Origin of the sequence: Erythrobacter sp. EC-HK427 (genome assembly GCF_902498745.1) — a bacterium.
Lineage (GTDB): Bacteria > Pseudomonadota > Alphaproteobacteria > Sphingomonadales > Sphingomonadaceae > Alteraurantiacibacter.
The window spans coordinates 681,453-1,133,825 of sequence record NZ_LR701479.1 but is presented as its reverse complement, the minus strand read 5'-3'; the positions used below and the strand labels follow the sequence as shown (position 1 = coordinate 1,133,825).

Below are 452,373 nucleotides of genomic sequence, written 5' to 3'. Positions count from 1 at the left end.
TTGATCGCGATGATCAGCGCGATGATCGGCACGGCATAGGGCGCAACCATGCCGATCCCGTCATCGCTGCGGCTCGCGCCGAATAGGAGGAAGGCGGCGGGGATGACCGCCTGGCCCAGCGTGCGAAACGCCTGCACCGCGACCGACAGGCCGCTGACGCGCCGCCATTCGTCAATTTCGATCGCCTCGCCCGCGTCGGCTATGTCTTCCACTTCGCCTGTCACATCGACTCCCGCTTGACGTGCTGGCGGATATCCTCGCGCATCGCGGTCGCATCGGCATGGGCAAGGCCGGGTAGCGTCACCGAGGCATTGTGCGTGCCTGCCGTGTGCAGGATCAGCCGGGCAATGCCGAACAGCCGTTCGAGCGGGCCTTGCTCGACATCGAGATGCTGCACCCGGCTGAACGGCACGACGGTATCCGAATGGAACATCACACCCTTGACCACCCGCAGTCGGTCTCCCGCCATATGATAGCCGCGCGTGCGGTAGCGTTTCAGCGGCATCACGCCGATCAGCAGGATGGCGAGAATAAGCACCGGCAGCGCGGGCACCCAAGGCGGCACCGCATCAGCTGAGACAAGCACCGCCGCGCCGACGACAAAGGGGATGGTGATGATCAGCCCCTCGATCCGCAAAACGGTGGTGTAGCTGGGATCAAGCGGGGTCAGCGGTTCGGCGTCGGGAAGCGTATCGTCCATGGGTGCGTTATAGGGGCAATACAGCGGGTTGGAAGTGGGGATTTTTTGTTTCATGAACCCGCATCCGCGGGTTCGTCCTCGCTAGACGCGCTCCGCTTCGCTACGCGCCCGCTGCGGGCGGGCAGTCGCCCTAGGTCGGCTGCTGGTCGCAGCCGATCATCGAGCTATTTCCCAGAGATCGCGAGTGAAACGAGCGACCGAGCGCAAGCGCGAAGCCCGCAGGTGCCGCGCAGCCGGAGCGTAGCCCCGGCGGAGCGAACAGCACCGAGGACGCATCGGCGGATGCCGATGCGCAAAACAGAAATCATTTTTCCTTCGGAAAAATGGTGCCACGAGAGAGGATTGAACTCTCGACCTCACCCTTACCAAGGGTGCGCTCTACCACTGAGCTACCGCGGCGCCGATCAAGACGCGCGCCTATCGTTGCGAAGGCGGCGATTGTCAAGCGATGCTTGAACCTTTCCTGCGATAGCGCCATTGCATTTCACATGAGTGAAGACACGCGCAAAAATCTATCGCGGGAAGAGCGGCTGGCGGCCAAACTGCGCGAAAACCTGCGGCGGCGCAAAGCGCAGGCGAAAGCCGTGGGCGCGGAATCGCCGCCAGAAACACCGCCTCAAACGCCTCTGGTCAAGCCTGATAGCGACCGCTAACCCGCTGCATAATTGGTTCAACCGCATTCACAACGGGGAAAGTCACACGTGCCCAAGCTGATTCTCGTCCGCCACGGCCAGTCCGAATGGAATCTCGCCAACCGCTTCACCGGCTGGTGGGATGTCGATGTCACCGAACAGGGCGTCTCGGAAGCGCGCGCTGCCGGTCGGCTGCTGAAGGAAAAAGGCGTGCTGCCAACGCTCGCTTTCACATCCGTGCAGAAGCGGGCGATCATGACGCTACATCTGGCGCTGGAAGAATGCGGGCGGCTGTGGATTCCCGAAACCAAGGACTGGCGGCTGAACGAGCGGCATTATGGCGGGCTGACCGGCCTCAACAAGGACGAGATGCGCGAACTGCATGGCGAGGAGCAGGTGCAGATCTGGCGCCGCAGCTTCGATGTGCCGCCGCCGCCGCTGGAAAAGGGCAGCACGTTCGATCTGTCGGATGATCCGCGCTATGCCGGTATCGACGTCCCGCAGACCGAGAGCCTGAAGCTCACCATCGAGCGTGTGCTGCCCTATTGGGAAAGCACCATCCTGCCCGAACTGGCGAAGGGCGAGACGGTGATTATCTCCGCCCACGGCAATTCCCTGCGCGCGCTGGTGAAGCACCTCTCGGGCATTTCGGATGACGCAATTACCGGCCTCGAAATCCCCACCGGCCAGCCGATTGTTTACGACTTCGATGCCAATATGGTGCCGGGTGAACGCTATTATCTGAAGGATTCCTGATGCCTAAAGATTCCGCAGCACCTGTTGCGATAGTAATGGGCAGCCAGTCCGACTGGCCGACCATGCAATGCGCCGCCAAGGTGCTCGATGATCTGGACGTGGCATACGAGGCGCGCATCGTCTCCGCCCACCGTACGCCCGACCGGCTGCACGCTTTCGGCAAGGGCGCGCATGCGGAAGGTTTCAAGGTCGTGATCGCGGGCGCGGGCGGCGCGGCGCATCTGCCCGGCATGATCGCCGCGCTCACCCATTTGCCGGTGCTGGGCGTGCCGGTGAAGTCCAAGGCGCTGAACGGGATGGATAGCCTGCTATCTATCGTGCAAATGCCCGCCGGTATTCCCACCGGAACGCTGGCGATTGGCGAGGCGGGCGCGACCAATGCCGGATTGCTGGCGGCGAGTATTCTGGCGTTGGGCGATGTGGAACTCTCCGGTCGCTTGCAGGCATGGCGGGCGGCGCAAACGGCCAAAGTGGCAGAACAGCCGACAGACTAATCATCACCCTCCGCATCCAATCCCCACCCCCGTTTGTCCTGAGCTTGTCGAAGGACTGCTTTTCTTTATAGCGCGGGTATCAAAGAAGAAGAGCAGGGCTTCGATCCCCGCTTTCGCGAGGACAGGCAAGCTCAGGGCGGACGGGTGTTGGGGTGTTAAAACCAGGCGCAACAATCGGCATTCTCGGGGGCGGCCAGCTGGGCCGGATGCTCGCCATGGCCGCCGCGCAGCTGGGCTATCGCTGCCATATCTTCGCGCCCGAGGCCGATAGCGTTGCTGCCGATGTCGCCGCGCAGTTCACCAACGCCGCGTGGCATGATCGCGATGCGCTCGCCACATTCGCGCAGAGCTGCGATGCGATCACCTATGAATTCGAGAATGTGCCGGTCGAACCGCTCGCCGCGCTGCCCGCAGGCTTGCTTGCGCCGGGCACCAACGCGCTCGAAGTGGCGCAGGATCGCATCCGCGAAAAGCGCTTTGTCGAACAATTGGGCGGCCGCCCCGCGCCGTTTGCGCAGGTCGATTATGATGCCGATCTGGCCGATGCAGTGGAGCAGGTCGGCACTCCCGGCATTCTAAAAACCCGGCGCGACGGCTATGACGGCAAGGGCCAGTGGCGCATCGACAGCGCGCATGATGCGCTGGGCATCCGCATCCCTGCCACGGGCTGCGTCTATGAAGGCCGCGTCGCGTTCGAATGCGAGTTCTCGGTGATCCTTGTGCGCAGGCGCGATGGCGCGGTGCGGTTCTGGGATTCGCCGCACAACACGCATGAGGGCGGGATTCTGGCGACGAGCACCCTCCCCGCCCCGCCGATTATCGGCGCACAGGTTGAGGCGGCGCGCAGCCTTGCCAGCCGCGTGGCGGAAAAGCTCGGCTATGTCGGCGTGCTGACCTGCGAGTTCTTTGCGACAAGCAACGGCCCCGTATTCAACGAAATGGCCCCGCGCGTGCACAATTCGGGCCATTGGACAATCGAGGGCGCGGTCACCAGCCAGTTTGAAAACCATATCCGCGCGGTCGCCGGTCTGCCGCTGGGGGATACGTCCAGCACGGCGGAGCGCGTGGTGATGGAAAACCTCATCGGCGCGCACGCGCTGCGGTTGGATCGCCACCTCGCCGATCCGCGCGCGCATCTGCATCTCTATGGCAAGGCCGAAGCGCGCGACGGGCGCAAGATGGGCCATATCACGCGGGTTGGGTGAGCAATGCGCGAAGTGCTCCTGATCGTCGCGCGGGCGGCCAATGGCGTGATCGGGCGCGACGGCACGCTGCCTTGGGCGATTTCCGAGGATTTGAAGCGCTTCAAGAAACTCACCATGGGCAAGCCGATGGTGATGGGCCGCAAGACATTCGAGAGCCTGCCCGGCCTGCTGCCCGGCCGCCGCCATATCGTGCTGACGCGCCAAGCGGATTGGCAGGCGGAAGGGGCGGAGCGGTCGCATACGGTGGAAGAGGCGCTGGCGCTGGCGGGCGACACGGATGTCGCAGTGATCGGCGGCGCGGAGGTGTTCGACCTGTTCTGGCAACACGGCACACATTTCGAGCTGACCGAAGTGCGCGCGGAAATAGAGGGCGACACTATCATGCGCTCCCCCGCCGATGATCCGGCGTGGGAAGAGGTGGCCCGCATCCCGCACGAAGCAGGCGACACGCATCCCGCCTTCCACTTTGTCAGCTACCGGAGGCGCGCGTGATCGGCAAAATCCTCAAATTCACCGCGATGTTCCTTGTCGTCGCGCTGGCGGCATTCTTCGCCTTTGGCCCCGGCATGGCCGAGCGCAGCATGAACGAAATCACCGACGCGCCGCTGCCCGAAATCTCCGAAGAGGCGCGCGCGCTCCACGCTACGCTCACCATTGTCGATCTGCATTCGGACACGCTGATGTGGAAGCGCGACCCGCTTGAACGCAGCGGGCGCGGGCATATGGATCTGCCGCGGCTGATTGACGGGAATGTGGCGCTGCAGGTTTTCTCCAGCGTCACCAAATCGCCCGCGGGACTGAATTTTGACCGCAATTCCGCCGATGCGCGCGACGATATCACGCTGCTCGCCATCGGCCAGTTGCAGCCTTACCGGACGTGGTTCTCACCCTTCCAGCGGTCGATGTATCACGCCGCACGGCTGGAGGATGCCGCCACCCGCGCGCCCGATGCGCTGCGCCTGATCCGCACGCCTGCGGATATTGACGCCATGCTGGCAGAGCGTGACGCGACCGGGCGGCCGATTGGCGGACTGTTCTCGGTCGAGGGGCTGCACAATCTCGAAGGCGATGGCGACAATCTCCAGCGCCTCTACGATGCCGGGCTACGCATGGCGGGGCTCACGCATTTCTTCGATAACGAGCTGGCCGGATCGATGCATGGCGAGGCCAAGGGCGGGCTGACCCCGTTCGGGCGCGAAATGGTGGGCGAGATGGAGCGGCTGGGCATCATCGTCGATATCGCCCATTGCAGCCACCAATGCGTCGCCGAAGTGCTGGCGATGGCGCGCCGCCCGGTCGTCTCCAGCCATGGCGGGGTGCAGGCGACCTGCGCAGTCAACCGCAACCTGTCTGACGACGAGATTCGCGGCGTCGCGGCGACCGGCGGAGTGATCGGCGTCGGCTATTTTGACGGAGCGGTGTGCGGCACGTCGCCCGCGCAGATTGTCGCGGCGATGCGGTATATCGCCGATCTGGTGGGGGTGGAGCACGTTGCGCTGGGCAGCGATTATGATGGCTCGGTCGAAGTCGGCTTCGATACCGCGCAACTGGTGCAGATTACGCAGGCGCTGCTCGATGACGGCTTCACCGAGGACGAGATTCGCGCGATCATGGGGCTGAACGCGCTGCGGGTGCTGCGGGCGGGGATCGCGCCGATGGAGCAGGGTGCATGAGACTCAGCCACCGCGATCCTGTGCCCGAGGCGCTGCGCGGCGCCATCGTTGCGCTCGGCAATTTCGACGGGTTCCATCGCGGGCACCAGCACGTTGTCGCCGAAGCGGTGGACTGGGCGCGCGCCGAGGGCCGCCCCGCCATCGTCGCCACCTTCGATCCGCATCCGGTGCGCCATTTCGCCCCGCGCGTTCCGCCCTTCCGCCTCACCAGCCTCGACCAGCGCGAGGAGCTGTTCGCCGCCGCAGGGGCCGACGCGATGCTCGTCTTCGACTTTGGCGACGAACTGGCGGCGATGACGGCGGAGAGCTTCGTGCGCGATTTGCTCGGCGGCCATATCGGCGCGGGTGGCGTGGTGACGGGGGAGGATTTCACTTTCGGCAAAGCGCGAGGCGGCAATGTCGGCGTGCTGCGCGAAGTGGGCGCGACCTGCGGCATCGGGGCGCGGGCGATCCGTCCGGTGGGCGAGGCGGGGCAAGCGATCTCGTCGAGCCGCATCCGCGATGCGCTCAAAGCGGGCGAGCCAGAGACTGCCGCCGCGCTGCTTTCCCGCCCCTTCACCGTGCGCGGCAGCGTGATCCACGGGGACAAGCGCGGGCGCGAGCTGGGCTATCCCACCGCCAATATCGACATGGGCACCTATCTGCGCCCGCGCTTCGGCATTTACGCGGTGACGGGGCGCGTGCTTTCGACCGGGCAAATGCTCAAAGGCGCGGCGAATCTCGGCATCCGCCCGCAATTCGATCCGCCCAAGGAGCTGCTGGAGCCGTTCTTCTTCGACTTTGCGGGCGATCTCTATGGCGAGGAGCTCGACGTGGCCTTCCACCACTTCCTGCGGCCCGAGGCTAAGTTTGACAGCCTCGACGCGCTGATGGCGCAGATGGAACGCGATTGCGACGCAGCGCGGGCGCTTCTAGCCCATATCTAGTCTGTGCCGCAGGCAAGTTTCACACAAAGACACAAAGAAGAAAGGAAGACACGAAGAGGAGCTTCGCGATTGTGCGCGAGCTCTTTGTGCCTTTGTGGCTCTTTGTGCCTTCGTGTGAACCTCTTAATTGCGCCTTCGGCGCGGATGTTAAGGTACGCAAAGCAAATTGCCACACGCGTCGCCCACCGCTAAGGCGCGCTTCCTATGAGCGAAAAGCGCGATTACCGAGACACCGTCTTCCTGCCGAAGACCGATTTCCCCATGAAAGCCGGGCTCCCGCAGAAGGAGCCGGGCATTCTGGCGCGGTGGGAAGCCGAGGACGTGTACGGCCAGCTGCGCGCCGCGCGCGAGGGCCGCGAGAAATTCGTGCTGCACGATGGCCCGCCCTACGCCAACGGCAATATCCATATCGGCCACGCGCTCAACAAAGTGCTGAAGGATGCGGTGGTGCGCACGCAAAGCCTGCTCAGCAAGGATGCGCCCTATGTGCCCGGCTGGGATTGCCACGGCCTGCCGATCGAATGGAAGGTGGAAGAAGCCTACCGCAAGAAGAAACAGAACAAGGACGAGGTTCCGCCGCGCGAATTCCGCGCCGAATGCCGCCAGTACGCCGCCGAATGGGTGGATGTGCAGCGAGAGCAGTTCAAACGGCTGGGCATCACCGGCGAATGGGATAAGCCGTACCTGACGATGGCCCCCGAGGCCGAGGCGGGCATTGTCGCCGAATTGCTGAAGTTTGCGACAAGCGGCCAGCTTTATCGTGGGGCGAAACCGGTGATGTGGTCGCCGGTCGAAAAGACCGCGCTGGCCGAGGCCGAGGTTGAATACGAGGACATCACCTCGACGCAGATCGACGTAGCGTTTGAGATTGTTTCGTCGGCCGATGAAGGTCTGGCTAGCTGGCTTGAAGTTGCGAAGTCAGAGGGTTCTGCAGCATTGGCAGTTATCTGGACTACGACTCCTTGGACGATCCCGGTCAATCAAGCTCTCGCTTACGGCCCAACCATTGACTACGTCCTTGTGCGAGCTGGAGGAGCGTTCTTGCTGATCGCGCAGGAATTGATGAACGAAACTCTTGGGCGGATCGGAAAATCAGCTTGGCTCGCTGACGGTGATGGTTGGTCAATCTGCTGGGTCGGCAAAGGCTCCGACCTCGCCGGAACGATGGTGCGTCACCCGATGGCAGGCCGCCTTTCTCCCCTCCCCAAGGGGGAGGGGCCGGGGGTGGGGGGTACGCCCTCAGTTGACGGGGTAAACCCATCCCCAACTCCTTCCCTTGAGGGAAGGGGCTTTTACGATACGCTCCGCCCCATGCTGCCCGGCGATTTCGTTACCACCGATAGCGGCACGGGCCTCGTCCATATGGCGCCCGACCATGGGGAGGACGATTTCGATCTGTGCAAGGCGCACGGCATCAATCCCAAATTCGTGGTCGAGGCGGATGGCCGCTATCGCGAGGACTGGGGCTGGCTCGGCGGGCAGGGTTCGGTCATCAACCCCAAATTCAACGCGCCGGACGGCCCGATCTGCGAAGACCTGCGAGCAGCAGGCGCGCTGCTGAGCGCTTCGGCGGATTACCAGCACTCCTATCCGCATAGCTGGCGGAGCAAGGCGAAGGTCATCTATCGCTGCACGCCGCAATGGTTTGTGCCGATGGACCTGAATCTCCCCTCCCGCTTGCGGGAGGGGCCGGGGGAGGGCCTGTCTGCAGACGACGATGCTGAAACAGGCCCTCCCCTAACCCCTCCCGCAAGCGGGAGGGGAACACTGCGCCAAACCGCCCTCACCGCCATCGAGGAGACCCGTTTCGTGCCCGAAAAGGGCCAGAACCGCATCCGTGCGATGGTCGACGGCCGCCCCGATTGGGTGCTTAGCCGCCAGCGAGCATGGGGCGTGCCGATCACGCTGTTTGTCGATCGCAAGAGCGGCGAATATCTGGTCGATGCAGAGGTCAACGCCCGCATCATCGCGGCGGTGAAGGCCGATGGTGTCGATGGCTGGGCGGAAGAGAATGCGGCGCATTTCCTCGGGGAAGGCCGCAATCCGGACGATTACGAGATGGTCACCGACATTCTCGATGTGTGGTTCGACAGCGGCTCCACCCACGCTTTCGTCCTCGAAAGCGGCGTTTGGCCGGACTTGCAGAGCCCCGCCGATCTCTATCTCGAAGGCTCTGACCAGCATCGCGGCTGGTTCCAGTCGAGCCTGCTCGAAAGCTGCGCCACAAGAGGCCGCGCGCCGTATAAGGCGGTGCTGACCCACGGCTTCACCATGGCCGCCGACGGGCGCAAAATGTCGAAGAGCCTCGGCAATACGGTCGATCCGCTCAAGGTGATGGAAGAATACGGCGCGGATATCATCCGCCTGTGGGCGCTGAGCGTCGATTACACCGAGGACCACCGGATCGGGCCGGAAATCCTCAAGGGTGTGGCTGACCAGTATCGCAAGCTCAGGAACACTTTCCGCTATATGCTGGGCGCGCTGGACGGCTTTGCCGAGGCGGAGCGGGTGGATGTGGCGGAGATGCCCGAGCTGGAGCGGTATATGCTCAGCATTCTCAGCGAGCTGGACGCCAAGCTGCGCGCCGCGGTCGATGCGTTCGATTTCAACGCCTACACCCGCGCGCTGACCGATTTCGCGAACGAAGACCTCTCGGCCTTCTTCTTCGATATCCGCAAAGACCGCCTCTATTGCGACGCGCCGGACGGCGTGGAGCGCCGCGCGTACCGCACCGTGCTCGAGACGCTGTTCCACGCCCTGATCCGCTACGCCGCGCCGGTGCTGGTGTTCACCAGCGAAGAGGTGTGGGGGACGCGCTATCCCGATGCAGGCAGCGTGCATTTGCTGGAGTGGCCGGAGGTGCCGCAGATCGATGAAATCGATAGCGATGTGGTCGAGCACTGGTCTACCCTTCGCCACTTCCGCAACGAGATTAACGAAGCCATCGAGCCTCTTCGTCAAGAGAAACTGATTAGGTCGTCACTAGAAGCTAAAGTCGACATCTTTAGGTCACCAATCGACCCTCAGTTGGCAAGCATTCTGACAGAAATATGCATTGTCTCGGAAATCAATTTCCATGAATCCTCTCCTCCCGAAGCAGCAAGCGAATTCTTCGGCCCGAGTGGCTTTTCGGTGGGCTGGTTAAGCGTCACCAAAACCACCCACCACAAATGCGGCCGCTGCTGGCGGCATTTGCCCGAAGTCACCGAGGACGGCGATCTGTGCGCCCGCTGCGAAACTGTCGTCGCTGAAATGGATGCCGCGCAATGACGCCTATCACCAAATTTCGCTCCATCGGCCTCGCGCTGGCTGCGCTGATCTTCGCCGCCGACCAGTGGATGAAGCATTTTGTGGTCAACACGCTGGGGCTCGACCAGATGGGCGAGAACTATCCGTTGCTGCCCTTTTTCGACTTCACCCGCACCAACAATTACGGCGTCTCGCTGGGAATGTTCGAAGCGACCAGCATGGAAATGCGCTGGATTCTCGTCGGCGTCACCGCGCTGATCGCTTGCGTGGTTGCGGTGTGGATGCTGCGCGAGAAACTGCTTGGCGATATCCTTGCCCTCGCCATGATTCTGGGCGGCGCGCTGGGCAATATCGTGGACCGCTACCGCTTCGGATACGTGGTCGACTATGCCGATTTCCATATCGGGGACTTCCGCCCCTTCCTTATTTTCAACGTCGCCGATGCTGCTATCACCATCGGCGTGGTGATTATCCTTGCCCGCGCGCTGTTCATCCGCGAGAAAGAGGATGACGGCCAAGAGGCCACACACGAGACACCGGATACGCGCCCTGTCACGCAGGACACAGAGAGTTAAGACCCATGGCCCAATTCACCCGCATCCTCTTCCTCGCCGCATCGGCCAGCGCGCTTGGGGCGTGCGGCGGTGTCGATATCGCCAGTCGCGAACGGCCCGACGAATTTGCCGTGCAGCGGCAGGCACCGCTGGTGGTGCCGCCCGATTTCCACCTCGTGCCCCCGCAGCCCGGCGCGCCGCGTCCGGTGGAAGGCACCGCGAGCGAGCAGGCGCTCGAAGCCCTGTTCGGCGGCCCGCAGCAGCGTTCGGCAGTCGAAACGCGCGCGCTGGAGCTGGCAGGCCTCGCCGATCCGGGCATCCGCTCGGCCATCGGCGACGAAGGCACCTTCACCGTGAACAAGGGCACCGAAGTCCGCACGATCCTCGCCGCCCCGCAGGGTGATGGGCAAGCGGCGCGGGTGGTGATACCCGGTTGATTTGTTGGCGAAGCCGCATCCGCGGCTTCGTCCTCGCTAGACGCGCTCCGCTACGCTGCGCGCCCGCTGCGGGCGGGCGGTCGCCCTATGTCGTGCGCTGGACGCGCCCGATACCAGCTCGATTTTTGTATGAGTACTCGACAATCGAACGCCTGCGTTCGACCGAGCGCACAGCGCGACCCGCAGGTGCCGCGCAGCGGGAACGAAGTCCCCGCGGAGCGAATAGCACCGAGGACGAGCCCGCGGATGCGGGCTCGCACATCAAAAAGGCCTACTGCCTAACCTCACTCACCAGCAGCTTATCGATCTTCCGCCCGTCCATATCGATCACTTCGAAGCGCCAGCCCTGTTCGGTGAAATGCTCGCCTTCGGTCGGCAGGTGTTTGAGCACGTAGAGCACGTATCCCGCGGCAGTCGCAAATTCGCGGCCTTCGGGGAATTCGAGGCCCAGCCGGTCGGCCAGATCGTCTGCCGCCAGCGCGCCGGAAACGAGCAGCGAGCCGTCCTCGCGCTCGGTGATCATCGGCGTGTCGCCTTCGTCCTGGTGGCTGGCGAAATTGCCCGCAATCGCGGCGAGGATATCGGCATTGGTGACGATGCCGTCCAAGTGTCCGTATTCGTCATGCACCATCGCCATGCCGGTGCCCGATTGTTGCAGCGCGCGCAGCGCGTCGAGCGCGTCGAGCCGGTCGGGTACGACTTCGCTTTTGCGCACCATGTCCGCCAGCACCACCGGCTCGCCCGCCAGCATCCGCGCCAGCACTTCGCGCACTTTGACCACGCCGATGGCCTTGTCGCCGCCTGCCTCGATCACCGGCATCAGAGAGTGCGGCGATTCGGCGATGGCCGCGCGGATCGCGGCCTCGTCGGCACCGGCATCGAGCCAGTCGATCTCGGTGCGCGGCGTCATCAGCTCGCGCACGGGGCGATCCTGCAACCGCATTATGCCCGACAGGATCGCGCGCTCCTGCTCCTCGATCACGCCGGTATGCGTTGCATCGGCAAAGATCATTTGCAGCTCTTCGGCGGTCATCTTGTGATCGCCCTTGTGGCGTATGCGCAGCAGCGCCAGCAGCAGGTTGGACGAGGTATCAAGCAGCCAGACAAAGGGCTTGGAAATCCGCGCGAGCCAGTCCATCGGCCGCGCCATGATGATCGCCACCGGCTCCGCCGCGCGCAGGGCCAGTTGCTTGGGCACCAGCTCGCCGATCACCAGGCTGAGATAGGTGGTGACGCCGATCACCACGACATAGCCGATATTGTCGGCAATATCCGCGTCCACGCCCAGCAGCGCGATCCGCTCGCCCACCGGCCCGCCCAAGGCCGCGCCCGATACCGCACCGTTGATAATGCCGATCAGCGTGATACCGATCTGTACGGTGGAGAGGAACTTGCCCGGGTCCGCCGCCAGCCGCATAGCGATGCGCGCGGCGCCGCTACCCTTGTCTGCTGCCATGCGCAGCCGCGCGGTGCGGGCCGAGACAATGGCCAGCTCCGACATGGCGAAAACGCCGTTGAGAACGATCAGGAGGACGAGCGCGGCAAGATAATGCCAGGGGAAAGGTTCCATCAGACCTGCGGCGCTAGCAGAAATCGGCGGCCAAGCGAAGGCCTCGCTTACGATGCGTCGGGGCGGGCGACATTCACGTCGGGATACAGAAAGTTACGGGAACGTCGGCTCCCGTTCATGCATTATTTGCCATGTTGGGAAAGCGGCGCAATCCTGTTAGGAAAAGCGTCCCCGAGGCGAGAGATGGAGGACTGGATATCATGACCAAGAAATTTCTGACGACGAGTGTGGCGGCGGTTGCGCTGATCGGCACGACCACCGCGTGCGTGACCGATCCGAACACCGGCAACCAGGTGATTTCGCGCGCGGCCATTGGCGGCGTTGGCGGGGCAGGCCTTGGCTATCTGCTCGGCGGCCTTATCGGCGGACGCACCGCGCGCATCGTTGGCGCAGGCATTGGCGCGGCGGCGGGCGGCTATGTCGGCTACCGCATGGACGAGCAGATCCGCGAAATCGAGGAAGTGACCGCCGGAACCGGCGTGGATGTGACCGAGACCCCGGGTGGTGACGGCATTCTGGTGACCTTCCCCGATGTGACCTTTGCGGTCAATTCGACCACGATCACCCCAGCCATGCGCGAAGTGCTCGACGGCGTGGCGCAGAGCATGATCGATTATCCGAACAGCCTGATCGACGTGATGGGCCACACCGATGCGACCGGCAGCGATAGCTACAATCTCGATCTGTCGCGCCGCCGTGCCGAATCGGTGTCCAACTATCTCGTCTCGCGCGGTGTTGCCCGCGCGCGGATCGAGTCGCTTGGCTATGGCGAGCAGTATCCGGTGGCCGACAACACCACCGAAGCGGGCCGCGCAGCCAATCGCCGCGTAGAAATCCGTATCACACCGGTAACGCAGGAAGATGTAGAAGCGGCCTACTAACAGCCTGTTAGAGCAAGAGAGAGAAAGGGGCGCCCGGCAAGGCGTCCCTTTTTTGCGCCCTCGTGCGGAGGTTAGTGGCGCGAAAGTTCCGCCGCGCGGTCTGCCAGCCGCTCCACCGCCGCGCCGTGGATGGCGGGCGCGCAAACCAGCAGCCCGAAAGCGCGCGGATCGCGCTTGTTGTAGACGAGGGGATGGCCGAAGGCATCGGTCACGCGCGCCCCCGCCTCGCGCGCGATGAGGGCCGCTGCGGCGATGTCCCATTCGTAGCCCCAGCGCAATGTCGCCACCAGATCGGCCTGGTCATTCGCCACCATCGCCACACGCAGCGCAATCGAATTGGGTTTGTCGACTATGGTCAGATCGCGGTCGGGCTTGGCCAGCGAATCGGCAGGAACACGCGCGCCGGGGAACCGGCTGCGGGTGCTCGCCGCCAACCGCTCGCCATTCAGCCAAGCGCCCTTGCCTGCGACAGCTGACCAGACTTCGCTGCGCGCGGGGGCTACCAGCGTCCCGATCAAGGGCCGCCCGCCGCTCACCAGCGCGACCGACACCGCCCAGCCGCTGCGCCCGCGAATGAAATCGCGCGTCCCGTCAATCGGATCGACCAGCCAGACGAGCCTGCCGTCGAGTCGCTCTGCCGAATCGGCGGTCTCCTCGGACAGCCAGCCTGCTGCGGGGAGCAGTGCGCCCAGCTCGCGCTTCAGGAAGGCATCGACTTCCAGATCAGCCTCGCACACCGGGCTGCCGGGCGATTTCTCCCAGCTTTTCAGCGCGTGCCCCGCCCCCGGCCACCGGCCCAGCGCCATATGGCCCGCTTCGCGGCAAATCTGTTCAAAGCGCATCGTGTCGATCATGTCTGCCTGCCAGATGATCGACGAATGTAGCGTTTGCAAGCGCGCGGCGATGATGCTTTAGCGCAGCGCAGCATTATCCATTTTCACGACGAAGGTTTTTCCATGAACATCCACGAATATCAGGCCAAGGAACTGCTCGCCAAATTCGGCATTGGCGTGCCCACCGGATACGCCGCGATGAGCGTGGAGGAGGCGGCCGAGGCCGCCGGAATGCTGCCCGGGCCGCTCTATGTGGTGAAGGCGCAGATCCATGCGGGCGGCCGCGGCAAGGGCAAGTTTGCCGAATTGCCCGCCGATGCCAAGGGCGGCGTACGCCTTGCCAAGAGCGTCGACGATGTGCGCAAGGATGCGACCGAAATGCTCGGCAACACGCTGGTGACGGTGCAGACGGGCGAAGCAGGCAAGCAGGTCAATCGCCTCTACGTCACCGATGGCGTCGATATCGCCAAGGAATTCTACCTCTCCATGGTAATCGACCGCGCAAGCAGCCGGATCGCCATGATCGTTTCCACCGAAGGCGGGATGGATATCGAGGAAGTCGCGCATTCGACGCCGGAGAAAATCACCACCATCACTATCGATCCGGCCACCCGCTTCATGCCGCATCACGGCCGCGCGGTGGCCAATGCGCTGAAGCTGGACGGCGCGCTCGCCAAGGCAGCAGCCAAGCTCGCCAGCCAGCTTTACACCGCGTTCACCGCGCTCGATTGCGATATGCTCGAAATCAATCCGCTGGTGGAAACCGCGGGCGGGGAGCTGCTGGTGCTCGACACCAAGATGAGCTTCGATTCGAACGCGCTCTATCGTCACCCCGATGTCGAAGCCATGCGCGACGAGACCGAGGAAGATGCGATGGAAGTCGAGGCGAGCAAGTATGATCTCGCCTACATCAAGCTCGATGGCGATATCGGCTGCATGGTCAATGGTGCGGGCCTCGCCATGGCGACGATGGACATCATCAAGCTCAATGGCTCCTTCCCCGCCAACTTCCTCGATGTGGGCGGCGGCGCGACGACCGAGAGGGTGACCGCGGCGTTCAAGATCATCCTCTCCGATCCGGCGGTGAAGGGCATTCTGGTCAACATTTTCGGCGGCATTATGCGTTGCGACACGATTGCCGAGGGCATTGTGATCGCCGCAAAGGAAGTTGAACTGGACGTGCCGCTGGTCGTCCGCCTCGAAGGCACCAATGTGCAGCAGGGCAAGGATATCCTCGCCAATTCCGGCCTGCCGATCATCCCGGCGGATGATCTGGGCGACGCCGCGAAGAAGATCGTCGCGCAGGTGAAGGAAGCGGCGTAGCATCAGGGCCAAGGAGGACCATGGCATGATCTACGTCATTCTATTGGTCATCGCTGCGCTCGCCATGGTGGTGATACAAAAGAGCTTCGCAAAAGCCGCTGCCTCTGACGATCTCTCCACCTTGTCCAAGGGCCAGTTAAAGCAAAACATCGCCTACGCGCGGATGGTCGCGAAGAACAATGGCGACGAGGCGAAGCGGGCCGAAGCGGCGCAGACCATTGAGCGGCTGCAGGCCGAGCTGGATCGGCGGGAAGCTGGCTAGCCCTCGTTTATATCGGCGAACCGTCGGGGGCGACCAACCCCGCACACACAAAGGGCCGCATTTCCAATTCGGAATTGCGGCCCTAGTGCTTTCAGGGCAAGGACGATGGCGCAGGCCAATGCTGCTTGACGTATACGTCAAGTCGTTTACATAAGCGGCATACCTTGGATGGCCGGAGAGGGCCGAATCGTGAAGAGGGCACAGCGATGAAAATTCTCGTCCCCGTCAAACGGGTGATTGATTACAATGTGAAGCCGCGCGTCAAAGCGGACGGCTCGGGCGTCGATCTCGCCAATGTCAAAATGAGCATGAACCCGTTCTGCGAAATCGCCGTGGAAGAGGCGATCCGGCTGAAGGAAGCGGGCAAGGCGGAAGAAATCATCGCGGTCAGCATCGGCCCGGCCAAAGCGCAGGAAACGCTGCGCACCGCGCTCGCCATGGGGGCAGACCGCGCGATTCTGGTGGAAACCGAGGATGCGGTGGAGCCGCTCGCGGTCGCCAAGATCCTCAAAGCCATCGCCGATGAAGAGCAGCCGGGTCTCGTGATGCTCGGCAAGCAGGCGATTGACGACGATTCGAACCAGACCGGCCAGATGCTCGCCGCGCTGATGGGGCGTCCGCAAGGCACCTTCGCCAGCGAAGTGGCGATTGAGGGCGATAGCGTCTCGGTCACCCGCGAAGTCGATGGCGGCCTGGAAACGGTGAAGCTCACCCTTCCCGCCATCGTCACCACCGATCTGCGCCTGAACGAGCCGCGCTATGCCAGCCTGCCCAACATCATGAAGGCGAAGAAGAAGGAACTCGCGGTCAAAACCCCCGCCGATTACGGCGTGGACACGACCCCGCGCATCACCACCACCCACGTGGCCGAACCGCCGGTGCGCAAGGCAGGCGAAATCGTCGCCGATGTGGACGCGCTGGTCGCCAAACTCAAAGCGCTCGGGGTGGCGTGAGACACATCCCTCGCGTGTCCTGAGCTTGTCGAAGGACTGTCCTTTCTTACGGACCGGGGTTTACAGATTGCAGTGCAGCCCTTCGACAGGCTCAGGGCGAACGGATTTTGAGGTAAGAATATAATGGCCAATCTTGTCCTTGCTGAAACCGCTGGCGATGCCATCGCTGATGCAACTCTTGCGACTGTCACCGCTGCTGCCCAGCTTGGCGGCGATGTTCACGTGCTGGTCGCCGGGTCTGCGGCCGCCGCCGATGCCGCCGCGAAAATTGCTGGCGTGTCGAAAGTCCTCCATGCAGGCGACGCCGCCTATGCCAACGGCCTGGCCGAGAATGTCGCGCCGCTGATCGCGGGGCTGATGGATGGCTATGACGCGGTGCTCGCACCCGCCACCACCACCGGCAAGAACGTGCTGCCGCGCGTCGCCGCGATGCTCGATGTGATGCAGCTGTCGGATATTATCGCGGTGGACGGCCCCAAGGCCTTCAAGCGCCCGATCTATGCCGGGAACGCCATTGCGACCGTCGAATCCTCCGATCCGAAACTGGTCATCACCGTGCGCACCACTGCATTCGAAAAGGCGGCTGCCGAAGGCGGCTCGGCCAGCGTCGATGCGGTTTCAGGCGCGGGCGATGCGGGGATTTCGCAGTTCGTGAAGCTGGACGCGGTGAAGAGCGACCGCCCCGAACTCACCAGCGCGGGGATCATCGTCTCGGGTGGCCGCGCGCTGAAGGACGGGCCGACGTTCGAGCAATATATCACGCCGCTGGCGGACAAGCTGGGCGCCGCCATCGGCGCCTCGCGCGCGGCAGTGGATGCGGGCTATGTGCCCAATGATTATCAGGTCGGCCAAACGGGCAAGATCGTCGCGCCGGAACTCTACGTCGCGGTCGGCATTTCGGGCGCGATCCAGCACCTGGCGGGCATGAAGGATTCCAAGGTGATCGTGGCGATCAACAAGGATCCCGATGCGCCAATCTTCCAGGTCGCGGATATCGGCCTTGTGGCGGATTTGTTCACCGCCGTGCCGGAGCTGACGAGTAAGCTCTGATTTATCAAAGACTATTGCCTCATGTGGCACGCCTGATAGGCTTGCTGCATGAGGCATTTTCTTTTGTGCGCGTCAGGCGCAGCACTCGCATTTGCTCCCCTCTCCGCATCCGCGCAGGAAAGCGTGGAGCAGCCTTTGTCTGCCGAAGCGCAGGCGGTGATCGACAGCGGCGGTGGCCTCAACCCGACACGCGAATGGCGCATCACTCCGCGCGAATCGGGCTGCACCGCCAGCCAGATTTTTGCCAGTGGTGAGCAGCGCGTTACCCTCGTAATGCGCCGGTTGCAGCCGTTTCAGGACGTCCAGTTCGCGGTGATCGGCTCCGCCTTCAGCCATGAAGATGCCATGGCGGCAGGCTTTGTTCCTGCGGGAACATTGCTGGACATTCCGCAGCGCAACCCGGCGAGCATCGGCGCGCGCGAAGGCTTCGCCTTTGCCCGGCAGCCCTTCCGCGAGGGGCCGGCGATGGCCGAAGTCGAATCGCATTGGGGCAGCCGTACCCGGCATTTTGTCGTGCAAGGCGAGGACAATGCCTCGCTCGTGCTCAACACCGGCCCGATCGGCGATGTGTTCGATCAATTCAACGACTGCACTTTGCAACAATTGCGGGAGTATGGCGTCGATTGGGCGGCGCGCGGCCGCTTCCAGCGGCACCCGAGCATCACCAATATCCGCGAAGTGACGCGCGATCTTGGCCGCCGCTTTGGCCGCGAGCGGGACAGCATTTTCGCGCGCGGCCCGGTGACTGTGCGGATGATCGTCGATGGCAACGGCAATGCGACCCGCTGCGATCTCGTCACGCAAATGGCGCGGCGCGATATTGAAGCGGTTACCTGCGACGTGCTGATGGAGGATGCCGAGTTTGAAGTTGCGCTGGATGCCGAGGGCAATCCGGTGACCGATTTCCTCGTGCAGCAAATTGTTTTCATCGCGGTTGTCCCGCCCAATGCGGACGGCAGTCTCTAAACAACCTCGATCGCACCATGAATCGCCAGCCCCACCAGTCCGCCCACCAGCGTTCCGTTGATGCGGATGAATTGCAGGTCGCGGCCTACGGCGCGTTCGATGCGCAGGGTGATGGTGCTCGCGTCCCAGCTTTTCACAGTGGTTGAGACGAGGCTGACGATCTGTTCGCCATAGCGGTTGACCACACCCACCAGCGTGCGGCGGGCGAAGCGGTTGATCTGCATTTGCAGGCGCGGATCGGTGCGCAGCGTCTGGCCGAGTTCGGCGAGGCTTTCGCCCATTTGTCCGCCCAGCGCCGAATCCGGATCGCGCAGCTTGGCGATCAGCGAATGGCGCAGCCGCTCCCACACGCCCATCCACCAGTCGGCCACCGCCGGATTGGCGAGCAGCTCGTTTTTCATCCGCTCCACCTTGGCGCGGGTTTCGGGGTCGTGCTGGAGGTCTTGCGCCAGCTTCGCCAGCCCCTCCTCCACCTTGCCGCGCACCGGATGCTCGGGATCGACGTGCATTTCGGCGAGCAGTTTGTACAGGCCATCGAGCACCGAATTGGCAAGCCGCCCGTCGAGCCCCGTCCAGCGGATCACGGCATTGGCGCGGCTTTGCACCACGTCGCGCACCATGTCCTCATTGTCCTCCAGCGTCACGCCCGCCCAGCGGATGAAGCTGTCGATCAGCGGGCGGTGCTTGTTGCCCGCTATCGCGCTTTCGAGCAGCCGCCCGAGCAGCGGGGAGACGTCCATTTTCTCCGCCTGCCGCGCCAGTCCCGCCTTCACCTGCAGGCCGAGCCGGTCAGGATCGAGCGTTTCGAGCAGTTCGACCAGCAACTGCCCCGCGCCTGCACGGATGCGGCCTTGCTCGCCTGCGCTGCGGCTGACGAGGAAATCGCCCGCCGCGCTCGCCACGTTCATGCTGCGCATCCGCCGCGCGACCACCACGGGGGTGAGGAAATTGGTGCGCAGGAAGGTCGCCATGGTGTCGGCGATGCGATCCTTGTTGGCCGGGATAATCGCGGTGTGCGGGATGGGAATGCCCATCGGGTGGCGGAACAGCGCCGTCACCGCGAACCAGTCCGCCAGCCCGCCTACCATCGCCGCCTCGGCAAAGGCGTTGACATAGCCCCAAGCGGGATGCGCGCCGAGCATCTGGTGCGAGCCGACAAACACCGCTGCCATCGCCACCAGCAGAAGCGTTGCGGTGATGCGCATCCGCCGCGCCTTGTCGGGCGGCAGAGGGGCGCCGCTGGCGAAGGTCAGTTTCGAACTATTCGGCAGGCTGCGGCTCCGCAGCTTTGTCGGCGGCATTGTCGCCCGGCTTATAGGTGAGGAACTTTTCGCGCAGCCACGGCCCGAGCTTTTTCTCCATCCCGTCTGCCAGGCTGAAACCGGCAGGCACAATCACCAGCGTCAGCACGGTGGAGAGGATCAGCCCGCCGATCACCGTGGTGCCCATCGGCGCGCGCCAGCCGCCATCGCCGCTCAGCGAAATGGCGGTGGGGATCATGCCAGCGGTCATGGCGACGGTGGTCATCACAATCGGCTGCGCGCGTTTGTGTCCCGCTTCCATGATGGCGGCGAATTTGTCCGCGCCGCGATCCATTTCCTCGATAGCGAAGTCGATCAGCAAGATCGAGTTCTTGGCGACAATGCCGAGCAGCAGCAGCATCCCGATAAACACCGGCATCGAAATGGGCAGCGGGGCGAAGTTGCCGCTGGAGAAGCCTTCGAGATAGCCCGCAATCACCAGCGCAACGAAGCCGCCAAGCGGGGCAAGCAGCAGCGAGCCCATGTTCACGAGCGGTGACACGATGCGGCGGTAGAGCAGCACCAGCACGCCGAAGACGAGGAACAGGCCGGTGATCAGCGCGGTCTGGAAATCGCGCGCCAGATCGGCCTGCCATTCATCCGCGCCCACCGGCATATTGGAAACGCCTGCTGGCAGGTTTTCCATGATCGGCAGCGCGTTGATCGCCAGCAGCACATCGCCGCGCGCAACATTGGGCGCGATGTCGAGGCCGACGAAGACACGGCGGCTCTGGTTGAACCGCTCGATCGAGGTTGGCCCCATGCCGAGCGAAATGTCCGCGACGCGGTTCAACGGCACCGAGCCGCCGCCCGAAGTGGGCACGGGCAGGTTCTGGATCGTCGCCAGATCGCGCCGCGCGGTTTCGGACAATCGCACGCGAATGGGGATCTGCCGGTCGGACAGCGAGAAACGCGCGGCGTTCTGGTCGATATCGCCGAGCGTCGCGATGCGGATCGCCTGGCTGAGCGCGGCGGTGGTGACGCCAAGGCTGGCGGCAAGATCCTCGCGCGGCTCGATAATCAATTCAGGGCGCTGCAAATCACGCTCGACCCGCGGCGCGACCGCACCTTCGACCGTTGCCATCTGTTCGACCAAAGTTGTGGCGGTGGCGTCGAGCAATTCGGGGTCGGAGCCCGACAGCATGATCGAAATCGCGCGGCCCGTGCCGCCGCCGCCGCCCTGGTTGTTCTGGAAATTGACCCGCGCATCGGGAATGTCCTGCAACAGCGGGGTCAGCTCGCGCTCGAACTGCATACTGGTGCGCGCGCGGTCTTCGCGCAGCACGAGGCTGATATTGCCCGATCCTTCGAAGGAAGTGCCCAGCGCAATCGCGACTTCCTGCTCTTCGCTGAGGCGCGCGGCGATGCGGTCGACCACTTCCTCGGTCTGTTCGAGCGTGGTGCCGGGCACCATATTGATGCTGACGCGGCTGAAATCGCTATCGGTATCGGGGAAGAACTGCACTGGCAGCTGCGCCGCGATTAGGATCGTTGCGCCAAAGGAGGCCACACCCAGCAGCATCATCCACACGCGGTGATCGAGGAAGCGGGCGGACACATAGCGCGCACGGCGCATCAGCGCGTTCTGCTCCGCTGCATCCTTGCCCCGCCCGAGCACTCCGCCAACGATCATCGTCACCAGAGCGCCGAGGCACCAGATCAGGAAGATGCCGAGGCCGATCAGCCACCATGGCGGCAATTCCTGCTCCGCCGGAGCCGCAGTCGCCGCCGCCGCAGCAGCCGCTTCTTCGGCCGGAGCGCCGAGCGCCATCAGTCCCATGATCGCCGCCACCGTCAGCGCGCCAATCAGGATGTTGAAAGGGACGAGCCACCAGCGCGTGCCCTGGAAACCCAGCCGCCGCCGCATTGCGCGGAACGCCTTGGTGTCGAGCGACCAGCGCAGCACGCGCATATAGCGGTCCATCATCGGGCCTTCGCCATGCGTCCCGTGCCCTTCGGCCTTGAGGAAATAGGCCGCTGCCATCGGGGTGATCAGGCGCGCGACCGCAAGGCTCATCAGCACCGCGACCACCACAGTCAGGCCGAAATTCTTGAAGAACTGGCCGGAAATGCCCGGCATCAAACCAACCGGCAGGAACACCGCGACGATGCAGAAGGTCGTCGCCACCACAGGCAGGCCGATTTCGTCCGCCGCATCGATACTCGCCTGATAGGCGGTTTTGCCCATGCGCATATGGCGCACGATATTCTCGATCTCGACAATCGCGTCATCCACCAGCACCCCCGCCACGAGGCCGAGCGCGAGCAGCGAGAGCGTGTTCAGCGAGAAACCGAGCCACGCTTCCATGAAATAGAAGGTCGGGATGGCGGATAGCGGGATCGCCAAAGCCGCGATCAGCGTCGCGCGCCAATCGCGCAGGAACAGGAACACCACGATCACCGCCAGCAGCGCGCCTTCCACCAGCAAGGCCATGCTGCTTTCATACTGGCCGCGCGTGTAATCGACTTCGGTGAAGAGGCGGGTAAACGTGATGCCGGGATTGGCCTCTTCCAGCCGCTGCAACACTTCGACCGCGTCATCATACACGCGCACATCGCTTTCACCGCGCGCGCGGGTGACGGAGAAGGTGACGACCTGCTGGCCGTTCACCTTGGCCACCGTGCGCACTTCGCCGAAGCTGTCCGAAACCGATGCGATATCAGCGAGCTTTACCGTCCGCCCGCCGCCCAGATTGAGCTGCATTTGCGAGAGTTCATACGCGGTCTCGGCATTGCCCAGCACGCGCACCGACTGGCGCGATCCGGCGATTTCCGCCTGCCCGCCCGCTGCGTTGAAATTGACCTGCCGCAGCGCGGTGTTGACCTGGCTGGCGGTGACGCCAAGCGACTGCATCCGCGCGGGATCGAGGATCACAAGGATTTCGCGGTCCACCCCGCCGCGCCGGCTGACTTCGGCAAGCCCGTCAACCGTGAGCAATTCCTTGGTCACCGTATCGTCGATGAACCAGCTCAGCTCCTCCAGCGTCATATCGTCAGCAGCCACGCCAAAGCTGACGATCGGCTGTGAGCTCGTTTGCTGTTTGAAGACGCGCGGTTCGAGAATTCCGTCGGGCAATTCGCCGCGGATATTGTCGATCTCGCTCTTCACCTCGTTCACCGCTTCGGCAATGTCGGTGCCGAGCGCGAATTCGATGCTGGTGAAGCTGTTGCCCTCGCTGGCGGAGGAATAGATATTCTCGATCCCGTCAAGCGTTTCGACCGCCGCCTCGACCCGCTGGGTGATTTGGTTCTCGACTTCGGACGGGGCCGCGCCGGGTTGGGAAATGCTGACCTGCACCACCGGGAATTCGATGTCCGGCGTGTCCTGCACGTCCATATCGTTGAACGCCAGCACGCCTGCAAACATCAGGCCGATGAAAGCGAGGATGGGGACGATCGGGTTGCGAATCGCCCAGGCGGAGGCTTGGCTGAAATCCATCGGGCCTACTCTTGCGCCGCACCTTCGCGCACGGGGCGCACACGGTCACCCGGGGCGAGGAAGCCGCCTGCGCGCAGCACGACGCGCTCGCTGCCGTCAATTCCGCCGGCAATCACAATGCCATCATCGCTGATCGCGCCCAGCTCCACATCGCGGCGTTCCACCGTGTCCTCGGCGTTGACGATATAGACATAGCTGCCTTCATCGTCCGACAGCACCGCGCTTTCGGGCAGGCGGGTGGCGACCGAGGTGCCGCTCGCCAGCGTGATACCGGCAAAACCGCCGGGGCGCAGCGCGCGGTCATACGGCAATGCGCAGCGCGCCGTGCCCTGCCGTGAGGTTTCGTCGATCACGGGCGAAATCTGCCAGATCTGGCAGGTGAATTGCTGATCGGTGCCCACCGGCGTCACTGTGCCGCTGATCCCGACGCCAAGCTGGCTCAACTCGTTCTCGCCGATCCGCGCGAGCAATTCCATCTCGCCGCCCTGCGCAATCGTGAACAGCGCGCCCGAGCCTGCGCCTACGGTCTGGCCGGGTTCGACCATGCGCTCAAGCACCAGCCCCGAGGTGGGCGCGACAATATTGAGCTGCGCATTGCGCGCGCGCCGTTCGCCCAATTGCGCGCGGGCGACATTCACGCGGGCCACAGCCGCATCGCGGGTGGCGGTGAGCCGGTCGATATCGGCCTGGCTGATAAAGCCGCGCTCCACCAATTGCAGCGCGCGGTCGAGATTGGCTTGCGCCAGATCGGCATCGGCCTGCGCCACATCGATTTGCGCCGAAAGTGCACCAAGCTGCTGGTTTTGCACCGAACGGTCGATCACCGCCAGCACCTGCCCGGCGCGCACCCAGTCTCCGGCATCGACGGTGACCTGCGTCACCCGTCCGCCTTCACCGACCACGCCGACAGGAATCGCGCGCCGCGCCGCCAGCGTGCCGGTTGCGTTAATCACGCCTTCCAATGTGCCCGAACCGGGCACGGCAACGGTAACGGCGGGCAGAGTGGCGGCATCTTCGGCGCTGGGCGTGAAGGGCGCTTCTTCCTCGCCGCCCGATAGCATGAAGGCGGCGATGATCGCGCCGATCACCAGCACGGCAATCGCGATCCACAGATTGCGGCGGCGCGCGGGTGCAGCTTCACCGGCGGCGGGAGTGCCGCCATGTCCGGCATTGGTCACCATTGAACCGGCTTCGTTGTCTGCAGCGACGCGTGTTTCGTAATTCATCGGCCCATTGCCCTGGTCTGGATGGCCGCGCTGCGGCCAGAGGTGCGTTAGGGCTTTAGCACAGCGAATGCATGGATGCGACTATATGCGCTTGCCCCGAGCCTGCCCTTTGGCGGGCTTGGCGGGCAGGCGCAATGCAAACCTCGCCGAGCGGGGCACTGCCATCGACAAAGCGCAAATGAAAAGGGCGGAGCGCCGCAGCACTCCGCCCTACGATTGTTCGCCTGATGCGGGCGATCAGCGAACCTTGCCGCGCTGCACAAGGTTGATGATGCCCAGCAGCACCACCGCGCCGATGGTTGCGGTGACCAGATACATGATCCAACCAGCATCGTCCGTCAGGAAACCGGTGTAGTTGCCGATGAAGCTGCCGATCAGGCCGCCAATCACACCGACCACAATGTTCAAAAGAATGCCCATCGAGGCATCGCGACCCATGACCTTGCTTGCCAGCCAACCGGCGATGCCGCCAAGGATAATTGTTGCAATCCAACCCATATTCTATCTCCTCTTTCGTTTCCCCCGAACCCACGGGACAAACCCCAAACGCAAAGGGGAGCCCCGATGTTCCGGGACTCCCCATGTGCGTTAGCAGATTTTACGAAAGAAAAATCAGTATTTGAGCTGGCGTTCGTAGAGATCGCGGTAATGCTGGATGCGGGTGACGCGCAGGCCCTGCATCCCCGAACGGTCGACCGCGCGCTGCCAACCGGCGAATTCTTCCAGCGTCAGACCATAGCGTTCGAGCACTTCGTCAATCGTCAGCAACCCGCCATTCACGGCCGCCACGACCTCGGCCTTGCGGCGCACCACCCAGCGTTTTGTGCTGGGCGCCGGCAGATCTGCCAGCGTCAACGGTTCGCCGAGCGGACCGATGACTTGTGCCGGACGGATTTTCTGGTTCTCGATCATGTGTTTCCTCGATTGGCCGGTTCGCCATTTTCGCTTTGCCGGCCAATAGTGGGGCAAGCCCCTTTGCCATTGGCTAAATCATCAGGGTTAACGCCGCCTTTGCCATTGGCTAGGGGCGGGTCGTCGAAGGCGAGTTCGTCGATCCGGTCGTGCCGGGCCGCCAGCCGCCGTGCCGAATCGGCATCGAAGCTGGCATCCTCGCACACTGCCGCATCGCTCCATTCGCTGCGCAAGTCGCGCGCTGCGGCCAACCGGGCCTTCAGCTCGTCCCAGTCGACCGGGCACAGCGAATCCTCCACGGCCTCGCCATGCTTCCAAACCCGCGCCTCGGGCGCAAAAGGCGGTTTTCCTTCGAACATGGCTGACGTCTTTAGGCAGCAAGCGTCAAGATCGGGTAAAATCGCGCTTAACCATCTGTTACAAATTCAACCGCGCCGCACGCGACCCTTCGGCGCTGCTATCGCGGGGGTTTTGCCGCAGTGCGCAAGCGTGTATGGGCGCGGCCATGCCTGCATTGCCTGCCACCACTTCTGCATCGCCAGACGCGGTTAACGCCGAAGCCCTGTTCGACCTGCCGCGCCCTGCGGCAGAGTGCCGGATTGTCGTCGCCATGTCGGGCGGAGTGGACAGTTCGGTGGTCGCCGCTTTGGCCGCGCAGACGGGCGCGGAAGTGATCGGCATTACGCTGCAGCTTTACGATTACGGCGCGGCGACGGGGCGCAAGGGGGCCTGCTGCGCGGGCGACGATATCCGTGACGCGCAAATGGTCGCCGACCGGCTGGGCATCGCGCATTATGTATTCGACCACGAATCGAGCTTCCGCGAGGAGGTCGTCGAGACTTTTGCCGACGAATATCTGGCGGGCCGCACGCCCATTCCCTGCATCCGGTGCAATATGGGGCCGAAATTCACCGATCTGCTGCGGATGGCAAAGGAACTGGGTGCCGATTGCCTCGCCACCGGTCATTATGTCCGGCGCGAACGCGGCGCGGCAGGCGTCGAATTGCACCGCGCGCATGATCCGGCGCGCGACCAGTCTTATTTCCTCTACGCCACCACCGAAGAGCAGCTCGAATACATTCGCTATCCGCTCGGCGGCCTGCCCAAGGCGCAGGTGCGCGATATCGCCGAGAGCTTCGGTCTGGTCGTGGCGAACAAGCCCGACAGTCAGGACATCTGCTTCGTGCCCGATGGCGATTATGCCAAAATCGTCACCAAGATCCGTCCCGAAGGCGGGCGGCCGGGCGATATCGTCCATGCCGCAACCGGTGCGGTGCTGGGGCAGCATCCGGGGATCATCCATTACACCGTCGGCCAGCGGCGCGGGCTGGAGATCGGCGGTCAGCCCGAACCGCTCTATGTGATCGCGCTCGATGCGGAGACGGCTGAGGTGCGCGTGGGGCCAAAGCAGATGCTGGCGGTCGGTTCGGCCACCATCGTGGAGACCAACCGCATCGGCCCGCTGCCCGATGCGCCGCTCACCGCCAAAGTGCGCTCGCTCGCCAAGCCGGTGCCGGTCACGCTCGACGGTCCGCTGGGGGATGGTGCGACTGTGACGCTGCACTTCGCCGCGCCCGAATATGGCGTCGCGCCGGGACAGGCAGCGGTGATCTATGCGGGCGACCGCGTGGTCGGCGGCGGCTGGATCGACGCGACGGCTACGGTAAGCACCTAGCCCTCCCAGCTTTCGAGCACGCAACCTGGGCCGTCCTGATAGGTTGCCGTTGTGCTGGCGAGGCCGGGGACGGTGGCGGTGACGCTTTGCTCGTCGGCATCCTCGCTCAGCCAGACCATGGCGAAGCCACCACCCAGATCCGCGTCGCAGGAGCCCAGTTCGCGTCCGGAGAGGAAGCGGCAGGAACAGGCAGTCTTCGCCGCGTAGCCTGTGCCCGCCACGCTCATCCCGCTGGCGAACGCGCCGAAGAAGAACCACAGCAGGCCGCCGGCAATGCCCGCCAGCGCCAACACACGGAAAGTGATGGTGCCCCAGCCCGCTTTTGCCCGTTTTGCAGTTGCCATTCGCTCGCCTCTATTGGAAAGAGCGCGCCACCGATGTCGCGCCGCCCCGCCCTTAGCCCCGCTTGTCTCCGCTCGCCAGTGGCCTTTGCCGCGCTGCTGGCGCTTGCCGCCTGTTCGCAAGATGGCCCGCCTCCGCCACCGCCTTTGTCAGACGCGGCGATGGAAGCGGTGGTGGTCGAGCCCGGGGTCTCGCGCGAGCAGCTGGCGCGCGCGGTGGATGAACTGTTCACCGCCGAAGGCATTGGCGAAACCCGCGCGGTCATCGTGATGCATCGCGGCGAGATTGTGGCGGAACGCTATGCCGAGGGTTTCGGGCCGGAAACGCCACAAATCGGCTGGTCGATGTCGAAAACGGTCACCGCGCTGGTGATCGGGATGATGGTGGCGGACGGGCGGCTTAGCCTCGATGCAGCGGCGCCGGTCGACACATGGCAGCGCAGCGGCGATCCGCGCGCCGAGATCACGCTGCGCCACCTCCTTCAAATGCGATCCGGCCTGCGCCACCGCGAGCGGCACGATCCGGCGTTCGAATCCTCCGAAGTGCGGATGATGTTCATGGAAGGGCGCGACGATATGTCGGCCTGGGCGGAAGCGCAGCCGCTCGAATACGATCCGGGCACGCATTTCCAGTATTCGACCGCGAGCAGCGTGATCCTGTCCGATATCGCCACCGATGTGCTTGCGCCCGATGGCGATGCGCGCGCGCGGCAGGCGATAATGGCGGAATTTCTCGACGCGCGGCTCGCCGTGCCGCTGGGGCTGGAATCCTTACGCGGCGAATATGACGCGGCGGGCACGCTGGTGGGCGGCAGCGCGATCTGGGCCACCCCGCGCGACTGGGCGCGGATCGGCGAATTCCTGCGCAATGGCGGCTCGGTCGCGGGCGCGCAGATCGTGCCGCGCGGATGGATCGACTTTATGCGCGCGGAGAACCCCGCCACGGGCGATTACGGCGCGCAGCTCTGGCTCAACCGCGATTCGGGCACCGAGCGCGTGGTACTGTTCCCCGATCAGGGGCCGGAAAGCGCCTTCGCGCTGGTCGGCCATTTGGGGCAATATGTCATCGTCTCGCCCGAACAGCGGCTCACCGTGGTGCGGCTGGGCGTGACCGAAGGCGAGCAGCGGCCCGCGCTGGTCGAGCAACTCGCCGACATTTTCCGGCTCTATCCCGGAACGTAGAAGCGCCCTTCGGCAACGGTCACGCACTGGCCGCTCAAGATGGCGCGCTCACCGGCGCGGGTGCAGCGCAAATGCCCGCCGCGCTCGCTCGCTTGGTAGGCCGTGAAGCTCTCCCGCCCTAGACGGTCGCACCAGAAAGGTGTGAGCGCCGCATGAGCGGCACCCGTCACGCTGTCCTCGGGCACCCCCCATGCGGGCACGAAGACCCGGCTGACAACATCGGTGGCGATGCCCGGTGCGGTGCAGATCGCCATCCGGTCGATAGCGCCCAAGGCTGCCATGTCCGGCGCGGCGGCCAGAACGGCAGCCTCGTCTTCGAGCAGGATGATCGCGGTCTCTTCGACCCCCTCGACAGTATCGAAGACTGTGCCTGTCACGCCGAGCGCCGCCAGCAAATCGGGCATCGCGCGTTCCTCGACTCGGCCTGCGGGAAGCGAAAGCGCGTATCCTGCCGCATCGCGCGCGACTTCGAGAATGCCTGCATTGCGGGTGCGGAATGTCACCTTCTCACTGCCATCGTGGGTCAGCACCGCATGGCCGCTCGCCAGAGTTGCATGGCCGCACATTTTCACCTCGCTGGTCGGCGTGAACCAGCGCAGTTCCCAATCGGCCGCGCCGCTGGTGTCCTTCAACAGGAAGGCGGTTTCGGCAAACAGGTTTTCCGCCGCGATGTCGCGCATCACCTCGTCGGCGGGCCACGCATCGAGGATCACCACCGCCGCCTGATTGCCGCCATAAAGGCGGTCGGCGAAGGCATCGATATGCCAATAGGGGACGGCGATTGCATTCATTGTCCGTTCTCCAGCTTTTTGAACTCGTCCGCCTCGACCAGGACATTGCCGGGCTCGTCCACATGGCCCTCCGGGTCGATATGGATGAGGATTTCGGTGTTGGGGAAGGCTGCGAGCAAGTCCGCCTCCACCCGCTCGATCACGTCATGCGCCTCGGCCACGGTCATGCTGGCTGGCAGATCGACATGGAACTGCGCGAAATCCTGCGTGCCGCTGGTGCGGGTGCGCAGATCGTGCATTTTGGCGAGCTCCGGATGCCGCGCGGCCCGCTCGACGAAAGCGCGACGTTGCTCTTCGGGCCATTCGCGGTCCATCAGGTGATTGATCGCCTCGCCCGACGCTTGCCACGCATTCCACAGCAGCCACGCCGCAATGCCGAGGCCGAACAGCGGATCGGCCTGGCTCCACCCGGCATATTGGTCGAGCACCAGCGCCGCGATCACCGCAAGATTGAGCAGCAGGTCGGACTGGTAATGCAATTGGTCGGTCGCAATCGCCACCGATCCCGTTCGCTTCACCACGTGCCGCTGCCACGCGACCAGCGCGAGGGTGGCGACAATCGCAACCAGCGAGACCCCGATCCCCGCCTCTGCCGCGCGGGTTTCCCCGCCCTCGACCAACCGCAATACCGCGCGGAAAGCGATGGCGCCCGCCGACAGCGTGATGAGGATGACCTGGAACAGGGCTGCGAGCGCCTCTGCCTTGCCGTGGCCGAAGCGGTGGTTGTCATCCGCCGGATGCGCCGCGACCCAGACGGCGAGCAGCGTCGCAATGCTCGCCACCAGATCAAGCGTCGTATCTGCCAGCGAGCCGAGCATCGCGGTCGAGCCGGTCTGCCACACCGCCCAGCCTTTGAGCACGCCAAGAAACAGCGCCAAGCTGATCGAGGCAAGCGCGGCACTGCGGGTGAGCGAGGCGCGGGTGTCGTTCATTCCACTCCCCCCGCTCGTCCTGAGCCTGTCGAAGGACGTTGGCACTCGCGTCCTTCGACAGGCTCAGGACGAGCGGCTGTTGTGAGTCCAATCATCACGGATACAGCAGCGTACTGGTCCAGCCATCCCCCGCATGGTCAGCGGAGCGCACGAACTGCCGCCGTTCGTGCAGGCGGTTGGGGCGGTCATGCCAGAACTCGATGGCGACGGGCTTCACGCGAAAGCCCGTCCAGTGCGGCGGGCGCGGGACTTGGCCCGCTGCCTCATATTGCGCCTTGATGGCTTCGACTCGCTCCAGATACGTCTCGCGGCTGTCCAGCGGGCGCGACTGGTCGCTTGCTACGCTGCCGACCTGGCTGACAAAGGGGCGCGAGTGGAAATAGGCATCGGCCTCTGCGCTGGTGACTTCTTCCAGCGGGCCTTCGATGCGGATCTGGCGGCGCAGGCTTTTCCAGTGGAATAGCAGCGCAGCTTGCATATTGGCGCGGATTTCCCCGCCCTTGCGGCTCTGCGCATTGGTGTAGAACACGAAACCGCGCGCATCATGGCCCTTCAGCAGCACCATCCGCGCCGAGGGAAGACCCGCGGGCGTAGCGGTCGCCAAACACATGGCGTTGGGATCGTTCGGCTCGCTCGCCTGCGCTTCGGCGAACCAGTCATCGAAGATGGCGAAGGGATCGGCGGTCGGGATAGTGTCTTCAGACATCGTTTTCTTTCAATGGCTTGGCCGGAACCTGTTACACCTGTTACAGGGTTCAGGAGAGAAAATCCCGTTGGTCTCAAATGAAGCCAATTCCGGACAAGGGCGAGCGGTCATGCGCGCAGCCCTAAACCTGTGGGGCAGCGTAGGAAAGCCGTCTCTTGCGCAAAACCCGCGCTTTACCTACCTAACACACCATGAGCGATCCCTACACCACTCTTGGCGTTGGCCGGCAGGCGAGCGAGGCGGAGATCAAGTCTGCCTACCGCACGTTGGCGAAAGAGCTGCATCCCGATCGCAACAAGGACAAGCCCGACGCGTCGGAGCGGTTTTCCAAAGTCACGCAGGCTTATGATCTGCTGTCGGATAAGGCCAAGCGCGCACAGTTTGATCGCGGCGAGATTGATGCGGACGGCAATCCGCGCTCGCCTTTCGGGGGCGGTTTTGGCGGATCGCGCCCCGGCGGCGGGTTCAATGGCGCGGGCGGGCGGCAATATTCCTCGTCCGACTTCCAAGGCTTTGGTACCGAGGACATGGATCTGGGCGATCTTTTCGAAGGGCTGTTCGGGCGTGGTGGCGGCGGTGCGCGCGCTGGCGGTGCGCAATTCCGCTCTCCTCCGCCGCCCCCGCCGCGCAAGGGCGCGGATATCCGCTACAAGCTGACCGTGCCGTTCGTGGATGCTGCTGCCCGCGCCAAGCAGCGTATTGCGCTGGCCGATGGCAAGACCATTGACCTTTCGCTGCCCGAGGGCGTCGAAGACGGCACGCAAATGCGGCTGAAGGGCAAGGGCCAGGCGGGCCCCGGCGGCACGGGCGACGGGATTGTGACGATTTCCGTCACGCCGCACGCGCATTTCTGGCGCGAGGGCGATGATGTCCGCCTCGATCTGCCGATTACCCTGAGCGAAGCGGTGCATGGCGCGAAGGTGAAAGTGCCCACGGTGGACGGCGCGGTGATGCTCACCATCGCGCCGGGTTCCAGCTCGGGCAAGGTGCTGCGGCTGAAGGGCAAGGGCTGGAGCAAGAAGGGCGGCGGGCGCGGTGACCAGCTCGTCACGCTCGAAATCCAGTTGCCGGAGGATGTGGCAGAGCTTGCCGCAAAGCTCGACGGCTGGAGCGACCCCGCCAATCCGCGCAGCGACATGGGCGGCTGATTGCCTGTTGGCCAATCGCGGCCCGCGCTGTTAGTCTCCCCCGCCAATGGCTCCGCACACTCCTTCGCCGCGCGATAGCGAAAGCGGGCAGCCGCTGCCCGATTACTCGCCCGAGGCCCGCGCGCGCGACGTCCACAAACCGGCTGAATTTGCCGATCTGCACACCCGCATCGGTCCCGGCACGCGCGCCTGGGTGGTGCTCAAGCGGGTGGTGGTGAGCACCTTCAACGATGGCACCATCCACGCCGGCAACCTTGCGTATATGTCAGTGCTGGCGATTTTCCCCTTCTTCATCACCGCGGCGGCGATTTTCAGCGTGGCGGGCGACTATGCCGACCGCGTGGCGACCATCGATGCGCTGCTCACCGCGATGCCGCCGGTGGTCGCGGACGTGATCGGCCCGGCGGCGCGCAGCGTGATCGATGCGCGCAGCGGCTGGCTCCTCTGGATCGGCGGCGCCATCGGTCTTTGGACGGTGGGGAGCCTGATCGAAACGATCCGCGACATTCTGCGCCGCGCCTATGGCACGCGGGCGACGCGGGCGTTCTGGCAATACCGGCTGGCCACCACCGCCATCATCATCGGCGCGGTGCTGTTGCTGATGACGTCGCTGATCGCGCAAGTGATGATCGGCACGGCGCAGGAAGTGATCGAGGCGGCGATGCCCCAATTCTATACCGTGGTGAACACGCTCGAATGGTCACGCATCATTCCGACGATTGTCCTTTATGGTTCGATCCTCTTGCTGTTCGTGGCGCTGACTCCGCCGAAATACCGCGGCAAGCGGTATCCCAAATGGCCCGGCGCGCTGCTGGTGACAGTATGGTGGTTTGCAGTGACAGTCGTCCTGCCGCCCTTGCTGCGCGGCCTGTTCACTTACGATCTGACCTACGGCCCGCTGGCCGGTTTCATGATCGCGCTTTTCTTTTTCTGGCTGGTAGGCTTAGGAGTTGTCGCCGGAGCGGAATTGAACGCCGCGCTGGCCGAAACGCCCGAGGAGGAACGCCGCCGACTCGGCGATCCGGGCCATCGGGCGCAGGCAGACAGGACGGAGGAAGTATCGCAATGACGGGTCTGATGGCAGGCAAAAAGGGCCTCATCATGGGGCTGGCGAATGACAAGTCGCTGGCCTGGGGCATTTCCAAAAAGCTGCACGAACATGGCGCGGAAATGGCGTTCTCCTATCAGGGCGAAGCCTTGAAAAAGCGCGTCGGCCCGCTGGCCGAGCAAGTGGGCAGCGATTTCCTGATCGAATGCGATGTCTCCGACATGGCAGCAATGGATGCGGCCTTTGCGGAGATCGAAAGCCGCTGGGGCAAGCTCGATTTCCTCGTCCACGCCATCGGCTTTTCGGACAAGAACGAGCTGCGCGGCAAATATGTCGATACCAGCCTCGACAATTTCCTGATGACGATGAACATTTCCGCCTACTCGCTGGTCGCCGCCGCCAAACGCGCCGCGCCGCTGATGAGTGATGGCGGCAGCATCGTGACGCTCACCTATTACGGCGCGGAAAAGGTCGTGCCGCATTACAATGTGATGGGCGTCGCCAAGGCGGCGCTGGAAACCAGCGTGCAATATCTCGCCAATGATCTGGGGCCGGACGGTATCCGCGTAAACGCGATCAGCGCGGGGCCGATCAAGACGCTGGCGGCGAGCGGGATTGGCGATTTCCGCTATATTCTGAAGTGGAACGAATTGAACGCGCCGCTGCGCCGCAATGTCACCATCGAAGATGTCGGCGGTGCGGGCCTGTATTTCTGCTCGGACCTCTCATCGGGCGTGACCGGCGAGACGCACCACGTCGATGCGGGCTATCATGTCGTCGGGATGAAACAGGAAGACGCGCCGGATATTGCTTTGAGCTGAGCCTGTGTTCGTGTAATGTTCTCCTCTTTTTCAAGAGAAGGCATGGGAATGGGGAAGATTACAGGCGGCTGCCGCTGCGGCGCGGTGCGATATGAAGCCGAGGGAACAGCAGCGCATCATGCGCTGTGCCACTGTCGCGATTGCCAGATGGCGAGCGGGGCACCGGTGCTCGCGTGGCTGGCGATGCCCGCCGAAGGGTTCAGCGTGACGCAGGGAGAGCCTGTCCGCTACACTGCCCCTTCGGGTTCGATGCGCGCGTTTTGCGGCACCTGCGGCACGCCGCTCTTTTTCGTGAACGAAGCTGTTTTGCCGGGGATCGTCGACATTCAGTCGGTCACTCTCGACGAGCCCGATGCCATTCCGCCGCAAGCGCAAATCCAGCTGGCGGAGCGGCGAAGCTACATGGCAGCCCTCGATACGCTACCAGGGTTTGACCGCTTTCCCGGAGAAGGCTGACGCCACCCCCGGAGGTGCGCGATCAATCGTCCCGCGTCGGCGGAACCGCGGGCGGTTCGGCCGGAATGCGGCTCGGATCGACCAGCACCGGCGGCGGGCCTTCTTCGTCGGGCAGCGTCTCGCCCTGCGCGGCGCGGCGGCGTTCGAACTCGGCGCGCTCCAGCTCCTCAACCCGGGCCTGTGTCAGCGCGGCATTGCCGTCGATCTCGGACAGGCGTTCGGCGCGCGCTTCGGCGACCAGTTGGCCCATGCGCACATCGCTGCCCTGCGCGCGTTCGGCATAGGCGGCCTCGATCATTTCGAGCGTGCAGCCATTGTCGCCGCCTAGCCCCGTGGGCGTGCAGCTGAGCGGGCCGAAGGCGCCCAAAACCTCAAGGCTTTCCGCGCGGTTCGTCCAGCTTTCATTGGCGGGCGAGTTCACATTGCGCAACCGCGGCGGGGTGCGATAGCGCTCGCTTTCAGCCAGCCGCGCGCAGACATTGATGGTGTTGTCATCGGACTGCGGACACGGGTCCTCGCCATAAATGATAAGCTGGTTGACCCTGTATTCGGGCGGCTGCGCGGGCCCTTGCGCAGGGCGGTCTTGCGCGGCAGCGGGCATCGCGGTGATCGCGACCAGTGCAGCGGCGGACAGGGTGAGCAAGCGACTCATCGAAAACCTCGGATCAGTGTTATGTCCGTCACCCATAGCAGAACCCAGCTTGAATGCGCCATGAAGCAGCGCGCGCAGGCTCAGACCTTCTGCGAGACCTTGATCGCCACTTTGCAGCCCAGCCGGATCGCGGCGTAGAGCAGCGGATAGGCGGGCGCTTTCTCCGCGCCATGCTCGAAGGCGGTATCGCGGTGCTCGCGCTCGTCCTCGCGGAAGCGGTGGATCATCGCGGCGAGTTCGGGATCATCGCCATCGGCTTCCAGCTCGGCGAGCTGGTCGGAATAATGCTTGTCGATCTCGGTCTCGACCGCTGCGGTGCAGGCCATCGCGGCTTCGGGGCCGATCAGCGCGGTGCCCGCGCCCAGCGCGTATCCGGCGAGGTTCCAGAACGGTTGCAGCGCGGTGGGCCGCACGCCGCGCTTCGCCATCAGCGCGTCGAACTCCTCGCGGTGGACGCGCTCCTGCTCTGCCATGGCGCGGATTTCCGCCGAATGCGGGCCGCGTTCGCCCATTACGGCGAGTTGCCCGGCATAAATGCGCGTCGCGCCAAACTCGCCCGCCTGATCGACGCGGATCATTTCCGAACGGTCTTTGGTGGCAGTCATGCGGTTCTCTCCTTCGCCAGCAGCAGCACCCATATGGCCATCGCGCTGCCGATAGAAAGAAGCGCATTCCACCCGGCGAGCGAAATACCGATGAAAGACCACGGTGCAACGTCGCAACGCACGACATCGAAGCTGAGTGGGTCGGACGCGCCCGTCGCGCAGCCGGTAATGCCCTGCCACCAGCCATATTCGACGCCGGCATGGAACCCGCCGATCAGGCCCGAGGTGAGAATTCCCCCCGCCGCCAGCGCGATCCACATCCGCCGGGGCGGCGCGAAGAGCGAGAGCAGCGCCAGTGCCAGCGCAGCGAAATGCGGGTAACGCTGCCACCAGCACATTTCGCACGGATAGAGGCCAAAGCCGTATTGCGAGAGATAGGCCCCGCCCAGCAGCAGCGCGGGCACGGCCAGCGCCAGCCGCTGGGCGATGCGGTCCGATGTAGGGAGAGGTTGGGTCATGAATCCCGCCTAGCGATTGCCAAGGATCGCCTCAATTCCGCGCTACCGAAACACCCGCCCGCCGCCGCAACGTGCGCACCGCGTAATCGAGCTGGAAATCCTCGATCCCCATTTCCTCCAGCTGCGCAGCGGTCAGCTGGAAGCGCGGATCGTCCAGCCGGTCGCGTTCGAGCGTATCGTCTTCCGCGCCGATCTCGTTGATCAGATGCCCGCGCAGATCGCTTTCGCGCAGCGCAAGGCGCTGGCGGCGTTCGGCATCGGGATCGGACAGCTGCGGCACGCGGATATCGGGCTCGATCCCGTTCTCCTGCACGCTGCGGCCCGAGGGCGTGTAGTACCGCGCCGTCGTCAGCTTCAGCGCCGAATCGCGGGTGAGCGGCAACAGCGTCTGCACGCTGCCCTTGCCGAAGCTGCGTTCGCCCATCACCAGCGCGCGGCGGTGATCCTGCAGCGCGCCCGCGACGATTTCGGAAGCCGAGGCCGAGCCTTCGTCGATCAGCACGATGATGGGAATGCCTTCCGCCACATCGCCGCGATAGACGCTTTCGGCATCGTAATAGAGCGAATCGCGCCGCGTGCGCCCGCGCTGCGAGACGATTTGGCCTGAATCGAGGAACAGATCGGACAGCGCCACCGCTTCATCGAGCGAGCCGCCCGGATTGCGCCGCAGATCGAGCACGATGCCCGCCAGCTCTCCGGTCGCCTCTTCCTGCAAGGCGCGCAGTCCGGCGAGCACGTCAGCGCCGACATCGGCGGAAAATTCATTGACCGAGATATGCGCGATATTGCCGTCGAGCAGTTCCCAGGTCACCGGCTCCAGCTCGATTACGCCGCGCGTTACGGTGACGTCGAAGGAATCCTCGCGCCCTGGGCGGAAAATCGTCAGTTCGACCGAGGAGCCTGCCGGGCCGCGCATTTGCGAGACCGCGTAATCGACATCCTGTCCGTAAATCAGCTCGCCATTGATATGGGTGATGTAATCGCCCGCAGCGAGGCCCGCCGTCTCGGCAGGGCTGCCACGGAAGGGCGAGATGATGCGCACCGCGCCGTCATCCATCTGGATCGAAATGCCCAGCCCCTGGTAATTGCCGTCAATCATGGTGGTGAGGCGTTCGAGCTGGGTGCCATCGAGATAGGCGCTGTGCGGATCGAGCGCGGCCAGCATCCCGTCAATCGCGCCGCGGATCAGGACTTCGTCCTCCACCGGCTCGACATAGCTGGTCTTGATCCGCTGGTAGGTGGCGAACAGCCGCTGGAATTCGGGCGATGCGCGCCCTTCCATTTGCGCGAGTGCGGAGGTGGTGGCGGGCACCAGCGCCACCGCGGTGCACAGCGCCGCAGCGCGGATGGCGGGAGCGAATTTGGTCGAGAGTCTGGTCTTCATATCATTCCTGCACGGGCACTGTCCCGAGCGGGGGTGTATCGCAGCTGCGGTCTGAACGCCAGATGAGGTTTTGGGCGGGGGTTTTGATGGGTAACGAGGCGCGTTCACGAGCAAAGCGAGTGACCGAGGCCAAGCGGCCGACCCGCAGGTGCCGCGCAGCCGGAACGAAGTTCTGGCGAAGCGAATAGCACCGAGGATGGCACGCGCGGATGCGCGGGCCGAACATAATTAGCGAGTATAAAGGAGCGGGTTCACCGGCTCGCCATCACGGCGCAGTTCGAGCGTGATCTGTGGGTTGCCCGGCCCGGCAATGCCCAGCGGCGCGCCGCCGACCAGTTCCTGCCCCGTGCGGACATCGAGCCGCGCGAGGCCGGTAATCAGGCTCGTCCAGCCGCCTTCGTGCTCGATAATCACGATCCGGCCAAAGCCGCGATAGGAACCGGCAAACCCTACCCGGCCTTCAGCGGGAGCGATCACTTGTGCCCCGGCGATGGGCGCCAGCGTCAAGCCCTGGCTCAGCCCGGCGCCCTGCGATGCGCCGAACCCGGCGACGGTGCGACCGGTGACGGGCAGAACATAGGGGCGCGGGGCGGAGCGGTCGGCAGTGGTTGCGGCGGCAGTCGGGGCGGCGGGCGCATTGCCGCTATTGCTGCCCGGGCGCAGTTCGGGGCCGGGCAAAGCGGCGAGCCGTTGGCGCAGCGTCGCCGCGCCTTCCAGCTCTTCCACCAGCCCGTCCAGATCGCGCGCCTGTTCGGCGAGCGCCAGCGCGCGTTCGGCCTCGCGGTCGGCGGCGGTTCCGGCCTCGCGCGCGGCGAGGCGGCGGGCGCTTTCGATATCGGCGAGTTCGACCTGGCGTTCCGCCAGCGCGCGCTCTTCGGCTTGCAAGGCTCCTGTGGTTTGCGCGGTTTCCTCACGCAAAGTCGCGGCGCGGGTGATCTGGCCGCGTAATCCTGCGGTATTTGCCTCCACCGCAGGGACGGCATTGTGCAAGATGGCGCGCAAATAGACGATGTCGCTGATTTCGCCCGGACGCAGCAGCGAGAGCGCGACCGGGCGGCGCGAGAATTGCTGGAGTGCAGCGGTGAGGCGGATCAGTGGTTGCTGCTCGCGGCCCAGCGTCTCGCGCAATTCACTGCGTTCCTCGTCGAGCAGCGCCATCCGGGCACGGGCGGCGGCGATGCCGGCTTCGGCCTGCTGGATGCGCGCGGCGAGCGCGGCGGACTGGCGCGCGGCGCGCTCCGCCTCGCTCTCGGCGGCATCGGCCTCGCGTTCGAGGCGGCGGCTGCGATCCTCGGCAGCGGCGCGTTCCTCCAAAGCCTCGGCGAGGGCTTGCCGCGCCTCACCATCGCTGGCGAACGGGCTGGCGCTCTGGCCGAGCGCGGCTCCGGCGAAAATGAGGGCCGAGCCTGCGAGAAGGATGGTGCGGTGCATCGCGCGTCACCCTGCCCGATGATAGGGGTGTCCGGCAAGGATGCTGGTGGCGCGGAACAATTGTTCGGCAAGCATCGCGCGGGCGAGCAGATGCGGCCAGGTGGCCTTGCCATAGCTCAGCAGCAGGTCGGCAGCGCTGCGGTCTTGCTCCGAATGCCCGTCCGCCGCGCCGATCAAAAAGCGGCATTCGCGAATGCCATCATCGCGCCAGCGTTCGAGAATACGGGCGAAGTCTTCAGAGCCGCAATTCTGACCCTTTTCGTCGAGCAGGACGAGTCTGGAGGGCGTTTGAGGTTCGGGGATTCGCCCGCCGGTTTCCGGCAGTTCGGTGAGTTTCACCGGCCATGCGATGCGCTTGACGTACCGCTCGACCAGCTCCTCTTCAGGCGAGCGGGCAATCTTTCCGCGAGCGATGATGTGGAGAAGGATGTGAGGTCTCCTATGAGATCGATCGTCGGCTAATCAATCACCGCGTTTTCGATGGGCGCGCGACAATTCTTACAGCCGCCCTGCACTGGGAAGGTGATGAAAATCGGGTCGAAGAACCGCCCTCCGCATTCGCCGCAATACACCGTTCGCCACGCAATCAACGCAAACAAAGGAATGAAAATTATCAGGAGAGCAGCCGCGGCAAACGCTAGAAGGAACAGCAGAAGTTCAGCATCGCCCCAAGGCGCTTTGCTGGGAAGGTAAATTGCCAAGAATGCGAACAAGGCTAGGGCCAGCCACCACGACCAGTTGGCCAGCCGGTATCTGGCTTTCGGGCTCAATCGGCTCTCCTACTCAACTTCTACCCATATGCCGCGTTTCGCCGTCTTCGCCGAAGCCCCACATCCGTTCAAGGTTGTAGAAGCCGCGCACTTCGGGGCGGAACAGGTGGACCACCACATCGCCGGCATCGATCAGCACCCAATCGGCGGCGGGCAAGCCTTCGACGCGGGGCATGGCCTTGCCGCTTTGCTTGATCTTTTCCGCCAGCTTCTGTGCCATGGCAGCGACTTGCCGCGTGCTCCGGCCCGAGGCGATCACCATGTGATCGGCAATCGAGCTTTTGCCCGCGAGCGGAATCGAGACGAGTTCCTGCGCCTGATCATCATCCAGCTGGGTGATCACGAGTTCGTGCAAGGAGCCGGGTTCGGTTTCCGGCAGTTCGGTGGAGAGGTTATCAGATATCGACATGATGGAAATGGACGCGGTGGCTTGGCCGTTCGGTTCTGCGCCGGAAAGCGCTGCGCTGTTGGCTTGTGTCATCGCTGCTGGTCATGCTCCTGAGAGTGGGAATGGAAGGCACATCCCGCAAGAGCATGGCCGAATCATTCAGCCTGCCCTGCGGACGTTTCGTGGATGAGGGAATGCGTTATGTCGTCCCGTGGCGGCGGGCCGGAATACCGGCTCGCCCAAAGCGGATCTGCACGGCGTATATCGGTGGCCGAGCGCGGATCAGGATCGAAACGCAGTTCTATCAGCGCCGGTGCGCTCCATTCGCGCCGGTTTCGCAAACCGGGTGCGGGCAACCGGAAACGCCGCAACCAGACCATCGCAGGACTTGCAAGGGCAGCAGCATCATACCCCGGGCGGGCGATAACGGCAATGGGCATTTCCCGCGCGATGCCGCGCCAGTTCTTCCAGCGGTGGAATTGCGCCAGATTGTCCGCCCCCATCAGCCAGACAAAGCGGCGTTTGGGATAGCGACGCTTGAGCGCCCGCAGCGTGTCCACCGTGTAGCGCGTGCCGAGCTTTTGCTCGATAGCGGTCACGCGGATCGGTGCATTGCGGCTGGCGCGCTGCGCTGATTTCACGCGGGCGGGCAGCGGCGCCATGCCCGCTTTGGGCTTGAGCGGATTGCCGGGAGAGACCAGCCACCATGCCTCGTCCAGCCCCAGCGCCTCGATAGCGAACAGCGTCACCCGCCGGTGGCCGCCATGCGCCGGATTGAAGCTGCCGCCGAGCAGGCCTGTGATTTTACCAGATCGGTTCAAGCGCGCGCCTGCCCTGAACCCAGAACCTGCCATTTATAGGTCGTTAGCCCCTCCAACGCGACCGGCCCGCGCGCGTGCAGGCGGCCCGTCGCAATGCCGATTTCCGCGCCGAGGCCGAACTCTCCGCCGTCGGCGAATTGGCTGGAGGCATTGTGCATCACAATCGCACTGTCGACTTCGGCGAGGAAGCGCGTCGCCGCAGCATCGTCATCGGTGACAATCGCATCGGTATGGCCCGAGGAATGCGCTGCGATATGCGCCAGCGCGGCGTCCATCCCGTCCACCACCGCGACCGAGAGGATCGCGTCAAGATATTCGGTGTCCCAATCATCCGCCCGGGCAGCGCCGATGCGCGGATCGAGCGCCTGCGCCCGTCCGTCGCCGCGCAGGGCGCAGCCTGCATCGAGCAGCGCAGCCACCACCGCGCCCGCGCCGGTAAACCCGGCATCGATCAGCAACGTCTCCATCGCTCCGCAAATCCCGGTGCGGCGCATCTTGGCATTGACGGCAATCGCCTGCGCCATCGCCGGATCGGCATGGGCGTGGATATAGGTGTGACAAATCCCGTCGAGATGGGCGAGCACGGGCACGCGGGCATCGGCCTGCACCCGCGCGACCAGCCCCTTGCCCCCGCGCGGCACGATCATGTCGATCAGCCCCGCCGCTTTGAGCATCGCGCCCACCGCCGCGCGGTCTTGCGTCGGCAGCAGCTGGATCGCGTCTTCAGGCAGTCCCGCGCTGGCAACACCGGCGGCAAAGGCGGCGTGCAGCGCGCGGTTCGAATGCACCGCCTCGCTCCCGCCGCGAAGCAGCGCCGCATTGCCCGAGCGCAGGCACAGCGCAGCGGCATCGGCGGTGACGTTCGGACGGCTCTCATAGATGATGCCGATCAGGCCAATAGGGATGCGGCGCCGCACCAGCGTCATCCCGGCAGGGGCCACCGACCGGGCGATTTCCTCGCCCACCGGATCGGGCAGGGAGGCGACGTTTTCGATCGCGGCGGCAATCGCTTCGAGCCGCGCGGGATCGAGTTTCAGCCGGTCGAGCATGGCACCCGACAGGCCGCCCGCTGTAGCTGCCGCAATGTCCTGTGCATTGGCATCGAGGATGCCCGCCTGCCGCGCCCGGATTTCGCCCGCTGCGGCGCGCAGGGCGGCGGCCTTTTCCGCATCGCTCGCACGCGCCAAATCGCGCTGCGCCGCGCGCCCGGCGGTGGCCATTTTCGTGACGAGGGCGGCGGGAGTGGTGGATTCGGAAGCGGGGAGGGTCTGTTGATCGGTCATAATCTCGGCTTGAAAATTCCTTCTTGTATGGGGGCGCTGCGGAGGCCCTTGTTAACGATCACATAGGGGAGCGAAAGGGCGAAGCGCTTGGGCGAATCGCTCCCGTAAATCCGCGATTGCGCGCGGGGTTCCGGGGAAAGTTTACGCAAATAAACGATTCACCGCACCCCTTGTTCGATTCGCCGGAGATTCCCCGCACGCGACTCGACCTCTCGTGTCGCATCCTTACAAGCCGCTCCCGGATCATAAACACCTGATGAACGGGGTCGCTTTGTCAAATTCTCACGCTGGCGGAAGATGGGAACGCCTGCGGAGCTGGTTTCCTGAGCGTGAATTTTTCATGCGCTCCGAAGGTCAGATCCGTTTCATCACAATCACTACGCGCACGCAGATGGTTGCTGCCGGACTGGCCGCGTTTGCCGTCATCGGCTGGACGACCTCGATGGGCGTCGCCGCCTTTGCCCAGTATCGCAACAGCAGCGAAATGGCTTCGCTGCTTGAACGCGAGGCGCACGTCGCTTCCTCGGAAGAGCGTTACAACGCCTATGCCGACGATCTGGAAGCGACCGTGCAGGATCTGGAAACGCGCCAGCGCCTGCTCGAAGAATTCGCCGAGATGCTGCCCGAAGATGTGACGGCGGAAGAGGGCGAGAGCACTGTCTCCAATTCCTCGGAGGAGAGCGAAGAGCTTATCAGCCTGATGCGCGAAGTGTTCCCGCAGGCCGAAGGGCTCGCGCGTATCGAAGCGCGGCAGCTTGCCTTTGTCGAGCGGCTGACCCGCTATGCCGACCGCCGCGCCGCGCGCGCCGAACAGGCGATGCGCCAGTTGGGGGTCAACCCGCAGGCGGTGATGGCGGCGAATGAAAGCGCGCTGGGTGGCCCGCTCGAATTGCTGGCCTCGGACGCTGATGGCTCGCTCGATCCGCGGTTCGAACGCCTCGGCCTCAGCCTGGCGCGAATGAGCGCGCTGGAGCGCGGGCTGGAGAGCATTCCGCAGGTCATGCCCGCCGATATCAATTCGATCAGCTCGGGCTTTGGCTATCGCCGCGATCCGTTCAATGGTGGCGCTGCGATGCACAGCGGCCTCGATTTCCGCGCGCCGCATGGTTCGCCGATCTTCTCCGCTGCTGCGGGCACGGTTGTCTTCGTCGGCTGGAAGTCGGGATACGGCAATACGGTAGAAATCGATCACGGCGCGGGCATGATTACGCGCTATGCGCATATGTCCGGCTTCAACACCCGCGTGGGTGCCGAAGTGCCCGCCGGTGCGCGGATCGGCGCCATCGGTAGCACCGGTCGCTCGACCGGCCCGCATTTGCATTTCGAAGTCCGTATCGATGGCCGCGCCGTCAATCCGCGCCCCTTCCTGGAGTCAGCGCCCGATGTTCTCGAAGAAGCCCGCGCCGAATTTGCCGCCAGCAACAGAGCGAGCCGCTAACATGCGCGGCGGTTCAGGGGGCAGCACTTTCTCGGTGATCGGGCCCGATGTCGTCATTCGCGGCAATATCGAAGCCACCGTTGATCTCCACGTCGATGGCACGGTCCATGGCGATATTTCCTGCGCTTCGCTGGTGCAGGGCGATGGCAGCACGATCGAGGGCGAAATCACCGCCGATTCGGCACGCCTTTCGGGCCGCGTCAAAGGCCGGATCGAAGCGAAAAATCTCGTAGTGATGAAGAGCGCGCGGATCGAAGGCGATGTGTCCTACGAAACGCTCACCATCGAACAGGGCGCGAATGTGGACGGGCGGTTTGCGCCGCTCGGTGCACGCACAGCAAACGCCAAAGCTGACGAAGTGCCGCTCGACCTGACAATGGCGAGCTGAGACAGATTTGCAGTTTTTGGAGAGGAAGGGGCGGCCCGCCGGGTCGCCCCTTTTCCTATGTGCGCCGCCTGACCAATTGATCAGAGCGCCGCGCGATCAGAGATCGTCGGGGCCGGGTTCGGGCGCGGGATTGGCTTCAGCCTCGCGCTTGGCGGCGAGCCATTGTTCGGCCTCGGCTTCCTGCGCGGCTTCGGAGGCGGCCTTGACCGCATCCGCCCGTTCCTTGCGCAACTCCTCGATCAGCTTCGCCTTGTCGTCGCGCGGATCGGCTGCAACCGGCGTTTCCTCGCCCTCGGCCTGCGGCTCTTCGCTCACGGCGACGCGCTTGGCGGCCTTGGCCACCGCGGCATCAAGCTCGCGCTGCGAACACAGGCCCAGCGTCACCGGATCCTTGGCCTGGATATTGGCGATGTTCCAGTGGCTGCGGTCGCGGATCGCGTTGATCGTGTTGCGCGTGGTGCCGATCAGGCGGCCGATCTGCGCGTCGGAAATTTCCGGGTGGTTGCGCAGCAGCCAGGCGATGCCGTCGGGCTTGTCCTGCCGCTTGGACACCGGCGTGTAGCGCGGGCCCTTGGTGCGGCTGACATCAACCGGCGCCTTCTGCATGACGAGCGCATAGGCCGGATCGGCCTGTCCACGCTCGATCTCGGCATGGGTCAGCTCGCCCGAATGCACCGGATCGCGCCCGGTATATTTGGAGCCCGCCAGATCATCGGCCATCGCCTGCACTTCGAGGATGTGCAGGCCGCAGAAATCGGCGATCTGGGTGAAGCTGAGCGCCGTGTTGTCGACCAGCCAGCTGGCGGTCGCATGGGGCATGAGGGGTCTGGGCTGATCCGCCACTTTTTCTCTCCGAAATAAAAGGGCCGCCCCTCACGGGACGGCCTTGCTTGGCAGCAGATGTAGTCGCTTTGCCGCCTTTGGGCAAGCATTAGCGAGGTCAGGCCGTCAGCGGAGCGGCAGCAGCTGCGCGTTCCTGCGGTGCCATCGGCTCCAGCCCGCGCCGGAACTGTTCGGCGCTGGCCTCCCAGCTATAGGCGCGCCCTGCCAGCAAGCACGCCTCGCGCGAGAAGGTGAGCGCGGTCGCAATCGCGTCTTCCAACTCCCCGGCCATCGCCCCGCTGCCTTCGCTCAGCACGTCAATCGGGCCGGGCACCGGATAAGCGGCCACCGGCGTGCCGCAGGCGAGCGCTTCGATCATCACCAGCCCGAAGGTGTCGGTTTTGCTCGGGAAGACGAACACATCGGCACCGGCATAGCAGGCCGCCAGCTCGTCACCGCTGCGTTTGCCGAGGAAGATCGCATCGGGATACTCGGCGCGCAGCTTGGCCAGCGCGGGGCCATCGCCCACCACGACTTTGGTGCCGGGATGGGTGTTGCCGAGAAACGCCTCGATATTCTTCTCCACCGCCACGCGCCCGACATAGAGCTGGATTGGGCGCGGCAAGCGCAGGAACAGGTCGGGCGGCGCGTGATCGGGGTGGAACAGCGCGGTATCGACGCCGCGGCTCCAATGGTGAAGCTGGGTCAGGCTCTGTTCGCGCAGTTCGGCGCGGATGGTACCGGTCGCCACCATGATCCGCTCTGCCGGGCGATGGAAGTGGCGGATGAAGGGCCAGAACAGGCTGGCAGGAAGCTTTGTCCGCCGCGCGAGATAGTCAGGAAACTGCGTGTGGTAGGCGGTGGTGAAAGGATGGCGGTTGCGCTGGCACCAGCGCCGCGCCGCCCAACCCAGCGGGCCTTCGGTCGAGATATGCACTGCATAGGGCCCAAACGCGCGCAGCCGTCGCCCGACCTGGGTCGAGCCTGCAAGCGCCAGCCGGATTTCCGGATAGGACGGCGCGGGGAAAGAGCGGAACAGGTCGGGCGCAATGACTTCGACGTCATGGCCTTGTGCCCGCAAAATCCCGATAACCGTGTCGAGCGTGCGCACCACCCCGTTCACTTGCGGGTGCCAGGCATCGGTGACGATGGCGATACGCATCAATCTGTCCTCAGGCGGCTTGCGGCACACCGGCGACGGCCTCTTCGGCCTGCTGGCGCGCTTCGCGCTTGGCTATTTCCTCCGGCCAGTGCAGGATTTCCATGCGGCCATCAGCGTGTTCGACCAGCGCGTTGCAGCCTTCCACCCAGTCGCCATCGTTCCAGTATTCGGTATCGCCGAACATCCGGTGCTCGGCGGTGTGGATATGGCCGCAGACCACGCCGTCGACCCCGCGCTTTGCCGCCGCTTCGGCAACGACTTCCTCGTATTTGCCGATAAATTCGACCGCGTTTTTGACCTTGTGCTTGGCCATTTTGCTCAGCGACCAATAGGGCAGATCGAAGGCCCGCCGCACCACATTCACATAGTGGTTGAGCTTCATGATGAAGTGGTAGGCGGCATCGCCGACAAAGGCGAGCCAGCGGTGCGACAGCATGACGGCATCGAACTCGTCCCCGTGCAGCACCATCAGCCTGCGCCCGTCAGCCGTCGTGTGGAAGGCCGCGCGCTGGATTTCGATCCCGCCGAAATGCATGCCCGAAAACTGGCGGAACATCTCGTCGTGATTGCCGGGAATATAGATGATCCGCGTGCCGCGCTTGGCGCGCTTCAGGATACGCCAGACGATGTCGTTATGTTCGGCAGGCCAATAGAGCTTTTTCTTCAGCCGCCAGCCATCGATGATGTCGCCGACCAGATACAGCGTTTCGCTATCGACGCTGTCGAGGAAATCGATCAGCAGCTTGGCGTTACAGCCCTTGGTGCCGAGATGGATATCGGAAATCCAGATTGTGCGATATTGCCGCCGTCCCTCGGGCGAACGCTCGGGAATAACCGGCGTATGCGCTTCGGCGCGCGCCAGTTTGACAATCACATCGTCGCTGTCGGAGTCCAAGGCTGCTCCGGCCTCGCTATCAAGATAGCTGTCGAACATCGGATATCCTTCCAGAAAGAAGCTTCTGGAGGCTCCGAATGCCACCGGTTTGTTACGCGCTAACCGCATTTTCGCGGCAGATCGGCGACATTGTGAAAGATTCGAGTCAGGTGGCGTAACGACCGAGTCGTTGCTCACCGGCTGTGATGATCAGAGGCTGGCGACTTCCAGCACGATCTTCCCGATATGCGCGCCCGCCTCCATCCGCGCGTGCGCGGCGGCGGCTTCGGCGAGCGGAAACACACGGTCCATCGCCGGGCGCAGTTCGCCGCTTTCGACCAGCGGCCAGACTTCGCGGAAAATCTCGTCGGCAATCATGCCTTTGACGACATCGGGCCGCGCACGCAGCGTGGAGCCGGTGATCGACTGGCGCTTCATCATCAGTTTGAGGAGATTGATGTCCGCTTTGGGGCCGCCCAGCGTTGCGATCACCACGATGCGGCCATCTTCGGCAAGGCAATCCAGATTGCGCTGCGTATAGTCGCCCGCAACCATGTCGAGCACCAAATCGCAGCCGCGCCCTTCGGTGATGTCGAGCACGCGGGCGGAAAAATCCTCGGCCTTGTAGTTGATCGCACGATCCGCGCCCAGCGCCCGCGCAGCGTCGCATTTCTCCTCCGACCCGCAGGTCACAATCACACGCATATCGAACAGCTTGGCGAGCTTGATCGCCATCGTGCCTATGCCCGATGTGCCGCCATGCACCAGCAGCGTCTCGCCATCGCGCGCAAAGCCGCGCTGGAACACATTGTGCCACACGGTGAACAGCGTTTCGGGCAGTGCTGCCGCTTCCGCCATGGGCAGGCCATCCGGCACCGGCAGGCAATGTTCGGGCCGCGCGAGGCAGTACTCGGCATAGCCGCCGCCGCTCACCAGCGCGCAGACCCGCTTGCCGAGCTCGCCGGGATCAACCCCTTCGCCGAGCGCAACAATTTCACCTGCTATCTCCAGCCCCGGCAGCGGCGAGGCGCCTGTGGGCGGCGGATACAGCCCGCGCCGTTGCAGGCAGTCGGGGCGGTTAACGCCCGCATGGCTCACCCGCACCAGCACTTCCCCTGGCGCAGGCTGCGGCACCGGCCATTCGGTCAGTGCCAGCACCTCCGGCCCGCCGGGCGCGGTGATCGCGATTGCCTGCATTGTGTCCGGAATGTCGCTTGCCATCACGATTCCTGCTGAAGCCCCTGTTCGCAGGCACACCTAGGCGGCTCCCCCATTGACAGCAAGCGCGGCAGCGCGGATTGTCCCGAACTATGGAAGCAGACGACCTTCCCCGGATGCGCAGCGATGCGGCGGCTCTACTCGGCAAGGAGCAGCTGGACAGCTATTCGCAGGACGAATTGCTGGCGCGGGTGCAAGTGCTCGAAGCCGAGATTGCCCGGGTCAAAGCGCATCACGCCAAGGCGGCAGACCACCGCAAGGCGGCCGAGGCACTGTTCGGCAAGCGGGGGAACGGCTGATGGGCCGCACTGGCCCTTTGCCCCCCTTAACATTCGCGCAGCTGCGCCCCACATCTTTTGCCAGTAGCGGCGTGTCTTCACCCACGCGCCCATTTTTGCCGCGCGTTAGTGGTTCGTTAACCATACTGCGCGCAGCCTTTTTCCCGGGCGCCGTCTTCGCCCGCACCCGCTAAGGACCGCCATGCCAAGTTTTGCGCAAAATCTCGAAAAGACCCTCCACAACGCGATCCAGCACGCGATCGACCGGGCGCATGAATATGCGACGCTCGAACATTTGCTGCTGGCGCTGGTGAGCGATAGCGATGCGGCCGAGGTGATGAATGCCTGCGGGGTCGATCTGGAAGAGCTGACCGGCGTGGTGCGGCAGTATCTCGATCAGGAATACCAGTCGCTGAAGACCGAGGAGGACGCCGATCCGCAGCCGACGGCGGGCTTCCAGCGGGTGATCCAGCGGGCGATCCTGCACGTGCAGTCTTCGGGCAAAGACACGGTGACGGGCGCGAATGTACTGGTGGCGCTGTTTTCGGAGCGCGATTCCTACGCGGTCTATTTCCTCCAGCAGCAGGATATGAGCCGGCTGGATGCGGTGAGCTTTATCAGTCACGGCATCGGCAAGGGTGGCAAGCAGATCGAAAGCCGCACGCCCGAAGGCGCGGAGGACGAGGCGCAGGCACCGGCGGACGAAAAGGGCGAGAAGAAGAAGGATTCGGCGCTCGACCAGTTCTGCGTCAATCTGAACCAGAAGGCGCTGGATGGCCGCATCGATCCGCTGATCGGTCGCGGGCCGGAAGTTGACCGCACGGTGCAAATCCTCTGCCGCCGTTCGAAGAACAACCCGCTCTATGTCGGCGATCCCGGCGTCGGGAAGACCGCGATTGCCGAAGGTCTGGCGCGCAAGATTGTCGAAGGCGATGTGCCCGAAGTGCTCGAACCCGCGGTCATCTACGCGCTCGACATGGGCGCGTTGCTTGCGGGCACGCGCTATCGCGGCGATTTCGAGGAGCGGCTGAAGCAGGTCGTCAACGAGCTGGAGAAGATGCCCGACGCGGTGCTGTTTATCGACGAGATCCACACGGTGATCGGCGCGGGCGCAACCAGCGGCGGGGCGATGGATGCCTCGAACCTTTTGAAGCCCGCGCTGTCGTCAGGCGCGATCCGCTGCATCGGTTCGACCACCTACAAGGAATTCCGCAACCACTTCGAAAAGGATCGCGCGCTGCTGCGCCGTTTCCAGAAGATCGATGTGAACGAGCCAACCATTGAAGATACGATCAAGATCCTCAAAGGCCTGCGTTCCGCCTTCGAAGAACACCACAAGGTCAAATACACGCCCGACGCCATCAAGACGGCAGTCGAGATGAGCGCGCGCTATATCAACGACCGCAAATTGCCCGACAAGGCCATCGATGTGATCGATGAAGTCGGCGCGATGCAGATGCTGGTGCCGCCCAGCCGCCGCCGCAAGACGATTACCGCCAAGGAAATCGAAAAGGTCGTGGCAACCATGGCGCGCATCCCCCCCAAATCGGTGAGCAAGGACGATAAGGCCGCGCTCTCGACGCTGGAAAAGGATCTGAAGCGGGTCGTCTTCGGGCAGGACGAGGCAATCGAACGCCTGTCGGTGGCGATGAAGCTGTCGCGCGCGGGCCTGCGCGATCCGGACAAGCCCATCGGCAGCTTCCTTTTCAGCGGCCCCACCGGCGTCGGCAAAACCGAAGTCGCACGCCAGCTCGCCAGCATTATGGGCATCGAGCTCAAGCGCTTCGATATGTCCGAATATATGGAACGCCACTCGGTCAGCCGCCTGATCGGCGCGCCTCCGGGCTATGTCGGCTACGATCAGGGCGGCCTGCTCACCGATGCCATCGACCAGCACCCGCATTGCGTGCTGTTGCTCGACGAAATCGAGAAAGCGCATCCCGATCTGTTCAATATCCTGCTGCAGGTGATGGATAACGGCAAACTGACCGATCACCACGGCAAGACGGTAGACTTCCGCAATGTCGTGCTGATTATGACGACCAATGCGGGCGCATCCGATGCCGCCAAGCAGGGCATCGGCTTTGGCGCGGGCCAGAAGACCGAGGCGAGCGAGGAAGCGGTGAAGAAGATGTTCACCCCCGAATTCCGCAACCGTCTCGATGCCATTGTGCCCTTCGCCTATCTCGCGCCCGACACGATCAGCCGGGTGGTGGACAAGTTCATCCTCCAGCTCGAATTGCAGCTGGCCGAGCAGAATGTGCATATCCAGTTCGATGGCGATGCGCGCGAATGGCTGGGCAAGCGCGGTTATGACAAGCTGATGGGCGCCCGCCCGATGGCGCGCCTGATCCAGGAAAAGGTCAAGCAGCCGCTGGCCGAGGAATTGCTGTTCGGCAAGCTGGCGAGCGGCGGCGAGGTTCATGTGAGCGTGAAGGACGAAAAGCTCGCTTTCGAGCTCACCCCCGCCGCGCCCAAGAGCAAGGCCAAGCCCAAGCGCAAGGCTTCTGCCAAGAAGGCCGCGCCGAAGGCTTCCGGTTCGCCCGCAGCAGGCGAGGATGACGGCACGGCGTCGGAAGGATAACCGGTCAGGCGTTTTCCATCTTGCGGCGGGCGTAGCACACGCTAGGCTCGCCGCATGACCAGCAAAGCCCTGATTCCACTTGCATCGGCCAGCGCGCTCGCGCTTGCCGCCATGCTTGCTCCCGCCACTGCCGCTGCGCAGGCCTTGAACGCCCGCACCGCGCAGACCGATCTGCCGCTCGAAGGTCCGCGCGCGTCGATGCAGATCGAGCACGTGACGCTTGCCATTTCGGTGTTCCCAGACCGGCGGGTAATCGCGGGGGAGGGCGAATATCGCATCGAAGTGTCGGACGCGCTGGAGCAGCTGCAATTCGATCTTGACCCGCGCTACACGGTCAGCCGCGTCACCGTGGGCGGAACAGCGCTTCCCGCTGGCTCCATCAGCAATCCCGACGGGCTGCTCACGCTGCAATTGCTGCGGCGCACCCGGGCGGGTGAGACGCTGGATGTCAGCATCGCCTATTCGGGATCGCCGCACGTCGCGCGCAACGCGCCGTGGGATGGCGGCATCGTGTGGTCGCAATCGGGCGGCCAGCCGTGGATCGCCACCGCGTTCCAAGGCGAAGGCTGTGATATGCTCTGGCCATGCATCGACAATTCGCTGCACCGGATGGACAGCATCGATACGCGTTTCACCGTGCCGACCGGCCTTACCGCCACCGGCAACGGGCGGCTGGTCGACACCACCGATAATGGCGATGGCACCACCACCTTCCACTGGACCGCGCGCGATCCGAGCAATTACGGCATCGTCCTGCAAATCGGCCCGTATGAGCTGACCGAGCAGCTGTATGAAAGCCGCTTCGGCAACACCATCCCGATCCAGTTCTGGCACTTGCCGCAAAGCAAGGGCGGCGCGCGGCAGCTGGTCACCGAAATGGCCGATTATCTCGATTTCTTCGAAAGCACGATCGGCCCCTATCCCTTCGCCGATGAAAAGGCGGGCGTGGTCGAAACGCCGCATCTGGGCATGGAGCACCAGACGATCAACGCCTATGGCAACCGCTTCCGGCCCGACCCGCTCGGCTATGACTGGCTGCTGGCGCACGAGTTCGCGCATGAATGGTTCGCCAACCAGCTGACCCATGCCAGCATCGATCATATGTGGCTGCATGAAGGCATCGGCACCTGGATGCAGCCGCTGTACCTCGGCTGGGCCAATGGCGAGATGTATTACCACGCCGATATGTGGAGCAAGCGGCAGGGTATCGCCAGCCGCGTGCCGCTGGTCTCGCTGGGCGAGACGCTGCCCGATTACAACGACACCGCGTCGGGCTGGGGCAGCGATATCTACAATAAGGGCGCGTGGGTGATGCACACTTTGCGCTATGTGGTGGGCGAGGACGAGCTGTTCCCTGCGCTAACCGAGCTGACCTACGGCACCGACAATCCGCAGCCGGGCAATTTCGACGTGATCAGCCGCACCACGGATGATTTCCGCGCCATTCTCGAGCGCCGCACCGGGCGCGAGCTCGACTGGTTCTTCGATGCCTATTTCTATCAGGGCCCGCTCCCGCGCCTGATCGAGGAACGCAGCGCGGATGCGATCACGTTGCGCTGGGAAACGCCGTCGCAAATGGCGTTTGAAATGCCGCTCGAAGTGATTGTCGATGGCGAAGCGCGCGTGGTTCCGATGACGGGCGGCGAAGGAAGCATCGCGCTCCCCACCCCGAACAGCATTGTGCAGATCGATCCGCGCAACCAGATCCTGATGTATAACGCCGCGATTGACGGGCGGGCGGGCTTCTAGGCGGCACCGGAACGGGCGCGGCGCTGGCGGGTTCATCCCCAATGGCCGCGCCCTTTTCCTGGATTACCCCGCATCCGCACGGCATTTATGTCGCGCCCGCCGATTGCTGGGTCGATCCCTCGCGCGCGGTGGAGCAGGCGCTCGTCACCCACGGCCACGCCGATCACGCGCGCGGCGGGCATAGCAAGACTATCGCCACTCCCGAAACGCTCGCGATTATGGCGCTGCGCTACAACACGCGCGAGGGCGCGCAGCCGGTGCAATATGGCGAGAGCGTCAAGCTGGGCGGCGGAGTGCAAGCGACTTACATTCCCGCCGGACACGTGCTGGGCAGCGCGCAGATACTTCTCGAATTTGCCGGGGAACGGGTGATTATCACCGGCGATTACAAGCGCCGCCCCGATCCGACCTGCCCCCCATTCGAGGTCACCCCCTGCGATATCCTCATCACCGAGGCGACCTTCGGCCTCCCGCTCTTCACCCATCCGCCGATTGCGGACGAAATGGCGAAGCTGCTGGATCGCTTGCGCGCCCATCCTGACCGGTGTGTGCTGGTGGGCGCCTATGCCTTGGGCAAGGCGCAGCGGGTGATCGCGGAATTGCGCGCGGCAGGCCATCACGATCCGATCTATCTTCACGGCGCGATGGAGAAGATGTGCCGCCTGTATCAGGAGTTCGGTGTCGATCTGGGCGAATTGCGGCTGGTGGCCGACCATACCAAGGAGGAAATGCGCGGCAGCATCGTGATCTGCCCGCCATCTGCCCTCAATGACCGCTGGAGCCGCCGCCTGCCCGATCCCATCACCGCCATGGCGAGCGGCTGGATGCGCGTGCGCCAGCGCGCCCGCCAGCGCAATGTCGAATTGCCGCTGGTGATTTCCGACCATGCCGACTGGGGCGAGCTGACCCGCACGATTCAGGAGGTCGACCCCTACGAAACCTGGATCACCCATGGCCGCGAGGAAGCGCTGCTGCGCTGGCACCAACTCCACCAACGCCGCGCCCGCGCGCTGGCACTGGTGGGGCGGGAGGACGAGGATGAGTGAAGTGCGCGGCCTTCCTCCCCTCCTCTTCAGAGGAGGGGCAGCGAGACTTGGTGAGCCCGGACATGGTCCGGGGGAGCCTAGTCGCAGCGGGGTGGTGCTTGTCTGGAGCGCGGCCTTGCGGTCGCCACCACCCCCAACCCCCTCCTCTGAAGAGGAGGGGGCTTAATCGTGCAAACCTTCGCCACCCTGCTCGACGCGCTCGTCTTTACGCGCTCCCGCAACGAGAAATTGCGGCTGATCGCGGACTATTTACGCACCACGCTCGATCCGGATCGCGGCTGGGCCTTGGGGGCGCTCACCGACGGGCTCGACTTCAAGGCGGTCAAAAGCTCCACCGTCCGCAATCTGATGCAGGAGCGCGTCGATCCGGTGCTGTGGCAGCTCAGCCGTGACTTTGTCGGCGATACGGCAGAGACCGCGAGCCTGCTTTGGCCCGAGCCATTGGGCGAAGTTGCGCCGCCGCCCTCGGTGGACGAAGCGGTTGCTTCGCTCACCGCCATGACCCGCGCCACTGCGCCCGTCGAATTGCCGCGCCTGCTCGACCGGCTCGACCCTTCGGGGCGCTATGCGCTCATCAAGCTGGCGACGGGCGGGATGCGGATTGGCATTTCCGCCCGCCTCGCCAAGACCGCCTTTGCGCAGGCCTTCGATGTGTCGGTCGATGCGGTGGAGGAATACTGGCACGCGCTCCAGCCGCCTTATGCCGAGCTGTTCGCCTGGGCGGCCGATGGGGCCGATCCGCCCGATACTGCCAACCGCCCGCTGTTCCGCCCCTTCATGCTCGCGCACCCGCTGGAGGACGCGCAACTGAACCTCACACACTATGCAGCGGAGTGGAAATGGGACGGGATTCGCGTGCAGCTTGTCCATGTTGCCAATGAGAGCGGCGGCGCAACGCGGCTCTATTCGCGCTCGGGCGACGATATCTCCGCGACTTTCCCCGAAATGGTGCAGGCGCTTGACCGGCCCGCCGTGCTCGACGGCGAATTGCTGGTGCGCGGCGATGCACAAGGCGGCGAAGAGGGCGGCGCGGCGAGCTTCAATGCCTTGCAGCAGCGGCTGGGGCGTAAGACCGTGAGCAAGCAGATGCTCGCGGCAAGCCCGGCCTTCGTGCGGCTGTATGATGTGCTCTCATGGGAAAACGCGGACCAACGCGGGGAAACATGGGAATCGCGGCGTAAGCTATTGGAAAGCCTTATGCCGCAGCTTCCCGCAAGCCATTTCGACCTTTCGCAACTGGTCGAAGCGCGCGATTTCGCCCATCTGGCAGAAATCCGCGAGGGCACCCGCGATGCGGCTATCGAAGGGCTGATGCTCAAGCGGCGCGATTCGCTCTACGTGCCGGGACGCAAGGCGGGGCTTTGGTACAAGTGGAAGCGCGATCCGCTGCTCGTCGATTGCGTGCTGATGTATGCGCAGCGCGGCAGCGGGAAGCGGTCGAGCTTCTATTCGGATTACACGTTCGGCTGCTGGGACGGCGATCCTGATACAGGTGCAGAGCTGCTGCCGGTGGGCAAGGCCTATTCGGGCTTCACCGATGCGGAATTGAAGCAACTCGACAGGCTGGTGCGCCAGACCACCCTCAACCGCTTCGGCCCGGTGCGCGAAGTCGAGCGCAGGCTGGTGTTCGAAGTGGCGTTCGACAGCGTCCACGTAAGCAAGCGGCACAAAAGCGGGCTGGCGATGCGCTTCCCCCGCATCCACCGCATCCGCTGGGACAAACCGGTGCACGAGGCGGACAGGATTGAGGCGCTGCGAAAGCTGGTGCGGGATTGAAATGCGCCGCCACGCGCGGCATTGATGTGGCCATGAAACATCTCGACACTCCGCGCCGCTGGCTCGCCATCGGGCTTGCCGGACTGGCGGGCTTTGTCGATGCGACGGGCTTTCTCGCCACCGGCGGCTATTTCGCGTCCTTCATGTCGGGCAACACCACGCGGCTGGGCGTTGATCTATCGGGCAATCCGGCCATGGCTATCTGGCCGGCGGCGATCATTGCGCTGTTCGTGATCGGCGTGGCGGCAGGCGCCATTGCCTCGGATCGGGGCGGCACGCGGCGCAAAAGCGCGGTTCTGGCCCTTGCGGTGGCGCTGCTGGTTATAGCCGCGCTTTTCGACGGCAATTGGCTGCCGGGGTTCCTCGCCGCTTCGGTGCTGGCGATGGGCGCGCTGAACAATGTGTTCCGCCGTGATGGCGAAGTGACCGTGGGGGTGACGTATATGACCGGCGCGCTGGTGCGGTTCGGGCAAGGGTTGGCGGCCTGGCTCACCGGCAAGCGGATGTCAGACCAGCTCACCGCCATCGGCCTCTGGTTCGGACTGGCTGCAGGCGCGGTGACAGGCGCGGTAGCGTTTTCGGTTGTGCGGGGCGTTACGCCTTGGCTGGCGGTGGGCTATGCGGTGCTGCTGCTGGCTGCCGCCTTCGTAATCGAGCGCCGCCTGCCTCAACCCGGCAGCTGAAACAGCTTTTCGCGCGAAGTTGCGCCGCGCAACAATTCGATACTCGTCGGCGCGATGGCCAGCGTCTTCGCCAGCAGCGCAATCACCGCCACATTGGCAGCCCCGTCCTGCGGTTTGGCGCGGACTTTGGCGAGCAGGCGGCCATCGGCGATTTGCAGCGTCTCGCTCCGCGCGCCCGGTGTGACCCTTACGGCGAGCCGCCCGCGTTCATCCGCCAATGCCCGCAGAGCTTCGGCGGGCAGGGTGTCAGCCTTCGGCTTGGCCACGGATTTCGGCCAGATGCCGCGCCGCCAGCTTGCAATAGCGTTCGGTCTGGAAACGGATCTTGGCGATTTGTGCTGCGTCCTGCGTCCGGTAATATTTCGCGGGGCGGCCGATCCAGATCTCGCCGGGGCCGATCTGCTTGCCGGGGCTGAGCAAGGCGCCTGCGCCCAGCATTCCGCCCTCGGCAATGCGCGCACCGTCCATCGCGACTGCACCCATGCCGACAAAAGCGCGGTCTGCCAGCTGGCAGCCATGGACGACTGCCATATGGCCGATCACGCAGTCCTCCCCCACAATGGTCGGCTCGCCATCGGTGTCGGGGCGCGGGCCTTCGACGTGGAAGACGCTGCCGTCCTGCACATTGCTGCGCGCGCCGACCGCGATGCGGTGGATATCTCCGCGCAGCACGCAATTGTACCACACGCTTGCTTCCGCCCCGATAGTGACGTCACCGATGATCCGCGCGCCGGGCGCGATGAAGGCGTTCTCGGCGATTTGCGGCACCTTGCCGTCAAACGCCATGATGGTTGCGCCGGGATAGCGCGCTTGCAGGGTGGCGATGTCGCTCACAGGAAATTCTCCCACGCGAGATAGGGCAGGATAGAGGCGTAATCGTCGGTCCATACCGGCCCTTCGGGCTCGGCGAGTTCGCGCCAGTCGCCCTCTGCCTCCAGCGAAGCGAGCCGGGCCGGATCGCGCGCCATGACGACCCAGTTGGAGGCGAACAGCTCGCGCTCGCGGTCCATTCCGTCGGCGAGCAGGCGCACGGTAAGCCTGCGGCTTTCCGCCAGCCGCGCGATCACCGGCTCCAACCGGATGTAATTGTTGGAGATATGCATCACCAGCAGCCCATCCTCGCTCATTGCGCGCAGATAGATATCGAGCGCCTCGGCCGTCAGCAGGTGAAGCGGGATCGCGTCCGAACTGAAGGCGTCAATCACCAGAATATCGAAGCGGTCTGCTTCCATCGCCTCGAGCTCAATCCGCGCATCGCCGATAATCGTCGGGCTGTCGGGCGCGCAGCGGGAAAGATAGGTGAACTGCCCGCGCTCCGAATAGGCAAGCACTTCGGGATCGATCTCGAAGAAGGTCCAATCCTGCTGCGGCTGTTTGTAGCAAGCGAGCGTCCCCACGCCCAACCCGACCACGCCGACCCGCGCTTCTGGCCCGAACATCGCATCGGCCTGCAACAAAGTGCGGCCTACACCCGATGTGCGCCCGTAATAGGCGGTTGGCTCGGTCGCTGCTTCCTCGCCCGCGCGCTGGACGCCGTGGATCGTCGTGCCGTGCATCAGCTTGCGGTCGCCATCCTCCTCGTCACGGAGCGAATAAATGCCGAAATAGCTGCGCTCACGCGCGCCTTCCATGCTGGTTTGCAGATTGGCGACTCCGCCCAGCGCCAGCAGCAGCGCCGCCGTGCCCGCGACAAACGACCAGCGCTTTGCGGCGAAGACCACCGACACCAGAAGAACGGCCAGCAAAGCCGCCCATTGCCCCGCAGTCAGCACGGCATCGGTCAAGGCCGACTGGTAAATCTGGAAGGCAAAATTGAACACCAGCAACACACCTCCACCCAGCACAATCAGCGCAAGGCGCGGATTGGCGAAGCGGCTGCCGATCCAGCGTTCCCACGGCCCCAAGGGCAGCAGCGCCGCCGCCGCCAGCACCAGCAGCGGATGCTCCCACGTCCAGTCGAACAGCACCGGCGCGATCAGCGCGGTGAAGACGCCGCCCAGCGCACCGCCAGCCGACATCACGAGGTAGAACCGCGTCAGTTCGCGGGCGGGCGGGCGATGCTCGTACAGCCGCGAATGCAGCGCGACAGCGGTGACGAACAGCAGCATGATGCTCGCCGCCGCCGCCAGCAGATTGGCGCGGCCGGCAGTGAACATGGCCACCGAACCGTCGACCAGCAGCACCACCGGCGCGATCAGCACGAAGAAGCCCGCAATATGGCGCTTCTCGGCAAAGGCGATGGAGAAGCTGAGGAGGTAAAGCCCGAGCGGGATCACCCACAGCAGCGGCATCGCCATGATATCGGTGGTAAGGAAGGTCGTGGTCGAAAGCATCAGGCCCGAGGGGACAGCGGACAGCGCGAGCCAGAGCAGCACGGTTTTCCAGCCGCTGCGTTCGCCAGTATCCTGAATGTCTTCCAGCGGTTCGGGAGTAGCCGTATCCTCGGCCCGGGCATCGCGCCGCGCCCACACGCTCGACACCACAAAGGCGATCAGCAGCGCATAGCCGATTGCCCAATACAGGCTCTGTTGCCCGATACTCAGCAGCGGCTCGGCCAGCAGCGGGTATGCGAGCAGCCCGGCAAAGCTGCCGAGATTGGATGCGGCATAGAGCGGATAGGGATTGCCCGCCGCCGGATGCGCGGCAAACCAGCGCTGGATCAGCGGCGCCTGCGCCGACACGGCGAAAAAGGCGGGGCCGACGGTCAGCAGGAACATATACGGCACCCACAGCGCTTCCCAGCCGGGCATGGGCGCAGTGATATCGGCGAGCGCCAGCGGCAGGGTCAGCCCGCCCAGCAGCAGCACGCCGATATGGATCATCCCTTGCGTTTTCAGCGGGAAGCGGCCGATCCAGTGGGCATAGGCATAACCGCCCAGCAGCAGCGCCTGATACACCAGCATCGCGCTGTTCCAGACATTGGGCGCGCCGCCCAGTCTGGGCAGCGCCATGCGCGCCACCATCGGCTGCACCAGGAACAGCAGGAAACTGCCCGCGAGAATGGTCAGCGTGAACAGCCAGCGCCGGGCGCCGGGCGCGGCAATGCTCATGGCTGGGCTGCGCTCCATTGCTCTGCCGTGATGGCGTAAACGATGGTTGGATTGAGCGCCGCATCATAGCGCACATCTTCGTAATCCAGCTCTGCGCGGCGTTGCATTCCAAGGCGCTCCATCAGGCCCCAGCTGGGGGCATTGCCGTCCACCGTCAGGGCGACAACCTGCTCTGCCCCGAAACGGGTGAAGGCAAGGTGAAGCGCCGCGCTGGCCGCTTCCTTGGCATAGCCGTAGCCCCAAGCATCCTCGCGAAAGCGCCAGCCCACTTCCATGCTGCCGGTGACCGTGCTGCCCGGCGCATCGGCGCGTTTGAGGCCGCACATCCCCAGCATCTCGCCTGCCAGATGGCCGCCATCATCGCGTCGCTCGACGACCCAGAAACAGAATTCGTTCGCGGCCCGGCACGTCTCCACCCGCGCGACTTGTTGGGCGAGCTTCTCCGCATCCATCACTCCGCCAAGCCAGCGCATGACGGGCGCAGTGTTGGTGATCCGGAATTGTTCGTCCCAATCTGCCTGGCCCTCGTCGCCCTCGCGCCAGTCGCGCAGCACCAGCCGCGCCGTTTCATGCCGGAATGCCGCCACTCCTCAGGCTCCCAGCAATCTCGCGGCGAGCGGCGCGTGATAGGTCAGCACGCCCGAGCACCCCGCGCGTTTGAAAGCGATCAGCTTTTCCATCAGCAGTGCCTCGCGGTCACCGATCCCTGCCGCTGCGCCTGCTTCGATCAGGGCATATTCTCCGCTTACTTGATAGGCGTAGACGGGCACTTCGAACCGCTGCTTCACCCGCCAAATGATATCGAGATAGGCGAGGCCAGGCTTCACCATCACGCTGTCCGCTCCCTCGGCAATGTCGAGCGCGACTTCGGCCAGCGCCTCGTCGCCATTGGCGGGATCCATCTGGTAGGTCTTCTTGTCGCCCTTCAGCAGTCCACCGCTGCCCACCGCATCGCGGAACGGGCCGTAAAAGGCAGAGGCATATTTGGCCGCATAGGCCATGATCTGCACATTATGGTGCCCGCCCATTTCCAACGCCATGCGGATGGCGTGGACGCGGCCGTCCATCATATCCGACGGAGCGATAATATCCGCGCCCGCCTCTGCCTGGTTCAGCGCCTGATCGACCAGCACGGCCACCGTATCATCGTTCACCACATAGCCCGCGCCGTTCACCAGCCCGTCTTGACCATGCGTGGTATAGGGATCGAGCGCCACATCGGTCAGCACACCGATATCCTCGCCGCAGGCGTCCTTCACCGCCTTGATCGCGCGACACATCAGATTGTCGGGATTGAGCGCCTCGCCCCCGTCATCGCTGCGCTTTGCCGCGGGCGTGTTGGGAAACAGCGCGATGCAGGGAATGCCCAGCGCCGCCGCCTCTTTCGCCCGCGCGGCAACGCCATCGACCGACCAGCGCGAGACGCCCGGCAGGCTGGCGACAGGGTCTTCCACGCCGGTGCCCTCGGTCACGAAAAGCGGCCAGATGAGGTCGCTTGGCGTCAGAATGGTCTCGCGCACCATGGCGCGGCTCCAGGCCTTGGCGCGGGTGCGGCGCAGGCGGGTGTTGGGGTAGCTTCGGTTCATGCGGGCGAGTCCTGCCGCAAAAGGCGTTTACGGGCAATGCGGGCGGCGAATTTTCGAACCGGTCAGTCGATGGAGCGGCGGTTTTCGATCCGGTCGATCTCGCGCTGCGGCGTCTCGCGCATGGCGGGATCGGGCGCCAGATTGGCCAGCGCCGCGCCGGGCTCGACCCGTTGCAGGCGGACCAGCCGCTCGCGGAAATTGGCCATTTCGGTGGCCGAGAGCATCGCCCTTGTGACGAATTGCACGCTCAGCGGGTCAATCGCCTGACCGCCGCGATACATTTCATAATGCAGGTGCGGGCCGGTGGAGAGGCCGGTCGAACCGACATAGCCGATCACCTGTCCGCGCGCGACGCTTTGCCCGTTGCTCACCGCAATCCGGCTCATATGCGCATAGCCTGTCGAAATCCCGCCCGCATGGCGCAAACGGACGAAATTGCCGTATCCGCCATTGCGTCCGGCAAAATTGACTGTGCCATCGGTCACCGCGTAAATCGGCGTGCCGTGTGCGGCGCGGAAATCGACACCCGAATGCATCCGGCGATAGCCGAGTATCGGGTGGCGGCGCATTCCGTAGCGCGAGGATATCGCTCCCGGCACCGGACGGATCAGCCCTTCGCGCATCGTGCCCTCGCCCGCTGCGTCATAGAACCGGCCTTCGCGGCCGAAGCGCATCAGCTGCAGGCGCGGGCGATCATTGCGGATGATCGCGGCATAGAGGAGATCGCCGACTTCGATTTCACCGGTGGCGGCGCGGCGGTAATCGATAATCATATCGAATTCGTCGGTCGCGCTGACATCGGCGTCCAGATTCAGCTCTTGCGAGATGGTACGCAGATATTCCTGCACCGCGCTGGGCGGCGCGCCGACGGCGCGGGCCGAGCGGTACAGGCTGCTGCCCACCGTGCCACGCACCCGCAGCGGTGTCGCATCGACCATGATCGGGCGCGGATCGAGCACGAGCTGGCCGTTGCGCCGCTCCACCACCAGTTGCAGATCGAAGCGCGCGCGGAACGACAGCGCATCGAGCGGGCGCGGCGCATCATTGCCGGTGCGGCGACCAAGCGTGATGTCAACCTGCGTGCCCGGATCGATTTCGCCAAGCGCCACCGCGCTGGAAATCATCCGTGCGACTTGCGCCGCCTCGGCCTCGCCCACGCCGGCGCGGCGGAGCATCCGGTCGAAACTGTCGCCCTGCGTCAGCGTTGCCACCAGATCGAGCCGCGGGCGTTCGGGCGCGCTGGCGAGTTCGGACACGGCAAAGGTCGCACCCATCCGCTTGCCGCTATCCGCGCCCAGCGCGAGCGGCATGATCATCTGGCTACGAAACTCGTCCCGCACCGCATCGTCGATTGGCATCGAAGGGGCGGCGGAAACGGGGGAAAAACCCGGCCATGCGGCAATCGCCACGGCGGACAGCACCACCACGCTTGCCGCACCGCGCAGCCAGCTTTTGGAGCCGATATTGCGCGAAAGATCGGGTGCCCAACTGGCCTTGGCGATGCCGGAAAAGAGCGGGCGCGAAAACAGGGTGGACGAACGGTTTATCCGGCGGCGGAAGCCGCTTTGCTGCGGAACGGAAAAGCCTGACGCACGCACGGGGCCAGCGGCCTGCTGGCTATCGTCCGCATCACCTTGCGGGGAATGTGCGTCTCCGGTGAACACTCACGTTCTCCAAACGGCCTTGCGCGCGCCATAGGCACGGGAAATTCGCGCGACCAGTGCGGCCCTCGTATTTGCGCGTATTCCTACGGGGATAAAGTGAATTTCACCCTAACGTCGATGAGCGGAGTCGCACGCGCGACCAAATGAGGGGCCTGCTTGCGCAGCGCCCGCGCAGTCGCCATGACGGAGGAACTGTGCCCCATCCTCCCTCCGCCAGCCCTTTGCGCGCCGTGCTCGGCCCGACCAATACCGGCAAGACGCATCTGGCGATCGAGCGGATGTGCGGCCATTCCTCGGGCGTGATCGGCTTCCCGCTGCGACTGCTGGCGCGCGAGGTCTATGACAAGGTCTGCCGGATCAAGGGCGAGGCGACTTGTGCGCTGATTACCGGCGAGGAGCGGATCGAGCCGCCACATGCGCGCTATTTCCTCTGCACCGCCGAAGCGATGCCCAGAAACGGAGGAGGCCAGGCCTTCGTCGCGCTGGACGAAGCGCAGCTAGGGGCAGACCGCGAGCGCGGGCATATTTTCACCGACCGCCTGCTTCACGCGCGCGGGCGGGAAGAGACGATGCTGCTCGGCTCGGCCACGCTCGAACCGATTGTCCGCGCGATGTTGCCGGGGGCGAGTATCGAACAGCGCCCGCGCTTCTCCACCCTGTCCCACGCCGGTGCCGCCAAGCTGTCACGCCTGCCGCCGCGCAGCGCGATTGTCGCCTTCTCGGTCGAGCAGGTGTACCAGGTCGCCGAATTACTGCGCCGGTTCCGCGGCGGGGCGGCGGTGGTGATGGGCGCATTGAGCCCGCAAACGCGCAACCGCCAGGTCGAGCTCTTCCAGTCGGGCGAGGTTGACTACATCGTTGCCACCGATGCCATCGGTATGGGGCTCAATCTCGATGTGCGCCACGTCGCCTTTGCCTCGCTGAGCAAGTTTGACGGAGTGCGCCAGCGGCGGCTGACGCCTGCCGAAATGGCGCAGATTGCGGGGAGAGCAGGGCGCCATCAGACCGATGGCAGTTTCGGCGTGCTCTCAGGGGGCGGCGGACGCGGTTCGGCACCGCTCGAATTCAGCGAAGAAGAAATCTACGCGATTGAGAACCACCGCTTCGCCCCGCTGACGCGGCTTTACTGGCGCAATCCCGAACCGCGTTTTGACAGTCTGGCGCGGTTGATCGACGATCTCGCGATGCGCCCCGAACGCGAGCAGCTGGCCGCCGCGCCCGAAGCGATTGATCTTGCGGTGCTCAAACGCCTCGCCGAGCAGCATGACGTCAGCGATAGCGTCACGACGCCGGCCTTGGTGCGCCGCTTCTGGGAAGCGTGCCAGCTCCCCGATTTCCGCCAGCTGGGGCCGGAGGCGCATTCGCGCTTCGTCGCCCGCCTTTGGGCCGATCTGCGCCACGGCCATATCGGCGCGGACTATGTCGCGGCGCGGGTGAGCGAACTCGGCAATACCAGCGGCGATATCGACACGCTGCAAGGCCGCCTCTCGGCGATCCGCAGCTGGGCCTATATCTGCCAGCGGCCCGATTGGGTGTTGGCACGCGACGAAATGGCTGCAAGAGCGCGCGCGGCGGAAGCGAAACTGTCGGATGCGCTGCACGGCAAGCTGACCGAACGTTTCGTCAATCGCCGAACCGCAGTATTGATGCGCGGTATGGGAAAGGATGCAGGACTGTTGCGGGTAAATCTCGAAGATGATGGCCGGGTGACGGTGGAAGGGCAAGCGATCGGCCATCTGGAAGGCTTCCGCTTCGTCGTCGATCCCGATGCCGGGCAGGAAGACCGCAAGCTGATGCTGGCGGCAGCGGAGAAGCACATGGCGGCGCTGCTGGCGCAAAAGGCCGAGCAATTGGTGACATCCGAACTTGGCGCGCTGGAGATTGCCGAAGGCGCGATCCGCCGCGATGGCCAGCCGGTCGCCATGCTGGAAAAGGGCAAGACCGCCGCATCACCGCGCATTGTGATGACGAAGGAACTGCGCCCGCTCGATCCCGTCAATGCGAAGCGCCTGGGCGAAGCCTTGCAAGTCTGGCTCGACGGGCAACTCGCCCCGCTCGCGCCGTTGAAGGCGCTGGAGGAAGGCGCGCAAGACCCAGATGCGGGCAGCGAAGTGCGCGCTTTGCTGCTGACGCTGATCGACCGCAACGGCACGGTGCGGCGCGAGGATGCAGGGCTGAAGCACGTCGCCAAGGAACAGCGGCCCCTGCTGCGCAAACTGGGTGTGGTGATCGGTTCGACCGATGTCTATCTGCCCGCGCTGCTCAAACCCGCCCCGCGCAAGCTGCTCAAAGCACTGGGCGCAGACCCGCGCGAGTTGCACGACAGCATGGCGCCGGTGATCGAAGGCGCGAAGCATTTGCCTGCAGGCTATCGCCGCGCGGGTAAGCAGGCGATCCGCATTGATATGGCGGAAAAACTGTTCCGCGCCGCGCATGAACAGCGCGCCAAGGCGGGCAAAGTTGCGGGCGGCAAGGGCTTTCCGGTCGATATCGCGCTCGCCACCAGCATGGGGCTTTCGCTCGAGAATTTCCGCAGTCTGATGAAGGATGCGGGCTTCCGTCAAGGGCAGGAGGTCACGCTTCCCGACGGCCAATACGGCCCTCCCCCGCCAGTTCCGTGGAGCTGGCGCCCGCCGCGCAAGGACACCGCGCCCGAGCGCCCGCATCGCGGCCCGCGCAAGACGGAGAAGACAGAGGCGAAGGGCAAATTTCCGCCCCAGGACAAGCGCGATGCGCGCGGCCCCCGCCCAGACCGGCGCGAGGCGCGTCCGCCCGCCAACCAGCCTGCGACCGGCAAGGCGCTGGCGGGGCTGGCCGATCTCTTCAAGAACTGAATGCGGCTCGATCTGCTGCTGTGCCGCCTGCGCTTTGCGAAAAGCCGCAGCGTCGCGCAAAGCTGGATCGGTGAAGGGCATATCCGCTGCAATGGCGAACGGGTGATAGCGGCATCACGCGCGGTTGGGGTTGGTGACGTGCTCACCCTGCCCCTCGGCCCGCATATCGCGGTGATCGCTATCGACAGCCTGCCCGAACGGCGCGGCCCGCCTGCCGAGGCGCGCAGCCACTACCGGCAATTGAATGGCGGCCAGCATACTGGCGCTTGACGCTTTGCGGGCAATCGCCATAGGGATTGGCCAAGCAAACGAAAGGGAATGCTGCTGCCATGACTTACGTCGTCACCGACGCCTGCATCAAATGCAAATATACCGACTGCGTCGAAGTGTGCCCGGTCGATTGTTTCTATGAAGGCGAGAATATGCTCGTCATCAACCCGTCCGAATGCATCGATTGCGGCGTGTGCGAGCCCGAATGTCCGGCCGAAGCGATCCTGCCCGATACCGAGGACGGCCTCGAAAAGTGGCTGGAGCTGAACACCAAGTTCTCCGCCGAATGGCCCAACATCACCGAAAAGAAAGAGCCGCCTGCCGACGCGGACGATTTCAAGGGCCAGGAAGGCAAGTTCGAGGAATTCTTCTCCGAAGCACCGGGTGAGGGCGACTAAGCTACCGCGCAAGTAAGCGCGCCGCAGCGGGCAAAAGGGTGGCGATTCACCACCCACTGGAAATTCTGTCGCGACTCTGTTATATAATGTGCAACTGGCGCAGGGTTTCGCGTGCCAGGCGGATTAGGAAGGCAGGTCCCCGCTACTTCTCGACAAAACGCATTGTGGCTGACCCGGTTCAGCGCATGAGAGCTTTTGTCGTTGAAACCATGCGGGTTTGCCAGTGAAAGGATTGCTTATGGCCGCTGATGCGACCGCTTTTGAAGTCGGCGATTATGTCGTTTATCCCAAGCACGGCGTGGGCCGCGTGATCGAGCTGCAGAACGAAGAAATCGCCGGAATGCAGCTGGAACTTTATGTCCTCCGTTTCGAAAAAGAGCGGATGACGCTCCGCGTTCCGACCAACAAGGTCGAAAGCATCGGGATGCGCAAGCTCTCCAGCGACAAGACGCTGAAGGAAGCGATGGAAACGCTGAAGGGCAAGCCCCGCGTCAAACGCACCATGTGGAGCCGCCGCGCGCAGGAATATGAAGCGAAAATCAATTCGGGCGAAATCGTACTGATTGCCGAAGTGACGCGCGACCTGTTCCGCCCTGAAGACCAGCCCGAGCAAAGCTATTCCGAACGGCAGATTTTCGAAGCGGCCTCCAGCCGGCTCGCCCGCGAACTGGCAGCCATGGAGAAGACCGACGAGCCGACCGCGCTCGCCAAGATCCTCGACGTGCTGAAAGAACACGCGCCGCAATATTACGAAAGTGCCGAAGAGGCCTGATCGTAACCACCACGCAACAAAGGGCCGTTCGCAGCGATGCGGGCGGCCCTTTTTGTTGCGTGGTGGTCGCAGGAGTTCGCATTCATTGTTTTGACACGCAGGCCGGTGCATAGAGCGGGCGACGAGATTTTTCGTCGGCCTGACAATTGAGGTCCGCCATGCGTGTATCCCGGATTGCTTTGCCGCTCATTTCCGCGCTTTCGCTGAGCGGCTGCGTAGCCAGCACGCTGGTGGACGTTGCCACCGCCCCGGTCCGCGCCGCAGGGCAGGTGGCGGATTGGGCCACCACCAGTCAGGACGAAATGGACCGCGAACGCGGCCGCGAAATCCGCCGCCGCGAAGAGCGATTGGGTGAGTTGCAGCGTGAGTATCAGGATGCGCAGGAGGACTGCCTTGACGGGAATGACCGGCGCTGCCGCGAAGCGGTTGAAATCCGCGCCGAGATGGACGCGCTGATCCCGACGATCCCGCTCGAACCCGCTCCCGAAGACGATTAGGCCGCAGCGCGCCGCAAACGGTCGTTGATGGCGCGGCCTTCTGCTGTGTCGGGAATGGGCGCTACCGCGATGCTCGTTTGAGCGGCAACTGCGGCTTCGTGCAGGCAGGTGTAGAGCCGCGCTGCCGCCTCCTTCAGCGAGCCGGTTTCGGACAAATTGCAATCGCCCGCCACCGCGCCGAAGCCGATCATGAATTCGTCGGGCTCCGCCTTAATCACATTCAGCCGCACGGGCTTTCCCGGCGCATAGTGGCTGGCGAGCTGACCGGGGGCCTCGATGCTCCCCGTTTTGGAGCCTGATGGCGGCGTGTTTGCCGGATCGAACAGCGCGACCGGCCCCGGACGCAGTTCCTCCAGCCGCCCGCCATCGCGCACCGCGACAATCGTCGATTCGACACCCGCGCTGCACGCGCCACCGTCGAGCACCAGATCGATCCGCCCATCGAGCGAGGCGAGCACATGGGCCGGTGTGGTCGGGCTAATAAAGCCGCTGAGATTGGCCGAAGGCGCCGCGAGCGGAAAATCGAGTTGGGCGAGCAGCGCGCGCATCACCGGATGGTCGGGCGCGCGCAGGGCGATGGTGGGCAATCCCGCGCTCACGGCGGGAGCCAGCGGAGCGTCCTCGCATCGCGGCAGAACCAGCGTGAGCGGGCCGGGCCAATGGCGCGCGGCCAAATCCTTTGCGACGTTCGAAAAATCCGCAAACCGCCGCGCTTGCTCCAGATCGCGCACATGGACGATCAGCGGGTTGAAGCTGGGCCGCCCTTTCGCCGCGTAAATCTTCGCCACCGCGTCCGCGCTGTCCGCCCGTGCTGCCAGGCCGTAGACTGTCTCGGTCGGCACGGCGACAAGCCCGCCATCGCGCAGGATCTGCGCGGCGCGGGCTATGCCCTCGGCATCGGCCAGAATGACGCGAGTCTTGTTGCTCATCGCTTGCGCCTATAGGGACAGAGGCGATGGAAGACCAAGCCCAACTGCTTTCCCGCATCGCTGGGGCGCTCGAACGTCTCGCGCCTGCGCGTCTGAAGGATGTCGGTTGGCAGAGCGCGCCCGCCTATGTCTGGGGGACCGGTGGCGTTCGCGCTGTCGCGGCCATCGAGGCGCCCGCGCTCGACCTGCTGCGGGGCATTGACGGGCAAAAGGCTGCGGTGACGGGCAATATCAACCGGCTCGCGGCAGGCCATGCAGCGCATGATATGCTGCTGTGGGGCGCGCGCGGCATGGGCAAATCGGCGCTGGTGCGCGCGGCCATCGCGCAGGCACAGACCGACGGCGGTGCCATCGCGCTGGTCCAAGTCGCCACCGATGCGCTCGGCACGCTCCCGCAGCTCTTCGCCGCGCTAGGCGCGGTGGAGCGCAATTTCTGCGTCTTTATCGATGATCTTGGCTTTGCCGTGGGCGATGATGCCAGCCCGCGCCACTTGCGCAGCTGGCTTGATGGCGGCGTGGAAGCGCGGCCTGCGAATGTGCGGCTTGCGGTCACCACGAACCGCCGCGCGATTGTTCCGCGCCATGCAGGCGAGCAGGACGATCCGGTCAATCCGCGCGATGCCGTGGACGATAGTCTGGCGCTGGCTGACCGTTTCGGGCTGTCGCTGGGCTTCCATAATGCGAGCCAGGACGAATATCTCGCCATCATCGAAGGCTACGCCGCGAGCTACTGCCTGTCCTATGACCCGCACGACGCGCTCGAATGGGCCAAGCGGCGCGGGGCGCGGTCAGGCCGGATCGCATGGCATTATGTAACCGAGCTCGCCGGTCAGGCGGGCAGGCAGCTGTAGCCGCCGGGCCCGTCCGGCCGCGTATCACATAATATCTTCGGGCCGCACCGCGCCTTCCTCGAAAGCTTCCTGCAAGCGGCGGCGCGGATCGCCTTCGAGCTGGCGGACCGGCGGCAGGCGCTCGCCACGATTCCGCTCGATCGCGGCGGCGGGCGCGGCATCGGGCGCGATCACGCGCCAGATAATGCCCGCGGTATCGTCGCTCACCAGCAGCGCGCCGGTGCGATCCCATTCGACCCAGGTCGGGCGACCATAGGTGTCGCCATCGCCGGTGAGGAAGCTTTCGAGCACGCGGATCGGCAGGCCGGTGGGGTTGCCGCGCTCGTCAAAGCGGACGAACACCACGTCATAGCCATCGGCAGGAGAGCGGTTCCACGAACCATGCCGCGCGATAAAGGCGCCCGGCCCGAAAGCCTCGCCCATGCGCGTGCCTTCCTCGGTAAACACCATGCCCAACGCCGCCGCGTGCGCGCCCAGCGCATAGACCGGTTTGCGGGTATATTCGGTGAGGAATTGCGGCATCGGCGCTTCCACCCGTTCGTCAAACACATCTTTGTAATACACCCACGGCCAGCCGTAATGGACGCCGATGGGGACATTGGTCATGTAATCGGGCACCAGATCGCTGCCGAGCATATCGCGCTCGTTCACCGTCGTCCAAAGCTCGCCCGACCACGGGCTGAATGCCATGCCGTTGGGATTGCGCAGGCCCTGACCCCACAGCCGCGCTTCGCCCGATTCGAGATCAAGCTGGTGGATCGCGGCGCGCATATCCTCGATCTCCATCCCGCCTTCGCCGATATTCGACGCCGAGCCGACCGCGACGTAGAGATAGCGGCCATCGGGCGAGAGAATGATATTGCGCATCCAGTGGTTGCCCGCGGCCGGCAGCGGGGTGAGCTGTTCGGGCTCTCCCGTCACCGCATTGCTGCCGAGCGTGTAATCGAACATCAGCACTTCGTCGTGATTGGCGATGTAGAGCTTGTCCTCGCCCCACGCGATGCCCGAGGGCGAATCGAGATCGTCCTCGCGGATGGTGATCTGCTCTTCGGCCACCCCGTCCTCGTTCGCATCGCGCAGCAGCACCAGCTGGTTCGCCGATTCCCCTCCCGCGCCCGCTTTGTCGAACAGCCAGCCGGCCACGAAGTCTTCCAGCCAACCGCCCGCCAGCTCGCGCTCGGGCGCTTTGGTCAGCGTCACCAGCACATCGCCATTGGGCAGGGTGTAAACCACGCGCGGATTATCGAGTCCTTCGGCAAAGCGGTTCACCGCCAGCCCTTCGCCCGCCGTGGGCGCTGTGCCTTCGGCCCAGCCGACCGGTTCGGCAATACCGATAGTGGGGAACAGCTGCGGATCGGGCTCGGCGAGCACCGGATCGGTGCCGCTCGTCTCGTCCAGCGTATATTCCGCCGTGTCGGGCCGGGTCAGCCACCAGATGGCAATGGCGGCCAGCACAAGCAGCACGGCGAGGGCGATGAGGATCTTCTTGAGGATGCGCATGGGCAGCAAGATAAGCGCCGCTTTCCCTTGCGGCAATCGTTTCAGCGCCTAGATGCGGAGCCATGTACGATTTTGCCCCCGCCGCTGGTGCGACCAAGCCGGAAATCTACGCTGCCCTGATCGAAGCCGCCGATGCGGTGACGCGGGGGGAAAGCGATGGCATCGCCAATATGGCCAATGTCGCCGCGTTGCTGGGCGAATTTCTTACCGACACCAATTGGGTAGGGTTTTACCGCATGGTGGATGGCGGGCTGGTGCTCGGCCCCTTTGTCGGGCGCCCTGCCTGTATCCGCATTCCCGTGGGCACCGGCGTGTGCGGGGCAGCGGCGCTTGGCGAATCGCAGCTGGTAGGAGACGTTCACGCCTTCCCCGGCCATATCGCCTGCGATGCGCGCAGCCGTTCAGAGCTGGTTGTGCCAGTCATCCGCGATGGCGCGGTGATTGCGGTGATCGATTGCGACAGCCCCAGCCTTGCGCGATTCGATACCGAGGATCAGGCGGGGCTCGAAGCGCTCGCAGCCCTCCTCGCGGACCGCATTTAGCTCTCTCTGGAGCCGGTTTCCGCAGCGATATTTGCCCCGTAACGGGACAGGCGCGGCCTACCCCTTGGTTTTCCGCGGCTTTCGTAGGTAAATATTGGGTTAACCGGGTAAACGGCCCGGAACCTGATGAGGGAAACACCTGCGATGCCTATCCGCCCCGCCCTTCTGCTTGCCGGCGCCGCCGCGCTGGCCGTGTCCGCTCCCGCACTGGCGCAGGATGACCGTTATGCGGGCGTCCATGCAGACCACCATGCCGACTCTGGCGAGCGTTATGACGGCCAGTATGATGGTTCCTGGGAAGGCGAATGGGATAGCGACAACACCTGGCACGGCGAATGGACGGGCACCTATACCGATGCCGAGGGATACACGGTGGACGCCAATTATCACGGCGTTTTTCACGGCGAACACCGCTTTGTGAGCGATGATGGCCATATGCTCTCGCATGACGGGCGCGGCTGGCACGAATCGCACGACGGAGGCCATCACGGCGATCACCATTCGGGCCAACAGGGGCCGCGCTTCGCCTATACCGAGGAAGAGCGCAACCAGTGGCTTTCCGACTGCCAGTTCCTGATGGCGGACGCGGGCGGATATGACGACGACGACGATGTGGACGAGGCTTTCCTGGGCGCGCTGATCGGCGCGGTCGGCGGCGGCATTCTGGGCAACCGCATTGCCGATGATGATCGCCTGCTCGGCACGGTAGTCGGCGCGGGACTGGGCGGACTAGCGGGTGCGGCCATCGGATCGATCCTCGATAGCGATGGTGATGGCGATTACAGCCGCAATGAAATCTATGCCGCACGCTATTGCGATGCCTATCTGCGTCGCCACGAGCTGGGCGGCGGCGAGTGGGCCTATGGCCAGCAGGTTATGCTGGTTCCCGTCTCGGGCCATCGCAACCGTCGCAGCGGATGCAACAGCTGCGGCACCACGACCACGGTGACCGAAGAAGAATGGGTCGAAGTGGAAGAACACGCCCACCGCCCGCGCCGCCGCGCACGCCATGTGACGCGCCGGGCAGAACCGGCACCGGCTCCGGTGCAGCGGGGCAAGCGCCTGCGCGCCGACTGATACGACCGAGAGCTCAGCCCACAACTGGGGGGAACTTGCGCCGCGCAACTTTTGTTGGGCGGCGCAATTCTCATGCGCGGATCAGATGCCGCCGCCGGTAAGCCTCTGACAAATCAGGTCTAACTGGTCGAGCGTGCGGAATTTCACTGTGACAGAACCCGATCGCGGATCCTCATCCGTGATGATCTTGACCGGCAGGCCGAGAAATTCCTCAAGATGGTTCTCAACCGCGGCGATATCCGCGTCCTGCGCTGGATCGCGCGACGGGCGGGCCTGCCGACGGGCGGGCGCCTCGCTGCCATTGCGGGCCTTGCGCGCGAGCTTCTCGACCTCGCGCACCGATAGCCCCTTGGCCACCGCTTCGGCGGCCAAAGCCTCGGCATTGTCGAGCCCGATCAGCGCGCGGCCATGGCCCATATCGAGCCGCCCTGCCTCCAAGTGATCGAGGACAGCAGCAGGCAAGGCCAAGAGGCGCTGGAGATTGGCGACATGGCTGCGCGATTTCTCCACCAGCGTGGCGATTTCGGCCTGCGTCATCCGCTCCAGCTCGGCGAGCCGCTGGTAAGCGCGCGCCTCCTCGATGGGATTGAGATCTTCGCGCTGGATATTCTCGATAAGCGCGAGCGCCATGACGTCACGCTCTTCCAGATCGCGAATAATCGCTGGAATTTCATGCAGTTGTGCCTTCTGCGAGGCACGCCAGCGGCGCTCGCCTGCCACCAGCTGATACTTGCCGTGCGGCAGCGGGCGCACGATCACCGGCTGGATGACTCCGCGGCTAGCAATCGATGCAGCGAGCTCGGCCAGCGCTTCCTCGTCAAAATAACGGCGCGGCTGATCGGGGTGCGGTTCGATATCGGCGATGGCGATCATCGCCAGCCCGTCCGCCACCGCAACAGTTCCGTCACCCGATAGTCTGCCCGAGGTTCCGGGGGATGCAACCAACGGCTCCTCGCGCCGGGCTTCGCCCAGGAGCGCGCCCAGCCCCTTGCCCAGCTTACGCTTGTTGACAGCGGGCTTGGCTGCGGCGGTGGTGGTGTCGTTCTCGCTCATGCTGCTACTTTCTGCTTCGGCAGGCGGCCGATCAGCTCTTTGGCCAAATCCATATACGCCTTGCTGCCCGTACAGGCATGATCGTAGACCAGCGCGGGCAAACCATGGCTCGGCGCTTCGGAGAGGCGCACATTGCGCGGGATCACCGCTTCGAACACCAGATTGCCGAGACATTCGCGGACATCATCCGCCACCTGGTCGGTCAGGCGGTTGCGCCGGTCGAACATAGTGAGGGCGATGCCGATAATGCCGAGATCGGGATTGAAGCGCTGCTGCACCTGCTCGACCGTCTGCAAGAGCTGGCTCAGCCCCTCCAGCGCGAAAAATTCGCATTGCAGCGGCACCAGCAGGGTATCCGCCGCGCACAGGGCATTGAGCGTCAGCAGACCGAGCGATGGCGGGCAGTCGATAAAGCACACATCGTGTGCCGTGTGGTTGGCAAAGGCGCGGCGCAACCGGTCGGTGCGCCCCTCGACGCTGACCAGCTCGATCTCCGCTCCGCTGAGGTCAACCGTCGCCGGAACCAGATCGAGTCCGGGAATATTGGTGCGCGTCACGCATTCGGCCAGCGGCACATCGTCCACCAGCAGATCATAGCTCGACATATCGCGCTGGCTGGCCCCCAGCCCCACACCGGTGGAGGCATTACCCTGCGGATCGAGATCGACCAACAGCGTACGCCACCCGCTCGCCGCCATAGCGGTTGCGATATTGATGGCGGACGTGGTTTTGCCCACTCCGCCCTTCTGGTTGGCAATGGCAATCACGATCATAGCTTCGCTGGCCTCCCCGATCCAATGAGGATTCCCGCTTCGGCATCGGTGGCCGACTGTTCCACGTGAAACATTGCGCGAATCGCTTTTGGCTGCTCCGCCAATTCTTGCGCGCCCGACCGCCCCTTCGGCAACAGCCATGTGGTGGACGGTGTGGAAAAGCGCGCGGATAAGCTGAGCAATTTGGTCAGCGGCGCAAAGGCGCGCGCGGTGATGACCGCCGTATCACGGCTCTCGACATTCTCCAGCCGGTCACCATGAACGGCGCAGCGCGAGAGGCCGAAAGCCTCCACCACGCGCTCCAGCCATTCGATCCGTTTGCGGCGCGATTCCACCAGCCCTATGCGCAGATCGGGTCGCGCAATGGCAAGCACCAGTCCCGGCATCCCCGCGCCCGATCCAAGATCGAGCCACGGCGATGCGCCCTCCGGAACATGATCGAGCAGCTGCAGACTGTCAGCAATATGCCGCTGCCACACCGCGTCAAGGCTGGTCGAGGATACGAGGTTCTGCTGCGCATTCTCCTCCGCCAGCATCCCGACAAAGCGTTCGAGCCGCGCCATCGCGTCAGCATCGCAGCGCGCCGCGCAGAAAGCCCGCGCCTGCTCCTCATTGGCAATCATGCGCTAAGGCTCACGCGGTCAAGCTGCTGCCGCCGTTTGGCGTGGACGAGCAGCGCTGCCAGCGCAGCGGGGGTAATCCCGCGCACCCGCCCCGCCGCCGCGAGGTTGGGTGGCTGCGCGGCAGAGAGCCGCTCGACCATCTCGTTCGACAGGCCGGGCACCTCGGCAAAGGGGAAGTCCGCGCCCAGCGACAACGCCTCGCTGCTGCGCAGATCGCGGAGTTCCGCTTCCTGCCGCGCGAGATAGGGCGCGTAAATGGCATCCTCGGCCAGTTCCGCAGCGAGCTCGCTTTCGGGATCACACCCTTCGGGCAGCCATGGCGTCAGTGCCGTCAGCGGCACCGCCGGAAAGGTCAGCCACTCACGCAAGGGCTTTCGCCCCGCATCGCGCTTCACCGCCAGCCCTGCCTCCACCAGTTCAACCGCGCTCGCCGCGCTATCGAGCGCAGTGTTCCACGTGGAACGTTGCGCCTCGCGCTGCTCATGCCAAGCAAGCCGTTCCCCTCCCACGCAGCCGAGTTCAATCGCCAGCGGGGTAAGGCGACTGCCCGCATTGTTCGCCCGCAGGCGCAGGCGATACTCGGCGCGCGCAGTGAGCATCCGGTAGGGCTCGCTCACACCGTGCAGCGTGAGGTCGTCGATCATCACCGCCATGTAAGAATTGGCCCGGTCAATCGCGGGCGGAGCCTTGCCGAGCACCGCACAAGCCGCGTTAATTCCTGCGATCAGGCCCTGCGCCGCCGCCTCTTCATATCCCGTCGTGCCGTTGATTTGCCCTGCGCAATAAAGCCCGGGCATCGCGCGCAATTGCAAATCGCTTCCCAGCGCGCGCGGGTCGATATGATCGTACTCCACGGCATACCCCGGCACTTCCATCACAACCTGCTCCAGCCCCTCCATCGCCCGCAGCATGGCGAGTTGCACATCGACCGGGAGCGAGGTGCTGATGCCGTTGGGGTAGACGAGATGCGTGTCGAGCCCCTCCGGCTCCAGAAACACCTGGTGCCCGTCGCGATCGGCAAAGCGGTGGATCTTATCTTCGATCGAGGGACAATAGCGCGGCCCGGCCGCACCGATTGCACCGGTGAACAGCGGCGATCGGTCAAGATTGGCGGCGATAATGTCATGCGCCTGCGCATTGGTGCGGGTGATCGCGCAGAACACCTGCGGGTTGACGCGGCGCGCAGTGAGCGGAGACATCGTCCAGTGCTCGCTATCCGAAGGCTGCTCCTCTAGCCGCGCCCAGTCGATGGTGCGCCCGTCGAGCCGTGGCGGCGTGCCCGTCTTGAGCCGCGCCATCGGCAGCTGCGCCCCGCGCAATTGCTGCGCCAGCTTCTGCGCCGAATTCTCCCCGATGCGCCCACCCTCGAACCGCTCCTCGCCGCGAAACAGCGTGCCGCCGAGGAAGGTGCCGGTGCACAGGATCACTTGGCCCGCGTGGAGCACATCGCCGCTGGCGAGCTCGACACCCAACACAATGTCACCCTGCATCGAAAGAGCCGCGACTTCGCCTTCGACGATAGTCAGATTGTCCTGCGCGCACAGCATCGCCTGCACACTGGCGCGAAAACGCTTGCGGTCGGCCTGGACACGCGGCCCCTGCACCGCGCTCCCCTTCGACCGGTTGAGCATCCGGTAATGGATCGCCCCCGCATCCGCCGCACGGCCGAGCAGCCCATCGAAAGCGTCAACCTCGCGTACCAGATGGCCTTTGCCCAGCCCGCCAATCGCCGGATTGCAGCTCATCGCCCCGAGCATCGTGGCGTCGAACGTCACCAAGGCCGTGCGCACACCCATGCGCGCCGCAGCTGCCGCAGCCTCACACCCGGCGTGCCCGCCGCCCACAACAATGACATCGAATGTCGCCATGCGGAGCCAGATACTGCCTGTTGGTCAGAGCGTCAAAGCATTGGCGATGGAGCGCGCGTTGGGCAAGGATGTTTCACGTGAAACAGGCTACTTCCCGATACAGAAACGACCAAACAGCGTGTCGAGAACATCCTCGGTCGAAGTGCGGCCGGTGAGGGCGTCGAAGGCGGTGCGGGTTAGGCGCAGGTGTTCGCCGACGAGCAGCGGGTCGGTCTGGTGGCCCAACCCTTCGATTGCGGCGAGTGCATTGGCGAGCAGCGCGCGTTGCCGTGCATTGAGTGCGGCCTGCCCCGGCTTGGGCATAGCGGTGCGGGCGTCCGCGATCAGAGCCTCGCGCAGTTCGGCTAGCCCCTCCCCCGTCACCGCCGAGACGCGGAAATCCGGTGCGCGCTTGGGCGGGTTGTCGTCCCGGTCACATTGCGCGGCGATCTCCCACGCGCCATGCGGCCCCTCGCCCTCCGCACCGAGCCAAAGCACGCGGTCCGCGCGCGCAATCTCTGCGCCTGCGCGCTGGATACCGATGGCCTCGATGGTGTCACTCGCAGCAGCCTCATCGCGCAAGCCCGCCATATCGACAAAAGTGAAGGGTATTCCGGCCAGCGCAACCGATTGCGTCAGCACATCGCGCGTCGTCCCGGCAATGTCCGCTGTAATGGCGGCCTCGCTTTCAGTCAGAGCGTTGAAAAGTGTTGATTTTCCGGCATTGGGCGGCCCGGCAAGGGCAACGCGGTAGCCTTCTTTGAGCACCTCAGCACGCGGTGCTTCGAGCACTGTTCCAAGCTCCCCGGCAAGCCGCCGAACCTCCTCAGCAAAGCTGTCTGACAGCCCGCCAACATCATCCTCATCGTCAAAGTCCAGCACTGCCTCGACTTGCGCCGACAAGCGCAAGAGCCGCTCCCGCCAATCCTCGATCTGGCGAGAGAAAGCGCCGGTGGCGAGCTGCACCGCGCTTTGCCGTTGCAATTCGGTTTCCGCTTCTAGCAGGTCGCCCAACCCTTCGGCCTCGGCCAGGTCGATCCGGCCATTGGCGAAAGCGCGGCGGGTAAATTCGCCCGCCTGCGCCGCGCGGCATCCGGGCACCCCACCGATAGCCCGCTCGACCGCCGCGACTACCGCCTTGCCGCCGTGGCAGTGGAACTCCGCCAAATCCTCGCCCGTCACCGAGCGCGGGCCGGGGAAGAACAGCACCAGGCCATCGTCCACCATCGCCCTGGAAGCATCGCGGAAGACCGCCCGCGTGGCGAGGCGAGCACGCGGCACGCGCCCCGCCAGCGCCTCCAGCACGGCCTGCACCTGCGGGCCGGTCACACGGATCACGCCAATTCCGGCAGGCGGTTTGCCGCTCGACAGAGCATAGATCGTGTCCATATATCAGTACGTTACTTGTCTTCGCCTCCGCCAGCCGAGCGATTGGCACCGCGCGCTGCGCCTTCCATAAAGCTCTGGAACATCTGCAACCCCATTTGCCCCATCGGCGCCAATTGCTTGGCATATTGCTCCAATTGCTCAGTGCTGGAGGCACCCTGCATCGCCTTGGTGATGCTTTCGATATAGATCGCATTGGCCTGCTCGACATCGGGCAGTCCCATGAATTGCCGTGCCTCTTCGGGCGTGCAATCGATCTCGATATGGACTTTCATTTCGCGGACACCTTTTCTGCCTTGCAGCGTAGGTTACAGGTGAAACACAGATTGTGCCAGCAGGAGGCTTTCATGGGCGAGACAGTGACGATTTCCACTCTGGACGGTGATGGCAGCTTTGCCGCCTATTGCGCGCGGCCCGCGCAGCCTGCGAAAGCGGCGATCATCGTCATTCAGGAGATTTTCGGTGTCAATGCGGGCATTCGCCGCAAATGCGACCGGCTGGCCGAAGACGGCTACCTCGCCATCGCGCCCGATCTGTTCTGGCGGCTGGAACCGGGCGTAGAGCTTGATCCCGATGTCGAGCCCGAATTCCAGCAAGCGCTGGGACTGATGGGCAAGTTCAACCAGGATGCAGGTGTCCGCGATCTCCAGGCGACGATCAACTTCGCCCGCGCCGAAGTGTCAGGGGGCAAGGTGGGCGCGGTCGGCTATTGCCTCGGCGGGCGGCTCGCCTTCATGACCGCGGCGCGCACCGATATCGATGCCAGCGTCTGCTATTACGGCGTCGGAATCGACGGTTTGCTGGGGGAGAAGCACGCCATCGCCCATCCGGTGATGCTGCACATCCCCACGGCTGACGGCTTTGTCGGGCCGGAAACCCAGCAGGCGATGCATGAGGGATTGGACGACCACCCGAAGGCGGTGCTGCACGATTACGACGGGCTCGACCACGGCTTCGCGACCGAGACCGGCAAACGGCGCAACGATGAAGCGGCGAACCTCGCTGATGCGCGCACTGCCGACTTCTTCGCGCGGAATCTCGGCTAAGAGCCCAACCTAAAGGCTAGTTGAGGGCGGCGAAATTCATCACCAGTTGGCGGATTTCGGGGGCAAGACCCTCGGGCAATTCGCCAGCCAGTCGCTCGCGCCGCTGCGCCACGTCCTCGACAAGGCGGATTTCCTGCATCGACCAATCGGGGCAGACCGTCGCATCAACGATGTTGTCCGCCAACATCACCATGCCGCTATGGCGGGGATCCTTGCCAAGCCGCTCCAGCAGCCATTGCAGATCAGCCTCGGCGCCTTCGAGCAATTGCATGAAATTGCGCCCGTTATAGAGCAGGAAACCGGTAATCCCGCGCTGCTCATTGTTGCTCCGGCACACATCGAGAATGGCCGCGACATCGTCGCCACCCAACCCCGGTGCACTGCTAATGTACAAAACCTGCCGCATACCCGCTGTGCACCCTGCCTTGCTTGCTCGATCCGCGCTTGATCCGGCCAATTTACTGCCGCTCTAACCCGCTGCAATCAAGCGATAATCACTCTGTCCAATCCGAACGCGTTCGCCGCTGCGTAGCGACCTTACTGGTTCATCGTCTCGAAGAAGTCTTCGTTGGTCTTTGAGTCCTTCATCTTGTCGAGCAGGAACTCCATCGCATCGACGGTGCCCATCTGCATCAGGATGCGGCGCAGGACATACATCTTGCTGAGCGTGGCCTGATCCACCAGCAGCTCTTCCTTGCGCGTGCCGGACTTGCCGACATCGAGTGCGGGGAAGATGCGCTTGTCCGAAACCTTGCGGTCGAGCACGATTTCGCTGTTGCCGGTGCCCTTGAACTCTTCGAAGATCACTTCGTCCATGCGGCTGCCGGTATCGATCAGCGCGGTGGCGATGATCGAGAGGCTGCCGCCCTCCTCGATATTGCGCGCGGCACCGAAGAAGCGCTTGGGACGTTGCAACGCGTTGGCATCCACACCGCCGGTCAGCACCTTGCCCGAGCTCGGCACAACGGTGTTGTAGGCGCGGCCCAAGCGGGTGATCGAATCGAGCAGGATCACGACGTCCTTCTTGTGCTCGACAAGCCGCTTCGCCTTTTCGATGACCATTTCGGCCACCTGCACGTGGCGGCTGGCAGGCTCGTCAAACGTCGAGCTGATGACCTCGCCCTTCACGCTGCGCTGCATATCGGTGACTTCCTCGGGGCGCTCGTCCACCAGCAGCACCAGCAGAAACACTTCGGGGTGATTGTCGGTGATCGCCTTGGCGATGTTCTGCAGCAGCACGGTTTTACCTGTGCGCGGCGGCGCGACGATCAGCGAACGCTGGCCCTTGCCCTGCGGACTGATGAGATCGATCACCCGCGCCGACTTGTCCTTGACGGTCGGGTCCTTGGTGTCGAGATGCAGCCGCTCGTCGGGGTACAGCGGGGTGAGATTGTCGAAATTGGTGCGATGGCGCACCGCATCGGGATCTTCGTAATTGACCTGGCGCAGGCTGGTCAGCGCGAAATAGCGTTCGCCATCCTTGGGCGCGCGGATTTCGCCTTCCACCGTGTCACCCGTGCGCAGACCCCATTTGCGCACCTGGTTCGGCGAGACGTAGATATCGTCCGGGCCGGCAAGGTAGTTCGCTTCGGGCGAGCGCAGGAAGCCGAAGCCGTCCTGCAACACTTCGATAGTGCCGATGCCGAGGATTTCCTCGCCGTCTTCCGCCACTTCCTTCAAAATGGCGAACATCAAATCCTGCCGGCGCATGGTGCTGGCGCCCTCGACGCCCAGTTCCTCGGCCATCGAGACGAGCAAGGCCGGCGTCCGCTGTTTCAGCTCTTTCAAATGCATGGTTCGTATATCCGTATACGTTGGGGAAGCCGGCGGGCCATAGGGGCTTGGAGAAAGCAGACCCGGCCGCCTTTGCGCAGCGACCTGTAATGCCGGAATAGGGTTTCAATATGCCACGGCGGTGGCGCGGTCAATTGGGGAATGGTGGCGCTGAAGCCAGCGCACGATCGATCCGCGGATCAGAACGGCTTGACCACCACCAGCACGACGATGAGCGCCAGCAGCACGCCCGGGATCTCGCCATACAGCCGCAATTGCTTCTCGCTCAGCGGGCGCTCACCGGTGAGCATCTTCTTGGCCTTGGCGACCATGAAGCCGTGGAAGCCGGTCAGCAGCAGAACGCACAGCAGCTTGGCGTGGAACCAGCCCTGCGTATGCGCGTCAATCGCGCTCATCAGCAGCAGGCCGAGCACCCAGACGACGATCAGGCTCGGCGTGAGGATGATCTTGCGCAATTTGCCCATCCGGTCGGCCCAGATCGCGGTTTCCGGCGCATCGGCACCGTAGGGGTGCAAATAGAGCATTTGCCGTGGCAGGATGAACAGCCCAGCCATCCAGAACACCATGAAAATGATGTGCCCGGCCTTCAGCCAGAAATAGGTGAGCGAGAGAAATTCCTGCATGACGGGGTGTGTAGAGATGCCTTGGCCTTGCGTCTATCCCCGCACCACTTTGAGCAGCTGATGGACGTGTTCCACTGGCGTTTCCTTGTCGATCCCGTGGCCGAGATTGAAAATGTGGGGGCGGTCGGCGAAGGCGTCAAGGATGCGCCGCGCTGCCGCATCAAGCGCGTCCCCGCCCGCCAGCAGCAGCATCGGATCGAGATTGCCCTGCACCGGCATTCCGGAAGGCAATTGCGAAGCGATCCAGACCGGATCGGTCGTCTCATCAATCCCGATGCCGTCGACTCCGGTCTCGCGGGCATAGGCTGGCAATTTCGCGCCAGCGCCCTTGGGGAAGCCGATCACCGGCACGCCGGGGCGCGCTTCGTGGATAGCAGCCGCAATCCGCGTGTTGGGTGCGATCACCCAGCGTTCGAACTGGTCGGGGCTTAACGATCCGGCCCAGCTATCGAACAATTGCACCGCTTCGGCGCCCGCATCGATCTGGCCGATCAGATATTCAAGGCTCGCCTCGGTAATCGCATCCACCAGCGACTGGAACGCCCCAGGATCGCGATAGGCGAGCGCACGGGCCATGCCGTGATCCTTCGAACCTTGCCCGGCGATCATGTAGGTCGCGATGGTCCATGGCGAGCCGATAAAGCCCAGCATCGTCACATCATCGGAAAGCTGCGCCTTGGTCAGCCGGACGGTTTCATAAACCGGTTCGAAATGGTGCCGCGCCGTCTCCAACGATTGCCATGCGCCATCCACGAGTTGCGGAGCCAGCCGCGGCCCTTCGCCTGCTTCGAACCACAGATCCTGCCCCATGGCGTGCGGCACGATCAGAATGTCGGAAAACAGGATCGCGCCATCAAAGCCGAAGCGGCGCAAGGGCTGCAAGGTAATCTCGGCCGCCGACTCGCTATCGTAAACCAGTTCGAGAAATCCGCCCTTCTCGGCCCGCAAGGCGCGATACTCTGCGAGATAGCGCCCGGCCTGCCGCATCAACCACACCGGACGCCTTTCGGTTCGGGTGCCGCGCAGGTTTTCGAGAAGAGGTCCAGCCATCGAGAATTACGTCCAATCCAATAAATAATTATATTTATATATAAATTTTGTTGTTTGTTGGCCCTGTGGATAGTGGGGATACCGGGCTGTGAGTCCCTTTGTCCCCACCGGGCAAGGTGTGTGTGCAGGCATCGACTCGTTGATTCCTGTCGTCAAGCAAAGGTTCTCCCCGATTCCCACAAGCGAGGGTAGAAATATTTGCATCGCGGTATTTCCCTGCGCACGAATCGGCTGGCAGCGGGGGTGAAATTCTGTCCCTCTCTTGTCCGCCATCCTCTCCCGTGGTTTATGCCGCTACATATCCACATGACCCGCCCATGACCCGATTGAACCTTCATCTCCTGTCCGATTCCACCGGTGAGACGCTGGAAATGATCGCCAAGGCTGCGCTGGCGCAGTTCGAGGATCAGGATGTCGTGCGGCATTTCTGGCCGATGGTGCGATCACGCCAGCATCTTGATCGCATTGTCGAAGAGTTCAAGGCCAAGCCGGGGCTTGTGCTCTACACGCTGGTGAACCCCGAAATCCGCGAACGGCTGGAAGAGCGGGCGCGCGCGCTTGGCCTCAAGCATGTCGATGCGCTGGAAGCGGTGACATTGGCGCTGGAGGAACGGCTGGGGCAGGAAGCCAAGGGCAAACCCGGCCGCCAGCATGCGATGGACGAGGCCTATTTCGCGCGCGTCGATGCGATCCAGTTCACCATCGCGCATGATGACGGGATCGGCTGGGAAAACTGGGAAGCGGCGGATATCGTGCTGGCGGGTGTCTCGCGCACGTCCAAAACCCCCACCAGCATTTATCTCGCCAATCGCGGTTTCAAGACGGCGAATATCCCGCTGGTTGTCGAGGCCCCTCCGCCCGATCTGCTGTTCCGCCTCAAAAAGCCGATGGTGGTCGGCCTCACTACCGCGCCCGACCGGCTGGTGCAAATCCGCCGCAACCGGCTCCTGTCGCTCAACGAAACGAAGGAAACCGATTATATCGATGGCGAGCGGGTGAAAAAGGAAGTCGCCTTCGCGCGCCGGATGTTCGCCGATAATGGCTGGCCGGTGATCGATGTCACCCGCCGCTCGATCGAGGAGACAGCGGCGGCGGTGATCCGCCTGTATCAGGAGCGCGAAGCCAAACCTGCCGCGCCCAAAGGTTTGCGATGATTGTTCTCGCTTCCAAATCCGCTTCGCGCCAGACGATGCTGCGCGATGCCGGAGTGCCCTTCGAAGCGCGCCCTGCCGATCTGGACGAGCGTGCGATCGAGTCCCGCATCGCAGGGGCTCCCGCCGCAGAGATCGCACTGGCGTTGGCAGAGGCCAAAGCTCTGGCGCTTGCCGCGCCCGGCATTCCGGTGCTGGGGAGCGATTCACTCGTGGTTGTCGATGGTCGCAGGTTCGACAAGCCGACCGACCGTGCCAATGCAGCAGCGCATCTGCGGTTTTTCTCCGGCAAGGTGATGGAGCTTCACGCGGCTGCGGCGCTGGCGGTTGATGGCGCGATTGCGTGGCGCGGCGGCTCGCTCGCCCGCCTGCACGTGCGGGAACTGTCGGAGGATTTCATCGCGCATTATCTCAACGCCGAATGGCCCGAAGTCGGCTATTGTGTGGGTGTCTTCCGCATCGAAGCGATGGGCGTCCAGCTGTTCGAACGGATCGAGGGCGATACATTCACCGTGCTAGGAATGCCGCTGATCCCGGTTCTGGGTGCCTTGCGCCAACTGGGTGTGCTGGACACATGAGCGCAGCCTTCACCCCCTCACCCGCAATGCCCTATGCCGAAGTGATCGGCGATCCGATTGCGCACTCGAAATCGCCCGCGATCCACAATCACTGGCTGGGGCAGCTGGGCCTCGACGCCACTTACCGCGCGCAGCACGTCACGCCCGATCAGCTAGGCGATTACCTTGCCACGCGCCGTCACGATCCCGACTGGCGGGGCTGCAATGTCACCATGCCGCACAAGCAGGCGATCATTCCGCTGCTCGATCGGATGGAAATCGGCGCGGAGCTGGTCGGCGCGGTCAACACAGTGACGCGGCGGCACAATGGCGCGCTGATCGGCTCGAACACCGATGTCGAAGGCTTTCTCGAACCGCTTGAGGCCGAACTGGGAGAGACGCATTACTTCCGTATGGCGCGCATAATCGGCACGGGCGGCGCGGCGCGGGCGATTATTGCGGGACTGGCAGATCGCGGCTTTACGCTGGTGGTCGCCGGGCGCGATACGGCCAAGGCGCAGGCGCTGCTCGATGCGATTGATCCCGATGGCGAGCACCATGTCGCGCCGCTCGAGCATTTCGCGCAGCCCACGGATTTTCCCTTCGACGACCGAGAGGGGTGCTGCGATCTGGTGGTCAATGCGAGCCCGCTGGGAATGCGCGGCCAACCGCCGCTCGCATTCGATCTCAGCCACGTGCCGCCGCGCAGCATCGTGTATGATATCGTCACCGATCCGCGCGAAACCCCGCTCTTGGCAGCAGCGCGCGAGCAGGGGTTCCGGACGATTGACGGGCTGGCGATGCTGATCGGGCAAGCGGCGACCGCGTTCGAGCGGTTCTTCGGCAAGGCTCCTCCAAGGAGCGACGGGGATGTGGCCCTGCGCGCCATCCTGACGTCATGACCGAGGCCGCGCACCCCTTCATTCTCGGCCTCACCGGCTCGATTGCGATGGGCAAAAGCACCGTCGCGGCGATGTTTGCCGAGGTCGGCGTGCCGCTTTTCGATGCCGATGCGCAGGTGCGCGCGATGCAAGGGCCGGGCGGCGCTTTGGTCGACGAAATCGAAGCGATGTTTCCTGGATCGACCGGGCCCGAAGGTGTCAATCGCGGCGTGCTTGGGGCCATCGTGTTCGGCGACCGCGACAAGCTCGCCCGGCTCGAAGCGCTGATTCACCCGGCGGTGGCCCGCCAGCGCGAAGCCTTCCTCCGCGCCCACGAAAGCGCGCCCTTCGTGCTGTTCGATATTCCGCTGTTGTTCGAAAAGACCGGCACACAGGGCATTGATGCGGTCATCGTCGTCTCCGCCCCTGCGAACGTGCAGCGCGCCCGTGCCCTGGCGCGCGAGGGGATGACGCCGGAAAAGCTCGCCGATATTCTCGCGCTGCAATTGCCCGATGCGGCGAAGCGCGCCCGCGCCGATTATGTCATAGATACTGGCGGCACTCTGGATAAAACGCGCCAGCAGGTCGAAACTCTGGTGGAGAAGCTCCGCGCCGACTTGAATGCGGCACGCTGATAGGCCGATAGGGTAGCTTATGCGTGAAATCATCTTCGACACCGAAACTACCGGCCTCGATCCCGCCACGGGCGACCGGATGGTGGAGATCGGCTGCATCGAAATGGTCAACCGCGTGCTGACGGGCGCGACTTTTCACGCCTATTTCAATCCCGAACGCGATATGCCGGTAGAGGCGGAGCGGGTGCACGGCCTCTCCGCGCAATTCCTCGCCGACAAGCCGCTGTTCCGCGACCGGGCGGAAGACTTGCTCGCCTTCCTCGGTGATGCCCCGCTGGTGGCGCATAATGCGCAGTTCGATTTCGGCTTTCTCAATGCCGAGCTCGATGCCTGCGGCTACTACAGAATCGGCGATGACCGCATGGTCGATACGCTCGCCATTGCCCGGCGGCGGCATCCCGGCGCGAAGCATTCGCTCGACGCCTTGTGTACCCGCTACGGTGTCGATCGCTCGCACCGCGTGCTGCACGGCGCGCTGCTCGACGCCGAATTGTTGGCGCAGGTCTATGTTGAGCTGACCGGCGGGCGGCAGATCGGCTTGCAGCTGGCGGTAGACAATACCGTGGAACAGCGCAGCGAAACCGCCGTCTTCATCCCCAAACTTGGCGAGTATCGCGCGCCGCGCCCCCACGCGCCCAGCGCGGAAGAGCTTGCGCGGCACCGCGCTTTTCTCGAAACTCTCCAAAGCCCGCTCTGGAACTCGTGAGTCGCACTCACCATGTCAGCGTGAGCACAACGATAACAAGAAGGAGAAGCCGCCCATGGATATTCGCGTGTCGGGACATCAGGTCGATACCGGAACCGCTTTGCAGGAACACGCCGCCGAACGGCTGACCAGCATTGTCGACAAGCACTTCAGTCGGGCGCTTTCATCTTCGGTGACTTTCGGCAAGGCTCCGGCGAGCGCCTTTGCCGCCGATATTGTCCTGCACGTCAATCATGGGCTGATCCTCAAGAGCCACGGCCAGGCGCAGGATGCGCATCTGGCGTTCGATCAGGCGGCGGAAAAAATCGAAAAGCAGCTGCGCCGCTACAAGCGCCGGTTGAAAGACCGGCACGAACAGGCGCAATATGCCGCGCGCGAGGAAGAGGCCGCCTATACGATCTTCGCTGCGGAAGAGTCCGATGTCGAAGAGCTCGAAGTGGCCGACGCGCCGCCGGTAATTGCGGAAACGCGGATCGACGTGCCCGAAGTCAGCGTTTCGGACGCGGTGATGCTGCTCGATCTGCGGCACACCAGTGCACTGTTCTTCAAAAATGCTGGAACCGGGCGGCATAATATGGTTTATCGCCGCGATGACGGATCGATCGGGTGGGTCGAACCGTCCTGACTGCGCCGCTCGCTGCCCGCTAACGGGCGCCGCGACCGGTTCCAAAAACCCTTGTTTTGGTGCGGTTCACACATCCTAAGGGATGTCGTGCGAGTGTGCGAAAACGTCCGAAGACACGAAGAATGACTGCTGAATATCTTCTCAAACCCGAATCGGTGGCCATCGTTGCCGCCGCGACGAAGGCGGAGATTCTGGCCGAACTGGCACAGGTCTTTGCCCGGGCGTGGGAGCTTGACGCAGAAACCGTGCAGGAAAAGCTGGAAGAGCGGGAAAAACTCGGCAGCACCGGCTTTGGCCGCGGCGTGGCCATTCCCCACGCCCGGATCGAGGGGATTTCGCGCCCGATCATCGCGCTGCTGAAGCCGCACAAACCGGTCGATTTCGGCGCGGCGGACGGGCTGCCGGTGGATCTTGTGATCGGGCTGCTGTCGCCGGAAAATTGCGGGGCCACGCATTTGCACGCGCTCGCAGCGATTTCGCGGCTGGTGCGTGACGAGCGGATCCACGATGCGCTGACCGAAATGTCCAATCCCGAAGCGATTTACGCCATGCTCTCCAATGCGACGGATCGTGACGCTGCCTGAGGCCGAGAGCGCGGCGGGTACGGGCGAAGCGGCGCATTTCCGGGCGCTGGAACAGCTTTACGCGGGTGCGCCGATCAACCGCCTGTTTGCATCCCGGCTCGATATTCTTGCGCCCGGCCATGCGCGGATCACTTTCGAGACAGGCGAGGAGTATTTCCACGCCGCTGGCGCAACGCACGGCACACTCTATTTCAAAATGCTCGACGATGCGGCCTTCTACGCCGCCAATTCGCTGGTATCCGACCGTTTCCTGCTCACCACTGGTTTCAACCTGCATTTCACCAAGCCGCTGCGTAAGGGGAAGGTGATCGCCGAGGGCCGCTGGGTCAGCGGCAAGCGCCGTGTTTTCGTGGCAGAGGCGCATTTGCAGGATGAAGAAGGCGAGGAGATCGGGCGCGGCACGGGCACTTTCATGCGCTCCCATATCGCGCTGTCCGGCCTTGCCGGATACCGCGTTCCGGAGTGAGCACCATGGATGACCGGCTCCCCGCCCAACTCGAAGTGCAGGGCCTGATCCGCGCTGTCCAGGCCGCAGGCGGCTTTGCCACCGTGCTCGCAAGAGGTGAAAAGCAGGCGGGCACCATAATGCTTATATGTTGCGAGAATGGAACAAAATTGCGCGCATATGAGCGGATGCCGCAATTGGACGGGTCCCGTCGATGGACCCTCTCCAAGACGCAAGACATTGAAAATCCATATGAATTTGCCCAATATTGCGCTCGCCGCAGTGCGCAGGACCCGGATCTGTGGCAGCTCGAACTGGACGTCGCAAATCCCGAACGTTTCATCGGGCTTTAACTCTTCGTTAGTTGACTGTGAAACCATCACGGCTATCTGCCGCGCAACTTTCCGACAGAAGCGTATGTTGTCTCGCTCCGCATTCCGGCGGTGCTTGACAGCGCGCAGACGGGGAGAATGCAGGCAAGTCCATTGGGGACGGATCGCGGGTAGACAGACGGCTCACAAACAGGCCGCGACCGCAGACTTGCCGGGCATCTCACCGCCGTGAGTTACGGGATCGATGACAATTGTTACCAAACGCGTCGGGGCGATTGCCCTGGCAACAACCCTGTTCGCCGGCAGCTTTGGCGCCGTGAGCAGTGGAGCTACAGCGCAGGACCGAGCGCTGGCCGCCGCCGAACAGCAGCAGGCCGAAACGGCATCCACCCGGATTCAAACCGCGCAAACCGAAGCCGATCCGGAGATTCGCTTTGTTCCGCGCGAAGTGGTGCAGGATATTCCGGATTCGCCGGAAACGCCCGCGGCTGAAGAAGCCACCTATAGCGCCGAAAGCCTGCGCCAGCTGGTTGCGCAGATCGACACCAGCGAAGACATGTCGCGCGAGATGATGTGCCTGGCCCAGGCAATCTATTTCGAATCGCGCGGCGAACCGCTCGAAGGCCAGCTCGCAGTGGCCCGTGTCATCATCAACCGGGCGGAAAGCAACCGCTTTCCCGATGATTATTGCGCAGTTGTCACCCAGCCTTCGCAATTCTCCTTCGTGCGCGGCGGCAGCATCCCTTCGCCCAACACCGGCTCCGCCGCGTGGACGCGCGCCAAGGCGATTGCCCGCATTGCGCATGGCGATTTGTGGGAAAGCCCGGTGGGCGACGCGCTGTATTTCCACGCGACCCATGTCCGCCCAAGCTGGGCCGGGCGGTTGTCGCGCCGCGCGCAGATCGACAATCACATTTTCTATCGCTGAGGGGTGGCCGGGCGAGCCTGCGGATGCGGGTTCGCCAACGGCCCCCTAGTCGCGCAGTTCCACCCACACCGGCGCGTGGTCGCTGGCCTTTTCGCGCGCCCGGTGGTCTTTGTCGACGCCTGCTGCCAGCAGCCGGTCCGCGCATTCGGGTGACAACAGCGCGTGATCGATGCGGAAGCCATGATCGCGCTGCCACGCGCCCGCCTGGTAATCCCAATACGTCCACACCCCACCGCGCGGATTGCGGGTGGCGAGCGCATCGGTCCAGCCATCGCCGAGGATGCGGAAATAGGCGTCGCGCGATGCAGGCTGCATCAGCGCGTCAGACGCCATCGCCTTGACCGACCAGACATCACGGTCATGCGGGATCACATTGAAATCGCCGACCACAACCGCTGGCTGCTCGCTGGCGAGGATGTCCTGCAACCGCGCGCGGAGTATCTCCATCCAGGCGAGTTTGTAGTCGAATTTCGGCCCCGGATGCGGATTGCCATTGGGCAGGTAGAGATTGACCACGCGCACGCCGTTCACATCGGCTTCGAGATAGCGCGCCTGCTCGCCTTCGCCGTCCTTCGGGCCATCAATGCCAAGCCCGCGCCGCATTTCCACCGGCTTTGCGCCGTCAACCAGAATGGCAACGCCGTTGAAGCTCTTCTGCCCGTGCCAGATCGCCTGATAGCCGAGTTCCTCGAACTCGCTCGTGGGAAAGCCGTCATCCTGCGTCTTGATCTCTTGCAGGCAAGCGACCGTGGGCCGCGTTTCGGCGAGCCATTCCTTAAGGCGCGGCAGGCGTGCCTTGATCCCGTTGATATTGAAGCTGGCGATTTTCATCGCCGAAGACTTTAGATGCCGAAGCTGGAACCGCAACCGCAACCTGCGGCGGCGTTGGGGTTTTCGACGCGGAACGCCGCGCCGCTGAGCGACTCGACGAAATCGACCACGCTGCCCGCCACCAGATCAAGGCTGACCGGATCGACCACCAGCTTCACCCCGGCGGTTTCGCTCACCATGTCGTCGCTTTCGGGCGCGCCCAGATCGAACTTGTACTGGAAGCCCGAGCAGCCGCCGCCTTCGACCGACAGCCGCAGCACAGCCGGCTTGCCCTGCTTTTCCGCGATTTTCGCAATCCGCGCAGCCGCAGATTCGCTGAGGGTCAGGGTGTTGTTCATTCCCATGATGTAGTGCGCACGTTGCCCGCGCTCAAGTCAGGCGGTGGTGATATATTCGCGCATCTGCTGCGCTTCGGCCTCGATCATATCCATCCGGTACTTCACCAGATCGCCAATCGAGACGAATCCCACCATCCCTCCGCCATGCATCACAGGGAGGTGACGGATTCGGCGGCGGGTCATCATCGATAAGGCGGTGAGGACATTCTCGCCGCGTTCGATGGTGATCGCGGGCGCGGTCATCACTTCGCCGACATTGCGGGTCAAAACCGCTGCCCCTTCTTTGGCGATGCAATAGAGCAGGTCGCGCTCGGAAAAGACGCCTGCCACCGCGTCCCCGTCCATCACCGGCAAGGCACCGATGCGCATTTCGGCAAGCAGGGCGGCGGCGTGTTGCACAGTATCGGTGGGCGAACAGGAGACGACCGCTTCATCGCGGCCCTCCATCATGCTGGCGATGGTCATACGGCAAACTCCCTTCGGGCGAAGAATGCCACGATTTGCCGAGTCTGTGCAAATCCCCACCCTTTTGTCCGGTTGCCAATCGTGGCCGCCGGGTTCATGGCCGCGCGCATGAACGGCAAGTCGCCCTTGGAAGACCCTGTCAACGCGGCCCATGCCTGGGCCCGCTATCGCTGGCTGATGCGGCTGATGTTGACCATCACCGTGGCGGTCGTGGCGATTGCCATGCTGGTGATTTACACGCAGGCGGACAATGTCTCGCCGCACTTCTTCATCGCGGTCGCGCTGGGGATCGGCGCGTCGATGCTGCTGATGAGCGCGCTGATGGGCTTGGTGTTTCTCTCCAACGGCACCGGGCACGATGCCTCGGTCGACAATTCGCTCGACAGCCTCGATCCGGCCAATCCTCCGCGCGACCGGCGCAGGCTCGGCTGGCGCGAAGAGGATTAGCGCTTAGGCGTTAGTCTTGCGGCGGCGCGATGCGGAAGTCTTCCACGGGCACGCCGCCGATCAGATGCTCCTGAATGATCCGCTCCAGCACTTCGGGCGTGCAGGAATGGTACCAGACCTTGTCGGGCCAGACGACCGCGATGGGGCCAGCAACACAGATTTGCAGGCAATCGGCCTTGGTGCGCTGGATGCCGCCTTTCCCGACCAGCCCGAGCTCTTTCAGCCGCGTTTTGAGATAGGCCCACGACAGCTCGCCCGTGCCGCGATCGCAGCAGCACTGCTTTTCCGACATGGCGCACAGGAAGATTTGCTGCCCGATAGCATCCCCGCCGATGCGGGCGAGCGCCTTTTCGGCCAGAACGGCTTTGTCGGTGTCCCCGGTCAGCGGATCAGCGCTTCTTGCCCGCGATCCGGGCAATCTCGGCCTTGACCATCCGCTCCACAATCGCGGGAAGATGCGTATCAAGCCATTGGGCCATCATCGGGCGGAGCATTTCGCGCACCATCCCTTCGAGCGAGGTTTCGCCCGACCGCACGATTTGCGGGCGCGCGGGCGGTTCGGACAGCATGGCCAGCGCGGCGAGCGATTTGCGCATCGCCTCGGCGGCCTCATCGGTCGTCAGCGGACCTTCGGAAGCGGTGTCGTCCTCGTCCTCCAGCGGCGATCCGGCTTCGGCGAGATCGAGCACATCCTCGGGTTCGGCGGCAGTGGCGGTGTCCAAGGGGATCGCGCTGGCGGAGCGCCGGGGCAAAAACTCGCCCAGATCGCGATCATCGCGTTCCATCACGCGCTTGATCGATTCGAGGATTTCCTCGACCGACGGTTCGCCTTGCTGCCGCATTCAATCCCCCGATGCTGTGGAGCGCGATATCTCCGCATCTTGCGCCGGAATGTCAACGGTGCGCGTGCTTTCGGGCTGAGGCGCCGGGTCGCGTTGCCAATCCCAGATGATGCCGTTCACCCGCTCGGCATTGTCGAGCGGATCGTACAGTACGCCCTCTTCCTCCAGCCCGAGATCGCGCGCTTCCGCGCGGCCCATCGCGGCAAGCAGAGTGAAACCCGCGACATAAGCGTTGCGGCGCGCGGTAACCAATTGCACCTGCGCCCGCAGCAATTCCTGCTGTGCGTCGAGAATATCGAGCACGGTGCGGTTGCCGACCGAGTTCTCCGCGCGCACGCCTTCGAGGCTCAGCTCGGCCGCATCAACCGCAATCTCGCTCGATTCGATGATTCGCAGCGATGCGCGCCAGCTGGAAAAGGCCGCGCGCACCTGCGCGATAACGCCGCGCTCGACGGCATAGACATTTTCCAGCGCGGCCTGCGCCTGCGCAGTGGCTTGCCGCTGCCGTGCCGCGACTTGGCCGCCCTGGAACAGCGGAATGCTGACCGAAACGCCTGCGGTCACATCGGTGCCGCTATTGCTGCCCGCGCCAAGCGTGCCGAGGAAATTGGTGTAATCGACCTGGCTGAACGCGCTTACACTGGGCAAGCGGCCCGAACCGGCCACTGCGATGTCAAAGCCAGACGCCTCTGCCCGCTCGCGCGCGGCGATCAGGTCGGGATTGTGTACCAGCGCGACATCCACCGCGTCATCGGCGCTTGCCGGGAGGCCGGGGAGCGGCGGAGGCGCCTGCAAATCAACCGGCGCGGCGCCGGTCAGGGCGATATAGTTCTCCCGCGCCTGGATCAGCCCCGCCTCTGCGGATTCGAGCGACCCTCTGGCAAGCGCGAGGCGGCTTTCGGACTGGGCGATATCGGTGCGGGTGAGATCGCCAATCTCGAACCGGTCACGGGTGGCTTCGAGATTGACTTCGAGCACCGCGACATTGTTCAGCGACAGATCGACCAGCGCCTCGTTCAGGATAACGTCCATATAGGCGGCAACCACCGCCGAGAAGATCGCGCTTTCGGTGCCGCGCAAATCGGCACGGCCTGCCTCGACACGGTTCTCCGCAGCAAGCACGCCGTTGCGCACCGCTCCGCCACTATAAATCGGCACCGAGGCGTTGAGATTGCCGTTGAAGATGCGTTCGGGCGAAACAATCGCGGGCGAGCTTTGCTGGATCAGCTCCGAATAGCGGCCCGAAATCCCGGCGGAGGGAAGCCCTTGGGCGCGCTGGATCGTCACCGTCTCGTCCGTCGCCCGCTGCTGCGCGCGCGCGGCGGCCAGCGTGGGATTGGTTTCATAGGCGCGCAGCAAAGCGTCTTTCAGAGTCTCGGGATCAACCGTACCCGTCAGCAGGCTTGCACTGGTGAGCAAGCCGAGAGCCTTGCGTCCTATTCCCATGATCAGAACGCCCAGCTTTTCGGCTTATCGAAGGCAGCGAGCTGCGGGATGCCGATATCGAAAACGGGCAGCAGAGCGATGCTGTCACCGCTCTTGCGGCCCACGGCGATGCGGGTGACACCGTTGGTGGCGACGCCCGTGACAATGCGCGCGCCATCGGCCAGACGCTTGGCGAGATTGGCGGGGATCTCCTCCACCGCACCATCGATCACCAGCAGATCCGCGCCCTTGCCCTTGGTGCCCTTGCCCGCCGCGTCCTCGGGAGAAAGCACGGTCAGCTCGGCCACCAGCGGCTTGAACAGCTCTGCCAAATAGCCCGACCCGGCATCGACGATAATCGCCTTCTCGTCACCACGCGGCGCGGCTTCTTCGAGCATTTTGCCCTGCACCAGCGGGGCGGGCAGCCAGTTTCCATCGTCCAGACGGATCGCCCGGTCGACATAGGCAAGGTTGCGCGATTTCGCCGGCACGAAGAGCTCGCGCGCGACCTCGCCCATGCGCTTCAGCACGAAAGGCGCATTCACGCCGCTGGTGCGCAGCTGGCTGTCGATCATCGCACGGCGGGCAGGATTGGGCGCAATGTTTGCGGCTTCGGCAGCGTCGAGCGGGTTGAGCGTGGTCACGTCTGCTATACTTTCGTCCAAATTCAAATCCGGCACGTCCTTAAGACTTGCATTGGCCTGCGCCAAGGCCTTTGACCGCAACAGGGCTGAATGCCTATGGGCCACTCGACCAAAGGGAGCGAGTCACCGATGAGCGACATGATTACCATCCGCGAAGCCGATCTGATTGAAACGGTCGCCGATGCGCTGCAATTTATCTCCTACTACCACCCGATGGATTACATCCAGGCGCTGGGGGAGGCGTATAAGGTGGAGCAAGGCCCGGCAGCCAAGGATGCGATTGCGCAAATTCTGACGAACAGCCGGATGTGCGCGGAAGGCCATCGCCCGATCTGTCAGGACACCGGCATCGTCAATGTGTTCATCAAATGGGGGCAGAATTGCCGGCTGGAATCGACCTCATGTTTGCAAGAGGTTGTCGATGAAGGGGTGCGCCGCGCGTATAACCACACCGAGAACAAGCTGCGCGCCAGCATTCTGGCCGATCCCGCCTTCACCCGCCGCAATACGCGCGACAACACGCCCTGTGTCCTTAGCGTGGAGATGGTGCCCGGCGATACGGTGAGCATCGATGTTGCCGCGAAGGGTGGCGGCAGCGAAAACAAGAGCAAGTTCAAGATGATGAACCCGTCGGACAATATCGTCGACTGGGTGATCGAACAGATCCCGTCCATGGGTGCGGGCTGGTGCCCGCCGGGGATGCTCGGCATCGGGATTGGCGGCACGGCGGAACACTGCATGAAGCTCGCCAAGCTATCGCTCATGGAGCCCATCGATATGGCGCAACTGAAAGCGCGTGGGGCGCAGAGCGATATCGAGCAGTTGCGCATCGACATTTTCGACGCGGTCAATGCGATGGGTGTCGGCGCGCAGGGGCTGGGCGGACTGTCGACTGTGCTTGATGTCAAAATCCTCGACTGGCCGTGTCACGCCGCAGGCAAGCCGGTGGCGATGATCCCCAATTGCGCCGCCACCCGCCACGCCCATGTGACGCTGGACGGCAGCGGCCCGGCCTATTTGCCGCAGCCCGATCTCGACAAATGGCCCGATGTGCATTGGGAGCCCGATGCGGAAGCAAAGCGCGTCGATCTCGACAATCTCACGCCGGAGGAAGTGGCCAGCTGGAAACATGGCGACCGGCTGCTGCTCAATGGCGGGATGCTGACCGGGCGCGATGCGGCGCATAAGCGGATCAAGGATATGCTCGATCGCGGCGAGGAACTGCCCGTCGAATTCAAAGGCCGCGCGATCTACTATGTCGGCCCGGTGGATCCGGTGATGGGCGAAGTCGTCGGCCCCGCCGGCCCGACCACGGCCACCCGCATGGACAAGTTCACCGAGATGATGCTCGATCTCGGCCTCCTCGCGATGATCGGCAAGGCCGAGCGCGGCGCGGATGCGGTGGACGTCATCAGCCGGTTCAAAGTCGCCTATCTGATGGCAACAGGCGGCGCGGCCTATCTGGTGGCGCGGGCGATCAAGGAAGCGAAGGTCGTCGCGTTCGAGGATCTGGGCATGGAAGCGATCTACGAATTTACCGTGAAAGATATGCCGGTAACGGTGGCGGTCGATAGCGCGGGCAACAATGTCCACACGCTCGCCCCGCTGCACTGGCGCGAGAAAATCCGCGAGGAAGGGCTGCTCAAGGCCTGATTCTGTCGCCCGCAAAGCACGATTGATCGACCAGCGTCGCACCCGTTTCGATGGAAACCGGTGTAGGTGGCTGGTGCAATTCGGGCCGGGCGGGCTAAACGGGCAGGATGGAAGAGACGAATTCCAACAGCAATTCGACCGGCGTGATCGCGCGCGTGCCGTTCAAGACGGTGCTGTTTTCGGTCGCAGGCCTGTGGCTCGCCTATTTCCTGCTGATGACCCTGCGGGCAGAATTGCTCGGCATGGATATCGCGCAGGACATGGTGCTGCCGCGCATGCTGACCTGTCTGGCAGGAATGCTCATCACGCTGGGCCTGTGGGTCTTCCTGCGAATCTTCGATGCGCGCCCGTTATGGGCCAAGATTGCCGCTGCGCTGGTGTTCGCGCTGCCCGCCGCATTCCTCAGTATGCAAGCGAACCGCGTGGTTTTTGCCGAGCTGCAATCGGAGCTGGACGAGCGCATATTGCAGGAATTCGTGCAGACCAGCGGTGTGCCGCAGGAAGAAGTCGACGACGAGCAGCTGGAGGGATTCTCGCAATTCCTCGCGCGCGGCAATGTGCAATACGCCATCGAAATCACCATGAGCCGCTATTTCATGATGCTCGCTTGGTGTGCGCTGTATCTGGCCCTGCTAACGGGCGAAAAGGCGCGCGCGGCGGAGCGGCGCGAACAGGAATTTCGCAACGCGGCCAAGGCAGCCGAACTGCGCAGCTTGCGTTATCAGGTGAACCCGCATTTCCTGTTTAACACGCTCAATTCACTCTCCGCGCTGGTGCTCACCAGCAGGACGCAGGCGGCTGAGAAAATGATCCAGATGCTGAGCACTTTCTATCGTCGCAGCTTGGCCGAGGATACGACGGCAGACGTGCCGCTGCGCGAGGAAGTGGCGCTGCAAAGGTTGTATCTCGAAATCGAGGCGGTACGCTTTCCGCTGCGTCTGGTGGCCGAGTATGATGTGCCTGCCGACCTCGAAAATGCGCTGATTCCCGGTATGATCCTGCAACCTTTGGTGGAGAATTCGGTGAAACACGCGGTCGCTCCGTCGAGCGGGCAAGTCACCATCCGGATTTCCGCGCGCGAGGAATACGGGCGGCTGGTGGTGAGCGTTTCGGACAATGGCAATTCGCGCCAGGTGCCCGATGATGTCCGCCCGGGCTTCGGCATTGGCCTCACCAATGTGCGCGAGCGGTTGCAGGCGCGGTTTGGCAATGAAGCGAGCATCGTGTCGGGCCATTCGGCGGAAGGATTCACCACGCATTTGCGCCTGCCTTTGCTGCGCATGGCAGAGGTGGTTGCGGCATGACACAGGCGAATACGGAAACCTTGCGCACGCTGATCGTGGATGACGAGCCGCTGGCCATCGAGCGGATGCAGGTGCTTTGCGCGGAAATCCCGCAGCTGACTGTCATCGGCACCGCGAGCGACGGGGAGGCCGCGCTGCGTCTCACTGAAAAGCTCGGCCCCGATCTGCTGCTGCTCGATATGACCATGCCGGGCATGGACGGGCTCGCCGTGGCGCGGGCCGCGCGCGAACAGTCACCCAAGCCCGCAGTCATCTTCGTCACCGCGCACGAGAACTTCGCGGTCGAAGCCTTCGATCTCGAAGCGATCGACTATGTGCTGAAACCCGTCGCCTCCGACCGGCTGGAGCGCGCGATCGAACGCGCGCTGGCCCGGCGCGGGGAGGCATCGGTCTCTGCCGCAACAGATGATCGCTGGTTGAACGAATTCTGGGTGCCGCACCGTTCGGAATTGCTGCGGATCGAAGCCGCCCAAGTGTTCCGCATCGATGCCGAGCGCGACTATGTCCGGCTCTATGTCGGGGACACCAGCTATCTGCTTTTGCAGACCATCGCCGGTCTTGAAGAAAAGCTCGATCCCGAACGCTTCATCCGCATCCACCGCTCTGCCATTCTGCGCCGCGATACCATTCGCGGGCTCAAGCATGAAGGGCTGGGCGTCTGGTGCGCGGAGCTGGACGATGGTGAGGCGCTGCGCATCGGCCGCACCTATTTGAAGCGCGTAAAGGCAATGGCGGGCCGCTGAGCCGCTTGACTGCTGGCATCCTGACCAAAAGAAAGGGCGCCTCCGGATGGAAGCGCCCTTTCAGGGGGGTCAGCCTGTTGGTTGGCCTAGCCGCCGTAATTCGTCCGCGTGACAATCGCGGCAAACCGCTCTTCGAAGCTGCGCCGCGCATCGGCGTAGCAGGCGCGGGCTTCGGCGCTGCGGATGCGGGAACCGACCTGATGCGCATCGTAAGCGCATACGCGCCGCGAGGCGATATCGATCCGGCGGTCCAGTTCTGCGAGCCCGGCTTCGCTGGCAAGGTTCAGGTCGGCATAGGCGACGCTGGCGCTGCGCTCCTGCCCCTCGGCAGCCATGGCCGGCGAGAGGGTGAGGGTGCTGGCGGCAAGCGCCACGGCAAATGCGGAAATACGGGTCTTCATCGGGGGGTTCCTCCTTGGGGTTGCTTGGTAAGCGCACCCCTCCCTGTCCCGGGGGAGGGTCGCACCGCAGCCGGTGGGACTGGAACGGCTGCGGTGCGATTACGGATGTAGGCCGCTCGCTGGCGATTCGCCTCCCAAGCTCGATTGGCGGGTGTCACATGTCGACGAGCGAGTCATACGCCCGACGAACGGCATAGCCCGCTCCACCAACCGCGCATTGCGTTGGCGGCTGCGCTTTGGCATTGCCTCTTGCATGGCCATTCTTGTCGCCTTCCTGCTCGGCATCGGAAATTTCGCGTGGCACCGCGCCGTGATCGAAAGCGGACACGCCATGGTTGCCGAAATGCCGCCTGCGCATTTGCGCATCATGCGCATGGGCACGCTGGCCTTCGAATTCACGCTGCTCTGCGCCGCCCTGTTCATGGCGTTTGCGGGCGCTGCCTATTGGGTCGGACTTTATGCCGCCTATTCGCTGATCAATGGCTCGGCAGCATGGCTGATCGTGACGCGGCGGGTGTGATGGCGGACGGCACACTGCTTTTCCACCTGTCGGATATCCATTTCGGCAATGAAGACCGCGCGGCGCTGGCTTGGGTCGAGCGCGAGATTGCCGCGCGCCAGCCCGATGCGATGATCATCACGGGTGACCTGACGATGCGCGCGCGCCGCCGTGAATTTGCCGCTGCGCAGGAGTGGATCGGGGGTTTGGACATTCCTGTGACGATCGAGCCGGGCAATCACGATATCCCGTCTTACATCCTGCCCGAGCGCTATCTCGCCCCGCTGGCGCGCTTCCGCACGTTCAAGGCCCAAGCGGAAGGCAGTGTGGAGATTCCCGGCCTCGCGCTGGTGCCGCTCAATTCGAATGTGGCCGCGCAGCCGCGCATGAACTGGTCGAAGGGCTGGGTCAGCGATGCAGAGCTTGCCGGGTGCCTTGCGCGGATTGACGCGCTGCCGGCTGGAACGCGCGCGCTCGTCTGCGTACATCATCCGCTGCGCGAGACGGGGACGCAAGGCACCGCGTTGACCCGCAACGGCGCAAAAGCACTCGCCGAACTGGCGCAGCGCGGGGTTCTGGGCGTGCTCTCGGGCCATGTGCATGATGCCTTCGACATTATGGAAGAGACGCCACACGGCCCCGTCCGCATGATCGGCGCAGGCACGCTATCACAACGGCTGCGCACAACCCCGCCCAGCTTTAACGAGCTGCACTGGGATGGCGAGACGCTGGCTGTGCGGGTGCGAAGCATGGGGGATAGCGTGGACGGAGCGGCACTGCGCGTCTGATGCTGATCGACCACCCCTCCGCCAACGTGTCCGAATTGCCGCATCCTCCATTCGGGCAAGAGGATCTGGCTTACCACGTTCTCGCCAACGGCGAGCTTGCGATACTCAGGACGGCGTCAGGGTTTCATCGCCGATTGGAGTCGTTCGAGCGCCTGCTGGCGAATCCGCGCGCAAAGAAGCGAAAGATTCCGCGCGTTGGCACGCTCTATCTCTCGACCTTCGATGGACACGCGGAAAGCGCACAATTGGAGCTGGCGGGTCTTGGATTTACATTCACTCCGCTGATTGACCGATTCGCCGATGGATCATGGCTTCTAGTTGACAGCAGGTGTTCGGACGACACGCAGAACGCTGTTCGCCTCGATAACCAAGGCAGTGTGACGGGGCGGTTCCATCTCGGCGACGGGATCGCGCATATGGCCTGCCATGGCCGTGGCGGGATCTATTGCGGATATTTTGACGAAGGCATCTATGGCGGCTGGCCGGATGCCAGTGGCCGCTGGCCGGTTGCATCGGGTGGGATCACACGCTTTGACGATCAGGGCCGCGATCTCTGGCGGTTTAACGATCACTGCCTTCCAGAGCAGGACATTTCTGATTGTTATGCCATGGGTTTGCAGGATGGGGCCTTGTGGGCCTGCTACTATACGAACTTTCCGATTGTGCGGATCGCTGACGAAACGGTGCGCCACTGGGACTCGCCGGTCAAAGGCGGCAGTGCGATTGCCGTTAGCGGGAACCGCGTTTTGCTGGCAGGCGGATATGGCGATGATGCAGACCGCATCGCGCTGCTGGAGCTACGCCATAAAGACGCTGTTGTGATCGGCACTGCGCTGATGTCCAGTAATGCGCGCTCGCATATTCAGGGCCGGGACGGCGTTCTGCACTTGGTGGATGGCAGGCGCTGGTGTCGCCTTGCCGTGAAGGACTGGTAGGCATGATGCAAAAGGGCGACCCCCTCGTGGGGAGCCGCCCTTCGCATTTTCCTCCGTCGAGGAAACTTGTGTGAGGCCGAAGCCTCGGAAGATTAACGCTTCGAGAACTGGAAGCTGCGGCGGGCCTTCGCCTTGCCGTACTTCTTGCGCTCCACCACGCGGCTGTCGCGGGTGAGGAAGCCTGCGGCCTTGATCGTCGAGCGCAGGGCGGGTTCGTACTTGGTCAGCGCCTGGCTGATGCCATGCTTGACCGCGCCCGCCTGGCCCGAAAGGCCGCCGCCGGATACGGTGCAGACCACATCATACTGGCCTTCACGCTCCGAAATGGCGAACGGCTGGTTGATGACCAGACGCAGCGTCGGACGGGCGAAATACACTTCCTGATCGCGGCCATTGACGGTGACCTTGCCGGTGCCGGGCTTCAGCCACACGCGGGCGGTCGCATCCTTGCGGCGGCCAGTGGCGTAGGCGCGGCCCTGTGCGTCCAACTCCTGCTCGCGCAGCGGCATGGCAGGCGTAGCGGGGACGGCAGGGGCAACGGTTTCACCGGTTTCGGCGTCGGCAGAGGGAGCATCGTTCACGATGTCCTTCAGATCGGCCAGATCGGTTGCGGTTTTGGTGTCTTCGGTAGCCATTATGCGGTCACCTTGTTCTTGCGGTTCATCGAGGCGACGTCGAGCACTTCGGGCTGCTGGCCGTTATGCGGATGCTCGGTGCCGTTGTAGAGGTGCAGATTGCGCATCTGGTCGCGGCCAAGGGGGCCGCGCGGGATCATGCGCTCGACTGCCTTTTCCAGCACGCGCTCGGGGAAACGACCGGCCAGAACCTTGTCTGCGGTGATATCCTTGATGCCGCCGGCATAGCCGGTGTGCTTGTAATAATGCTTCTTCGCCGCTTTGCCGCCAGTGAACTGCACCTTGTCGGCATTGATGACGATGACATGGTCACCACAATCGACGTGGGGCGTGTAGCTCGGCTTGTGCTTGCCGCGCAGAATGTTGGCGATGATCGCGGCGAGGCGGCCAACGACCAGACCTTCGGCATCGATCACGTGCCATTTCTTTTCGACCTCGGCCGGCTTGATCGACCGGGTGGTCCTGCTCAGCGCCTTCATGGCTTTTTCCTTCTTGAACTTCATACGTGTGACGTGTGGCGAGAATCATGGCCTCGCGTCACTGTGGATGCGGGCCTTTGTCGCCCGAAGGCCTACAAGTCAAGCAAATCCGGGGGATTGCGGGGAGGTAAAATAATACCTTCGGCAAATAACGAGCGGCCTAAGCCGCTCAGGCCAGGCCCAGCGTCCATTCCTCACGGCTCGTGCGCCGGTCGCCTTCGACCTCGGTCACGATCTCGCGCCAGGCTGTTTGCATCAGCCCGGTTTCGGCATCCGTCTCGCCATCGAACAGCGTGCGCACTTCACCCGCCATCCCGTCTTCCAGCGCCAGCGTCTGGCGGAATTCCTGCTGTCCGCCCGCAGGCGCAAACAGGTCAACCGGCATATGCGCGGTGATCGCCCCGCCACCATTATGCACCGCCAGCGCGAATTGCCGCAGCCGTTCGCGGTCGCCCGGTGCGTGGCCCTGCCGGTCAATCGCTGCAAGCGCCTGCGCCACGGCCGCTTCGACCTGCGCGCTCATCGGCGCCGGAGCCCGGCTCACGGCGATCTGTCCGAATGGATCGAGGCTGATCGGGAACATCGCGCTGTCATCACGCGCGCGCTCCAGTTCGGCGAAAGCGGCCAGCTGCTCGGGCAGATCGACTTCCACTTCGGCCTGCCTACCGGCAAGGTCAAAGCCCTCCTGCGCCGGAGCGAAGTGCACCGAAAAGCTGCGTGCAATGGTGATTTCGCGCCCGTCGCCGAGCCCGCGCCGTAACACCCGCGAAAACCGCATCGGTTCTGTCGGCGGATTGATCAGGCCACGAGAGAAGGGAGCGGCGAAGGCCGTCCGGGTGCCCAGGACAGGAGCGATGCTTGCCACCAGTATCGCACCCAAGGCATCCCTGCGCTTCACGCCACTTCCCCGTTTAGCCCTACTCCGGCGGAGCGAGGCTTTGCTCCAACCACCCCAATGTCGCAGGCGGCGCAGCCTCGCAATGCCAGCCGATCACGGCGGGCGTATCGTAGGGATGCAGTTCCGCAATGCGAACCGTCGCCTTGTCTAGCAGGTTTTGCGTGGTTTTGAAGAGGACGCCGACTTCCTCCGCACGATCAACCTTGCCGTGCCATTGGAACAGCGCGGTCACGCCGGGGAGAATATTGGCGCAGGCGATCAGCTTTTCGGCGAGCAAGACTTCCGCCACAGCTTCCGCGCTCTGCCGGTCGCCAAACGGAGACCAGATCAGGGCTGCCCCGTCGCTCAACCCTGCCGCGCCCGCCCGGCAACGTGCGCGCACCAGGCAAAGCTGGCGACCAGCAAGGCGCCGACAAACTGGTGCGCAACCGCCAGCCACAGGGCAACACCGCTCACCACGGTGGCGATGCCGAGCAGGATCTGCACGCCATAGGCCATATGCAGCGAAACCGAAGCCGGGCGCAGCAACGGCTTCACATGGGCAGCGAGCACGATCAGCGCGCCCACCGCCACAAAAGCCCACCAGCGATGGATAAAGTGCAACAGGAAAGGGTCATGCGTGAACGCCCAGAGCGCGCCTTTCGACCAGTCGACATCGGGCCAGAAGCCGCCGGTCATGTTCGGCCAGCTGTTCGCGGCGTGCCCCGCATTGAGCCCTGCCACCCACGCACCAAGCAGCATTTGCAGGAAGAGGATGCCGAGCACGCCTGCGGCAAGGCCGGTCAGCCGCGCGGGTTTTGTGTTGCCCGTGGCCAGCTGGCGCAGATCGAGCGCGGTCCAGACCAGTCCGCCCAACGTGACAAATGCGGTGAGCAAATGGATCGATAGCCAGAAATGCGACACATCGGTCATCTCGGTATTGAGGCCCGAACGCACCATGAACCAGCCGAACGCGCCTTGCAGCCCGCCTAGCGCCAGCAGCGCGAGCAGGCGCGGCTTGTAACCCTGCGGGATCGCCTGCTTGACCCAGAACCACGCCAGCGGCAGCGCGAAGGCGAGGCCGATGATCCGCCCGAGCAGGCGGTGGAACCACTCCCAGAAATAGATGAACTTGAACGATTGAAGGTCGATGCCCGCAGGCCCGCTTTCGAGCTGGTACTCGCCGGTCGTCTGGTAAAGCGCGAATTCCGCTTCCCACTGCGCTTCGGTCAGCGGCGGGATGGCTCCGGTGACCGGTTTCCATTCGGTGATCGACAGCCCGCTTTCGGTGAGACGGGTAATGCCGCCCACGGCAATCATCACCAATACCAGCAGCGCGACGCCGAAAAGCCAGTTCGCCAGCGCGAGCGGGCGGATGCGCGGGGTCGCCTTGTCTTCGCCCATCATCATGTCAGCATTCGTAGCCATGGCGGGCCAGATGCCCCTTCACCCGCCCTTACGCAAGCGGCACGTTGGGCCATGGCTGCGACACAATCGCGCAGCTCCCCCTTGCGCAATGTTACAGCATCACATATCTGGAGGTCGTGGCACAGTTAGCACCTTGGATTCGCGGCAGGCTTGACCGCGTTGGCGTAGCCTTGTCGGCGCTGTGCCTGCTGCATTGCGTGCTGGGTATCGTGCTGGTCGCCGGGTTTGGTCTCGGCGTCGGCTGGTTGCTCGATCCGGTCATTCACAAAATCGGCCTTTTGCTGGCAACGCTGGTGGCGGGGGTGGCCATCGGCATCGGCGCGGTGCGCCATCGCCGCAGAGCGCCGTTCGTAGTGGCGATGACCGGCCTCACATTCATGGGCGGCGCGCTGGCCGTCGGGCATGGGTATGAAGAGGCGGTGCTGACCGTGATCGGCGTCGGACTGGTCGCGGGCGGGCACATCCTCAACTTGCGTCACGCCTGACAGGCTCTACATGGCGGGGATGATGACCCAGCCGCTCTCTCTCACCGTCAATGGCGATCCGCGCCAGACGACCGCCTCCACTATCGCCGACCTCGTGCGCGAAATCGGTCTTGCGCCGGAAAAGGTCGCGGTGGAGCATAATGGCGCCATCGCCCCGCGCTCGCAGCTTGGCGCAATCGCGCTCACCGACGGCGACCGCCTCGAAATCGTGCATTTCGTGGGCGGCGGTTCGGGAGAACATGACGATAGCTGGCCAACAGACTCATGGGAAGTGGCGGGGCACCGCTTCACCTCCCGCCTGATTGTCGGTACCGGCAAATACAAGGACTTCGCGCAGAATGCAGCAGCGGTGGACGCCTCGGGGGCGCAAATCGTCACCGTGGCGGTGCGCCGCGTCAACGTCACCGATCCCGGCCAGCCGGTGCTGATGGATTATATCGACCCCAAGAAGATCACTTACCTGCCCAACACTGCTGGGTGCTTTACCGCCGAGGACGCGATCCGCACGCTGCGGCTGGCGCGCGAGGCGGGGGGCTGGGATCTGGTCAAGCTGGAAGTGCTGGGCGAGGCCAAGACGCTCTATCCCAATATGGTCGAAACCATCCGCGCCTGCGAAGTGCTGGCGAAGGAAGGCTTCAAGCCGATGGTCTATTGCACCGACGATCCGATTGCGGCGAAGCAATTGGAAGATGTCGGCGCGGTGGCGATCATGCCTTTGGGCGCGCCGATCGGGTCGGGCCTCGGCATCCAGAACCAGGTAACGATCCGCCTGATCGTTGAAGGCGCGAATGTGCCGGTGCTGGTCGATGCCGGTGTGGGCACGGCCTCGGATGCCGCAGTGGCGATGGAGCTGGGCTGCGACGGCGTGCTGATGAACACCGCGATTGCCGAGGCGAAAGACCCGATCCGCATGGCGCGGGCGATGAAACTCGCCGTAGAAGCGGGCCGTGAGGCCTATATGGCCGGCCGGATGGGACGGCGCAAATATGCCGATCCCAGCAGCCCGCTCGCGGGATTGATTTGATTTGTGTAAGCGCATCCGCGCTCACATCCTCGCTAGACGCGCTCCCCCCGGATCAAGTCCGGGGTACGCGCCCGCTGCGGTCGCGCTCGGTCGGCTGCTGGTCGCAGCCGAGCGCCGCGCTCTGCCAGTCGCATCGGTCTCGGTCGCTACAAGCGACCGACAGAGGGCGACCGCCCGACCGCAGGTGCCGCGCAGCGCAGCGGAGCGAATAGCACCGAGGACGCTCACGCGGATGGGTGAGCATGAGACAAACAATCCACAATATATTAACCACGTTGCGCGATACCGGCTCCATAACAGGCGGAGTCCTTCAAAATGCCCAGCGCGCGCACTGCGTCCATGACCATTTCCGAAATGCGCGAATTCGCGGGTTTCGCCGCGCATGAGCAGGAGTTTATCGAGCGCTCGCTGGATATTGCCATGGGCCGGGGAGACGCCTTCAAAAGCTGGAGCCGGTGTGCGGATGACCAGCGCGCCATTCGCGGGCAGTATATCGCTTACCGCGAGCTGCGGCAGATGCGCGATGCCATTCCCGCCGACAGCGGCTTTGAGGGAATCGACCGCTTTATCGGCACGCTGGCGCGGATCAGTGCGCAGGATCTGGCGCAGGAACAGCTCGACGGCTTTTCTGCCTATCGCTTTCTGTATGAACGCCTGCTCGGCGCGGCGGCGCGGCCGTTTCTGCCCGCAGCCTTCTGCGCGGCGGCTGCCCTGCCGCAAATCCGGCCCGAGCGGCGTAAGCAATTGCTGCAATCGCTGAGCGAGTCCGCCGCAACCGCCCCCGGCTGGTCCAAGCGCGAGCCCGGCTTCTATCCCGAAAAGGTCGAAGCGGCCGCCTGAGCGTCAGGCAAACCGCTTCGCCAATTCTCAACCGAATGCCCTAGAACGCGACCTGCGCGCCCGCGACCACCACATTGGTGTCGACATCAGGATCGGACCAAGTGCTGCCATCGGGGAAATTGCCGCCGGTGAGGAAGTTCAGCGGGGCAAAGCCGTCCACATGGACGAATTCGCCGAACAGGTTCACATTCGGCACGACCTGCCACGATGCGCCGAGCACCCATTGCGTCTGGCGCCGCCACGGCGCGCCCTCTGGCCCGGCGAAGAAGCGGCTGAATTCACCCGAGATGTGGATCGACCGCTCGCCATTCGCCAGCCGCTGGCCAAAGCCGTAGCGTCCGCCCAGCGTCAGCGAAGACGGCGCAAAGGCTTCGAACTGGCTGAGCGGATTGGTCGGGTCGGGAACCTGCGTCCCCGCCCACACTTGCGTCGTTTGCGCATATTCGGCCAGCAGATCGAGGTCGCCATAATCAAGCCGCGCATAGGCCGCCACGCCCGGATTGTTGTCCGCGCAGGGGTTGAAGTGGAAAATCGGATAGCCCTGGCAATAGGCGGTGCCGTGGATGTAGCTGCCGCCCACCATCAGGCTGTTGCCCACTCCGCCCAGATCGAGCGTGTAGCGCGCATCGACCGCGAAATTGTTGAGCCGCGAGGGGACAGAACTGCCTTCCACCGGCACATTGGCCGAGCGGAACTGCGCGCCGCCTTGCACCGCCATCGCGCGGACATGGAACCCGTCCGAATAGAAACCGACCTGCGCACCATAGGCGAGCGGGGCGAAGGCGTGCCAGTTGGTCGAATTGGTGAAAGGGTTGAGCGTGTCGTTGAGGCCGAAGGGCACGTCCATCTTGCCGATCAGCGCATAGACGGGCGTTTCGTCGAGATCGCCATACATCACCCAGCCGCGCCGCAATTGCAGCTGGTTGCGGCTGAGCGCGGTAATCGTGCCTGCACCAAAGCTCTGCTGCGGATCGTACAGCACCTCGGCAAAGGCGGTGACTCGCGGCGCAACTTGCGCGGTGACTGCCGCCGAGACCGAATGCAGCACCGCCTCCGAGACATGGCTGCCGAGCTGGTTGTTGCTGGTCGGGTGGCGCATCAGGTAGCCGAACTGGCTGTCCGTATCGGTCCATTGGTAATTTGCAATTGCCGTCACCTGCCCCGAAATCGTCACCCTATTGTCGAGCAAGCCATCCTGCTGCGCTTCGAGCAGCACCAGCGGCCGGGTGGTGATATTCTCGGTGTGATCGAGGATGGCAAAGGCATATTCGCTATTGGTGCCGATAAAGCCCGATGCGCGATGCGGATCGTCATTGCCGTGGCTTGTCTGCGCCTGCGGTGCGGCAGGCTGCGAACGCGCATGCATCACGGGCGGCGGCGGAGGCGGCGGCAGGCGCGGCGGCTGCGCGTGCTGGTCGCTTTCCAGCTCTTCCACCTGTTCGCGCAAGGCGGCATTCTCGTCAGCCAGCGCATTCAACCGCGCTTCCATCGCGGCCAGCCGCGCGTCGATATCGCCCGTATCCTGCGCCGCCGCAGCGGTGGGAACCAGCGCCATGCCCGCGACAGACGCGAACAGGCCGGACAGAACAGCATTGCGGGCAGACCCCGCGGCAAATGCACGCATTGGAAACAATATCCCTGATCAAATGGCCCCGCCGCGCAGCCATGCGGCCACGCGCTGATGGGGATTGTGATCAGTGGATATGCCGCAACAGGGTGAAGATTCGGTTCACCGCGTTCGACAGAACTTCGGGCTGGCGGCGCGCCGCGTCAGTACAGCGCTTCCAGCCGCTCGCCATAGGCTTCCTTGATGAAGCTGCGGCGGATCTTCATCGTCGGCGTCATCTGGTCGTTGTCGACCGAGAACGGCTCGTCGGCGAATTCGAATTTGCGCACCTTCTCGATCACCGAAAGATCGCCATTCGTCCGCTCGATCGCCGCCTTGATCGCGCTGCGGAAGGCGGGCAAGTCTTGCAGCGCCTTCAAGTCGAACGGTATGTCGTTCTCGCGCGCCCAGCCTAGCGCCCATTCGGCATCGGGCACAATCAGCGCGACCATATAGGGCTTCTTGTCGCCCACAATCATCGCTTGGCTGATTTCGGGCTGGAGCGTCAGCATCCCTTCGAGCTTTTGCGGCGCGACATTGTCGCCCTTATCGTTGACGATGATGTCCTTCTTGCGGTCGGTGATCTTGATCCGGCCTTTCTCGTCGAGATGGCCGACATCGCCGGTATGCAGCCAGCCGCCCGCCAGCGTCCGCTCGGTATCTTCGGGGCGCTGCCAGTATCCGGTCATCACCAGCTCGCCGCGCACGAGGATTTCGCCATCCTCGGCGATCTTCACTTCGACCCCGCGCATCGGCGGGCCGACCGTGTCCATCTTCAGCCCGACCTTGGGCCGGTTGCAACTGAGCACCGGGCCGCTTTCGGTCTGGCCATAACCTTGCAGCATGGTGAGGCCCATCGCTTCGAAGAAATTGCCGACTTCGGGATTGAGCGGCGCGCCGCCCGATACCATCGCTTTCATCCGCCCGCCGAACTTGGCGCGGATCTTGGGGCGCAGTGTCTTTTCGAGGATCAGATCCATCGGCCGGTCGATCAGCCGCTTGGAACCATGTTCGCTTTCATGCGCAGTGATCGCAAGCGCGCGGGACATCAGGTAATTGGCAATCTTACCTTCCTTCTCGATCTGCTTCATGATGCGCGTGCGCAGCACTTCGAACAGGCGCGGGACAACCACCATGATGGTGGGCCGCGTTTCCTCGATATTGCTGGCGAGCTTTTCGAGGCCTTCGGAATAGTAGATTTCCGCCCCCACGCCGATGGGCAGGAACTGCCCGCCCGAATGCTCGTAAGCATGGCTTAGCGGCAGGAAAGAGAGGAAGCGTTCGTCCTTGATGCCGAAATCCTCGGTCAGGATTTCCGCCGCGCCTTCGACATTGCAAAGGATCGCGGCGTGCGGCTGCATCACGCCGCGCGGGGCACCGCTGGTACCGCTGGTGTAGATGATGCAGGCGGTGTCCGGCCGTTTGATGTTGGCGATGCGCGCCTCGACAGCCGCGCGTGCGGCAGCGGTATCGCCCGCCATCATCGCGTCCCAGCCATACAGGTCGAACGACCCCGACTGCGCCGTGGAAACGCCTTCCATCACCACGACATGGCTCACCTTGCCGGTGGCCATGATCGCGGCGAAAAGCGGCTTGGCGAGCTTCGCGTTGGAGACGATCACCGCGCTCGCGCCCGAATCGTCGAGGATGTGGCTGTGATCGCGCTCGGTATTGGTGGTGTAGGCGGGGGTCGTGATGCAGCCCGCTGCCATGATGGCGAGATCGGAAATGCACCATTCGGGCCGGTTTTCGGAGACGATCACCACCCGGTCGCCATCGCGCAGACCGATGGCGCGCAGGTTTTCCGCCATCAGGCAGACCCGCCGGGCGACCTCGGCCCAGCTAATGGTTTGCCATGCACCGTCATGCTTGAAGCCGAGAAACGGCGCATCGCCCATGGCGTCCGCCCGTTTCAGAAACAGCTCGACCAGATTCTGGGCGTTTTCGATGTCCTGCAGCACGCAAATGTCCTTCCCGAATGCGCCGGTTGGCCCGGCGGCTTTTCGTTACACTGGCGAATTAGGGCGCATGAGGCCGGTGGGCAAGGGTTCGCCTATGGAATGGTGAGGCCGGTGGCGATGCCTTCGCTGCGCGGGTCGGCCGCGCCGATCCACCTCCCGTCGCGCCATTCGACGGCATTGGCCTTCAAAGGCAGATCGCGCTGGGTGACGGTGTGGCCCATTGCTTGCAGGGCTTCGATCAGGCCCGGCACGACATTGTCCTGTTCCACTGCAATGGTTTCGCCGGGGGAAAACAGCATCGGCATGGCGATGGCGTCCTGCGCGCTCATGCCCCAGTCGATATAGCCCATCAGCGCCTTGGCGACCTGAACCGGAATGGTCGGCCCGCCCGCTGCTCCGATTGCGAGCACCACATTGCCGTCGGCATCGAAGACGATGGTGGGCGACATCGAGCTGCGCGGACGCTTGCGCCCTTCGACCCGGTTGGCGACGGGCAAGCCGTTCACTTCGGGGCGGAAGCTGAAATCGGTCAGCTCGTTGTTGAGATAGAACCCGCCGAACATCAGGCCCGATCCGAACGGCCCTTCGATGGTGGATGTCCAGGAGACGACATTGCCGCTGCTGTCGGCAACGGAGAAGTGGCTGGTGCCGTTCTCCACCGGCTCGTCCCCGTCGGCGAGCGCCATGCTTGCGCCTGCGGGCGTACCCGGCGCCACACTGGCCATCCGCGCATCGGGGGACAGCAACAGACTGCGCTGCGCCAGATAGGCCGGATCGACCAGCCCGCGCGCGGGCACCTGCACGAAATCGGCATCGGCAAGGTAGAGCTCGCGGTCGGCATAGGCGAGGCGCTGGCTCTCGGCGAAAAGGTGCCACGCGACCGGGCTGTTGGCGCCCATGCCGGCGATATCGAAGCGTTCGAGCTGGCCGAGAATCGCCAGCACCGTGGTCGCCCCCGAAGATGGCGGCCCCATCGAGCAGATCGTGTATTCGCGATACGGCCCGCACAACGCATCGCGCTCGCTCACGGTGTAGCTGGTGATGTCCTCTGCCGTCATGTCCGCCTCGCCCGGCGTATTGGCGGCGACATGGCCGGCCAGCGGCGCGGCGATTGTGCGGTAGAAATAGTCAGGCCCTGCTGCGGCGATATTTGCAAGCGTTTGCGCCAGTTCCGGATTGGTGAGCCGCGTTCCGGCGGGCAAGGCATTGCCTTCGCTGTCGAAGAACAGCGCGCGGCCTGCCGCTTCATGCGCGGCGCGTTCGGGGACGCGGGCGGCGAAGGCGGCCCCGCGCTCGCTCAGCACCCAGCCGTCGCGCGCCAGCCGGATGGCGGGCTGGAACAGGTCTTCCCAATCGAGCACGCCGAAGCGCGCATGGGCCTCTGCCGCCAGCGCGATATTGCCCGGCACCCCGACCGAGCGCCCGCTGATCACCGCCTCGCGGAAGCCGAGCGGTTCGCCGTTTTCGTCCAGAAACCAGTTCGGCCCGGCGGCAAGCGGGGCATATTCGCGCCCGTCGAGCGTGACGAGCCCGCCTGCGGCATCGCTGCGGACGAAGAAGCCGCCGCCGCCGATTCCGGAACTTTGCGGTTCGACCACCGTCAGCGCCAGCATCACGGCAATCGCCGCATCGGTGGAACTGCCGCCCTGCCGCAGGATTTCCGCTCCCGCCTCGGTCGCACGCGGATCGGCGGCGCTGACGGCTCCGCTCTGGCTGGCGGGCTGGAGCGCGGTGACGGGTTCGGGCGCGGTTTGCGCAGTGGTCTGGCAAGCAGCCAGCGCGAAGAGCACGGGCGCGGCGAGGATAAGGCGAAGCGGTGTCATACCACCGATTGCTATTCGCTTCCGACCGCTTCGGCAATGGTGGCAAAGCCATCGCGCTGCATCAGCTCCGCCAGATCGCGGTTGATCCGCTTCGCGAGGCCCGGCCCTTCATACACCAGCGCGCTGTAGAGCTGCACCAGATGTGCCCCGGCGCGGATACGTTCCCACGCATCCTCTGCATTGGCGATGCCGCCCACGCCGATCAGAGGCAATGCGCCTTTCGCCACCGCATAGAAGCGCCGCAATTGTGCCAGAGCGAGCGGCTTGAGCGGTGCGCCCGACAATCCGCCTGCCTCACCCGCTTGGCGCGAGGCCAGCGGGGGGCGCGAGATGGTGGTGTTGGAGACGATCAGCGCGGCAATGCCATTGTCCAGCGCCGCGCGCACGATCCGCTCGTGATCGCCCTCCTCCAGATCGGGTGCGACTTTGAGGAAGACCGGCGGCTGGCCTTCGCGCCGCTGCGCGGCGAGCGCCTCCAGCAAGGCCTCCAGCTCGCCCTTGGCTTGCAGATTGCGCAGGCCCGGCGTGTTGGGCGAGCTGATATTGACGGTGATGTAATCCGCCACATTGGCCATGGCGGCAACGCCCATGCAGTAATCGGCAATCCGGTCATCGGTATCCTTGTTCGCCCCGACATTGACGCCGACCAGCCCCTGTTCACGCCCGCGCTTTAACAAGCAGCGATGCGCGGCTTCCATCCCGCCATTGTTGAACCCCATGCGGTTGATGACCGCGCGGTCTTCGACCAAGCGGAACAGGCGCGGCTTGGGATTGCCTGCCTGCGGGCGCGGGGTGAGCGTGCCGACCTCGACATGGCCGAAGCCCAGCGCGAGCATCGCGCGCGGCACTTCCGCGTCCTTGTCAAAGCCCGGTGCGAGCCCCAGCGGCGTAGGAAAATGCAGCCCTGCCAGATCAACGCCCAAGCCTGCCGGATAGTCCGGCCTGCCCTTCCCGGGCATGGCCTTGAGCGCGGCGATGGTCAGCCGGTGCGCGCGCTCCGGATCGAGGGCGTGGATGGCGGGGCGGAGAGTCTGGAACAGCATCGCCCGCCTTTGGCAGGACAAGCCCAACCGGCGCAACGCCCTTGCGATGCAGTTGCAAAACAAAACGCGAAAAATCGCACGTGCGGCACGTTTTGTCGCCTTCATACAATAGCCTGTCATACGAATCGACTACCCAATACTTGCGACCCGAAGGGCTCGGCACGCAAGGCGTAACGAGTTCTCCACTTTACGGGCGGCAATCCTACGGGTTGCCGCCCTTTTTTTCGGCCCCCTTCCCCTCCTTTGCGCATTGGCTTAGGCAAATGCGAAAATAATCGAGGGAAGGATCGCCTGTATGACATCGCCGTTTCTGCGCGCCGCTTTGCTGGCTTCGGCTGCGTTAACACTCTCCGCTTGTGCCGCAAGCCAGACCGAGGTGCCTGCAAACGTCACCGTTCCCGTGCCCGCCGATATCAACACCTTCTTCGAGGAATATGACGCCGCCACGCTCGCCATGTCGCCGCAAGGCAAGACCTATCGCGGCATTCGTGACGCGGATTATGGTCTTTGGACCGATCCTTCCGAGGCTGCCGAAGATGCCCGCCGCGATCTGCGCCGCAGCTATGTCGCGCGGATGCAGCGCGAGTACGATCTGGCGGCGCTGGAGGGACAGGATGCGCTCTCTTATCGCCTCTTCGAAGCGGTGTCGGATCGATCCGAACTGCTCGAACCCTATCGCGATTATGGCTACATCTTCGACCAGATGAACGGCGCGCAGAGCGGAATTCCGGCGTTTCTGATCAACACCCACACCGTGACCGAGCCTGCGCACGCCCGCGCCTATATCGAGCGCATCGCCGGGATCGGGCCGCATCTCGATACGCTGGTGGCGCAATCGGCCGCGCGCGCGGATCGCGGCATCATGCCACCCGACTGGGTCTATCCCTATGTGCTGAGCGATATCGACAATCTGCTTGCGGCAGGCATGGACAATGCCGTGCTGGAAGATTTCCGCGCCGAAGTGGCCGCGCTGCAAGTGTCGGAAGACGAATCGGGCAGCATGATCACCGCTGCCGAAGCCGCTTGGCGTGATTACGCCGCCCCCGCTTATGCCCGGCTGCGCACCGAAATGCTGCGCCAGCAAGCGATGGCGCCCACCGAGGACGGGATCTGGCGCTTCCCCGATGGCGCTGCCTATTACGACGCGCTGCTGAGCTATTACACTTCCACCGATCTATCGGCAGACGAAGTGCACGCGATTGGCCTGCGCGAGGTCGAGCGCATTCACGGCGAAATGCGCGCGATCATGGCGCAGGTCGGGTTCGAGGGGACGCTGCAGGAGTTTTTCGCCTTCACCCGCAGCGATCCGCGCTTTTTCCACACCAGCCGCGAAGACTATCTGGCCGAAGTGGATGCTGTGGTCGCGCAGATGGAAGCGCGGCTGCCCGACTATTTCATCACCCTGCCGCAATACGAATTACGCGTGCAGCCGGTGGAAGCCTTCCGCGAACAAAGCGCGGGCAAGGCCTTTTACCAAAGCCCCGCACCCGACGGATCGCGCCCTGGCACATACTATGTAAACCTGTTCAATCTCAATGATATGAGCCGGAACGAGCTGGAAGCGCTGGCCTATCACGAGGCGGTGCCCGGCCACCATATGCAGCGTTCGATCCAGACGGCCCTCGGCGATTTGCCGCCCTTCCGTCGGTTTGGCGGCTTTACGGCCTATACCGAGGGCTGGGGCCTCTATTCGGAAGAACTGGCGAAGGACATGGGCTTCTACACCGATCCCTATTCGGATTTCGGGCGGCTGGGCATGGAATTGTGGCGCGCCACGCGGCTGGTGGTGGATACCGGTATCCACTCGCAACGCTGGAGCCGCGAGGAAGCGATTGCCTATCTCACCGAGAATACGCCCAATCCCGACGGCGATATCCGCAAGGCGATTGAGCGCTACACCGTCTATCCCGGGCAGGCGACCGCCTACATGATCGGCAAGCTCAAAATCATGGAACTGCGCGAGCGGGCGCGCAGCCGGCTGGGCGAGGATTTCGATATCCGGATGTTCCACGAGGTCGTGCTGACCAACGGGCCGGTGCCGCTGGATATTCTGGAAGAGCAGGTCGACGCCTGGATTGCGTCGGAACAGCAGTAGTCCTACGAAATCGACAAAATGTCGCTAGGATACAATGGATCAGCAGCGCGCGCGGCTATGCGTGCCCCATCCGCCGGGTCACCGGGGCGGGCTTCGGGGCTGTATGGCGGGCGGGTCGCAATCGGCTAGCCATGCAGCCCCGCTTCTCGCTCGAATATTTCGATCCGCCGGAGGCGCTGCGCCGCCATATTCTGGTGCTGTTCCATTTCGCCACTGACGATCCGCTGTTCAGCGATCTGCAACCCGGCGGGCTGGGGCAGCTTGTGTTGTTTGCGCAGGGCGAGGGCGAGATGCACTTTGCCGGGCACACCGATCCGGTGCGGGGCAAGGCCTATTTGATGAGCGGCTTTTCCCGCGCCGCCCGCTTTGAAATGCGCGGGCCGTGGCGGACGATTGGCGCTTCGCTGTCTCCGCTGGGCTGGGCCGCGCTTACGGGAAGTCCGGCCCGCGACCATGTCGACCGCTTCCTGCCTGCCAGCCAATTGGTGGGCGGTGATGTCGAGCAGTTTGCCGGACAATTGGGCGCGCAGTATCTGGCGGGCCAGCTGGGCGGAGAGGCGGCTTGCAACGCGCTGGCCGACTGGATTGCGCCGCGCCTTGGCCAAATTCCTGCCGTTCACGAGAAGCTGATCGAAACCACGATCCACTGGCTTGGCGGCGCGATTTGCCCTGATCTTGACCTGCTTTTCCCGCAATTGCCCTATTCGCGCCGCCAATCGGAGCGGCTGGTCGAGCGGTATTTCGGCCTGCCGCCCGCCGCGCTCGCCCGGAAATTCCGCGCCATCCGCGCCGCCGCCATCCTGTCACGCGATGTGCTGAGCGGGGCAGAGGAGGCCGTCTTGGCCGACGCCTTCCACGACCAGCCGCATATGGTGCGTGAGATCAAACGCTTCTGCGGCTATACTCCGTCGCGGCTTGGCGGGGCGGGGCAGCCGATTATGAAGACATTGCTGCAGCTCAAGAATTTCGAACGCCTGCGCGAATTCCGCGCCTTATGATTGGTTACGCTCGCCCGGATGGGCGAGCGCAACCGAGAAAATGCTAACGACTCGCAACAAACGGGAATCGCTTGATTCTGTGGCGAGGATGCTCAAATGGATAATCGGAACAATTTGGTCTGAATTAGCTATGCGCCTCTCCAACCTCGCCGACTATGCGGTCGTCACCATGAGCGCCGCCGCGCGCCATTGCGGTGGCGGGCGCACGTCTGCGGCGGAATTGGCGAGCGAAACCGGCCTGCCCGTGCCAACGGTGCAGAAGGTCGTCAGCAAGCTCTCTGCCGCAGGTCTGCTCCGCTCGACGCGCGGCGCGGGGGGCGGGTTGCAGCTTGCCCGGCCCGCCGCGGCTATCAGCCTGGCGGACATTGTCGAGGCCGTTGAAGGCCCCATCGCGCTCACCAGCTGTATCGAAGGCGGCGGGGAATGCGCGGTGGAACGCAATTGCGCGGTCAAGCCGCATTGGCCGCTGGTGAATTCCGCACTGCGCGGCGCGTTGGCAGGCATTTCGTTGGTGCAACTGGCGCGAACACCCACAGATGAGCCGGTGCAAGCGCCGGTGGCACACGAACAGGAAGTCGCATGACCGATCAGCTCGATCTCAAAGACCGTTCAGAAATGGACGCGGAAGCCAAGGCCGCGGCGGCGAAAGCTGCCGATTACGAGCACGGCTGGTCGTCCGACATCGAAACCGAATTTGCCGAGAAGGGCCTCACCGAAGATACGGTGCGCTTCATCTCGGCGAAGAAGAACGAGCCCGAATGGATGCTCGACTGGCGGCTGAAAGCCTTCCGCCTGTGGCAGACCATGGAAGAGCCCGATTGGGCCAAGGTCGGCTATCCCGCAATCGATTATCAGGACGCCTATTACTTCGCCGAACCGAAGAAGAAGCCAAAGCTCGAATCGCTCGATGAACTCGATCCCGAGATCAAGGCGATTTACGACAAGCTGGGCATTCCGATTGCCGAGCAGGAAGTGCTCGCGGGCGTCGAGGGCGCGCGCAAGGTGGCGGTGGATGCGGTGTTCGACAGCGTCAGCGTCGCCACCACCTTCCGCGAGGAATTGAAGAAGGCGGGCGTCATCTTCCTCTCCATCAGCGAGGCGATCCGCGAATATCCGGAGCTGGTGAAAAAGTGGCTCGGCAAGGTCGTGCCGATGCGCGACAATTTCTTCGCGACGTTGAACTGCGCGGTCTTCTCGGACGGCACCTTTGTCTACATCCCCGAAGGCGTGCGCTGCCCGATGGAGCTTTCCACCTATTTCCGCATCAATGCGGAGAATACGGGGCAATTCGAACGCACGCTGATCATTGCCGAGAAGGGGTCTTACGTCTCCTACCTCGAAGGCTGCACCGCGCCGATGCGCGATGAAAACCAGCTCCACGCCGCGGTGGTGGAACTGGTGGCGATGGAAGATGCGGAGATCAAATATTCCACCGTGCAGAACTGGTATCCGGGCAATGCCGAAGGGCTGGGCGGGATCTACAATTTCGTCACCAAGCGCGGGCTGTGCCAGGGTGATCGCAGCAAAATCAGCTGGACACAGGTGGAAACCGGCTCTGCGGTGACGTGGAAGTACCCGTCCTGCGTGCTCAATGGCGAAGACAGCGTCGGCGAGTTTTACTCGGTTGCGGTTACGAATAACCATCAGCAGGCCGACACGGGAACCAAGATGGTTCACAACGGGAAGGGCAGCCGCTCGACAATCATCTCCAAGGGGATTTCGGCGGGCAAGAGCAACAACACCTATCGCGGCCTGGTGCGCGTGGGCGCCAATGCGGACAATGTGCGCAACTTCACCCAGTGCGATTCGCTGCTGCTCGGCAGCGAATGCGGCGCGCATACCGTGCCCTATATCGAAGTGAAGAACCCCACTGCGCAGATCGAGCACGAGGCGACGACCTCCAAGATTTCCGACGACCAGCTGTTCTACGCGATGCAACGCGGCCTGCCGCAGGAAGAGGCCGTGGCGCTGATCGTGAACGGCTTTGCCAAGGAAGTACTGAAAGAGCTGCCGATGGAGTTTGCGGTGGAAGCGCAGAAGCTGCTGGCGATTTCGCTTGAGGGGAGTGTGGGGTGATTGTGCAAGACAAGGGCTGGGCCAAGAAGGCCCCTCCCCTTCAGGGGAGGGGTTTGGGGTGGGGGCTGTCAGTCGAACAGCTCGAAACGCTCAGGAAGCGCGCACGAGACATGCGACGCAATCCGACCGAGCCGGAAATGCGGCTTTGGCGCAACCTGTCGAACAGCCAGCTTGATGGCCTAAAGTTCCGCCGTCAGGAAGTAATCGGCCCGTTCATCGCTGATTTCATGTGTCCGGCGCGGGCGCTGATCGTCGAAGTCGATGGCGATACGCACGATGCGGGCAAGGACCGCCTGCGAGACGATGAATTGGCGCAGTTTGGATTTATGGTGGTGCGGGTGACCAATCTTGAAGTGATGAACAACGCTGAGGGGGTTTTGGACGTGATCCGGCTGGCCGCCGCTGGCCGCGTTTCTCGCCACAGCCCCCACCCCAACCCCTCCCCTGAAGGGGAGGGGCTTTTTGGGGCGATTTCGCTTGAAGGGTCGGTTGGATGAGCAAAGCTATCAAAGGTCTTATCGGGCTTGCTGAACAATCCGGCGGAATTGGTGAGTTCTCGCAGTGGTCACAGTCAGATGTCTGGTGGTTTGACATGTCTATGCCGGATGGTCTGCGCGCGGTTGGGAATGCCGATGCGTGTCTGCGCTATTTCTCTTCCGACGCGACGCCGCACAATCCTGCTGACGAAGGCTTCATTGATGATGCGGCCTCATTGGCCATCGCTTTCCGGAGGTCTCAATGACCGAACGCAAAACCCTCGCCCTCAACCCCGAGGCTGCCACCGCCGAAGCCCCCGCTCTCAAAAAGCGTGGGCGTGGTTGGGAGATTTCCGACAAGCGGCTCGATGTGCTGCACGATCAGGCGCGCGACCGGAAGCGGCACGCTTCGCCTGCGCACAAGGCGCTGGCCGAGCGGTTCGCCAAGGCCGATCTGGGCCGCTACACCTTCAAGCGCTTCGCCGTAGTCGGCAGCGCGATTGTCGATTTCAATTGCCACAATCTCGGCATGGCTATCGTGATCGACGAGGAAGGCGATGACGAGGCGCTCAATCGCCGCCGCGACAAGAGCCTCGAAAGCGTCGGCATCCGCGTGATGCATCTAAAGGCCGCCGATATCCTCGAAAACATGGATGAAGTGCTCGCGCGCATCACCGCCGGAATGCGCTTGCGCATCGCCGACAAGGCCGAAGCGCGCCGCAAGCACAACGCCGAAAACCCGCGCCAGAGCAAGCCCCGCTACGACCGCGACGGCAATGGCCCGCCCCGCCCAACACGGAAAGACTAATGCTTAAAATCGAAAACCTCCACGCCGAAATCGCCACTGATGCGGGCGCAAAGCCCATTCTCAACGGTCTCAGCCTCGAAGTCGCGGCGGGCGAAGTGCACGCGATCATGGGCCCCAATGGCGCTGGTAAATCGACGCTGGCCTATGTGCTGGGCGGCAGGCCGGGCTACGAAGTCACCGGCGGCAGCGTGACCTTCAACGGCGAAAACTTGCTCGCGATGGAGCCGCATGAGCGCGCGGCGGCGGGGATGTTCCTCGGCTTCCAGTATCCGGTGGAGATTCCCGGCGTTTCCAACGTGCAATTCCTGCGCGAAGCATTGAATTCGCAACGCAAGGCGCGCGGGCAAGACCCGCTGAGCGGCGGCGACTTCCTCAAGCTGGCGCGTGAAAAAGCCGCGCTGCTCAAACTCGACATGGAGATGCTCAAGCGCAACGTGAATGTCGGCTTTTCGGGCGGCGAGAAGAAGCGCAACGAAATGGTGCAGATGGGCATTCTCGATCCGCAATTCGCGGTGCTCGATGAAACCGATAGCGGCCTCGATATCGATGCGTTGCGCGTGGTGGGCGAAGGCATCAATGCGATCATGCGCGATCCCGCCAAGGGCGTGCTCCTCATCACCCACTACCAGCGCCTGCTCGACGTGGTGCAGCCCGACAGAGTGAGCGTGCTTGCCGCCGGGCGCATCGTTGCCACCGGTGGACCGGAGCTTGCGCTGCGGTTGGAGGAAGAGGGCTATGACGCGGTGATGGCTGATGCCTGAGGCTGCGACTCTCCCGCTCCCGACAACGCGCGACGAGGACTGGCGTTACGCGGATGGCGCGTGGCTGGCGCGCGCCGATGCGGAAATCATCCACCACTGGCGCGAAATCCGGGTGCCTGCGGGCGAGACGCATATCGAAACCGGCTTCCACAACGGGAGTGACGGCGTGCTCGATCGCCTCCGCGTCCATGTCGGCGCGGGCGGGCGGTTCGAAGCGTTCACAGTGCTCGCCGCAGGCCCGTTTGCGCGGGTGGAGATCGAAGTCACGCTGGAAGACGGCGCGCATTTCGAATTTGGCGGCGTGACGATTGGCGGCGGGGAGAAGGTGCAGGAATTCGTCACCCGTACCATCCACGCGCATCCCAACGGCACCAGCAACCAGACCGTGCGCGCCGTGCAATGGGGCCGTTCGACCGGCAATTTCCTCGGACGCATCGAAGTCGCGCGCGATGCGCAGAAGACCGATGCCGCGCAGAACTTCCGCGCGATCCTGCTCAACAAGGGCGCGAGCGCGAACACCAAGCCCGAGCTCGAAATCTTCGCCGACGATGTGCAATGCGCCCACGGCGCGGCGATTGGCCAGCTCGACGACATGGCGCGCTATTACATGGCGAGCCGCGGGATTGCGCCCGATGTGGCCAAGCGGCTGCTGATCCAGGCCTTCATCGCCGATGCTTTTGTCGAACTGGGCGACGAAACGCTGCGTGCGCAATTGCTCGAAAACGCGCTCGACCAGCTGGAGGACAGGCTATGATCCGCCCCCTATTGCTCGCCGCCGCCAGCCTAGGCCTTGCCGCCTGTGCGACCACGCCCGATGCCGTGCCCGAAGCGGAATATCTGCGCGTCCCGCCCCCGCCGCTCGACGCCCGCTCGCCTGCCGAAGCGATCACGAACATTATCGGGCGCTATCCGGAAAGCATGGAAGGCGCGCCGACGCTGGACGTGCAAATGCGGCCCTTGGCGAGCGATCCCTCGCGCCTTGAAATGATCGGTGTGGCCGGGCCGATGCTGGACGATTCGGTGCGCATGACGGGCTGGCGCGCCATCCTCGAACAGTCGGCCAACGGATCGTGGCGCGTCACCGAGCTTGGCGTGCGTTACAAATGCTATCGCAGCGAAAATCCGGATGAATGGAGAGCGGCGCTGTGTCCGTAGCCGATACGCTCTCGCGCAAGGCCGACTTCCCCGGCCTGCTCACCGCCGATGGCGCGCCGTGGCACTATCTCGATAGCGCCGCGACCGCGCAAAAGCCGCAGGCGGTGATCGACGCGATGAGCCGCGCCATGGGGGCGGACTACGCGACCGTCCATCGCGGCGTCTATGCGCGCTCGGCGGAGATGACGCTGGCCTACGAGGACGCGCGCCGGAAAATCGCTCGCCTGATTGGCGGAAGCGAGGCCGAAGTCGTGTTCACCCGCGGCGCGACCGAGGCGATCAATCTCGTGGCCTACAGCTATCCCGACAAAGGCCGTGTGCTGCTGAGCGAGCTGGAGCATCACTCGAATATCGTGCCGTGGCAACTCGCCGGTTGGCAGGTCGACGTCTGCCCGCTCACCGCAGACGGGCGGATCGATCTTGATGTCGCCGAGGCCATGCTGACGCGCGAGCACACCATGGTCAGCTTTGCGCACGTTTCGAACGTCCTTGGCTCGGTGCTCGACGCCAAGCGCGCCGCTGAACTCGCACATTCGGTCGGCGCGAAGCTGCTGCTCGACGGGTGTCAGGCGGTGCCGCGCCTGCCCGTTGATGTTGCCGCGCTCGACTGCGATTTCTACGCCTTCAGCGCGCACAAGCTCTACGGCCCGACCGGCATCGGCGCGCTGTGGGGCAAGGCGGAGCTGCTCGATATGATGCCGCCATGGCAAGGCGGCGGCGCGATGATCGACCAGGTGGGGTTCGCGCGCACCACCTACGCCCCGCCCCCGCAGCGGTTTGAGGCAGGCACGCCCGCGATTGTCGAAGCGATCGCGTTCGGCGCGGCGTTTGATTTTGTCTCCGCCATCGGGCTGGACGCGATCCATGCGCACGAGGCGCGGCTGGTGGCGCAGACCCGCGCGGCGCTGGGCGCAATGAACGATGTGACGCTGTTCGGGCCGGAGGATTCCGCCGGAATCGTCAGTTTCCTGATAGACGGTATTCATCCGCACGATCTCGGCACTATATTGGATGAAGCGAATGTCGCGATCCGCGCCGGCCACCACTGCGCGCAGCCGCTGATGGCGAAGCTGGGCATTCCCGCCACCGCTCGCGCCAGTTTTGGCATTTACTCCGACGAAGACGATGTGGCCGCTTTGCTGAGCGGCATTGAACGCACCAGAAGGATTTTCGGCTGATGGATAATCAGACTGACGATATGACCACCAAACCGCCCCGCGCCCGTGTCGAGGACGCGCCGCTGCCCGAAGAGGCTGCCATGGAGACCGCTGGCGCAAAGCTGGAGCGCAAGCGCGACTATCTTGAAGGCTTTCTGGCGAAGAAGCCCGACAGCGTTGCCCGCGGCGAACCGGGCGGCGAATTGCACCAGAGCGTGATCGACGCGCTGAAGGACATTTTCGATCCGGAGATTCCGGTGAACATTTATGACCTTGGCCTGATCTACAATGTCGAGGTGTCGGACGAGGCGGATGTGATCGTCACCATGACGCTCACCACTCCGCATTGTCCGGTGGCCGAGACGATGCCGGGCGAAGTCGAAGCACGTGTGATGGGCCTGCCCGGCATACGCGATGCCGAAGTCGTGATCACCTGGGATCCGCCGTGGGATCCCTCGAAAATGAGCGACGAAGCGCGGCTCGAACTGGGGATGCTGTAGTGTCTCCCCTCCTCTGGAGAGGAGGGCTTGGAGAAGAGAAATGACCGAAACCAAAACCCGCACGCTGCCCGCCGCCGTCACGCTGACGCCCGCCGCCGAGGCGCGTGTGGCCGAGCTGATGGCGAAGGCCCCTGCCGATGCGATTGGCGTCAAGCTCTCGACCCCGCGCCGGGGCTGTTCGGGCCTCGCCTATTCGGTCGATTACGTCACCGAGGAAGTGAAATTCGACGAGAAGATCACGACGCCGGGCGGGGTGTTCTACATCGACGGGGCGAGCGTGCTCTACCTTGTCGGCAGCGTGATGGACTGGGTGGAGGACGACTTCACCGCCGGTTTTGTGTTCGAGAACCCCAACGCCAAGGGCGCGTGTGGCTGCGGCGAAAGCTTTATGGTCTGACCCGCTTGCATTGCCGCATTGCCAGACCTCTGGCTTTGGGTGTGTTATTCTGGTAAGGCAGCGCAATGCCGTCACCTGACCTCCCACCGCGCCGCAAGCGTGCCGAACGTCGAAACAGCTTTATCGAGCGCGTGCTTGCGCGTTATCGCGGGGAGGATGTTGAGGGCAAAACCCGTCGCAACAGCCGCAAACGCCCGCCCGGTATGGCACCTGCGCTCGTCGAACCACCCAAAGGCCCGCTGCCGATGCAGGGCGGGGCTGCTGCACCGTTAGAGTTCGATCAGGGCTAAACCCGCGCGGCCTCTTCCGCCAGAAACTTCAGCAGCGCCTGATCGTAGGCGTCGACCTTGCCGTTGACGGCGATCTGCGCGTCGAGCCAATCCTGTTCGCCGCCGGTGAGTTCAGCCTCGGCGGCAACGCGTTCCTCGCGGCTGGGCGCGGCGGGCTTCCGCCCGAACACCATGCCGAAAATATTGGGCGTGGCCACCGCCATTTCGCCCATAAAGCGCCCGACGCTCGCTGTGTTGTCGGCGACAAAGGCGTCCAGCTCCAGCTGGCGCTCGCGGGTGAGTTGCGCGCTGGAAGATGCAAAGCCCATGAGGTAATTGCCCACGCCTTGCACGAACAGGCGCTTGAATTCGGGCGCATTCGCCGCGTGTTCGGTCGCGTCCTTGATGCGGAACAGCATTTCCGCCTCGGCGCGGCTGACCCCGGCGGGACGATCACCGCCTGCCCCGAAAATCACGCGGCGGATGAGCGTGCATTCGGCCTCTGATACGTGGGTGTCTGACAATTCGCCGCCGCAGCGCGTCGGGCCGGTGCCGGTCATTACTTCGTCTTCCAGCACACGGAGGACGAAGGCCTTCAGGCTCTCGGGCACGTTCTGCGCCTTCTCGATGATGCGGGTAAGCACTTCAAGTTCGGTCATCGAGCAGACCTTGCCATCGCGCTGCACCTGATCGACCAGCCAGCGCGCCTCGTCTTCACCGGCGTGACCGCGCGGTTCGCTGCCTTCGAGCACATAGTGCTGGATCGCCTCGACGAAGAAATCGCTCCATTCTTTGCTGTGCTCGCCCGCAGCATTCTGCGCCGCGAAAACCGCTTCGGCTTCGGCGCGGGTCATTTTGCCGTTGGCCCAGCCAGCCTGCCGCATGGCGAGGATTTCCTCGGGCGAAACAGCGCCATCCTGCGCGGCGTGACGGGCGATATCGGCGAAGTGGATGCTCATCTCTGACAAATTCCCCAATGGCGGGTGCTGATTTGCCGGATGCTATGCCCAAACAGCCTTAAATTCGCGTTACCTTGCGCACTAGAGCGAGAGCGCCTGGATGCAAGCGAAGCGGTCCACCGCCGCGCCATCGGATGCACGCCGTGCCTCGATCCACGTCGCCACCGGCTCGGCATCGGGACGCAGCGGGTAGAGGAAGATGTCGAGCACGCAGGCCTCGCCGCGGAATTGCAGCTTGCGCATATCGCCTTCGACCACGTTCAGGCGCGGCTCGCCAAAGCGCCGGATCAGCACCGGCGCTTCCTCACGGATGATCCCGGCGAGCCCCGGCCCTTCCATGATTTGCGGCACCGGACGCCCGGCAACCGGCACCGGTTGCGGCAAAGCGCGCGTGGGCGGAACCTGCGTCTGCGTATCGGGGCGCGCGGGCGGCGGCGGAGCCTGCGTCTGCACCGGCGGGGGCGTGGTAGCGCAGGCGGCGAGCAGGCTGGCACAAAGGAGCGGGGCAAAAAAACGCATAGTCAGTCGGGCAATCCCTTGGAGCGTGTCCGGTGAACCAGATGTGTCGCACTAGCGGCCCCCAGCACGGGAGCAAGGAAATTGGCAAAAGGCACGGCGAGCAGAGCCGCAATCGCGCCGCCCAGTGCGAAGCGCTGGCCGCCGCCCACCGGCGCTGGCTCGCTGGCGCCCTGGCGGTGCCGCAGCCACACCATGTCCTGCAATTCGCGCCCAAGCAGCACCGCATTGACGATCCAGAACACGGCGAAAGTGCCGACACCGGTAAAGAGCAACACCAGCGCGACGGGTGCTGCGAGCAGGTTGAACAGCAGCGCGCGGCCTGCAGCTCTCAGCGCATTGCCCAGCGCTTCGGCAAAGGGCACATCGCGCGCCACGCTGGCGGCGTGCGGGTAGTGCTTGCGCTCCACCGCTACCACCACTTCCTCGGCGAAGAACTGGATCACCGCCATCGCCACGATTCGCCAGGTGAGCCACAGGCCCAGCAAGGCCAGCAGCAGCGACAGCGCCTCGCGCACACCCTCGGCCCCGGCAAAGGCGCTGTCCCCCAGCCCGCCCGATGCCAGCACCCAATCGAGCGCATACCATCCGGCAAAGGCCACGATGACGAAGAGCACCAGCGTCACAAACAGGCTCTTCAGGACAATGCGCAGAACCGCGACATCGAACAGCTGCCCGAAGCCCAGCACCAGTGAATTCGCCAAACCGCCCATAGTGCTTGCGATTGCGCGCCCTTTTCGCCAAGTCAACGCCCGCACGGGCGCCGCCCGCCAGATATTCAGACTTTCAGGAGTTTTCATGACCGAACCCCGTTACGACGTTATCGCCATCGGCAATGCCGTGGTGGACGTGATTGCCTCTTGCGAAGACGAGCTGATCGAAGAGCTCGGCCTCAATCGCGGCGGGATGACGTTGATCGATGCCGAGGGTGCGACGACGCTCTACGCCGCGATGGGGCAAGCGCGCGAGATTTCGGGCGGCTCGGCAGCGAACACGCTGGCGGGCGCGAGTATGCTCGGCCTGCAATGCGCCTTTGTCGGGCAGGTCTGTGACGATCAGCTGGGCGAAGTCTTCACCCACGATATGCGCGCCACCGGGATCGATTTCGACACGCCGCCTTTGCCCAAAGGTTCCGCCCCCACCGGCCGCTGCCTGATTTTCGTGACGCCCGATGGCGAGCGTACGATGAATACCTTCCTCGGCGCGGGCCAATCGCTGCCCGCCGAAGCGTTGGACGAAGAGCTGATCGCGAGCGGCGCGATCCTCTATCTCGAAGGCTATCTGTGGGATCCCGAAGAGCCGCGCAAGGCGATGCGCCGCGCGATTGATGTGGCGAAGAAGGCGGGCCGCAAAGTCGCTTTCACCGCGAGCGAAAGCTTCGTGATCGACCGCCACGGAGACGATTTCCGTAGCATGATCGAGGACGGGGTGATCGACATCCTGTTCGTCAATGAAAGCGAGCTGGCAACGCTGACCGGCGAACCGGATTTCGACACCGGTCTGGCTGCGGTAGCGGGCAAAGTCCCGGTGCTGGTCGCCACCCGCAGCGCCAAGGGCGCGGTGTGCGTGACCGGCGGCACCCGCTACGAAGTCGCTGCCGAACCTATCGACAAGGTCGTCGACACCACCGGCGCAGGCGACCAATTCGCGGCGGGTTTCCTCTCAGGCCACGCGCGCGGCGAGCCGATTGATGTGTGCCTGAAGCGCGGCGCAATCGCCGCCGCCGAAGTCATCGCTCACTACGGCCCGCGCCCCGAAGCTGATATGAAAGCACTGATGGCGGAGAAGTTGGGGTAAGATTCGCTTCCAGAATCGCAAACGAGGAGGATAGGAAGCTTTGCTAGCTGAGCACGATTACCAGTTGGCCTATGTTGTTCCCGAAAATCCGATCATGTGGTTTTCGGGAATTGGCATTCCGCTGATTTTTGTCGCGCTTGGTGTCGTGCTGCTGATTTTTCCGCACAAGCTTCCGAGCTTCGTCAGCCCACAGTCAACAAGTTTGCGCCGAGCGTTTGGCGCATTCGCTTGTGTTTTTGCTGGCGCAATTGTCCTGCTGGTGGTGACTGATCGTGTGCACAAATATTCCGAGTGGCACCGGCTGCTCAATTCGGAGGAAGCAAGATTGGTCGAAGGCTGCTTGGATTACTTCCATCCGATGCCAAGGAGTGGAAATGAAAAGGAGATCGTAGCAATTGGCGGCGAAGTTTTTCGATACTCCGATTTCGATCTAACAACAGCATTTAACAACACGCGATCTCACGGAGGTCCGATTGGGCCGCGATCTGCGGTTCGCATTTGGCACGACGGAAGCAATATCTTGAAACTTGAGGTGACGCAGAATGTCTGCCCTGCTGCTCCCGATCCAGGTCGATATGGCCCGCCTGCGATTTATAGGAACCGCACCTAGACTTCGGCGCTTTGGAAACTGCTTGATCCTATTTAACCCCGCTCCAACTCCCTCCAGCCGATATCGCTCCGGCAGAAGCCGCTCGGGAAGTCTACCGCGTCCACGGCTACATAGGCACGGTCGCGCGCCTCGCGCACATCGGCGCCCAACGCGGTGACATTCAGCACCCGCCCGCCGCTGGCTACCAGTATGCCGCCGACCAGCTTGGTGCCCGCGTGGAAGACCTTCACATTGTCGCTCTCTGCCACACCTGACAGGTCAATCGCCCCGCCCGTCTCCGGCGTATCGGGATAGCCCTTTGCGGCCATCACCACCGTCATCGCGGTCGCGTCGTCGAAGCGCGGTTCCATCAGCTCGCCCAAAGTGCCGTGGGCGCAGGCCATCATGTAGTCGACCAGATCGCTTTCCAGCCGCATCATCAGCACCTGGCATTCGGGATCGCCGAAGCGGGCATTGTATTCGACCAGTTTGACGCCCTCATCGGTCAGCATCAGCCCCGCATAAAGCACCCCGCGATAGGGTGTGCCGTCCAACCGCATCTGCCGCACGGTGGGGAAGACGATGCGCTCCAAGGTCTCGGCCACCAGTTCCTCGGTCATGACGCGGGCGGGCGAGTAGGCGCCCATGCCGCCGGTATTGGGGCCGGTATCGCCGTCGCCCACGCGCTTGTGATCCTGCGCGGTGCCGAAGGGGACCACACTGGTGCCATCGGTCAGCGCGAAGAAGCTCGCCTCCTCGCCATGCATGAATTCCTCGATCACGACTTCCGCGCCCGCTTCCCCGAATTTGCCGCCGAACATATCTTTGAGCGCTTCCTCGGCGTGATCGACATTGTCGACGATCACCACGCCCTTGCCCGCCGCGAGCCCGTCGGCCTTCAGCACGAAGGGCGGCGCAAAGGTGCTGAGCGCGGCCTTCGCCTGTTCGAGCGACGTGCAGCGGACATACCCTGCGGTGGGGATCCCTGCGCGGTCGCACAATTCCTTGGTAAAGGCCTTGGAGCCTTCCAATTGCGCCGCTTCCTTCGAGGGGCCGAACACTGGCACGCCTGCATCGCGCAGGGAATCCGCCAGCCCGTCCACCAGTGGCGCTTCGGGGCCGATGACGACAAGGCCGATATCGTGCTTTTTGGCGAAAGCGATCACTTCGTCATGCTTCTTGGCATCAACCATCGCGATCCGCGCCACGCTTTCCATGCCGGGATTTCCGGGGGATACGTAAAGCGTGCCGCCTTCGCTTTCGATGGCCTTGGATTGCGCCAGCTTCCAGCACAGGGCATGTTCGCGGCCACCCGAACCGAGCACAAGGATATTCATGGCGAGCACTACTCCGTTTGGCGATGGCGAGGATGGCGGACTGGTAGCGGCGTCGCGCACCGGCGACAATGCCGCGCCGTTCACCATTACCGAGATTTCGCAGGCGCTCAAACGCACGGTGGAAGACCAGTTCGGCTTCGTGCGGCTGCGTGGCGAGCTGTCGGGGGTGAAGCGGGCGGCGTCCGGCCATCTCTACATGAGCCTGAAAGACGAGAGCTCTGTGCTCGATGCGGTGATGTGGCGCGGGCAGGCCGACCGGCTGCCTTTTCGCCCCGAGGACGGGGTCGAAGTCGTCGCCAGCGGCAAGCTGACGACCTTTCCCGGGCGTTCGAAATACCAGATCGTGGTCGAACGGATGGAAATCGCGGGCGAGGGCGCGCTGCTGGCGCTGCTGGAGAAGAACCGTAAACGGTTCGAGGCAGAAGGGCTGTTTGGCAATGTCCGCCGCCTGCCCTTTGCGCCACGAGTGATTGGCGTGGTGACGTCACCCACCGGCGCGGTGATCCGCGATATTCTCCACCGGTTGGCAGACCGCTTTCCCACCCATGTGCTGGTCTGGCCGGTGCTGGTGCAGGGCAATGGCGCGGCGGAGCAGGTGGCGAGCGCGGTGCGCGGGTTTGGCGCACTGGAGAAGGGCGGCGCGATACCCCGGCCCGATCTGCTGATCGTGGCACGCGGCGGCGGGTCGATCGAAGACCTGTGGGCCTTCAACGAGGAAGCGGTGGTGCGCGCAGTCGCCGAATCGCCGATCCCCGTGATCAGCGCGGTGGGGCACGAGACCGACACGACCTTGTGCGATTTCGCCGCAGACAAGCGCGCGCCAACGCCCACCGCGGCAGCGGAAATCGCGGTGCCGGTGCTGCGTGAGCTTGCGGCCACCGTCGATGATCTCGCCCTGCGCCAGCGCAAAGTGGTGCTGCGTCCGGTCGAGCTGGGGCGCGAACGGCTGGCCGCGCGGGCGCAGCGCCTGCCCAATGCGGAGCAATTGCTGCAACCCCACACGCAAAGGCTCGACGATCTGGGCGAGCGGTTGCGGCGGGGGCTTGTCGACCGGGCAGCCAAGGGGCGCGAGCGGCTGGCGCAGGCGCGGCTTTGGCCCGCCATCCTGCGCGGCACTCTGCGCGAGGCGGGGCAGCGGTTGCAGGGCGTCCGGCTGACCCCCGCACTCGTCCAGCGCCCGATGGCCGAGCGCAAGCAGCGTCTTGACGCTCTCGCGCGGCTGGCGGAGCAGCTGCATCCCGAAAAGCCGCTCAGCCGTGGCTATGCCATGGTGCTCGATACAGCAGGCAGCGCGATCACCAGCGCGGCGAAGGCCCAAGCGGAAAGCCTGCTGGCGATAAAATTCGCCGATGGCGAGGTGAACGCCGTCCCCTCGGATGCGCCGCGCAGTCCCAAGCGCGCTCAAAAACCGACTCAAAAACCCTCCAGGCCGCCCGGCGATAGCGGCCAGCCCAAATTGCTTTGACGCGCACAAGGCATTACAAGCAGCGCCATGTTGATGAACTCGTCAGAAAACGCCGCCACGCTAATGTATGGCCCCAACGGCTTTCGCGTGATCAAGCCCGGCCACTTTGTGCTCTGTGCCGCCAGCGGCGTGCCCGTTCCGCTGGACGAGCTGCGCTATTGGAGCGTCGAGCTGCAAGAGCCCTATGCCAGCGCAGAACTCAGCACCAAGCGGGCGCTGGAAGAGCTGTGATCGCACGGATTTGCGGGATCGCCGCGCTGCTCGCCGGATGTGCGGTGGTGCCTCCCGCAGACGCGGCGCGGCAGGCAGAGGTCGCGCCGCCTGTTGCGGTTGCCACACCGGTACCAACACCGGCCCCGCCTCCAGACGCGCCCATCCGTGCCGATTTCACCTATGCGGGTGAACTGACGCAGGGTGGATGGATTCGCGGCACGGTGCCAAGCGGGACAGTCAGCGCGCGTTTGGGCGATCAGGAGATCGCGTTCGATTTGCAAGGCCGCTTCTTCGCCGCGTTCGACCGCGATGCGGGCACTACGGCGCAATTGGTGGCAATCCTTGCCAATGGCGACACGGTCAACGCGATCATCCCGGTCAGCCCGCGCGCTTGGGAGCTCGAATATGTGAACACCGCTTTGCGCCCCGGCGGCGGGTCGAGCGCGGATTTCCAGCGCCGCCGCCAGCCCGAGCTCGACGCGATCTGGAATGCGCGCACCGCCAATATGCCCGCGACCGGCTGGCAAGAGGACTGGATCTGGCCGGTGACCGGGCGCATCTCGGGCCGGTTCGGTTCGCAGCGCATTTATCGCGGGGAGCCGGGGAGCTATCATTCGGGACTCGACATTGCGCGGCCCACCGGCACGGCGATTGTCGCCCCGGCGTCGGGCGTGGTGACGCTGGCGACCGCCGCTCCCTTCAGCATCGAAGGCAATCTGCTGATTATCGATCACGGGCAAGGACTTAACAGCGCCTTCCTGCACCTGTCGCGCATCGATGTGGCCGAGGGTGACCGCGTGGTGCAGGGGCAGACGCTGGGCGCCATCGGCACGACCGGGCGTTCGACCGGGCCGCATTTGCACTGGAGCATCAAGTGGCACCTGGCGCGGCTCGATCCACTGCTCTTTGTCGGGCCTATGCCCTGACCCTGCTGCGTGTTAGCGGGCGCGCGATGCTGTCGCTGCTCCGCCCCATTTCCACCAGCCGCAAGCGCCGCCTGGCTGCCGGTCTGGCAATAGCGCTTGCCGCCGCGCCGGGGACTTTCGTGCGCACCGCGCTGCCTGACCGGCATATCGAGCAGATCGACATCGTTGCAGTCGCCGACTTTCCCGGAAATGCGGAGCTGGAAGGCTTCACCCGCGAAGGGGTGTGGGAACTCACCAGCCCCAATATGGATTTCGGCGGCGTCTCCGCGCTGTTTGTGCTGCCGGAGCAAGGCCTGTTCCGCGCCTTCTCCGATCGCGGCGTGATGCTGACCTTCCCCATGCCCGATCGCACCGGCGAGGCGCGAATCGCGCGGCTCCCCCATCGCGGCAATCTGGAGGATTTCGTCACCGATATCGAATCGGCAGCGCATGATCCGGCGAGCGGCGATTTCTGGCTGGCGTTTGAAGGCAGCAATGCCGTGGCGCGCTATTCCTCGCGCGATGTGCTGATGTGGCAGCGCGTGCCGGAGGAATGGGCCGGTTGGAGCGCCAATTCCGGCCCCGAAGCGATGGCGCGGCTGGCCGACGGGCGCTTCATCATCCTGCCCGAGACCGAGAGCACCGGCGTGCTGCATACAGGCGATCCGGCGCGCGAAGGCGATTCGCGCAGCTTTGCTTTCACCACACCGGGCGATTTCGCGCCCACCGATATGGCGGCGCTTCCCGATGGCCGCGTGCTGGTGCTGCTGCGCGATGTCACGCTGGCCTACCCGCCCTTTACCGCTTCGCTGGGCATTTTCGATCCGGTAGATATCGCAGAGGATGAGGAGCTGGAGATTGCGCTGCTGCTCGATCTCGATGCCATGATCCCGAACGAGAATTACGAGGGACTCACCATTTCGGAAGGCGAGGACGGTGCCATCACAATATGGATCATCGCCGACGACAATATCGCCAGCTTCCAGCGGACTTTGCTAGCGAAGCTGCGCTGGACGCCCGATTCGGGCTAGCCACAGACACGAAAAAGCGCGCGGAGAGCGAACCCCGCGCGCCTTTTGTGCGTTAACAAAAGTCAGAAAGTCTTAGGCAGCGTCCGCCGCGCCAGCCTTCTTCAGCTCGCGCTTCACCTTGAGCGCGCGCGCCGAAAGCTTTTCGTCACGGGTCTTGAGCAGCCAGTTGTCGAGACCGCCATTGTGCTCGACCGAGCGCAAGCCGTTGGTCGACACGCGGAACTTATACGCCCGGTCCAGCTTTTCGCTGAGCAGGGTGACGTTCTGCAGATTGGGCAGGAACACCCGCTTAGTCTTGTTGTTGGCGTGGCTCACATTGTGGCCGACCTGGCGGCCCTTGCCGGTAAGTTCGCAAATGCGCGACATGACGAAATCTCTCGTTCGAAACGGTTGAATGGGTGCAGCACTATGCTGGGAAAGGCGCGCTCTTATAGCGGGGGTGGAGATTCGTCAAGCGAACAGCTAGCTCTGTCGCAATGACCCGCTGGCCCCTTTCCGAGCATATGCAGCGCGCGCTCGCTCTGGCGGAGGAGGCCGCGCGTGCAGGCGAAGTGCCCGTGGGCGCGGTCGTGGTCAAGGATGGCGTGGTGGTGGGCGAAGGTTTCAACCTTACCCGCACCCGCCACGATCCCACCGCCCATGCCGAAGTGGAAGCGATTCGTGCTGCCGCGAAGGCGCTGGGCGTCGAACGCCTGAGTGCTTGCGATCTCTACGTAACGCTGGAGCCGTGCGCGATGTGCGCCGGCGCGATCAGCCATGCGCGAATCGCAAGGGTCTACTACGCCGCTAGCGACCCCAAAGGCGGTGCAGTCGATCACGGCGCGCGGGTGTTCGCACAGGAACAATGCCTCCACGCGCCGGAGGTGTATTCGGGCATGGGCGAGGTGGCGGCGGGCGATTTGCTGCGCGGGTTTTTTCGGGAGCGGCGCTGAAAACATAAGCAGGATGTCGCCAAGCAGAGTTCAATCGGCCGCTTGGTTCTCATCAAGATGCGGATAGCATTGAGGGCTCATATAGGCTTCCAGATAGCTGCGCTCCCAGCACCGCTCCATCGCCCGCACAACACGGATGTTGGGCGGCCACTCTCCTCCCTCTTCGAGCGCTATGCCCGATTCTTCCGGCACAGGCGTAGCGGCCAGCGATTCCAGCGCGGAATCGAACAATTCCCTGTCCTGGACAAGGAAGAAGATCGTCGCGTCGACATAGTGGTTGAAGCCGGATTCGGCATTGATAATCGGCGATTTGTACGAAACCTGAAATAGCTCGACAGCTTCCATTGTCTGTCCTGCGAATGCCCGCATCTGACCTTCGTGCAAAAAGAGCGTGGAGCGGTTCGAGCGGTTTACATACCGCCATTCCCGTATCAGCTCCGCCGCTTCGATGTAGCAGCCTTCATTTGCAAGCGCTCGCCACCCGCCGTTTGGATCCTGATCAAATGTCTGGAAATCGAGCGCAAGCATCGCGTCGCGATCGTATGCGCAATTGGGGTCAGCGGCCTCGATGGCGGCCATCGGCGTCGCAGCTGCGAGCAAAAGCGATAAGAGCATAAGGCATGTGTAGCCCATGAAGAGGAACGAGGCAATTTCACGCCCTTGATATCGCCATTCCCGCTCCGGTCGAAAGCCAGCTTTTTGGTTCACACAAAGCCACAAAGACACGAAGAGGTCAGTCTTCCTTCGCGCCGGAGGCGCTTTGATTGAATTCGCGCAGAGTTCGCAGAGGTCACAGAGAAGTGGGCAATCCACGCTACCCTCTGCGATCTTTGCGTTCTCTGCGCGAAAAATGTTCATGCGGCTTCGCCGCTGGATGACAAAACCTCTTCGTGGTCTTTGTGGTCTTCGTGTGAACCCTTCAAACTTTATCGAAGAGAGCCTTGCCCCGCATCAAGTGCGGGGTGACGAAGGGACTAGATATCCCGCTGCACCCTTGAGCTTCCTGCTTCCACCGCCATCCGCGCGGCGGTGCTGATTTCGCCGCCACGGGCCGTTACGCGGTCGACCACGCGGTATTCGGTCAGCCACCGCTCGGGCGTCACATCGCACACCACGAAGCCGCGCTGGGCGTTGTGCCACTTCAATTGGTCGTTCTCTGCCGCGATGCGGGCGGTGTCGGCGCGGGCGACTTCGCCGTCGCCGTTGGAGGTGATCGAGGTGGTGACGAATTCCGCCGCCAGCGGCTCCGCGCCGGGGTTTTGCCCGTCAATATGCAGTTCGCCCGCATAATTCTGGTGCTCGTCTCCCGTCAGCACGATGGGATTGGCGGCGTGGCGGTCCAGCGCTTGCAGCATCCGCTGGCGGGGCGAGCGGTAGCCGCCCCAGCTATCGGGGTTCACAATGGAGCCATCGCCCGGCATCCGGTCGAGATCCATCACCATGATCTGCTGCGCCAGCACCTGCCAGGTGGCGCGGCTTTCGCGCAGGTTCCGCTCCAGCCAAGCGCTTTGCTGCTGGCCCAGCACTTCGGCCTCGCGGCCCAAATCGTTGCAATTGGGCTCCCAACTGTCGCCGCAGGCCTGATCGGAGCGGTATTGGCGGGTATCGAGCAGGTTCAGATCGAGCAGATTGCCGTATTTCGCCTGCCGGTAGAGCTGCATCCGTGGGCCGGTGGGCAGCGAGGAGGCGCGCAGCGGCATATTCTCGTAATAGGCCTGCATCGCCGATTGCTGGCGCAGGCGGAACACGGCGGGACTGGTGCCGTCCTGATCGATATCGTCCACCCAGTTGTTGTCGATCTCGTGATCGTCCCACGTCACGAACCACGGCGCGGCGGCGTGGGCGGCCTGCAAATCGGCGTCCATCTTGTACTGCGCGTAGCGGCGGCGGTAATCTTCCAGCGTATAGGTCTCGTCGCCATGGTGCTGGCGCGGATTTTCCACCGGGCCGCGCGGCGAGTTCCAGATGCGGCGGCCGCGCCCTTCGTAAATATAGTCGCCATAACAGAACACGAAATCGAGCTCGGTTTGCGACAAATGGCGGTGCGCGGTGAAAAAGCCCTGCTCGTAATTCTGGCATCCGGCGATGCCGAAGCGCAGATTCTGCACCGCGCTGCCAGCGGCGGGCGCAGTGACCGAGCGGCCATGCGCCGAACGCTCTCCGCCAGCGATAAAGCGGTACCAATAGGGACGACCGGGCTCCAGCCCGCTGACTTCGACATGGACGCTGTGGCCCAGCTCGGGATGCGCGATGGCGGTGCCAGATTGCACGATCTCGCGCATATTGCCCGCCGTGCCGATTTCCCAGCGCACTTCGACTGCGGCGGCGGGCATTCCGTAGCCCTGTTCGAGCGGGCGCGGGGCGAGGCGTGTCCAAATGACAAAGCCATCGGGTGCCGCTTCACCCGAAGCAACGCCCAGCTGGAACGGGTAATCGGGGAAGGCGACCTGCGCGAGGATCGGCTTGGAGAGCGTAAGGCCGAACAGGCCGACGGCGCTCGCTCCGAAGCTGCGCAAGAGATTGCGGCGGTTGAGTTCAAGGCGGCGGAGGAGAAGGTCTTGGCTCATGCTGGGCTCTTTCGTGCGGTTTGGCGGTTCATGTGCGGCAATTGTTGCGCGGGGTTTACACGGGCAAAGGCCGGTAGCCGGATTACAGCCCCCGCCAGATGCGCACGTCCTCGTCGTCATCGGGGCCGTAACGCTGGCGGTTGCAGGCCTGCGGCATGAAATCATCGCCGTAACAGAGCCGCATTTCGCGCAGCCACCCGCGCTCGTTCACCTCCAGCCCGACATCCTCCGCCTCCCAATAGGGATTGGCATCGGCGAAGGTCTGGCGGATGTCCCCGGCGGTCAGATCGCGCTGGCGGCTGAGGCGGTCGAAATCGGGCCAGCGCAGGCTGTCCCACAGGATTTGCGTGATGCGCAAATACGCGCCGGGATCGGGCGTCATGCAGGCACCGTGCTTGAACCATTGGCGGGAGACCAGCGCGGGGTCGGGGGACATACACATGGCCTGCGCCATTTCCAGCGGCGAAGGCGCGCGCCGTGTGGGGCACCATTGCGGCCAGCTATTGCCCGGGCCGTTGGGCCAGAGGCCGTGGACGACAAAGGCGAAGCGCCCCGCCCGGCCCGAGCACTGGCGGGCATGGCGCGGTTCGTCATCGCGGAAGCGGCAGAATTCGGGGCTCCAGCTGAGGGCCAGCGTGTAGCCGGTGACGCGCATTTCGCGCACCGGCCCGTCGCGCTCGATAGCGGGGACGCTTATCGGCCCTTGCGGAATGCGGCATTGGTACGCCTGCGCGGCGGCGGGGGAGGACAGCAAGGCAACAGCAAGGGCAACACCCCAAGCAGCGCCGCGCATCACTCAGCCCTGCCCGCAAACCACGCTTTCGCATCCGGCCGGAACAGGAAGGAGACGGCAATCGCCTTCAGCAGCACGGTGATAAGGCCGGTAATGCTGACCGAAGCCCGCATTCCGGCAATGCCAACTGATGAAGTCAGACCTACGACCAGCATGAGCAGCGAAAAGGCGACGAGTGCCACGATCAGCCACTTTGCCAGCCCCACGCGCATCCGTGAGGCTAGAAACCACAGAATGAGATTGAAAAGGAAGGCCACGCCAACACTTGTAAGCGCCGCGACTTCGGCCGAACCTTGCATTCCGCTGGGCGCAAGCTGGCTTTCCAGCATCCTCACCTGCGTATCGTAATTGAGCAACCCGCTCGCCACCCCGATGCCGATGGCGGCGATGTAGAACAAATCGAATTTGCGCAGCGATTCGGGCCGCATGATGTTTCCCCTGAAACGGAGTGGCTCTGATGACAGATGGCTAGAGCGGGGTAAAGTCGAGCCCGATATCGGCGGCAGGCGCGCTTTGCGTCAGGCGGCCGACCGAGACGTAGTTGACGCCTGTTGCCGCCTTCGCCTTGATCGTGTCGAGATTGATCCCGCCGCTCGCTTCGGTCGGCACGCGGCCCGCCACCAGCGCGACGGCTTCGCGCAGAGTATCGGGCGGCATATTGTCGAGCAGCAGGCGGGTTGCTCCGGCCTCCAAAGCGGGTTCGATCTGGTCGATCCGGTCGACTTCGCAGATAATGTCCTTCACCCCCGCCGCGCGCGCGCGGCGCACCGCTTCGCCGACATTGCCCGCGACGAGCACGTGGTTGTCCTTGATCATCGCCGCGTCCCACAAGCCCATCCGGTGATTGGCCGCGCCGCCCATGCGCACCGCGTATTTTTCGAGATGCCGCAGGCCCGGAATGGTCTTGCGCGTATCGAGCAGGGTGCATTGGGGATTATCCATCGCGTCGACATAGGCGCGCACCATGGTCGCAATGCCCGAGAGGTGCTGCACGGTGTTGAGCGCGCTGCGTTCCGCCGTCAGCATGGCGCGGGCATTGCCGGTGAGGCGCATCAGATCGCTGCCCGCAGCAACGCGGTCGCCATCCTCCACCAGCCTTTCGATAAGGATCGCGGGGTCGAGCGCGCGGAAGAAGGCTTCGGCCACCGGTAACCCCGCCACGGTGATCGCGTCGCGGCTGTCCATCACGCCGGAGAAACGTGCGTCGGCGGGAATGACGCTCTCGCTCGTCACATCATGCCCGCCGCCCGGCAGCCCTTCGCCAAGATCTTCGGCAAGGGTGCTGGCGACAAATGCGGCGAGGTCGAAGCCGTCGATTTGGAAATCAGTCATGTTGCGCTTCTTGGCCTTTCTTTTGTTTGGCCTCAAGCGCCGGCGTTCGCATCCGCTCACTTGGCTTTCGGCCTACCGGCCGGCCCGCAGTCGCGGGCTGTCGTCGCCTCCGGCGCCGAGGACAACGCCAACAAAATCGGTCGCGTCTAGCGACCGACAGAGGGCGACCGCCCGACCGCAGGTGCCGCGCACCCCGGACTTGATCCGGGGGAAGCGGATAGCACCGAGGACGAACCCGCGGATGCGGGTTCGCAAGACAAATCAATGCACAAATCGCGCCACAACGTCCCGATAGCTGCGCGAGACTTTCACTTCCGCGCCCGAGGTCAGCACGAGGAAGCATTCGCCATTGGTGTGCGGTTTCACCTGCCGCACCTGATCGAGATTGACGATGGCGCTGCGGTGCACGCGCTGGAAATTTTTGGGATCGAGCCGCCGTTCCAGATCCTTCATCGTTTCGCGCAGGATCAGCGAATTGTCGCCGGTATAGATGCACATATAATCGCCCGCCGCCTCGACATATTCGATGGTGTCAACATCGACGCGGAAGATCTTGCCGCGATCCTTCACATTGATCATTTTCTCGTAACGGCCCGCGCTTTCATCGGGCTCGCCCATGTCTTCGAGGCTTTCGGGGCTGACTTCGGCGAGCACTTCCTTGAGCTTTTCCGCTTCTTCGGCAGAGCGCTTCTCGCTCAGCCTTTCGCGCACCCGCTCGATGGTGTCGGCGAGCTTGTCCTCGTCCACCGGCTTCATCAGGTAATTGACGGCATTGGCTTCGAACGCGCGGATCGCGTGTTCCTGGAAGGCGGTGACGAACACGATCAGCGGCGGATCGATGTCCATCACGCCCTTGACCACCGAAAAGCCGTCAAAACCGGGCATCTGGATATCGAGAAACACCAGATCGGGCTTCAGCGTCTTGATCGCGCGGATCGCCTCGCGGCCATTGGCGCAGGTTTCGATGATTTCGATATCGTCATAGGGCGCAAGGCGGAGTTGCAGGCCCTGGACGGCGAGCTTTTCGTCATCGACGAGGATGGTGCGTATGGTCATGCAGGGGCTCCGGTTGGGGGTTGGCCGAAAGGCTGGGGGGTAGCCGATGGCGATGCTGGTGCCGACGCCGGAGCCGCGATTGCGGGCTGGGGCTGGGGTTGGGGCGTGACGGCATTGGGAAGCGCGCTTTGCGCCTCTTCGAACGGCTCGTAGGGAATTTCGATGATGACGGTAAAGCCGCCATCGGGCGGGGTTTCGATATCGAAGTGGTGATCCTCACCATAGGCCTGTTGCAGCCGCTCGACGATATTGGCGAGGCCGACGCCGGTGGAGGTTTGCTTGCGCTTGACCGCTTCGGCGGGGGTCTGCTGCCCTTGCAGGCCGGGGCCGGTATCGCTCACCGTCAGCCGCAGGCGATTGGCGATCACGATGGCCGACAGGCTGATGCGCGCGCCTTCCTCTTGTGCGGAAACGCCGTATTTGATCGCGTTTTCCACCAGCGGTTGCAGCAGGAAGGACGGGATCGTGCCCTTGGCCGCATCCTTTTCCACCCGGAATTCGGTGCGCAATTTCTCCTCGAACCGCATCCGTTCGATATCGAGATACAGCTGCAGTGTTTCGACTTCCTGCGCCACTGTCACCTTCGCGCCCGGCTCGGTAATCAGCGTGTGCCGCAGAAAGCTGGAAAGCTTGGTCAGCATCTTGTTCGCCGGTTCGGTTTGCTGGAGCAGCACCAGCGTGCTGATCGAATTGAGCGTATTGAACAGGAAATGCGGATGCAGCTGGTATCGCAGCATGGCGAGCTGCGCGCTGGTGGCCTGCGCTTCCAGCTTGTCCGCCCGGTCCATCTGCTCTTCCACCTGGAGGAAGAAATTGATCGCGTAATACAAGGCCGACCACGCGGCGAGCAGCGTCATGTCGATATAGAACACGCCCAGCATCAGCTGTGCGAAGCTCGCCTCGCTGCCGCCCTGATACACGTCGATCGTCCACGCGCTGATAAAGGCCGAAACGCCCACGGCCAAGGCAAGGACGATCGCGGTCGTGCTCCAGGTCACCAGCGGGTTGAGATTGATGAGGCGGTTGTAAATGACCGACAGCACCGTGCTGATCGAAAAGCCGGTAACGGTGAAAATCAGCACGAGAATAAGGAAATCGAAACCGCGTTCATTGGCGAGCGAGGTCGCCGCGCGCAGCAGCAGCGCGCCGCCCCAGCCGATCAGCTGCAAACGCCAGAACGCGCGGTTCTTGTCCTTGAAAAAAGGCGTGGGTTGAAAGGGCAGCATGGCCATGCTCCCTTTCTTAGCCGATGTCGGCGATGTCGTCAGACCGATTTGCATCAGCGGCGCTCCCGCTCCGGTAATTTGCCTTATAAATCGCGCGCTTCGGCGATGGCTTCTGCCAGCACCTCCACACCCACCGCGCCATTGAACACCTCGTCGCCAATAATGAAGGCGGGCGTGCCCGAGAGGCGCAATGATTGGCCGAGGAAGACATTATTCTCCAATTGTGTGTCGAATGTGCCCGCGTCAATGGCAGCGCGGGCGGCGGCAAGGTCCACACCGGCGGTTTGTGCGGCGGCGGTAATGGCTTCTTCGCTCAGCCCGTCGGCAGCGAACATGGCGTTGTGGAAGGCTTCGAACTTGCCCTGCTGCGCGGCAGCAAGCGCCATGCGCGCGGCGTCGGCGCTTTCAGCGGACAGCACCGGATATTCGCGCAGCACCACGCGCAGATCGGGATTGTCGGCGATCAGCGCGTTCACATCCGCGAGACTCTGGCGGCAGAAACTGCAGGCATAGTCGCTGAACTCAATGAGCGTGATCGTGCCCTGCGGATTGCCCAGCACCGCGCCGGGGAAAGGCTCGGTCAGTTCGGCGCGCAGGGGAGCGATCCGCTCGGCGGTATCGCGGCGCTGCAATTCGGCCATGGCTTCGGGCAGCACTTCGGGATTGGCCATCAGGTAATCGCGCGTGCGACCATCGCCCAGCCCGCTAAAGCTGAAAGCGGCGGCCCCGGCAAAACCGGCGATAAGGGCGAGTAGGGCAGTGATAATCCAGCGCATGGATGATCGCCTAGTTGCGTTCGGCCATGCGTTCAAGCTGCGCGCGCGCCTGCAATTGCACGTCCTGCGCCCTGATCCAGTCGGGCGAGCCGACGGGCAGCGCCTGTTCTGCCGCGCTCGCATTCATCAGCGCGCCTTGTGGATTGCCCGAGAGGATCTGCTGTTCGGCGCTCGCCAGCCGCGCGCGCGGCGTATCGCCCAGCAGCTGGTAGACCGCGCCCAGCTGGTACCAGGCGAAGGGATTTTCCCGGTCGCGCCCCAAGGCGGCACGCAACACGCGCTCGGCCTCGGGCAGATTGGCGCGATCATCGGTCGCCAGCAGCGCGTGGCCGAGCATACTGGCAATCAGCGGCGTAGACTGGGTGAGCCGGGTCGCTTCGCGCAAGGGAGGCAGCGCCTCGTTCACGCGGCCCGATTCGAGCAGCACCTGACCTTTCAGTTCGAGGAAATAGGGGTTCTGCGGCTCCAGCGCGAGCAGCGCATCCACTTCGGCGAGCGATTGCTCCATCAGTGCATCGCGGTGATAGGCGTAAGCGCGGGCATAGCGCGAGGGCACGTCGGTACGGTCGGTTGGATAGGCGGTCAGCACCCGCTCGGGCGGGGCGAGATAGCCGTAGAGCTTGGCCTGCACGCGCTCGAAGCGTTCCTGCAAGTCGGGATCGGTCGGCGTGTCCCATGCCGGATCGACAATGTAATCTTCCTGCAGGCGGGCGATACGATTGCCCGACAGGGGGTGGGTGCGGCCATATTCGCGGTCATTGTTCTGGCTGATGCCGCGGCGGAATTCCATATTCTCCAGCCGCTCGAAAAAGCGCAACGAGCCGCGCCCGCTAATGCCCGCTTCGGAGAGGTAGCGCGCGCCCGCCGCATCGGCGCTGGCTTCCTGCGTGCGGCTGAACGCAAGGAAACTGCCCAGTGCCGCCTGCTGGCCCGCTGCCAGAATCCCCATCGCCGCATCGCCGCCACCGGCAAAGGCCGCTGCAGCCGCGAGCAAGGCAGACAGCAGCGTAATCCGCGTCGCATTGCCTGCGCCTTCGGAATAGCGGTTGATATGGCCGCCGGTGATATGCCCCAGCTCGTGCGCCAAAACGCCCTGCACTTCGCCGGCATCCTCGGCTTCGAGCAGCAGGCCGGAATAGATGTAGACGCGCTGCCCGCCCGCCACGAAGGCGTTGATCGTGGTGTCGCTTAGCAGCACGACATCAACCGCGCCTTCGCCCAGCCCGGCGGCTTCGGCGAGCGGATCGATCATATCCTGCAACAGCGCCTCCGTTTCGGCATCGCGCAGCACGTTGAGACCTTGCGCCTGCGCGGCAAGCGGCTGGGTGACCATCGCCATCGCCGCCAGCAGCGCGAGCAGGCGGGTGAAGAGTCGGGCGGAGGCGGGTGCGAATTTCGGCATGGGCAGGGGGAGCCTAGCGCGCGGGGCGCTGAACGGGAACTTAAGATTGCGCGGGCGGCGGGAATCGCAGCTTTTCGTCGGCAAGCGCCACCAGTCCCTGATCGCGCAGGAACGCCTCTGCCCCGGCGAAGTCCTCACCCGACCAGAAGGGCACGCCCAGCGCTTCCAGCATCGCCTGCGCGGCTGCCTTCTCGCCCGCAAGCTGCGTGCGCGCGGTGCGGCGCAGGAACACGCCCGCAATCCTGCCGGGATAATTGTGTGCCGCATCGGCAAACGCCGGCAGATCGCCTTGCGTATCATCGCCCACCAGCACGAAGCGCAAAGCGGGATGCATGGCGACAATGCCCGCAATCGCCGCGATCTTGTGCGCCCCGTGGCTGCTGCTGCCCAGAGTGCTGCGGCCAAGCCCCCAATCGCGCAGGGTCAGTGGGCCCAAGGGCAGACGGTGCAATTGCTTGTATGCGAGCAGATAGGGAAAGAGGTTCCAAGGGCTCGACGAGACGTAGAAAACGGGACGTTGCCCGGCCGTCTCGCCTGCCTCGCCTGCCAGCGCGCGGAAAAAGGCTGCCGCGCCCGCCACCGCATCACGTTCATGCGGCAAATGCGCGACAACGCGCCGCATATTGCGCGCCAGATTGCGCCACCCACCGGTAATGCCGGTTTCGATCACCGTGTCGTCGATATCCGAAATCACCGCGAGGCCGCCGGTGACGCCGGGAGCCAGCACCTGCGCGAAAGTGCTTTGCGCGCCGGCAGCATTCTCCCAATGCAGCGCGACGCTGTCCCAGCGCGGTGCAGCGGGCAGCGGCCAGGGTCGGGTGAGCGTAAGGTCGAAATGCGCAAACCCCTCGCCATCGGTCATGACAGTGGCGCTTGCCAGCAGATCGCCGCCGCTTTGGGCGCGCAGCGTCACCGGCAGGCCGGCAACTTCGCGGCTGGCAAATTCGCCCAGCATCGTGCGAAGCGCCTGCCAGCGTGACGCAGGATCAAAGCGGGCGGGCGGCGAACGCAGCGCGCGGGCGCCGAGCACCAGCCGTGTCGCGCTCCGATGGCCGAAAAAGGGTTGCAGCCGCGTGGCGATTTCGGGGGCGAAGACCATGCGCTGCCATAAAGCAGGCCGCGCGCGGGCAATCCAGTGCTCAGTCTATGAGCTGGCGCGCAGCCTTTTCGATCAGCGCCGCATTGTCCGGCACTTCGCCGAGCACGTCGATCCCGCCCGCGGCGTTGCGGCGGATCATCACCAGCGCGAACTCCTCGCCTTGCGCCGGGATGGCAGCGAAATCGCGCGATGCGAGCGCGCGCAGCTTGCGGGCAATCGCCTTGCGCGGGCCAGTGCGAACCGGCTTCGGCGCAGCGCCTTCGAGCGCGCGGCGGAGCGCGCGTTCGGTAGCGACCACGCCTTTGAGCCCGCCATCGGCCGTCTTGAGGAAATCGCCGAGCTCGCCCCGCCCGATCCCTTCGCGCTGCGCGAAGCCGAGCACGGCGGCATATTCGGTGAGCCGCGTCTTGTCGTAATCCGCGCCGAACACCAGCTTCACGACCGGCGTCATCGGCGCGCGCTCCTGCATGGCAATTCCTGCATCTTCGAGCAGTTCGGCAAAATCTTCGGGTGCCTCGGCAGCGGCGAGGGCAAAATCCCAAGCACGGCTGACCGCGTCATACAGTGCGGCACGGGTGCGTTCTTCGCTGCTTTTGGCCTGCTGTGCGGTGTCGCGGGCAAGCGCGAGCCAATCGGCTAGCGCGACCGGCTCGTTACCCTCTGCGGTAGCGATTCCATCACCCACGCCCTCGGCAACTCCGGCTTGGCCGGTAAGATCGAAGGACGGGCGGGCAAGCACGGTATCGAACACGCTGGCGACCAGATCGCCAGTGCCAATACCGTTGCCAACTCCGGAGGTGCTTTCCGCGAGCATCGCGGCGGGGCCATCGGCCCAATCGGTCAGCGCGGGCGCAAGCGGCGCGTCACCGCTGAGGCTCAGCCCTTCTTCCAGCGCTTGGTCGATTTCCAGCAGCAGCTCGTCGGCAGAGCGGCTGTCGGCCATCTCTTTCCAGTTGATGACGCCGAAAATGAAATCAATCGTGTCATCATCGCTCGAAAACGGCAGCAGAATGCCGCGATACAGGATCGTATTGCCGATGTGATTGACGAATTCCGCCTCGAAACCAATCGGCGACTGGTTAGCGAGAATTTGCATGTAGTGATCGGTGATGCGGCTCAGCAGCGAGCGCGGCTGCACCTGCGACAGCCGTTCGGGCAAGTCGCCGTCGGGCGCGCATTCGCGGGCCAGCTCGGCCCCGACATAGCTGATCGCCGGATCCTCGATGCCGTCGGTGAAGTCCAGCAGCACGCTGTTCGGCCCGAAATCGGGGAGCAGCGTCGGGTCGAGATCCTCGATCGAGGGGTAGTTGCGGTCTTCCAGCAGGCTGGCCCAGAAATTGTAGGCGCGCACCTGCATCCGGCGTTCATCGGTGCCGATAGCGGGCGGCGGTGCGTGGTCGACCGCATAGTCCTCATCGGGAACATAGGCGTCGGGCAGCGCAAAGCCGTCCAGCTCGCGCGCCTCGTCTGCACTGTAATTGCCCCGTAGCGTGTCCATGCGAAAAGCGCCCTTCAGCCAAAGTCAGGGCACCCTTTTGGCGCGACGTGGTAAATTTATTGTAAAGTTGCGCCCGATTTCTGGTCGCGATTAACCATTGCGGGCCTACGGAACTATACCATGTAGCGCATTCTGATGGTCTGCCGCACCGGTGCAGAGCCGACCGTGATCGCTGCATCGTTGAAGCGCGGCGGGCCCATGCGGACGCGGGCATCGCGCGAGAAACCGAAGCCTTCGGTGGGCATCATGCCCAAAGCGCGGTCGGCGCGGCCATTGTTGTTTTCATCATGCAGCAGCGCGATGGCATAGGTGCCGGGCTCGACATTGCGGAAGGTTAGGGTTGTCGCTTGGCCTGCCTCCACAACCGTGCTGTGCGCGCCTGCAGTGCCTTGGCAACGCGGGAAACGATCGGCATCGGTCGTCATGCAGGCGCGCACCACGCCATCGGTGTTGCGCAGATTGGTGATGGTGACGGTGATGGTAACGCCCGTCTCCTCCACCCCGCCCGCCGTTAGCGGCGCAGCGGCCAGCATTGCGCCGGTTGCGGCAATCAGCGCGGCTGCGCGGCGTGTTCGGCCTGATATCTGGCGGCCAGTCCCTTGTCGGTTTTGCACAGGCGATCCCAAAATCTGAAGTAAAGTCCGTAATTGCAGCGATATTCGTCATGATGCCGCTGATGATGGCTGGCTGTTATCACCCAGTTCCCTACGCGGGAATGAACGAACCATCGCGGAAAGATTTCCCAGCCCATATGATTGGTGACGCCCATAACGGTCATCACCCCCGCAACCGCGCCCAAGGCGGCGATATGGATGGGGATGATAAAGACGAGCAGCGGCAGCACGATGGCGCCTGTCAGCGCCTCAATCGGATGAAAGCTCATCGCCGCCCAAGCCGTCGGCGGGCGGCTGGCGTGGTGGACGGCATGGGCGATGCGGAACCATTTGGGCCGGTGCATCAGCCGGTGCGTCCAGTAAAACCACGTATCATGCGCGAACAGGAACAGCAGGATCGAAAGCGGCCAGTACCATAGCGGATAGGCGGCGATATCGCTGTAAATCAGCGTCCAGCCGCGATTGTCCCAGCCCCAGGCAATAATCCCGGCGGGCAGACCATAGATTGCAGCCGAGGCGAGCGACCAGCCGATTTCCTTGCGGATTTGCGGGTTTAACCCGGCATACAGCCCCGGCTTCACCCGCGCCGTTGCCAGCGCGAACAGTCCGCTCGCCAGCAGATAACGCAGCGCAATGATGGCGATCATGGCGGCAACAGCAAGGGCAAGCGCAGATAGCATGGTCGGATCGCTCTATGCCGCAGAGGTGAATCTTCGACTACCCCAAAAGCGTGCCGGGGCGGGGGCTGATCGCATTACCCCGCCAGTTCGCCGCCCCAATTGCCGCAATGTGGGTCTGCCAAAACCAGCTGGCGGCGCAGCGCCGTGCGCGCGAGCCGCTCCACTTCAACCCGGCGACGGGCAGCGGCAAGCGGGTGGCTGGGTGCGGGGCGGACAATCTCCGCATCATATTCGTCCGCCACGATCACGCCGCAGCAATCGGGGCGGTAATCCGCACTATCGAGCACGTTGCGATCAAGCTCGGGCGGCAGGCCCCAATAGAAGCGGTCGCAGAAATCAAGATAGTCCGGCCATTTGCCGTCGCCGAGGAGATCGCCGCGCGCGGTTTTCACTTCCACGATCACGATCTTGCCCTTGGCATCGATCCCCATCAGATCAGCCCGCCGCCCGTTGCGCAGCGGCATTTCTGCGAGCGCCCAGATGCCGTTGCGCGCAAACAGCCGCAGAATCCCGCGACACACTGCATGCGAGCGCAACGGATCGGAGGCGAGAACGGGTGCGGGAGCGTCTGTGAGCGAATCAGCCATCGGATGATGCTGGAACGAAAAGCGAACATGGTCAAGATTATTTGGTTTCATGAGCCTGCATCCGCAGGCTCGTCCGCGGTGCTGTTCGCTCCGCGGGGGCTTCGCTCCCGCTGCGCGGCACCTGCGGGTCGCGCGCGCGCTCGGTCGGTCGCTAGGCGCGACCGAGAACAGTCCTTCCTAATTGGTGCTGGAATCGGCACCGAAGGTGGCGACAGCCCGCGACTGCGGGTCGGCCGGTAGGCCGATAGCCAAGTGAGCGGATGCGAACGCCGGCGTTTGAGGCAAAAAAATCTCCCGGCGGAGCGAACAGCACCGAGGACGATCCGGCGGATGCCGGATCGAAGAGACGGCTACGCGCTGCGGCGCGGGCCCATGTGTCCGGCGGGCGGGACCAGCGCCATGATCGCATTGCGCGCGGCGGTGAATTCTTCCCACAAGGCCTCCGCTGCGGCGCGGCCATTGCTGCCGCGCGCGTTGATTGCGAGCAATGCGGCAAGCCCGGGCTCCATGATCGCGGCGAGATCGGCGCAGCCATTCTCTGCCAATTCCTGCCGCCACGGTTCGGCATCGCGGATCTGCGCGGGGAAGGATTTGACCGCCTGATCGACCTTGACGGGTGCAACTCCCGCCAGCGTCGCCACGACCGTCCCGGCATCGCTGAGCGCGGCCCAGCGCATGGCGAGCGCATTGGCCTGTGCCGTCTGGCGCGCCAGCGGACGCCCCGCGCCATTGCCGAATCCGGGTGTGAGAACACTCATAGACACGCGATCTACGCCGCAAGTGGTTGCCAAGCGGTTAGCGTCGTCGCGTGACTTACCTGGCCCACGAAAGGCTCCGCAGACACCACCACAAAGTTTGCCCTTGGCGCGGCGCGACGCTGTTGCTACCTGCGCCTCTGGCTCACGCCGTCAGCACCCGTAGCTCAGCTGGATAGAGCGCTGCCCTCCGAAGGCAGAGGCCACAGGTTCGAATCCTGTCGGGTGCGCCAATTGCGCGCATTTGGTAAGCAGTCGCTCGCCTTCTTTGGCTCAATTCCCGACGAACACAAAGGGTGCCCAAATCGCGGGATGGGCCGCGTCGGGAACTTCCTGGGATCGCATCAGGGCAAGCTGCGCCTCGCGCAGGGCCATAGCCGGTGATGTTCCGGCAACCGCCTCCCTCGCTGTGGCAACGGTGAGGATCGCGGCGGCATCATCGCGCACGCGCCAGTGGCTCACCAGCAATGCATCAGCGCCTGCGAACAGGAACGCCTGCGCAAGGCCGCCAAAGGCCTCGCCCGTTGCGCCATTCCCGCTGGCCGAATTGCAGGCGGAGAGCACAACCCATCGGGCGGAGAGATCGAGGGCGGCGATTTCGGACGCGGTCAGCAAACCGTCATTCGCGGTGCCTTCACCCTGCCCGTCTTGCGGCGGGGTGAGCACCAGTGCCGCCTCGTCGATGCCTGCCAGTTCGCCTGCCATCAGACCGTGTGTGGCGAAGGTTAGGAAGTCTGCACTGTCGAGATCGGCCTGCCGGAGCAATGCCTCTGTGGCATCGGCACCGACATAGATCACACTCTCCCCGGCCCCAACGGCCTCCCCCAGCGCGCGCAATTCGCCTTCGGCAAAGTCCAGCCGCCCGAGTGCCGCGATGGTTTCATCATCGCCTTCCCCCGCAAACGACCGCTCGGCCTGCGCAGCCCCGGGAAGATCCGGCGCGCCGATGCCGAAAAATGTCGCGAATTGCGGCGCGGCCGCCTCCGCACCCGCGCCTACGGCATCAAGCGTGATGGGATAGGAAAAGGCCGCCGTTTCGATGAGATAGCGCCCCTCTTCGTCGACAAGTATCGATAACGGCAGCTTTGCCAGCTCGCCGCGCGCGATCACGCTGATGGCGCTGCGGCCTGCCAGCGCGTCCACCACGGCAGGAGTGAACAAGGCATCGTGCAGCGCGCGAGCGGTCTCCGTGTCAAAATCAACCGCCGCGCCCATTTCAATATTGGCGCGCAAGCGCGCAACCTGCTCGCGGATGGTGAGGGTATGGGCACCGGCCACATCCGTCACCAGACCATCCGGCGTCAGCACAAAGATCCGGGTTTCGATGTCTCCTTCCACGATGAACAAGAGTGCCGCATCTTCGCCCAACCTTTGCTGGAGCCCCGCCGCAGTCTCGGTCGTCAATAGCGGAAGATTGCCTGCATTGCCGGCCGCGGCGAGCGCGGATTGGATGTCGGTGATTTGCCCTTGCAACCGCGCTGCCGCTTGCGCATCGCCCGCGCTCACTGCGGCCTGGAAATCGGTGAGCAACAATTCGCGCTGCTCGATCTGGTTCTGCCGATCGCGGAGCGCTGCGGCGACTTCTGGATCGTCGGCGGCATTGCGCTGGCGCGCGCGGAGCAGGCCGCGTTCGGATGGGCCAACGCCGATATATTGCGCAAGGTCAAAGCTACGCCCGGCATCGCCGAGCGCGCTGGCCGTCGCGGTGGCCCAGCCGAGGGCCCAATCGAGCGCTTGGTCAACGCCGCCGCCAGCGCCTTCATCGCCCACCCCTTCCTGCCAGAAGGCAAGCAATGCAGGCTGGGCCTCGTCGAGATAGGCGCGCGCGGCCTCGCGATTGCCTGTTCGCGCCGCCGCCAGCGCCCTTAGTGCCAGTGCCTGCGCGAAAGGCTTGCGAAATTCATCGGGTGTACCGCGCCAGATGCTTTCCAGATCCGTGAGATGGACATTGGCCTCCTCCCAACGCCCGGCACGCGCATAGCCGATGGCCAGCCGGTTGAGCGTCCACGAAATGTCTGGATGTCCGGCCGGACGTGCCGCGCGGTACCCGGCGAGCAACCGCTCACTTTCCGCAAAGCCTGCTTCCGCCCTGCCAATAGCCTGGTAGATATTCGCCAGTTTGGAGCGCGCCTCCAGCGTTTGCGGCGCGTCTTCTCCCTGACTCTCGGCAAGGCGCGCGACGGTGTATTCGGCCAGAGGCAGCGCATCGGCGTGGCGACCTTGTGCCGTGAGGGACGCGATCAGATTGAGCCGCGCTTCTGCCGCTGTGGCCGCTTCCGGCCCATAGGCCGTTTCCCGGATCGCCAGGGCGCTGCGCGCCATTTCCTCGGATGCAGCCAATTGCCCGGTTTGCAGCAGCAGGTAGGACGCGTTAAGCATCAATGTGCCGACACGCGGATGCACCGGCCCAAGAGCTGCGGATGCCCGCACAATGCCGTCGCGCAGCACGGCACCGCCTTCATCCAGCTCTCCGCGCATGAGAAAATAGATCGCGCGATTGTTCACGCCGACGGCATAGGCATCGGCAATCTCGCCATCATCCGGATTTGCTGCCAAGAGCGGCTCGGCAAGGGCGAGCGCCTCTGCGCTGAGCGTGAAGGCGGCATCAAGATTGCCCATTCCGCGCTCTGACCAAGCGAGATTGTTGAGGCCTTGGACTAGCTGCGCATTGCCTTCTGGAGGAGCATCGGCGCGCCACAGATCGACCGCTTGCCGTTGCAAGGCGATAGCCCCTTCGCTGTTGCCAAGCGCCTCATAGACGACGGCCAAGTTGTTGAGCGTCTCGATATATTTGCCACGATACCGCGGCCCGGCGGCGGCGTAGATGTCGCGCTGCGCCAACAACCTATCAGGCAGAGCCGCCAGCTCTCCCAGCACGAAATAGGTGAAGTCGATCTCGCCTTCCAAAATGGCGATTTCCGGATGATCGGGCGGGTAGATGGTGAGCGCGTATTGGACGATGTCTTCGTAAGCGGCCCGATAGGCGCGCGGATCGGAGAACTTGTCGATCGCGTCGGCAGTTTCGCGCATCGCGGCAAGCCGATCGGCCTGTTCGCTGCTCAATACTATGTCTGGAGTCGCGAGTGCAGTGTCTTGCGCCAAAGCCGCAACCGGTAGCGCCAAACCCAATGCGCCCGCCGCCAGAAAAACCGAAAATCGCATCAAAATCCCCCGATTGCATCGTCGCTACGATGCCAGACGCCTACTCAATAGCAAGGTGGTATTGCGCGGTTCGCGTGCCATCATTGGACAGGCGTATCGTATGCCGCTGGGTGAAAAGCGGAGTCCACACGCACGAACCGCGCCGGGTTTGCCGCGTGCATACGGTGGTCGCCTGCCCGTCGGCGATGCTGATATGCACCGCCGGGCCGCTGCGCGCATGGATGGCAATTGCCGCGCGCTCTCCGGCAAGAAACGCCAGCCCAAATTCGGCACTGCGCCCCGGCGCGATGGAGCCGCGCCGCACGGCAGGGCCGCCCACCGGCCCGCGCATCGGCGGGGGTAAGTCCGCCTGTGTCCGCCAGCGGGCAATATTGGCCACGTCTTCCTCGTCCTCAAAACGCGCACCCAGTGCTTCGATCCGCGTGAGCTGGCGGGCGAGTTCCGCTCGGTTGCCTTCCTCTGCCGCCTGTTCGGCCCGTGCCAGCGCGTCAAGAACCTGCTCTGCATCGTTCGCATCGGCGGCTAGCGGCGGCAAGGCAGTGGCGGCAATATCGGGCGCGGTTACGGACTGACAGGCAGCCAGCGGCAGAGTTGCCAAAAGCACAAACAGGAGAAGGTTTGCGTTTTTCATCATCTGCTCCCCGAAATTCGAAAACTCGCGCCTGTTTCCGTATCGTCGAGCGACAGGGTGAAGCCGTGCCGCTCGGCAATTGCACGCGCCAGTGCCAGCCCCAATCCGCTGCCCGAGTCCTGCGCCTTGGCCTGTTTGCCGCGGAAGAAGCGGTCGAAGATCTGTTCGCGCTCTGCCACGGGGATGCCCGGGCCGCTATCGGCAACAACCAGCACCGGCCCTGCTTGCAGCGTCAGCGTCACTTGGCCGCCCGCAGGCACATATTTGAAGGCGTTATCCAGCAGATTGGTCACCATCCGGCTAAGCTGCATCGGCGCGCCCTCCACCGCGACGCCGGGCTCGATTTTCCAGGAGAACAGGTGCCCCGATTCTTCCGCGCTATCGGCATAAAGCTCGCAAATCTGGTTGGCCAGCGCGCTCAGATCGACAGGCTCCAACCCGTGCCGATCACCCTGCCGGGCCTTGCTGGCGGCGATATCCAGCAGCGATTCGAGCGTGCTGACGAGCTTGCGGATTTCCTCGCGCGCTTCGATCAGCCGGGCACTTGCCGCCTCGCCCGGTTGGGCTTCCAGCGCCCGCACCAGCCGCCGGTCAAGATGCATCAGCGGGGTGCGGATTTCGTGCGCAATCTGGTCCGATGTATCGCGATAGGCCGCCATCAGCCGCGACAGGCGGGAGAGCGCATTGGCCGCATTGCCCGCAAGATCGTCGATCTCGTCGCCCTTCTCCGGATCGAGCAAAGCCCGCAACGCGCCGGTTTGCTGCCGGTAAAGCGCGTGGTTGATAGCGCCGATGCGCTGGCCGAGGCGCGCGGTTGCCAGCTTCCCCGCCGCGCCGACGCACAGAAGGATCACCGCGCCGCCAGCAAGAAAGGCGAGCATGATCTGCCGCCGGATCGCCGCGCCGCCATCGGCTTCGCGCGCCACCACAAGTTGCAGCTCCGGCCCCAGCCGTGTGGCGCGGGCGAACACTGCGGTGTTCTGGCCGATGGTGATATAACCCGCTTCCGAAACCGCCGCGTCGAGCGCGGGCCATGCCAGAATGTCGCCGACGATCCGCGTGCCATCATCGCGCGCCAGAATGTAATGCGGCGTATTGGCGTCGATCGGCGCAAAGGCCAGCCTGTCCTTGATCCGCAATTCCAGCTCGCGCTGCCCGCCGCTGGCATAGATGTCGACAAGGCCCGCCAGATCGACATCGACCTGATCCTGCGCCGCCTCGCGGATCGACTGGCGCACCGTCCAATCGGTCAGAAGCCACAATCCCGCAAGCAGCACCAGCGTGAGACCAGCGGACGCCCAGACGATACGGGCAAAGATGGAGCGGCGCGCCATCCTTGCGCTATTTTCCGGTCAGCAGGCGATAGCCCGTCCCGTAAATGGTTTCGAGCGCGGGCGTGGCAAAACCGTCTTCCAACTTGCGCCGCAGCCTGCCGATATTGACATCGACAACGTTGGTTTGCGGATCGAAATCCATGTTCCACACATCGCGCAGCAGCATTTCGCGGGTTACGGTTTCGCCTGCATTTTCGACAAAATAGCGGAACAGTTCGAATTCGCGGGGGCTGAGCGCGAGGTGCTTGTTCTGGCGGAAGGCGGTGCGCGATTTCACATGGCATTCAAACGCGCCGTAAAGCAGCACCGCGCTGTGTTCGCGTCCCGAAGCGCGCCGGCGCAACGCCTTGACGCGGGCGAACAGCTCCTGCGCTTCGTAGGGTTTGGCGAGATAATCGTCCGCGCCCGCATCAAGCCCCTCGGCCCGGTCGGTTGACCGGCCCAATGCGGACAGCATCAGCACGGGCGTGCCAACGCCGCTGTCGCGCAGACGGAGCAGCAGCGAAATGCCGTCCGTATCGCCGAGCATCCGGTCAAGAATGATGACGTCGAACGGTTCCATCCCCGCCCGTCGCAGGCCCGTTGCGCCTTCGCTTTCCCAAACCAGATGGTCGCCGCGCTCTGCCGCCATCGCCAAAATCTCGGTCGCGGCGCGCTGGTCGTCTTCGATATAGAGCAGTTTCAACGGCTTGTGCCCCTCTGCCATCGCTGCCTCTTTATCCATTGCCGATGCCTTCTGTCTGCCAAGAACGGCAGGCCGGGGCAAGCCTGCCCTGCCCCGACCCCCGCCGCTTTCCCTCTCGCCGTGCTTAAGGGAAAGCGCTCATGCCCCCCGCATCCGCGCCGTGCCACGGCATCGCCCCCCGACCGATGGAAAAGCATGGAGGAGTTATGCTGGCACGCGTTGGCGATGTCCGCTGACAAGCAGCGACAGGCCGATGACAAATGCTGTCAGAATTGGGCGCGGTCTAGTCCGCCCAACCCGCCTTCAGAAACTGCTCGGCGCATCCGGCGAGGAAGGCCGCGCCTTTGGGCATCACGCTCTCATCAACGATCATGCGGCTCGAATGCAGGCCGCAGCAGCCCTGCCAGTCGCTGCCTTCCGCCGCCACGCCGAGGAAGAACATCGCGCCGGGCACTTTTTCGAGCACGTAGGAGAAGTCTTCTGCTCCCATGGTAGGCGCGGCGCGGTAGGCCCATGGTTCGTCGCCGCCCAGCGCCTCGGCCACCGCGCGGCCCAGCGCGACGGCGCGGGCATCGTTGATCGTCGGCGGGAAGCCCGGCGTGATGCTGAGCTCTGCGGTGCAGTGATGCGCGGCAGCGATATGCTCCGCCACGCGGCGCACTTCCACCTGGATCGCGGCGCGGCGTTCGGGCGAGAGATTGCGCATCGTGCCGAGCAGATAGGCGCTGTCGGGAATGATATTGTTGCTGGTGCCCGCGGCGATTTTGCCGATGGTGATGACGCTCGCCTCATTGGCGGCAAAGCGGCGGGTGACCATGCTCTGCAAAGCCAGCACGATTTCGGCGGCGACGGGCACCGGATCAATCGCATCGTAAGGCATGGAGGCATGGCCGCCTTTGCCCTTGACGGTGATCTCAAGCATATCGGCAGAGGCGAGCATCGGCCCCGCGCGGCTTTCCACCCGGCCGTGCGGCGCGTTGGGCCAGACATGGAGCGCGAAGGCGGCATCGGGCAGCGCGTAGTCCGGAGTTCCGCCCAACAGCCCGTCTTGCAGCATATGCCGCGCGCCGTGGAAGCCTTCTTCGCCCGGCTGGAACATGAAACGCACTTCGCCTTTCAGACTGCCTGCGCGGCCTGCAAGAATCCGCGCCGCGCCTGCCAGCATGGCGGTGTGCGCATCGTGGCCGCAGGCGTGCATCCGGCCGGGAATGGTGGAGGCGAAATCGAGACCGGTGTGCTCGTCCATCGGCAGCGCGTCCATATCGCCGCGCAGCAGGACGCTCTGCCCCGCTGCGGCGCCTTTCAGCACCGCGACCGCGCCCGTGCAAGACGGGCCCTCGTGCCATTCGAGCGGCAGATCGGCGAGCGCCGCCTTGACCTTGGCGAGCGTTTTGGGCGTGTCCAGCCCCAGTTCGGGTTCGGCATGGATGGCGCGGCGCAGCGCGACAATCGCGCCCTCTTCTCCGGCAGCGGCATCGAGCAGGTCGGTGGTCAGCATGGTGGTGTCTCCCGAAGTGTCTTCGGGAGGGGTCTAATGCCAAGCACCGCCCGCTGGCAATGCAGCTTGAAGGCTAGTTGAGATAGAGAATCTCGAAATTGCCCCAATATTTGCCGTTGATGCGGATCGGCACGAAGATGTTCTTGGCCGCGCTGGGCTTGGTGTCACCGGCGCGCATATAGCGGTAGCAGCTGGCGGTGAACGGCTCGTCCTTGAGGTCGATCGCGCGCTGGGTCACTTCGTCGAGGAACTGGCGGCGGTTGCGGCAGAACTTGTCGTCATGCTCGCGGTCGCCGGTCGGCTTGCGCGAGCGTTCGCTGAGGTGGGTGGGCAGATAGCCGTCCATATTGGAAGCCACGCTGGAAATGATTTCGGAATGCCGCGCCTTGTGCTCGTCCAGAATGGGCTGGATATGGGCGTCGGCAAAGGCGGTGAAGCGGTTGTCATAGCGCACCGGATCGGAACCGGGGATCGGGCGGTATTCGCGGTCGAACACGTCGCTCTCGGCAAGGCTGCCATTGGCAATTGCCGCTTCGACCAGCGCCGCAATCCGGTCGCGCCCAGCCATGGCGATATCGACAAAGCGCCGGTCTTCGCTGGCAAAGCCGCTGCGCACCAGTTGGTCGAACATCGTCATCGAAGTCCATTCGAGGCTGTGCACGCGGGTCTTCATGTCTTCGAGCTTGACCGAATTGGCCGCGGCGCTGGCGGAGAAATGCTCCAGCTCGCCCTTGGCATCGTGCACGCGGCTGTGGATGAGGTCGGTGCTGTCGGCGATCTGGCCGTTTTGCCGGTCAACCTCGTCCACCAGCTGGGCAATCTGCTGCACCGTGGCATCGATGGTGGCGAGATCGGCCTGCGCCTTCGCGCCCTGGTTCACGCCCTTGTTGATCTTTTCGACCAGCGCCCCGGCTTCCTTGTCGAGCGAGGTGATGGTGCCGGTAATCTCGTCGGTAGCGACGCGGGTATCCTGCGCTAACTTCTTCACCTCGGCGGCCACCACGGCAAAGGTCGCGCCCGCCTCGCCCGCGCGGTGCGCTTCGATTGTGGCGTTAAGGGCCAGCATATTGGTGGTGTCGGCGATGGTGTCGATCGTCTGCGTCACATTGCGCACCTGCTGCATCGCGCCGGCAAAGCCGGTGATATGCTGCGCCAGTGCGACCACCAGATCGGTCAGCTCGGCAAATTCGCGCATGGATTCGCGCACCACCTGCGTGCTGGCGCGCAGTTCGGTGCGGGCGCGCTGTGAAAGGGCGCGGGATTCGTCGGCCGAGTGTTTGACGTTTTCCTGATCCGCCGAGAGCCGCTGCATCACATCTTCGAGCGCATCCTGCCGCAGCTTCATCTCATCCGCTGCAGCGATCACTTCTCCGATCAGTCCGCCGACATCGACGCAGCCGATAGTTACCTCACCGCAAGAGCGGGCAACGGCATCGATCAGGCCCGGATCGGCAGCTTCGAGAACTTCATGTTTCATGGATTGACCGTCCCATTACCCGCCACACGCGGCACCGGCTCGGCCTAGGCAATCATAGTTAGCAATTTGTAAATTTACGCAGGACTTGCGCCTCGCTTGGCAAATTGGGGGAGTTTTCCCCCATGTTCGCACCGTTTGACCCCGTGTTGCGCTTGAGGCGGGATTCGCCTGTCTTTACGTAAGCAAGGCAGGTTATGACCCGTCCGCTGATCTCTCCTTCCATCCTTTCGGCCGATTTTGCGCGGCTGGGGGAAGAGGTGCGCGCGATCGATGCGGCAGGCTGCGACTGGATCCATATCGACGTGATGGACGGGCATTATGTGCCCAATCTCACCATCGGGCCGGATGTGGTGAAGGCGCTGCGTCCGCACACCCAAAAGCCTTTCGATGTGCATCTGATGGTTTCGCCGGTCGATCACTGGCTGGAGGCTTTTGCTGCGGCGGGCGCGGATATCATCACCGTGCATCCCGAAGCGGGGCCGCACGTCCACCGCACGGTGCAGGCGATCCGCGCGCTGGGCAAGCAGCCGGGCATTTCGCTCAACCCTGCAACGCCCGCCAAAATGCTCGATTACCTGATCGAGGATATCGACCTGGTGCTGATTATGAGCGTCAATCCCGGCTTCGGCGGGCAGAGCTTTATCCACTCGCAGCTGAAGAAGATCGAGGCGGTGCGCAGCATGATCGACAAGCGCGGGCTGGATGTGCGGATTGAAGTGGATGGCGGGGTCAATCGGGAAACCGCGCGGCTCTGTGTTGATGCAGGTGCCGATGTGCTGGTGGCGGGATCGGCCACGTTTACCGGCGGCCCCGGCCACTATGCCGCCAATATCGCGGCCTTGCGCGGAGGTGCGGCATGAATGCCGAGGCGCTCGGCCTGACCCGCCGCACAGCTGGCGGCGAGCCGGGCGAGGGCCGTGCCATTCCCCTGTCGGACCGCGCCGACGAAACGCTCGCCGAAGACCGCGCTGCTACCGGCGATGTGCATGAAACGATTGCTGCCGACCGCGCGCTGGTGCTGACCGATTTTGATCCGCCCAGCGTCACCGCAGGCGAGCGGCTGCTACGCCTTGCCTATCGCATCGGCATTCCGGGCAGCACGCTGGCCTCGCCGTTCCGCAAGCCTGCGCGTCCGCGTCTGCTGGCAACGGTCAGCAGTCCACTGGCCGGAGAGCGCGCGGCGGGCATGGCGCTGCGCGCGGGGCATTTCTACGTCTACGGCGTGAAGGCACCGATTGCGCAGGTCGATTTCGGCGCGACGGCGCAGCTTACGCCGCCGTTCGAGCGGGTGATCCACGGCTTTACCTGGCTTCGCGATCTGGAAGCCTGTGCGCCGCGCCAGCAATGCACTGGCGTGGCCGAGCGGGTGCTGACGCGCTGGCTCGATGCCAATCCGGAGCCGGGCAAGGGTCCTGCTTGGAAAGTCGAGCACGCCGGGCTGCGGGTGATGAACTGGCTGGTGCACGCGCCGCTGATCCTTTCCGGGCAAGACAAGGCGCTGCGTATGCGCATCCTTGATGCCATCGAGACAACCACGCGCTGGCTGGACCGCAATGCGGGCCGCGCGCCCGACCGGATGGGCGAACTCGCCGCGTGGTGCGCGATCACCGCCGCCGGTCTGCTGCTGCCCGACGGCAAGCCGCGCCTGCTGTTCGGCGAGGCTGGGCTGACCCGCGCGCTGGGCGAGCTGGTGGGCGATGATGGCGGCGTCCTGTCGCGCAGTCCGCTGGCGCAGATGCAGGCGATGAAGCTGCTGATCGATCTGGCAGCGTGCTATACGGCGCGCGACAGCGCGGTGCCCGACGCGATTGGCAAAGTACTCGCGCTGATGGTGCCGCCGCTGCTTGCGCTGACCCATGGCGATGGCGGGCTTGGCAGCTGGCAGGGTTCCGCCGCCATTCCCGCCTCGCAGCTGGCCGCACTGATCGAAGCGAGCGGGGTGCGCACCCGACCTCTGCGCGAACCGCGCGGCTGGGGGTATCAGCGGGTTGCGGCGGGCAATGCAGTGCTACAATTCGATGCCTCGCCGCCGCCGCTTGGACGCCACGCGCGGATGGGCTGCGCCTCTACGCTGGCGTTTGAGTTCAGCCATGGCGAGCATCGGCTGATCGTCAATTGCGGCGGCGCGGCGCTGGCGGGCGGGCAGACGCCGATCCGCATTGAACAGGGCCTGCGCGCCACTGCGGCGCATTCGACGCTGGTGCTGGGCGATGCCAATTCCACCGCCGTGCTGCTCGATGGCAAGCTGGGCAATGGCGTTGCCGAAGTCGAAATCGACACACGCACTGTGCAATTGAAGCATGGCAGCGCGCGGCGGCTGGAGGCGAGCCACAATGGCTATGCCCAGCGTTTCGGCCTGCTGCACAAACGCATCCTCATCCTGCGCGAAGACGGCAGCGAATTGCGCGGCGAAGATTTGCTCCTGCCTTCGGGCCGCAAGGGCAAGCGCGGCAAAGTGCCCTTCGCCATCCGTTTCCACCTTGGCCGCCATGTCGAAGCGACGCTGAGCGAAGGGGGCAAGGGTGCGAGCCTGTTGCTGTCTGACGGCAGCCTGTGGCAATTTGTCAGCGGCGAACCCGATTTGCAGATCGAGGAAAGCCTGTGGGTCGATGGCAATGGCCGCCCGCATCCGGTACAGCAATTGGTGATCCAGGGCATGGCCTCGCGCGGCGGCGGCAATTTTGCCTGGCTGCTCAAACGAATGGGATGAATCCGCTCTGATGACTGATGTGGCAATCAAGCGGGCGCTGCTTTCGGTGTCCGACAAAACCGGTGTTGTCGAGCTTGCCGGGCGGCTGGCGAAAGCGGGCGTGGAACTGGTGTCCACCGGCGGCACCGCGCGCGCCTTGCGCGAAGGCGGGCTCGATGTGCTCGATGTGTCCGAGATCACCGGTTTTCCCGAAATGATGGATGGCCGCGTCAAGACGCTGCATCCGCGCGTGCATGGCGGATTGCTGGCGGTGCGCGAAGATGAAGACCATCTCGCTTCGATGGATGCGCACGAGATCGGCGGGATCGATCTGCTGATCGTCAATCTCTACCCGTTTGAGGAAACCGTGGCGCGCGGGGCCAGCCGTGCGGAGATTGTCGAGAATATTGATATCGGCGGACCGGCCATGGTGCGCTCTGCCAGCAAGAACCACCAGTTCGTCACCATCGTCACCGATCCCGCCGATTATTCCGAGCTGATGGCGGAGCTGGCGGAGCATGACGGGGCGACAACGCTCGCTTTCCGCACCCGCATGGCGGCCAAGGCTTTCGCCAAAACGGCGAGTTATGATGCGGCGATTGCGAACTGGTTTGCCTTTGGCGATGCCTACACCAATCCGCTGGGGACAGAGGCGCTCAATGCGACTCCCTTTGTCGATACGATGCCGCTCGCGTTCCGCAAGGTTGCCGACAGCCGCTATGGCGAGAACCCGCACCAGTCAGCTGCGGTTTATGTTCCGCAGGCGGTCAATACGCCGGGCGTTCCACAGGCCGAGCAAGTGCAGGGCAAGGCTTTGTCTTACAACAATTATAATGATGCGGATGCGGCGCTGGAACTGGTGGCGGAGTTTGCCGGCGGCGACCCTGCCATCGTCATCGTCAAGCACGCCAATCCTTGCGGAGTCGCGCAAAGCTCAACTTTGCTTGAGGCGTGGCAGAAGGCGCTCGCTTGCGACCCTGTTTCGGCCTTTGGCGGGATTGTCGCCAGCAATGTCCCGCTGGACGGCGCGACGGCGGAGGCGATCTGCCAGATTTTCACCGAAGTGGTTATCGCGCCGGGCGCAGATGCTGCCGCGCGGGAGGCCTTCGCGGCCAAGAAGAACCTGCGGCTGCTGCTGGTCGAAGACCTGCCCGATCCGGCGCGCGGCGGCTTCCAGATGAAGACGATTGCGGGCGGAATGCTGCTGCAATTCCGCGACAGTGGCATGATTGGCGCGGATGATCTGAAAGTCGTCACCCAGCGCGCGCCGACCGAGCAGGAAGTGGCCGACGCGCTGTTCGCGTGGAAAGTCGCCAAGCACGTGAAATCGAACGCCATCGTCTACGCCAAGGACGGCGTAACCGCAGGGATCGGTGCGGGGCAGATGAACCGCCGCGATTCCTCGCGCATCGCCGCACAGCGGGCCGAGGAAGCTGCCGAACTGGCGGGCTGGGACGAGCCAATGACGGTGGGCAGCGCGGTTGCTTCCGACGCCTTCTTCCCCTTCGCCGACGGCTTGTTGAGCGCGATTGGTGCAGGGGCCAGCATGGTGATCCAGCCCGGCGGCTCGATGCGCGACGAGGAAGTCATCGCCGCTGCCGACGAAGCGGGCATCGCCATGGTGTTCACCGGAATGCGCCACTTCCGCCACTAGCTGTGGCCCCGTTTGCGGCAAATTAACCATGGCGCGCTAGGCGGCAAAGATGAACGGCAGCGTGCCGGCGGGTTCAGGCAGATGCCAAGCTCCGCCCGTTAGTCCGGTCACCACCATGAGCAACCCGATTCGACCGGATACGTCCCTATGCACGTCTTTACCTCAGACCTCTTCCGCTCTTTTTCTCTGGGCTTCGGAGTAACCGCCACTATCATGCTGGCGAATATGCTTCCGTAACCCGGAGGAACCCTGTGCACCTAAAGAGTGTTTTTGCCGCCATCGTCCTGAGCGCCAGCGCGCTCGCCATCCCCGCCACGGCATCCGCCGATGTGTTCGACGCGCCGACGCCCGAACGCCAGGCGCGCGAATCCGGCTTGCAGACCGCGATCTTTGCAGGCGGCTGCTTCTGGGGGATCGAAGCCATTTTCAGCCACACGCGCGGCGTGAGCAGCGCGGTTGCAGGCTATCACGGCGACACCGCGGCCAACGCCACATATGACCGGGTTTCGGGCGGGTTCACCCGCCATGCCGAAGCGGTACAGGTAACCTATGACCCGAGCGTGGTGCGCTATGACCAACTGCTCGAAATCCTGTTCTCGGTTGGTGCCGATCCCACGCTGGTGAACCGGCAAGGGCCGGATCGCGGGACGCATTACCGCACCGCGCTGGTGCCGCTGAACAGCGAACAGCGCGCGGTGGCGCGGGCCTATATCCGGCAAATGGGCGAATCGGGCGTGTGGGATGATCCCATCGCGGTGCGGATCGAGAGCCACCAACGCTTCTATCCGGCGGAAAGCTACCATCAGGACTTCATGCACCGGAACCCCGACAATTCGTATATTGTCCGCTGGGATGCGCCCAAGGTGCGCGCGCTGCGCGAAATGTTCCCCTCGCTCTATCGCGCGCGCTTCCGCACCGGCTAAGCCCAGCGCGATTGCCGCCGCGCGCTATCGCTCCTATGTAGTGGGGTATGGCAACGCAGCACAAACACCACGAGCATTCTGGCGACAATCTGATCGACGAGGCCGCGCGCGTCCTGCGGGATGCGGGCGAGCAATGGACGGCGATGCGCGAAGACGTGTTCCGCGTGCTCGCCGCGCAGGAAAGGCCCGCCAGCGCCTATGACATTGCCGAGGATGTCGGCAAAGCGCGCGGCAAAAGGGTGGCGGCGAACAGCGTCTACCGCATACTCGACCTGTTCGTGCGGACGAACCTCGCCAACCGGATCGAAAGCGCGAACGCCTATCTCGCCAACACCCATCCGGGCTGCCGCCACGATTGCATCTTCCTGATCTGCGACGATTGCGGACAGGCCGAGCATTTTGACGATGATTCGCTCACCAGCGCGCTGCGCAAGGCGGGGGCGGATCATGGCTATTCCAATGTCCGGCCGGTCGTGGAATTGCGCGGTTTGTGCAGCGATTGTTCGAGCTAGGCCACGACGAAGCGTTCCAAACTATCGATAAACCGTTCATGGACGCGCCAGAAAAATCGGGCTAAAGCTGTGCGATGACTGCACAACGTCCCCATACGCCGCTCCTCGATACGGTCGATAATCCGCACGATCTTCGCAAACTCAAGCCCGAACAGCTGCGCCAGCTTTCCGACGAACTGCGCGCCGAAATGATCGACGCCGTCGGCTCCACCGGCGGGCATTTGGGCAGCGGCTTGGGCGTGGTCGAACTGACTGTTGCCATCCACTACATTTTCAACACGCCCGAGGACCGGCTGATCTGGGATGTTGGCCACCAGGCCTATCCGCACAAGATCATCACCGGCCGGCGTGACCGCATCCGCACGCTGCGGCAGGGCGGCGGGCTTTCCGGCTTCACCAAGCGCAGCGAGAGCGAATACGACCCGTTCGGCGCGGCGCACTCCTCCACTTCGATTTCGGCCGGTCTGGGCTTTGCCGTGGCCAACAAGCTCAACAACAAGCCGGGCAAGGCCATCGCGGTGATTGGCGACGGCGCGATGAGCGCCGGGATGGCCTATGAAGCGATGAACAATGCCGAGCAGGCGGGCAACCGGCTGATCGTCATCCTCAACGACAATGATATGTCGATTGCGCCGCCGGTGGGCGGGCTCTCGGCCTATCTGGCGCGCATGGTCTCCTCCAGCGAGTATCTGGGGCTCCGCAATCTCGCTTCGCGCGTGGCCGGCAAGATCAGCCGCCGCATCCACTCCTCGCTGCACAAAGCGGAAGAATATACCCGCGGCATGGTGACCGGCGGGACATTGTTCGAGGAACTAGGCTTTTACTATGTCGGCCCGATTGATGGGCACAATCTCGAACATCTGATCCCCGTGCTGGAAAATGTCCGCGATAGCGAGCAGGGGCCGATCCTCGTCCATGTCGTGACGACCAAGGGCAAGGGCTATGATCCGGCGGAAAACAGCGCCGACAAATATCACGGTGTGCCCAAATTCGATGTGGTGACGGGCGAGAAGGCCAAGTCCAAGGCCGGGCCGCCCGCCTACCAAAACGTGTTCGGCGATACACTCGCCAAGCTGGCCGAGACCGACACACGCATTTGCGCCATCACCGCCGCCATGCCGAGCGGCACGGGGATCGACAGGTTCGCCAAGGCGCATCCGGATCGCAGCTTTGACGTCGGCATTGCCGAGCAACACGGCGTCACCTTCGCCGCTGGCCTTGCGGCGCAAGGAATGCGGCCCTTCGCGGCGATTTATTCGACCTTCCTCCAGCGCGCCTACGATCAGGTCGTGCACGATGTGGCGATCCAGAATCTGCCCGTTCGCTTTGCCATCGATCGTGCCGGTCTGGTCGGCGCGGATGGGGCAACCCATGCGGGCAGTTTCGATGTGACCTACCTCGCCAGCCTGCCCAATTTCGTGGTGATGGCGGCTGCGGACGAGGCCGAGCTGGCGCATATGACCTACACTGCCGCCGAATATGACGAAGGCCCCATCGCCTTCCGCTATCCGCGCGGCAACGGTGTGGGCGTGGAAATTCCCGCAACGCTGCAGAAGCTCGAAATCGGCAAGGGCCGCGTGGTAAAAGGCGATGCGGACAAGGGCGGCAAGGTCGCCATCCTCTCGCTCGGCTCGCGGCTGGAAGAGGCCAAGAAGGCGGCGGTTGAACTGGAAGCCAAGGGGCTCACCACCACCATCGCCGATATGCGCTTTGCCAAGCCTTTGGACGAAGAGCTGATCCGCAAACTCGCCGCCACACATGAAGTGCTGGTAACGGTGGAAGAGGCTGCGATTGGCGGACTGGGCGCGCATGTCCTCACCATGGCGAGCGACGAAGGGCTGACCGATGGCGGGCTGAAAATCCGCACGATGCGCCTGCCCGACCTGTTCCTCGATCACGACGATCCGGTAAAGCAATACGACGCCGCCCGCCTCAACGCGCCGCATATCGTCGAAACGGTGCTGAATGCGCTGCGGCACAATAGCGCAGGCGTTGAAGAGGCGCGGGCCTGACCGGAGCGGCGAGGCCTCACGTGAACAGGAGGCTGCGGATGTTCGCTTGGGTCATCGTTGGTCTCGCGGTGATCTATGGCGGACTGGTGGCGCTGGTTTACCTCAACCAGCACCGCATGATCTACGTGCCGCCCGTCGCACGAAGCGATGTTCCGGCAGGTTTCGAGCCTGTGACGTACCGCACGCCAGACCGGCTTGATCTCGCCGCAGGTTATCGTCCCGCCGCGGATGGAATGCCGACCCTGCTGTTTTTCCACGGCAACGGCGCAAGCTGGCAATCGACCGCCTTTGTTACCGACCACTTCGCGGCGGCGGGATACGGGATTCTGGCGGCGGAGTATCGCGGCTATTCGGACAATCCGGGCACGCCTTCGGAGCCCGGCCTGTATCAGGACGCGCGCGGCGCATGGCAATTCCTGCGCGAACAACAAGGCGTGGCGGAAAGCGATATCGTGCTGGTCGGCAATTCGCTCGGTTCGGGCGTGGCGGTGCAATTGGCGACCGAAGTGCGCGCGCGGGCGCTGATCCTGATTTCTCCGTTCGACAGCATGGAAGAAACCGCCGCGCGGCAATTGACATGGCTGCCCGTGCGAATGCTGATCCGCGATCGTTATCGCAATGACGAGAAGCTCCCCGAAATCGGCGAGCCGACCCTGATCCTGCATGGCGAGGACGATTCGCTCATCGCGCTGGAACAGGCACAGGCGCTAGCGACCGTGCGCGACGATACCACGATCGAAATCTATCCGGGCTGGGGACACGATCTGGTGACCAACGACGATGTGCAAGTGAAGGCGATGGCGTTTTTGGAGGATCAGCCCAACTGAACCCATCGCCACACGCCCGCAGGCACATCGCCCACATGGATATGGGCATAGGTGGCCGCCAGCCAGCCGAGGATTGCCGCCAGCCACAGCAGCGCGCCCGCTGAGGGCATCGCCGACCAGCGCGGCCAGAAGCTCGTCTTCGCTTCCCACGCGGCCCAGGCCTCGCCCATTTGCTCGCGCTTCTTGCCATCCTGCAGCTTGGAACCGACCAGCGCGAGGATCAGGATCGCGAGCGCCACCACATTGGTGCGCCAGCTCCACCAGATCACGATATGCGATATCGCCCACAGCGCGATGCCCCACATCATCGGGTGGCGGGTGATGCGGAAGGCTCCGGCGGGTTCGCGCCGCGCCGCCTCTTTTGCGCCCGGGGCGGGTAGTGCCGGATTGCGGATGAAGGAGCCGAGCAGCAGCAGCATCGCTGGCAGGGTCAGCAGCGTCGCGATGACCCAGCCTGCCGTGCCGCTCCCGCCCAATCCGCTCCCCTGCACCTGCCCGAAAGCGTGCGCCATCCAGCCGAGCGTCGCAAAAGCCACCAGCGAATAGACGAGCATAAAGCCGGTCGCGCCCAGCACATTGATGAGCGGCGCGCGCAGCGGGTGAGACAGCACGAAATGCGTCCCGACGAAGGCAATGCTCGCCGCGATCAGCACGGTCAGCGCAGGATCCATCGCCTAGCGCCGGTAAGCGGGCGGCAAATCGCCGCGTTCGAGTGTGCGATAGCGGTCGCGCAGGCGCGTCTGGTGATTTTCGAGCGGCTGTTCCACCCCGTCGATCCACACGCGGATGGGCGCAGAGCTGAGTTCGAGCGGATCGCCATCCCACAGCACCACGTCGCCAATCGCGCCGGGCACCAGCACGTTCGAGTTCTCATACCCCGCCACCCGCGCCGGGATCGAAGTGATCGCGGCAAAGGCCTCGCCCCAGCTAAGGCCCGTTGCCCCCGGCACACGCTCCAGCGCCACCAGATTGCCCGCCTGTTGCGGCAGGCCCTGCGGATAATCGCCGCCTTGTTCGTAGCCGCCAATGGCCACGGTGACACCGGCATCCACCATCCGCCCGACATTGCTTTGCGTCGCGCCCAATCGCTCGAAACTGGAGGGCAGGTCGATAAGCGCGGCGGCGATCACCGGCACGCCCGATGCGGCGATCCGGTCCGCCACCATCCAGCCTTCGGTCACGCCCACCAACACCAGATCGAGCTGCGGAAATTCCTCGCGCAAGGCGAGCACCGAAAGAATGTCCGCCGCGCGGTGGACGGTGACATAGAGCTTCTGCCGCCCCGACACGACCTCGGCGAGTGCCGCTGCGTCGGGCCGCGTCAGCATCCCGTCATCATCCCAGCCATCCGCGCTATAGGCCTCTGCCTCCATCAGCGCGGTGCGCACCATGGCGTGCACCGCCGTCCGGCTGCCGCCTGCAAGCGCCGCCCCGCGCTCGCCCATTTCCACCACCTGGAAAGCGCGGCGCTGGCGCACGGCGTCAAAATCAGCGCCCAGATCGATCACGGCGCCCTGGCCTGCAAAAATGGCCGAGCCCGCGCCCGGCGATACGCTGGCGCGCGTAACTCCGCCCGCGCGGCTGTAGCCCACTTCCTGCGACTGCGGGTTTACTGCGGGCGAAACGTCCAGCGCGGCGTGGAACGGCGATTCGTCGGCATCGACATCATTGCTTTCCGATACCGCGCCGACATCGACGAGGCCGAGATTGGTGATCGAGGCGAACAGGCCCGGCGTGACCCACATGCCCTCGCCATCAACCACGGGAACACCGCCGGGCACAGCCACACCGGTGCCTGCAGCGACCACGCGGCCGCCGCGCACCACCACGGTCGCATTCTCCACCGGCGCGGAACCGTCTCCGCTGGCGAGTGTCGCTCCGGTAATGGCGATATCCTGCGCAGCGAGCGGGGTGGCTCCCAGCGCAAGCGCGGCGACAGACAGCGTCAGGAGGCGCTTCATTTGACGTCTCCTTCACCCGGCTGGCCCAGTTCGAAATCGCTCACCGGGCGTAAGTTGGGATTGTGCATATCGAACATCAGTGCGCCGTCGATCCACACCCGCTCGGGCCGCGAATAGATGCTCAAGGGGTCGCCGTTCCACAGCACGATATCGGCCATTTTGCCCGGCTCAAGGCTGCCGGTCATCGAATCGATGCCCATCGCGCGCGCGGCGTTCAGCGTGATCCAGCTGATGACTTCGGCATCGGGAATGATGATGCCCATCCGGCGGCCATCGGCCTGCGCCTTGGCCGCCTCCTGATTGAGCCGCTGGATGCCGTTCTCGTCATCCGAATGGATCACCACGCAGGCCCCCGCATTGTGGATCATCGCCGCGTTTTCGGGGATCGCATCGTACGCTTCCATCTTGAAGCCGTACCAGTCTGCCCACACCGCGCTGCACACATCATGTTCGCGCAGCAGATCGGCGATTTTGTAGCTTTCCACGGCGTGGTGGAAGGCGGCGACGCGGTAGCCGAACTCTTCCGCCATATCGAGCACCTGCGCCATTTCGTCGGCGCGGTAGCAGTGGTTCTGGATGGTGATGTCACCCGCCAGCACGCCCGCCAGCGTTTCCATGGCGAGATCGCGCGGCGGATCGTCGCGCTCCATCCACGCCTGCGCATCGAGCCAGGTGTCGCGGTTGACCGCCATATTGCCCATGCGGGTGGAAGGCGCCCGACCGCGCCCGCCATAAACGCGCTTGGGGTTCTCCCCGCAGGCCATTTTCATCGAATAGGGCGCACCGGGGAATTTCATGCCCTGCACTGTGCGGCTGTAGACATTCTTGAGCGTGACCGAGCGCCCACCCATGAGGTTTGCTGAGCCGGGAAGTATCTGCAACGAAGTCACCCCGCCATTCGCCAGCGCGCGGCTGAAGCCGGGGTCCTGCGGCCAAACCGAATGTTCGGCCCAGACTTCGGGCGTGGTGGGGCTGGTCGCTTCATTGCCGTCGCTATGTGCCTGCACCGACGGGGTGGGGTAATCGCCCAGATGCGAGTGGATGTCGATAATGCCGGGGGTGACGTAGCGGCCGGTGCCATCGATGCGGGTGTAGCCTTCGGGGATGGCGAGGCTGGCATCGCCAATCGCCACCACTTCGCCCTCGGCAAACAGCACCACGCCGTTTTCGATCATCCCGCCCGCGCCATCATAGATGGTCGCGCCGACCACAGCGGTCGGCACGCCGGGATAGCGTTGATAGGTGGAGGGGTAGGGGTCAGCGGGCGCCTCCCAGCTGTCAGCGGCAGACGCGGCGCTTTGTGCCGAGCCGCCACTATCGCTGGTGGTGGTGCACCCCGCCAGCGCGAGCGCGCTCAGGCTGGCAAATGCGGCGGCAGGGCCGCCTTTCGAGAAAAGACGGCCCATACGCAAATTACCCCTTCGTTGCCGGATGCACACCCGCGCCCTGCGGCTCGCCCGGGCCTTCAGCCTGGCCTGCCAGTTCATCGTCCTTCAGCGTATCAAGATGCATCAGCTTCTTGATCAGCGGGCTGACGATCATCACCGCCACACCGATGCCGACGGCATACCAGCCGACCGTGGTGTAAACATCGAGCACCAGCTGCTTGCCCGCTTCCTCGCCCACACCTTCGCCGCCGGTGGCCGACGCGATCAGGCCTGCGGCGAAGTTGCCGGTCGCCGAAGCGAAGAACCAGGTGCCCATGATCAGCGAGGCCATATGTCCCGGCGACAAGCGGTTCATCGCCGACAGGCCAACAGGGCTCAGGCACAGCTCGCCCGTGGTGTGCAGCAGATAGATGAGGAAGATGAAAATCACCGGCGTCGGCACATTCACACCCACGCTCTGCGCACCCCAGACCAGCACAAGGAAGCCAAGGCCGACCTGCACCACGGCAAGGCCGAATTTCATCGGCGTGCTGGGCTCTGCTCCCTTGCGCGCCAGCCCCTGCCACAGCATCGCAAACAGCGGGGCGAGCAGCACGATGTAGATCGCATTGATTGACTGGAACATCGAGGCATTCACGCCCTGCGTGTCGACATGGCGATCGGTAAACACGTTGAGCGACGATCCCGCCTGTTCGAACAGTGCCCAGAAGACAATCGACACGAGGATGAGGAACATCGCCGCAAAGATGCGGTTGCGTTCCTCGGGTTGCAGCTTGGTGACTGCCGTGAACAGCACATAGGCAACGAGGCTGCCGCCGAAGATGCCGAGCACGCCGCCCACCAGTTCCTGATACTGGATGGCGAGCCAGCAGAGCGCCACCATGGCGAGGCCAAGGCCGTAAATGCCCCATTCCTTGCCACCGGCGATCTTGGCCGGATCCTTCGGCTCACCCTTGCCCAGCAGCAGCGGCTTGCCGACAATGAAGAAGATCAGGCCGACGAGCATCCCGAAACCGGCGAGGCCGAAGCCGTATTCCCAGCCCACCGTCTGGCCGAGATAGCCGCAGATGATCGATGCGGTCGCCGCGCCGACATTGATGCCCATGTAGAAGATCGTGTAGGCGGGATCGCGGCGGATATCGGTGCGCGAATAGAGCTGGCCCACCAGCACCGAGATATTTGCCTTCAGGAAGCCCGAACCGACAATGATCAGCGCCAGCGCGAGCCAGAACACGTTGATCATCGGGTTGTCTTGCCCCAGCGAGCCATCGCCTTCGAACGCCATAAAGAAGTGGCCGAAAGTCAGCAGCACCGCACCAAACAGCACTGCCTTGCGCTGGCCCAAATAGCGGTCAGCCAGATAGCCGCCGACAACCGGCGCTATGTAAACCAGCGCGGTGTACGCACCGTAGATCACATAGGCCTTTTCTTCGGCGAACATCCAATGCTGGATCAGGTAGAAGATCAGCAGCGCGCGCATCCCGTAATAGGAAAAACGCTCCCACATTTCGGCCATGAACAGCAGGAACAGACCTTTGGGGTGCCCGATCACCTCTTCCTGCGGGCGGGTGATCAGCACGAGCCCGCCGATCAAAAATGCCAGCAAGGCGATCACCGCCACGCGGAATGTCCACATTTCGAATGCGGAATCGAATGTAAAGAAGACCCCATCGACCATAACAGTCTCAACCCTTGTTCTTGTGTCCGCTGCTTCTGTGAATGGCGCGGATCAACCCCGAAAGAGCGGCACAGTAACGATTGTTTCACCATTGTGAAGCGCATTTCGTTGCGTCTGAAACCTTGGGCTTTGGCCTGTATCGGCACCGCGCGGCTTGACCTGCCCCGCTGTATTATGGCACTGATGCACCCTATGGCTGACATCCGCCCCGTTTACCTCCGCCTGCGCGAACAAATCGCCGCTGCCATTATCGACGGGCATTACAAGCCGGGCGATATGCTCCCCTCGGTGCGCGCTTTTGCTGCCGACCAGGGGGCCAATCCGCTCACCGTTGCCAAGGCCTACCAGCAATTCCAGGCCGACGGCCTGATCCGCGTGCAGCGCGGGGTCGGAATGTTCGTCAAAGACGGCGCGGCGGACCGGTTGCGGGCGAGCGAGCGGGAGGAATTCCTGCGCGAGGAATGGCCCTCCATCCGCGAGCGGATCGAGCGGCTGGGGCTCGACCTGCACGATCTCGCCGCCAAGGCCTGACCCGCCCAAATCGCCGGCGATTTTACAGATCTTGCGCAAAATGCGGAAGAATGGCGCGGATGCATTGCGTATCGGAACCTTTTCTGCCAGTTTCTCCGGACTGCGCGCTGCTGGGGGACGCACGGCGCGCCAATGATAATCGGTGGTAACACTTTCGACGGTGACAAAGGGGTCGCACCCAACAGCCCGATCGGGGAGCGATATGATCAGGTCCGAACTTCTCCAGGCATTGGCAGCGGATAATCCAGAACTGCGCGCCGAAGAGGTCGAACAGGTAGTCGACATTTTCTTTGACGAAATAGCCGCGAGGCTGGCCGAAGGCGGCCGCGTGGAATTGCGCGGTTTCGGCACCTTCTCCACCCGCCAGCGCGAATCGCGCACCGGTCGCAATCCGCGCACCGGCGACTCGGTGGAAGTGCCCGCCAAGCGCGTGCCCTATTTCAAGCCCGGCAAGGAAATGCGCGAGCGGCTGAACAGCTGACCTGAGCTTTCGGCGTTAAACGGCTTGTCAGATCGCCGCGCTTGCGTAATCTGCCAGCGAAAGTGCCGGAGATGAGCTATGCGGTTGCAAATTGTTGTCGCTTTTGTCGCGTTAGTTGGTCTGGGTGGTTGTACAACTACTCCCGACCCCGCAGGCAGTGCCGACAGCACCTTTGATTGGCCCATGGTCTCGCAGACCCAGTTGCGCGGCGCTGACTTGGAAGCCGCTATCGTGACAGCGTCGGCCAGTCCGCTCGGTTCGTTTGAAAATCCGGTTCGTGCGGCAAGGCCGTCTGGCCAAAGAGACTATCTTGAGCGCCTTCGTTGTGCCGATGGCACTGCGCCGCGTTTTCAGCGCACAGGCAGTCTGGGCCCAGGCGTTTTCGGCAGCATTGTCGATGGTTACCGCGTCGACTGCGCGGACGGCTACCAAGCCGATGTCGTGATGGATATGTACCATCGCAATCATGTCGAGCTGGGCGCAGTTCCCGGTTTCACCGTCCTCGCGCCCTGACAGGCTGGCCACCCGGCCCCACCCGCGCTAGTCGACGCGAATGAAATTACGCGGGCGTGGCGGAATGGTAGACGCCGGGGACTTAAAATCCCCTGTCCTTTTGAGACGTGTGGGTTCGAGTCCCACCGCCCGCACCAGTTTTGACTGGAGAAAACCATCGGGGGATGGTTTTGCGTCAAAGCTCCCGAGCGTGAGCGAAGGGCACCCTTCCATCTTGTCCCTTGCGCGCAGCAGCCCGTAAAGACAGCCGAAACCTTCGTCTGCGGCAATTGCGTAGGGCCGCGCCACGGATCCGCAAAGGATAATCCGGCTACATCCCCGATCCAACGCAATCTCCGGGGAAGAAGATGGCCGACGTGCTCCCAGCAAGAATCTCTTCGCAAGCGCCCGGTGCTCCGGCGGCGGCGCAGGGTATCGAAGGGCGCAGCGCGCGGCGCTATACGCTGCTTATCCGCTCGGCGAAGTTGCTGATCGGCGGCTGCGAATATCTGTGTATCATGCGCGATGCCTCCGAAACGGGCGTTTCGGTGCGGATTTTCCACCCCCTGCCCGCCCATCACGATACTGTGATCGAAATGCAGAATGGTGATCGCCACCGCCTGGAACTGGTGTGGCAGGATGCGGAGCGCGCGGGCTTTCGTTTTTGTGGCCCCGCCAGCATCTCCCGGATCATCGAATGTCCCAGCGACTTTGCCAAACGCCCGGTGCGGCTCAATCTGTCGGCGCCCGCGCAGATCGAGATAATGGGTAAACCCGATTATGCCGAATTGCGGGATATCAGCCAGCAAGGGGCAAAAATCGCCTGCAACCGCCATCTCGCCATCGACCAGCAGGTGAAGCTGTTGGTTGACGGGATGCGCGATGTTTTTGCCAAAGTGCGCTGGCGGCGCGACGGGATGATGGGGCTGGTGTTCGAAGAAACGCTCCAGCTGGACGAACTCGCCCGCATCGCCTGCCGTTTGCAAGATGGCGGGTGAGCTGGCTCAGGCCGGGCGGAAATCCATTGCCACGCCGTTGATGCAGTGCCGGTGCCCGGTCGGGCGCGGGCCATCATCAAAGCGGTGCCCCAGATGTCCGCCGCAATCGGCGCAATGGATCTCGCGCCGGGCATAGCCGAGGTGGTAATCGGTCGAATAGCCCACTGCGCCGCTTTCAATCGGCTGCCAGAAGCTGGGCCAGCCGGTGCCGCTGTCGAATTTGTGCGCGCTCGAATACAGCCGGTTGCTGCACCCAGCGCAAACAAAGGTGCCGCGACGGCCCTCGCGGTCGAGCGGCGAGCTGAACGCGCGTTCCGTCCCTGCACGGCGCAGGATGCGGAATTCCTCGGCGGTCAGGCGGCGGCGCCATTCCTCTTCGCTGTAGTTCACGCGGAAGCGTTCCTGCGCGCGCACTTCGCTGCCGCACGCGCCCAGCACGGGAAGCGATGCGCCTGCGCCCAGCCAGACGAGCAGCTTGCGGCGGTTGATCTCGGTTTTGCCCATACGTCACCTCTACGGCGTCAGAATTGAACTGTTCCTGACAGTGCCCGCAGAAGCGTGTCGCTGTCAGCCTGCCTCTTTGGCCACCGCCTGCGCCCGCGCCGGAAAGCCGAGGCCGAACCTGCGCCGCGATTGGCGCGGGCCCGATTTCATCACGCGGCGACGGAAAAGGTTCGCGCCGAGCTTGACGAAAATGAACACCCACAAGCCTTGCCAGCCCAAGGCCAGCAGATGCGGCCACAGCGATTCCTCCACAGCCGCCCGCGCCACCATGGCAAAAGGCGAGCTTAGCGGGAATGCCATGGCTCCATATTCGATCAGACCGCCCCGGTCGGTTACTGCAAGGCTGGCAAAAAAGAACACGAGGATCTGGAACATCGTGGCGGGCATGGACAGCGTCTGCACTTCGCGCACCGTGCTGGCGAGCGAGCCGACAGCGAGGAAGATGCTCCCCAGCAGCAAATAGCCCATGGCGAAATAGAGCGGGAAGAGCAGGAAGAACATCGGCCAGCCGACGCCCGGATTGGCGTAATCGGAAAGGGATTGGCCGCCTGCAAACAGGATGGCCGCGCCGCAGGTTCCCCACACCGCAATGCCAACCACCGAGACGCCAAGCATGGCAAACAATTTGCCCATGAACAAAGCGTCCATCGGGATCGCGGCGGCGAGCACTTCGATGATCTTGTTGCCCTTTTCCTCTACCAGATTGGACAGCACCATACTGGCGAGCAGCATAATAAGGAGGAACAGCAGCACTTGCCCGATCTGCGCGGTGCGCAAGCGGCCCGAGGTCTCTGCCGCGCCGCTGGTGCCGACAATCGCCGTTTCGACCGATGCCGGTGCGGGAACGCTGCCCGCCTGCGCATTTCCGGCGACCAGTCCGACAACGCCTTGCCAGCGCGCGGCGCGTTCCTCGGTTGCGGTGAGCACCGGCGCGTCGAGCGTGCCGGTGACCACGGCGGCCAGACTGCCCTCGGCGCGTTCGAGCACGGCACGCGCATCATAGGCTTCGCCGGGGCGCAACCGCTCAAGTTCGACCATGGGCGGGACGACGCCCGGCATTTGCTCTGCCAGCGCCCCGCGCGCGGCGAGCATGGCGTCAACATCCTTTGCTTCCATCGCAATGCCGATATCGGCCACCGCCGCTTCGGACTGCACCTGCGCGCCGACGCCGCCTGCCAGCCCCATCACGATGACCGGGAACAGCGGCCCCAGCAGGAAGAAAATGAAGCTGCGGCTGAACAGGATGGCGGAGAAATCGCGGCGGGCAACAACCCATGCGGCGCGCCACATCGGCAGGCGGCCGCCTTCGCTGATGGCGGTCTGGCTCATGCCGGTTCTCCTGCGGCGTTGGTAATCATATCGGCTGCCGCCGCCTCACCGGCGATGGCGACGAAAGCATCGTGCAGTCCGGCGCGCTCGATGGAAAGCGACTGGATGCCCGCATCGCCTTCGATCAGTGCCTTCAAGAGTGGTTCGACCCCGCTCTCGGGCAGCGGGAAATACCAGAAATCGCCCACGCGGCGGGTGTCGGCGGGCAGCGCCGCGCGCCATGGCCCTTCGGCATTGCGCGTTTCCAGCCGCACCTGCGCCGGAATCCGGTCGCGCGCTTCGTCCACCCGGCCGGTGAAGGGGACCTTGCCGCCCGCGATAATCGCAATCCCTTCGCACAGCCGTTCGGCATGGGCGATCACGTGGGTGGAGAAGATCACCGTCGTGCCCTTGTCCGCAAGGCCGCGGATCAGCACTTCCAATTTGCCCTGGTTGATCGCGTCCAAACCGCTGAACGGCTCGTCGAACACCACCAGCTTGGGCTCATGCACCAGAGTGCCGAGCAATTGCACGGTCTGCGCCATGCCTTTGGAAAGCTGGCGGATCTGCTTGTCGATCGCGTGGCCGAGGCCGTGCTGCTCCAGCAATTCCTTGCCGCGTTTGCGCCCTGTATCCAGCGGTACACCGCGCAGCGCGCCCATAAAGGCAATCGCTTCAAAGCATTTCATCGCCGGATACAGGCCGCGCTCTTCGGGCAGATAACCGATGCGGCGGGCGACATTCTGCGGGTTTTCCGCGCCCAGCACGCGGCGGTATCCGGCATCGGGATCGATAATGCCCAGCAGCATCCGCAAGGTCGTGGTTTTGCCCGCGCCATTGGGGCCGAGAATGCCGTAAATCGCGCCTTCGGGAATGGCGATATCCACCCCGTCTACGGCCAGCGTCGTATCGAAACGCTTCACCAGACCGCGCGCCTCGATGGCGAGCGGACGGGGATCGGTGATTTCGCGTTCGGGTGTAATAGAGGTCGCCATATCCATGCTCTGCCCGCTACAGGGGAGGAATGAACGGGACGCCCTCCCATTATGGTTAACACACCGGTTACGCTGTCGCTTGAGGAACGCCTGCGCGCCAAAGCGCGCGAGCTGGGCTTTGTGGCGGTGGGCATCGCGCCTGCAGCAGACGATCCGCTGCGCGCGCAGCGGCTGCATGAATGGCTGGCGGCGGGCTTTCATGGCAACATGGGCTGGATGGAAGACCGCGCCGAGGTGCGCCAGGGCCCGCAATCGATGTGGCCGGAGGCGAAAAGCGTGATCGCGCTCGGCATGAGCTATGCGCCCGATACCGATCCGCTGGCGCTGGAAGGCGATGCCGAGCGGGCGCGCATTTCGGTCTATGCCCAAGGGCGCGATTATCACGACACGGTGAAAAAGGCGCTGAAGGCGCTCGCCCGCTGGCTCTGCGAGCAGGAACCGGCAGCGCAGCTCAAGGTCTTCGTCGATACCGCGCCGGTGATGGAAAAGCCGCTGGGCGAGGCGGCGGGGCTCGGCTGGCAGGGCAAGCACACCAATATGGTTAGCCGTGAACACGGCAACTGGCTATTTCTCGGCGCGATTTACACCACGTTGGAACTGGCACCGGATGCGCCCCATGAAGACCGCTGTGGCTCGTGCACCGCGTGCCAGACCGCCTGCCCGACCGATGCTTTCCCGCAAACCTACCGGTTAGACGCGCGGCGGTGCATTTCCTACCTCACGATCGAGCACAAGGGGCCGATCCCCGAGGAATTCCGCGAAGCCATTGGCAACCGCATCTATGGCTGCGACGATTGCCTTGCCGTGTGTCCATGGAACAAATTTGCCGACAGCGCTGCCCGCAACCGCGCCTTCGCCCCGCGCGAGGATCTGGTCGCGCCGCGTCTCGATGAATTGCTGGCGTTGGAGGATGCGGGCTTTCGCGCGAAATTCTCCGGCTCGCCAATCAAGCGGATCGGTCGCAACCGTTTCGTGCGCAATTGCCTGATCGCGGCGGGCAATAGCGGGAATGCGGCGTTAACAGAGCAGGTCGCTGCGCTGACGCAGGATGCGGATGAAGTGGTGGCGGAGGCGGCGCGGTGGGCTTTAGGAAAACTCCCCTCCTCTTCAGAGGAGGGGCAGTGAGACTTGGCAGCTTGCCTGCCTAGTCGCAGCGGGGTGGTGCTTGCAGCACCAGCGCGGTCGTGCGACCGCGCAACCACCCCCAACCCCCTCCTTTGAAAAGGAGGGGGCTCCTCAGCTCAGCGCAAATCCTTGAGCACCACGTCAGGGTTCGCCAGATCGGCGGGATCGACTTCCACCCGCGCTTCTATCAGCTTGCGGCCCTGTACATAGCAGCGCGTCGAGTTGACCGCGTCCACCGCAATCACCCGCCCATCCTTCATATACAGCACCGAAAAGCTGCGGCTCGCCGGGTCGCCGCGCAGCACCGCCTGATCATGCCCCATGCTGAGCCCGGCGGTCTGCAACTTCAGATCATACTGGTTCGACCAGAACCACGGGAAGGCGGCGTAGGGCTGCTTCTCGCCGCAAATCGCCTTCGCCGCGGTGGTCGCCATATCATGCGCGTTTTGCACGCTTTCGAGCCGGATGACCGCGCCGTCCGCCCAGACATTGGCGTGCGCCGCGCAATCGCCGATAGCGTAGATGTGCGGCAGGCTGGTGTGGCAGAGCTCGCTGACATCAACCCCGTTGGCGCCCGCCGCGCCCGCCGCGATCAGCGGGCCGACCGCCGGAACGATGCCGATGCCCACCACCACGCCGTCACACGCAATCGCCTCGCCATTGGCCAGCACCACGCTTTCGACACGGGTCGCGCCCGTCAGCCGTTCGACGCCGACGCCCAGCCGCAGTTCGATGCCCTGCCTTGTGTGTTCGTCCTGATAGAAGCGTGACAGTTCCTCGCCCGCGACGCGGTTCAACACGCGGTCTTGCGCTTCCACCAGCGTGACCTTGCGGCCGAGCTTGCGCAGCACCGCTGCGGCCTCCAGCCCGATATAGCCGCCGCCGATCACCACGAAATGCTGCGCGCCGTCGGCCAGATCGGCCAACAAGGCATCCACATCGCGCTTGTCGCGCACCGCGTGCACGCCATCGAGATGGCCGCCGGGGCATGACAGCCGCCGCGCATCGCCGCCCGCAGCCCAGATCAACCGTCCGTAACCGATGCGGTCGCCCGATCCGAGGATGACTTCCTTCGCTTCGGGATCAATCTTCGTCACCGATTGACCGAGTATCAGCGTGATCGCCTTTTCCCCCCAGAAGGCTTCGGGGCGGATCAGCAGGCGTTCGAACGGCTTGTCACCCGCCAGATACTCCTTGGAGAGCGGCGGGCGTTCATAAGGCGGTTCGCGGTCGCGGCCGATCATGCCGATCGTTCCCGCAAAACCGTTCTGGCGCAAGGCAATCGCGGCTTGCGCGCCGCCATGCCCGGTGCCGACAATCACAACATCGAACTGGTTCATGGCGCGGTGAGTGGGCAAAATCGGCGGCGCGGTCAAGCCGAGAGGCGGCGTCGCGTTAACCCTGTAACAAATTGCGCGCCTGGCTGGCGATCTGCGCGAGCATGGCGGGAGCAACCGGGGTTGCTGCCTTCGCCCGCGTGATCATCCGCCGGAAATGCGCAATCGCGTTTTCATTGGCTTGCGTCCACTCGGCAATCAGCGCCTGCGGGTCACCGGAATTTTTGCCACGCTTGCGGGCAAGGCCGCGCAGGAAATCGAATCGCATCTGCTGGAAATCGCGCGCAAGGCCGGAAACGAGCAAGCGCTCCCACGGATCGGTCGGGCTCATCACCGCAGCGCGCGACTGTGCCCAGTCGATGCCCAGCTGCGCGCCGAGATCAATAAAGGCGTGCGCCAGATCGAGCGGGGCGAGCCCGGTATCGGCTGCCAGCCGCGACAGGCCGATGGCCCCGTCAAAGGCGAACAGGCGGGCGACCATCTGCGCGTGTTCTCCGCTTGCACCCTTTTCCACCATGCTGGCCGCAAGCGCATCGACATGGGCGCGCGCTTCATCGCCCAGCAGGGTTTCGGCCTGCCCGTTGAGCGTGCTGACCATCTCGCCGATCTCGGCAATCAGAGTGGATGGCGCAAACCCCGCATTACAGGCGCGCAGCAAATCGGCGATATGCGCGCGCAGCGCCAGCGCCGCCTGATCGAACAGCATCAGCCGCGCGGTTTCGGGCATCGCCTCGGTATCGAGCGTGTGCCAGATCTCGTCCATGCCGATCAGGCGGCTGGCCGCGACAAAGCCGGCGGCGATGGCGGCAAGCCCCGCGCCTTCTTCTTCGGCCAGTTCGAAGGGATGCAGCATTCCCATGCGGTTGACGATCTGGTTCGCCACCACGGTGCCGACAATTTCCTTGCGCAGCCGGTGGTCGAGCAATTGCCCGGCGAATTGTTCTTGCAATTGCGGCGGGAAATCGCCCAGCACCAGCGCATTGGCGGTCTCATCGTCAGCCAGCGCGCTGCCTTCCACCGCTTCCTGCAAGGTCAGCTTGGAATAGGACAGCAGCACCGCCAGTTCGGGGCGGGTCAGGCCCTGCCCTTCACCAGCGCGGCGCGCCAGTGCCTCGCTATTGCCCAGCCCTTCATTGGCGCGGTTGAGCCCGGCCAGGTCTTCGAGCATTTCGATGAGCCGCGCCTGCGCGCTGACCGTGCGGCAGCCGCCCTGCTCGGCAATCGACAGGGCCAGCGCCTGCAAGCGATTGTCTTCCAATACCAGCTCGGCAACCTCGTCGGTCATATCGGCGAGCAGCGCGTTGCGGCGCTCTTCGGACAAGCGCCCGGCGCGGCGCGCCGCGGTGAGCGCGATCTTGATATTGACCTCGTTATCCGAGCAATCGACACCCGCCGAATTGTCGATGAAATCGGTGTTCACGCGCCCGCCGCCGAGCGAAAATTCCACGCGGCCCGCTTGCGTCACGCCCAGATTGGCGCCTTCGCCGATCACCTTGGCACGCAGCTCCTCGGCATTCACCCGCAAGGCGTCATTCGCCGGATCGCCGACATCGGCGCTACTCTCGTGGCTCGCCTTGATATAGGTGCCTATGCCGCCGAACCAGATGAGGTCGGCATCGCTTTTGAGGATCAGCGCGATCAGCGTGTCAGGATCGAGCGCGCCGTCCTTCAAATCGCTGTCATGGATGCCCAAGGCCTCCATCGCTTGCGCCGACAATTCAATGCGCTTGCTGCTGCGCGGAATGATCGCGCCGCCCGTGGAGAGCAGCTTTTCCGAATAGTCCGCCCAGCTTGACCGCTCCATTTCGAACAGGCGCTTGCGCTCTTTCCAGCTGGCTGCGGGGTCGGGGTCGGGATCGATGAAGATATGCCGGTGGTCGAACGCGGCGACCAGCTTGATCGCTTGCGACAGCAGCATCCCGTTGCCGAACACGTCGCCCGACATATCCCCGCAGCCGACCACGCGCACCGGATCGGTCTGCACATCGACGCCCATTTCGAGGAAGTGCCGCTGCACGCACACCCACGCACCGCGCGCGGTGATGCCCATCGCCTTGTGGTCGTATCCGTTGGAGCCGCCGCTGGCGAACGCATCGCCCAGCCAGAAATCCCGCTCCAGCGCGATGGCATTGGCGGTGTCGGAGAAGGTCGCCGTGCCCTTGTCCGCCGCGACCACGAAATACGGGTCTTCCCCGTCATGGATCACGACGCTTTCGGGATGCACCACCTTGTCCTCGACGATATTGTCGGTGATCGAAAGCAGCGTGCGGATAAACAGCTTGTAGCTTTCCTTGCCCTCGGCAAACCACGCATCGCGGTCCACCGCCGGATTGGGCAGGCGCTTGGGATAGAAGCCGCCTTTCGCGCCGGTCGGCACGATCACGGCGTTCTTCACCTTCTGCGCTTTCATCAGGCCGAGGATTTCGGTGCGGAAATCGTCGCGCCGGTCAGACCAGCGCAGCCCTCCGCGCGCCACCGGCCCGGCGCGCAAGTGGATGCCCTCGACGCGGCGCGAATAGACGAAAATCTCGCGCCATGGAACGGGCGCGGGCAGGCCGGGCACCTGCGCGCTATCCAGTTTGAACGCGAGCGCATCGGCGGCAGCCGGCGCGAAGGCATTGGTGCGCAGCACCGCGCGGATCGTCGCCCAATAGCGGCGCAGCAGCCGGTCGTCATTGATCGCGCCCACTTGCGCGAGCCCGGCGCGGATATCATCCTCGACCTCTGCCACAGCCTTGTCGCGGTCACCCTTGAACGCGGGATCGTGCAGCGTGCGCAGCAGCGTGATTAGGCCGCGCGTCACATCGGGCGCGCCTGCCAATGCATCGACCACAGTATAGATCGTAAAGGCAATGTTCGACTGGCGCAGATAGCGATAGAAGGCGCGCAGCCAGTCGGCTTCCTGCGCATTCAGGCGGCAGGCGATGACGAGGCGGTTGAAAACATCGTCCTCGGCGTGTTCGTTGAGCACGCTCGATATCGCCGCTTCGATAACGTCCGCGCGTTCGAGCAGCGCATCCACTTCCATTCCGGCGGGCAGGCCGAGCACGAAATCGTGGATCGTGCCGGTATCCTCGCCGCCCAGCTCGCTGGGAACTTCCGACAACACGCGGAAGCCGAAGTTTTCGAGCGCGGGAACGGCATCGGACAGCGGCAGCGCGCCATGATGCTGGTAAATCTTGAGCCGCAGGCGTCCTTCTTCATCGGCGGGCGAGTGGTACAGCCGGGCATCGCGCCCCTGGCCCGCTTCACCGGCATGGGCGGCAAGATTGCGCAGCCGCAGAATGTCGGTTGCCGCTTCCTGCGCTCCATAGGTGGCGCGGTAGAAGGGCGGGAAGCTCTCCGCATAGCGCATGGCAAGCGCGGCGGCGCGGCTTGGTTCTTCCTGCGCGGCCAGCGCCTCTTCCACGGCATCGGTCCAGCCGCGCAGCATCGCGCCGAGCGCGGCGTCCACCGCTGCACTGTCGGCGCTGGTATCGGTCCCACGGAAGTCCATGACATAGCGCAGCAGCGCCAGATTGCCGCCTTCGACCATCAGGCTCCAGTCGAGCGTTTGCGCGCCGGTATGCGCTTCGAGCAGGTCTTCCACCTGCAAACGCACCGTGGTGGAGAGCATATCGCGCGGCAGCCAGACGAAGCCGAACAAATGCCGTTCGAGCGGCGCGGTGACCAGCGTCGCGCGCGGGCGCGGACGGTCGGTCAGCCCCATCATCGAGGTGGCGACGCGGGTGATATCATCGTCCGAGAAGCTGATGATAAGATCGTGCGGCAGCGCGGTGAGCGCGTGCACCAGCGCCTTGTAATCATGGCTGCCCGCTTCGAAGTCGAGCCGCTCCATGATCCCCTTGAGCTGCTGGCGCAGCACTGGCACGCTATCGGGCGGGGAAACCAGCGCGGCACTGGTCCAGATGCCCGCATGGACGGACAGGGCTTCCACCCGCCCCTTCTGCATGATCGGAACGATAAACAGGTCGAGCGGCACGCGGCGGTGCACCTTGGCGATGCGGTTGGCTTTCAGGATCAGCGGGCTGCGGCCGGGCTTGCCATTCTGGCGCGGCAATTCGCCGTCAAACCAGGCGAACGCCTTGTCGAACGCATCATCGGCCAGCAGATCGGGAGTCGAGCGGCGGCAGATGCCCATGACATCGCGCGTCTCGCCGTCGCGGGTGCGGGTGAGGTGGCCCAGTTGCGTCATCATGCCACTGGCCAGCCAGCGCAGCAGCGCCGCGCCTTCGCCATCGGACAGGCGATCCGCATCGTCTTCCATCATCTGCCGCATTTGCGGCCAGTCGGCCACGCAAGCGCGCACATCGAGCAGCGCGGCTTCGAGCTCCGCTTCCAGCGCGCGGCGTTGCTTGGCGTCAAGCCGCGGCGTTTCGAGATAGACCCAGCTTTCCTTGCGCTCGCCCGTGCCATCGCCTTCAGGCAGTTCGCACAGCACGCCATCCTTGCGGCGGACGGGGAGGATCGGGTGGACGAGCACATCGATCGGCAGGCCATGGGCAGCCATCGCCGCGCCGATCGAATCGACCAGGAACGGCATATCCTTGTTGATAATGGCGATGCGCATAAAGCGCCGCCCTTCTGCGGCCGAGCGGATCAGGATCGCGGGCTTGCCATCCTCGCGCGTGCGCGCCGCTTCGATCACAAACGCGGTGGCGGCATCCAGCTGCTCGCCTTCGAGCGGAGTTTCGCCGGGCAGGATCGACGTGCTGATCCGTGCGCGCAGGGAGCTGGCAAAGCCCTGCTCCTCTTTGGTCAATTCGGAAAAGGCAGCGCTCTTGGTGCTCGTGCTCGGCATAAACCCTCGTCTCTCCTCGCGTTTTGCCGAGCCGCGACTCGAAAAACGCCCTCGTTTCCGGTCATACCGGACAATTGCTGCCGCCACTATCGCAGCGACCTACGCAATGCACACATTTTGTTTCACTGGAAACCAGTTTTGTTTCACAGCGACGCAACGGTTTTGAGCAGGAGCGCGATATCGGTGGGGCGGCTGAGGCGGTGGTCGCCGCCTTTGACAATGGTCACTTGCACGTCTTCGCTCTCCAGCGCGGCGGCGAGGCGCAGCGAAATGTCGGGCGGCACGTCCTTGTCCTCCTGCCCGTGGAGCAGGCGCACCGGGCAAAAAATCGGGATCGTATCGCCGAGCACCCGGTTGGCCTGCGCATTCTTCCAGAACTTCGCATGCGTAGGCATCGGATCGTAGCCGTAATCGCTCTCCTCGTAGATCGTATCGCCGAGATGCAGCGCATCCTTCTGCTCGTCCGTATAACCCCATTCGGAGAAGTCCGGCGCGGCGGCAATGCCGACCAGCCCCGCCAGCCGTTCGGGCATGGACTGGCCGAGCAGCAGCATCACCCAGCCGCCCATGGAAGAGCCGACCAGCACGATCCGCTCGTTCTCGACATAATCGCCGATTAGCAACCCCGCATCCTCGGCCCAATCGAACAAGGTGCCATCGGCAAAATCGCCGCTGCTATCGCCGCAACCCGAATAGTCGAGCAGCAGGCATTCGCGCCCCGTCGCCACGCAATCGTCGAACAAGGCGGTCGCCTTGCTGCCTTCCATATCGGACATATAGCCGGGCAGAAACACAATGGCCGGGCCGCTGCCGGGCGTGTGGCGGAAGGCGAGCCATTGCTTTTCGCCAAGCGGATGCGTGCGCACTTGTGTCATGGCGTCACGTCTAATTGCGCCGCATGGCGGGAGGCAAGCCATTATCCCCACTTGGCGCACGCCCGCGAAGGCACTAGGTGGCAGCGCATGACCGAATTACTCAAAATCAGCCTGCCCGATGGTTCCGTTCGCGAGATGGCGCCGGGCAGCACTCCCGGCGATGTCGCCGCTGCGATTGGCCCCGGCCTTGCCAAGGCCGCACTCGCGGCGCGGGTGAACGGCGAAGTGCGCGATCTGAACCGCCCGTTCGACGGCGATAGCGAGCTGGCGTTGATCACCGCGCGCGACGAGGCGGACGCGCTCGAACTCGCGCGCCACGACTTTGCGCATGTGCTGGCCGAAGCGGTGCAATCGCTGTTCCCCGGCACCCAGATCACCTTCGGCCCGGCAACCGATGACGGCTTTTATTACGACGTCAAAGCGCCCGATAACCGCCCGCCCTTCTCGATGGACGATCTGCCCGCGATCGAGGAGGAGATGCGCCGCATCATCCAGGCCGACAAGCCCTTGCGCCGTGAAGCATGGAGCCGCGAGGCGCTGATCGCCAAATGGGAGGCCGATGGCGAGGCGTTCAAGGCCGAATGGGCGAAGGAACTGCCCGCCGGTGAAAATGGGGGCGAGGAACTGACGGTCTATTGGTCGGGCGATGACTGGCTCGATATGTGCCGCGGCCCGCACCTGCCCAGCACCGGCAAGCTCGACCCGCAGGCCTTCAAATTGATGCGGGTGGCGGGCGCCTATTGGCGCGGCGACCAGAACAATGCGCAATTGACGCGCATTTACGGCACCGGCTGGCTCAACAAGAAGCAGCTGAACGAACATCTGACGCGGCTGGAAGAAGCGGCCAAGCGCGATCACCGGCGGCTCGGGCGCGAGATGGACCTGTTCCATTTGCAGGAAGAGGCGCATGGCAGCGTCTTCTGGCACCCCAAGGGCTATCGCATCTGGCGCGAACTCGAAGCCTATATGCGCCGCAAGATGGACGCGAGCGGCTATCGCGAGATCAAGACCCCGCAGCTGATGGACGTGCGCCAATGGACGCAGTCGGGGCACTGGGGCAAATATGCCGAGAATATGTTCGCCGTGCCCGATATCGTGCCGCAAGTGGACGATGCCGGGGAAACCGCCGCTTCGCCGAAAGTCGCCGATGATGCGGCGTGGATGGCGATCAAGCCGATGAATTGCCCGGCGCACGTGCTGGTCTTCAAGCAGGGCATTACGTCCTATCGCGATCTGCCGATCCGGCTGGGCGAAATGGGCTGCTGCCACCGCAACGAGCCGCATGGCGCGCTCCACGGCCTCATGCGCGTGCGCCAGTTTACGCAGGACGATGCGCATATCTTCTGCACCGAGAAACAGGTGGTGGAGGAAGTGCGTGCCTTCTGCGCGCTGGCGGACAGTGTCTACAAGGATTTCGGTTTCAGCTATCACGTCAAGTTGGCGCTGCGGCCGGAAAAGCGGTTCGGCTCGGACGCTGACTGGGACAAGGCCGAGCAGGAACTGCGCGACGCGGTGGCCGAAGCGGGGATGGACAATGCCGACTATGGCTGGGAGGAACTGCCCGGCGAAGGCGCGTTCTACGCCCCCAAGCTCGAATGGCACCTGACCGACGCGATTGGCCGAACCTGGCAAGTCGGCACGATCCAGGGCGACCGCGTGCTGCCCGACAGGCTCGATGCTGTGTATGTGGGCGAAGATGGCGAAAAACACCGCCCCGTAATGCTCCACCGCGCGATCTTCGGCTCGTATGAACGCTTCATCGGCATTCTGATCGAGCATTTCGCCGGTCGCTTGCCGGTGTGGCTGGCACCGGTGCAGACGGTGGTCGCCACCATCGTCTCCGATGCCGATGACTACGCCAAAGAAGCGGTCGCCAAGCTGGAAGCGGCGGGCATTCGCGTGGACAGCGACCTGCGCAACGAAAAGATCAACTACAAGGTGCGCGAACATTCGCTCGCCAAAGTCCCCTACCTGCTGGTGGTCGGCAAGCGCGAGGCGGAGGAAGGCACGGTTGCCGTGCGCACACTGGGCGAGCAACACCAGCGTGTGATGCCGCTCGACGAAGCGATTGCGATGCTGAAAGATGCAGCGACCCCGCCCGATCTGAAAGCCTGAGCGGCAGGAAGCGGCGGCGCATCATGAAGCTGATGATCACCCTTTCGCTTGCGCTGAACATTCTGGTGCTGGTGCCGGTGACTTACGGCCTGGCTACCTCTGCCACTTGGGCACAGGAGGCCTATGGCGCGGCCGCGCCTGCGCGCGGCATTCTGCTGGCGGTGTATCTGGCGATACTCGCGGGTTCAGCGGCCCTGTTGCTGAAGCCGATCCCGGCGGCAGTGGCGGCACTGCTGGCAATCCAGGTTGTCTATAAGCTGCTGACGCCCATGACGGTGGGAACGCTGGGCAATCCTGTTGTGGTGAGCAATCTGGCGATTGCCGCCTTTCATGCCGTGACGCTCGGCCTGATCCTGACGCGCTCGCCTGCGTGATCGACATTCTCGCCGGGTTTTCGACGACACAGATCGTCGCGGCGGCCTTGGCCACTTTGGGGGCGGCGATTGTGCGCGGGTTGACGGGGTTCGGCTTTGGCTTCCTGCTCGCCCCGATCCTTGCGCTGGCGCTGGCGCCGGTGGAAGCGGTGCTGCTGATCAATATCCTCGCGCTCGCCATGGCGCTGAGTGAAATCCGCTTCGTCCTGCGCGAAGCGGCGCGCTCGGCCTATGCGATTGGCGGATTGCTGATGCTGACGACCCTGCCCGGATTGCTGCTCTTGAGCGCAACGCCGCAGCCGCTCGCCCGCCTGCTGATCGCGCTCGCCGCGCTCTCCGCCTTTGTCATGGTGATCTGGCCGCGCCGCAAAAATCCGGCCCCTCCCGGCCCTTGGGCCACCGGTGCGACCGGCTTGATCTCGGGACTGATGACCGGCTTCGCGGCGATGCCGGGCATCCCCGTGGTGCCCTATTATGTGCGGCAGGAAATGGCGCGGGTGACGGCCAAAGCCTCGATGATCGGGATTTTCGGCACGGCCTCGCTCGCCGGCCTGCTGTCCGGTGCCGCGACCGGATTGCTGGAGCCGCATCTGCTTGTGTTCGGCGCACTGCTGTTTCCGCTGATGGCGCTCGGCAACTGGCTCGGCTCGCTGGCCTTCGGGAGAGTGAGCGATCCGGTGTGGCGCGTGCTGGTGGGCGTGGTGCTGGGTGGGGCGGCGCTGGCAGCCCTCCTCAAACTCTAGCTGATCCAGCGCCCCGCAAGGATTGCGCCCGACCCGTCCTCGCTGGCCTCGCGGAGGATCAGCACATGGCGGTCGCCCGCAGGCAGTGTCTCGGGCAGCTGGAAGCGCGCCGTGCCGCCATTCCAGGTGCCGATGGCGGCTTCGCCCAGCCAGCTATTGGTGTAGGTCACGCTGCGGTCACGGTTTTCGCCCGCGCCAATGGCGACTGTTTCGCTCGCATCGACCGCGATGACGGAAAGGGTGGCCGCTCCGCTTGTTGCGCCGGTGATCGAAACGCCGTTACCCTCCACCACCAGCAAAGGCCGTTCGCGTTCGCCCTCCTGTGCGATCAGCGCCGACAGCTCGCTGGCGCGCGACCCGACCACGCCATCGCGCCCGTCCACCACCGCTTGCGGGGTGTAAACGCCGTTGCGCCCCGCCAGCCCGCGCCGGGCATAGGCGCGCTGGAGCTGCGTATTGGCCTCGTCGGACAGCGTGTCTTCCCAGCCGATGCGGTTCCAATACGTCACATTGCGCGAGATCACGATGACATCATCGCGCACGGCCAGCTCTGCCGCCAGCGCATCGGCGGGCGGACAGGAGGAACAGCTCTGGCTGGTGAACATTTCGACCACGACCGGGCCGCTGCCTTCGGCGATTGCTGCGGGCTCGAGCGGCTGCGTTTCCGCCTTGGCCATCTCGTCCGGCATATGCAGCGCATAGCCGATCCCGACGGCAGCAACGCCAAGCGCGGCAAGAGCGAAAAGAGCTTTCACGGGGGGCTTCTCCTGAAGGTTCAGGAGAGCATTCGGTGCGCGTCACTGCGCGGTTACTTACCGATCAGAAGGGCGCGGCTTGCCCGGCAACGATCAACGCAATCGCGCAAAAGCTCACGATCAGCGCGCGTGCCGTGTCTTGCGCGGCGGCGATGCGGGAGCGGGTAAAGGCAATAGCTTTGGCCATGCCGCAATTCTGCGCCCGATTCCCTAACGAAAGGTTAAACCGCCACGCCTTTCGCGCCCGCAACGGCGCGCCAAAAAGGGACGGCAGCCAACAAAGGCTCTTAAACCCTCCGCACAAATATGTATTGTTGCCTAGCGCGTTGCCGGGGGCTCAGCACAGCAGGAAATGCAAAAAGGGGGCTTTATGCGTTTACTGGGACTTCTCTTGATTACTGGGTCACTGGCGGCCTGCGACAACAGCGAACAGCTCGAACAGGCCCGTGCCCAAGGCCGGGCCGAGGCCGCAGCGGAAGCACAGCGGCTTGCCTTGCTTTCTGACCAGCAGGACGAGGCGCAAGCGGAATACGAGGCCTGTGTCGATGATGCGGCGGAGGCGCGCGAGACTTTTGACCGGGCTATGCGCGACGCGCGCGACAACATCATGACCGGTCTGGACAATGTGTCCTCCCAAGGCAGCGACGGTGCCCTTACGGCAGGCTTCGCCTTCCGCGTCCAGATCGAAAGCCTCACAGCCGAGGAATGGGCATGGGTCGAGACCGAGGAAGCGGCGGTAGCCGACGGCTATAACGACGCGGGCGTTTCAGACCGGATCAGTTACGAAGTCGATCCCCGGCAATTGTCCAATCGCGTGCAGTTGGTGACCTATAACGGGATGCCTGCGGTGCAGATCGATTGCGCATCGGGCAATTGCATTCGCGCACGCGGCCGGCGGGTCGGCTTCTACAATGGCCAGCAAGCGTTCGAGGATATTGACGAGCGGCGCGACCACATTGTCTGGGCGCTGGAAAACAGCAACCGGGCGCAGGTGGTGCGCGATGCGCTGGCGACGCTGATCGGCGGGGCCAAGGGCGGCGCGCCAACGGCCAGTTGCACCGCGCCCGCGGCGGAGTGAACGCCTAGCCTGCAGCAACCGCCCGCGGCACGTGCTGGCTGGCGCAGTGGAAGCTGCCTCCGCCGGTCAGCACCGCATCGGCGGGCAGGCCCACCGCCTCGCGTCCGGGGAACAGCGCGCCGATGGCTTTGACCGCTTCAGCGTCAAACGGGGTGCCGTAGGTCGGCACGACGATCACTTTGTTTGCTATGATAAAATTCATCGCGCTGGCGGGTTCTGCGTCCTCGTCATCGCCATAGAGACCGAGCGAGGGCACGTCGCGCACCTCGAGTCCGGCGGCGCGCGCACGGGCGCGGGCATCGTCGTAAATCGCGGCGTTGGGATCGTCCGGCGTGCTGGCGACAGGAATCGCGATAACCCCTTCGCCGACCATTCGCGCAAGGTTGTCGATGTGCCCGTCAGTATGGTCGCCGTGCAGCCCGTCGCCCAGCCAGACACACCGGACAGCTCCCAAATCACGGGCGAGACATTTCTCGATGTCGTCCCGGCCAAGGCCCGGATTGCGGTTGGGGTTGAGCAGGCACTGCTCGGTCGTCACGAAAAGCCCGGTGCCATCGGTTTCGATCGAGCCGCCTTCGAGGATCCAGTCGGCGCGGGTATAGGGCAGGCCCCCTGCTGCCGCGAGCGAGGGGCCGGTTTCCGCGTCGCCTTCCATGATGAATTTGCCGCCCCAGCCATTGAAGCCGAAGCCCTGCGCGCGCCGCGCACCCTGCGGCCCCAGCACGGTCAGCGGCCCGGTATCGCGCAGCCAGATGTCGCCATAAGGGTGGCGTTCAAGGTGCACATTTGGTTCAACCAGCCTGCGCGCGGCCTTCTCCGCCGCTTCATCGCGGACAACCAGCCGCACATCCTGCCCGCTGCTCGCAATGGCATTGGCGGCGGCGGCGATCTGCGCTTGCGCGGGTTCGAGATCCTCTTCCCACAAATCGGCATGGGCGGGGAAGCCGATCCAGATCCAGTCCTGCTCAGCCCATTCGGCGGTCATCCGGAATGTCATCGGATCAGCACCCCCTGTTACCGGCAGCACAGCTCGCATCGCGGGCGGCGCGGAATTCGTCGTTGGGGTTCCAGTTGGGCCAGTCGCTGCTGTTGCCGAGCGCGCGGGCGAGGAGGAAATACAGTTCCAGATCCTGCATCACCCCGGCCCAGTCCCAGTCTTCCGAATATTCGTCGCCCGCCGCGTGATAGCGGTTGGTGTTGTAATCGCGATAGGCCGCATCGCCTGCCGCTGCGCCGCCGTCGACCAGCGTCTGCCCCGATTTGATATAGAACATCGGCACGCCGCGCTTGGCGAGGCTGAAATGGTCGGAGCGGTAATAGCGGCCCGCTTGCGGTGCGGCATCGGGCGTGGCGGTGCGGCCCTGCTGCGCCAGTGCGGTGGAAAGATAGTCGTCAAGCGAACTCTTGCCCCCGCCGATCACGGTCACATCGCTCGCCGCGCCCAGTACATAAAGCGCATCGATATTCACTCCGCCCACCGTGCGATGGAGCGGATAGACGGGATTGGCGGCGTAATATTCGCTGCCGAGCAGACCCGATTCCTCCGCAGTTACCGCCAGAAACACCTGGCTGCGCTGCGTCGGCCCGGCGGCGGCGTGTGCCTCGGCCAAAGCGACCAGCGCAGCGGTGCCCGTCGCATTATCGACCGCGCCGTTGCAGATCATGTCCGCATCGCCTTCCTCGCCGCAAATGCCCAGATGATCCCAATGCGCGGTGTGCAGCACATATTCGTCGGGCGCGGTGGTGCCGGGCAGGATGCCGATCACGTTTTGCGAGGAAAAGCGGCGGACGGTGTTGTCGAAGCTAGTCGACACGCCTTGCCCAAGCGAGACCGGCGTAAAACCGGGCGATCGCGCGGCCAGCGCCATGTCCTCGTAATCCATGCCCGCGGCGGCAAAAATCTCGCGCGCGGCGGCGGACTGGATCCAGCCGTTCACCAGCGTCGCATTGGCCCCGCCATTGCCGGTATCGGCGAAGGCCTGCGGACCCGACCAGCTCGTTTCGACGACGTTCCAGCCATAGCTGGCAGGGAAATCCTCGTGAATGATGATCGCGGCAGCCGCGCCTTGCCGTGCGGCCTCTTCGTACTTGTAGGTCCAGCGCCCGTAATAGGTCATTGCGCGGCCATTGAAGGGGCCTTCCAGCCCTTCGGCGGCGTAATCGGCATCGTTGACGAGGATCAGCGCGGTTTTGCCGCGCATATCCAGCCCTTCGTAATCGTTCCAGCCGCGCTCGGGCGCGTTGATGCCAAAGCCGACAAACACCAGCTCGCTGTCCTCCAGCACGGTGCGCGGGGTCTGGCGGTAGCTCACTCCCACCCAGTCGCTGCCAAAAGCGAATTGCCGGTTGCCGATGGTGAGCGGGGCGTGGTTGCTGCCGGTGATCTCGATCAGCGGCACATCCTGCACCCAGCTGCCCCCATTGCCCGGTTGCAGACCGGCGGCGGCGAATTGCTCGACCAGATAGTCAACCGTCCGCTCGCCTCCCGGCGTGCCCGGCTCGCGCCCTTCGAAGGCATCGGAGGAAAGCGTGCGCGTAACCTCCTGCATCGTTTCCAGCGAAATCAGCAGATCATCCGATGATGGCACGGGCGGAGGCGTGTCGGTGACGCAGCCGGTTAGCGAAAGGATCGCGAGGGAGGGGGCAAGGATGCGGGCAAAGGCGGTCGGGATCGTTATCATGCGCGCTATCTGGCACCCGGCGCGGGCTAGCACAAGCGGGCACGGCCGGGCACGGGCGGGCATGGGCAGGCTTGCGGGCCATGCGGCTTGGGGGCAAAGACGCCAGCGATGGCTCCCGATTGGCAATCCGCACTCGACCGCGCGCGGCAGCATGCGCCGTTCCTTCGCCGCGCGCTGGAGCGGCGGCCAGACATTGCCGCGCTGCTGGCTGCGGGCGATGCCGATGCGGCGCTGGCAGCCGCCAAGGCGAGCGGCGAAGGGGCTGGTGATGTTGGCATCGCCTTGCGGCGCGAGCGGCTTGCGCTCGCTGTGGTGCTGGCGGTGGGCGATCTGGCAGGAGCCTTCCCGCTTTCGCAAGTGCTGCGCGAACTCAGCGGGTTTGCCGACCGCGCGCTCGACAGCGCGATGGCGGCGGCGGTGGCGCAGCGCGTGCCGGGAGCGAACACCACCGGCTTTATCGCATTGGCTTTGGGCAAGCAGGGCGCGGGGGAACTCAATTATTCTTCGGATATCGATCCCATCCTGCTGTTCGATCCCGCAAGGCTGGCGCGGCGCGAGCGCGACGAGCCGGGCGAGGCGGCGCAACGTTATGCCCGGCAGGTGGTCGAGCTCCTCTCCAAGCCCACGCCCGAGGGCTATGTCCTGCGCGTCGATCTGCGGCTGCGCCCGGCGAGCGAAGTCAGCCCGCTGGCCATTCCAGTGAACGGCGCGATCTCGCATTATGAGAGCAGCGCGCTGGCGTGGGAGCGCGCCGCCTTTATCCGCGCCCGCGCCTGCTCGGGCGATATCGCGGCTGGCGAGGCGTTTCTTGACGATATCCGCCCCTTCGTCTGGCGGCGAAGCCTCGATTTCACCGCGATCGAGGAAATCCGCCGCCTCACGGCGCGCATCCGCAGTTCATACAAGGGCCCGCGCGAGCCGGGGCCGGGGTTCGATGTGAAGAAGGGCCGCGGCGGCATCCGCGAGATCGAATTCTACGCGCAGACGCACCAGCTGATCTATGGCGGGCGCAATCCCGCCTTGCGCTGTCGCGGCACGCGCGCGGCCCTCGATGCGTTGGCAGCGGCGGAGATCATCGGCGCGGAGGATGCGCGCGTGTTGGGCGAAAGCTATGACCGGCTGCGGATGATCGAGCACCGGCTGCAAATGGTCGAAGACCGGCAGACCCATGCGGTGCCGGTGAATGCCGATGCGATAGACGCGGTGGCGCGGCTGGACGGGCTGGCCGATGGCGCGGCGCTGCTCGCCGAATTGCGCGACATTACCGAGGCGGTGGGCGCGCGCTATGATGATCTGCTCGGCGAAGAGGATGCGCGCCCCGTGGCGGTTCGCGTGCCCGATGCCTTCCGCGACCATTTTGACGCGCGCGTTGCGCATTGGAAGCAGGCGACGCGGGCGCTGCGCACCAGTGAAGCGCGCAAGGCCTTCGATGCGATGCAGGGTGATCTGCTTGCCGCGCTGGTCGCTGCGCCCGATCCTGACCGGTCGCTGGCGCGCTGGGAAACCTTCCTGTCGCGCCTGCCGACCGCGATCAACCTGTTCCGCCTGTTCGAGGAACGGCCCGGCCTGCTCGAAAGGGTGTTGCGCGTGCTCACCCTGTCGCAGCCGCTTGCCGATGCGCTGGCGCGGCGGCCCGAATTGCTCGACGCGCTGATCGATGCCTCCGCGCTCGATCTGCCAGCAGACATCGCCACGCTCGCCGCACGGATGGCCCGCTGCGAGAGCGGCGATTACGAAGCGCGGCTGGGCCGCATCCGCCAAGTCGTCGGCGATGAACGCTTTGCGGCGGGCGTGCAGATGATCGAGGCGGTGCACGATCCGCTCGCCATTGCCGAGGGGCTGTGCCGCGTGGCCGAAGCCGCTGTGCGCACCGGAGCGGATGCGGCGGTGGAGGAATTTGCCGCGACGCATGGCCAAATTGCCGGGCATGAGCTGGTCATTCTCGGCCTCGGACGGCTGGGCGGCGGGGCGCTGACCCATGCGTCCGATCTCGACATCGTGTTCCTGTTTACCGGCGATTTCGGCGCGGAATCGGACGGGCGGCGGCCCTTGTCATCGACGCTCTATTTCAACCGCCTCGCCACTCGCGTCACTGCCGCGCTGAGCGTGCCGACGGCGGAAGGCGCGCTGTATGAAGTGGACACGCGGCTGCGCCCGCAAGGCAAGCAGGGGCCGCTGGCGGTCAGCCTCACCGCCTTCGGGAAATACCAGCGCGAGGATGCGTGGACGTGGGAGCATATGGCGCTCGCCCGCGCGCGCCCTATCTACGGGTCGGCAAAGGCGCAGGAGGAATTGGGACGCATCATCGCGGACGTTCTCGGCCAGAAGCGCGATCCTGCCACTTTGCGCGAAGATGTGATCAAAATGCGCGCCGATGTGCTCGCCGCCAAGCCGCCATCGGGGCCGCTCGATGTCAAACTGCTGCGCGGAGGGCTGGTCGATAGCGAATTCCTTGTCCACTATCTGCAATTGCGCGAGGGGATTGCGCTTCATCCGGGGCTGGAGCACGCGATTGGCGGATTGGCCAGTGCAGGGCTGCTCCCCGCGAGCCATGCCGACAATCACCTAATGCTCACCCGCTTTCTGGTCGCCCAGCGGCTGTTCGCGCCCGATGGGAGCGAGCCGCATGATGCCGCCAAGCCCGCGCTCGCCAAGGCCTGCGGGCAGGAGAGCTATCCGGCCCTGTTGCAGGCATTGCTTGAAGCGCGGCAAGGCATCGCCATTCAATGGGAACGCCATTTCGGCCAGCAACTGGAGATAGTATGATGTCAGGACACCCCGATATTGGAGACGCGATGCCCGATGTGGCGATGGAAACGCCCGATGGCGGCACCGTTCGCCCAAGCGATTTTGCGGGGCAAAAGCTGGTCGTGTTCTTCTACCCGAAGGACAACACGCCCGGCTGCACCACCGAGAACAAGGATTTTTCTGCGCTGAAGGCCGATTTCGACGCGGCGGGCGTCGCGCTGCTGGGGGTGAGCAAGGATTCGGCCAAGAAGCACCAGAATTTCATCGCCAAGCACGGCCTGACAGCGCCGCTCGCCAGCGATCCGGAAACCGATGGTCTGGCCGATGCGCTGGGCGTTTGGGTCGAGAAGCAGATGTATGGCAAGAGCTATATGGGGCTGGAACGCAGCACCTTTCTCGTCGGCCCTGACGGCACCATCGCGCAGGTCTGGCGCAAGGTGAAGGTGAAGGGCCACGCGGAAGACGTGCTGGCGGCGGCAAAGGCGCTGTAGGTTCGGCTCCGCACCAGCGACTCGCGAAAGAATGCTTGACGGCGCATTTTGCCTGTCCGCCCGCCCCGGCAACCCCTTTTTGCCGTGGCGGGCGGGCAGGACGCGCCGAACGGCAGAATCACTCGAAAAATTGTGTCAAAAGGTGCTTTCAGGGCATCGTTAATCCACTGTTCAACGACTCGCCGCGTGTTGCAGGCGGTCTATCGCGGGATGCCTTCACGGCTATTGCCTCATTAAGTTTTCCCCGCATACCTCATCATCGAACGCAGCGGGAAACGTCCGCAGGGTCGCAAAATTGATGATTTGGCCGGGGCGCCACAAGGCTCTTCGACCCGGATCTGACGAGGGCGCGAAAGCGCCTGAGAACGAAGACAAGGGATCGTATGCTCGTCAAGATCACTGGAATTCTCGCAGCCGGCGCCGTGATGCTGTCGTCACCCGCGCTCGCGAACGATCCGGTTGTTTCCGCCGACCCCACCGTTCTCGCCGATGGCGTGCTCGATCTCACCGCAATTGACGAAGCCGGCCCGGACGAGGAATTCTCCGAACTCTTCGCCAGCTGGGAAGCACTCGAAGATGGCGGCGTGGTGTCGACCACCGGCGATGTCATCCCCCCCGCTCCGGTGTTCGCTGCGGTGTCCGTGCCGCAGATCATGCCTTTGAGCGATGCGCGCCTCACCAGCGGTTACGGGATGCGTGACCACCCCATTCTGCAGCGCCGCGCCCGCCACAACGGCGTCGATCTTGCCGCGCCGCGCGGCACGCCGGTGTACGCCACGGCGGACGGTCTCGTCGAAATGGCGCAATATTACAGCTCGTATGGCAATTATGTGCAGATCGAGCATGGCGGCGATATCGAAACCCGCTACGCCCACCTTTCCAGCTACACCGTGGCTCCCGGGCAGCACGTTCGCATGGGCCAGCTGATCGGCTATGTCGGCTCGACCGGCCGTTCGACCGGCCCGCACCTGCATTATGAAGTCCGCGTGAGCGGCACGCCGGTGAACCCGATCCCTTATATGACCGCCAATCTCGAATTCGATTACGGCGCAGCAGCAGCGCGCGGCGGCCCCGAGGAATAAGCCCGTCTGACAGGCGGATACGAAAAAGGCGGGTCACACGACCCGCCTTTTTCGTATCAGCATTCCGCAGCAAGTCTACCGTGCGAGCAAGCGTTCGGCAATCGCCCGCACTTCGGCGCCCATGTCCTCGCGCTCCAGCGCGAGCGCCAGCGTCGCCTCGACATAGCCCGTCTTACTGCCGCAATCGAAGCGGCGACCATCAAACGTCACCGCGTGGAACGGCTGCTGGCCGATCATCTGCGCCATCGCATCGGTCAGCTGGATTTCCCCGCCCGCGCCTTTGCCCTGCGTTTCCAGCGTGCGCATCACTTCGGGCTGGAGAATATAGCGGCCGGAAATGATCTTGTTCGACGGCGCATCGGCAACCGGCGGCTTTTCCACCAGACCCCTGACTTGCGTGAGCGCGCCCGATTCCTCGCCCGGATCAATCACGCCGTAACTGCTCACCGCTTCATGCGGCACTTCGAGCACCGAGATCAGATTGCCGCCCACTTCCTCATAGGCTTCCACCATCTGCGCCATGCAGCCTTTGCCGCCATTGGCGTTGGCGACCATCATTTCGTCCGGCAGCAGGATCGCGAACGGCTCGTCCCCCACAATCGCGCGCGCGCACCAGATCGCATGGCCCAGGCCCAGCGGCACTTGCTGGCGTACGGTGATGATATCGCCGGGGGTAAAGCGGCTGGAATCGAGCACGGCCAGATCCTTGCCCCGCTCTGTCATCGTCGTTTCCAGCTCGTAGGCGACATCGAAATGTTCGACGATGGCGGTTTTGCCGCGCCCGGTGACGAAGATCATCTGTTCGATCCCCGCCTCGCGCGCTTCGTCCACCGCATACTGGATCAGCGGCTTGTCGACGATGGGGAGCAATTCCTTCGGAATCGCCTTGGTCGCAGGAAGAAAGCGGGTGCCGAGCCCGGCAACGGGGAACACGGCTTTGCGGATCGGTTTGCGATTGCTCATGCGCGCTTTACTGCGCGCCGCAGCCGGAACGGTCAATGCCACTTGTCACGCCAATGCAACAGTCAGCGCAACTTCATCTGTGTTGGGCTTTTGGCAGAACCAGATGCACTTTCGTGTGTTAGTGTGTGACAGGAGGATATTGAAATGTGGATACGAATTGCCGCGCTGGCGGGCCTTGCCTTTGCCGGTTTCAAAATGTTCGAAAAGGCGCGCGATGAAGGCCTGCTCGATAAGGGCGGGGACGACACCTTTGGCGACACCTGGGATATGATCGACGACGGAGATCATCCCGCCGCCTGATACCAGTCCGTCTATTCCCGGTCTTGCAAAGCGGCAGCGCACCACAGCCGCACTGCCGTGGCAAGGCCGGGCGGACGCGCGGCCTCCAGCCGTTCGGCATCGATCCGCGCGATCAGGGCGTTCAAAGGCAGCTGCTGACGCTCCGCAGCCGCGCGCAACACATCCCAGAACAGCGGTTCGAGGCTGATCGAGGTCTTGTGCCCGGCGATCTCGACCGAGCGTTTGACCGGCGGGTGGTAAATCTCGCGCATGGCTTCAGCCTAGGCGAGCGCCATCCTCCCGCATACGAATTTTTTGGGGTGGGCGACGCGGCTGCTGCGGCCTAATCCGGAGCGATGGCGGATGATCTTGCCGAACGCACAAACACGCTGAGCGAAAAGGAGCGGGAAACGCTTCGCCTGCTGCTGCACGGCCATGACGCGAAATCGGCAGCGCAGATGCTCGATCTTTCGGTGCATACGGTGAACGAGCGGCTGCGCCATGCGCGGCGCAAGCTGGGTGTCACCAGCAGCAAGGAAGCGGCCCGCGTGCTGCGCGAATGGGAAAGCGGGCACTCCCAATTGCTTGTATACAGCGAATTGGGGGAAGCTGCTGCAGGCACAACCGGCGCACAAGGCGAGCCATCGGGCAACGGATGGAAAGCGCGGATCCCCCGCGCGGCGTTGCTTGCAGGAGGCCTTGTTATGTCGATATTCTTTGCCGTGCTCGCCTTGGGCGTCATTCCGGCGGGCGGTGGCGACACGTTCCCGCTATCCCAGGTGCAGGCGACCGAGGCGGAAACCGCCGCGCGCGAATGGCTCGAACTGGTCGATGCCGGAAATGCGCAAGAAAGCTATGCCCGCACCGGCCATGCCTTTCGTGCGCTCAACACCCCGGAAGTCTGGCAGCGCGTGATGGCGAGCGTGCGCGCTCCGCTGGGCGCTACGGTCTCGCGCCGCCTCGTCGCGGTGCAATCGCCCGACCGGCCCGAGGGCTATACCGACGTGGTGTTCGAAACCGTCTTCGCCAACCGCACGGGCGTGGCAAGCGAGACGGTGACATTGGCGCGGGTTGACGGCGAATGGCGGGTGGTGGGCATCGTGCTCGAATAGCTTGAGCAGCACCGTTGAAGGCGATAGGCGTTGGCCTGACAGGGGAGACGCTTATGTCCGAGACGGTGCCGTCGCAAAGCCGGGGCAGGAAATTCCTGCGCGCCATTTTCAGCCTTGGAAGAATGCGTACGGATGAGCGCCGGGCGTCGATTAACGCCCTCAACATCTTCTTTGGCGCGATCATCGGCGTCAATTTCTCGTCACTGCAGCAATTGCCGTTGAAGGATTACACCGTGATCCTTGTCCTGACCTCAGCCGTGATCGCGCTAATCCTCATCGTTGCAAACACATCGCGGCGCGTCTGGTCTGCCGTGCAGCTCTTCATTGCCCTTGCCGGATACTACTACTTGGTGCGTGTTGACGGGCTCATCGCAGGAGTGAGCGATTATCTGCTGGTCACCCTTGGCTTGTGGGCGTTGCTGGTCATCATCTACGAATTCAGCGGCAGCGACGACGAAGGCGAGAGCGCGGGCGGCGATCTGTAAGCTACCGCCCGCGCGCTACCGCCATCAATACATATGCTGCCCGCCATTGATCGACAGCGTCGATCCGGTAATGAACGCGCCTTCTTCGGATGCGAGGAAGCTCACGCCGCGGGCGATTTCGCTCGCCTGGCCGAGGCGACCGACGGGGATCTTGGCGACGATTTTCTCCAGCACATTCTCCGGCACGGCGGCGACCATGTCGGTGTCGATATAACCCGGCGCGATTGCGTTGACGGTGATGCCGTAGCGCGCGCCTTCCTGCGCCAGCGCCTTGGTGAAGCCGTGAATGCCCGATTTCGCGGCGGCATAGTTTACCTGGCCATATTGACCCGCCTGCCCGTTGATCGAGCCGATATTGATGATGCGGCCCCATTTGCGGTCTTTCATGCCTTCGAACGTGGCCTTGGCCATGTTGAAGCAGCCGCCCAGATTGGTGCGCATCACGTCTTCCCAATCCTGCAGGCTCATGCGCATCAGCGTCCCGTCGCGGGTGATCCCGGCATTGTTGACCACGACATCAATCGGGCCGATGTCATCGGTGATTCTGGCGCAGGCGGCCAATGTGGCTTCGTGATCGCCCACGTCGAATTTGTAGGTGGCGATGCCGGTTTCCTCGGTGAAGCGCTTGGCCGCGTCGTCATTCCCGGCATAGCTGGCGACAACGGTGAAGCCGTCCGCCTTGAGTGATTCGCAAATCGCCTTGCCGATACCGCGCGTTCCGCCGGTGACCACTGCAACACGTGCCATATTGTCTTCTCCCATGAAGTCGAGTCGATGCTCTGTTCTTGCGCAGTCTTAGGCCACGGCTTGGCGCGGGCGCAAAGAAAAACCCCGCCGGAGCGGGGCTTGGCATACGAATTTCCTAAACGTTAGAAGCGGAATTGCGTGCCGATATAGACGGCCTGGCTGTCCTGCTGGTCAACATCGGGCAGCGGCACGATGTCGCGATCCTGCTCCACCCGCACACCGGCGGTCAGATCGATATTGTTGGTCAGGCGGAAGCTGCCGCCAACATCGAGCAGCTGGTCGCTGACCGAATTCTGCGCCTCGCGCGCGGTGGCCGAGCGGCCTTCTTCCAGCGCGACGCGGGCAGCGAAGCGGCTTTCGTCCGTCTCACCCGCGCGGCGCGGCGCGTAGGAACTGAGTTCGGGCAGATCGGCCTCGCTCAACCGGCGCGAGAGCACCGGCGCGCTGGGGGCTGTTAGCCGGGCGGGGGCGCGGGCACTCGTGGGGGCGAAATCGGCGTAGCCGCGGGCAATGCCCAGATTGTAGCGCAAGGGCGCAAGCCGCAGACCGGCCGCCGCATTGCTGCTGGCTGCGCCATTGGAACCCGAGAGCGCCTGCGCGGTCTGCTGGTCAACGCGGACAGCCGCCGTCACCGAGCGTTCGGGTCCGGGCGCGGTAGCCCCGGCGGGGGTAAAGCGGAGCATTTGTGCCTGACCAGCGCCGCTGCGCGCCACCAGCTCGGCAATTTCGGGATCGGCTGCTGCGGGAGTGAAGACGAACTGCGCGGCTTCCGCCATGCGGTCCCCCGAAAGCGCACCCACGGCGAAGACCGAACTTGGCAGAGCAGCGGCGACGAGCGTAGCCGACGCAGCGAGCGCCAGCTTCCTTCGTGCCGATTTTTTGCCCAGATGTGCCATTGCGGACCCGTTAACTCTCCCCTGCTGCACCGGCCATGAATGCGATAAACGACTCACGGGATGCAACTCTTCAAACTGACGCTAGACCCTCGCGCGCGGCTTTGCCACCGTTTGCAAGAGCTTCCTTGCGGTTTTTGACAGGTGTTGCGCCACACCCACAATATCTTAATGTCGCAAAGCGCCGCGCGGCACCGGCATTAAGCGCGCATTCACGCCCTTTGGGTGCATTTGCCCGCCGCGAATGCTGCTGCGCCTTGCCGCGCGCGGCGCGGTGGGTATAGAGGCAGCACAGCGCGGGCATAATCGCCCCGCACGAAAGGTTTTGACGGGTTTTCATGATGGCACATTTCACTTTCCGCTCTTTTGCCAATGCCGCGATCTGTTCGGCGGCGGCGTTCGGCCTTGTCGCGTGCGGCGGCGGCAATGACGAGCGGCTGCGCACCGATCTGGCGGCGGCGCAAACGACCACCATCGGCGTCAATTCCTACCTCTGGCGCGCCAGCCTTGAAACGCTGTCGTTCGCGCGGCTGACCACGGCAGACAGCGCGGGCGGTGTGCTGATTACCGACTGGTACAGCCAGCCGGAAAATCCCAACGAGCGGGTTAGCATTTCGGTGACCATCCTCGACCAGACGCTGCGCGCCGATGCGCTGCGGGTGAATGCGACGCGGCAGGTGCTGCAGGGCGGCCAGTGGGTCGATGCGCCGGTGGCGGCGGCCACGGTGCAGCGGCTGGAGGACATTATTCTCACCACTGCGCGCGATATCCGGCGTTCCTCCATCAACTAAGCTCCGCTAGGGGGCCAGCATGAGCAACGAGAATTTCCAGTCCAGGTTCGATCCTGGCAACGCAGACGCGCGCTGGCAGGCGGCGTGGGACGAGGCGCGCTGTTTCGAAGCGGACAGCGCCAGCAGCAAGCCCAAAAGCTATGTGCTGGAGATGTTCCCCTATCCCAGCGGGCGCATCCATATCGGCCATGTGCGCAATTACACGATGGGCGACGTGCTGGCGCGCTATCGCAAGATGCAAGGCTTTGAAGTGCTCCACCCGATGGGCTGGGACGCTTTCGGAATGCCTGCCGAGAACGCGGCGATGGAAAAGGGCGTCCACCCGGCGGGTTGGACCTACGACAATATCGCCACGATGAAGGGCCAGCTCAAACAATTGGGCTTCGCGCTCGACTGGTCGCGCGAATTCGCCACTTGCGATGCGAGCTATTACGGCCACGAACAGGCGCTGTTTATCGACCTGTTCAAGGCCGGCCTCGTGTACCGCAAAGAGAGCGAAGTGAACTGGGACCCCGTCGATATGACGGTGCTTGCGAACGAGCAGGTGATCGACGGCAAGGGCTGGCGTTCGGGCGCGGATATCGAAAAGCGCAAACTGAACCAGTGGTTCCTCAAAATCACCGATTTTGCCGAGGATTTGCTCGACGGCCTCGGCACGCTGGAGGACTGGCCGCAAAAGGTGCGGCTGATGCAGGAAAACTGGATCGGCAAATCGCAGGGGCTGGAGTTTTCGTTTGAGCTTTCCAATGGCGAGAAGCTGCCGGTTTACACGACGCGGCCCGATACGATTTTCGGCGCGAGTTTTGTGGCGGTGGCGGCGGATCATCCGGTAGCGCAATCGCTCGACAGCGACGCGGCGCGCGACTTCATCGCGCTGTGCAAGAAGGGCGGGACGACGGCGGCGGAGCTGGAAACCGCGGAAAAGCTGGGCTTCGACACCGGCATCACCGCGAAGCATCCCTTCACCGGGGCCGAGCTGCCGGTCTACATCGCCAATTTTGTGCTGATGGATTATGGCACCGGCGCGATCATGGCGGTGCCGGGGCACGACCAGCGCGACTTCGAATTTGCCAGCAAGTACAGCCTGCCGATCCCCCGCGTGGTTGCTTCCTCACTCGAGGAAGCGGGCAAGCCGTTTGCGGGCGAGGCCGAAGCGGGCGACGGGGTGATCGTCAATTCCGGTTTCCTCTCCGGGATGGCGGTGGAAGAAGCGAAGCGCGAGGTCATCACCCGCGCCGAAGCGGGCGGCTGGGGCAAGGGCACCACGGTCTGGCGGCTGCGCGATTGGGGCGTGTCGCGGCAACGCTATTGGGGGACGCCGATCCCCTTCATCCATTGCGAGACTTGCGGCGTGGTGCCGGTGCCCAAGGAGCAATTGCCGGTCAAACTGCCCGAGGATGTTTCCTTCGAGCAGCCGGGCAATCCGCTGCTGCGCCACCCGACATGGAAACACGTTGCCTGCCCGAAATGCGGCGGCGCGGCGGAGCGCGAGACCGATACGCTCGATACCTTCGTCAATTCCTCGTGGTATTTCCTGCGTTTCGCCAGCCAGCCAGCGGACACACCGTTCGATCCGGCGGAAATCGCCACCTGGCTGCCCGTGGGCCAGTATATCGGCGGGGTCGAGCACGCGATCCTGCATCTGCTCTACGCCCGCTTCTGGACGCGCGCCTTGGCGCATATCGGCAAGCTGGAAGTGACCGAGCCCTTCGCCAGCCTGTTTACCCAAGGCATGGTGACGCATGAGACCTACAGCCGCAAGATCGACGGGCGCGAGGTCTATTTCACGCCTGCCGAAGTCGACCGGTCGGGCACCGGCGCGGTGCTGACGGCGGATGGTGCGCCGGTGGACATCGGCAAGGTCATCAAAATGTCCAAGTCGAAGAAGAACGTCGTCGATCCGGAAGATATCATCCGCGATTACGGCGCGGATGCGGTGCGCTGGTTCATGCTCTCCGACAGTCCGCCCGAACGCGATCTGCCGTGGTCCGAGGCGGGGATTGAAGGCTGCGGGCGGTTCGTCCAGCGGCTGTGGCGGCTGTTCGCGCAATGCGGCAATGGCGGGGCCGGGGCCGATGCCAATCACGACAGGGCGCTCGACCGCAAGCTCAATCAGACCGTGGCGGCGGTGGCCGCGGATATCGAAGCGCTGTCCTTCAACAAGGCGGTGGCGCGGATTTATGAGCTGGTCGGCGCGGTGGAGAAGGCCGAGCTTTCGTCCACCCGCTCCGATGCGATCCGCAAGCTGGCGATCCTCGTCTCGCCGATGATGCCGCATCTCGCCGAGGAAGCGCGCGCGCAATTCAATCTGGGCATCGGCCTTGTCGCCGAAGACCGCTGGCCCGAAGTCGATCCGGCGCTGCTGGTGGACGACGAAGTCACCATCGCGGTGCAGCACATGGGCAAGCTGCGCGACACGCTCACCGCGCCCAAGGGCGCACCCAAGGAAGACTTGGAAGCGCTTGCGCTCGCCAGCGAGAAAGTCCAGCGTTCGATCGATGGAGCAACCATTCGCAAGGTGATCGTGGTGCCCGACAGGCTGGTGAATATTGTGACGTGATGCGCTTTGCTGCGCCTTTGCTGGCCCTTGCAGGCCTTTCCTTGTCGCTCTCTGCCTGCGGCCTCCAGCCGATCTATGCCGGCGGCTCGCAGGGCGTGATCGCGCGCGGGCTCGCCGATGTCGAAGTCGCGCCGATCCCCGGCGACGAAGGCTGGCTGGTCAAAAACGCGCTGGAAGACCGGCTGGGGCGCGGCGCGAATGGCGGCAGTGCGCGTTACCGGCTCGACATAGTGCTCGACGATACGCTCGAAGGATTCGGCCTGCTCACCGACGACACCATCGGGCGCGAACGCCGCACGCTCCGTGCGCGCTATCAGCTGGTGGACATCGCCACCGACACCATTCTGGTCGATGCGACCGCCGGCTCGGATGCCGGTATCGACGTGGTCGGCAGCGAATATGCGACCATCGCTGCCGAACAGACCGCGCTGGAAAATCTCGCCGAGGATGTGGCTGACCAGATCGTGCTCCGCCTGACGCGCGTTCTGCGCGAGCAGGAGCAGTGAAGGCCAGCAATCGCGATTTCCTGCAAACCGCCAAGCGGGCGGGCGCGCGTTGCCGCCTCTATTTCCTGTGCGGGCAGGACGAGGCGGGCGCTTCTGCCGCCGCTGCCAAAATCATCGAAGCCCTGCCCGATGCGGGCGAGCGGGTTGATCTCTCTGGCGGCGATCTCAAATCCGATCCCGCGCGGCTGGTGGACGAGGCGCGCTCCACCTCGCTGTTTGGCGATACCCGCCATATCGTCGCCCGCGTGTCGGGCGAGGATGCCTGCGCCGCGCTGGAAAGCTGGTGCGAACTGGTGGACCGGGGCGAAGTGAGCGAGGGCTGGCCGATCTTCATCATCGCCACGTCCGCCACCGACAAATCGCGCAGCGCCAAATTGCTGCTGAACCGCGACGATGCGCTTGTGGGGATATTCTATCCGCCTGATCTCGGCTCTGTGACAAGCGATGTGCGGGCCATGGCCGATGCGGCCGGAATGCGGCTGGAAGGCGCGCTCGCCGAAACGATTGCCCGCGCTGCTGGGCTCGATGTGCGGCTGGCGCAATCCGAAGTCGAGAAGCTCGCGCTGTATCTCGATGCCTCGCCGCAAGCGCCCAAGCGCGCCGACCAGGCGGCGTGGGACGCGATTGGTGCGAGCACCGAGGAGGACGGCTTTATGCCGATCGTCAATGCCGCGCTGGGCGGGGAGCTGGGCAAGCTGCCCGGCGAACTGGCGCGAATGCGCGAAGTGTCGCTCAATCCCGTCGCGGTGGTGCTGGCGCTGGAACGGCGCGCGGTGCAACTCGCCACGCTCGCGCCCCGGCTGCGGCGCGGGGATGATATGAAGAGCTTCCTTCGCGCCAATGGCGTGTTCTTCAAGGAACACCGCGAAGTGGGAGACCAGCTGATGCGGTGGAGCGGGGGCAAGCTGGAACGGCTCGTCCCGCGCCTCGCCGATCTGCACCGTTCGCTGCTGGCGAACAGCCAGACGGCGGAGCTGCTGCTGGCTCGCGAACTGACCCAAATCGCCCGCTACGCCGCCGCACGGCGCTGATTATCGCGCGAAACGAACCAAGCAGACGTAAAATGGCGCAAAACTTGCGCAGAACGCCGCTTGTGGAGGGTTAAGATTTCCGATCTCTGTTATAGGTAGTTTTACCGAGACGCGCGGCATCCTGCCGGGCAGAGACTTTAACGACGATGGACGATACCGCGCATAGCCGCGATTTCACTGCCGGCAGCAGCTTTCCAGAAGGGGAAGGCGGCGAACTCGCGCCGCCCGTTCCGGCCAATGATTCATCCGGCCGCGTCCTCCCGCTTGTCCCGACGCACGGGCTGCTCCCCTCGCTCGAACGCAAGCGTTTGCAGGCCTATCTGGCGCTGCTGGCGGGCGATGTTATTAGCATTCTGGCGACGTTCTTCGCCGTCTCGGTGCTGTATTTCAACACGCTCGACAATTGGTCGCTGCTCGAACGCGGGATGGTCTCGGCCTATATCATCCTGCCGCTCTATCTGACGATTGCGCTGTATAACGGCACCTATTCGCGCCGCGCGCTGACCGACTGGCAGGCGACATCCTTGCGCGCGCTGGTCGCGCTGGTGCTGTCGGCGGCGCTGCTCAACCTGCTGGCCTTTTTCGCCAAGAGCAATGCCGAGCTCTCGCGCATGGTCTTTGCGGTGGGGCTGGCCAGCGCGATTGTCCCCATCCTGCTGTCGCGGATCGCCATGGTGCGTTTCGTCCGGCGGCGCTGGGGTGGCACGGCGCAGAACCGGCTGGTGCTACTGGCGGGCGGCCCGCCGCTGACGCTGGCGCACGCGCTGCATATCGATGCGGGCGAGCACGGCCTTGTGCCCGATCTGGACGATCCGCAGGCGCTCGACCGGTTGAGCCGCTATTTGCGCAATATGGATCAGGTGATCGTCTCCTGCCCCGCCGAAACCCGCGCCGCCTGGGCGCAGGTGCTCAAAGGCACCAGCATCCATGGCGAAGTGACGCACCAGCTTGTTCGCGAGATCGGGGCCATCGGCGTGGTGCATCACGAGGAAGCGGGCATTTCCGCGCTCAAGGTTTCCGCCGGGCAGATGGGCATCCGCGCACGGGTGGCGAAGCGCTTGTTCGATCTGGTGGTGTCGGGTCTGGGTTTGGTGCTGCTCTCGCCGCTGCTGCTGGTCACGGCTCTGCTCATCAAGCTGGAGGATGGCGGGCCGGTGCTGTTCGTCCAGCAACGCATGGGCCGCGGCAACCGGCTGTTCGATATCCTCAAATTCCGCTCGATGCGCGAGGGTGACGCCACAGGCGCCCAATCGGCCGCCAAGGATGATGCGAGGGTCACGCGGGTCGGGCGCCTCATTCGCCGCACCAGTATCGACGAGCTGCCGCAGCTCATCAACGTGCTGAAAGGCGAAATGAGCATGGTCGGCCCGCGCCCGCACGCGCTGGGTTCAAAGGCGGGGCAGAAGCTGTTCTGGCAAGTCGATGACACCTACTGGCAGCGCCACGGCCTGCGGCCCGGCCTCACCGGACTTGCACAGGTGCGCGGCCTGCGCGGTGCGACCGATTGCGAGGCCGATCTGACCAGCCGCCTGCTCGCTGATCTGGAATATATGCAAGGCTGGAGCCTGTGGCGCGATATCGCGATTCTGGCGCGCACGCTGCAAGTGCTGCGGCACGAACGGGCGTTTTAGTTCTTGCGTTCGCCCGCCAGAAAGGCGCGGTAGGCATCGGCGATCCCGTCGCGCAGTGCGATCTGCGGTTTCCAGCCCATGGCGGCGATTTTGGCCCCGCTCATCAGCTTGCGCGGCGTGCCATCGGGCTTGCTGGCATCCTTGGTGATAGCGCCGGTGAAGCCGACAACCTCGCACACCATCTGCGCAAGCTCGATAATCGGCAGATCGGCACCTGAGCCGAGGTTTACGTGTTCCTCGCCCGAATAGGTCTTCAGCAGGAATACGCAGCCATCGGCGAGATCATCGACATGGAGAAATTCGCGGCGCGGGGAGCCGGTGCCCCAGATCTCGATGCTGTCCGCGCCCGCTTGCCTAGCTTCATGCGCCTTGCGGATCAGCGCGGGGAGGACGTGACTGTTGGCGAGATCGAAATTGTCGCCGGGGCCGTAGAGATTGGTCGGCATCGCGCTGATGAAATCCGCGCCATATTGCCGCCGATACGCCTGGCACAGCTTGATCCCGGCGATTTTGGCAATGGCGTACCATTCGTTGGTCGGCTCCAGCGGGCCGGTGAGCAGCGCATCCTCGGGGATCGGCTGCGGCGCGAGCTTGGGGTAAATGCAGGAGGAGCCGAGAAAGAGCAGCTTTTCCGCGCCGTTGCGGTGGGCCGCCTCGATCACATTCGCCTCGATCATCAGATTGTCGTAGAGAAATTCGGCCGGATAGCTGTCATTCGCCAGAATCCCGCCGACTTTGGCCGCCGCCACAATCACCGCATTGGGTGTGTTCGCCGCGAACCAGTCCCGCACCGCTGCCTGCTCGCGCAGATCGGTGGCGCGGTCGCTGGTCAGAACCTCGCATTGTTCGCTGGCCAGCCGCCGCACAATCGCGCTGCCGACCATGCCCTTGTGGCCGGCGACATAGATCCGCTTGCCCGCCAGATCATAGGCCATCAGTCGAAACCCGCGATAGGTTCGGCCTTCATCGCTTCGAGATCGGCGAGCACCATTTCGCGCGCCAGCTCGCGCGGAGAGGTTTCATGCTCCCAGCCGAGCTTTTGCTTGGCCTTCGCCGGATCGCCCAGCAGCAATTCGACTTCGGTGGGGCGGAAATAGCGCGGATCGACTGCGATCAGGCAGCGGCCATCGCTGAGTGCATAGCCCTTCTCGTTCACGCCCTCGCCGCGAAACTCGACCGGAATGCCCGCATCTTCGAACGCCCAGCGCACAAATTCGCGCACTTCGGTGGTGATGCCGGTGGCGAGCACGTAATCATCCGCCTCGTCCTGCTGCACCATCAGCCACATTCCGCGCACATATTCGCGTGCATGGCCCCAATCGCGCTTGGCATCGAGATTGCCGAGATAGAGCTTTTCCTGCCGCCCCAGCGCAATCGCCGCCGCCGCGCGGGTGATCTTGCGGGTGACGAAAGTCTCGCCGCGCAAGGGGCTTTCGTGATTGAACAGAATGCCGTTGCTGGCGTGGATGCCGTAGGCCTCGCGGTAATTCACTGTGATCCAGTAAGCATAGAGCTTGGCGGCAGCATAGGGGCTCCGCGGATAAAAGGGCGTCGTCTCGCGCTGTGGCACTTCCTGCACCAGACCATAGAGTTCGCTGGTGGATGCCTGATAGAAGCGGGTCTTCTCTTCCAGTTTCAGAATGCGAATCGCCTCCAGCAGCCGCAGCGTGCCGATGGCATCGGCATTGGCGGTGTATTCGGGCGTTTCGAAGCTAACCGCGACATGGCTTTGCGCGGCAAGGTTATACACCTCGTCAGGCTGCACTTCCTGCATGATGCGGATCAGGTTGGTGCTGTCGGTCAGGTCGCCATAATGCAGGTGGAACCGCTGGTTATCGACATGCGGGTCTTGATAGATATCCTCGATCCGGCCCGTATTGAAGCTGGAAGAACGGCGCTTCACGCCGTGCACTTCATACCCCTTTTCCAGCAGCAGATGCGAGAGATAGGCCCCGTCCTGTCCGGTCACGCCGGTGATGAGAGCTTTCTTGGACATTCGGGACCCCTTTGGTGTTCGCAGGTGCAAAAGCGTATTTGCGGCGGAGTTTCAAGCGCGGGTTTGGCAAAAGCGCGCCCTATTGCGCCTGGGGTGTGTCCGCAGGGCCGATAAGGTGGCGCAAATGGTCGCACAGCGCGCCATAATCGCTGTGCACGGCCAGCGGCGCGCGGGTCTCGATGGCGGCGAGACATTGGCCAAGGCTCTTCGCATCATGCGCCACCTGCACCAGACCGCGCGCTGCGAAAGCCTCGGCGATTTCGTGCTGGTGGTCGTCATAATGCTCGCCCGCGCCTGCCTCCCGGGGGATGACGATCACATGGCAATGCTGCTCCAGCGCGCCGAGCATCGAGCCGGTGCCGCCGTGGCAGATGACCACGCGGGCGCGGCGCAGGACATCCTGCATAGCCTCCTGCGAAAGCGTTGTGACCGTGTCGACATCGGGGGCAGAGGCAGCCTCCGCGTCCCCGCACTGCACCAGCACCTGCTCGCCGATCATTCCGCGCGCCTTTGCCTCGTAGACCAGATCAACCAAGCGCGGGAAAGGCAGCGTCGCGCCGACGGTGGCGAGCATCAGCGGCTCCTTGGCCGGGGGCGGGGCGCTGCTTGGCACGATCGGATCGAACACCGCCTCGGCCCGCAGCGCCGCGCCCACCGGCTCTGCCTGCGCAATCACATGGTGCGCCAGATAGCGGGCGACGCGCGCAAAACCGCTGGGCGCATGGAACCGCGCAAAACTGTCGATCAGCACGATCCGCGCGCCCAGCAGCCGCGCCCAGAGCACGACGAAGGTCTGCGAGCCTGCACCCGTTGTGATGACCCATTGCGGGCGCTTTGTGCGGATGATGGCGAGTGATCGCCACAGGCTCTGCCATGCGCCTCCCAGCATCGCCCGCTTGCGCCCCAGCCGCGCTTGCCCCAGCGCGAAATGCGGCACGAAATGCACCTCTTCCCGCTCCGCCAGCGAGCGCCCGAGCGCGGTATCCTCGGTCACGAAGAAATGCGGATAATCGCTCCAGAAGCCGCGCATCTGGAGCAACTGCCGCAAATGCCCGCCACCCGACGCGGCAAGGCATAGCAGCGGAGCGGGCGCAGGCTCAGCCATTTCGTCGCCAGACGCTGATGGCAGCCATCGCGCATACCGCAACCAGCCCGCCTTCAAGGAACCAGTTGAGATGCACCGGGCCGCCATACAGCAGCCGGTCAATCGGCGAGAAGGAGATCAGCCGCAGGAGGATAAGCCCGCCGAGCCCCGCCAGCGCGAGTTCGGCCCACCATTGCGCGCGCTGCCGCGCACCCGGCCTGCTGCGTCGCCGCCAAAGCCATGCGCCCACACCGGCCCCCGCCAGCAGCACGAGCCCCGCGATCACCCCCTGAATGGCGCGCCGTCCTGCATAGAGGTCGCGGCTCGCCAATTGGGTGCGCAGGCCATCGCGGAGCAGCTCTTCCGCGCCCGCGAATCGCCACGCCACCAGCGCCAAAAACACGCCGCCCAGCCCAAGCCAGAATCCGTGCCGGCTCGCGCGCCACGCCAACCCGCAGGCAAGCGCGGTTACACAATATGACAGGATGCCGAGAAGGGCAGGAAAACTCACGCTTTTCTCCGGCTCGCAGGCCGCACTGGGGCAGGCGGAAGCGGCTGCAAACGGCAAACTCCCCGCTTATCGTCCGAGCAGCGTTGCACTGCCGCATTTGATTGCGCTAGGCAACGTGTCAGAAAAACTGACAGGCAGTGCTGACCCGACGATGCCGATAAAGGCCACGCAAACACGGACACCGGTCTACAGCGTGGCGCTTTGCGTCATCGCTGCTGCTGTGTCCGGCTGTGTCGCAACGCAGCCGGTTCCCGCAGGCGCGATTGATCCGGTTGTCAGCCCCGCCATGGGGCAAGTCGTTTTCGCCCCCGCCGTGGTTGATGCCTATGTCCTGCGCCCCGGCGATTCGGTGGCGGTCAACGTTTTTGGCGAAGAGGATATCTCGCTTGAAAGCGTGCTGATTGCGGCGGACGGCGTGGTCGCCGTGCCCTTGATCGGCGATGTGCAGATGGCGGGCCGCAGCAGCAGCGAAGTCGGGCGCGAGATCGAGCAGCGACTGGGGGCGCGTTTCTTGCGAGACCCGCGCGTGGCGGTGAATGTGCTGGCCTATGGCTCGCATCTGATAACGGTCGAAGGCTCGGTCGAAACCCCCGGCGTTTACCAGTTTGCGCCGGGCACGCGGCTATCGGGCGGGCTGGCGCTGGCCGAAGGTGCCACGCGCGTGTCCGATCTGCGCGATGTCGCGATTTTCCGCGAGACGGCGGCCGGAATGCAAGTGGGCCGGTTCGATTATGTTGCGGTGCGCGCCGGGCAAATGGTCGATCCGGTGCTGCAACCCGGGGACCGGATCGTCGTCGGCACCGACAATCTCTCGCAATTCTGGCAGGATCTGTTGCGGACGCTTCCCGCATTCGGCCTGTTCACCAGTCTTTAGGCGGCGCGCGCAATGGCACAGAGCGACCCCGCAGGCAGCGCGCCCTTTCTCGACAGCTATCTGGCCGCGCCCGGAAGGACGGGGCGCGGGCTGTTTGGCGAAATCACCTTTGCCTCGATTCGCGGCATCCTGTGGCGGCAGCGTTATGTGCTGGTGATCGTCACCGCGCTCACCGCCTTGCTGGCGCTGATCCTGACTTTGCTGATGACCCCGGTCTACGAGGCGCAAACCACGATCCGCTATGACCCGCCGAGCGGGGCGACGGTGACGGGAGAAGACCTCGAACGCTATGTCTCCGCCAACGAAGTGGGCGCAGTGATGCGCACCATTGCCGAGGTTGCCGAAAGCCGCACGATGGCGCTGGCGGTGGTCGAGGATTTGGGGCTGGAGGATAATGAGGCGCTGCTGGGCGACATGCTGCGCGACGGGCAGCCTGTCGGCAAAAGTGACGAGGCGTGGCTGGCCGAACGGCGCGGCGCGGCTGCGGCGATCGTGCAGGGCGGGGTCAGCACCGATGTGCCTTACGATTCGCGCGTCATTACCCTCGCCTTCCGCTCGACCGATCCGCAGCTCGCCGCCAGCATCGCCAATTCGCTGAGCGAGAACCTGCTCAGGCAGGACGTCGCGCGCAGTCTGGAAACCAACGCTTTTGCCCGCGAATTTCTCGAAGAGCAGATCGCCGACACCCGCATCCGCTTGCAGGAAGCCGAACGAGAGGCGATCGATTTTGCGCGGCGCAATGCGATTATCGGCCCAGGCATTGCCACGGGCGAGGATAGCGACAGCGGTGAGGCTGGCACTGCCCCCACTCTCACCGCCAGCAATCTCGCCCGCGTCAACCAGGCCTATGGCGAGGCGCGCGCCGACCGGATCCGCGCGCAGGAACGCTGGCAGGCGGTGTCGGGATTGCCCGCCGCGCAACTGCCCGAAGTGCAGCAAAACGCGCAGGTGCAGGCGCTCGCCGCACAGCTCGCCACGCTGCGCGCGCGGGAAGCGCAATTGCGCCAGCGTTATCTCGACGATTATCCTGATCTGCGCGAAGTTGTGGCCGAGATCGCCGAAACCGAAGAGCGCAAGGCACGCGCCGAAGCCGATATCCGCCGCTCTATCCGCAGCGCCTACGAAGTGGCACAGCGGCAGGAGGCGGCGCTGGGGCGGGAGCTGGAACGTTCGGCCAATTCCGCACTGGCGGAGCAGGATGAGCGGGTGCAGTACAATCTGCTCGAACGCGATGCGCAGGCGCTGCGGTTCCAGCTTTCGAACCTCCTTGATCGCTACAACCAGATCGCCTCGGCGGCCAATCTGGGAACCAGCACGATCAGCCGGATCGATCCGGCTATCGCGCCCGGCGGGCCGGTTGAACCGAACCTGCTGCGTAATCTGCTGGCGGGCCTTGTGGCGGGTATCGGGCTTGCCGTGGGCCTTGCGCTGCTGCGCGAGATTTTCGACGACCGCATCCGTTCGGCGCAGGATGTCGAACAGAAGGTGGGCCTGCCGATCATCGGGCAAACGCCCTATGTCGATCCCGCTTCCATTGCTGACGCGGTGGAAGACCGGTTCAGCCCCGTCAGCGAAGCCTATTCCGCCATCCGTGCCACGCTGGATTTCAACGTGCTGAAGGAAGGGCACAAGGTTATTAGCATCACCAGCGGCGAAAGCGGCGAAGGCAAAACCACCACAGCGATTGCGCTCGCGCGGCGGTTTGCCATGGTCGGGCGCAAGGTGCTGCTGATCGACACCGATATGCGCCGCCCGCGGCTTGCGCGCCTTTTCAGCGGGACAAAGCCGGAAACCGGCCTGTTGGCCGTGCTTTACGGCCGCGCCGCGCTGGCCGAGGCGCTGCTGCCGCATGACCAGACGGGGCTTGATGTACTGCCGATCGAGCGGATTCCCGACAATCCCGTCGAAGTCCTTTCCTCGGGCCTGCTGGCAGAATTGATCGCCGCGCAGCGCGAGCATTACGATCTCATCCTGCTCGACAGCTCGCCGGTGCTGGGCATTGCCGATGCGCCGCTGATTTCGCGCCATGCCGATGTGACGCTGCTGGTGATCGAGGCCAACCGCGCGGCATCGGGCCGCACCCGCGCCAGCATCCGCCGCCTGCGCGAAGGCGGCGCGCGGGTGGTCGGCGGCGTGCTGTCGAAGTTCCGCGCGCTCGATGTGGGGGAGGATTACTCCTACCAGTACCAGTATTACCGCTACGGCGAAGGCGGGAATGCGCGCTAGGCGGGCGCGTGCTGCGCTGCTGCGCCATGGCTGACAGACCGCGCATCCTGCATCTTTCGGGCGATTATCCCGATCCCATCCAGCCGGAGAAGACGCAGGCGATTGCGCGCCTGCTGGAGCTGACCACCGGCGAATTCGATCACCGCGTTATCTCCCTCAACCGTGTCTCCCCGTCGGCGCGGGAAGCGGCTTTGCTGGCGAGCGGAGCGGGCGCTGCGGACGCGATGATCGGGCTGCCCACGCCCTTCGACCGGGGCCTCGCCTTCACCTATGCCGCGCCGCCCAAAGGCGTGTTGCACCAGACCGCGCTGGTGCGGCTGGCGCAGGGGCTGGAGCACCAGTTAGAGCACCGGCTCGGCCAGCATTGGCGCAAGGACTGGCGGCCGGACCTGATCGTCGGCCACAAGCTCACCATCGAAGGGATTGTTGCCCGGCATCTGGCGCAGCGTCTGGGTGTGCCCTTCGCCCTGTCGCTGCAAGGCAATACCGACAGCCGGATTACCGCCGCCCGCCCCGATTTGCGCCACAGCTTTGCCGCGATCCTGCGCGAGGCGCGGGTAGTCTTCCCCTTCGCGCCATGGACATTGCGGCTGCTTGAAGACCGGCTCGGAGCGCGCACAGGGCCAAGCATCGCTCTGCCCTGTGCGTTCGAGTGCGACACCATGATCGCTCCGCGCGCGGGCGGCGAAGTTTTGGTGAGCGTGTTCCATCTCGCGGGCCATCGCTGGAAGAATCTGCGCGGGATGGCGGATGCGCTTTCGCTCCTTGCCAAGCGGGACGAGGAGGCGCGGCTGGAGATAGTCGGCGGAGGAAGCGCGGCGCTCGCGCAGAGCCTTGCCGCCCGCTTCGCCAAGGTGCCGGGGCTGGGTTTCGCAGGCCCCATCGCCAGCGCCGACTTGCCCGCCCGGTTGAACCGCGCCGCCGGCTTCGTGCTGCCCGGCCTGCGCGAGAGTTTCGGCATGGTGTTTACCGAAGCGCTGTTTGCGGGCCTCCCGATTCTCTATCCGGCAGGGCGCGCGGTGGATGGCTATTTCGACGATGCGCCCTTTGCGTTGCGGGTCGATCCGGACGAACATCACGCGATTGCCGATGGAATGGCGCGGCTGCTGCGGGACGAAGCGCGATTGAAGGCCGCCTTGGCCGATTGGCAAAGCTCGGCTGATGCGCAACGTTTTACCCGCGCCGGGATTGGGGAGGCGTTTGCCCGCGGGCTCCGGCAGGCGCTGCGCTAGCCGCCATAGCCGCGCAGCCATTCGCGCCGCCGCTGCCACAGATTGCGCCATAGCACCGCGTCGCCGCGCCCGCTGGCGAGCGATCCAATGCGCCGCGCGGCGCTCCACAACCACAGCAGAGCGAGGCCGAGGGGCTGTGCAGGCGTGCTCCAATGGTCGCGGATCAGGCTGGCCTTGGCGCGCAGCAGCTGCACCATCTTCTCCTCCCGCTGGGTCACCGAACCACCGCCCAGATGCACGATTTGCGCCGCCGGCGTGATCATCGGTTGGTAGCCCATGGCCTTGGCGCGCAGACATAGATCGGCATCCTCGCCATACATGAAATAGCGCGGGTGAAATCCGCCGAGCGCGCGCCATAAATCGGTACGGATCAGCAGGAAACAGCCCGACACGATGTCGACCGCGCGCACGCTGTCACGCAGCCAGCCGCCGATTCCTTCGGGGTTGAACAGCGCGCTATGGCGGAAAAGGCGGGTGAGGCCGGTGGCGGAGCAAAACAGGCTCCACGGCGTCATCCGGTTCCAGCACGAGCTGGGATTGAGACTGCCATCGGCAAACAGCGTCCGCCCGCCGACAATGCCCGTTTGCGGGTTCGTCCGGGCAAACTCAAGAAGCGCGGCAATCGCGCCGGGCAGCGTTTCGGTGTCCGAATTGAGCAGCAGCAGATGGTCGGTGGTGATGCGGCCGGTCAGCGCATTATGCGCCGCGCCAAAGCCGATATTCTTCGCGCTGCGCACCAGCGTCACCTGCGGAAAGGCCTGCGCCACCGCATCTGCTGAGCCGTCATGCGAGGCATTGTCCCACACGATCACGTCCATCGCCACCCGGCCTGCATTTGCGAACAGCGTCTCCAGCGCCTTCAATGTCAGCTGGCGCGTGTTGAAGCTGACGAGAATGACGGTGAGTTCGGCCATGGCCCCTCGTTCTAGGAGTGCTCCGAGGGCGAGACAATCCGCGCGCGTTCGCATTTCGCGCTTTCCTACAGGTTTTGCGAATCGCTACTCGCTCGGCCTGCTTGATCGAAGGAGCCTTACCATGCCCGAAGACCGTTACACCGCCGCCAGCGACAGCGTTACTGCGCCCGCCCGCTCGTGCTTTGCCGTGCAGCCCGATGATACGGGCACATTCCCCGTTGCGGCGAAGGCGCTGTATGTCGGGCTGGGCGGCGATTTGGTGCTGCGGGCGCAGGATGATGACGCGGATGTCACCTTCCGCGATGTGCAGCCGGGCAGCATTCTGCCCGTGCGCGCGGTGGCGGTGCGCGCGACCGGCACCAGCGCCGCCGATATCGTGGCGCTCGCATGAGCGCTGCCTTAGGCTTGGGCGTGCGCCCTTCGACCAGCGGTGGCAGACCGGCTGCGCGGCCCGCTCCGCTGCCTGCGCTCGTCCCCGCGCCCGCCTTTACCGGAGCGCCCGGGAGCGGCTTTGCCGCGCTCCCGCTTGATCCTGTGCGCACGACAGCGAAGCCCGCTTGTCGGTTGCTGGTGCCGCCGCGCCAGCGGTTTACCGGCAGGCTAACCGTCGGCGTTTATGCCGGGGCGAATGATGGCGGCAGCCTGTTCGACACGATGGGGCTGGCCAAGGTGACCTTCCATTACGAAGGCACCAGCGTGGATGTGACCGAGCCGCGCGTGCACAGCTTTCGCGATGCGAACGGCAAGAGCGTCCACTATTTCGGCTATTGGGCCGAGCTGGCGAACAACGGCACGCATGGCGAGGCGCTGCTCTATATCGAAGCGGTGCCGCGCGATGCCACTATGCAGGCGCGGGTGATCGGCCCTTACAGCGTCTTCCCTGCCCCTAGCGCGCATGACCTTGTGCTCGACATCCGCGCCGATGGCAGTGGCGATTTCACCAGCATTGCCGCCGCCAGCCATGCCAAGGCGCAAGGCGCGGGCCATCCGCTGCTGCGCATTACCCAAGGCGGCTCCTATGAACTGGGCGCAGTTGCGGGCACCTATGCTCCGCAAGGCTATTGCACAATCGAAGCGAGCGCGCCGGTGGTCATTTCCACCGATGCGGCGGCATTCGATGGCGGTTCCTTCGTGCGGTTTCGCCCCTTCATCGAATTCCTGCGCCTGCGCGGTGAGAATATCACCGTCGATTTTGCCAATGCGCACGAGCTGGAGCTGTTAACCGGCTGCTGGTTTGATGGCTGCCGCTTCACCCAGTCGCGCGGCGCCTATGCGCTGTGGCGCAAGACGACGCGCACATTCCTCGGCTGGCTGATCCGGGGGAGCCACTATTTCACCGAATGCACCTTCACCCACACCTATAACAGTCTCGACAAATGCCTGCTGGCGCGCGGCAATGTGGTGCGCGAGTGCTGGGCGGACATTTTCAACGATGCCTTCTGCATGGTCGGCAATCGTGTACTGGGCCATGACAGCCGCGCCTATGTTGACCAGATTGCCGCGCTCGAGGTGGCCTATATGGGGCTGGAAGCGGGGGCGAGCATCGCCATTTCCAGCAACAATTTGCTCACCATCACTTATGGCGCGGTGACCGAGACGCTGCAGATCAACACCACCCAGGCCGCCTTTCTGGCGCACGATGCCTATAGTGTGGCGGATGTGGCGGCATGGCTCAATACGCGGCCGGGTTGGCAGGCGAGCGTGCTCGATGATAGCCGCGCGGCGCAGGCTTTGGGCGTCGATGGCGGCAAGGGCTTGTCCTTTGCCCCGCGCAGCGTCGGGCCGGTGCCGCTGCGGCTCTATACCAGTTTCGATATCCATGCAGACTGGTGCCAGGTCAGCACCGCCGCGACGCTGGAGAACATCGTGGTCGCGGACAACATCGGCATCGATCTGGTGACGCAGAACCTCTTCCTGCCCGGCCAATTGCTCGCCGATGTGCTGGTGCTCAACAATGCCTTCCACAACAAGACCGATGCGCCCAATTCGAGCGATCTGGGCAGCGCGGTGAGCGGCGCGCGTAGCCATTTTGTCGTGGCGCATAACACGATGGCGACGCAGGTTTTGCGCATCAACAGCGCGGGGCTTTCGGTCGATCCCTATTGTCTGGTGGCGAACAATTCGCTGCGCGCGCTGATCTGGCAGAACGGGCCGAGCCCCGCACTGGCGATGGCGAACAACCATGTGCACGCGGTGGAGGCGGGTAAGTCTGCGGATACGGCCAGCACGGCGGGCGGGGATGCGATGACGCTCTATGCCGACGCTGCGGCAGGCGATTTCGCGCCCCGCGGCGATTTGCTGGCGACGCCGGTGCCAGCCGTGGTGCGGACGGCGCAGGGGCGCCGCAAGCGTGGCGCGCTGGCTGCGAAAGGTGCGGTCGCGGCCTAGCGACTGAAGACAGGGCGGCGCAGTCGCAGGAGCGCGTAGAGCCGGTCGCGATAGTCGCGCGGGCTGGCGAAATGCGCGATCACTGCGCTGCCCGCGCCCCCGATTGCGGCGGCGGCGAGCGAAATCTCCCATCCCGTCAGCAGGCTGTGCGCCGCCATCGCAGCGGTAATGGCGAAGGCGGGCGGGGCCAGCCGCAGCAACACTGGCGCAGTGGCCAGCCCTGCTTTCGCCATCAACACGCCCGCGTCGATCACGGTGCGCAGCAGGAACACCAGCGCGAAGCCCGCCAGCCCCCAGACGGGCGCGACGAAATACAGCGCGGCGACAAACAGTGGCACTTGCACCAAATGCCACAGCGCGGTGAAGCGCGGCTCGCCCCGTGCTTGAATAAATGTCGCCGCTAGCACCGACACGCCGCTCAGCCAGAACGCCGCCAGCAGCACGCGGGCGAGCAATATCGAGCGTTCGTCAAGCTCGCTCCCCAGCCACGCCCGCAGCAGCGGATCGGCAAGGCAGATCAGCACCAGCATGAAGGGCGCGGAAATATTGGCGAGCATCACCACCGCCTTGCGCGCCGTCGCCAGCGCGTCCTCTGGCGAGAGCGCGGAAAAGCGCGGGAACAGCACGCGGATCACCGCTTGCGGCACCAGCTGGGTGCGGCTGGCGATCTGGTACGGCACGCTATAGGCAGCGACCGCCACCGCGCCCAATTGCACGCCGATCAGGAAGCGGTCCGCCATGGTGATCACCGGTCTGGTGATGGTCGACAGCATGATCCAGCGCCCGAAATCGAGCAGCTTGGCGGCAATGGCGCGCGAGAAAGTGCCGCCGCTTTCGCGCAGCATGGCGCGCCAGACCGACAGCGTCGCCAGCACCAGTCCGGCAAGGCGCGCGAGCAGTGTCGCGGCAAGCAAAGTGGCAAGATCGGGCGCGATGAGGAAAGCAGCGGCGAGCGGCAGCAATTGCAGGCCGCTATTGGTCACCAGCGTGTGCAGCGAGACCGCGCCGAAGCGCTCCTCCCCCGCAAGGCAGCCGATGGCCCAGCCGAACAGCGTGACGCACAATGTCGCCGCGCCGATCATCCACACCGCGTGCAGCACCTCGGCCTGCAAAGCGGGTGACAACGCCATGCCGTGGGCAAAGAAGAGATAGGCAAGCAGCGCGCCGGCCAGCCCGGTAAGCAGTCCCGCGCCAAGCGCGAGGACAAAGCCGGTAACGGCAATGTCGGGCGGCGCGCCATCTTTGCCGCCCGCGATGCGCTGGGTGATCGCATAGCCAAGGCCGAAATCGGCTTGCCCGGCAAAAACAAGGATGAGCCAGGCAATCGCCAGCACGCCGTACCTCTCGAGCCCGATCTGGCCGATCAGCAGCGGCAGAGTTATGATGGTCACCAGCAGCGGCAGCCCCGCGCCGAGAGCCGAATACAAACTGTTGCGGGCAATGGTCACGGCGGCGGGTTTACCCGTCCCGCGCAGGCAGCGCAGGCGGCGCAGGCAGAGCCGGCACCGCGACAAGCGATGCGCCAAGGCCGAGAATGAACATCAGCCAGATTTGCGATTCGCCGAAATAGGTCACCGTCATGCCGACGAAGATCAGGGTGAACAGGCAGAAATTATACCCGACCAGCAGGCTGCGATGCTCCGCTTCGCGCCCGGCGCGCAGGCCCGCTGTTACCATCACGCCGATCATCGCCACCAGCAGCAGCAGCGGCACCAGAATGCCGTGACGGATCGCCAGTACAAGGAAGTGCGCGTCGATGCTGTCGGTCATCCACGCGGCGCGCTCGATCAGCCCGTAGCCATAGCCGAACACCGGTTGCCGCTCGACCGCGTCGAGGCCATATTGCCACTGGACGCGGCGGATATAGGCAGTTGCCGGATTGATCGTGAACGGGGACAGCGCGGCAACAATCCCGTTCGCCGTAGACAGCTGCGCAGCCAGCAGCAGCACGAGGCCGATCGCGGCCATGGCGGACCAGCGCAGCCGGGCAATGCTGCGCTTCAGATATTCCAGCGCTGCCAGTCCCAGCACCAGAAACAGTCCCAGAATGGCGGCGGAGGAAAGCGAGAAGAAGCCCGCCAGCGCCGCGCCCAGCCCGGCCAGCTTCGGCCAGCCGCGAAGCCCGGCAAACAGGAAGAGCGGGAAGGCGCTGATCAGCACCGCGCCGCCCAGAATGGGGTGCGAGAACACCGAATAGCTGCGCAACAAACCAAGGCGGATCTCGTTCTGGTAAACCAGATCGGCCACCGCTTCACCGGCGAAATATTCGGGCAACGGCCCGAAAATCTCCCGCCAGAACGGCCGCACCAGCAAGCGGTGGGTGACGCTTTCCAACGTCATCAGCGCGCCTGCCACGGCAAGGCCGGGCGCGATGGCCACCAGCAGGCGGCGAAAATCGACCATTTGCCCCAGCGATATCCGCGCGACAAAATAGGCTCCGGCAAAATCCACCACCAGCGCGCCTGCCCGCACCAGCCCGTCGCCCACACCGAAATGCACGGTGAAGGAGGCCAGCATCCAGATGGCGGCGAGCATCACCAGCGTATCGGTCAGGCTCCAGCGCGTATGGCCGCGCAGATAGCGCAGCACCACAACCGCCAGGAGCGGCAGGATCGCCATGCGGTAGGAATAGATATTGAGCCCGGCGGCGGAAATCCGCACCTCGGGCGAAAACAGCATTACCGAATAGATCAGGATGACGGCGGGCAGAATGCGCTGCCACGCGCCTAGTACAGCGCCAGCGGGTACTTGCGCTTCCTGCCCGCTTTCAGGGCGATAGGGATCAGGAAGGGTGGCTGCGTGCAATTGGAAACCTCGGCCCGCTCATACAGCCAATCGCCGCGCGAAGGAATGGCGCAAGCGCGCTGCCCGCAAGTGCGGGAAGCGGTGCGCGATCCGCCGCAAGGCGCGCCGCGCGCTTGCGGCGGGCGTCATCGCCACGCGATCGAGCCGGATCAGTTCGGCGAGATCGGCCTCTGCCACAGGGCCGGTCGTCCGCGCATCGCCGGAGATGGCGGCGCAAAGCGCATCGAAGCCCTCCTTCGCCCGCTGCCGGGCGATGGAAGTCTGCGCCAAGCGGTCGCTCGCCTGCGAGGCGGCGAAGGTGTTGTCGAGATCGCCGATGGTGAGCGCAATCCCGTCCGTTACCCCAGCGGCCAGCAGCGTCTGGCTATGCTTGCCATGCGCTCCGCCGCGACCCGGATAGACCGCCAGCGGCAGGCCAAACGCGGCCGCCGTCACCGCAGCGTGGAGCGAGGAGGTGACCACCCCTGCCGAAGCGGCAATGATCGCGGCGGTATCAAGCACGGGGCGCAGATTGGCCTCAGGTGCGATTACCCGCCCTGCCAGATCGGGCGCGCGGCGGGCGATGGCCTTCGCGGCGAGCTGCAAATACGCATGATCGCCCAGAAAATGGCAGACGGGCAGCAGCAACGCCGTGCCGCCCGTGCGCCGGAGCAGCGCGATGACTTGCTCCAGCCACACCGCATCCTGCCCCTCGGCATAGGGCGGCGAGATATGGCAGACGATGTAATCACCCGGCCTTGCTCCCGCTGGCAAAGCGCGCCGTGCCCGTTCTTGCCATTGGTCTGCTGCAAGCACATCGGCGAGCAGGAAGACCGGATCGACCGCGACTTCGCAGCCGAGATGCTGCGCCGAGACCGCGTCGCGTGCGCGCACCCGCTCCGCACTGTGCAGCACCCGCGCGGTTGGCCCGAGCCCTTGCGCCAGCGTCGGTGGCACCCCCACTCCATGCGCGAAAAAGCGCGCCGCGCCGCGCCCGTTCCACACGGTGGGCGCAAGCCACATCCGCAGATAGTGGCTGAGCGTCTTATCGGGCAGCAGGTAAGTCCCCGAGGAATGCCCCACCGCAAGCGTCTCCCCGCCGGTCTGGATCAATGCATCCGCCGCGATGGGACGTTCACCGAGCGTTGCGGGCAGCGCGTGCACCGGCGCGAAATCGAGAATCTCCGCTGCCCGCGCAAAGGGCGAATACAGCTTGATCTCCGCCTCCGGGAAATGCCCGCGCAGCAAATGCGCATAGACGTGCGCGAACAGGCAATCGCCGTAATTCTCCACATCGAAAGTGCCGATCAGGCCGAACCGTGGCGTGGATCGCGGGGCGGGCTCAGCCATCTGCCGTGTCCGCTGCATGATAATAGCGCTGGGTGTTGGCATCGGCCTCTGGCAGACGACCAAAGGCACCGGTTTGCAGATCGGTGCGCACTACGCGCGCCGGATTTCCCAGCACCATGGCGCGCGGCGGAACATCGTCGAAAACCACCGCGCCCGCGCCGACAATCGCATTGTCGCCTATACGCACGCCGGGAAGGATCATCGCGCCGCCGCCGATAAAGCAATTCGCGCCGATCTGCGTCACGGCACCCTCGCGCGCCATCACCACGGTGTGGAAGGCGACAAGGCTGTGCGTGCCGATGCGGATCGAACCACGACCCGCCGGAAAAAAGCGCGCCGAGAGGGAGACTTGCGTGCCCGGCGCGATCACAATCCCGTGCCGCCAGCCAAGGTATAGCCGCCGCATCGACAGCAGGATTTTCCGCAGTCCGCGCAGATTCCGCAAGCTCGCCATGGCTATGCGTCCCCGCCTGCTTGCAGCGCGCAGGCCAAGGGCATATCGCAGGCAGATGCTCGGCCCTGCATCACCCTATCTCAGCCTGCAAAAGCTGCTGCGCCGCTGGGTCTGGCGGCAGGATATCCACCCTGCAGCGCGCATTGCCGCGACTGCGCATATCGACCGCACCTGGCCCAAGGGTATCCACATCGCGGCAGGCGCGGTGGTGGAGGATTACGCGGTCATCCTTGCGCATGATATGTCGCGCGGGCTCTATCTCGATACCTATGTGGAGGAAGGCGCGCGCATCGGCATTCGTGCGATTGTGATGCCCGGCGTGCGGGTGGGCGCGGGCGCGATTGTCGATCCCGGCGCGATTGTGACGGCGGATGTCGCCCCGGGCACGCGGGTGCGCGGCAATCCGGCGAAGGTTGTGGCCGCCTGACCGGTTTGCGACTTTGTGCCGGTGAATGCGCTGCACGAGCCGTTCTCCGCGCTGTTAGGCCTCTGGCAGCAAGGGCCGCCACCAGCCTGCATTAGCCAGATACCACCGCAAAGTCTGCCTCAGCGCGCTTTCGAAACCGTGGGCGGGGGTGAAACCGAGTTCGGCTGCCGCCTTGTGCGCGTCGATGGCATAGCGCCGGTCATGGCCCTTGCGGTCTTCCACAAAGCGTTTGAGCGAAGCGGTCGGCTGGCCTTTTGCTGCGGGCGCATCGGGGAAGCGCGCGGCGAGCGTTGGGTCTGCGGCAAAGGCCGTATCCACCAGCGCGCAAATCGCGTCCACTACTGCCATATTAGGCAATTCCGCCCCGCCGCCGATAGCATAGACTTCGCCTAGCACGCCGCGTTCAAGGCAAGCGGCCAGCGCGCGGCAATGGTCGGTGACGAAAAGCCAGTCGCGCACATTCATCCCGTCACCATAGATCGGCAGCGCGCGGCCATGCAGCGCATTGAGCAAGAACAACGGGATTAGCTTTTCGGGATGTTGATACGGCCCGAAATTGTTCGAGCAATTGCTGGTCGTCACCTGCAGCCCGAAGGTGTGGTGCCATGCGCGCACCAAATGGTCGGACGCGGCCTTGCTCGCCGCATAGGGCGAATTGGGGGCGTAGGGCGTTGTCTCGCAAAAGGCGGGATCATCGGGGCCGAGCGAGCCGTAAACCTCGTCGGTCGAGATATGGTGGAAGCGGTGCGGCTTGCCCGAACCGCTATCCAGCCACACCGCCTGCGCGGCCTTGAGCAGCGAGTGGGTACCCACGATATTGGCGGCGATAAAAGCATCCGGGCCGCTGATCGAGCGGTCGACATGGCTTTCGGCGGCGAAATGGACGAGCGTGTCGATTTCGCGCTCGTGCAGCAGTTTCTCGACTAGCACGGTGTCGCAAATGTCGCCCACCACCAGCTCGGCCTGCTCCACCCCGGCGATGGTTGCAGCATTGCCCGCATAGGTGAGCGCGTCGAGCACAATGATCGTGTCACCGGGCTTCTCGCGCGACCAGTAATGCACGAAATTGCCGCCGATAAACCCCGCGCCGCCGGTGACGAGAAGGTTAGCCACGGTATTTCTCCGCGCGCAGCATATGCCAAAGGTTCGTGCGCCAATGCGTGTGCCCGTCGCCGAGCAAGGCGCGGGTTTTCGCACAATCGAGCAGCGCAAATGCAGGGCGCGGGGCGGGAGTGGGATAGTCGCTCGTGCGGATCGGGATGATCGGCACGCTTGTCTCCAGCAGGCCCATCGCGCGCGCTTCCTCCTGAATGGCGACGGCAAAATCGTACCAGCTGGCAACGCCCGCGTCGCAGTGGTGAAAGGTGCCGCTCGCGCCCGCTTCAACGAGTTTCCAGATCGTGTTGGCGAGGCTCATCGCCCATGTCGGCGCGCCGATCTGGTCGGCAACGACGCGCACTTCGTCGCGCTCACGCATCAGCCGCAGCATGGTCGTGACGAAATTGGAGTGGCCTGCGGAATAGACCCATGATGTGCGGATGAGGAGATCATCTGCGCCCAGCGCGTCTTCGCCCGCCGCTTTCGACTTGCCATAGACACCAAGTGCGTGCCGGTGATCGTCAGGCAGATAGGGGCGGCTTGATTGGCCATCGAAGACATAGTCGGTAGAAAGGTGCACCAGCCTGCCCCCGCTCCTGTTCATCGCATGAGCCAAGCTGCCAACAGCATCGCGGTTGATGGCATAGCAAGTATCGGCATCGCTCTCGGCTGCATCAACGGCGGTGTAGGCGGCGGCGTTGATAATGAGGTCGGGCTGCTGTGCCGCGATGAAGGCTTCGAGTGCGACCTCGTCCGTCAGGTCGCACTCGGCCCGGCCCGCGCCTTGCACTTCCACACCGGCAGGCGCTGTTTGCATGAGCGCGCTGCCGGCTTGACCCGTGGCCCCCAGAACCAGAACCTTCACGCGAAACCCCCGGTGTCCGTTAGCGCGCGGCCCGCGCGGTCACGGTCGGAGAGGCGCGGCTCCAGCCCTTCGAGCGGCCATTCGATGCCGAGATCGGGATCATCCCAGGCAAGCACCTGCTCATGCTCTGGCGCATAGGGCGCATCGCATTTGTAGAGGACATCGGTGCCGTCTGCCAAAGTCAGGAAGCCATGCGCAAAGCCGTGCGGCACCCACAGCATCCGCTTGTTCGCCGCGGAAAGCTCCACGCCGATCCATTGGCCGAATGTCGCCGAAGAGCGCCGCAGATCAACCGCCACGTCCAACACCGCGCCGCTGACCACGCGCACCAGCTTGCCCTGCGGCTGCGGCTGCTGGAAATGCAGGCCGCGCAGCACCCCCTTGTCCGAGCGGGAATGGTTGTCCTGAACGAAAGCGATATCGAGCCCGGCCTCTGAAAAGGCCTGCGCATTCCAGCTTTCGAGTAAGAACCCGCGATCATCGCCGTGCACTTTTGGCTCGATAATCAGCGGGCCGTCCAGCGCGGTCGGGATCACCTGCATTGTCAGCGCCCCTCGGCCAGCAGCGCCAGCAGATATTCGCCATAGCCCGACGAGCGAAGCGGTGCGGCAATCGCTTCCAATTGCGCATCGTCGATAAAGCCCTGCCGCCACGCGATTTCTTCGGGGCAGCAGATCTTCAGCCCCTGCCGCTCCTCGGTAATCCGCACATAGCTGGCGGCATCGAGCAGCGAGGCGTGGGTGCCGGTGTCGAGCCAGGCAAAACCGCGCCCCATGATCTCCAACGACAGCGCCCCATCTGCCAGATAGGAGCGGTTGAGATCGGTAATTTCCAGCTCTCCGCGCGCGCTGGGCACAAGCGCACGGGCGCGCTCGACCACCGTGTCGTCATAGAAATAGAGGCCAGTGACCGCGTAGGAAGACTTCGGGGCGGCGGGCTTTTCCTCGATGGAACGCGCGCGTCCTTCTGCGTCAAACTCCACCACGCCATAGGCGGAAGGATTGCTCACACGGTAAGCGAACACCGTGCCGCCCGCCGCTTGCGCCGAGGCATTTTGCAGCAATCCCGCAAGGCCGTGGCCGTAGAAAATATTGTCCCCCAAAACGAGCGCGCTCGGCTCGCCCGCGACGAAATTCGCGCCGATATGGAAGGCCTGCGCCAGCCCCTCGGGCTTTGGCTGGACGGCGTAAGAGAGCGCCACGCCGAAATCCGATCCGTCGCCAAGCATCGCCCGGAATTGCGCCTGGTCTTCGGGGGACGTGATGACGAGGATGTCGCGAATGCCCGCCAGCATAAGCGTGCTGAGCGGATAGTAAATCATCGGCTTGTCGAACACCGGCATCAGCTGTTTGGAGAGCCCGCGCGTCAGCGGATAGAGCCGCTTCCCGCTCCCGCCTGCCAGAATAATGCCCTTGCGCGCTTGGCTCGCCATGGGCGAATCCATCGCAGCGCGGGCGGGGAGGGTCAAACACAATCTGGGAAGGTTACCCGATGCGGAGATTTGACAGCGCAGGGCGGCGCGCGCAATCGGTTGGGTGATGCAGCAAAGCGCGCCCGTGACTGACGATTTCGGCGAGACCGAGCTTCGCAGCTTTCTGGCGAGGGCAATGGTGGGAGAGGCTCCTTGGCCCTTTCCCGCTTGGGACGATGGCCAAAGCGAGGCTGCTTGGCAGGCCATTGCCTTTCACGGCTGCGCGCTGGCGATTGTCGAGGCGGGGAACAGCTGCGCCGATTGGCCGGATGCTCTGCGCGCGCGGCTGCTGGAGGAAGCGCGCTTGCAGGCGCTGTGGGAAGCCTCGCACAAGGCGCGCCTCGTCCGCGTTCTCGATGCACTGGCGGCGGGCGGCGTTGAGGTGCTGGTGACCAAGGGCAGCGCGCTCGCCTACAGCGTCTATCCCGATCCCGCGCTGCGGCGGCGCGGGGATAGCGATCTGCTGGTGACGCCCGGGCAAGCGGCGGCGGCGCGCAATGTGCTCGCGTCGCTCGGGCTGACACTCGATCTGCCGGGCACGATGCAGGAGATCTGGCTGGACAAGACAGCCAGCGGCTTTGCACACCAGTTCGATCTGCACTGGCATAGCGCCTCGGCTCCGGCGGCAGCAACGCTGTTTTCGCCCGCCGAAGCGCTGGCGCATGCGGTGCCGCTGCCGCGCCTTTCGCCCACGGCGCGCGCCACCGATCCGCTGCGCACGTTCCTCAATGATGCGCTCAACCAGGCGCTGCACGCGCGATCGGGTTATCTGGTGGAAGGCGCGTACCGGCGCGGTTCGTGCCGCCTCGCATGGTCTTACGGCACGGCGTTGCAGGCGAATGCCTTTGACGAGGAGGCGTGGCGCGCGCTGGCGCAGCTGGCGATGGAGCGCGGGGCCGCTCTGGTCGCTCTGCGAGCGATAGAGGCAGCGCAGCACGATTTCGCCGCCCCGGTGCCAGCCCAAATTCTAGCGATGCTGCGGGCTGCGGGTGACGGCGGGGCGATCGACCGCTTTGTCTTCCACAAGGACGGCTGGGAGCATCTGCGCGCGAATTGGGCCAATGCGGATGGCTGGGCGCAGCGCAAGGAGGTGCTGCGCGCCGCGCTGCTGCCCAGTCGTGCCTTTCTCAGCGACAAATATCCCGGCATGGCGCGCTGGCCGCTCACCGCCTTGCGCTTGCGCAGGATCGGCAGCGCGCTGTGGCGGCGGCTTGTTCCTAGGCGGTGATGTCTACCAGCCCGTTGGTCTGCAAATCGGCAAGCAGCGCGGCGATATCCTGCGCGATCACCGCCTCCTCCGCATCGAATTCGGCAGCAATCAATGTGGTGAGGGCGGCCTGCGTTTGCGGTGCTTCTCCCAACGCCGCCCAGATCCGCGCACCTACCGCGTTGAGCCCGAAATAGGTGCCCGCTTCGAGATCGAGCAGTACCATTTCTCCGCCAACTTCGCGGGCGACGATCGTGTCCTTGACGGCGATGCTTGGAGTGTCGGCCATGCGCTGTATTCTAGCGGCTCGCCGCATCTTCCGCCAGCCGTTCGACGACATTGCTTAGGCAATCAAATCGCCTCGGATAATCGAGGCGGATCATCGGCACAGTCCCCGCCAGTCGCGCCAGCCGGTCAAAATGCGCGGCGAGGCGCGGCTTGTCCTCGATATCGAGGATAAAGGCATGGCGCATCAGTTCGGCGAGCGCCGCCTGCTGGCCGAGGCGGGTGAAGGCGGGCGGGCCTTCGCGATTCTCGCCCAGCAGGTAAATCGCGCGCAGACCGGCGGGGTGTGCGTGGTGCGGTAAGCGGTGCGACGCGGCGAGGTCTAGCTTGTCCGTGCCTTCCGGCGCGCCGCCAGCATCGGGCAACAGCCGCGCCGCGCTATCCGCAAACAGCCGCAGCAGCGGCCGTGCCGGCAGCACGCGGTAAGGCGCGGCGTTGCCTTCCAGCCGGATGGCATCCTCCGCCAGAAACGGATGCCCCGCTAGCGCGCAGGCGGCGGCCAGCGTCGTCTTGCCCTGCCGCGATGCGCCGACAAAACCGACGGCTTTGTCGCCCATCAGGCAGGCCGCGCCGTGGAGGCTGACCGCGCCGCGATGATTGTCGAGCAGCGGGACAATCGCATTGTGCCACAGAGTATCGCAATCGGCCCGCGCCGTACCGGGCACGGGTTCGCAGCGGACCGCCAGCGTCTCCGCCGCGACCACGAAGTCGGCATTGCCGGGAAAGCGCACGCGAAAGCCCGCCGGGTCACGGTGGAACTCTGCCATGACTTCGCCGCTCGCCGCGATCCAGCGGTCATAGGGCAGGGCCGCCAGCACATCCTGCCCGCGCGCATCGGCCAGCGCGTATCCGTCGCTCATGCCCCGGCCATGCCCAGCCCTTCGCTGGAGAGGATCTGCGAATGCCAGGTCGACATTGCCTGCTTCTCTCCACCTTCGGGAGGCGTGATCGTCCAGTTGACGATGCGCGGATCATGGCGGATCGAAAGGCTCACCGCGATGGCATCGCCTGCGCGCACGGCAAAGGGCGTGCGGCATGGCAAAAAGGCATTGGCCCGCCCGATAGCGTCGGCAGCAAACGGGCTGTTGGTCATACTGACCGTGTCGCAGAGCGCCGCGGCGAAAAAGCCGCAAATCCCGTCCACCACCCCGTCGCGCGTGGCGGTCAGCGTGTCCTTGAAAGTAAAGAGGTCGGGGGCATCCTCGCGGAAATCGACGGTGGCGATGGTCGCAGGGCCGCTGAGCATCGCTTCTGCGGGAAAGCGGTGCGAGTGGATCGCATTGGCTTCATATTCGCGCAGCCAGCCAAAGGCAGGCGGCATTCCGGGCACGTCCCAGCGCGCCGCCTTGTCGCGCAAGAACGGGCTTTCGGCGAGCGCGATATGCATATCCATGCTTTGCGGCATGATCCGCCCGCCCGCTTTCAGCATCCGTTTGCGCGCATCGGCGAGCATCGCGATGATCCCGTAATCGAAGCCGAAATAGCCGATATGGTCGCACACCAGCAGGTCTACGGGCGTGGGCAAATCGGTCTCGAAGGTGGAGCCGCGCATGGCGGTGAAGCGGTCTGCCAGCCCTTCGCGCCGCATGGTCTCGCGGGCGATTTCGATGGCGGCGGTCTGGTCTATGCCGTGACAGTGCTTTGCCCCGGCTTCCAGTGCGAGCATGCCCAATATGCCGAACCCGCTGCCCAGATCGGCCACCACGTCGCCCGGTTGCACCACCTCGCCCAGCGCACGCGCATAGGCGGCGTTGCGCTTTGCCAGCGTAAGATAGCGGTAATGTTCGTTGAGCACCGAGGGCATGGCGATGCGTTCTTTGCACAATGCCGGTGCGAGGAACAGACCGGGCCAACAAAAAGAGCGCCCGCAGGCGCTCTCTTGTCAGCTTTCTTGCCCGCACCCAGAGAGCCTAGAGCATATCCATCGAGGTGCTGTCGCCGTTGAGCATGCCGCCGCTGCCACCCGTCAGGTTGCGGACGCTGCCGAAAACGGTGAGCACGGGGCGCTCGTACCGGGCCTTTTTCGCCATGGGTTGCTTCATTGCACCTGTTCCTGCTCTGGAGCCGCAAAATCGCGGCAAAACGCTACGCTGGAGAACGCTCCCCATAGCTCCCAAATGGCCCCTGCGTCAATTTCTGCGGCGTAAAATTGCCTGAAGAGCGCCTCCACGCCGTCTGCGCGAACCAGTTCGGCGAAGGGTTTGGCCGCCATGTGTTGCGAGCAGTAGGCGCGGGTTTCGCCTTGCAGTCGGCGGAAGGTGGAATCGAAAAAGGCCTTGTCGCCGCGCATCCGCACGCTTTCGGGCAGAATGCCGCGCATCGCCTCGCGGTGGAGCCATTTGCGCAGCTTTCCGCGCCGTTTCAGATGTTCAGGCGTCGCCGCGCAAAATTCGACAAAGCGCCGCGACTGCATCGGGCTGCGATATTCGATGCTCTGTTTCGCGGCCATCAGATTGGTGATTTCGTTGACGAGCACGGTGAAGGGTTCCTTCAGCCGCGCCAGCTTGTGTCGCTCGTGTTCCGGTGCGGCTTCCAGCTCCGCTTCAAAGCGCGCGCGCCGCTCCGCCAGCGCCTGCTTGGCTTCCTCGCTCAACCAGAACAGCGTTTCGAGCGGGTGCGGCGCTTGTGCTTCGATGCGGCGCAGCACCCGTTTGGCGGCTGTCGGAGCAATCAGCCCCAAGCCCTGCCGCACACCCTTGCGCAGCGCATAGGCCGCACCGAAATCGCGCCGGTCAGCCGCCAGGCTGCGTGCAGCCCCGCTCCAGTCGCGCAGCCGCAGCGTCTGGTTGAACTGCGCATTGCTGCCATTGAGCCAGACATCGCCGCCATGCCCGTTGAGGCAGACGCGCACACCCGCCTCTGCCATCGCTGCGTGCAGGCCCGCCATCATTGCCGCATTGGGAGCAAAAGCCAGCGTGGCATCGTTGCGCCCTTGCTCACAAAACCAGTCGAGCGATGGTTCGAACAGCGCGCATTCGGTTAATCCATGCCCCCAATGCGCGGCAACGCTGCGGGCATGGGCGATTTCGTCCGAATAGTCGCCCGGATGGCCGCGCAGGGCGAAACCGTGGAGGCCGGGCGCAGCCAGCGCGCCGTCTTGCTGCGACTTCGCTGCCAGCGCGAAAATGGCCGAGGAATCGAGCCCGCCGCTGACTTCGGCAGCAACCGGCGCATCGCTGGTGGCCGCGCCGCGCACCACTTCGTCTAGCAGCGCGAGATAGTGCTCTACATAGTCCGCATCGCTTGCATAGCGGATCGTCACCCCGGTCGGCAGCGTCCAATATTCGCGGATCGCGGGGGTGCTGCCCCCCTGTGCAAACGCCAGCCAATGCGCGGGCCGCAGCTTGTTGACGCCTTGCCACACGGTTTCATCCTGCGTGTACCAGCAATTGGCGAGATGCTCTGCCATATAGCCGGTATTGATCGGCGGGTGTTCGGGCATCGCCGCAATGATCGCAGCGATATCCGAGGCGACCAGCAGCTGCCTTCCGTCCCAATGCCAGCACAGCGGGCGCAGGCCCAGATGGTCGCGCGCGCAGGTGAGGCGGTGCTCCTGCGCATCCCAGATCACCAGTGCGAATTCGCCTTCGAACCGCGCCAGCGCCGCCTCATCCCACTGCGAAAAGGCGTGCAGCGCCGTTTCGGCATCGCTGGTGCCGGGCAGGTGCACTCCGCGCTCCGCCAGCTCGCGTCGCAACTCCGGCCCGTTGAGCAGATAGCCGTCAAAGGCAATGTGGAAGCGGGTTTGCGACGCGGGGCCGACTTCCCCGGCATGGGCGAGCATCGCGGTTCCGCCCCCGCTTCTGCCCGTCAGGCCGCGATAGGACATGGCCCCCGCCATAGCCTCCAGCACGGCGGCATCGACCGGCCCGCCATCGGCGCGGAACATCGCCGCAATCCCGCTCATCGGCAGCTATCCGCCATAGACCTGCGGATCGTCGAGCAGATCGAGCAGCGCCTGTAATTGCGGCAGGCCGAAATGGGCAGGCCACTGCGCCGGATTGACCAGCGCCTCGCACCCCGCCGGATAGTAATGGAAGAAAAGCAGATGGCTGTAACCGCCCGGCGGCATCGCCTCGCGGTAATGCCATTGCGCGCTGCCGCAGAACAGCAGCGCGTCATTCTGGCCCAGTTCGTAAGGGGTGAAGTCCAGCGCCGGATCGTCCAGCACATCTTGTGGCGAAGCGGGGCGCTGCGCCACGTCCATCCAATCGATCCGCCTGCTGAACCGGATCGGCCAGCGCACATTCTGCGCGATGCAATAATCGAGCGTATACATCGAGAGCGGCTGGTCCATATGCGGATCGCAGCGCCCCGTCGGCCCGTAGAGGCTGAGGAAATTGTAGCCCAAGGCAAGCTCGCAGCCGACTAGCGCGCTTACCTTGGGCAGAAGCGCGCGCTGCAAAGCGAGAAACGGCGGGTGATCGTGCACCACGTGGCGGCCAAACGCGGCAATCTCGTGTGTTTCCAGCGCATCAGGGCGGATCGCGGCGACTTCCTCCATGATAGCTTTTTGCTGAGCCGCGTCGAACAATGCGGGCAGCAGGGACGGTGCGACATCCGGCGGCGGCTGGAGCGGCGCGAAGCCTTCCACAAAGCGCGCAACTTCGCCGGGCGAATGCACCTCGAGAAAGCGGCGCGCCAAGGCGAAACGGCGCAGGAAAAAGCTGTCATACCAAGCCAGCCGCGCCTCCTGCCGCAGCACCAGCGCGGCGCACAGATGCGCGTCGCGATAAGCGGGATCTTGCAGGCGTTGGCTCAGCGGCTGGGACATGGCGGCGCCATCTATAGCACGCAGGAGCGGCATTTACGCCAGTGTGATTGGCGCAAGAGGGTGACAGCAATTTACCGCTGCCTTGGCGAAATGTTAGGCGCGATCTGCTATGCGCATTGCGGACATAGCGGATTTGCCCTAATTTCGCGAGCAAGTGGCAGCAGGAGGCTGGAGATGATCAGGAATGCAATCGCCGGAATGGCTGCCATCAGCCTTGCTGTGACGCCCATTGCCGTTGCCGCGCAGGACAATACCCGTGCGGTCGATGCCGCGATCTCGCTGGGCGCGACTGGCTGGTCGCCCCTGATCCCCGACGAAGAGGATTTCCTGCTCCCCGGACGCATGCCGTGGGAAGTATTCCTGATTGGCCTTGGCATTCTGGGCGGCGCGCTGTTCGCGCTGGGCGGCGATGTCGAGGAAGATGACGGCCCCGGCGATAATGCATCGCCCGGCACGGGTGGCTGAGCGCCGCCGCGCGTGACCTGACCCTTGGTGCGCTCGGCCCGGTTCCATCTCCAGCTTTTATGTGTCGCTGCGCTGCTGCTTGGCGGCGGTGGCGTTGCCTATGGACTGCGCAATCTGGCGATCCAGCTGCTGGCGCTCGGTGTGCTGGCTGCCCATCCGCAGCGCGTTGCCGGTTTCGTCCGGACTGCGCCTTGGGGACTGCGGGCGCTGGTGCTGGCAACGCTGGCGCTGCCGCTGCTGCAATTGCTGCCGCTGCCGCCCGCGTTGTGGCAGGCCTTGCCGGGGCGCGGCGCTGTGGCAGAGAGTTTCGCGCTGGCAGAGCTTGGCGCGCGCTGGTTTCCCCTCAGCCTTGACCCGATGCGCACGCTGGTGGCTTTTTGCGGGACGCTGGCTCCGGCGACGATTATCATCCTGGGCAGTGCGTTGCCGCGCGAGGACAAGCTGGCGCTGGCGCACACGCTGCTCTGGGGCTGCGTTGCGGCATTCGCGCTGGGCGCGATGCAACTGCTCTCGGGCAATGCCATCGGCCTGCTGTATGCCGAGCGCCCGCGCGCCGATGTGTTCTACGCGACCTTCGCCAATCGCAATTCGACCGCACTGCTATTTGTGACCGCGCTCACGCTACTCGCCGCGCTGCCATGGCCGCGCCATGTGCTGTGCCGCTGGGCCTGGGGTGGAGCGGGGGCCCTGTTTGCCGTCGCCGTGGTGCTCACCCAATCGCGTTCGGGCATGGCACTGCTCGCGCTTCCCGTACTGGTGCTGGCGCTGCGGCTGATCCTCGCCAAACGCATGACGGGCAGGCCGCTGGCCCCGATTGCGGCGCTGTTGCTGGGCGCGGGCGTGCTGGGTGCAGGCGCGATGGCGCTCACAGTGAGCGGCGAAAGCCGTCTCGCCACAAGTCTTGACCGGTTTGCAGGCGGAGCGAGCGACCGGCCTGAAATGTGGGAAGACAGTGTTTACGCAGCGCGCTTCTATGCGCCGGTCGGTAGCGGGATGGGGACGTTTGACGAGGTGTTCCAGCTGCACGAATCGCTCGAACACGTCTCGCCGCGCAAGGCAGGCAGAGCGCATAGCGACTGGCTGGAAATCGCTATCGAGGGCGGAGTTCCCGCCCTGCTGATCGCGCTGGGCTGGCTGCTCTGGATTGCGCGGGCGAGCCTGCGCGGTGGTTCCCCGCAAGGCACTTGGCTGAGGCTGGGCGCGGGGGCGGGGCTGGCCGCCATCGCGCTGCAATCGCTGCTCGATTACCCGCTGCGCAACCAGACTATGCTCTGCATGGGTGCGGTGCTCGTCGTGCTGCTGGTGCGGGCGCGGGAGGCTGAACGGTGATGAGGCGCCTTCTCTTCTGGCTGGCGCTGGCAGGCTTGGCGCTGGTGGCGGGCTTTGCGCAGCTTGACCGCACAGCGCGTTTCGCGCCCCAATTGGCAGGCGCGGTGCCGCCTGCTTTCTCCGGCTTTGCTGCAGAGCAGCGCACGCGCCACGCCATCGCGGCGCAGGATGGCGAGGACGCTTTGGCCGAGGCCCAAGCCTTGCTCGCCCGCCGCCCTTTGCCCGCCGAGCATCTCGGCCTGTTCGCCGTCGCCGCAGCGATGGCGGGTGAGGAGGAACGCTCGCGCGCCGCGCTCGAACTGGCGATGCAGCGCGGCTGGCGCGATCCGCTGGCGCAGCAGGCGGGGGCGGCCGCCGCCATTGCCCAAGGTGCGCACGATATCGCCGCCATGCGCATCGCCGCGCTTTATGCGATTGGCGAGGGGGAAGGGGCGAGCCTGTATGCGGCGCAGCTTGTCTCGACCGCAGAGGGCCGCGCTGCCTTTGCCACGCGCTTTGCCAAGGCAGGGCATTGGCAGAGGCAGGTTCCGGATGCCTTGTCCAATGCCGCCGCACCCGACGATTTTGCCGCCACGATGGCGCTGGCAGGCGAGCAGGACGCCGCCCTCGATTGCCCGCGCCTGACCCGCATTGCCGCGCAATACGAAGCCGAGGGCCATGCCACAGCCGCGCAAAGCCTACGAGAAGCCTGCGCCGATTAGTCCTGCTCGGGAACTTCGAACACACCCGACACGCGTCCCGCATTCTGGCCGTTGGCAGGGCGCGAACCGGCACCGTCGACGCTGGTGACGCCGTTATCGAGATCGATCGTCAGCCGCCCGCCATCGAGCCGGTCAGCCCCGCGATTGATCGCCACACCGCCCGACAGGATAATCACCCGCTGGTTGAAATCATACACCGCTGCATCGCCCTGCGCGCGCTCGGCTCCGCGGGTGACGACTACGCCGCCGCTCGCATCGATCCGCTGGATGCGCAGCGCGCCATTGTCCGTGTAAGCGATGGTCGTGCGCTCTGCCGTCAGACGCAAATCGCCCTGCGTAATCTCGACATTGCCTTGCAGCACCACGCGGTTCTGCTGATCCTGCAATTGCCCGAAATCGGCAGCCCAGCTGACCGGCTCGTTGCTCGCTAGGCCGGAAATTTCCTGCGCCCCTGCCAGCGAGCCGAACCCGGCGGAGACAACCGCCCCTGCCAGCAAACCGCCCGCCAGCCCGCGCAAAGCGAGTGTGGGGAGCGAAGGGCGTGTTGCAACCGATTGTGCTGTCATCACCATCACCTTACTCGAAATCGTCCATGTCCATCCCGCGCGGCAGGCGCAACTGCCCGGGCACCATCCGTCCGCGCACATTGCCGCGAAGGGTAATCTCTCGGCTCGCCAGATTGGCCGTCATCGAATCCGCACTGAAAGTGCCTGCGGGGATTACGCCGCTGATACGTCCGGTGCCCACCAGCAACTGGTTCGCCAGATCAATCGTCACATTGCGCGCCGACATATCATAGCCGTCTGACGCAGTGAATTGCACGATGCCGGGAACGCTCACCCGCTCGTCATCAATCGCATATGTGCCTGCGGCGGCGGTGAGCATGGCGGGGCCTTCGGGCAGAACGATCCGCGCGGTCAGGTCTTCCAGCTCGACCAGCGGCACACTGTTGCTGCGCTGCACCGCGACACCGGCGCCAAGCGAATAGGGCCGCCCGCTATCATCCTGCCCGCGATAGAGCGCGCTATCCACCCGCATCCGGTCATCCGCCACGGCGACCTTGTTGCGATCGAGCAGGAAGCTGACTTCGCCGCGCGGCGACAGCGGGGAAATCACCATCATCGCTGCAATCACGCCGACCAGCGCAGGCAGGCCCAACGCCAGCACGCGGACAATGCTATCGAGCGCACTGCCGGGAGCCGCGAAGGCCTGGCGCTTGGAGCGCATTCTGTCGGCAGCTGCTGTCATCACTCAATCCCAAGCGCCCGTGTGGCGAATCCTGCCTTACGCGTGGCTGAAAATATCCTCTTCGGCCCATCCGGCAATGTCCAGCCGCGCGCGCGTGGGGAGGAAATCGAAACAGGCCTGCGCCATCGCCATGCGGCCTTCGCGCTCCAGCCGTTCGATAAATACCTCGCGCAAGCGGTGGAGATAGCGCACATCGGACGCAGCATATTCGCGCTGCGCATCGGACAGCGTGGGCGCGCCCCAGTCGGAGCTCTGCTGCTGCTTGGAAATGCTTTCGCCCAGCAATTCCTCGACGATGGATTTGAGCCCGTGATAGCCGGTGTATGTCCGCGTCATTTTGCTGGCGATCTTGGTGCAGAACACCGGCCCTGCCTCCACGCCCAGATAATGCTCGATCGCGGCGAGATCGAAGCGGGCGAAGTGGTAGATTTTCACCCGTGCCGGATCGGCCAGCACGGCTTTCAAATTGGGGCAATCATAGGCGCTGCCATTGGCAAAGCGCACCAGATGTTCATCGCCCTTGCCATCGCTGATCTGGACAACGCATAGCCGGTCACGCGGAGTGACAAGACCCATGGTTTCGGTATCGACGGCCACGGGGCCATCGGCGAGCACGCCTGCGGGCAGGTCTTCTTCGTGATAGTGAACAGTCATCGCATCGCGCCTTAGTCGCATTGGGGATGGAGGGGAAGGGCGGCTTTGCCTCGCTGCTGGCCAAGCGTAAACAACAGAGCATGACCGAAGCGATCCCTGATAGCTGGAAGCCCGTCCTCGAACCCGCGCTGGCCACGCCGGAGGCACGGCAACTCGGCGGCTGGCTGCGCGCCGAGGAGGCGGCGGGCAAGGTGATCTACCCGCCAAGGGGCTGCCGCCTGCGCGCGCTCGAACTCACCCCGCTGGACAGCGTGAAAGTCGTGATCCTGGGGCAAGACCCCTATCATGGGCCGGGCCAAGCGCACGGGCTTTGCTTTTCGGTGCCCGAGGGCGTCCGGCAGCCGCCATCGCTGGTCAATATCTGCAAGGAGCTGGAGAGCGATCTGGGCATTCACCGCCCCCGCCACGGCAATCTGGAAAGCTGGGCGCGGCAAGGCGTGCTGCTCCTCAACAACACGCTGACGGTGGAGGCGGCGCAGGCGGGCAGCCATGCGGGGCGCGGATGGGACGCGATTACCGATGCGCTGGTGGCGGCGGTGGCGGAGCGTGATTTGCCGAGCGTGTTCATCCTCTGGGGCAGCCATGCGCAGGGCAAAGCGAAACGCATCTCCGCGCTTGGGCCCGCCACGCGCCACTGCATCATCGCCAGCCCGCACCCCAGCCCGCTCTCCGCCCATCGCGGCTTCTTCGGCAGCAAACCCTTCAGCCGCGCGAATGCGTTTCTGGAAGAGCACGGGCGCGGCGCGATCGACTGGTCGCTGTAGCGTAGCTGGGTGACAAAGGTTACACGCTGTCACTTTCGCAATCGCTTTCCATGGCATTGATTTTGAGTGATAATTGCGCTCACCTTTCGGGCGGACGGACAGGGTTGTGGCGAGGAAAACAATGGTAGAGGGTTCATATCTTCCGAATTGACAACTCCCCCGGCTGTAGGAAAGCTGTTGCGGTGACTGAGGCTCATCCCCGCACGGCGTTTACAGCGCGGCTATGCTCTGATCCGGGCATGGCGGGATGCGCGGGGTGTGGGAGGTGAGCGCGGAGTATCGGCAGAAGCTGGTCAACTGGCTGACGAGTATGCTGGTGCTCAGTCTGCTTATCCTGGCAACCTCTCTCTATGATTGGCTGGAAGAGGTTTACTCTGTACGGGAGGTTGGACGCTTCCGCGACGAATGGCTTTACGGGCCACTCGGCGAGGCGCTAAGAGGCTATATCATATTCTTCGTCTTGCTCTGGTTCTGGCATATGGCCGATTTCTTCCAGCAGGCGCCGTGGTCAAACCCCTGGCTTATGCGGTTTACAGACCATCGTTTGATATCGGTGTTGCTCTTGCTGCTCGGCGCCTCGCTGCTCTTCTACAGGACGGATTGGCTTAATGACCTAGGGTGCCCCGAAGTCATAGATTCTCCGGCCGCATTTGCCTTCGATGGCTGCGGAGCCTGGACACCTTGGTGGAAGGATGTGATCTTTTTGGCCCTAGTCTTGGCACTCCTAGGACTGACAATCATGAAGGTTGTCCTAGTTCTTGCGTCCTACGTCACGCGGATGCGAAAGTGGGCACTTTCGCTTTTGCAATCCGGCGATAAAGTCTCTCCATGACCAGCGCCCGTCCCATCGTGCTTGCTCGCAAATTCGCGCCATTCGTGCTGCCAGTGATCGCTATCGGCTTGGCGCGGCTGATGACCTACACAGATTGGGCAGCGGCCAATGCGACGCTCGCGGCGCTGCTGTTTGCGTGGATCGTCATGGACGCGCTGTGCCTCGCCACCATTGCCAAGGCTGTCGAGAAGAAGCCCGCAATCCACACCATTCTTGGCGCGGCTGCGCTTGGGGTGTGCATCGTCATTATCGGTGCATCGCCTGCGGTGCGCGCGCGGATTTTCGAGCTGCCCGCGTTGCTCACCGCGCTGGGCCTCACGGCAATGCTGTGGTTCGCGGTTGCCGCCCGCCGCGTTACCAAGGCATGGCGCGACGGGGCGGATATCGAGGCGGCCTTGAGCGAAGTCATGCCCGGCCCGTTCCTCAAATTCTTCCTCACGGAAGTGCGGATGATGCATCTCGCGCTCTTCGTGTGGAACGGCAAGCCGGACGTGCCCAAAGGCGCGCAGGCGTTTGGCTATCATCGCTATCTCGCGCCGATGATGGGGGTGTTTATCGCCCTTCAGGTGATTGAGCTGGGCGTCGTCCACTTGCTGCTTAGCCTGTGGAGCCCCTTTGTTGCGTGGCTTGTCTTCGCGCCGACGCTGGCGGGGCTATTGTGGTTCATTGCGCTCACCAAAAGCCTTCGGCTCAATCCGGTGTTGCTGACGCAAGACAGTCTGCGCGTGCGCACGGGCATTCTGCATGACTGCACCATCCCGCTGGACGCCATCGCCAGCATTGGCGAGACCTTCGATGCCAAAACTCTCAAGGCCAGATCGACGCTCGATACCGCGATCATGAGCGCGCCCAATGTAACGCTGCGCCTTGCGCGCCCGGTCGAAATGCCCGGCCTGATCGGCACCCGCACCATCGACCGTGTCGCTCTTCGACTCGACGAACCCGCGGCGTTTCAGGCGGCTTTGCGAAAAGCGACGGGCCTCTAACCCGCGTCGATCACCGCGCTCAGCCGTTCGCCTGTGCCGAAGGGTGTCGTCCCGTGGTAGAGGAAGCTGGGGAACAGGATCAGGCGGCCGGGTTGCGGGTCGATCACCGCGAGGGGGGCCAGCGCAAGCGCCATATCGGCAGGCGGGCGGCCCAGTTCGAGCGCGCCTTCGCCCGCCCCCGCGCCTTCGGGCAGGGCGAGGTGGCACGCGCTGCTAACGCGCCCGGTATCGTGCAAATGCGGCACGTGATGCCCGCCGCTCGTCAGCCGGACAGACCAGCTGGCGGTGATCTGCGCAGGCTGCGCGCCCATGTCGCCCAGCGGGTGATCGGGCGGCAGACCGGTGAGCTGCGCGCAATATGTGGCCAGCTTCGCCGCGAACCCGGCGAACAGCTCCTGCAACAGCGGCTCCGCGCGCAAATGCAGCGCGCCGCGCGTCTGGGTGCCGCCGCGCACGCTCTGCGATGGCGGCGCGGCGCGGGCTTTGTGCAGGGTGCGCAGGGCCTCGCACATGGCGCTGCGCTGTGCGGGCGCGAGGTCGAGCGCGAAGCCCGCCACCAGCGCGTCATGCCCCATCAGCCAGGTGTGCCGCGCATCCCCGCTCGCCCGCCAACTCACCTCGCGCAAGGCCCACAGCCGTGCCCCGTCCCCGCGCTTGGCAGGCTCTGCATCGAGCGCCGCAACCGCTTCCTCCACCGCCCCGCGCTGGAGCGCGTTGCGTGCGCATTGGTAGGCGTAGTCGAACGTGCCCGCAGGCACTTGGCCGAGCAGCGCCCGCCCCCGCCCGGCATCGCCCGCCAGCCCGGCGTAGCGCGCTTCGAGCAGCAGCAATTCGGGCACAGCGCCGACTGTGCGCTGCAATTGCGCGGCATGGTCCGCTGCCTCGGCAAACCGTTCCCGCCCCGCCAGCAGCCCGAGATACGCGTGCCAGAGCGAGGGATGGAGGCCCAGCTTGCGCAGCGCGGCCTCGATCGTGGCGAGCGGATCGGGGTGGCCGAATTCGCTTTTGAGCCGCGCGAGCGCCTGATGGCCCGAAATCCAGTCGGGCGCTTGGCCGAGCATCGCTTCGAGCCGCGCGAAGGGCGCATCGACCCCGGCCTCTGCCAGCGCCTCCGCCTCGGCAATCAGCAGCGCGCCATCATGCGGGGCCGCCTCCAGCGCCTGCGTCAACAGGGCCGCCGCATCGCCCGCCCCGCGCCGGAATGCGGCAAGGGCGTTGTCCCGCAGGGAGGTGGATTCGCCGCTCATCGCGGCAATTGCGTAGCTCCCATCAGCGCCGCGTCAACACTGGCGGCGCATTGGCGGCCTTCGCGGATCGCCCAGACGACAAGGCTCTGCCCGCGCCGCATATCGCCGCAAGCGTAGATCTGTTCGTCCGAGGTGCGATAATCGCTCTCGTTCGCGGCGACAGCGCCGCGCTGGGTCAATTCGACACCCGCCTGTTCGAGCATCCCCTGCTTGCGCGGGCCGAGAAAACCCATGGCGAGCAGGATCAGGTCGGCCTTCAGCGTAAACTCGCTGCCCGGCACTTCCTTCAGCTGGCCCTCCGACCAGTCGGCGCGCACGCATTTGAGGCCGGTGACCCTGCCGCCTTCACCGATGACTTCCCGCGTCAGGACTGCCCAATCACGCTCCACGCCCTCTTCATGGCTGGTGGAGGTGCGCAGCTTCATCGGCCAATCGGGCCAGGTGAGCAGCTTGTTTTCCTTCTCGGGCGGCTGCGGCATGATTTCGATCTGCGTCACGCTCGCCGCGCCTTGGCGGTTGCTGGTGCCGACGCAGTCGCTGCCGGTATCCCCGCCGCCGATCACGATGACGTGCTTGCCCGTTGCGGTCAGCGTGCCGCGCGGGGCGGCGCGGGTTTCATCGTCGCCCGCATTGCGCTTGTTCTGCTGGGTGAGGAATTCCATGGCGAGGCGCACGCCCGGCATTTCCGCGCCGGGAATTTCCAGCCCGCGCGGATGCTCTGCCCCGCCCGCCAGCACGACCGCGTCAAAATTCTCCTTGAGGCTTTTCATCGACACATCGACGCCCACTTCGGTGCTGGTGCGGAAGGTGACGCCTTCGGCCTCCATCTGCACCGCGCGGCGGTTAATGAGCGTTTTCTCCATTTTAAAATCGGGAATGCCGTAACGCATCAGGCCGCCGACGCGGTCCGACTTTTCGAACACGGTCACCGAATGCCCCGCGCGCGCGAGTTGCTGCGCGCAGGCCATGCCTGCCGGGCCGGAACCGACCACGGCGACGCTCTTGCCGGTCTTCTCGGACGGCACTTGCGGCTTGACCCAGCCTTCTTTCCACCCGCGATCGATGATCGAACATTCGATGCTTTTGATCGTCACCGGCGCATCGGAGATGTTCAATGTGCAGCTCGCCTCGCACGGGGCGGGGCAGATGCGGCCGGTAAATTCAGGGAAATTGTTGGTCGAATGCAGCACTTCCAGCGCGTTCTGCCAGTCGCCTTCATACACCAGATGGTTCCAGTCCGGGATGATATTGTTCACCGGACAGCCGTTATGGCAGTAGGGAATCCCGCAATTCATGCAGCGGCTCGCCTGCTTTTGCAGCGCCTCCTCGCTGTGCGGGATGATGAATTCGCGGTAATGCTTCAGCCGCTCGGCAGGATCGGCATAGCTGCGATCCTGGCGGTCGACTTCGAGAAAGCCGGTTTCTTTTCCCATTGTTCTGTAACCCTTATTCGGCGGCGACCGAGGCCGCAGCCTCGCGCTCGGCTTCGAGTTGCTTCAGCGCCCGCGCATAATCCTTCGGCATCACCTTGACGAATTTGCGACACGTCGTCGCCCAATCCGCCAGCAATTCCGCCGCCTTGGCCGAGCCGGTGTGCAGCTTGTGCCGTTCGAGCAGGATCTTCAGCCGCGCGGCATCGTGGTAGAGCGGATCGCCCATGCCGAAATCATCGACGCTGGCGGCGCGTTGTTGCGGCAGGCCGGTGCCTTCCGGATCGTCCGCATCGGCGGCAATCGGCAGCAGTTCGACCTGCGCCAGATTGCAGCGCTGGTGGAACGTGCCCTTGGGATCGTAGACATAAGCGACACCGCCGCTCATCCCCGCCGCGAAATTGCGGCCCGTACGACCCAGCACGGCGACAACGCCGCCAGTCATATATTCGCAGCCGTGATCGCCCGTGCCTTCGACCACCGCGATCGCGCCCGAATTGCGCACGGCAAAACGTTCGCCCGCGACGCCGCAGAAATAGGCCTCTCCCGCAATCGCGCCGTACAGCACGGTGTTGCCGACGATGATGTTCTCGCGCGGATCACGCTCGACATTCTCCGGCTGGCGCACAATGATGCGGCCGCCCGAAAGGCCTTTGCCGACATAGTCATTGCCGTCACCCACCAGATCGAGCGTGACGCCGTGGGCCAGCCACGCGCCGAAGCTCTGTCCCGCCGTGCCGGTGAAATTCACGCGGATCGTATCGACCGGCAGACCCTGATGCCCGTATTTGCGTGCGATTTCGCCGGATAGCATCGTGCCCACCGTGCGGTTCACATTGCGGATGGGGCGCGCGATCTGCACCGTCTCGCCCTTGGCGAGCGCAGGCGCGCACGCGGCGATCAGCTCGTTATCGAGCGCGGTTTGCAGGCCGTGATCCTGCACCTCGGTCTGGAACAACGCCTTGCCTGCGGGTGCCTCGACCGTGTGAAGCAGCTTCGAGAGATCGACCCCGTCGGCCTTCCAGTGGCGGATGGCGCGGTTCATATCGATGCGGTCGACCCGCCCGATCATCTCTTCCACCGTGCGGAAGCCCATTTCGGCCATGATTTCGCGCAGTTCCTCGGCGACGAAGAAGAAGTAGTTGATGACGTGTTCGGGCTGGCCGACGAAACGCTTGCGCAGTTCGGGGTTCTGCGTCGCCACGCCCACCGGGCAGGTGTTGAGGTGACACTTGCGCATCATGATGCAGCCTGCGGCGATCAGCGGCGCGGTGGCAAAACCGAACTCGTCCGCGCCAAGCAGCGCACCGATAGCGACATCGCGGCCTGTCCGCAGCCCGCCATCGACCTGCACCGCGATGCGGCTTCTGAGATCGTTGAGCAGCAGCGTCTGCTGCGTTTCGGCGAGGCCGATTTCCCACGGAGAGCCCGCGTGCGTCAGGCTGGTGAGCGGCGATGCGCCCGTCCCGCCCTCATAGCCCGAAATGGTGACATGGTCGGCCTTGCACTTGGACACGCCTGCTGCAACCGTGCCGACGCCCACTTCGGACACCAGCTTCACCGAAATGCGCGCTGCGGGGTTCACATTCTTCAGATCGTGGATCAGCTGCGCCAGATCCTCGATCGAATAGATATCGTGGTGCGGCGGCGGGGAGATCAGGCCCACGCCGGGTGTCGCATGGCGCACCGCGCCGATGCGCTTGTCCACCTTGTGGCCGGGCAGCTGGCCGCCTTCGCCGGGCTTCGCGCCCTGCGCCATCTTTATCTGGATATCGTCGGAATTGACCAGATACTCGGTCGTCACGCCAAAGCGGCCCGAGGCGACCTGCTTGATGCGGCTGCGCATCGAATCGCCATTGTCGAGCGGCGTGAACCGGAATGGTTCTTCCCCGCCTTCGCCCGTGTTCGAGCGTCCGCCGATGCGGTTCATCGCGATGGCGAGCGTCGAATGCGCTTCGTGGCTGATCGAACCGAAGCTCATCGCCCCGGTGCTGAAGCGTTTGACGATCTCCTCGGCTGGCTCGACCTCGTCGAGCGGCACCGGGTCGTTCGCCGGTTTCAGCTCCATCAATCCGCGAATGGTGAGCAGGCGCTCGGCCTGTTCGTTAACCGATTTGGCGAAGGCACGATATTTGCCCTGCGCATCGAGCCCCGGCTGGCTGCGCACGGCGTGCTGCAAGTCGGCGATATTGGCGGGCGTCCAGGCGTGTTCCTCGCCGCGCAGGCGGTATTGGTACATCCCGCCGACATCGAGCATATTGGCATAGATCGGATTGTCGCCGAACGCGGCGGCGTGGCGGCGCACGGTTTCCTCGGCGACTTCCTTGAGGCCAATGCCTTCGATAGTGGTCGCGGTGCGGGTGAAGAAGCGCTCGACGAATTCGCTGGACAGGCCCACCGCGTCGAAAATCTGCGCTCCGCAATAGGACTGGTAGGTCGAAATGCCCATTTTGGACATGACCTTCATAATCCCCTTGCCGATGGCCTTGATGTAGTTCGCCTCGACCTCTTGCGGGGTGAGTTCGGGCGCCTTGCGCTGGCGGATATCCTCCAGCGTCTCGAAGGCGAGATAGGGGTTGATCGCTTCCGCGCCGTATCCTGCGAGCACACAGAAATGGTGCACTTCGCGCGCTTCGCCCGTCTCCACCACAATGCCGGTCTGCATCCGCAGGCCCTGCCGCACCAGCTGGTGATGCACGGCGGCGGTGGCGAGCAGCGCGGGCATCGGAATACGATCCGGCCCCTGCGCGCGGTCGGACAGGATCAGGATGTTCTTGTCCTGCAGCACCGCCTCGGTCGCGGCCCAGCACATTTCCTTGATCGCCATGTCGAGGCCGTCTGCCCCGCTTGCCGCGTCCCAGGTGATGTCGATGGTCGCCGTGCGGAACGCGCCGTCGAGCACACTTTCGACCGAACGGATTTTCTCCATCCCGCTATTGGTCAGGATCGGCTGGCCGATTTCGAGCCGCTTGTGCGTCCCCGCCTCGCGCCCCAGAATATTCGGACGCGGGCCGACCATGGTAAGCAGGCTCATCACCAGATCCTCGCGGATCGGATCGATGGGCGGGTTGGTCACCTGCGCGAAATTCTGCTTGAAATAGTCGTAGAGCAGGCGGCTCTTGTTCGAAAGCACGGCAATCGGCGTGTCGGTGCCCATACTGCCGATGGGATCATCGCCATTGACCGCCATGGGCTCAAGGAAGCGCGAAATGTCTTCCTGCGTGTAGCCGAAGGCCTGCTGGCGATCGAGCAGGCTGACATCATGTTGCAGCACCGCCTCGGCATCGGTTTCGATCGCCTCGATGTCTTTGAGCTTGTATTGCGCGGCTTCGAGCCATTCCTCGTACGGATGCGCGGCGGCGAGTTCGGCCTTAAGCTCTTCATCCTCGATGATGCGGCCTTGCTCCAGATCGATCAGCAGCATCCGGCCGGGCTGGAGGCGCCATTTGCGCACGATATTCTCTTCGGCGAAGGGCAGCACGCCGCTTTCGGAGGCAAGGCAGACGAGATCGTCCTTGGTCACGCAATAGCGCGCGGGGCGCAGGCCGTTGCGGTCCAGCGTGGCGGCGATCTGGCGACCATCGGAGAAAGCGACCGAGGCGGGGCCGTCCCACGGCTCCATCAAGGCGGCGTGATATTCGTAGAATGCGCGCCGCTTGGGATCCATCAGATCGTTTTTCGCCCATGCTTCGGGGATCAGCACCATCATCGCATGGGCGAGGCTGTATCCGCCAAGCAGCAGCAATTCCAAGGCGTTATCAAGGCAAGCGGTGTCGGACTGGCCATGCGGCACAATCGGCCACAGCTTGTCGAGATCGGCGCCGAACAGGTCGGATTCCATCGTCCGGCGGCGGGCGTTCATCCAGTTCACATTGCCGCGCACCGTGTTGATCTCGCCATTGTGGCATATGAAACGGAAGGGCTGCGCCAGCCGCCAGCTGGGGAAGGTGTTGGTGGAGAAGCGCTGGTGCACCAGACCAAGCGCGCTCTGGCAATCGGGATTGCGCAAATCATCGTAAAAACTGCCGACCTGATCGGCGAGCAGCAGCCCCTTATACACCACCGTCCGGCTGGAGAAGCTCGGCATATAGAGTTTGGTGATGGCGGGCATGGCATGCTTTTCAGCGAGCTCTGCCAGAGGGTTCTGCGTCTGCTTGCGGATTACGATCAGCTTGCGCTCGAACGCATCCTGATCGGCGCAATTGTCGCCGCGGGCGATAAAGCACTGGCGGATCATCGGCATCGAAGCCAGCACCGCTTTGCCCAGCCCGTCGAGCGTGGTCGGCACGTCGCGCCAGCCGATCAGGCGCTGGCCTTCCTTGGCGATGAATTTTTCGAACTGCTCGGTGATGAAAGCGCGGGCGGTGTCGTCCTGCGGCAGGAAACACATGGCGACGGCATATTCGCCTGCGGGGGGCAGGGTGAGGCCTTCGCTGTCGGCCCATTTGCGATAAAGCACATCGGGAATCTGGATCAGAATGCCCGCGCCATCGCCCAGCAACGGATCAGCGCCCACCGCGCCGCGATGATCGAGATTCGCCAGAATTTCCAGCGCCTGCGTAATAATGCCGTGCGATTTGACGCCTTTGATATGGGCGACAAAGCCCATGCCGCAATTGTCATGCTCGTTTACGCTGTCATACAGGCCTTGATTGGCTGGGGGCGAGGCGGGATACTCGGTCAAACTGGCACTCTTCCTGTTGCGGGGCGGCTGGAAAACGCGCCTCGAAACCGGTTTCATCGGCAACGAAACGCGAATCAACAGCCCTTTGCTGCACGAAAATGTCGCGAAGCGTCCTCATGGCGACAGGAAAAGCCAATTGCAAGTTTTGGTGCGCCGCACAAGAGGCGCATAAGTATGTGTAAGCGTGATGCCGGGCGGGCGGGCTTACTTGCCCATCCGCTGCAGGTTCATCAGAGCCTCGCGCAGCGCGCGCTCGTTATCGTCGTTCGAAGCGGCCGCGTTGGGCGCGGGCGCAGCAAACGCTCCGCCAGTGTGCTCGCCTACTGCGGGCGGCGGGGTGAGGCCGAGCGAACCGGTGCGGCGCTGCTGGTTGGGGAACACCACGGCGGGCTCTGCCGTATCGGGCTCGGGCTCGTTGATGCGCACGAAGTCTTCGGCATTGGCCTTGAACGGATTGTGCGCGGCGACGGCGGAGTAATCGGCGTCGCGATTGCTTTCGGCGCGGGCAGCGGGAACAACCGAAGGCGGCGGCATGTCAAAGGCCGGGCGCGGCGAGAAGGCCAGCGGTTCGCTTTCAACCGGATCGACGGCCATTGGAGCAGGCGCAGGCTTGGCCGCAATCGGCAGCTGGAACGAGGCTGCAAGGCTGGCCACTTCGTCCTCTTCCTCGAACTCCTCGGCAAAGGATTCATTGGCCTTTGCCGCAAAGCCGGTGAACGGGGCATAGGCTTCGCCTGCTACCGGAGCGGGGGACGTGGGGTGCTGTTGATCTTCTGCAATGGGGGCATCTGCGACCGGCTGGAAGACTTGCTTCGGAGCAGCGAAGGGGCGCGGATCATCTGCGCTCTCTTCTGCTTCTGCTGCAACGCTTGGCATCGTGCTGGCAGCCCGCTTGCCGAAATAGGCGGCCATCGCTTCTGCGGCTTCATCGGGCGCGGCGGGGTCAAATTCCTCCGCCAGCATCGCCTCGCCAGGCATTTCGGAGTGTGCGTCGGTGTGCGGCGCGGGCGCGACTGCCTTGGCGGCGAAGCCTTGAGCCGCGCGCTGCGCACTCCACTCGCGGTGCTTTTCGAGCGTGCTGCCCAGCTTCTGCACCAGTTGCACAAGACCTGCACCGCTTTCGCCCTGCGCGCCCTCGGCAAGCGAGCCCGCAGGTGCGTCGAAGGGCTTGGCCGCCAAAGGATCGGCATGGGTGGTGTCTTGGGTGAAGGGCTTGTCTGACACAGTGTCCTCGCTGAGAATTGGGCAGGTATCGGGAACGCTGGAGTCTTCCGGCGCTTCGATCTGGAATGTGGGTGTCGCCGCCTTGGGCGATTCGAACAGGCGCGGGGTGGCGGGTTTGAGGAATCCCGGGCCGGGAACTGCCTGCGGAGCGTCAAACGGCTGCGCATCCTTGCGGGTGAGCGAGGGCGGCGAGAACGGGAGCGGTTCGGCCAGCGTCGGTTCCTCGGCCACGCTGACAAGGTCTAGCGGAGCCGCGTCCGCGCCTGCCATTTCGGCTTCGCGCGGTTCGGCGTCGGGCATGAATTCCTGTCGCGGCACGGCAAAATCCTGCGCCGGCAGATCGGCATATGCCTCGGGTTCGACTTCCTCGAACAGTTCGAGCGCATCGTCCGCCTGCATCACAGCGCCGCCAAGGCCGCCCCAGAGGCCGGTCTGTTCGCCCGGCAGCGGTGCAGCATTGAGCAGCTCGCTAGGGCCCTCATCTTCGACCATCGCCAGCGCGCGGCGGCGACCGGCGGGGATAATCGCCTCGCGCATGGGCGGGAGATCGTCTTCGTCCTCCGCAATCCCGTCTTCCGCGATTTCTTCGGCGGCGTTGAAGGCACGGCGGCCGGTGTCTTCGCGGCGGAACGCCCCGACAGTGCCGCTTTTCCCGCTCATCCGGCGGGCGGCGTAAAGGCCAAGGCCGGCACCGCAAACCGTAGCGACGAGCGCGATCAGCGCGCGCGCGGTAAAGCCCAGCGGCGGCGCGGCGGCTGTCACCATGCTGGAAATGCCGGTGGCGGTCAGGATTGTTTCATACAGGCGTACAGGCAGGATCAGACTGCCGATCCCCAACAGGGCGGCAAACCACAATGCCACAACGGCAGGGAATGCTGGATGCGCGCTGACCGGCGGCTTGCCGCGGCCGCGCGGGGTGGATGTATTGTCCATAGGCATGGTCGCCACGCTAAATTCCTGTCCTGCGCCGTGCGCGCCTTGGCCCGAACGTGTCAGGCCGCAGCGGATATCCGGCGGTTCACATTTCTGCCTAACAGGGTTTGGTAAACGACCTGATAACGCTGAACATTGGCGTGCCAGTCATGCTGTTCTTTCACATGCGCCTTACCGCGTTCGCGGATGGCATCCCATTCGCCGCGCCGGTCGAGCAGATCGGCGAGTGTCGCTGCGCAGGCGCCCGGATCATCGGGCGCGAACAGCACACCGGTCTGTCCGTGGGTCACCAGTTCGCGGTGCCCGCCAACATTGCTGGCGGCGACGATTTTCATCTGCGCCATCGCTTCCAAGGGCTTCAATGGTGTCACCAAATCAGTGAGGCGGCTGGCCTTGCGCGGATAAGCCATAATGTCGGTCAGCGCATAATACCGCTCCACTTCGTGATGCGGCACGCGGCCGGTAAAGCGGATGGCGTGCGCGGCGGGCGAGGCTTCGGCTTGCGCTTTCAGGCTATCGCCCATCGGCCCGCCGCCCACCAGCAACAGCCGCGCATCGGGATGGCGTTCAATGAGCAGCGGCATGGCGGCGATCAGATCGTCCAGCCCTTCGTAATCGTAGAAGCTGCCGATAAAGCCGATCACCGGCCCGCTGCCAATGCCGAGTTCCTCGGCCAGCGCCTCGTCGCGCGCTGTAGGATTGCCGAACATGGTGAGATCGACGCCATTGGGCATGATCCCGATCTTGTCGGGCGCAACGCCGCGTTTGACGAGATCGTCCTTCAGCCCCTGGCAAATCGTCATCACATGGTCGGCCCCTGCCACCGCCATATTTTCCAACTGGCGGGTGAGGCGGTATTTGAGCGAGCCTTCGGTCCCGGTGAGATTGCCCACCGCCGCATCTTCCCAGAAGGCGCGGATTTCGTAGACGACGGGAATGCCCAGCCGCTTGCCCGCGCGCACCGCGGCCAAGCCGTCCAAAGCAGGCGAGTGGGCGTGGAGGATATCGGGCCGCCATTCCTGTGCCAGCGCCACAATCGCGTCGGTCAGCGCGCCGATTTCGCGCCATTCCTTGATGCCCGCAGGCCCTTCGGCCTTGCCCGGCGTGCGGTGGAAGGTGAAGCCGTCCACTTTCTGCACCGGCGGGCCGGGTTCCGAATGCCGCAAGCCGGTAATCCCGCGCACCTCCCAGCCGAGCGCCTGCTGCGCGGTCAGGATCGCGCGGGTGCGGAAGGTGTAGCCGCTATGCAGTGGCAGCGAATGATCAAGAACGTGCAAAATCCGGGTCATGGCGGACGCATTAACCCGGTTGTGCTTAACGGGCCGTCAAGAGCTTTGGCCTAAAGCGGCCCTTACAAAGCTCTGCGGATGAACAACCCCACGTGATCGATCTGTTTGCCATCGGACTGTCGCACGGCCTGATTCTGGTCGCCATGTGGCGCATCATTTTCCGGCCTGAACTGGATGATGAAAGCATGGCAGCAGACAAGCCGGTGAAGCCGTGGCTGAAGAACCGCCAGCCCCAGCAAGAACCGCAGGAGCCGCGCGCCGATGCGTGATATCGTCCTCTTCATCTTCATCGCGCTGGTGCTGGCGATGGGCTTCAAGCGGCCCTTCCTTTGGGTGCTGCTGTATATCTATGTCGATATCGTCTCGCCGCAGATGATCGGCTGGGGCTTTATCCGCAGCCTGCAACTCTCGCTTGTCGCCTTCGTGGCCGCCTTTGTCGGCTATGTCGTGCTCGATACCAAAGAGAACAGCCGCTTCACCATCACCCAGGCGCTGATGGTCGCGCTGCTCGCGTGGTGCGGCTACACGACGCTGGGCGCGGTTTTCCAGGAATTCGCGTGGCAGAAATGGGACTGGGTGTGGAAGAGCATCTTCTTCGCCGCTTTCCTCCCGCTTACCCTGCGCACAAGGTTGCGGCTGGAAGCGGCGCTGGTGGTGTTCGTGCTGTCGATCGGGGCGAATGCGATCAGCGGCGGTTTGAAAACTGTCCTTGGCGGGGGTGGCTATGGCCAGCTGGTGCTGCTGGTGAATGTCGATGCGGGCCTTTACGAAGGCTCGATCATGTCGACTGCGGCGATTGCCAGCATCCCGCTGATCCTCTTCCTCGCCCGACGCGGATCGATTTTCCCTCCGCACTGGACGGTCTGGGTGTTTTCCGCCGCGCTGATTTTTGCCTGTATGCTGATTCCCATTGGCACCGGCGCGCGCACCGGCCTGATTTGCATCGCGGTGTTCGGGGTGCTGCTGATGCGGCAGGTGAAATACCGCTTCCTGATTGCAGGCCTCGGCGCGGTCGCCGTGGTCGCCGCAACGCCCTTCCTGCCGCAGGAATATAAGGAGCGGATGGAGACGATCACCGGTTTCCGCTCGGACGAAAGCGCGTCTACCCGCATCGAGGTGTGGAAATGGACGTATCACTACGTGCTCGCCAACCCAACCGGCGGCGGGTTTGACGCCTATCGCGGCAACAGCTTTACGTACGAGATTCCCGATGTCGAGGGCGAGGGCAACAACCGCCGCGTGACTTACCGCGAAATCACCGATCAGGCGCGCGCCTACCACTCGTCCTATTTCGAAGTGTTGGGTGAACAGGGCTGGCTCGGCCTGTTCCTGTGGCTGTCCTTGCAAGGCCTCGGCCTGTACCAGATGGAGCGCATCCGCTGGCGCGAGGGCAAGAAGCGGCCGGATCGGGACATTTTCATGTTCGATCTCGCCACTGCCTTGCAGCACGCGCAGATCATCTTCTTGGTCGGCGCGCTGTTTGTCGGCATCGCCTTCCAGTCCTTCGTGTTCATCCTGCTGGCGTTCCAGGCGGCGCTGTGGAGCCAGTGGCGGCAGAAGCGGCGCGGGTTCGAGCCTTCGCCGGTGGCCGCGAAACTGGCGGCAACCCGGCGCGCCGCAACCGCCTGACCGCGCGCCTCTCGACAAAGGCGGGGCGGCGTAGGATAAGCGGGCGCGATGGATGGTGTCGCTGCTCTCGGAGTCATGGAAATTCTCGGCATTGCCGCCAGCGCCAGCCTGCTGGCGGGGTGGCGGCTCTATCTCGTCATTCTGGCGACGGGGCTTGCCATGCGCAGCGGCGTGGTGCCGCTGCCCGATCATCTCGAATCGCTGCAAGTGCTCGCCAATCCGTGGGTGCTGGGCATCGCCGGTTTCGGCGCGGCGGCGGAGTTTTTTGCCGACAAAGTGCCGTGGCTCGATAGCGCGTGGGACACGGTGCACACGCTGGTGCGGCCCGTGGGCGGGGCGCTGCTGGCGCTGGCGATTGTCGATCCGGGCGATCCGGCGATGCAGGTCGTCGCGTTCTTGCTCGGCGGCGGCGGCGCATTGCTGGCGCATGGCGGCAAAGCGGGTGCACGAGCAGCGATCAACACCTCACCCGAGCCCGTCTCGAATATCGTCGCCTCCACAGCCGAGGACGTGGCGACCGTGGGCTTGCTATGGGTCGTTTACGAATACCCTTGGGCAGCAGCAGGTGTGGCGGCGTTGTTGCTGGTGCTGGCGATCGGGTTGATCGTTGCGCTCCGACGACTGCTGAAGCGATTATTGGGGAAGCGTAAGCCCGAAATGGAAGCCTAGTGGGAGTGTCCGAATTGTCTTCTTGCGAGCCTGCATCCGCAGGCTCGTCCTCGCTAGACGCGCTCCGCTTCGCTACGCGCCCGCTGCGGGCGGGCAGTCGCCCTAGGTCGTGCGCTGGTCGCGCCCGAGATCAGTGCTTCTCTATCTGACTAGAGCTGGAATCGGCGCCGCAGGCGACGACAGCCCGCGACTGCGGGCCGGCCGGTAGGCCGAAAGCCAAGTGAGCGGATGCGAACGCCGGCGCTTGAGGCCTAACAAAGGGTCCCGGCGGAGCGAATAGCACCGAGGACGAGGGCGCGGATGCGCCCTCGAAAATCAAGAATTGGCCACAATCCATTCTTCCACCACCGGCGCTATCTTATTGCGCCATTTGCTGCCGTTGAAGATCCCGTAATGCCCGCAATCCTTGGCGAGGTAATAGCGCTTCTTCGCTTCCGGCAGATGCGGGGCGAGATCGAGCGCGGCGCGGGTCTGGCCGATGCCGGAAATATCGTCCAGCTCGCCTTCGATGGCGAGCAGCGCCGTGTCGCGGATCGCATCGGGATCAATCGCCTTGCCGCGATGGACGAATTCGCCCTTGGGCAGCGAATGTTCCTGAAACACGTGCACGATGGTTTGCAGGTAGAATTCCTCCGTCATGTCGCAGACGCTCAGATATTCGTCGTAAAACAACTTGGTGCGATCGGCGCTGTCCTGATCGCCCATCGTCATGTGTTTGAACATTTCGTAGTGGCTCATCATGTGATCGGCGAGATTCATGCTGAGAAAACCGGCGAGTTGCAGGAAGCCGGGATAAACCTTGCGGCCCGCGCCGGGATAATTGAACGGTACGGTGGCGATCACATTGTTCTGGAACCAGCTCAGCGGCTTCTCCATCGCCAGATCGTTGACACTGGTGGGGCTGGCGCGGGTATCGATCGGGCCGCCCATCATGGTGAGCGATTTGGGGCGGCATTTGTCCTTGGCGGCGGCCATCACGGCCGTGGCAGCAAAGGCGGGCACCGAGGGCTGGCAAACCGCCAGCATATGCGTATCGGGCCCGATAAACCGCATAAATTCGATCAGATAGTCGATGTAGTCATCAAGATCGAAATGGCCCGCTGACAAAGGCACCATCCGCGCATCGGCCCAGTCGGTGATCCACACCTGCTGGTTTTGCACCAGACGCTGCACAGTGCCGCGCAGCAGCGTGGCGAAGTGGCCGCTCATCGGCGCGACGATCAGCAGTTTGGGCGCATCGGCGGGCAGATCATCGCGCACAAAGCGGCGCAGACTGCCGAAGGGCTTCTCCAGCACCACGGTTTCGGTGATAGCCTTGTCCGCGCCATCGACGGTCACCGGCTGGATATCGAACACGGGCTTGCCGCGGTCTTCATACAGATGGGCGAACAGCTTGAGCGCGCTGGCGGCGGCGGGCCCCATGCCGAAATAGCCCATCGGCAGCGCCGGATTGTCGAGCAGCTCTGCGCCGACACTGGCCCATTGGCTGGCTGAACTCAGCCACGCCTTTTGCATTTCATAAGCGGAATACAGCAAAAATCGCGTCCCCTGCGGATCGTATGGGTTGCGGGCCGGATCTGTCCGTTAGCGCCGCGATAGGAGGCGATATGCCTCTTTTCGTTTCATGTTGCAACGCGGCAAAAGGATGAGACGCGGCTTGCTGTGGCAAAGCGGGGCAATGGCCCATTGCAGTGCTTCAATATTCGCGCGGCTTGGGCTAGGGGACGCCGCGATGGATGACGTTCTTGAAATCGATAAGGTCGAGCCCGCCAAGTCGCTCGGCCCCTTGCGGATGATCTGGCGTGCAGCGGCGCGCTATCCGGTGCAAATCGCACTGGCGGCAATTGCGCTGCTGATCACGGCGGTGATTATCTCCTGGGCTTTGCCCAATGCGCTGAAATTCATCATCGACCGGGGCTTTGCCGATTCGGGCGAAGGCAGCGGGGATATCGGCCGCTGGTTCCGTTATCTGCTGCTGCTGGTGGGCGTGCTGGGCATGGGCACTGCGCTGCGCTTCTATTTCGTCAGCTGGATCGGCGAGCGGGTGGTCGCGGATATCCGCCGCGAGGTTTACGAGAACTTGCTGCGCCTTTCGCCGAGCTTTTTCGAAGAGAACAGTCCCAAAGAAATCTCCAGCCGGATGGTGGCGGACACCGCGATTATCGAACAGGTTGTCGGCACGACGGTTTCGGTCGCCTTGCGCAATTCGATCATGGCGGTGCTGGGGACGGGCTACCTGTTCTGGCAGGCACCGCAACTGGCGGTGTGGCTGCTGGCGGGGATTCCGCTGGTGATTATCCCGATCACGATTTTCGGCCGCCGCCTGCGCAATGTCAGCCGCGATAGCCAGGACAATGTCGCCTCCGTCGGCGGCATCACCACCGAAATGCTGTCGGCGATGAAAATCGTGCAAGGTTTCAATCAGGAAGCGCGCGAGGCCGGGCGGTTTGCCGAAGCGGTCGAAAAGACCTTTGCCGTCGCCAAAGTGCGCATTCTGATCCGCGCGGTGATGACCGCGCTGATTATCACGCTGATATTCGGCGCGATCACGGTGCTGATGTGGCGCGGTGCCACGATGGTGAGCGAAGGGCTGATATCGGGGGGCACGATTGCCGCCTTCATCTTTGCCGGGGCGATCACGGCGGGCGCATTCGGCGCCCTGACCGAAGTCTATGGCGATTTGCTGCGCGGGGCGGGCGCGGCGAGTCGGCTCAACGAATTGCTCAACGAACAGCCGGTGATTGCGCCGCCTGCCCGCCCGCAGGCGCTGCCCGTTCCGCCGCGCGGTGCGCTGGCCTTTTCGGGCGTTACATTCCGCTATCCCACGCGGCCGGGCGACACCGCGCTCGACGATTTCACGCTTGCGGTGGAGCCGGGCGAGACGGTGGCGATTGTCGGGCCTTCGGGCGCGGGCAAATCGACCATTTTCCAGCTGGCCGAGCGGTTTTATGATCCGCAAGCGGGCACTATCAAGCTCGACGGCGTGCCCTTCACCCAGGCTGATCCTGCCGAAATCCGCCGCCGCATGGCGCTAGTGCCGCAAGAAGGCATCCTGTTCGCCGCCAATGCGCGCGACAATCTGCGCTATGGCGCGTGGGATGCAAGCGAGGACGCTATCTGGGAGGCAGCGCGCGCGGCCAATGCGGAGCAATTCCTGCGCGACTTGCCCGAAGGGCTCGACACTTTCCTTGGCGAAGGCGGGGCGCGGCTTTCGGGCGGACAGCGCCAGCGCGTAGCGATTGCCCGCGCGCTGTTGCGCGATGCGCCGATCCTGCTGCTGGACGAGGCCACCAGTGCACTCGATGCGGAAAGCGAACGGCTGGTGCAGGATGCGCTCGAAAAGCTGATGGCCAACCGCACCACGCTGGTGATCGCCCATAGGCTGGCCACCGTGCGCGCGGCAGACCGGATCGTGGTGCTGGAAAACGGCCGGATCGTCGAACAGGGCAACCATGCCAGCCTGTCGGCGGCGGGCGGCCTTTATGCGCGGCTTGCCGCCTTGCAGTTTGACGAAGTGGCAGCGGCCTGACGCTTTCTCGCCCATGCCGTGTGTCGACAGGAGTCGGTATTTGGTCGATTGACGAATGTCACATCTGTAACTTCTTCTTGGCGTGACGCGCCTTCGTGTTATCGCTTATGCCAACCGTTTCATCGTAGAGGACTGCCATATGATCCGCACTTTGCTCGTCACATCCGTTTCGGCGCTAGGCATGGCGATTGCCATGCCCGCCGCAGCGCAGGAACAGGCGCCTTCGGGCCCCACCATGGACTTTGGCGAATGGGGTGTGGGCCTCGACTATATCGACGCCGATTTGCAGCCCGGTGACGATTTCAACGCCTATGCCAACGGCATCTGGATCGAGACCAACGAGATCCCGGCTGACCGCCAGCGTTACGGCGCGTTTGATATGCTGCGCGAACAGTCGGTGGTCGATGTGCAGCGGCTGATGGCCGATCTGGTTGCGTCGAACCCCGCCGAAGGCACCACCGAGCGCCGGATAGTCGACGCTTACAACGCCTATCTCGATGTCGAAGCAATCGATGCCCGCGGCCTCGCACCCGCCTATCCCTATCTGGAGCGGATTTTCAGCGCGCCCGATCTGCAAGCGCTTGTGCGCTTGATGGAAGAGCCGGGCTATCCCAGCCTCGTGTCGGCAGGCGTCGGCATCGATGCGCGCAACCCGACCGAATATGCCGTTTCGATCGGCTTTGACGGCACCGGGCTGCCCGACCGCGACTATTATCTGGTCGATTCGGAAAGCAATCTGGCGATCCGCGAAGCCTATATGGGTTATCTCGCGACGATGCTGGAAGCAGCGGGCTACCCCGATCCGGCGGGCGCGGCCGAGGCGGTCTACGCCTTTGAGCATGAAGTCGCCGAGATCGAGTGGGCGCGGCAGATGTTCCGCATCCCGCAGCTCACTTACAACGTGCTGAGCCGCGAAGAGCTGGATACGATGGCGGGTGATTTCCCCATCGGCGCTCTGCTTGAAGCCGGGCGCTTCGCCGATCAAGACCGCTTCCTTGCCAGCCAGCTGCCGCCGACCGACGAGGAAATCGCGGCTTTGGGGCTGACCGAAGAACAGCTCGCGCTGATCGGTGGCGGCTTGCCCGCGATGATGGAGCTGCTGACCGAAACTCCGCTGCCGACCATCCAGGCCTATATGGCCGTGCGCTTCCTGTCCGGGAACGCATCGGTGCTGTCGAGCGCGCTCGACGAGGCGAATTTCGATTTCTACGGCCGCACGATTGGCGGGGCTGAAGAGCAGGAAGCGCGCTGGAAGCGGGCGATCGGCACGGTTGAAGGGATGCTCGGCGAGCAGCTTGGCGCGCTTTATGTCGAACGCTATTTCCCGCCCGAAGCCAAGGCGCAGATGGACGAGCTGGTGGCCAATCTGTCGCGCGCCATGTCCATGTCGCTCGACGAAAACGAGTGGATGACCGCCGAAACGCTCACCGAAGCGCGCAACAAGTTGAACGGCTTTGTGCCGATGATCGGCTACCCGGACGAATTCGAAACCTATGACGGGCTGACCGTGACCGCAGGCGATCCGCTGGCCAATGCCATGAGCGCGGCGCGCTGGCGCAATGAAGACAATTACGCGCGGCTCGGCACGCAGGTCGATCCCAGCGAATGGGGGATGCTGCCGCAGACGGTGAACGCCTATTACTCGGCGCTGACCAACCGCATCGTCTTCCCCGCCGCGATCCTGCAACCGCCCTTCTTCAACATGGATGCCGATCCGGCGGTGAATTACGGCGGCATTGGCGCAGTCATTGGTCACGAAATCGGCCATGGCTATGACGACCAGGGCTCGCAATTCGACGCGACCGGCACGCTGCGCAACTGGTGGCAGGAAGAAGACCGCGCCGGGTTCGAGGATTTCACCCGCCAGATGGGCGAATTGATCGAGGCCTATTGCCCCGTGAACAGCGCGGAAGGCCCGGTATGCCTGCGCGCCCGCCAGTCGATGGGTGAAACGCTGGGCGATGTGGTCGGCCTGCAAATGGCCTACCGCGCCTACCGCCTGTCGCTGAACGGCCAAGAGCCGCCGGTGATCGACGGCCTTACCGGCGACCAGCGGTTCTTCCTCGGCTACGCGCAGATCTGGCGCGGGATGGAGCGCGAGGAATCCCTGCGCAACCGCGTGATGACCGCCAACCACCCGCCGGGCGAATTCCGCCTGAACAATGCGGTGCGCCACACCGATGCCTGGTACGAAGCCTTCGGTGTGACCGAGGAGCACGATCTGTATCTGCCGCCGGAAGAGCGTATCCGTATCTGGTAAACGCGTTTGCGGAATTGCATTTGCGACGGGGGCGAGGCTTGACTTCGCCCCCGTTTGCGTATGTTGGCACGCCAGCATTCGGGCGCATTTCCGCACCGACCAACCGGACACCGTGCAGTCTATGACCTTTCTCCAATTGCTGCTGATTGCCGTCGTGCAGGGGATCACCGAGTTCCTCCCGATCTCCTCGTCGGGCCACTTGATCCTGATCCCCTATCTCACCGATTTTCCCGATCAGGGGCCGCTGATCGACGTGGCGGTGCACGTGGGTTCGCTTCTGGCGATCATGGCGTATTTCTTCAAGGATGTGGTGTCCTTGGCGCGCGGCGGCTTTGCCAGCGTGGGCATCGGGCAGGCTCCGGCAGAGCGCAAACTGTTCTGGTGGATCGTGCTGGGCACAATCCCCGCCGTCGTGTTCGGCCTGTCGATCAAGCTGGGCGTCTTCAACGGGCTGGTGAGCAGCGTCTTCGGTATCACCATCACCGATGGCGATCTGATGGCCTCGATCCGCTTTACCGATCTCATCGCCTTCAACCTTATCTTCTACGGCATCCTGCTGGGCCTCGCTGACCATTTCGGGCGCGAGGTGAAGAAGTTCGAAGACATGACCTGGCGTGACGGATTGATTGTCGGCCTGGCGCAGGCGCTGGCGATTGTTCCGGGGACGAGCCGTTCGGGCGTCACCATGACGGCGGCGCGGGTGCTGGGTTACAGCCGCTTCGAATCGGCACGCTTTTCCTTCCTCCTGTCGATCCCTGCCGTGGCGGGCGCCGGCGTGCTGATCGTGCCGGAGATTTTCGAAGCGGGCGGGGATCTGGCGGTGGAAGCGCTGATCGCGGGCGTGCTGACCTTTATCGCTGCCTTTGCCACCATGGCCTTCCTGATGAACTTCCTCAAGAAAGCCAGTATGCTGGTCTTCGTGCTTTACCGCATCGCGATGGGTGTGGCGCTGCTTTCGTTCTTCTAGGCCGCGCACCTTTCAGCAGTTTGTTCCGCGACAATCTGTTGCCTGCTGCCATTTTACGATATCCCCCGCGCACGACTCGTCCGCCTGCGCGGGCGATTCGTTGCAGGCCTGCGCAGGGGGTGCGGGCCTATGGGAAGGGAAAAATCCGTAATGAAGAAGATAGTTGCTTTCGCTTCGGCCGCCGCGCTCGGCCTGTCGCTCGCTGCGTGTGGCGAAGCGGCGGAAGACACCGCCGAAGAAGAAACCGCTACCGAAGACGCTGCTGCTGAAGAAACCGCGACCGAAGAAACAGCGGAAGACGGCGCGATGGAAGGCGAGGCCATGGAAGGCGAAGCGATGGCTGAAGAGGCGACCGCTGACGATGGTGCAAAGCCTGCCGGAGACACGGTCGAAGTCGCGGAAGAAGGCGGCGCCAAGGCCGAGTAAGCTCTTCGCTTTTTGCGCGCTGCAATGCGCGCTGCAGAGGGCCGGTTCCGCATTGCGGGGCTGGCCCTTTTGCTGGGTAGCCCACGCTCCCTACACCGGGACAGCGTTTGACCCGCGCCCGCCGCGCAGGAAATATTCCTGCGTGCCGCGATGCAGCACATCATCCACATCGATCACTGCCGAATTGGCATAGGTGAAACCGGGGCCAAGGCTGCGGTAAAGACGGTCAAAATCGCGCTCGACCGTCTGGTGATAGAGGTCGTCAAAGCTCTCGATCACGAAATAGGTCGGCTGCAGATCGCTGATCACATAGTCGGTGCGCATTACCCGGTCGACATTCAGCATGATGCGGTTGGGCGATTGCCCGTCCAGTGCGAAAACCGCTTCCTGCGGGCCGGAGAGGATTCCTGCACCAAAAATGCGCGGCTCGCCTTCCTCCATAATCAGGCCGAATTCCACCGTATACCAGTAAAGCGCGCCCAGCGCCTTCAGCTTGTTGTAGCGCATCGCCTTCCACCCGGCGCGGCCATATTCCTGCATATAATCGGCAAAGATCGGGTCGGTCAGCAGCGGGACATGGCCGAACACGTCGTGAAAAACGTCGGGCTCCTGGATATAATCGAACGTCTCGCGGGTGCGGATGAAATTGCCTGCAGGGAAGCGGCGGTTGGCCAGATGCCAGAAGAACACATGATCGGGGATCAACATGGGGACGGGCACCACGCTCCACCCGGTCAGCGCGCCCAGCTCCTCGCTTAGCGCGCCGAAATCGGGCACGCCGCCTTTGCCCAGATCAAGCGTGTCGAGCCCCTTGAGCATCGCCGAACAGGCGCGGCCGGGCAGGATCTCCATTTGCCGGGCAAAGAGATCGTCCCAAATGGCGTCCTCGGCGGAGGAATATTGCGTCTGTGCAGGCTCCAGCCAATCCGCGCCGATATGGGCCGGGCGCTGTAGCGGCGCGGTGAACACGTCGCTGGAGACATCGGGGAGGGCGGAATAATCCACCGACTCGGCGGGCAGGTTGGCCTGAATGGTCATGCGGGGCAAAATACCACGGCCACGCGCAGCATTCCAGTTTCAAGCGATACTATCTCTGCCACATGCAACAACGCGCCCGGTGCACAGGGGCACCGGGCGCGCTGCAAAGTCTGAACGAGGCGCCTATTCGGCGGCGTCTTCCAGCTCGGCCGAAGCGGCTTCGGCAGCAGCGAGTGCATCGTCAACCGCGGCTTCGGCATTGTCTGCCGCAGTATTGGCGGTTTCCTCGGTCACATTCATCTGCGTCTCGGCCTCTTCCTCGGTCACTTCTTCGGTCGCGGCTTCGTCTTCCACCGGCTCGGGCACGCCTTCCATCGCTTCGTCGGCAGCGACTTCGACCGTATCGGCCTGCGCTTCTTCCGAAGCGTCGGTGGTCTCGCCGCAAGCGGCCAGAGCGAAGGCCGCAGCGGTGGCGGCAAATGCAAGTTTCTTCATGAGTCTTCCCCTTCGAGGATGCAAAAACAGGAAGCACAAGATAGCGCAGGCGCGCGCGCGTGGAAATGCCCCGATGCAACTCTGTTCGCAGCGCGGCGCTTCTGCCACAAGCGGGGCGATGACTTCCACCGCCCTTGCTCCCGAACCGCTCGCTGCAGCGCGCGCGGAACTGCGCCGCCTGTTCGGCTTTGCCGATTTTCGCGGCGTGCAGGCCGATGTGGTGGCGCGCGTGCTGGGTGGTCAATCGACGCTGGCGGTGATGCCGACGGGCGCGGGCAAATCGCTCACCTACCAACTCCCTGCAACCATGCTCGCTGGCTGCTGCGTGGTGATCTCGCCGCTGATCGCGCTGATGCATGACCAGTTGCGCAGTGCGCGGGCAAACGGCATTCGCGCCGCCACGCTCACCTCCGTCGATGCCGACTGGCGCGAGACGATGCGCGCGTTCGAGGAAGGCGCGCTTGATCTGCTCTATGTCGCTCCCGAACGCGCCAGCCAGCCCGGGTTCCGCGATCTTCTGGGCCGCGCCGCGCTGAGCCTGTTCGCGGTGGATGAAGCGCATTGTGTGTCCGAATGGGGGCATGACTTCCGCCCAGACTATCGCCAGCTGCGCCCGCTTATGGATGCTTTCCCGCAAGTCCCGCGCCTCGCGCTGACGGCGACGGCGGACGAGCATACGCGGCAAGATATCCTGACCCAGCTGGGCATTCCGGCAGACGGGATGGTGCTGGCGGGCTTTGACCGGCCCAATATCCGCTATGCCATTCGCCCGCGCCAGCACGGGCCCAAGCAATTGGCCGACCTGCTGGCAGAGGTGCCGGGGCCGGGGATCGTCTACGCGCCCACCCGCAAGAAGGTGGAGCAGCTGGCCGAAACCCTCGCCGCGACGACGGGCCGCCGCGTGCTGCCTTACCATGCGGGGCTTGATCCGCAGACGCGGGGCGATAACCAGTCTGCCTTTGTCGCCAGCGAGGATATGGTGATCGTCGCCACGGTCGCCTTCGGCATGGGGATCGACAAGCCCGATGTGCGCTTTGTCGCCCATGCGGGCATCCCCAAATCAATCGAGGGCTATTATCAGGAAACCGGCCGCGCGGGCCGCGATGGCGATCCGGCGCAGGCGGTGATGTTCTGGGGCGCGGGCGATTTTGCGACCGCGCGCCAGCGGCTCGCCGAGCTTGATCCGGCACGGCAGGCGGGCGAGCGCGCGCGGCTCGATGCGCTCGCGGGATTGGTCGAGGCGCCGGGCTGTCGCCGCGCGGTGCTGCTGCGCCATTTTGGCGAGGAGCCTCCGGCGACCTGCGGCAATTGCGACAATTGCCTGTCCCCTCCCAAAACCGCCGATGCCAGCGAGCTAGCGCAAAAGCTGCTTTCGGCCGCTTATCGCACGGGCCAAAGCTATGGCCTGACGCATCTCGCCAAAGTGCTGACCGGCGAGGCGGATGAGCGGGTGCGCCAGCGCGGGCATGATGCGCTGAGCGTCTTCGGCATCGTGCCTGCCGAGGACGCCCCGCTACTCAAACCGCTGGTGCGCGCCTTGCAGGCGCAAGGTGTGTTGGTGGCCAATGCCCATGGCGGGCTGGAACTGGGGGGAGACGCGCGGGCTATCCTCAAGGGCGAGCGAGCGGTCGAAATCGTCCTGCCACCCCCGCGCGAGCGGCGCGCGCGGCGCGGGCGCGGCGGGGACAGCACACCCAATCCGGTGGGCGATCCGCTGTTCGATGCCCTGCGCGCCCTGCGCCGCGATCTCGCTGCCGATGCGGGGGTGCCGCCCTACGTTATCTTCCACGACGCCGTGCTGCGCGCGATGGCGGCGGAGCGCCCCGCATCGCTGGCGGCATTGGCCGCGATCCCCGGCGTCGGAGAGAAGAAGCTGGATGCTTTCGGCGCGGCGTTCCTGAAGGCTATCCGCGAGAATTGATCCCTCGCCGATTCCGGTTGCAATCGGTCTCGTTTGATATAAATACGATATCATATTTATATCAGGAGGGCATTTCATATGGATCAAGAGCACACGCACATGGCCCGCAGCCGGGAAGTCCCCGCCAGCGGCTACAACGGATTTCTCATGCTGGCCGTCACGCTAGCGCTGACGGTGGTATCGGGCTGGGGTATTCCCAACGGCATCTGGGCGGCTGAAGCGGGCGGCGGGGCGATGATGATCCTCGCTTCCATCCTCGGCATGGTGCTGGCGCTGTTCGCCTGGGCGGGGTTCTATATGCTCCAACCCAACCAGGGCGTCGTGATCACGCTGTTCGGCGAATATCGCGGCACCGACCGCACCGAGGGCCTGCGCTGGGTGTGGCCATGGATGGGCAAGAAAAAGGTCAATGTGCGCGCGCACAATGTCCATTCCGAACGCATCAAGATCAACGACAAGCGCGGCAATCCCGTTGATATCGCGTGCAACGTCGTCTGGCGCGTGCGCGATACCGCGCAGGCGGTGTTCGATGTCGACGATTACAAGGAATTCGTGAACATCCAGATCGAGGCGGGGCTGCGCACCGTCGGCGCGCGCCATCCCTATGACGATTTCGAGGAGAACGAGACGACGCTGCGCGGTCATCCCGAAGTGGTCAATTCCGAGCTGCAAACCGAGTTCAACGAACGTCTGTCGGTCGCGGGCGTGGTGGTGGACGAGGCGAGCCTCACCCACTTGGCCTATGCCAGCGAAATCGCCGGAGCGATGCTGCGCCGCCAGCAGGCCGAAGCGGTGATCGCGGCGCGCGCCAAGCTGGTGGCGGGTGCGGTCAGCATGGTGCAAATGGCGCTGGAAAAGCTCAGCGCGGACGGGATTGTCGAACTGGATGACGAACGCCGCGCCGCGATGGTGTCCAACCTCATGGTGGTGCTGTGCGGCGAGCGGGAAGTGAACCCGGTCGTCAATGCAGGCTCGCTTTACTAAGAGACTATGGCGCAGAAAAAGGCCTTTGCCCTGCGGCTCGACCCGGCGCTCCACACTGCGGTGGAGCGTCTGGCGGCGGGCGAGCTGCGCTCGGTGAATGCCGAAATCGAAGTGCTGCTGCGCGAGGCGTTGAAGGGGCGCGGTCTTGCGGTCCCAATAAGCCAACGCCCGCCACGGGGCAGGCCGCCCAAGGAGGAATGACCGATGGCCGAGGAGAAGATCTTCTATTACTACAAGCGCGGCTGGAACCGGAGGATCGTGGCCAAGGGCCGCGCCGGGTGGATTGCCACCGGTGTGTGGTTCATCCCCTTCGCGATCCTAGCCCTGCTCTATTCGCTGTTTATGCCGACTCTCGCCGGGGTCTGGGGCAAGGCCACGGCGACTGTCCTGTTTCTGGTGGCAACCGCGATCTGGTGTGTGCTGATGTTCCGCTGGCAAATTGCCCGCGCCGACATCATCGACCTCAACCAGCCGGATGGCCCGAAGACCAAGGGGAAGTAGAATGCTGCGCGGCTTACTTGGAACCGAACCCTGGTTCGAACCCAAATCCTTCGGCTACGGTGCGGGTTTGCCCTGTGCCTGGCAGGGGTGGGTTTTGCTCCTCGGCTATATCGGGGTCGCGATCGGGCTTGCCTTGTCCGTCGCATGGCTTGGCCTTCCGCTGTTCATTCTCGCCCTAACCGCAATCACGATGCCCTTCCTCTGGCTCGCCAAGCGGCATACGCGCGGTGGGTGGCGCTGGCGGGGCTGAGCGCAGGGCAGACTTAGCCGCCCTTTAACCCTTTTGCGCTACGCCTGCGGGCATGACACACGCCGTCCCCTGCTCGCCCGCCCGCTCTCCAGCATCGCGCCTCACCGCCAAGTTTGCGCTTGGTGTGGCCGCGCTCGCCATTGCTGCCATTCCCGCCAGCGCGCTGTTCGCGCAGGCCTCCGATGCGCCGTATACGGTGGTGGAGACCGGACAGGGCTTTACCCGTTTGCAGGATGCGGTGAACGCGATTGGCGATGGGCGCGGCACCATTGCGATTGCACCGGGCCGCCATGAACAATGCGCGGTGCAAAGCGCGGGCGAAGTGTCCTATCTCGCCGCCGAGCCGGGTTCGGTGATCTTCGACGGCGTGACCTGCGAAGGCAAGGCGGCGCTGGTGCTGCGCGGGCGCAATGCCGAAGTCGCGGGCATCATCTTCGAAAACATGCGCGTGCCCGATTACAACGGGGCAGGCATCCGCTTTGAAGCGGGCAATCTGACCGTCGCCGAAAGCTGGTTCCGCGATAGCCAGCAGGGCATCCTGACCGCGAGCGACACCAATTCGCGCCTCGTCATCGACCGTTCGACCTTTACCCGCCTCGGCACCTGCGAAGGCGCGGGCGGCTGTGCGCATTCGGTCTATACCGGCGATCTCGCCCATGTCCGCATCACCCGCAGCCGGTTCGAGCAGGGACGCGGCGGGCATTACGTCAAATCGCGTGCGGCCCGCGTCGATATCGCCTCGTGCAGCTTTGACGATGCCGCAGGGCGCGCGACCAATTACATGATCGACCTGCCGGGCGGTTCCGCCGGACAGATCAGCAATAACTGGTTCGTGCAAGGCGCGGACAAGGAAAACTACTCCGCCTTCATCGCGGTGGCCGCCGAGGGCCGCCAGCGCAGCTCCAGCGGGCTGGTCGTGGTCGGCAATGACGCACGGCTGGCACCGGGCGTTGATCGCAACACGGTGTTCGTGGCTGACTGGTCGGGCGATATGGGCGGCATCGGCGAGAACACGCTGGGCCGCGGCCTGACCCGTTACGAAGTGCGCTAAGCGTTCTATGTAAGCAAATGCCCCGCCCGGTCGCGCTTGGTGGCGAGGTATCGGGCATTGTGCGGGTTGGCGGGGCGCTGGTGCGGCACCCGCTCTTTGACCGTCACTCCGGCAGATTCCAAAGCCGCGACCTTCTCCGGATTGTTGGTCATCAACCGCACCGCGCCCACGCCCAGCAAATCGAGCATCCGCGCCGCCAGCGGGAAATCGCGCGCTTCCTCGGGCAGGCCCAAGCGGCGATTGGCCTCCAGCGTGTCGTGACCCTCGTCTTGCAGGCGATAGGCGCGCAGCTTGTTGATGAGGCCAATCCCACGCCCTTCCTGCCGCATATACAGCAGCACGCCCCAGCCGCCCTGCGTCGCTTCGGTCGACATCGCGGCGAGCGCGCCGTCCAATTGCGGGCCGCAATCGCATTTGAGGCTGCCGAAAATGTCGCCCGTCAGGCATTCGGAATGCAGGCGGACAAGCGGGGCGCGGTCTGACGAGGACTCGCCCAGCACGATGGCGACGTGTTCGCGCGGATCGTTGGCTGAGCGGAAGGCGACGATCTCGGCGTGTTCCTCCTGCGCGATGGGCAGGCGCGCGCGGGTGGCGATGGCGAGATTGTCGGGCGCGGCCCATGCCGCCAGATCGCTAGCCTCCAGCGCCACCGCCTCGCCCGCAGGCTGCGGATCGACGAGGAAGGCGGGCAGGATCCCCGCGATCCGCGCCAGCTCCATCGCTGCCGCCGCTTCCTCCGCCCAGCCAAGCGGCTCTGCCTTGAACGGCCCTTTGAGCGGGTTCGCCGCGTCGAGCGCGGGGTCGGCCACAGGCAAGGCGCTGCGCGTGTCGAGCGCCTCTGCCGCGTGCACCAGCACCGGTGTGTGCCCGCCCGCCGCAGCGCGCTGGTTGCCGAGCTTGAGCGTTTCCGCCCGCGCCGCCGAGATCAGCAGCTGTGCCGATTGCGGCGCGCTATCGGGCGATGTCTCGATCGGCAGCAGCGGAGGCGCATTCCCGATACGCAGCGGCCAGCCATGGCGCAGCGCGTCCACCGCTTGCGCCACGCGCCGTGCAGGGGAGCGCCCGTCCATGCTCAGAGATCGAACGCGGTGATGAGCGGAATATGGTCCGAAGGCTTTTCCCACCCGCGCGCATCCTCGCGCAGCCAGTGGCGGGTCGATTGCGCGGCGAGATCGGCGCTGGCCCACATATGATCAAGCCGCCGCCCGCGATCATTCGCCTGCCAATCCTTCGCGCGGTAGCTCCACCAGCTGTAATAGCGTTGCGGATCGCGGATGTGCTCGCGCCCGATATCCGCCCAGCCATGCGCGTCCTTGAAGCGTTGCAGCGCCTCGCATTCGATGGGCGTGTGGCTGACGACTTTCACAAGCTGCTTGTGGCTCCACACATCGCTTTCGAGCGGAGCGATGTTGAAATCGCCGACGATCAGCGTGGGCCGGTCTACCGCATCCGCCCAGCGCGTCATCCGTTCGAGGAAATCGAGCTTCTGCCCGAATTTGGGGTTCACCGTCCGGTCGGGCTCGTCGCCGCCAGCGGGGACATAGACATTCTCGAGGATCATGCCCTTGCCCGGCCCGCCGATTTCCACCCCGACATGGCGCGCCTCGCCATTGGCTTGCCAGTCGTGACGGGCGATTTGGGTGATCGGCACGCGGCTGACCGTGGCAACACCGTGATAGCCTTTCTGCCCGTGCACCGCTTGGTGGACATAGCCAAGCTCGGCCAGCGCCTTGGCCGGAAACTGTTCCGCCTGGCATTTGATTTCCTGCAAGCACAGCACATCGGGCGCTTCCTCTTTAAGGAACCGTTCGACAATGGGCAGGCGCAGGCGGACGGAATTGATGTTCCATGTGGCGATCGAGATCATCGAGCTGCTTTAGGTGCATGGACCGCTGTCAGCAAGCTGCCAGCTTGCGCGGCCCCAGCCCGACTCCCCCACCCAGCCACCCGATAATTGTCCGATACGTTATCGGGTGGCTGGGTGGGGGAGTCGGGCTGGCACCGAGCTGACACGGATGTGTCAGCGCACCCAAAAAAATCTCCCAAAGCGGGATAAAAAAACCCCCGCCGCGGGGGCATTGCGACGGGGGTTCCATTTTCAGCGTTCGTCACGCTTTTCAAGAACGCCCTTTGGTGGAGCAGGGCAACAGGGGGGAAACCCGCCCCGGGCGTCTTGAAGTTGTAATTTAGGGTGCGGAGCCTGTCGCGCCAATGAATTTTCGCCGTTGCTTGTCGCAAATTTACAACCGTTCGGCGGCGAGTGACTACCCCGGGCGACGGGTCGAGCGGCGCGGATCGCGATAGGTGAACGCGCTGTCAGGCACCGACACGCCGTAGCGATGGTTGCGCAGCCGCACCGTGGTGCGGGTGTTCTGCGCATCGAGCGCCACCCAGCTGGCGAGCTCCAGCCCGCCCGGCGCGCCCGAATCCTCGACGAAGATCATCGTGATGACGCCGAATTCGGGACGCGAAGAATCCCGCACTTCGATGCTGATGACATTGCTCGAACTGGTGGGCACCAACCGCCCATAGCCGCGCATATTGTTCTGCGGATCGAGCAGCGCGCCCAATGGCGAATTGCGGATCGGCCAGCGTTCGACCTGGTTCACATCGTAATCGACCAGCGTCAGCGCGCGCCCGTCCGACACGACGAGCATATTGGTGTCGCGGCCATATTCGAAGCGGATACGGCCGGGATTGCGCATGGTGAGCGTGCCCGAAACGCTGTTACCCGCACGGTCGGTCTGGGTGAAATCGGCGCGCAGCGTGGTGATGGCGCGCAAGGCGGCCACCGCGCGGTCAAGATCGTCGGTCTGGCTGGAGGCGCGCGCGGCGGGCGCCTCGGCGGCGGTCACGGCCAGAGGCGCGGACAGCGCCAGCGCACCAACCATGGTGGCGGCGAGGGGCTTGGCGATCAGGCGGGCAATCGTGTTCATCATTCCATCCTTGCGAGTGCCGCTCCCGACTTTTGGGAGCGTGCCTCGGTTCCTAATGGCGGAGCGTTGAACTGTCACTGAACTTCGCGGGGTGGCGCTGTTCAGGTTTCTGGCAAGTTTTCTGAAAGAGAGCGCGGGGCGCCGCCTTACTTGATCTTGCCTTCCTTATATTCGACGTGCTTCTTCGCGATCGGATCATACTTGCGGAAGGTGAACTTCTCGGTGTGATTGCGCGGGTTTTTCTTGGTCACGTAGAAGTGGCCGGTGTCTGCCGTCGAATTGAGGCGGATCTTGATGGTTGCGGGCTTCGCCATGGTCTTGCCTTCGAATATGTTTGGAGGACCACAGCGGTCCGAAAAAACAACAGGCGACGCAGCGCGCCGCCCTCAATCGCAGCGCCAATGATGGAGAATCGGGGAAAAGTCAAGCGGCGAGCGCGTGCGTCCGCCTAGAGATCAACCTTCCCCCGCAGCGCCTTTTTCTCGCCCTGCGCCTTCTTGCTGGCAAGGCGTTTGGTCTTGCCGACGCGGTTCACCCGGGTCTTGGCGCGGGCCTTGGGCTCGATCAGGGCCTTGGCCAGCATCTCGCCCAGCCGCTCGCGCGCCTCGCGCCGATTCGCTTCCTGCGTGCGGTGGTTGCGCGCGTCGATCACGATCTCGCCCGCCTGGTTGAGCCGGTTGCCCGCCAGATCTTGCAGCCGGTGGAACACGCGCGGAGCGAGGCCGAGCGCGTAGATGTTCACCCGCAATTGCACCGCTGTCGCCACCTTGTTGACGTTCTGCCCGCCGGGGCCGGAGGCGGCGATAAAGCTTTCCTCGGCAATCGCATTCGCACGCGACAGCAGATCGTCGAGGATGCCGGACACTATCCCGCTCCCAGCGCCAGAAAGTCGGCGGGAAGCGGCGCTTCTGCGATGATAGCCGGTTTGCCTTCGCGCGGCACGGTGATGGCGGAGGCATGGAGCATCGTGCGGCTCACCCGCGCATCCTTGTGGCCATAAACCGGATCGCCCAGCAGGCTGCGCCCGAAAGCGTGTTCGGCATGGACGCGGATCTGGTGGGTGCGGCCGGTTTCGGGGCGGAATTCGACGAGCGTCAGCCCGCCCTCCAGCTCCTTGCGCTTCGTCCAGTGGGTGACCGAGGGCTTGCCCTTTTTGGCGACGATCATCCGCCAGCCCTTGGCCTCGCTGCTGATTTTGGACAGCGCGAGGTCGATGGTGCCTCCCTCCTCGCTCACCACCCCGGCGACAATGCCCAGATAGGTCTTGCTGACCAGTTTCGCCTCGAACGCGGCGTTGAAGCGCTTCAGCGACTTGGGATTGCGCGCGAGGAGAAGGCAGCCGCTGGTATCGGTATCGAGCCGGTGGACGGCTTGCGGCGCGCGCTGGAAGCCGAGCTTCAGCGCTTCGAGATGGTCTTCAAGCGAAGCTCCGCCCTTGCGCGGCCGCTCGATAGGTAGGCCCGCAGGCTTGTTAATGACCAGCGCTTCGCCGTCTTCGTAGAGGATTTCTATGTTCATAATTTCCGTTTGCCCTGAGCTTGTCGAAGGGCTGCACTTTCTGTTTGATTTCGCACAAAGCTAGAAAGGAAAAACAGTCCTTCGACAAGCTAAGGACAGTCGGATTAGGTGAGGTGTGCCCGCACCAAGCCCCTAAGCGCATTGCCGATCAGGAACCCGCCAGCCAGATCATCCATGGTCAACTCCGCCTCGCGCGCCTTGCCTTGTTCCAGCAAAGAGCGCCGCAAAACCCCCGGCAGCAGGCCCAGCGCCGCAGGAGGCGTCAGCAGCACGCCGTCCTCGCCCGCGACGAAAATACTCGTCCAGCTCCCCTCGGTGACCAAACCATCGGCGCGCACCAGCAACGCCTCGACCGCGCCTGCGTGCTTCGCGGCGTCATGCGCCATTTCGTAGAAGCTGCGGTCAGTGGTCTTGTGCCGCAATCGCCAGTCGCCGGGCACGGTGGGATGCGGCAAGGCGATGCACGGCGCGGGATCGGGTAGCGCATCGGGCAGCGCCGCTGTCTCCAGCGTTGTCGCCCCGCTGCGCGAGAGGACAAGCCGCACTTTTGCATCCGCTTCCAGTTCGAAACACAGCGCCTGGATGCGGTTGCGCGCTTCGTGCCGGTCGAAAGCGAAGCCCAGTTCCGCTGCGCTCGCCTTCATCCGTTCGAGGTGGAGTTCCAAGAGAGCAATGCCGCCTTGCGCGTCAAAGCGCATCGTCTCGATAAGGTCATGCCCACCCGCCGGGCCGCGCGCAAACGCGCCTTTGACCAGACATTCGCGCCACTCGCCCATCGGTTCGCTATCGGCGACAATCGCCCCGCCCACGCCGAGCACCGCCTTGTGCTTGGCATTCTCGCCGGGCGTCAGCCGGATGGTGCGGATGGCGACGTTGAATGCCGCGTCTCCGCTGCTATCAATCCGCCCGATCGCCCCGCAATAGGGGCCGCGCGCATCGCGCTCCACCGCGTCGATCAGTTCCATTGCGCGGATTTTCGGCGCGCCGGTAATCGATCCGCAGGGGAACAGCGCGGCGAGCATATCGACCGCGCTCTTGCTTTCTTCCAGCCGCGCATAGACCGTGCTCACCATCTGGTGGACCGTGGGATAACTTTCGACCGCGAACGGTGCTTCCACCCGCACGCTGCCCGCTTCGGCGACGCGGCTGAGATCATTGCGCAGCAGATCGACGATCATCAGGTTTTCGGCCTTGTCCTTCACCGATCTCGCCAGCTCATCGCGCACCGCATCGTCCGCCACGGGATCGGCAAGGCGCGGGCGGGTGCCCTTCATCGGCTTCACCTTGGCCTCGCGCCCGCGGAGCGAGAAGAACAGCTCGGGCGAGAAACTGAGCAGGTAATGCGAACCGTCGAACACCATCCCGCCATAGCCCGCCGCCGCCGTCGGCCGGATCGCAGCGTAGAGCGCCAGCGGATCGCCTTTCGCCGCACCGGCGAGCGGGAAGGTCAGGTTCGCCTGATAAATGTCGCCCGCCCGGATCGCTTCCTGCAGCGCCTCGAACCGCGCGCAATATTCGCCCGGCGTGATTTGCGGATCGAGCGGGCCGATGCTCGCCTCGCCCTGTGCCCTTGCGGCGAGCCATCGGGGCATATCGGCGGCAGGGATACTCTCCGCATCGGCAAACAGGCCGAGCCAGACGAGCGGCCCGTCCGCCCCGCTGCGCGCCGCTGCCAGCGCCTCCAGCCGCCCTTCCAGCGCCAGACCTGCCTCATAGGCGATATAGCCCGCCAGATGTTTGCCAGATTTTACACGTGCCGCTTCGGCTGCCGCCAGCACTGGTGCCACCTCGGCGGGCGTACGGGCGACAAACACCTCCTCGGGCGCGGCGAAGAAATGTGCGTCACTCGCATTTTCCACGCGCGCATCGTCAAGCAGAACGAAGGGGGACTTGCCATCCATCCGCCCCGCTCTAGGGTCACCGCGAGAATCGGGCAACATGAGAAATAAGGGGCGAAAATGGCCGACATCTTTCTGGGTAACGATCTGGGCGGCAACCGGCAGGCGCTCGATCTGGGGCGCGCCAACCGCCACGGCCTTGTCGCGGGGGCGACCGGAACGGGCAAGACGGTGACCTTGCAGGGCATGGCGGAGAGTTTCTCTGCCGCCGGTGTCCCGGTTTTCGTGGCCGATGTGAAAGGCGATCTGTCGGGCATCGCTATGCCGGGCTCGCCCAGGTTCAAGCACGCCGACAAGCTGGAATCCCGCGCCAAGGAACTGGGCATGGACGATTATGCCTATTCGGATAATCCGGTGGTGTTCTGGGATCTGTTCGGCGAACAGGGCCACCCGATCCGCACCACGGTGTCCGAAATGGGGCCGCTGCTGCTCGCCCGTCTGCTCGATCTGAACGAGACGCAGGAAGGCGTGCTCAACATCGTCTTCCGCTATGCCGACGAAAACGCGCTGCTGCTGCTCGATTTCGAGGATTTGCGCGCGATGCTCGCTTGGGCGCATGACAATGCGGCCGAGCTTTCGGGCACGTACGGCAATGTGTCCAAACAGTCGGTAGGCGCGATCCAGCGGCAATTGCTGAGCTTCGAAAGCCAGGGCGCGGACAAGTTTTTCGGCGAGCCTGCGCTGGAGATCAACGACTTCATCACGCTGGACGATCAGGGGCGCGGCATGGTCAACGTGCTCGCCGCCGACCAGCTGATGCGCAGCCCGAAGCTCTACGCTACCTTCCTGCTCTGGCTGCTCGCCGAGCTGTTCGAAACGCTGCCCGAAGTGGGCGATCCGGAAAAGCCCAAGCTCGTCTTCTTCTTTGACGAGGCGCATCTGCTGTTCGACGATGCGCCCAAGGCGCTGCACGACACGATCGAGCGGGTTGTGCGCCTCATCCGCTCCAAGGGCGTCGGCGTCTATTTCGTGACGCAAAATCCCATCGATATTCCGGAGGAAATTGCCGGGCAATTGGGCAACCGCGTGCAGCACGCGCTGCGCGCCTTCACCCCCAAAGACCAGCGCGCGATCAAGGCAGCGGCGGAAACCTTCCGTATCAACCCCGATCTCGATGTCGCCGAAGCGATTACCGAACTCAAAGTCGGCGAGGCGCTGGTCAGCACGCTCGACGATGAAGGCGCGCCGACAATCGTGCAGCGCACGCTCATCAAGCCGCCGCGCAGCCGCCTTGGCCCGCTGACGCCGAAGGAACGCGCGATCATCCAGTCGGTCAGCCCGTTCGAAGGCAAGTATGACGAAGCGGTCAACCGCGAAAGCGCCGAGGAAGTGCTGGCGCAAAAGGCCGCCGATGCCGCCGAAACCGCGAAAGAGGTTGAAGAACAGGGCGAGGAAGAAGTCGCCAAGCGCGAACGCAAAACGCCCAGTATGTGGGAACGCGCCGGCAAGGCGGCGATGGGCGCAGCGGCAGGCTCGCTGACCTCTATCGCGGTGGCGAGCGTGACGGGTCGCCGCTCCAGCGCCAACCCGCTGCGCACCGGCGCGACCGCCTTTGTGCGCAATATCATCGGCGGGCTGATGCGGTAGGGCGATGGACAAATCGCTCGCCGACTTTCTCGACGAAAGCGGGCTATCCGCGCCCGGTGATACCAGCGCATTGTGTGACAAGCCGCGCATCCGCGCGCTCCTGATCGCGGCGGCGCGCGCGGGGCGGGCGGTCAGCTATTCGGAAATGCTGGGGCAATTGGGCTTCCGCTTCACCCGCCCCAAAATGCGCAACCTGTGCCGCACGCTGGATGCGATCGACGCCGATGGCCGCGCGGCGGGCGAGCCAGAACTTGCTGTGCTGGTCGTGCGCGAAAGCGACCGCTTGCCGGGGCAGGGCTGGTGGACGGGACGACGCGATTACGCGGGCGAGTGGACGGGGGCGGAAGCGCTGCGCTTTGTCGAGGCCTTACAGGCAAAGGCCTTCGCCTATTGGCAAACGTCAGAACTCTAACAGGGCTTGTCACTTGGCTAACCTAGCGGCTCTGCGATAAAAATTGGCGCATCAGCTAAAGGGGGACGACATGAAATTTCAAGCAATAGCAGCCCTTGTTGCCGCGCTAGCAGTCAGCGGTTGCGCAACTTTTACGGGCGGCGAGCTGGTCAGCGGCAATGCGCCGGTCGGCGAGATTGTCGTCCAGAACAACACCAATGTCCCGCTCAACGCGATTACAATTTCGCGGTGCAGCGCGATGAGTCACGGGCTCAACCGGATAAGCAATCCGGTACAGCCGGGGCGCGGATTGCGCTTCCGGGTTGATGCCGGGTGCTGGGATGTGATGGTCGGCCACGGGTTCGGTACCGGCTATGACAGTGCGACATTCAGCAATGTGCAAGTGGGTGGTGGCCGGCAACAGGTGTTGACAGTCGGCGGGCGCGGTACCGGCTACTGATAATCAGGCCGATTGCGCAACAGGCAGCCTAATTTCCGCGACCAGCCCGCCCACCGCGCCAGTCTGATCCATCCGGTTGGCGAGCACCAGCGTGCCGCCATGCTGTTCGGCAATCGCACGGGCGAGCGTCAGACCAAGGCCTGCGCCGCCCGTGGCGCGGTTGCGCGATGCCTCGCCGCGCGCGAAGGGTTCGAGCATTTGCGCCAGCTCTGCGTCCGGAATGCCGGGGCCTGTGTCGGCAATGCGGATGATCGCGGTGTCGCCTTCGCGCAGCAAGCGCACCCGTGCCTGTTCGCCATAGCGCAGCGCGTTGGAGACGAGATTGCGCATTGCGCGCCGCAGCCAGGTGGCGCGCAGCGGCATGGCGATGCGGGTGCTGTCGACCAGCTCCACATCCTCGCCCATATCCTCGTATTCCTCGACCACGCTGGCGACCAGCGCGGCCAGATCGGTGCGTTCGAGCGGATCGCTCGGGCGGCCCACCCGGGCGAGCGAAAGAATATCGTCGAGCGTGGTCGTAATGTCCTCGATCGTCGCTGCCATGCGCGCGCGCTCGGCTTCGTCCTCGACGCTTTCGATGCGCACCCGCAGCGCGGCGAGCGGGGTCTTGAGATCGTGCCCGATGGCCCCCAGCATCACGTTCTTTTCGTCGAGCAGCGCGGTGATGCGCGCTTCCATGGCATTATGCGCAGCGATCAGGCGGCGGGCATCCTCCGGCCCGCTGGGTTCGAGCGGCTGGCCCGCCGTTTGGGGCGAACCCGTAAAGGCTTCGACGCGGGCGGTCAGCGCCGCCAGAGGCCGGGTCAGCCGTTTGAGCAGCAGCGCGAGCCCGCCCACCAGTACCGCATAGAGGATCAGCGTCTGGAGGATAATTCCCGCCAGCGGCCTTCCCGTGCCGCGCGGCCCCGCCACACGGGCGATGCGCCAGTCCTCGCCCGCATTGCGCCGCAGCCCGGCAAATACCGCGCCCGTATCGCGCTCCTGCGGCACGCGCAGCCGCTCGCGTGGGGGCACACTGGCCAGCGGCCATTCGACGTTGGCGGGGCGGTGGAGCACGACCAGCTCGGCAACCGGCACACCTTGCGCGGAGAGCACTTCGCGCAAGGCAGCCTCGCGCGCGGGATCGCGGAATTGGCGGCGGATGTCGGGCGCTTGCAGTGCCGCTGTCACCCGTTCACGGATGCGGTCTCCGCGCAGGCGACCGGGGCGGTCGGCCCGCGTTTCCACGACCAATTGGAAGGCTAGGCCATTGACGATCTCGTTCTCGGCCCGCTGCGCCTGCGCCCGATAGAGCAGCACGGCAGACAGCGCCTGCGCCACCAGCAGCGCCAGCGCCACGGCCAGCAGCATCTGGCCCAGCAGGCTCTTCGGAAGCAAGCGGGGCATCAGGCGGAATCGGGCAGGAAACGCCGCACGTCGCAAGCGAGGCGGTAGCCGCCGCCCCACACCGTCTGGATCAGTTTGGGATCGCGGCTGTCGGTTTCGATCTTGCGGCGCAGGCGGCTCACCTGGTTATCGACCGCGCGGTCGAACAAATGCGCCTCGCGCCCCTGCACCATGTCGAGCAGCCGGTCGCGATGCATCACCTGCCCCGGATGATCGAGCAGCGCGACGAGCAGACGGAACTCGGCAGTGGAAATCGGCACAAGTGTGCCTTCGGGATCGGTCAGGCGGCGCTTCAACGGATCGAGCTGCCAGCCATCGAAGGCGTAATGCGCCTCGGTCTCGGCCAAAACGGCCCCGCCATTCTTGTGCACACGGCGCAGTACCGAGCGGATGCGCGCCACCAGCTCGCGCGGTTCGAAAGGCTTGGTCACATAATCGTCCGCGCCGATTTCCAGCCCGACAATCCGGTCGGTCGCCTCGCCCTTGGCGGTGAGCAGGATGACGGGCAGATCCTTCGTCTCGGACAGATGGCGGCACAGCGACAGCCCGTCTTCGCCCGGCATCATGATATCGAGCAGCACCAGATCGGGCCGCTTGTCCAGCAGCACGCTGCGCGCCTTGGCCGCGTCTGCCGCCGTGAGAACGGCAAACCCCTGGCGGACAAGATACTCCGCCAGGGGTTCACGCAGGCTGGCTTCGTCATCCACCAGCAGCAGGGTTACCTGCGCTTCATTCATTCTTGGCGACCGCCACCGCGCCGCCCGCGACGTTCACCACGCTGGGCGCGGCGTTCCTCGGCGGTCAGCGTGCCGTCGCCATTGGCATCGGCCGCATCGAAGCGGGCGAGCGCGGCTGTGGTCATCTCTTCGAGCGAGATCGCCGCATCGCCATTGGTATCGGCGCGTTCCATCATGCCGCGGCCTTCACCGCCGCCGCGTCCGCCACGACGCGCCATGCGCTGACCACCGCGACGGTCACCACGTTCGGCGCGCCGTTCCTCACGGTTTGCCCGCTGTTCCTCACGCGCAGCCTGCATTTCGTCGAAGCTCAACTGGCCATTACCGTTTGCGTCCATCGCCGCGAAACGTTCGCGGGCGCGGGCTTCGCGGTCGGCCTGATTGAGCAGGCCATCGCCGTTCGCATCCATGCGGGCAAAGCGTTCGGCAATGCGGGACTCGACATCGGCACGAGTGACATCACCGCCCATCGGGCCGCGCATTTGCTCCTGCGCCACGGCGGCGCTGCCCACGGTGAGACCAGCGGCGGCTGCGGCAATCAATAGGGTCTTTTTCATTTCGTCTACTCCACTCCAAGAAACAGGGTAGAGCAACGCGGCGCCATCTTGAAGGGGGATGGGAGGTTTCCGGCGCCCCGCTGCTCTATGTTTGCCGTTTTAGGGCGCCCATGTCGCAGAGCTTTGCCGGAAAACCGGAGAAGTGTCGCAAAGTGTCGCAGGTGGATGCAGCTGTTCAGCCGCGCTTTATCCGCACGCGGTTCAGCTTCGGGGACGATGCTCTGTGCCCATGCCTGCCGTGATGAACAGCGCTTCGCATTCCCCGTCCACATCGGCAGAATGCCAAATGCCGGGCGGATTGATGGCATATTCGCCGCGCCGGAGCGTTGTGCGCACTTCCTCGCCGCCCACTTCCTGAATCAGGGTCATAGCGCCATCGGTGACGACAACCACTTCCGCGCCATGCGGGTGCATTTCCCACACCGCCCAGCTTTCGGTGAAGCGATAACGCGAGACGAGCCGCCCTTCCGCTCCGTCCGCCGCGTGACGCGCACCATAACGGGCATACCACTCCATCCCGTCAAACGGCTCCAACGGTTCAGCGCTCGCGCCAAGGCCGAGATGGATCCATTCCTCCGAGAGTTTGCGGGCGGTCATGTCAGCGACTGATCGGCGCGCAGGCGGCTTCCATCCATGCCAGTGCTTCGCCTTCCAACTGCGGGGCGAGCACGTCGCGCACTTTCGCGTGGTAGCTGTTCCACCAGCCGATTTCGGCATCGCTGAGCAGATCGACATCCACCAGCGTCCGGTCAATCGGCACGAAGGTGAGCGTTTCGAAGCCGAGCCAGTCGCCTTCCTGCCCCTCGATCTGCCGCTCTTCCACCAGCACCAGATTCTCGATGCGGATGCCGTAGGCATTGTCCTTGTAGTAGCCCGGCTCGTTCGAAAGGATCATCCCCGCGAGCAGTTCCTGATCGGTGCCCGCCTGTCCGCCGCGCCCCTTGGCGATGCGCTGCGGCCCTTCGTGCACGGCGAGGAACGCGCCGACCCCGTGGCCGGTGCCGTGGGCGTAATCGACGCCCGCCTGCCACAGGAATTGCCGCGCCAGCACATCCAATGCGCTGCCCGGCGTGCCGGTGGGGAAGACCGCCATGTCGAGCGCGATGTGGCCCTTAAGCACGCGGGTGAAGCGGTCTTTCACTTCGGCAGGCGGCGCATCAGGGCCTATCCAGACGGTGCGGGTGATGTCCGTTGTGCCGTCGGCATATTGCCCGCCGCTATCGAACAGATAGACGCTGTTGGGCACCAGCGGCAGGCAGGTTTCCTCGCTCACGCGGTAATGGCACAGCGCGCCGTTGGAGCCCGCACCCGAAATCGTGTCGAAGCTCAGATCGAGCAGTTCGGGATTGGTCTTGCGGAAATCGTGCAGCTTGGCGGCGGTAGACAGTTCGTCCACCGTGCCCTTGGGCCCTTCGCCCTCCAGCCATTGGAGAAAACGCGTCACCGCAGCCCCGTCGCGCGCCTGCGCATTGCGGTGGCCCTGCTGTTCGGCGGGGTTCTTGATCGCCTTGGGCAACACGGCGGGATCGGTTTCGAGGACGGCCTGCGCGCCAACCTCTTCCAGCCGGTCGAAAATCGCATAGACGCTGCGTTCGGGATCGACCGCCACGCGCTTGCCCGCAAGCTCGGCGAAGGCGGCGGAGAACTCGTCGCGTGCGCGGATGCGCACGGCATTGCCCAGCTTCTCGGCAACCTCGTGCGGCACCTTTTCGGGCGCGATGAACCAGTCCGCCGTGCCATCGGCCTGCACCATCAGATAGCTGAGCGCGACCGGCGTGTGATCGACATCGGCGCCGCGCACATTGAGCGTCCATGCGACGCTGTCCAAGGCGCTGATGACCACCGCGTCGAGCTTCTCGGCTTGCAACCAATCGGCGATGGCCCCGCGCTTGTCGGCGCTGGAGCGGCCCGCCAGCGCATCGTCCTGCACGAAGGCGGGGGCCATGCTCGGTTCGGGCTGGTCGGCCCACACCGCGTCGATCGGGTTGCTGTCTACGGGGTCCAATTCCATGCCCGCCTTGGCCAGCCGCGCCGCCATCGCTTTCGCCCAGCCGCGCGTGTGCAGCCACGGATCAAAGCCGATGCGCGCGCCTTCCTGGGCGTGCGCGGCGATCCAGTCGCCCGGCTGGTCTTTGGGCACCGACATATAGTCGAACAGCTTTCCATCGACCTGGTCGCGCACTTGGATGGTGTAGCGGCCGTCGACAAACATCGCCGCGTGATCCTTCAGCACCACCGCGCTGCCCGCGCTGCCGCCAAAGCCGGTGAGCCACGCAAGGCGCTGCGCATAGGCGCCGACATATTCGGACAGATGCTCGTCACTGATCGGCACGACAAATCCAGCGAGCTCGCGCCGGGCGAGTTCCTCGCGGAGGGCGGAGAGGCGGGCTTCGTGGGTTTGCATCAACATGGCTTGCAGTCCTTTCTTTGCGCCTACATAGGCCGGTTCTATGAGCGATTCCACCCGTCCGCCGATTGCGGCCAAACGCCCCGTCTCTTCCACCTATCACGGCATCACGCTGACCGACGATTACGCCTGGCTGCGCGATCCCGGCTATCCCGAGGTGACGGACGCGGAAATCCTTGCCCATGTCGAGGCGGAGAATGCGTATTTCGAGGCGCAGATGGCCCCGCATCAGGCCAGAGTCGATGCGCTGTTCAAGGAAATGCGCGCGCGCATCAAGGAGGACGATGCCACCGTTCCGCAGAAGGATGGTGATTTCGAATACTGGTCCGAATTCGAGGAAGGCGGGCAGTATCGCAAATTCTATCGTCGCCCCGCGGGCACGGATGAGAAGCACCTGATCCTTGACTGTCCTGCCCTCGCGGAAGGCCTCGAATATTTCAAACTCGGCGCGCTCTCGGTAAGCGAGGACGGGCGCTATCTCGCTTACTCGACCGACACGACCGGCGGCGAGTTTTTCACCGGCTTCATCAAGGATCTGGAGAGCGGCGCGCTGCTGCCCGACCGCATCGAGAACGTGAACACCGATCTTGTGTGGGCGGCAGGTGACAGCGTGATCGTCTATGGCCGCGCGAACGAACAATGGCGCGTCGACCGCATTTTCGCGCACCGCGTAGGCGAGATGAGCGAGGATATTGAGCTGTATCACGAGGCGCAGCTCGGCTTCACCGCCTCGCCGGGCCTGTCGTCCAACCGCGAATGGCTGATGATCGGCGCGGGCGACAACGAGACCTCCGAAGTCTGGCTGCTGCCCGCCAGCGATCCCTTCGCCACGCCGCTGCTGGTGAAAGCGCGGCAGACGGGCGTGGAATATGATGTCGATGTGAGGGACGATACGCTCTTCGTTCTCACCAATGACACCCACGTCAACTTCCGCCTCGCCACCGCGCCGCTGTCCGCGCCTGCCGAGTGGACGCCGCTGATCGAAGGTTCGGACGAATTCTACATCACCGGCTTTGATCTGTTCCGCGACTTCTACACCGTAGAGGGGCGGCTGGCCGGGCTCGACCAGATCCAGATCCGTTATTACGACGATCCGGCGCGCGTAGAGAGCATCGACTTTCCGCAGGACACCTTCACCGCTGGGCTCGGCAACAATCCCGAATGGGCGATGGAGAAGCTGCGGCTGCATTACCAGAGCCCGATCACGCCCGACACGGTGTATGATTACGACGTCGCCAGCCGCGCGCTGGAGGTGCTCAAAGTGCAGGAAGTGCCGAGCGGGTTCGATCCCGATCTCTACACGGTGGAGCGGCTGCACATCACCGCGCGCGACGGGGCCGAAGTGCCGGTCAGCGTGATGTATCGCAAGGACAGGCCCGCAGGTGGCCCGCTGCATCTCTATGCCTATGGTGCCTATGGCTATGCCGTGCCGCCCGGATTCTCGGTGACGCGGCTGAGCCTGGTGGATCGCGGGGTCGCCTATGCTATCGCGCATATTCGCGGCGGCGATGATCTGGGGCGCGAATGGTATTTGGCTGGCAAGATGCAGGCGCGCACCAACACCTTCAACGACTTTGTCGATGTGGCGCGCGGCCTAGTCGCCATGGGCTACACCGCAGCTGGCAAGATCAGCGCAAGCGGCGGCTCGGCAGGCGGCGAGCTGATGGGCGCGGTGATCAACCAGGCGCCCGAATTGTGGGGCGCAATCGTCGCGCACGTGCCCTTCGTCGATGTGCTCAACACCATGCTCGACGAGAGCCTGCCGCTCACCCCTGGCGAATGGCCCGAATGGGGCAATCCCATCGAGAGCCGGGAGATGTTCGAGCTGATCCGTAGCTACTCGCCTTACGATCAGGTGCGCGCGCAGGCCTATCCGCCGATGCTGGTGACCGCAGGGCTCAACGATCCGCGCGTCACCTATTGGGAGCCCGCCAAATGGGTCGCCAAGCTGCGCGAACTCAAGACCGACGACAATGTGCTGCTGCTGAAAACCAATATGGGCGCGGGCCATGGCGGCAAGTCGGGCCGCTTCGAAGGCCTGCGCGAAACGGCGGAGGAAGTGGCATTCGTCCTTTGGCAGTTGGGGGTGGAGGGGTGAGCAACACATACTCCCGCCAGTTCACCGCGCTGCCCGAACACATCGACGTGAACGGCCACGTCAACAACACCGTCTGGTTGCGCTGGATGGAGGATTTGTCGGGCGAGCATTGGGAGCGCCAAGCGCGCGCGGAAGACCGCGACATCTATGCATGGTTCGTGCTGCGGCACGAGATCGATTATCGCGGCAATGTGGGGGTGGGCGCGGTGGTGACGGGCACCACCGAAATCCTCGAAGGCCCCAAGGGCCCGCGCTTCAACCGGCATTACCGCTTCACCGATAGCGAAGGCAAAGAGCTCGTCCGCGCCAAGACGACTTGGGCGATGATTGACCGGGCGACAGGCAAGCTGATGCGCGTGCCGGGCGAAGTCGCCGCGCCGTTTATGCCTGCGGGCGGGTGGGGTTGAGGTTACGCAGCGTGTCGCCGGTCGGCACTGCGCCGGTCGCGGCGGCGCGGGCGGAAGACTTTGAGCCGTTCGCTCACGGTACGGTCGCGGCCCGCATTCTTTGCTTCATACAGCAGCCGGTCCGCGCGTTCGTACAAGCCGTAGAAATCCATGTCCGGCGCGGTTTCCGGGCTCAGCTCGATGAGGCCCATGCTGGCTGTAACCCGGTGCGCATCGCCGAGCGCCGCTCTGCCCGCTAGGCCCACCGCAATACGCCGTCTTTCCGCGCGTTCGAAAACCCCGTCCCCGCGCAAGAGCAGGACGAATTCCTCGCCGCCCATGCGCACGACGATGGTATCCTCATCGGGCCCCAGCGCGTCCGCAACCGCGCACAACACGTCGTCACCCGCTGCGTGCCCGAAGGTATCGTTGATCGCCTTGAAATGGTCGAGATCGAGCACGGCGAGCGAGGTAAAGCCGTCGGCATGAAGCTGGGCATAGCGTTCGGTAATGATCCGGCGATTGTAGAGATCGGTCAGCGAATCGCGCTCTGACACGCGTTCGAGCAGCCGTGCGGTGTCGCGGGCGTGGTCACGCTCCTGCCGCAGGATCAGGAAGCGGTCGGCCACGGCTATGGCCGTCACCACCGCCTGCCAGCTGAGCGCGAGATGCTGCCACAGCACGGCGTGGAAACGGATTTCGAAATTGGTGGCGAGCGCCAGCACCACCCGCAGCGTGCCGATCACCACCAGCGGCAAAAAGCCAGCCAGAATAAAGCGGCTCGCCCGGCTGCCGCTCAGCAGCGACTGCGCCAAAGCATAGCCGAGCCCGACCAGAAACAGGACATATCCGCCGTAATAGACAAAGGCGATGGCATCACCGATAGTCTGGCCGAGCGTCACCCGCATCGTGCCGAGCACAAGCGCCAAAGCGCCAATGGCATAAAGCAACCGCCGCGATGTTGCGCTCAGCCTGTCCGGCTCGATAAAATTGACCGCGAAAATGACGCTGGTTGCGGTGATCAGATCGAAGCTCAGATGCAGGATCATGAACTGCGCGGTGCGCGGTATATCGAACAGCAGCGGCAACAGCCCGCCGAGCGCGGCGATCTGCACCATGGCGAGCACGCAATAGGCGAAATGGTACGCGGCGTATCGCGAACGCAGCACACGGAAATGGCCGAGCCCGATCAAAACGGGCAGCAGGAGCAATCCGCACAGCGTTGCGGCAATCAGCTGATCCGCATTGGCGAGCAGTGCGTCGGGCGCGGTGTCCACCAGCTCGAAGCGGTCGATCACGCCCGCCCGCTCGGGCGCATCGATCCGCACGATGACGGCCTGCGCTTCGCCAGCGATGGATGGTGCTTCGACGCGGGTCTTCCAGACCGGCGAGGTGGGCAGCAACTGCTCCACTGTCAGCCAGCCCGAGCTGGCAATTTCCCGCTCGCCAACCGTGACGATTGCGAACCGCTCGAACGTGTCGAACTCGCGGTAGGTGTGCGAATTAACGAGCAGGCCGGGCTGCGCGATAGCGCTGTCACCAAGGCCAAAGCGCACGGCAATCTGCTGCGTGCCCGCAGGCAATTCCTCCAGCGTTCCGCATGACCAGCGAGCGGGATCGCGGGCAATCGCCGCCATTGTCTCTGCCGGATCGACGATGGTGTGGCAGGGCAGCTCTGAAGGGTAGGTCAGGCCGCTATTGGGGTCTTGCGCCAAGGCGTGCGCGGGCATCAGCGCAAACAGCACTGCCAGCGCCCCGACATACAGCCGGGCGAGCCAACGGGTCGCACCACCGATCATGGCGCAACTCTAGGGCAGGATGCGTAAGGGAGGCGTTAACGCTTGGCTGCGCAATCGGGTGATTGCTCAGGCAATGGCCTCTTCGATGGGCAGCAGATCATAGCCCAGCTCGCTCGCGACTGCCGGATAGGTCACCTTGCCCGCATGGACATTGAGACCCTGCGCCAGATGCGGGTCGGCGCGCATGGCTTCCTTCCAGCCCTTATTGGCGATGCGCAGAGCGTGCGGCAGCGTGACATTGTTGAGCGCATAGGTGCTCGTGCGGCTGACCGCGCCGGGCATATTGGCAACACAATAATGCACAATGTCGTCAACCACATAGGTGGGATCGTCATGCGTGGTGGCGTGGCTGGTTTCAAAGCAGCCACCCTGGTCGATAGCGACATCAACCAGCACCGCGCCGGGCTTCATCGTCTTGAGCATCGCGCGGCTCACCAGCTTGGGCGCGGCGGCGCCCGGAACCAGCACCGCGCCGACAACCATATCTGCCTCGGCCACGGCTTCCTCGATATTGGCGCGGCTGGCGAAGCGGGTGCTGGCGCGCGCTTCGAAATGGGTGCCGACCTTTTCCAGCACTTCGGGGTTCAAATCCATGATGACGGTATCCGCACCCAGCCCGGCAGACATTTGCGCCGCGTTAAAGCCGACCACACCGCCACCGATAATCACAACCTTGCCCGGCATCACGCCCGGCACGCCGCCCAGCAGCACGCCCCGCCCGCCATGCGCCTTTTCGAGCGCGCTGGCGCCCGCCTGGATGCTCATCCGGCCCGCGACCTGGCTCATCGGCTTCAGCAGCGGCAAGCCGCCATGCGGGCTGGTGACGGTTTCATAGGCAATCGCGGTGCAACCCGATTTCACCAGGCCCTCGGTCTGCGCCGGATCGGGTGCAAGGTGGAGATAGGTGTAGAGCACCTGGCCCTCACGCAAACGGGCGATTTCCTCGGCCTGCGGTTCCTTCACCTTCACGATCATTTCGCATTCGGCGAAAATCTCGGCAGCGGTGGCGATCACTTTCGCGCCGCGTTCCTCGTAATGGGAATCGAAGGCGCCGATCCCCGCGCCCGCGCCGCTTTCGACCCACACTTCGTGGCCATTGGCGACCAGCTCGCCCGCGCTTTCCGGCGTCAGGCCGACACGGTATTCGCGGTTCTTGATTTCCTTGGGGCAGCCGATGCGCATGGGGGAGTCTCCTTCTCGCCAATTCCGTTACTTTTGAAACCGGATTCGCGCAAGTAGAGCCGCTCTCCTAAACCGCGAGATGCTCCAGCCCCGGCACGGTGATCGTGCGCGCGCCGCCGAAATCCTCGTGCACGGCGATGAGCCCGGTCTTCTCCAGATGATCGAGCAGGCGGCGGATGCGGCCGGGGGATGCGGTGCCGTAAGCGCGCGCGAGTTCGTCCTCGTCAGGCGCCTTGCGGCCCTGCGCGGCGGCGACGCAAATGGCGAGATAGGCTGCAAGCACATCGTCATCGACATTGGCGGCCATCGCCTCCACCCGCGAACGCAGCGGTGCGTCAAGCCGGTCGAACCCCGCGCTGGCGAAAGCGAACAGGCGGCGGAAGGCGGGCATATCGACATGCGCCGAGGCAATGCCGCGCTGGCGGCAGCGCGTGGCGAAATCGCGGAACAGCGTGGCGGCGGGGCGAAAGGTTGCGCCCTCTTCGGCCGCCATTTCCGCCAGCACATCATCGACCGATCCGGTTTCGATGCGCTGCGGTGTTGGTTCGGCTGCTTCCGCCTTCGCCGCAATCGCTTCCACCAGCGCGCTGGCATCGGGCGCGGGGCGCGGGGGAGGGGGTGGCGGCGCGCCCGAACCGATCAATGATCCGGAGGATGCGGAGGGCGGCGCGGGGGCAGGGCGTCGCCCTCCGCATCCTCCGGATCATTGATCGGTTCGGGCGCGGGGCGGTCCTTCTTGGGCTTTTCCGGCTTGAACGGATTGCTGGGGCCGCCGAGCTTGGGCCGCTTGCCCGCCCATTCGGGAAGCGTGAGGAAGCGCGACCAGTCGAGCGCGAAAATCCGCCCCGCAAGGAAAGCGCCGCCCACCAAAGCCAGCACCCCGCCGGCAAGGATCGTCCAGAATTGCGCCGCATCGGGCAGTAGACCCGCAACCGCGCGGATGCTCCCTTCGCCGAGCAGGCCTGCCAGTCCGCCCAGCCCCGCGGGAAACGCGCCGCCCCAGCCCGCACCTTCGCGCGTATCGGTGACGAGCGAGAGAACGGTGGAGAGCAGCGCCATTGCCAGCAGCATGAACGCCACGGTGCGCCACCACGAACCGCCCCAATCCTCCTCCTCGTCGGCATCGCGCCACAGCTTGCGCGCGAACACGTACGTCAGCGGCAGGAACAGCACGGCGACGAGGCCAAATCCGGTCAGCGCCAGATCGGCGGCAAATGCGCCGGGCTTGCCCATCCAGTTGTCCACCACATCGCCGGCGGCAGTGGAGAGCGAGGGATCGGTCTGGCTGTAGCTCATCAGCGCGATGGCGAGGAAAATGGTGAAGGCGTAAAGGATCACGGCCCCCGTCAGCTGCGCGCTGCGGGCAAGCGAATGGCGGAAAGCGGCTTTCCAGTCCGCGCCGGTCTGAACGGCTCTGCTGGCCATGATGGATACCTTTTGTCTTTACGTCCCTTTGGCGAGAATCCCACAGTGGGACTCGGGGGTCAAATTGTTTGTTTTTCGAAGCCGCATCCGCGGCTTCGTCCTCGCTAGACGCGCTTCGCTCCGCTACGCGCCCGCTGCGGGCGGGCAGTCGCCCTTGCCCTCGGCTTGCAGCCGAGCGAGCTCCTCGACACCGCATCCAACTCGGACTGGTTTCGTGCGCGCCCAGCGCACGACCGAGCCCGAACGGGCGACCGCAGGTGCCGCGCAGCGAAGCGAAGCGAATAGCACCGAGGACGAACCCGCGCGTGCGGGTTCACGAAACAAAACCAATACCTGCCCAGCGTGGCCATTGGAGACGCCGGGCGCGGTGGCTGTCCATCCCGCCCAGCGCAATCACCGGCGCTTGCGAATGCCGCGCCAGATGCAGGAACCGCTGCGCGCCCAGTGTCTTGGCCCCCGGATGCGAGCGGGTCGGGAAGACGGGGGATAGCATGACCGCGTCCGCTCCAATGCGGTTCGCCTGCGCGATCTCGCGCAGATTGTGCGCGGTGGCGATATGCAGCAGATCGCGGCGGCGCGGGGTGAGCGAAAGCGGCGCGCCATAGATCCCGTCCGCTCCCCATTCGCGCGCGGTGAGCGCGCTGTCCGAAAGGATCACCAGATGTCCTTGCGCCCGCGCGATCCGCGCCAGCGCCCGGAACCGCGCATATCGCTCGACCGGCGGCAAGTGGTAGTGGCGGAAAACCACCGCCGAACCGCCATGGCGCGTGTCCGGCAAAAATCCGAGAACTGTCTCGAGAGCTTTGTCGTTGCGTTCGTCGGTCAAAAGCCAGACGTTCGGAATGCGGGGCTGGATTGCGGCCATGGGCAGGCTATAGCGCGCGCATGACCGACAGCGCCACTCGCCTTTCCGACCTCCAAGCCGAAATCGCCAAAGCGTGCACCATCGCCCGCCGCAAGCCGGAGGAGGTTACGCTGATTGCGGTGAGCAAGACGCATTCGGCAGCGGACATCGCCCCGCTGATCGCCGCCGGGCAGCGCGTGTTCGGCGAAAACCGCGTGCAGGAAGCGCAGGACAAATGGCCCGAATTGCGCGAGAAAACGCCCGATCTGGAACTGCATCTCGTCGGCCAGCTGCAATCGAACAAGGCAGATGAAGCCGTCGCATTGTTCGATTGCATCCACTCGCTCGACCGGCCCTCGCTGGTGACGGCGCTGGCCAAAGCCTTCGACAAAGCGGGCCGCCAGGTGCCGTGCTTCGTGCAGGTCAATATCGGCGCAGAGGAGCAGAAGGGCGGCTGCCCGATTGCCGCCTTGCCCGACCTGCTTGCCAAGGCGCGCGAGGCCGGGATGCCGCTCGCCGGGCTGATGTGCGTTCCACCCTATGGCCTTGAATCCGCACCCTATTTCGCGCTGATGGCGAAACTGGCGGACGATCACGGGCTGGCCGGGCGCAGCATGGGAATGAGCGGCGATTTTGCGACCGCGATCATGCTCGGCGCAACGCATATCCGCGTCGGCACCGCCTTGTTCGGCGAACGCAGCGGTTGACGGCAGCAGCGGCGCGCCGCAATTTGCGCGCAACTCTATGATAAAGGCAATTCCCATGCGCTTCGCCCTCCTCTTGCTGGCTCCCGCCCTCGCCATTTTCGCCACCCCCGCCGCCGCGCAGGATAGCGCCAATCCCTACGCCGCCTGCGCTGCGATCACCGATAATGCGCAGCGGCTCGCGTGTTTCGATGCCACCTATGCCGAGCAGACCGTGGTGATTGCCGAGCGCGAGGAGGCTGTGGCGGCACAGCGCGAGGAAGTGTTCGGCTTCCGCGAGCAGGACGATGTGATCGAGCGCCAGCCGGAAGTGGCGGTTCTGACCGTCACCGTGCAGGAAATTCTGCAAGGCAACCGCCGTTCGCAGGTGCTGCTGATGGATAATGGCCAGCTCTGGCGCGAAATCGACGGAGGGACGCTGCGCAACCGGGTGCGCGAAGGCTGGACCGGGACGATCACCCGCCATTGGAGCGGCGCCTATGAAATCCGCTTCGAAGGCCGCTCGGGCTATCTGCGCGTCGCGCGGATGCGTTAGGCGGATCGCGCGGGGGAAATATTGCGGTTTGTAAAACCTTTCCTTAACCCGCGCAGTTGTAAAACGCTCCTGCAACCATGCTTTTGGTGTCTTTGCATAGTTAACAGGTGGTGTGATGTTTCCCGCACGGCAGTCAGGCGAAATTTCGGAACGCGCAAGCGCCGATCGGCGTCATGAGCGCGAACGAGTTGAAATAAATTGCGAAATCCGCGTCGGCACAAAGGCCTGGCGCAAGGCGCAGATTGCCGATCTGACGCCCGAAGGTTTCCAGGTGCGGATTTTCGATATGCCGCCGCGCGGCACTACGCTGTTCTTGCGGTTTGCCGGTATCCAGATGCTCAATGCCGAAGTGTGCTGGGCCCGCGCCGACACAGCCGGGTGCCGCTTCGTGGTGCCGATCAGCCAATACGTCTTCGATCACATCATCGCTACAGCCCGCTAAACCACGACGCTTAGGCCGCCGCTTCGGCCAGTTCGCGCTCGCCCGCGGCGATGGCGGATAGCAGCGCCTGCTCCACCCGCTCTAGCCGTTCCGGCGACGTCAGCTTCATGCCCAGCAGATCGGTCACGTAGAACGTATCGACCGCGCGCTCGCCATAATGGGTGATATGCGCCGAATTGATCAGCAGGCTTTCCTCGAACATGGCCCGCGTCAGGCGGTTGAGCAAGGCCGGGCGGTCGGTTGCATTGACTTCGATCACGGTGAAGCGGTTGGAAGCCTGATTGTCGAAGGACACTTCGGCGGCCACGCTGAAACTTTCCGCCCGCATCTGCTTCAGGGGCCGCTTGGCGAGACTGGGTACCATGTCGATCTTTCCGGCAAGCCCGTCCTCGATGGCTTTCTTGAGGCGCAGAAGCTGCGCGGGTTCGCTGAACGGGCGGCCGAGCGGGTCTTGCACCAGGAAATTGTCGAGCGCCTTGCCCACGCGGTTGGTGTGGATGCGCGCGTCGATGATATTGCCGCCTGCCAGATGGATGGCCCCGGCAATGCGGTAAAACAGGCCGGGGTGATCGTCGCTGATGACGGTGACCAGCGTCGCGCCGAATTCGCGGTAGTATTCTGTGTGGATCGACAGCGAGTGCTTGGCAGCGACCGCCGCGGCATAATGCGGCAGGTTGATCGCGATCACGTCTTCGGGTTCGGCAATCCAGTAGGTGTCGCCGAAAACTTCCGCGAAATCCTCCACCAGACCGGCTTTTCCGCCGAGCAAATCTGCCACGCGTTCCTTCTTGACCGCCACCCGCTCGGCGCGGCCATGCGATTTGTGGCCCAGCCGCAGCCGTTCCTGCGCCGCTTCGAACAAATCGGCGAGCAATTGCCGCTTCCAGCTGTTCCAGATGCCCGGCCCGACGGCGCGGATATCGACAATGGTGAGCACGGTCAGCAGCCGCAGCCGTTCAAGGCTCTGCACTTCGCCGACGAAATCGATGATCGTTTTTGGATCGGCCAGGTCGCGCTTGAACGCGGTGGCGCTCATCAGCAGGTGATAGCGCACCAGCCAGGCGACCAGTTCGGTTTCCTTCTCGTCCAGCCCCAGCCGCGGGCACAGCTTGCGTGCCACGTCTGCGCCCAGCACCGAATGGTCGCCGCCGCGCCCCTTGGCGATATCGTGCAGCAGCACCGCGACATAGAGCACACCGCGATTGGCGAGTTGCGGCAGGATGGCGCTGGCAAGCGGGTGATCCTCGGCCAGCTCCCCGCGCTCGATGCCGCTCAGCAAGCCGATAGCGCGGATCGTATGTTCGTCCACCGTATAGTGGTGATACATATCATACTGCATCTGCGCGTTGACCTTGCCGAAATCGGGCACGAAACGGCCGAACACGCCCGCCTCGTTCATCCAGCGCAGCACGGTTTCGGGATCGCGGCGGCCTGCCAGCACATCGAGGAACAGCGCATTGGCACGTGCATCGCGGCGGATAGCGGGTGTAATCAGCGCCCCATCGCGGCGCGCCATGCGGATGGTGCCGGGATGCACTTCCAGCCCCTCGCGCTCGGCAATCGCGAACACTTCCACCAGCCGTACCGGATCCGTGCGGAACCAGTCGTCGGCAGGCACGGCGATTTTGCCGCTATCGACCGTATAGCCGCCAATCTTGCGCGCCCGGCCCTTGCGCATGGCGGAGAAGAATTCGGTTACGCGGTTCTTTTCCGCCGTCTGTTCTTCCAACTGGGCGAGGAACACGCCCGTGAGGTGGCCGACCTGTTTCGCTTGCAGGAAATACATCTGCATGAAGCGTTCAACCGCGCTTTTGCCCGGCCGGTCGGCATAGTTCATCCGCGCGGCGACTTCGCGTTGCAGATCGAAGGTCAGCCGGTCTTCGGCGCGGCGGGCAATGGTGTGCAAATGCGCGCGCACCGCGAGGAAGAAGGTCTCCGCGCGGCGGAAAGTGCGGTATTCTTTCTCGCTGAACAGCCCCTTTTCCACCAGCTCCGCCGCGCTGGAGACGTGGTAGACATATTTGCCCATCCAGTAGAGCGTTTGCAGATCGCGCAGGCCGCCTTTGCCTTCCTTGATATTGGGTTCGACCACGTAGCGCGAATCGCCCATCCGCTGGTGGCGGGCATTGCGTTCTTCCAGCTTCTCCTCGACGAAGCTGCGCTGCGAGCCGGGGACGACCTCGTTCCAGAATTGCGCGCTGGCCGCATCGTACACCGCCTGATCGCCCCACAGAAACCGCGCTTCGAGCAGCGCGGTGCGGATCGTCAGATCGGCCTTCGCCATGCGCGCGGACTCGGCCAGCGAGCGGGTCGAATGGCCCACCTGCAAATTCAGATCCCACAGATAATATAGGATCGCCTCGATCACCTGTTCGCACCAGCTGGTTGGCTTGTCGGGGGTGATGAACGCCAGATCGACATCGGAGAACGGCGCCATTTCCCCGCGCCCGTAGCCGCCCACGGCAAGCAGCGCGATGCGTTCCCCGCTCGACCGGTTGCCGACCGGATAGACATCGTCGATCACGTGATCGTGGATCACGCGGATCAACTGGTCGATCAAAAAGGCGTGGCCATGCGCGTGTTCGTGCCCAGCACCCGGACGGTCGGCGAGCCGTTGGCGCAGCACGTCTCGCCCCTGTTCCAGTGCCTCTTTCAGCGCCGCCACGATAGCGCGGCGACCCGACGGGGCGCCTTCGGCCTCGACAATGGCGGCAATGCGGGCGGCCAGCGCGCGCCGGTCGATAATTTTTCGCTGCTTGGGGATGCGGGGCAAAGTCACAGGCAAGCGAATAAGCGGGCGGGGCGCGTGATGCAAAGCTCTTCTGGGCCTCTTCCGGGTCGCAAGCTGCCGCTGGCCAGTGACGCGAGGCTTTAACCTTGCGCTGCTCTATGCCAAAGCAGGCCGGTGAACGGGCCGCTCACGGTCGCAACGCCATAGGGCTGATTTGACAATGCTGGACATTCTCGCCGCCGCGTCTGCGGACATTATCCGTTTCGAGGATCTCGGCCTCAGCCCGCATATCGATCTGGGTTTCTTCCAGCTCAAATACTATTCGCTCGCTTATCTGATCGGGCTGCTGTTCGCCTATTGGCACCTTTCGCGCATGATTACCTATCCCGGCGCGCCGATGGGGCAGGTGCACGTGGACGACCTGTTTTTCTATTGCACGCTGGGCGTCATCCTTGGCGGGCGGCTGGGCTACGCGACCTTTTACGATCCATCGCTTTGGACGACGTTTGAAGAGGATGCCTTTGTCAGCTGGCGCGTGCTGCGCCTGTGGGACGGGGGGATGAGCTTCCACGGCGGGCTGCTCGGCGTGGGGCTGGCGGTTGCGTGGGTGGCGTGGCGCGGCAAGCTGCCGCTGATCCGCGTGTGCGACTATATCAGCGTCAATGTCGGCGTCGGGATGCTGCTCGGGCGGCTGGCGAATTTCGTCAATGGCGAGCTGTGGGGGCGCGAGGCTGGTCCCGATGCGCCGATCCGGATGATTTTCCCCAGCGATCCCGCTGGCCTCGCCCGCCATCCCAGCCAGCTGTATCAGGCGTTTGGCGAGGGCTTGGTTGTGCTCGTGGTGATGTTGAGCCTGTTCTGGTTCACCCGCGCGCGTTTCCGCACCGGCCTCCTTTTTGGCACGTTCGCGGTGTTGATGGGCGCGGCGCGCATCACCAATGAATTCTTCCGCCAGCCCGATGTACAGCTCACCGAATTTGCCGAACGCACCGGATTTTCGATGGGCCAATGGCTGAGTATGCCGCTGGTGCTGCTCGGCATCGGAATGATCGTCTGGTCGTTAACCCGGCCTCCACTTGGCTCTGGCAAGACCGCTGCGAAAGCCGGTGCCAATAGTGGCGAGGCGAGCGAAGCGGGGGCCGCTTGAACGATTTTCGGGATGAACTTGCCAAGCGCGATCTGGGCGACACGTTTCGCCGCCTGATCGCGTCGACCGGGCCAATCAGCCTGGCGCATTTCATGGGTGAATCCAACCAGCGCTATTACGCTGACAAGCGCCCGATTGGCGGGCAGGGCGGCGATTTCATTACCGCGCCCGAAGTCAGCCAGATGTTCGGCGAGCTGATCGGCCTGTGGATGGCGGATATGTGGATCCGCGCAGGGCGCACAGAGCCTGTCCATTATGTCGAGCTTGGCCCCGGCAAAGGCACGCTGGCGGGTGACGCACTGCGGGCGATGAAGCGCTATGGCCTCGTGCCCAAAGTGCATCTGGTAGAAACCTCGCGCCGGATGCGCGATGCGCAGATCAAAGCGGTGCCCGAAGCGGTGTACCATCACGATCTCTCGCGCATTCCCACCGCCGGGCCGATCCTGCTGGTGGCGAACGAATTTCTCGACGCGCTGCCGGTGCGGCAATTGGTCATGACCGAGGAGGGCTGGCGCGAAGTGATGGTCGATGTCGATCCCTCGGGCGCGTTTGTCGAGGTGCCGGGGCGCCAGCATATGGATTCCGCCGTTCCCGAAGCCCGCCGCGATGCGCCGCCGGGCACGGTGATCGAAACAAGTCCTGCCTCCGCCACGATCATGTTCGAAGTCGCCGGGCGGCTGAAGGAGCAGGACGGCGCGGCGCTGTTTATCGATTACGGCTATGCCGACGGACGGTCGGGTTCCACCATCCAGGCGGTGAGCGGGCACAAGAAAGTCGGCATTTTCGATGCGCCGGGCGAGGTTGACCTCTCCGCCCATGTCGATTTTGCGCAGATGGAGCAGATTGCCCTGTCGCGCGGTGCGCGGGTGCTGGGCACGGTGACACAGGGGCAATGGCTGGGCGCTTTGGGCATCGCGCAGCGCGCCGACGCGCTCGCCGAATTCGCGCCGCAGCACCGCGAGGCGCTGATGCGGGCGAAGGAACGGCTGACCGCGCCCGACCAGATGGGCGAGCTTTTCAAGGTGTTGGGCCTCGTCGCGCCCGGCTGGCCCGATGGCCCGGGTTTTGCCCGGGAGTAGCTCTCCGCAAGCCAAAGGTAACATCTGCAACCAGTTTCCCTTTGCCCTGCCGCTTGCTATGTGCCCGCGCAACGGCAAAGGATACCAGAATGCGCGCCACACCCGATTTCGATTTCGGCCTGACCGAAGAAGCCCAGATGATCCGCGACAGCGTTGCCCGCTTCGCCGATGAACGCATCGCGCCGCTGGCCGCCGCCATCGATGCGGAAGACCGCTTCCCCATCGAACTCTGGCCCGAAATGGGCGAGTTGGGCTTGCACGGCATGACGGTAAGCGAGGAGGACGGCGGCACCGGCCTCGGCTATCTCGAACACACCATCGCCATCGAGGAAGTGAGCCGCGCGAGCGCCTCGGTCGGCCTTTCCTACGGCGCGCATTCCAACCTTTGCGTCAACCAGATTGCGCGCTGGGGCAATGCGGAGCAGAAAGCGAAATACCTCCCCGGCCTGATTTCGGGCGAGCACGTGGGCAGCTTGGCCATGAGCGAGCCGGACGCGGGCAGCGATGTCGTCAGCATGAAGCTGAAGGCGGACGCGGTGCAGGGCGGATACCTCCTCAACGGCACCAAGTTCTGGATCACCAACGGCCATTATGCGGAGACTCTGGTGGTCTACGCCAAAACCGATCCGGCGGGCGGCTCCAAGGGCATCACCGCCTTCCTGATCGAAAAGGATATGCCGGGCTTTTCCTGCGGGCAGAAGATCGAAAAATTGGGCATGAAAGGCAGCCCCACCAGCGAGCTGGTGTTCGAGGATTGCCATGTTCCGCAAGCAAACGTGCTCGGCGAAGTGGGCAAGGGTGCCGCCGTGCTGATGAGCGGGCTCGATTACGAGCGGGTCGTGCTCTCGGGCGTGCAGCTCGGCATTATGCAGGCGTGTCTCGATTGCGTGATCCCCTATGTGCGCGAGCGCAGCCAGTTTGGCCGCGCCATCGGCAGCTTCCAGCTGATCCAGGCCAAGGTCGCCGATATGTATGTCGCACTGCAATCGGCGCGCGCTTACACCTATGCGGTGGCAAAGGCCTGCGACAAGGGCCAGACGACACGCTTTGATGCGGCAGGCACAATCCTGCTGGCATCGGAAAACGCCTTCCGCGTGGCGGGCGAGGCAATCCAGGCGCTGGGGGGCGCGGGCTACACGACCGACTGGCCGGTGGAGCGCTATTTGCGCGATGCGAAGCTGCTCGATATCGGCGCGGGGACGAACGAGATCCGGCGGATGCTGATCGGGCGGGAATTGATCGGGGCGACGGGGTGAGCACTGACGAAGACTACGTGTATGACGAAGACAGCGGCGAATGGCTCCCCGCGTCCGAACTCGCCGCCAAGCAGGCCGATGCCGAGCGGGTGGAGGTGCGCGATGCGGTGGGCAATGTGCTCGCCGATGGCGATGCGGTGACTTTGATCAAGGACCTAGAGGTCAAGGGCGCAGGCCAGACGCTGAAGCAAGGCACGCTGATCAAATCGATCCGCCTGACCGGCGACGCGCAGGAGATCGATTGCAAATATCCCGGCATCAAAGGCCTGGTGCTGCGCGCCGAGTTTGTGCGGAAGCGGTGAGGGTGGGGCGCGTCGTCGCCATCCCGTCACCCTGAACTTGTTTCAGGGTTGATTTGGGTTATTCGCGATGAGGAAAAAATCCGGCGATGGATGCTGAAACACGTTCAGCATGACGATAGGGCAAATATATGAGCGCACCCGTTCTCACCACCAAACTCGACCGCGAAAGCGCCGATGCCAAGGCCCGCTTTGCCCACAACAAGGCCCTCGCCGAGGCGCTTCGCGCCAAGGTTGCCGAGGCGGCGCTGGGCGGGCCGGAGCAGCATCGGGAGCGGCACGTCAGCAGGGGAAAACTCCTGCCGCGCGAGCGGGTGGAGCGGTTGCTCGATCCCGGCTCGCCATTCCTCGAAATCGGCCAGCTCGCGGCGAACGGGATGTATACGGGCGACGTCAATGGTGCCTCGATGATCGCCGGTATCGGGAGTGTCAGCGGTCGGCAGGTGATGATTGCTTGCAATGATCCGACGGTGAAGGGCGGCTCCTACTACCCGATGACGGTGAAGAAGCATTTGCGCGCGCAGGAGATTGCGCAGGCGAACCGGCTGCCCTGCATTTACCTTGTCGACAGCGGCGGGGCGAACCTGCCGTTCCAGGCCGAAGTCTTCCCTGACCGCGACCATTTCGGACGCATTTTCTACAATCAGGCGCAGATGAGCAGCTTGGGGATTCCGCAGATCGCCTGCGTGATGGGCAGCTGCACCGCGGGCGGCGCCTATGTGCCAGCGATGTCGGACGAGAGCGTGATCGTGCGCGAGCAGGGGACGATCTTCCTTGCCGGCCCGCCGCTGGTCAAAGCCGCGACGGGCGAGGAGATCAGCGCCGAGGATCTGGGCGGCGGCGCGCTCCATGCGAAGAAGTCTGGCGTGGTCGATCACCTGGCGGAGAATGACGAGCACGCGCTGACAATTGTGCGCGACATCGTGTCACATCTCGGACCATCCACAAAAGCTCAAGCAGAATTGAAGGAGCCGCGCGCGCCCAAATTCGATGCCGAAGATCTCTATGCGATCATCCCCGATGATGTGCGCGCGCCCTATGATGTGCACGAAGTGATCGCGCGGCTGGTCGACGCCTCCGAATTCCACGAGTTCAAGCGCGATTACGGCGCCACGCTGGTCTGCGGCTTTGCGCATATCTGGGGGATGCCGGTCGCGATCCTTGCGAACAATGGCGTGCTGTTTTCCGAAAGCGCACAGAAGGGCGCGCATTTTATCGAGCTCGCCTGCCAGCGGCGCATTCCGCTGCTGTTCCTGCAGAACATCTCCGGCTTTATGGTCGGCGGCAAGTACGAGGCGGAAGGCATCGCCAAACACGGCGCGAAACTGGTGACCGCGGTGGCGACGGCGCAAGTGCCCAAACTCACCGTGGTGATCGGCGGCAGCTTCGGCGCGGGCAATTACGGGATGTGCGGGCGGGCCTATTCCCCACGCTTCCTGTGGACATGGCCCAATGCGCGCATCAGCGTGATGGGCGGCGAACAGGCGGCTTCGGTTTTGGCGACGGTGCACCGTGATGCTGATAACTGGACGTCCGAGGAGGCCGAGGCCTTCAAGGCCCCGATCCGCCAGAAATACGAGGACGAAGGCAACCCCTATTACGCCACCGCGCGATTGTGGGATGACGGGGTGATCGATCCGGTGCAGACCCGCGACGTGCTGGGGTTTTCGCTAGCTGCCTGTTTGGAGGCTCCGATACCGGAGACGCCGCGGTTCGGCGTGTTTCGGATGTAAAGGATCCTCCCCGGAACGGGGAGGTGGCAGCCGCAGGCTGACGGAGGGGCCGCAAGGGAAGTCACAGTGAACGACGATCACAACGAAACGCCGCGACCCCTCCACCGCTCTTCGAGCGGTCCCCCTCCCCGTTCCGGGGAGGATCGTGGGCGGTTGAGGCATCGCACGGTTGGAGCGCCGGCGCCTACCGTGAAGCGCGCTCGCTATATGCGAAAGAACATGACCTTGCCCGAAGTGCTGCTCTGGCAGCAAATCAAAGGAAAGAAGCCAAAGTTTCGCAAGCAATATCCCATCGGCGACTACGTGGTCGATTTCGCCTGCACCGCCGCCCGCCTGTTGGTCGAGATCGATGGCAAAGCGCATGACATGGGCGACAATCCGCAGCGCGACATTGCGCGCCAGCAGCTTCTCGAAGCAAAGGGATGGAGCGTGCTGCGCATTCCAGCAAGCGAAGTGCTAGCCGATCCCTCGGCAATTGCAGAAGGCCTCTTGCGAAAAGTCTCTGACCAATGACCAAAGACACACTCTTCATCCTCGACCGCAGCTACACCGATGACGCGGGCCGCGAGCGGTATTGCCGCGATTGTATCGAAGTTGACGGGCTGCTCGCCATGTTCCCCGAACTCGCCGCCAAGCTCCAGATCGTCCGCGTCCCGTGGGCCAAACCGCGCGCCGCCGTTGTCGCGGCACTGGGTGAGGACAATCAGAATTGCCCCGCGCTCGCTTTTGCCGAAGGTGGCTTCGTCAACACGCAGGACGCACTTCTCGAAGCCCTGCACCAACGGCACGGCTTTCCAATCCGCTCATCTTAGGGCAGACAGTCGCGCACAACCCGCATGAGCAAGCCCACACTCCTTTCCCGCATCGTTTGGCGCATCCTGCGCGGGCTCTACCGCTGGAAGGGCTTCAAGCTGAGCGGGGGTGCGCCCGATATTCCGAAATATATCCTGCTCGGCGCGCCGCACACCACCAATTGGGATTTCATCTTCTTTGCCGGAGCGGTGCGCGAGCTCGGCATCAAGCCCAATTTCGTCGGCAAGCACACGCTGTTCAAATGGCCGATGACGCGCTTCATGTTCGACATGGGCGGCATCCCGGTCGACCGGCGGAAAAAGGGCAATTACGTCCAGAACGTGATCGCGGCCATCGGGGAGGAAGAGCACATCGCGCTCGTGGTCGCGCCCGAGGGCAGCCGGACCTCGGACGGGCGCTGGCGCAGCGGGTTTTACCATATCGCCCACGGCGCTGGCATTCCCATCGTCCCTGCTTGGGTGAACCACGCAACCAAGCGCGGCGGGCTGGGCGAGCCGCTGTATACAACCGGCGACTTCCACGCTGATCTGGCCAAGCTGGCGGCTTTCTATCAAGAGCACCGGCCCGATTGCGACCGCTTCGATATGCTGATGAAGCAAGCGCGGGGCGAGGTCGAAGGGCTGGGGCGGCGTGAGGAGCCTGCGCTAGAGCCGGGCGCGTGACGCAGGCGCTGCTGACCAATGCGGCGCTGCTGCTGGGCGCGGCGATCATTTTCTGGCTGATCTCGCTCGCCATTAACAAGGTCAGCTTTGTCGATTCGATTTGGGGCGGGGCGATGGCCGCGCTGGCGCTCACCAGTTTTCTCCAGCTCGGCGAGCGCGGCGCTGCCGCTTGGACGCTACTGCTAATGGCGGGGCTATGGGGCGTGCGGCTGTTTTGGCACCTCTTCCGGCGCTTCCTCAAGCACGGCGAGGACAAGCGTTATGAACGGATGCTCGGCGATGCGCGCGCGCAGGGGCGCTGGGGCATAACTGTGCTGTGGAAGGTCTGGCTGCTGCAATCGGTGCTGCTGTTCACGGTGAGCAGCCCGGCGCAAGTGGGCATTCTGGCGGCAGGCGGGCAGGCGCTTCCTTCGTTTGCTTATGCCGGAATTGCGCTGTGGGCGGTCGGAATGGTCTTCGAGGTCGTCGGCGATTGGCAGCTCGCGCGTTTCAAGGCTGACCCTGCCAATCGGGGCAAGGTGATGACGAGCGGGTTGTGGCGCTACACCCGCCATCCCAATTACTTCGGCGATGCCTGCGTATGGTGGGGGATTGGGCTGGCGGCGATGGCTATTGCGCCCGGCACACTCATCTGGACAGTGCCGGGGCCGGTCTTCCTCACCTTCACGCTCGTCAAATGGTCGGGCGCGGCGCTGACCGAGAAGGGGATGCGCGAGAAATATGGCGAGGAATTTGCCCGCTATGTTGAGCGCACGAGCAGTTTCATTCCGATGCCGCCCAAGGCAGGTTAGCCCTCGCGGTTCAGCGCGTATTTGAGGCTCGCGCCGATCATCAGCCCTGACACCCCCACGATCATCGCCGCCCACAGCCAGTGCGGCAGCAGCAGCGCCTCCTCGATCGCGCCAGTGTCCGATGGCATCATCCGGCCGCCGACAAAGGCGCTTTCGCTGAACAGATAATCCCAATCGCGGAACATACTCATCGCGCCCACCACGCCGAGAAATTGCAGGCTGAACTGCTTAAGCCAATCCGACCCGCGCCATGCGATATAGCCGAGCGCCCCGGCGAGCAGCGGGAGGACGATCCAGCCGGTCACGCTGCGCACCCAGACGAGCACCGACAGCGCCATCACGCCTGCCAGCACCATCAGCGCGGGTTGCCAGTATTTCTCCCGCGCGCTGGCAAGGATTAGCGCGGAACCGGCCATCACCGGCCCGATAGGGCCGCCCGCCGCGATCAGCGCGCTGGGAAGCGCACCGGGCGCACTATAGAAGGCACTCTCGGCATAGCCTGATCCATCGGCGTAAATCACCAGCTGTTCAAATCCGTGGCCCAGCAGCAGCGCGGTGAGCCCGTGGCCCATCTCGTGAAACCAGGTGGTGAGAATTGTGAAGGGGTAGATCAGAAAATTGCCGAACGGCACGCCGGGCAGCACCACCAGCAGCACGGCGGCGATAATCAGCCTGCCGACTTTTTCTTCCTGGCTTCCCGGGCGCACGCGATAGGCTGTCATACCGCGCTATATCGGGGCGGGCGGGGGCAAAGCGCAAGAGCGCAATCGACGGGCGTCATGTAGAAGGCGTCATGCGACGGGCGTCACGCCGCTCTCCTGCTCGCGGTTGGTCCGCAAGATAGACCATCCGGCGAGGAACAGCCCTGCCGCCATCGGCCCGACAACAATCCCTGCCAGCCCCATCGCGGCGATGCCGCCCAGGGTCGAAATCAGGATGATCCAGTCCGGAATCCCGGTATCGCGCCCCACAAGGATCGGGCGCAGCACATTGTCCGCCATGCCGATCACCGCCACGCCCGACACCAGCACCACAATGCCCTGCCAGACATAGCCCATCGCCAGCAGATACGCCGACACCGGCCCCCAGACGATGGCCGGGCCAACCGCGGGCAGCAGCGAGAACAGCGCCGTCAGCAGGCCGAGCAACACGACACTGGGAACGCCCGCAATCCAGTAGGTAATGCCGCCGAGCAATCCCTGCACCAGCCCGACCACAATCGAGCCTTTGATCGTCGCGCGGACAATCGCGAGGAAGCGGTTTGCCAGTTGCTCGGCAATTGCGGGGGCCAGCGGCAGATGCTCAATCACCTGCCGACCGATAGTCTGGCCGTCGCGCAGGAGGAAGTAGACGACATAAAGGCCGAGGCCAAAGGACAGGAAGAAACCCAGCGCGCTCCCCGTGATCGACACCGCCTGGCTGGCGATCATGCCCGAGCTTTCCAGCGCAAGATCCTGCGCCCGTTGCTGCACCATGGCGGCAGAGCCGAAGCCCGAATCGCGAAGCCTTTCACGGATGGCATCGGGCAGCGCGGCGAACACCGTATCGAACCAGGCGACCAGATCGATGCGCCCCTCCTGGAAGGCGTAAACGACCGATGTCGCCTGCTCCACCACCACGCCGCCGATAAACAGGGCGGGAATGATGACCGCGAAGGTGATGACCAGCAGAGTGGCAATCGCGGCGCGGTTCTCCCCGCCCATGCGGGCGAGGAACCATTGATACATCGGCTGGAACATGATCGCCGCCAGCGCCGCCCAAAGCAGCGGAGAGGCGAACGGCCAGGCAATGACGCCGAAGGCCAGCGTGATGCACGCAAGGAAGATGAAATATCCGGTACTGTACACCGGATTGCCAGACCGCGAATCGGCCATGATCGTGCCTCCTGCAAAGGTGGCTCCAATGTGCGGCAAACCCGCTACCCGGCGATAGAGGCCGGGGCGGATTACCCACCGGATTGCGACCAATCCATCAAAGTTCAGGCGAGGTTGGCGCGAAACTGCTCCGCCAGATCGTGCAGATCCTGCACCACGCGGGCAAGGCTGCCGGTATCGAACTGCGATAGCGATGCGGTGACGCAGCGCGCCATCGCGGAATAGAGCGTCAGCAAGCCGTCCGCCAGCGGGCTATCGCGATCGACGCCCAATTGCAGCGCGGCCAGCCCGTTGGCGGCGCGTTGCAAGCTGGAGCGGCGCACCGCCGCCTGATCGCGCGCCTGCGCCCATACCGCGCGCGAAATTGCGGCAGACACGTCCTCAATGCAGAGCAGCACCAGCTCGCCGGGGCGGGAGCCTGCGACCTGCGCTTCGAAGGCGACGCTGCGATAGGCCGAAAAGGGATCCCGCGTGGCGAGCATATCAATTGCCGTTGCGGCCGTTCCACGCCGCGATCTGGTTTTGCAGGAAGCTCAGAGTCGATTGCGAGGCGGTGACATTGCGGTCGGTCGCGGCGAATTGCCGCACCAGCCGTTCGCGCAGAGCCTCCTGCTGCTCGGCAATCTTTTCCAGCCGCTCGTCAATCGTGCCTGCTTGCGCGGTGTAGCGGGTGATGGAGCCGCCGAGCGAGCCGGGATCGGTGCTGCGGCTGACTTCGCGCGCCAGATTGTCGATGGTGGCGAACACGCCGAATAGACCGGTGGTGAACATCGCGCCCGCCGCCGCCGGATTGTTCGCCAGCGTATCGCGCAAGCGGTCGGCATCGAGCCGGAAATTGCCTTCGCGCGTGCGGGCAAGGCCGAGATCGGCCAGCGTTGCCGGTTCGCCCGGCGCAGCATTGGGGATCACGATCTCGGTCGAAAGCGAAGCCAGCTCGCGCTTCAGCGCCCGCGCGCCCGGATCATTGCCCAATTCGCCGCTCAGTGGAGACGCGAGCTCGGCCAAAGCGCCGGTCAGATCGTTGAGCGCGGCGGTGAAATCGCCCATCATCGCGGTGATTGCGCTGTTCTTGTCGTCAAAGCTGATGCGGGTGGGCGCGCCCACATTGGTCTGCGTCAGCGTCAGGCTCAGGCCTTCGGGCAGGCCGGTAACGCTGTTGCTCGCGCTGCTCATCGCGATGGTATCGAAAAGGAACTGCGCGTCCTGCGCTGCGGCGCGCAATTGCCCGCTATCGCCGGCGGGGTTCCAGGCGAGGAAATCGATATTGCCCGCAACAGGCGTTCCGCCCGAGGCCGAGGCACCGCTCGCTTCGATGACGAAACCATTGGCCTCGCCCGTCTCGCCCTTCACCACCAATTGCGCGCCCGATGCGGTCTGCGCGACATAGGCGGTCAGGCCGCTGGCGGAGGCGTTGATCTTCCCCGCCACATCAGCCAGCGTGTCGGTCGCTTCCACGGTGATTGTGGCGGGCGTGCGGCCCGTGTCTTCGGTGAAGCTACCGCCGGCAATGTTGCCGAAGCGGATCGTCAGAGTGCCTTCGCCCACCAGTTCCCCCGAACCGGCATAGGCATTGCCCGCGAGCATTTGCGCCGAGGCGAGTTGCTGCACTTCGAGCGCATAGGAACCGCTCGCGCTGCTGCTGCTGGCGACCTGCACCCGCGCGACGGCCGGATTGGCGAGCGATGCGCTGGGGGAAAGGTCGCCATTGCGGATGCGGTCTCCCAGCGCGCTCGCAAGCTGGGTGATCTGGCTGCGCAGCGTCGATGCTGCCGAAATCCGCGCCTGCAAGGCTTCGCTGCGGCTTTCCAGCTGGCCGATCTGCGCGAGAAAGCGGGTCTCTGCCAGATCGCGCGCCAGCTGCGTCATATCAATGCCGCTGCCGCCACCAAGGCGGCTGACGATCGAGGATGTGGTGCTTGTTTCCATGCCGCATAGAACGGCGCGGGCTTGCGCGGTTTAAGCCCGGAAGGGCTTCCCCTCGGCATCGAAATGCAGCTCTATCGGCACGGTCACACGCGGGCGCGCGGGCCGCTCGCCGCGCTTGAGCGACAGGACGAAAGACAGCACGGCGGCCACCGCCACATACAGCTCGGCGCGGATCACCTGGTGTTCGCGGGTGGTGAAATAGACCGCCCTCGCCAGCGTCGGGTATTCCAGCACCGGCACACGGTTTTCCGCCGCCAGCTCGCGCATCGCCAGCGCCTTCTCGCCGCGTCCTTTGGCGAGCACAAAGGGCGCATCGGCCTGCGCGGGATCATATTGCATGGCGACGGCAAAATGGGTCGGATTGGTCAGGATGAACTGCGCTTCGCTCACCGCCTTGGCCACGCCGCCGCGCGCCATATCGCGCTGCCGCTGGCGGATCGCCGCCTTCTTTTCTGGCGCGCCTTCGGCCTGCTTCTGTTCGTCGCGCAATTCCTGATTGGTCATTTTGAGCTTGGAGAGGCGCAGCACATACTGGATCGGCCAGTCGATCACTGCGATCACCACAAGGCCTGCCGACAGCAGGAAAAGCAGAGTGACAATCGCGTCCCACGCGGCAGAAAGCTGCCCCGTCAATTCGCCGCGCCCCAGCGAGAGGATCGTCAGCAGATTGGCGCTGCCCCAATAATAGGCGATACCGCCGAGAAGCCCCAACTTGGCAAGGCTTTTGCCGAGTTCCACCAGCCCCTGCGGCCCGAGAATGCGTTTCATCCCCGCCAGCGGATCGATGCGCGAGCCCTTGGGTGCCAGATTGCCGATCACCCAGCGCCCGTCCCCCAGCAGCAATTGCGCCGCCATGGTGATGCTGACGGTCAGCAGGCCGAGAGTCAGCACCAGCGGCAGCAGATCGCCGACAAGGCCGGTCAGCATGGCCGAAGGCTGAAAATCCTCCAAGGCGGTGCGATCAAAGCGCAGGCTGCGGATGCCTGCTTCCTGCATCGCTGTGAGCAGCCACATTCCCGCAAGTTTCAGCCACACCGCGCCCGCCAGCACCGCCACGGCGGCCGCCACTTCGCGCGAGCGCAGGACATTACCCTTCTTCGCCGCATCCTGTTTGCGCTTCTCGGTTGGCGCAAATGACTTTTCGCCCGCAGATTGCTCGCTCATGGTCGCACCGCCTCTGCCACCATATCAAGCGCCAGTTCGGCGAGCGCCACGAATTGCTCGGCTAACAGGGGCGTTGCCAGCAGCAGCGCGATGATCCCCGCGAGCACGCCCGCAGGCAGGCCGAGCGCGAAGAGATTGAGCGCGGGCGCGGAGCGGCTGATGACGCCGGTCACCACTTGCACCAGCAGCAGCACCAGGGTGACGGGCAGCGCGATAATCGCGGCAGAGGCGAGGATCTGGCTGGCAAAGCTCGCCACCAGCCAGCCGCGCTCGCCCACATCCCAATCCGCGCCTGGCGGGAACAGCGTGTAGCTTTCCACCACCAGCCGCAACCAGATCAGATGTCCGCCAATCGCCAGAAAGACCAGCGTCAGCATGATGCCGAGAAACTGCCCGATGGCGCCCGACTGGCTGCCGCTTGCAGGGTCAACCGCAGTGGCGATGGCCATGCCCATGCTGCCTGCAATCTGCTCGCCCGCCAGCGAGGGCGCGGCAAAGGCGAGTTGCAGCACGAAGCCGAGGGTCATCCCGATCACCACTTCGCCCAGCAGCGCCACCAGCGTGGGCAGCGCCAGCATATCCTCCGGCACGCGCACCGGCATCCAGTTGAGCATATAGACGCCCAAAGCCGCCGCCAGCACGATGCGCACCTGCACCGGCACCGCGCGGATGCCGAACAGCGGCGCGGCGAGCAGTGCGGCACCAATGCGCACCATCACGAAAAGCAGCGCCCAAAGTTGCTCTCCCATCACGCCAATGCCGAGATCGGGAAAGCTCACAGCCGCGACATCGCCGCAATCTGCGCGAAGATTTCCTCCGCAAAATCGCCTGTGATGGTCATCATGCTCGATCCCATCAGCACCAGCACCACCGCCACCACGGCCAGCTTGGGCACGAAGGTGAGGGTCTGCTCGTTGACCGAAGTTGCCGCTTGAACCACGCCGACCACCAGCCCGATGGCCAGCGCGGCCAGCAAAGGCGGCGCAGCGACCAAAGCGGTCGTCCACAGCATCCGGTCGGCAAGGCCCAGCAGCGAAGCACTATCGTCCATCAGCCCTGTCTCCTCACGCGAAACTCATGGCGAGCGAGCCCATCAGCAGCGCCCAGCCGTCGATCAGGACGAAAAGCAACAGCTTGAAAGGCAGCGAAATAATCGTGGGGGAAAGCATCATCATGCCCAGCGACATGAGCACGCTCGCCACCACCAGATCGATCACCAGAAAGGGCAGAAACAGCATGAAACCGATCTGGAAGGCGGTCTTCAGCTCGCTGGTGACGAAAGCGGGCAACAGGATTGAAAAGGGCACGCCCGCCGGATCGGCAAATTCGCTCTGCCCCGCCATGTCGGCGAACATCGCCAGATCTGTGGTGCGGGTCTGGCGGATCATGAAGCTGTGAAACGCGTCCCCCGCAGCTTCGATCGCCACATCGGCCTCCATCGTGCCTGCGGCATAGGGTTCGATCGCCTGCGTGTTCACCTGCTCCAGCGTAGGGGCCATGATGAACAGCGAAAGGAACAGCGAGAGGCCGATCAGCACCTGGTTGGGTGGCGATTGTTGGAGACCCAAGGCCTGCCGAAGGATCGCCAAGACAATGATAATGCGGGTAAAACTCGTCATCATCAGCACCAGCGCGGGCAGGATGGTGAGCAGGCTCATCAACAGCAGGATTTGCAGCGAGAAGCTGAGCGGCGCTTCCTCGCCATTCGCGCCGTCCAGCGCGCGTTCCAAGGCGCCGCCAATGCCGCTGGCGGGCAGTTCGGGCATCGCAGGCTGCACGCCGGCTGCCATTGCCGCCATCGGCAGGCACAGCAGCGCGAGCGCGATCAGCGCTCCGGACACACCACGAATCATGGCGCAACCTCCTCCAGATACTTCTCGGACGGCGGCGTTTCGGCCTCGGCCAGGCGCACAAGCCCGTTGCGGCTGGCACCGACGAGGATTTCGCGCCCGCGAAACTCGATCACCGCCAGCCGCATTCCCGGCCCGATCATGGTGGTTTCAACGAGCCGTGCGGCGCGCGCGCGCCCTTGCGGCATCGCGCCCGTTTGCACTTTGCGCGCCAGCCACAGGCTGCCCCAGATCAGGCCCGCCAGCAGCGGCAGCAGCAGCAACAGCTTGAGAATGTACCAGACCATCAGCCTGCCTTCGCCAGCTTCTGCTCGCCTTCGAGCGCGACAATGCGCAGCGCGAAACGTCCGCCTTCGGTCACGACTTCGCCCTTGGCGATGCGCTTGCCGTTGACCATCACATCCAGCAATTCATCCACTTGCCGGTCGAGCGGGACGATGGAATCCTCCACCATCGCCAACAGATCACGCAATTGCATGGTGGTGCGGCCCAGTTCTACCGTCACCTTGACCTCGACATCACGGATGAGATCGAGCGCGTGCAGATTGTCAGCCATTATCGGTAGTCCTTCGGTTCCAGTTGATTTGGGTCAGCCGCAAAGCCAGCGCGCCATCGGCGCTGCCGATCTCGCCTTCGGCAAGGCTGCGATGCGCCAGTTTGAGCGTGGCGCGCGAACGGCGCGGGAGCGGAATGAGGTCGCCCGGCTGCAAGGTAGAGATGCGTGAGACGGGCATGGAAATTTCCGCCAGCGGCACGTGCAGTTCGAGCGGGATTTCGGCAAAGGGCGCAGCGCCCGGATGCCGCCGGTCGCCTGCCACCACCGCCTTGTTCCCGCCGCCCTTGCCGAAGCGCAGCAGGCTTTCGGCCTCGCTTTCGCGCAAGGCCAGCAGCAATTCCCAGTCTGCCCCTTCGGGAACGCTGACTGTCAGACAAAGCGTTAGCAGCGGCTGCGCATCGCCCGCCGGAACCAGCTTGCGCAGCACATCCTCGCGCCGGGTGAACGCCTGCGGCTGGCAGGCGAAGACCGCGGTGAAGGCGCGGCCCAGCGCATCGGCGAGGCGGGTCAGCGTCAATGCGGCAGCGGCGGGCAGAGTATCGGGTGCCGGCCCGTCGATCTCGCCTGTGCCGCCAAAGGCCTGGTCGGTCAGCGCGAGGGCGTGGAGCATCGGCATCGAAGCGACGAATTGGCCCCGCCCGGTTTCGCCGATCAGGCAATGGGTGTGCCCCTTGCCCACCTTCTTGTGCAGGCTGGCTGCCGAAATCGTCTGGACGGCGGATAGCGCCACCTGATGATCGGTGCTGCCCAGCAAGGCCGCAATCTCTCCCGCAATCGCCAGCCGCAACCGTGCAGCCGCCTCCGCCAGCTCCGCCGCCGGATCGGGCGCATCGGGCGTTGCACCGCCGGTCAGCGCGCCCGAATGGCACGCGAGCGGGCGCTCCGCGACAAGGAAAGCGTCCTGCTTCACTGGACGAGGAAAGTCTGGAAGTGGATGGTCTCGACACCGCCAAAACCCTCATGCTCTTCCAGCACGCGGTTGACAGCGGCGGTGAGGCGTTGCTGCAGGCGTTCCTTGCCTTCGACGGTGTAGACATCGTCTTCCACCGTATTGGCCAGCTCCACCAGAATGGCCGAGCGGATCGCCAGCTCGTGCAATTCGAGCCACTGGATCACCCGCCCGTCATGATAGGTGGACGCCGCCAGCGTCACCTGCACCAGGCCGGGCGAATCCTTCAGGTTGGAGGTAAAGCCTTCTTCGAATTCGAAATAGCTGGCGCGATATTCATTGCCGCCTTCGCCATAGGTGACGGGGCCGGTTTCGCTCGCTTCGCCTTCGGGCGCGAAGGGGTCTTCTTCATCCTTGGCGACCAGGCGCGGCACATCCGGCTCGCTTTCGCCGCCGGTATGGATCAGGCCCATCGCAAACGCGCCGTAAGCGCCGCCCGCGCCCAGCGCGAGGACGAAGATCATGAGGATGACGAGTTTCAGCTTGCCGCCTTTCTTCGGCGTATCTTCGGTGTCTGCGGGTTTCTTCTTGCTCACGTTTCAGCTCCTGAAAGCGCAGGGTCAGGCGTACAGCCCGTTGCGGTGTGCGTTTGCGGTTGCGGTTGCGGCGGGGCGCGATGCGGGCGCGTCCTCGCCTGCGTCGCCGGTGTTGGAGTGCGCGTTGTCAGCCACGTTGCTTCGCTGTGCGCCGTTCTCGCCAGTGGACTGGCGCTGCGGGGAAGGGCCGGACTGGCCGTTCGTGGAGGCGTTGCTCGCAGTGTGCTGCTGCTGGCTTTCGGAGCGCGTATCGCTGCGCGTCTGCGTGCTGGCATCGGCGGCGGTGACGCTGCGCTCGACAGCGCGTTCGCCCAGGGCCGAATGCACTGCGCTGGCAAAATCGCCATCGCCATTCATCAGCGCAACCTTGAGCTGGCGCCCGGCGAGCTCGAACTGCATTTGCACATGGCCGAACTCGCGGTGGAGCAGCTGCATCTCGGCGCGCCCGGGCTGTGCTGCCTCGCGCGCGGCGGAGAGCGATTGCACCAGCGTTTCGAAATCATGCGGTGCCTGTACCTGCGTAGGCTGGCTGGCGGGCTTCGCCAGCGGCGCTTCGGATGCGGTAGCCGGTGCCGCGCTGGCGAGCGCAGGCGCGGGCTGCGCAGGCGAAGCAGGGGCGGGCTTGGCGGTGTCGGTTTGCGTATCCTGCTTGGCAAGGGCGGCAGGTACGGGCTGTGGCTCCGCCGTGTCACGGCGCGTCGAGGGGGCAGCCGGTAGCGGCAAAGCGGCGCGCTTTTCGGGGGCCAATTCCGCTTCGGTTTCGACTGAGGGAAGCGCAGCGGGCGCTTCGGTTGCGGTTTTCGCAGCGGGCTGGGCCTTGTTGCCTGCCGCGAGCGCGACGATCACCGGCAACGGCGTGGTAGCGGGCAGCGACTTCGGCGGCGCCTCGCCAGATTGTGCGGGCGCGGGCTTGGCCGGTTCGGCGTCACTGGTGGGCGCGCTCTCCACGGTTTTGGAGCTTCCCGGCAAAACGGCAAGCGGCAATTCCTTGCCGCCGGGCGGCAAAGGCTTGCCGGTTGCGTTGAGCGCAGGTTCCGGGAGCGACGCGGGGGCGCTCGCACCTGCGGGCGCTGCCGGCGCTGTGCCGGGTGTGGTCATCGCTTCGATAACTGGCGGGGCAACCGGAGGCTGGAGCGCGAGAAGTGGCGCAAATCCGCCATTTTCCGGCAGTTTCCCCGTCTCCGCATCCTCTGCAGGGGCAATGCCGGGGGCGGCGGCAGGGGACAGGCCTTTGGCCGCCGTCGGCGTTGCAATGGGTGCTGGCGTCACAGTCTATGTCCGATCCGAATTAACCATGACTTCAGCTTTTCAATTTCCGTGCCAAACGCGCTGCGGGAGCCGCGTCGGCAGCAAATTGCGCATCGGAAATTTGCAGTTGCTGCTGGACGAGCCTGTCGGCGACGCGTTCATGCTTGGCGCGCGCTTCGCCAAGCGCCTGCTGCGCTTGCCGGTGGAATGGCAGCAGGCTGGCGTGCTGGCCTGCGGTTTCCTCGGCAATGCGATTGAGCCCGCTGATAAAGGCCTTCTGCGTCCGCAGATCGGCCCCCGTTTGTGCATCGCGGCGCTGTTGGTAGAGCGCGGCGATATCTCCGCTACGCTGGCGCAAGGCCTGCAATTGCTGGCGGGTCAGCTCGGTCTGCGCCAGATGCCGCGCAGCCTTGTGCGCCTCGACCTCGCGCAGCCGCGCCAGTCGGGCGAGCAGGCGGAGCCTATGCTGCGGCGGTTGCATCGGCCATCAGCACGGCAAGCGCGTCGCAGCTTTCTGCCATGTTCACCGTTTCGTGCAGATCCTGCGCCAGGAAAGCGCGGATCGCACCCTGCATGGCAATCGCCCGGTCAAGCTGCGCATCGCTGCCGGGGCTGTAGGCCCCCATTATCAGCAGATCGCGATTGGCATCATGCGCGGCAATCAGCGCGCGCAATTGGCGGGCGAACGCGCGGTGATCGGGCGCGGCGATATCGTCCATCACGCGCGAGAGCGAGGCGGGAATGTCGATCGCGGGAAACTGTCCGCGCTGGGCAATCTCGCGCGAGAGCACGATATGGCCGTCCAGAATGGCGCGCGCGGTATCGACCACCGGATTGTTGTGATCGTCGCCATCGGCCAGCACGGTATAAATGCCAGTGATCGCGCCGCCGCTGCTTGACGAAATGCCCGCCCGCTCGATCAGCTTGGTGATGACGCCCATGGCCGAGGCGGGATAGCCTCGCAGGGCCGCGCAATCGCCCAGCGCAAAGGCGATCTCGCGCGCCGCATGGGCGACGCGGGTCAAGCTGTCGATCACCAGCATCACGCGCTTCCCTTGCGCGCGGAAATACTCGGCAAGTGCGACGGCGTGCTGCGCGCCGCGCAGGCGGAGATTGGCGGCATGATCGGCGGGCACGGCGACAATCGCGGTGCGCTGGCGGCGCTCCGGATCGTGCAAATGCCGCGCGACGAAATCGGAAACTTCGCGCCCCCGCTCGCCGATCAGGCCGATCACCAGAATATCGGCATCGCTGCCCTGCATCAGCATATCGATGAGCTTGGATTTGCCCACGCCCGAGCCGGCGACAATCCCGATACGCTGGCCCAGCCCCATGGTGAGGCAGGCATTGACCGCACGAATGCCGGTGTCGAAAGGCTCGGCAACCGAACCGCGTTCGAGCGCGGCTTCGCGCTTCCCGCCAAGCGGGCGGAAGGTGCCGCTGCGGATCGCGCCGCCGCCATCGATGGCGTGGCCCGCGCCGTCTATCGCGCGCCCCAGAAAGGCTTCGCCCACCGCCACCATGCCGGGATGGCCTTCGGGCCGCACCAGCGTGCCGGGCTGCAATTGCACCGTATCGCCCAGCATCATCATCAGGCTGTGGCCGCTGCGAAAGCCGATGACTTCGGCGGCGGGCGTATCCGCGCCGGTTTTGCCCACTGCGCGGCAGATGGTGCCGATGGGCGCGTCGAGACCCGTTGCCTCCACCAGTAGGCCGTCACAACTGACAATCCGCCCCAGCCGCACCGGCGCGGCGATACCGGCAAAGCCTGCGCGGCTTTGCGAAAGCGCGGCGAGTTCGGTTGCGAGCTGGCTCAGCACAGGCCCAATGCCTCGCGCAGGCGCGCGCGCCATTCTTCCGGCCCGTCATGCAGTTCGCCATCCGCCGTTTCGCAAATGATGGTGCCGCGTTCGAGGCCCGCATCCGCGCGGCATTGCGCGGGATCGAGCGTGCTGCCTTCGAGCAGCGCCAGATCGTCGGGATGCAGGCGGAAACGGGCATCGCGGTATCCGTCATCGATCATCGCGGCGACGGTATCGCAGCGTTTGGTCAGCCGCTTGGCGTCTTTGGCGAGCGGGCCGAAGGCGGTTTCGCACAGTGCGGCAACCGCTTCGTTGAGGCGGGCGGAGAAGGCCTGACGCGCTTCGTCCTGCAAGCGCAGCGCGGCGAGTGCCAGCGTTTCGCGTTCGGCTTGCTGCGCCGCCATTTCGCCGAGCGCCGCCGCCCGGCCCGCAGCCTCGCCCTCTGCGCGCGCATGGTTCAAAGCGGCGTCGAGGGCGCGTTCCGCAGTGGCGTGCTGCGCCGGATCGGCACCGGCGGCGGTAAACCGGTCAAGCGGCGCAAAGCCTGCTGGCGTTTCGCCCGCAAGCTGTTGCCACGGCGCGGCGGCGAAGCCCGATGGCGACGGGGCAGCGGGTCCGGTTTCATCCGCGAAGGCGGGAAACAGGGCTTCAAACGAACTCGGCATCGTCCGAACCCACGCTCACTTCGCCTGCATCGGCCAATTGCCGCAGCACATTGACCATGCTCTTCTGCGCCGCCTGCACATCCTCGCGCTTCAGCTTGCCGCGCAGCTCGATCTCGTCCTTCACCCCGTCGGCCGCGCGGCTCGACATGGCGGCGAAGAACGGCGTGCGTTCGTCCTCCTCCAGACCTTTCAGCGCATCGACCAGCACTTCGTTTTCGACCTCGCGCAGCAGGCGGCCCATATCCATTGGGCTGAGCGCCAGGATCATTTCGAAAGTGAACAGTTCGGCCTCGATCGCCTTCGCCAACGCCGCATCGCGCTTGCCGATATCGGGGATCACCGATTTGGCCACCGGCCCAGCGGCGCGGTTGATGAGATCGGCGGCATCGCGCGCACCGCCCATGGCGAGTGCACCGCTGCCGAAACGCTTGCTGATCTTGGCGGTGAGGATTTCATCGAGCATGGCAAAGGCCTGCGTCGAAACCTTCCGCAGTCGCGCAATGCGTTCGACCACGCCCGGCTGGATATCCGGCGGAAGCAGCGAAAGGAGCGCCGCGCCCTGCTCGGCTTCCAGCACCAGCAGCAGCACGGCGATCACTTGCGGATGTTCGTCCTGCACCAGCGAAGCGAGCACTTGCGGGGCCAGCCAATGCGCCAGTTCGAGCGAAGGGGCGGTTTGTTCGGGGCAGATTTTCTGCATGATCGAATCCGCCTTCACTTCACCCAGCGCACGCACCATGCGGTTGCGATAGCTTCCGCGCCGGTCACGGCTTTCGAGCGAGGTGCCCTGCGCTTCGCGGATGAATCCGCCAATCGCATCGGTGATCACGCGGCTCTCGACATCGGGCAGGGCGAGCATGGTCTGGCCGATCAATTGCAATTCGCCGGGATCAAGCTGGCCCAGCAGGCTGGCCGCTTCCTCGTCATTCATCAGCATCAGGATGATCGCCGCCTGCTCGGCAGGCGACACGCTATCGCTCGCGCCGATCATGCCCGCTCTCCGCCCGGTGCAGCGAGCATCCGGCGCAAAGCGGTCACCGCGCGTTCGGGTTGCTCGACGGCGAACTGGCGGGCGAGGCGCACCTGCTCCTGCACGTCATCCTCGCTTGCGCCGTCCAGGGTGGCAGACGGCAGCGTGGTGGCACCGGCAACCGGCTCGCCGGTTTCGGCGTCGGTCAGGCTCTCATCCTCGTCACCGGGCGCGTCCTCCTGCCGCTGCGCCGGAGCGGGCAGCGCGCGGGTGATCGGGCGCACGATGAAGAGCAGCGCCAGCAGCAGCACCAGCGCACCCGCGCCATAACGCAGCGCCATCGCGAACCATGGTGCCTCGTAAAAGGGAACCGCGATCTCCTCCACCGGATCGAAGCCGCCGGTAATCACCGTCACCACATCGCCGCGCTCCAGATTGGCGCCAACCGAGGCGGCGACCAATTGCTGCACATCGTCTGCCGTGGCAGGTTCAATGGCTTCCAAGGCTTCGGAACTGATCGCAATGCCGACCGAGAGCCGCCGCACGGTGCCGGGAAGCGAACTGGTGACGGCAACCTCGCGCCCCAGCTCGTATATACGTTGTGAACTGCTCTGGCCGGTGGTTGCGCCCGCCTCGCCCGCCGGCGCAGCCTCGCCATCGGGCGGGCCTTCTTCCAGCCCGGTGGGCGGTGGCGGAGTATTGCTCAGCGCGCCGGGAACGCCGCCCGCAGCCGCCGCATCGCGCTGCGTTGCTTCGGATTCGCTGATCGAGCGCACCGCGCCTTCGCGGTCATAGCTTTCCTCTGCGCGCGTGACTTCGGACATATCGACATCGACCTGCACCTCGCTCGAAAAATTGCCTTCGCCAATCAGCGGGGTGAGCACTTGCGCGATCTGGATGCGCAGCTTTTCCTCATGCTCGCGCTGCAAATCGAGCGCGTCGCCGACATCCGAGCTGGTGTCTGACAGCAGCTGCCCCTGCTGGTCGACCACGCGCACATCGGCGGGCGAAAGACCGGGGACGGAGCCGGAGACGAGGTTCACAATCGCCTGCACCTGATCGGGCGAGAGCGAGCGCCCGCGCGTCAGCCGCAGCATCACCGAGGCGCTGGGCGGATTGTTCTCCCGCACGAAGACCGAGCGTTCGGGCGCGGCCAAGTGGACGCGGGCGCTTTCCACGCCGTTGATTTCTTCGATGGTGCGCACCAGCTCGCGCTCGCGCACAGTGCGCAGCCGCTCGCCTTCCAGTGTGCGGCTGGTGCCGAGTGGCATGGAATCGAGGATTTCGATCGAATTGTCAGGCGAGGCCAGCGCGGTATCCGACGCGACCAGCATCCGCGCGCGGTACAGATCGTCCTCCGCCACGCTCAGCGCGCCGGTCGCAGGATCGATGCTGTAGGTGATAGCAGCGGTTTCCAGCGCGCCGACTACTTCGGCCCGTTCGGCATCGCTGAGACTGGTATAGAGCACGCGCTGCGGCCCTTCGGCGAAAGCCAGATAACCCAGCCCGACCGCGCCGAGCACGCTGCCCGCGACGATGGCTGGCAAAGCCTTGCGGATGCCGGGCTGCGCCAGCAACGCGCCCACTCTCGGCCCCATGGCAGACCATTGTGGGGCAAGGGGTGCACTGATCGCCTGCGGATTGGCGAGGGGAGCAGAGGGAACTGCATCAGCCATCGGTTACACTCCCATCCGCATGATTTCTTGATAGGCGGAAAGCAGTTTGTTGCGCATTTGCAGCGTTGCTTCGAAGGCCACGCCTGATTCCTGCCGCGCCATCATCACTTGCGCGATGTCGGTCACTTCGCCGCGTTCATAGGCGGCGGAGAGTTCGGAAGAGCGCGCTTGTGAGGCATTCACCTGATCGAGCGCGTTTTCCAGCGTTGCCGCAAAGCCGCCGCCCGCAGGCTGCGCGGGTGCGGCGACACCCGAGGCGGGCGCACCGGCCTCGCGCAATTCGCGCAAGGCTGCGGATTGTTCGAGCACTTGCTGACGCAGCGAAAGCACTTGCTGCAATCCGCCCGCGCCATGGCCGGAAACAGGGTTCATCGTGCGCCTCCGGCCATCGCCAATCCGGCATCGCGCATTTCAGCCAGCCGGTAGCGCAAAGTGCGTTCGGAAATGCCCAAAGTGCGCGCGGTCGACTGCCGGTTACCGCCATTGTCCGCCAGCGCCTGCAGAATGGCCTTGGCTTCGGACTGTCGCGCCACTTCTGTAAGACGGCTCTTGCCGATCCTGCCGAGGCGGATTTCTGCTGCCAGCGCCTCTGTGCGGGTGTGTTCGTCGGGGATCGCGCGCACGGCATTGTCGAACAATATGTGCTGCGCGGTAATCTGCTCGTCCGGCCCCGCCATTACCAGCGCGCGGCGGATGACATTCTCCATCTCGCGCACATTGCCCGGCCAGCTATGCCGCTCCAGCTTGGCGAGCGCGCTGCTGTGCAGCCACGGAATGCGCGCGGGATCGGGTGCGTGGCGCAGCAGCATGGCAAAGGCGATGGGGGCGATATCGTCGGTGCGCACCCGCAGCGCTTCCAGTTGCAGCGAAAAGACATTGAGGCGGAAATACAGGTCTTCGCGGAAGCGGCCGTCCTCGATCTCGCGCCGCAGATCGCGATTGGTGCAGGCGATGATGCGGACATCGACAGGGATCGGCTTGGTCGCGCCCAAAGGCACGACTTCGCCTTCCTGCAACACCCGCAGCAGCTTGGCTTGCAGGCCGAGCGGCATTTCGCCCAGTTCGTCGAGCAGCAGCGTGCCTTTGTCGGCGGCGCGAAAGAAGCCCTCGGCTGCCTCGGACGCGCCGGTGAACGCGCCCTTGCGGTGGCCGAACAGCATCGCTTCCAGCATGGATTCGGGAACGGCAGCGCAATTGAGCGCAATGAACGGCCCATCGGCGCGGCTGCTGCGGTTGTGGATGTAGCGGGCGATGACTTCCTTGCCGGTGCCGGTCGGCCCTTCGATCACCACGGGGATTTCGCTCTGCGCGACCCGGTCGGCAAGATGCAGCATGGCGATGGTGCCGCTGTCGGCCGCCACCGGATCGCCGGGCCGCACCGAGGCGGCGATGAGCGCGGCGTGCGCGGCGCGCTCGGTGCGCGGCGAGGTGGCGATGCGCAGCTTGTCTTTGCCAATGGGCAGGATCGCGCCGTGTTCGCAATCATGCAGCTCGATAAGCCGCCGCGCGCCCTTCGCGGGCGGCACCGCATCCTGCGGTGTGACAATGTGGATATCCGCCGCGCCGGGCAGCGATCCGGCCACGCGGGCGGCATAGGCGGTAAGGCCCGGATGGTTTTTCTTCGCCGTGTCACTGATCACAAGACCCGTCATTTTGCCCTCGCTTTAACCTGTTGCAGGGCTTTTCCCCCCGCCACGGCCAAGAAAGGGAAAACTTAAGGCCCCGGAGAACTACCTAGGCCCGCCTCCGGGACGCTTTTTCGGGCACTTAAAGATCGCTGGGAGGCGCCGCTCTTCTTGGTGGCAGCCGCCCGCAACCGCTTGGTTCCGGCGGCGGCTGATCGAAGACTTGTTGTCACCCTTTACAGAGGATCAGGAAACACCATGACCGTCATCAACACCAATATCAGCGCCCTGCGCGCCTCGAACGCCTCCACCATGGCCGACCGTATGCAGTCGGTCGCGATGGAGCGTCTGTCCACCGGCAAGCGCATCAATGGCGCATCGGACGATGCCGCCGGCCTCGCCATTGCCACCACCATGACCGCCGATGTCCGCGCCATGCGCCAGGGCATCCGCAACGCCAATGACGGCATTGCCCTCGCACAGACCGCTGAAGGCGCGCTCGACGAAGTCAGCAACATGCTGCAGCGTGTGCGCGAACTGGCGGTGCAGTCGAAGACGGATACCTACTCCACCAATGACCGTGCCTATATGGATGCCGAAGTCGACGAGCTGCAGGCGCAGATCAGCGACATTCTCGCCAATACCGAGTTCAACGGCGTGACGCTGTTCAGCACCACGGCGGGCACCGATGTAACGGTGACGATCGCCACCGACGCGACCAACACGGTCGATCTCACCAGCGTCGGCATTGACGGCACCAATCTGACCGCCACCGCGCTGGATGTGACGAGCACCACGGCTGCGGCGACGACGATCACCAATGTCGACAATGCGCTCGATGATATCAGCGCCACCCGCGCAACGCTGGGTGCCGGCCAGAACCGTCTGGAATCGGCGATCAACAACCTGACCACGAACTCGACGAACCTTGCTGACGCGCGTTCGCGGATCATGGACACCGACTACACGGCCGAAACGACCGCGCTCGCCAAGGCGCAGATCCTCAGCCAGGCTTCGACCGCGATGCTCGCCCAGGCGAACCAGAGCCAGCAAAACGTGCTGTCGCTGCTGCGGTAAGACCACGTCCCCCAAGGCGATCCGCGTGCCCTCGCGGTCGCAACCTGGGCGGCCCGGAACTTCGGTTCCGGGCCGCTTTGGTGTGTGCTGTGTGCATGGGGGGTGGGGGTGGGGGGTGTGAAGGTGCTACTGGCGTATTGCAAACCGCTGGGTGCGTCCCGGCAAGTGTCTTGTTTTGCTTTGATGCTTGGCTCTGCCAGATCTCTTGCCAACGCGATTGATCGAGTGACCGCGCTTTCTTTGGCAAGCAGGCTAGCCCTTCCCCCTTGGGGAAGGGTTGGGATGGAGGTACGGCGATGCGAGCGGAGCGCGACGGTGCGGAGGCCGCACCCCCACCCCGGCGCCTCCCCACGGGGAGGGGAGGAGGGGCGCTAATCAGCTCGACTGCGCGCTGAATGCCTTTTCGTGTTCGCGATGATGCGGAAGGGCGTGGCCTTGGCCTCACCCGGTCAACTCAATCCAGCAGCAGGATCGAAATCCGGCGGTTGCGGGGATCGACCGGGTCGTCGGCGATCAGCAGTTCGCGGTCGGCGACGCCTTCGATGCGGTCGAAGCGGGCGGCGGGGAGGCCTTGTAGGATCATTTCCTGCCGTGTCGCCTCGGCCCGGCCGGTGGAGAGCGTCCAATTGTTGGTGCTGCGCGCATCGCGCCAGGGCAGCGCGTCGGTATGCCCGCGCACAACCAGCTGGCCGCTCTGTTCGCCCACGGCCTCTGCGACAATGCCCAGCAGCTCGCGCGCTTCGGGCACCAGCACGGTGGAGGAGAGGTGGAACATCGAAAACTCGGCATCATCGACCAGATCGATGCGGATACCTTCGGGCGTGCGGATCACCCGCACTTGCCGCACCAGCCGCCGCATCCGGTCAGCCGCTTCCATGCGCTCGCGGATCGCCTCGGTAATGGCCTGCCGCCGTCGTTCCGCCTCGGGCGCGCCGCCTTCCTGCGCGCCGCCTTCGGTATCGCGCGGAATGGTGATGCTCTGCGTGCCTGTTTGCGTTGCGCCATGCGGGTAATTGTCGGGATCGACCAGCGAGGAGCCGCCCAGCATCCCGTCTGATCCGGCACTTTCCTGCCGGTACTGCACCAGCGTGGGCGTGAAATAGTCGGCCAGCCCCTTGCGCTGGTCTTCGGTCGTCGCACCGAGCAGCCAGAGCAACAGGAAAAACGCCATCATCGCGGTCACGAAATCGGCATAGGCCACTTTCCACGCGCCGCCATGGTGCCCGCCGCCTTCGACGATCACCTTTTTGACGATGATCGGAGCAATCGGTGCGGGCGGCGCGGGCGCTTCCAGCGCTTCTATCGGAACCGGGTTCGTCGCCATTTACTTGCCCCGCAGTGCGTCGAGCAGATCGGTCAGGCTGGGGCGGTGCGCCGGCGGCAGGCCCGAGCGCGCGCTTTCGACCACCAGCGCCTGCGGATAGCCGTGGAGCGAGGCGATCATCACCTGCTTCACCGAATGGAAAATCTGCGCATCATGCGCGATCACTTGCTTCAGACGCGACGCCATTGGCGCGGCAAGACCGTAGGCCAGCAAAACGCCGAGAAAGGTGCCCACCAAAGCCCCGCCGATCATCTTGCCCAGCACTTCGGGCGGTTCGTTGATCGAACCCATGGTTTTGATAACGCCCAGCACGGCAGCAACGATTCCCAGCGCAGGCAGAGCATCGGCCAGCGATTGCAGCGTGTGTGCAGGCTCGTTCATCTCGTGCAGCTGCGTCTTGATGGCATTGTCCATCACATCTTCCACCGCATGGGTGTCGAGCGAGCCGGAGGACACCACGATCAGCGTCAGCGTGTCGGCGATCAGGCCGGTCAGCGCTGTGTCGGCAAGGATATTGGGATATTCGGCGAAAATCGTCGATTCTTGCGGGTTGGTGACATGGCTCTCCAGCGCGACCGGCCCTTCGGTCTTGAGCATCCGCATCAGCTTGCTCGACAGGGCGATGGCGTCGATATGGTCCTGGTCGGAATAGCGCGGGCCTTTGAAAATCGCCTTCACACCGGCGCCGAGCAATTTGATCTCGTGCATCGAATTGCCGATCACCGTCGCGCCGATGGCGGCGCCACCAATGATGATCATTTCAAACGGCAGCGCCGCCATGATCGGGCCAAGCGAACCGCCCGCCAGCAAGAAGCCGCCGAACACCATTACGAGCAGAATGACTATGCCAATTGCGGCGAACATGGTTGCAGGTCCCTATACTGGCTGAAAGAATCAGATCTGGTTGAACAGGCTGAGATTGGAGAGGCGGGCAAAGCTGGCCTGGCTGGCTTCCAGCACGGTTAGCATTTGCTGCAATTCGGCGATGGTGGAGGCGAACTCGACTCCTCCCGTATCGGCGATTTGCTGGTTGCGGGTGAGCGACTGGTCGAGCTGGCGTTCCTGCACCACATCGAGCCAGGCAATGCGTGCGCCCGCTATCGTCTGCGCGCGGGTCAGCGTGTCAAGCGCGCTGTCGAGCCCGCCAAGCGCGTCCCGCGCGGCAGTGGCCGGATCGGCGGCGGTGCGGATGGTTTCGGCAAGCGTGGCAAAATAAGCGAAGGCGTCGGTGGGCGTGCCGCCCACGGTAAAGGCGAGGAATTCCGGCCCGGTCAGCCCGCGCACGACGCTTTGCCCCGGCCCTAGGTCGATCACGTCTGCCTGCGCGGTGCCGGTATAGACGATCGCGCCGCTGGCGTCGGTCACGTAAGGCGCGCTGTCCGACTGGCCGCCGAACAGCGGATCGCCGCTGCTGCCCGGACTATTGGCCAGCGCGAGGATGTTCTGGCGCAATTGGTCGATTTCATCGGCAATAGCGCGGCGCTGCTCGTCGCCCAGCGTGTTGCTGCCTGCCCAGATGGCGAGTTCGCGCGCGCGGATCAGGTCGGCCCCGATGCTTTCGAGCGCGCTTCCTGCCAGATCCAGATCCTCCGCCGTGCGCCGGGCATTCTCGGCATCGATAGTGGCAAGCTGCTCCATCCGGCCGAGCAGCCGCAAGCGCGAGGCGGCGGCGGGATCGTCCGACGAACGCGCCAACCGCTCGCCACTCGACAGCTGGCCTTGCAAATTCTCGGCCTGCGCGCGCAGATCGCCCATCTGGGCCTGCGAGCGGCGGTAAAAGGCGAGGCTCGAATTGGTGATCGCGGTCATCGGCCCATTCCCAGCAATGTGTCGAAAATATCCGCTGCGACCTGGATCACGCGGCCATTGGCTTCAAACGCCTGCTGCAAGCGGACGAGATTGGCCGCCTCCTGATCGAGGTCGACGCCGGTTTCGGCGCTCAGCGCGGTTTGCGCGGTGTCGGCAATGGTGCGCAGCGCGTCGCGTGTGGCGCTGCGGGTACTGATCGCGCTGGACAGGCCGTAGAGCAGCGCGTCGGTTTGCGCGGCAGGCCCGCCATTGGCAAGCGCATCGCGCAAAGCCTGCAGATTGCCGATATCGCGGCTGCCCGCTGCGGCACCGGCAGGCGCGGTCGCCAGCGCGTCTCCATTTGCCAGCACCATGGTGATCGTGCCCGCCGTGCTGCCGCTGAACATCGGCGCACCCGGGCTGCCATCCCTGGCGGTGCCGCTGGCCTGCGCGTCATTGGCGAGCGTCGCGAACCCGCTAGCGAGCGCATCGAGCCCGGCACGCGCAGCGTTGACCGCTGCACCAGCCTGCGAGCGGCCCAGCAGCGTGCCCGATGCGAGCGCGACGCCGGCTCCATCGACCGCAAAGGCGAAGCTGCCATCGGCTTGCTCGGTGGCGGTGAAAGCGAAGGCCTGGCTGCCCGCCACCAGCTCGCGCCCGTCCAGCCGCACAATGGCGCGGCCAAGACTGTCGAAACTGCTTGCGCCGCCGGTCAGCCCGGTCAGGTCTTGCAGCAAAGCATCGCGCTGGTCGAGCAGCACGGCCATGTTGGAACTTCCCGGCAATGCGCGGGCAATGCCGGTATTGGTGCGCGCCAGATCGGCAGCGAGCACATTGACAAGGGTAGCGGCGCCTTCGGTTTCGAAGCGGATTTCCGCCTCTGCGATACCGAGGCTGTTGTCTGCCACTTGGAAGGTCTGTGCTACGCGGCGCGCTTCCTCCACCACCGCATTGCGCAAGGCCCCGCCCAGCGGATCGGTGGCGAGGCGCGACAGTGCGGCTTCGAAGTCGACGATGGAGGCGTAAAGCCCCGATTGCTCGACCGCGGTTTCGGCGTTGCGCAGCCCCACGAGTTCGGCATCGGCGCGCGCCAGATCGGCGGCGCTGCGGCGCGCTTCGCTTTGCAGGAAAATCGAAGTCGAACGGCTGATTTCGGCCACGCGCACCCCGGCAAGGGCAGAGCCGCCCTGGCGGCCAATCTGCCCGCTGGTGGCGACTTCCTCCACCGTCACCGAACGGCGGGCGTAATCCTCGTTCCCGGCATTGGCGATGTTCTGAGCGGTGGTGTCGAGCGCGGCGCGCGCGGTCATCACCCCGGACTTGCCGATCTGGAGCATCGCCATCATGGCCCGGCCTCCCCGTGATGGACGAAGGCAGAAAGCTGCCGTTCGATAGCGTCGGCCAAGCGGAAGGCACCCGCTTGCGACGCGATGTCGGCGAAGTGTTCGTCGCGCATCGCGGTAAACTGTTCGAGGCCGGGGCCGCCCAGCAGCGGCTCACCGCCGAAATTGGCCGCCCGCGCGCTCGCAAGCAATTGGCGGATGAAGATCGCTTCAAACGCCTCTGCCGCCTCGCGCAGCTCGCTGGTGGCGGTCTGGATGCTGGCGGGCTGGGCGCTGGCAGAGCTTGGCGCAAGCGGGGTAGGGGCGGCAATCGGGGTCACAGCACCACCATTTCCGCCTGCAAGGCGCCCGCCTGCTTCAAGGCTTCGAGAATGACCACCAGATCGGAAGCGCCCACGCCCAGCATATTGAGCGCGTCGACCACTTCGGACAGGTTCGCTCCGCCCTGCATCAACGCGACGCGGCTGCCTTCTTCCTCCAGCGTGATTTCGCTCGCTTCCTCTTGCGCGGTGACGCCGCGGGAGAAGGGTGCGGGCTGGATGATCGCGGGGTCTTCATTGATCCGCACGATCAAGCGGCCATGGCTGATCGCTGCGGGATAGAGCCTCACCGCCGAGTTGATCACCACAGTCCCGGTGCGGCTGTTGACGATCACCCGCGCGGGGCTTTCGGCAGGGGTCACTTCGATCATCTCGATCTCGGCGATCATTTCCGAGCGCACATCGCTGCCGAAGGGCATGACGATGGAAAGCGTCACTCCGTCGATAATCCGCGCCGCGCCGGGGAAGCGGACATTGATCGCATCGCGCATCCGCGCCGCCGTCTGGAAATCGGCATTGTGCAGGTTGAAGCGCAATTCGCCATTGTCGGTAAAGCCGGTGGCAACATCGCGCTCCACCGTCGCGCCATCGGCAATGCGGCCCACGGTGGGCACATTGACGGTAAGTTGCGAGCCATCGCGGCCCGATACGCCGAGCCCACCGACCGCCAGATTGCCCTGCGCCATCGCGTAAATCTGCCCGTCCGCGCCGATCAGCGGGGCAAGCACCAGCGATCCGCCGCGCAAGGAGCGCGCACGGCCGATGGTGGAGACGGTCACGTCAATGGTCTGCCCCGGCTTGGCAAAAGCGGGCAGTTCGGCGGTAATGATGACGGCGGCGGCATTGCGCAGGCCTGGCGAGACACCCGGCGGCAAAGTCAGCCCCATACGCCCGGCGGTGCCGCGCATGGCTTCGGTCACATATTCGAAATTGTCATCACCCGTTCCGTCCAGCCCGACGACGATACCGTAGCCGGTGAGCTGGTTGGGCCGCACACCGTCAAACGTGCCCAGGTCGCGCACCCGCTGCGCTTCGGCTGGGGTGGCAACAACAATCATCAGCACGCAAAGCAATGCTGCCCAAACACTCCCCTCCCGCCTGCGGGAGGGGCCGGGGGAGGGCGTGTAACAAATGGCATCAGAAGGAGACATTCCCCCTCCCGGCCTCCCCCGCCAGCGGGGGAGGAGAGTGCGGGCAATGGCTTGCAGCATCGGCATCGTCATTCCCCTCAGAACGGGCTGATCATGTTGAAGAAGCGGCCGAGCCAGCCGGGGCGGCTCGCCTGCTGGATCGCGCCTTGCCCGCCATAGACGATCTGCGCATCGGCGATGCGGCTGGAGACGATGCGGTTGTCGCTGTCGATATCGGCCAGCCGCAGGATTCCTGCGAACTGCACCCATTCATCGCCCTGGCTCAATGCCATCTGTCGTTCTCCTACCACCAGCGCGGTGCCATTGGGGCGCACTTCGGCGACGGTGACCGTGATCGTGCCGCTGAGCGTGCTGCGCTGCGAAGCGCGTCCTTGACCATTGAACGTCGATTGGTTGTCGGCATTAAGGCTGTCCGGCCCGAGAAATCCCAGCAGACCGGCGGTCGGAGGGGTCAGATTGATGCCGCCATTGCGGTCGGTAGAGGCCGAGGTGGTCTTGTTGCTGGAAAGATTTTCCACCAGCACCACGGTGACAAGATCGCCCACGCGGCGGGCGCGGGTGCCTTCGTGCAAAGCGGCATAGCCCAGTTCCGGCTGGAAGATCGCGCCATTGCTTGGGGCAAATTCGCGCGGGGGCGGCGGCAGCGCGGCGGCAAAGCCTTCGCGCGGACGCCCGCCTTCCATGGCGCAGGCCGAAAGCGTTGCGGCGGCGAGTATGACTGCGCCGAAGCGAAGGAGCGGGGTGGTCATCGGTCAAATCCTCACAAGGCTTGGCTCAAAGGGTCTGGTTGGCGTTGCGCAGCATTTCGTCGACCGCGCTGATCATCTTGGAATTGATCTCGTAAGCGCGCTGCGCCTCGATCATTTCGACCAGCTCCTCGACGACGTTGACATTGGAGGCTTCCAACATTCCCTGCCGGATCTGCCCGCGCCCGTTCTGCCCCGCTGCGCCGACATCGGCCGCGCCGCTGGCAGCGGTTTCGAGCAGCAGATTGTCGCCCGTCGCTTGCAAACCGGCGGGATTAACGAAGCTGGCGATATTGATCTGGCCGAGCTCGGCAGGGGTCGCATCGCCATCGATGATCGCGGTCACCGTGCCATCGGGCGCGACAGAGATCGCCTGCGCGCCTGCCGGAACCTGGATCGCAGGCTGCACGGCATAGCCCTGCGCTGTCACCAGCTGGCCTTCTGCCGACAGAGTGAAGTTCCCTGCGCGGGTGTAAGCGGTCTGCCCGCCGGGGAGCTCGACCTGGAAGAACCCGTCGCCATCCAGTGCGAGGTCGAGCGTGTTGCCGGTGGTCGACAAAGTGCCCTGCGTATCGATCCGCGTCGTGCCCTGCACTGAAACGCCGGTGCCCAGATTGAGGCCGATGGCATAGGCCGTCTCCCCGCTCGACCGCTGGCCCGCCACGCGGGCATCGTCATAAGCGAGTGTTTCGAAATTGGCGCGGTCGCGCTTGAAGCCGGTGGTGCCGATATTGGCGAGATTGTGCGCGATCACGCGCATCCGCGTATCCTGCGCTTCCAGCCCCGTGCGGGCGACGTGGAGTGCTGATGTGGGCATGGTGTTCCCTTTCGTGGATTAGCTGAGTGACATCAGGCGCGAACTCGCCTGATCGAGCTGTTCGGCGGTGGAGATCAGCTGCACGCGGCGTTCGAACGCGCGCTGCGCTTCAATCATCTCGACCAGCGTTCCGGCGGTATCGACATTGCTCGATTCCAATGCGCCGGGAGTGATGGTGGCTGTCGGATCGGCGGGCAAAATGCCGCCGTCGGGCACACGCAATTGATTGTCCAACCCCTTCACCAGCGTGCTGCCATCGGCGCTGGCGAGTTTGATGCGGCCAACCTCTTCGGTTTCGGCATCGGGGGCTGCGGGATCGGCGGCGTAGACGGTGCCGTCGCTGCCGAAGCTGACTTGCCAGCCGGGCGGGACGGCAATCGGCCCCGCCATCCCCAGCACTTGCAGCCCTTCGCCATTTACCAGCCGACCGGCGGTGTCGACCACCAGATCGCCGCGCCGCGAATAGACTTCGCTGCCATCGGCGGCCTGCATCGCCATGAAGGCAGAGCCGTTCACCGCGATATCCAGATCGCGCCCCGTCGGGATGACGGTACCTTGCGAAAAGTCCGCCCCGCGCACCGCGCCTTGCGCCAGGCCGCGCACGTTGAAATGGCTGCCGCGAATGTGCAGCGGGGTGGTGGCGAAGGTCTCGGCGCGAAAGCCGGTGGTGTTGGCGTTGGCGAGATTGCTGGCAATCGCCCGCTGCCTGTCCATCGCGGCGTTCATGCCGGTGAGGGCAATATAGATCATCCGGTCCATCGGGCAGTCTCCTTAGGCAGCGGGTTGCGAGCGGTTAGTTGCGCAGGTTGATGATGGTCTGCGAGAACTGGGTGGCGGTATCGATGGCGCGGGCATTGGCCTGGAAATTGCGCTGTGCGGTGATCAGGCCGACCATTTCTTCCGCGATATCGACATTGGAACGCTCCAGCGCGCCCGACAGCAATGCGCCGCCACGGCCATTGGAAGGCAATTCGTAAACCGGAGCGCCGGAGGAACCGGTGTTCTCCCAATTGGTCGCCCCGACTGCGCGCAGACCGGCGGGCGCGGTGAATGTGGCCAGCGCCAAACGCCCCACCGGCGTGATCGAGCCATCGCCATAAGCGGCGTTGATAATGCCGTTCTTCTCGATGGTGACATTGGTCAGATCGGCCCCCGCAGCATTGGTCAGCGGCACGATGGCATCCACCGTATTGGCGGTGCTGGTGACGGTGCCGGTGGCATCGACCGGGAACATTTGCAGCTGCTGATCTCCGCTGGTGAACAGATCACCTGTCGGGCTAAGCGTGAAATTGCCGTTGCGGGTGAAGAAAATCTGGTTGCTCTCGGTATTGCGCGTGGCGAAGAAGCCGTCTCCATCAATCGCCACGTCGAGCGCGCGGCCAGTCTGGTCGATCGCGCCGAGCGAGAAATTCTGTGTGACGCTGCTCACCGCCGAGCCGAGGCCTTGGGTCTTGCCGGGATCGGAAGTGGAGCCATTGGCCACCAGATCGATAAACTCGACGCTGCTTTTCTTGAAACCGGTGGTTTCGGCATTGGCGATATTGTGCGCGATGGTGTTGAGATCGGTCTGCGAATTGCGCAGGCCACTGAGCGAGGTGTAGAAAGACGACATGGCGGTAACTCCTTGGGGACGGGGGTTTGGAAAGGGATCAGGCGGCGGGCTGCACGGCCTGCTGCGCCGCGATCAGCGCATCGAGCTTGGCCGAGATATCGCCCAGCGTGGCGTTGGTTTCGGTGGTGCCCGCAAGCGCGGTGAACTGCGCCATCTGCGCCAGCATCTGGGTGTTATCGACCGGCTCCAGCGGGTCTTGCTGCTGCAATTGCGCCAGCATCAGCGTGAGGAAATCGCCCTGGTCCATCGCGCCTAGCCCCGTGGGCTGGCGCGCGACCGGCGGATCACCGGCGGCGTTGATCGTGCGCAGGGTGCTATCCGGCAAAGCGGTGGTAATCGCGTTCATCATTTGCTCCTGAGGGTTTCCAGCATCAGCTGTTTGGCGGTCTGCATCGCTTCGACGAGGTTCTGGTATTGCCGCGCGGCCTCCATGATCTCGACCATTTCGGCGCTTTCGTTGACGGCGGCTTCCCAGACATTGCCCTCGGCATCGGCCAGCGGGTGATCGGGATCGTAACGGCGGGTGGGCAGCACATCGCTCTGCCGCACTTCGGACACGCGCACCCCGGCAAGGCCATCGGCGCGGGCGAGATCGGCCTGGAACACCGGGCGCAGCGCGCGGTAGGCTTGCTCCTCCGACGAAGAGACCGACCCCGCATTCGCCAGATTGGAGGCGGCGGTGTTCATACGGATCATCTGCGCAGACATTCCGCGCTGGACGAGGCCGAACAGGCTTTCGGGGCCGCTCATCCTGCTTGTCCTATCGCTTCGCTGTTTGAGGACATGGCTATTCCCCCTTCAGCGCGCGGGTGACGGTATTCACCCGGCCATTGAGGAATTCGAGCGAGGCCGAATAGGCGACCGCGTTCTCGGAAAAGGCCAGCTGTTCGTTCGCCAGCTCAACCGTATTGCCATCGAGCGAAGGCATGGTGGGCACGCGGTAACGGGTGGCGGCACTGATCGCATCATTGCGGCTCGCCCCGCCCATGCGGGCATCGAGCGCGGCGGCAAAGTCGATATCGCGGGCGCGGTAGCCCGGCGTTGCCGCATTGGCGATGTTCGATGTGAGCAGGCCCATGCGGTGTGAGCGCAGTTCCAGCGCCGCGCCGTGAATGCCGAACAGTCTTTCGCTCATCAGTCTGCCTCCGATTGGCTGCACACGCATTGTGTCGGGCAGTATTCAGCAAGCAGCGTGCCAATTGCGCGGAACAGGGCAGTTTACGGGCAGAGCGGCAGGCAGAGCGGCAGGGGCTTGCCGGAAGCGGCAAATGCTTGCCGCCGCCTGAAAATCACCGGGCGTGTGACGTTCTGTGTGCCTGAGAAGGAATTGCGCATGAACCTGTCAGCCTTGTGGGACACAACCGGCTTCGCCATCGTATTGGGCGGCACGCTGCTCGCCACCGTGCTGGGCAGCGGGCGGAGCGAGATCGGCAAGAGCGTGGCGGCGCTGCTCACCCTGCTGCGCCCGCGCTTCGATCTGCCGCGCGCGCGTGCAGAGATTGCCCGCGATGTCGAGATCATCCGCCATGACGGGCTTTTGCGCGCGCAATCCTGCCACACCTCGGACGAGGAAATCCTCGCGGCCACCAGCGCGCTGATCCATGACCGTTCGCTTGCTTCGATGCTGGCAACGCATGACCGGTTTCGCCGCGAGCGGCTGGCGATGCGCGAGAAGGCTATCGGCCCGCTCAAGCTGGCGGCCGAATTGTCGCCTGTCTTCGGCATGGTCGGCACATTGTTTGCGCTGAGTCAGCTGAACCTTTCGGCGGTGGATGAAAGCCATTTGATGGCGGGCATCGGGCAAGCGGTGCTCACCACGCTTTACGGCCTGCTGCTGGCGCATCTGCTGTTCTACCCCGTTGTCCGGCTGATCGCGCGGCGCGGGGAGGACGAGGATGCTGACCGAGAGGCACTGATGCGCTGGCTCGCCGAAACGGTGGAGCAGGGCTGCCCCTCCACCACCGCAGAGCGGCTGGCGCGGGCGGGAGTGTAGGCGATGCTTTCTGTCCAAACCGACCGCGCGTGGCTGGTGGCGCTCGCTGATATGTCGCTGCTGCTGTTCATCCTGACCGCCGCTGCTTTGCGGCCCGATGCCGGGGAGGCCTTGGCAGAGCGCGAATATGCCGATCCGGCCTTCGGCGCGGCAGCGGAGATTTTTGTCGATGGCCCTGCAGGCCCCGATTTCGCCGACTGGCTGGAGGCAACCGAGCGCGGTGACGGGCAGCATCTGACCATCACCGCCAGCTATGCCGCGCTTGCCGAAAGGGAAGCGATGCAGCGTCGCAGCGAGGAACTTGCCACAGCCGCCATCGCCGCAGGCTACGCCCCGCGCGTGGTGGTGCAGCAGGCCGGGAGCGCGCAGATCGTCGCGGTGTTCGCGCATGACGCGCCGCCGGGTCTGGCACAGCAATTGCTTTAGGCGTGGGCGTATCCGCTTTTGGGAGCACCACCATGCCTATCCGTCTTGCGCTTTGCGCCTCCGCCTGCCTTGCCCTTCTGCCCGCTGCCGCTTGGGCGCAATCGGGCGGGCTGATCGACCACCAGCGCATCGATGCCCGCGTCGCTGCCTTCACCGGCGTGCCGACCGGGTCTGCCGGAGGAGCGATGCAACCGGTCGACCGGCGCTTGCGGCTGGCCGATTGCACGCCGCCGCTCGAACTCGACTGGTACGGGCAGAACCAGGACATGGTGCGCGTCGTATGCCCGGGGCCGGAACGCTGGCAGATTTTCGTGCCGGTGCTGCGGGCGCAGGGTGCTGGCGCATTGGCAAGTGGGCCATCGGGGCAACCCGCGCCCATCGTGATCGAACGCGGGCAGATGCTCGCCATCGCCATTGAAGGGCGCGGCTTTTCGGTCGTGCAGCAGGGCGAGGCGTTGGAAGACGGCGCGATTGGCGACTGGATCCGCGTGCGGCCCGAAGGGCGGCGCGACGAATTGCGCGCGCAGCTGGTCACGCCGGCGCGGGCGGTAATTCCACTCAATTGAGGCGAAACTTGCCACACCCTTAAACCCGCCGCGCGCCGTCCGTTCTATGGGCAGATAGTGACAAAAGGAGCCGGGACGATGTCTCCCTATGACGTTACCAGACTGAGCCCTTCGGCACCGCTGCGTGACATTGCGGCGGGCAAAGAACGCGGTATTGTGCGCTCCGGTGCGCAGCAGGCGCAGGCCGCGCCGCAAGCGGGCGTGACCGTATCCACCGAGGCGCGGATCAGCGCCGGATCGCCGCGCATCGATGCCGAGCGGGTCTCCGAAATCCGCAATGCTTTGCGCGATGGCAGCTATCCGATTGTCCCGGCCAAGATCACCGACGCGATTATCGCTGCCCGCCTGATGCTGAGCGGTGGCCAATGAGCGTGGCTGGACAGCGCCATAGTGTAGCCGCCCCTCTGGCCGACACGCTGCGGCAAATGCTTGCCGCGCTTGATAGTGAGCGGCAAGCGCTTGCCGGACTCGATGTCGATGCGCTGGTGCTGGCACATACGGGCAAAAGCGATTTGTGCGGTCTGCTGGAAGGCCATGATGCCGCCGGGATCGACGCCGAATGTCGCGGTCTGCTGGAAGCCGCGCGCCACCAGAACGAGGTAAATCGCAAGCTGCGCAATCTGCTTGCGGCGAATGTGGCGGCGCGGTTGGATGTTTTGACCCAGTCTCCCGGCCTGTATTCGCGGCCCACTGCCATCGGCGGCTGACCTCCTGCGCAAGCTGGCACGGCATTTGCAAAGTGCCTCCCCGAGCGATTTCGCAAGGGGTTTGATCGATGGTTGATCCGTTTACCAATGCCGGGATTACGCCTGCGGCGCGCGTGGCCACTCCGGTGGAGCAGGCGATTGCCGCAGCGGCGAACCGCACGGGCGTCGATTTCGGCTATCTGCTGGCGCAAGCGCAAATCGAATCCGCGATGGATCCGGAAGCCGAAGCGCGCACGTCCACCGCGAGCGGATTGTTCCAGTTTATCGAGCAGACCTGGCTCGACACGCTATACCGCCACGGCAGTGCGCATGGCTATGGCACCTATGCCGACGCCATCGGAATGCGGGGCGGGCGTGCCTTTGTGCGCGATCCGGCGATGCGCGAGACGATCATGGATCTGCGCTTCGATCCGCAGGCCTCCTCGATCATGGCGGGGGCTTTGGCGAGCGACAACCGCGCCGCGCTGTTGCCGGTGCTGGGGCGCGAGCCCGATGCGAGCGAGCTCTATCTTGCGCATTTCCTCGGGCAGGGCGGGGCGACGCGCTTCCTGCGCAGTTTGCAGTCCTCGCCCGATGCGCGGGCGGACAGCATCCTGCCCGCCGCTGCCCGCGCCAACCGCCCGATCTTCTACGAACGCGACGGCAGCGCGCGCACGGTGGCGGAAGTGGCGCAATTCCTGCGCAACAAGGTGGAAACCGCGATGCAGAATGCAGCGCCGGGCGAATTGCCCGACTTCCTGCAGATCGCCGCCGCGACGGACGCGCAGGGTTATGCGGGCGGTACGCCGCCACCTTTCACCGGGTTCGGGATGCCCGGCCAGCCGCTGGCGGCCACCGCCACCACGCGGCCTTCTATGGCCGAGACGCTGAGCGCCAGTTTCGGGCTGGCTGACGGTTCCTCCGCCCTGTCCCCGCGCGCGGCGGGCCATGTGCGCCATGCCTATGCACAATTGCGGGTGTTCGGACTGTGATCGGCAATCTGATGAGACGTTTCGCCCCCAATCCGGCGATGATCGCGCTGCCTGCGGGCATTCTCGCGCTGATAGCCATGATGGTGCTGCCGATCCCGACGCTGATGCTGGACGCGTTCTTCGTCTTCAATATCGCCCTGTCCATCGGCGTGCTGATGGCCGCACTGAATGCCGGCAAGCCGCTCGATTTCTCGTCCTTCCCCACCGTGCTGCTGTTTGCGACGCTGCTGCGCCTCGCCTTGAATGTCGCCTCGACCCGCATCGTGCTCGTCAACGGGCATGAGGGCGGCGCGGCGGCAGGGCACGTGATCGAGAGCTTCGGTGCATTTCTGGTCGGCGGCAATTTCGCGGTCGGCTTGTTCGTGTTCGTGATCCTGCTCATCATCAACATGGTCGTCATCACCAAGGGCGCGGGCCGCGTGTCCGAAGTGTCGGCGCGCTTCACACTGGATGCCTTGCCCGGCAAACAGATGGCGATTGACGCCGATATCGCGGCGGGCCTGATGACCTCGGACGAGGCGAAAGCGCGCCGCGCCGAAGTCGCGACCGAGGCGGATTTCTACGGTGCGATGGATGGTGCGTCCAAATTCGTCAAAGGCGATGCGATTGCCGCGCTGCTGATCCTTGGAATCAACCTGATCGCCGGTTTCGCGCTCGGTATGCTGGCGCACGGGCTTTCGGCAGCCGAGGCAGCGGGAGTCTATGTGACGCTGGCTGTGGGCGATGCTCTGGTGGCGCAGGTGCCCGCGCTGCTCCTGTCCATCGCGGCGGCATCCATCGTCACCCGTGTTGCCGACAAGTCCGATCTGACGGGGCAAATCGGGCGGCAATTCGGCGATCCGTCCACCTGGCTTCCGGTTGCCATCGTGCTCGGTGCCATCGGGCTGGTGCCCGCCATGCCGCAGATGATTTTCCTGCCCGCCGCGGCGCTCGCCTTCTGGCTCTATCGCAAGCTCAAGACCTATGTCGCCCCTGTCGAGGCTGCACCGGAAGCGAAGGTGGACGATGATCCGCAGCGCATCGCCATTGCCGATGTGAGCGACAAGACGCTGGTGACGCTCGAACTCGGCTACGGCCTTGTTCATTACGTCGCCGAATCGCGCGGATCGCCGCTCGTCACCCGCATCACCGGCGTGCGCAAGCAATTGAGCCAGAGCTTCGGCTTCGTCGTGCCGCAATTCCGTATCCGTGATGCGCTGGAACTGCCGCCCAATGCCTATCGCATCATCCTTGGCGGGGTGGAGATCGCACGGGCCGAGGCGCGGCCCGATGCGCTGCTCGCCATCGATACCGGCGATGTGGGGCCACGCCACGGCTTGCAGGGGGAGCCGACCCGCGATCCCAGTTTCAACTGTCCGGCATTGTGGATCAATCCCGCCGAGCGCGATCTGGCGATTGCGGAGGGGTTCCTGACGGTCGACGCCCCCACCGTCATCGCCACCCATGTCAGCCAATTGCTGGGCAACAGGGCGGAGCAATTGCTGGGGCCGGAGGAAGTGCGCGCGCTGCTGGACGGTCTGCGCGAAGCCACGCCGGGGCTGGTCGAGGCGGTTTATCCCGATCCGCTGAGCCTTGCCGCGCTCACCCGCCTGCTGCGCGCGCTGCTGGCGGACGGGATTTCGCTCGCCAGTCCGGTGCCGATTGTCTCCAGCCTCGCCATCGGCTTGCAAAGCACGCAGGATTTCAACGCGCTGGTCGACCATATTCGCGCCGATCTGGGCGGCTGGCTAGTCGGGCAGATTTGCCCGCCGGGGCAGACGCTGGGCGTCATCACGCTCGATAGCGAGCTGGAAAGCGCGATTATCGGCGGAATGCGCGATCCGGCGACCGGCCAGCCGATGATCGAGCCCGATTGCGCGCGCCAGATCGGCGAGCAGGTGGCCGCCTTTGCCGAGGCGCAGACCGATGGTGCGGGGCTGGCGCTGATTGTCCAGCCGCCCGCCCGCCGCGCGATAGCCGCGCTGCTGCGTCAGCGCGGGGCGCATTGTCTGGTGTTGTCGATCAACGAACTCCCCGCCAGCCAGCCCGTCGCGGTCAAAGGCGTGATCGGCGGCGCGAGCAAACCGGCGCCCGCGCCCGAACCCCCGCAATTCCGGAATATTCCCCAAGGTGTTCCCGCATGAAGCATGACCAGAAAGCCTTCGCCGCCGCCTATGGCCAGCGCGATATCGTTGCCGACCGCGTAACCCGCTTTGTGCCGATGGTGCAAAAGGCCGCGTGGCACATCTATGGTGGCGGTTGCGACGGGCTCGACGTCGATGATCTGATGCAGGCGGGCTTTATCGCGCTCACCGAATGCGCGCAGAACCATGACGGGCCGGGCGAGGACGGCTTTGCCGCCTATGCGAAAATCCGCGTGCGCGGCGCGATGTTCGATCTGGTGCGCAAGACCATGCCCGAAAGCCGCCAGCGGGTGCAGCGCCGCCGCCGGGTGGAGGACGCGCGCGCGCGGCTCGAACAGCAACTGGGTCGGCCCGCAACGCCGCCCGAGCTGGCAGAGGCGTTGGGAATCCTGCTGGCCGAACTGCCCGCCTTCGACACCGAAGCGGTGCAGCTATCCTCAATCGATGCAGTGGAGCATGATAGCGACGCCGCGTTCAGGAGCGACGCGCCCGATGCCTTCGATCTACTCGCCGCCTTGCAGGATAACGAACGGCTGGGCGACGCGGTGGCGCAGCTGCCCGGGCGGCTGCAACTGGTGCTCCAGCTTTACTTCGTCGAGGAACTGAACCTCACCGAAATCGCCGCCGTGCTCGAAGTCAGCGTGCCGCGCGTCCACCAGCTAAAGATGGACGCACTGGCCAAGCTGAAGGCGATGATGGCGGCCGATTAGATATCCAGATTGGCGACGTTCAGCGCATTGTCCTGAATGAACTCGCGGCGGGGTTCGACGACATCGCCCATCAGGCGGGTGAAAATCTCGTCGGTCACATCCGCGTCCTCGACCTTCACCTGCAACAGCTCGCGGTTGGCCGGATCGAGCGTTGTTTCCCACAATTGCTCGGCATTCATTTCGCCCAGACCTTTGTAACGGCTGATCGCGAGGCCCTTGCGGCCTGCTGCCAGCACCGCTTCGAGCAGCTGGCTTGGCCGCGTGATCGCGGTGTTGGGGTCGAAGGCGGGTGCATCTGCAGCCCCTTCCTCTCCTTCCGCCTCAGCAAGCTGTGCCGCTGCTGCGCTGCCCAATTTCACCAGCCTTGCGGGCGAGGCATAGGTTTCTGCCTGTTCCACGCCGCGTTTGTGCAGCTTGCGCGCTTCGGCACTATCGAGGAACTTGCCGTCGATCAGATGGACATCGGCCACGCCGCGCCACACCCGGTCGAACCGCACATCGCCATCATCGGTGAGGTGCGAGCTCCATTGCGCTTCAGCATCGCTCAGTTGGATTTGCGCTGCCGCATGGGCGAGCCGTTCATTGCGCTGCGTATCGCTCAATTCAGGATCGAGCACGCCTGCCATCGCCATCGCTTCGATCACATTGGTATCATATTTGCGCGGCACAAAGGCCATCAGGTTTTTGAGCAGCAGCGCCTTGTCCACCAGATCAGCGAGGTCCGCGCCCGAACGTGCGCCGCCCGCGGTTTCCAGCACGCGATCCTGCAAGCCATTGCTCACCAGGTAGCGGTCGAGCGCGCCCTGGTCTTTCAGATAGACCTCGCTCTTGCCCTTGGCGACTTTGAACAAAGGCGGCTGGGCGATGAAGAGGTGCCCGGCCTTGATAATTTCGGGCATCTGGCGGTGGAAGAAGGTGAGCAGCAGCGTGCGGATATGCGCCCCGTCGACATCGGCGTCGGTCATGATGACGATCTTGTGGTAGCGCAGCTTTTCCAGATTGAATTCGTCGCGCAGGCCGGTGCCCATCGCTTGGATCAGCGTGCCGACTTCCTTGGAACTGATAATCCGGTCAAACCGCGCGCGCTCGACATTGAGGATCTTGCCCTTCAGCGGCAGAATCGCCTGATATTTGCTGTCGCGGCCAGATTTGGCCGAGCCACCGGCGGAATCGCCCTCGACCAGAAAGATTTCAGACTTGGCCGGATCACGCTCGCGGCAATCGGAGAGCTTGCCCGGCAGGCTGGCGACGCTCATCGCGCCCTTGCGGCTCATTTCGCGGGCCTTGCGCGCCGCTTCGCGCGCGGCGGCAGCGTCAATCACCTTCTGGATGATCGATTTGGCATCGCCCGGATTTTCCTCCAGCCATTCGGTCATCTTCTCGCCCATCAGGCTTTCGAGCGGCTGGCGCACCTCGCTGCTGACGAGCTTGTCCTTGGTCTGGCTGCCGAATTTGGGATCGGGCAGTTTGACGCTGACAATCGCGGTCAGCCCTTCGCGCATATCCTCGCCCGAAAGCGAGACCTTGGCGTTCTTCATCAGGCCAGAGGATTGGGCGTAATTGTTGAGCGTGCGGGTCAGCGCGGCGCGGAAAGCGGCCAGGTGCGTGCCGCCATCGCGCTGCGGAATGTTGTTGGTGAAGCAGAGGACGTTTTCGTAATAGCTGTCGTTCCATTCCAGCGCGACATCGATGCCGATGCCTTCCTTTTCCGCGCTGACGGAAATCGGTTCGGGCACCAGCGGCACCTTGTTGCGATCCAGATATTTCACAAACGCACCGATCCCGCCTTCGTAGAACAGATCGTGCTCCAGCACTTCCTCGTGCCGGTTGTCGCGGATCAGGATGCGCACGCCCGAATTGAGGAAGGCGAGTTCGCGGTAGCGATGCTCCAGCTTGTCGAAATCGAATTCGAGGACGTTCTTGAACGTCTCTTCGCTCGCCTTGAAGGTAACGCGGGTGCCCTTTTTCAGGCCATTATCGTCACCATTGGACGCGACCGGCGGGGCATCGCCGACAATCCGCAAGCTCTCCACCGCATCGCCATGCTCGAAGCGCATCCAATGCTCTTTGCCGTCGCGCCAGATGACCAGTTCGAGCCATTCGGACAGCGCGTTCACCACCGACACGCCCACACCGTGGAGGCCACCTGAGACCTTGTAGGCGTTGTCGTCGCTGGTGTTCTCGAACTTGCCGCCTGCGTGCAGCTGCGTCATGATGACTTCGGCCGCCGAGACGCCTTCTTCCCTGTGGATGTCCACCGGAATACCGCGGCCATTATCCTCGACCGAGACACTGCCATCGGCGTTCAATTCGATCAGCACGAGGTCGCAATGCCCGGCCAGCGCCTCGTCAATCGCGTTGTCGCTGACTTCGAACACCATGTGGTGCAGGCCGCTGCCGTCATCGGTATCCCCGATATACATGCCGGGCCGCTTGCGCACCGCATCAAGGCCTTTGAGAACCTTGATGCTCTCGGAAGAATATTCGCCGCCTTGCTTGGGCTTTCCGCTCTGCGGTTCGGGCGTATTTTCGGGGGTAGTGTCCATACCGAGTATATAGGCGCGGAGAGGGCGAAACCCAAACCCGAAGCGGCGGCTTTACCCACAGCCAAAGTGCAGCCGCGCGAGGGCGGTTTCGATTGAAACCATATTGCCTTTTGGGGCGGGCGAGCGCATCCCGCTGCCCATGCTGTCCGTGCTCGACATTTTCCGCATCGGGATCGGCCCGTCCTCCTCGCACACGGTGGGGCCGATGCGGATTGCGAGGCGGTTTGTGGCGGCGCTGGCGAGAGCGGGCAGGTTAGCGCAGGTGGCGCGGGTGCGGGTGGAGCTGCAAGGCTCGCTGGCGCTGACGGGAGTGGGTCACGGCACGGTGGATGCGACGATTCTGGGGCTTGCAGGCTATGCCCCCGAGACCGCCAACCCGGACGAATGCGCTGCGGCGCTGGCCGGGATCGCGGCGGCCGGGCGGATTGCACTTGGCGGAAAGCACGCCATTGCGTTCGAGCCGGCGCGCGATATCGATCTTGCCGGACATATCCTGCCCGATCTGCACCCCAACGGGATGACGCTGACTGCATTCGATGCCGAAGGCGGCATAGTACTGGAGCGCACCTACTATTCCACCGGCGGCGGCTTCGTGGCGAGCGCGGCGCAATTGCAGCGCAAGCCGAAGGGAGACCGCATCTCTACCGGCAAAAGCGTGCCGCATGATTTTGGCTCGGCGGAAGAATTGCTCACCATGTGCGCCGCGACCGGCCACTCCATCGCCGAATTGGTGCTCGCCAATGAAGATGCTTCGCGTGCGCGGGAGAAAACGCTCGCCGGGCTCGACCTGATTGCGGCGGCGATGGACGCGTGCATCGACCGGGGACTGCACCAGCGCGGCATTCTGCCCGGCGGCCTCAAGGTCCGCCGCCGTGCGCCCGAATTGTGGGAGAAGCTCTCCGCCAATCCGCAATCGAACGAGCGCGAGCAGCTGTTCGACTGGCTCAACTGCTATGCCATGGCGGTGAACGAGGAAAATGCCGCCGGGGGCCGCGTGGTGACCGCGCCGACCAATGGCGCGGCGGGGATTATTCCGGCGGTCATCCGCTTCTATTGCCAGACCGCCGATGGCCAAGCCTGCTTGGAGAGCCGCCGGACTTTCCTTCTCACCGCCGGAGCCATTGGTTTGCTCTACAAGCAACGCGCCTCCATCTCAGGCGCCGAAATGGGCTGTCAGGGTGAAGTGGGCGTCGCCTGTTCGATGGCGGCGGGCGGACTGGCGGCGCTGTGGGGTGGCAGCCCCACACAGATCGCCAGCGCGGCAGAAATCGGGATGGAGCACAATCTGGGCCTGACCTGCGATCCGGTGGGCGGACTGGTGCAAGTGCCGTGCATCGAGCGCAACGCCATTGGCGCGGTGAAAGCGGTAAACGCGGCGCGGCTGGCGCTCCACCGCGACGAGGCGACCTGCGTCAGCCTTGACCAGGTGATCGAGACCATGCGGCAAACCGGGCTCGATATGTCGAGCAAATACAAGGAAACCAGCCAAGGCGGCCTCGCCGTCAACGTCGTAGAGTGCTGACCGACCCCCAAGCACCTAAGAAAAATGGCCGCCCCGCAGCTTCGTAAAGCGGCGGAGACGGCCATTTTGCAGGTCGGCCTCGGCAAGGAAGGGGGGAGGGAGCCGAGACCTCAGGGGTTTGGGACAGCGCACCGCTTACCCTTGGTGCGCGTGATGAGGCCCAAATAGTTGGCGCAACGAAATTACTCAAATGCGAAATAGTGTATATGTGTTGCACCCCATGCAACACGGCCTGTCGCTGGCCGATCTGGCGCAACCCGGCTGTAAAAAGGTGCAAAATGTTAACCGTTTAACCTTTGCCGCGCCGCACTGCGCCGATTTGAGACACCGCTTTTCGCGCGGTGGATTGGCGCGGCGGCTTCTGCTTTTCCAGCGTCAGACAAGCAAACAACGAATCACATTTCTTCAGGTGACGGGAAACGAATATGAAAAAGCAACTGGCACTTTCGGCGGCGATCCTTTCGCTCGGCATGATCGCCGCACCGGCGCAGGCCGACATTATCGATTACAACGTGACCAACGCAACCGGCGGCACCTGCCCGCACGGCCTGTGGACCAACACGCTGAATAGTGGCTGTGAGCGTTACTATTCGTTCCAGGATGGCACGCGCTTCTCGGTTGATACCGATGCCGGCACCGGCACTTTCACTGGCACCGCGATCAATCCCTCGGGCACCGTTGCCACGCTGAACCTGTCGCTCAGCGGACTGCTGGACACGCTCAACGGCACCCATTTCGATTATAAGGCCGGTGGCGGCGCTTACGATCCGAACACGCAGGATTACTTCTCCAACGCGTCGGGCACGATCACCATTGGCGGCGTGACTTACACGCTGAACCCGAACGATCCGCTGGCTGGTGAAACCACCTTCCAGTTCGGCCCGGGCACCAATGACAAGACCGGCGATTTCGGCGGCTCGGCTTGGCTCAACATTCTCGATCCGAGCGGCAATGTGCTCTCGCACTTCGACATCAACTTCGACCTGGCGCAGGTTCCCGGCACGCCGGTTCCGGCTCCGGCTGGTCTGCTGCTCTTCGGTCTCGGCCTCGGCGGCGTCTATGCTGCCCGTCGCCAGCGCCGCAAGGTTGCTGCATAAGTTTCTCTGGCAAGAGAGAACACAGGGGGCGTGGTTCTGCGGAACCGCGCCCCTTTTTTGTCCGGAAACGGCCCTGAAAATGCCCGCCGATCTTAGCCAAGGTTTAAGCCATTCGCGGTAAGACGCGCGCATGAAATTGCACCGCACTCTGCTCGCCACCGCCGCCGCCTTCACGCTCGCTTCGTGCGGAATGCTGGGCGGCGATCCTGTGTCTGACGGCATCGCCGCGTATGAGGCGCGCGATTACCGCACCGCGCGCGTCGCTTTGGCGACAGCGGTGAACGACGCCGAAACCCGTACGCCCGAAGTGATCGACTTCTACGCCCGCACGTTGCTGGCGCTGGAAGACGGCGAGGCGGCAGAGCGCGTGATCCAGATGCTGCGCGACAGCGGCAGCCCGCCCGCCGATATCGACGCATTGGCTGCGCACGCGGCGCTGCTGCGCGACGAATTCGAGCTGGCGCTGGAACGCGCGGCGGCAGGGCCAGCGGGGCCGCTTGCCGAATGGGTGAGCATCCGCGCACTGGGCGAGCTTGACCGCAATGACGAAGCCATTGCCCGCGCCGATGCGGCCATAGAAGCCTTCCCCGGCAATGCCCGCCTGCTTGCCATGCGCGGGGCGATGGCGATTGCCATGCGGCAGCCCACTGCGGCGAAGGATTTCTCGCTCCGCGCGCTGGAAGCCGATCCGGTCGATCACGATGCGCTGCTGCTGGCAGGCCAGTTGCGGGTGATGCGCGGCGATTGGGAAGAGGCGCTGACCTTCTACGAGACCGCCCGCGAGGAACATCCCGCCAGCCTCGCCGCGCTGTTCGCGCTCGCCGCGACGCACGCTGATCTCGGCAATAATGACGAAGCCGACGCGCATCTCGAAACCATTCTCGCCATCGCGCCCGGACACCCGCTGGCGCTGCTGCTCGATGCCAAGCTGGCCTTTGCCGAGGGCGATCTGAACGAGGCGCAGGAAATTCTCCAGCAGGCCGAAGGCGAGATCGGCAAAATCCCGCAGGGGCGACTGCTGATGGGCGAACTCGCTTATCTGCGCGGCTTCCCGGCACAGGCCATCGCGCATCTCGAACGCTTCCTGCAATCGCAGCCCGGCCATATGCACGGCAGCACCGTGCTGGGCCGCGCCTTGCTGGAGGAAGGGTCTGAGCGCGAGGCGTGGCAGCTGGTCGCCCCGCTTGCCGATAGCGCCACCGCGACCCCGCAATTGCTCGCGCTCGCCGCCGAGCTGGCCCCGCGCGTGGGCGAAGAAGACCGCTTCTCGCGCCGCGTCGCCACGACGCGTCCCGAGGGTTTCGGCGACCGCGCGCAGACCGCGCAAGAGGCCTTGTTGGGCGGCGAGGACGAAGAGGCCGAGCGCCTCTACGCCGCGCTGCTCGCGGATGGCGGCACCAGCGATGCGGTGATCCTCAATAACGCCGCCCACGCCGCCTTGCGCGTGGGAGACAACGCCGAGGCGCTGCGCCGGGCGCGCGCCGCGCATGAACTCGCCCCGCGCGATCCGCGCATTGCCGATACGCTGGGCTGGGCGCTGCTCGAAAACGGGCAGGCCGGCCCCGCGCTCACGCATTTGAGCCGCGCGGTGGAAGGCCAGCCGGGCAATCTGCAAATCCGCTGGCACTATGCCAACGCGCTGATCGCCAATGGCCGCAATGCCGAGGCACGGCGGATCATCCAGGATATGCGCGAATTCGCCAGCGCCGATCAGCGCGAAGCGATGGACGCCTTGCTTGCGCGGATCTGATCCAACGCCCGCACAAACGAAAGGGGCCGCCTCGCACCAGCGAAGCGGCCCCTTTCGTATTGCGCTCTGTGCAAACTTACAGGATGCTGATGAACAGCGTGGAGCTGATCGAGACAGCTGCAAGCGAGGCAAAGATATGGGTTGCGATCGTGCGCATGGGGTTGATCCTTATGTGAGAAATCCGGGCGGCACGGCAATCGGCCAACCGGTTGCGCCTTATCTGGCGAGTGCATGATAATTATGCAAATGCGAAATATTCGCCAAGTGTTGCGTATTTTTCAACTCAGCTGCGTCCGCCGCCTTTTTGCCGCCCGCTGGACTTGCCGCAATGCTTTGGGCAGAGCCGCGCGATGCAGCACGACCATCTTCCCGATTCCATCCTCATCGTCGATTTCGGCAGCCAGGTAACCCAGCTGATTGCGCGCCGCGTGCGCGAAGCGGGCGTCTATTCCGAGATCGCGCCGTTCAGCCTTGCCGAAGAAGCCTTCCACCGGATGCAGCCCAAGGGCATCATCCTCTCCGGCTCGCCCGCCAGTGTGCCCGACGAAGGCTCCCCGCGCGCGCCGCAAGTGCTGTTCGATAGCGGCCTGCCGATCCTTGGCATTTGCTACGGTCAGCAGGTGATGAGCCACCAATTGGGCGGCGAAGTCCGGCCCGGCCATGAGACCGGTGAAGGCGGCGAGTTCGGCCGCGCTTTCCTCACCGTCACCAAGGATTGCGCGCTGTTTGACGGGCTGTGGCAGGCGGGTGAGCGGCACCAGGTGTGGATGAGCCATGGCGACAAGGTAACGCAGTTCGCCCCCGGCTTCGAAATCGTCGCCACCTCTGACGGCGCACCTTTCGCGGTGATCGCCGACGAAGCGCGCAAATACTACGGCACTCAGTTCCACCCGGAAGTCGTCCACACGCCCGATGGCGGCAAGCTGCTCGCCAATTTCGTGCACAATGTGTGCGGGCTGGCGGGTGACTGGACAATGGCCGCGTACCGCGAGACCAAGATCGCCGAAATCCGTGCGCAAGTGGGCGATGGCAAAGTCATATGCGGCCTGTCGGGCGGGGTTGATTCCTCGGTCGCCGCGATCCTTATTCACGAGGCGATTGGAGACCAGCTGACCTGCGTTTTCGTCGACCATGGCCTGCTGCGCCTCAACGAACGCGAGCAGGTGGAGCGGATGTTCCGCGACCATTACAACATCCCGCTCGTCGTAGTGGATGCCGAGGAGCGCTTTATGGCGGGCCTCGCAGGCCAGACTGACCCTGAGAAGAAGCGCAAATTCATCGGCGCCGAATTCATCAACGTGTTCGAGGAAGAGGCGAGGAAGATCGGCGGCGCGGATTTCTTGGCCCAAGGCACGCTCTATCCCGACGTTATCGAGAGCGTCAGCTTCACCGGCGGGCCGAGCGTCACGATCAAGAGCCACCACAATGTCGGCGGCCTGCCCGAACGCATGAATATGAAGCTCGTCGAGCCCTTGCGCGAGCTGTTCAAGGACGAGGTGCGCGAATTGGGCCGCGAATTGGGCCTGCCCGACATTTTCGTCGGCCGTCACCCCTTCCCCGGCCCCGGCCTCGCCATCCGCATTCCCGGAGAAGTGACCAAGGAACGCTGCGACATCCTGCGCAAGGCCGACGCGATCTATCTCGAAGAAATCCGCAATGCGGGCCTCTATGACGCGATCTGGCAGGCCTTCGCCGTGCTGCTGCCGGTGAAAACCGTGGGCGTGATGGGCGACGGCCGTACATACGACAGCGTCTGCGGCCTACGCGCGGTGACTTCGACCGACGGGATGACGGCGGATGTGTATCCCTTCGACGCGGGGTTCCTCACCGGCGTCGCCACCCGCATCGTGAATGAAGTGCAGGGCGTGAACCGCGTTGTGTATGACTACACCAGCAAGCCGCCGGGGACGATTGAGTGGGAGTGAAGCGCGCACCTGCTTGACCAAGCAGCTTGGTCAAGCTAATTTCTTGCCATGACCATCCACTTCAATATCGGGGAAGCCAAGGCGCAGCTTTCGAAGCTCATCGCTGCTGCCTTGCGCGGCGAGGAGGTGGTCATTGACAAGGACGGGGTGCCGCAGGTGCGGCTCGAACCTGTCAATCCACCACCGGTCATGACACCGGAAGAGCGGATGGCGAAGATGCGGGCGATTCTGGCGGAGATTGACCGGATTCCACGCAAGGACGGGCCGTCCGATCTTGAATGGGATGAGCACGGCCTGCCGATATGATTGCCGTGGACACATCGGCATTGGTGGCGATTGTCTTGATGGAAGCCGAGCGGGATCGCTTCCTTTCCGTATTGTCACAAGCAGACTGCGCTCTGGTCAGCGTCGCCAGTATTGTCGAAGGGCGCATGGTTCTTCATCGCAGAGGCGCAGAATTGGCCGCGGCTTTTGACGCAATTCTCGATTTTCCCAATCTCGAAGCCGTCCCCGTCGATGCCGAACAGGCGGCCATCGCGCAGGACGCGTTCACGCGCTTCGGCAAGGGCACCGGGCACCCCGCCCAGCTCAATTTTGGCGACCTGTTCGCCTATGCGCTCGCCAAAAGCCGGGGCCTTCCGCTCCTCTTCAAAGGTGAGGATTTTGCCGCGACCGATATCGCTGCGGCGGCGTAAGGCTGCCTTGGTGCGTTGCAGATGATCCGCCATGCAACTCCCCCTCGGCCCTGATCCGCGCAGCGATGCGCTTGCCCGCATCCATGCAGCGCTGATCGCCGCCTTCGGGCGCATCATCCGGCCCGATGACAAGCGCCGCGATCCGGTGTGGGTGCTGGTGCAGGGCGTGATCGGCGCGCAGAGCAAGACGGCGGTGTCCAATGCCTCCACCGATGCGGTGAAAGCGCGCTATGGCAGCTGGGAGGCGGTGGCCGATGCCGATCTGGGCGAGCTGGAAGAACTGCTGCGCAACCAGACCTTCCCCTCGGTCGCCGCCGAGCGCCTGCGTGCCTGTTTCCGCGCCATTCGCGATGATCGCGGCAGCGTCGATCTGCGGCATCTCTCCAATCTGCCCGATGCCATGGCTATGGACTGGCTGGAGGCTCTGCCCGGCGTCGGGCGCAAGAATGCGGCGGGTGTGCTGAACACCAGCACCTTCCGCCGCCGCGCGCTCGTTATCGACGGGCACCACCGCCGCGTGATGCAGCGCACCGGCCTGATCCCGCCCAAGGCCGATACTGCGCGCGCCTATGACACGCTGATGCCGCTCTTGCCCGAAGACTGGTCGGCCGAGGACATTGACGAGCATCATCTGCTGGTGAAGAGTCTGGGCCAGACCCATTGTCGGCCGACCGCGCCCCGCTGCGCCGGATGTCCGATCCGGGGAGAATGCCGCTATGCGGCGCAGCAGCCGGAAGGAATGCCATGAGCTGGGACGATTATTTCGCCGAGGATGCGGGCGCCAATGAGGCAGAGGCGCGGGGCAAATCGCGTACGGTTACTGTCGGCTGGACGGTGCGCTGGCCGGGCAATGGCGATGCCATATGGGCACCGCCGCAAGCCTTTAGCCGCTCCGACCCCAAGGCTGCGAGCGCCAAGAGCATTCAGGCCTGCCCTGCCGCGATCGATTTTGACCGGCGGCATTTCGTCGTGCCGTGCCCGGTCGATCTGACGCTGAAGTTTGAACGCAACGCGCAAGGGCAAATCCAGCTGGTCGATGCCGCTGGCGAGCAATCGGGGATGCGTCCGCAAGGCCGCGCGAACCTGTTCATTGTGCAGCCGCCCAATGAATGGCGTGACCCCAATCGCCCTATCGTGCAGTTTACCGCGCCCTATATTTTCGTGGCGGACAGCCCGGCCTATGTCGTGCAGACGCCGCCTTATCTGCATTATTCTCCCGTTCCGAGGCCGGGTTTGCAAATGGGCGGCCGCTTCCCGATCCATATCTGGCCGCGCCCGCTGGCCTGGGCGTTCGAATGGTATGATTTGTCACAGCCGCTGGTGCTCAAGCGCGGCGAGCCGTGGTTTTACGTGGCGTTCGAAACCGAAAACCCCTCGGCCCGCGTGCGGCTGGTCGAACAGGAAATGACCGCCGAGCTCGACAGCTACGTGACCTCGATCACCGATGTGACCAATTACGTGAACAAGAGCTACGGCCTGTTCGCAGAGGCGCAGCGGCGCAGGCCCGAGAAGCTGGTCAAACCCAAGGGCTGACTGCACGGCGGCTCAGCTGTCGGCGTTTTCGATCTCGCGATAGGGCACCCAGTCTTCAAGCCAGAGCACGCCGGAGAACATCCCGCTGCCGCGGTCAATCGTGCGGATAATATCGTGGCGGCACAGCTGGCTGCCGAAGCGTTCGATCACCGGCACGTCCCACGGGCCAAGCTGCCGCGGATCGCGCGCGCGGGCGACCCACAACGTATCGCCGCGGCGATAGGCGAGGCCGACATTCTCGACCACGCGCAGCCGGTTGTCGTTGAACGTCCGGATGCAGCTTTGCGCTTCGCCAGCGACTTCGCGGTTCTCGATCAGTTCGGCAAAGTCTGCGTCGGCCCGCTCGCTGCGATCCTGAGCCATGGCTGGCGCGGCAAAAGCGAAAGCGGCCGCTGCGGCTGCTGTAGCGATCCAATATTGCATATCGATTCTCCTGTTCCGCCCACGTAGCCTACGATGGTACACGATATCACTGAACCTAAGCTGACAGCAAGCGGAAGGGCGCATCCGACTTAGGAGGCCGCTCCGGCAACCGAGGCATCGGGCACATTGCCGTCATCCGCCGGGCCGCCCTTAAGGATAAAGCGCCGGTCGCAATAGCCGCAGTCGGCATAGCCGCTGGCATCGATCTGCATCCACACGCGCGGGTGGCCGAGGCTGGCGGGCAGGTAATTCTCGCCGCCGCGAATGTCTCCCGCCCCGTCACACCAGACGCGGGACGTATCGACGATTGTGCTTTCAGGTGCGGTATCCATGGGCATCGCCTCTATCGCTTTACGCGGGCGGCGAAAAGCCCCTAAGAGCGCACGCATGAGTGAAGCAGCGATTGAAATCCGCGATCTGCGCAAGGAATATGCAGGCACCAAGAACGCTCCGCCCAAGCTGGCGCTGAAGGGTGTGAGCTTCGATGTGCCCGAAGGCATGGTGTTTGGCCTGCTCGGCCCCAATGGTGCGGGCAAGTCCACGCTCATCAACACCATGGCCGGGCTGGTGAACAAGAGCGGCGGGCAGGTGAAGATCTGGGGCCACGATATCGACACCGATCACCGCAATGCGAAGCTCTCCATCGGCATCGTGCCGCAGGAAATCGTCTTCGATCCGTTTTTCACGCCCTTTGAAGTGCTGGAAAACCAGAGCGGGATGTATGGCGTGGCCAAGGCGCTGCGTCGTTCCGAAGAGCTGCTGCGCGCGGTGCGGCTGGAAGACAAGCGCAACGCCTATGCCCGCACCCTGTCGGGCGGGATGAAGCGGCGGCTGCTGATCGCCAAGGCGATGGTGCATTCGCCGCCGATCCTTGTGCTCGATGAACCGACTGCGGGTGTCGATGTCGAACTGCGGCGGCAATTGTGGGAACTGGTGGGCGAACTCAATGCCGAAGGCGTGACCGTGGTGCTCACCACCCACTATCTCGAAGAAGCCGAGCAATTGTGCGAGCGGATCGCTATCATCAATAACGGCGAACTGATCGCCAACACCACCACCCGCGAACTGGTTGATATGGCGCGCGAAAAAATCGTGCGTGTCACCGTGGACAAGGACTTGGCCGGGCCGGTGATGGAGGAAGGCTTCCTCAAATCCGAAGTGATGGACGAACGCACGCTCGAAATCACTTACGACCGCGATGCCTCGTCTGCCGGGCAGATTCTCGCGGTTGTGCAAAACCACGGCTACACGATCGAGGACGTGACGACGCGCGAGGCTGATCTGGAGGATGTGTTCGTGCAGCTGACGGGGAGCGGGGCCTGATGCAAACAGACGTCCTCATCATCGGCTCCGGCGCCGCCGGTCTCACTGCGGCGCTTACGCTCGCGCAGACGTGCAAGGTGCTGGTGCTCGCCAAGGGAGATTTGAAGAGCGGCTCCACTGCTTGGGCGCAGGGCGGGATTGCCGCGGTTCTTGATGCGGGCGACACGTTTGAAGATCACATCCGCGACACGATGGTGGCAGGCGCGGGGCTGAATGATCGCGCAACGGTGGAATTCGTCATCGAGCGCGCGCCTGCCGCGATTGACCTTCTGTGCGAGCTGGGCGTGCCCTTCAACCGCGATGCGGGCGATCTGCACCTCACCCGCGAGGGCGGGCATTCGCACCGGCGGATCGTCCATGTCGATGACGCAACCGGCTGGGCGGTGCAGGCGGCATTGCTGAAAGCTGCCGAGGAAAATCCCAATATCACCCTGCTGCCACACCGCACCTGCGTTGACCTGATTACCGGACGGCATGAGGCGAAGTTCTCCGGTTCAGGCCGCGTCTGGGGTGCCTATGCGCTCGATGTCGAAAGCGGCAAGGTGGAGGCCTACACCGCCAAGGCGACGATCCTGGCGGCGGGCGGGGCGGGGCGTGTCTACCAGTTCTCCACCGCGCCGCGTGGCGCGACGGGTGACGGGATTGCGATGGCGTGGCGGGCGGGCGCGCGGGTTTCCAACATGGAAATGATGCAGTTCCACCCGACCTGCCTCTACAATCTCGACGTCAAAAACTTCCTCATTACAGAGGCCGTGCGCGGCGAGGGCGGGCACTTGCTCCACCCGGAAACCGGCCACCGTTTCATGGCGGATTACGATCCCGAACGCATGGAGCTGGCCCCGCGCGATGTGGTCGCCCGCGCGATCGACGACCAGATCAAACGCTACGGTCTCGACTATGTCCATCTCGATATCAGCCACCAGCCAGCCGATTTCGTGAAAGGCCATTTCCCGACGATTTACGACAAACTGCTGGGCCTCGGCATCGATATGACCACGGGGCCGATCCCCGTTGTCCCGGCGCAGCATTACACGTGCGGCGGTGTGGTGATCGATCTGGATGGCCGCACCGATCTGCCCGGGCTCTATGCGGCGGGCGAATGCACCGAAAGCGGGTTGCACGGGGCGAACCGTCTGGCGTCCAACAGTCTGCTCGAATGCTTCGTCTTTGGCGAGGCGGCCGCGCAGAATATTCTCGCGCATTGGGACGGTTTCGAAGCGCCTCCGGCAATCCGCGAATGGGACGAAAGCCGCGTGACCGATTCCGACGAGGAAGTCGTCATCAAGCAGAACTGGACCGAAATCCGCCGGATGATGTGGAACTATGTCGGGATCGTCCGCACGACCAAACGGCTCGAACGGGCGCAGAACCGCATCGAATTGCTGCGCAGCGAGATCGAGGATTACTACGGCAATTTCCGCGTCACGACCGATCTGATCGAACTGCGCAACCTGCACCAATGCGCCGGGCTCATCGTCAAAAGCGCGCTGACGCGGCACGAGAGCCGGGGGCTGCATTACATCACCGATTATCCGGAACTGGCCGAAGAAGTACGCGATACGGTGCTGGTGCCCTGAGCGCCTGTTTCTGCGCGGTTCATGCCATCGGGCGTAGCTGAACCAGCATGAGTCTTATGATCCTCCCCGCCGCTTTGCTCGCCCTGGTGGCTCCTGCCACCGAGCCCATGCCGTTTCTCACCATGACCCGATCCGCCACCGGGCTTGCCACGACGCAGATCGAGATCGGGGTTCTTCCGGGCTCCAACCAGCGGCATTACTGGTTCCGCCGCGTCGAAAGCGGGCAGGGCGAAATCACGGTCAACTGGACGGATTCGCAAAGCTGCGAAGGCTCGCGCGACACCGTCGTGGTCGCCGCCACGCAAGTGTCACCGCCCGAAGTCGCGGTGCCCGGCATTCCGGTGACAGCGGACGGCTCGGTGGTGATTACACTCGACGGGGTGCAATACAGCTTCGAGGCCCGTTCGCACTATGCGGGGAATATCTCTTCCAGCCTCCGCTTCACGTCGAATGTCGGGACGCCGCTGGCGGACTATGTGGAGGACAGCATACTGGCGTTGGAGCCGTGCTGGTCAGAGGATGTGCCAGGGGCGTTACAAAACTGGCCCTAGCTCAGCCCTCGCCCGAATAGCCCTCCAACTCGTCGCCCTTCACCGTCACCACGTGCACCAGATTGGTCGCGCCTGACTGGCCGAAGGGCACGCCCGCCATCACCGCCAGCCGCGAACCGGCGCTGGCGAAGCCGTGGCGCAGCGCCATGCGCTTGCCCTTGGCAACCATCTCTTCAAAGCTGCCGATATCCTTGGTTGCCACCGGATGCGCTCCCCAGAGCAGCGCGATGCGGCGGGCCACATCGATATTGGGGGTGAGCACCATCACCGGCACCGCGGGCCGTTCACGCGCCACGCGCCGCGCGCTGCTGCCCGAGGAGGTAAACACGCCAATCGCGCCGATCTTCACCGTGTCGGCAATCGTCATACAGGCGTGCGCCATGGCGTCGGCGGTGGTGGGATCGGGCGGCGTGTCGAGCAGGCGGACGCGTTCCTTGTAAAGCTCGTCCGATTCCACCTGGCGGGCAATGCTCGCCATCATGATCACCGCTTCTTCGGGCCAGTCACCCGCAGCGGTTTCAGCCGAGAGCATGACCGCATCCGCGCCGTCATACACCGCATTGGCCACGTCGGAGACTTCGGCGCGGGTCGGGGCGGGGCTTTCGATCATGCTTTCGAGCATCTGCGTTGCCACAATCACCGGCTTGCCGGTAAGGCGCGTGGCGTTGACAATGCGCTTTTGCAAGGGCGGGACTTCTTCGGGATTGAGTTCCACGCCCAAATCGCCGCGCGCGACCATGATGCCGTCCGCCTGTTCGATAATTTCGTCGAGGCGGCGAATGGCGGAGGGCTTTTCGATCTTGGCGCACAGCGCGGCCCGCTGCTTGCCATCGGTGCCGGTCATCAACCGCCGCGCTTCGGCAAGGTCATCGGGACGCTGCACGAAGCTGAGGCCGATCCAGTCGACTCCCTGATCGAGCGCGAAAGCCAGATCCTTGCGGTCTTTCTCGGTGAGCGCGGGAATGGGGATTTCCGCATCGGGCACGTTCACGCCCTTGCGATCCGAAATCACGCCGCCAACCTCGGCACGGCAAACCAGCGTGCCGTCTTGCACCGCGGTGATTCGGAAGCGCATCTTGCCGTCATTCACCAGCAGCCGCTGGCCGACTTCCACCACGTCGAGAATTTCGGGGTGCGGCAATTCGACCCGGCTGGCGTCGCCGGGCTCCGGATTGCGGTCAAACGTGAAAGTCGCCCCGTGCGCCACCGTGGCGCGACCCTCGGCGAATTTGCCGACGCGCAGTTTGGGGCCTTGCAAGTCCGCCAGAATGGCGATCGGCTTGCCGAATTCGGCTTCCAGCGCGCGGATATTGGCGATGGTGGCGGCGTGCATCGCGTGCTCGCCATGGCTCATATTGACGCGGAAAGCGTCCGCGCCCGCCAGGAACAGGCGGCGCAGCACCTCGGCATCGGCGGTGGCGGGGCCGGTGGTGGCAAGGATTTTGACCTTGCGGCCTCTCGGTTGGAGCTTGGGAGCGTTGTCGGTAGCCATGGGGTGCAGCCTATGGCACCACTATATGACAAGACAAGTCACCATGATGCGAGGCATTGGTATGCACGACCCTTCCGATCCGCTGGACACGCTGCCCGACGCGGTGGCCGCCGCCGCCTTCCGCCGTCTGGTGCGGCATTTGCAGCACCGCCACGATGCGCAGAATATCGAGCTGATGGGGCTGGCGGGGTTCTGCCGCAATTGTCTTGCCGACTGGATTATTGATGCGGGCTTTGACGGCGACAAGCCCGCCGCGCGTGAGCTGATCCACGGAATGCCGATGGCCGAATGGAAAGCCACCCGCCAGAGCGAAGCGACCGAGGACCAATTGGCGCGGATGGAGGAAAGCCTGGCGAAGAACGCGCCTGATTTGCGTTAGGGAAAACTCGTGCGCGCGGTTTGCGCCGCCGCACTTCGCCGCTAACGACCCCCAAACCGATTCTCATTTTCTTTGGAGTTGCCCCTCATGGCCGAAACGACCGACGACCGCCTGCGCCTGCTGATCGAACGCATCGAGCGCCTCGAAGAAGAGAAAAAGGGCATCGCCGACGACATCCGCGACGTTTACGCCGAGGCCAAAGCCGTGGGCTACGACCCGAAGATCATGCGCCAGATCGTCCGCCTGCGGAAGATGGACGCGAATGATCGCAGCGAGCAGGAAATGATCCTCGACACGTATAAGGCCGCGCTCGGCATGGGGTGAGGCCGCCGGTCGGGTTTCGCTTGAAGATCGCCTCTGTAATAGGCACATAATACAGCAGCGACCCGTACTTCAGGAGGACTCAAAGCATGACACGTGAATGGAAAGACGCGCGCGGCATTCCCGTCACCACCACGCACACGCTGGAAGGGCGGCCTATCCAGGAATATCTCGGCATCGTCACCGGCGAAGTGATTGTGGGAGCCAACGTGTTCCGCGATCTGTTCGCCAATATCCGCGATATCGTGGGCGGGCGTTCGGGCAGTTACGAGCGCATCCTTGCCGATGCGCGCAACCAGGCGATCGAGGAATTGCAGGCCGAATGCGCGAGCCGCGGCGGCAATGCGGTGGTTGGTGTTGATCTCGATTACGAAGTTATCGGCGCCAACGGTTCGATGCTGATGGTGAGCGCCAGCGGAACCGCTGTGAAGGTGTAAATCCCTTCTACCCCAAACCGAATATTGATGCGAGGGCGGGGCTGGGCTAGGCCTCGCCCTTCTTTTTAGCCAAACCACGTTAGAGATCCCATGGCAGGCCATTCCAAATTCAAAAATATCATGCACCGCAAGGGTGCGCAGGACAAAAAGCGTTCGAACCTGTTTTCCAAGCTCAGCCGCGAAATCACCGTGGCGGCGAAAATGGGGATGCCCGATCCGGACATGAACCCGCGCCTTCGCCTCGCGGTCAATGCCGCCAAGGCGCAGTCCATGCCGAAGGACAATATCCAGCGCGCGATCGACAAGGCGTCGAGCAATGACGGCGAGAATTTCGAGGAAGTGCGCTACGAAGGCTATGGCCCGGGCGGCAGTGCGATCATTGTCGAGGCGCTGACCGACAACCGCAACCGCACCGCCACCAATATCCGCACCGCCTTTTCCAAAAACGGCGGGAATCTCGCCGCATCGGGCGCGGTGAGCCACGGGTTCGACCGCAAGGGGCTGATCGAATATCCCGCCAGCGCAGGCGACGAGGAAACCGTGCTGATGGCCGCCATGGAAGCGGGCGCAGACGATATCGAGAGCAGCGAGGACGGCCACACGATCTGGACCGAGGGTGATGCGCTGCATCAGGTCGCGGGCGATCTCGAAAAAGCGCTCGGCGCGGCAGACAGCGTGAAACTGGCGTGGAAGCCGACGCTGACCGTCGCGATGGACGAGAAGGATGCGGGCACGCTGCTCAAACTGGTCGATGCGCTTGACGATGATGACGACGTGCAGACCGTGTGGGGCAATTACGACATTTCGGACGAGGTGATGGAGAAGCTGGGGTGATGAACTCCCTTCCCGTTGGCTGCGCCGAGCTGCGCTTCCAGAGGAGGGGCTTCAAGGATGTTGATCCTCGGCCTTGATCCCTCGCTCAGCTGCACCGGCTGGGGCCTTGTCCGCAGCGAGGGTTCGCGGTTGTCGCATATTGCCAACGGGCAGGTGAAAACCGATCCGAATGCGCCCATGGCGGCGCGGCTGGCGCAATTGTCGCGGGAGATCGCGGCCGTGATTGCGGAGCATGGGCCTGATCGCGCCGCGTGCGAGGAAGTGTTCCTCAACAAGAACCCGCAATCGACGCTCAAGCTGGCACAAGCGCGCGGAGCGGTGTTGGCGGCGTGCGGCGAGGCGGGACTGACAGTGCACGAACACGCGGCTCGGCTGGTCAAGAAGGCGGTGGTCGGCACCGGCGCGGCGGAGAAGGCGCAGGTACAAGCGATGCTCAAAGTGCTGCTGCCGGGGGTCGCGGTGGCAGGTTCCGATGCGGCGGATGCGCTGGCGGTGGCGATTGCCGATGCCCATTTGGGTTAGTTAGGAGGAACCATGTACCTCGTCGTCTTCCGCAACCGCAAACGCGCCGATATCGACCGCGAGGCCTATCTGCGCGACGCTGCGCATATGGAAGCGATGGCTGCGTGCCAGCCGGGCTATCGCAGTTTCAAAACCTACACTGCCGATGATGGCGAGGTGATCGCGGTCTCCGAATGGGATGACGAGGCGAGCGCGCGCGGCTGGGGGCGGCAGGAGGAGCACCGCCAGATGCAGGCCTTCTCCCGCACACAATATTACGCCAGCTACACGCTGTTCGCCTGCGATTCCCCAAGGATTCACACTTTTGCCGCAAAGGATTAGGCATGATCGAGTTCTACGGCATTCCCAACTGTGATACGGTGAAAAAGGCGCGAGCATGGCTCGACGCGCGTGGGCTCGCCTACACTTTTCACGATTACAAGAAAGAAGGCGCCGATCCAGCGAAGCTCGAAGCGTGGATTGCCGCCAAAGGCGTGGACACGGTGCTCAACCGGCGCGGGACGACGTTTCGCGCTTTATCCGAGGCGGAAAAGGCGGATATCGATGCGGCGAAGGCGGTGGCGCTGCTTACCGCGCATCCGAGCATGATCAAGCGCCCGGTGGCCGAACACGCGGGCGGGGTGCTGGTCGGGTTCGATCCGGCGGAATGGGAGGCGGCGCTGTGCTGAGGAAAATCATCGCGATTGCAACGCTTTGCTGCGCAGCATGGAGTGCAGCATTGTCACCGGCGATGGCGCAGGAGAGAGAGGAGCCGCAAATGCTCATCATCGCCCATCGCGGGGCCAGCGGCGACCGGCCCGAACACACGCTGGCGGCCTATGATCTCGCCATCACGCAGGGCGCGGATTATATCGAGCCGGATCTGGTGGCGACCGCAGATGGCGTGCTGGTCGCCCGTCACGAGAACGAGATTTCGGGCACGACCGATGTCGCCGATCGCCCGGAATTTGCGGGTCGCCGCACCACCAAGGTGATCGACGGCGAGGAATATACCGGCTGGTTTACAGAGGACTTCACGCTCGCCGAACTGCGCACTCTGCGCGCGCGGGAGCGGCTGCCCGAGATCCGCCCGCAGAACACCGCCCATAATGGCCTCTATCAGGTGCCGACGCTGGCCGAGATCATCCAGCTTGTACGGGCGCGCGAGGCGGAGACGGGGCGGGTGATAGGCTTGTACCCCGAGATCAAGCATCCGGCCTATTTCCTGACGCAGGGCCACGATCTTGCGGCGATGCTGGTCGAGCAGCTTCATGCCGCTGGTTATGAGGGCGAGGATGCGCCGGTTTTTATCCAGTGTTTTGAGGTGGAGCCACTTCGGCGGCTGGATAGGATGACCGATATAAGGCTCGTGCAGCTGATGTCTTACGAAGGTGGACCGGCGGATATGCCGGGGATGACCTATGCCGATATGGCAACGCCTCAGGGCTTGGCCGAGGTGGCTACCTACGCCGACGGGATCGGCGTAGGTATACCGCTGGTGTTGAGCGCAGAGGGCGGCAGCACCGGCCTGACCGATGCGGCGCATAGTGTGGGGCTGCTGCTTCATGCGTGGACGCTGCGGAAAGAGAACGCTTTCTTGCCGGAATCAATGAGGCAAGGTGACAACCCTGCTGAACGAGGTTGCGAGCAGAACCTCCTTGCTATCTTGCAACTCGTCGGAGTGGACGGCGTCTTCTCCGACGATCCTAGTCTCACTGCGGCGTTTTTGCAGGGGAGGCGCCATCAATGCGCACCGCTTCCACCGCCCGATAACCTGTAAAACGGTGGGGGTGAACGCGCGGCCCAAGACTACGCCATCCCGGCCCCCGAGCCGGGATCAGGCTTCTCACTTGATCAGAAGGAAGCTGGACCCCGGATCAAGTCCGGGGTGATGTTGTTCTTTGAAAACTCGTTATTGCGAGGAGCCGGAGGCGACGCGGCAATCCAGTCCAGCCAGTGCAACTGGATTGCTTCGCCTGCGGCTCGCGATGACGACGAACTAGGCCCTCCGCGCGCTCAATATATAATTCAGCGCCATATCTTCGCTCAGATGCAGCCCCTTCATCGGCGAGAAGGCAATGCCCTGCATCCGCGTCACCGCCAGCCCGGTGGCTTCAAGCATCGCGGTCAGTTCATCAGGCGTGACGAAATCCTCCCAGTGGTGCGTACCCTTGGGTACCGCGCCCAGCGCCTCCGCGCCTTCAACCAGCAGCGCGCGGCTGGCCAAAGTGCGGTTGGGGGTCGACATTACCAGCAGGCCATCGGGCGCGAGATGCGCGGCCAATCCGGCGAGGAACGCCGCCTTGTCCGCCACGTGCTCGATCACTTCCATGCTCGTCACCAGATCAAACGGGCCAAGGCCAAGCGCACCCAGTTCGCCAGCGTGATAAGCGACGAAGCCCCTTCCCTTGGGGGAAGGGGTTGGGGATGGGGGTGCGACGTCAACTGAGGGCGGACCCCCCACCCCCAGCCCCTCCCCTGAGGGGAGGGGAGCAAGCAGTCCCATACCGGCGGCGTGCGCCTTGGCCGCTGCAATATTCTCCGACGCGGCATCGACGCCGGTCACCTCTGCCCCCATCCGCGCCAAGGGCTCGCACAGCAGGCCTGCGCCGCAGCCGACATCCAGCGCGGTCTTGCCCGCCAGCGGCTTCACGCTTTGCACATCGCCGCCCCAATGCAGGTCAATCGCCGCGCGCAGAAAGCCAAGCCGCACCGGATTGAGCTTGTGCAGCATGGCGGAGGAGCCCTTGGGATCCCACCATTCGCGCGCCAGCTTCCCGAAATGCGCGGCTTCCTCCGGCCTGATGGTCGCCGAACTGGTTTCACTTGTGACAGTTGCATCGCTCATGCCATGCTCTTAACAGCGCGCATTCGTTTCAACCATACCGGCGAGAGTCTTCGTGGCGCGCATTGTGATGAAATTTGGCGGAACCTCGGTTGCAGGAACCGAGCGGATTCGCCGCGTTGCCAATATCGTGCGTGCGCAGGCGGCGGGCGGCAACCAGGTGGCCGTGGTCGTCTCCGCGATGGCGGGCGAGACCGACCGGCTCGTCACCTTTTGCCGCGAGGCCAATCCGCTCTATGATCCCGCCGAATATGACGTGGTCGTGGCCAGCGGGGAGCAGGTCACCAGCGGGCTGCTCGCGCTCACGCTGCAAAGCATGGGATGCAAGGCGCGCAGCTGGCTCGGCTGGCAATTGCCGGTGAAAACCTTTTCCAACCACGCCAATGCGCGGGTGGAGGAAATCGACGCCGAGCGGCTGCTGGCCAGTATGGCGGCAGGCGAGATTGCTGTGATCCCCGGGTTTCAGGGCGTGTCCGACCAAGGGCGTATCACCACCATGGGGCGCGGCGGATCGGATACCTCGGCGGTGGCCGTCGCGGCGGCGATTGGCGCAGACCGGTGCGATATCTACACCGATGTGGACGGGGTCTACACCACCGATCCGCGCATCGTCGCCCGCGCGCGCAAGATCAAACATATCGCATTTGAAGAAATGCTCGAGCTCGCCAGCGTGGGCGCGAAGGTCTTGCAGACCCGCTCGGTCAGCATGGCGATGAAACACAATGTGCCGGTGCAGGTGCTGTCTTCTTTCGTGGACGAGGATTCGCCGCCCGCCGACAGTCTGCCCGGCACCATGATCGTCTCCGAAAGCGAGATGGCCAAACTTCTGGAGGAAGCCCAAGTGGAACGCCAAACCGTCACCGGCATCGCGCATGACAAGAACGAGGCCCGCGTGGTGCTGACCCGTGTGCCCGACAAGCCGGGTGCCGTCGCCAACATCTTCACCCCGCTGGGCGAGGCGGGGATCAATGTTGACATGATCATCCAGAACGTGGGCCGCGACAAAGGCGAGACCGACGTGACCTTCACCGTCCCGCAGGCCGAACTGGCACGGGCGCAGGCACTGCTGGAAGACAAGCGCGAGAAGATCGGCTTCAACCGCATCATCACCGATGCCAAGGTCGCCAAGATCAGCGTGGTCGGCATGGGCATGAAGAGCCATGCGGGCGTTGCCGCCACCATGTTCAAGGCGCTGGCGGATCGCGGGATCAACGTGCAGGCGATCTCCACCTCGGAAATCAAGGTCAGCGTGCTGATCGACGAGGACGAGACCGAGCTGGCGGTGCGCGTGCTGCACACGGCATACGGGCTGGATGCTGAAGAGGTTGCCGCCTAAGGTGGCGGCATGACCTACACCGCCAAAATCCTCCTGCTGGGCTCGGGTGAACTGGGCCGCGAATTTGTCATCTCGGCCAAGCGGCTGGGGGCTTATGTCATCGCCTGCGATGCTTACGACAATGCGCCCGCGATGCAGGTGGCAGATAGCCGCGAAGTCTTCTCCATGCTCGATGGCGAGCGATTGCGCGAAGTGATCGCAGCGCACCGGCCCGACTTTATCGTTCCCGAAATCGAGGCGATCCGGACCGAAGTGCTGGCCGATGTCGAAGCGGAAGGCTTCACCGTTGTGCCCTCCGCCCGCGCCACGCAGATGACGATGAACCGCGATGCGATCCGCGATCTCGCCGCGCGCGAGCTGGGGCTGGCGACGTCGCTCTATCGCTATGCGTCGAATTACGGCGAGGTGGTGGAAGGCGCTGAGCACACGGGTTTTCCCTGCGTTATCAAGCCGGTGATGTCCTCCTCCGGCAAGGGGCAGAGCACAGTGCAGGATGCGGCAGGCTTGCAAGAGGCGTGGGATTACGCCGCCGCCAATATGCGCGGCGACCGGCAGCGGGTGATCGTCGAGCAATTTGTCGATTTCGATTACGAGATCACGCTGCTCACCATCCGCCACGCGGGCGGCATCAGCTTCTGCCCGCCCATCGGCCACCGGCAGGAACGCGGCGATTATCAGGAAAGCTGGCAGCCGACGCCTATGTCCGACGCCGCCATCACTGCCGCGCAGGATATGGCGCGCAAAGTGGTGGAAGAGCTTTGCTCGACCGGATTGGGTTACGGCTTGTTCGGCGTCGAATTCTTTGTGAAGGGCGACGCGGTGATTTTCTCCGAGCTCAGCCCGCGCCCACACGATACCGGCATGGTGACTTTGGCGAGCCAGGATTTGAGCGAATTTGATCTCCACGCCCGCGCGATTATGGGCCTGCCGATCCCCGCGAGCATCACCGCGCGCCCCGCTGCCTCCGCCGTGATCCTCGCTGAACGTGATGGCGAGCATCCGCAGTATGAAGGGCTGGCGCGCGCTTTGGCCGAGCCGGACAGCGACCTGCGCATTTTTGGCAAACCGACCACGCGCCCCTATCGCCGCATGGGTGTGGCGCTGGCGCGCGGCGCGGATACCGATGCGGCCCGCAGCAAGGCTCGAGCGGAAGCAGCTGCAATCCGCATCACTTACCCCGAGTGATCTTGCCCATCATCCCAGCGGAGCCTAAGCGCAGCGACATGACAGCCTATCCCAAAACCCACGCGCTGATGGCGCGCGGATGCGAATTTCTCGGCACCGAGCACGCCATACTCTGCGGCGCGATGAGCTGGGTTTCCGAACGCAATCTGGTCTCCGCGATCAGCAATGGCGGCGGTTTCGGTGTAATCGCCTGCGGGGCGATGACACCCGAACTGCTCGATGCGGAAATTGCTGCGACAAAGGCGCTGACCGCCAAGCCCTTTGGCGTGAACCTCATCACCATGCACCCGGCCTTGTTCGAACTGATCGAGGTATGTGCGCGGCATCAGGTAAGCCATGTCGTGCTGGCTGGCGGCATTCCCCCCAAAGGCAGTGTCGAGGCGATCAAGGCATTTGGTGGCAAAGTGCTCGTTTTCGCGCCCACACTGGCGCTCGCCAAAAAGCTGCTGCGCTCAGGCGCGGATGCGCTGGTGATCGAAGGGATGGAAGCGGGCGGCCATATTGGCCCTGTGTCCACCAGCGTGCTGGCGCAGGAATTCCTGCCCGAACTGGCGGCGGATTTCGTTGTCTTCGTCGCAGGAGGCATCGGACGCGGGGAAGCGATTGCGGGCTATCTGGAAATGGGCGCGAGCGGCGTGCAGTTGGGCACCCGCTTCGCTTGCGCGAGCGAAAGCATCGCGCATCCCGATTTCAAAAAGGCGTTCTTTCGCGCCAACGCCCGCGATGCGGTGGCGAGTGTGCAGGTTGATCCGCGCCTGCCCGTCATCCCCGTGCGCGCGCTGAAGAACAAGGGCACCGAAGAATTCACCGCCAAACAGCGCGAAGTCGCCGCCATTCTTGATGCAGGCGCGATCGGAATGGGCGAGGCGCAATTGCAGATCGAGCATTACTGGGCAGGAGCGCTGCGCCGCGCGGTGATCGATGGTGATGTGGAGAACGGCTCGCTAATGGCGGGGCAAAGTGTCGGCATGGTCAAGGCCGAAGAGCCTGCCGCCGATATCATCGCACAATTGATGGCAGAGAGTGAAACGGCGCTTGCCGGGCGGTAAGCGCGCAGGCTTTACAAATGGTCTGGCGGGCTAAGGGCCAACCCGTAGAAATTCTGCCTCATCGCACCGCAAATTGTAAAATTTCGTTTCCCTTGCCGCACAATCTCCGCTAATCATGCTGCATCGCAACATCGTGGGTCGCGCCGCCATTTGCAAAGGGGAGCAATGTGCAGATTCGTGTCCTGATCGCTTATATCTTGATCGCCTTTGTCCTGCTGCTGGTAGGCTGGGGAATCGCCGCGCTGCTGCGTCGGCGCAAGCGGCAGCGTGATTTGCGCCGCGGGCGAATCGGTAACTGATCCGGCGCGCGCTCCGAAGTCTCTTGCCAACCATAGCGACCGGTGGAACATCCCACCTGCCCCTGCGTTGGCGGGTAGACTTCAGGAGAACCGGATATGTGCGACGAACAGCATTTTAACGCCAAGGTGGCGATAACCCGTCGCCAGTTCGGGGCCTTCGGAACCGCCGGAGCCCTCGCTGCCTGCGCACCCGTGGGCGGCGCCATGGAAGTTTCTGGCGGCGTAACCCGGCGCGATGTCTCTTTCGCTGCCGATGGCGGCACGATGGACGGCGTGTTTCTGCACCGCGCGGGGGAACGCAACCCCGGTGTCATTCTGTGGCCCGACATTGCGGGCCTGCGCCCTGCCAAAATCGCCATGGGACAGCGGCTGGCCGAAGCGGGCTATGCCGTGCTGGTGGCCAATCCCTATTACCGCTCGGTGGCGGGTCAGCAGTTCGCCGATTTCGACGACTGGCGGAGCAATGATGGCTGGAACCGGGTCGGCCCGTGGCGGGAAGCGAACACGCCTGAAAATGTCATGCGCACAGCGGCCAGCGTTGTCGCATGGCTCGACGCGCAGGACGAAGTCGATAGTGCACGCGGCATCGGCAATCAGGGCTATTGCATGACGGGCAGTTGGACGATCTACGCAGCCTCCGCAGTGCCGAGCCGCATCAAAGCCGCGGGCAGCTTCCACAGCGGCGGGCTGACGCGCGGCGAGGCGATGGCGCCGGTCAATCTGCTGGCAGGTCTGCCCGCCGATACCGGTGTATTGATCGGTGAAGCGCGCGATGACGCGGCACAGCGCGCCGAAATGGTGCCGCAATTGCAGGCCGCTGCGAGCGCGGCGCAGGCGCAGGTGAGCGTCGAGGTGTATGACGGCGATCACGGCTGGACGGTGCTCGACAGCCCCGCCTACGCGCAGGACGAGGCCGACCGGGCTTGGGCGAACCTGCTGGCTCTCTACGCCGCCCGACTCTGATCGCGCGCGCGTCCGAATCCGCTTGGTTGCGGCGGCGCCTTGGGTATAGTGTTTCATCGACAAGAGAGCCCGCTGCGCTGATGAGCGGGCCGACCACTAACGGAGAGACAGATGACCGAGCAGCGCCTCGTTAAGGCCCATTGTGACTGGTATGCGGGCGAGGAAATCCTCGATACGACAATCGGGGGGCTGCTGCGCGAACAGGCGGCCCAAAATGGCGATGCCGAGGCGCTGGTCGAAGGCAAGATGGACGGCACCACCGGTCGCCGCTGGACCTATGCCGAACTGCTCAACGATGCCGAGCGCTTGGCCAAGGGATTTGCCACCCGCTTCCATCCGGGCGAGCGGATCGCTGTGTGGGGGCCGAACATCCCCGAATGGGTGCTGGTCGAATATGCCTGCGCGCTGGCGGGCCTGACGCTGGTGACGGTCAACCCGGCTTACCAGAAGCGCGAGCTTGATTACGTGCTGCGCCAGTCGGGCAGCGTGGCGCTGTTCCTGATCAAGGAAGTGCGCGGCAATCCTGTGGCGGAAATCGGCCGCGCTGTGTGTGCGGACATTCCCCATGTGCGCGAAGTCATCGATATGCACGATGCGGCGGCGATGTTCACCGATCCCTCGGGCACGCTGCCCGAAGTGAGCGCGCACGATCCGGCGCAAATCCAGTATACCTCGGGCACGACCGGCTTTCCCAAGGGCGTCGTGCTTTCGCACCGCAACATCACCAACAATGCCCGCCTCTTTATCAAGAGCGGCGATTTGCCCGCGCGCCAATCAACCATTGGCCTCACGCCGCTGTTCCACACCATGGGCTGTTCGATGGGCGTGCTCGGATCGCTGCAAAGCGCGACCAAATATATCCCGCTACCCTTCTTTGAGCCCAATGCCGCATTGGCGATTATCGAGGCGGAGAAAGTCAGCTGGACTCTCGCCGTGCCGACCATGGCGGTGGCAATGATCGCGACCCAGCGGGCGAACCCGCGTGACCTTTCCTCCATGCGGCTGATCGGCATGGGTGGCGCAATGGTTGCGCCCGAACTCGCCAAGGCGGCCGAAGCGGTGCTGGGGGCGAAGGCGCTGGTCGCTTACGGCCAGACCGAGAGCAGCCCCGTCATCACCAGCGCGCGGCCCACTGATTCGGTGGAAGACATCACCACCACCATCGGCCGCCCGGCTCTGGGCTGCGAAGTCGGGATTTTCGATCCCGCCACCAACGCAATCGTCGATTGCGGCGTAGTCGGCGAAATCCGCTCGCGTTCCTACGCCACCATGCTCGGCTATCACGAAAACCCCGAAGCGACCGCCGAGGCGATCGATAGCGACGGCTGGCTGCACACCGGCGACCTCGGCACGATGGATGATCGCGGCTTTGTCCGCATCACCGGCCGCGTGAAGGAAATGATCATTCGCGGCGGCGAAAACCTGTTCCCGGCGGAAATCGAAAACGTCCTCGCCGAGCATGAGGGCGTCGCCGAATGCGCGGTGTTCGGCGTTCCGGACGAGGTGCTGGGCGAAGCGGTGGCGGCCTGTGTGCGCATGAACGAAGGCCACGCCTTTGATCCGGAAGCGCTGCGCGCCTTCTGCCGCTCGCAAATCGCGCCGCAGAAATGCCCGGCCTATTGGGAAGAAGTGACCGAATGGCCGCTGACCGGTTCGGGCAAAATCCAGAAGTTCAAACTGCGCGACCAGTTTATTGCGAAGCATATCGGCGAAAAGGCCGTGGGCGTTCTGGGCGGGTAGGGCGTTAGGGGCTAATTGCCCGCCTCAACCTCTTCGCTTTCATCGGATCCTTCGGTTTCGGGACTATCGGTCTCTTCGACAGGTGGCTGTTCTGTCGGAGGAGTAGAAGGCTGTTCAGTTTCAGACGGAGGTGTCTCGGCTTCGGCAACCCTGTCAAATACGATTGCCGGCAGACGCAACACCAGATGCACATTGTCGATCGCGGTGCGAGAACGGAGCGTGGGGAGGTAGGAAAACCTTCTGCTCGAATCATTAGGCGCACGATAAGCAAGCGAGAACTCGCAGGTGACATTTCCCTGCTCATCACGACCAAGAGCAACATCGGCGAGGGAGAGAACCGCGCTCTCTTCTGTCAAACTAACACCTTCGGTGATTGTCCAGGCACCTCTTCCGCAAAGCTGCGTTGGGAAGCCGTTTCCGGCGATAGTCACGCGTCCATTGGGGCCTGAAAGGCGTCCTTCGTCCTGGTAATCTGGCTTGTTGAAGTCAGCCAAATCCCTGATCTCGGATGCCAAGTTCGCTGCGGGCGGGATAGCGGCATAACTCACTGCTCCCTGCCTATCATCGATATAAATGCTGAAATCCCGGACTTTGAGCTGTTCGCTAAAGCTCGCCCCTGCGCTTGCCGAGGTTCGCCCGCGTGTAATCAGGGGAATCGATAGTCCGGCATCAAAGCTACCCTGTGCTTGTAGATTGGCGGACGATTGGCTCCGCCGATAGACTACTGTCCCTTGGAACCTTGAAAGAATTTGCGAATTGGCGGGCCCGGGCTGGCTAGCACCCTGTCCGAGACGCCAATTCCAGAACAGCATTCCGGCAAAGAACCTGTTGCGTTCGGTCTCTCCCGGAGCGGCCCCCTGCCGTGTCCACATCGACCAGACCGGAGACTGGAAGACCCCGTTGACAACGTGCAGACTGCTTACGTCAGCGTTGTCGGTCGAAGCCTCGATATTGGCGCGAATGGTGGCGAAAGGAAGAGAAAAGCCGCCATTCGCATCGGCATAGGCGGAGACAAAGCTGGCGCACGTCGTGCGGTAGTCACGCGAACTGTAAGAATCGACAAAAGCGATATCGAGTGAATCCTGCCGCAAGGCGAGCGTGGGCTCCAGCCTATCGGCCCTACGCGCCGAAAAGTGAGCTTCTGATCCGACAAATGCAAAGAGTTGGCCAATCGTTGCATCCCATGGTTCTTGGACCAAGCGGGGGGACGGATCAGTCAACCGGAGTTCGCGGATAACCGGTGGAGCAATCGAGGAGACTGTCGCCCTCGCATTGCCATCCCGCTTGATGCCACCATCGCTCGTCCGCTGCATCCGGCGCAGTTCAAGCGGGTTAGGGAGATTGCATGATCCGAGGAAGTCGTGAAACTCGCGCTCCAGTTCTACCGCAAGCTCGTTTGCGGAGTTATTGAAGGGCGCGGGTGGTACGACTTGGGCTGAGGAAGCTGACGAGAAACAAAAAACCGCACCAGCCGCGAAAGCGAAGAAAAATCTCATATTGCCCCCCATTCAGCCCGTTGGACTTCAGCGAGCAAATTCGCGTAACAACAAGGCTATGTCAATGCGCAGATTTACTCGCTGGACGGCTTTACGCTCCTACAAAATCGACTGCCCCGTGCTCGCCCAATCCTTCAGGAAGCCGTCAATGCCCTTGTCGGTCAGTACATGGTTGAACAGCGCGTGGATCACCTTGGGCGGCGCGGTCATTACGTCGGCGCCGATGCGCGCGCTTTCCAGCACGTGGACGACGTGGCGCACGCTGGCGACGAGGATTTCGGTCTCGAACGCGTAATTGTCGTAGATCAGCCGGATGTCGCGGATCAGATCCATCCCGTCCATGCCGTTATCATCATGCCGTCCGACGAAGGGCGAGACGAAGGTCGCCCCCGCTTTCGCCGCCAGCAGCGCCTGGTTGGCGGAGAAGCACAGCGTGACATTCACCATCGTGCCGTCATCGGTGAGCGCCTTGCAGGTCTTCAACCCGTCCACCGTCAGCGGCACCTTGATGCAGACATTGTCCGCGATTCTGCGCAGCACTTCGGCCTCTTTCATCATGGTCGCGTGATCGAGTGCGACGACTTCGGCGCTCACTGGGCCGTCGACAATCGCGCAAATCTCCCGCGTCACCTCCATGAAGTCGCGCCCTGATTTGGCGATCAGCGAGGGATTGGTCGTCACCCCGTCGAGCAGGCCGGTGGCGGCAAGATCACGGATATCGTCCAGTTCGGCGGTGTCGGCGAAGAATTTCATGGTGGGAATCACTTTCGGGCTACTGACCAATGTGCCTCCGCTATAGGCAATCCCGCACGCCCGGCGCCACCCCGGCGGACAGGATTTCCCGCCTTCAATACGCAAAGGCCCGTGCATGGCGTGCAGCCATTGACCGACCAGTCTCAACTTTTCGACTGCGTGCTGCTCTGATAGCGCTAATGCAGGAGAGAATTGTCTGCCCTGATGACTGCCTCGGCAAGTGTCGTTGTGACTTGCCCGGGACACGGCGCGACGCTGGCTAAGGACTTGGTGAGCGGCAACGCCATGGCTCCAGTATGGCCATAGACGGGATTGCCCAATCGCGCATCCACGATTACTCTGACTAATAAAGTCATAAGGGTGGAGGATCGAATGCAAGGGAAATCGGCAGCGTGCGGGCTATGGCTCGCGGCAACCATGATGAGCGCGCCTGCGCTGGCGCAGACCACGGCGGAGCGTCATGCCATGGGGCAGCTTGCGGACGGGACGGCGATCGAGGGTGTAACGCTCTCCAACGATCGCGGCGTACGCGCGACCATCATCACCTATGGCGCAACCTTGCAGGCGTTCGAAGCAAACGACCGGGATGGCAACTTTGCCGACATCACTTTGGGTTTCGACACCGCGGCAGAATATGAGGCGTTCCCGAACTATTTCGGCGTGACCGTGGGCCGCTATGCCAACCGCATCGCCGGGGCGCGCTTCGCGCTTGATGGCGAGGAGTACACGCTCACCGCCAATGACGATCCCAATTCGCTGCATGGCGGCACCACTGGTTTTGACAAGCGCGTGTGGGAAATTGTTTCGGTGAGCGACGGGCCGGTCGCTTCGGTCACGATGGCACTGCGCAGTCCGGATGGCGATCAGGGTTATCCCGGCAATCTGGATGTGCGGGTGACATACACGCTGGACCACGGTGGCGATCTGGGCATCGTGTTCGAAGCGACAAGCGATGCGCCCACCATTGTCAATATGACCAATCATGCGCTGTTCAATCTGGCCGGAGCAGGCTCGGAACGCGATGCCATGGGCCATCATTTGATGATCCCTGCTTCCTCCTATACGCCGGTAGACCAGTTCCTGATCCCCACCGGAGAATTGCGCCCCGTGGCGGGCACGCACTTCGATTTCACCGATTGGCGGCTGATCGAAGCCGGGCTGCGCGATGGCCGTGACGAACAACTGGTGCTGGGGCGCGGCTACGATCACAACTTCGCGCTCGACAAGGGGGTGACGGCGACGCCGGAGCTGGCCGCAAGGCTGGTTGACACGGAAAGCGGGCGGATGCTGGAAGTGCTGAGCACAGAGCCCGGCCTCCAGTTCTACACCGGCAACTTCCTCGATGGCACCGTGCGCGGGCGGGACGGGCAGATCTATCGCATGGGCGATGGCATTGCGCTCGAGCCACAGAAGTACCCCGATGCGCCCAACCAGCCTGCGTTCATTTCCGCGCGGATTGAGGCGGGCGAAACCTATCGCCATGAGATGATTTACCGGGTGAGCATTGTGCCGGGAGCGGGCGAATGACTCGGCGCCCGGCTGTCGCTATCGCCGCCGCGGCTCTGCTGGTGGCAAGCCCTGCCGTGGCGCAGGATGTCACCGTCACCGTGAATACCGAGGCCGAAGGTCCGCATCTCAGCCGCCACCTCTTCGGCCAGTTCGCCGAGCATCTGGGCGAAGGGATCTATGGCGGCGTGTGGGTGGGGCAGGACAGCACAATCCCCAATGTCAGGGGCATCCGCACCGATGTCGTCGAGGCGCTGCGCCACATTCGCGTGCCCAATGTCCGCTACCCCGGCGGCTGCTTTGCCGACGAGTATCATTGGCGCGACGGGGTGGGGCCGGATCGCCGCACGACGGTGAACGCCAATTGGGGCGGCGCGCTGGAACCGAACACGTTCGGCACCAACGAATTCTATGACTTTATCGACCAGATCGGCGCAGAGGCGTTCATCTCGGTCAATGTCGGATCGGGCACCATTCAGGAGGCCGCCGACTGGATGGCTTATATGACCGCCGACGAGCAGAGCAGCGCCGGGCAGGAACGCGCGGCGAACGGCCACCCTGAGCAATATGAAGTGCGCTTTCTGGGCATCGGCAATGAAAGCTGGGGATGCGGCGGGAACATGCGGCCCGAGCATTATGTCGATCTGCTCAAGCGCCACGCGCGGTTTGATCGCAACTACAACGCTGCGCAAACCGGCGAGCGGACGATGGAGCGCGTCGCCGTGGGGCCGAGTGATGCCGATACCCGCTATACCGAAGCCGTGATGGCGGCTTGGGCCGGGCGCGACTGGAGCTGGTCCATCGAAGGCCTTTCGCTGCACAGCTACACCGTGCCGCAATGGCCGCCCTCGCTGCCCAGCACTGAATTCAGCGAGGATGATTATGCGCTGATCCTTTCCACCACCCTCGATATGGACCGGCGCATCCGGCTGCATTCGGAAATCATGGACCGTTACGATCCGGAAAGGGAAGTGGCGCTGGTGGTGGACGAATGGGGCGTGTGGCTGGCCGAGGATCCCGGCACGCAGCAGGGCTTCCTGCAACAGCAGAACAGCTTGCGCGATGGCATTCTGGCTGCGCTCAATTTCAACATCTTCGCCCGCCACGGGGACCGTGTGCGAGGCGCCAACATCGCGCAAATGGTCAATGTGTTGCAGGCGCTGATCCTGACTGATGGCCCGCGCATGGTGCTGACGCCCACCTATTATGTGCACGAGCTCTATCTGCCGATGCAGGATGCGACGCTGGTGCCGGTGGAATTTGACGCGGGCGAATATGTCCGCGGCGCGCTGACTTTGCCGGGCGTAGATGCCATCGCTTTCCGCGATACGACCGGCACCTTGCACGTCGCACTGGTCAATCTCGACCCGCGCGAGGAGCGGGAAATCGCTATCGAACTTGGCGACCGATCGGTGTCGAGCGCGCATGGCCGCGTGATGACGGGCGCAAATGTCAATTCGATCAACACTTTCGATGATCCCGATGCTGTGACGTTGCAGCCGATCAGCGGGCGGGTTTCCGGCGGGCAAGTGACCGTGCAATTGCCCGCCAAATCCGTCGCGGTGTTGGCGCTGCAATAATAGCTGGAGTCCGCGCTATTCGTGGAAAGGCGGGGCGTCTCGCCTTTCCCCGATAGTCAGCGCCTTTTCCACCAACGCGAGTGGAGCCAGATCGATTTCGCTGCGCCCGGCAGCGATACATTCGGCAAATCGCACGTAAAGGTCAGGATATTCGTGGTCTTCGCCTGCCAGCGTCTCGCCATCCACTTGCAGCACGCTGCCGCCTTTGGACAGGGTTAGCACTCCGGCATCGGTTTCCACTGTGATGTCCCATGTCTGCGGGCCGGTTTGCAGGAAATCCATCCCCATCGTGACCGGCACGCCCGATGCTGTCGCCATCGCCACGTCCCCGGCAATCGGCGCAGCGCAATTGGCGGGAATGTCGAGCGTGGCAGAATGGACCGTCAGCGCTTCGGGCAGAATCGCGGTCGCGATGGACAGTGCGTTGATCGCCGGGTCGAACACGCCGAAGCCATCCTGTTCGAAAATCCACGCCTGCCCCGGATGCCACACCCGCACATCCTCGCGCCAATCGATGTGCACGGCGCGGATCGTCCGCCCGTCGAGCCACGCGCGCGCCGGTTCGACCCCGGCAGCAAAGCGGGAATGCCACGCGGCAAAGATCGTCACGCCCTGTTCCTCGGCCAGCGCTGCCAGCGCCTCTGCCTCGGCCATAGTTGCGGCTGGCGGCTTTTCCAGGAGGACGTGCTTGCCTGCTTCCAGCGCCTGCCGCGCCAGCGCAGCACGGGCGCGCGGGGGGCAGCAGACGGCGACAGCATCAACGGCGATATCGCTGGCGAGCAGCCCATCCAGATCGGCAAAATGCGGCGTATTCCCGGCAGGCGGGCTTGTCGGATCGACTGTGGCGACAAGGGCGAAGGTGTCGCTCCCGGCAATCGCGGGCAGATGTTGATCACGCGCGATTTTGCCCAGTCCGGCTATAGCAATGCGAACCGGCGCGCTGCTCACAACGCTTGCACCCGCACGGGCCGCTCCGCCTCGCGCGCGGCATACATCGCATTGCGCAGCGGCAGCGTGAAGGGGTCAGCTTCAATCTCGAACACATCCCCGTCCTGCGTTTGCACGCCATCGGCAAAGCTGGCGGTGGAGGTGCCGAAGAAATGTACATGCACATCGCCCGGGCGGCGGAACAGGCCGTATTTGAAATGGTGGTGCTCCAGATTGGCGATGGAATGCGCCATGTTGGCCTCGCCCGTCAGGAACGGCTTTTCCCACGCAACCGCGCCGCCGCGCATGATGCGCGCTGTGCCGCGCACATCGTGGGGCAAATCGCCGGTCAACAACTCCGCGCCAAGCGAAGCCTGCCGCAATTTGGAATGCGCGAGCCAGAGATAATTGTGCTTTTCGGTCACGTGGTCTGAATATTCATTGCCCAAGCAAAAGCCGAGGCGGAAGGGCGTGCCATCTGGCCCGATCAGGTAAATGCCCGCAATCTCGGGTTCCTCCCCGCCATCCTGCGCATAGGCGGGGCGCTCCAGCGCGCCTTCAGGAGCGACAAGATGCTGCCCCGTCCCCTTGTAGAACCATTCGGGCTGCTGGCCGATGCCATCGCCTGTTGGCTTGCCGCCATCCAGCCCTTCGAGGAACATCCGCATGGAATCGGTCGCCTCACCGCTGGCAGCGGCCTTGTGCATCCGGTCGCGCCCCTCGGCGCTGCCAAGATGCGTGAGGCCAGTGCCCGCCAGAAACAGGCGGGCAGGCTCCGGGTGGTCGATGGGCGGCAACAGCCGACCGGCGGCGAGATCTTCTTGCGCATAGACCACTTCGCCCAACCCTGCCTTCTCCACTGCGCTGGCCAGGGAGCCACCTGCCTCCACCGCAGACAGCGCCAGATTGAGGGTGGAGGCCACGCCTTTGACCACGCGGCATTCGCCATCAACATTGGCGAGAACTTGCCGGGCACCCCAAGGGGCAAGGCGCTGAATGAGAAGCATAGCAAATCCTGTTGGTTTCAATTTTCGGTTCGTTCGGCACCGTCCACCGCGAACACCATTGCTGCCCCCGCCACAAATCTCACCGGAGTATCCCCTCCGCCGTTTGTGCGACCGGCAGGATCAGGCCGTTCTCGTCAAACCGCAGCCGTTCGACCGCTACCGCGCGGCGGCCAAGGCCACCGGGCTGATCCCCGATATCGAGCGTGCCGACATGGTAGAACAGATACCATTCGCCGCCGAATTCGGCGACGCCGGGATGGATGGTAAAGCTGTTGGCGGCAGAGCCGGTAATCTCGCCCCGCCATGTCCACGGCCCTTCGATATCCGGCGCGGTGGCATAGGAAATCCGCTCATCCGGGCTGATCGTGCGGTCCATGCTCGCATAAGCGAGATAATAGGTGTCGCCGCGGCGGAAAATCCATGGCCCTTCCTCGAAATCGGGCAGGTCGATTTGCCGGATGGGCCCGGAAAAACTGATCATGTCATCAGCCAAAGGCGCCATATAGCAATTGGCATTGCCCCAGATTAGCCAGCTTTGCCCGTTCTCCTCGGTCCAGACGGTCGGATCGATATCATCCCAATGATGCGGCCCGTCGGTATCCTCGTTGCGGACCAGCGCGCGGCCGAGCGCGTCGCGGAATGGCCCCAGCGGATTGTCCGCCACGGCAACCCCGATGGCTTTGCCGTGGCTGCCTTGCGCTGGATCATGTTCGACTGCGGTGTAGAACCAGAACCGGCCATTTTTCTCATGCACCTGGCTCGCCCAGGCATCGCGGATGGCCCAGCTGAAATCGGTTGGCTGCATGATCGGCCCGTGATCCTGCCAGGTTTGCATATCCTGTGTGGAATAGGCGAGCCATTGGGTGATATTGAACATCTGCTCCCCGCGCGCCTCGTCATGCCCGACATAAAGATACAGCGTGCCATCATGGACCAGCGGCGCGGGATCGGCGGTGTGGCGGTCCCTGATCAGCGGATTGCCCGTGTAGATGAAGGTGGGAGCGCTGGCAGTATCGTCGTGCGGCATACTGGCGCAGGCCCCTAAAATCAGCGGCACAGCAGCTGCCCACAAAATCTTGCCGTTCATCCGATCCTCCTTCCGCAAGGATTAGTCCGACAATTGCGATTGTCAAACCTCGCTCGCTCGCACGCCAAGCAATTTGACTCTTTGCGGCTTGGTGGAAATAAGTCCAAGAGGTGCGGCTGGTGGTGCAGCCAAGGGAGCTTTATGCCGTTTTCGCGGAGTGCAGGGGATGCAGACGGCAAGCCGGGCGAGCAGGGCTTGCCCGATGAATTTGCCAGCCAGCCCAAGAATTCGGGACGGCGATTCCACGGCGCGGTGGCCAATCTGCTGGGGCGGGCCATCGTTTCGGGCCGCGTTCCGGTGGGAGAGCGGCTGACGGGCGAAATCGCCAATGCCGAAGCGCTCGACATTTCACGCAGTGCCTACCGGGAAGCGGTGCAGGTGCTCGCGGCCAAGGGGCTGGTGGTAAGCAAACCGAAAGACGGGACGCGGGTTTTGCCGCGATCACGCTGGAATATGCTCGATCCCATGGTGCTGGCCTGGGCCTTTGCCGAGGAGCCTGACGCTGCTTTCGTGCGCGATCTGTTCGAACTGCGCGCGGTGGTGGAACCGGCGGTGGCGCGGATGGCCGCAGAACGGCGGACCGAGGCGCAATTGGCCGAAATGCGCGAATGCATCGGTCTGATGGGCCGCAAAACCCTGCACGTGCCCGAGGGCCGTAAGGCTGATCGGCGGTTCCATGCGCTGTTGATTGAAGCGAGCGGCAATCAGGCGATGATTCCGCTCACTGCTAGCATTGCGGCTGCAGTCGATGTGACAACGCTGCTCAAGAGCCGCTTGGGCAGCGGCACTCGCGATCCGATGCCCGATCATATCGCGGTGTTCGATGCGGTCGAGTTGAGAGACGGAGACGGCGCGGCAAAGGCGATGGAGCGGCTGATCACACTCGCGCATGAAGACACCCACGCTGCTATCGCCAAATCCTGATGCTGGAGGATTTGCCAGCCGCGTCCGTCACGCTTGACGGGCAATCGCCATTTCAATAGTCCGACAAAAAGACAGCGGAGAACCGCGATCTGGGGAGGGTTTGGATAATGGCCAATAAAGCCGGCACGTCCGCCGCTGCGGGGAGCACGCCGGAAGGCTTCAATTACAAGCCCGCGCTGGCATTGCTCGCCTCGCTCTTCTTCATGTGGGGCTTCATCACTGTCATCAACAACACGCTGCTGCCGCATCTGCGCAGCGTGTTCGACCTGACCTATACCCAGACGACTTTGATCGAGAGTGTATGGTTCATCGCTTACGGCGTGATGGGGATGCCGAGCGCCTTCCTGATCGAGCGGACGGGTTACAAGAAGGCGATCATTATCGGCCTTTTGGTGATGGCCGTCGGCGCGCTGGGAATGGTCCCGGCGGCGCAAATCCCGTCCTACGGGGTAACGCTGGCGGCGCTGTTCGTCATCGCAAGCGGGATTACTTTGTTGCAGGTGGCCGCCAACCCTTATGTGGCCGTGATCGGCCCTGCGGAAAGCAGCGAGAGCCGCCTGACATTGGTGCAGGCCTTCAACAGCTTCGGTACGTTTCTTGCGCCCTATTTCGGCGGTTATCTCATTCTCAGCCGCACGGTTGGCGGAACTTCGCTCGAAGGAACCGAACTGACCCCGGCGCAGCGGTTGGCGGACGCGCAGGCGACCGAGCTGCCTTACATCATGGTAGCCGTGGTGCTGGTGATTATCGCCGTGGTAATCTGGCGCTCCAGCCTCCCCGCATTGGGCACGGCGACCAACCGCGTGGCGAAGGAAGAGCGCAAGAAGCTCTCGCTGTGGAAGCACCGCAATCTGGTGCTCGGCGTGCCTGCGATCTTCATTTATCTGATTGCCGAAATCGGCGTGGCCAACCTGTTTATCAATTTCGTGATCCTGCCGGAAATCGCCGGGATTACGCCCGCGCAAGCGGCGAATTATCTCGTCCTGCTGTGGGGCGGGATGATGGTCGGGCGGTTTGCCGGGGCCTTCATCATGCGGCGTTTCCCGGCTGATAAAACCTTGGCCGCCTTCGCGCTTTTCGCGATGATCGTAATGATCGGAGCGGCCACGATCGAAGGGCCAGCCGCCATGTGGTGCCTGATCCTCGTCGGGCTGGGGCACTCGATCATGTTTCCCGCAATCTTCGCGATGGGGATCAAGGGACTTGGGCCGCTAACCGAGGAAGGCTCTGGCCTGCTTATCACTGCTATTGCAGGAGGTGCCTTGGTGGTCGTGCAGGGTTGGCTGGCGGACCTTTACGGCCTGCAGAACAGCTTCTGGCTGACCGTCGCGTGCGAGGTCTACATCATCTACTACGCAATGTGGGGCTCGAAGCCCAACGCTCCCGAGCCCGCGCAAAGCGATGGCGGTGCCTGAGCGGCACCGGCCTTCGCCTGCTTAAAATGCCAGCTCTATCGCGTCGCCTGTGTAGGTGACCGACCGCGTGGCGGGCTGGTCGAACACGCCGCCTGTGCCTTCGCCTTCGTGGAGCACCACACCGATGCTCCGGCGCGCGTGCATTCCGGGGAAGTGACCCTCTCGCACACCGATGCTAAGCGTCCGGCTTGCCTCATCCCAGCGCAACGGGATGCGGGCGTGCTCACCGCGCGTATAGCCCATATCGGTGCCTTCATCCTCATACAGGCTAAAGCTGCCATCCGCGCCAGTGAACACATGGATTGTCAAGTCGCCTCCCGTGTCCTGCGCAGTCGATTGTAGCACTGGCCCGGTTGGCACAATCGCGCCTGCGCGCACGAACAGCGGCATCCGCTCGCGCGGGGCGCTGGCGGAAGTCGTCTGCCCGCCTGCGAGCCGCAACCCGCTCGCAGCATCGATCCATGACGTGCCTGCGGGCAGATAAACCAACCGCTCCCGCGCCGAAAATGCGGTGACTGGCGCCACCAGCAGCGACGGGCCGAACAAATAGGTATCGTCAATGTCCCACACCGCGCGGTCGGCTTCAAAATCCATTACGAGCGGGCGCATAATCGTACCGTCATCGTAATGCGTGCCCGCCGCCACGGTGTAGATATACGGCACGAGCGCATAGCGCAGGCGGTGGTAATAGGTGAGGCTTTCCAGCATTGCCGGATCGTCCGCCGCGATGATCGGCGTTTCGCGATAGGGATACTCACCATGGCTGCGGAAGAGCGGGCTGAACGCGCCGAACTGGAACCAGCGCGTGTAAAGCTCGCGCCATTCGGGCAAATGCGCCGGATCTTCCTGACTGTAACGGCTTTCCAGCGCGAAACCGCCAATATCGTGCGTCCAGTGCGGCACGCCCGCGAGGCTTAAGTTGAGTCCGGCGCTGATCTGCTCGCGCAGATCATCCCAGCGCGCAGCCACATCGCCAGACCACAGAGCAGCAGAAGCGCGCTGGATGCCGCCAAAGCCGCTGCGTGTAAGGATAAAGGGGCGTGTATCGGGCTGCGCTGCACGCAGTCCCTCGGCCACGCCTTCGGCATGGGGCAGTGGGTAGGCATTGAAAATCGCCGCGCCCGGAACGCCGGCGGCGGGGCTGGTCATCTGGTAAGCGCGTTCCTCTACCGAAAGGTTGGAATGCCAGTCCGGCTCGGTCGCATCCATCCACCACGCATCAAAGCCGAGCGGCAACAGCGTATCGCGCATTTGCCGCCAATAGATCGCGCGCGCTTCGGGTGTGTAGGGATCGTAGAAAGTGTTGGCATAGCCTGGCCCGACCCAATCAAGCTGGCCCGCTTCCAGTGGACGCTGATAGAGGTAGCCGCCCGCCGCCAGCTCCTGCGCGTGCCGCGTTGTCGGATAGAATTTCGGCCACACCGAAATCATGATCCGCGCATCCTGCGCCTGCACCTCGCGCACCATGCCTGCAGGATCGGGAAAGCGGGCGGGATCGAAGCAGTGGCAACCCCAGCCATCTTCCGGCCAATAGAACCAGTCTTGCACGATATTGTCGATGGGAATGCCCGCCGCACGGTAATCGCTCAGAACGCCCAGCACTTCGTCCTGCGTCTGGTAACGCTGGCGCGATTGCCAGAAACCGAAGGCCCATTCGGGCATCATGGGCGCATTGCCGGTGAGGCGGCGATAGCCTGCAATCGCGTCGTCCATTGTCGGTGCTGGCACCACGTAGTAATCAATCGCCTGCCCTGCCTCGCTGGCGAAGCTGACCGAATGGCGGTCCGCTTCCGGCAAGGGATCGGCGTGTTCGAGCGCGATGTAACCCTGGTTCGGCACCCAATCGAGGCGCAGTTCCACTGGCTCGCCTGCGGTCAATTCCAGTTCGAAATTGTGGTACCACGGGTTCCAGTTCTGCCGCCAACGGCTGAGCACCTCTTCACCGTCGGCGGTGAGGATGACATAGCTGGAGGAATACAGGCGAAACTTGTGCGTGCCGCTCACTTCCGGCGTGAAGCGGCCCGTCCACACGACCCGCTGCTCCTGCACCGCATTGCCCGCGGTGTTCTGCCCGGTGGTCGCTGCTTCGACAGCCGCGGTCGCTTCGGCAGGCCAGCGGGGGCGGTCGCGCAGATATTGGTAATCGACAGTCTGTTCCTGCCGCGAAACCGCGAGGGCGTCGCCCAGATAATAGTCCGCCTGCCAATCGAGTGTGAGCCTGCCATACGGCTCCGGGTCGCCAACGCGGGTGATCGAATTGTTGTCCCACAACAGCCCGTAACCGCGCGTCGAGACCAGATAGGGAATGGCAATCGCCATATTGTGCTGGGCGAGCTCTACGTCTTCGCCGTTATAGTTCATTTGCCGGTTCTGGTGCTGGCCAAGGCCGTAAAGCCCTTCATCGGTGCCGCGATTGAATTGGACCCGTGTGGCGAACCATTGCTGGCCTTCCAGCTCGACCGGTGTGATCGTGCGCGCCTGCGCATACTCGTCCAGCAGCAATTCGCCTTCGCGGCCATAGACCACCAGTCGCCCGTCAGACAACTGCACCATCGCCGTGCCGCCCGTTGAAACGAGGCTGGCCCAGGCGCCGTCAGTGGAAAATTGCGCCGCGCCGTCAGCCTCGGCAATCACCATCAGACTGTCTGCGGCACCCTCCACGTCGCCCGCCACAGTGACACGAAACGTGCCATCGGCAAAGGAGAGCACACGAACCTCTTCGCCCGCTGCCGTTGTCACCAGCATCCCGTGCGCGATCGGTTCCGCCTCCTGCGCCATCGCGGCAGTGGACATGGCCAGCAGGCTGGCAGCGGCGGCGAGTGCGCGTTTCATCGATAAGTCCCCATCTCCACGCGGAGCCAGATGGGCTGGTCTCCGAAATTGAATCCATAGTCGATCTGGTCGCCGTTCCAGCGGCGCCGCATGATCCATTCCCCGTTTACAAAACTGCCTTCTTGCGCCTCGAGCAGTTGCGCGTGTTCGCCCGCTTCGGCCTGCGCGAGATCGAATTCGATCCGGACGTGGCGGCCAGTGACGAGGAAGGTATCGGCATCCAGCTGCGCCACCAGCGCCCCGCCCACTGGCGCTTCTGCCAAGGGATGCGGATCGCTTTCGAGCCAGGTCCACTCGTCCTGCCCGAATTGCCAGCGGGCATATTTGGCGGTGAGTTGCCAGCGGCCCATCGTGTGCGTTTGATCGGAGCCGTCATTGCCCCTCGCCGTACCCCAGGTGGGATAGGCCATGGCGATCCGCGCCCAATCACTTCCGGCGTCGGCAAGCAATCGATACGGCGCGGAAAAGGCAGCCAGCGTGTCTTCGTCCAGCGCAGTCGCGCCGAGCGGGTAATTCGAATAGCCGGAACGGTCCATGCCAAAGGGCGAAAACAGCACCGCACCCCGGCCAAGCGCGGGCCAGATGAACCGGGCATATTCCGGCGCGTTGCCGATTTCGGGCACCAGCAGCGGCCAGTCATCGGCAGCGTAGTGATCCAAAAATGCGGCCACGGCATCAGCATCGCGGGTGTAGATGTCCGGGCCATAGGCATCAACGCTGGGAGCGGCGATGCGCCAGATTGGCAGCGCATTCCAGTTCGGCCCGCCCGATGGCCCGATATTGCCCGCCTCGTCCGTGTAGGGATCGCCCAGTGCGGCATTGACGAGGATCGGCAGTTCCCAATGCGAGAGGCCCGCCTGCGCCACCTCCTCGACATAGCGGGCCATGTACCAGCTGGTGAAAAATTGCTCCGCACGAGGGCCAAACGCCGCTTCCCAGCTTTGCCGTGTGATCCCCAAACCTTCGGCCAGTTCCTGCGGGATCGGCCCGGCAAACTGCGTGGCGGCTTCGGGCGCATGATCGCGGGCAAGATCATAACTGCCGATCTCGTTCTGCACCTGCACCATGATGACCGTGTGCTGCGGATCATGCCGTGCCAGATGCTGCATCACCTGCGCGAAGGCGTGGGCATCGGCAGCGCGTGTGGCGGCGCTGTGTGGCGACAAGGCATAGTGCGCGCGCCCGTCGAGATGGCGCATCCGGGGGAAGCGCGCGCCATCGGTTTTGACCCACTGGGGCGCATACGCGGCGGACGTATTCTTGAATGCGCCATACCACAGCAGCACCAGCCGCACATCGTTCGCCCGCGCTTCGGCCAGCAATGTATCGAGAAAGGCAAAGTCGAAGTGCCCTTCCTCCGGCTCGACCTGCTCCCATGCAATCGGCATCAGTAGCGTATTGGCCCCGATCTCGCGGACAACCGGCCAGACCGTCTCAAGCATGGCCGGATAATTCGAACTGTTATTGGCCTGCACCCCCAGGGCTAGATAGGGAACGCCGTCCACGATCAGCGCCGGATGCTCCCGGCCTTGGACGAAATGCGGCGCCTGTGCCGACAGCGATGTCGGCAACAGCAAAAGCATAGCCGTCGTGGCCGCCGCGAAATCTCGATACCCCAACATCCTCTCCAATGTTTGCGCTACCATCGCAAAACTGGCAAGCAATGCAAGCGGCTTCGGGATCGGGCGGGGGCACGCTGGCGCAGCGATGGGCTGCGACCACAGAACAATTGACCGCCCGAGATTGCCAAAAGAGGAGATGATGACGATGCGATGGCTTGCTGCTTTCTTGCCCCTGTGTCTGGCGTTTTGTCTGGCTTTGGCGGCGTTACCCGCCGCTGCACAATCGGCTGATGTTGCTGTCACTCAAGCGGCGCCGGAGGGAAGCCCGGTCGCGCGGCACGGGGCGCTGTCCGTTGAGGGCAACCGCGTGGTCGACGCATCGGGAGAGCCGGTCACCTTACGCGGCATGAGCCTGTTCTGGTCCCAATGGGAGCCCGAATATTATTCGCGCGAGACAGTCGATTGGCTGGTCGACGATTGGCGCATCACCGCCATCCGCGCCGCGATTGCGGTCGCGCCGGAAGACAGCGCGCTCACCGAATATGACCGCGAAATGGCGAAGGCGCGGATCGTTATCGACGCTGCCGTGGCGAATGGCATTTATGTCATCATCGACTGGCACGCGCATACGCAGCACCCTGCCGAAGCCAGCCGCTTTCTGTCACAAATCGCGCGCGAATACGGCCACTTGCCCAACATCATTTACGAGCCGTTCAATGAACTTTTGGCCGAGGGCGTCGAGTGGACGCGCGATGTGCGACCTTATCATATGCAGGTGATCGGAGCGATAAGAGAGGTCGATCCGGACAATCTCGTGATCGCCGGATCGCCCTTCTGGAGCCAGCATGTCGATGTCGCCGCGAGCGATCCCTTGCCGTTCACCAATATCGCCTACACACTGCATTATTACGCGGCGACGCACAGGCAGGAACTGCGCGATCGCGGCGCTCTCGCGATGGAGCGCGGCGTGGCTCTGTTCATCACCGAATTCGGCACCGTTGAAGCGACGGGCAATGGCGAGCTTGATCTGGCCGAAAGCAACGCCTGGTGGGACTGGGCTGAGGCAAACGGGATCAGCTGGCTCAACTGGTCGATTGCCGACAAAGACGAAACCAGCGCTGCACTTCGCCCCGGTGCGCCGCCATCCGGCTGGAGCGACGAGGACCTGACCGAGAGCGGGCGATTGCTGCGGGCGCGGCTGCGCGCTGCGGCAGAAGCGGAGGGGTATCGGTGAGGGGCCTCGCTGTACTTGCGGCGCTTGCGGCAAGCGGCTGCGCGTCGCTCCCTGCCAGCCCGCCGCTGCTCGATTTGACCGGGCACTTTACGCCCGCCCCCGCAGCCGTGCCGACCGCGCATCCTCCGCTCGCGCTGGGAAAATGCGTCAACCTCTCCAACATGCTCGATGCGCCGCGTGAAGGCGAATGGGGCAGGGCGTTTGAGGATGCCGACATCGATCGCATCGCCGACATGGGTTTCCATTCCATTCGCCTGCCAGCACGCTTTTCCGCGCACGCGGCGGACGCTCCGCCTTACACCATTGATCCTGTCTTTATGGAACGGGTGGCGCATATCGTCGATCTGGCGACCGCGCGCGGTTTGACGGTGATTGTCGATCTGCACCATTACGAGGAAATCGTTGAAGACCCTGCGGGCCACACAGCCCGGCTGGCGGGAATGTGGCGGCAGATTGGCGCGCGCTTTGCGGATTATCCCGATACTGTGGTGTTCGAACTGCTCAACGAACCGCACAATCGGCTGGGTGCTGAGAACCTGCTGGAGACGATCTTGCCTGCCCTCGCCGAAGTCCGTCGCAGCAATCCCACACGGCTGGTGATTGTCGATGGGCCGGAATGGGCGGGGCTGGATACGATGCTGGAAAGCCCCTTTCCCGATGATCCCTATGCAGTGCCGACCTTCCATTATTATTCGCCCGTGAATTTCGGCTTTCCCGAAGCCAATTGGCTTACCCCGCCAAGCCGCGACTGGTTCGGCAGTGCAGACGATCTGGCCCTGATCGAAGGCGATCTCGCCAAGGTAGAGGACTATATCGCGCGCACCGGTCGGGTTCCATTCGTTGGCGAATATGGGGCATGGGTGACGCGCCCATTGCCAGCGCGCGAGGATTATTACGAAGTGCTGAGCGAGGCGTTCGCCTCAATTGGGGTCGATAGCTGCGCCTGGGGTTATACGAACACGTTCGATCTGTGGGACAGCGCCAGTGGCCAATGGCATGGCGATATCGCCCGGCGGATTGCCGCACCCGTCCGGGACTAGGCGCTACCCCGTTGCGAAGGTGCGCGCATGGGACTCCACCAGCGCGAGCATATTCGCGTCGGAATCGAAATTGCCGTACCAGCCTTGGGGTTCGTGCATCGGATCGCCCATATATTGGTTATCCCCGTTCTGATACCGGAAGTCGGCATGGCGCGCGCGGGCTTCACCGTTCCACGCCCAGAAATTGGTGCCCGCAACCGGCCCGCCCGTGCCCGCTGCATGCGCCTCTGCGGCCTCATAGATCACGCGGTAATAGCGCTCGCGAAAGCTGGTCGGCGCGTCTGGTGAATAGAGTTCGCCATCGCGCGGGAAGCCGAATTCCTCGATAGTAAGCGGCTTATCGGCGGCATTGGCAAGGCGGATATGGCCAGTGAGATAATCGGCCACCAGTTCCCGCCCGCGCGGCCACGTGCCTTCCAGATTCCGCCCGTCAACCCAGCCCCAGTTGAGCGGCCAGATATGCGCGGTCAGGTAATCGATATTGCGGTGCGCGCGGGTAACGATGGCTTCATCACCATTGGCCCCCTGGGTTCCCTCATGCCCTAGGGAAACGAGATGGTTGGGGTCATTTTCGCGGATGATCGCTGCGGTGGTATCGATCCAGTCATAGTAATGCGGCAATGCAGCGGTGATCCCTTCGGGAGTGCCGCCGGGGCGCGGTTCGTTGGCGTGCTGCCACGCCATGATCGCCGGATCTTCGGCATAGGGCACGCCGGTGACCGAATTCACCCGCCGCACGATCGTGCGGACATAATCGTAATACCCATCCTTGGCCTGATCGTTGGAATAGAACGCGCTCACCGCATCGGGGAAAGCGGGCCACGGATGGGCAGGATCGTTCATGTCCATATAAGTGCCCGTGGCCCAGGCGAGGCGATTCATCATCCCGCCGGACCATTCCCAGAAATTCGTCAGCGCCAGTACCGCTGTCATATTCCGTTGGCCGATTTCCGCCATCGCGACATCAAGCCCTTCGAGCAGCACGGTGTTGAGCGTTCCATCCGCGCGCACAAATCCGGGGCGGATGGAATTGTTGACCGGGCCTTCCTCGCCACTGGCCATGATCCGCAGATTGGTGATGCCGAGTGCCTGCATCCGGTCCAATTCGCGCCGCAACCGCGCGCGGTTGCCATAGTCTGCATCGGCCCCCAGCCACGCCAGATACCATGCATTCGCGCCGACAAAGCGATAAAGCTGCCCGCCGCGCATGAGCGCCCGGCCTTGGACCGAGACGAAACCTTGCGAAGCGGCGGCTGGTCTGGTCTGAATGCAGCCGGGGAGGGCGGAGACAGCAGCGGTTGCTGCTGCGCCCTGTAACACGGCTCTTCGCGAAAGATTGAATATGCCCATGATCCTGCGCCACTCCTTTCCCAGTCATACTTGCGCTTCGACCGATAGCAACAGGCAGTCTGACAACGAAGTCAGATTACAAAGGGAAGGGCTTGCCGTTCTTTTTGCAATGCAGCATGATACTGACGGGGCAAGATGAACCGGCGCGCTACGATCAAAGACATTGCCGAACAGGCAGGCGTTTCGGCGAAAACCGTGTCGCGTGTGATGAACGACGAACCCTACGTCCGCGATGATATCCGCGAGCGAGTGAAGCGCGTTGCCGCAGCACTGGATTACCATCCCAACCGCAATGCGCAGGGGCTGATTTCCAGCAGGACATTCCTGATCGGCTTGACCTATGAAAGGCCTAGTCCCAGCTATGTCGTCGATTTGCAGCGCGGTGCGCTCGAACGACTGGCGGGGGAGCGGTACCGCTTGGTCGTGTTGCCCTTTGCCGATGCGCGGGAAGACCCCGCCGGGCTGGTGGCGCTGTTGCGGTCGGCCATGGTCGATGGGGCTCTGCTGGCCCCGCCCAGCTGCGACATTCCCGAAGTGCTCGATGCGCTCGATAATAGCGGGATCCGCTATGCGCGGATAACGCCGGGCACCATGCTCGAACGCGGGAGTTGCGCGTTGCTGGACGAACGCGCTGCAGGGCGGGCCATTGCTGAACATCTGGTGCAGCTGGGCCATCGCCGGTTTGGGGTTATTCTCGGCCATCCGGGTCACGCCGCCACCAGTGCGCGGCTAGCAGGATATCGCGATGCGTTTGCAGCAGCGGGAATAGCGCCGGATGACATCAGGATCGAACGCGGCGACTTTACTTTTCATAGCGGCGAGGCTGCTGCGCACCGATTGTTGGCGCGCACAGATCGCCCCACCGCGATTCTGGCCCAAAACGATGATATGGGCGCTGCCGCGCTCAGCGTTGCGCGCGCTCTAGGCCTCGCCGTTCCTGATGCGGTGTCGATTGCCGGCTTCGACGATGCCGACATTGCCCGATTGTGCTGGCCCCAACTCACCACTGTGGAGCAGCCCGTTGCAGCTATCGCTGCCGACGCGACGGACCGCTTGCTCAAACAATTGGAGGGCGGTGAGCTCGCGGCGGCGATAACGCACCCTCACCGGGTGATCGTGCGCGGCTCCACCGGGCCAGCAGCCTGAAAGTCGGTGCTGCGCTACAAAGCAATCGGTTCGACCTTCTCATCGATACTTCCTGACGCCAGAGGATTGACGCTTCCAGCCAAATCTGACAGCGTTGTCACCATTGCTTTTCTGCCAATGATATCGTTACCATGGCGACATAAAAAAATGGGGAGTGGGTGATGCGGTACAGGGTCTTAATTTCGGCGCTGCCATTTTTCGCGCTGGCGGGTTGCGCCACTGTGCCGGAAGAGGTGGTATCGGTTGCCCCCGATCCGATTGCGATCACGACAAGTTCGGCAACGCCGGGGCCGGGCATCGCCAATCCCGAAATCTGGCCCGAATACGAATATCCCGTTCCAGTCGTCGCCGAGCACGAGGCACGCATAGATGCCTTGCTTGCGTCGATGACATTGGAGGAGAAAATCGGCCAGCTAATCCAGGCCGATCTGTGCTGTGTCACGCCCGACGAAGTGCGCCAGTATAATCTCGGATCGATTCTCGTCGGTGGCAATTCCGGCCCTAACGGCAATGATTTCTCGCCCGCTCCTGACTGGCTGGCTGCTGCCGACGCGTTTTACAACGCGTCGGTGGATCGCAGCGATGGCGGGGTCGGCATCCCTGTGGTGTGGGGCACCGATGCGGTGCATGGCCACTCCAACATTATCGGGGCGACCATCTTCCCGCACAATATCGGCCTTGGTGCGGCGCATAATCCTGCGCTGATCGAACAAATCGGCCAAGTGACCGCCCGCGAAATCCGTGTGACGGGGCAGGAATGGACCTTCGCGCCGACCGTCGCCGTGCCGCAGGATTTCCGCTGGGGCCGTGCCTATGAAGGTTATTCTTCCGATCCCGATCTGGTGGCGAGCTATGTCGGGGCGCTGCTGCAAGGGCTGCAAGGCGATCCGGATAATATGGACCTGCTGTCCGGCCCTTATGTCATCGCGTCTACCAAGCATTTCCTTGCCGATGGCGGCACGGACAACGGCGTCGACCAGGGTGACTCTTCGATTTCCGAGGAGGATCTGCGCGACATTCACGGCGTGCCGTATGGCCCGGCTGTAGAGGGCGGCGTCGCTACCGTGATGGCCAGCTTCTCCAGCTGGCAAGGCGTCAAAATGACGGGCAATTACTCGCTGCTCACCGAAGTGCTGAATGAGCGGATGGGCTTTGGCGGTTTCATTGTGTCCGATTGGAACGCGCACGGGCAAGTTGCTGGCTGCACCAATGAAAGCTGTCCGCAGGCGCTCCTGGCGGGGATCGATATGTATATGGCGCCCGATACGTGGCGCGACGTGTACAATGATCTGCTCGCCCGCGCACAATCCGGCGAATTGCCGATGGAACGTATCGACAGCGCCGTCGAGCGTATCTTGCGGGTGAAGCTCCGCCTTGGCTTGTTCGATCACGGCGCCCCGTCAACCCGGCCGCTGGCTGGCGAATATGAATTGCTCGGTTCGGCAGAACATCGTGCAGTGGCGCGCGATGCGGTGCGCCAATCGCTTGTGCTGCTGAAAAACCAGTCGACGCTACCGATTGCGGCGGGTGGGCATTTGCTGGTGACGGGCGATGGGTTCGACGATGTCGGCCGCCAGTCGGGCGGGTGGACGATTACCTGGCAAGGCACCGGCCTCAACAATGAGGACCACTTCCCCGGTGCAACCAGCCTTTGGGATGGGTTCCGTGAAGCGATGGAAGCGGGCGGCGGATCGGCAGAGATGTCCGCCGACGGCAGCTTTGGCCAGCGTCCTGACGTGGCTGTCGTGGTGTTCGGCGAAACCCCCTACGCGGAATTTCAGGGCGACCGCGCGACCTTGCAACTCGACCAGAACCTTACCGGACCGTGGCAGACGATGCGCGATTTGCAGGCACAAGGTATTCCCGTCGTCGCGTTGATGATTACCGGCCGCCCGCTTTACGTGAATCCGGCTCTGAACGCCTCGGACGCGTTCGTCGTCGCTTGGCTGCCGGGCAGCGAGGGTGGGGGCGTGGCCGATGTGCTGGTGGGCGATGCAGCGGGCAATCCGCGCTACCCGTTCACCGGACGCCTGCCTACCGCGTGGCCGCTGACCGCGCGGATGGAATACGGTGCTCTTTTCGAGTTCGGCGAGGGGCTCACCTATGAAACGCCGGACACGGCGTGGACTCCGTTGCCCGAAGAAACGGGTGTCGCGGCTGGGGGAGACGAGCGGACGTGGTTCTTGGCCGGCGTTCCAGCCGCCAGCTGGTCTTTGCATGTGACTGATCCGGCACAGCCTTCTAGCCAAACCCGGATTACCACGGTGCCTGCCGAAATCTTGGGCGGTCGGGTGGAGATCACTGCGGTCAACCATGTTGTGCAGGAAGGCGCGCGGCAATTCACGCTGTCAGGTGATACCACAACGCACATCACGGTGGGGATACAGGAAGCGGTTGATCTCAGCCGCGAGACCAATGCCGATATCTTGCTGCTGTTCACGATGAACGTTGGCGATTTGCCCGAAAATGCGGTGATCGGAATGCGCGATGTGACAGGCAATCTCGCCACCAGCGCGTTCAACGTGACCGAGGGGCAAGGCTTTGTCCGCTATGGCATCCCGCTCAAGTGCTTCCGCGACAAGGGGGCAGACATGACGCGGATTCCAACGCCATTCCTCTTCGGCGGTACGGGCGCTGGCGAGGTGGCACTGGCAGAAGTGCGATTGGGCATGGACGCCGAGGTGATCCTCCCTTGCGACTGAGCGCTTTCGCGGCAGCGGCATCGCTTGCGCTGACGGCGTGGGCGTCGCCGCTTGCCGCGCAGGATGGGCCGCAAGTGGCTGTCCCGGGCGGCGTTGTGGAAGGGGCCGCAACTGGCGACAGCTACGTTTTTCGCGGCATCCCTTTTGCTGCGTCGCCGCTCGGCGATTTGCGTTGGCGCGCGCCGCAGCCGGTTGTCGATTGGGAGGGCGTGCGCGACGCAACGCAAACAGCTGCGCCGTGCCCGCAATATTCCGAAGGTTGGAACCAACAGCAGGCGGATAGCTGGAGCGAAGATTGCCTGACGCTCGATATCCGCACGCCGTCGCTGGACGGCGCGCGCCCGGTCATGGTGTGGATCCATGGCGGTTCCAACCGCTCGGGCGGATCGGGAGGCCCTGCAGATAGCGACCTGACGCGCCAGGGCGTTGTCGTGGTGGGCATCCAGTATCGGCTCGGCGTGCTAGGCTTTATGGCGCATCCCGAATTGACGGCAGAGCAGGGCGGGGCGAGCGGCAATTACGGCCTGATGGATCAAATCGCCGCGCTGCGCTGGGTGCGGGACAATATCCATCTCTTCGGCGGCGATCCTGCGCAGGTGACGATCTTCGGCGAAAGTGCTGGCTCACAAGATGTTTCGCTGATGCTGTCGGCTCCCGCTGCGCAGGGCCTGTTCGATGCGGCGATCCTGCAAAGCGGCACCCCCGGTTTCGGGCAGGATTTTCGCACGCTTGCGCAGGCGGAAGCCGCTGGCGCAATGCTCGGAAGTGTTGCTGAATTGCGGGCCATGCCGGTGCAGCAGATTGTTGATCTGACGCAGCGTTACGAAACGGACAGCGGAACCGCGATAACGCCCTTCCTCACCACTGTCATCGATGGGCGCGTGCTTCCCGCCGCGCCCGATGTGTTGCTTGCCGCGCGGGAGCCGCTGCCGGTGATCATCGGGACGGACCGCGTGGAGTTCACCGCGCCCGACAACGCTGCCGAACCGACAGTGCGGCAATTTCACGGGGCAAATGCCGAGGCTCTGCTGGCGATCTATGCCAACGAAACGGTTGACCCGAGACGCGGAGGCGTTGGCACGCGGGCGCTTTCCGATGCGCTTTTCCATTGCCCGGCAGATCGGCTTGCCGATTTGCTGGTGAGCCATGACTGGCCCGTTTGGCGATACGAATTCGATATTGGCGAGAATGGCGGGCTCACCCGCCATGCTTATGAAATCGGTTGGGTGTTCGAGCGACTGCCCGTGGGGTCAGAGGCCTTCATGCAGGACTATTGGGCGGCGCTCGCTGTATCGGGTGACCCCAACGGCGTGACAGGCATTGGCTCGCCGCGTCCGTTCTGGGAGCCTTGGCGCGTTGATGCTGCACGCCAATTGCTGATCGCGCAGGATCGAACCGAAATGGAAGAAGGCCGTCCCCGCGCCGCAGTGTGCGCTTTGCAGGAGAATCTTTGATGCGAACTGTGACCTTTGCCGCCATGTCCCTCGCGCTTGCCTTTCCTAGCCAGCCGGCTTTCGCACAGGCCGAGCCGCTGCCGGTGGGGACCTGCATCAATCTTGGCAATCACCTCGAATCCCCGCAGGAAAACGACTGGGGCTCGCACGTGTTGGGGCCAGCGGACTTCGCCCGCATCCGCGCTGCCGGGTTTGAAACAGTGCGCTTGCCCGTGCGCTGGGCCAACAAGACCGGCGGCGGGCCGGATTACACCATCGATCCTGCATGGATGGCGCGGGTGACAGAACTGGTCGACGCTGCCTTGGCCGCTGATCTCAACGTCATCATGAACAGCCACAATTTTGAAGAGCTGCACGCCGATCCCGATGCCAATGCGGCAAAGCTGGCGGCGATGTGGCGGCAGATTGCAGCGCATTTTGCCGACCGTTCAGACCGCCTGTGGTTCGAGCCGGAGAATGAGCCGCACGATGCTTTCACCAATGACAATCTGGTGCGCATCATGGCCCCGACGCTCGCTGCGATCCGCGAAACCAACCCGACCCGTCCGGTAATCTTTGGCGGCGGCAACTGGAGCGGGATCGATTCGCTCGCGACGCTCGATCTGCCCGATGACCCGAATGTGCATCCCACATTCCACTATTACGCCCCGTTCGATTTCACGCATCAGGGCGCGACATGGGCCGGGCCGGTGCCCGAAGCCAATACGCGGCCTTACGGCACCTCTGCCGATGCAGCCACGCTGCAAGCTGATGTGGACAAGCTACGTGCGTATATCGCCCGCACGGGGATGACGCCGTTCATGGGCGAGACGGGCGCGTTTGACGGCGGCGTATCGCTCGATCAACGGATCGCGTATCACACCGCAGTGCGCGAGGCCTTCGGTCCGACAGGTGTCGGCATGTGCGCCTGGGCCTATGCCAACACCTTTCCGTTCTGGGACAGCCAGAGCGAGACCTGGCTGCCCGGCCTCAGAGCCGCGTTTGGGTTGCCCGAGGACTAATCCCCGCCGCGCACCGCATATGGCCCGGCAACCACGCCGGTAAACAGATTGCTGCGCACCGAGGCCATGTGGGTCACATCCACATCCTCGGCCAGCATCTGCCAGCGGCCTCCCGGTGTGCGCCAGGCAAAATCTGCCGTGCCCTCGTCAAAAGCAATCCGCAGTTCGGCCGTGTATCCGCTGAAGGGCTGCGCTGCGGCAACTTCTCCGCCTGCCGGATCAGTGGCGGAATCGCGATTGAGCAGCGCAATCGTGCGGCCCTCTCCGGTCCCGCGAATGCCGAGGGCGACAAAGGCTGTTTCACTTGCCACCGCGGCCAGCCCGGCAAAATCGCCCTCAGCGCCCGGCGTGAACGATACGCGCGCTGTGTAGCTCGCCGTGTGATGGCGAAGGCGCTGCCCGGCAAAGACGGGCATAGTACGATCACCGAGCGTCGCTGCCGAAGGGATGAGATGCAGCGCACCATCGGCGATCATTCGGTCCTGCACTGGGTTGATGCCGCGAATGCGCAGCCATCCGTGGCCAAGCGTGCCATCGTTGAAATCCTCCCGCCATACGCTCCAATCGGTGCCCGCAGAAGGCGAAAGGTTGGGGCGCGGTGCCGTCATGGGAACGGGTTCGCCTTGGTCCAGGAAAATCGGCCATCCATCGCGCCATTCCACCGGTAAGAGGAACGTCTCGCGGCCCATGAGCGTATCCTGCCGCGCGAAGGGCCGGGTGGCGAGGAACACGCCCCACCAGCTGCCATCGTCAAGCTGCACGAAATCGGCATGGCCTGTCGCCTCCACCCGGTCGGGACGATCCGCAGGCAAATCGCGCTGGGTGAGGATGGGATTGACCGGCCCCGGCGCATAAGGCCCGGTGACATTTCGGCTGCGGTAAATCGTTTGCGAATGCTGGTCAGCCGTGCCGCCCTCTGCAGCGAGCAGGTAATACCAGCCATCGACTTTGTAGATATGCGGCCCCTCCGCCCAGATGGGATTGGTGCTCGGATCAAATCCGCCATCGACCAGCAGGATCGGCTCTCCAAGCAATTGGTTGCTGGCCAAATCAAACTCGCGGATCCAGATTGCCCGGTGGCCTTCATATCGCGGTTCGACAGCAGGCGCGTCGTTATAGGTAATCCAGCCGCGTCCGTCCTCATCGACATAGAGCGAGGGATCGATCCCGCCGAAATCGAGCAGCACCGGATCAGACCACGACCCCGCCGGATCGGCCGCCGTCAGCAGAAAATTCCCTTCGCAACGCACGCATGTGTTGAGAATGTAGAACGTCCCGTCGTGATAGGTAATCGCCGGAGCATACAGCCCGTCACCTGTTAACGAGAGGTCGGCGAAATCCACCATGCCGCTGCGGTCCACAGCATTGCCGATCTGCGTCCAGTTCACCAGATCGCGGCTGTGCAGCACGGGCAGGCCGGGAAACCAGCTGAAGGTGGAAGTGACCATATAAAAATCATCGCCGACTTTTACGATCGATGGGTCGGGATGGAACCCGGGAAGCACCGGATTGGCGTAGGAATCGGAAGCGGCGGTTTGCGATTCGCCCGCATATTCCACAAAGTCGAAGCGCGCGGCAGACTGCGCGGCAGCAGGTGCGGCAAGGATCCTGGTCACGCTTACGGATAGAGTAAGTGCTGCAATCCCGCATCTCAGTACAGATTTGAAACTTTTCATTCGCAACTTCCTTCTCCCATTAAGGCACCTCTTGCTCTGTGCCCGCTTGGGTCATATGGTAGCGCTATCACAGGAGAGGGCAAGATACCGGCTATGGCCGACTCACTACAATCGCTGTTGCCGGCTGATTTTGCCGGCGGGAATTTTATTGGCCGGGCGCTTTCGCCGGAGGGCCCCTGCGTCATTGCCATTCGTGCTGGCGAAATATTCGACATCACAGGTGTCACCGCCAGCGTCGCGGGCGCCGTGGCGGACCGCGCTTTCGAGGGCGGTGTCTCGCTTGGCATGGTGGCGGATGGATTGCCTGCGGATTGGACCTTGCTTTCGCCCATTGATTTGCAAGCAATCAAGGCGTCGGGCGTCACCTTCGCGATTTCCGCCATCGAGCGGGTGATTGAAGAGCGCGCCCGCGGCGATGCGAGCAAGGCGGCGGAAATCCGCGCTATGCTGGAAGAGAAGGTCGGCGCGATCCGCGATGTTGTGCCCGGCAGCGATGATGCTGCGCGCTTGAAGGACTTGCTGATCGAGCAAGGCATGTGGTCGCAATATCTGGAAGTGGCGATCGGCCCAGATGCGGAGATCTTTTCGAAAGCACCTGTGCTGTCCTCGGTTGGTGCCGCCGCGCCGATTGGCGTGCGCTCGGATTCGACTTGGAACAATCCGGAGCCGGAGGTTGTGGTGGTTTGCGATGCCCATGGCGAAGTCATCGGCGCGATGCTGGGCAATGATGTTAACCTGCGCGACTTTGAAGGGCGCAGCGCGCTCCTCCTTTCGAAAGCGAAAGACAACACGGCATCCTGCGCGCTTGGCCCTTTCATCCGCCTGTTCGACGATGGTTTCACCATTGACGATGTGCGCACTGCCAATGTCGATCTGCGCATCGACGGACCGGAAGGCTACGTGCTCGAAGGCACCAATGATATGCGGCAAATCAGCCGTGATCCGCTCGATCTGGTCGCCCAGTGCCTGTCGGAACACCATTATCCTGACGGCTTCGTGCTGTTTTGCGGAACCCTGTTTGCGCCAGTGCAGGATCGCGATTTGCCGGGCGCCGGGTTTACCCACAAGGTCGGTGATGTCGTGACGATTTCGTCTACGCGCCTTGGCACGCTTTCGAACACCGTAACGACATCCCGCGATGCACCTGCCTGGACGATGGGCATCCGCGAATTTGCACGCAACCTCGCCGCGCGCGGGTTAATCGACAGGATCTGATCTGCCATGACGACTACTCTTTCGCACTATATCGGCGGTGCCTTCACCGGTGCAGGCGATGCCTTGGAAAGCCGCAATCCTTCGGACACCAGCGATATTGTCGCGCGCTTTCCGCAAGGCGATACGGCAACGGTCGACGCTGCTGTTGCGGCTGCTGCCGGGGCGCAAAAGGCTTGGGCTGATGCCAGCCCGGAAGTGCGCGCGGACTTGCTCGAAAAGATCGCACAGGCGCTTTTCGCCCGTTCTGTCGAAGTTGGTGAACTGCTCGCCCGCGAAGAAGGCAAGCTGCGCGGTGAGGGCATTGGCGAGACGCTGCGCGCCGCCCGCATCTTTCGCTATTTTGCCGGAGAGGCGCTTCGCCGCCACGGGCTGACGCTGGAATCGACGCGGCCAGGCCTCGATGTAGCGACGCACCGCGAAGCGATTGGCCCTGTTGGCCTCATCACGCCGTGGAACTTTCCGATTGCTATTCCCGCATGGAAAGCCGCTCCTGCGCTGGCCTTCGGCAATACGGTCGTGCTGGCTCCATCGAACGAGACGCCAGCGATGGCGCATGTGCTGGCGGAGATCATTCACGAAGCGGGGATGCCTGCTGGCGTGTTCAATATGGTGCTGGGCGGCGGTGAAGCTGGGGCTGCGCTGGTGAACCATAGTGACATTGCCGCGATCAGCTTTACCGGAAGCCAGGGCACGGGTGCCAAGGTGCTGCAAGGCGCAACGGCCACGCACAAGCGGGTCCAGCTGGAAATGGGCGGTAAGAACCCGTTGGTGGTTTGCGCTGATGCTGACTTGGATAAGGCCGTGGCGATAGCCGCAGACGGCGGCTTCTTCCAGACGGGCCAGCGATGCACCGCTTCGAGCCGCGTCATCGTCGAAGCGGCCATTCACGATGCGTTTGTCGAGAAGCTCGCAGCAAAGGCGCGCAGCTTGAAGGTCGGCGGTGCACTTGATGAAGGCACCCAAGTTGGCCCGGCCAATTCACAACGGCAGCTTGAACAAAACTTTCGTTATGTCGGCATTGCCTGCGAAGAGGGCGGTCGACTGGCTACAGGCGCGACGGAACCCGATACCGACGCGTCTGGCTATTTCATGCAGCCGACCGTGATTGCGGACACGGCGCCCGATATGCGCATCAACAATGAAGAGGTGTTCGGTCCCGTCGTTTCCACAGTACGTGTGGCGGATTACGACGAAGCGCTGGATGTTGCCAATCGCGGCAATTTCGGCCTTTCGGCAGGGATCGTCACCACCAACCTCGCCAAGGCGCGGGATTTCCGCAAGAATGTGCGTGCAGGCATGGTGATGATCAATCTGCCCACGGCAGGTGTCGACTACCATGTGCCGTTTGGCGGCACGCGGGGATCCAGCTATGGCCCGCGTGAACAGGGTTTTGCTGCCGTCGATTTCTATACACAGATCAAAACAGTTTACACGGGAGACTGAGGGAACATGAGTGGAGGGGAGCTGCGGCCCGAAGGGTCGAGCGCAATCTATCCATCGCTGGCGGGACGCAAAGTCATCGTCAGCGGCGGAGGTTCGGGTATCGGCGAAGGTATTGTTGAAGGCTTCGTGCGTCAGGGGAGCGCCGTGGCCTTTGTTGACGTGCAAGAAGCGCCAAGCGAAGAGCTGGTCGCACGCTTGGAAACTGCCGCGATCCCGCCGCATTTTGTCCATTGCGACATCACCGATTGTGACGATTACGGCCACAAGATCGGCAAGCTGATCGAGCGGCTGGGCGGCTGCGATATCCTCATTAACAATGCCGCCAGCGATGATCGCCACAAAGTGGAAGACGTGACGTCCGCGTATTGGGATGAGCGGATGGCGGTCAATCTGAAGCACCAGTTTTTCGCCGCCAAAGCGGTTATTCCAGCGATGAAAGCCGCCGGTGGCGGCAGCATTATCAATCTGGGATCGATCAGCTGGCATCTCGGGCTGGAAGATTTGACGATTTACCAGACCGCGAAGGCCGCGATTGAAGGCCTCACGCGCAGTCTGGCGCGCGAATTCGGGCGGGATAACATCCGCGTCAACACGATCATTCCCGGCAATGTGCAAACCCCGCGACAGATGCGGTGGTACACGCCCGAAGGCGAGGCTGAGATCGTTGCCGCACAATGCCTCGACGGGCGCATTCTGCCGGTCGATATCGCCGCCATGGCAATGTGGCTGGCTTCCGACGACGCGCGCTATTGCACTGCACACAATTATTGGGTGGATGCAGGATGGAGATAAACCCGCAGGTCACAACGCTGCTCCGCGCGGAAACGCGCTTGGGCGAAGGCGTGTTCTGGGATGCCGCGCGCGAAGTTGTGTGGTTTGTCGACATTAAGGGGCATTTCCTGTGGCATTACGATCCGGAAACGGGCGGAAACGTCCGTAGCGAAGCGCCCGGCCAGATCGGCTGGGGCCTGCCGACCGAGGATGGCTTGCTGCTTTGTGGTTTGCAGGACGGGCTCTACACTTTTGATCCGCAAGCGCAGACGTTTACCCGGCTAATGGCCGTTCCGGGCGAACCGACAGGCAACCGGCTTAACGATGCTTGCACCGATCCGTGGGGCCGCGTTTGGTTCGGCTCGATGGACGATAGCGAAAGCTCCGCATCGGGACGGTTCTATATGTTCGACCGGGGCGAAGTCCGCCCAGCTGGCCCATCCGGCATTGCGATTACCAACGGGCCTGCTGTGAGCGCGCAGGGTGATCGCATCTATTTCACTGACACGACCGCGCAGAAAATCATGGTGGCAGACTTGAGCACTTCTGGCGTGGGCGAAGCGAGGCCTTTCGTCGATACGGGCGCATTGTTCCCTGATGCTTATCCCGATGGCCCGATTGTCGATGCCGAGGATCATGTGTGGACGGGCCTTTACCTGGGCGCACGGGTCGCCCGCTTCAGCCCCGATGGCGCACTGGTGGGAACGTGGGCCATGCCTGCGCGCGACATTACCAAGATGGCGCTGGGCGGCCCCGATCTGCGCACCGCCTACGTTACAACGGCGACCAAGAACATGGAACCGGAGGATTATGCAGCCTATCCCGAAGCAGGCAGCCTCTTGTCTTTCGAAGCACCTGTCGCAGGGGTGCCGCAAGCACAGGTGAAGCTGGGCTGATGCGGCGCACTTTCGCCATCACCATCGCGACGGCTCTCGCCGCACTAGCAACTCCCGCCGCCGCACAAGTAGCGTTATCCCCGGTGTGGAGCGATGGCGTGGTCATCCAGCGGGACCGCGCTATCACCGTGCAAGGCTATAGCGAAGCGGGTGGCACGATCTCCGCAGTGCTGGGGAATGACCGGGCAACCGTGCAGACCGGAGCGGACGGCACCTTTGTGTTGCGCTTTCCAGCACGCGAGGCAAGCGCGCAGCCGCTGACACTCGAAGTGCGGGAAGCGGGCGGTTCCGTTGTGGTGAACGATATCGTCGTTGGTGATGTCTATTTGTGTTCGGGCCAGTCCAATATGGCCTTCACCGTCGCCGCGGGACTCAACGGCTACAACAACATTCAGGCTAGCAATGATCCGTTGCTGCGCATGCTGACAGTGCCGCTCGATACCGCGCCTGTCCCTGAGCGTGAGTTTTCTGGTCCGGTTGAATGGCAGTCTGCCGCCCCGGACACGACCGGCGGCTTTTCCGCCGCCTGCTATTACATGCTGCGTGACCTGCGGACCGCCCTCGATATTCCGGTGGGGGCCATTCACTCAAGCTGGGGCGGATCGCAAATCCGCGCTTGGCTCAGCCCCGAAGGCGGCGCTGCGCTGTACGGCGAAGAGCAGATGCGAGTGCTTTCAGGATTTAGCGCAGACCCGCAGGCGGCCGTTGCCGCTTTCGCGCCGCAGTGGGAAGCGTGGTATAGCGATGCCAGTGGCGGATCGGAGCCTTGGAGCAATCCTGACAGCCTCACATGGGCACCAGTGCCTGCCATCGGCCCTTTCACCGCTTGGGATGCCAATGTGCCTGCGGTTGGCACTGTTTGGTTCCGCCGGACGGTGCATATGACGGCAGCGCAAGCAGAGGCGGGCGGCAGACTCAATATCGGCATTATCGACGATCTTGATGCGACATGGGTAAACGGACACCCGGTCGGGATCAGCCATGGCTGGAGCACTGAACGGGACTATGCCGTTCCTGCTCATTTCCTGCACGAAGGCGCAAACGAGATCATCTTTGCGGCCAGCAACAGCTGGGGGCAGGGCGGGATGCAAAGCAGCGCGGACCGGCTCTCGCTGACCGTCGGGAGCGAGCGGCTGCCACTGGGCGACGGCTGGCGTTACGCGGTCAGCCCCGTCACGCAATCGCCGCCGCGCACGCCGTGGGATGCCAATGCCGGTATCGGCGTCATGCACAACCGGATGATCGCGCCCATTGGCGCGTTCCCGCTGGCGGGTGCCGCGTGGTATCAGGGCGAAAGCGATGTCGGCATCCCCGGCTACGGTGATCGCCTGCGCGAATTGTTTGCCGGATGGCGTGAGCAATTCGGTGGGCATCTTCGCGTTATGGTTGTTCAGCTGGCCAATTACGGCATGCCCTCATCAGCGCCGGTGGCGAGCGGCTGGGCCGATCTTCGCGAAATCCAGCGTCAGGCTGCGCTGGCTGATCCCAATGCAGCGCTCGTCACGGCCATCGATCTTGGCGAATGGAGCGATATCCACCCCACGAACAAAGTGCTGCTCGGCGAGCGCTTGGCAATGGCAGCTTTAGGCGATGCTCAGCCTGCTCCTGTCTCCGCCCAGATAGCTGATGGCCTTGTGCGGATTACGTTCCATGGTGTGGAGGGCGGACTGGAAAGCTGGAGCGGACCAGCGCTCGCATTCGAGCTTTGCGGCGACACGCAAGCAGCCTGCCGCTTTGCCTCTGGGCGTGCTCATGGGACTTTTGTGGATCTTCCGCTTGACGGCGCGCCGGTCACGCGCATCCGCCACGGCTGGGCCGATGCCCCCGTGGTCAACGTGCACGACGGGCGCGGCATCGCCATCCCCGGCTTTGAAATCGCGGTGACCGAATGAGCGTTTTGCTGCACGCCGATGGATGGGAACTGGAACTGCTCCCGGAAATCGGCGGAGCGATTGGCGCGCTGCGACGCGGCGATGTGGAAATTCTGCGGACGGTGCCGGCGGGGTCGACCAACCCGTTGGATGCCGGGTGTTTCCCGCTCGTCCCCTATTGCAACCGGATAGCGGATGCGCGGTTTGTGTGGGACGGGATAGCGGTGGATCTGCCGCACAATTTCTTGCCCGAAACGAGCAGCCTCCACGGCCTCGGCTGGCAAATGCCATGGAGCGTTACCGAGCAGGCCGATGCGCGTTGCACGTTGATGCACGAACATATGACGACCACGCCTGCGCCATCGGGCGCCGGTGCCTCGGGCTGGCCTTGGGCTTACAGCGCGCGGCAGACATTCCGGCTTGGCGCACGCGGGCTGAAAATGTGGCTCGACGTGACCAACCTGTCACCCTTGCCTATGCCCGCAGGGCTGGGTCTTCACCCTTATTTCCGGAGGCGACCGGAAACGCAGGTGCGCTTTGTCAGCCACGGGATGGTGGACGTTGATGACCGGCTGATCCCGACTGGTGAGATCATGCCCGCTGCACGTTTTGCAGATTGGCGCGGTGGTGCGAGCCCGCCCGACCAATTGGTTGATCACTGCTTCACAGGGTGGGATGGCGCTGTGGAGATCACTGATGATCTCGGCGCCATCACTCTGCAAGCAAGCGGGGCGCCGCTGCTGCATGTCTATTCCCCGGCAGACGGCTCTGCGCTGTGCTGTGAGCCTGTGAGCCACCTGCCCGATGCGCTGAACCAGTCCCCGCGCGGCATGATCGCTCTGCCACCGGGCTGCACTGCCTCGCTGGAAATGCAGATTTCGGCTAGCTAAAGCTCGGAGCCTGAACCTGGCCCGGTATAAACCGCGCCAGGCCAAAGGCATTAGTGGTTGTGGCGCGGGATGCGACGGCTGGTGCCGCGATACTTCAGCGCGAATTCCATCACCCCGCCTTCGCCCAATTGCCCGGTCTTTTCGCGGAACAGCTCTTCCCACGGGGTGTTGTGTTCGGGGATCGGGGGCGCGGGCTCCTCAGCCTTGCGCCGTGCGATTTCTTCTTCGCTCACCAAGGCGTCGCACGTGCGCGCATTGAGATCAACGCGGATGATGTCGCCGGTCTTCAGCCAAGCCAGTCCGCCGCCTACCGCGCTTTCCGGAGACACATTAAGGATCGAGGGGCTGTCACTCGTACCCGATTGCCGCCCGTCGCCCAGCGTGGGCAGCCACTGCTTGCCTTCGCGGATCAACTTTTCCGGCGGTTGCATGTTCACGACTTCGGCACTGCCCGGCCAACCGATTGTGCCAGAACCACGGATGACGAGAATGCAATCTTCGTCAATCGCCAGTTCCGGATCGTCGATGCGATGATGATAATCGTCCGAACCATCAAACACGATGGCGCGCGCCTCGAAAATGCCCTCCTGACCGGGATGCGAGAGATAGCGGGCGCGGAATTCCTCGGAAATCACCGAAGTCTTCATGATCGCGAAATCGAACAGATTGCCCGACAAGACAAGGAACCCGGCCCGTTCACGCAGAGGCTTGTCGAACGCAAAGATCATCTCGCGATCATTGGCTTCGCGGCCCTGCAGATTTTCCGCCATCGTCTTGCCGGTACAAGTGACGACATCGCCGTTGAGCTTACCAGCGTTCAGCAATTCCCACATTGCGGCAGGGACCCCGCCTGCGCGGTGGAACCGCTCACCCAAATATTCCCCGGCAGGCTGCATGTTAACGAGCAGCGGGAGATCGTATCCATGCTCCTGCCAAACGTCGCTTTCCAGCTCGACACCTGCGTGGCGCGCCATCGCGACGATGTGCGGCTGCGCGTTTGAGGATCCACCGATCACGCTGTTGGTGGCGATAGCGTTGAGGAAAGCTTCGCGCGTAAGAATGTCCGAGGGCTTCAGGTCTTCCAGCACCATTTCCACAATGCGTCGCCCGGTGCGGTAGGCCATTTGGCCGCGCTCGCGGTACGGGGCGGGGATGGCGGCGCAACCGGTCAGCGACAGGCCGAGCGCCTCAGCCATGGCGTTCATGGTGCTTGCCGTACCCATCGAATTGCAATGCCCGGCAGACGGGGCACTGCCCGTGGCGCGGCGGAGGAATTCGGCTTCGTCGATTTCGCCAGCGGCAAGTTTGCGCCGGCTGCGCCAGATAACCGTCCCGCTGCCCACCAGTTCGCCATTGTGCCAGCCATCAAGCATCGGGCCGCCGGACAGTACGATGGCGGGAATATCGACGGTGGAGGCTGCCATGATCTGGCTGGGCGTGGTCTTGTCGCACCCCGTGGTCAGCACGACGCCATCAAGGGGATACCCGTTGAGCAGTTCGACCAGCCCGAGATAGAGCAGATTGCGGTCGAGCGCGGCAGTCGGGCGGCGGCAATTTTCGAAGATGGGGTGAACGGGGAATTCAATCGGAATGCCGCCCGCATCGCGGATGCCGTCGCGCGCACGCTTGGCGAGATCGAGATGGATGCGGTTACATGGAGAAAGATCGCTGCCCGATTGTGCGATGCCGATGATCGGCTTGCCGCTCTGCAATTCCTCTGGTGTGACGCCGTAATTCATGAACCGCTCCAGATAGAGCGCAGTCATGTCCATCCTTTCGGCGTTGGCAAACCAGTCGCGGCTTCGCAGTGTGCGGGGGGCGCTTTCGGTCACGGTCTTACTTCGTCCTTTCGAGAGGCGAGGCTGGGTGCAGCATCGGATTCGCGCCGCACCAGCGCATATGGCATGAACTTGTTTTCGGCTTCGATCCGCGTGCCATTGCGTTTCGTGCGGACGAGCCGTGCGGCAGTCTCCACGGCCCAAGCGGTCATTTCGCGGATCGGTTGGCGGATGGTCGTGAGTTCTGGCCAGATCGAACGCGCGAGGTCGGTGTCGTCAAACCCGCAGACAGTGATATCGCTGGGCACATCGAGATGACGCCGGTGGGCCACGGCGACGGTGGCCGCCGCCATATCGTCGTTCGACGCGAAAATGGCTGTCGGCGGCACCGCAGCAGACAGCATGCGTTCGGCAGCGTCCATCCCGCTGCGATAGGTAAAGCGGCCCTGCACTACCAGTTTCTCGTCAATGGCGAGGCCCGCATCGGTCATGGCCTGCCGGTATCCGTTCAAGCGCCGGGCTGCGGCGACCTGTTCGGGATTACCGATGATGAAGCCGATGCGCTGGTGGCCGAGCCCGATGATGTGGCTCGTCATGTCATAAGCAGCTTGATAGTCGTCGATCAGTACCGCCGCGCCGGTGCCGCTGGCGAAACCCGGCCCAACCGCCACTGCGATCCCGCCTTCGTTCGTTATCAGGTCCAGCACATCCTGACTGTCGCACAGCGGCGGTGGCAGGACGAAGGCGCGGATTCCGGCATCGAGCAGCTTGCGGATCAGCTTCTTGCCGTCTTTTCCGTGATCGTCGGGTTGATCGCCGAGGCCTTGGACGATCAACTGTGCGTCTATGCGCCCCGCTTCTTCCAGTGCGCCGACTAGGAATTCGGCGAGATAGGAGCTGGACGGGTTGTCGAACAGCAGAGCAATCCGCAACTGCTCCCCGCCCGCCAGGCTCCGTGCAGCGCGGTTGGGGCGGTAATTGAGTTTGCCGATCGCTTCCAGGACGGCCTCTCGCGTGTCACGGCGTACGCTATCCTCGTTATTGATCACCCGGCTGACCGTCATCGGTGAACAATTCGCCGCGCGCGCGACATCGGCAATTGTCGGCTGCCCGGATTGCCGCCGGTTTGGCTTGCGTACGCCCGTCATGTGAAGAAGCCCTCCATTTTGAGGGCCTTCTGGCGTGGTGCGCGGGGTGGAGCAAGTTTTTTGCCCAAGCTCGCCCGAGATGTCGTCTCCGTTGTCGATCATGTGTCGCCCGGTGCCTCGGGGAAAGTGAGCGACTGGTAGTGCTCCAGCGAGTGGGCAGGCGCGCTGCTGCCTTCAGGCAAAGGCAGGCCGTTGATCGATTGCCAGTAAGCGATGCTGGCATCGCGCCACCACCGCGCTTCGGCCTGCTGGATAGCGAGATACTCGCTTACGTCGCGGTAGCGCCGGGCATCAATCTGGCCTTCGAGGCTGGCCCAACGCGCCGCCATGCTGTCTACAGTGCTTACGCCGTGGTCATATCGGTAGACGAGTTCGTCCCAAAGCGGGCGGCCAGACTGCGTCGTGTGTTGCCAACTCACCCGGTGGAACCAGAGCAGATAATCGTCAGAAATCGTGGCCGGGTCCTGCCAACGCGCAGCCACTTGACCAGCGTATTGCGCCAATTGATCCGATCCGGTTGCGGTCCGGTCGAACCCGATGCCTTCCGCGTCGGCGCGGTGATAATAGCACGGGTTCCATTCCGGCCGGGCAAGGTCGCAAACCCATAGCGCGGGACCGTAATGATGGCCTGTTCCCATCAGATGCGCGAGGCCGAGCGGGGTCATGTAATCCACCACGGCCTGCCGGCTATCCATCATGATCGATTCAATGGTGTCCAGTGTGGCGGGTTCGCGGCTCCACGTTTGCGCCGCCCACTCGCGGGCGATGTCCGCGCTGGAGAGTGTGGGATCCCACGCGAGCCGTCCGAAAGCATACCAGTTGGCCTGATCGAAATGGCTGCCCGACCAGTTGCGGTCGCTTCCGGTATTGGCAACGCCAGCCATACCAGCAGGAGCGATGACTTGCGCAACCGTGCCGTCGCGACCCGTATCGCTTTGCAGCACTTCCTCCCACATGGGCGCAAGGTAAGCGAGGTGGGTGGCAAAGCCGAGATATTCCTTGGTGATTTGTGCTTCCAGCATCAGCCGCGTGTTGGGCATTGCGCCAAACATCGGGTGGAACGGCTCACGCGGTTGGAAATCGATCGGCCCGTTTTTGACCTGCACGATGACATTATCGGCAAATTGCCCGTCTAGCGGGACGAATTCGGCGTAGGCCTGTGCGGCGCGGTCGGTGTCGTCCTCCGCCGAATACACGAAAGCGCGCCAGATCACTGTGCCCCGCCCACCCAGCGCCTCGGCCAGCATATTCGCGCCGTCTGCATGGCTGCGGCCATAATCCTGCGGGCCCGGCTGGCCTTCGCTATTGGCTTTGACCAGGAACCCGCCGAAATCGGGGATCGCGGCGTAAATTTCGTCCGCTTTCGCCTGCCACCACGCACGCACCGCCGGTTCGAGCGGGTCTGCCGTATCCAGCCTGCCGATATCGCGCGGGGCGGAAAAGCGGGCGGATAGATATACCCTGATACCATAGGGCCGCCAAGCATCCGCCAGCCGTGCCAGCCGCTCAATATAGCGCGGTTCGAGCATTTCCGCGCGGGCGTTAACATTGTTGACGACGACAGCATTGATGCCGATGCTGGCATTCGCGCGGGCGTAGTCGATCATCCGCTGATCGAGATGGCCGGGCAAACGCCACCAATCGAAAATCGAGCGCCCGGCGTAGCCGCGCTCGACATGGCCATCGGGATTGTCCCAATGATTGAGCATGCGCAGCGGCATTGCGGGGGCCGATGCGAGGTTCAGCGTAAGCGGGTCCTCGCCTTGCGCGAGTGCCCGAAGCAGCGCGAAGGCGCCGTAAAGGCACCCGATTGGTTCGGAAGCCCAGATTCCGATACCCTGCGCTGAATCGCGCGCATATGGCTGCACGGCGTAGTGCCCGCTCGGCCCCGGCAAATCGCTGTCACATTGCAGGACAATCGGCGTGCCGTCTGCCGGGATTTCTTCCGGCGCGTTCTGCAAGCCTGCCAGCCCTCGCTCTAGCTCGTTTAGGGCCAATTCGACGGTGGGATCGCTCGCATCGCTGTCGCTCGCCACGGGGTGCAGATCAAGCCGCCTGAGACGTTCCAAGGCTTCGCCATCAAGCGGAGCGTAACGAAGCCACAGATCGTAGCCGTCCTGCGCTCTAAGCACAGATGGCACCGCAAGCGCAGTCAACGCCAAAATCGCGCCACACAGGCAATTGACAATCCTGCTCCCTCTCATCATGGTAGCGCTATCACAACGGGCTGCACAGTCAAGGAGGCAGCCGATGGGAGAGGGAATTATGAAGGGTCGCATCTCGACCGCGCTGCTGCTCGCAGGCGCTGCTTTCACGACGATCATGGGCCCGCTGGCACCGAGTGCTGCCGCGCAGGCGTTCACCGAACAGGAAGTCGCCGCGATGGACCGGCCCATGGCGGATGCTCCTTATTGGGATGCGTCGCTGCCCGTTGAGGCGCGCGTCGAAGATCTGCTTTCGCGGATGACGATGGAAGAAAAGCTGGCGCAAATGATCAGCACGTGGACCAACAAAGGCGAAATCCAGAACGAGGAGAATTTCTTCGATCCGTCGCTTGCCAGCGAGCGCTATCCGGACGGGCTTGGCTTTTTCACCCGTCCTGCCGATGTCGGTGGACCGGGAAGCCCGCGCGTGACCCCATTCCGTTCGATTGAGGAGAGCGTTGCCTATATCAATGCGGTGCAGCGTTGGGCGCGCGAAGATACGCGGCTCGGCATTCCGGTGATGGCGCATGAGGAGTCGCTGCACGGGCTGGCGGCGCTGGATGCGACCAGCTTTCCGCAGGCCATTGGCCTTGCATCCACCTGGAACCCCGATCTGGTGCGCGAGGTAAATGATCTGATCGCAGGCGAAACCCGCGCGCGCGGGATCTTCCAAGTCCTCTCGCCCGTGGTTGATGTGGCCCGAGACCCGCGCTGGGGCCGGATCGAAGAGACTTTTGGCGAGGACCCGTTCCTCGTGGGCGAGATGGGCGTCGCGGCGGTAGAAGGCTTGCAAGGCGTCGGCAATGATCGCCGGCTGGGAGAAGGCCAGGTTATGGCCACGCTCAAGCATATGACGGGCCATGGCCAGCCCGAAAGCGGCACCAATGTCGGCCCGGCGCAGATTTCCGAGCGGACCTTGCGCGAAGCGTTCTTCCCGCCCTTTCTGGAAGTGATCCGCCGCACCGGAATCGATGCGGTGATGGCGAGCTATAACGAGATTGACGGCATTCCCAGCCATTCCAATGTCTGGCTGCTGGACGATGTTCTGCGGCAGGAATGGGGGTATCAGGGCACGGTCGTTTCCGATTACTTCGCCATTGAGGAGATGGTCACCCGCCATCGGTTGGCCGCGGATAATGCGGGTGCGGCGGAATTCGCCATCAACGCCGGGGTGGACATCGATTTCCCCGATGGCGCAGGCTTTACCAATCTGGCGGCGCTGCTTGCCGATGGCAGCATAACCGAAGCGCAAATCGATGCCGCTGTCCGGCGCATTCTGACCATGAAATTCAATGCCGGCCTGTTTGAAGCTCCGTTCGTGACCGATCTGGCAGCGGCGCAAGCTTCCAACGGCCCCGAAGGCGTGGCACTGGCCCGCCGCGCTGCAGAAGAATCGCTGATCCTCCTGCAAAATGACGGCACCTTGCCGCTCGCTCTCCCTGCGGCCAGTCCACAGGGCTCGGCCGACCGTCCGACCATCGCGGTGATCGGACCCAACGCCGCCGTTGCCCGGCTGGGCGGCTATTATGGCATACCCCGCGCTACTGTGTCCCCGTTGGAGGGCATTCAGGCTTTGGTGGGGGACCGAGCCGAGGTCATCTATTCCGAGGGCGTGCGGATTACGGTCAATGATGACTGGTGGGAAGACGAAGTCGTGCTCGCAGACCCCGAAGAAAACCGCCGCATGATTGCAGCAGCGGTTGAAGCGGCGCGGGGCGCGGATACGATCGTGCTGTTTATCGGTGATACCGAACAGACCAGCCGTGAGGGCTGGGCCGAGACGCATCTTGGGGACCGCACAAGCCTCGATCTGGTGGGCGAGCAGAACGAACTTGTCGCTGCGTTGGCCGATCTTGGCATCCCGCTGGTTACCGTGCTCGTCAACGGTCGTCCGCCAAGCTACCCGCTCGTGGCGGAACGCTCTAACGCCGTCCTCGAAACGTGGTACGCTGGCGAACAGCAAGGCAATGCCATTGCCGATGCGCTGTTTGGGATCGTCAATCCGGGTGGCAAGCTCCCGGTAACGGTGGCGCGCGACGTGGGACAGGTGCCCGTCTTCTACAATCACAAGCCGAGCGCGCGGCGCGGCTATCTGTTTGCCGAAGTCAGCCCGCTTTATCCGTTTGGACACGGCCTGAGCTATACCACCTTCGAATTTGGCGCACCTATCCTGTTAGACACGACAATTGCTCCGGGTGAGGGTGTGACTGTCCGGGTGCCGGTGACCAATACCGGCGATCGGGAGGGGGATGAGGTCGTACAGGTATATCTGCGCGACGTTGTCAGCTCTGTAACCCGCCCGGTGAAGGAACTGGTCGGGTTCGAGCGTGTAACGATTGCGCCCGGCGAAACGGCGACGGTCGATATCACGATCCGGCCCGAGGCATTCATGCTCTGGAACCGTGATATGCAATTCGTGGCCGAACCGGGCGAATTCACCATCATGGTTGGCCCCAATTCGGTGGATCTGACCGAAGTTTCGCTGGAACTTGCCGAATGAACAGGCGCGCCGCCCTCAAATTGCTTGGGGGCGGCAGCCTCTCAGCGCTCGCTATCGCGCATGCGCCGCTGGCGTTCGCACAGGAAACGGGGCCGATCTACAAGGATGCCGCCGCCCCCATCCCGGCGCGCGTTGCTGATCTCATGGCGCGAATGACGCTGGCCGAAAAGGTGCAGCAATTGCGCACTGCCTGGCAGGGCAAAGGCGACATGATCGATGATCTGTCGTTTAACCCCACCAAGGCCAGCGACGCGTTTCCCGACGGGATCGGCCATGTCACGCGCCCCAGCGACAAGCGCGGCGTTCCGGGGATTACGGGCGCGGCGGGCGGCACGGCAGCGCGTTGGCGCACGCCCGAACAGACGGTCGAATTTATCAACGCGCTGCAACGCTGGGCGTTGGAAGATACGCGGCTGGGCATTCCGGTTCTCGTGCACGAGGAATCGCTGCACGGCTATATGGCGACCGAAGCCACAATGTTCCCGCAAGCCATCGCCTTGGCGGGCACGTTTGACACCGATCTGATGCGCCGTGTGCAATCGCAAATCGCGCTAGAAGTGCGCGCACGGGGTGTGCCGTTGGTGCTGAGCCCGGTGGTCGATATCGTGCGCGATCCGCGCTGGGGCCGGATCGAGGAAACGTGGGGAGAAGATCCCTATCTCTGCGGCGAAATGGGCGTCGCCGCAGTCGAAGGCTTGCAAGGACCGGGGAAGTTTGAACGGCTGGCAGATGGCAAAGTCTTTGCGACGCTCAAGCATATGACCGGCCACGGGCAACCGGAAGCGGGCAATAATATCAGCCCGGCACAGATCAGCGAACGGGAATTGCGCGAGAACTTCTTTCCGCCGTTCCGCGAAGTCGTCCGTCGCACCAGCATTGGCGCGGTCATGCCGAGCTATAACGAGATTGACGGTGTTCCAAGCCACGCGAGCACTTGGCTGCTCGGCGATGTGTTGCGCGGCGAGTGGGGCTTTGATGGTGTGATCGTCAGCGATTATGGCGGCGTGCACGAGCTGGCAACGCTGCACCGCGTGGCGAACGATCTCGAAGACGCCGCGCATCAGGCGCTGCTCGCCGGGGTCGATAGCGAGCTGCCCGAAGGCCTCGCCTATGCGACCCTTGTCGAAGCGGTGGAAGCCGGGCGGATTCCGCTCGAACTGGTCGACATATCCTGCGCGCGGATGCTGGAATTCAAGTTCCGTGCTGGCCTGTTCGAAAACCCTTATGGTGATAGCGCGCAAGCGCGCGCCGTTACCGGGAATGCCGAAGCACGCGCGCTGGCGCTGGAAGCGGCGCGCAAGGGCATGTGCCTGCTCACCAACAAGGACGGCACCTTGCCGCTCGACCCCGCACGCATGGGCCGCGTGGCGGTGATCGGGCCGAACCATGCGATTGCCCGGCTGGGCGGGTATTCCAGCGTCCCACAACAAGCGATCAGCCTGATCGAAGGGCTGCGGCAAATTGCGCCCGATGCCGATTACGTCACCGCGCAGGGCGTGTTCATCACCACCAGCGAAAACCGCTCGCAAAGCGACGTGCGCCTTGCGCCGCGGGACGAGAACCTGCGTTTGATCGCGGAAGCTGCACAGGTGGCACGCACAGCGAATACCGTGGTGCTGGCCATTGGCGATACGGAACAGACCAGCCGCGAAGGCTTTGCCACCACGCATCTTGGCGACCGCACCGATATCGACATTGTCGGCGAGCAGAACGAGTTGGTAGACACGATTGCCGCGGTCTGCCGCGAGACCGGGGCCAAGTTGATTGTCTGTGCGATCAATGGATGCCCGCCAAGCTGGCCTGCTGTTGTCGAGCAAGCGGATGCCGTCTTAGAATGCTGGTATCCGGGGCAGGAGGGCGGCATTGCGATGGCCGAAACCTTGCTCGGCCGCAACAATCCGGGGGCAAGACTTCCCGTCACGGTGGCGCGCAACGAAGGCCAGGTTCCGATCTATTACAACCAGAAGCCGACGGCGCGTCGCGGCTATCTGTTCGACCGGGCGGACCCGCTTTTCCACTTCGGCCACGGGCTCAGCTACACGGTTTTTGATATTGCCAACCCGGTTTTGAGCGCCGCCACGGTTTCCGCTGATCAAGCGGTGGAGGTAGAGGCGCGGGTCACCAATACTGGCATCATGGCAGGCGACGAAGTGGTGCAGCTGTATATCCAGCGCCAGCACGTTTCGGTGACGCAGCCTGTCCTGCGGCTCAAGGATTTTGCCCGTATCACTTTGCAGCCGGGCGAGAGCCGGGTTGTGCGCTTCACGCTGACGCCGGAAAAGCTCGCTTTCTATAACCGCGCTATGGAAGAAGTGAACGAGCCCGGCGTCGTGACGGTTTTCGTGGGCGCGTCGTCACATCGCGATGCGCTCAAGCACGCGGAATTCACTGTTTTATGAGCACTGCGAAGATCAGCGCTAGCGCCAATGATGCGATTGGCATGGGCGATTTGTGTCCTGCTGTTCGTAGGGCGCTCGCTGCACAGGATTGGCAATCGCAAGGGCATGGCCATCGCCATTGCGCTGCGGAGCCTTGCCGCGTGCAAAACCATTGCCGCTGCTTCTGAAATGGAACCATACTGATATGAAATTTGTAGATCGCTGGACCCGCAGGCAGGCCTTGGCCGGATTTGCTGCATTTGGTGCAGGCGCGTGCTCCGGGCTTGATACGGGAGGGATTTCATCCGTTGCAGCGCCACCAGCGGTATCGACACCGCTTCCTTCATTAACAGAATTGGCGGTTCGATCAGGCCGCAGGTTCGGCAGCGCCATTGGCTGGAACGGCCGCTCTACAAATTCGGGTGCGATTCAGAACCCTGCCTATGCGTCGATTGTTGCGGGCGAGAGCGCGGTTATCGTTGCCGAGAACGAGATGAAGTGGCAGGCGCTGCGTCCCGCACCCGACACCTATGATTTCTCCCGTTTCGACGCCATTGTCGATTGGGCGCAGGCGAATGGACAGGATGTGCGCGGGCACACTCTGCTCTGGCACCGGCCGCGCTGGTTTCCCGAATGGCTCAACAATTACGATTTCGGCGCGAACCCTGTGCAAGAGGCGGAGCGGATGCTGGTCGATCACATTCGCGCCGTCACAGGCCGCTACCGCGGCGTCATCACCAGCTATGACGTGGTGAATGAAGCGATCGATCATGATCGCAACACCACCATCGAAACCAGCATGAGCCGCGCTATGGGAAGCCCGGAAGCTGTGTTGGATCTGGCGTTCCACACCGCGCGCGAACAGCTACCAGACGCGCAGCTTGTCTATAACGACTATATGAGCTGGGAGCCCGCCCACCGCGCACATTGCCGCGATGTCCTGCGATTGCTCGAAGGGTTCCGTGCGCGCGGTGTGCCAGTAGACGCCCTCGGCATCCAATCGCATATCGAAATGTTCGAGATTGATCCCGCTACCGGGCTCGGCCCCTATGCGGAGGCTGAATGGCGGCAGTTCCTCGATGAAGTGGTGGCGATGGGTTACGACCTCGTCATCACCGAGTTCGACGTGAAAGACAAAGCGCTGTCGTCCGATATTGCGATCCGGGATGCGGCGGTGGCGGATTTCACCAAGCGCTATTTCGAGATTATGCTCGAATATGAGCAGCTCGGCGATATTCTGGCGTGGGGGATGGTCGATCCCTTCAGTTGGCTGCAGGGGTTCGCACCGCGTGACGACGGGCTGGAAGTCCGTTGCTGTCCCTACGATGCGGACTATCGCGCCAAGCCCCTGCGCACGGCTCTTGCCGAAGTGTTTGCGCAGGCCGCGTCCTGATTTCCTGACTTGCTTAGGCCCTAAAGCCCGCGTGGTCCTGTTGGGGCTGCGTGGGCTTTTGTGCGCGGGGAATAGAGCAAGGATGAATTGCTTCCCTCCGGCGCGCTGCTCGTTTCCCACAAAGGAAAACCGCCACTCCCATTGCTGGGAGCGGCGGCCCTTTTCTCCTGACCTTGGTGCGTGATCAGAAGGTAGCGCGGAGCCCGAAGCTGAAGCGACGGTCGTTGATGAAGAACGACCGCGGCCCGATCAGTCCACTTTCGGTGAACTGCTGCTGCGTCCGGGTGACCTCGTTGAGGAGGTTGGTGCCCTGAATGGCGAACTTCACGTTGTCGGTCAGGCTGATGAAGAGCGAGGCATCGAGCTGCCCCGTTTCATCGTTGAAGACCGGGTAGAACGGGAAGATCACGTCGCGGCTGGTGAGCAGGAATTCCGAGCGCCAGTTGTATGCCGCACGGGCCGAGATCGGACCCATTTCGTAGAACAGTGTGGCGTTCACGTTGTGGCGCGACAACTGCTCCAGCGGCAGATTGCCCGGGCGTACGGTTCCCTCTTGTCCGGGCGCTTCGATTCCGCCGATTTCTGCATTCGGGATGCCCTGGCTGTCGATGAACGTATAGTTCCCCGAGAAGCCCAAGCCCGAAAGCGGCCCCGGCAGGAAGTCGAACGTCTGCTGGTAGGCAAGCTCGAAGCCCTTCACTTCTCCGCGCTCTTCGGTGTAGTTCGCCGGACCGCGAATGGCGACTTCGAAGGTCTGCCCATTGTTGGTGAAATCGCGGAACGAAACCGAATCGTAGAAGAAGTTGTCGATCGACTTGTAGAAGCCGGTCAGCGTGATCGATCCCACCGTGTCGAAATACCATTCGAGCGAGAGGTCAAACTGGTCCGCCGTCGCCGGGACGAGGAACGGGTTCCCCGCATTCGCCTGGAAACGGAAGCCTTGCGAGCGGTCCGCACCGATCGTGATGAAGTTCCGACCGTAACGGAAGTCAGGCCGTGCCATTGTGCGCGAGGCAGCGAAACGGACCTGCAATTCATCGTTGAGTTCGAGGCGGAGGTTCAGGCTGGGCAACCAGTTCTGATAATTGTTGACTGCCGTATTCTCGGTGAAGGCGTTGTTGGCGAAGGCCTGTGCGTTGTTAAAGCCTGGTTCGCCAAGATCGCACTCTGCCGGGAGGTTCGGAACCACCGGCGGCGTGCCCGGAGGGGCGCCATCGGGTACTTCAGGTGTCGGGTCGCACGCGACCGCGAAAGTGTCGCCACCGCCCACCGTCAGTTCCGACGGGAAAGCCACCGAACCTGCCGAATTCAGCGAAGTATCGACAAAGCGCACACCGATATTACCGCTGATCGTGGGGTATTCGGCGTATTCCGAGTTACCAAACGACAGCATGGCGTAGGCGGCGTAAGTGCGCTCCGAGACTTCCTGAATGTCGGAAGGCAGGAAAGGCGTACCCGCAATCACGCCCTCACGCTCAGCCAGCGGACGCCAGCCTTGACCTTGGCCATCGGCAGGCCCGTCCTGGCCAACGCGCCAGTACTCCTCGATGCCCTGGAAGAAGTCTGCCGATTCTTGATACTGGTTGATCAAATCACCGGCGAAATAGTTTCCGCCGATCGGACCGGGCGTTGCCCCGCGGAAGAAGTTGGGGAACTCGAAGAGTTCGGTCGCGTACTGGCCTTCGGGATATTCATCGAAGAAGACCGCGCTTCCTGAGTTGCCAGCCCACACTTCGGACAGGCGACCCCAGTTGTAGGTGGTGAAACGAACCGTCTGATCGCGATCCGAGTAACGGCCACCTACTTTGAACCGGCGCAGGAAGCTATCATCGGCGAACGAATACTGCGCATCGCCGCGGAAGGCATATTGTCCGCCGTCGCTATCCTCGATGTGGTCCATCGCGGCACGCCAGAAGGTGTAATCGCGCGACGTGAAGTATTCCGCGCTCGAGAGCCCTTCCAACGAACTGGGAGCTGCCCAATCGGCGCGAACGGTTTGCGGAATGGTGGGGATTACGACCGGCAAATCGCCCGAAATGTCGAGCTGCGTATCGGCAAACGTCGAACCGAACACCGAGAAGTCAAGATTGTCGGTCGATGCTTCGGTATACTGCGCATCGAAATTGAACGACCAGCGCTCATTCGGAGTCCACAGGAAGTTGAAGCCGAAATCCTGGTTCGTCGTTTCCTGATAGACCTGACGGCGGCTCAGCGATTGCTGCACACCGCCGGTCGGGACACGCGTGGTGGCCGAACCGCTATCGCCCGTACGCCAGCCCGTGCCGGGGAAGGTGATGTATCCGCTTTCGAACACATCATTCTCGTCCACCTGATAGGTGGTGCCCGGAGCGGGGAAGGTGTTGTATTCGGCAAGATCCGGCGCGGACTCGAACGTGTGTTCGCCCCATGCGTTGGATGAATCGGCGCGGAACCATTGCAGCGTTGCCACCATGGTTTCGTCGATGCTCTCCCACTGCGCAGCGGCGGTGTAGCCGTAGCGTTGACGGTTATAGTCCTGCGTACGGAACTGGCCCCCAAGAGGCGCGTAGAGCACGTCGAAGCCGGGCACCTGTGTGCGTACCACCGGGCCTGCACCGTTCGCGCCGGCCACCGTCGCGCCATCGCGCGTCTGGAAGTTGGTGACCTGAATACCGTCCGAGCGGCTAAGCACCTGCGAATAGCTGGCAGCAGCGAGCAGGCCGAAGCGGCCCACGCCTGTATCCCACGTGTTGCTGATGAGCAGCGATCCCTGCGGAGAAAACTCCTCGATCAGGTCGGCATAGTTAACTTCAAGCGAACCACCCCAGAACAACCCGTCATTGTCGAACGGGCGACGGACATTGAGGTTGACCGTGCCGGCAAGGCCGCCTTCGATCATTTCCGCCGTGACGTTCTTGGCGACGATCACCGAGCCGAGCAGTTCGGCAGGGACGTCCGAGAAGCCAAGCTGGCGACCGCCATTGGCCGAGAAGGCGTCACGACCATTGAATTCACCGCGCACGAAGTTGAGGCCGCGGATAACCACGCCCGATCCTTCGACCGAGAAGTGGTCGGGGTCATTCGAGCCTGCGAAGCGATTGATCGACACGCCGGGAATACGCTGCAACGCTTCGGTCACCGAACGGTCCGGAAGTGCGCCGATATCTTCGGCGGTAATCGCATCAACGATGGTATCGGATTCGCGCTTGATATTCTGCGAGTTGGCAAGCTGGGCACGGAAGCCGTCAACGTAGATTACGTTTCCGCCTTCGGGAATTTCATCTTCCGGATCGACAGCCTCAGTGCCAGCGGGGACTTCCTGTGCGAAGGCCGGACCGGCGGCAAGCAGCGCGCCGACGACGGCCAACGACGAGCCCGCTTTCAGCGACTTGCGGAGCCATTCGACACGCGATTCGTCAGGTGCAAAATCTGTAAACGAGGTCTTCGCCACGTTGTTCCCTCCCAGTGTTAGCGCTACCAATTTAGATGGCAGTTTCTATTTTTGACCACAGCACCCTATGCCGGATGTGTCATTCGTGCAATGGGGAGCATGATCCATATTGTGATATTCTCTCGTCAATGGTTACATATTCGCAACATATGGGCGCGCGCCACAGGGGAAGAGGCACAAATTGAACAAGCGCAGCATTGAAGGACACGGCGCGATCGGCAGTATCGTGATCGTTGGTGGCGGCACCGCTGGCTGGATGACGGCCGCGGCATGTTCGCGCTACCTAGCCGACGGAGCGCGCTCGATCACACTGGTCGAATCGGATGAAATCGGCACGGTGGGCGTGGGCGAGGCAACGATTCCGCCGATTATCAATTTCAACCGCATGCTTGATATCGACGAGAATGCCTTCCTCAAGGCGACCAAGGGCACCTTTAAACTCGGGATCGAGTTCGTGAATTGGGGCCAGCAAGGCGATCGGTATTTCCACCCCTTCGGCGCTTACGGGGAAGATCTGCACGGGGTGCCCTTCCACCAGCTGTGGTTGCGAGAAAAGCATCTCGGCGAACCCGGGCAAATCGCGGATTATTGCATCAGCGCTGCTGCCGCCGCTGCGCGGCGCTTTGGCCGACCGGTACGCGATCCCAAATCGCCCCTGGCGCGGCTGTTTTACGCCTTTCATTTCGATGCCGGATTGTACGCCGCCTTCCTGCGCCAGATTGCCGAGCGGCAGGGCGCCAAGCGGCAGGAGGGGCGAATCGTCAAAGTCCACCGTCACAGCGAGAGTGGTGATGTTACCTCCGTCGAGCTCGAAGGCGGCAGGCTGGTGGAAGGCGATCTGTTTGTTGACTGTTCCGGCTTTGCCGGGCTGCTGACCGCCAAGGAGCTTGAGACTCCGTGGCGCGATTGGAGCCACTGGCTGCCTGCCGATCGCGCGATTGCCGTGCCCACAGCGAATGTCGGCACACCCGATCCCTTCACCCGTTCCACCGCGCATGGCGCGGGGTGGCAATGGCGTATCCCCTTGCAACATCGCACGGGCAACGGCCACGTGTTTTCCAGCCGCTTTATGGATGAAGACGCGGCGCGCGATATTCTGCTCGCCAATCTGGAAGGGGCTGCGCTCGCCGATCCGCGCACGATCCGTTTTGCTACGGGTAGGCGCGAGCAGGCTTGGTCGCACAATGTGGTCGCCATCGGGCTCTCTTCGGGATTTCTCGAACCACTTGAATCCACCAGTATCCACTTGATCCAGAACGGCATTCAGCGCCTCTTGGCGCTGTTTCCCGGCAAGCCGATCAGCCCTGTCGAACGCGACGAATACAATCGCGGCATGGCCGATCTGTTCGATGATATCCGCGATTTCATCATCCTGCATTACAAGGCCACGCAGCGTGATGACACCGCGTTTTGGCGCTATGTCAGGGACATGGAGATTCCGGATACGCTGGCGCGCAAGATCGATCTGTGGCGTCTCCACGGGCGGGTGTTTCGCGAGGGCGCAGACCTGTTCAATGTGACGAGCTGGGTGGCAGTGCTGCTTGGCCAGAATATTGCCCCTTCGGCTTACGATCCTGTCGTCGATTCGCTCGACGAAAGCCGCGTGTCGCTGGCGTTGCGGCAGATGCGCGAAGGCTATGCCCGCGCGGCGCAGAGCCTTCCGGTGCAGGAGGAATTCCTTCGCCGGGCAGGAGCCTGGGCCGAAGAGCCGCAATTGACGGGAGCATGGTGATGGCCGGAGAACCCATCAGCAAGGTCGTTATTGTGGGCGGCGGCACCGCCGGATGGATGGCGGCAGCGGCTCTCTCCCGCGTGTTTGGCGCGATGCCGGCCTTGTCGGTCGAATTGATCGAAAGCGAGGCCATCGGCACGGTCGGCGTAGGCGAAGCGACGATTCCGCAAATCCTCGTCTTTAACCGGATGCTCGGACTTGATGAGGATGAGTTCGTTCGCGAAACGCACGCGACGTACAAGCTGGGGATCGAATTCGTCGACTGGCTGCGCAAGGGCCACTCCTATATCCACCCCTTCGGCTTCTACGGGCTCGATATGCTGGGGGTGGAATTTCACCATTTCTGGCTGCGGGCGAAGGAGCTGGGCGAGGATTTGCCGCTCGATCCCTATTCTATCAGTGCGATGGCAGCACAGTTTTCCAAGTTTGACCGGCCGCGCAACGATCTTCCCAATTCACCGCTGGCAAAGCTTGGCTATGCCTTCCAATTCGATGCCGCACGCTACGCCCGCTTTCTGCGCCGCCGGGCGGAAGCGCAGGGCGTGGTTCGCACCGAAGGACGGATTGTCCGGGTCGAGCAAGACCCGGACAGCGGTTTCGTTACGGCAGTGCAGCTGGATGATGGGCAGCGGATTGCAGGCGAGCTGTTTATCGATTGCTCGGGCTTCCGCTCGCTGCTGCTGGGAGAAACACTTGGCGTTGCTTTCAATGACTGGAGCAAGTGGCTCCCCTGCGACCGCGCCGTCGCCATTCCGTGCGAATTGGGGGGCAAGGATCAGCCGCTCACCCGCTCCACCGCGCGACCGGCCGGGTGGCAATGGCGCATTCCGCTGCAACACCGGATCGGCAACGGCCATGTCTATTCCAGCGCGCATATGGAGGAGCAGGAGGCGATCGATCTGTTGCTCGCCAATCTCGACGGTAAGCCGCTCGCTGAACCCAACCGCCTGCGCTTTCGCGCCGGGCACCGCGAGAAATCTTGGGACAAGAACGTTGTCGCATTGGGTCTGGCGGGCGGCTTTCTGGAGCCGCTCGAATCGACCTCGATCCATCTGGTGCAACAAGGCATCGCGCGGCTGATGACGCTGTTCCCCACGCGCGATTTCGGTGAGGCCGAGCGGGCGCGATACAACCGTCTATGTGCGCAGGACTATCTCGATATCCGCGATTTTCTGGTGCTGCATTACCGCGCGACCGAACGGGACGATTCGGATTTCTGGAACTATTGCCGCACGCTCGATCCGCCCGATGGCTTGCTGGAAAAGCTGGAGATGTACCGCTCTTCGGGCCGGGTGTTCCGCGAACACAATGAACTTTTCACCGAGACGAGCTGGCTTTCGGTGATGGCCGGGCAGGGCCTTGTGGCGGGTGGGTACCATCCGGCAGTGCATCTGATGGACGATGCCGAGGTGCTCCGGCGGCTGGCGCATATCCGCGAGGTGATCGGCAACACGGTCGCCCAAATGCCGAGCCAGCGCGAATTCTTCCAGCGGCACGGCAGCGCCATGCGTGAAGAAGCGCTGGTCGCATCGTGAGTGCATTGCCCGAACCCCGGCCTGTGCGGGTCGTGGACAATGTGGATGCGGACCGGTTCCACCAGGACATTCGCCCTGCGACGCAGCCTGTGCTCATGCCAGGGATCGTGGCAGACTGGCCAGCGGTTGCGGCGGCGCAGCGCAGCGACACGGCGTTCGTTGATTACCTCAGTGGCTGCGCGCCGCAGCGGCCGGTATCCTATCTTTACGGAGAACCTTCTGAAAAAGGACGGTTTTTCTATAATTCCCGGTTAACCGGTTTCAATTTCCGCAAAGATCAGGTGCGCTTTGAAGAGTTCCTCCAATGGCTGCTGGAGGCTGCACAGGCTGCTGAACCGCCCGCGCTTGCCGTCCAGTCGGAGATCATCCGCGAATTGATGCCCCACATGGCGCAAGAGAACGTGCTCGATTGGCTCCCGCACGTTTCCCCGCGCATCTGGATCGGCAACCGCATCCGGGTGGCGGCGCATTACGATCTCATGGAAAATGTGGCCATTTGCGTATCGGGCCAAAGGCGCTTCACGCTGTTTCCGCCCAATGCGATGGCGGATCTCTATCCCGGCCCGTTCGAACTGACCCCGGCGGGCACCCCCGTTAGCATGGTGGATTTCGCTGCGCCTGATCTCTCTGTTTTTCCACGATTTCCGCAGGCTATGGCGCGGGCGCAAGTGGCCGAGCTGACACCGGGGGACGCGCTCTACATTCCCTATGGCTGGTGGCACGCGGTGGAGTCGCTGGCTCCGGTGAGTACGCTGGTCAATTACTGGTGGAGTGATGCGGATACGATGCTGGCGGGGCCGTATGATGCCTTGCTCTACGCGGTTGCTGCGTTTCGGCATTTGCCGCCGGAGCAGCGGGCGGTGTGGAAGGGCATGGTTGACCACTATGTCTTTGAACTCAATGGACCGCCCGCTGCGCATTTGCCGCCGCATGCGCGTGGGCTGCTGGGCGATGCAAGCCCGGCGCTGTTTGCCCGGTTCCAGCAGATGCTGAAGCAATTATTGCGTTAGGATTGCGCTTCCCGCGCGTGTTGCAGCACGCCCGCCATCCATTGCGGATAGGGCGGCGCAGCTTGCAAGACGGCGCGCATCCGGCCAGCAAATTCGCGAGCCGAATCAGTATCGTCCACGGCAGGCAGGCTCCCCCTTCCGCGTGGCAGGCCAAGCGCGCTGAAGAGGCTCGCGCGCTCTTGTTCTAGCAGCGGTGATTCCTCGAAAAACGGCGTGCGCCCCCGGCGGGTGAATTGGTCCACCGCCAATTCCAGCGTGTCTGAAACAGCGATCGGCCCGAATAACGATTGTGCCGCGGCAGAGCAATAATGTGCGCCCAGCAAGTCCCGGACATTGCCTGCAAGCAGGGCTGTTCGGCGATTATACTCATCGCGTTCGCCCGGAAATATATCCCGGACAATGTCGTGTCCGGGCAGCAGTTCGAGCAGCAGGTCGATCTGCCGCAAGGCGAAGTCGGCATTGAGGCCCATCAGCGGCTCAAACACCGCCGCCGCATCGCCAAGCGCGACGACATTGCCGAGCCAAGCGGCGCTCGCCCGCCCCGGCACAAAAGCTGCCCTGTCAACGGGCTCTCCGCCCAAGGCGGCAACAACCGATTGTTCATTGGCCGTGCGCGCAACACCAAGCGTGCGCTGCAACCCGTCGCGGCCCGGCATTTGGTGCAGCCAGCCGGCAGGCGTGAGCGACACCCGGTCTTCCAGCGCCAGCACCGGTTGCCCTGGCTTCCCGAAAAACACTTCGCGCACCGGCAGGCTTGCGCTCCAGTCGATACGCTCGGCTCCCGGCATTTGCGCAAGCAGCGATGCGGCAGGGCCGGTGCAATCGACGAACAAGTCTGCGGCAATCTCTCCCGCGCCTTCCACTAGGAAACCTGCGGCAATGCCTTGTGCGTCCAGCCGCACTGCGCCGATCCGGCCCTGGATGTGCTGCACCCCCAGCGATGCCGCCATACCGATGGCGAGATCGCGTAGCGATGCAGGGTGCCAGCGCAGCGCGTGTTCCACACCGGGGAGGCCCGGCTGATACCGTCCCGCATCAGCCAGCATCTCTGCTACCGAGCCCGGCGGTGTTTGCACATTGGCCCCGCGCCGTCCGCCGCCCCAATCGCGGACAAATCCGGTAAGCAGCGCGGGATCGGTGATCGCGCCATAGGGGAAGGCGGCGGCAGAGCCTTCGCCAGACCAGCCGAAATACCGCGTCATCAACCGGTGGCTGCCGCCCGCTTGCAGCACAATCCGGTCTTCGGGCAGGCCAAGCCGTTCGAGGAAGCGGTGCGCGTAGGGCAGGGCGTTCGCCGCGCGGTCAGCAAAGGCGGCGGCATTTTGCGGCATGGAGATCACGGTGATCTGCGTCGCCGGTAAAGCCCGGCGCAGCGCCAGCGCGGCGAGCACGCCTGTCAGCCCGCCGCCTGCGACCACGACCGAGCGCAATAGTTCGCGCGGTGCGCTCATGCAGCAAGCCCCTCGGGCACGGGCGCCAGCCGCGCAGCTTCCCGCAGCAAATACTCCCGGTGGCCGGGCATCGCTGCCACTTCCTGCGCTACAGCCGCGTGGAAAGCGTCCATCGCCCGCGAGGTTTGCGCCGGGTCGGGCAATTGCGTCCGCGCATCATGCGTCTCGGGTAGCAGACCCTGCCCGATGTAGACCGCGATCCAGCTCGCATCGTAAAACAGCCCGTCCGCATATTTGGCGATGCGGCCTGCACGCTTCCACAGCTCCAGCTTGTCTGCCAGCGTATCGGGCACCTGATAGGTGCGCACATGGTTCCAGAATTCGGAATCGTCGCGCGTGGTCGCGTGATAATGCAGGATCAGAAAATCTCGCACCCGGTCATATTCCATATCGACCAGCCGGTTGAATTCGTCCCGGTCACGCGGGTCTATCGCGCCCCCATGCGCGGCATCTGGAAACAGCTCGATCAGATAGGTGATCGCCATTTGCGCCAGATAAATGCTGGTCGATTCCAGCGGTTCGAGAAATCCCGACGCAAGGCCGACCGCGATGACATTGTTTTGCCAGCTGCGTTTGCGCCGCCCGGCCGTAAAACGCAGCACGCGCGGATCGGCGAGCGGCTTGCCCTCCACCGCGCCCAGAATGGCGGCGCAGGCTTCGTCTTCGGAAACAAAATCGCTCGCGAAGACATAGCCATTGCCGACACGGTGCTGCAGCGGGATGCGCCAGCGCCAGCCTGCGGGCATGGCGGTGGCGGTGGTGTAGGGCTGGATTTCCTCGGTTACGTGTTCGCACGGGAGGGCAGCGGCGCGGTCACACGGCAACCAGTGGGACCAATCCTCCCACCCTTCGCCCAGCGCATCGCCAAGCAGCAGCGAACGGAACCCCGAACAGTCGACAAACAGATCGCCGCCAATCCGCTCCCCGCTTTCCAGCACCAATTCGGTCACATTACCGCTTGTCGCATCGCGCTCCACATGAGTCACGCGGCCTTCGGTGCGCTTCACGCCCAGCCCGCGGGCAAAATCACGCATGAAGGGGCCGAACAGTGTCGCATCGAATTGGTAGGCATAGCCATACGTGCCCGCCAGGCTCTGATCCGTTGCCGGGGGCTGGAAGCGGTTGGCCTTCGCCGCCATTACGCCAAGCGAGTAGGCACCGATATCGTCGGCCAGCCCCTGCCGGTGCAGTTCCAGCCAGTAATGGTGGAACGGCACGCCCGCCAATTCCTCCCCAAAGCTGCCAAAGGGGTGGATATAGGATTCGCCGATCCTGCCGAAATCGCGGAAATCGATCCCCAGTTTGTAAGTCGCGTGGGTGGCGGCCATGAAGCGTGCTTCATCAATGCCCAGTCGCTCAACAAAGCCGCGAATATGCGGCAGCGTAGCCTCGCCCACGCCGACAATGCCGATATCCTCGCTTTCGACCAGCTCGACCCGCGCTTTCGGGCCGAGCAGGCGGGCGAGCGCTGCCGCGCTCATCCATCCGGCCGTCCCGCCGCCGAGCACGACGATGCGCACTGCTTTGCTGTTTGCCTCACCCATCGGATGCACCTCATAAAAACGGCCGGGGCAGGCCAAGCCACCCCGGCCGCTGGTTACCGGTTACGATAGAAAGCGATGATTAGCCTTCCATTTCCTCCAGCTCCTTGCCCTTCGTTTCTACAATGAAGCGCTGGACGAGGAAGAAGCTGATCACCGCGCACACGGCGTAGAAGCTGTAGCTGGCGGCAAGGCCGATCCCGACCGCCATCAGCGGGAAGCTCTGCGCGATCAGGTAGTTGGCGAACCATTGGAAGAAGCCCGCCACCGCCAGCGCGCTTCCGCGAATCTGGTTGGGGAACATTTCGCCCAGCATCACCCACATCACCGGACCCCAGCTGACATTGAAGAAAATGACATAGAGGTTGGCGGCAACGACCGCGAGAATGCCCATTTGCTGCGAGAGGACCAGCCCGCCTTCCGCATCGAGCGTACCCTGGCTGAAGGCGAAGACCATCACAAACAGGGTGACCGCCATGCCTGCCGAACCGATCAATAGCAGCGGCTTGCGCCCGATCTTGTCGATTACGGCGATGGTGATGAAACACGCAGCAATCGAAACCGCGCCCGACACGATGTTGATGAGCAACGAATCGCTCTCGGTAAATCCGGCGAGCTGCCACAGGGTTGCGCCATAATAGAAGATCACGTTGATCCCGACGAGCTGCTGGAACACCGCCAGCATGATGCCGACCCAGACAATCGGGCGCAGGCCAAGGAAGCCCTTGGTGCCCGCTGGGGCCAGCACGTCGCGCAGCGAAGGGCGGTGGTCGGCGGCAAAGCTGCCCCGGATTTCCTCCAGCTTGGCGGCACCTGCGCTCGCGCCGAACAGGCTTGAGAGCACGCGGCCAGCTTCTGCGTCACGGTTCTTGGCGACCAGATAGCGCGGGCTTTCCGGAATGAAGAACAGCGCGATCAGGAACACCGCAGCCGGCACGGCCTGCATCAGATACATCCAGCGCCATGCTTCGATCCCCAGCCAGAACGGGTTGGTCGAATCCCCCGCAGCTGCGGCCAGGAAGTAATTGACGAGGAAGGCTGCGGTCAGACCCGTGATAATCATGATCTGCTGCACCGTTGTCATCCGCCCGCGAATATTCGCGGGAGCGACTTCGGAAATATACGCAGGGGACAGCACGCTTGCGGCACCCACCGCCATCCCGCCCATGACGCGCGCGATCACGAATAGCGTGTGGCTTTCGGTAAGGCCCTGGATCAGCGCGGCGACAAGGAAGAACAGTGCCGAAATCCGCATGACGTTGCGGCGGCCCATGGAGTCCGCCAGCGTTCCGGCGAAGAACGCGCCGATGAAACAGCCGATGAGCAGCGAACCGACGGTAAAGCCAAGGCTTGCCTCACTCAGGCCGAAGCCCTCGGTCAGCCCCTTTTGCGTTCCGTTCACGGCGCCGCTGTCATACCCGAACAGCAGGCCGCCGATCGTGGCCACGGCCACAATGGCGGAGATCAGCCCCAGATTGGTGCCATCACGCGCAGTTTCGTTCATTATCCGATTTCCCTCCCGAAGGCCGGCCACTTCGGGGCCGGTCCAAACAAATGTTAGCGCTACCTTATGGCGAAGAACCATCTGGCAGGCAAGGCCGATTGAACGCTCGCAAGAATGGCAGGATCAACGGGTTTGGCAAGCCTGCACATCGGCCCGTTATCCTGCTGCAGAACGCTCAGGAATGGCTTTCCGAAAAGCGGCCATGGCGGCGGAATTTGATCATCCAGCGATCAAGGAACAGCCCCAGAGGCTTGGGCGCAATGCCAAGGTCTTTCAGCTGCTTGGCTCCCGCGGTGGCCGTGCTGCCGCTTTTGAGCATGGCGAGCTGGTCGCGGTTCATCGGCGTGCCGGGCAGGGCGGCGAATATCTTCGCCAGCGGATCGGGCATAGCGAAGAAAGTGCGCTTGCGGCCCTGCGCGTCGGCAATTCTCTGGTTGATCTGCATCATTGAGAGCGCTTCCGGCCCTGCTGCTTCGAATACTTTGCCGCCATGCGCCGCCGGATCTTCCAGCGCCGCGACAATAGCTGCAGCCACATCATCCACCCACACCAGCTGGAACTGCGATTCCGCGCCAAACACCGGCAGCACGGGCATCATTTGCACCATCTCGGCGAACATCGGGATTAGCCCCGCTTCCTCGCCAAACACGACCGAGGGGCGGATCACGCTGGCCTTGGGGAAGGCTTCGAGCACTTGTCGCTCGCCATCGGCCTTGGTGCGGTAATAGCCGGTTGCCGCCTCCGCATCGGCGCCGATGGCCGACACATACACAAACCCGCTTGCCCCTTGCTCTGCGGCAATCCGTGCGGCGAGCCCCGCGCTATCGGCCTGCAGGCGTTGCTGGTCGCCCACGAAGGTGCCGATCAGATAGACGACATAGTCCGAACCGGTAACGCAAGCCTCCACGCTACGCGGATCACCGGCATTGCAGCGGGCGAACTGGATTTGCCCGAGATTGGCGAGCGGCTTCAGCGTAAAGGCCTTTTCCGGCTCGCGCGCGGCGATCCGCACCCGGGCGCCGCGTTCAAGCAGGTCTTGCGCCAGATGCGTGCCGATAAACCCGCTGCCGCCAATCAGCGTGACGAGCTTGCCATTGAGCGAAGATGTCTGGGCCATAGCGGCGGTCCTTCAAGCGAAAACATTGCGCGTTGCGCGCTCTATGCACAGCGATGCGGTGCGGGGCAATGCCCTCTATCGCCCATGATAGGGCGAGCCCGCTGTGCAATGCGGACAGCGCGCCCGCATTTGCATAAAACCCGCGTTGACTCGCAGCCAAGCCTATCCTAGAGGCGCCCTCCTACCGAATAGCGGAGCTCACGGCTCCTGCTGCTGGATGTGTGCCCAGATGGCGGAATTGGTAGACGCACCGTCTTCAGGTGGCGGCGCTCGCAAGGGCGTGGAGGTTCGAGTCCTCTTCTGGGCACCATTTGTTCTTCCCTTGTTCTCCCAAATATTCTACAAAAACCGCAGAAACCCTAGGGATTTGGCCCTTCGGTAGTTCCGGATCGTCCCGTTTGTTCTCGGGGGTTCCAGACATTTTTGCGGGCCTTTTGCGGGCCTTTGCGAAAACCACATTGGGAAAAGGCCCGCAAATGCCTCTGACCGAAACACGGCTCCGCGCGCTGAAGTTCAAAGACAAGCCCTACAAGGTTGCAGATCAGCGCGGCCTGTACATCGAAGTTACGCCAGCGGGCAGCAAGCTGTGGCGTTTCCGCTACCGGCTCGGCAAGCTTGAGAAGAAGCTTGCAATTGGCAGTTATCCGGAAGTCAGCCTCAAAGAAGCGCGAGACGTATGTTTCGAGGCGCGGCAAGCCGTTGCAGCTGGGGGAGATCCAGCGTTCGAGAAACGCAAGCGGAAAATCCGCGAGGAGTTTCTTTCGGCACAAACGTTCGAAGCGGTTGCGCGCGAATATATCGAGCAGATGATGGTTCAGAATGGACGCGCTGAGGGTACGATCATCAAGGCCAACTATTTCCTTGATCAGCTCGTACCTGCCATCGGTAACCGCCCGATTCATGAAATCGAGCCGTTTGAGGTCTTGGCTCCTCTCAAGCGGCTTGAGGCGACCGGCAAACACGAAACCGCGAAGAAGTGTCGCTCGTTTGCGGGTCGCGTGTTCCGGTATGGCGTTGCTACAACGCGCTGCAAATCCGATCCGACCAGCATGTTGAAGGGCGCACTCATAACGCCGAAAGCCACTCACTATGCGGCAATTCTGGAGCCGAAGGAATTGGGCGGCCTGCTGCGGGCAATCGACGACTATACCGGCTACATGGTGACCAAGTTCGCTTTGCAGATCGCGCCACATGTCTTCGTACGACCTGGCGAACTCCGGCATGCCGAGTGGCGCGAGATCGACCTTGTCGATGGCGTCTGGAAGATCCCTGCTGGAAAAATGAAGGCACGCCGTACGCATGCGGTGCCGCTTTCAAAGCAGGTCATCAGCTACCTGACCGACCTCGCCGAACTGCTTGGCTATGAAGGATACGTGTTTCCTTCGGCTCGTAGCTCAAAGCGGCCTATGAGCGAGAACACTCTCAATGCCGCTTTTCGACGCATGGGATATTCAAAGGATGAAGTCACCGCTCACGGTCTGCGTGCGACGGCCTCAACGTTCCTGAACGAGTCTGGGCTGTGGAACCCGGATGCCATCGAACGCGCGCTGGCGCATGGCGACAGCAACGCTGTTCGCGGCATATACCACCGCGGTAAACATTGGGACGAGCGGGTGCGGATGGCCCAGTGGTGGAGCGACCATCTCGATGAGCTCCGGTCAGGAGAACACCTCATCAAGCTGCGCTCCGCGCGAGGCTAAAGCCAAACGCCTAGTCATGAGCGTTGATGGCTTCCCACCTTGCAAGCACAGAGCGCACATATTGCGGTGTCTCGCCGTTATTGGGAATGCCCCCTGATCGCGATATTGCCCCGGGGCCTGCGTTGTATGCCGCCAATGCCAGGTGAACTGCGCCGAAGCGCTTTAACATGTCGCGAAGGTAGCGTGCCCCGCCGTCGATCGAAGCGAGCGGGTCATGCCGATTTCGAACTCCCAATTCACGAGCGGTGGCTGGCATCAGCTGCGCGAGACCGGCGGCACCGGCCGAACTAATGGCCATGGGATCAAATCGCGATTCTGCCCAGATCAACGCACGAAGCAGGTTTTGCGGAAGTGCATATTGGCGTTCTACCTCAGACACTGCGGCCCGGTAGAGGTTTTCGCGGTACGAAATGGCAATTCGCTGGCGGCTGGTGACCCCCTGCGGAGTTCGTTTGGTGGTCGCATGGACATCGCCTGGCTGAGCGATTGCGTGTTCGAAGAGGGTAAAGTCCTGCGCTGAAGCCGTGTGACAAAACGCTGCAGCCACAACTGTCCCAGCAATCGCAATCGAGGCAAAGTCGTTTGGAAAATTCATCTCGCCGCCTACTCCATTGCTTCGAATCGCAAGAGAACATACAAAGAACATATGCCTGTAGGAAAGCGACTTCTGGTCTGCTTCGGGAAAGGAGAGGGTGCTTGGTTAGGGGGCCATTTCGCTAGCTTAGGAGCTCGCATGTCACTGTCTGCCCAAACTCTCGCCGAAACTGCTCGCCGTATTTGCGAGAACCGTGGTGGCAAATGGTCCGGCACTAAGGGTATGGCCCGCTGCCCAGCGCATGATGACCGTACGCCTTCGCTTGGCGTCTCACTTGGTCGACACGCTATCCTGTTCCATTGCTTTGCAGGCTGCGATCAACAGCGCGTGATGTCAGCACTGGCACGCGAGGGCTTCTGCTCGACAGAGCTTTTTTCAGGGCCTTCATTGGCTGACCGAACCCAGTCAGTCCAAGCGCGCTATCCCTCGGCTGCAGCGCTCGCAATCTGGCGTAAAGCGGACCCATTGCACGCCAGTCCGGCAAAGGCCTATCTCGAGAGCCGCGGAATCCTCGCCGCTTCTTCAGCTCTCCGTTTTCATCCCCGAACTCCTCTCGGTCCAAGAGGGCGCGCCCTCTTTCTGCCGGCAATGATCGCAGCGGTAAGCCTTGATGACGGGCCGATCGCGATTCACCGGACATTCCTGTCACAAAATGCCAGCGGCAAGGCCAGCTTTGACAAGCCGAAGCGCACGCTCGGCTCACTCGACCAAGCTGCAGTGCGACTTTTCGCTCCGGCTTCCGGCAGGCTCGGCCTTGCCGAGGGGATCGAAAGCGCAATGTCGGCCTATGCCCTGACCGGCGTTCCTGTTTGGGCGACCTTGGGTAATGAGCGCTTCGGCCTCGTGAGCGTGCCCGACAGCGTGACCGAACTCTATCTATTTGTCGATCATGATGCCGGCGGTGAGCTCGCCGCGTCGCGCGGCATGGCAGCTTATGCCCGTGATGGACGAACACTTCATGTTCGCAGGCCATTGTCTCGCGATACCGACTGGAACGATGAACTCAGAGCATGGCTGCAGCGCAAGGCGACACTCTAGAGGAGAGAGAGCTTCCCGAATTCCTGATCCGGCAGAGGGCCTACCCCGATGCCTCATTCAGGAGGACGAATTGCCATGTTTCAATCAGACCTGTTTCCCGCGGAAGGGCAGCTCGCTTCAGTGCCTTTGGCCTACGCCATTGGTGTGCGAATTTCCGAGCAGCTCGCGACCGGATGTTGCCTTACCCGAGCCGACATTTCGGGCCTGTTCGCCGAAGTAAGCGGCGTTCAGGAGTGGGGAAGCGCCTGGACTATCGATGATTACAACAACGCGGCCGAAATCGGTGCGATCCTCTGGTTGAAAAGCTCTTCGCGCATCGATCTGACAACAAGCGCTTATGAAGCGGACGCGCGGTTTGATTGGCTCGAAGCAGCATTGCCGCCCCGTCACGTGCGCAGCGAAACACAGGTTGAGCTCCAGCAGTTTTCGACCCCGCCGATGCTCGCTTGGCTGATGGCGAAAGCCGCAGCTGTCTCCGCGCGCGACACGCTACTCGAGCCGTCCGCCGGCAACGGCGCTCTTGCACTTTGGGGCAGCGTTCAAAACGCCTCGTTGGTCCTCAACGAAATTGATCCGGCAAGAAGAGACGCTTTGGGCCACATCTTCCCCGCGGCGACAACCACCATGCACGACGGGGAACTGATCGCCGACCTGCATCGCGGGCCTGCTCCATCGGTCGTGCTGATGAACCCGCCGTTCGCCCGCAGCCAGGAACGCGGCAAAGACGGTGAGACGGCGCAGCGCCACCTGCGCAGTGCGATCCGGGCCGCTGCCAGTGGCGCGAGGATCGTCGCCATAATGCCTGAAGGCTTTGATGCTTCCACTTTCGGCAAGGCACAGGCCGAAGCGTCTATGCTCCTCGATGTCCGCTTGCAGCAGATGTTTCGCCGGACTGGAACGGGGATCGCCGTCCGCATGGTCGTCATCGATAAAGTGCCTACTGCTCCTGAGCCAGCAATCACCGGAGATACCTGCGACCTGATCGCGCTTCACGAGCTTCTGCTAGCACTCCCGCCCCGTGCGGAGATATCCGCCGACGTCCATAGCCTGCGCGGCCAGAGGCCAACACGCTGCTGCGGCAAGATTACAGCAAACCTTCTACCAGTCCGGCCGGTGGCGCCTTTTGCAGCGCCACAGGAGGCCAAAGGTAATGCAGTCGACCTTGCCTATTCGGTCCTCGCCGAACCTGCGCCGGTCCCTGAACAAACAGGCATCTACCTGCCTTACCGGCCCAGCCGTATTGCCTTCGAGGCCGCGCCGGTCCATCCAACCCCGCTCGTGGAATCGGTTGCGATGGGTTCGGTTGCAGCGCCGCAGCCGGATGTTACTCCACGTCTTCCCGCAAATTGGCAAGCCGATGGCCTGCTGTCTGAAGCCCAGTGCGAGACACTGGTCTACGCTGCCCAGGCATTTGCGCGTGATCTCCCTGGCCTGTTTAAGGTCAGCCAGGAAGGCACCTCGCTGGAATTGTCCGAAGACGGGCACACCTACCGCCAAGGCTTCTTCCTCGGCGACGGGACCGGTGCGGGCAAAGGACGACAGATCGCTGCAGTCATCATGGACCGGTGGCTTGCAGGCGAACGGCGTCATGTCTGGATCACCAAAAACGAAGCACTGCTTGAAGATGCCCGACGCGACTGGGATGCGCTCGGTGGAATGGCGCTCGATATCCGGCCGCTCTCGCACTGGAAACTCGGCCAGCCCGTAATGATGTCCGAGGGAATTCTCTTCGTCACCTATCCGACGCTGCGCTCGGGGCGCGCCGAGGATACGCGGCTTGGTCAGATCCTTGCCTGGGCCGGCGAGAATTTCGACGGCGTGGTCGCCTTCGACGAAGCCCACGCCATGGCCAATGCGCTCGGGGGCTCTACAACCCGCGGCAAGGTCAAGGGCTCCGAACAGGGCATGGCTGGCCTCAGGCTGCAGAACTATCTGCCGCGCGCCCGTGTGCTCTATGCGTCGGCGACCGGCGCATCGGACATTGCCAATCTCGGTTACGCCGCCCGGCTCGGCTTGTGGGGGCCCGAAACCGCCTTCCCGACGCACGAAGCCTTTATGACCGAGATCCGGGCCGGCGGTGTTGCGGCGATGGAGCTTGTCGCACGTGACCTGAAAGCACAGGGGCTATACCTTGCTCGCGCGCTATCCTTCGCAGGGGTCGAGTACGAGATCCTGGAACACAATCTGACCGAAGTACAGGTTCGGATTTACGATGCCTATGCCGACGCATGGGCGATCATTCACCGCAACCTCGAGGCCGCGCTGGAGGCAACCCGCGTCGTCGACGAGGACAGCGGCGATACACTTAACCGCAATGCCAAGGCTGCGGCGCTATCGATCTTCGAAGGCACCAAGCAGCGCTTCTTTGCCCAGCTACTGCTGTCGATGAAATTGCCAAGCCTGATCCCCGCCATGGAACATGCCCTTAGCGAGGATCATTCGGTTGTCGTGCAGCTGGTTTCGACCGCCGAGGCCATGCTCGACCGGCGTCTCGCCGACCTTACCGTGGAAGAACGCGAAGCGCTCGATATCGATTTATCCCCGCGCGAATATGTCATCGACTACCTTTCCAAGAGCTTCCCGGTACGGCTGATGCAGGTCTTCGCCGACGAGGACGGAAATCTGCGTTCCGAGGCGATGAGCGACGAGGAGGGCAATCCCGTATTCTGCCCGCGCGCCATTGCTGCGCGCGATGCGCTGATCGAACAGCTCTGCGCGCTGCCGCCCATCGCCACAGCACTCGATGCGATCATTGAGCATTTCGGGACCGAGGCCGTGGCCGAGGTCACAGGCAGAACCCGCAGGCTCGTCCTCGGGCGCGGCGGTCAACAACGCCTCGAACGGCGCAGCCAGAGTGCCAATGTCGCCGAAGCGCAAAGCTTCATGGAAGGGACCAAACGCATCCTGGTCTTCTCGGATGCGGGCGGCACGGGACGATCCTACCATGCCGACTTGGGTGCCAAGAACCAGCAGCGCCGCGTTCATTTCTTGCTCGAGCCGGGCTGGCGTGCAGATAACGCCATCCAGGGTCTTGGTCGCACCAACCGCACCAACCAGGCTTCGGCCCCGCTGTTTCGGCCAGTTACCACCGACGTGAAGGGTGAGCGCCGCTTCATCTCGACTATTGCGCGCAGGCTCGATGCATTGGGCGCGCTCACGCGCGGCCAGCGCCAGACCGGCGGCCAGAACCTGTTCGACCCGGCCGACAATCTCGAAAGCGACTATGCGCGCGACGCACTCAGCCGCTGGTTCCAGCTGCTCTATGACGGCAAGCTCGAAGCCACGAGTTTCGGGAACTTCGTCGAGAGGACCGGCCTCCGGCTTGAAAATCCCGATGGCGGACTGACCGACAATCTTCCCACGATCCAGCGTTGGCTCAACCGCATCCTCGCCCTGCCGATCGCGCTGCAGAATGCAATCTTCGAGGAATACCTTGGTCTCGTCGAAGCGCGGATCGAAGCCGCACGGGAAGCCGGAACGCTCGACCAAGGTCTGGAAACCGTCATGGTGGATAGCTTTACGGTCCTCGCCGATGAGCTCTTGCGATCCGATTCCGTGACCGGAGCCGAAACTCGTCTTGTCTCCCTCGAAGTGAGCAGGCACCTTCGGCCTCTGCGACTGCAGCGCCTGGTGCGGATGCATGAGATCGGCAGCGCGCACGCGATCCCCTTGCGCAATGCGCGATCTGGCAAAGTTGCACTGTCGGTTCCGGCCCGGCGCCTCATCGCCGACGACGGAGCCGTCATCGAACGCCAGCGTCTGCTGCGTCCGCTTAATACCGCCAACTGGACCCTCGAGACTCTCGGTGAGAGCCACTGGGAAGAAATCAACGTCACGACGTTCATGAGCGCCTGGCAGACCGAGGAGGAGGAGGCGGCTACATCTCCGGTGACCGAGCGCATCCATCTCGCCACCGGGCTGCTGCTTCCTGTCTGGAAGCGCCTCCCCGGTGATCATGTTCGCGTCACCCGTCTGGTGGCCGAGGACGGTCAGTCGATAATCGGACGCGAAGTGCTCGATGTCGATCTCGCTACGATCGCTGATACCTTTGGCCTTTCCGGGGTTACCGGACCATCGGCAGAGCAGATCGGCGAGTTTGTCCTCACCAGCGGCAAACCGTTGGGCCTCGCAAGCCACGATCCCCTCACCGTAAAGCGATCGCTGGTCGGCGGCGAACAGCGGCTTGAGCTGACCGGCTTCTCGCCCGAGCGCCTCGATTGGTACAAGGGCAAGGGCTGCTTCACTGAGATCATCCGCTACCGCACGCGGCTGTTCGTCCCGGTGTCGAAAGCATCGTCGGTCCTCCCCGCGCTTGCCGCCTGATCTCTCGGGCCGACCCCAACCACAATGATGAGAGCGGAGGGAGCCCTTTGGGCTTGTGGGCCCTGTGATCTTCACCTGCGCCTTCATTCCATCAGGAGAACACCCTTGATCCAGTCGATTCCCTTGAAGAAGCTCGTTCCGAGCCCGCGCAACGTTCGCAAGTCGAGCGACGTGCTGGCCGACCTCCAGCTGCGGGCAGACATTGCTGCGCGCGGCCTGTTGCAGAACCTCGTCGTCCGCAAAGGAAAGCGCGGCAAGTTCGAAGTCGAAGCCGGCGGTCGCCGCCTCGCAGCGCTGCAGGCGCTGGCTGAGGAGGGCACCTTGCCCGACAACCATGCAGTCACATGCCTCGTCATCGAAGGCGCTGAAAGCGAAGTACGCGAAGCCAGCCTTGCCGAGAACTTCCAGCGTCTCGCGATGAACCCGGCCGACGAGGCGCAGGCCTTTGCGGCGATCATCGACGCGGGAGCTACGACTGAAGACGTGGCGCGCCGCTTCGGGCTCACCGTCCGTTTCGTTGAAGGGCGTCTGCGTTTGGCAGCTCTCGCCCCTTGTGTTTTCGAAGCCCTCGCAGATGGCACAATCACGCTGGATATGGCCAAGGCCTATGGCGCGATTTCCGATGTCGAGCGCCAGGCGCATGTCTATGCCGAGCTGCAGGATGCCTGGTACCAGATCACGCCCGACACGATCCGCCGCATGGTGCTTGATGCCACGGTGCGCGGTTCCGATCCACGAGCTGTCCTGGTCGGTCGCGACGCCTACCTCGCCGCTGGTGGCCGGATCGAGCGCGAACTGTTCGACGATGATGCCAGCGAAAGCTGGATCGATGTCGCGCTGCTCGAGGACCTGGCGCATAAGGCCATGGAAGAGGTGGCTGCCAGAACCGCGCAGGAGTTTGGCCTTGCCTGGGTTCGCCCAACGCTCGGCAACTATGTCAGCCATGATCTCGTTGAAGGTCTGAATCGCTTGCCCAGCGAGCCTGCCCCGATGAGTGAACAGGAAGCGCAGGAACTTGGAGAATTGGAAGCCGATTACGACCGCATCGCTGCCGTGCTCGAAGATGAGGACAGCGACGAAGACGAGGTTGCCAAGGCCGAAAAGGAACTGCTCGTGATCGATCGCGCCATGCGCGCACTCAACGATCGCCCACCGGTCCTGGCCGACGAACTGAAGGGCGAGGCCGGTGCCTTCCTTGTCCTCTCGCGCAATGGCGAGCCGACATTGGTTCCGCAGTTCTACACCGAGACGGAGATCACCACTGATGAAGGCGTGGTCGAGGCCGTTGCGGATAGCGCATCTGAGAAGCCCAAAGGGACTTCACTGTCGCAGCGCCTGCTCGACGAGCTCGCAATGCAGCGCCGCGATATCCTGGCAATCCATCTCGCCACCGATCCGGCTTTGGCGCTCGATTTCATGGTCTTCACGCTCGCCGATGCTGATGGCCACGATTGGCGCGCAAAGAAGGCATCGACGCTGGTTGGATCAATCGCATCGGGCCCGGTCTCCGGTTTCGAGCCTAAGGATGCGCCGGCCAATGCCGCGCTCGCTGAGTTTGCCGGTTCGCTCGATGAAAGCTGGCGTGCCGGAGTGAGCGACGTCGAACGGTTTGAGAAATTCCGTGGGCTTTCCAGCGAGGCACGCTCGGCATGGCTCGGTCATGTTGTGGCCCGCACACTGGTAGCAAGTCTGGCTTGCGAGGGCGATCGATCGGTGCCGTTGCACGAAGCACTAGGTGCGCTGCTTGAAATTGAGACGTCGCACTGGTGGCGCCCCACTGCGGCAAACTATTTCGACCGGGTTCCCAAGGCGCGTACGCTCGAAGCACTTGACGCCGCTGGCGGTCCGGATTTGGTCAGCCGGTATAGTGCATCGAAGAAGTGCGAACTCTCGAGCGCTGCCGAACGGATATTTTCGGGCAATTTCATTGGCGAGCCCGAGGTCAAGGAACGGGCGCAGGCTTGGGTTCCGCCGATCATGCGTTTCGCCGGCTCTGATGGGGTCGAACTGGCGGACCACGGGGGAGACGAGGCGGTCAACGCCGAAGCAACTGACGAAATTGCCGAGCAGGCTGCCTGACCCCTCCTGACAGGTCCAGGTCACTCGGCGGGCGGTCCGTCCCAATCGGGACGGGCCGCCTAACTCTGCGGGGTCCCATCACAATGCAAAAGCCCTTCCAGAGATGGTCCTTTTCACGTCCCTTTTTTGCTGCAAAGTTTCAGGTAAGCAGCGGCGAAGTCGACTTTTGTCAGCAACGTTTTGGGTCATGCATTGTCATATCACATCCGGCGCGGACGTAGATTGATAGCTCACTTGCTTGTCCATGTGCACCGACAAACAAAGCACGTTCAGGGCTGTCATCTGTGCGGTAGTCGCACTCATGCTATCGCGTCGACTTGAGCTTGGCGACGCCGATCAAACGCGTTATCTCAGGGAGAATGATCGACTTGTTGCTTGCCGTGACTATTGCTGTTTGCCCCGCCAGCGGCGTGCGCATCACCTGTGTGCATGACGGGGATTCCATAGTTATCGAGCGCGAGCGCATTCGAATTGCCGATATCGATACCCCCGAGCTGGATGGCGAGTGTCCACACGAGCGCGCGCTGGCGATCGAGGCACGCGACACACTGGTAAGTATCCTCAATGCCGGGCCCTACCGGATTATTCGCGACGGGCAGGACCGCTATGGGCGGACGCTGGCCATAATTGCCAACGATGCTGGATCCGTCGGCGACCAGATGGTTGCTGCAGGCGTAGCCCGAACTTGGAGCGGGCGCAGGGAGTCTTGGTGCTGATGAAAGAGTGGGATGAACCGGGCAAGCACCGGGCGCCGACTGCTCGGCAGCGGATGGTCGAAAAGGTCCTCGGACTGATATCGGTGCTTATCATGCTGGGTATCGCGATATCGGCATTTCTGGTTCTTACAGCCCCTGCCTATGGTCATCCCGGCACGCTGGCGGTCATAGTGGGCAGTGCTCACACTTTCCCGGCAGAGCGAACAAGCTCGCTTTTGCTTCTCCAGCAAACTGGCGCAGACACTGGTGACAGTGCCATGGCCGCGGCAACAGAAACATGTCTGACGCATGACGCGTGACAAGGAAATTCTGGGAATGGCACTTTGGGTGGAAAAGCACCACGGGGCGGATGGCTGGTTTCACATCGCCCAGCAGCAGGACCGGTTGCTCGAGGCCGGGGACTTTGCTGGTGTGGCCTTGTGGCGCAAGGTCGGGTGTCGCTTCGAAGAGCTTGTGGCAGCGAGGCCGGCTGAACAGCTTCATTAAAGAATTGCTTAGCAGTTGTCTGCGCACGGCATCTTGAACAACTAGACAGAGAAGGCGCCCTATGTCCGATGCTGCACTCGACCAAATGACCGAGATGGTCGGAACATTAGTTAAGATCATGGATCAGCAATTGATCGCCGTCGATCTTGCCGACATAAGGGCTGTCTTAAAGGAGACGGGCGGTCGTGGCGCAATAGGTGTCGGTGAAGCATCCGGCCCCAATCGAGCTGTAGAAGCGGCAAAGCTAGCTTTCCACGATCTGGAACAGAACCTTGGAACTATCGCACGTAGCTCGGAGTAACTTCGCGATCCGCGCACCCCGAACGAGATGGGCCCAAAAGCCACAGCGCGTCTTGCCTGTTCGCAGGTACGCACGGCGCCTCGCCGATGAGGCGAGAAATAGACGTCAGCGCGCAACCCAGATCGGTCCGCGCATCAATGGGATTCTCAGGCTCTGGAGATGGGTGGACCGCTCGCCGGGCGCGGCGGTGCGGCAAGGACGCGTCCCGGAATGGCATCCCGGAAGACAGGAACCACGAAGTTTCATCTGAAGGCCGACACGGCCGAGCGGGTCGACGGTCCTAGTCGATCCACATCTATCGAGTTTCTGGCAGCTCCGCTGACCACAACGCCACCGATCCCTCTGGCGCAGTGCCAAACGGCCGGGTGGAAGGAAAGACCAGCGTGCTTGTGCCCGGGATGATCGTTGCGGCATAGCCGAGGCCTGCACTCGCCTGATCTGCTTCAATCGCTCAATCCCCTTTGAGCCTAAATTGGGAATATTGTGCAAGCAAACGGGAAGATCGCTATAACCGTGCCGCAACAATGTCGGCATGCTCCCCGAAACGCTTTCGGAGATCAAACATGAACGGAAAAGTCTGGTTCATCACAGGCGCGACACGCGGTCTAGGCCTCGAAATCGCCCGAGCCGCGCTAATTGCTGGCGATTGCGTGATTGCGACAGGCCGGGATGCGGCCCAAGCGAAATCCGAACTTCCTGAAAGCGATGCGTTGCTTTTTCTCGATCTCGACGTGACCAATTACGATCAATGCGGCGCAGCAATTGCCCATACACTCGACCAGTTCGGTCGCATCGACGTTCTCGTCAACAATGCTGGCTATGGCCAGATGGGCATATTCGAGACAGTCAGCGAGCGACAGATCAGGAAGCAATTCGATGTCAATGTGTTCGGAGTGATGGAGATGACCCGGCGTGTCCTTCCGGTCATGCGCCAGCAGGGCAGCGGCCATATCATCAACATCACGTCAATAGGTGGCACGTTGTCGTTTCCGGCATCCTCAGTCTATTGCGCGAGCAAACATGCGGTCGAAGGATTTTCGGAAGGCGTCGCACAGGAGGTGGCCGAATACGGTGTCAACGTGACTGTCGTTGAGCCGGGCTTCTTCCGGACAGATTTTCTCGATGTGTCTTCTGTTTCTTACGGCGAAATCGAGATTCCGGAAGTCGCGCAATCATCGCAGCAGCATCGCGAGGCATATGACGCGATGAACCATCGGCAGTCAGGCGATCCGCGCAAGCTCGGCGAGGCGCTGGTCGCGATTGCGCATATGGGAAAGCCCCCCATGCGCCTGCTGGTTGGAACGGACGCGCTCAGTTATGTTGGGAACGCATATGCGAAGCGTCTGAGCGATCTTGCCACTCATGCGAAGCTTTCAGCATCGACGGATTTCGCCGATGCATGACGGCTCGCGGCCTCGCTTATCGCTATCGACCGGCTCGCCAATATCGCGCCTTGGGGTACGCCCATGAACGACGCCGCGATGCAAGCGGATACAGCCGCCATTGTGGCGACCGCGCGGAAGATTGTTACCGGCGACGCCACGGTCGAAACTGACATACCGCGCCTGATCCTGCACCAATCGCTCGCCCCGAGCGGACCCGTCCCCGCATTCTACAAGCCTTCCTTCTGCGCAATTGTTCAGGGAGCGAAAGCAGTGCGCAGCGGTGTGGGCGATCTCGCGTATGGGGCAGGGCAGTATCTGATCGCCGGCTTCGACGTGCCGGTGGTGGGTCTCATAACGAAGGCTGACGAAGAGCAACCGTATATCTGCGTGCAGCTGCTTTTCGATCGGCAGATTCTGCGCGAGATGCGCGAACAGATGCCACCTCGCGCGCCAATCCAGGCAATCGGCATTGCGCAAACCCCGCCCGATCTCATGAATGCGCTTGCGCGGCTAGTTGGGCTCCTCAATGATCCCGTGGCGGCTGCCCATCTTGCACCGCTCTACGAGAGAGAAATTCTGTATAGATTGCTGACCGGCCCCTACGGCGCGCAGCTTCGCAAATCTGCCTATGAAGACGAGCGCGCGGCGCCAGTGGAGCGGGCGATCATCCATCTGCAAAAGACTTTCCGTCAGCCATTCGATCTCGCCGAATTGCTTTCGATCGCGGCGCGAAGCCAGTCCTCGCTGTATCGCGATTTCAAGGATGCCACGGGTCTCAGCCCGTTGCAGTTTCGCACCCGGCTGAGGCTGGAGGAAGCGCGGCGCATGATGGTGTCGGCTCCTGTAGGCGTTGCCGAAGCCGGATTTGCCGTTGGTTACGAAAGCCCGTCGCAATTCAGTCGTGATTATCGTCGTCTCTATGGAAGAGCGCCGACCGGCGATGTCGAGCGACTGAAGAATTCCGAGACCGGCGTCATCACCGCTGGCTAAATCAAGCCATCAGTCCAGACTTGAAGCCTCGTCAGCTCCCCTCATCAGAAATCAGGAATCCATCATGATCGTTATCACAGCACCTACGGGTGATATCGGAACCCAAGTCACCGAGCAAATTCTCACAAGCGGAAAACCGTTCCGGGTTATCGCGCGCGACCCTTCGAGGCTGCCGACCCAAATCAAAGAATGCGGCGACATCGTCGAAGGCTCGCATCGCGACCGGGAAACGCTGGAACGAGCCTTCGATGGTGCAACGCGGCTGTTCTGGCTTGTCCCGTCCGATCCGGCCGCAACCGATGCTGAAGCAGCCTATGTCGGCTTCTCCGAGGCTGCGGCGCAGCTTCTCCCGTCCTCCGGCATTACGCATGTCGTGAGCATTTCTGCACTGGGCCGGGGCTGGCCGGACGATGCAGGTCACGCCTCGGCGAGCATTCGGATGGATGATATGCTGAAAGCAACCGGCGTGAACTATGCTGCTCTGGCCTGCGCTTCGCTGATGTCGAACGTTCTGCGACAAGCAGACTCGATCCGCGAAACCGGTACGTTTTGTTATCCGGCCAATGCGGACCTCAAGCTGCGGCATGTCGCGCCGGAGGATGTCGCCCAAGTGAGTGTAAGGCTACTGCTCGACGGCAGCTGGTCTGGGGTTCACGAAGTGCCGATGATCGGACCAGAAGAGCTCACGTTCATTAGGATGGCACGCATCCTGTCTGGGGTGGTCGGGCACGCGGTGAATTATGTCGAGATATCGATGGCCGAAATGAAGGAAGCCATGCTGCAGAGTGGCGCGTCGGAGGGCATGGCGCTCGCAATGATCGAGATGCTGAAGGCAAAGAACGCCGGTCTCGATCAAACTGCCGTGCGCACTGCCGAAGATATTGCCAACAGCCCGACGAACTTTCGGACCTGGGCCGAGAAGCGCTTTGCGTAGACAGGAGGAGGCGGAAAGGCCTGCTCTAGGGCGCAAATTGCGGGTACGAGGCATTACCCCTTTGATTATCGTCACATCTCTCACGGTATGACCCAAGCATTATGACACCGACCGATTTGCTAGCGCCAACCTACATCCAGATGCTGACCGCTTTGTCAGCATGGTTGTCCAAAGCGCGTGCTCAAATGCAGACTGATGCCGATCTGCTTTTGGCAGAACGGCTTGCGCCAGACATGTTCCCACTATCGACACAGATCCGGTTTGCTTGCGTGCAGGCGCTCGAAGGAATGCATCGCCTGCGCGATGAAGAATTCCCGTCCATCATAACCGATCTTCTTGCGGAGGGCCGAAATGCGGACAACACTTCCGACACGATCGCGAATGCGCAAGGTCGGATCGATCAGACGATTGCATCTGTCCAATCCCTAGCTGAAGGTATCGTTTCCATCGATCCCGACAGGGCGGTCGCCCATACTCTACCCAACGGCATGGTCTTCGATCTCACACTCGACCAGTATTCCAGAGACTGGGCAATCGGACAGTTCTACTTCCATGTGATGACCGCATATGCGATTCTGAGGCACTGCAGAGTGGATCTCGGCAAGGCCGACTATGTGGCGCACATGTTCCCCCATTTGCGGCCCGGAACAATGCCGCAGAGATGAGATGACCTCGGCCGACAACCATCGCAACAGACGCTGACGATCAGATAGAGACGAACGATCAATGAATGTCTGCTCGAGCAGAATCAAGTTCCCAAAGCGGACTGACCGCAATCGGCCCAAAAGTCACCGTTCCAATAAGTGAGGAGCAAATGGCGGACAATGGGCCCAAAGAGAACTGTCTGATTTTAGGCTCCCTAACGCCCAAAGCTGCCCTTCAGCAAACGACCCAATTGCGGACGTTCAGAACGGCTCCGCGATCTAAAGCTTAGCAAATAATCTGAGATAGCTCTCGATCCCACTAGGGTTCTCTATTTCGGACCAATCGCCCCAGCTCTTCTCGGAACTTGATTCCAAAAAAGTCCTCTCGTGCCTTTGGATCAGGAAGATTGTATCTTGCCTCTTTGTCGATCGCGACGAACAGTGGGTCGAATGGGAACTCTGTTTGCTTCGAATAGCGAGACATGCTCTCGATTACCGCCAACTCGTAAGCTTCGAGCTTCTTCATCGCCATCGAGCGCAAAACATCGGGGTGCTTCTGGTCCTTTGTCAACAATGCTGGCCCTGTATCCAAAGTGTGCTTGATTTGCTTCGACAGTCGCTGGGTCGCAAGCACTCTAGCGACGCTCGCATCTATATTCCGATCTTCATCCTTGTACCTGGCTTGCTCGCCCTTGATGAAGAGCATCAGATTCGCAAAGGACATCGAGATCGCGGCCATCTCAGAAAACTTCCGCATGTGGTCCATGTCTGACCGGCTAAGGCGGCCAAGACGATCAACCACAGAGCTTGAGAAGAACTCAGACCACTGATTGCAAAGCGAGTTGTATAGTTTCTCCATCAGTTCATAACGCTCATCGAGCTTTGGGATTGAGTTGGCCAAAGCCTCCAATGCATCGACTTGAGATTTGGATGCAGGCTGCGGATTAGTGCGTGGTCTACGCTCCGGTCTTCCCCACTGCTCTCGGATTTTGGGACCGTAAAATTTCTCTCTCTCTTCAGGGGTTCGATGGCCAAGCGGAAGCTCCGTCTCGACTAAGTTGTAAAGGGAATCCATCGGATGGTTCCTACTTGCTGCGAACGCCTTGGCTGCTTCAACCGCCGCGAGTTTATACCGCCCAATTTCTTTAGCCGCAGCTTGGAGCGCGCGAGGTCTGGCTTCGGCCTCTAGGCCTTCCTGCCTTAACTGGTTCGCGATTGCTTTGGATAGGTGGCCACCGGCAATCAGCATGAGCTTCTCGGCAGTAGCGCTATGTTGGGCTTCTGGCGATTGCCGTGCAATGGCCAGCCAACAGATTGCGAAGGAAAGCTTCGTTCCAACTTCATCAGCCTGCACAAGAATTTCGGATCGCATATTCGTCGAAATTCCATCGAGTTCATAATGCACGCCCGAAGGGACCGAATTTGTCGCAGCAGCTCTCAAAAAGCTAGAAATCTGGGCGTATGTCTCCAGAAACTCCTCACGTATTTCTTCTTCGCCGAAAGCCATTGTGCGCTTCGCTTTGGCTGCGGGAGCGCCTTGCGAATTGGAACTGAATGCGGCGAATAGAAGGCCACCAACAACCAACAGGCCAACCAACCATTGAGAGTCGGCCAAGCCCTCCTCCTCTACCTGCACAAAAAGCATGATCGAGATAGCAATGGCTAGTCCAACAACCAGCCAACGTTGCGATTTGGTTAGTTGAAATCTCAAGTTACCTCCATTTCGCTTATATCAGAGGCTAACCTCTGCGGTCATAGATGCAACAGGAACTCCGGCGTGCGCCCTGATTGGTCGAACCTGTTAAACGTCCACTCCCCACCCCAATCTCGGTCGTTCGGACGTTACTTGGGCGTACCTGAAAGCAGTCGTCGGTAACATATCACGTCGATAGTCTGGAAATGGGCCGATTGTTGACGGTCCGCTTTCGAACGGCGGAGAGCGGAAAGCTGACATTCGGCTTCCGACCCAGTTCCTGTCATAACGCGCCCTTGTAGCATTTGCGCTATGGGGTTGCCGCAGGGTGGTCAGCGTGGATCAAAGGGCCGCACCAGCAAGAGCAATCAGCTGATTGAAAAACCCCGACCCCAAACGAATGCCTATCGCATCGATTTGGGACTGCTTTCGACATTGCCCGCACCCTTCCCACCCTGTCTATCCGCCCGCTTCATCCTTGCGCCATCTGCGCATTGCCCTGCTCAGGCTGGTGGGATCGGCATAACCCAGCTGATCGGCCAGGGCATCGCGGGTAAGGGCCCTTGTCGCGCTCAATTGGGCGGCTTTCTGGATGAGATGACCGTCTAGCAAGCGGCGAAATGTCGTCCCATGCGCGCCAAGCCGGCGCACGAGTGTGCGGCGGGACAGGCCTAGTTGCCGGGCGATTGCCTCTTCGCTCGTCCGCGCTGTCCCGGATGCCGCCAGAAGCCGCTTCACATCTTCAACAATCAGATCAACCCCCGATAGCGCGCCCAGCGCGTGATCCAGTTCATGCCGGGCTGCTGCCAGCAGGTCGGGGTCGAAAAAGGGAATGGGCATCGGGCAGAGCGATGCCGGGATGCGCAGCTCAATCTGCGGTGCGCCAAAGGAAATCACCCCGCCCAACCGGTCGTTCAGGATACCGGCATGGTCAGGCGCTTGCCATGGAACCAGAATACCAATCCCATCAATCTGGCCTTCACTGACTTGATCCAGCATCCCCATGCCGCTCAAGACAACAGCCTCACCCAGCGCCTGAAAGACAGGTTTTTCCATGTCGCAAACGGGCATGAAGATCAGCGTTCGCGATTGCGGCCGCATGATCTGGCGAATGGTAAAGAACGGTGCGCGAACACGCCCGTAACGCACAAGGATATCAATCGCATCGCCAATCGTCGCGCTGCTGCGCGTGGCAACATCCAGCGATCCGTGCATCGCTGTGCGCCAGACAGGTGCCGCATCGATCGGCCAGGCCGGGCCTATTCTACGGTTAAGGCGATCAACCACATCGAACAGAAACCCAAGCGCGACGCTGCCCGAATTTGCGGGCCGGGCCAATGCGTCCTGCACCGCAGCAAACCAATCTGCGTCTTGCGAAAGCACGCTTTCATACCGCCGGATAATGGCACGCACATAGCTGGCGGGCATGCGTATCTGCGGTGCGCCGGGCGCGGTGTCATGGGTCATGTGGCGCAAAATGCCACAAACTTGGCCTGACGGGAACTGTTGGTGAGGCCGCTACGCCCGTATCCCGGCCATCACACCGTTATGAAGTTAACTTCAAGGGCCACGACCATGACATCCCTGTCGATCCCGCAATCGCAAACAGACAAAGATAACAAGCGCTGGCTCTATGCGCTCTCGCTTTTCGCAAATCTCATCCCCGCGTTTGCGTTGGGGCTGTACTTCACCGGGCTGGGCGTGTGGGCCACGCTGATCCCGGCCATCTTTCTGTTTGTCATCGTTCCCGTGCTGGATGGCCTTTTCGGAGAGGACCCCGAAAATCTGTCCGATGCCATGCTGGCCAAAATGTCAGGCGAACGCCATTACACGTGGCTGGTGCGTGCGGCGGTGCCGATGCTGTGGATCAGCTTTCTTGCCACCGTCTGGCTGATCGGCACGCAGGACCTTCCATTCTGGTCAATTGCCGCGCTGGCGGTTGGGGTTGGTTTCATGATCGGGGGCAATGGCCTCACGATCGGCCACGAACTGGGCCACAAGCATGACAAGACGGACCGCCGCTTTGCCATGTGGGCCAATGCGGTTGTGGGCTACGCCCATTTCCGGGTCGAGCATAATCATGGGCATCATGTCTGGGTATCAACGCCCGAGGATCCGGCAAGCTCGCGCATGGGCGAATCCATCTATCGCTTTGCGATGCGCGAAATTCCGGGCGCGATCATGCGCGGATGGGCAGAGGAGGCAACGCGGCTCGCCCGCAAGAAGAAGGGCGTCATTTCGCCGGACAATGAAATCCTGCGCGGGCTGGCGATCACGGTCACGGTTACGGGCAGCTTGATCGCGCTGATTGGCTGGACCATTCTGCCCTTCCTGATCGTGCACCATGCGTTCGGGTGGTTCGCGCTGACTCAGGCCAACTATATCGAGCATTACGGACTGCTCCGCCAGAAAAAGCCGAATGGCCATTATGAACCCGTGCGCCAGCATCATTCGTGGAATGCCAATCACCGGGTCTCCAACCTGATGACCTTCCACCTGCAGCGCCATTCGGACCACCACGCAAACCCGCTTCGGCCCTATCAGATACTGCGCAACTTCCCCGATTTGCCGCGCCTGCCGAGCGGTTATCCCGGCATGTTCGTGCTGGCGACGATTCCGCTGCTGTTCTTCCGGGTGATGAACCCAAGAGTGCTGGCATGGGCTGACGGCGACCTGTCCAGGATCAACATTGCCCCCCATGCCCGGGCAAGGATCGTGAAGAAGTATCAGGATCGGGCAGGCGCATCGGACCCCGTGACACTGGCGGCCGATTGATATTGGGCAGCGAAACACAGTTAATGGAAAAGCGCGACTATTGGCCGTTGCAGGCAGTCCCATTCTGGCTGCCTGCAACGGCCTCCAGCTATGGTTCAACCGAGCGCGGCGGCAACCGCGCTGGCCATTGACGCGGTCGGCCGGCCCAGCAGGCCCGACAGCACGGCGCTGGTATCGTAAAGCCAGCCTTCGGATGCCTTCACATCGACATCGACCAGCATCGCGGCAAAGCCCGCGGGCAGGCCGAAGCTTTCGAGGATGCCCTGATAGACCTCCGGCGGAAGGTCGTTGTAGGGCAGCGGCGTGCCGGTATGGCGGGCGACTTCGGCGGCCAGTTCCGCCAGCGTGAAGGCCTCATCCCCGCCCAGTTCATAGGTCGCCCCGGCATGGCTGGCATCGGCGGCGACAATCGCGATGGCTTCGGCGTAGTCGCGGCGGGTGGCAGGCGTGAATTGCGCCGCGCCCGCGGCCCCGATCATCGCGCCAGCTTCGAGCGCCGCACCCAGCGCGCCGGTCCAGTTTTCCGTGTACCAGCCATTGCGCAGCACCGTGGCGGGCAGACCGGAAGCGGCGATAATGGCTTCGGTGGCGCGGTGATCCTCGGCAATAAGCAGGTGTGAGACATCGGCCTTGAGGATCGAGGTGTAAATGATCCGCCCGACCCCGGCAGCAACGGCAGCATCGATCACATTGCGGTGCTGGCCGACCCGGTCATTGAAATCGCTCGACGAGATCAGCACCAGGGTTTCAACACCCGCGAGGGCCGGGGCGAGATCTGCGGGAGCGCAGGTGTAATCGAAGGCGCGCGCCGTAACGCCCAGATCGGTCACCTTGGCAGGATCACGCGCCAGCGCAATCAGCGCAGGCGGATCAAAGCGGCTCTTGAGAAAACCGATGGCTTCACGGCCAAGCTGTCCGCTGGTGCCGGTAATTGCGATTGTCATGGTGTGGGGTCCTTTTGCGTGGTTGACGAAAGGCAGATAAACCGACACGCTCAAAACGTAAGTACCCACATTTTTGTAAGTATGAGAAAGAGAAGCCACCGATGCAATTTTCTCCCGATGTGCTGAACGAGAAATGCGGATCGCGCGCAGTGCTGAGCCACGTCACCAGCAGGTGGGGAGCCTTGGTGCTGATCGCATTGATGGACGGCACCTTGCGGTTCAGCGCGCTGCGCCGCCGGGTCGGGGGCGTGTCCGAACGGATGCTGACCCAATCCTTGCGCCTGCTGGAAGACGATGGCCTGATCGAGCGGATCGCCCATCAGGTGGTGCCGCCGCACGTCGATTACCGCCTGACACCCATCGGGACCGACGTGGCGCGGAACGTACTGGCCTTGGCACGGTGCATTGAAAGCAACCTTGATACCATCACCCGGTTTCAAAATGCCCGGGCCAGCGCCTGAACCCGCTGCAAGGATGCCCGGTCTTGGCGGCGAGAAAAGCCGCCATTCAACAATCACCCCACAAGTGGTCGTGAGCGGGGCCGATGCGCGGTCCCGAAAGCCGCCTGGCGGCTTTGCCACGGTTCTGAAAAAATGCTGCCATTCAGCAAGCGACCCCGAAGCGGTCATCCCCGTCACCCCGGACGTGATCCGGGGGATAAGGCGATAGCTGGGCCGGGGCGATGGATTGACCACACCTCCAAGGCGCCATTCATTTCCGCTGTGCCGAGCCTTTGCCGAAAGCAAGCTTCAGGGGAACAAGAACTTAGGCAGCTTTGTCCAGTTACGAGAGGCTTCCTAGAATACCGCATCACAAGTAGGCTGATCACTCTGATCGATGGGCTAAAAAAAGCAAAACAGACTTGCTGCCGTTGGACCAATGCAATTTCATAATCTTTGCTTGGCAAAATTGCTAATTTTCCGTTAGGCTGGGACACCAGTTCTGTCGCGAAACAGGAGGAATTGATGTCGAGCTTTGCCGATTTTTTGGAGCGAAATTCGATTGTCCCTTCACCGAGCTTGCCCTTGGTGCACAGCCTTCCTTCTTATTCGCTGACCAACAAAGTTATGCCAAGCGATGCTATCGTCCCTCTAATGTGCGACGTGTTCGAAGGCGAGAAGCTCAATTATTTTTTCGTCGGCCGCCCCGCTTATAAGTCAATGAGTACCGACGCTGTTGCTGCGGAATGGGAGCTGCCTTGCTGCTTTATATTTGATTATCAATCTCTTGGCACGTTCAAGCGAGTGTTTCCCTTCGATAGTGGTGCGCACGATGGGAAACGCTATCCTGAGTACATTCAAATGATGGAACTAGAGAAGTTCGATGTCACCAATGTTTTAGACGCTCCAGCACGGATAATTGGAGCCTATTTCAGAAATGTGCGAGATTATTTCCTTCTCAATCCCAAAAGCGAGGAAGCATTCAAGCAAGAATTCAGCATCACGCCACTAGACGCTGAAATTATGGCAGTCCACCGCTTGGCAGGCGATAATCGCTATCGGGACAAATATGATGACCGGCGTCTAGCTGTCGAAATTCAGAGTGAAGAGCAGGTCGATCTAACAGTTAAGAAACCTCTGGCAGTTATCCTACCTTGCTCTTATGGCGACGTCCCCGAGGTTCGTGATGCAATTGAAGGCCGATGGGGGGCTGATATTATAACATATACAATTCAATCATTAAGCGTCGAGGCTTACTACTCGACGATATATGAAAAGGTGCTGAATTTTTACGAGGCCAAGGGCTTAATTAAAAAGCCATGAGGTTGCGCGGCTTTATTTATCCTGGGCCTATGCGTCCAACCTTTGTTATCCCTTATTTTGGCTCTACTGAGTCAAACAATCTATATGTCCAAGAATTAAATGATTCCTTTCAGATTTCGTCATTCTTGAAATTTGATCCGATTGGCTACGCGAATTTTTGCGGCTCGATCCCCCAAAAAGTCGTCACACTTGGAGGTGACGGGTTCATGGGTTTCGTTGATCGAAATGACAAATTGATCGTGGGGAGCCACTTAGAATTAGTCAGAAACCTTGATGACTACTATTTCGCCGAAGATAGATCAGATGCCTTTTTTGCAATCGAGGTTATGGAATTTCGTAGGGATAGGGCTGGTCTTCTAAACGCTATTGAGATCGCCGCGACTAAATTTAGAAATGAAACGATTGGACAGAATTGGAAGATTCGAGAATTTTCTTTTCATGGTCACACGGATCACAAAACAGTCGTAGGGCGCGCAGAGGTTAAACAAGTCTTCAGATCAGGCAAAAATACCATTGTTGCAGGCCTGCTCGTTACAGAAGGCGTCATTCAAAAAGATCTCTTTGCTCGGCTCTACCGCAAGGATGTTATCGTTTCTGCTACCAGCATCGCATCCCTCCGGCGGTTTAAAGACGATGTCGATGAAGTCCGCTCAGGATTAGAATGCGGAGTGGTCCTGGAAGAAACGAATGACATCAAACCCGGTGACAGCCTTGAGGTGTTCAAGCCCTAGTGGCTTGAGCACAAATTTCATCGCTGTTTCTCGTGCTGCGCTCCAGGGCCCCGATGTCTGGCTTGATGATGGCCTGTTCAAATCGCTGTTCATGAGCCGTCGGCTTGGCGACGCACTCGAAGCGGCCGGTCTGAAAGAGACCCCGTTTCTCTACAAGGCGCGTGTCGTCTGACACCAAACAGTGCATCGGAAAGCCGCCCTTCGCCTTTCCACCCAATCTCGGCCGTCTGTCCGCGTATCGTAGATGCTCCAAAGCGGTCGGCCGGGGATCGACGGCCGACCGCTCGACGGATCAGATTTCGGTGCGCTCTGCCAGGAGGAGAGCGTCTTCGACATCGACACCGAGATAGCGGACCGTGTTCTCAATCTTGGTGTGCCCCAGCAAAATCTGGATCGCCCGAATGTTGCCGGTGGCCCGATAGATCATTGCGGCTTTTGTCCGCCGAAGCGAATGCGTTCCGTATTCAGACTTCCGAAGACCAATCGCACTCACCCATTCATCGACAAGGCGGGCATACTGGCGCGTGCTCATGTGTCCGGCATGATCTACCCTGCTTGGGAAGAGATAGTCGCCCGTTGAACCGCCCCGTCGCTCTAGCCAGGCTAGTAATGTCGCTCGCACATCGGCGGTGAGTTCGAACTGGACTGGCCGATTGGTTTTCTGCTGAATGACGGTCGCACGATTGCGGATGTCAGCGCCAGCAACCACGTCGCCGATCTTGATTTTAACCAAATCGCACCCTCGCAACTTGCTATCGATTGCGAGATCGAAGAGCGCCTTGTCTCTCAACCGTCCTTCGCGATCGAGATGAAAGCGGATCGCCCAAATCTGCTTCTGCGTCAGCGGACGCTTTGTTCCGACATTCTTGCCGGCGTTCCAGGCCGGGCGATGCCGCGCAGCTGTATCAAATCGTGAATATCCCATTGTCTTTCTCCTTGGCCGTCATTGGCCGAGGGAAGAGCAACCCAATAAGGTGAAAATCTGGGCCGAAAGCGGACCGTCCGGTTTCATCCTGTGAGCATTGGAAAGCAGCTACTCAACTGTCCGCAACAGCGTAATTCCCCTGGCTAATGGCGAGATTGAGGGCGCGCAGTGGTCCCGACCAGACCACCTACTTAACTGGTGGATCATAGCGCGGGAGATCGTCCAATCTGGCGGCATCGAACTCCACTTCTGGAAACAACAGGGGATAATGGAAATTCCGCAGTTCCTCGTGGAACTCTCGAACCCTGTCTTCGTATCCGACCATCGCAGTTGAGTCGGTTTCGGCCAATTTCTCAAATGCGCGCTCCACGAATGAAGTTGGCGAGAGCAGTGACAACATTCCAGCGGCTCGATCACGCTCCAGCCTGGCTTCGCGGTATTGGTTCGCGAGCGGTGCGACCGTCTGATCGCCGACCTGCTGGAAGGCGTAATACCATTTCCACTCAAAACCTTCATCGATAACCGCATGCTCGCGCCATTCGGGATATTGCTCGATAAACGGCTCCATGGTCGCTTCTTTCGGCAAATCCCATGCATCATTCACCGTTTCGCGCTGGAGCAGCAGGATCTCGCCGCCATCAGGAACCGGGTTTGCCGCTTCGATTGCAGCTTTCGAGATAGCAGGCACGAGGATCGCAAGCGCCAACCAAAGTCCGATCAGCGAAGTCAGCAGAACCGATGGTGAGGCATCGATGCGGCTCAGCAATTCGACAATCAGCCACCAAACCAGAAGCGAGACAATAACAATCGCACTCGCCTGAAGAACGACGCTTGGCGCAGTCCCCTCGATCACCGCTCCAACGCAGAGCGGCACAAGCAGAAGCAGCGAGAGGCCGACAACACGCAAAGCTGCGCGAGGTAACCAGAGCGATCGAGGAGACCAGGCGGTTGCCACAAGCAAGTCATACCGCCGTGCGGTGCGTTCCGAGGCGCGAAGATCGTAGAGCAAGAGGATCAGCAAAAGCGGCGCGACAGCGGCTGCAAGAAAGGCGAAGTCGAACCGCCCGACCAGGCCGAAATCGGCATTGCGCGTATCGGCCTCGTGTATCTGGCCCTCGATCGCCAGCATCTTGATCCGGTGCTTCCACGGCGCGGTGTCGCGTTGGCCCATTGCGGCAAAGGCGAAATCGGATGGTGGCTCATAGGTCAGATGGAAAGCGTAATAGGCAGCGCTTCCCCAGTCTTCCTGCGTCGACAAGGCGTTGGCCCGGTCCGCTGCATCTTCCTCGACAAGTGTCGCGATGGTTGCCCGCTGCTCGCGTACCTCGGCAATGCCAAAGGATACCGCGATCACAGAAAGAATGAAGGCCAACAAGAGCCAGAATAGCGCGCCGCGATCCTTGAGCAGAAAGCGAAACTCACGGGCGAGGGAGCTCCACATCAGATGCGTACCCTCCGTGCTGCCCAAACTACGATACCGCTGGATAATCCCAACCAGAGGAGCAGAATGCCGAGCGGCAATCCAGCCCGTGAGAGACGCTCATTTGCGTTGTCGGGCTGGAACCGGAACTCGTCCAGAACCTGCCAGCTTTCGGCATTGATCCTGGCGGCCTCAGCCGCGGCTGTGTCCTTGTTGCGATTGATGTCGAGCGTGTAATCCAGATCGGTTACATGCGCTTGGTTCAGGGCCTGGACGAAATCAAAGCGCAGGACTTCGGCCTCTCGCAGAAAGCGGTGATGCGTAGCCAGATCGGTTCCGGCAAGTGTGCGCGAGGACGAGGCAACTGCGATGGTCGGTGAGAGAAGTCCGAAGAGATCGAACAGGCGCGATTGCCCCGCTTCCAGCGCCATCCTGTTTTCGGCAAAGCGATTGAGCAGATCGGTTAGCTCGGTCTCCGAATACGTCGCCACCACGCCCCGCCAGTTGATCGGGAGCTCCTCGACAGTCTCGACGCCATATTGCTCCAGAACTTGCGCCTGCAATTGCTCGAACGCCGGATCGGCTGCGTTATGACCATCGCCCAGCTTGCGCTGTTCAGCGAGCATCACAAGATCGCTTTCGATCTTGCCCGGCGCATCAATGGCCGCGCTGCTGACGTTGATGGCAAAGCGTGGAACGATAAGCGCGGCGAACAGCCAGATGAATACGAGCGCGCCGAGCGACACGGCACGCTGCCGGATCAGGATCGATGCGGCGAGAACGAGGGCGCCCCACGCGCACAAATAGACAAAATACCCGGCAACCAGAGAAGCTGCGGCCAGAGCACTTTCGCCAAGCGCGACCGAGTAGGCAGCGATAAGCGCGAGCGGGATCATGAAGATCGCAATCACGGACAGCAGCGCGGTTGCCTTGCCCAGTGTGAGCCTTGTTCCCGAAGTTCCTTGCGCCAGCAGCACGGCCAGAGTGCCGGTTTCCCGTTCGCGCAGGAACATCGCGTGACCCAGTACGATCAGTAGAAGCGGCAGCAACAGCTGATACAGGCTGGCCGGTGTCAGGGAAGCAAATCCGCCAAGGTCGGCGGCGGCCTTGGTATCGGCAAACATTGCGCTGTTCTGGCGATGTCCTTCGAGGAAGATCGACTGCCCCGTGACAGCATCAACGCCCGGCTCGAAGACGGCAAGCGGTGGCGGAGGGCGGAAGGCGTAGTGACCGTAATGGACCATGCGGTGCGGATGGCGATCGGGCTGGGCAAAGAACGTCTCTTCTGCTGCCACCTGCTGCTCCATCCGTTGCGACTGCTCGTCAGCAATCCGGTTGATGGTCAGCACGCTGGTTGCTGCGAGAAGCACCGCAATGGTTAGGGCCGCTGCAACGACCACTTTGGAGCGCAGCCAAAGCCGCCATTCTTCACGGGCAATGCGAATTGCCGTGCTCATGATGCCTCGCGCTCCGCAAAGGCTGCATGGACTGTTTCGGTGTCGATCCTCTCGCCCGGTTTGGCAGTGAAACTGCCAACCAGCTTGCCCTGTCGCAGGAGGCCAACACGGTCCGCCACCTGGCACGCTCCATAGACATCATGCGTCACCATGAGGATGGTCTGGCCGCTGGAGGCCAGCACTTTTACCAGATCGTGAAACTCGTCGATGGCCACAGGGTCGAGCCCGGAGGTGGGTTCGTCCAGCAGCAGGATTGGGGTTCCACGCAGCAATGCGAGCGCAATTGCGGTCTTCTGACGCATTCCCTTGGAATAGGATTGCAACCGCCGACTACGCGCTTCGTCGATCAGCGCGACCCGATCAAATGCTGCGTCTAGCTCGCTACTTGTCGCCTTGCGTCCTGCAAGGTCGAGGAAATACTCAAGGTTCTCATAGGCGCTCATATGTCCGTAAAGCGTAGCGGCCTCGGGCAGGTAGGCCATGGCCGAGCGTGCAGCGGCAACGTCCGCATGAACGCTCTGGCCATTGACCAGCACCTCGCCAGACGATGGCTGCAAGAAGCCGAGGAACGTGAGTAAGGTGCTCGACTTGCCCGCCCCGTTTCCGCCAAGCAGCGCGAAGATTTCGCCTTGTGCGACGGAGAAAGAGACGTCATCGAGGACTGCATTGCCCTCGCGCACAAGCGATACAGATCGTGCCTCAAGCGGGGTGTTCATCAGAGCGATCTCGACATTTAGAATGCGAATTGCAGCGAAACCGTCGCCGTACGAGGAGCGCCTGGTATTACCCACAGCGAGGAGTAGCTGTTCGCATACCAGTCGGTATCGAACAGATTGGTCACGCTCCCGTTGAGCATGACGCCATCGACCAACTCAACCTCGCCGAAGATCCGGAAAAGCGTATGATCTGGAAGCACGAAATCCGTACCTGTGGCTCCCAGTCGTTCGCCGACATGCTGCACGCCCGCGCCCAGCATCCATGTGCGATTGCCAAGGATGAAGCGTTTAGACAGTTGGGCATTCAGCGAGTGATCTGGAATGTTGATAAGCGGATCGCCCGGTTCAATGACGAACGAGAAGTTGGGATCGAGCACACTCGACCGGGATTCCGCATCGACATAGGCATAGCTTAGCAAGAATTCGAAATCGCCTGGAAGCCGACCATTCAGATCAAGCTCGATGCCTCGGCTGCGCGCTTCGCCGATGGCTACGGAGAATCCGGGGTTATTGATGTCGCTGGCGAGAACGTTTTCCTTCTCCAGCTGGAACAGCGTAAAGGTTCCGGTGACTGCCCCGTCTAGCAAGGAAAGCTTGGCCCCAGCCTCGATGGATCGGCTGATTTCGGGATCGAAGATTACGCCGGTTACGTCCGTTCCAATATTTGCTCTGAACCCTTCGCTGTAGGCCGCGTACAGCGTTATTGGAGCGCTAAGTTCGTAGACAATCCCGGCCTGAGGGCTGATGCGGCTATCGCTGCGATTGCTTATCACATCGGTGATGTTGTTCTCCGTCCTCAGCGAAAAATCATCGTAACGCGCGCCAAGGCGGATTTGCAGCCGATCAGTCAGCTCGATTTGGTCCTGAATGAAGAACCCGAAGGATTCCTGGACGTCCAGTCGATTGTTCTGCGGTAACGGCGTCGGAAGCGGGAACCGGCCATAAACTGGATTGAGAATGTCAATGATGTAAGCGGCCTGCTCGCTCGGGTTACTCGCGACTGAAGGGGGACGAACGCGGCGGAAGTCCTGGAAGTTCTCAAACTGATCATAATCGGCACCGATGAGAACGCGATGCGCGAGGGCGCCGGTTTCGAACTCGCCGCTGACCTCGCCGCGAACGACTATCTGCTGGGAATCGTAAAGCCTCGAACGCCGCTGACGCGAGAGCGAGCGACCGTCGGTGAAGACTGGCTGGCGTGATCCGGCCAATTCCGGATCGGAGGAAAAGCCGGTCAACAGTGTATCGCGTATGCTCGCTCCAATCAGCGCGCTCCAGCGATCGCTGAAATCGTGCTGCAGGCGCAACTGATGCCCCTCGGCGCGGGCGACGTGATCGCCATCGCCCGGTTCGCCAATAAAACGCTCGCGCGGGACCGTGTCAAAATCATTGTTCAGCACTACGATACCACGGTCAAACGGCACCTCGACGCGGGTCTTTTCGAGATCATAGGTGAGCCTGGTGTTCTCGCCGAGGGCAAGACCGATCGATGGCAGGAAGCCCCATCTTAGCTCCTCGACAGTATCCCTGAAGCTGTCGGCATCCTCAGCGTAACCGATAAGGCGCACCGACAGGTTGTCAGTTACAGCAAGATTAAGGTCGACCTCGCCACGAAAGCGCTCAAAGCTGCCATACTGAACAGCCACATCGCCAAAAGTGTCGCCTATCCGGGCCTGTTTCGTAACAAGGTTGATGGTACCGCCCGGCTCACCGCGTCCGAAGAGTGCAGCTGAAGGCCCCTTCAAGACTTCGATCCGCTCGATCCCGGCCGTATCTCTCTGGCCGCCAAAACCCCGCCCCCCATTGAACCCATTGACGAGATATCCGGTAGGCAGGTTCTCGTCCCCGGCAAAACCGCGCACCGCGAAAGCATCGAAGAGCCCACCCAGAGTATTCTGGCGCGCAACGGAGGCATTCAGGTCTAGCGCGTCGACCAGACGGACAATGCCGTTTTGGGCAAGTGTGTCTTCCTCGATAAGGTCAATCGATTGCGGAATCTCGCTGAGGGCAAAATCCCCCCGATAAAATTGGCGCACGCCGGTGACGACGATCTGATCGTCTGGCTGCTCCTGAACCGCTTCACCTTGTGTGTCCTGCGCCAAGAGTGGGGCGGGAACGGAAATCGCCGCTGCAACGGCTGCGAGAGATGCTTGATAACGAAAGTCTACCACCGAATTGGCTCCCCGTTCGGATACTGGAATGTGTGGAGCTGACGCATCCTGTAAGGCCTATGCGCCGCTTGCCAGCGCGCTTATGATACACCATAACATCACGTCAACACTTAATCATGATGGCATCGTTCTCGCAGCCGTCCGGGTATGACATTTGAAAGAAAGCAGTTTTGCTCATGACCATTGTCGCCGAACGACACGTGCCCCAAACTTCCGCGTCAGACCTGTGCGAAGACCCGTTGAGCGCATTCAACCGCCACTGGGACAAGATTGCAGACGGGAACACGTATCTGGTAATCGAGCCGCGAGACTCATCGCAGTTTTGCCAAGCTGCACAAATGTTGCTGGAGTTGCCCCCGTTCTCTCGTATCGCCGAAGGCCGCGTTCCGGTTGCGCTCTCGCAAATCCGCGATCTTCCAGAAGCGATCTTCCGCGATATTGAAGGTCTCGCAACCCGGTTTGCCCAGCTGGCTACTTCGGATCATGTGAGGATCCGGCTCGAGCAGATCACCACGAATTCGTGCCGTAAGCTGCATGCCGACTATACTGATTTGCGTCTGATAACGACCTATGCCGGGCCGGGAACGCAGATTCCGACCGATAACAATCCTCAGGCTCAGATTTTGCTCGATGTACCGACAGGGCATGTCGGAGTTTTCAAGGGACGGCGATATGGAAACGGCCACGCACCGTGCTACCACCGCTCACCGTCGGCAGGCGATCTGGGGATCAAGCGGCTCGTGCTCGTTATCGATACAAAGATGTTCGCCAGCGACGATGAATGCCGATCATGACGCAGCAAACATCGAGCTCTTGGCTCGACGGCGTTGGCGTCGGGATTTCGGGCTTGTGCATTCTGCACTGTCTGCTGCTACCTCTGATTATCGCACTTGCTCCAGCTTGGTCGAGTTGGTTGGCGTTGCCCGAGGATTTGCATGTCTGGCTGCTGGCGATGGCATTGCCTTTCAGCGGGATCGTTCTGTGGAGAGCCTCAAAGCGATATACGCGCACGAAAGTTTCCTTGGGTCTCGGCGTTGTCGGCCTCGCCCTCATGTCGGCAGGCATTTTCACTGAAAGAGAAATTGCAGAGGTTGCAGTGACCACAGCCGGAGCATTGCTTGTTGCAATAGCTCACCTCCGAAATTGGCGCTGCCGAGGACATCAGGTCAGCACCCGTCGCCGTTCGTCGGCCAACCAATAAGGGGGCGCAGCGGTAGCGTGAGCGTCGGCTACTGGGCGACTAGTCTTCGGTGCACAACGTCTGAGATGAGGGCGCAAAGCTGTCATCAGCAAACGAGAGGGGAGGGAGCTTTGCTTTTCCTGAACCGGGACATGTCCGTCCCGGCGATCAGGAGACCTCCCATGACCAACTCCCGTCGCGCTGCTTCAGTTTCGCCGGCCCAGCGCATCACCGCCGCCATTATCGAAAAGCTCGAGCAAGGAACTAAGCCCTGGGTCAAACCGTGGCGCGGCGTGCCCGTTTCACGGCCCTTGCGTTCCTGCGGCACGCCCTATCGCGG

444 protein-coding genes, 4 tRNA genes and 1 pseudogene (2 of these 449 running past the window's edge) are annotated in these 452,373 nt (G+C 63.5%); 229 read left to right on the top strand and 220 right to left on the bottom strand.

Features of this window, described 5'->3' with window-relative positions; translation table 11 throughout:
* The 3 genes from GC121_RS05475 to GC121_RS05465 form a co-directional block, all read right to left on the bottom strand.
* Positions 1-224, bottom strand: partial view of a PH domain-containing protein gene (locus GC121_RS05475; RefSeq protein ID WP_151973127.1) — the 5' portion only. Its footprint begins 1,396 nt before the window's first position; the window shows 224 of its 1,620 coding nt (coding positions 1-224); it begins with the start codon at positions 222-224; its stop codon lies beyond the left edge, outside the window.
* A complete protein-coding gene (locus GC121_RS05470) occupies positions 221-754 on the bottom strand; it encodes a PH domain-containing protein (protein WP_234421121.1) in 534 nt (177 codons plus the stop codon). The genes GC121_RS05475 and GC121_RS05470 overlap by 4 nt, the downstream gene beginning before the upstream one ends.
* Before the next feature lie 270 nt (positions 755-1,024).
* Positions 1,025-1,099 (bottom strand) — tRNA-Thr (locus GC121_RS05465).
* 89 nt (positions 1,100-1,188) lie between these two features.
* Between GC121_RS05465 and GC121_RS15235 the strand changes: the two genes are divergently transcribed.
* The 10 genes from GC121_RS15235 (at position 1,189) to GC121_RS05420 (ending at position 10,626) form a co-directional block, all read left to right on the top strand.
* Positions 1,189-1,353: a hypothetical protein gene (locus GC121_RS15235; protein ID WP_199857762.1), complete on the top strand. Its 165-nt coding sequence runs from the start codon at positions 1,189-1,191 to the stop codon at positions 1,351-1,353.
* A 48-nt stretch (positions 1,354-1,401) separates the two neighbouring features.
* On the top strand, positions 1,402-2,088 hold the full coding sequence (gene gpmA / locus GC121_RS05460; protein WP_151973126.1) for a 2,3-diphosphoglycerate-dependent phosphoglycerate mutase: 687 nt from the start codon (positions 1,402-1,404) through the stop codon (positions 2,086-2,088).
* Positions 2,088-2,582: a 5-(carboxyamino)imidazole ribonucleotide mutase gene (gene purE, locus GC121_RS05455; RefSeq protein ID WP_151973125.1), complete on the top strand. Its 495-nt coding sequence runs from the start codon at positions 2,088-2,090 to the stop codon at positions 2,580-2,582. The genes gpmA and purE overlap by 1 nt, the downstream gene beginning before the upstream one ends.
* A gap of 152 nt (positions 2,583-2,734) precedes the next feature.
* A complete protein-coding gene (locus GC121_RS05450; RefSeq protein WP_151973124.1) occupies positions 2,735-3,787 on the top strand; it encodes a 5-(carboxyamino)imidazole ribonucleotide synthase in 1,053 nt (350 codons plus the stop codon).
* A 3-nt stretch (positions 3,788-3,790) separates the two neighbouring features.
* Complete coding sequence (locus GC121_RS05445; protein WP_151973123.1) at positions 3,791-4,279, top strand: dihydrofolate reductase; 489 nt, start codon at positions 3,791-3,793, stop codon at positions 4,277-4,279.
* A gap of 26 nt (positions 4,280-4,305) precedes the next feature.
* Positions 4,306-5,460: a dipeptidase gene (locus tag GC121_RS05440; protein ID WP_151975610.1), complete on the top strand. Its 1,155-nt coding sequence runs from the start codon at positions 4,306-4,308 to the stop codon at positions 5,458-5,460.
* Complete coding sequence (locus tag GC121_RS05435; RefSeq protein WP_151973122.1) at positions 5,457-6,386, top strand: bifunctional riboflavin kinase/FAD synthetase; 930 nt, start codon at positions 5,457-5,459, stop codon at positions 6,384-6,386. Before GC121_RS05440 ends, GC121_RS05435 begins: the two co-directional genes overlap by 4 nt.
* A 204-nt stretch (positions 6,387-6,590) precedes the next feature.
* Positions 6,591-9,656, top strand: coding sequence for an isoleucine--tRNA ligase (ileS, locus tag GC121_RS05430; RefSeq protein ID WP_151973121.1), 3,066 nt, complete (start codon positions 6,591-6,593; stop codon positions 9,654-9,656).
* Positions 9,653-10,210 (top strand): signal peptidase II, encoded by a 558-nt coding sequence (lspA, locus tag GC121_RS05425; protein WP_151973120.1) that lies wholly within the window; start codon positions 9,653-9,655, stop codon positions 10,208-10,210. Before ileS ends, lspA begins: the two co-directional genes overlap by 4 nt.
* Positions 10,211-10,215: 5 nt before the next feature.
* Positions 10,216-10,626 (top strand): DUF3035 domain-containing protein, encoded by a 411-nt coding sequence (locus tag GC121_RS05420; protein WP_151973119.1) that lies wholly within the window; start codon positions 10,216-10,218, stop codon positions 10,624-10,626.
* A gap of 271 nt (positions 10,627-10,897) precedes the next feature.
* On the opposite strand, the gene GC121_RS05415 is transcribed toward GC121_RS05420, so the two are convergent.
* Complete coding sequence (locus tag GC121_RS05415; RefSeq protein ID WP_151973118.1) at positions 10,898-12,196, bottom strand: hemolysin family protein; 1,299 nt, start codon at positions 12,194-12,196, stop codon at positions 10,898-10,900.
* A 200-nt stretch (positions 12,197-12,396) separates the two neighbouring features.
* Here GC121_RS05415 and GC121_RS05410 point away from each other — a divergent pair, with 200 nt between their 5' ends.
* Positions 12,397-13,077, top strand: coding sequence for an OmpA family protein (locus tag GC121_RS05410; protein ID WP_199857761.1), 681 nt, complete (start codon positions 12,397-12,399; stop codon positions 13,075-13,077).
* A gap of 71 nt (positions 13,078-13,148) precedes the next feature.
* Here GC121_RS05410 and GC121_RS05405 read toward each other — a convergent pair whose 3' ends face one another.
* Positions 13,149-13,931: a 3'(2'),5'-bisphosphate nucleotidase CysQ gene (locus GC121_RS05405; protein WP_151975608.1), complete on the bottom strand. Its 783-nt coding sequence runs from the start codon at positions 13,929-13,931 to the stop codon at positions 13,149-13,151.
* A 102-nt stretch (positions 13,932-14,033) separates the two neighbouring features.
* On the opposite strand from GC121_RS05405, the gene sucC reads away from it, so the two are divergent.
* The 5 genes from sucC to GC121_RS05380 all read left to right on the top strand — a co-directional run bounded on the left by sucC (position 14,034) and on the right by GC121_RS05380 (position 18,464).
* Positions 14,034-15,233 carry an ADP-forming succinate--CoA ligase subunit beta gene (gene sucC / locus GC121_RS05400; RefSeq protein ID WP_151973117.1) on the top strand — a complete coding sequence of 400 codons (1,200 nt, stop codon included), beginning with the start codon at positions 14,034-14,036 and terminating at the stop codon, positions 15,231-15,233.
* A gap of 25 nt (positions 15,234-15,258) precedes the next feature.
* Complete coding sequence (locus GC121_RS05395) at positions 15,259-15,495, top strand: hypothetical protein (protein ID WP_151973116.1); 237 nt, start codon at positions 15,259-15,261, stop codon at positions 15,493-15,495.
* A gap of 206 nt (positions 15,496-15,701) precedes the next feature.
* Complete coding sequence (locus tag GC121_RS05390; RefSeq protein ID WP_151973115.1) at positions 15,702-16,448, top strand: electron transfer flavoprotein subunit beta/FixA family protein; 747 nt, start codon at positions 15,702-15,704, stop codon at positions 16,446-16,448.
* A gap of 123 nt (positions 16,449-16,571) precedes the next feature.
* Positions 16,572-17,498 (top strand): electron transfer flavoprotein subunit alpha/FixB family protein, encoded by a 927-nt coding sequence (locus GC121_RS05385; protein ID WP_151973114.1) that lies wholly within the window; start codon positions 16,572-16,574, stop codon positions 17,496-17,498.
* Between the two features lie 48 nt (positions 17,499-17,546).
* Positions 17,547-18,464 (top strand): hypothetical protein, encoded by a 918-nt coding sequence (locus tag GC121_RS05380; protein ID WP_151973113.1) that lies wholly within the window; start codon positions 17,547-17,549, stop codon positions 18,462-18,464.
* Here GC121_RS05380 and GC121_RS05375 read toward each other — a convergent pair.
* The 6 genes from GC121_RS05375 to GC121_RS05350 all read right to left on the bottom strand — a co-directional run bounded on the left by GC121_RS05375 (position 18,461) and on the right by GC121_RS05350 (position 25,701).
* The gene (locus GC121_RS05375; protein WP_151975607.1) at positions 18,461-19,669 is read right to left on the bottom strand and encodes a DUF445 domain-containing protein; all 1,209 of its coding nucleotides are present in this window, start codon (positions 19,667-19,669) and stop codon (positions 18,461-18,463) included. The genes GC121_RS05380 and GC121_RS05375 overlap by 4 nt on opposite strands.
* A 55-nt stretch (positions 19,670-19,724) precedes the next feature.
* The gene (locus GC121_RS05370) at positions 19,725-23,204 is read right to left on the bottom strand and encodes an efflux RND transporter permease subunit (RefSeq protein ID WP_151973112.1); all 3,480 of its coding nucleotides are present in this window, start codon (positions 23,202-23,204) and stop codon (positions 19,725-19,727) included.
* 5 nt (positions 23,205-23,209) lie between these two features.
* Positions 23,210-24,430 (bottom strand): efflux RND transporter periplasmic adaptor subunit, encoded by a 1,221-nt coding sequence (locus GC121_RS05365; protein ID WP_151973111.1) that lies wholly within the window; start codon positions 24,428-24,430, stop codon positions 23,210-23,212.
* A gap of 237 nt (positions 24,431-24,667) precedes the next feature.
* Positions 24,668-24,928, bottom strand: a complete 261-nt coding sequence (locus GC121_RS05360; RefSeq protein ID WP_151973110.1) for a GlsB/YeaQ/YmgE family stress response membrane protein — start codon at positions 24,926-24,928, stop codon at positions 24,668-24,670.
* Between the two features lie 114 nt (positions 24,929-25,042).
* Positions 25,043-25,342 (bottom strand): DUF1153 domain-containing protein, encoded by a 300-nt coding sequence (locus GC121_RS05355; protein ID WP_151973109.1) that lies wholly within the window; start codon positions 25,340-25,342, stop codon positions 25,043-25,045.
* Positions 25,339-25,701, bottom strand: coding sequence for a hypothetical protein (locus GC121_RS05350; protein ID WP_151973108.1), 363 nt, complete (start codon positions 25,699-25,701; stop codon positions 25,339-25,341). Before GC121_RS05350 ends, GC121_RS05355 begins: the two co-directional genes overlap by 4 nt.
* 146 nt (positions 25,702-25,847) lie before the next feature.
* Here GC121_RS05350 and mnmA point away from each other — a divergent pair, with 146 nt between their 5' ends.
* On the top strand, positions 25,848-27,017 hold the full coding sequence (mnmA, locus tag GC121_RS05345; protein ID WP_151973107.1) for a tRNA 2-thiouridine(34) synthase MnmA: 1,170 nt from the start codon (positions 25,848-25,850) through the stop codon (positions 27,015-27,017).
* On the opposite strand, the gene GC121_RS05340 is transcribed toward mnmA, so the two are convergent.
* On the bottom strand, positions 27,014-27,361 hold the full coding sequence (locus GC121_RS05340) for a hypothetical protein (protein WP_151973106.1): 348 nt from the start codon (positions 27,359-27,361) through the stop codon (positions 27,014-27,016). The two genes, mnmA and GC121_RS05340, sit on opposite strands and share 4 nt — an antisense overlap.
* Before the next feature lie 33 nt (positions 27,362-27,394).
* On the opposite strand from GC121_RS05340, the gene GC121_RS05335 reads away from it, so the two are divergent.
* On the top strand, positions 27,395-28,540 hold the full coding sequence (locus GC121_RS05335; RefSeq protein ID WP_151973105.1) for a serine hydrolase: 1,146 nt from the start codon (positions 27,395-27,397) through the stop codon (positions 28,538-28,540).
* Here the strand turns inward: GC121_RS05335 and GC121_RS05330 are convergent.
* From GC121_RS05330 to pdxH, 3 genes are all read right to left on the bottom strand, one after another.
* The gene (locus GC121_RS05330) at positions 28,525-29,331 is read right to left on the bottom strand and encodes a PhzF family phenazine biosynthesis protein (protein ID WP_151973104.1); all 807 of its coding nucleotides are present in this window, start codon (positions 29,329-29,331) and stop codon (positions 28,525-28,527) included. The two genes, GC121_RS05335 and GC121_RS05330, sit on opposite strands and share 16 nt — an antisense overlap.
* Positions 29,328-30,263, bottom strand: a complete 936-nt coding sequence (locus GC121_RS05325; RefSeq protein ID WP_151973103.1) for a cation diffusion facilitator family transporter — start codon at positions 30,261-30,263, stop codon at positions 29,328-29,330. Before GC121_RS05325 ends, GC121_RS05330 begins: the two co-directional genes overlap by 4 nt.
* 94 nt (positions 30,264-30,357) lie before the next feature.
* The gene (gene pdxH / locus GC121_RS05320) at positions 30,358-30,969 is read right to left on the bottom strand and encodes a pyridoxamine 5'-phosphate oxidase (RefSeq protein WP_151973102.1); all 612 of its coding nucleotides are present in this window, start codon (positions 30,967-30,969) and stop codon (positions 30,358-30,360) included.
* 191 nt (positions 30,970-31,160) lie between these two features.
* Here pdxH and GC121_RS05315 point away from each other — a divergent pair, with 191 nt between their 5' ends.
* Genes GC121_RS05315 through GC121_RS05300 form a run of 4 tightly spaced genes read left to right on the top strand, consistent with a single transcriptional unit; the run spans position 31,161 to position 34,442 of the window.
* A complete protein-coding gene (locus tag GC121_RS05315) occupies positions 31,161-32,117 on the top strand; it encodes a DnaJ C-terminal domain-containing protein (RefSeq protein ID WP_151973101.1) in 957 nt (318 codons plus the stop codon).
* Positions 32,118-32,163: 46 nt separating this feature from the next.
* Entirely contained in the window at positions 32,164-33,186 is a 1,023-nt protein-coding gene (locus GC121_RS05310; RefSeq protein ID WP_151973100.1) for a YihY/virulence factor BrkB family protein, read from the top strand.
* Complete coding sequence (gene fabI / locus GC121_RS05305) at positions 33,183-33,986, top strand: enoyl-ACP reductase FabI (protein WP_151973099.1); 804 nt, start codon at positions 33,183-33,185, stop codon at positions 33,984-33,986. Before GC121_RS05310 ends, fabI begins: the two co-directional genes overlap by 4 nt.
* A 48-nt stretch (positions 33,987-34,034) precedes the next feature.
* Positions 34,035-34,442: a GFA family protein gene (locus tag GC121_RS05300; RefSeq protein WP_151973098.1), complete on the top strand. Its 408-nt coding sequence runs from the start codon at positions 34,035-34,037 to the stop codon at positions 34,440-34,442.
* A gap of 22 nt (positions 34,443-34,464) precedes the next feature.
* Here the strand turns inward: GC121_RS05300 and GC121_RS05295 are convergent, their stop codons facing one another.
* From GC121_RS05295 to GC121_RS05250, 10 genes are all read right to left on the bottom strand, one after another.
* Positions 34,465-35,094: a hypothetical protein gene (locus tag GC121_RS05295; RefSeq protein ID WP_199857760.1), complete on the bottom strand. Its 630-nt coding sequence runs from the start codon at positions 35,092-35,094 to the stop codon at positions 34,465-34,467.
* Between the two features lie 80 nt (positions 35,095-35,174).
* Positions 35,175-35,699, bottom strand: coding sequence for a demethoxyubiquinone hydroxylase family protein (locus GC121_RS05290; protein WP_151973097.1), 525 nt, complete (start codon positions 35,697-35,699; stop codon positions 35,175-35,177).
* Positions 35,696-36,157: a disulfide bond formation protein B gene (locus tag GC121_RS05285; RefSeq protein ID WP_151973096.1), complete on the bottom strand. Its 462-nt coding sequence runs from the start codon at positions 36,155-36,157 to the stop codon at positions 35,696-35,698. The genes GC121_RS05290 and GC121_RS05285 overlap by 4 nt, the downstream gene beginning before the upstream one ends.
* Before the next feature lie 31 nt (positions 36,158-36,188).
* Positions 36,189-37,541 (bottom strand): S41 family peptidase, encoded by a 1,353-nt coding sequence (locus GC121_RS05280; protein WP_151973095.1) that lies wholly within the window; start codon positions 37,539-37,541, stop codon positions 36,189-36,191.
* Between the two features lie 228 nt (positions 37,542-37,769).
* A complete protein-coding gene (locus GC121_RS05275; RefSeq protein WP_151973094.1) occupies positions 37,770-38,972 on the bottom strand; it encodes a murein hydrolase activator EnvC in 1,203 nt (400 codons plus the stop codon).
* A gap of 6 nt (positions 38,973-38,978) precedes the next feature.
* Entirely contained in the window at positions 38,979-39,401 is a 423-nt protein-coding gene (locus GC121_RS05270; protein ID WP_151973093.1) for a 23S rRNA (pseudouridine(1915)-N(3))-methyltransferase RlmH, read from the bottom strand.
* A gap of 29 nt (positions 39,402-39,430) precedes the next feature.
* Complete coding sequence (locus GC121_RS05265; RefSeq protein ID WP_151973092.1) at positions 39,431-39,742, bottom strand: hypothetical protein; 312 nt, start codon at positions 39,740-39,742, stop codon at positions 39,431-39,433.
* Positions 39,743-39,755: 13 nt separating this feature from the next.
* Complete coding sequence (rsfS, locus tag GC121_RS05260) at positions 39,756-40,151, bottom strand: ribosome silencing factor (protein WP_151975606.1); 396 nt, start codon at positions 40,149-40,151, stop codon at positions 39,756-39,758.
* Positions 40,152-40,285: 134 nt separating this feature from the next.
* The gene (locus GC121_RS05255) at positions 40,286-40,984 is read right to left on the bottom strand and encodes a nicotinate-nucleotide adenylyltransferase (protein WP_199857759.1); all 699 of its coding nucleotides are present in this window, start codon (positions 40,982-40,984) and stop codon (positions 40,286-40,288) included.
* Positions 40,948-42,234, bottom strand: a complete 1,287-nt coding sequence (locus tag GC121_RS05250) for a glutamate-5-semialdehyde dehydrogenase (RefSeq protein WP_151973091.1) — start codon at positions 42,232-42,234, stop codon at positions 40,948-40,950. The genes GC121_RS05255 and GC121_RS05250 overlap by 37 nt, the downstream gene beginning before the upstream one ends.
* A 340-nt stretch (positions 42,235-42,574) precedes the next feature.
* Between GC121_RS05250 and GC121_RS05245 the strand changes: the two genes are divergently transcribed.
* Together GC121_RS05245 and GC121_RS05240 are read left to right on the top strand one after the other, a co-directional pair.
* Complete coding sequence (locus GC121_RS05245; protein WP_151973090.1) at positions 42,575-43,672, top strand: M23 family metallopeptidase; 1,098 nt, start codon at positions 42,575-42,577, stop codon at positions 43,670-43,672.
* A 1-nt stretch (position 43,673) separates the two neighbouring features.
* The gene (locus GC121_RS05240) at positions 43,674-44,060 is read left to right on the top strand and encodes a polymer-forming cytoskeletal protein (RefSeq protein WP_151973089.1); all 387 of its coding nucleotides are present in this window, start codon (positions 43,674-43,676) and stop codon (positions 44,058-44,060) included.
* Positions 44,061-44,156: 96 nt separating this feature from the next.
* Here the strand turns inward: GC121_RS05240 and GC121_RS05235 are convergent, their stop codons facing one another.
* The 4 genes from GC121_RS05235 to GC121_RS05220 all read right to left on the bottom strand — a co-directional run bounded on the left by GC121_RS05235 (position 44,157) and on the right by GC121_RS05220 (position 48,139).
* Positions 44,157-44,879 carry a DUF1013 domain-containing protein gene (locus tag GC121_RS05235; RefSeq protein ID WP_151973088.1) on the bottom strand — a complete coding sequence of 241 codons (723 nt, stop codon included), beginning with the start codon at positions 44,877-44,879 and terminating at the stop codon, positions 44,157-44,159.
* A gap of 121 nt (positions 44,880-45,000) precedes the next feature.
* Positions 45,001-46,044, bottom strand: a complete 1,044-nt coding sequence (locus tag GC121_RS05230) for a glycosyltransferase family 1 protein (RefSeq protein ID WP_151973087.1) — start codon at positions 46,042-46,044, stop codon at positions 45,001-45,003.
* Between the two features lie 10 nt (positions 46,045-46,054).
* Entirely contained in the window at positions 46,055-46,978 is a 924-nt protein-coding gene (locus GC121_RS05225) for a UDP-2,3-diacylglucosamine diphosphatase (protein ID WP_151973086.1), read from the bottom strand.
* Positions 46,979-47,128: 150 nt separating this feature from the next.
* Positions 47,129-48,139: an NAD(P)H-quinone oxidoreductase gene (locus GC121_RS05220; RefSeq protein ID WP_151973085.1), complete on the bottom strand. Its 1,011-nt coding sequence runs from the start codon at positions 48,137-48,139 to the stop codon at positions 47,129-47,131.
* A gap of 89 nt (positions 48,140-48,228) precedes the next feature.
* On the opposite strand from GC121_RS05220, the gene GC121_RS05215 reads away from it, so the two are divergent.
* From GC121_RS05215 to GC121_RS05190, 6 genes are all read left to right on the top strand, one after another.
* On the top strand, positions 48,229-48,435 hold the full coding sequence (locus GC121_RS05215; protein ID WP_151973084.1) for a DUF1192 domain-containing protein: 207 nt from the start codon (positions 48,229-48,231) through the stop codon (positions 48,433-48,435).
* A gap of 181 nt (positions 48,436-48,616) precedes the next feature.
* The gene (gene clpA, locus GC121_RS05210; RefSeq protein WP_151973083.1) at positions 48,617-50,998 is read left to right on the top strand and encodes an ATP-dependent Clp protease ATP-binding subunit ClpA; all 2,382 of its coding nucleotides are present in this window, start codon (positions 48,617-48,619) and stop codon (positions 50,996-50,998) included.
* 54 nt (positions 50,999-51,052) lie between these two features.
* The gene (locus tag GC121_RS05205; RefSeq protein ID WP_151973082.1) at positions 51,053-52,747 is read left to right on the top strand and encodes a M1 family metallopeptidase; all 1,695 of its coding nucleotides are present in this window, start codon (positions 51,053-51,055) and stop codon (positions 52,745-52,747) included.
* 41 nt (positions 52,748-52,788) lie between these two features.
* Positions 52,789-53,793, top strand: coding sequence for a ligase-associated DNA damage response exonuclease (locus GC121_RS05200; RefSeq protein WP_151973081.1), 1,005 nt, complete (start codon positions 52,789-52,791; stop codon positions 53,791-53,793).
* A 168-nt stretch (positions 53,794-53,961) separates the two neighbouring features.
* Positions 53,962-55,569, top strand: a complete 1,608-nt coding sequence (locus GC121_RS05195) for a cisplatin damage response ATP-dependent DNA ligase (RefSeq protein WP_151973080.1) — start codon at positions 53,962-53,964, stop codon at positions 55,567-55,569.
* Between the two features lie 32 nt (positions 55,570-55,601).
* Positions 55,602-56,252, top strand: coding sequence for a YoaK family protein (locus GC121_RS05190; protein ID WP_151973079.1), 651 nt, complete (start codon positions 55,602-55,604; stop codon positions 56,250-56,252).
* Here GC121_RS05190 and GC121_RS05185 read toward each other — a convergent pair.
* The 6 genes from GC121_RS05185 to GC121_RS05160 all read right to left on the bottom strand — a co-directional run bounded on the left by GC121_RS05185 (position 56,237) and on the right by GC121_RS05160 (position 62,552).
* Positions 56,237-56,518 (bottom strand): DUF167 domain-containing protein, encoded by a 282-nt coding sequence (locus tag GC121_RS05185; protein ID WP_151973078.1) that lies wholly within the window; start codon positions 56,516-56,518, stop codon positions 56,237-56,239. The two genes, GC121_RS05190 and GC121_RS05185, sit on opposite strands and share 16 nt — an antisense overlap.
* The gene (locus GC121_RS05180; RefSeq protein WP_370513743.1) at positions 56,499-57,086 is read right to left on the bottom strand and encodes a gamma carbonic anhydrase family protein; all 588 of its coding nucleotides are present in this window, start codon (positions 57,084-57,086) and stop codon (positions 56,499-56,501) included. Before GC121_RS05180 ends, GC121_RS05185 begins: the two co-directional genes overlap by 20 nt.
* Positions 57,083-59,302, bottom strand: coding sequence for a fused MFS/spermidine synthase (locus GC121_RS05175; protein WP_151973076.1), 2,220 nt, complete (start codon positions 59,300-59,302; stop codon positions 57,083-57,085). The genes GC121_RS05180 and GC121_RS05175 overlap by 4 nt, the downstream gene beginning before the upstream one ends.
* Positions 59,299-59,889: a GNAT family N-acetyltransferase gene (locus GC121_RS05170; protein ID WP_151973075.1), complete on the bottom strand. Its 591-nt coding sequence runs from the start codon at positions 59,887-59,889 to the stop codon at positions 59,299-59,301. Before GC121_RS05170 ends, GC121_RS05175 begins: the two co-directional genes overlap by 4 nt.
* Before the next feature lie 3 nt (positions 59,890-59,892).
* On the bottom strand, positions 59,893-60,888 hold the full coding sequence (gene hemB, locus GC121_RS05165) for a porphobilinogen synthase (RefSeq protein WP_151973074.1): 996 nt from the start codon (positions 60,886-60,888) through the stop codon (positions 59,893-59,895).
* A 62-nt stretch (positions 60,889-60,950) separates the two neighbouring features.
* Positions 60,951-62,552 carry a M23 family metallopeptidase gene (locus GC121_RS05160; RefSeq protein ID WP_234421120.1) on the bottom strand — a complete coding sequence of 534 codons (1,602 nt, stop codon included), beginning with the start codon at positions 62,550-62,552 and terminating at the stop codon, positions 60,951-60,953.
* 278 nt (positions 62,553-62,830) lie between these two features.
* On the opposite strand from GC121_RS05160, the gene GC121_RS05155 reads away from it, so the two are divergent.
* The 5 genes from GC121_RS05155 to GC121_RS05135 all read left to right on the top strand — a co-directional run bounded on the left by GC121_RS05155 (position 62,831) and on the right by GC121_RS05135 (position 67,323).
* Complete coding sequence (locus GC121_RS05155; protein ID WP_234421314.1) at positions 62,831-65,386, top strand: helicase-related protein; 2,556 nt, start codon at positions 62,831-62,833, stop codon at positions 65,384-65,386.
* Positions 65,387-65,656 (top strand): S4 domain-containing protein, encoded by a 270-nt coding sequence (locus GC121_RS05150; protein WP_151973072.1) that lies wholly within the window; start codon positions 65,387-65,389, stop codon positions 65,654-65,656.
* A gap of 59 nt (positions 65,657-65,715) precedes the next feature.
* Positions 65,716-66,054 carry a ferredoxin FdxA gene (gene fdxA, locus GC121_RS05145; protein ID WP_151973071.1) on the top strand — a complete coding sequence of 113 codons (339 nt, stop codon included), beginning with the start codon at positions 65,716-65,718 and terminating at the stop codon, positions 66,052-66,054.
* A 238-nt stretch (positions 66,055-66,292) separates the two neighbouring features.
* Positions 66,293-66,826 (top strand): CarD family transcriptional regulator, encoded by a 534-nt coding sequence (locus GC121_RS05140; RefSeq protein ID WP_151973070.1) that lies wholly within the window; start codon positions 66,293-66,295, stop codon positions 66,824-66,826.
* 158 nt (positions 66,827-66,984) lie between these two features.
* Positions 66,985-67,323, top strand: a complete 339-nt coding sequence (locus GC121_RS05135; protein ID WP_151973069.1) for a hypothetical protein — start codon at positions 66,985-66,987, stop codon at positions 67,321-67,323.
* On the opposite strand, the gene GC121_RS05130 is transcribed toward GC121_RS05135, so the two are convergent.
* On the bottom strand, positions 67,320-68,252 hold the full coding sequence (locus tag GC121_RS05130) for an L-threonylcarbamoyladenylate synthase (RefSeq protein ID WP_151973068.1): 933 nt from the start codon (positions 68,250-68,252) through the stop codon (positions 67,320-67,322). The genes GC121_RS05135 and GC121_RS05130 overlap by 4 nt on opposite strands.
* A 26-nt stretch (positions 68,253-68,278) precedes the next feature.
* Here GC121_RS05130 and GC121_RS05125 point away from each other — a divergent pair, with 26 nt between their 5' ends.
* The gene (locus GC121_RS05125; RefSeq protein ID WP_151973067.1) at positions 68,279-69,103 is read left to right on the top strand and encodes an ATP-binding protein; all 825 of its coding nucleotides are present in this window, start codon (positions 68,279-68,281) and stop codon (positions 69,101-69,103) included.
* A gap of 24 nt (positions 69,104-69,127) precedes the next feature.
* Here the strand turns inward: GC121_RS05125 and GC121_RS05120 are convergent, their stop codons facing one another.
* Positions 69,128-70,603, bottom strand: coding sequence for a sorbosone dehydrogenase family protein (locus tag GC121_RS05120; protein WP_151973066.1), 1,476 nt, complete (start codon positions 70,601-70,603; stop codon positions 69,128-69,130).
* Between the two features lie 62 nt (positions 70,604-70,665).
* On the opposite strand from GC121_RS05120, the gene GC121_RS05115 reads away from it, so the two are divergent.
* Entirely contained in the window at positions 70,666-71,145 is a 480-nt protein-coding gene (locus GC121_RS05115; protein ID WP_151973065.1) for a GAF domain-containing protein, read from the top strand.
* 144 nt (positions 71,146-71,289) lie between these two features.
* Positions 71,290-72,222: a glycine zipper 2TM domain-containing protein gene (locus GC121_RS05110; protein ID WP_234421119.1), complete on the top strand. Its 933-nt coding sequence runs from the start codon at positions 71,290-71,292 to the stop codon at positions 72,220-72,222.
* Positions 72,223-72,303: 81 nt separating this feature from the next.
* Here GC121_RS05110 and GC121_RS05105 read toward each other — a convergent pair whose 3' ends face one another.
* The 6 genes from GC121_RS05105 to GC121_RS05080 all read right to left on the bottom strand — a co-directional run bounded on the left by GC121_RS05105 (position 72,304) and on the right by GC121_RS05080 (position 78,179).
* A complete protein-coding gene (locus tag GC121_RS05105; RefSeq protein WP_151973064.1) occupies positions 72,304-73,275 on the bottom strand; it encodes a ParB/RepB/Spo0J family partition protein in 972 nt (323 codons plus the stop codon).
* A complete protein-coding gene (locus GC121_RS05100; protein ID WP_151973063.1) occupies positions 73,272-74,048 on the bottom strand; it encodes a ParA family protein in 777 nt (258 codons plus the stop codon). The genes GC121_RS05105 and GC121_RS05100 overlap by 4 nt, the downstream gene beginning before the upstream one ends.
* Entirely contained in the window at positions 74,045-74,671 is a 627-nt protein-coding gene (gene rsmG / locus GC121_RS05095; protein ID WP_151973062.1) for a 16S rRNA (guanine(527)-N(7))-methyltransferase RsmG, read from the bottom strand. The genes GC121_RS05100 and rsmG overlap by 4 nt, the downstream gene beginning before the upstream one ends.
* Positions 74,668-76,539, bottom strand: a complete 1,872-nt coding sequence (mnmG, locus tag GC121_RS05090; RefSeq protein WP_151973061.1) for a tRNA uridine-5-carboxymethylaminomethyl(34) synthesis enzyme MnmG — start codon at positions 76,537-76,539, stop codon at positions 74,668-74,670. The genes rsmG and mnmG overlap by 4 nt, the downstream gene beginning before the upstream one ends.
* Before the next feature lie 87 nt (positions 76,540-76,626).
* The gene (gene mnmE, locus GC121_RS05085) at positions 76,627-77,907 is read right to left on the bottom strand and encodes a tRNA uridine-5-carboxymethylaminomethyl(34) synthesis GTPase MnmE (RefSeq protein WP_151973060.1); all 1,281 of its coding nucleotides are present in this window, start codon (positions 77,905-77,907) and stop codon (positions 76,627-76,629) included.
* A gap of 11 nt (positions 77,908-77,918) precedes the next feature.
* Positions 77,919-78,179 carry a DUF6489 family protein gene (locus GC121_RS05080; protein WP_151973059.1) on the bottom strand — a complete coding sequence of 87 codons (261 nt, stop codon included), beginning with the start codon at positions 78,177-78,179 and terminating at the stop codon, positions 77,919-77,921.
* Between the two features lie 72 nt (positions 78,180-78,251).
* Between GC121_RS05080 and GC121_RS05075 the strand changes: the two genes are divergently transcribed.
* Positions 78,252-78,950, top strand: coding sequence for a dienelactone hydrolase family protein (locus tag GC121_RS05075; RefSeq protein WP_151975602.1), 699 nt, complete (start codon positions 78,252-78,254; stop codon positions 78,948-78,950).
* Between the two features lie 16 nt (positions 78,951-78,966).
* On the opposite strand, the gene GC121_RS05070 is transcribed toward GC121_RS05075, so the two are convergent.
* From GC121_RS05070 to hemE, 4 genes are all read right to left on the bottom strand, one after another.
* The gene (locus GC121_RS05070) at positions 78,967-79,356 is read right to left on the bottom strand and encodes a BLUF domain-containing protein (protein WP_151973058.1); all 390 of its coding nucleotides are present in this window, start codon (positions 79,354-79,356) and stop codon (positions 78,967-78,969) included.
* 131 nt (positions 79,357-79,487) lie between these two features.
* Entirely contained in the window at positions 79,488-80,744 is a 1,257-nt protein-coding gene (gene rho / locus GC121_RS05065) for a transcription termination factor Rho (protein ID WP_151973057.1), read from the bottom strand.
* 179 nt (positions 80,745-80,923) lie between these two features.
* A complete protein-coding gene (locus GC121_RS05060) occupies positions 80,924-81,367 on the bottom strand; it encodes a CopD family protein (RefSeq protein ID WP_151973056.1) in 444 nt (147 codons plus the stop codon).
* 33 nt (positions 81,368-81,400) lie between these two features.
* Positions 81,401-82,417: a uroporphyrinogen decarboxylase gene (gene hemE, locus GC121_RS05055; protein WP_151973055.1), complete on the bottom strand. Its 1,017-nt coding sequence runs from the start codon at positions 82,415-82,417 to the stop codon at positions 81,401-81,403.
* 317 nt (positions 82,418-82,734) lie between these two features.
* On the opposite strand from hemE, the gene GC121_RS05050 reads away from it, so the two are divergent.
* The 10 genes from GC121_RS05050 (at position 82,735) to GC121_RS05005 (ending at position 89,261) form a co-directional block, all read left to right on the top strand.
* Positions 82,735-83,571, top strand: coding sequence for a pyruvate, water dikinase regulatory protein (locus GC121_RS05050; RefSeq protein ID WP_151973054.1), 837 nt, complete (start codon positions 82,735-82,737; stop codon positions 83,569-83,571).
* On the top strand, positions 83,568-84,146 hold the full coding sequence (locus GC121_RS05045) for a nucleoside triphosphate pyrophosphatase (protein WP_151973053.1): 579 nt from the start codon (positions 83,568-83,570) through the stop codon (positions 84,144-84,146). The genes GC121_RS05050 and GC121_RS05045 overlap by 4 nt, the downstream gene beginning before the upstream one ends.
* Complete coding sequence (gene aroE, locus GC121_RS05040; RefSeq protein ID WP_151973052.1) at positions 84,143-85,027, top strand: shikimate dehydrogenase; 885 nt, start codon at positions 84,143-84,145, stop codon at positions 85,025-85,027. Before GC121_RS05045 ends, aroE begins: the two co-directional genes overlap by 4 nt.
* Entirely contained in the window at positions 85,024-85,641 is a 618-nt protein-coding gene (coaE, locus tag GC121_RS05035; RefSeq protein WP_151973051.1) for a dephospho-CoA kinase, read from the top strand. The genes aroE and coaE overlap by 4 nt, the downstream gene beginning before the upstream one ends.
* Positions 85,642-85,660: 19 nt before the next feature.
* Positions 85,661-86,347, top strand: a complete 687-nt coding sequence (gene dnaQ / locus GC121_RS05030) for a DNA polymerase III subunit epsilon (RefSeq protein ID WP_151973050.1) — start codon at positions 85,661-85,663, stop codon at positions 86,345-86,347.
* Between the two features lie 55 nt (positions 86,348-86,402).
* Complete coding sequence (hpf, locus tag GC121_RS05025; RefSeq protein WP_151973049.1) at positions 86,403-86,972, top strand: ribosome hibernation-promoting factor, HPF/YfiA family; 570 nt, start codon at positions 86,403-86,405, stop codon at positions 86,970-86,972.
* A 122-nt stretch (positions 86,973-87,094) separates the two neighbouring features.
* Positions 87,095-87,556 carry a PTS sugar transporter subunit IIA gene (locus GC121_RS05020; protein WP_151973048.1) on the top strand — a complete coding sequence of 154 codons (462 nt, stop codon included), beginning with the start codon at positions 87,095-87,097 and terminating at the stop codon, positions 87,554-87,556.
* Complete coding sequence (locus GC121_RS05015; RefSeq protein ID WP_151973047.1) at positions 87,531-88,022, top strand: PaaI family thioesterase; 492 nt, start codon at positions 87,531-87,533, stop codon at positions 88,020-88,022. Before GC121_RS05020 ends, GC121_RS05015 begins: the two co-directional genes overlap by 26 nt.
* 5 nt (positions 88,023-88,027) lie before the next feature.
* Positions 88,028-88,354, top strand: a complete 327-nt coding sequence (locus GC121_RS05010) for a DUF1491 family protein (RefSeq protein WP_151973046.1) — start codon at positions 88,028-88,030, stop codon at positions 88,352-88,354.
* Between the two features lie 295 nt (positions 88,355-88,649).
* A complete protein-coding gene (locus tag GC121_RS05005; RefSeq protein WP_234421118.1) occupies positions 88,650-89,261 on the top strand; it encodes a cell wall hydrolase in 612 nt (203 codons plus the stop codon).
* A gap of 45 nt (positions 89,262-89,306) precedes the next feature.
* Here GC121_RS05005 and xth (GC121_RS05000) read toward each other — a convergent pair whose 3' ends face one another.
* Genes xth (GC121_RS05000) through GC121_RS04990 form a run of 3 tightly spaced genes read right to left on the bottom strand, consistent with a single transcriptional unit; the run spans position 89,307 to position 90,895 of the window.
* The gene (gene xth / locus GC121_RS05000; RefSeq protein ID WP_151973044.1) at positions 89,307-90,092 is read right to left on the bottom strand and encodes an exodeoxyribonuclease III; all 786 of its coding nucleotides are present in this window, start codon (positions 90,090-90,092) and stop codon (positions 89,307-89,309) included.
* Positions 90,093-90,103: 11 nt separating this feature from the next.
* Positions 90,104-90,430 carry an iron-sulfur cluster assembly accessory protein gene (locus GC121_RS04995; RefSeq protein WP_199857758.1) on the bottom strand — a complete coding sequence of 109 codons (327 nt, stop codon included), beginning with the start codon at positions 90,428-90,430 and terminating at the stop codon, positions 90,104-90,106.
* Between the two features lie 36 nt (positions 90,431-90,466).
* Positions 90,467-90,895 (bottom strand): CBS domain-containing protein, encoded by a 429-nt coding sequence (locus GC121_RS04990; RefSeq protein ID WP_151973042.1) that lies wholly within the window; start codon positions 90,893-90,895, stop codon positions 90,467-90,469.
* Positions 90,896-90,976: 81 nt separating this feature from the next.
* On the opposite strand from GC121_RS04990, the gene GC121_RS04985 reads away from it, so the two are divergent.
* On the top strand, positions 90,977-91,342 hold the full coding sequence (locus tag GC121_RS04985) for a hypothetical protein (protein WP_339390015.1): 366 nt from the start codon (positions 90,977-90,979) through the stop codon (positions 91,340-91,342).
* Positions 91,343-91,352: 10 nt separating this feature from the next.
* On the opposite strand, the gene GC121_RS04980 is transcribed toward GC121_RS04985, so the two are convergent.
* Genes GC121_RS04980 through GC121_RS04965 form a run of 4 tightly spaced genes read right to left on the bottom strand, consistent with a single transcriptional unit; the run spans position 91,353 to position 94,274 of the window.
* Positions 91,353-91,727 carry a (2Fe-2S) ferredoxin domain-containing protein gene (locus GC121_RS04980; protein ID WP_151975600.1) on the bottom strand — a complete coding sequence of 125 codons (375 nt, stop codon included), beginning with the start codon at positions 91,725-91,727 and terminating at the stop codon, positions 91,353-91,355.
* A gap of 4 nt (positions 91,728-91,731) precedes the next feature.
* A complete protein-coding gene (locus GC121_RS04975) occupies positions 91,732-92,184 on the bottom strand; it encodes a DUF2497 domain-containing protein (RefSeq protein WP_151973041.1) in 453 nt (150 codons plus the stop codon).
* Positions 92,185-93,630, bottom strand: coding sequence for a TolC family outer membrane protein (locus GC121_RS04970; RefSeq protein WP_151973040.1), 1,446 nt, complete (start codon positions 93,628-93,630; stop codon positions 92,185-92,187).
* Between the two features lie 2 nt (positions 93,631-93,632).
* Positions 93,633-94,274 carry a protein-L-isoaspartate O-methyltransferase gene (locus GC121_RS04965; protein WP_234421117.1) on the bottom strand — a complete coding sequence of 214 codons (642 nt, stop codon included), beginning with the start codon at positions 94,272-94,274 and terminating at the stop codon, positions 93,633-93,635.
* A gap of 108 nt (positions 94,275-94,382) precedes the next feature.
* On the opposite strand from GC121_RS04965, the gene GC121_RS04960 reads away from it, so the two are divergent.
* The 3 genes from GC121_RS04960 to GC121_RS04950 all read left to right on the top strand — a co-directional run bounded on the left by GC121_RS04960 (position 94,383) and on the right by GC121_RS04950 (position 97,953).
* A complete protein-coding gene (locus tag GC121_RS04960) occupies positions 94,383-95,906 on the top strand; it encodes a fumarate hydratase (protein ID WP_151973039.1) in 1,524 nt (507 codons plus the stop codon).
* Between the two features lie 107 nt (positions 95,907-96,013).
* The gene (locus GC121_RS04955; protein WP_151973038.1) at positions 96,014-97,210 is read left to right on the top strand and encodes a sensor histidine kinase; all 1,197 of its coding nucleotides are present in this window, start codon (positions 96,014-96,016) and stop codon (positions 97,208-97,210) included.
* Positions 97,207-97,953 (top strand): LytTR family DNA-binding domain-containing protein, encoded by a 747-nt coding sequence (locus tag GC121_RS04950; protein ID WP_151973037.1) that lies wholly within the window; start codon positions 97,207-97,209, stop codon positions 97,951-97,953. The genes GC121_RS04955 and GC121_RS04950 overlap by 4 nt, the downstream gene beginning before the upstream one ends.
* 86 nt (positions 97,954-98,039) lie before the next feature.
* On the opposite strand, the gene GC121_RS04945 is transcribed toward GC121_RS04950, so the two are convergent.
* On the bottom strand, positions 98,040-98,354 hold the full coding sequence (locus GC121_RS04945; protein ID WP_151973036.1) for a UrcA family protein: 315 nt from the start codon (positions 98,352-98,354) through the stop codon (positions 98,040-98,042).
* 253 nt (positions 98,355-98,607) lie between these two features.
* Between GC121_RS04945 and GC121_RS04940 the strand changes: the two genes are divergently transcribed.
* From GC121_RS04940 to GC121_RS04930, 3 genes are read left to right on the top strand one after another with little or no spacing between them, the layout of a single operon-like run.
* The gene (locus GC121_RS04940) at positions 98,608-98,874 is read left to right on the top strand and encodes a hypothetical protein (protein ID WP_151973035.1); all 267 of its coding nucleotides are present in this window, start codon (positions 98,608-98,610) and stop codon (positions 98,872-98,874) included.
* Positions 98,847-99,641, top strand: coding sequence for a metallophosphoesterase (locus tag GC121_RS04935; RefSeq protein ID WP_234421116.1), 795 nt, complete (start codon positions 98,847-98,849; stop codon positions 99,639-99,641). The genes GC121_RS04940 and GC121_RS04935 overlap by 28 nt, the downstream gene beginning before the upstream one ends.
* Positions 99,641-100,576 (top strand): hypothetical protein, encoded by a 936-nt coding sequence (locus GC121_RS04930; RefSeq protein WP_151973034.1) that lies wholly within the window; start codon positions 99,641-99,643, stop codon positions 100,574-100,576. The genes GC121_RS04935 and GC121_RS04930 overlap by 1 nt, the downstream gene beginning before the upstream one ends.
* A 92-nt stretch (positions 100,577-100,668) precedes the next feature.
* On the opposite strand, the gene rpsI is transcribed toward GC121_RS04930, so the two are convergent.
* From rpsI to GC121_RS04905, 5 genes are all read right to left on the bottom strand, one after another.
* Entirely contained in the window at positions 100,669-101,211 is a 543-nt protein-coding gene (rpsI, locus tag GC121_RS04925) for a 30S ribosomal protein S9 (RefSeq protein ID WP_151973033.1), read from the bottom strand.
* Positions 101,211-101,690 (bottom strand): 50S ribosomal protein L13, encoded by a 480-nt coding sequence (gene rplM / locus GC121_RS04920; protein ID WP_151973032.1) that lies wholly within the window; start codon positions 101,688-101,690, stop codon positions 101,211-101,213. The genes rpsI and rplM overlap by 1 nt, the downstream gene beginning before the upstream one ends.
* A 169-nt stretch (positions 101,691-101,859) precedes the next feature.
* Positions 101,860-102,555, bottom strand: coding sequence for a hypothetical protein (locus GC121_RS04915; protein WP_151973031.1), 696 nt, complete (start codon positions 102,553-102,555; stop codon positions 101,860-101,862).
* Between the two features lie 52 nt (positions 102,556-102,607).
* Positions 102,608-102,970 (bottom strand): divalent-cation tolerance protein CutA, encoded by a 363-nt coding sequence (gene cutA / locus GC121_RS04910; RefSeq protein ID WP_234421115.1) that lies wholly within the window; start codon positions 102,968-102,970, stop codon positions 102,608-102,610.
* Entirely contained in the window at positions 102,934-103,995 is a 1,062-nt protein-coding gene (locus tag GC121_RS04905; RefSeq protein WP_151973030.1) for a COX15/CtaA family protein, read from the bottom strand. Before GC121_RS04905 ends, cutA begins: the two co-directional genes overlap by 37 nt.
* 116 nt (positions 103,996-104,111) lie before the next feature.
* Here GC121_RS04905 and GC121_RS04900 point away from each other — a divergent pair, with 116 nt between their 5' ends.
* From GC121_RS04900 to GC121_RS04890, 3 genes are all read left to right on the top strand, one after another.
* A complete protein-coding gene (locus tag GC121_RS04900; RefSeq protein WP_151973029.1) occupies positions 104,112-104,480 on the top strand; it encodes a MerC domain-containing protein in 369 nt (122 codons plus the stop codon).
* 22 nt (positions 104,481-104,502) lie between these two features.
* The gene (gene thiS / locus GC121_RS04895) at positions 104,503-105,504 is read left to right on the top strand and encodes a sulfur carrier protein ThiS (RefSeq protein WP_151973028.1); all 1,002 of its coding nucleotides are present in this window, start codon (positions 104,503-104,505) and stop codon (positions 105,502-105,504) included.
* Between the two features lie 339 nt (positions 105,505-105,843).
* On the top strand, positions 105,844-106,344 hold the full coding sequence (locus GC121_RS04890; protein WP_234421114.1) for a hypothetical protein: 501 nt from the start codon (positions 105,844-105,846) through the stop codon (positions 106,342-106,344).
* Between the two features lie 40 nt (positions 106,345-106,384).
* Here the strand turns inward: GC121_RS04890 and GC121_RS04885 are convergent, their stop codons facing one another.
* From GC121_RS04885 to GC121_RS04870, 4 genes are all read right to left on the bottom strand, one after another.
* Positions 106,385-107,968 carry a hypothetical protein gene (locus GC121_RS04885; RefSeq protein ID WP_234421113.1) on the bottom strand — a complete coding sequence of 528 codons (1,584 nt, stop codon included), beginning with the start codon at positions 107,966-107,968 and terminating at the stop codon, positions 106,385-106,387.
* Between the two features lie 146 nt (positions 107,969-108,114).
* The gene (locus tag GC121_RS04880) at positions 108,115-109,848 is read right to left on the bottom strand and encodes an AMP-dependent synthetase/ligase (RefSeq protein WP_151975595.1); all 1,734 of its coding nucleotides are present in this window, start codon (positions 109,846-109,848) and stop codon (positions 108,115-108,117) included.
* Between the two features lie 155 nt (positions 109,849-110,003).
* Positions 110,004-111,734 carry a gamma-glutamyltransferase gene (gene ggt, locus GC121_RS04875; protein ID WP_151973026.1) on the bottom strand — a complete coding sequence of 577 codons (1,731 nt, stop codon included), beginning with the start codon at positions 111,732-111,734 and terminating at the stop codon, positions 110,004-110,006.
* Between the two features lie 11 nt (positions 111,735-111,745).
* The gene (locus GC121_RS04870; protein WP_151973025.1) at positions 111,746-112,777 is read right to left on the bottom strand and encodes a quinone-dependent dihydroorotate dehydrogenase; all 1,032 of its coding nucleotides are present in this window, start codon (positions 112,775-112,777) and stop codon (positions 111,746-111,748) included.
* 295 nt (positions 112,778-113,072) lie between these two features.
* On the opposite strand from GC121_RS04870, the gene GC121_RS04865 reads away from it, so the two are divergent.
* From GC121_RS04865 to GC121_RS04800, 14 genes are all read left to right on the top strand, one after another.
* Complete coding sequence (locus GC121_RS04865; RefSeq protein WP_151973024.1) at positions 113,073-114,872, top strand: DUF885 family protein; 1,800 nt, start codon at positions 113,073-113,075, stop codon at positions 114,870-114,872.
* A gap of 131 nt (positions 114,873-115,003) precedes the next feature.
* A complete protein-coding gene (locus GC121_RS04860) occupies positions 115,004-115,870 on the top strand; it encodes a helix-turn-helix domain-containing protein (protein ID WP_151973023.1) in 867 nt (288 codons plus the stop codon).
* Positions 115,871-116,000: 130 nt separating this feature from the next.
* Positions 116,001-116,453, top strand: a complete 453-nt coding sequence (locus tag GC121_RS04855; RefSeq protein ID WP_151973022.1) for an SUF system Fe-S cluster assembly regulator — start codon at positions 116,001-116,003, stop codon at positions 116,451-116,453.
* Positions 116,450-117,946: a Fe-S cluster assembly protein SufB gene (gene sufB / locus GC121_RS04850; RefSeq protein ID WP_151973021.1), complete on the top strand. Its 1,497-nt coding sequence runs from the start codon at positions 116,450-116,452 to the stop codon at positions 117,944-117,946. Before GC121_RS04855 ends, sufB begins: the two co-directional genes overlap by 4 nt.
* A 110-nt stretch (positions 117,947-118,056) precedes the next feature.
* Positions 118,057-118,443: an endonuclease domain-containing protein gene (locus GC121_RS04845; RefSeq protein ID WP_151973020.1), complete on the top strand. Its 387-nt coding sequence runs from the start codon at positions 118,057-118,059 to the stop codon at positions 118,441-118,443.
* Complete coding sequence (locus GC121_RS04840; RefSeq protein WP_151973019.1) at positions 118,440-118,688, top strand: hypothetical protein; 249 nt, start codon at positions 118,440-118,442, stop codon at positions 118,686-118,688. Before GC121_RS04845 ends, GC121_RS04840 begins: the two co-directional genes overlap by 4 nt.
* On the top strand, positions 118,685-119,230 hold the full coding sequence (locus GC121_RS04835) for an endonuclease domain-containing protein (protein WP_151973018.1): 546 nt from the start codon (positions 118,685-118,687) through the stop codon (positions 119,228-119,230). Before GC121_RS04840 ends, GC121_RS04835 begins: the two co-directional genes overlap by 4 nt.
* A complete protein-coding gene (gene sufC / locus GC121_RS04830) occupies positions 119,230-119,991 on the top strand; it encodes a Fe-S cluster assembly ATPase SufC (protein WP_151973017.1) in 762 nt (253 codons plus the stop codon). Before GC121_RS04835 ends, sufC begins: the two co-directional genes overlap by 1 nt.
* Positions 119,984-120,745 (top strand): SufD family Fe-S cluster assembly protein, encoded by a 762-nt coding sequence (locus tag GC121_RS04825; RefSeq protein ID WP_151973016.1) that lies wholly within the window; start codon positions 119,984-119,986, stop codon positions 120,743-120,745. Before sufC ends, GC121_RS04825 begins: the two co-directional genes overlap by 8 nt.
* Entirely contained in the window at positions 120,742-121,146 is a 405-nt protein-coding gene (locus GC121_RS04820) for a hypothetical protein (protein WP_151973015.1), read from the top strand. Before GC121_RS04825 ends, GC121_RS04820 begins: the two co-directional genes overlap by 4 nt.
* Positions 121,122-122,324 carry a cysteine desulfurase gene (locus GC121_RS04815; protein WP_199857756.1) on the top strand — a complete coding sequence of 401 codons (1,203 nt, stop codon included), beginning with the start codon at positions 121,122-121,124 and terminating at the stop codon, positions 122,322-122,324. Before GC121_RS04820 ends, GC121_RS04815 begins: the two co-directional genes overlap by 25 nt.
* Positions 122,324-122,803: an SUF system Fe-S cluster assembly protein gene (locus GC121_RS04810; RefSeq protein WP_234421112.1), complete on the top strand. Its 480-nt coding sequence runs from the start codon at positions 122,324-122,326 to the stop codon at positions 122,801-122,803. The genes GC121_RS04815 and GC121_RS04810 overlap by 1 nt, the downstream gene beginning before the upstream one ends.
* Before the next feature lie 40 nt (positions 122,804-122,843).
* Positions 122,844-123,200, top strand: coding sequence for an iron-sulfur cluster assembly accessory protein (locus GC121_RS04805; RefSeq protein WP_151973013.1), 357 nt, complete (start codon positions 122,844-122,846; stop codon positions 123,198-123,200).
* A 65-nt stretch (positions 123,201-123,265) separates the two neighbouring features.
* Positions 123,266-123,490: a hypothetical protein gene (locus GC121_RS04800; protein WP_151973012.1), complete on the top strand. Its 225-nt coding sequence runs from the start codon at positions 123,266-123,268 to the stop codon at positions 123,488-123,490.
* Here GC121_RS04800 and GC121_RS04795 read toward each other — a convergent pair.
* From GC121_RS04795 to GC121_RS04785, 3 genes are all read right to left on the bottom strand, one after another.
* Positions 123,487-124,428 (bottom strand): hypothetical protein, encoded by a 942-nt coding sequence (locus GC121_RS04795; protein ID WP_151973011.1) that lies wholly within the window; start codon positions 124,426-124,428, stop codon positions 123,487-123,489. The two genes, GC121_RS04800 and GC121_RS04795, sit on opposite strands and share 4 nt — an antisense overlap.
* An 81-nt stretch (positions 124,429-124,509) precedes the next feature.
* The gene (locus tag GC121_RS04790; RefSeq protein ID WP_151973010.1) at positions 124,510-124,947 is read right to left on the bottom strand and encodes a hypothetical protein; all 438 of its coding nucleotides are present in this window, start codon (positions 124,945-124,947) and stop codon (positions 124,510-124,512) included.
* A 2-nt stretch (positions 124,948-124,949) separates the two neighbouring features.
* On the bottom strand, positions 124,950-125,657 hold the full coding sequence (locus GC121_RS04785) for an EI24 domain-containing protein (RefSeq protein WP_151975593.1): 708 nt from the start codon (positions 125,655-125,657) through the stop codon (positions 124,950-124,952).
* Positions 125,658-125,742: 85 nt separating this feature from the next.
* Here GC121_RS04785 and GC121_RS04780 point away from each other — a divergent pair, with 85 nt between their 5' ends.
* Together GC121_RS04780 and GC121_RS04775 are read left to right on the top strand one after the other, a co-directional pair.
* Positions 125,743-126,741 (top strand): adenosine kinase, encoded by a 999-nt coding sequence (locus GC121_RS04780; protein ID WP_151973009.1) that lies wholly within the window; start codon positions 125,743-125,745, stop codon positions 126,739-126,741.
* A 40-nt stretch (positions 126,742-126,781) separates the two neighbouring features.
* The gene (locus tag GC121_RS04775) at positions 126,782-127,351 is read left to right on the top strand and encodes a hypothetical protein (protein ID WP_151973008.1); all 570 of its coding nucleotides are present in this window, start codon (positions 126,782-126,784) and stop codon (positions 127,349-127,351) included.
* A 32-nt stretch (positions 127,352-127,383) separates the two neighbouring features.
* Here the strand turns inward: GC121_RS04775 and purD are convergent, their stop codons facing one another.
* Entirely contained in the window at positions 127,384-128,667 is a 1,284-nt protein-coding gene (gene purD / locus GC121_RS04770; RefSeq protein ID WP_151973007.1) for a phosphoribosylamine--glycine ligase, read from the bottom strand.
* Between purD and xseA the strand changes: the two genes are divergently transcribed.
* From xseA to GC121_RS04750, 4 genes are read left to right on the top strand one after another with little or no spacing between them, the layout of a single operon-like run.
* Positions 128,666-130,132, top strand: coding sequence for an exodeoxyribonuclease VII large subunit (xseA, locus tag GC121_RS04765; RefSeq protein ID WP_151973006.1), 1,467 nt, complete (start codon positions 128,666-128,668; stop codon positions 130,130-130,132). The two genes, purD and xseA, sit on opposite strands and share 2 nt — an antisense overlap.
* A gap of 33 nt (positions 130,133-130,165) precedes the next feature.
* Positions 130,166-130,363 carry a DUF2093 domain-containing protein gene (locus GC121_RS04760; RefSeq protein WP_370513741.1) on the top strand — a complete coding sequence of 66 codons (198 nt, stop codon included), beginning with the start codon at positions 130,166-130,168 and terminating at the stop codon, positions 130,361-130,363.
* Positions 130,360-131,271 (top strand): M23 family metallopeptidase, encoded by a 912-nt coding sequence (locus GC121_RS04755; RefSeq protein ID WP_234421111.1) that lies wholly within the window; start codon positions 130,360-130,362, stop codon positions 131,269-131,271. Before GC121_RS04760 ends, GC121_RS04755 begins: the two co-directional genes overlap by 4 nt.
* 26 nt (positions 131,272-131,297) lie before the next feature.
* Positions 131,298-132,281 (top strand): esterase-like activity of phytase family protein, encoded by a 984-nt coding sequence (locus tag GC121_RS04750; protein WP_151973004.1) that lies wholly within the window; start codon positions 131,298-131,300, stop codon positions 132,279-132,281.
* Between the two features lie 72 nt (positions 132,282-132,353).
* Here GC121_RS04750 and rpmB read toward each other — a convergent pair whose 3' ends face one another.
* Positions 132,354-132,647, bottom strand: a complete 294-nt coding sequence (gene rpmB / locus GC121_RS04745; RefSeq protein WP_151973003.1) for a 50S ribosomal protein L28 — start codon at positions 132,645-132,647, stop codon at positions 132,354-132,356.
* A gap of 110 nt (positions 132,648-132,757) precedes the next feature.
* On the opposite strand from rpmB, the gene GC121_RS04740 reads away from it, so the two are divergent.
* A complete protein-coding gene (locus GC121_RS04740) occupies positions 132,758-133,213 on the top strand; it encodes a nucleoside deaminase (RefSeq protein WP_151973002.1) in 456 nt (151 codons plus the stop codon).
* A gap of 30 nt (positions 133,214-133,243) precedes the next feature.
* On the opposite strand, the gene GC121_RS04735 is transcribed toward GC121_RS04740, so the two are convergent.
* From GC121_RS04735 to GC121_RS04665, 15 genes are all read right to left on the bottom strand, one after another.
* Positions 133,244-133,792 carry a hypothetical protein gene (locus tag GC121_RS04735; protein ID WP_234421110.1) on the bottom strand — a complete coding sequence of 183 codons (549 nt, stop codon included), beginning with the start codon at positions 133,790-133,792 and terminating at the stop codon, positions 133,244-133,246.
* A gap of 395 nt (positions 133,793-134,187) precedes the next feature.
* The gene (locus GC121_RS04730) at positions 134,188-135,780 is read right to left on the bottom strand and encodes an alkaline phosphatase (RefSeq protein WP_151973001.1); all 1,593 of its coding nucleotides are present in this window, start codon (positions 135,778-135,780) and stop codon (positions 134,188-134,190) included.
* An 82-nt stretch (positions 135,781-135,862) separates the two neighbouring features.
* The gene (locus GC121_RS04725) at positions 135,863-136,573 is read right to left on the bottom strand and encodes a ribonuclease T (protein ID WP_151973000.1); all 711 of its coding nucleotides are present in this window, start codon (positions 136,571-136,573) and stop codon (positions 135,863-135,865) included.
* A complete protein-coding gene (locus GC121_RS04720) occupies positions 136,573-137,001 on the bottom strand; it encodes a hypothetical protein (RefSeq protein ID WP_151972999.1) in 429 nt (142 codons plus the stop codon). The genes GC121_RS04725 and GC121_RS04720 overlap by 1 nt, the downstream gene beginning before the upstream one ends.
* Before the next feature lie 40 nt (positions 137,002-137,041).
* Positions 137,042-137,905 carry a carboxylating nicotinate-nucleotide diphosphorylase gene (gene nadC, locus GC121_RS04715; protein ID WP_151972998.1) on the bottom strand — a complete coding sequence of 288 codons (864 nt, stop codon included), beginning with the start codon at positions 137,903-137,905 and terminating at the stop codon, positions 137,042-137,044.
* A 261-nt stretch (positions 137,906-138,166) separates the two neighbouring features.
* Positions 138,167-138,961, bottom strand: a complete 795-nt coding sequence (locus GC121_RS04710) for a LytTR family DNA-binding domain-containing protein (protein ID WP_151972997.1) — start codon at positions 138,959-138,961, stop codon at positions 138,167-138,169.
* The gene (locus GC121_RS04705) at positions 138,958-140,193 is read right to left on the bottom strand and encodes a sensor histidine kinase (RefSeq protein WP_151972996.1); all 1,236 of its coding nucleotides are present in this window, start codon (positions 140,191-140,193) and stop codon (positions 138,958-138,960) included. The genes GC121_RS04710 and GC121_RS04705 overlap by 4 nt, the downstream gene beginning before the upstream one ends.
* Positions 140,194-140,270: 77 nt before the next feature.
* Positions 140,271-140,963: a DsbA family protein gene (locus tag GC121_RS04700; protein WP_151972995.1), complete on the bottom strand. Its 693-nt coding sequence runs from the start codon at positions 140,961-140,963 to the stop codon at positions 140,271-140,273.
* A gap of 10 nt (positions 140,964-140,973) precedes the next feature.
* Positions 140,974-142,365 (bottom strand): M48 family metalloprotease, encoded by a 1,392-nt coding sequence (locus GC121_RS04695; RefSeq protein WP_199857755.1) that lies wholly within the window; start codon positions 142,363-142,365, stop codon positions 140,974-140,976.
* A gap of 40 nt (positions 142,366-142,405) precedes the next feature.
* Positions 142,406-143,464, bottom strand: coding sequence for a phosphatase domain-containing protein (locus tag GC121_RS04690; RefSeq protein ID WP_151972994.1), 1,059 nt, complete (start codon positions 143,462-143,464; stop codon positions 142,406-142,408).
* 40 nt (positions 143,465-143,504) lie between these two features.
* Positions 143,505-144,962: a hypothetical protein gene (locus GC121_RS04685; protein WP_151972993.1), complete on the bottom strand. Its 1,458-nt coding sequence runs from the start codon at positions 144,960-144,962 to the stop codon at positions 143,505-143,507.
* A gap of 113 nt (positions 144,963-145,075) precedes the next feature.
* Positions 145,076-145,495, bottom strand: coding sequence for a DUF2141 domain-containing protein (locus tag GC121_RS04680; protein ID WP_151972992.1), 420 nt, complete (start codon positions 145,493-145,495; stop codon positions 145,076-145,078).
* Positions 145,496-145,512: 17 nt separating this feature from the next.
* Positions 145,513-146,256 (bottom strand): sterol desaturase family protein, encoded by a 744-nt coding sequence (locus GC121_RS04675; protein ID WP_151972991.1) that lies wholly within the window; start codon positions 146,254-146,256, stop codon positions 145,513-145,515.
* A gap of 74 nt (positions 146,257-146,330) precedes the next feature.
* Positions 146,331-146,843 carry an MmcB family DNA repair protein gene (locus GC121_RS04670; RefSeq protein ID WP_151972990.1) on the bottom strand — a complete coding sequence of 171 codons (513 nt, stop codon included), beginning with the start codon at positions 146,841-146,843 and terminating at the stop codon, positions 146,331-146,333.
* A 350-nt stretch (positions 146,844-147,193) separates the two neighbouring features.
* Positions 147,194-147,601 (bottom strand): hypothetical protein, encoded by a 408-nt coding sequence (locus GC121_RS04665; protein ID WP_234421109.1) that lies wholly within the window; start codon positions 147,599-147,601, stop codon positions 147,194-147,196.
* A gap of 153 nt (positions 147,602-147,754) precedes the next feature.
* Here GC121_RS04665 and GC121_RS04660 point away from each other — a divergent pair.
* A tRNA-Arg gene (locus GC121_RS04660) sits at positions 147,755-147,831 on the top strand.
* A gap of 40 nt (positions 147,832-147,871) precedes the next feature.
* Here the strand turns inward: GC121_RS04660 and GC121_RS04655 are convergent.
* From GC121_RS04655 to GC121_RS04630, 6 genes are all read right to left on the bottom strand, one after another.
* Positions 147,872-150,760 carry a CHAT domain-containing tetratricopeptide repeat protein gene (locus GC121_RS04655; protein WP_151972989.1) on the bottom strand — a complete coding sequence of 963 codons (2,889 nt, stop codon included), beginning with the start codon at positions 150,758-150,760 and terminating at the stop codon, positions 147,872-147,874.
* Positions 150,761-150,800: 40 nt separating this feature from the next.
* On the bottom strand, positions 150,801-151,394 hold the full coding sequence (locus GC121_RS04650) for a hypothetical protein (protein WP_199857754.1): 594 nt from the start codon (positions 151,392-151,394) through the stop codon (positions 150,801-150,803).
* Positions 151,391-152,725 carry a HAMP domain-containing sensor histidine kinase gene (locus GC121_RS04645; protein ID WP_151972987.1) on the bottom strand — a complete coding sequence of 445 codons (1,335 nt, stop codon included), beginning with the start codon at positions 152,723-152,725 and terminating at the stop codon, positions 151,391-151,393. Before GC121_RS04645 ends, GC121_RS04650 begins: the two co-directional genes overlap by 4 nt.
* A gap of 7 nt (positions 152,726-152,732) precedes the next feature.
* Positions 152,733-153,449, bottom strand: a complete 717-nt coding sequence (locus tag GC121_RS04640) for a response regulator transcription factor (protein ID WP_234421108.1) — start codon at positions 153,447-153,449, stop codon at positions 152,733-152,735.
* 244 nt (positions 153,450-153,693) lie between these two features.
* The gene (locus GC121_RS04635) at positions 153,694-154,908 is read right to left on the bottom strand and encodes a M20 family metallopeptidase (RefSeq protein ID WP_151972986.1); all 1,215 of its coding nucleotides are present in this window, start codon (positions 154,906-154,908) and stop codon (positions 153,694-153,696) included.
* A 73-nt stretch (positions 154,909-154,981) separates the two neighbouring features.
* Positions 154,982-156,385, bottom strand: coding sequence for a methyl-accepting chemotaxis protein (locus GC121_RS04630; RefSeq protein WP_151972985.1), 1,404 nt, complete (start codon positions 156,383-156,385; stop codon positions 154,982-154,984).
* Between the two features lie 194 nt (positions 156,386-156,579).
* Between GC121_RS04630 and rpe the strand changes: the two genes are divergently transcribed.
* From rpe to GC121_RS04590, 7 genes are all read left to right on the top strand, one after another.
* The gene (gene rpe / locus GC121_RS04620; RefSeq protein ID WP_151972983.1) at positions 156,580-157,245 is read left to right on the top strand and encodes a ribulose-phosphate 3-epimerase; all 666 of its coding nucleotides are present in this window, start codon (positions 156,580-156,582) and stop codon (positions 157,243-157,245) included.
* Positions 157,242-159,095, top strand: coding sequence for a heparinase II/III family protein (locus tag GC121_RS04615; protein ID WP_151972982.1), 1,854 nt, complete (start codon positions 157,242-157,244; stop codon positions 159,093-159,095). The genes rpe and GC121_RS04615 overlap by 4 nt, the downstream gene beginning before the upstream one ends.
* A gap of 10 nt (positions 159,096-159,105) precedes the next feature.
* Positions 159,106-160,728: a bifunctional phosphoribosylaminoimidazolecarboxamide formyltransferase/IMP cyclohydrolase gene (gene purH / locus GC121_RS04610; RefSeq protein WP_151972981.1), complete on the top strand. Its 1,623-nt coding sequence runs from the start codon at positions 159,106-159,108 to the stop codon at positions 160,726-160,728.
* A gap of 251 nt (positions 160,729-160,979) precedes the next feature.
* Positions 160,980-161,651: a peptide-methionine (S)-S-oxide reductase MsrA gene (msrA, locus tag GC121_RS04605; RefSeq protein ID WP_151972980.1), complete on the top strand. Its 672-nt coding sequence runs from the start codon at positions 160,980-160,982 to the stop codon at positions 161,649-161,651.
* Positions 161,652-161,698: 47 nt separating this feature from the next.
* Entirely contained in the window at positions 161,699-162,163 is a 465-nt protein-coding gene (locus tag GC121_RS04600) for a Fur family transcriptional regulator (RefSeq protein ID WP_151972979.1), read from the top strand.
* Between the two features lie 74 nt (positions 162,164-162,237).
* Positions 162,238-164,175 carry a 1-deoxy-D-xylulose-5-phosphate synthase gene (dxs, locus tag GC121_RS04595; RefSeq protein WP_151972978.1) on the top strand — a complete coding sequence of 646 codons (1,938 nt, stop codon included), beginning with the start codon at positions 162,238-162,240 and terminating at the stop codon, positions 164,173-164,175.
* Positions 164,176-164,213: 38 nt separating this feature from the next.
* Complete coding sequence (locus tag GC121_RS04590; protein WP_151972977.1) at positions 164,214-165,002, top strand: alpha/beta hydrolase; 789 nt, start codon at positions 164,214-164,216, stop codon at positions 165,000-165,002.
* Here GC121_RS04590 and GC121_RS04585 read toward each other — a convergent pair.
* Genes GC121_RS04585 through GC121_RS04570 form a run of 4 tightly spaced genes read right to left on the bottom strand, consistent with a single transcriptional unit; the run spans position 164,990 to position 170,029 of the window.
* A complete protein-coding gene (locus GC121_RS04585) occupies positions 164,990-165,673 on the bottom strand; it encodes an NnrU family protein (RefSeq protein ID WP_151972976.1) in 684 nt (227 codons plus the stop codon). The genes GC121_RS04590 and GC121_RS04585 overlap by 13 nt on opposite strands.
* Before the next feature lie 3 nt (positions 165,674-165,676).
* A complete protein-coding gene (locus tag GC121_RS04580) occupies positions 165,677-166,963 on the bottom strand; it encodes an amidohydrolase family protein (protein ID WP_151972975.1) in 1,287 nt (428 codons plus the stop codon).
* Entirely contained in the window at positions 166,960-168,369 is a 1,410-nt protein-coding gene (locus GC121_RS04575) for an amidohydrolase (RefSeq protein WP_151972974.1), read from the bottom strand. The genes GC121_RS04580 and GC121_RS04575 overlap by 4 nt, the downstream gene beginning before the upstream one ends.
* 7 nt (positions 168,370-168,376) lie before the next feature.
* The gene (locus GC121_RS04570) at positions 168,377-170,029 is read right to left on the bottom strand and encodes a peptide MFS transporter (protein WP_151972973.1); all 1,653 of its coding nucleotides are present in this window, start codon (positions 170,027-170,029) and stop codon (positions 168,377-168,379) included.
* A gap of 192 nt (positions 170,030-170,221) precedes the next feature.
* Here GC121_RS04570 and GC121_RS04565 point away from each other — a divergent pair, with 192 nt between their 5' ends.
* The 5 genes from GC121_RS04565 (at position 170,222) to GC121_RS04545 (ending at position 172,531) form a co-directional block, all read left to right on the top strand.
* On the top strand, positions 170,222-170,560 hold the full coding sequence (locus tag GC121_RS04565; RefSeq protein ID WP_151972972.1) for a GntR family transcriptional regulator: 339 nt from the start codon (positions 170,222-170,224) through the stop codon (positions 170,558-170,560).
* A 202-nt stretch (positions 170,561-170,762) separates the two neighbouring features.
* Positions 170,763-171,041, top strand: a complete 279-nt coding sequence (locus GC121_RS04560) for an integration host factor subunit beta (RefSeq protein WP_151972971.1) — start codon at positions 170,763-170,765, stop codon at positions 171,039-171,041.
* A 78-nt stretch (positions 171,042-171,119) separates the two neighbouring features.
* Positions 171,120-171,554: a hypothetical protein gene (locus GC121_RS04555; protein ID WP_151972970.1), complete on the top strand. Its 435-nt coding sequence runs from the start codon at positions 171,120-171,122 to the stop codon at positions 171,552-171,554.
* Positions 171,555-171,604: 50 nt separating this feature from the next.
* Positions 171,605-171,691 (top strand) — tRNA-Leu (locus GC121_RS04550).
* 210 nt (positions 171,692-171,901) lie between these two features.
* Positions 171,902-172,531: a PilZ domain-containing protein gene (locus tag GC121_RS04545; RefSeq protein ID WP_151972969.1), complete on the top strand. Its 630-nt coding sequence runs from the start codon at positions 171,902-171,904 to the stop codon at positions 172,529-172,531.
* 6 nt (positions 172,532-172,537) lie between these two features.
* Here the strand turns inward: GC121_RS04545 and msrB are convergent, their stop codons facing one another.
* The 3 genes from msrB to GC121_RS04530 all read right to left on the bottom strand — a co-directional run bounded on the left by msrB (position 172,538) and on the right by GC121_RS04530 (position 175,338).
* The gene (gene msrB / locus GC121_RS04540) at positions 172,538-173,035 is read right to left on the bottom strand and encodes a peptide-methionine (R)-S-oxide reductase MsrB (RefSeq protein ID WP_151972968.1); all 498 of its coding nucleotides are present in this window, start codon (positions 173,033-173,035) and stop codon (positions 172,538-172,540) included.
* Between the two features lie 63 nt (positions 173,036-173,098).
* Positions 173,099-174,364: an ABC transporter permease gene (locus GC121_RS04535; protein ID WP_199857753.1), complete on the bottom strand. Its 1,266-nt coding sequence runs from the start codon at positions 174,362-174,364 to the stop codon at positions 173,099-173,101.
* Positions 174,361-175,338, bottom strand: coding sequence for an ABC transporter ATP-binding protein (locus GC121_RS04530; RefSeq protein ID WP_151972967.1), 978 nt, complete (start codon positions 175,336-175,338; stop codon positions 174,361-174,363). The genes GC121_RS04535 and GC121_RS04530 overlap by 4 nt, the downstream gene beginning before the upstream one ends.
* Before the next feature lie 51 nt (positions 175,339-175,389).
* On the opposite strand from GC121_RS04530, the gene queG reads away from it, so the two are divergent.
* A complete protein-coding gene (gene queG, locus GC121_RS04525; protein ID WP_151972966.1) occupies positions 175,390-176,463 on the top strand; it encodes a tRNA epoxyqueuosine(34) reductase QueG in 1,074 nt (357 codons plus the stop codon).
* A gap of 116 nt (positions 176,464-176,579) precedes the next feature.
* On the opposite strand, the gene GC121_RS04520 is transcribed toward queG, so the two are convergent.
* The 3 genes from GC121_RS04520 to GC121_RS04510 all read right to left on the bottom strand — a co-directional run bounded on the left by GC121_RS04520 (position 176,580) and on the right by GC121_RS04510 (position 183,476).
* Positions 176,580-177,803, bottom strand: a complete 1,224-nt coding sequence (locus tag GC121_RS04520; RefSeq protein WP_151972965.1) for an NAD(P)/FAD-dependent oxidoreductase — start codon at positions 177,801-177,803, stop codon at positions 176,580-176,582.
* Between the two features lie 55 nt (positions 177,804-177,858).
* Positions 177,859-182,601 (bottom strand): NAD-glutamate dehydrogenase domain-containing protein, encoded by a 4,743-nt coding sequence (locus GC121_RS04515; RefSeq protein WP_151972964.1) that lies wholly within the window; start codon positions 182,599-182,601, stop codon positions 177,859-177,861.
* Between the two features lie 143 nt (positions 182,602-182,744).
* Positions 182,745-183,476, bottom strand: a complete 732-nt coding sequence (locus GC121_RS04510; protein ID WP_151972963.1) for an alpha/beta fold hydrolase — start codon at positions 183,474-183,476, stop codon at positions 182,745-182,747.
* An 87-nt stretch (positions 183,477-183,563) separates the two neighbouring features.
* On the opposite strand from GC121_RS04510, the gene thrS reads away from it, so the two are divergent.
* From thrS to GC121_RS04495, 3 genes are read left to right on the top strand one after another with little or no spacing between them, the layout of a single operon-like run.
* A complete protein-coding gene (gene thrS / locus GC121_RS04505) occupies positions 183,564-185,591 on the top strand; it encodes a threonine--tRNA ligase (protein ID WP_151972962.1) in 2,028 nt (675 codons plus the stop codon).
* Between the two features lie 23 nt (positions 185,592-185,614).
* Positions 185,615-185,965, top strand: coding sequence for a hypothetical protein (locus GC121_RS04500; protein WP_151972961.1), 351 nt, complete (start codon positions 185,615-185,617; stop codon positions 185,963-185,965).
* A complete protein-coding gene (locus tag GC121_RS04495) occupies positions 185,962-186,708 on the top strand; it encodes a TSUP family transporter (protein ID WP_339389982.1) in 747 nt (248 codons plus the stop codon). Before GC121_RS04500 ends, GC121_RS04495 begins: the two co-directional genes overlap by 4 nt.
* On the opposite strand, the gene GC121_RS04490 is transcribed toward GC121_RS04495, so the two are convergent.
* Together GC121_RS04490 and GC121_RS15770 are read right to left on the bottom strand one after the other, a co-directional pair.
* Positions 186,705-187,463, bottom strand: a complete 759-nt coding sequence (locus tag GC121_RS04490; RefSeq protein ID WP_151972960.1) for a thioredoxin family protein — start codon at positions 187,461-187,463, stop codon at positions 186,705-186,707. The genes GC121_RS04495 and GC121_RS04490 overlap by 4 nt on opposite strands.
* A gap of 64 nt (positions 187,464-187,527) precedes the next feature.
* The gene (locus GC121_RS15770) at positions 187,528-187,650 is read right to left on the bottom strand and encodes a hypothetical protein (protein ID WP_255478886.1); all 123 of its coding nucleotides are present in this window, start codon (positions 187,648-187,650) and stop codon (positions 187,528-187,530) included.
* Between the two features lie 183 nt (positions 187,651-187,833).
* Between GC121_RS15770 and GC121_RS04485 the strand changes: the two genes are divergently transcribed.
* A complete protein-coding gene (locus tag GC121_RS04485; RefSeq protein ID WP_151972959.1) occupies positions 187,834-188,541 on the top strand; it encodes a hypothetical protein in 708 nt (235 codons plus the stop codon).
* Between the two features lie 4 nt (positions 188,542-188,545).
* On the opposite strand, the gene GC121_RS04480 is transcribed toward GC121_RS04485, so the two are convergent.
* Positions 188,546-189,538 carry an agmatine deiminase family protein gene (locus GC121_RS04480; protein WP_151972958.1) on the bottom strand — a complete coding sequence of 331 codons (993 nt, stop codon included), beginning with the start codon at positions 189,536-189,538 and terminating at the stop codon, positions 188,546-188,548.
* A 4-nt stretch (positions 189,539-189,542) separates the two neighbouring features.
* On the bottom strand, positions 189,543-191,222 hold the full coding sequence (locus GC121_RS04475) for a M28 family peptidase (RefSeq protein ID WP_151972957.1): 1,680 nt from the start codon (positions 191,220-191,222) through the stop codon (positions 189,543-189,545).
* A 108-nt stretch (positions 191,223-191,330) separates the two neighbouring features.
* Between GC121_RS04475 and GC121_RS04470 the strand changes: the two genes are divergently transcribed.
* The 3 genes from GC121_RS04470 to GC121_RS04460 all read left to right on the top strand — a co-directional run bounded on the left by GC121_RS04470 (position 191,331) and on the right by GC121_RS04460 (position 195,543).
* On the top strand, positions 191,331-193,988 hold the full coding sequence (locus tag GC121_RS04470) for a glutamine-synthetase adenylyltransferase (protein ID WP_151972956.1): 2,658 nt from the start codon (positions 191,331-191,333) through the stop codon (positions 193,986-193,988).
* Positions 193,988-194,461: a peroxiredoxin gene (locus GC121_RS04465; RefSeq protein ID WP_151975585.1), complete on the top strand. Its 474-nt coding sequence runs from the start codon at positions 193,988-193,990 to the stop codon at positions 194,459-194,461. Before GC121_RS04470 ends, GC121_RS04465 begins: the two co-directional genes overlap by 1 nt.
* A gap of 383 nt (positions 194,462-194,844) precedes the next feature.
* A complete protein-coding gene (locus GC121_RS04460; protein ID WP_151972955.1) occupies positions 194,845-195,543 on the top strand; it encodes a M23 family metallopeptidase in 699 nt (232 codons plus the stop codon).
* Positions 195,544-195,618: 75 nt separating this feature from the next.
* Here the strand turns inward: GC121_RS04460 and galU are convergent, their stop codons facing one another.
* Positions 195,619-196,506, bottom strand: coding sequence for a UTP--glucose-1-phosphate uridylyltransferase GalU (gene galU, locus GC121_RS04455; protein WP_151972954.1), 888 nt, complete (start codon positions 196,504-196,506; stop codon positions 195,619-195,621).
* Between the two features lie 144 nt (positions 196,507-196,650).
* Between galU and GC121_RS15230 the strand changes: the two genes are divergently transcribed.
* A complete protein-coding gene (locus GC121_RS15230; protein WP_199857752.1) occupies positions 196,651-196,806 on the top strand; it encodes a hypothetical protein in 156 nt (51 codons plus the stop codon).
* Positions 196,807-196,817: 11 nt separating this feature from the next.
* On the opposite strand, the gene GC121_RS04450 is transcribed toward GC121_RS15230, so the two are convergent.
* The gene (locus GC121_RS04450) at positions 196,818-197,057 is read right to left on the bottom strand and encodes a ribbon-helix-helix domain-containing protein (protein WP_151972953.1); all 240 of its coding nucleotides are present in this window, start codon (positions 197,055-197,057) and stop codon (positions 196,818-196,820) included.
* 84 nt (positions 197,058-197,141) lie between these two features.
* Here GC121_RS04450 and GC121_RS04445 point away from each other — a divergent pair, with 84 nt between their 5' ends.
* Positions 197,142-197,897, top strand: coding sequence for a DUF4019 domain-containing protein (locus GC121_RS04445; RefSeq protein ID WP_151972952.1), 756 nt, complete (start codon positions 197,142-197,144; stop codon positions 197,895-197,897).
* Between the two features lie 53 nt (positions 197,898-197,950).
* Entirely contained in the window at positions 197,951-198,382 is a 432-nt protein-coding gene (locus GC121_RS04440; protein WP_151972951.1) for a hypothetical protein, read from the top strand.
* Positions 198,383-198,406: 24 nt separating this feature from the next.
* On the opposite strand, the gene phbB is transcribed toward GC121_RS04440, so the two are convergent.
* The gene (gene phbB / locus GC121_RS04435) at positions 198,407-199,129 is read right to left on the bottom strand and encodes an acetoacetyl-CoA reductase (protein ID WP_151972950.1); all 723 of its coding nucleotides are present in this window, start codon (positions 199,127-199,129) and stop codon (positions 198,407-198,409) included.
* Between the two features lie 122 nt (positions 199,130-199,251).
* Complete coding sequence (locus GC121_RS04430; protein ID WP_151972949.1) at positions 199,252-200,025, bottom strand: hypothetical protein; 774 nt, start codon at positions 200,023-200,025, stop codon at positions 199,252-199,254.
* A 338-nt stretch (positions 200,026-200,363) separates the two neighbouring features.
* Between GC121_RS04430 and GC121_RS04425 the strand changes: the two genes are divergently transcribed.
* The 5 genes from GC121_RS04425 (at position 200,364) to GC121_RS04405 (ending at position 206,541) form a co-directional block, all read left to right on the top strand.
* Positions 200,364-200,813, top strand: a complete 450-nt coding sequence (locus GC121_RS04425; protein WP_151972948.1) for a DUF3576 domain-containing protein — start codon at positions 200,364-200,366, stop codon at positions 200,811-200,813.
* A 19-nt stretch (positions 200,814-200,832) separates the two neighbouring features.
* The gene (leuS, locus tag GC121_RS04420) at positions 200,833-203,373 is read left to right on the top strand and encodes a leucine--tRNA ligase (RefSeq protein ID WP_151972947.1); all 2,541 of its coding nucleotides are present in this window, start codon (positions 200,833-200,835) and stop codon (positions 203,371-203,373) included.
* Entirely contained in the window at positions 203,373-203,879 is a 507-nt protein-coding gene (lptE, locus tag GC121_RS04415) for an LPS assembly lipoprotein LptE (RefSeq protein ID WP_151975584.1), read from the top strand. The genes leuS and lptE overlap by 1 nt, the downstream gene beginning before the upstream one ends.
* Positions 203,876-204,910: a DNA polymerase III subunit delta gene (gene holA / locus GC121_RS04410; RefSeq protein ID WP_151972946.1), complete on the top strand. Its 1,035-nt coding sequence runs from the start codon at positions 203,876-203,878 to the stop codon at positions 204,908-204,910. The genes lptE and holA overlap by 4 nt, the downstream gene beginning before the upstream one ends.
* Before the next feature lie 146 nt (positions 204,911-205,056).
* Entirely contained in the window at positions 205,057-206,541 is a 1,485-nt protein-coding gene (locus GC121_RS04405; protein WP_151972945.1) for an exopolysaccharide biosynthesis polyprenyl glycosylphosphotransferase, read from the top strand.
* Here the strand turns inward: GC121_RS04405 and GC121_RS04400 are convergent.
* The 4 genes from GC121_RS04400 to GC121_RS04385 form a co-directional block, all read right to left on the bottom strand.
* A complete protein-coding gene (locus tag GC121_RS04400) occupies positions 206,538-207,476 on the bottom strand; it encodes a GDP-L-fucose synthase (protein WP_151972944.1) in 939 nt (312 codons plus the stop codon). The two genes, GC121_RS04405 and GC121_RS04400, sit on opposite strands and share 4 nt — an antisense overlap.
* On the bottom strand, positions 207,476-208,537 hold the full coding sequence (gene gmd / locus GC121_RS04395) for a GDP-mannose 4,6-dehydratase (protein ID WP_151972943.1): 1,062 nt from the start codon (positions 208,535-208,537) through the stop codon (positions 207,476-207,478). The genes GC121_RS04400 and gmd overlap by 1 nt, the downstream gene beginning before the upstream one ends.
* Positions 208,538-208,616: 79 nt before the next feature.
* Positions 208,617-209,642: a beta-1,4-glucuronosyltransferase WelK gene (welK, locus tag GC121_RS04390; RefSeq protein WP_199857751.1), complete on the bottom strand. Its 1,026-nt coding sequence runs from the start codon at positions 209,640-209,642 to the stop codon at positions 208,617-208,619.
* Positions 209,635-210,132, bottom strand: a complete 498-nt coding sequence (locus GC121_RS04385; protein ID WP_151972941.1) for a hypothetical protein — start codon at positions 210,130-210,132, stop codon at positions 209,635-209,637. Before GC121_RS04385 ends, welK begins: the two co-directional genes overlap by 8 nt.
* Before the next feature lie 115 nt (positions 210,133-210,247).
* Here GC121_RS04385 and GC121_RS04380 point away from each other — a divergent pair, with 115 nt between their 5' ends.
* Genes GC121_RS04380 through GC121_RS04370 form a run of 3 tightly spaced genes read left to right on the top strand, consistent with a single transcriptional unit; the run spans position 210,248 to position 214,464 of the window.
* Complete coding sequence (locus GC121_RS04380) at positions 210,248-211,006, top strand: polysaccharide biosynthesis/export family protein (protein WP_199857750.1); 759 nt, start codon at positions 210,248-210,250, stop codon at positions 211,004-211,006.
* A gap of 12 nt (positions 211,007-211,018) precedes the next feature.
* Complete coding sequence (locus GC121_RS04375) at positions 211,019-213,232, top strand: polysaccharide biosynthesis tyrosine autokinase (protein ID WP_151972939.1); 2,214 nt, start codon at positions 211,019-211,021, stop codon at positions 213,230-213,232.
* A gap of 26 nt (positions 213,233-213,258) precedes the next feature.
* Complete coding sequence (locus GC121_RS04370) at positions 213,259-214,464, top strand: glycosyltransferase (protein ID WP_151972938.1); 1,206 nt, start codon at positions 213,259-213,261, stop codon at positions 214,462-214,464.
* On the opposite strand, the gene GC121_RS04365 is transcribed toward GC121_RS04370, so the two are convergent.
* Positions 214,461-215,378 carry a glycosyltransferase family 2 protein gene (locus tag GC121_RS04365; RefSeq protein ID WP_151972937.1) on the bottom strand — a complete coding sequence of 306 codons (918 nt, stop codon included), beginning with the start codon at positions 215,376-215,378 and terminating at the stop codon, positions 214,461-214,463. The genes GC121_RS04370 and GC121_RS04365 overlap by 4 nt on opposite strands.
* Before the next feature lie 121 nt (positions 215,379-215,499).
* Here GC121_RS04365 and GC121_RS04360 point away from each other — a divergent pair, with 121 nt between their 5' ends.
* Positions 215,500-215,769, top strand: coding sequence for a hypothetical protein (locus GC121_RS04360; protein ID WP_151972936.1), 270 nt, complete (start codon positions 215,500-215,502; stop codon positions 215,767-215,769).
* Positions 215,766-217,766: a hypothetical protein gene (locus tag GC121_RS04355; protein WP_151972935.1), complete on the top strand. Its 2,001-nt coding sequence runs from the start codon at positions 215,766-215,768 to the stop codon at positions 217,764-217,766. The genes GC121_RS04360 and GC121_RS04355 overlap by 4 nt, the downstream gene beginning before the upstream one ends.
* On the opposite strand, the gene GC121_RS04350 is transcribed toward GC121_RS04355, so the two are convergent.
* From GC121_RS04350 to GC121_RS15810, 4 genes are read right to left on the bottom strand one after another with little or no spacing between them, the layout of a single operon-like run.
* The gene (locus GC121_RS04350) at positions 217,763-219,214 is read right to left on the bottom strand and encodes an oligosaccharide flippase family protein (RefSeq protein WP_199857749.1); all 1,452 of its coding nucleotides are present in this window, start codon (positions 219,212-219,214) and stop codon (positions 217,763-217,765) included. The two genes, GC121_RS04355 and GC121_RS04350, sit on opposite strands and share 4 nt — an antisense overlap.
* A gap of 10 nt (positions 219,215-219,224) precedes the next feature.
* Positions 219,225-220,571 (bottom strand): O-antigen ligase, encoded by a 1,347-nt coding sequence (locus GC121_RS04345; protein ID WP_151972933.1) that lies wholly within the window; start codon positions 220,569-220,571, stop codon positions 219,225-219,227.
* A gap of 18 nt (positions 220,572-220,589) precedes the next feature.
* Positions 220,590-221,900 carry a polysaccharide pyruvyl transferase family protein gene (locus GC121_RS04340; RefSeq protein WP_199857748.1) on the bottom strand — a complete coding sequence of 437 codons (1,311 nt, stop codon included), beginning with the start codon at positions 221,898-221,900 and terminating at the stop codon, positions 220,590-220,592.
* Positions 221,893-222,354 carry a DapH/DapD/GlmU-related protein gene (locus GC121_RS15810; protein WP_151972931.1) on the bottom strand — a complete coding sequence of 154 codons (462 nt, stop codon included), beginning with the start codon at positions 222,352-222,354 and terminating at the stop codon, positions 221,893-221,895. Before GC121_RS15810 ends, GC121_RS04340 begins: the two co-directional genes overlap by 8 nt.
* Before the next feature lie 55 nt (positions 222,355-222,409).
* Here GC121_RS15810 and GC121_RS15225 point away from each other — a divergent pair, with 55 nt between their 5' ends.
* Positions 222,410-222,781: an acyltransferase gene (locus GC121_RS15225; RefSeq protein WP_199857943.1), complete on the top strand. Its 372-nt coding sequence runs from the start codon at positions 222,410-222,412 to the stop codon at positions 222,779-222,781.
* 54 nt (positions 222,782-222,835) lie between these two features.
* On the opposite strand, the gene rfbB is transcribed toward GC121_RS15225, so the two are convergent.
* From rfbB to rfbA, 4 genes are read right to left on the bottom strand one after another with little or no spacing between them, the layout of a single operon-like run.
* Entirely contained in the window at positions 222,836-223,894 is a 1,059-nt protein-coding gene (gene rfbB, locus GC121_RS04325; protein ID WP_151972929.1) for a dTDP-glucose 4,6-dehydratase, read from the bottom strand.
* Complete coding sequence (rfbD, locus tag GC121_RS04320) at positions 223,887-224,744, bottom strand: dTDP-4-dehydrorhamnose reductase (RefSeq protein WP_151972928.1); 858 nt, start codon at positions 224,742-224,744, stop codon at positions 223,887-223,889. Before rfbD ends, rfbB begins: the two co-directional genes overlap by 8 nt.
* Complete coding sequence (gene rfbC / locus GC121_RS04315; protein WP_151972927.1) at positions 224,741-225,286, bottom strand: dTDP-4-dehydrorhamnose 3,5-epimerase; 546 nt, start codon at positions 225,284-225,286, stop codon at positions 224,741-224,743. Before rfbC ends, rfbD begins: the two co-directional genes overlap by 4 nt.
* A 2-nt stretch (positions 225,287-225,288) precedes the next feature.
* Positions 225,289-226,176, bottom strand: a complete 888-nt coding sequence (gene rfbA, locus GC121_RS04310) for a glucose-1-phosphate thymidylyltransferase RfbA (RefSeq protein WP_151972926.1) — start codon at positions 226,174-226,176, stop codon at positions 225,289-225,291.
* 124 nt (positions 226,177-226,300) lie between these two features.
* Between rfbA and GC121_RS04305 the strand changes: the two genes are divergently transcribed.
* Complete coding sequence (locus tag GC121_RS04305) at positions 226,301-227,443, top strand: nucleotidyltransferase family protein (protein ID WP_199857747.1); 1,143 nt, start codon at positions 226,301-226,303, stop codon at positions 227,441-227,443.
* On the opposite strand, the gene GC121_RS04300 is transcribed toward GC121_RS04305, so the two are convergent.
* The 6 genes from GC121_RS04300 to GC121_RS04275 all read right to left on the bottom strand — a co-directional run bounded on the left by GC121_RS04300 (position 227,433) and on the right by GC121_RS04275 (position 232,514).
* A complete protein-coding gene (locus tag GC121_RS04300) occupies positions 227,433-227,711 on the bottom strand; it encodes a PqqD family protein (RefSeq protein WP_199857746.1) in 279 nt (92 codons plus the stop codon). The genes GC121_RS04305 and GC121_RS04300 overlap by 11 nt on opposite strands.
* A gap of 10 nt (positions 227,712-227,721) precedes the next feature.
* Positions 227,722-228,567: a hypothetical protein gene (locus GC121_RS04295; RefSeq protein ID WP_151972923.1), complete on the bottom strand. Its 846-nt coding sequence runs from the start codon at positions 228,565-228,567 to the stop codon at positions 227,722-227,724.
* Entirely contained in the window at positions 228,564-229,511 is a 948-nt protein-coding gene (locus tag GC121_RS04290; RefSeq protein WP_151972922.1) for a 50S ribosomal protein L11 methyltransferase, read from the bottom strand. Before GC121_RS04290 ends, GC121_RS04295 begins: the two co-directional genes overlap by 4 nt.
* A gap of 106 nt (positions 229,512-229,617) precedes the next feature.
* Entirely contained in the window at positions 229,618-229,749 is a 132-nt protein-coding gene (locus tag GC121_RS04285) for a lasso RiPP family leader peptide-containing protein (protein WP_199857745.1), read from the bottom strand.
* On the bottom strand, positions 229,746-231,614 hold the full coding sequence (locus GC121_RS04280; RefSeq protein WP_151972920.1) for an asparagine synthetase B: 1,869 nt from the start codon (positions 231,612-231,614) through the stop codon (positions 229,746-229,748). The genes GC121_RS04285 and GC121_RS04280 overlap by 4 nt, the downstream gene beginning before the upstream one ends.
* Positions 231,615-231,620: 6 nt before the next feature.
* Positions 231,621-232,514, bottom strand: a complete 894-nt coding sequence (locus GC121_RS04275; RefSeq protein WP_151972919.1) for a hypothetical protein — start codon at positions 232,512-232,514, stop codon at positions 231,621-231,623.
* Between the two features lie 141 nt (positions 232,515-232,655).
* On the opposite strand from GC121_RS04275, the gene GC121_RS04270 reads away from it, so the two are divergent.
* Genes GC121_RS04270 through GC121_RS04260 form a run of 3 tightly spaced genes read left to right on the top strand, consistent with a single transcriptional unit; the run spans position 232,656 to position 234,976 of the window.
* Complete coding sequence (locus GC121_RS04270; RefSeq protein WP_151972918.1) at positions 232,656-232,946, top strand: hypothetical protein; 291 nt, start codon at positions 232,656-232,658, stop codon at positions 232,944-232,946.
* 27 nt (positions 232,947-232,973) lie between these two features.
* Positions 232,974-234,275, top strand: a complete 1,302-nt coding sequence (locus GC121_RS04265; protein WP_151972917.1) for an O-antigen ligase — start codon at positions 232,974-232,976, stop codon at positions 234,273-234,275.
* Positions 234,275-234,976 carry a hypothetical protein gene (locus GC121_RS04260; protein ID WP_151972916.1) on the top strand — a complete coding sequence of 234 codons (702 nt, stop codon included), beginning with the start codon at positions 234,275-234,277 and terminating at the stop codon, positions 234,974-234,976. The genes GC121_RS04265 and GC121_RS04260 overlap by 1 nt, the downstream gene beginning before the upstream one ends.
* Here GC121_RS04260 and GC121_RS04255 read toward each other — a convergent pair.
* From GC121_RS04255 to GC121_RS04245, 3 genes are read right to left on the bottom strand one after another with little or no spacing between them, the layout of a single operon-like run.
* The gene (locus GC121_RS04255) at positions 234,973-235,542 is read right to left on the bottom strand and encodes an LptA/OstA family protein (protein ID WP_151972915.1); all 570 of its coding nucleotides are present in this window, start codon (positions 235,540-235,542) and stop codon (positions 234,973-234,975) included. The genes GC121_RS04260 and GC121_RS04255 overlap by 4 nt on opposite strands.
* 10 nt (positions 235,543-235,552) lie before the next feature.
* The gene (gene lptC / locus GC121_RS04250) at positions 235,553-236,224 is read right to left on the bottom strand and encodes an LPS export ABC transporter periplasmic protein LptC (RefSeq protein WP_151972914.1); all 672 of its coding nucleotides are present in this window, start codon (positions 236,222-236,224) and stop codon (positions 235,553-235,555) included.
* A gap of 36 nt (positions 236,225-236,260) precedes the next feature.
* The gene (locus GC121_RS04245) at positions 236,261-236,878 is read right to left on the bottom strand and encodes a ribonuclease D (protein ID WP_151972913.1); all 618 of its coding nucleotides are present in this window, start codon (positions 236,876-236,878) and stop codon (positions 236,261-236,263) included.
* 80 nt (positions 236,879-236,958) lie between these two features.
* Here GC121_RS04245 and ung point away from each other — a divergent pair, with 80 nt between their 5' ends.
* From ung to GC121_RS04230, 3 genes are all read left to right on the top strand, one after another.
* Positions 236,959-237,642, top strand: a complete 684-nt coding sequence (gene ung / locus GC121_RS04240) for a uracil-DNA glycosylase (protein ID WP_151972912.1) — start codon at positions 236,959-236,961, stop codon at positions 237,640-237,642.
* 265 nt (positions 237,643-237,907) lie between these two features.
* Positions 237,908-238,474: a hypothetical protein gene (locus GC121_RS04235; RefSeq protein WP_151972911.1), complete on the top strand. Its 567-nt coding sequence runs from the start codon at positions 237,908-237,910 to the stop codon at positions 238,472-238,474.
* Complete coding sequence (locus GC121_RS04230; RefSeq protein ID WP_151972910.1) at positions 238,471-239,460, top strand: hypothetical protein; 990 nt, start codon at positions 238,471-238,473, stop codon at positions 239,458-239,460. Before GC121_RS04235 ends, GC121_RS04230 begins: the two co-directional genes overlap by 4 nt.
* Here the strand turns inward: GC121_RS04230 and GC121_RS04225 are convergent.
* The 5 genes from GC121_RS04225 to GC121_RS04205 all read right to left on the bottom strand — a co-directional run bounded on the left by GC121_RS04225 (position 239,457) and on the right by GC121_RS04205 (position 250,267).
* A complete protein-coding gene (locus GC121_RS04225) occupies positions 239,457-240,707 on the bottom strand; it encodes a putative 2OG-Fe(II) oxygenase (protein WP_151972909.1) in 1,251 nt (416 codons plus the stop codon). The two genes, GC121_RS04230 and GC121_RS04225, sit on opposite strands and share 4 nt — an antisense overlap.
* Positions 240,704-242,140, bottom strand: a complete 1,437-nt coding sequence (locus GC121_RS04220; protein ID WP_151972908.1) for a glutamate synthase subunit beta — start codon at positions 242,138-242,140, stop codon at positions 240,704-240,706. The genes GC121_RS04225 and GC121_RS04220 overlap by 4 nt, the downstream gene beginning before the upstream one ends.
* 13 nt (positions 242,141-242,153) lie before the next feature.
* Complete coding sequence (gene gltB / locus GC121_RS04215; RefSeq protein ID WP_234421310.1) at positions 242,154-246,746, bottom strand: glutamate synthase large subunit; 4,593 nt, start codon at positions 246,744-246,746, stop codon at positions 242,154-242,156.
* A 279-nt stretch (positions 246,747-247,025) separates the two neighbouring features.
* Positions 247,026-248,993: a hypothetical protein gene (locus GC121_RS04210; RefSeq protein WP_151972906.1), complete on the bottom strand. Its 1,968-nt coding sequence runs from the start codon at positions 248,991-248,993 to the stop codon at positions 247,026-247,028.
* A 44-nt stretch (positions 248,994-249,037) separates the two neighbouring features.
* Complete coding sequence (locus GC121_RS04205; protein ID WP_151972905.1) at positions 249,038-250,267, bottom strand: TIGR04063 family PEP-CTERM/XrtA system glycosyltransferase; 1,230 nt, start codon at positions 250,265-250,267, stop codon at positions 249,038-249,040.
* 92 nt (positions 250,268-250,359) lie between these two features.
* Between GC121_RS04205 and GC121_RS15220 the strand changes: the two genes are divergently transcribed.
* Genes GC121_RS15220 through GC121_RS04195 form a run of 3 tightly spaced genes read left to right on the top strand, consistent with a single transcriptional unit; the run spans position 250,360 to position 252,565 of the window.
* Positions 250,360-250,536, top strand: a complete 177-nt coding sequence (locus GC121_RS15220; RefSeq protein ID WP_199857942.1) for a hypothetical protein — start codon at positions 250,360-250,362, stop codon at positions 250,534-250,536.
* Positions 250,529-251,896: a putative O-glycosylation ligase, exosortase A system-associated gene (locus GC121_RS04200; RefSeq protein WP_151972904.1), complete on the top strand. Its 1,368-nt coding sequence runs from the start codon at positions 250,529-250,531 to the stop codon at positions 251,894-251,896. The genes GC121_RS15220 and GC121_RS04200 overlap by 8 nt, the downstream gene beginning before the upstream one ends.
* 48 nt (positions 251,897-251,944) lie before the next feature.
* Positions 251,945-252,565, top strand: coding sequence for a DUF4126 domain-containing protein (locus tag GC121_RS04195; protein ID WP_151972903.1), 621 nt, complete (start codon positions 251,945-251,947; stop codon positions 252,563-252,565).
* A gap of 315 nt (positions 252,566-252,880) precedes the next feature.
* Here the strand turns inward: GC121_RS04195 and GC121_RS04190 are convergent, their stop codons facing one another.
* Complete coding sequence (locus GC121_RS04190; RefSeq protein WP_151972902.1) at positions 252,881-254,101, bottom strand: polyhydroxyalkanoate depolymerase; 1,221 nt, start codon at positions 254,099-254,101, stop codon at positions 252,881-252,883.
* 196 nt (positions 254,102-254,297) lie between these two features.
* On the opposite strand from GC121_RS04190, the gene GC121_RS04185 reads away from it, so the two are divergent.
* The 4 genes from GC121_RS04185 (at position 254,298) to GC121_RS04170 (ending at position 259,747) form a co-directional block, all read left to right on the top strand.
* Entirely contained in the window at positions 254,298-256,094 is a 1,797-nt protein-coding gene (locus GC121_RS04185) for an ABC transporter transmembrane domain-containing protein (protein WP_151972901.1), read from the top strand.
* An 82-nt stretch (positions 256,095-256,176) separates the two neighbouring features.
* On the top strand, positions 256,177-258,354 hold the full coding sequence (locus GC121_RS04180) for a M13 family metallopeptidase (protein ID WP_234421107.1): 2,178 nt from the start codon (positions 256,177-256,179) through the stop codon (positions 258,352-258,354).
* Between the two features lie 121 nt (positions 258,355-258,475).
* The gene (locus GC121_RS04175) at positions 258,476-259,321 is read left to right on the top strand and encodes an undecaprenyl-diphosphate phosphatase (RefSeq protein ID WP_151972900.1); all 846 of its coding nucleotides are present in this window, start codon (positions 258,476-258,478) and stop codon (positions 259,319-259,321) included.
* Between the two features lie 150 nt (positions 259,322-259,471).
* On the top strand, positions 259,472-259,747 hold the full coding sequence (locus tag GC121_RS04170) for a hypothetical protein (protein ID WP_151972899.1): 276 nt from the start codon (positions 259,472-259,474) through the stop codon (positions 259,745-259,747).
* A gap of 90 nt (positions 259,748-259,837) precedes the next feature.
* Here GC121_RS04170 and phhA read toward each other — a convergent pair whose 3' ends face one another.
* Both phhA and GC121_RS04160 read right to left on the bottom strand, forming a co-directional pair.
* Positions 259,838-260,785 (bottom strand): phenylalanine 4-monooxygenase, encoded by a 948-nt coding sequence (phhA, locus tag GC121_RS04165; RefSeq protein ID WP_151972898.1) that lies wholly within the window; start codon positions 260,783-260,785, stop codon positions 259,838-259,840.
* Between the two features lie 123 nt (positions 260,786-260,908).
* Positions 260,909-261,220, bottom strand: coding sequence for a hypothetical protein (locus GC121_RS04160; protein WP_151972897.1), 312 nt, complete (start codon positions 261,218-261,220; stop codon positions 260,909-260,911).
* A gap of 118 nt (positions 261,221-261,338) precedes the next feature.
* Here GC121_RS04160 and recQ point away from each other — a divergent pair, with 118 nt between their 5' ends.
* The 6 genes from recQ to GC121_RS04130 all read left to right on the top strand — a co-directional run bounded on the left by recQ (position 261,339) and on the right by GC121_RS04130 (position 265,927).
* Complete coding sequence (gene recQ / locus GC121_RS04155; protein WP_151972896.1) at positions 261,339-263,141, top strand: DNA helicase RecQ; 1,803 nt, start codon at positions 261,339-261,341, stop codon at positions 263,139-263,141.
* A gap of 99 nt (positions 263,142-263,240) precedes the next feature.
* On the top strand, positions 263,241-264,125 hold the full coding sequence (locus GC121_RS04150; protein ID WP_151972895.1) for an SPFH domain-containing protein: 885 nt from the start codon (positions 263,241-263,243) through the stop codon (positions 264,123-264,125).
* Positions 264,126-264,131: 6 nt separating this feature from the next.
* Positions 264,132-264,326, top strand: a complete 195-nt coding sequence (locus tag GC121_RS04145) for a toxin-antitoxin system HicB family antitoxin (RefSeq protein ID WP_151972894.1) — start codon at positions 264,132-264,134, stop codon at positions 264,324-264,326.
* Between the two features lie 3 nt (positions 264,327-264,329).
* Positions 264,330-264,626 (top strand): hypothetical protein, encoded by a 297-nt coding sequence (locus GC121_RS04140; protein WP_151972893.1) that lies wholly within the window; start codon positions 264,330-264,332, stop codon positions 264,624-264,626.
* 1 nt (position 264,627) lies between these two features.
* A complete protein-coding gene (locus GC121_RS04135; protein ID WP_151972892.1) occupies positions 264,628-264,876 on the top strand; it encodes a hypothetical protein in 249 nt (82 codons plus the stop codon).
* Positions 264,877-264,928: 52 nt separating this feature from the next.
* Complete coding sequence (locus tag GC121_RS04130; RefSeq protein WP_234421106.1) at positions 264,929-265,927, top strand: right-handed parallel beta-helix repeat-containing protein; 999 nt, start codon at positions 264,929-264,931, stop codon at positions 265,925-265,927.
* A 5-nt stretch (positions 265,928-265,932) separates the two neighbouring features.
* Here the strand turns inward: GC121_RS04130 and ribA are convergent, their stop codons facing one another.
* The 7 genes from ribA to pabB form a co-directional block, all read right to left on the bottom strand.
* On the bottom strand, positions 265,933-266,997 hold the full coding sequence (gene ribA / locus GC121_RS04125) for a GTP cyclohydrolase II (RefSeq protein ID WP_151972891.1): 1,065 nt from the start codon (positions 266,995-266,997) through the stop codon (positions 265,933-265,935).
* Between the two features lie 2 nt (positions 266,998-266,999).
* Positions 267,000-267,794 carry an exodeoxyribonuclease III gene (xth, locus tag GC121_RS04120; RefSeq protein ID WP_151972890.1) on the bottom strand — a complete coding sequence of 265 codons (795 nt, stop codon included), beginning with the start codon at positions 267,792-267,794 and terminating at the stop codon, positions 267,000-267,002.
* A gap of 397 nt (positions 267,795-268,191) precedes the next feature.
* Positions 268,192-268,863, bottom strand: coding sequence for an outer membrane lipoprotein carrier protein LolA (locus tag GC121_RS04115; RefSeq protein ID WP_151972889.1), 672 nt, complete (start codon positions 268,861-268,863; stop codon positions 268,192-268,194).
* A gap of 146 nt (positions 268,864-269,009) precedes the next feature.
* Positions 269,010-269,177, bottom strand: a complete 168-nt coding sequence (rpmG, locus tag GC121_RS04110; RefSeq protein ID WP_047003840.1) for a 50S ribosomal protein L33 — start codon at positions 269,175-269,177, stop codon at positions 269,010-269,012.
* Between the two features lie 134 nt (positions 269,178-269,311).
* Positions 269,312-269,719: an alternative ribosome rescue aminoacyl-tRNA hydrolase ArfB gene (gene arfB, locus GC121_RS04105; protein ID WP_151975581.1), complete on the bottom strand. Its 408-nt coding sequence runs from the start codon at positions 269,717-269,719 to the stop codon at positions 269,312-269,314.
* An 8-nt stretch (positions 269,720-269,727) separates the two neighbouring features.
* Positions 269,728-270,381: an RluA family pseudouridine synthase gene (locus GC121_RS04100; RefSeq protein WP_151972888.1), complete on the bottom strand. Its 654-nt coding sequence runs from the start codon at positions 270,379-270,381 to the stop codon at positions 269,728-269,730.
* 104 nt (positions 270,382-270,485) lie between these two features.
* Positions 270,486-272,282, bottom strand: coding sequence for an aminodeoxychorismate synthase component I (gene pabB / locus GC121_RS04095; RefSeq protein WP_151972887.1), 1,797 nt, complete (start codon positions 272,280-272,282; stop codon positions 270,486-270,488).
* A 57-nt stretch (positions 272,283-272,339) separates the two neighbouring features.
* Here pabB and GC121_RS04090 point away from each other — a divergent pair, with 57 nt between their 5' ends.
* The 3 genes from GC121_RS04090 to GC121_RS04080 all read left to right on the top strand — a co-directional run bounded on the left by GC121_RS04090 (position 272,340) and on the right by GC121_RS04080 (position 274,717).
* Positions 272,340-273,866, top strand: a complete 1,527-nt coding sequence (locus GC121_RS04090; RefSeq protein WP_151972886.1) for a helicase HerA-like domain-containing protein — start codon at positions 272,340-272,342, stop codon at positions 273,864-273,866.
* 4 nt (positions 273,867-273,870) lie between these two features.
* On the top strand, positions 273,871-274,278 hold the full coding sequence (locus GC121_RS04085; RefSeq protein WP_151972885.1) for a ribose-phosphate pyrophosphokinase: 408 nt from the start codon (positions 273,871-273,873) through the stop codon (positions 274,276-274,278).
* Between the two features lie 70 nt (positions 274,279-274,348).
* Positions 274,349-274,717 (top strand): hypothetical protein, encoded by a 369-nt coding sequence (locus GC121_RS04080; protein WP_151972884.1) that lies wholly within the window; start codon positions 274,349-274,351, stop codon positions 274,715-274,717.
* A 3-nt stretch (positions 274,718-274,720) separates the two neighbouring features.
* On the opposite strand, the gene GC121_RS04075 is transcribed toward GC121_RS04080, so the two are convergent.
* From GC121_RS04075 to GC121_RS04055, 5 genes are all read right to left on the bottom strand, one after another.
* Entirely contained in the window at positions 274,721-276,103 is a 1,383-nt protein-coding gene (locus tag GC121_RS04075; protein WP_151972883.1) for an ATP-binding protein, read from the bottom strand.
* Complete coding sequence (locus GC121_RS04070; protein WP_151972882.1) at positions 276,103-276,840, bottom strand: response regulator; 738 nt, start codon at positions 276,838-276,840, stop codon at positions 276,103-276,105. Before GC121_RS04070 ends, GC121_RS04075 begins: the two co-directional genes overlap by 1 nt.
* Positions 276,837-277,397, bottom strand: coding sequence for an EF-hand domain-containing protein (locus tag GC121_RS04065; protein ID WP_151972881.1), 561 nt, complete (start codon positions 277,395-277,397; stop codon positions 276,837-276,839). Before GC121_RS04065 ends, GC121_RS04070 begins: the two co-directional genes overlap by 4 nt.
* A gap of 201 nt (positions 277,398-277,598) precedes the next feature.
* Entirely contained in the window at positions 277,599-277,994 is a 396-nt protein-coding gene (locus GC121_RS04060; protein WP_151972880.1) for a cupin domain-containing protein, read from the bottom strand.
* A gap of 1 nt (position 277,995) precedes the next feature.
* Positions 277,996-279,807 (bottom strand): aminopeptidase P family protein, encoded by a 1,812-nt coding sequence (locus GC121_RS04055; protein WP_151972879.1) that lies wholly within the window; start codon positions 279,805-279,807, stop codon positions 277,996-277,998.
* 40 nt (positions 279,808-279,847) lie between these two features.
* On the opposite strand from GC121_RS04055, the gene GC121_RS04050 reads away from it, so the two are divergent.
* Entirely contained in the window at positions 279,848-281,902 is a 2,055-nt protein-coding gene (locus GC121_RS04050) for a S9 family peptidase (RefSeq protein ID WP_151972878.1), read from the top strand.
* Complete coding sequence (locus tag GC121_RS04045; protein ID WP_151972877.1) at positions 281,899-282,309, top strand: thioesterase family protein; 411 nt, start codon at positions 281,899-281,901, stop codon at positions 282,307-282,309. Before GC121_RS04050 ends, GC121_RS04045 begins: the two co-directional genes overlap by 4 nt.
* 2 nt (positions 282,310-282,311) lie before the next feature.
* Here GC121_RS04045 and GC121_RS15805 read toward each other — a convergent pair whose 3' ends face one another.
* The 5 genes from GC121_RS15805 to GC121_RS04020 all read right to left on the bottom strand — a co-directional run bounded on the left by GC121_RS15805 (position 282,312) and on the right by GC121_RS04020 (position 287,559).
* Positions 282,312-284,087 carry a GGDEF domain-containing protein gene (locus GC121_RS15805; RefSeq protein WP_151972876.1) on the bottom strand — a complete coding sequence of 592 codons (1,776 nt, stop codon included), beginning with the start codon at positions 284,085-284,087 and terminating at the stop codon, positions 282,312-282,314.
* A gap of 66 nt (positions 284,088-284,153) precedes the next feature.
* The gene (gene ald, locus GC121_RS04035; RefSeq protein WP_151972875.1) at positions 284,154-285,269 is read right to left on the bottom strand and encodes an alanine dehydrogenase; all 1,116 of its coding nucleotides are present in this window, start codon (positions 285,267-285,269) and stop codon (positions 284,154-284,156) included.
* 67 nt (positions 285,270-285,336) lie between these two features.
* A complete protein-coding gene (locus GC121_RS04030) occupies positions 285,337-285,912 on the bottom strand; it encodes a hypothetical protein (RefSeq protein WP_151972874.1) in 576 nt (191 codons plus the stop codon).
* Entirely contained in the window at positions 285,909-286,694 is a 786-nt protein-coding gene (locus GC121_RS04025; RefSeq protein ID WP_151972873.1) for a DNA translocase FtsK 4TM domain-containing protein, read from the bottom strand. Before GC121_RS04025 ends, GC121_RS04030 begins: the two co-directional genes overlap by 4 nt.
* 313 nt (positions 286,695-287,007) lie before the next feature.
* Positions 287,008-287,559: a thiamine phosphate synthase gene (locus GC121_RS04020; RefSeq protein ID WP_151972872.1), complete on the bottom strand. Its 552-nt coding sequence runs from the start codon at positions 287,557-287,559 to the stop codon at positions 287,008-287,010.
* Between the two features lie 20 nt (positions 287,560-287,579).
* On the opposite strand from GC121_RS04020, the gene GC121_RS04015 reads away from it, so the two are divergent.
* The 3 genes from GC121_RS04015 (at position 287,580) to GC121_RS04005 (ending at position 289,219) form a co-directional block, all read left to right on the top strand.
* Complete coding sequence (locus GC121_RS04015) at positions 287,580-288,245, top strand: YggS family pyridoxal phosphate-dependent enzyme (protein ID WP_151972871.1); 666 nt, start codon at positions 287,580-287,582, stop codon at positions 288,243-288,245.
* A gap of 55 nt (positions 288,246-288,300) precedes the next feature.
* A complete protein-coding gene (locus GC121_RS04010; RefSeq protein WP_151972870.1) occupies positions 288,301-288,777 on the top strand; it encodes a hypothetical protein in 477 nt (158 codons plus the stop codon).
* 115 nt (positions 288,778-288,892) lie between these two features.
* Positions 288,893-289,219 carry a PilZ domain-containing protein gene (locus tag GC121_RS04005; RefSeq protein WP_234421308.1) on the top strand — a complete coding sequence of 109 codons (327 nt, stop codon included), beginning with the start codon at positions 288,893-288,895 and terminating at the stop codon, positions 289,217-289,219.
* A gap of 10 nt (positions 289,220-289,229) precedes the next feature.
* Here GC121_RS04005 and GC121_RS04000 read toward each other — a convergent pair whose 3' ends face one another.
* A complete protein-coding gene (locus GC121_RS04000) occupies positions 289,230-291,998 on the bottom strand; it encodes a [protein-PII] uridylyltransferase (protein WP_151972868.1) in 2,769 nt (922 codons plus the stop codon).
* A 172-nt stretch (positions 291,999-292,170) separates the two neighbouring features.
* Between GC121_RS04000 and lgt the strand changes: the two genes are divergently transcribed.
* The 9 genes from lgt to GC121_RS03955 all read left to right on the top strand — a co-directional run bounded on the left by lgt (position 292,171) and on the right by GC121_RS03955 (position 299,730).
* On the top strand, positions 292,171-293,097 hold the full coding sequence (gene lgt / locus GC121_RS03995; protein ID WP_199857743.1) for a prolipoprotein diacylglyceryl transferase: 927 nt from the start codon (positions 292,171-292,173) through the stop codon (positions 293,095-293,097).
* Entirely contained in the window at positions 293,094-294,176 is a 1,083-nt protein-coding gene (locus GC121_RS03990; RefSeq protein ID WP_234421105.1) for a class I SAM-dependent methyltransferase, read from the top strand. The genes lgt and GC121_RS03990 overlap by 4 nt, the downstream gene beginning before the upstream one ends.
* A gap of 89 nt (positions 294,177-294,265) precedes the next feature.
* Entirely contained in the window at positions 294,266-295,432 is a 1,167-nt protein-coding gene (locus tag GC121_RS03985) for an isovaleryl-CoA dehydrogenase (RefSeq protein WP_151972866.1), read from the top strand.
* Complete coding sequence (locus GC121_RS03980; protein ID WP_151972865.1) at positions 295,429-295,734, top strand: alkylphosphonate utilization protein; 306 nt, start codon at positions 295,429-295,431, stop codon at positions 295,732-295,734. Before GC121_RS03985 ends, GC121_RS03980 begins: the two co-directional genes overlap by 4 nt.
* A gap of 128 nt (positions 295,735-295,862) precedes the next feature.
* Positions 295,863-297,464 (top strand): carboxyl transferase domain-containing protein, encoded by a 1,602-nt coding sequence (locus GC121_RS03975; RefSeq protein WP_151972864.1) that lies wholly within the window; start codon positions 295,863-295,865, stop codon positions 297,462-297,464.
* A gap of 66 nt (positions 297,465-297,530) precedes the next feature.
* On the top strand, positions 297,531-297,977 hold the full coding sequence (locus GC121_RS03970; protein WP_370513739.1) for an endonuclease domain-containing protein: 447 nt from the start codon (positions 297,531-297,533) through the stop codon (positions 297,975-297,977).
* The gene (locus tag GC121_RS03965; RefSeq protein WP_151972863.1) at positions 297,974-298,276 is read left to right on the top strand and encodes a DUF3088 family protein; all 303 of its coding nucleotides are present in this window, start codon (positions 297,974-297,976) and stop codon (positions 298,274-298,276) included. The genes GC121_RS03970 and GC121_RS03965 overlap by 4 nt, the downstream gene beginning before the upstream one ends.
* Positions 298,277-298,300: 24 nt before the next feature.
* Positions 298,301-298,939 carry a 1-acyl-sn-glycerol-3-phosphate acyltransferase gene (locus tag GC121_RS03960; RefSeq protein WP_151972862.1) on the top strand — a complete coding sequence of 213 codons (639 nt, stop codon included), beginning with the start codon at positions 298,301-298,303 and terminating at the stop codon, positions 298,937-298,939.
* The gene (locus GC121_RS03955; protein ID WP_151972861.1) at positions 298,936-299,730 is read left to right on the top strand and encodes a DUF1295 domain-containing protein; all 795 of its coding nucleotides are present in this window, start codon (positions 298,936-298,938) and stop codon (positions 299,728-299,730) included. The genes GC121_RS03960 and GC121_RS03955 overlap by 4 nt, the downstream gene beginning before the upstream one ends.
* Here GC121_RS03955 and GC121_RS03950 read toward each other — a convergent pair.
* From GC121_RS03950 to GC121_RS03855, 20 genes are all read right to left on the bottom strand, one after another.
* A complete protein-coding gene (locus GC121_RS03950) occupies positions 299,727-300,452 on the bottom strand; it encodes a M50 family metallopeptidase (protein ID WP_151972860.1) in 726 nt (241 codons plus the stop codon). The two genes, GC121_RS03955 and GC121_RS03950, sit on opposite strands and share 4 nt — an antisense overlap.
* Positions 300,453-300,521: 69 nt before the next feature.
* On the bottom strand, positions 300,522-301,604 hold the full coding sequence (locus GC121_RS03945) for an AI-2E family transporter (RefSeq protein ID WP_151972859.1): 1,083 nt from the start codon (positions 301,602-301,604) through the stop codon (positions 300,522-300,524).
* A 104-nt stretch (positions 301,605-301,708) separates the two neighbouring features.
* Complete coding sequence (locus GC121_RS03940; RefSeq protein ID WP_151972858.1) at positions 301,709-302,086, bottom strand: flagellar protein FliS; 378 nt, start codon at positions 302,084-302,086, stop codon at positions 301,709-301,711.
* 1 nt (position 302,087) lies between these two features.
* A complete protein-coding gene (fliD, locus tag GC121_RS03935; RefSeq protein WP_151972857.1) occupies positions 302,088-303,530 on the bottom strand; it encodes a flagellar filament capping protein FliD in 1,443 nt (480 codons plus the stop codon).
* A gap of 30 nt (positions 303,531-303,560) precedes the next feature.
* Complete coding sequence (locus GC121_RS03930; RefSeq protein WP_151972856.1) at positions 303,561-304,694, bottom strand: flagellar biosynthesis protein FlhB; 1,134 nt, start codon at positions 304,692-304,694, stop codon at positions 303,561-303,563.
* Positions 304,691-305,473, bottom strand: a complete 783-nt coding sequence (fliR, locus tag GC121_RS03925; protein ID WP_234421104.1) for a flagellar biosynthetic protein FliR — start codon at positions 305,471-305,473, stop codon at positions 304,691-304,693. The genes GC121_RS03930 and fliR overlap by 4 nt, the downstream gene beginning before the upstream one ends.
* Positions 305,470-305,745: a flagellar biosynthetic protein FliQ gene (locus GC121_RS03920; protein WP_151972855.1), complete on the bottom strand. Its 276-nt coding sequence runs from the start codon at positions 305,743-305,745 to the stop codon at positions 305,470-305,472. Before GC121_RS03920 ends, fliR begins: the two co-directional genes overlap by 4 nt.
* 13 nt (positions 305,746-305,758) lie before the next feature.
* Entirely contained in the window at positions 305,759-306,547 is a 789-nt protein-coding gene (gene fliP, locus GC121_RS03915) for a flagellar type III secretion system pore protein FliP (protein WP_151972854.1), read from the bottom strand.
* Positions 306,544-306,831, bottom strand: coding sequence for a flagellar biosynthetic protein FliO (locus GC121_RS03910; RefSeq protein ID WP_199857742.1), 288 nt, complete (start codon positions 306,829-306,831; stop codon positions 306,544-306,546). Before GC121_RS03910 ends, fliP begins: the two co-directional genes overlap by 4 nt.
* The gene (fliN, locus tag GC121_RS03905; RefSeq protein ID WP_151972852.1) at positions 306,831-307,100 is read right to left on the bottom strand and encodes a flagellar motor switch protein FliN; all 270 of its coding nucleotides are present in this window, start codon (positions 307,098-307,100) and stop codon (positions 306,831-306,833) included. The genes GC121_RS03910 and fliN overlap by 1 nt, the downstream gene beginning before the upstream one ends.
* Positions 307,093-308,010: a FliM/FliN family flagellar motor C-terminal domain-containing protein gene (locus GC121_RS03900; protein ID WP_151972851.1), complete on the bottom strand. Its 918-nt coding sequence runs from the start codon at positions 308,008-308,010 to the stop codon at positions 307,093-307,095. Before GC121_RS03900 ends, fliN begins: the two co-directional genes overlap by 8 nt.
* Complete coding sequence (fliL, locus tag GC121_RS03895) at positions 308,007-308,585, bottom strand: flagellar basal body-associated protein FliL (protein ID WP_234421103.1); 579 nt, start codon at positions 308,583-308,585, stop codon at positions 308,007-308,009. The genes GC121_RS03900 and fliL overlap by 4 nt, the downstream gene beginning before the upstream one ends.
* Positions 308,586-308,609: 24 nt before the next feature.
* Positions 308,610-309,854, bottom strand: coding sequence for a hypothetical protein (locus tag GC121_RS03890; protein ID WP_151972850.1), 1,245 nt, complete (start codon positions 309,852-309,854; stop codon positions 308,610-308,612).
* Positions 309,855-309,885: 31 nt separating this feature from the next.
* Entirely contained in the window at positions 309,886-310,314 is a 429-nt protein-coding gene (locus GC121_RS03885) for a hypothetical protein (protein ID WP_151972849.1), read from the bottom strand.
* Complete coding sequence (locus tag GC121_RS03880) at positions 310,295-311,653, bottom strand: FliI/YscN family ATPase (protein ID WP_339389948.1); 1,359 nt, start codon at positions 311,651-311,653, stop codon at positions 310,295-310,297. The genes GC121_RS03885 and GC121_RS03880 overlap by 20 nt, the downstream gene beginning before the upstream one ends.
* A complete protein-coding gene (locus GC121_RS03875) occupies positions 311,647-312,300 on the bottom strand; it encodes a hypothetical protein (protein ID WP_151972847.1) in 654 nt (217 codons plus the stop codon). Before GC121_RS03875 ends, GC121_RS03880 begins: the two co-directional genes overlap by 7 nt.
* Positions 312,284-313,291 (bottom strand): flagellar motor switch protein FliG, encoded by a 1,008-nt coding sequence (locus GC121_RS03870; protein WP_151972846.1) that lies wholly within the window; start codon positions 313,289-313,291, stop codon positions 312,284-312,286. Before GC121_RS03870 ends, GC121_RS03875 begins: the two co-directional genes overlap by 17 nt.
* A complete protein-coding gene (gene fliF, locus GC121_RS03865) occupies positions 313,288-314,946 on the bottom strand; it encodes a flagellar basal-body MS-ring/collar protein FliF (protein WP_151972845.1) in 1,659 nt (552 codons plus the stop codon). Before fliF ends, GC121_RS03870 begins: the two co-directional genes overlap by 4 nt.
* A gap of 3 nt (positions 314,947-314,949) precedes the next feature.
* Positions 314,950-315,318, bottom strand: a complete 369-nt coding sequence (fliE, locus tag GC121_RS03860; protein WP_151972844.1) for a flagellar hook-basal body complex protein FliE — start codon at positions 315,316-315,318, stop codon at positions 314,950-314,952.
* Entirely contained in the window at positions 315,315-316,598 is a 1,284-nt protein-coding gene (locus GC121_RS03855; protein WP_151972843.1) for a sigma-54-dependent Fis family transcriptional regulator, read from the bottom strand. The genes fliE and GC121_RS03855 overlap by 4 nt, the downstream gene beginning before the upstream one ends.
* A gap of 231 nt (positions 316,599-316,829) precedes the next feature.
* Between GC121_RS03855 and GC121_RS03850 the strand changes: the two genes are divergently transcribed.
* A complete protein-coding gene (locus GC121_RS03850) occupies positions 316,830-317,648 on the top strand; it encodes a flagellin (protein WP_151972842.1) in 819 nt (272 codons plus the stop codon).
* A gap of 454 nt (positions 317,649-318,102) precedes the next feature.
* Here the strand turns inward: GC121_RS03850 and GC121_RS03845 are convergent, their stop codons facing one another.
* The 13 genes from GC121_RS03845 to flgB form a co-directional block, all read right to left on the bottom strand.
* The gene (locus tag GC121_RS03845) at positions 318,103-318,972 is read right to left on the bottom strand and encodes a flagellar motor protein MotB (protein WP_151972841.1); all 870 of its coding nucleotides are present in this window, start codon (positions 318,970-318,972) and stop codon (positions 318,103-318,105) included.
* Positions 318,973-319,836 (bottom strand): flagellar motor stator protein MotA, encoded by an 864-nt coding sequence (gene motA / locus GC121_RS03840; protein WP_151972840.1) that lies wholly within the window; start codon positions 319,834-319,836, stop codon positions 318,973-318,975. It abuts the gene before it with no gap.
* 30 nt (positions 319,837-319,866) lie between these two features.
* Positions 319,867-320,781, bottom strand: a complete 915-nt coding sequence (locus tag GC121_RS03835) for a flagellar biosynthesis protein FlgL (RefSeq protein ID WP_151972839.1) — start codon at positions 320,779-320,781, stop codon at positions 319,867-319,869.
* On the bottom strand, positions 320,778-322,106 hold the full coding sequence (flgK, locus tag GC121_RS03830) for a flagellar hook-associated protein FlgK (RefSeq protein ID WP_151972838.1): 1,329 nt from the start codon (positions 322,104-322,106) through the stop codon (positions 320,778-320,780). Before flgK ends, GC121_RS03835 begins: the two co-directional genes overlap by 4 nt.
* Positions 322,103-322,423, bottom strand: coding sequence for a rod-binding protein (locus GC121_RS03825; RefSeq protein WP_151972837.1), 321 nt, complete (start codon positions 322,421-322,423; stop codon positions 322,103-322,105). Before GC121_RS03825 ends, flgK begins: the two co-directional genes overlap by 4 nt.
* Entirely contained in the window at positions 322,420-323,481 is a 1,062-nt protein-coding gene (locus GC121_RS03820) for a flagellar basal body P-ring protein FlgI (protein WP_234421102.1), read from the bottom strand. The genes GC121_RS03825 and GC121_RS03820 overlap by 4 nt, the downstream gene beginning before the upstream one ends.
* A 170-nt stretch (positions 323,482-323,651) precedes the next feature.
* Positions 323,652-324,323: a flagellar basal body L-ring protein FlgH gene (locus GC121_RS03815; protein WP_151972835.1), complete on the bottom strand. Its 672-nt coding sequence runs from the start codon at positions 324,321-324,323 to the stop codon at positions 323,652-323,654.
* A gap of 25 nt (positions 324,324-324,348) precedes the next feature.
* Positions 324,349-325,137, bottom strand: a complete 789-nt coding sequence (flgG, locus tag GC121_RS03810; RefSeq protein WP_151972834.1) for a flagellar basal-body rod protein FlgG — start codon at positions 325,135-325,137, stop codon at positions 324,349-324,351.
* Between the two features lie 18 nt (positions 325,138-325,155).
* Positions 325,156-325,896 (bottom strand): flagellar basal body rod protein FlgF, encoded by a 741-nt coding sequence (locus GC121_RS03805; RefSeq protein WP_151972833.1) that lies wholly within the window; start codon positions 325,894-325,896, stop codon positions 325,156-325,158.
* 34 nt (positions 325,897-325,930) lie between these two features.
* Entirely contained in the window at positions 325,931-326,749 is an 819-nt protein-coding gene (locus GC121_RS03800; protein ID WP_151972832.1) for a flagellar hook-basal body protein, read from the bottom strand.
* A 37-nt stretch (positions 326,750-326,786) separates the two neighbouring features.
* Positions 326,787-327,095: a flagellar hook assembly protein FlgD gene (locus tag GC121_RS03795; protein WP_234421101.1), complete on the bottom strand. Its 309-nt coding sequence runs from the start codon at positions 327,093-327,095 to the stop codon at positions 326,787-326,789.
* Positions 327,095-327,499 carry a flagellar basal body rod protein FlgC gene (flgC, locus tag GC121_RS03790; RefSeq protein ID WP_151972831.1) on the bottom strand — a complete coding sequence of 135 codons (405 nt, stop codon included), beginning with the start codon at positions 327,497-327,499 and terminating at the stop codon, positions 327,095-327,097. Before flgC ends, GC121_RS03795 begins: the two co-directional genes overlap by 1 nt.
* Before the next feature lie 37 nt (positions 327,500-327,536).
* Positions 327,537-327,884, bottom strand: coding sequence for a flagellar basal body rod protein FlgB (gene flgB, locus GC121_RS03785; protein ID WP_151972830.1), 348 nt, complete (start codon positions 327,882-327,884; stop codon positions 327,537-327,539).
* A gap of 198 nt (positions 327,885-328,082) precedes the next feature.
* Here flgB and GC121_RS03780 point away from each other — a divergent pair, with 198 nt between their 5' ends.
* The 8 genes from GC121_RS03780 (at position 328,083) to GC121_RS03745 (ending at position 334,245) form a co-directional block, all read left to right on the top strand.
* Positions 328,083-328,742, top strand: a complete 660-nt coding sequence (locus tag GC121_RS03780) for a MotA/TolQ/ExbB proton channel family protein (RefSeq protein WP_151972829.1) — start codon at positions 328,083-328,085, stop codon at positions 328,740-328,742.
* A gap of 3 nt (positions 328,743-328,745) precedes the next feature.
* On the top strand, positions 328,746-329,168 hold the full coding sequence (locus GC121_RS03775) for a hypothetical protein (RefSeq protein ID WP_151972828.1): 423 nt from the start codon (positions 328,746-328,748) through the stop codon (positions 329,166-329,168).
* A 32-nt stretch (positions 329,169-329,200) separates the two neighbouring features.
* Positions 329,201-329,734 carry a flagella basal body P-ring formation protein FlgA gene (locus GC121_RS03770; protein ID WP_151972827.1) on the top strand — a complete coding sequence of 178 codons (534 nt, stop codon included), beginning with the start codon at positions 329,201-329,203 and terminating at the stop codon, positions 329,732-329,734.
* A 78-nt stretch (positions 329,735-329,812) separates the two neighbouring features.
* Complete coding sequence (locus GC121_RS03765; protein WP_151972826.1) at positions 329,813-330,103, top strand: flagellar biosynthesis anti-sigma factor FlgM; 291 nt, start codon at positions 329,813-329,815, stop codon at positions 330,101-330,103.
* The gene (locus GC121_RS03760) at positions 330,100-330,441 is read left to right on the top strand and encodes a flagellar protein FlgN (protein ID WP_234421100.1); all 342 of its coding nucleotides are present in this window, start codon (positions 330,100-330,102) and stop codon (positions 330,439-330,441) included. Before GC121_RS03765 ends, GC121_RS03760 begins: the two co-directional genes overlap by 4 nt.
* 68 nt (positions 330,442-330,509) lie before the next feature.
* The gene (locus tag GC121_RS03755) at positions 330,510-331,412 is read left to right on the top strand and encodes a transglycosylase SLT domain-containing protein (protein ID WP_234421099.1); all 903 of its coding nucleotides are present in this window, start codon (positions 330,510-330,512) and stop codon (positions 331,410-331,412) included.
* A gap of 11 nt (positions 331,413-331,423) precedes the next feature.
* A complete protein-coding gene (locus GC121_RS03750; RefSeq protein ID WP_199857741.1) occupies positions 331,424-333,535 on the top strand; it encodes a flagellar biosynthesis protein FlhA in 2,112 nt (703 codons plus the stop codon).
* Positions 333,532-334,245 (top strand): sigma-70 family RNA polymerase sigma factor, encoded by a 714-nt coding sequence (locus tag GC121_RS03745; RefSeq protein ID WP_151972825.1) that lies wholly within the window; start codon positions 333,532-333,534, stop codon positions 334,243-334,245. Before GC121_RS03750 ends, GC121_RS03745 begins: the two co-directional genes overlap by 4 nt.
* Here the strand turns inward: GC121_RS03745 and gyrB are convergent.
* Positions 334,242-336,791 (bottom strand): DNA topoisomerase (ATP-hydrolyzing) subunit B, encoded by a 2,550-nt coding sequence (gyrB, locus tag GC121_RS03740; RefSeq protein ID WP_151972824.1) that lies wholly within the window; start codon positions 336,789-336,791, stop codon positions 334,242-334,244. The genes GC121_RS03745 and gyrB overlap by 4 nt on opposite strands.
* Before the next feature lie 139 nt (positions 336,792-336,930).
* Between gyrB and GC121_RS03735 the strand changes: the two genes are divergently transcribed.
* The 8 genes from GC121_RS03735 (at position 336,931) to GC121_RS03700 (ending at position 345,313) form a co-directional block, all read left to right on the top strand.
* Positions 336,931-338,313, top strand: coding sequence for an L-serine ammonia-lyase (locus tag GC121_RS03735; RefSeq protein WP_151972823.1), 1,383 nt, complete (start codon positions 336,931-336,933; stop codon positions 338,311-338,313).
* 425 nt (positions 338,314-338,738) lie between these two features.
* Entirely contained in the window at positions 338,739-339,410 is a 672-nt protein-coding gene (locus GC121_RS03730; protein WP_151972822.1) for a PEP-CTERM sorting domain-containing protein, read from the top strand.
* A 130-nt stretch (positions 339,411-339,540) separates the two neighbouring features.
* Positions 339,541-341,160 (top strand): tetratricopeptide repeat protein, encoded by a 1,620-nt coding sequence (locus tag GC121_RS03725; protein ID WP_151972821.1) that lies wholly within the window; start codon positions 339,541-339,543, stop codon positions 341,158-341,160.
* Positions 341,161-341,510: 350 nt separating this feature from the next.
* On the top strand, positions 341,511-343,085 hold the full coding sequence (gene guaA / locus GC121_RS03720; RefSeq protein WP_151972820.1) for a glutamine-hydrolyzing GMP synthase: 1,575 nt from the start codon (positions 341,511-341,513) through the stop codon (positions 343,083-343,085).
* A 48-nt stretch (positions 343,086-343,133) separates the two neighbouring features.
* On the top strand, positions 343,134-343,391 hold the full coding sequence (locus GC121_RS03715; protein WP_151972819.1) for a type II toxin-antitoxin system Phd/YefM family antitoxin: 258 nt from the start codon (positions 343,134-343,136) through the stop codon (positions 343,389-343,391).
* Positions 343,392-343,396: 5 nt separating this feature from the next.
* Entirely contained in the window at positions 343,397-343,780 is a 384-nt protein-coding gene (locus GC121_RS03710; RefSeq protein WP_199857740.1) for a type II toxin-antitoxin system VapC family toxin, read from the top strand.
* A gap of 31 nt (positions 343,781-343,811) precedes the next feature.
* Complete coding sequence (nth, locus tag GC121_RS03705; protein ID WP_151972817.1) at positions 343,812-344,528, top strand: endonuclease III; 717 nt, start codon at positions 343,812-343,814, stop codon at positions 344,526-344,528.
* A complete protein-coding gene (locus GC121_RS03700; protein WP_151972816.1) occupies positions 344,525-345,313 on the top strand; it encodes a hypothetical protein in 789 nt (262 codons plus the stop codon). The genes nth and GC121_RS03700 overlap by 4 nt, the downstream gene beginning before the upstream one ends.
* A gap of 12 nt (positions 345,314-345,325) precedes the next feature.
* Here the strand turns inward: GC121_RS03700 and GC121_RS03695 are convergent, their stop codons facing one another.
* Together GC121_RS03695 and GC121_RS03690 are read right to left on the bottom strand one after the other, a co-directional pair.
* Entirely contained in the window at positions 345,326-345,736 is a 411-nt protein-coding gene (locus tag GC121_RS03695; RefSeq protein ID WP_151972815.1) for a hypothetical protein, read from the bottom strand.
* 89 nt (positions 345,737-345,825) lie between these two features.
* On the bottom strand, positions 345,826-346,068 hold the full coding sequence (locus GC121_RS03690) for a zinc-finger domain-containing protein (RefSeq protein ID WP_151972814.1): 243 nt from the start codon (positions 346,066-346,068) through the stop codon (positions 345,826-345,828).
* Positions 346,069-346,123: 55 nt separating this feature from the next.
* Between GC121_RS03690 and GC121_RS03685 the strand changes: the two genes are divergently transcribed.
* The 3 genes from GC121_RS03685 to GC121_RS03675 are packed head-to-tail and all read left to right on the top strand — an operon-like array spanning position 346,124 to position 349,187.
* Positions 346,124-347,059 (top strand): ABC transporter ATP-binding protein, encoded by a 936-nt coding sequence (locus GC121_RS03685; protein ID WP_151972813.1) that lies wholly within the window; start codon positions 346,124-346,126, stop codon positions 347,057-347,059.
* Positions 347,059-348,636 (top strand): L-aspartate oxidase, encoded by a 1,578-nt coding sequence (gene nadB, locus GC121_RS03680; RefSeq protein ID WP_151972812.1) that lies wholly within the window; start codon positions 347,059-347,061, stop codon positions 348,634-348,636. Before GC121_RS03685 ends, nadB begins: the two co-directional genes overlap by 1 nt.
* A 47-nt stretch (positions 348,637-348,683) precedes the next feature.
* On the top strand, positions 348,684-349,187 hold the full coding sequence (locus GC121_RS03675; protein ID WP_151972811.1) for a hypothetical protein: 504 nt from the start codon (positions 348,684-348,686) through the stop codon (positions 349,185-349,187).
* Position 349,188: 1 nt separating this feature from the next.
* Here the strand turns inward: GC121_RS03675 and pyk are convergent, their stop codons facing one another.
* Positions 349,189-350,679 carry a pyruvate kinase gene (gene pyk, locus GC121_RS03670; protein WP_151972810.1) on the bottom strand — a complete coding sequence of 497 codons (1,491 nt, stop codon included), beginning with the start codon at positions 350,677-350,679 and terminating at the stop codon, positions 349,189-349,191.
* A 61-nt stretch (positions 350,680-350,740) separates the two neighbouring features.
* Between pyk and GC121_RS03665 the strand changes: the two genes are divergently transcribed.
* The 8 genes from GC121_RS03665 (at position 350,741) to GC121_RS03630 (ending at position 354,931) form a co-directional block, all read left to right on the top strand.
* Positions 350,741-351,058 carry a DUF1244 domain-containing protein gene (locus tag GC121_RS03665; RefSeq protein WP_151972809.1) on the top strand — a complete coding sequence of 106 codons (318 nt, stop codon included), beginning with the start codon at positions 350,741-350,743 and terminating at the stop codon, positions 351,056-351,058.
* Positions 351,059-351,145: 87 nt separating this feature from the next.
* Positions 351,146-351,382 (top strand): DUF2312 domain-containing protein, encoded by a 237-nt coding sequence (locus tag GC121_RS03660; protein WP_151972808.1) that lies wholly within the window; start codon positions 351,146-351,148, stop codon positions 351,380-351,382.
* 86 nt (positions 351,383-351,468) lie between these two features.
* Positions 351,469-351,816, top strand: a complete 348-nt coding sequence (locus tag GC121_RS03655) for a YbjQ family protein (RefSeq protein WP_199857739.1) — start codon at positions 351,469-351,471, stop codon at positions 351,814-351,816.
* A 90-nt stretch (positions 351,817-351,906) separates the two neighbouring features.
* Complete coding sequence (locus tag GC121_RS03650; protein WP_151972807.1) at positions 351,907-352,650, top strand: YebC/PmpR family DNA-binding transcriptional regulator; 744 nt, start codon at positions 351,907-351,909, stop codon at positions 352,648-352,650.
* Between the two features lie 57 nt (positions 352,651-352,707).
* Positions 352,708-353,172: a crossover junction endodeoxyribonuclease RuvC gene (gene ruvC / locus GC121_RS03645; protein WP_151972806.1), complete on the top strand. Its 465-nt coding sequence runs from the start codon at positions 352,708-352,710 to the stop codon at positions 353,170-353,172.
* A 12-nt stretch (positions 353,173-353,184) separates the two neighbouring features.
* Positions 353,185-353,493, top strand: a complete 309-nt coding sequence (locus GC121_RS03640) for an antibiotic biosynthesis monooxygenase (RefSeq protein WP_151972805.1) — start codon at positions 353,185-353,187, stop codon at positions 353,491-353,493.
* Positions 353,494-353,495: 2 nt separating this feature from the next.
* The gene (locus GC121_RS03635; protein ID WP_151972804.1) at positions 353,496-353,840 is read left to right on the top strand and encodes an arsenate reductase; all 345 of its coding nucleotides are present in this window, start codon (positions 353,496-353,498) and stop codon (positions 353,838-353,840) included.
* Between the two features lie 62 nt (positions 353,841-353,902).
* Positions 353,903-354,931, top strand: a complete 1,029-nt coding sequence (locus GC121_RS03630) for a glycerophosphodiester phosphodiesterase (protein ID WP_151972803.1) — start codon at positions 353,903-353,905, stop codon at positions 354,929-354,931.
* 219 nt (positions 354,932-355,150) lie between these two features.
* On the opposite strand, the gene ubiG is transcribed toward GC121_RS03630, so the two are convergent.
* The gene (gene ubiG, locus GC121_RS03625) at positions 355,151-355,999 is read right to left on the bottom strand and encodes a bifunctional 2-polyprenyl-6-hydroxyphenol methylase/3-demethylubiquinol 3-O-methyltransferase UbiG (RefSeq protein WP_151972802.1); all 849 of its coding nucleotides are present in this window, start codon (positions 355,997-355,999) and stop codon (positions 355,151-355,153) included.
* A 67-nt stretch (positions 356,000-356,066) separates the two neighbouring features.
* Between ubiG and GC121_RS03620 the strand changes: the two genes are divergently transcribed.
* The 6 genes from GC121_RS03620 to GC121_RS03600 all read left to right on the top strand — a co-directional run bounded on the left by GC121_RS03620 (position 356,067) and on the right by GC121_RS03600 (position 362,568).
* The gene (locus GC121_RS03620) at positions 356,067-357,332 is read left to right on the top strand and encodes an aspartate kinase (protein ID WP_199857738.1); all 1,266 of its coding nucleotides are present in this window, start codon (positions 356,067-356,069) and stop codon (positions 357,330-357,332) included.
* A gap of 9 nt (positions 357,333-357,341) precedes the next feature.
* Positions 357,342-358,517, top strand: a complete 1,176-nt coding sequence (gene purT, locus GC121_RS03615) for a formate-dependent phosphoribosylglycinamide formyltransferase (RefSeq protein ID WP_151972800.1) — start codon at positions 357,342-357,344, stop codon at positions 358,515-358,517.
* 38 nt (positions 358,518-358,555) lie between these two features.
* Positions 358,556-359,566 (top strand): nitronate monooxygenase family protein, encoded by a 1,011-nt coding sequence (locus GC121_RS03610; RefSeq protein ID WP_151972799.1) that lies wholly within the window; start codon positions 358,556-358,558, stop codon positions 359,564-359,566.
* Between the two features lie 167 nt (positions 359,567-359,733).
* Positions 359,734-359,865: a hypothetical protein gene (locus GC121_RS15765; RefSeq protein WP_255478884.1), complete on the top strand. Its 132-nt coding sequence runs from the start codon at positions 359,734-359,736 to the stop codon at positions 359,863-359,865.
* A gap of 96 nt (positions 359,866-359,961) precedes the next feature.
* Positions 359,962-360,828 (top strand): dienelactone hydrolase family protein, encoded by an 867-nt coding sequence (locus GC121_RS03605; protein WP_151972798.1) that lies wholly within the window; start codon positions 359,962-359,964, stop codon positions 360,826-360,828.
* A 111-nt stretch (positions 360,829-360,939) separates the two neighbouring features.
* Positions 360,940-362,568, top strand: coding sequence for an AMP-binding protein (locus tag GC121_RS03600; RefSeq protein ID WP_151972797.1), 1,629 nt, complete (start codon positions 360,940-360,942; stop codon positions 362,566-362,568).
* 11 nt (positions 362,569-362,579) lie between these two features.
* Here the strand turns inward: GC121_RS03600 and GC121_RS03595 are convergent, their stop codons facing one another.
* Together GC121_RS03595 and fsa are read right to left on the bottom strand one after the other, a co-directional pair.
* Positions 362,580-364,064, bottom strand: coding sequence for a hypothetical protein (locus GC121_RS03595; protein WP_151972796.1), 1,485 nt, complete (start codon positions 364,062-364,064; stop codon positions 362,580-362,582).
* A 99-nt stretch (positions 364,065-364,163) separates the two neighbouring features.
* On the bottom strand, positions 364,164-364,817 hold the full coding sequence (gene fsa / locus GC121_RS03590; RefSeq protein ID WP_151975571.1) for a fructose-6-phosphate aldolase: 654 nt from the start codon (positions 364,815-364,817) through the stop codon (positions 364,164-364,166).
* 372 nt (positions 364,818-365,189) lie between these two features.
* Here fsa and GC121_RS03585 point away from each other — a divergent pair, with 372 nt between their 5' ends.
* On the top strand, positions 365,190-366,344 hold the full coding sequence (locus GC121_RS03585) for an aldose epimerase family protein (protein ID WP_370513737.1): 1,155 nt from the start codon (positions 365,190-365,192) through the stop codon (positions 366,342-366,344).
* The gene (locus GC121_RS03580) at positions 366,341-367,903 is read left to right on the top strand and encodes an alpha-N-arabinofuranosidase (protein WP_151972795.1); all 1,563 of its coding nucleotides are present in this window, start codon (positions 366,341-366,343) and stop codon (positions 367,901-367,903) included. The genes GC121_RS03585 and GC121_RS03580 overlap by 4 nt, the downstream gene beginning before the upstream one ends.
* A 15-nt stretch (positions 367,904-367,918) precedes the next feature.
* Here the strand turns inward: GC121_RS03580 and GC121_RS03575 are convergent, their stop codons facing one another.
* From GC121_RS03575 to GC121_RS03565, 3 genes are all read right to left on the bottom strand, one after another.
* The gene (locus tag GC121_RS03575) at positions 367,919-368,851 is read right to left on the bottom strand and encodes a Gfo/Idh/MocA family protein (RefSeq protein ID WP_151972794.1); all 933 of its coding nucleotides are present in this window, start codon (positions 368,849-368,851) and stop codon (positions 367,919-367,921) included.
* Complete coding sequence (araD1, locus tag GC121_RS03570; RefSeq protein ID WP_151972793.1) at positions 368,848-369,837, bottom strand: AraD1 family protein; 990 nt, start codon at positions 369,835-369,837, stop codon at positions 368,848-368,850. The genes GC121_RS03575 and araD1 overlap by 4 nt, the downstream gene beginning before the upstream one ends.
* 79 nt (positions 369,838-369,916) lie before the next feature.
* Positions 369,917-370,924: a family 43 glycosylhydrolase gene (locus GC121_RS03565; RefSeq protein WP_151972792.1), complete on the bottom strand. Its 1,008-nt coding sequence runs from the start codon at positions 370,922-370,924 to the stop codon at positions 369,917-369,919.
* A 141-nt stretch (positions 370,925-371,065) separates the two neighbouring features.
* On the opposite strand from GC121_RS03565, the gene GC121_RS03560 reads away from it, so the two are divergent.
* Both GC121_RS03560 and GC121_RS03555 read left to right on the top strand, forming a co-directional pair.
* Positions 371,066-371,848 carry a FadR/GntR family transcriptional regulator gene (locus GC121_RS03560; protein ID WP_151972791.1) on the top strand — a complete coding sequence of 261 codons (783 nt, stop codon included), beginning with the start codon at positions 371,066-371,068 and terminating at the stop codon, positions 371,846-371,848.
* Between the two features lie 107 nt (positions 371,849-371,955).
* Positions 371,956-373,263, top strand: a complete 1,308-nt coding sequence (locus GC121_RS03555) for a sugar MFS transporter (RefSeq protein WP_151972790.1) — start codon at positions 371,956-371,958, stop codon at positions 373,261-373,263.
* A gap of 21 nt (positions 373,264-373,284) precedes the next feature.
* On the opposite strand, the gene GC121_RS03550 is transcribed toward GC121_RS03555, so the two are convergent.
* Together GC121_RS03550 and GC121_RS03545 are read right to left on the bottom strand one after the other, a co-directional pair.
* Positions 373,285-376,095, bottom strand: coding sequence for a TIM-barrel domain-containing protein (locus GC121_RS03550; protein ID WP_199857737.1), 2,811 nt, complete (start codon positions 376,093-376,095; stop codon positions 373,285-373,287).
* Positions 376,092-377,717: a DUF5597 domain-containing protein gene (locus GC121_RS03545; protein ID WP_151972788.1), complete on the bottom strand. Its 1,626-nt coding sequence runs from the start codon at positions 377,715-377,717 to the stop codon at positions 376,092-376,094. Before GC121_RS03545 ends, GC121_RS03550 begins: the two co-directional genes overlap by 4 nt.
* Before the next feature lie 307 nt (positions 377,718-378,024).
* On the opposite strand from GC121_RS03545, the gene GC121_RS03540 reads away from it, so the two are divergent.
* Together GC121_RS03540 and GC121_RS03535 are read left to right on the top strand one after the other, a co-directional pair.
* Positions 378,025-378,891: a glycoside hydrolase family 5 protein gene (locus GC121_RS03540; RefSeq protein WP_199857736.1), complete on the top strand. Its 867-nt coding sequence runs from the start codon at positions 378,025-378,027 to the stop codon at positions 378,889-378,891.
* Entirely contained in the window at positions 378,888-379,931 is a 1,044-nt protein-coding gene (locus GC121_RS03535; RefSeq protein WP_234421098.1) for a glycoside hydrolase family 5 protein, read from the top strand. The genes GC121_RS03540 and GC121_RS03535 overlap by 4 nt, the downstream gene beginning before the upstream one ends.
* Before the next feature lie 3 nt (positions 379,932-379,934).
* Here the strand turns inward: GC121_RS03535 and GC121_RS03530 are convergent, their stop codons facing one another.
* Positions 379,935-381,281 carry a twin-arginine translocation signal domain-containing protein gene (locus GC121_RS03530; protein ID WP_199857735.1) on the bottom strand — a complete coding sequence of 449 codons (1,347 nt, stop codon included), beginning with the start codon at positions 381,279-381,281 and terminating at the stop codon, positions 379,935-379,937.
* A 135-nt stretch (positions 381,282-381,416) separates the two neighbouring features.
* Here GC121_RS03530 and GC121_RS03525 point away from each other — a divergent pair, with 135 nt between their 5' ends.
* The 4 genes from GC121_RS03525 to GC121_RS03510 all read left to right on the top strand — a co-directional run bounded on the left by GC121_RS03525 (position 381,417) and on the right by GC121_RS03510 (position 387,584).
* Positions 381,417-382,427, top strand: coding sequence for a LacI family DNA-binding transcriptional regulator (locus tag GC121_RS03525; RefSeq protein ID WP_151972786.1), 1,011 nt, complete (start codon positions 381,417-381,419; stop codon positions 382,425-382,427).
* Between the two features lie 161 nt (positions 382,428-382,588).
* Positions 382,589-385,129 (top strand): glycoside hydrolase family 3 protein, encoded by a 2,541-nt coding sequence (locus GC121_RS03520; RefSeq protein WP_151972785.1) that lies wholly within the window; start codon positions 382,589-382,591, stop codon positions 385,127-385,129.
* Positions 385,120-386,583 (top strand): carboxylesterase/lipase family protein, encoded by a 1,464-nt coding sequence (locus tag GC121_RS03515; RefSeq protein ID WP_199857734.1) that lies wholly within the window; start codon positions 385,120-385,122, stop codon positions 386,581-386,583. The genes GC121_RS03520 and GC121_RS03515 overlap by 10 nt, the downstream gene beginning before the upstream one ends.
* Complete coding sequence (locus GC121_RS03510; protein ID WP_234421097.1) at positions 386,583-387,584, top strand: glycoside hydrolase family 5 protein; 1,002 nt, start codon at positions 386,583-386,585, stop codon at positions 387,582-387,584. Before GC121_RS03515 ends, GC121_RS03510 begins: the two co-directional genes overlap by 1 nt.
* Here the strand turns inward: GC121_RS03510 and GC121_RS03505 are convergent.
* The gene (locus GC121_RS03505; protein WP_199857733.1) at positions 387,581-389,200 is read right to left on the bottom strand and encodes a glycoside hydrolase family 43 protein; all 1,620 of its coding nucleotides are present in this window, start codon (positions 389,198-389,200) and stop codon (positions 387,581-387,583) included. The two genes, GC121_RS03510 and GC121_RS03505, sit on opposite strands and share 4 nt — an antisense overlap.
* A 153-nt stretch (positions 389,201-389,353) precedes the next feature.
* Here GC121_RS03505 and GC121_RS03500 point away from each other — a divergent pair, with 153 nt between their 5' ends.
* The 6 genes from GC121_RS03500 to GC121_RS03475 are packed head-to-tail and all read left to right on the top strand — an operon-like array spanning position 389,354 to position 396,346.
* Complete coding sequence (locus GC121_RS03500; RefSeq protein WP_151972782.1) at positions 389,354-390,475, top strand: fumarylacetoacetate hydrolase family protein; 1,122 nt, start codon at positions 389,354-389,356, stop codon at positions 390,473-390,475.
* A gap of 6 nt (positions 390,476-390,481) precedes the next feature.
* Positions 390,482-391,918 (top strand): aldehyde dehydrogenase family protein, encoded by a 1,437-nt coding sequence (locus GC121_RS03495; protein WP_151972781.1) that lies wholly within the window; start codon positions 390,482-390,484, stop codon positions 391,916-391,918.
* 6 nt (positions 391,919-391,924) lie between these two features.
* Positions 391,925-392,710, top strand: coding sequence for an SDR family NAD(P)-dependent oxidoreductase (locus tag GC121_RS03490; RefSeq protein ID WP_151972780.1), 786 nt, complete (start codon positions 391,925-391,927; stop codon positions 392,708-392,710).
* Positions 392,701-393,585, top strand: a complete 885-nt coding sequence (locus tag GC121_RS03485; protein WP_151972779.1) for an SMP-30/gluconolactonase/LRE family protein — start codon at positions 392,701-392,703, stop codon at positions 393,583-393,585. The genes GC121_RS03490 and GC121_RS03485 overlap by 10 nt, the downstream gene beginning before the upstream one ends.
* On the top strand, positions 393,585-395,477 hold the full coding sequence (locus GC121_RS03480; protein WP_151972778.1) for a sialate O-acetylesterase: 1,893 nt from the start codon (positions 393,585-393,587) through the stop codon (positions 395,475-395,477). Before GC121_RS03485 ends, GC121_RS03480 begins: the two co-directional genes overlap by 1 nt.
* Entirely contained in the window at positions 395,474-396,346 is an 873-nt protein-coding gene (locus GC121_RS03475; RefSeq protein ID WP_151972777.1) for an aldose 1-epimerase, read from the top strand. Before GC121_RS03480 ends, GC121_RS03475 begins: the two co-directional genes overlap by 4 nt.
* 50 nt (positions 396,347-396,396) lie before the next feature.
* Here the strand turns inward: GC121_RS03475 and GC121_RS03470 are convergent, their stop codons facing one another.
* From GC121_RS03470 to GC121_RS03460, 3 genes are all read right to left on the bottom strand, one after another.
* On the bottom strand, positions 396,397-398,178 hold the full coding sequence (locus tag GC121_RS03470; protein WP_151972776.1) for an IlvD/Edd family dehydratase: 1,782 nt from the start codon (positions 398,176-398,178) through the stop codon (positions 396,397-396,399).
* The gene (locus GC121_RS03465) at positions 398,175-399,272 is read right to left on the bottom strand and encodes a LacI family DNA-binding transcriptional regulator (protein WP_151972775.1); all 1,098 of its coding nucleotides are present in this window, start codon (positions 399,270-399,272) and stop codon (positions 398,175-398,177) included. Before GC121_RS03465 ends, GC121_RS03470 begins: the two co-directional genes overlap by 4 nt.
* Positions 399,273-399,370: 98 nt before the next feature.
* Positions 399,371-401,476: an alpha-glucuronidase gene (locus tag GC121_RS03460; protein ID WP_151972774.1), complete on the bottom strand. Its 2,106-nt coding sequence runs from the start codon at positions 401,474-401,476 to the stop codon at positions 399,371-399,373.
* Between the two features lie 46 nt (positions 401,477-401,522).
* Between GC121_RS03460 and GC121_RS03455 the strand changes: the two genes are divergently transcribed.
* The 3 genes from GC121_RS03455 (at position 401,523) to GC121_RS03445 (ending at position 407,747) form a co-directional block, all read left to right on the top strand.
* Entirely contained in the window at positions 401,523-403,976 is a 2,454-nt protein-coding gene (locus tag GC121_RS03455; protein ID WP_370513736.1) for a glycoside hydrolase family 3 N-terminal domain-containing protein, read from the top strand.
* Positions 403,973-406,375 carry a glycoside hydrolase family 3 N-terminal domain-containing protein gene (locus GC121_RS03450; RefSeq protein ID WP_151972773.1) on the top strand — a complete coding sequence of 801 codons (2,403 nt, stop codon included), beginning with the start codon at positions 403,973-403,975 and terminating at the stop codon, positions 406,373-406,375. The genes GC121_RS03455 and GC121_RS03450 overlap by 4 nt, the downstream gene beginning before the upstream one ends.
* A gap of 334 nt (positions 406,376-406,709) precedes the next feature.
* On the top strand, positions 406,710-407,747 hold the full coding sequence (locus GC121_RS03445) for an endo-1,4-beta-xylanase (RefSeq protein ID WP_234421096.1): 1,038 nt from the start codon (positions 406,710-406,712) through the stop codon (positions 407,745-407,747).
* A gap of 184 nt (positions 407,748-407,931) precedes the next feature.
* On the opposite strand, the gene GC121_RS03440 is transcribed toward GC121_RS03445, so the two are convergent.
* Complete coding sequence (locus GC121_RS03440; protein WP_199857732.1) at positions 407,932-411,177, bottom strand: TonB-dependent receptor; 3,246 nt, start codon at positions 411,175-411,177, stop codon at positions 407,932-407,934.
* Between the two features lie 181 nt (positions 411,178-411,358).
* Between GC121_RS03440 and GC121_RS03435 the strand changes: the two genes are divergently transcribed.
* The 3 genes from GC121_RS03435 to GC121_RS03425 are packed head-to-tail and all read left to right on the top strand — an operon-like array spanning position 411,359 to position 415,454.
* Positions 411,359-412,909: a tryptophan halogenase family protein gene (locus GC121_RS03435; protein WP_151972770.1), complete on the top strand. Its 1,551-nt coding sequence runs from the start codon at positions 411,359-411,361 to the stop codon at positions 412,907-412,909.
* Complete coding sequence (locus GC121_RS03430) at positions 412,909-414,444, top strand: tryptophan halogenase family protein (RefSeq protein ID WP_151972769.1); 1,536 nt, start codon at positions 412,909-412,911, stop codon at positions 414,442-414,444. Before GC121_RS03435 ends, GC121_RS03430 begins: the two co-directional genes overlap by 1 nt.
* On the top strand, positions 414,441-415,454 hold the full coding sequence (locus GC121_RS03425) for a cupin-like domain-containing protein (RefSeq protein WP_234421095.1): 1,014 nt from the start codon (positions 414,441-414,443) through the stop codon (positions 415,452-415,454). The genes GC121_RS03430 and GC121_RS03425 overlap by 4 nt, the downstream gene beginning before the upstream one ends.
* On the opposite strand, the gene GC121_RS03420 is transcribed toward GC121_RS03425, so the two are convergent.
* The 4 genes from GC121_RS03420 to GC121_RS03405 all read right to left on the bottom strand — a co-directional run bounded on the left by GC121_RS03420 (position 415,451) and on the right by GC121_RS03405 (position 421,067).
* Positions 415,451-416,905, bottom strand: a complete 1,455-nt coding sequence (locus GC121_RS03420) for a tryptophan 7-halogenase (protein WP_151972768.1) — start codon at positions 416,903-416,905, stop codon at positions 415,451-415,453. The genes GC121_RS03425 and GC121_RS03420 overlap by 4 nt on opposite strands.
* Positions 416,902-418,449, bottom strand: coding sequence for a tryptophan halogenase family protein (locus GC121_RS03415; protein WP_151972767.1), 1,548 nt, complete (start codon positions 418,447-418,449; stop codon positions 416,902-416,904). The genes GC121_RS03420 and GC121_RS03415 overlap by 4 nt, the downstream gene beginning before the upstream one ends.
* Before the next feature lie 79 nt (positions 418,450-418,528).
* Positions 418,529-419,950, bottom strand: a complete 1,422-nt coding sequence (locus GC121_RS03410) for a sugar porter family MFS transporter (RefSeq protein WP_151972766.1) — start codon at positions 419,948-419,950, stop codon at positions 418,529-418,531.
* A gap of 175 nt (positions 419,951-420,125) precedes the next feature.
* Positions 420,126-421,067 carry a complex I NDUFA9 subunit family protein gene (locus tag GC121_RS03405; RefSeq protein WP_151972765.1) on the bottom strand — a complete coding sequence of 314 codons (942 nt, stop codon included), beginning with the start codon at positions 421,065-421,067 and terminating at the stop codon, positions 420,126-420,128.
* Positions 421,068-421,290: 223 nt separating this feature from the next.
* On the opposite strand from GC121_RS03405, the gene GC121_RS03400 reads away from it, so the two are divergent.
* Both GC121_RS03400 and GC121_RS03395 read left to right on the top strand, forming a co-directional pair.
* A tRNA-Leu gene (locus GC121_RS03400) sits at positions 421,291-421,377 on the top strand.
* 166 nt (positions 421,378-421,543) lie between these two features.
* Positions 421,544-422,767 (top strand): integrase arm-type DNA-binding domain-containing protein, encoded by a 1,224-nt coding sequence (locus tag GC121_RS03395; RefSeq protein ID WP_151972764.1) that lies wholly within the window; start codon positions 421,544-421,546, stop codon positions 422,765-422,767.
* 10 nt (positions 422,768-422,777) lie between these two features.
* Here the strand turns inward: GC121_RS03395 and GC121_RS03390 are convergent, their stop codons facing one another.
* On the bottom strand, positions 422,778-423,362 hold the full coding sequence (locus GC121_RS03390) for a lytic transglycosylase domain-containing protein (protein ID WP_151972763.1): 585 nt from the start codon (positions 423,360-423,362) through the stop codon (positions 422,778-422,780).
* A gap of 138 nt (positions 423,363-423,500) precedes the next feature.
* On the opposite strand from GC121_RS03390, the gene GC121_RS03385 reads away from it, so the two are divergent.
* The 11 genes from GC121_RS03385 (at position 423,501) to GC121_RS03335 (ending at position 436,279) form a co-directional block, all read left to right on the top strand.
* Positions 423,501-424,400, top strand: a complete 900-nt coding sequence (locus GC121_RS03385; RefSeq protein ID WP_234421094.1) for a toprim domain-containing protein — start codon at positions 423,501-423,503, stop codon at positions 424,398-424,400.
* A 75-nt stretch (positions 424,401-424,475) separates the two neighbouring features.
* Entirely contained in the window at positions 424,476-428,723 is a 4,248-nt protein-coding gene (locus GC121_RS03380) for a strawberry notch-like NTP hydrolase domain-containing protein (RefSeq protein WP_151972762.1), read from the top strand.
* Positions 428,724-428,828: 105 nt separating this feature from the next.
* Positions 428,829-430,802 (top strand): ParB/RepB/Spo0J family partition protein, encoded by a 1,974-nt coding sequence (locus GC121_RS03375; RefSeq protein ID WP_151975563.1) that lies wholly within the window; start codon positions 428,829-428,831, stop codon positions 430,800-430,802.
* A gap of 359 nt (positions 430,803-431,161) precedes the next feature.
* The gene (locus GC121_RS03370) at positions 431,162-431,518 is read left to right on the top strand and encodes a thermonuclease family protein (protein ID WP_151972761.1); all 357 of its coding nucleotides are present in this window, start codon (positions 431,162-431,164) and stop codon (positions 431,516-431,518) included.
* Positions 431,512-431,817, top strand: a complete 306-nt coding sequence (locus tag GC121_RS03365; RefSeq protein ID WP_151972760.1) for a hypothetical protein — start codon at positions 431,512-431,514, stop codon at positions 431,815-431,817. Before GC121_RS03370 ends, GC121_RS03365 begins: the two co-directional genes overlap by 7 nt.
* Positions 431,807-432,004, top strand: coding sequence for a hypothetical protein (locus tag GC121_RS03360; protein WP_151972759.1), 198 nt, complete (start codon positions 431,807-431,809; stop codon positions 432,002-432,004). Before GC121_RS03365 ends, GC121_RS03360 begins: the two co-directional genes overlap by 11 nt.
* A 61-nt stretch (positions 432,005-432,065) precedes the next feature.
* The gene (locus GC121_RS03355) at positions 432,066-432,305 is read left to right on the top strand and encodes a hypothetical protein (protein WP_151972758.1); all 240 of its coding nucleotides are present in this window, start codon (positions 432,066-432,068) and stop codon (positions 432,303-432,305) included.
* 563 nt (positions 432,306-432,868) lie between these two features.
* Positions 432,869-433,708 (top strand): oxidoreductase, encoded by an 840-nt coding sequence (locus tag GC121_RS03350; protein WP_151972757.1) that lies wholly within the window; start codon positions 432,869-432,871, stop codon positions 433,706-433,708.
* A gap of 63 nt (positions 433,709-433,771) precedes the next feature.
* On the top strand, positions 433,772-434,680 hold the full coding sequence (locus GC121_RS03345) for an AraC family transcriptional regulator (protein WP_151972756.1): 909 nt from the start codon (positions 433,772-433,774) through the stop codon (positions 434,678-434,680).
* Positions 434,681-434,744: 64 nt separating this feature from the next.
* Positions 434,745-435,614 (top strand): NAD(P)H-binding protein, encoded by an 870-nt coding sequence (locus GC121_RS03340; protein ID WP_151972755.1) that lies wholly within the window; start codon positions 434,745-434,747, stop codon positions 435,612-435,614.
* A 101-nt stretch (positions 435,615-435,715) separates the two neighbouring features.
* Positions 435,716-436,279: a DUF1993 family protein gene (locus tag GC121_RS03335; protein ID WP_151972754.1), complete on the top strand. Its 564-nt coding sequence runs from the start codon at positions 435,716-435,718 to the stop codon at positions 436,277-436,279.
* A gap of 298 nt (positions 436,280-436,577) precedes the next feature.
* Here the strand turns inward: GC121_RS03335 and GC121_RS03330 are convergent, their stop codons facing one another.
* Positions 436,578-437,969: a hypothetical protein gene (locus GC121_RS03330; RefSeq protein ID WP_151972753.1), complete on the bottom strand. Its 1,392-nt coding sequence runs from the start codon at positions 437,967-437,969 to the stop codon at positions 436,578-436,580.
* A 441-nt stretch (positions 437,970-438,410) separates the two neighbouring features.
* Entirely contained in the window at positions 438,411-439,418 is a 1,008-nt protein-coding gene (locus GC121_RS03325) for an AraC family transcriptional regulator (protein WP_151972752.1), read from the bottom strand.
* 108 nt (positions 439,419-439,526) lie between these two features.
* Between GC121_RS03325 and GC121_RS03320 the strand changes: the two genes are divergently transcribed.
* Positions 439,527-440,726 (top strand): alkane 1-monooxygenase, encoded by a 1,200-nt coding sequence (locus GC121_RS03320; protein WP_199857729.1) that lies wholly within the window; start codon positions 439,527-439,529, stop codon positions 440,724-440,726.
* A gap of 95 nt (positions 440,727-440,821) precedes the next feature.
* Here GC121_RS03320 and GC121_RS03315 read toward each other — a convergent pair whose 3' ends face one another.
* Complete coding sequence (locus tag GC121_RS03315) at positions 440,822-441,670, bottom strand: NAD(P)H-binding protein (protein ID WP_151972750.1); 849 nt, start codon at positions 441,668-441,670, stop codon at positions 440,822-440,824.
* A 101-nt stretch (positions 441,671-441,771) separates the two neighbouring features.
* Between GC121_RS03315 and GC121_RS03310 the strand changes: the two genes are divergently transcribed.
* From GC121_RS03310 to GC121_RS15210, 4 genes and pseudogenes are all read left to right on the top strand, one after another.
* Positions 441,772-442,131 (top strand): helix-turn-helix domain-containing protein, encoded by a 360-nt coding sequence (locus GC121_RS03310; RefSeq protein ID WP_151972749.1) that lies wholly within the window; start codon positions 441,772-441,774, stop codon positions 442,129-442,131.
* Between the two features lie 504 nt (positions 442,132-442,635).
* Entirely contained in the window at positions 442,636-443,433 is a 798-nt protein-coding gene (locus GC121_RS03305; protein WP_151972748.1) for a hypothetical protein, read from the top strand.
* A 455-nt stretch (positions 443,434-443,888) separates the two neighbouring features.
* Positions 443,889-444,164, top strand: a pseudogene (locus tag GC121_RS03300) (translation initiation factor IF-2); the annotation flags it as partial.
* 4 nt (positions 444,165-444,168) lie between these two features.
* On the top strand, positions 444,169-444,336 hold the full coding sequence (locus GC121_RS15210; protein ID WP_199857728.1) for a hypothetical protein: 168 nt from the start codon (positions 444,169-444,171) through the stop codon (positions 444,334-444,336).
* A 120-nt stretch (positions 444,337-444,456) separates the two neighbouring features.
* Here GC121_RS15210 and GC121_RS03295 read toward each other — a convergent pair whose 3' ends face one another.
* From GC121_RS03295 to GC121_RS03275, 5 genes are all read right to left on the bottom strand, one after another.
* Complete coding sequence (locus GC121_RS03295; RefSeq protein WP_151972747.1) at positions 444,457-445,089, bottom strand: tyrosine-type recombinase/integrase; 633 nt, start codon at positions 445,087-445,089, stop codon at positions 444,457-444,459.
* A gap of 187 nt (positions 445,090-445,276) precedes the next feature.
* A complete protein-coding gene (locus GC121_RS03290; RefSeq protein ID WP_199857727.1) occupies positions 445,277-446,530 on the bottom strand; it encodes a DUF3526 domain-containing protein in 1,254 nt (417 codons plus the stop codon).
* On the bottom strand, positions 446,530-447,966 hold the full coding sequence (locus tag GC121_RS03285) for a DUF3526 domain-containing protein (protein ID WP_151972746.1): 1,437 nt from the start codon (positions 447,964-447,966) through the stop codon (positions 446,530-446,532). Before GC121_RS03285 ends, GC121_RS03290 begins: the two co-directional genes overlap by 1 nt.
* A complete protein-coding gene (locus tag GC121_RS03280; protein WP_151972745.1) occupies positions 447,963-448,682 on the bottom strand; it encodes an ABC transporter ATP-binding protein in 720 nt (239 codons plus the stop codon). The genes GC121_RS03285 and GC121_RS03280 overlap by 4 nt, the downstream gene beginning before the upstream one ends.
* A gap of 17 nt (positions 448,683-448,699) precedes the next feature.
* Complete coding sequence (locus GC121_RS03275; protein ID WP_234421093.1) at positions 448,700-450,853, bottom strand: TonB-dependent siderophore receptor; 2,154 nt, start codon at positions 450,851-450,853, stop codon at positions 448,700-448,702.
* A 176-nt stretch (positions 450,854-451,029) separates the two neighbouring features.
* Between GC121_RS03275 and GC121_RS03270 the strand changes: the two genes are divergently transcribed.
* The 3 genes from GC121_RS03270 to GC121_RS03260 form a co-directional block, all read left to right on the top strand.
* Positions 451,030-451,647, top strand: coding sequence for a DUF1826 domain-containing protein (locus GC121_RS03270; RefSeq protein ID WP_234421092.1), 618 nt, complete (start codon positions 451,030-451,032; stop codon positions 451,645-451,647).
* A complete protein-coding gene (locus tag GC121_RS03265; RefSeq protein WP_199857725.1) occupies positions 451,644-452,054 on the top strand; it encodes a MerC domain-containing protein in 411 nt (136 codons plus the stop codon). Before GC121_RS03270 ends, GC121_RS03265 begins: the two co-directional genes overlap by 4 nt.
* A 161-nt stretch (positions 452,055-452,215) precedes the next feature.
* Positions 452,216-452,373, top strand: partial view of an ArdC family protein gene (locus tag GC121_RS03260; protein ID WP_151972742.1) — the 5' portion only. The gene runs 772 nt beyond the window's last position; the window shows 158 of its 930 coding nt (coding positions 1-158); its start codon is at positions 452,216-452,218; its stop codon lies off the right edge, out of view.

Excerpts from the sequence above, each read along its gene's own strand:
- GC121_RS05470 (WP_234421121.1), bottom strand. The coding sequence starts at position 754 with ATGAAACAAAAAATCCCCACTTCCAACCCGCTGTATTGCCCCTATAAC.
- GC121_RS15235 (WP_199857762.1), top strand. The coding sequence starts at position 1,189 with ATGAGTGAAGACACGCGCAAAAATCTATCGCGGGAAGAGCGGCTGGCG.
- purE (WP_151973125.1), top strand. The coding sequence starts at position 2,088 with ATGCCTAAAGATTCCGCAGCACCTGTTGCGATAGTAATGGGCAGCCAG.
- GC121_RS05445 (WP_151973123.1), top strand. The coding sequence starts at position 3,791 with ATGCGCGAAGTGCTCCTGATCGTCGCGCGGGCGGCCAATGGCGTGATC.
- GC121_RS05440 (WP_151975610.1), top strand. The coding sequence starts at position 4,306 with ATGTTCCTTGTCGTCGCGCTGGCGGCATTCTTCGCCTTTGGCCCCGGC.
- GC121_RS05435 (WP_151973122.1), top strand. The coding sequence starts at position 5,457 with ATGAGACTCAGCCACCGCGATCCTGTGCCCGAGGCGCTGCGCGGCGCC.
- ileS (WP_151973121.1), top strand. The coding sequence starts at position 6,591 with ATGAGCGAAAAGCGCGATTACCGAGACACCGTCTTCCTGCCGAAGACC.
- lspA (WP_151973120.1), top strand. The coding sequence starts at position 9,653 with ATGACGCCTATCACCAAATTTCGCTCCATCGGCCTCGCGCTGGCTGCG.
- GC121_RS05420 (WP_151973119.1), top strand. The coding sequence starts at position 10,216 with ATGGCCCAATTCACCCGCATCCTCTTCCTCGCCGCATCGGCCAGCGCG.
- GC121_RS05415 (WP_151973118.1), bottom strand. The coding sequence starts at position 12,196 with ATGGAACCTTTCCCCTGGCATTATCTTGCCGCGCTCGTCCTCCTGATC.
- GC121_RS05410 (WP_199857761.1), top strand. The coding sequence starts at position 12,397 with ATGACCAAGAAATTTCTGACGACGAGTGTGGCGGCGGTTGCGCTGATC.
- GC121_RS05405 (WP_151975608.1), bottom strand. The coding sequence starts at position 13,931 with ATGATCGACACGATGCGCTTTGAACAGATTTGCCGCGAAGCGGGCCAT.
- sucC (WP_151973117.1), top strand. The coding sequence starts at position 14,034 with ATGAACATCCACGAATATCAGGCCAAGGAACTGCTCGCCAAATTCGGC.
- GC121_RS05395 (WP_151973116.1), top strand. The coding sequence starts at position 15,259 with ATGATCTACGTCATTCTATTGGTCATCGCTGCGCTCGCCATGGTGGTG.
- GC121_RS05390 (WP_151973115.1), top strand. The coding sequence starts at position 15,702 with ATGAAAATTCTCGTCCCCGTCAAACGGGTGATTGATTACAATGTGAAG.
- GC121_RS05385 (WP_151973114.1), top strand. The coding sequence starts at position 16,572 with ATGGCCAATCTTGTCCTTGCTGAAACCGCTGGCGATGCCATCGCTGAT.
- GC121_RS05380 (WP_151973113.1), top strand. The coding sequence starts at position 17,547 with ATGAGGCATTTTCTTTTGTGCGCGTCAGGCGCAGCACTCGCATTTGCT.
- GC121_RS05375 (WP_151975607.1), bottom strand. The coding sequence starts at position 19,669 with ATGCGCATCACCGCAACGCTTCTGCTGGTGGCGATGGCAGCGGTGTTT.
- GC121_RS05370 (WP_151973112.1), bottom strand. The coding sequence starts at position 23,204 with ATGGATTTCAGCCAAGCCTCCGCCTGGGCGATTCGCAACCCGATCGTC.
- GC121_RS05365 (WP_151973111.1), bottom strand. The coding sequence starts at position 24,430 with ATGAATTACGAAACACGCGTCGCTGCAGACAACGAAGCCGGTTCAATG.
- GC121_RS05360 (WP_151973110.1), bottom strand. The coding sequence starts at position 24,928 with ATGGGTTGGATTGCAACAATTATCCTTGGCGGCATCGCCGGTTGGCTG.
- GC121_RS05355 (WP_151973109.1), bottom strand. The coding sequence starts at position 25,342 with ATGATCGAGAACCAGAAAATCCGTCCGGCACAAGTCATCGGTCCGCTC.
- GC121_RS05350 (WP_151973108.1), bottom strand. The coding sequence starts at position 25,701 with ATGTTCGAAGGAAAACCGCCTTTTGCGCCCGAGGCGCGGGTTTGGAAG.
- mnmA (WP_151973107.1), top strand. The coding sequence starts at position 25,848 with ATGCCTGCATTGCCTGCCACCACTTCTGCATCGCCAGACGCGGTTAAC.
- GC121_RS05340 (WP_151973106.1), bottom strand. The coding sequence starts at position 27,361 with ATGGCAACTGCAAAACGGGCAAAAGCGGGCTGGGGCACCATCACTTTC.
- GC121_RS05335 (WP_151973105.1), top strand. The coding sequence starts at position 27,395 with ATGTCGCGCCGCCCCGCCCTTAGCCCCGCTTGTCTCCGCTCGCCAGTG.
- GC121_RS05330 (WP_151973104.1), bottom strand. The coding sequence starts at position 29,331 with ATGAATGCAATCGCCGTCCCCTATTGGCATATCGATGCCTTCGCCGAC.
- GC121_RS05325 (WP_151973103.1), bottom strand. The coding sequence starts at position 30,263 with ATGAACGACACCCGCGCCTCGCTCACCCGCAGTGCCGCGCTTGCCTCG.
- pdxH (WP_151973102.1), bottom strand. The coding sequence starts at position 30,969 with ATGTCTGAAGACACTATCCCGACCGCCGATCCCTTCGCCATCTTCGAT.
- GC121_RS05315 (WP_151973101.1), top strand. The coding sequence starts at position 31,161 with ATGAGCGATCCCTACACCACTCTTGGCGTTGGCCGGCAGGCGAGCGAG.
- GC121_RS05310 (WP_151973100.1), top strand. The coding sequence starts at position 32,164 with ATGGCTCCGCACACTCCTTCGCCGCGCGATAGCGAAAGCGGGCAGCCG.
- fabI (WP_151973099.1), top strand. The coding sequence starts at position 33,183 with ATGACGGGTCTGATGGCAGGCAAAAAGGGCCTCATCATGGGGCTGGCG.
- GC121_RS05300 (WP_151973098.1), top strand. The coding sequence starts at position 34,035 with ATGGGGAAGATTACAGGCGGCTGCCGCTGCGGCGCGGTGCGATATGAA.
- GC121_RS05295 (WP_199857760.1), bottom strand. The coding sequence starts at position 35,094 with ATGAGTCGCTTGCTCACCCTGTCCGCCGCTGCACTGGTCGCGATCACC.
- GC121_RS05290 (WP_151973097.1), bottom strand. The coding sequence starts at position 35,699 with ATGACTGCCACCAAAGACCGTTCGGAAATGATCCGCGTCGATCAGGCG.
- GC121_RS05285 (WP_151973096.1), bottom strand. The coding sequence starts at position 36,157 with ATGACCCAACCTCTCCCTACATCGGACCGCATCGCCCAGCGGCTGGCG.
- GC121_RS05280 (WP_151973095.1), bottom strand. The coding sequence starts at position 37,541 with ATGAAGACCAGACTCTCGACCAAATTCGCTCCCGCCATCCGCGCTGCG.
- GC121_RS05275 (WP_151973094.1), bottom strand. The coding sequence starts at position 38,972 with ATGCACCGCACCATCCTTCTCGCAGGCTCGGCCCTCATTTTCGCCGGA.
- rsfS (WP_151975606.1), bottom strand. The coding sequence starts at position 40,151 with ATGTCGATATCTGATAACCTCTCCACCGAACTGCCGGAAACCGAACCC.
- GC121_RS05255 (WP_199857759.1), bottom strand. The coding sequence starts at position 40,984 with ATGGCAGGTTCTGGGTTCAGGGCAGGCGCGCGCTTGAACCGATCTGGT.
- GC121_RS05250 (WP_151973091.1), bottom strand. The coding sequence starts at position 42,234 with ATGACCGATCAACAGACCCTCCCCGCTTCCGAATCCACCACTCCCGCC.
- GC121_RS05245 (WP_151973090.1), top strand. The coding sequence starts at position 42,575 with ATGCGCTCCGAAGGTCAGATCCGTTTCATCACAATCACTACGCGCACG.
- GC121_RS05240 (WP_151973089.1), top strand. The coding sequence starts at position 43,674 with ATGCGCGGCGGTTCAGGGGGCAGCACTTTCTCGGTGATCGGGCCCGAT.
- GC121_RS05235 (WP_151973088.1), bottom strand. The coding sequence starts at position 44,879 with ATGCCCCATGCGACCGCCAGCTGGCTGGTCGACAACACGGCGCTCAGC.
- GC121_RS05230 (WP_151973087.1), bottom strand. The coding sequence starts at position 46,044 with ATGCGTATCGCCATCGTCACCGATGCCTGGCACCCGCAAGTGAACGGG.
- GC121_RS05225 (WP_151973086.1), bottom strand. The coding sequence starts at position 46,978 with ATGTTCGACAGCTATCTTGATAGCGAGGCCGGAGCAGCCTTGGACTCC.
- GC121_RS05220 (WP_151973085.1), bottom strand. The coding sequence starts at position 48,139 with ATGGCAAGCGACATTCCGGACACAATGCAGGCAATCGCGATCACCGCG.
- GC121_RS05215 (WP_151973084.1), top strand. The coding sequence starts at position 48,229 with ATGGAAGCAGACGACCTTCCCCGGATGCGCAGCGATGCGGCGGCTCTA.
- clpA (WP_151973083.1), top strand. The coding sequence starts at position 48,617 with ATGCCAAGTTTTGCGCAAAATCTCGAAAAGACCCTCCACAACGCGATC.
- GC121_RS05205 (WP_151973082.1), top strand. The coding sequence starts at position 51,053 with ATGACCAGCAAAGCCCTGATTCCACTTGCATCGGCCAGCGCGCTCGCG.
- GC121_RS05200 (WP_151973081.1), top strand. The coding sequence starts at position 52,789 with ATGGCCGCGCCCTTTTCCTGGATTACCCCGCATCCGCACGGCATTTAT.
- GC121_RS05190 (WP_151973079.1), top strand. The coding sequence starts at position 55,602 with ATGAAACATCTCGACACTCCGCGCCGCTGGCTCGCCATCGGGCTTGCC.
- GC121_RS05175 (WP_151973076.1), bottom strand. The coding sequence starts at position 59,302 with ATGAGCATTGCCGCGCCCGGCGCCCGGCGCTGGCTGTTCACGCTGACC.
- hemB (WP_151973074.1), bottom strand. The coding sequence starts at position 60,888 with ATGAACCGAAGCTACCCCAACACCCGCCTGCGCCGCACCCGCGCCAAG.
- GC121_RS05155 (WP_234421314.1), top strand. The coding sequence starts at position 62,831 with ATGTGCGGCCATTCCTCGGGCGTGATCGGCTTCCCGCTGCGACTGCTG.
- GC121_RS05150 (WP_151973072.1), top strand. The coding sequence starts at position 65,387 with ATGCGGCTCGATCTGCTGCTGTGCCGCCTGCGCTTTGCGAAAAGCCGC.
- fdxA (WP_151973071.1), top strand. The coding sequence starts at position 65,716 with ATGACTTACGTCGTCACCGACGCCTGCATCAAATGCAAATATACCGAC.
- GC121_RS05140 (WP_151973070.1), top strand. The coding sequence starts at position 66,293 with ATGGCCGCTGATGCGACCGCTTTTGAAGTCGGCGATTATGTCGTTTAT.
- GC121_RS05135 (WP_151973069.1), top strand. The coding sequence starts at position 66,985 with ATGCGTGTATCCCGGATTGCTTTGCCGCTCATTTCCGCGCTTTCGCTG.
- GC121_RS05130 (WP_151973068.1), bottom strand. The coding sequence starts at position 68,252 with ATGAGCAACAAGACTCGCGTCATTCTGGCCGATGCCGAGGGCATAGCC.
- GC121_RS05125 (WP_151973067.1), top strand. The coding sequence starts at position 68,279 with ATGGAAGACCAAGCCCAACTGCTTTCCCGCATCGCTGGGGCGCTCGAA.
- GC121_RS05120 (WP_151973066.1), bottom strand. The coding sequence starts at position 70,603 with ATGCGCATCCTCAAGAAGATCCTCATCGCCCTCGCCGTGCTGCTTGTG.
- GC121_RS05115 (WP_151973065.1), top strand. The coding sequence starts at position 70,666 with ATGTACGATTTTGCCCCCGCCGCTGGTGCGACCAAGCCGGAAATCTAC.
- GC121_RS05110 (WP_234421119.1), top strand. The coding sequence starts at position 71,290 with ATGCCTATCCGCCCCGCCCTTCTGCTTGCCGGCGCCGCCGCGCTGGCC.
- GC121_RS05105 (WP_151973064.1), bottom strand. The coding sequence starts at position 73,275 with ATGAGCGAGAACGACACCACCACCGCCGCAGCCAAGCCCGCTGTCAAC.
- GC121_RS05100 (WP_151973063.1), bottom strand. The coding sequence starts at position 74,048 with ATGATCGTGATTGCCATTGCCAACCAGAAGGGCGGAGTGGGCAAAACC.
- rsmG (WP_151973062.1), bottom strand. The coding sequence starts at position 74,671 with ATGATTGCCAATGAGGAGCAGGCGCGGGCTTTCTGCGCGGCGCGCTGC.
- mnmG (WP_151973061.1), bottom strand. The coding sequence starts at position 76,539 with ATGGCGACATTCGATGTCATTGTTGTGGGCGGCGGGCACGCCGGGTGT.
- mnmE (WP_151973060.1), bottom strand. The coding sequence starts at position 77,907 with ATGGACACGATCTATGCTCTGTCGAGCGGCAAACCGCCTGCCGGAATT.
- GC121_RS05080 (WP_151973059.1), bottom strand. The coding sequence starts at position 78,179 with ATGAAAGTCCATATCGAGATCGATTGCACGCCCGAAGAGGCACGGCAA.
- GC121_RS05075 (WP_151975602.1), top strand. The coding sequence starts at position 78,252 with ATGGGCGAGACAGTGACGATTTCCACTCTGGACGGTGATGGCAGCTTT.
- GC121_RS05070 (WP_151973058.1), bottom strand. The coding sequence starts at position 79,356 with ATGCGGCAGGTTTTGTACATTAGCAGTGCACCGGGGTTGGGTGGCGAC.
- rho (WP_151973057.1), bottom strand. The coding sequence starts at position 80,744 with ATGCATTTGAAAGAGCTGAAACAGCGGACGCCGGCCTTGCTCGTCTCG.
- GC121_RS05060 (WP_151973056.1), bottom strand. The coding sequence starts at position 81,367 with ATGCAGGAATTTCTCTCGCTCACCTATTTCTGGCTGAAGGCCGGGCAC.
- hemE (WP_151973055.1), bottom strand. The coding sequence starts at position 82,417 with ATGGCTGGACCTCTTCTCGAAAACCTGCGCGGCACCCGAACCGAAAGG.
- GC121_RS05050 (WP_151973054.1), top strand. The coding sequence starts at position 82,735 with ATGACCCGATTGAACCTTCATCTCCTGTCCGATTCCACCGGTGAGACG.
- GC121_RS05045 (WP_151973053.1), top strand. The coding sequence starts at position 83,568 with ATGATTGTTCTCGCTTCCAAATCCGCTTCGCGCCAGACGATGCTGCGC.
- aroE (WP_151973052.1), top strand. The coding sequence starts at position 84,143 with ATGAGCGCAGCCTTCACCCCCTCACCCGCAATGCCCTATGCCGAAGTG.
- coaE (WP_151973051.1), top strand. The coding sequence starts at position 85,024 with ATGACCGAGGCCGCGCACCCCTTCATTCTCGGCCTCACCGGCTCGATT.
- dnaQ (WP_151973050.1), top strand. The coding sequence starts at position 85,661 with ATGCGTGAAATCATCTTCGACACCGAAACTACCGGCCTCGATCCCGCC.
- hpf (WP_151973049.1), top strand. The coding sequence starts at position 86,403 with ATGGATATTCGCGTGTCGGGACATCAGGTCGATACCGGAACCGCTTTG.
- GC121_RS05020 (WP_151973048.1), top strand. The coding sequence starts at position 87,095 with ATGACTGCTGAATATCTTCTCAAACCCGAATCGGTGGCCATCGTTGCC.
- GC121_RS05015 (WP_151973047.1), top strand. The coding sequence starts at position 87,531 with ATGCGACGGATCGTGACGCTGCCTGAGGCCGAGAGCGCGGCGGGTACG.
- GC121_RS05010 (WP_151973046.1), top strand. The coding sequence starts at position 88,028 with ATGGATGACCGGCTCCCCGCCCAACTCGAAGTGCAGGGCCTGATCCGC.
- xth (WP_151973044.1), bottom strand. The coding sequence starts at position 90,092 with ATGAAAATCGCCAGCTTCAATATCAACGGGATCAAGGCACGCCTGCCG.
- GC121_RS04995 (WP_199857758.1), bottom strand. The coding sequence starts at position 90,430 with ATGAACAACACCCTGACCCTCAGCGAATCTGCGGCTGCGCGGATTGCG.
- GC121_RS04990 (WP_151973042.1), bottom strand. The coding sequence starts at position 90,895 with ATGACCATCGCCAGCATGATGGAGGGCCGCGATGAAGCGGTCGTCTCC.
- GC121_RS04975 (WP_151973041.1), bottom strand. The coding sequence starts at position 92,184 with ATGCGGCAGCAAGGCGAACCGTCGGTCGAGGAAATCCTCGAATCGATC.
- GC121_RS04970 (WP_151973040.1), bottom strand. The coding sequence starts at position 93,630 with ATGGGAATAGGACGCAAGGCTCTCGGCTTGCTCACCAGTGCAAGCCTG.
- GC121_RS04960 (WP_151973039.1), top strand. The coding sequence starts at position 94,383 with ATGAGCGACATGATTACCATCCGCGAAGCCGATCTGATTGAAACGGTC.
- GC121_RS04955 (WP_151973038.1), top strand. The coding sequence starts at position 96,014 with ATGGAAGAGACGAATTCCAACAGCAATTCGACCGGCGTGATCGCGCGC.
- GC121_RS04950 (WP_151973037.1), top strand. The coding sequence starts at position 97,207 with ATGACACAGGCGAATACGGAAACCTTGCGCACGCTGATCGTGGATGAC.
- GC121_RS04945 (WP_151973036.1), bottom strand. The coding sequence starts at position 98,354 with ATGAAGACCCGTATTTCCGCATTTGCCGTGGCGCTTGCCGCCAGCACC.
- GC121_RS04940 (WP_151973035.1), top strand. The coding sequence starts at position 98,608 with ATGGCCATTCTTGTCGCCTTCCTGCTCGGCATCGGAAATTTCGCGTGG.
- GC121_RS04935 (WP_234421116.1), top strand. The coding sequence starts at position 98,847 with ATGGCTGATCGTGACGCGGCGGGTGTGATGGCGGACGGCACACTGCTT.
- GC121_RS04930 (WP_151973034.1), top strand. The coding sequence starts at position 99,641 with ATGCTGATCGACCACCCCTCCGCCAACGTGTCCGAATTGCCGCATCCT.
- rpsI (WP_151973033.1), bottom strand. The coding sequence starts at position 101,211 with ATGGCTACCGAAGACACCAAAACCGCAACCGATCTGGCCGATCTGAAG.
- rplM (WP_151973032.1), bottom strand. The coding sequence starts at position 101,690 with ATGAAGGCGCTGAGCAGGACCACCCGGTCGATCAAGCCGGCCGAGGTC.
- GC121_RS04905 (WP_151973030.1), bottom strand. The coding sequence starts at position 103,995 with ATGGCTACGAATGCTGACATGATGATGGGCGAAGACAAGGCGACCCCG.
- thiS (WP_151973028.1), top strand. The coding sequence starts at position 104,503 with ATGACCCAGCCGCTCTCTCTCACCGTCAATGGCGATCCGCGCCAGACG.
- GC121_RS04890 (WP_234421114.1), top strand. The coding sequence starts at position 105,844 with ATGACCATTTCCGAAATGCGCGAATTCGCGGGTTTCGCCGCGCATGAG.
- GC121_RS04885 (WP_234421113.1), bottom strand. The coding sequence starts at position 107,968 with ATGCGTGCATTTGCCGCGGGGTCTGCCCGCAATGCTGTTCTGTCCGGC.
- GC121_RS04880 (WP_151975595.1), bottom strand. The coding sequence starts at position 109,848 with ATGGGCGATGCGCCGTTTCTCGGCTTCAAGCATGACGGTGCATGGCAA.
- ggt (WP_151973026.1), bottom strand. The coding sequence starts at position 111,734 with ATGACACCGCTTCGCCTTATCCTCGCCGCGCCCGTGCTCTTCGCGCTG.
- GC121_RS04870 (WP_151973025.1), bottom strand. The coding sequence starts at position 112,777 with ATGCTGTTCCAGACTCTCCGCCCCGCCATCCACGCCCTCGATCCGGAG.
- GC121_RS04865 (WP_151973024.1), top strand. The coding sequence starts at position 113,073 with ATGACATCGCCGTTTCTGCGCGCCGCTTTGCTGGCTTCGGCTGCGTTA.
- GC121_RS04860 (WP_151973023.1), top strand. The coding sequence starts at position 115,004 with ATGCAGCCCCGCTTCTCGCTCGAATATTTCGATCCGCCGGAGGCGCTG.
- GC121_RS04855 (WP_151973022.1), top strand. The coding sequence starts at position 116,001 with ATGCGCCTCTCCAACCTCGCCGACTATGCGGTCGTCACCATGAGCGCC.
- sufB (WP_151973021.1), top strand. The coding sequence starts at position 116,450 with ATGACCGATCAGCTCGATCTCAAAGACCGTTCAGAAATGGACGCGGAA.
- GC121_RS04845 (WP_151973020.1), top strand. The coding sequence starts at position 118,057 with ATGCGACGCAATCCGACCGAGCCGGAAATGCGGCTTTGGCGCAACCTG.
- GC121_RS04840 (WP_151973019.1), top strand. The coding sequence starts at position 118,440 with ATGAGCAAAGCTATCAAAGGTCTTATCGGGCTTGCTGAACAATCCGGC.
- GC121_RS04835 (WP_151973018.1), top strand. The coding sequence starts at position 118,685 with ATGACCGAACGCAAAACCCTCGCCCTCAACCCCGAGGCTGCCACCGCC.
- sufC (WP_151973017.1), top strand. The coding sequence starts at position 119,230 with ATGCTTAAAATCGAAAACCTCCACGCCGAAATCGCCACTGATGCGGGC.
- GC121_RS04825 (WP_151973016.1), top strand. The coding sequence starts at position 119,984 with ATGCCTGAGGCTGCGACTCTCCCGCTCCCGACAACGCGCGACGAGGAC.
- GC121_RS04820 (WP_151973015.1), top strand. The coding sequence starts at position 120,742 with ATGATCCGCCCCCTATTGCTCGCCGCCGCCAGCCTAGGCCTTGCCGCC.
- GC121_RS04815 (WP_199857756.1), top strand. The coding sequence starts at position 121,122 with ATGGAGAGCGGCGCTGTGTCCGTAGCCGATACGCTCTCGCGCAAGGCC.
- GC121_RS04810 (WP_234421112.1), top strand. The coding sequence starts at position 122,324 with ATGGATAATCAGACTGACGATATGACCACCAAACCGCCCCGCGCCCGT.
- GC121_RS04805 (WP_151973013.1), top strand. The coding sequence starts at position 122,844 with ATGACCGAAACCAAAACCCGCACGCTGCCCGCCGCCGTCACGCTGACG.
- GC121_RS04800 (WP_151973012.1), top strand. The coding sequence starts at position 123,266 with ATGCCGTCACCTGACCTCCCACCGCGCCGCAAGCGTGCCGAACGTCGA.
- GC121_RS04795 (WP_151973011.1), bottom strand. The coding sequence starts at position 124,428 with ATGAGCATCCACTTCGCCGATATCGCCCGTCACGCCGCGCAGGATGGC.
- GC121_RS04790 (WP_151973010.1), bottom strand. The coding sequence starts at position 124,947 with ATGCGTTTTTTTGCCCCGCTCCTTTGTGCCAGCCTGCTCGCCGCCTGC.
- GC121_RS04785 (WP_151975593.1), bottom strand. The coding sequence starts at position 125,657 with ATGGGCGGTTTGGCGAATTCACTGGTGCTGGGCTTCGGGCAGCTGTTC.
- GC121_RS04780 (WP_151973009.1), top strand. The coding sequence starts at position 125,743 with ATGACCGAACCCCGTTACGACGTTATCGCCATCGGCAATGCCGTGGTG.
- xseA (WP_151973006.1), top strand. The coding sequence starts at position 128,666 with ATGGCGAGCACTACTCCGTTTGGCGATGGCGAGGATGGCGGACTGGTA.
- purD (WP_151973007.1), bottom strand. The coding sequence starts at position 128,667 with ATGAATATCCTTGTGCTCGGTTCGGGTGGCCGCGAACATGCCCTGTGC.
- GC121_RS04760 (WP_370513741.1), top strand. The coding sequence starts at position 130,166 with ATGAACTCGTCAGAAAACGCCGCCACGCTAATGTATGGCCCCAACGGC.
- GC121_RS04750 (WP_151973004.1), top strand. The coding sequence starts at position 131,298 with ATGCTGTCGCTGCTCCGCCCCATTTCCACCAGCCGCAAGCGCCGCCTG.
- rpmB (WP_151973003.1), bottom strand. The coding sequence starts at position 132,647 with ATGTCGCGCATTTGCGAACTTACCGGCAAGGGCCGCCAGGTCGGCCAC.
- GC121_RS04740 (WP_151973002.1), top strand. The coding sequence starts at position 132,758 with ATGACCCGCTGGCCCCTTTCCGAGCATATGCAGCGCGCGCTCGCTCTG.
- GC121_RS04735 (WP_234421110.1), bottom strand. The coding sequence starts at position 133,792 with ATGGCCGCCATCGAGGCCGCTGACCCCAATTGCGCATACGATCGCGAC.
- GC121_RS04730 (WP_151973001.1), bottom strand. The coding sequence starts at position 135,780 with ATGAGCCAAGACCTTCTCCTCCGCCGCCTTGAACTCAACCGCCGCAAT.
- GC121_RS04725 (WP_151973000.1), bottom strand. The coding sequence starts at position 136,573 with ATGCGCGGCGCTGCTTGGGGTGTTGCCCTTGCTGTTGCCTTGCTGTCC.
- GC121_RS04720 (WP_151972999.1), bottom strand. The coding sequence starts at position 137,001 with ATGCGGCCCGAATCGCTGCGCAAATTCGATTTGTTCTACATCGCCGCC.
- nadC (WP_151972998.1), bottom strand. The coding sequence starts at position 137,905 with ATGACTGATTTCCAAATCGACGGCTTCGACCTCGCCGCATTTGTCGCC.
- GC121_RS04710 (WP_151972997.1), bottom strand. The coding sequence starts at position 138,961 with ATGACCATACGCACCATCCTCGTCGATGACGAAAAGCTCGCCGTCCAG.
- GC121_RS04705 (WP_151972996.1), bottom strand. The coding sequence starts at position 140,193 with ATGGCCATGCTGCCCTTTCAACCCACGCCTTTTTTCAAGGACAAGAAC.
- GC121_RS04700 (WP_151972995.1), bottom strand. The coding sequence starts at position 140,963 with ATGCGCTGGATTATCACTGCCCTACTCGCCCTTATCGCCGGTTTTGCC.
- GC121_RS04695 (WP_199857755.1), bottom strand. The coding sequence starts at position 142,365 with ATGCCGAAATTCGCACCCGCCTCCGCCCGACTCTTCACCCGCCTGCTC.
- GC121_RS04690 (WP_151972994.1), bottom strand. The coding sequence starts at position 143,464 with ATGGTCTTCGCCCCCGAAATCGCCACGCGGCTGCAACCCTTTTTCGGC.
- GC121_RS04685 (WP_151972993.1), bottom strand. The coding sequence starts at position 144,962 with ATGGACACGCTACGGGGCAATTACAGTGCAGACGAGGCGCGCGAGCTG.
- GC121_RS04680 (WP_151972992.1), bottom strand. The coding sequence starts at position 145,495 with ATGCTGGCCGCTGCGCCGCTAACGGCGGGCGGGGTGGAGGAGACGGGC.
- GC121_RS04675 (WP_151972991.1), bottom strand. The coding sequence starts at position 146,256 with ATGCTATCTGCGCTTGCCCTTGCTGTTGCCGCCATGATCGCCATCATT.
- GC121_RS04670 (WP_151972990.1), bottom strand. The coding sequence starts at position 146,843 with ATGGCTGATTCGCTCACAGACGCTCCCGCACCCGTTCTCGCCTCCGAT.
- GC121_RS04665 (WP_234421109.1), bottom strand. The coding sequence starts at position 147,601 with ATGAGTGTTCTCACACCCGGATTCGGCAATGGCGCGGGGCGTCCGCTG.
- GC121_RS04655 (WP_151972989.1), bottom strand. The coding sequence starts at position 150,760 with ATGCGATTTTCGGTTTTTCTGGCGGCGGGCGCATTGGGTTTGGCGCTA.
- GC121_RS04650 (WP_199857754.1), bottom strand. The coding sequence starts at position 151,394 with ATGATGAAAAACGCAAACCTTCTCCTGTTTGTGCTTTTGGCAACTCTG.
- GC121_RS04645 (WP_151972987.1), bottom strand. The coding sequence starts at position 152,725 with ATGGCGCGCCGCTCCATCTTTGCCCGTATCGTCTGGGCGTCCGCTGGT.
- GC121_RS04640 (WP_234421108.1), bottom strand. The coding sequence starts at position 153,449 with ATGGATAAAGAGGCAGCGATGGCAGAGGGGCACAAGCCGTTGAAACTG.
- GC121_RS04635 (WP_151972986.1), bottom strand. The coding sequence starts at position 154,908 with ATGCTGACCACCGACCTGCTCGATGCCGCTGCCGGAGAAGAGGGCGCG.
- GC121_RS04630 (WP_151972985.1), bottom strand. The coding sequence starts at position 156,385 with ATGAAACATGAAGTTCTCGAAGCTGCCGATCCGGGCCTGATCGATGCC.
- rpe (WP_151972983.1), top strand. The coding sequence starts at position 156,580 with ATGACCCGTCCGCTGATCTCTCCTTCCATCCTTTCGGCCGATTTTGCG.
- GC121_RS04615 (WP_151972982.1), top strand. The coding sequence starts at position 157,242 with ATGAATGCCGAGGCGCTCGGCCTGACCCGCCGCACAGCTGGCGGCGAG.
- purH (WP_151972981.1), top strand. The coding sequence starts at position 159,106 with ATGACTGATGTGGCAATCAAGCGGGCGCTGCTTTCGGTGTCCGACAAA.
- GC121_RS04600 (WP_151972979.1), top strand. The coding sequence starts at position 161,699 with ATGGCAACGCAGCACAAACACCACGAGCATTCTGGCGACAATCTGATC.
- dxs (WP_151972978.1), top strand. The coding sequence starts at position 162,238 with ATGACTGCACAACGTCCCCATACGCCGCTCCTCGATACGGTCGATAAT.
- GC121_RS04590 (WP_151972977.1), top strand. The coding sequence starts at position 164,214 with ATGTTCGCTTGGGTCATCGTTGGTCTCGCGGTGATCTATGGCGGACTG.
- GC121_RS04585 (WP_151972976.1), bottom strand. The coding sequence starts at position 165,673 with ATGGATCCTGCGCTGACCGTGCTGATCGCGGCGAGCATTGCCTTCGTC.
- GC121_RS04580 (WP_151972975.1), bottom strand. The coding sequence starts at position 166,963 with ATGAAGCGCCTCCTGACGCTGTCTGTCGCCGCGCTTGCGCTGGGAGCC.
- GC121_RS04575 (WP_151972974.1), bottom strand. The coding sequence starts at position 168,369 with ATGGGCCGTCTTTTCTCGAAAGGCGGCCCTGCCGCCGCATTTGCCAGC.
- GC121_RS04570 (WP_151972973.1), bottom strand. The coding sequence starts at position 170,029 with ATGGTCGATGGGGTCTTCTTTACATTCGATTCCGCATTCGAAATGTGG.
- GC121_RS04565 (WP_151972972.1), top strand. The coding sequence starts at position 170,222 with ATGGCTGACATCCGCCCCGTTTACCTCCGCCTGCGCGAACAAATCGCC.
- GC121_RS04560 (WP_151972971.1), top strand. The coding sequence starts at position 170,763 with ATGATCAGGTCCGAACTTCTCCAGGCATTGGCAGCGGATAATCCAGAA.
- GC121_RS04555 (WP_151972970.1), top strand. The coding sequence starts at position 171,120 with ATGCGGTTGCAAATTGTTGTCGCTTTTGTCGCGTTAGTTGGTCTGGGT.
- GC121_RS04545 (WP_151972969.1), top strand. The coding sequence starts at position 171,902 with ATGGCCGACGTGCTCCCAGCAAGAATCTCTTCGCAAGCGCCCGGTGCT.
- msrB (WP_151972968.1), bottom strand. The coding sequence starts at position 173,035 with ATGGGCAAAACCGAGATCAACCGCCGCAAGCTGCTCGTCTGGCTGGGC.
- GC121_RS04535 (WP_199857753.1), bottom strand. The coding sequence starts at position 174,364 with ATGAGCCAGACCGCCATCAGCGAAGGCGGCCGCCTGCCGATGTGGCGC.
- GC121_RS04530 (WP_151972967.1), bottom strand. The coding sequence starts at position 175,338 with ATGGCGACCTCTATTACACCCGAACGCGAAATCACCGATCCCCGTCCG.
- queG (WP_151972966.1), top strand. The coding sequence starts at position 175,390 with ATGGTTAACACACCGGTTACGCTGTCGCTTGAGGAACGCCTGCGCGCC.
- GC121_RS04520 (WP_151972965.1), bottom strand. The coding sequence starts at position 177,803 with ATGAACCAGTTCGATGTTGTGATTGTCGGCACCGGGCATGGCGGCGCG.
- GC121_RS04515 (WP_151972964.1), bottom strand. The coding sequence starts at position 182,601 with ATGCCGAGCACGAGCACCAAGAGCGCTGCCTTTTCCGAATTGACCAAA.
- GC121_RS04510 (WP_151972963.1), bottom strand. The coding sequence starts at position 183,476 with ATGACACAAGTGCGCACGCATCCGCTTGGCGAAAAGCAATGGCTCGCC.
- thrS (WP_151972962.1), top strand. The coding sequence starts at position 183,564 with ATGACCGAATTACTCAAAATCAGCCTGCCCGATGGTTCCGTTCGCGAG.
- GC121_RS04500 (WP_151972961.1), top strand. The coding sequence starts at position 185,615 with ATGAAGCTGATGATCACCCTTTCGCTTGCGCTGAACATTCTGGTGCTG.
- GC121_RS15770 (WP_255478886.1), bottom strand. The coding sequence starts at position 187,650 with ATGGCCAAAGCTATTGCCTTTACCCGCTCCCGCATCGCCGCCGCGCAA.
- GC121_RS04485 (WP_151972959.1), top strand. The coding sequence starts at position 187,834 with ATGCGTTTACTGGGACTTCTCTTGATTACTGGGTCACTGGCGGCCTGC.
- GC121_RS04480 (WP_151972958.1), bottom strand. The coding sequence starts at position 189,538 with ATGACATTCCGGATGACCGCCGAATGGGCTGAGCAGGACTGGATCTGG.
- GC121_RS04475 (WP_151972957.1), bottom strand. The coding sequence starts at position 191,222 with ATGATAACGATCCCGACCGCCTTTGCCCGCATCCTTGCCCCCTCCCTC.
- GC121_RS04470 (WP_151972956.1), top strand. The coding sequence starts at position 191,331 with ATGGCTCCCGATTGGCAATCCGCACTCGACCGCGCGCGGCAGCATGCG.
- GC121_RS04465 (WP_151975585.1), top strand. The coding sequence starts at position 193,988 with ATGTCAGGACACCCCGATATTGGAGACGCGATGCCCGATGTGGCGATG.
- GC121_RS04460 (WP_151972955.1), top strand. The coding sequence starts at position 194,845 with ATGCTCGTCAAGATCACTGGAATTCTCGCAGCCGGCGCCGTGATGCTG.
- galU (WP_151972954.1), bottom strand. The coding sequence starts at position 196,506 with ATGAGCAATCGCAAACCGATCCGCAAAGCCGTGTTCCCCGTTGCCGGG.
- GC121_RS15230 (WP_199857752.1), top strand. The coding sequence starts at position 196,651 with ATGTGGATACGAATTGCCGCGCTGGCGGGCCTTGCCTTTGCCGGTTTC.
- GC121_RS04450 (WP_151972953.1), bottom strand. The coding sequence starts at position 197,057 with ATGCGCGAGATTTACCACCCGCCGGTCAAACGCTCGGTCGAGATCGCC.
- GC121_RS04445 (WP_151972952.1), top strand. The coding sequence starts at position 197,142 with ATGGCGGATGATCTTGCCGAACGCACAAACACGCTGAGCGAAAAGGAG.
- GC121_RS04440 (WP_151972951.1), top strand. The coding sequence starts at position 197,951 with ATGTCCGAGACGGTGCCGTCGCAAAGCCGGGGCAGGAAATTCCTGCGC.
- phbB (WP_151972950.1), bottom strand. The coding sequence starts at position 199,129 with ATGGCACGTGTTGCAGTGGTCACCGGCGGAACGCGCGGTATCGGCAAG.
- GC121_RS04430 (WP_151972949.1), bottom strand. The coding sequence starts at position 200,025 with ATGGCACATCTGGGCAAAAAATCGGCACGAAGGAAGCTGGCGCTCGCT.
- GC121_RS04425 (WP_151972948.1), top strand. The coding sequence starts at position 200,364 with ATGGCACATTTCACTTTCCGCTCTTTTGCCAATGCCGCGATCTGTTCG.
- leuS (WP_151972947.1), top strand. The coding sequence starts at position 200,833 with ATGAGCAACGAGAATTTCCAGTCCAGGTTCGATCCTGGCAACGCAGAC.
- lptE (WP_151975584.1), top strand. The coding sequence starts at position 203,373 with ATGCGCTTTGCTGCGCCTTTGCTGGCCCTTGCAGGCCTTTCCTTGTCG.
- GC121_RS04405 (WP_151972945.1), top strand. The coding sequence starts at position 205,057 with ATGGACGATACCGCGCATAGCCGCGATTTCACTGCCGGCAGCAGCTTT.
- GC121_RS04400 (WP_151972944.1), bottom strand. The coding sequence starts at position 207,476 with ATGGCCTATGATCTGGCGGGCAAGCGGATCTATGTCGCCGGCCACAAG.
- gmd (WP_151972943.1), bottom strand. The coding sequence starts at position 208,537 with ATGTCCAAGAAAGCTCTCATCACCGGCGTGACCGGACAGGACGGGGCC.
- welK (WP_199857751.1), bottom strand. The coding sequence starts at position 209,642 with ATGGCTGAGCCTGCGCCCGCTCCGCTGCTATGCCTTGCCGCGTCGGGT.
- GC121_RS04375 (WP_151972939.1), top strand. The coding sequence starts at position 211,019 with ATGGCACAGAGCGACCCCGCAGGCAGCGCGCCCTTTCTCGACAGCTAT.
- GC121_RS04370 (WP_151972938.1), top strand. The coding sequence starts at position 213,259 with ATGGCTGACAGACCGCGCATCCTGCATCTTTCGGGCGATTATCCCGAT.
- GC121_RS04365 (WP_151972937.1), bottom strand. The coding sequence starts at position 215,378 with ATGGCCGAACTCACCGTCATTCTCGTCAGCTTCAACACGCGCCAGCTG.
- GC121_RS04360 (WP_151972936.1), top strand. The coding sequence starts at position 215,500 with ATGCCCGAAGACCGTTACACCGCCGCCAGCGACAGCGTTACTGCGCCC.
- GC121_RS04355 (WP_151972935.1), top strand. The coding sequence starts at position 215,766 with ATGAGCGCTGCCTTAGGCTTGGGCGTGCGCCCTTCGACCAGCGGTGGC.
- GC121_RS04340 (WP_199857748.1), bottom strand. The coding sequence starts at position 221,900 with ATGGCTGAGCCCGCCCCGCGATCCACGCCACGGTTCGGCCTGATCGGC.
- GC121_RS15810 (WP_151972931.1), bottom strand. The coding sequence starts at position 222,354 with ATGGCGAGCTTGCGGAATCTGCGCGGACTGCGGAAAATCCTGCTGTCG.
- GC121_RS15225 (WP_199857943.1), top strand. The coding sequence starts at position 222,410 with ATGCTCGGCCCTGCATCACCCTATCTCAGCCTGCAAAAGCTGCTGCGC.
- rfbC (WP_151972927.1), bottom strand. The coding sequence starts at position 225,286 with ATGCAGGTGATCCCGACCGCGCTGGACGGCCCGCTGATTATCGAGCCA.
- rfbA (WP_151972926.1), bottom strand. The coding sequence starts at position 226,176 with ATGGCGAGCCAAGCGCGCAAGGGCATTATTCTGGCAGGCGGGAGCGGG.
- GC121_RS04300 (WP_199857746.1), bottom strand. The coding sequence starts at position 227,711 with ATGGCCGACACTCCAAGCATCGCCGTCAAGGACACGATCGTCGCCCGC.
- GC121_RS04295 (WP_151972923.1), bottom strand. The coding sequence starts at position 228,567 with ATGAGCGACGGATACGCGCTGGCCGATGCGCGCGGGCAGGATGTGCTG.
- GC121_RS04290 (WP_151972922.1), bottom strand. The coding sequence starts at position 229,511 with ATGCCCTCGGTGCTCAACGAACATTACCGCTATCTTACGCTGGCAAAG.
- GC121_RS04285 (WP_199857745.1), bottom strand. The coding sequence starts at position 229,749 with ATGAAGCAACCCATGGCGAAAAAGGCCCGGTACGAGCGCCCCGTGCTC.
- GC121_RS04280 (WP_151972920.1), bottom strand. The coding sequence starts at position 231,614 with ATGAGCGGGATTGCGGCGATGTTCCGCGCCGATGGCGGGCCGGTCGAT.
- GC121_RS04275 (WP_151972919.1), bottom strand. The coding sequence starts at position 232,514 with ATGCCGCTCCTGCGTGCTATAGATGGCGCCGCCATGTCCCAGCCGCTG.
- GC121_RS04270 (WP_151972918.1), top strand. The coding sequence starts at position 232,656 with ATGATCAGGAATGCAATCGCCGGAATGGCTGCCATCAGCCTTGCTGTG.
- GC121_RS04260 (WP_151972916.1), top strand. The coding sequence starts at position 234,275 with ATGAGGCGCCTTCTCTTCTGGCTGGCGCTGGCAGGCTTGGCGCTGGTG.
- GC121_RS04255 (WP_151972915.1), bottom strand. The coding sequence starts at position 235,542 with ATGACAGCACAATCGGTTGCAACACGCCCTTCGCTCCCCACACTCGCT.
- lptC (WP_151972914.1), bottom strand. The coding sequence starts at position 236,224 with ATGACAGCAGCTGCCGACAGAATGCGCTCCAAGCGCCAGGCCTTCGCG.
- GC121_RS04245 (WP_151972913.1), bottom strand. The coding sequence starts at position 236,878 with ATGACTGTTCACTATCACGAAGAAGACCTGCCCGCAGGCGTGCTCGCC.
- ung (WP_151972912.1), top strand. The coding sequence starts at position 236,959 with ATGACCGAAGCGATCCCTGATAGCTGGAAGCCCGTCCTCGAACCCGCG.
- GC121_RS04230 (WP_151972910.1), top strand. The coding sequence starts at position 238,471 with ATGACCAGCGCCCGTCCCATCGTGCTTGCTCGCAAATTCGCGCCATTC.
- GC121_RS04225 (WP_151972909.1), bottom strand. The coding sequence starts at position 240,707 with ATGAGCGGCGAATCCACCTCCCTGCGGGACAACGCCCTTGCCGCATTC.
- GC121_RS04220 (WP_151972908.1), bottom strand. The coding sequence starts at position 242,140 with ATGGGAAAAGAAACCGGCTTTCTCGAAGTCGACCGCCAGGATCGCAGC.
- gltB (WP_234421310.1), bottom strand. The coding sequence starts at position 246,746 with ATGGGCTTTGTCGCCCATATCAAAGGCGTCAAATCGCACGGCATTATT.
- GC121_RS04205 (WP_151972905.1), bottom strand. The coding sequence starts at position 250,267 with ATGACCCGGATTTTGCACGTTCTTGATCATTCGCTGCCACTGCATAGC.
- GC121_RS04200 (WP_151972904.1), top strand. The coding sequence starts at position 250,529 with ATGCGTGATATCGTCCTCTTCATCTTCATCGCGCTGGTGCTGGCGATG.
- GC121_RS04195 (WP_151972903.1), top strand. The coding sequence starts at position 251,945 with ATGGATGGTGTCGCTGCTCTCGGAGTCATGGAAATTCTCGGCATTGCC.
- GC121_RS04185 (WP_151972901.1), top strand. The coding sequence starts at position 254,298 with ATGGATGACGTTCTTGAAATCGATAAGGTCGAGCCCGCCAAGTCGCTC.
- GC121_RS04175 (WP_151972900.1), top strand. The coding sequence starts at position 258,476 with ATGACCTTTCTCCAATTGCTGCTGATTGCCGTCGTGCAGGGGATCACC.
- GC121_RS04170 (WP_151972899.1), top strand. The coding sequence starts at position 259,472 with ATGAAGAAGATAGTTGCTTTCGCTTCGGCCGCCGCGCTCGGCCTGTCG.
- phhA (WP_151972898.1), bottom strand. The coding sequence starts at position 260,785 with ATGACCATTCAGGCCAACCTGCCCGCCGAGTCGGTGGATTATTCCGCC.
- GC121_RS04160 (WP_151972897.1), bottom strand. The coding sequence starts at position 261,220 with ATGAAGAAACTTGCATTTGCCGCCACCGCTGCGGCCTTCGCTCTGGCC.
- recQ (WP_151972896.1), top strand. The coding sequence starts at position 261,339 with ATGACTTCCACCGCCCTTGCTCCCGAACCGCTCGCTGCAGCGCGCGCG.
- GC121_RS04150 (WP_151972895.1), top strand. The coding sequence starts at position 263,241 with ATGGCCCGCAGCCGGGAAGTCCCCGCCAGCGGCTACAACGGATTTCTC.
- GC121_RS04145 (WP_151972894.1), top strand. The coding sequence starts at position 264,132 with ATGGCGCAGAAAAAGGCCTTTGCCCTGCGGCTCGACCCGGCGCTCCAC.
- GC121_RS04140 (WP_151972893.1), top strand. The coding sequence starts at position 264,330 with ATGGCCGAGGAGAAGATCTTCTATTACTACAAGCGCGGCTGGAACCGG.
- GC121_RS04135 (WP_151972892.1), top strand. The coding sequence starts at position 264,628 with ATGCTGCGCGGCTTACTTGGAACCGAACCCTGGTTCGAACCCAAATCC.
- GC121_RS04130 (WP_234421106.1), top strand. The coding sequence starts at position 264,929 with ATGACACACGCCGTCCCCTGCTCGCCCGCCCGCTCTCCAGCATCGCGC.
- ribA (WP_151972891.1), bottom strand. The coding sequence starts at position 266,997 with ATGGACGGGCGCTCCCCTGCACGGCGCGTGGCGCAAGCGGTGGACGCG.
- xth (WP_151972890.1), bottom strand. The coding sequence starts at position 267,794 with ATGATCTCGATCGCCACATGGAACATCAATTCCGTCCGCCTGCGCCTG.
- GC121_RS04115 (WP_151972889.1), bottom strand. The coding sequence starts at position 268,863 with ATGAACACGATTGCCCGCCTGATCGCCAAGCCCCTCGCCGCCACCATG.
- rpmG (WP_047003840.1), bottom strand. The coding sequence starts at position 269,177 with ATGGCGAAGCCCGCAACCATCAAGATCCGCCTCAATTCGACGGCAGAC.
- GC121_RS04100 (WP_151972888.1), bottom strand. The coding sequence starts at position 270,381 with ATGAACATAGAAATCCTCTACGAAGACGGCGAAGCGCTGGTCATTAAC.
- pabB (WP_151972887.1), bottom strand. The coding sequence starts at position 272,282 with ATGGATGGCAAGTCCCCCTTCGTTCTGCTTGACGATGCGCGCGTGGAA.
- GC121_RS04090 (WP_151972886.1), top strand. The coding sequence starts at position 272,340 with ATGGCCGACATCTTTCTGGGTAACGATCTGGGCGGCAACCGGCAGGCG.
- GC121_RS04085 (WP_151972885.1), top strand. The coding sequence starts at position 273,871 with ATGGACAAATCGCTCGCCGACTTTCTCGACGAAAGCGGGCTATCCGCG.
- GC121_RS04080 (WP_151972884.1), top strand. The coding sequence starts at position 274,349 with ATGAAATTTCAAGCAATAGCAGCCCTTGTTGCCGCGCTAGCAGTCAGC.
- GC121_RS04075 (WP_151972883.1), bottom strand. The coding sequence starts at position 276,103 with ATGCCCCGCTTGCTTCCGAAGAGCCTGCTGGGCCAGATGCTGCTGGCC.
- GC121_RS04070 (WP_151972882.1), bottom strand. The coding sequence starts at position 276,840 with ATGAATGAAGCGCAGGTAACCCTGCTGCTGGTGGATGACGAAGCCAGC.
- GC121_RS04065 (WP_151972881.1), bottom strand. The coding sequence starts at position 277,397 with ATGAAAAAGACCCTATTGATTGCCGCAGCCGCCGCTGGTCTCACCGTG.
- GC121_RS04060 (WP_151972880.1), bottom strand. The coding sequence starts at position 277,994 with ATGACCGCCCGCAAACTCTCGGAGGAATGGATCCATCTCGGCCTTGGC.
- GC121_RS04055 (WP_151972879.1), bottom strand. The coding sequence starts at position 279,807 with ATGTTGATGCAAACCCACGAAGCCCGCCTCTCCGCCCTCCGCGAGGAA.
- GC121_RS04050 (WP_151972878.1), top strand. The coding sequence starts at position 279,848 with ATGAGCGATTCCACCCGTCCGCCGATTGCGGCCAAACGCCCCGTCTCT.
- GC121_RS15805 (WP_151972876.1), bottom strand. The coding sequence starts at position 284,087 with ATGATCGGTGGTGCGACCCGTTGGCTCGCCCGGCTGTATGTCGGGGCG.
- ald (WP_151972875.1), bottom strand. The coding sequence starts at position 285,269 with ATGCGCATCGGCTGCCCCAAGGAAATCAAGAACCGCGAATACCGTGTC.
- GC121_RS04025 (WP_151972873.1), bottom strand. The coding sequence starts at position 286,694 with ATGGCCAGCAGAGCCGTTCAGACCGGCGCGGACTGGAAAGCCGCTTTC.
- GC121_RS04020 (WP_151972872.1), bottom strand. The coding sequence starts at position 287,559 with ATGGCCGCAATCCAGCCCCGCATTCCGAACGTCTGGCTTTTGACCGAC.
- GC121_RS04015 (WP_151972871.1), top strand. The coding sequence starts at position 287,580 with ATGACCGACAGCGCCACTCGCCTTTCCGACCTCCAAGCCGAAATCGCC.
- GC121_RS04010 (WP_151972870.1), top strand. The coding sequence starts at position 288,301 with ATGCGCTTCGCCCTCCTCTTGCTGGCTCCCGCCCTCGCCATTTTCGCC.
- GC121_RS04005 (WP_234421308.1), top strand. The coding sequence starts at position 288,893 with ATGTTTCCCGCACGGCAGTCAGGCGAAATTTCGGAACGCGCAAGCGCC.
- lgt (WP_199857743.1), top strand. The coding sequence starts at position 292,171 with ATGCTGGACATTCTCGCCGCCGCGTCTGCGGACATTATCCGTTTCGAG.
- GC121_RS03985 (WP_151972866.1), top strand. The coding sequence starts at position 294,266 with ATGCGCGCCACACCCGATTTCGATTTCGGCCTGACCGAAGAAGCCCAG.
- GC121_RS03975 (WP_151972864.1), top strand. The coding sequence starts at position 295,863 with ATGAGCGCACCCGTTCTCACCACCAAACTCGACCGCGAAAGCGCCGAT.
- GC121_RS03965 (WP_151972863.1), top strand. The coding sequence starts at position 297,974 with ATGACCAAAGACACACTCTTCATCCTCGACCGCAGCTACACCGATGAC.
- GC121_RS03960 (WP_151972862.1), top strand. The coding sequence starts at position 298,301 with ATGAGCAAGCCCACACTCCTTTCCCGCATCGTTTGGCGCATCCTGCGC.
- GC121_RS03950 (WP_151972860.1), bottom strand. The coding sequence starts at position 300,452 with ATGACAGCCTATCGCGTGCGCCCGGGAAGCCAGGAAGAAAAAGTCGGC.
- GC121_RS03945 (WP_151972859.1), bottom strand. The coding sequence starts at position 301,604 with ATGGCCGATTCGCGGTCTGGCAATCCGGTGTACAGTACCGGATATTTC.
- GC121_RS03940 (WP_151972858.1), bottom strand. The coding sequence starts at position 302,086 with ATGCTCGCCACGCGGGATCCCTTTTCGGCCTATCGCAGCGTCGCCTTC.
- fliD (WP_151972857.1), bottom strand. The coding sequence starts at position 303,530 with ATGGAAACAAGCACCACATCCTCGATCGTCAGCCGCCTTGGTGGCGGC.
- GC121_RS03930 (WP_151972856.1), bottom strand. The coding sequence starts at position 304,694 with ATGAGCGAGCAATCTGCGGGCGAAAAGTCATTTGCGCCAACCGAGAAG.
- GC121_RS03920 (WP_151972855.1), bottom strand. The coding sequence starts at position 305,745 with ATGGACGATAGTGCTTCGCTGCTGGGCCTTGCCGACCGGATGCTGTGG.
- fliP (WP_151972854.1), bottom strand. The coding sequence starts at position 306,547 with ATGATTCGTGGTGTGTCCGGAGCGCTGATCGCGCTCGCGCTGCTGTGC.
- GC121_RS03910 (WP_199857742.1), bottom strand. The coding sequence starts at position 306,831 with ATGGTCTGGTACATTCTCAAGCTGTTGCTGCTGCTGCCGCTGCTGGCG.
- fliN (WP_151972852.1), bottom strand. The coding sequence starts at position 307,100 with ATGGCTGACAATCTGCACGCGCTCGATCTCATCCGTGATGTCGAGGTC.
- GC121_RS03885 (WP_151972849.1), bottom strand. The coding sequence starts at position 310,314 with ATGCAACCGCCGCAGCATAGGCTCCGCCTGCTCGCCCGACTGGCGCGG.
- GC121_RS03875 (WP_151972847.1), bottom strand. The coding sequence starts at position 312,300 with ATGCCGAGTTCGTTTGAAGCCCTGTTTCCCGCCTTCGCGGATGAAACC.
- GC121_RS03870 (WP_151972846.1), bottom strand. The coding sequence starts at position 313,291 with ATGATCGGCGCGAGCGATAGCGTGTCGCCTGCCGAGCAGGCGGCGATC.
- fliF (WP_151972845.1), bottom strand. The coding sequence starts at position 314,946 with ATGGCTGATGCAGTTCCCTCTGCTCCCCTCGCCAATCCGCAGGCGATC.
- fliE (WP_151972844.1), bottom strand. The coding sequence starts at position 315,318 with ATGAACCCTGTTTCCGGCCATGGCGCGGGCGGATTGCAGCAAGTGCTT.
- GC121_RS03855 (WP_151972843.1), bottom strand. The coding sequence starts at position 316,598 with ATGACGGGTCTTGTGATCAGTGACACGGCGAAGAAAAACCATCCGGGC.
- GC121_RS03850 (WP_151972842.1), top strand. The coding sequence starts at position 316,830 with ATGACCGTCATCAACACCAATATCAGCGCCCTGCGCGCCTCGAACGCC.
- GC121_RS03845 (WP_151972841.1), bottom strand. The coding sequence starts at position 318,972 with ATGGCGACGAACCCGGTTCCGATAGAAGCGCTGGAAGCGCCCGCGCCG.
- motA (WP_151972840.1), bottom strand. The coding sequence starts at position 319,836 with ATGTTCGCCGCAATTGGCATAGTCATTCTGCTCGTAATGGTGTTCGGC.
- GC121_RS03835 (WP_151972839.1), bottom strand. The coding sequence starts at position 320,781 with ATGACCGCGATCACCAATTCGAGCCTCGCCTTTTACCGCCGCTCGCAG.
- flgK (WP_151972838.1), bottom strand. The coding sequence starts at position 322,106 with ATGATGGCGATGCTCCAGATCGGCAAGTCCGGGGTGATGACCGCGCGC.
- GC121_RS03820 (WP_234421102.1), bottom strand. The coding sequence starts at position 323,481 with ATGATTGTTGTTGCCACCCCAGCCGAAGCGCAGCGGGTGCGCGACCTG.
- GC121_RS03815 (WP_151972835.1), bottom strand. The coding sequence starts at position 324,323 with ATGACCACCCCGCTCCTTCGCTTCGGCGCAGTCATACTCGCCGCCGCA.
- flgG (WP_151972834.1), bottom strand. The coding sequence starts at position 325,137 with ATGCCCACATCAGCACTCCACGTCGCCCGCACGGGGCTGGAAGCGCAG.
- GC121_RS03805 (WP_151972833.1), bottom strand. The coding sequence starts at position 325,896 with ATGGACCGGATGATCTATATTGCCCTCACCGGCATGAACGCCGCGATG.
- GC121_RS03800 (WP_151972832.1), bottom strand. The coding sequence starts at position 326,749 with ATGTCGTCTTTCTACACCTCGCTCAGTGGCCTGCGCAATTCGCAGACC.
- GC121_RS03795 (WP_234421101.1), bottom strand. The coding sequence starts at position 327,095 with ATGAACGCGATTACCACCGCTTTGCCGGATAGCACCCTGCGCACGATC.
- flgC (WP_151972831.1), bottom strand. The coding sequence starts at position 327,499 with ATGAGCGGCCCCGAAAGCCTGTTCGGCCTCGTCCAGCGCGGAATGTCT.
- flgB (WP_151972830.1), bottom strand. The coding sequence starts at position 327,884 with ATGAGCGAAAGACTGTTCGGCATTCACGGCGCGGCGCTGGAACTGCGC.
- GC121_RS03780 (WP_151972829.1), top strand. The coding sequence starts at position 328,083 with ATGAACCTGTCAGCCTTGTGGGACACAACCGGCTTCGCCATCGTATTG.
- GC121_RS03775 (WP_151972828.1), top strand. The coding sequence starts at position 328,746 with ATGCTTTCTGTCCAAACCGACCGCGCGTGGCTGGTGGCGCTCGCTGAT.
- GC121_RS03770 (WP_151972827.1), top strand. The coding sequence starts at position 329,201 with ATGCCTATCCGTCTTGCGCTTTGCGCCTCCGCCTGCCTTGCCCTTCTG.
- GC121_RS03765 (WP_151972826.1), top strand. The coding sequence starts at position 329,813 with ATGTCTCCCTATGACGTTACCAGACTGAGCCCTTCGGCACCGCTGCGT.
- GC121_RS03760 (WP_234421100.1), top strand. The coding sequence starts at position 330,100 with ATGAGCGTGGCTGGACAGCGCCATAGTGTAGCCGCCCCTCTGGCCGAC.
- GC121_RS03755 (WP_234421099.1), top strand. The coding sequence starts at position 330,510 with ATGGTTGATCCGTTTACCAATGCCGGGATTACGCCTGCGGCGCGCGTG.
- GC121_RS03750 (WP_199857741.1), top strand. The coding sequence starts at position 331,424 with ATGAGACGTTTCGCCCCCAATCCGGCGATGATCGCGCTGCCTGCGGGC.
- GC121_RS03745 (WP_151972825.1), top strand. The coding sequence starts at position 333,532 with ATGAAGCATGACCAGAAAGCCTTCGCCGCCGCCTATGGCCAGCGCGAT.
- gyrB (WP_151972824.1), bottom strand. The coding sequence starts at position 336,791 with ATGGACACTACCCCCGAAAATACGCCCGAACCGCAGAGCGGAAAGCCC.
- GC121_RS03735 (WP_151972823.1), top strand. The coding sequence starts at position 336,931 with ATGCTGTCCGTGCTCGACATTTTCCGCATCGGGATCGGCCCGTCCTCC.
- GC121_RS03730 (WP_151972822.1), top strand. The coding sequence starts at position 338,739 with ATGAAAAAGCAACTGGCACTTTCGGCGGCGATCCTTTCGCTCGGCATG.
- GC121_RS03725 (WP_151972821.1), top strand. The coding sequence starts at position 339,541 with ATGAAATTGCACCGCACTCTGCTCGCCACCGCCGCCGCCTTCACGCTC.
- guaA (WP_151972820.1), top strand. The coding sequence starts at position 341,511 with ATGCAGCACGACCATCTTCCCGATTCCATCCTCATCGTCGATTTCGGC.
- GC121_RS03715 (WP_151972819.1), top strand. The coding sequence starts at position 343,134 with ATGACCATCCACTTCAATATCGGGGAAGCCAAGGCGCAGCTTTCGAAG.
- nth (WP_151972817.1), top strand. The coding sequence starts at position 343,812 with ATGCAACTCCCCCTCGGCCCTGATCCGCGCAGCGATGCGCTTGCCCGC.
- GC121_RS03700 (WP_151972816.1), top strand. The coding sequence starts at position 344,525 with ATGAGCTGGGACGATTATTTCGCCGAGGATGCGGGCGCCAATGAGGCA.
- GC121_RS03695 (WP_151972815.1), bottom strand. The coding sequence starts at position 345,736 with ATGCAATATTGGATCGCTACAGCAGCCGCAGCGGCCGCTTTCGCTTTT.
- GC121_RS03690 (WP_151972814.1), bottom strand. The coding sequence starts at position 346,068 with ATGGATACCGCACCTGAAAGCACAATCGTCGATACGTCCCGCGTCTGG.
- GC121_RS03685 (WP_151972813.1), top strand. The coding sequence starts at position 346,124 with ATGAGTGAAGCAGCGATTGAAATCCGCGATCTGCGCAAGGAATATGCA.
- nadB (WP_151972812.1), top strand. The coding sequence starts at position 347,059 with ATGCAAACAGACGTCCTCATCATCGGCTCCGGCGCCGCCGGTCTCACT.
- GC121_RS03675 (WP_151972811.1), top strand. The coding sequence starts at position 348,684 with ATGAGTCTTATGATCCTCCCCGCCGCTTTGCTCGCCCTGGTGGCTCCT.
- pyk (WP_151972810.1), bottom strand. The coding sequence starts at position 350,679 with ATGGCTACCGACAACGCTCCCAAGCTCCAACCGAGAGGCCGCAAGGTC.
- GC121_RS03665 (WP_151972809.1), top strand. The coding sequence starts at position 350,741 with ATGCACGACCCTTCCGATCCGCTGGACACGCTGCCCGACGCGGTGGCC.
- GC121_RS03660 (WP_151972808.1), top strand. The coding sequence starts at position 351,146 with ATGGCCGAAACGACCGACGACCGCCTGCGCCTGCTGATCGAACGCATC.
- GC121_RS03655 (WP_199857739.1), top strand. The coding sequence starts at position 351,469 with ATGACACGTGAATGGAAAGACGCGCGCGGCATTCCCGTCACCACCACG.
- GC121_RS03650 (WP_151972807.1), top strand. The coding sequence starts at position 351,907 with ATGGCAGGCCATTCCAAATTCAAAAATATCATGCACCGCAAGGGTGCG.
- ruvC (WP_151972806.1), top strand. The coding sequence starts at position 352,708 with ATGTTGATCCTCGGCCTTGATCCCTCGCTCAGCTGCACCGGCTGGGGC.
- GC121_RS03640 (WP_151972805.1), top strand. The coding sequence starts at position 353,185 with ATGTACCTCGTCGTCTTCCGCAACCGCAAACGCGCCGATATCGACCGC.
- GC121_RS03635 (WP_151972804.1), top strand. The coding sequence starts at position 353,496 with ATGATCGAGTTCTACGGCATTCCCAACTGTGATACGGTGAAAAAGGCG.
- GC121_RS03630 (WP_151972803.1), top strand. The coding sequence starts at position 353,903 with ATGGCGCAGGAGAGAGAGGAGCCGCAAATGCTCATCATCGCCCATCGC.
- ubiG (WP_151972802.1), bottom strand. The coding sequence starts at position 355,999 with ATGAGCGATGCAACTGTCACAAGTGAAACCAGTTCGGCGACCATCAGG.
- GC121_RS03620 (WP_199857738.1), top strand. The coding sequence starts at position 356,067 with ATGAAATTTGGCGGAACCTCGGTTGCAGGAACCGAGCGGATTCGCCGC.
- purT (WP_151972800.1), top strand. The coding sequence starts at position 357,342 with ATGACCTACACCGCCAAAATCCTCCTGCTGGGCTCGGGTGAACTGGGC.
- GC121_RS03610 (WP_151972799.1), top strand. The coding sequence starts at position 358,556 with ATGACAGCCTATCCCAAAACCCACGCGCTGATGGCGCGCGGATGCGAA.
- GC121_RS03605 (WP_151972798.1), top strand. The coding sequence starts at position 359,962 with ATGTGCGACGAACAGCATTTTAACGCCAAGGTGGCGATAACCCGTCGC.
- GC121_RS03600 (WP_151972797.1), top strand. The coding sequence starts at position 360,940 with ATGACCGAGCAGCGCCTCGTTAAGGCCCATTGTGACTGGTATGCGGGC.
- GC121_RS03595 (WP_151972796.1), bottom strand. The coding sequence starts at position 364,064 with ATGAGATTTTTCTTCGCTTTCGCGGCTGGTGCGGTTTTTTGTTTCTCG.
- fsa (WP_151975571.1), bottom strand. The coding sequence starts at position 364,817 with ATGAAATTCTTCGCCGACACCGCCGAACTGGACGATATCCGTGATCTT.
- GC121_RS03585 (WP_370513737.1), top strand. The coding sequence starts at position 365,190 with ATGCAAGGGAAATCGGCAGCGTGCGGGCTATGGCTCGCGGCAACCATG.
- GC121_RS03580 (WP_151972795.1), top strand. The coding sequence starts at position 366,341 with ATGACTCGGCGCCCGGCTGTCGCTATCGCCGCCGCGGCTCTGCTGGTG.
- araD1 (WP_151972793.1), bottom strand. The coding sequence starts at position 369,837 with ATGCTTCTCATTCAGCGCCTTGCCCCTTGGGGTGCCCGGCAAGTTCTC.
- GC121_RS03565 (WP_151972792.1), bottom strand. The coding sequence starts at position 370,924 with ATGAACGGCAAGATTTTGTGGGCAGCTGCTGTGCCGCTGATTTTAGGG.
- GC121_RS03560 (WP_151972791.1), top strand. The coding sequence starts at position 371,066 with ATGCCGTTTTCGCGGAGTGCAGGGGATGCAGACGGCAAGCCGGGCGAG.
- GC121_RS03555 (WP_151972790.1), top strand. The coding sequence starts at position 371,956 with ATGGCCAATAAAGCCGGCACGTCCGCCGCTGCGGGGAGCACGCCGGAA.
- GC121_RS03550 (WP_199857737.1), bottom strand. The coding sequence starts at position 376,095 with ATGAAACGCGCACTCGCCGCCGCTGCCAGCCTGCTGGCCATGTCCACT.
- GC121_RS03545 (WP_151972788.1), bottom strand. The coding sequence starts at position 377,717 with ATGTTGGGGTATCGAGATTTCGCGGCGGCCACGACGGCTATGCTTTTG.
- GC121_RS03530 (WP_199857735.1), bottom strand. The coding sequence starts at position 381,281 with ATGGGCATATTCAATCTTTCGCGAAGAGCCGTGTTACAGGGCGCAGCA.
- GC121_RS03525 (WP_151972786.1), top strand. The coding sequence starts at position 381,417 with ATGAACCGGCGCGCTACGATCAAAGACATTGCCGAACAGGCAGGCGTT.
- GC121_RS03520 (WP_151972785.1), top strand. The coding sequence starts at position 382,589 with ATGCGGTACAGGGTCTTAATTTCGGCGCTGCCATTTTTCGCGCTGGCG.
- GC121_RS03510 (WP_234421097.1), top strand. The coding sequence starts at position 386,583 with ATGCGAACTGTGACCTTTGCCGCCATGTCCCTCGCGCTTGCCTTTCCT.
- GC121_RS03500 (WP_151972782.1), top strand. The coding sequence starts at position 389,354 with ATGGCCGACTCACTACAATCGCTGTTGCCGGCTGATTTTGCCGGCGGG.
- GC121_RS03495 (WP_151972781.1), top strand. The coding sequence starts at position 390,482 with ATGACGACTACTCTTTCGCACTATATCGGCGGTGCCTTCACCGGTGCA.
- GC121_RS03490 (WP_151972780.1), top strand. The coding sequence starts at position 391,925 with ATGAGTGGAGGGGAGCTGCGGCCCGAAGGGTCGAGCGCAATCTATCCA.
- GC121_RS03485 (WP_151972779.1), top strand. The coding sequence starts at position 392,701 with ATGGAGATAAACCCGCAGGTCACAACGCTGCTCCGCGCGGAAACGCGC.
- GC121_RS03480 (WP_151972778.1), top strand. The coding sequence starts at position 393,585 with ATGCGGCGCACTTTCGCCATCACCATCGCGACGGCTCTCGCCGCACTA.
- GC121_RS03475 (WP_151972777.1), top strand. The coding sequence starts at position 395,474 with ATGAGCGTTTTGCTGCACGCCGATGGATGGGAACTGGAACTGCTCCCG.
- GC121_RS03465 (WP_151972775.1), bottom strand. The coding sequence starts at position 399,272 with ATGACGGGCGTACGCAAGCCAAACCGGCGGCAATCCGGGCAGCCGACA.
- GC121_RS03460 (WP_151972774.1), bottom strand. The coding sequence starts at position 401,476 with ATGAGAGGGAGCAGGATTGTCAATTGCCTGTGTGGCGCGATTTTGGCG.
- GC121_RS03455 (WP_370513736.1), top strand. The coding sequence starts at position 401,523 with ATGGGAGAGGGAATTATGAAGGGTCGCATCTCGACCGCGCTGCTGCTC.
- GC121_RS03450 (WP_151972773.1), top strand. The coding sequence starts at position 403,973 with ATGAACAGGCGCGCCGCCCTCAAATTGCTTGGGGGCGGCAGCCTCTCA.
- GC121_RS03430 (WP_151972769.1), top strand. The coding sequence starts at position 412,909 with ATGGCCGGAGAACCCATCAGCAAGGTCGTTATTGTGGGCGGCGGCACC.
- GC121_RS03420 (WP_151972768.1), bottom strand. The coding sequence starts at position 416,905 with ATGAGCGCACCGCGCGAACTATTGCGCTCGGTCGTGGTCGCAGGCGGC.
- GC121_RS03415 (WP_151972767.1), bottom strand. The coding sequence starts at position 418,449 with ATGGGTGAGGCAAACAGCAAAGCAGTGCGCATCGTCGTGCTCGGCGGC.
- GC121_RS03410 (WP_151972766.1), bottom strand. The coding sequence starts at position 419,950 with ATGAACGAAACTGCGCGTGATGGCACCAATCTGGGGCTGATCTCCGCC.
- GC121_RS03405 (WP_151972765.1), bottom strand. The coding sequence starts at position 421,067 with ATGGCCCAGACATCTTCGCTCAATGGCAAGCTCGTCACGCTGATTGGC.
- GC121_RS03395 (WP_151972764.1), top strand. The coding sequence starts at position 421,544 with ATGCCTCTGACCGAAACACGGCTCCGCGCGCTGAAGTTCAAAGACAAG.
- GC121_RS03390 (WP_151972763.1), bottom strand. The coding sequence starts at position 423,362 with ATGAATTTTCCAAACGACTTTGCCTCGATTGCGATTGCTGGGACAGTT.
- GC121_RS03385 (WP_234421094.1), top strand. The coding sequence starts at position 423,501 with ATGTCACTGTCTGCCCAAACTCTCGCCGAAACTGCTCGCCGTATTTGC.
- GC121_RS03380 (WP_151972762.1), top strand. The coding sequence starts at position 424,476 with ATGTTTCAATCAGACCTGTTTCCCGCGGAAGGGCAGCTCGCTTCAGTG.
- GC121_RS03370 (WP_151972761.1), top strand. The coding sequence starts at position 431,162 with ATGATCGACTTGTTGCTTGCCGTGACTATTGCTGTTTGCCCCGCCAGC.
- GC121_RS03360 (WP_151972759.1), top strand. The coding sequence starts at position 431,807 with ATGACGCGTGACAAGGAAATTCTGGGAATGGCACTTTGGGTGGAAAAG.
- GC121_RS03355 (WP_151972758.1), top strand. The coding sequence starts at position 432,066 with ATGTCCGATGCTGCACTCGACCAAATGACCGAGATGGTCGGAACATTA.
- GC121_RS03350 (WP_151972757.1), top strand. The coding sequence starts at position 432,869 with ATGAACGGAAAAGTCTGGTTCATCACAGGCGCGACACGCGGTCTAGGC.
- GC121_RS03345 (WP_151972756.1), top strand. The coding sequence starts at position 433,772 with ATGAACGACGCCGCGATGCAAGCGGATACAGCCGCCATTGTGGCGACC.
- GC121_RS03340 (WP_151972755.1), top strand. The coding sequence starts at position 434,745 with ATGATCGTTATCACAGCACCTACGGGTGATATCGGAACCCAAGTCACC.
- GC121_RS03335 (WP_151972754.1), top strand. The coding sequence starts at position 435,716 with ATGACACCGACCGATTTGCTAGCGCCAACCTACATCCAGATGCTGACC.
- GC121_RS03325 (WP_151972752.1), bottom strand. The coding sequence starts at position 439,418 with ATGACCCATGACACCGCGCCCGGCGCACCGCAGATACGCATGCCCGCC.
- GC121_RS03320 (WP_199857729.1), top strand. The coding sequence starts at position 439,527 with ATGACATCCCTGTCGATCCCGCAATCGCAAACAGACAAAGATAACAAG.
- GC121_RS03315 (WP_151972750.1), bottom strand. The coding sequence starts at position 441,670 with ATGACAATCGCAATTACCGGCACCAGCGGACAGCTTGGCCGTGAAGCC.
- GC121_RS03310 (WP_151972749.1), top strand. The coding sequence starts at position 441,772 with ATGCAATTTTCTCCCGATGTGCTGAACGAGAAATGCGGATCGCGCGCA.
- GC121_RS03305 (WP_151972748.1), top strand. The coding sequence starts at position 442,636 with ATGTCGAGCTTTGCCGATTTTTTGGAGCGAAATTCGATTGTCCCTTCA.
- GC121_RS03295 (WP_151972747.1), bottom strand. The coding sequence starts at position 445,089 with ATGGGATATTCACGATTTGATACAGCTGCGCGGCATCGCCCGGCCTGG.
- GC121_RS03290 (WP_199857727.1), bottom strand. The coding sequence starts at position 446,530 with ATGTGGAGCTCCCTCGCCCGTGAGTTTCGCTTTCTGCTCAAGGATCGC.
- GC121_RS03285 (WP_151972746.1), bottom strand. The coding sequence starts at position 447,966 with ATGAGCACGGCAATTCGCATTGCCCGTGAAGAATGGCGGCTTTGGCTG.
- GC121_RS03280 (WP_151972745.1), bottom strand. The coding sequence starts at position 448,682 with ATGAACACCCCGCTTGAGGCACGATCTGTATCGCTTGTGCGCGAGGGC.
- GC121_RS03270 (WP_234421092.1), top strand. The coding sequence starts at position 451,030 with ATGACCATTGTCGCCGAACGACACGTGCCCCAAACTTCCGCGTCAGAC.
- GC121_RS03265 (WP_199857725.1), top strand. The coding sequence starts at position 451,644 with ATGACGCAGCAAACATCGAGCTCTTGGCTCGACGGCGTTGGCGTCGGG.